The 449,381-nt window shown below is 71.1% G+C and carries 433 protein-coding genes, 2 tRNA genes, 1 other RNA gene and 3 pseudogenes (2 of these 439 only partly in view); 257 read left to right on the forward strand and 182 right to left on the reverse strand.

Going from position 1 to position 449,381, the window contains the following annotated elements; genetic code table 11:
• Together leuS and ACQEVJ_RS10535 are read left to right on the forward strand one after the other, a co-directional pair.
• A protein-coding gene (leuS, locus tag ACQEVJ_RS10530) for a leucine--tRNA ligase (protein ID WP_433099632.1) crosses the window boundary here: on the forward strand, positions 1 to 570 show its final stretch. The gene continues 1,893 nt to the left of window position 1, outside the view; 570 of the gene's 2,463 nt are visible here — the last part of the coding sequence; the start codon falls outside the window, past its left edge; its stop codon occupies positions 568 to 570.
• 182 nt (positions 571 to 752) lie between these two features.
• Positions 753 to 2,396, forward strand: a complete 1,644-nt coding sequence (locus ACQEVJ_RS10535; RefSeq protein ID WP_433099634.1) for a cellulase family glycosylhydrolase — start codon at positions 753 to 755, stop codon at positions 2,394 to 2,396.
• Positions 2,397 to 2,483: 87 nt separating this feature from the next.
• Here ACQEVJ_RS10535 and lexA read toward each other — a convergent pair whose 3' ends face one another.
• Positions 2,484 to 3,200 (reverse strand): transcriptional repressor LexA, encoded by a 717-nt coding sequence (lexA, locus tag ACQEVJ_RS10540; protein WP_167538760.1) that lies wholly within the window; start codon positions 3,198 to 3,200, stop codon positions 2,484 to 2,486.
• A gap of 432 nt (positions 3,201 to 3,632) precedes the next feature.
• Between lexA and nrdR the strand changes: the two genes are divergently transcribed.
• From nrdR to ACQEVJ_RS10560, 4 genes are all read left to right on the forward strand, one after another.
• Positions 3,633 to 4,103: a transcriptional regulator NrdR gene (gene nrdR, locus ACQEVJ_RS10545; RefSeq protein ID WP_433099636.1), complete on the forward strand. Its 471-nt coding sequence runs from the start codon at positions 3,633 to 3,635 to the stop codon at positions 4,101 to 4,103.
• 136 nt (positions 4,104 to 4,239) lie between these two features.
• Complete coding sequence (locus tag ACQEVJ_RS10550) at positions 4,240 to 7,125, forward strand: vitamin B12-dependent ribonucleotide reductase (protein WP_433099638.1); 2,886 nt, start codon at positions 4,240 to 4,242, stop codon at positions 7,123 to 7,125.
• A 192-nt stretch (positions 7,126 to 7,317) separates the two neighbouring features.
• Entirely contained in the window at positions 7,318 to 7,737 is a 420-nt protein-coding gene (locus tag ACQEVJ_RS10555; RefSeq protein ID WP_433099640.1) for a YunG family protein, read from the forward strand.
• A gap of 118 nt (positions 7,738 to 7,855) precedes the next feature.
• Positions 7,856 to 8,482 carry an NADPH-dependent F420 reductase gene (locus tag ACQEVJ_RS10560; RefSeq protein WP_433099642.1) on the forward strand — a complete coding sequence of 209 codons (627 nt, stop codon included), beginning with the start codon at positions 7,856 to 7,858 and terminating at the stop codon, positions 8,480 to 8,482.
• 105 nt (positions 8,483 to 8,587) lie between these two features.
• Here ACQEVJ_RS10560 and ACQEVJ_RS10565 read toward each other — a convergent pair whose 3' ends face one another.
• Positions 8,588 to 9,022, reverse strand: a complete 435-nt coding sequence (locus ACQEVJ_RS10565) for a YbjN domain-containing protein (protein WP_433099644.1) — start codon at positions 9,020 to 9,022, stop codon at positions 8,588 to 8,590.
• A gap of 144 nt (positions 9,023 to 9,166) precedes the next feature.
• Here ACQEVJ_RS10565 and ACQEVJ_RS10570 point away from each other — a divergent pair, with 144 nt between their 5' ends.
• The gene (locus ACQEVJ_RS10570) at positions 9,167 to 9,661 is read left to right on the forward strand and encodes a hypothetical protein (RefSeq protein ID WP_433099646.1); all 495 of its coding nucleotides are present in this window, start codon (positions 9,167 to 9,169) and stop codon (positions 9,659 to 9,661) included.
• Between the two features lie 45 nt (positions 9,662 to 9,706).
• Here the strand turns inward: ACQEVJ_RS10570 and ACQEVJ_RS10575 are convergent, their stop codons facing one another.
• From ACQEVJ_RS10575 to ACQEVJ_RS10595, 5 genes are all read right to left on the reverse strand, one after another.
• Positions 9,707 to 10,345, reverse strand: coding sequence for a pyridoxamine 5'-phosphate oxidase family protein (locus ACQEVJ_RS10575; RefSeq protein ID WP_433099647.1), 639 nt, complete (start codon positions 10,343 to 10,345; stop codon positions 9,707 to 9,709).
• Positions 10,346 to 10,442: 97 nt separating this feature from the next.
• Positions 10,443 to 10,610 carry a hypothetical protein gene (locus ACQEVJ_RS10580; protein WP_433099649.1) on the reverse strand — a complete coding sequence of 56 codons (168 nt, stop codon included), beginning with the start codon at positions 10,608 to 10,610 and terminating at the stop codon, positions 10,443 to 10,445.
• A 261-nt stretch (positions 10,611 to 10,871) separates the two neighbouring features.
• The gene (locus tag ACQEVJ_RS10585) at positions 10,872 to 11,321 is read right to left on the reverse strand and encodes a carboxymuconolactone decarboxylase family protein (protein WP_433099651.1); all 450 of its coding nucleotides are present in this window, start codon (positions 11,319 to 11,321) and stop codon (positions 10,872 to 10,874) included.
• Entirely contained in the window at positions 11,318 to 12,286 is a 969-nt protein-coding gene (gene sigJ / locus ACQEVJ_RS10590; protein ID WP_433099653.1) for an RNA polymerase sigma factor SigJ, read from the reverse strand. Before sigJ ends, ACQEVJ_RS10585 begins: the two co-directional genes overlap by 4 nt.
• A gap of 4 nt (positions 12,287 to 12,290) precedes the next feature.
• Positions 12,291 to 13,733 (reverse strand): MFS transporter, encoded by a 1,443-nt coding sequence (locus ACQEVJ_RS10595; RefSeq protein ID WP_433099655.1) that lies wholly within the window; start codon positions 13,731 to 13,733, stop codon positions 12,291 to 12,293.
• A 96-nt stretch (positions 13,734 to 13,829) separates the two neighbouring features.
• On the opposite strand from ACQEVJ_RS10595, the gene ACQEVJ_RS10600 reads away from it, so the two are divergent.
• Positions 13,830 to 14,324: a winged helix-turn-helix transcriptional regulator gene (locus tag ACQEVJ_RS10600; protein ID WP_433099657.1), complete on the forward strand. Its 495-nt coding sequence runs from the start codon at positions 13,830 to 13,832 to the stop codon at positions 14,322 to 14,324.
• A gap of 25 nt (positions 14,325 to 14,349) precedes the next feature.
• On the opposite strand, the gene ACQEVJ_RS10605 is transcribed toward ACQEVJ_RS10600, so the two are convergent.
• The 4 genes from ACQEVJ_RS10605 to ACQEVJ_RS10620 are packed head-to-tail and all read right to left on the reverse strand — an operon-like array spanning position 14,350 to position 18,492.
• Complete coding sequence (locus ACQEVJ_RS10605; protein ID WP_433099659.1) at positions 14,350 to 15,351, reverse strand: LacI family DNA-binding transcriptional regulator; 1,002 nt, start codon at positions 15,349 to 15,351, stop codon at positions 14,350 to 14,352.
• 44 nt (positions 15,352 to 15,395) lie between these two features.
• Positions 15,396 to 16,277 (reverse strand): carbohydrate ABC transporter permease, encoded by an 882-nt coding sequence (locus tag ACQEVJ_RS10610; protein ID WP_433099661.1) that lies wholly within the window; start codon positions 16,275 to 16,277, stop codon positions 15,396 to 15,398.
• Positions 16,277 to 17,173, reverse strand: coding sequence for a carbohydrate ABC transporter permease (locus ACQEVJ_RS10615; protein ID WP_433099663.1), 897 nt, complete (start codon positions 17,171 to 17,173; stop codon positions 16,277 to 16,279). Before ACQEVJ_RS10615 ends, ACQEVJ_RS10610 begins: the two co-directional genes overlap by 1 nt.
• A gap of 2 nt (positions 17,174 to 17,175) precedes the next feature.
• The gene (locus ACQEVJ_RS10620) at positions 17,176 to 18,492 is read right to left on the reverse strand and encodes an ABC transporter substrate-binding protein (protein ID WP_433099665.1); all 1,317 of its coding nucleotides are present in this window, start codon (positions 18,490 to 18,492) and stop codon (positions 17,176 to 17,178) included.
• Positions 18,493 to 18,697: 205 nt separating this feature from the next.
• Between ACQEVJ_RS10620 and ACQEVJ_RS10625 the strand changes: the two genes are divergently transcribed.
• The 3 genes from ACQEVJ_RS10625 (at position 18,698) to ACQEVJ_RS10635 (ending at position 23,498) form a co-directional block, all read left to right on the forward strand.
• Positions 18,698 to 20,695, forward strand: coding sequence for a beta-galactosidase (locus ACQEVJ_RS10625; RefSeq protein WP_433099667.1), 1,998 nt, complete (start codon positions 18,698 to 18,700; stop codon positions 20,693 to 20,695).
• 90 nt (positions 20,696 to 20,785) lie between these two features.
• Positions 20,786 to 22,315: a glycosyl hydrolase 53 family protein gene (locus tag ACQEVJ_RS10630; protein WP_433099669.1), complete on the forward strand. Its 1,530-nt coding sequence runs from the start codon at positions 20,786 to 20,788 to the stop codon at positions 22,313 to 22,315.
• 91 nt (positions 22,316 to 22,406) lie between these two features.
• Positions 22,407 to 23,498, forward strand: coding sequence for a glycoside hydrolase family 53 protein (locus ACQEVJ_RS10635; protein WP_433099671.1), 1,092 nt, complete (start codon positions 22,407 to 22,409; stop codon positions 23,496 to 23,498).
• Between the two features lie 137 nt (positions 23,499 to 23,635).
• Here the strand turns inward: ACQEVJ_RS10635 and ACQEVJ_RS10640 are convergent, their stop codons facing one another.
• Together ACQEVJ_RS10640 and ACQEVJ_RS10645 are read right to left on the reverse strand one after the other, a co-directional pair.
• Positions 23,636 to 24,523, reverse strand: coding sequence for a hypothetical protein (locus ACQEVJ_RS10640; protein WP_433099673.1), 888 nt, complete (start codon positions 24,521 to 24,523; stop codon positions 23,636 to 23,638).
• 89 nt (positions 24,524 to 24,612) lie between these two features.
• Positions 24,613 to 24,849 (reverse strand): hypothetical protein, encoded by a 237-nt coding sequence (locus tag ACQEVJ_RS10645; protein WP_433099675.1) that lies wholly within the window; start codon positions 24,847 to 24,849, stop codon positions 24,613 to 24,615.
• A 158-nt stretch (positions 24,850 to 25,007) separates the two neighbouring features.
• On the opposite strand from ACQEVJ_RS10645, the gene ACQEVJ_RS10650 reads away from it, so the two are divergent.
• The 5 genes from ACQEVJ_RS10650 (at position 25,008) to ACQEVJ_RS10670 (ending at position 33,605) form a co-directional block, all read left to right on the forward strand.
• Complete coding sequence (locus tag ACQEVJ_RS10650; RefSeq protein WP_433099677.1) at positions 25,008 to 27,290, forward strand: TIM-barrel domain-containing protein; 2,283 nt, start codon at positions 25,008 to 25,010, stop codon at positions 27,288 to 27,290.
• A gap of 23 nt (positions 27,291 to 27,313) precedes the next feature.
• Complete coding sequence (locus tag ACQEVJ_RS10655; RefSeq protein WP_433099679.1) at positions 27,314 to 28,633, forward strand: ABC transporter substrate-binding protein; 1,320 nt, start codon at positions 27,314 to 27,316, stop codon at positions 28,631 to 28,633.
• A 261-nt stretch (positions 28,634 to 28,894) separates the two neighbouring features.
• Positions 28,895 to 29,797, forward strand: a complete 903-nt coding sequence (locus ACQEVJ_RS10660) for a carbohydrate ABC transporter permease (protein WP_433099681.1) — start codon at positions 28,895 to 28,897, stop codon at positions 29,795 to 29,797.
• Positions 29,794 to 30,633, forward strand: a complete 840-nt coding sequence (locus tag ACQEVJ_RS10665; protein WP_433099683.1) for a carbohydrate ABC transporter permease — start codon at positions 29,794 to 29,796, stop codon at positions 30,631 to 30,633. The genes ACQEVJ_RS10660 and ACQEVJ_RS10665 overlap by 4 nt, the downstream gene beginning before the upstream one ends.
• 41 nt (positions 30,634 to 30,674) lie before the next feature.
• On the forward strand, positions 30,675 to 33,605 hold the full coding sequence (locus ACQEVJ_RS10670; protein ID WP_433099685.1) for a glycoside hydrolase family 3 C-terminal domain-containing protein: 2,931 nt from the start codon (positions 30,675 to 30,677) through the stop codon (positions 33,603 to 33,605).
• 114 nt (positions 33,606 to 33,719) lie between these two features.
• Here ACQEVJ_RS10670 and ACQEVJ_RS10675 read toward each other — a convergent pair whose 3' ends face one another.
• Entirely contained in the window at positions 33,720 to 34,094 is a 375-nt protein-coding gene (locus tag ACQEVJ_RS10675; RefSeq protein ID WP_433099687.1) for a hypothetical protein, read from the reverse strand.
• 185 nt (positions 34,095 to 34,279) lie between these two features.
• Here ACQEVJ_RS10675 and ACQEVJ_RS10680 point away from each other — a divergent pair, with 185 nt between their 5' ends.
• From ACQEVJ_RS10680 to ACQEVJ_RS10695, 4 genes are all read left to right on the forward strand, one after another.
• The gene (locus ACQEVJ_RS10680; protein WP_433099689.1) at positions 34,280 to 35,794 is read left to right on the forward strand and encodes a serine/threonine-protein kinase; all 1,515 of its coding nucleotides are present in this window, start codon (positions 34,280 to 34,282) and stop codon (positions 35,792 to 35,794) included.
• A 2-nt stretch (positions 35,795 to 35,796) separates the two neighbouring features.
• Entirely contained in the window at positions 35,797 to 37,179 is a 1,383-nt protein-coding gene (locus ACQEVJ_RS10685) for a serine/threonine-protein kinase (RefSeq protein WP_433099691.1), read from the forward strand.
• A gap of 789 nt (positions 37,180 to 37,968) precedes the next feature.
• Positions 37,969 to 39,345 carry a hypothetical protein gene (locus ACQEVJ_RS10690; protein WP_433099693.1) on the forward strand — a complete coding sequence of 459 codons (1,377 nt, stop codon included), beginning with the start codon at positions 37,969 to 37,971 and terminating at the stop codon, positions 39,343 to 39,345.
• A 65-nt stretch (positions 39,346 to 39,410) separates the two neighbouring features.
• A complete protein-coding gene (locus ACQEVJ_RS10695) occupies positions 39,411 to 39,665 on the forward strand; it encodes a hypothetical protein (RefSeq protein ID WP_357045726.1) in 255 nt (84 codons plus the stop codon).
• A 72-nt stretch (positions 39,666 to 39,737) separates the two neighbouring features.
• On the opposite strand, the gene ACQEVJ_RS10700 is transcribed toward ACQEVJ_RS10695, so the two are convergent.
• Positions 39,738 to 40,085, reverse strand: a complete 348-nt coding sequence (locus ACQEVJ_RS10700) for a hypothetical protein (RefSeq protein WP_433099695.1) — start codon at positions 40,083 to 40,085, stop codon at positions 39,738 to 39,740.
• 349 nt (positions 40,086 to 40,434) lie between these two features.
• Between ACQEVJ_RS10700 and ACQEVJ_RS10705 the strand changes: the two genes are divergently transcribed.
• From ACQEVJ_RS10705 to ACQEVJ_RS10730, 6 genes are all read left to right on the forward strand, one after another.
• Complete coding sequence (locus ACQEVJ_RS10705; RefSeq protein ID WP_433099697.1) at positions 40,435 to 41,646, forward strand: ROK family protein; 1,212 nt, start codon at positions 40,435 to 40,437, stop codon at positions 41,644 to 41,646.
• A 150-nt stretch (positions 41,647 to 41,796) separates the two neighbouring features.
• Positions 41,797 to 42,699, forward strand: coding sequence for a hypothetical protein (locus tag ACQEVJ_RS10710; RefSeq protein WP_433099699.1), 903 nt, complete (start codon positions 41,797 to 41,799; stop codon positions 42,697 to 42,699).
• A gap of 204 nt (positions 42,700 to 42,903) precedes the next feature.
• On the forward strand, positions 42,904 to 46,059 hold the full coding sequence (locus ACQEVJ_RS10715; RefSeq protein WP_433099701.1) for an NACHT domain-containing protein: 3,156 nt from the start codon (positions 42,904 to 42,906) through the stop codon (positions 46,057 to 46,059).
• A gap of 247 nt (positions 46,060 to 46,306) precedes the next feature.
• On the forward strand, positions 46,307 to 49,141 hold the full coding sequence (locus ACQEVJ_RS10720) for a glycoside hydrolase family 3 C-terminal domain-containing protein (protein WP_433099703.1): 2,835 nt from the start codon (positions 46,307 to 46,309) through the stop codon (positions 49,139 to 49,141).
• Positions 49,132 to 50,139 carry a LacI family DNA-binding transcriptional regulator gene (locus ACQEVJ_RS10725; protein WP_433112648.1) on the forward strand — a complete coding sequence of 336 codons (1,008 nt, stop codon included), beginning with the start codon at positions 49,132 to 49,134 and terminating at the stop codon, positions 50,137 to 50,139. The genes ACQEVJ_RS10720 and ACQEVJ_RS10725 overlap by 10 nt, the downstream gene beginning before the upstream one ends.
• Complete coding sequence (locus ACQEVJ_RS10730) at positions 50,136 to 51,419, forward strand: GH1 family beta-glucosidase (RefSeq protein WP_433099705.1); 1,284 nt, start codon at positions 50,136 to 50,138, stop codon at positions 51,417 to 51,419. The genes ACQEVJ_RS10725 and ACQEVJ_RS10730 overlap by 4 nt, the downstream gene beginning before the upstream one ends.
• Positions 51,420 to 51,665: 246 nt before the next feature.
• Here the strand turns inward: ACQEVJ_RS10730 and ACQEVJ_RS10735 are convergent, their stop codons facing one another.
• A complete protein-coding gene (locus tag ACQEVJ_RS10735) occupies positions 51,666 to 52,685 on the reverse strand; it encodes an isopenicillin N synthase family dioxygenase (RefSeq protein WP_433099707.1) in 1,020 nt (339 codons plus the stop codon).
• 192 nt (positions 52,686 to 52,877) lie between these two features.
• Between ACQEVJ_RS10735 and ACQEVJ_RS10740 the strand changes: the two genes are divergently transcribed.
• Complete coding sequence (locus ACQEVJ_RS10740) at positions 52,878 to 54,260, forward strand: sensor histidine kinase (protein WP_433099709.1); 1,383 nt, start codon at positions 52,878 to 52,880, stop codon at positions 54,258 to 54,260.
• 55 nt (positions 54,261 to 54,315) lie between these two features.
• On the opposite strand, the gene ACQEVJ_RS10745 is transcribed toward ACQEVJ_RS10740, so the two are convergent.
• The gene (locus ACQEVJ_RS10745; protein ID WP_433099711.1) at positions 54,316 to 55,095 is read right to left on the reverse strand and encodes a DoxX family membrane protein; all 780 of its coding nucleotides are present in this window, start codon (positions 55,093 to 55,095) and stop codon (positions 54,316 to 54,318) included.
• 76 nt (positions 55,096 to 55,171) lie between these two features.
• Positions 55,172 to 56,761, reverse strand: coding sequence for an MFS transporter (locus tag ACQEVJ_RS10750; RefSeq protein WP_433099713.1), 1,590 nt, complete (start codon positions 56,759 to 56,761; stop codon positions 55,172 to 55,174).
• 222 nt (positions 56,762 to 56,983) lie between these two features.
• Here ACQEVJ_RS10750 and ACQEVJ_RS10755 point away from each other — a divergent pair, with 222 nt between their 5' ends.
• The 3 genes from ACQEVJ_RS10755 to ACQEVJ_RS10765 all read left to right on the forward strand — a co-directional run bounded on the left by ACQEVJ_RS10755 (position 56,984) and on the right by ACQEVJ_RS10765 (position 63,114).
• A complete protein-coding gene (locus ACQEVJ_RS10755; protein ID WP_433099714.1) occupies positions 56,984 to 58,837 on the forward strand; it encodes a hypothetical protein in 1,854 nt (617 codons plus the stop codon).
• Between the two features lie 124 nt (positions 58,838 to 58,961).
• Positions 58,962 to 61,310, forward strand: coding sequence for an AAA family ATPase (locus tag ACQEVJ_RS10760; protein WP_433099716.1), 2,349 nt, complete (start codon positions 58,962 to 58,964; stop codon positions 61,308 to 61,310).
• Between the two features lie 100 nt (positions 61,311 to 61,410).
• On the forward strand, positions 61,411 to 63,114 hold the full coding sequence (locus ACQEVJ_RS10765) for an ABC transporter family substrate-binding protein (RefSeq protein ID WP_433099718.1): 1,704 nt from the start codon (positions 61,411 to 61,413) through the stop codon (positions 63,112 to 63,114).
• A gap of 72 nt (positions 63,115 to 63,186) precedes the next feature.
• Here the strand turns inward: ACQEVJ_RS10765 and ACQEVJ_RS10770 are convergent, their stop codons facing one another.
• The 3 genes from ACQEVJ_RS10770 to ACQEVJ_RS10780 form a co-directional block, all read right to left on the reverse strand.
• Positions 63,187 to 63,960 carry a LamB/YcsF family protein gene (locus ACQEVJ_RS10770; RefSeq protein WP_433099720.1) on the reverse strand — a complete coding sequence of 258 codons (774 nt, stop codon included), beginning with the start codon at positions 63,958 to 63,960 and terminating at the stop codon, positions 63,187 to 63,189.
• A gap of 324 nt (positions 63,961 to 64,284) precedes the next feature.
• Positions 64,285 to 65,787: a hypothetical protein gene (locus ACQEVJ_RS10775; RefSeq protein WP_433112651.1), complete on the reverse strand. Its 1,503-nt coding sequence runs from the start codon at positions 65,785 to 65,787 to the stop codon at positions 64,285 to 64,287.
• Between the two features lie 224 nt (positions 65,788 to 66,011).
• Positions 66,012 to 66,194, reverse strand: coding sequence for a hypothetical protein (locus tag ACQEVJ_RS10780; protein ID WP_433099722.1), 183 nt, complete (start codon positions 66,192 to 66,194; stop codon positions 66,012 to 66,014).
• 173 nt (positions 66,195 to 66,367) lie between these two features.
• On the opposite strand from ACQEVJ_RS10780, the gene ACQEVJ_RS10785 reads away from it, so the two are divergent.
• The 4 genes from ACQEVJ_RS10785 to ACQEVJ_RS10800 all read left to right on the forward strand — a co-directional run bounded on the left by ACQEVJ_RS10785 (position 66,368) and on the right by ACQEVJ_RS10800 (position 72,174).
• Positions 66,368 to 66,934: an HhH-GPD-type base excision DNA repair protein gene (locus tag ACQEVJ_RS10785; protein ID WP_433099724.1), complete on the forward strand. Its 567-nt coding sequence runs from the start codon at positions 66,368 to 66,370 to the stop codon at positions 66,932 to 66,934.
• A 177-nt stretch (positions 66,935 to 67,111) separates the two neighbouring features.
• Positions 67,112 to 69,193: a SpoIIE family protein phosphatase gene (locus ACQEVJ_RS10790; protein ID WP_433099726.1), complete on the forward strand. Its 2,082-nt coding sequence runs from the start codon at positions 67,112 to 67,114 to the stop codon at positions 69,191 to 69,193.
• Positions 69,194 to 69,411: 218 nt separating this feature from the next.
• A complete protein-coding gene (locus tag ACQEVJ_RS10795; RefSeq protein ID WP_433099728.1) occupies positions 69,412 to 71,091 on the forward strand; it encodes an RNA polymerase sigma factor in 1,680 nt (559 codons plus the stop codon).
• Positions 71,092 to 71,208: 117 nt separating this feature from the next.
• Positions 71,209 to 72,174: a hypothetical protein gene (locus tag ACQEVJ_RS10800; protein WP_433099729.1), complete on the forward strand. Its 966-nt coding sequence runs from the start codon at positions 71,209 to 71,211 to the stop codon at positions 72,172 to 72,174.
• A 1-nt stretch (position 72,175) separates the two neighbouring features.
• Here the strand turns inward: ACQEVJ_RS10800 and ACQEVJ_RS10805 are convergent, their stop codons facing one another.
• Positions 72,176 to 72,925, reverse strand: coding sequence for a YaaA family protein (locus tag ACQEVJ_RS10805; protein ID WP_433099731.1), 750 nt, complete (start codon positions 72,923 to 72,925; stop codon positions 72,176 to 72,178).
• A 72-nt stretch (positions 72,926 to 72,997) separates the two neighbouring features.
• Complete coding sequence (gene aceE / locus ACQEVJ_RS10810; RefSeq protein ID WP_433099733.1) at positions 72,998 to 75,454, reverse strand: pyruvate dehydrogenase (acetyl-transferring), homodimeric type; 2,457 nt, start codon at positions 75,452 to 75,454, stop codon at positions 72,998 to 73,000.
• 64 nt (positions 75,455 to 75,518) lie between these two features.
• On the opposite strand from aceE (ACQEVJ_RS10810), the gene ACQEVJ_RS10815 reads away from it, so the two are divergent.
• Both ACQEVJ_RS10815 and ACQEVJ_RS10820 read left to right on the forward strand, forming a co-directional pair.
• On the forward strand, positions 75,519 to 76,163 hold the full coding sequence (locus ACQEVJ_RS10815; RefSeq protein WP_433099735.1) for a GntR family transcriptional regulator: 645 nt from the start codon (positions 75,519 to 75,521) through the stop codon (positions 76,161 to 76,163).
• Positions 76,164 to 76,205: 42 nt separating this feature from the next.
• Complete coding sequence (locus ACQEVJ_RS10820; RefSeq protein ID WP_433099737.1) at positions 76,206 to 76,937, forward strand: GNAT family N-acetyltransferase; 732 nt, start codon at positions 76,206 to 76,208, stop codon at positions 76,935 to 76,937.
• Positions 76,938 to 77,084: 147 nt separating this feature from the next.
• Here the strand turns inward: ACQEVJ_RS10820 and ACQEVJ_RS10825 are convergent, their stop codons facing one another.
• Positions 77,085 to 77,315, reverse strand: a complete 231-nt coding sequence (locus tag ACQEVJ_RS10825) for a DUF7455 domain-containing protein (protein WP_079312375.1) — start codon at positions 77,313 to 77,315, stop codon at positions 77,085 to 77,087.
• 247 nt (positions 77,316 to 77,562) lie between these two features.
• On the opposite strand from ACQEVJ_RS10825, the gene ACQEVJ_RS10830 reads away from it, so the two are divergent.
• Both ACQEVJ_RS10830 and ACQEVJ_RS10835 read left to right on the forward strand, forming a co-directional pair.
• Positions 77,563 to 79,635 carry a DNA gyrase/topoisomerase IV subunit B gene (locus tag ACQEVJ_RS10830; protein WP_433099739.1) on the forward strand — a complete coding sequence of 691 codons (2,073 nt, stop codon included), beginning with the start codon at positions 77,563 to 77,565 and terminating at the stop codon, positions 79,633 to 79,635.
• Positions 79,636 to 80,002: 367 nt separating this feature from the next.
• The gene (locus ACQEVJ_RS10835) at positions 80,003 to 80,542 is read left to right on the forward strand and encodes a GNAT family N-acetyltransferase (protein ID WP_433099741.1); all 540 of its coding nucleotides are present in this window, start codon (positions 80,003 to 80,005) and stop codon (positions 80,540 to 80,542) included.
• On the opposite strand, the gene ACQEVJ_RS10840 is transcribed toward ACQEVJ_RS10835, so the two are convergent.
• The 3 genes from ACQEVJ_RS10840 to ACQEVJ_RS10850 all read right to left on the reverse strand — a co-directional run bounded on the left by ACQEVJ_RS10840 (position 80,514) and on the right by ACQEVJ_RS10850 (position 82,544).
• On the reverse strand, positions 80,514 to 80,837 hold the full coding sequence (locus ACQEVJ_RS10840) for a hypothetical protein (RefSeq protein ID WP_433099743.1): 324 nt from the start codon (positions 80,835 to 80,837) through the stop codon (positions 80,514 to 80,516). The two genes, ACQEVJ_RS10835 and ACQEVJ_RS10840, sit on opposite strands and share 29 nt — an antisense overlap.
• A gap of 16 nt (positions 80,838 to 80,853) precedes the next feature.
• Positions 80,854 to 81,867, reverse strand: coding sequence for an SPFH domain-containing protein (locus ACQEVJ_RS10845; protein ID WP_433099745.1), 1,014 nt, complete (start codon positions 81,865 to 81,867; stop codon positions 80,854 to 80,856).
• A gap of 176 nt (positions 81,868 to 82,043) precedes the next feature.
• Positions 82,044 to 82,544 carry a beta-class carbonic anhydrase gene (locus ACQEVJ_RS10850; RefSeq protein WP_433099747.1) on the reverse strand — a complete coding sequence of 167 codons (501 nt, stop codon included), beginning with the start codon at positions 82,542 to 82,544 and terminating at the stop codon, positions 82,044 to 82,046.
• Between the two features lie 158 nt (positions 82,545 to 82,702).
• On the opposite strand from ACQEVJ_RS10850, the gene ACQEVJ_RS10855 reads away from it, so the two are divergent.
• On the forward strand, positions 82,703 to 83,074 hold the full coding sequence (locus tag ACQEVJ_RS10855; protein ID WP_433099749.1) for a VOC family protein: 372 nt from the start codon (positions 82,703 to 82,705) through the stop codon (positions 83,072 to 83,074).
• A 4-nt stretch (positions 83,075 to 83,078) separates the two neighbouring features.
• On the opposite strand, the gene ACQEVJ_RS10860 is transcribed toward ACQEVJ_RS10855, so the two are convergent.
• The 3 genes from ACQEVJ_RS10860 to ACQEVJ_RS10870 are packed head-to-tail and all read right to left on the reverse strand — an operon-like array spanning position 83,079 to position 84,560.
• Positions 83,079 to 83,366, reverse strand: a complete 288-nt coding sequence (locus ACQEVJ_RS10860; RefSeq protein WP_433099751.1) for a hypothetical protein — start codon at positions 83,364 to 83,366, stop codon at positions 83,079 to 83,081.
• A 2-nt stretch (positions 83,367 to 83,368) separates the two neighbouring features.
• On the reverse strand, positions 83,369 to 83,872 hold the full coding sequence (locus ACQEVJ_RS10865) for a hypothetical protein (protein WP_433099753.1): 504 nt from the start codon (positions 83,870 to 83,872) through the stop codon (positions 83,369 to 83,371).
• Positions 83,873 to 83,888: 16 nt separating this feature from the next.
• A complete protein-coding gene (locus ACQEVJ_RS10870; RefSeq protein WP_433099755.1) occupies positions 83,889 to 84,560 on the reverse strand; it encodes a DJ-1/PfpI family protein in 672 nt (223 codons plus the stop codon).
• 175 nt (positions 84,561 to 84,735) lie between these two features.
• Between ACQEVJ_RS10870 and ACQEVJ_RS10875 the strand changes: the two genes are divergently transcribed.
• Positions 84,736 to 85,692, forward strand: a complete 957-nt coding sequence (locus ACQEVJ_RS10875) for a GlxA family transcriptional regulator (protein ID WP_433099757.1) — start codon at positions 84,736 to 84,738, stop codon at positions 85,690 to 85,692.
• 91 nt (positions 85,693 to 85,783) lie between these two features.
• Here the strand turns inward: ACQEVJ_RS10875 and ACQEVJ_RS10880 are convergent, their stop codons facing one another.
• Both ACQEVJ_RS10880 and ACQEVJ_RS10885 read right to left on the reverse strand, forming a co-directional pair.
• Positions 85,784 to 88,312, reverse strand: a complete 2,529-nt coding sequence (locus ACQEVJ_RS10880) for a DNA gyrase/topoisomerase IV subunit A (protein WP_433099759.1) — start codon at positions 88,310 to 88,312, stop codon at positions 85,784 to 85,786.
• 211 nt (positions 88,313 to 88,523) lie between these two features.
• The gene (locus ACQEVJ_RS10885) at positions 88,524 to 89,099 is read right to left on the reverse strand and encodes a GNAT family N-acetyltransferase (protein WP_433099761.1); all 576 of its coding nucleotides are present in this window, start codon (positions 89,097 to 89,099) and stop codon (positions 88,524 to 88,526) included.
• A gap of 125 nt (positions 89,100 to 89,224) precedes the next feature.
• Here ACQEVJ_RS10885 and ACQEVJ_RS10890 point away from each other — a divergent pair, with 125 nt between their 5' ends.
• The 3 genes from ACQEVJ_RS10890 to ACQEVJ_RS10900 all read left to right on the forward strand — a co-directional run bounded on the left by ACQEVJ_RS10890 (position 89,225) and on the right by ACQEVJ_RS10900 (position 92,577).
• On the forward strand, positions 89,225 to 89,686 hold the full coding sequence (locus ACQEVJ_RS10890; RefSeq protein ID WP_433099763.1) for an ester cyclase: 462 nt from the start codon (positions 89,225 to 89,227) through the stop codon (positions 89,684 to 89,686).
• 79 nt (positions 89,687 to 89,765) lie between these two features.
• Positions 89,766 to 91,859 (forward strand): RecQ family ATP-dependent DNA helicase, encoded by a 2,094-nt coding sequence (locus ACQEVJ_RS10895; RefSeq protein ID WP_433112654.1) that lies wholly within the window; start codon positions 89,766 to 89,768, stop codon positions 91,857 to 91,859.
• A gap of 139 nt (positions 91,860 to 91,998) precedes the next feature.
• Positions 91,999 to 92,577, forward strand: a complete 579-nt coding sequence (locus ACQEVJ_RS10900; RefSeq protein WP_433099764.1) for a hypothetical protein — start codon at positions 91,999 to 92,001, stop codon at positions 92,575 to 92,577.
• Between the two features lie 21 nt (positions 92,578 to 92,598).
• Here ACQEVJ_RS10900 and ACQEVJ_RS10905 read toward each other — a convergent pair whose 3' ends face one another.
• Positions 92,599 to 93,492: a carbohydrate kinase family protein gene (locus ACQEVJ_RS10905; protein ID WP_433099766.1), complete on the reverse strand. Its 894-nt coding sequence runs from the start codon at positions 93,490 to 93,492 to the stop codon at positions 92,599 to 92,601.
• 277 nt (positions 93,493 to 93,769) lie between these two features.
• On the opposite strand from ACQEVJ_RS10905, the gene ACQEVJ_RS10910 reads away from it, so the two are divergent.
• The 7 genes from ACQEVJ_RS10910 to ACQEVJ_RS10940 all read left to right on the forward strand — a co-directional run bounded on the left by ACQEVJ_RS10910 (position 93,770) and on the right by ACQEVJ_RS10940 (position 101,810).
• Positions 93,770 to 96,421, forward strand: coding sequence for a GNAT family N-acetyltransferase (locus tag ACQEVJ_RS10910; RefSeq protein WP_433099768.1), 2,652 nt, complete (start codon positions 93,770 to 93,772; stop codon positions 96,419 to 96,421).
• An 81-nt stretch (positions 96,422 to 96,502) separates the two neighbouring features.
• A complete protein-coding gene (locus ACQEVJ_RS10915) occupies positions 96,503 to 97,096 on the forward strand; it encodes a DUF5998 family protein (RefSeq protein ID WP_357220912.1) in 594 nt (197 codons plus the stop codon).
• Between the two features lie 30 nt (positions 97,097 to 97,126).
• Positions 97,127 to 98,323 (forward strand): alkaline phosphatase family protein, encoded by a 1,197-nt coding sequence (locus ACQEVJ_RS10920; protein WP_433099771.1) that lies wholly within the window; start codon positions 97,127 to 97,129, stop codon positions 98,321 to 98,323.
• A gap of 127 nt (positions 98,324 to 98,450) precedes the next feature.
• Positions 98,451 to 98,891 carry a MarR family winged helix-turn-helix transcriptional regulator gene (locus ACQEVJ_RS10925; RefSeq protein ID WP_433099773.1) on the forward strand — a complete coding sequence of 147 codons (441 nt, stop codon included), beginning with the start codon at positions 98,451 to 98,453 and terminating at the stop codon, positions 98,889 to 98,891.
• 13 nt (positions 98,892 to 98,904) lie between these two features.
• Positions 98,905 to 100,293: an MFS transporter gene (locus ACQEVJ_RS10930; RefSeq protein ID WP_433099775.1), complete on the forward strand. Its 1,389-nt coding sequence runs from the start codon at positions 98,905 to 98,907 to the stop codon at positions 100,291 to 100,293.
• Between the two features lie 37 nt (positions 100,294 to 100,330).
• Positions 100,331 to 100,915 carry a hydrolase gene (locus ACQEVJ_RS10935; protein WP_433099777.1) on the forward strand — a complete coding sequence of 195 codons (585 nt, stop codon included), beginning with the start codon at positions 100,331 to 100,333 and terminating at the stop codon, positions 100,913 to 100,915.
• An 82-nt stretch (positions 100,916 to 100,997) separates the two neighbouring features.
• Entirely contained in the window at positions 100,998 to 101,810 is an 813-nt protein-coding gene (locus ACQEVJ_RS10940) for a sulfurtransferase (RefSeq protein ID WP_433099779.1), read from the forward strand.
• Between the two features lie 29 nt (positions 101,811 to 101,839).
• Here the strand turns inward: ACQEVJ_RS10940 and ACQEVJ_RS10945 are convergent, their stop codons facing one another.
• The 4 genes from ACQEVJ_RS10945 to ACQEVJ_RS10960 are packed head-to-tail and all read right to left on the reverse strand — an operon-like array spanning position 101,840 to position 106,469.
• Positions 101,840 to 104,431 carry a CHAT domain-containing protein gene (locus ACQEVJ_RS10945; protein ID WP_433099781.1) on the reverse strand — a complete coding sequence of 864 codons (2,592 nt, stop codon included), beginning with the start codon at positions 104,429 to 104,431 and terminating at the stop codon, positions 101,840 to 101,842.
• Positions 104,428 to 104,883: a hypothetical protein gene (locus ACQEVJ_RS10950; protein ID WP_433099783.1), complete on the reverse strand. Its 456-nt coding sequence runs from the start codon at positions 104,881 to 104,883 to the stop codon at positions 104,428 to 104,430. Before ACQEVJ_RS10950 ends, ACQEVJ_RS10945 begins: the two co-directional genes overlap by 4 nt.
• Complete coding sequence (locus tag ACQEVJ_RS10955; RefSeq protein ID WP_433099785.1) at positions 104,880 to 105,404, reverse strand: RNA polymerase sigma factor; 525 nt, start codon at positions 105,402 to 105,404, stop codon at positions 104,880 to 104,882. The genes ACQEVJ_RS10950 and ACQEVJ_RS10955 overlap by 4 nt, the downstream gene beginning before the upstream one ends.
• 45 nt (positions 105,405 to 105,449) lie before the next feature.
• Positions 105,450 to 106,469, reverse strand: coding sequence for a S8 family peptidase (locus ACQEVJ_RS10960; protein WP_433099787.1), 1,020 nt, complete (start codon positions 106,467 to 106,469; stop codon positions 105,450 to 105,452).
• A gap of 192 nt (positions 106,470 to 106,661) precedes the next feature.
• Between ACQEVJ_RS10960 and ACQEVJ_RS10965 the strand changes: the two genes are divergently transcribed.
• Together ACQEVJ_RS10965 and ACQEVJ_RS10970 are read left to right on the forward strand one after the other, a co-directional pair.
• A complete protein-coding gene (locus ACQEVJ_RS10965; RefSeq protein WP_433099789.1) occupies positions 106,662 to 107,159 on the forward strand; it encodes a DUF3145 domain-containing protein in 498 nt (165 codons plus the stop codon).
• Positions 107,160 to 107,292: 133 nt separating this feature from the next.
• Positions 107,293 to 108,048, forward strand: a complete 756-nt coding sequence (locus ACQEVJ_RS10970) for a hypothetical protein (RefSeq protein ID WP_433099791.1) — start codon at positions 107,293 to 107,295, stop codon at positions 108,046 to 108,048.
• A gap of 105 nt (positions 108,049 to 108,153) precedes the next feature.
• Here the strand turns inward: ACQEVJ_RS10970 and ACQEVJ_RS10975 are convergent, their stop codons facing one another.
• From ACQEVJ_RS10975 to ACQEVJ_RS11020, 10 genes are all read right to left on the reverse strand, one after another.
• On the reverse strand, positions 108,154 to 109,575 hold the full coding sequence (locus ACQEVJ_RS10975; protein ID WP_433099793.1) for an acyl-CoA carboxylase subunit beta: 1,422 nt from the start codon (positions 109,573 to 109,575) through the stop codon (positions 108,154 to 108,156).
• Between the two features lie 14 nt (positions 109,576 to 109,589).
• Positions 109,590 to 110,822: a beta-ketoacyl-ACP synthase II gene (fabF, locus tag ACQEVJ_RS10980; RefSeq protein ID WP_433099795.1), complete on the reverse strand. Its 1,233-nt coding sequence runs from the start codon at positions 110,820 to 110,822 to the stop codon at positions 109,590 to 109,592.
• A gap of 101 nt (positions 110,823 to 110,923) precedes the next feature.
• A complete protein-coding gene (locus tag ACQEVJ_RS10985) occupies positions 110,924 to 111,163 on the reverse strand; it encodes an acyl carrier protein (RefSeq protein WP_433099797.1) in 240 nt (79 codons plus the stop codon).
• An 80-nt stretch (positions 111,164 to 111,243) separates the two neighbouring features.
• Positions 111,244 to 112,200, reverse strand: a complete 957-nt coding sequence (locus tag ACQEVJ_RS10990; protein ID WP_433099799.1) for a beta-ketoacyl-ACP synthase III — start codon at positions 112,198 to 112,200, stop codon at positions 111,244 to 111,246.
• A complete protein-coding gene (locus ACQEVJ_RS10995) occupies positions 112,197 to 113,093 on the reverse strand; it encodes an ACP S-malonyltransferase (RefSeq protein ID WP_433099801.1) in 897 nt (298 codons plus the stop codon). The genes ACQEVJ_RS10990 and ACQEVJ_RS10995 overlap by 4 nt, the downstream gene beginning before the upstream one ends.
• Positions 113,094 to 113,210: 117 nt before the next feature.
• Positions 113,211 to 114,359, reverse strand: a complete 1,149-nt coding sequence (locus tag ACQEVJ_RS11000) for a PucR family transcriptional regulator (RefSeq protein WP_433112657.1) — start codon at positions 114,357 to 114,359, stop codon at positions 113,211 to 113,213.
• A 178-nt stretch (positions 114,360 to 114,537) separates the two neighbouring features.
• On the reverse strand, positions 114,538 to 116,097 hold the full coding sequence (locus tag ACQEVJ_RS11005) for a DUF2079 domain-containing protein (RefSeq protein ID WP_433099803.1): 1,560 nt from the start codon (positions 116,095 to 116,097) through the stop codon (positions 114,538 to 114,540).
• Positions 116,098 to 116,337: 240 nt separating this feature from the next.
• Positions 116,338 to 116,781, reverse strand: a complete 444-nt coding sequence (locus ACQEVJ_RS11010) for a DUF350 domain-containing protein (RefSeq protein WP_433099805.1) — start codon at positions 116,779 to 116,781, stop codon at positions 116,338 to 116,340.
• Between the two features lie 15 nt (positions 116,782 to 116,796).
• Positions 116,797 to 117,960: a glutathionylspermidine synthase family protein gene (locus ACQEVJ_RS11015; RefSeq protein WP_433099807.1), complete on the reverse strand. Its 1,164-nt coding sequence runs from the start codon at positions 117,958 to 117,960 to the stop codon at positions 116,797 to 116,799.
• A gap of 13 nt (positions 117,961 to 117,973) precedes the next feature.
• On the reverse strand, positions 117,974 to 118,468 hold the full coding sequence (locus ACQEVJ_RS11020; RefSeq protein WP_433099809.1) for a hypothetical protein: 495 nt from the start codon (positions 118,466 to 118,468) through the stop codon (positions 117,974 to 117,976).
• Positions 118,469 to 118,602: 134 nt separating this feature from the next.
• On the opposite strand from ACQEVJ_RS11020, the gene ACQEVJ_RS11025 reads away from it, so the two are divergent.
• From ACQEVJ_RS11025 to ACQEVJ_RS11040, 4 genes are all read left to right on the forward strand, one after another.
• The gene (locus ACQEVJ_RS11025) at positions 118,603 to 119,619 is read left to right on the forward strand and encodes a PHP domain-containing protein (RefSeq protein WP_433099811.1); all 1,017 of its coding nucleotides are present in this window, start codon (positions 118,603 to 118,605) and stop codon (positions 119,617 to 119,619) included.
• Positions 119,620 to 119,688: 69 nt separating this feature from the next.
• Positions 119,689 to 120,147 (forward strand): helix-turn-helix transcriptional regulator, encoded by a 459-nt coding sequence (locus tag ACQEVJ_RS11030; protein ID WP_433099813.1) that lies wholly within the window; start codon positions 119,689 to 119,691, stop codon positions 120,145 to 120,147.
• A 278-nt stretch (positions 120,148 to 120,425) separates the two neighbouring features.
• Positions 120,426 to 121,139 carry a helix-turn-helix transcriptional regulator gene (locus tag ACQEVJ_RS11035; protein WP_433099815.1) on the forward strand — a complete coding sequence of 238 codons (714 nt, stop codon included), beginning with the start codon at positions 120,426 to 120,428 and terminating at the stop codon, positions 121,137 to 121,139.
• Positions 121,140 to 121,338: 199 nt separating this feature from the next.
• The gene (locus ACQEVJ_RS11040; protein ID WP_433099817.1) at positions 121,339 to 121,734 is read left to right on the forward strand and encodes a VOC family protein; all 396 of its coding nucleotides are present in this window, start codon (positions 121,339 to 121,341) and stop codon (positions 121,732 to 121,734) included.
• A gap of 356 nt (positions 121,735 to 122,090) precedes the next feature.
• Here ACQEVJ_RS11040 and ACQEVJ_RS11045 read toward each other — a convergent pair whose 3' ends face one another.
• Complete coding sequence (locus ACQEVJ_RS11045) at positions 122,091 to 123,953, reverse strand: trypsin-like peptidase domain-containing protein (RefSeq protein ID WP_433099819.1); 1,863 nt, start codon at positions 123,951 to 123,953, stop codon at positions 122,091 to 122,093.
• A 160-nt stretch (positions 123,954 to 124,113) separates the two neighbouring features.
• A complete protein-coding gene (gene aceE, locus ACQEVJ_RS11050; protein ID WP_433099821.1) occupies positions 124,114 to 126,867 on the reverse strand; it encodes a pyruvate dehydrogenase (acetyl-transferring), homodimeric type in 2,754 nt (917 codons plus the stop codon).
• A 565-nt stretch (positions 126,868 to 127,432) separates the two neighbouring features.
• Between aceE (ACQEVJ_RS11050) and ACQEVJ_RS11055 the strand changes: the two genes are divergently transcribed.
• From ACQEVJ_RS11055 to ACQEVJ_RS11100, 10 genes are all read left to right on the forward strand, one after another.
• On the forward strand, positions 127,433 to 127,627 hold the full coding sequence (locus ACQEVJ_RS11055) for a DUF1918 domain-containing protein (protein WP_139576418.1): 195 nt from the start codon (positions 127,433 to 127,435) through the stop codon (positions 127,625 to 127,627).
• A gap of 10 nt (positions 127,628 to 127,637) precedes the next feature.
• A complete protein-coding gene (locus tag ACQEVJ_RS11060; RefSeq protein ID WP_079313602.1) occupies positions 127,638 to 128,045 on the forward strand; it encodes a YjbQ family protein in 408 nt (135 codons plus the stop codon).
• Positions 128,046 to 128,186: 141 nt separating this feature from the next.
• On the forward strand, positions 128,187 to 128,615 hold the full coding sequence (locus tag ACQEVJ_RS11065) for a DUF3052 domain-containing protein (protein ID WP_030505660.1): 429 nt from the start codon (positions 128,187 to 128,189) through the stop codon (positions 128,613 to 128,615).
• A gap of 73 nt (positions 128,616 to 128,688) precedes the next feature.
• Positions 128,689 to 129,144: a peroxiredoxin gene (locus ACQEVJ_RS11070; protein WP_433099824.1), complete on the forward strand. Its 456-nt coding sequence runs from the start codon at positions 128,689 to 128,691 to the stop codon at positions 129,142 to 129,144.
• A gap of 71 nt (positions 129,145 to 129,215) precedes the next feature.
• The gene (locus tag ACQEVJ_RS11075) at positions 129,216 to 129,542 is read left to right on the forward strand and encodes a hypothetical protein (RefSeq protein WP_433099826.1); all 327 of its coding nucleotides are present in this window, start codon (positions 129,216 to 129,218) and stop codon (positions 129,540 to 129,542) included.
• Positions 129,539 to 130,507, forward strand: coding sequence for an ROK family protein (locus ACQEVJ_RS11080; RefSeq protein WP_433099828.1), 969 nt, complete (start codon positions 129,539 to 129,541; stop codon positions 130,505 to 130,507). The genes ACQEVJ_RS11075 and ACQEVJ_RS11080 overlap by 4 nt, the downstream gene beginning before the upstream one ends.
• Positions 130,508 to 130,522: 15 nt before the next feature.
• Positions 130,523 to 130,594, forward strand: a tRNA-Val gene (locus tag ACQEVJ_RS11085).
• Positions 130,595 to 130,703: 109 nt separating this feature from the next.
• Positions 130,704 to 131,636: a tyrosine-type recombinase/integrase gene (locus tag ACQEVJ_RS11090; protein ID WP_433099830.1), complete on the forward strand. Its 933-nt coding sequence runs from the start codon at positions 130,704 to 130,706 to the stop codon at positions 131,634 to 131,636.
• A gap of 94 nt (positions 131,637 to 131,730) precedes the next feature.
• The gene (locus ACQEVJ_RS11095) at positions 131,731 to 132,150 is read left to right on the forward strand and encodes a GntR family transcriptional regulator (protein ID WP_433099832.1); all 420 of its coding nucleotides are present in this window, start codon (positions 131,731 to 131,733) and stop codon (positions 132,148 to 132,150) included.
• A 546-nt stretch (positions 132,151 to 132,696) separates the two neighbouring features.
• Entirely contained in the window at positions 132,697 to 133,083 is a 387-nt protein-coding gene (locus ACQEVJ_RS11100; protein WP_433099834.1) for a hypothetical protein, read from the forward strand.
• A gap of 29 nt (positions 133,084 to 133,112) precedes the next feature.
• Here ACQEVJ_RS11100 and ACQEVJ_RS11105 read toward each other — a convergent pair whose 3' ends face one another.
• The gene (locus tag ACQEVJ_RS11105; RefSeq protein WP_433099836.1) at positions 133,113 to 133,592 is read right to left on the reverse strand and encodes a helix-turn-helix domain-containing protein; all 480 of its coding nucleotides are present in this window, start codon (positions 133,590 to 133,592) and stop codon (positions 133,113 to 133,115) included.
• A gap of 131 nt (positions 133,593 to 133,723) precedes the next feature.
• Between ACQEVJ_RS11105 and ACQEVJ_RS11110 the strand changes: the two genes are divergently transcribed.
• The 78 genes from ACQEVJ_RS11110 (at position 133,724) to ACQEVJ_RS11495 (ending at position 185,319) form a co-directional block, all read left to right on the forward strand.
• Complete coding sequence (locus tag ACQEVJ_RS11110; RefSeq protein ID WP_433099838.1) at positions 133,724 to 133,990, forward strand: helix-turn-helix transcriptional regulator; 267 nt, start codon at positions 133,724 to 133,726, stop codon at positions 133,988 to 133,990.
• Positions 133,991 to 134,060: 70 nt separating this feature from the next.
• Positions 134,061 to 134,324, forward strand: coding sequence for a hypothetical protein (locus ACQEVJ_RS11115; protein WP_433099840.1), 264 nt, complete (start codon positions 134,061 to 134,063; stop codon positions 134,322 to 134,324).
• 188 nt (positions 134,325 to 134,512) lie between these two features.
• Positions 134,513 to 134,968, forward strand: coding sequence for a hypothetical protein (locus ACQEVJ_RS11120; RefSeq protein WP_433099841.1), 456 nt, complete (start codon positions 134,513 to 134,515; stop codon positions 134,966 to 134,968).
• Positions 134,968 to 135,702, forward strand: a complete 735-nt coding sequence (locus ACQEVJ_RS11125) for a hypothetical protein (protein ID WP_433099843.1) — start codon at positions 134,968 to 134,970, stop codon at positions 135,700 to 135,702. Before ACQEVJ_RS11120 ends, ACQEVJ_RS11125 begins: the two co-directional genes overlap by 1 nt.
• Entirely contained in the window at positions 135,702 to 136,013 is a 312-nt protein-coding gene (locus ACQEVJ_RS11130; RefSeq protein ID WP_433099845.1) for a hypothetical protein, read from the forward strand. Before ACQEVJ_RS11125 ends, ACQEVJ_RS11130 begins: the two co-directional genes overlap by 1 nt.
• Positions 136,010 to 136,327, forward strand: coding sequence for a hypothetical protein (locus ACQEVJ_RS11135; protein ID WP_433099847.1), 318 nt, complete (start codon positions 136,010 to 136,012; stop codon positions 136,325 to 136,327). The genes ACQEVJ_RS11130 and ACQEVJ_RS11135 overlap by 4 nt, the downstream gene beginning before the upstream one ends.
• Positions 136,324 to 136,536 carry a hypothetical protein gene (locus ACQEVJ_RS11140; protein WP_433099849.1) on the forward strand — a complete coding sequence of 71 codons (213 nt, stop codon included), beginning with the start codon at positions 136,324 to 136,326 and terminating at the stop codon, positions 136,534 to 136,536. The genes ACQEVJ_RS11135 and ACQEVJ_RS11140 overlap by 4 nt, the downstream gene beginning before the upstream one ends.
• Entirely contained in the window at positions 136,536 to 137,441 is a 906-nt protein-coding gene (locus ACQEVJ_RS11145; protein WP_433099851.1) for a hypothetical protein, read from the forward strand. The genes ACQEVJ_RS11140 and ACQEVJ_RS11145 overlap by 1 nt, the downstream gene beginning before the upstream one ends.
• A complete protein-coding gene (locus tag ACQEVJ_RS11150; RefSeq protein WP_433099853.1) occupies positions 137,438 to 137,587 on the forward strand; it encodes a hypothetical protein in 150 nt (49 codons plus the stop codon). Before ACQEVJ_RS11145 ends, ACQEVJ_RS11150 begins: the two co-directional genes overlap by 4 nt.
• Positions 137,584 to 138,129: a hypothetical protein gene (locus ACQEVJ_RS11155; RefSeq protein ID WP_433099855.1), complete on the forward strand. Its 546-nt coding sequence runs from the start codon at positions 137,584 to 137,586 to the stop codon at positions 138,127 to 138,129. Before ACQEVJ_RS11150 ends, ACQEVJ_RS11155 begins: the two co-directional genes overlap by 4 nt.
• Positions 138,126 to 138,356 (forward strand): hypothetical protein, encoded by a 231-nt coding sequence (locus tag ACQEVJ_RS11160; RefSeq protein WP_433099857.1) that lies wholly within the window; start codon positions 138,126 to 138,128, stop codon positions 138,354 to 138,356. Before ACQEVJ_RS11155 ends, ACQEVJ_RS11160 begins: the two co-directional genes overlap by 4 nt.
• The gene (locus tag ACQEVJ_RS11165; protein ID WP_433099858.1) at positions 138,353 to 138,958 is read left to right on the forward strand and encodes a hypothetical protein; all 606 of its coding nucleotides are present in this window, start codon (positions 138,353 to 138,355) and stop codon (positions 138,956 to 138,958) included. The genes ACQEVJ_RS11160 and ACQEVJ_RS11165 overlap by 4 nt, the downstream gene beginning before the upstream one ends.
• Positions 138,955 to 140,013: a hypothetical protein gene (locus ACQEVJ_RS11170; RefSeq protein ID WP_433099860.1), complete on the forward strand. Its 1,059-nt coding sequence runs from the start codon at positions 138,955 to 138,957 to the stop codon at positions 140,011 to 140,013. Before ACQEVJ_RS11165 ends, ACQEVJ_RS11170 begins: the two co-directional genes overlap by 4 nt.
• A complete protein-coding gene (locus ACQEVJ_RS11175) occupies positions 139,997 to 140,548 on the forward strand; it encodes a hypothetical protein (RefSeq protein WP_433099862.1) in 552 nt (183 codons plus the stop codon). The genes ACQEVJ_RS11170 and ACQEVJ_RS11175 overlap by 17 nt, the downstream gene beginning before the upstream one ends.
• Positions 140,545 to 140,814 (forward strand): hypothetical protein, encoded by a 270-nt coding sequence (locus tag ACQEVJ_RS11180; protein ID WP_433099864.1) that lies wholly within the window; start codon positions 140,545 to 140,547, stop codon positions 140,812 to 140,814. Before ACQEVJ_RS11175 ends, ACQEVJ_RS11180 begins: the two co-directional genes overlap by 4 nt.
• Entirely contained in the window at positions 140,814 to 141,095 is a 282-nt protein-coding gene (locus ACQEVJ_RS11185) for a hypothetical protein (RefSeq protein ID WP_433099866.1), read from the forward strand. The genes ACQEVJ_RS11180 and ACQEVJ_RS11185 overlap by 1 nt, the downstream gene beginning before the upstream one ends.
• Complete coding sequence (locus tag ACQEVJ_RS11190) at positions 141,095 to 141,661, forward strand: hypothetical protein (RefSeq protein WP_433099868.1); 567 nt, start codon at positions 141,095 to 141,097, stop codon at positions 141,659 to 141,661. Before ACQEVJ_RS11185 ends, ACQEVJ_RS11190 begins: the two co-directional genes overlap by 1 nt.
• Entirely contained in the window at positions 141,658 to 141,999 is a 342-nt protein-coding gene (locus ACQEVJ_RS11195; RefSeq protein WP_433099870.1) for a hypothetical protein, read from the forward strand. The genes ACQEVJ_RS11190 and ACQEVJ_RS11195 overlap by 4 nt, the downstream gene beginning before the upstream one ends.
• The gene (locus ACQEVJ_RS11200; RefSeq protein WP_433099872.1) at positions 141,996 to 142,427 is read left to right on the forward strand and encodes a hypothetical protein; all 432 of its coding nucleotides are present in this window, start codon (positions 141,996 to 141,998) and stop codon (positions 142,425 to 142,427) included. Before ACQEVJ_RS11195 ends, ACQEVJ_RS11200 begins: the two co-directional genes overlap by 4 nt.
• Positions 142,427 to 143,179: a WhiB family transcriptional regulator gene (locus tag ACQEVJ_RS11205; protein WP_433099874.1), complete on the forward strand. Its 753-nt coding sequence runs from the start codon at positions 142,427 to 142,429 to the stop codon at positions 143,177 to 143,179. The genes ACQEVJ_RS11200 and ACQEVJ_RS11205 overlap by 1 nt, the downstream gene beginning before the upstream one ends.
• Entirely contained in the window at positions 143,176 to 143,541 is a 366-nt protein-coding gene (locus ACQEVJ_RS11210; protein ID WP_433099876.1) for a WhiB family transcriptional regulator, read from the forward strand. Before ACQEVJ_RS11205 ends, ACQEVJ_RS11210 begins: the two co-directional genes overlap by 4 nt.
• Positions 143,538 to 143,672, forward strand: a complete 135-nt coding sequence (locus ACQEVJ_RS11215; protein WP_433099878.1) for a hypothetical protein — start codon at positions 143,538 to 143,540, stop codon at positions 143,670 to 143,672. Before ACQEVJ_RS11210 ends, ACQEVJ_RS11215 begins: the two co-directional genes overlap by 4 nt.
• Positions 143,669 to 144,085: a hypothetical protein gene (locus ACQEVJ_RS11220; RefSeq protein ID WP_433099880.1), complete on the forward strand. Its 417-nt coding sequence runs from the start codon at positions 143,669 to 143,671 to the stop codon at positions 144,083 to 144,085. The genes ACQEVJ_RS11215 and ACQEVJ_RS11220 overlap by 4 nt, the downstream gene beginning before the upstream one ends.
• The gene (locus ACQEVJ_RS11225; RefSeq protein ID WP_433099882.1) at positions 144,078 to 144,263 is read left to right on the forward strand and encodes a hypothetical protein; all 186 of its coding nucleotides are present in this window, start codon (positions 144,078 to 144,080) and stop codon (positions 144,261 to 144,263) included. Before ACQEVJ_RS11220 ends, ACQEVJ_RS11225 begins: the two co-directional genes overlap by 8 nt.
• A gap of 63 nt (positions 144,264 to 144,326) precedes the next feature.
• Entirely contained in the window at positions 144,327 to 146,324 is a 1,998-nt protein-coding gene (locus ACQEVJ_RS11230; protein ID WP_433099884.1) for a UvrD-helicase domain-containing protein, read from the forward strand.
• The gene (locus tag ACQEVJ_RS11235) at positions 146,321 to 147,109 is read left to right on the forward strand and encodes a hypothetical protein (RefSeq protein WP_433099886.1); all 789 of its coding nucleotides are present in this window, start codon (positions 146,321 to 146,323) and stop codon (positions 147,107 to 147,109) included. The genes ACQEVJ_RS11230 and ACQEVJ_RS11235 overlap by 4 nt, the downstream gene beginning before the upstream one ends.
• Positions 147,106 to 147,492, forward strand: coding sequence for an SLOG family protein (locus ACQEVJ_RS11240; protein WP_433099888.1), 387 nt, complete (start codon positions 147,106 to 147,108; stop codon positions 147,490 to 147,492). Before ACQEVJ_RS11235 ends, ACQEVJ_RS11240 begins: the two co-directional genes overlap by 4 nt.
• Positions 147,489 to 148,283, forward strand: a complete 795-nt coding sequence (locus ACQEVJ_RS11245) for a hypothetical protein (protein WP_433099890.1) — start codon at positions 147,489 to 147,491, stop codon at positions 148,281 to 148,283. Before ACQEVJ_RS11240 ends, ACQEVJ_RS11245 begins: the two co-directional genes overlap by 4 nt.
• Before the next feature lie 20 nt (positions 148,284 to 148,303).
• The gene (locus tag ACQEVJ_RS11250; RefSeq protein WP_433099892.1) at positions 148,304 to 149,017 is read left to right on the forward strand and encodes a hypothetical protein; all 714 of its coding nucleotides are present in this window, start codon (positions 148,304 to 148,306) and stop codon (positions 149,015 to 149,017) included.
• 107 nt (positions 149,018 to 149,124) lie between these two features.
• Positions 149,125 to 151,644 carry a phage/plasmid primase, P4 family gene (locus ACQEVJ_RS11255; RefSeq protein WP_433099894.1) on the forward strand — a complete coding sequence of 840 codons (2,520 nt, stop codon included), beginning with the start codon at positions 149,125 to 149,127 and terminating at the stop codon, positions 151,642 to 151,644.
• A 247-nt stretch (positions 151,645 to 151,891) separates the two neighbouring features.
• Positions 151,892 to 152,254, forward strand: coding sequence for a hypothetical protein (locus tag ACQEVJ_RS11260; protein WP_433099896.1), 363 nt, complete (start codon positions 151,892 to 151,894; stop codon positions 152,252 to 152,254).
• Between the two features lie 79 nt (positions 152,255 to 152,333).
• Positions 152,334 to 153,029: a hypothetical protein gene (locus ACQEVJ_RS11265; RefSeq protein ID WP_433099898.1), complete on the forward strand. Its 696-nt coding sequence runs from the start codon at positions 152,334 to 152,336 to the stop codon at positions 153,027 to 153,029.
• On the forward strand, positions 153,022 to 153,291 hold the full coding sequence (locus ACQEVJ_RS11270; protein ID WP_433099900.1) for a hypothetical protein: 270 nt from the start codon (positions 153,022 to 153,024) through the stop codon (positions 153,289 to 153,291). The genes ACQEVJ_RS11265 and ACQEVJ_RS11270 overlap by 8 nt, the downstream gene beginning before the upstream one ends.
• Complete coding sequence (locus ACQEVJ_RS11275) at positions 153,284 to 153,544, forward strand: hypothetical protein (protein ID WP_433099902.1); 261 nt, start codon at positions 153,284 to 153,286, stop codon at positions 153,542 to 153,544. The genes ACQEVJ_RS11270 and ACQEVJ_RS11275 overlap by 8 nt, the downstream gene beginning before the upstream one ends.
• A gap of 89 nt (positions 153,545 to 153,633) precedes the next feature.
• The gene (locus ACQEVJ_RS11280; protein WP_433099904.1) at positions 153,634 to 154,032 is read left to right on the forward strand and encodes a hypothetical protein; all 399 of its coding nucleotides are present in this window, start codon (positions 153,634 to 153,636) and stop codon (positions 154,030 to 154,032) included.
• Positions 154,025 to 154,627, forward strand: coding sequence for a hypothetical protein (locus ACQEVJ_RS11285; protein WP_433099906.1), 603 nt, complete (start codon positions 154,025 to 154,027; stop codon positions 154,625 to 154,627). Before ACQEVJ_RS11280 ends, ACQEVJ_RS11285 begins: the two co-directional genes overlap by 8 nt.
• 224 nt (positions 154,628 to 154,851) lie before the next feature.
• On the forward strand, positions 154,852 to 155,049 hold the full coding sequence (locus ACQEVJ_RS11290) for a hypothetical protein (protein WP_433099908.1): 198 nt from the start codon (positions 154,852 to 154,854) through the stop codon (positions 155,047 to 155,049).
• Positions 155,042 to 155,425: a DUF4326 domain-containing protein gene (locus ACQEVJ_RS11295; RefSeq protein WP_433099910.1), complete on the forward strand. Its 384-nt coding sequence runs from the start codon at positions 155,042 to 155,044 to the stop codon at positions 155,423 to 155,425. The genes ACQEVJ_RS11290 and ACQEVJ_RS11295 overlap by 8 nt, the downstream gene beginning before the upstream one ends.
• The gene (locus tag ACQEVJ_RS11300; protein ID WP_433099912.1) at positions 155,418 to 156,338 is read left to right on the forward strand and encodes a hypothetical protein; all 921 of its coding nucleotides are present in this window, start codon (positions 155,418 to 155,420) and stop codon (positions 156,336 to 156,338) included. The genes ACQEVJ_RS11295 and ACQEVJ_RS11300 overlap by 8 nt, the downstream gene beginning before the upstream one ends.
• Positions 156,335 to 156,559, forward strand: a complete 225-nt coding sequence (locus ACQEVJ_RS11305) for a hypothetical protein (RefSeq protein WP_433099914.1) — start codon at positions 156,335 to 156,337, stop codon at positions 156,557 to 156,559. The genes ACQEVJ_RS11300 and ACQEVJ_RS11305 overlap by 4 nt, the downstream gene beginning before the upstream one ends.
• A gap of 22 nt (positions 156,560 to 156,581) precedes the next feature.
• Complete coding sequence (locus ACQEVJ_RS11310) at positions 156,582 to 156,881, forward strand: hypothetical protein (RefSeq protein ID WP_433099915.1); 300 nt, start codon at positions 156,582 to 156,584, stop codon at positions 156,879 to 156,881.
• A complete protein-coding gene (locus ACQEVJ_RS11315; protein ID WP_433099917.1) occupies positions 156,878 to 157,300 on the forward strand; it encodes a hypothetical protein in 423 nt (140 codons plus the stop codon). Before ACQEVJ_RS11310 ends, ACQEVJ_RS11315 begins: the two co-directional genes overlap by 4 nt.
• Before the next feature lie 55 nt (positions 157,301 to 157,355).
• The gene (locus tag ACQEVJ_RS11320; RefSeq protein ID WP_433099919.1) at positions 157,356 to 158,195 is read left to right on the forward strand and encodes a PIN domain-containing protein; all 840 of its coding nucleotides are present in this window, start codon (positions 157,356 to 157,358) and stop codon (positions 158,193 to 158,195) included.
• 64 nt (positions 158,196 to 158,259) lie between these two features.
• On the forward strand, positions 158,260 to 158,418 hold the full coding sequence (locus ACQEVJ_RS11325; RefSeq protein ID WP_433099921.1) for a hypothetical protein: 159 nt from the start codon (positions 158,260 to 158,262) through the stop codon (positions 158,416 to 158,418).
• Between the two features lie 112 nt (positions 158,419 to 158,530).
• Complete coding sequence (locus tag ACQEVJ_RS11330) at positions 158,531 to 158,779, forward strand: hypothetical protein (protein ID WP_433099923.1); 249 nt, start codon at positions 158,531 to 158,533, stop codon at positions 158,777 to 158,779.
• Positions 158,780 to 159,107: 328 nt separating this feature from the next.
• Positions 159,108 to 159,245 carry a hypothetical protein gene (locus tag ACQEVJ_RS11335; protein WP_433099925.1) on the forward strand — a complete coding sequence of 46 codons (138 nt, stop codon included), beginning with the start codon at positions 159,108 to 159,110 and terminating at the stop codon, positions 159,243 to 159,245.
• A 23-nt stretch (positions 159,246 to 159,268) separates the two neighbouring features.
• Positions 159,269 to 159,544, forward strand: coding sequence for a hypothetical protein (locus ACQEVJ_RS11340; RefSeq protein WP_433099927.1), 276 nt, complete (start codon positions 159,269 to 159,271; stop codon positions 159,542 to 159,544).
• Positions 159,541 to 159,822 carry a hypothetical protein gene (locus ACQEVJ_RS11345; protein ID WP_433099929.1) on the forward strand — a complete coding sequence of 94 codons (282 nt, stop codon included), beginning with the start codon at positions 159,541 to 159,543 and terminating at the stop codon, positions 159,820 to 159,822. Before ACQEVJ_RS11340 ends, ACQEVJ_RS11345 begins: the two co-directional genes overlap by 4 nt.
• An 11-nt stretch (positions 159,823 to 159,833) precedes the next feature.
• Positions 159,834 to 160,226 carry a hypothetical protein gene (locus ACQEVJ_RS11350; RefSeq protein ID WP_433099931.1) on the forward strand — a complete coding sequence of 131 codons (393 nt, stop codon included), beginning with the start codon at positions 159,834 to 159,836 and terminating at the stop codon, positions 160,224 to 160,226.
• Positions 160,227 to 160,239: 13 nt separating this feature from the next.
• Entirely contained in the window at positions 160,240 to 161,715 is a 1,476-nt protein-coding gene (locus tag ACQEVJ_RS11355; protein ID WP_433099932.1) for a hypothetical protein, read from the forward strand.
• A gap of 13 nt (positions 161,716 to 161,728) precedes the next feature.
• Entirely contained in the window at positions 161,729 to 162,016 is a 288-nt protein-coding gene (locus ACQEVJ_RS11360) for a hypothetical protein (RefSeq protein WP_433099934.1), read from the forward strand.
• 1 nt (position 162,017) lies between these two features.
• Complete coding sequence (gene terL, locus ACQEVJ_RS11365) at positions 162,018 to 163,511, forward strand: phage terminase large subunit (protein ID WP_433099936.1); 1,494 nt, start codon at positions 162,018 to 162,020, stop codon at positions 163,509 to 163,511.
• Positions 163,512 to 163,530: 19 nt separating this feature from the next.
• Complete coding sequence (locus ACQEVJ_RS11370; protein WP_433099938.1) at positions 163,531 to 165,177, forward strand: hypothetical protein; 1,647 nt, start codon at positions 163,531 to 163,533, stop codon at positions 165,175 to 165,177.
• Entirely contained in the window at positions 165,174 to 165,869 is a 696-nt protein-coding gene (locus tag ACQEVJ_RS11375; protein ID WP_433099940.1) for a hypothetical protein, read from the forward strand. Before ACQEVJ_RS11370 ends, ACQEVJ_RS11375 begins: the two co-directional genes overlap by 4 nt.
• A 2-nt stretch (positions 165,870 to 165,871) precedes the next feature.
• Positions 165,872 to 166,921 carry a phage minor head protein gene (locus tag ACQEVJ_RS11380; protein WP_433099942.1) on the forward strand — a complete coding sequence of 350 codons (1,050 nt, stop codon included), beginning with the start codon at positions 165,872 to 165,874 and terminating at the stop codon, positions 166,919 to 166,921.
• 20 nt (positions 166,922 to 166,941) lie between these two features.
• The gene (locus ACQEVJ_RS11385) at positions 166,942 to 167,331 is read left to right on the forward strand and encodes a hypothetical protein (protein ID WP_433099944.1); all 390 of its coding nucleotides are present in this window, start codon (positions 166,942 to 166,944) and stop codon (positions 167,329 to 167,331) included.
• A gap of 17 nt (positions 167,332 to 167,348) precedes the next feature.
• The gene (locus ACQEVJ_RS11390; protein WP_433099946.1) at positions 167,349 to 168,743 is read left to right on the forward strand and encodes a hypothetical protein; all 1,395 of its coding nucleotides are present in this window, start codon (positions 167,349 to 167,351) and stop codon (positions 168,741 to 168,743) included.
• A gap of 1 nt (position 168,744) precedes the next feature.
• Positions 168,745 to 169,098 (forward strand): DUF2190 family protein, encoded by a 354-nt coding sequence (locus ACQEVJ_RS11395; protein WP_433099948.1) that lies wholly within the window; start codon positions 168,745 to 168,747, stop codon positions 169,096 to 169,098.
• Positions 169,099 to 169,112: 14 nt separating this feature from the next.
• Complete coding sequence (locus tag ACQEVJ_RS11400; protein WP_433099950.1) at positions 169,113 to 170,333, forward strand: Mu-like prophage major head subunit gpT family protein; 1,221 nt, start codon at positions 169,113 to 169,115, stop codon at positions 170,331 to 170,333.
• On the forward strand, positions 170,330 to 170,545 hold the full coding sequence (locus ACQEVJ_RS11405; protein ID WP_433099952.1) for a hypothetical protein: 216 nt from the start codon (positions 170,330 to 170,332) through the stop codon (positions 170,543 to 170,545). Before ACQEVJ_RS11400 ends, ACQEVJ_RS11405 begins: the two co-directional genes overlap by 4 nt.
• Positions 170,546 to 170,554: 9 nt before the next feature.
• Positions 170,555 to 170,929, forward strand: coding sequence for a hypothetical protein (locus ACQEVJ_RS11410; protein ID WP_433099954.1), 375 nt, complete (start codon positions 170,555 to 170,557; stop codon positions 170,927 to 170,929).
• A gap of 2 nt (positions 170,930 to 170,931) precedes the next feature.
• Positions 170,932 to 171,366 (forward strand): DUF6093 family protein, encoded by a 435-nt coding sequence (locus tag ACQEVJ_RS11415; protein ID WP_433112660.1) that lies wholly within the window; start codon positions 170,932 to 170,934, stop codon positions 171,364 to 171,366.
• Positions 171,359 to 171,721, forward strand: a complete 363-nt coding sequence (locus tag ACQEVJ_RS11420; protein WP_433099956.1) for an HK97-gp10 family putative phage morphogenesis protein — start codon at positions 171,359 to 171,361, stop codon at positions 171,719 to 171,721. Before ACQEVJ_RS11415 ends, ACQEVJ_RS11420 begins: the two co-directional genes overlap by 8 nt.
• On the forward strand, positions 171,718 to 172,167 hold the full coding sequence (locus ACQEVJ_RS11425) for a hypothetical protein (RefSeq protein ID WP_433099958.1): 450 nt from the start codon (positions 171,718 to 171,720) through the stop codon (positions 172,165 to 172,167). The genes ACQEVJ_RS11420 and ACQEVJ_RS11425 overlap by 4 nt, the downstream gene beginning before the upstream one ends.
• 66 nt (positions 172,168 to 172,233) lie before the next feature.
• Positions 172,234 to 172,566 (forward strand): hypothetical protein, encoded by a 333-nt coding sequence (locus ACQEVJ_RS11430; protein WP_433099960.1) that lies wholly within the window; start codon positions 172,234 to 172,236, stop codon positions 172,564 to 172,566.
• A 2-nt stretch (positions 172,567 to 172,568) separates the two neighbouring features.
• Positions 172,569 to 172,808, forward strand: a complete 240-nt coding sequence (locus ACQEVJ_RS11435; RefSeq protein ID WP_433099962.1) for a hypothetical protein — start codon at positions 172,569 to 172,571, stop codon at positions 172,806 to 172,808.
• Positions 172,808 to 173,287, forward strand: a complete 480-nt coding sequence (locus ACQEVJ_RS11440; protein ID WP_433099964.1) for a hypothetical protein — start codon at positions 172,808 to 172,810, stop codon at positions 173,285 to 173,287. Before ACQEVJ_RS11435 ends, ACQEVJ_RS11440 begins: the two co-directional genes overlap by 1 nt.
• Positions 173,284 to 173,883, forward strand: a complete 600-nt coding sequence (locus ACQEVJ_RS11445; protein ID WP_433099966.1) for a hypothetical protein — start codon at positions 173,284 to 173,286, stop codon at positions 173,881 to 173,883. The genes ACQEVJ_RS11440 and ACQEVJ_RS11445 overlap by 4 nt, the downstream gene beginning before the upstream one ends.
• Before the next feature lie 86 nt (positions 173,884 to 173,969).
• On the forward strand, positions 173,970 to 174,239 hold the full coding sequence (locus tag ACQEVJ_RS11450; RefSeq protein WP_433099968.1) for a hypothetical protein: 270 nt from the start codon (positions 173,970 to 173,972) through the stop codon (positions 174,237 to 174,239).
• Complete coding sequence (locus ACQEVJ_RS11455) at positions 174,239 to 174,751, forward strand: hypothetical protein (protein WP_433099970.1); 513 nt, start codon at positions 174,239 to 174,241, stop codon at positions 174,749 to 174,751. Before ACQEVJ_RS11450 ends, ACQEVJ_RS11455 begins: the two co-directional genes overlap by 1 nt.
• A gap of 36 nt (positions 174,752 to 174,787) precedes the next feature.
• Positions 174,788 to 178,996, forward strand: a complete 4,209-nt coding sequence (locus ACQEVJ_RS11460) for a phage tail tape measure protein (protein WP_433099972.1) — start codon at positions 174,788 to 174,790, stop codon at positions 178,994 to 178,996.
• 1 nt (position 178,997) lies between these two features.
• Complete coding sequence (locus tag ACQEVJ_RS11465) at positions 178,998 to 179,297, forward strand: hypothetical protein (RefSeq protein ID WP_433099974.1); 300 nt, start codon at positions 178,998 to 179,000, stop codon at positions 179,295 to 179,297.
• Positions 179,294 to 182,023, forward strand: a complete 2,730-nt coding sequence (locus ACQEVJ_RS11470; RefSeq protein WP_433099976.1) for a hypothetical protein — start codon at positions 179,294 to 179,296, stop codon at positions 182,021 to 182,023. Before ACQEVJ_RS11465 ends, ACQEVJ_RS11470 begins: the two co-directional genes overlap by 4 nt.
• A 9-nt stretch (positions 182,024 to 182,032) precedes the next feature.
• Positions 182,033 to 182,956 carry a hypothetical protein gene (locus tag ACQEVJ_RS11475; RefSeq protein WP_433099978.1) on the forward strand — a complete coding sequence of 308 codons (924 nt, stop codon included), beginning with the start codon at positions 182,033 to 182,035 and terminating at the stop codon, positions 182,954 to 182,956.
• Positions 182,953 to 183,411, forward strand: a complete 459-nt coding sequence (locus ACQEVJ_RS11480; RefSeq protein WP_433099980.1) for a hypothetical protein — start codon at positions 182,953 to 182,955, stop codon at positions 183,409 to 183,411. The genes ACQEVJ_RS11475 and ACQEVJ_RS11480 overlap by 4 nt, the downstream gene beginning before the upstream one ends.
• A gap of 123 nt (positions 183,412 to 183,534) precedes the next feature.
• Positions 183,535 to 183,978, forward strand: coding sequence for a hypothetical protein (locus tag ACQEVJ_RS11485; protein ID WP_433099982.1), 444 nt, complete (start codon positions 183,535 to 183,537; stop codon positions 183,976 to 183,978).
• A complete protein-coding gene (locus tag ACQEVJ_RS11490; RefSeq protein ID WP_433099984.1) occupies positions 183,968 to 184,330 on the forward strand; it encodes a hypothetical protein in 363 nt (120 codons plus the stop codon). The genes ACQEVJ_RS11485 and ACQEVJ_RS11490 overlap by 11 nt, the downstream gene beginning before the upstream one ends.
• Positions 184,327 to 185,319 (forward strand): hypothetical protein, encoded by a 993-nt coding sequence (locus tag ACQEVJ_RS11495; protein WP_433099986.1) that lies wholly within the window; start codon positions 184,327 to 184,329, stop codon positions 185,317 to 185,319. The genes ACQEVJ_RS11490 and ACQEVJ_RS11495 overlap by 4 nt, the downstream gene beginning before the upstream one ends.
• 57 nt (positions 185,320 to 185,376) lie before the next feature.
• Here ACQEVJ_RS11495 and ACQEVJ_RS11500 read toward each other — a convergent pair whose 3' ends face one another.
• Positions 185,377 to 185,742 (reverse strand): STAS domain-containing protein, encoded by a 366-nt coding sequence (locus tag ACQEVJ_RS11500; protein WP_433099988.1) that lies wholly within the window; start codon positions 185,740 to 185,742, stop codon positions 185,377 to 185,379.
• Positions 185,743 to 185,780: 38 nt separating this feature from the next.
• Here ACQEVJ_RS11500 and ACQEVJ_RS11505 point away from each other — a divergent pair, with 38 nt between their 5' ends.
• The 3 genes from ACQEVJ_RS11505 to ACQEVJ_RS11515 all read left to right on the forward strand — a co-directional run bounded on the left by ACQEVJ_RS11505 (position 185,781) and on the right by ACQEVJ_RS11515 (position 186,469).
• Complete coding sequence (locus ACQEVJ_RS11505; RefSeq protein ID WP_433099990.1) at positions 185,781 to 185,930, forward strand: hypothetical protein; 150 nt, start codon at positions 185,781 to 185,783, stop codon at positions 185,928 to 185,930.
• A gap of 45 nt (positions 185,931 to 185,975) precedes the next feature.
• Positions 185,976 to 186,350 (forward strand): hypothetical protein, encoded by a 375-nt coding sequence (locus ACQEVJ_RS11510; protein ID WP_433099992.1) that lies wholly within the window; start codon positions 185,976 to 185,978, stop codon positions 186,348 to 186,350.
• 37 nt (positions 186,351 to 186,387) lie between these two features.
• Positions 186,388 to 186,469, forward strand: a tRNA-OTHER gene (locus ACQEVJ_RS11515).
• Between the two features lie 71 nt (positions 186,470 to 186,540).
• On the opposite strand, the gene ACQEVJ_RS11520 is transcribed toward ACQEVJ_RS11515, so the two are convergent.
• The 14 genes from ACQEVJ_RS11520 to ACQEVJ_RS11585 all read right to left on the reverse strand — a co-directional run bounded on the left by ACQEVJ_RS11520 (position 186,541) and on the right by ACQEVJ_RS11585 (position 199,036).
• Positions 186,541 to 187,506, reverse strand: a complete 966-nt coding sequence (locus tag ACQEVJ_RS11520) for a hypothetical protein (protein ID WP_433099994.1) — start codon at positions 187,504 to 187,506, stop codon at positions 186,541 to 186,543.
• 494 nt (positions 187,507 to 188,000) lie between these two features.
• A complete protein-coding gene (locus ACQEVJ_RS11525; protein ID WP_433099996.1) occupies positions 188,001 to 188,411 on the reverse strand; it encodes a hypothetical protein in 411 nt (136 codons plus the stop codon).
• Positions 188,408 to 188,665: a hypothetical protein gene (locus ACQEVJ_RS11530; protein WP_433099998.1), complete on the reverse strand. Its 258-nt coding sequence runs from the start codon at positions 188,663 to 188,665 to the stop codon at positions 188,408 to 188,410. The genes ACQEVJ_RS11525 and ACQEVJ_RS11530 overlap by 4 nt, the downstream gene beginning before the upstream one ends.
• Before the next feature lie 121 nt (positions 188,666 to 188,786).
• Positions 188,787 to 189,248 (reverse strand): hypothetical protein, encoded by a 462-nt coding sequence (locus tag ACQEVJ_RS11535; protein ID WP_433100000.1) that lies wholly within the window; start codon positions 189,246 to 189,248, stop codon positions 188,787 to 188,789.
• 291 nt (positions 189,249 to 189,539) lie between these two features.
• On the reverse strand, positions 189,540 to 190,967 hold the full coding sequence (locus ACQEVJ_RS11540) for an ASCH domain-containing protein (protein ID WP_433100002.1): 1,428 nt from the start codon (positions 190,965 to 190,967) through the stop codon (positions 189,540 to 189,542).
• Positions 190,968 to 190,981: 14 nt separating this feature from the next.
• On the reverse strand, positions 190,982 to 191,563 hold the full coding sequence (locus ACQEVJ_RS11545; protein ID WP_433100004.1) for an AAA family ATPase: 582 nt from the start codon (positions 191,561 to 191,563) through the stop codon (positions 190,982 to 190,984).
• A 37-nt stretch (positions 191,564 to 191,600) separates the two neighbouring features.
• Positions 191,601 to 192,485, reverse strand: coding sequence for a hypothetical protein (locus ACQEVJ_RS11550; protein ID WP_433100006.1), 885 nt, complete (start codon positions 192,483 to 192,485; stop codon positions 191,601 to 191,603).
• A 111-nt stretch (positions 192,486 to 192,596) separates the two neighbouring features.
• Positions 192,597 to 192,890 (reverse strand): WhiB family transcriptional regulator, encoded by a 294-nt coding sequence (locus ACQEVJ_RS11555; protein WP_433100008.1) that lies wholly within the window; start codon positions 192,888 to 192,890, stop codon positions 192,597 to 192,599.
• Positions 192,887 to 193,453, reverse strand: coding sequence for a hypothetical protein (locus ACQEVJ_RS11560; RefSeq protein WP_433100010.1), 567 nt, complete (start codon positions 193,451 to 193,453; stop codon positions 192,887 to 192,889). The genes ACQEVJ_RS11555 and ACQEVJ_RS11560 overlap by 4 nt, the downstream gene beginning before the upstream one ends.
• Before the next feature lie 155 nt (positions 193,454 to 193,608).
• Positions 193,609 to 195,834, reverse strand: a complete 2,226-nt coding sequence (locus ACQEVJ_RS11565) for a hypothetical protein (RefSeq protein ID WP_433100012.1) — start codon at positions 195,832 to 195,834, stop codon at positions 193,609 to 193,611.
• A 16-nt stretch (positions 195,835 to 195,850) separates the two neighbouring features.
• Positions 195,851 to 196,813, reverse strand: coding sequence for a hypothetical protein (locus ACQEVJ_RS11570; protein ID WP_433100014.1), 963 nt, complete (start codon positions 196,811 to 196,813; stop codon positions 195,851 to 195,853).
• Positions 196,810 to 197,157, reverse strand: coding sequence for a hypothetical protein (locus ACQEVJ_RS11575; protein WP_433100016.1), 348 nt, complete (start codon positions 197,155 to 197,157; stop codon positions 196,810 to 196,812). The genes ACQEVJ_RS11570 and ACQEVJ_RS11575 overlap by 4 nt, the downstream gene beginning before the upstream one ends.
• Positions 197,154 to 197,345 (reverse strand): hypothetical protein, encoded by a 192-nt coding sequence (locus ACQEVJ_RS11580; RefSeq protein WP_433100018.1) that lies wholly within the window; start codon positions 197,343 to 197,345, stop codon positions 197,154 to 197,156. The genes ACQEVJ_RS11575 and ACQEVJ_RS11580 overlap by 4 nt, the downstream gene beginning before the upstream one ends.
• 26 nt (positions 197,346 to 197,371) lie before the next feature.
• Positions 197,372 to 199,036, reverse strand: a complete 1,665-nt coding sequence (locus ACQEVJ_RS11585) for a hypothetical protein (RefSeq protein ID WP_433100020.1) — start codon at positions 199,034 to 199,036, stop codon at positions 197,372 to 197,374.
• 116 nt (positions 199,037 to 199,152) lie between these two features.
• On the opposite strand from ACQEVJ_RS11585, the gene ACQEVJ_RS11590 reads away from it, so the two are divergent.
• Positions 199,153 to 199,497 (forward strand): hypothetical protein, encoded by a 345-nt coding sequence (locus ACQEVJ_RS11590; protein ID WP_433100021.1) that lies wholly within the window; start codon positions 199,153 to 199,155, stop codon positions 199,495 to 199,497.
• Positions 199,498 to 199,626: 129 nt separating this feature from the next.
• Here ACQEVJ_RS11590 and ACQEVJ_RS11595 read toward each other — a convergent pair whose 3' ends face one another.
• The 7 genes from ACQEVJ_RS11595 to ACQEVJ_RS11625 form a co-directional block, all read right to left on the reverse strand.
• Positions 199,627 to 199,863, reverse strand: coding sequence for a DUF397 domain-containing protein (locus ACQEVJ_RS11595; RefSeq protein WP_433100023.1), 237 nt, complete (start codon positions 199,861 to 199,863; stop codon positions 199,627 to 199,629).
• A 13-nt stretch (positions 199,864 to 199,876) separates the two neighbouring features.
• On the reverse strand, positions 199,877 to 200,224 hold the full coding sequence (locus ACQEVJ_RS11600; protein WP_433100025.1) for a hypothetical protein: 348 nt from the start codon (positions 200,222 to 200,224) through the stop codon (positions 199,877 to 199,879).
• Between the two features lie 442 nt (positions 200,225 to 200,666).
• Entirely contained in the window at positions 200,667 to 201,884 is a 1,218-nt protein-coding gene (locus tag ACQEVJ_RS11605) for a helix-turn-helix domain-containing protein (RefSeq protein ID WP_433100027.1), read from the reverse strand.
• Positions 201,885 to 202,067: 183 nt separating this feature from the next.
• Positions 202,068 to 202,511 carry a hypothetical protein gene (locus ACQEVJ_RS11610; RefSeq protein ID WP_433100029.1) on the reverse strand — a complete coding sequence of 148 codons (444 nt, stop codon included), beginning with the start codon at positions 202,509 to 202,511 and terminating at the stop codon, positions 202,068 to 202,070.
• 360 nt (positions 202,512 to 202,871) lie between these two features.
• Positions 202,872 to 203,921, reverse strand: coding sequence for a tyrosine-type recombinase/integrase (locus ACQEVJ_RS11615; RefSeq protein WP_433100031.1), 1,050 nt, complete (start codon positions 203,919 to 203,921; stop codon positions 202,872 to 202,874).
• 102 nt (positions 203,922 to 204,023) lie between these two features.
• The gene (locus tag ACQEVJ_RS11620) at positions 204,024 to 204,230 is read right to left on the reverse strand and encodes a helix-turn-helix domain-containing protein (protein ID WP_357021916.1); all 207 of its coding nucleotides are present in this window, start codon (positions 204,228 to 204,230) and stop codon (positions 204,024 to 204,026) included.
• The gene (locus ACQEVJ_RS11625) at positions 204,227 to 205,687 is read right to left on the reverse strand and encodes a replication initiator (RefSeq protein WP_433100033.1); all 1,461 of its coding nucleotides are present in this window, start codon (positions 205,685 to 205,687) and stop codon (positions 204,227 to 204,229) included. The genes ACQEVJ_RS11620 and ACQEVJ_RS11625 overlap by 4 nt, the downstream gene beginning before the upstream one ends.
• Positions 205,688 to 205,798: 111 nt before the next feature.
• Here ACQEVJ_RS11625 and ACQEVJ_RS11630 point away from each other — a divergent pair, with 111 nt between their 5' ends.
• Positions 205,799 to 206,668 carry a GntR family transcriptional regulator gene (locus ACQEVJ_RS11630; RefSeq protein WP_433100035.1) on the forward strand — a complete coding sequence of 290 codons (870 nt, stop codon included), beginning with the start codon at positions 205,799 to 205,801 and terminating at the stop codon, positions 206,666 to 206,668.
• A gap of 1,198 nt (positions 206,669 to 207,866) precedes the next feature.
• Here the strand turns inward: ACQEVJ_RS11630 and ACQEVJ_RS11635 are convergent.
• Complete coding sequence (locus tag ACQEVJ_RS11635; protein ID WP_433100037.1) at positions 207,867 to 208,838, reverse strand: hypothetical protein; 972 nt, start codon at positions 208,836 to 208,838, stop codon at positions 207,867 to 207,869.
• 383 nt (positions 208,839 to 209,221) lie between these two features.
• Between ACQEVJ_RS11635 and ACQEVJ_RS11640 the strand changes: the two genes are divergently transcribed.
• The 4 genes and pseudogenes from ACQEVJ_RS11640 to ACQEVJ_RS11655 all read left to right on the forward strand — a co-directional run bounded on the left by ACQEVJ_RS11640 (position 209,222) and on the right by ACQEVJ_RS11655 (position 214,395).
• On the forward strand, positions 209,222 to 211,345 hold the full coding sequence (locus ACQEVJ_RS11640) for a zinc-ribbon domain-containing protein (protein ID WP_433100039.1): 2,124 nt from the start codon (positions 209,222 to 209,224) through the stop codon (positions 211,343 to 211,345).
• Positions 211,346 to 211,469: 124 nt separating this feature from the next.
• A pseudogene (locus ACQEVJ_RS11645) lies at positions 211,470 to 211,727 on the forward strand (IS701 family transposase); the annotation flags it as partial.
• Between the two features lie 474 nt (positions 211,728 to 212,201).
• The gene (locus ACQEVJ_RS11650; protein WP_433100041.1) at positions 212,202 to 213,647 is read left to right on the forward strand and encodes a hypothetical protein; all 1,446 of its coding nucleotides are present in this window, start codon (positions 212,202 to 212,204) and stop codon (positions 213,645 to 213,647) included.
• Positions 213,589 to 214,395, forward strand: a complete 807-nt coding sequence (locus ACQEVJ_RS11655) for a hypothetical protein (RefSeq protein ID WP_433100043.1) — start codon at positions 213,589 to 213,591, stop codon at positions 214,393 to 214,395. Before ACQEVJ_RS11650 ends, ACQEVJ_RS11655 begins: the two co-directional genes overlap by 59 nt.
• A gap of 30 nt (positions 214,396 to 214,425) precedes the next feature.
• Here the strand turns inward: ACQEVJ_RS11655 and ACQEVJ_RS11660 are convergent, their stop codons facing one another.
• From ACQEVJ_RS11660 to ACQEVJ_RS11670, 3 genes are all read right to left on the reverse strand, one after another.
• Positions 214,426 to 214,758, reverse strand: coding sequence for a hypothetical protein (locus tag ACQEVJ_RS11660; protein ID WP_433100045.1), 333 nt, complete (start codon positions 214,756 to 214,758; stop codon positions 214,426 to 214,428).
• Positions 214,759 to 215,434: 676 nt separating this feature from the next.
• A complete protein-coding gene (locus ACQEVJ_RS11665) occupies positions 215,435 to 215,722 on the reverse strand; it encodes a hypothetical protein (protein WP_433100047.1) in 288 nt (95 codons plus the stop codon).
• Between the two features lie 449 nt (positions 215,723 to 216,171).
• Positions 216,172 to 217,341, reverse strand: a complete 1,170-nt coding sequence (locus ACQEVJ_RS11670) for a helix-turn-helix domain-containing protein (protein WP_433100049.1) — start codon at positions 217,339 to 217,341, stop codon at positions 216,172 to 216,174.
• A 124-nt stretch (positions 217,342 to 217,465) separates the two neighbouring features.
• Between ACQEVJ_RS11670 and ACQEVJ_RS11675 the strand changes: the two genes are divergently transcribed.
• Positions 217,466 to 217,966: a DUF4265 domain-containing protein gene (locus ACQEVJ_RS11675; protein WP_433100051.1), complete on the forward strand. Its 501-nt coding sequence runs from the start codon at positions 217,466 to 217,468 to the stop codon at positions 217,964 to 217,966.
• Positions 217,967 to 218,236: 270 nt separating this feature from the next.
• Here ACQEVJ_RS11675 and ACQEVJ_RS11680 read toward each other — a convergent pair whose 3' ends face one another.
• On the reverse strand, positions 218,237 to 218,908 hold the full coding sequence (locus ACQEVJ_RS11680; protein ID WP_433100053.1) for a response regulator: 672 nt from the start codon (positions 218,906 to 218,908) through the stop codon (positions 218,237 to 218,239).
• Positions 218,905 to 220,080: a sensor histidine kinase gene (locus tag ACQEVJ_RS11685; RefSeq protein WP_433100055.1), complete on the reverse strand. Its 1,176-nt coding sequence runs from the start codon at positions 220,078 to 220,080 to the stop codon at positions 218,905 to 218,907. Before ACQEVJ_RS11685 ends, ACQEVJ_RS11680 begins: the two co-directional genes overlap by 4 nt.
• Positions 220,081 to 220,269: 189 nt before the next feature.
• On the opposite strand from ACQEVJ_RS11685, the gene ACQEVJ_RS11690 reads away from it, so the two are divergent.
• Both ACQEVJ_RS11690 and ACQEVJ_RS11695 read left to right on the forward strand, forming a co-directional pair.
• Complete coding sequence (locus ACQEVJ_RS11690; RefSeq protein ID WP_433100057.1) at positions 220,270 to 221,826, forward strand: alpha/beta hydrolase; 1,557 nt, start codon at positions 220,270 to 220,272, stop codon at positions 221,824 to 221,826.
• A 58-nt stretch (positions 221,827 to 221,884) separates the two neighbouring features.
• Positions 221,885 to 222,357, forward strand: a pseudogene (locus ACQEVJ_RS11695) (IS5 family transposase); the annotation flags it as partial.
• A 178-nt stretch (positions 222,358 to 222,535) separates the two neighbouring features.
• Here the strand turns inward: ACQEVJ_RS11695 and ACQEVJ_RS11700 are convergent.
• The 3 genes from ACQEVJ_RS11700 to ACQEVJ_RS11710 form a co-directional block, all read right to left on the reverse strand.
• A complete protein-coding gene (locus ACQEVJ_RS11700) occupies positions 222,536 to 222,733 on the reverse strand; it encodes a tyrosine-type recombinase/integrase (RefSeq protein WP_433100059.1) in 198 nt (65 codons plus the stop codon).
• A gap of 230 nt (positions 222,734 to 222,963) precedes the next feature.
• Complete coding sequence (locus ACQEVJ_RS11705) at positions 222,964 to 223,203, reverse strand: hypothetical protein (RefSeq protein WP_433100061.1); 240 nt, start codon at positions 223,201 to 223,203, stop codon at positions 222,964 to 222,966.
• Positions 223,204 to 223,439: 236 nt separating this feature from the next.
• Complete coding sequence (locus tag ACQEVJ_RS11710) at positions 223,440 to 223,580, reverse strand: hypothetical protein (protein ID WP_433100063.1); 141 nt, start codon at positions 223,578 to 223,580, stop codon at positions 223,440 to 223,442.
• Between the two features lie 582 nt (positions 223,581 to 224,162).
• On the opposite strand from ACQEVJ_RS11710, the gene ACQEVJ_RS11715 reads away from it, so the two are divergent.
• The 3 genes from ACQEVJ_RS11715 (at position 224,163) to ACQEVJ_RS11725 (ending at position 225,598) form a co-directional block, all read left to right on the forward strand.
• Positions 224,163 to 224,549 carry an AQJ64_40280 family protein gene (locus ACQEVJ_RS11715; RefSeq protein WP_433112663.1) on the forward strand — a complete coding sequence of 129 codons (387 nt, stop codon included), beginning with the start codon at positions 224,163 to 224,165 and terminating at the stop codon, positions 224,547 to 224,549.
• A gap of 455 nt (positions 224,550 to 225,004) precedes the next feature.
• The gene (locus ACQEVJ_RS11720) at positions 225,005 to 225,349 is read left to right on the forward strand and encodes a DUF6247 family protein (RefSeq protein WP_433100065.1); all 345 of its coding nucleotides are present in this window, start codon (positions 225,005 to 225,007) and stop codon (positions 225,347 to 225,349) included.
• A complete protein-coding gene (locus ACQEVJ_RS11725; RefSeq protein WP_433100067.1) occupies positions 225,350 to 225,598 on the forward strand; it encodes a hypothetical protein in 249 nt (82 codons plus the stop codon).
• Between the two features lie 1,009 nt (positions 225,599 to 226,607).
• On the opposite strand, the gene ACQEVJ_RS11730 is transcribed toward ACQEVJ_RS11725, so the two are convergent.
• Positions 226,608 to 227,336, reverse strand: coding sequence for a LysR family substrate-binding domain-containing protein (locus ACQEVJ_RS11730; protein WP_433100069.1), 729 nt, complete (start codon positions 227,334 to 227,336; stop codon positions 226,608 to 226,610).
• Between the two features lie 55 nt (positions 227,337 to 227,391).
• On the opposite strand from ACQEVJ_RS11730, the gene ACQEVJ_RS11735 reads away from it, so the two are divergent.
• A complete protein-coding gene (locus ACQEVJ_RS11735) occupies positions 227,392 to 227,763 on the forward strand; it encodes a DUF5997 family protein (RefSeq protein ID WP_433100071.1) in 372 nt (123 codons plus the stop codon).
• 499 nt (positions 227,764 to 228,262) lie between these two features.
• Here the strand turns inward: ACQEVJ_RS11735 and ACQEVJ_RS11740 are convergent, their stop codons facing one another.
• Positions 228,263 to 228,391, reverse strand: coding sequence for a hypothetical protein (locus ACQEVJ_RS11740; protein WP_433100073.1), 129 nt, complete (start codon positions 228,389 to 228,391; stop codon positions 228,263 to 228,265).
• Positions 228,392 to 228,977: 586 nt separating this feature from the next.
• Between ACQEVJ_RS11740 and ACQEVJ_RS11745 the strand changes: the two genes are divergently transcribed.
• Both ACQEVJ_RS11745 and ACQEVJ_RS11750 read left to right on the forward strand, forming a co-directional pair.
• A complete protein-coding gene (locus ACQEVJ_RS11745) occupies positions 228,978 to 229,187 on the forward strand; it encodes a PF20097 family protein (protein ID WP_433100075.1) in 210 nt (69 codons plus the stop codon).
• Between the two features lie 325 nt (positions 229,188 to 229,512).
• Positions 229,513 to 231,330, forward strand: a complete 1,818-nt coding sequence (locus tag ACQEVJ_RS11750) for a tetratricopeptide repeat protein (protein WP_433100077.1) — start codon at positions 229,513 to 229,515, stop codon at positions 231,328 to 231,330.
• A gap of 194 nt (positions 231,331 to 231,524) precedes the next feature.
• Here ACQEVJ_RS11750 and ACQEVJ_RS11755 read toward each other — a convergent pair whose 3' ends face one another.
• Entirely contained in the window at positions 231,525 to 231,803 is a 279-nt protein-coding gene (locus ACQEVJ_RS11755) for a hypothetical protein (protein ID WP_433100079.1), read from the reverse strand.
• A gap of 227 nt (positions 231,804 to 232,030) precedes the next feature.
• Here ACQEVJ_RS11755 and ACQEVJ_RS11760 point away from each other — a divergent pair, with 227 nt between their 5' ends.
• Both ACQEVJ_RS11760 and ACQEVJ_RS11765 read left to right on the forward strand, forming a co-directional pair.
• The gene (locus tag ACQEVJ_RS11760) at positions 232,031 to 232,699 is read left to right on the forward strand and encodes a HEAT repeat domain-containing protein (RefSeq protein WP_433100081.1); all 669 of its coding nucleotides are present in this window, start codon (positions 232,031 to 232,033) and stop codon (positions 232,697 to 232,699) included.
• 21 nt (positions 232,700 to 232,720) lie between these two features.
• The gene (locus ACQEVJ_RS11765) at positions 232,721 to 233,710 is read left to right on the forward strand and encodes a HEAT repeat domain-containing protein (protein WP_433112666.1); all 990 of its coding nucleotides are present in this window, start codon (positions 232,721 to 232,723) and stop codon (positions 233,708 to 233,710) included.
• A 501-nt stretch (positions 233,711 to 234,211) separates the two neighbouring features.
• Here the strand turns inward: ACQEVJ_RS11765 and ACQEVJ_RS11770 are convergent.
• The 3 genes from ACQEVJ_RS11770 to ACQEVJ_RS11780 all read right to left on the reverse strand — a co-directional run bounded on the left by ACQEVJ_RS11770 (position 234,212) and on the right by ACQEVJ_RS11780 (position 237,479).
• Entirely contained in the window at positions 234,212 to 235,114 is a 903-nt protein-coding gene (locus tag ACQEVJ_RS11770) for a VOC family protein (RefSeq protein WP_433100083.1), read from the reverse strand.
• A 530-nt stretch (positions 235,115 to 235,644) separates the two neighbouring features.
• Positions 235,645 to 236,919 carry an MFS transporter gene (locus ACQEVJ_RS11775; RefSeq protein ID WP_433100085.1) on the reverse strand — a complete coding sequence of 425 codons (1,275 nt, stop codon included), beginning with the start codon at positions 236,917 to 236,919 and terminating at the stop codon, positions 235,645 to 235,647.
• Positions 236,916 to 237,479: a helix-turn-helix domain-containing protein gene (locus ACQEVJ_RS11780; RefSeq protein WP_433100087.1), complete on the reverse strand. Its 564-nt coding sequence runs from the start codon at positions 237,477 to 237,479 to the stop codon at positions 236,916 to 236,918. The genes ACQEVJ_RS11775 and ACQEVJ_RS11780 overlap by 4 nt, the downstream gene beginning before the upstream one ends.
• Before the next feature lie 463 nt (positions 237,480 to 237,942).
• On the opposite strand from ACQEVJ_RS11780, the gene ACQEVJ_RS11785 reads away from it, so the two are divergent.
• Positions 237,943 to 238,515, forward strand: coding sequence for a hypothetical protein (locus ACQEVJ_RS11785; RefSeq protein ID WP_433100089.1), 573 nt, complete (start codon positions 237,943 to 237,945; stop codon positions 238,513 to 238,515).
• A 75-nt stretch (positions 238,516 to 238,590) separates the two neighbouring features.
• Here the strand turns inward: ACQEVJ_RS11785 and pntB are convergent, their stop codons facing one another.
• Positions 238,591 to 239,997 (reverse strand): Re/Si-specific NAD(P)(+) transhydrogenase subunit beta, encoded by a 1,407-nt coding sequence (gene pntB / locus ACQEVJ_RS11790; RefSeq protein ID WP_433100091.1) that lies wholly within the window; start codon positions 239,995 to 239,997, stop codon positions 238,591 to 238,593.
• A gap of 2 nt (positions 239,998 to 239,999) precedes the next feature.
• On the reverse strand, positions 240,000 to 241,565 hold the full coding sequence (locus ACQEVJ_RS11795) for a Re/Si-specific NAD(P)(+) transhydrogenase subunit alpha (protein ID WP_433100093.1): 1,566 nt from the start codon (positions 241,563 to 241,565) through the stop codon (positions 240,000 to 240,002).
• 516 nt (positions 241,566 to 242,081) lie between these two features.
• Between ACQEVJ_RS11795 and ACQEVJ_RS11800 the strand changes: the two genes are divergently transcribed.
• Positions 242,082 to 243,305, forward strand: coding sequence for a hypothetical protein (locus ACQEVJ_RS11800; RefSeq protein WP_433100095.1), 1,224 nt, complete (start codon positions 242,082 to 242,084; stop codon positions 243,303 to 243,305).
• A gap of 109 nt (positions 243,306 to 243,414) precedes the next feature.
• On the opposite strand, the gene ACQEVJ_RS11805 is transcribed toward ACQEVJ_RS11800, so the two are convergent.
• Positions 243,415 to 243,867 (reverse strand): hypothetical protein, encoded by a 453-nt coding sequence (locus ACQEVJ_RS11805; protein ID WP_433100097.1) that lies wholly within the window; start codon positions 243,865 to 243,867, stop codon positions 243,415 to 243,417.
• Between the two features lie 421 nt (positions 243,868 to 244,288).
• Here ACQEVJ_RS11805 and ACQEVJ_RS11810 point away from each other — a divergent pair, with 421 nt between their 5' ends.
• A complete protein-coding gene (locus ACQEVJ_RS11810) occupies positions 244,289 to 245,017 on the forward strand; it encodes an SAM-dependent methyltransferase (protein ID WP_433100099.1) in 729 nt (242 codons plus the stop codon).
• Between the two features lie 10 nt (positions 245,018 to 245,027).
• On the opposite strand, the gene ACQEVJ_RS11815 is transcribed toward ACQEVJ_RS11810, so the two are convergent.
• Positions 245,028 to 245,459 (reverse strand): hypothetical protein, encoded by a 432-nt coding sequence (locus ACQEVJ_RS11815; RefSeq protein ID WP_433100101.1) that lies wholly within the window; start codon positions 245,457 to 245,459, stop codon positions 245,028 to 245,030.
• Between the two features lie 144 nt (positions 245,460 to 245,603).
• Between ACQEVJ_RS11815 and ACQEVJ_RS11820 the strand changes: the two genes are divergently transcribed.
• The 4 genes from ACQEVJ_RS11820 (at position 245,604) to ACQEVJ_RS11835 (ending at position 250,183) form a co-directional block, all read left to right on the forward strand.
• Positions 245,604 to 247,676, forward strand: a complete 2,073-nt coding sequence (locus ACQEVJ_RS11820) for a GAF domain-containing sensor histidine kinase (protein ID WP_433100103.1) — start codon at positions 245,604 to 245,606, stop codon at positions 247,674 to 247,676.
• Positions 247,673 to 248,311 (forward strand): response regulator, encoded by a 639-nt coding sequence (locus ACQEVJ_RS11825; RefSeq protein ID WP_433100105.1) that lies wholly within the window; start codon positions 247,673 to 247,675, stop codon positions 248,309 to 248,311. The genes ACQEVJ_RS11820 and ACQEVJ_RS11825 overlap by 4 nt, the downstream gene beginning before the upstream one ends.
• 51 nt (positions 248,312 to 248,362) lie before the next feature.
• Positions 248,363 to 248,974 carry an FMN-binding negative transcriptional regulator gene (locus ACQEVJ_RS11830; RefSeq protein WP_433100107.1) on the forward strand — a complete coding sequence of 204 codons (612 nt, stop codon included), beginning with the start codon at positions 248,363 to 248,365 and terminating at the stop codon, positions 248,972 to 248,974.
• A gap of 114 nt (positions 248,975 to 249,088) precedes the next feature.
• A complete protein-coding gene (locus ACQEVJ_RS11835) occupies positions 249,089 to 250,183 on the forward strand; it encodes a winged helix DNA-binding domain-containing protein (protein ID WP_433100109.1) in 1,095 nt (364 codons plus the stop codon).
• A 22-nt stretch (positions 250,184 to 250,205) separates the two neighbouring features.
• Here ACQEVJ_RS11835 and ACQEVJ_RS11840 read toward each other — a convergent pair whose 3' ends face one another.
• Positions 250,206 to 251,018: an ABC transporter permease gene (locus ACQEVJ_RS11840; RefSeq protein WP_433100113.1), complete on the reverse strand. Its 813-nt coding sequence runs from the start codon at positions 251,016 to 251,018 to the stop codon at positions 250,206 to 250,208.
• Positions 251,015 to 251,770, reverse strand: a complete 756-nt coding sequence (locus ACQEVJ_RS11845) for an ABC transporter ATP-binding protein (protein ID WP_433100115.1) — start codon at positions 251,768 to 251,770, stop codon at positions 251,015 to 251,017. Before ACQEVJ_RS11845 ends, ACQEVJ_RS11840 begins: the two co-directional genes overlap by 4 nt.
• 193 nt (positions 251,771 to 251,963) lie before the next feature.
• Here ACQEVJ_RS11845 and ACQEVJ_RS11850 point away from each other — a divergent pair, with 193 nt between their 5' ends.
• Positions 251,964 to 253,112, forward strand: coding sequence for a sensor histidine kinase (locus tag ACQEVJ_RS11850; protein ID WP_433100117.1), 1,149 nt, complete (start codon positions 251,964 to 251,966; stop codon positions 253,110 to 253,112).
• Positions 253,087 to 253,734, forward strand: a complete 648-nt coding sequence (locus ACQEVJ_RS11855) for a response regulator (protein ID WP_433100119.1) — start codon at positions 253,087 to 253,089, stop codon at positions 253,732 to 253,734. Before ACQEVJ_RS11850 ends, ACQEVJ_RS11855 begins: the two co-directional genes overlap by 26 nt.
• A 205-nt stretch (positions 253,735 to 253,939) precedes the next feature.
• On the opposite strand, the gene ACQEVJ_RS11860 is transcribed toward ACQEVJ_RS11855, so the two are convergent.
• Positions 253,940 to 254,758: an alpha/beta fold hydrolase gene (locus tag ACQEVJ_RS11860; RefSeq protein ID WP_433100121.1), complete on the reverse strand. Its 819-nt coding sequence runs from the start codon at positions 254,756 to 254,758 to the stop codon at positions 253,940 to 253,942.
• 78 nt (positions 254,759 to 254,836) lie between these two features.
• On the opposite strand from ACQEVJ_RS11860, the gene ACQEVJ_RS11865 reads away from it, so the two are divergent.
• Positions 254,837 to 255,298 carry a MarR family winged helix-turn-helix transcriptional regulator gene (locus ACQEVJ_RS11865; protein ID WP_433100123.1) on the forward strand — a complete coding sequence of 154 codons (462 nt, stop codon included), beginning with the start codon at positions 254,837 to 254,839 and terminating at the stop codon, positions 255,296 to 255,298.
• Between the two features lie 52 nt (positions 255,299 to 255,350).
• Here the strand turns inward: ACQEVJ_RS11865 and ACQEVJ_RS11870 are convergent, their stop codons facing one another.
• The 5 genes from ACQEVJ_RS11870 to ACQEVJ_RS11890 all read right to left on the reverse strand — a co-directional run bounded on the left by ACQEVJ_RS11870 (position 255,351) and on the right by ACQEVJ_RS11890 (position 260,061).
• Entirely contained in the window at positions 255,351 to 255,986 is a 636-nt protein-coding gene (locus ACQEVJ_RS11870) for a LysE family translocator (RefSeq protein ID WP_433100125.1), read from the reverse strand.
• Between the two features lie 222 nt (positions 255,987 to 256,208).
• Entirely contained in the window at positions 256,209 to 257,498 is a 1,290-nt protein-coding gene (locus tag ACQEVJ_RS11875) for an RNA polymerase sigma factor (RefSeq protein WP_433100127.1), read from the reverse strand.
• Positions 257,495 to 257,893 (reverse strand): YciI family protein, encoded by a 399-nt coding sequence (locus tag ACQEVJ_RS11880; protein ID WP_433100129.1) that lies wholly within the window; start codon positions 257,891 to 257,893, stop codon positions 257,495 to 257,497. Before ACQEVJ_RS11880 ends, ACQEVJ_RS11875 begins: the two co-directional genes overlap by 4 nt.
• Positions 257,894 to 258,007: 114 nt before the next feature.
• On the reverse strand, positions 258,008 to 259,270 hold the full coding sequence (locus ACQEVJ_RS11885; protein ID WP_433100131.1) for an endo-1,4-beta-xylanase: 1,263 nt from the start codon (positions 259,268 to 259,270) through the stop codon (positions 258,008 to 258,010).
• A 158-nt stretch (positions 259,271 to 259,428) separates the two neighbouring features.
• Positions 259,429 to 260,061: a maleylpyruvate isomerase family mycothiol-dependent enzyme gene (locus tag ACQEVJ_RS11890; protein ID WP_433100133.1), complete on the reverse strand. Its 633-nt coding sequence runs from the start codon at positions 260,059 to 260,061 to the stop codon at positions 259,429 to 259,431.
• A gap of 151 nt (positions 260,062 to 260,212) precedes the next feature.
• Between ACQEVJ_RS11890 and ACQEVJ_RS11895 the strand changes: the two genes are divergently transcribed.
• Positions 260,213 to 260,836, forward strand: coding sequence for a TetR/AcrR family transcriptional regulator (locus ACQEVJ_RS11895; protein WP_433100135.1), 624 nt, complete (start codon positions 260,213 to 260,215; stop codon positions 260,834 to 260,836).
• 24 nt (positions 260,837 to 260,860) lie between these two features.
• Positions 260,861 to 261,904 carry a hypothetical protein gene (locus tag ACQEVJ_RS11900; protein ID WP_433100137.1) on the forward strand — a complete coding sequence of 348 codons (1,044 nt, stop codon included), beginning with the start codon at positions 260,861 to 260,863 and terminating at the stop codon, positions 261,902 to 261,904.
• Positions 261,905 to 261,976: 72 nt separating this feature from the next.
• On the opposite strand, the gene ACQEVJ_RS11905 is transcribed toward ACQEVJ_RS11900, so the two are convergent.
• Both ACQEVJ_RS11905 and ACQEVJ_RS11910 read right to left on the reverse strand, forming a co-directional pair.
• Positions 261,977 to 263,212 (reverse strand): RNA polymerase sigma factor, encoded by a 1,236-nt coding sequence (locus ACQEVJ_RS11905; RefSeq protein WP_433100139.1) that lies wholly within the window; start codon positions 263,210 to 263,212, stop codon positions 261,977 to 261,979.
• Positions 263,209 to 263,532, reverse strand: a complete 324-nt coding sequence (locus ACQEVJ_RS11910) for a YciI family protein (protein ID WP_357049553.1) — start codon at positions 263,530 to 263,532, stop codon at positions 263,209 to 263,211. The genes ACQEVJ_RS11905 and ACQEVJ_RS11910 overlap by 4 nt, the downstream gene beginning before the upstream one ends.
• 131 nt (positions 263,533 to 263,663) lie before the next feature.
• Between ACQEVJ_RS11910 and ACQEVJ_RS11915 the strand changes: the two genes are divergently transcribed.
• The 3 genes from ACQEVJ_RS11915 to ACQEVJ_RS11925 all read left to right on the forward strand — a co-directional run bounded on the left by ACQEVJ_RS11915 (position 263,664) and on the right by ACQEVJ_RS11925 (position 266,399).
• Positions 263,664 to 263,834, forward strand: coding sequence for a hypothetical protein (locus ACQEVJ_RS11915; protein ID WP_433100141.1), 171 nt, complete (start codon positions 263,664 to 263,666; stop codon positions 263,832 to 263,834).
• A 121-nt stretch (positions 263,835 to 263,955) separates the two neighbouring features.
• A complete protein-coding gene (locus ACQEVJ_RS11920; RefSeq protein WP_433100143.1) occupies positions 263,956 to 265,512 on the forward strand; it encodes an ABC transporter substrate-binding protein in 1,557 nt (518 codons plus the stop codon).
• A gap of 47 nt (positions 265,513 to 265,559) precedes the next feature.
• Positions 265,560 to 266,399: an SCO6745 family protein gene (locus tag ACQEVJ_RS11925; protein WP_433100145.1), complete on the forward strand. Its 840-nt coding sequence runs from the start codon at positions 265,560 to 265,562 to the stop codon at positions 266,397 to 266,399.
• Between the two features lie 36 nt (positions 266,400 to 266,435).
• Here ACQEVJ_RS11925 and ACQEVJ_RS11930 read toward each other — a convergent pair whose 3' ends face one another.
• From ACQEVJ_RS11930 to ACQEVJ_RS11940, 3 genes are all read right to left on the reverse strand, one after another.
• The gene (locus ACQEVJ_RS11930; protein WP_433100147.1) at positions 266,436 to 267,533 is read right to left on the reverse strand and encodes a cation diffusion facilitator family transporter; all 1,098 of its coding nucleotides are present in this window, start codon (positions 267,531 to 267,533) and stop codon (positions 266,436 to 266,438) included.
• A gap of 115 nt (positions 267,534 to 267,648) precedes the next feature.
• A complete protein-coding gene (locus tag ACQEVJ_RS11935) occupies positions 267,649 to 271,248 on the reverse strand; it encodes an ATP-binding protein (protein ID WP_433100149.1) in 3,600 nt (1,199 codons plus the stop codon).
• Positions 271,248 to 271,904 (reverse strand): GNAT family N-acetyltransferase, encoded by a 657-nt coding sequence (locus tag ACQEVJ_RS11940; protein ID WP_433100151.1) that lies wholly within the window; start codon positions 271,902 to 271,904, stop codon positions 271,248 to 271,250. Before ACQEVJ_RS11940 ends, ACQEVJ_RS11935 begins: the two co-directional genes overlap by 1 nt.
• Positions 271,905 to 272,062: 158 nt before the next feature.
• On the opposite strand from ACQEVJ_RS11940, the gene ACQEVJ_RS11945 reads away from it, so the two are divergent.
• Together ACQEVJ_RS11945 and ACQEVJ_RS11950 are read left to right on the forward strand one after the other, a co-directional pair.
• Positions 272,063 to 273,439, forward strand: a complete 1,377-nt coding sequence (locus tag ACQEVJ_RS11945; RefSeq protein ID WP_433100153.1) for an FAD-binding oxidoreductase — start codon at positions 272,063 to 272,065, stop codon at positions 273,437 to 273,439.
• A gap of 10 nt (positions 273,440 to 273,449) precedes the next feature.
• Positions 273,450 to 274,193, forward strand: coding sequence for a DUF429 domain-containing protein (locus ACQEVJ_RS11950; RefSeq protein ID WP_433100155.1), 744 nt, complete (start codon positions 273,450 to 273,452; stop codon positions 274,191 to 274,193).
• 107 nt (positions 274,194 to 274,300) lie between these two features.
• Here the strand turns inward: ACQEVJ_RS11950 and ACQEVJ_RS11955 are convergent, their stop codons facing one another.
• Genes ACQEVJ_RS11955 through ACQEVJ_RS11965 form a run of 3 tightly spaced genes read right to left on the reverse strand, consistent with a single transcriptional unit; the run spans position 274,301 to position 276,165 of the window.
• Positions 274,301 to 274,756: an SRPBCC family protein gene (locus ACQEVJ_RS11955; RefSeq protein ID WP_433100157.1), complete on the reverse strand. Its 456-nt coding sequence runs from the start codon at positions 274,754 to 274,756 to the stop codon at positions 274,301 to 274,303.
• 48 nt (positions 274,757 to 274,804) lie between these two features.
• The gene (locus tag ACQEVJ_RS11960) at positions 274,805 to 275,560 is read right to left on the reverse strand and encodes an SRPBCC family protein (protein WP_433100159.1); all 756 of its coding nucleotides are present in this window, start codon (positions 275,558 to 275,560) and stop codon (positions 274,805 to 274,807) included.
• A 2-nt stretch (positions 275,561 to 275,562) separates the two neighbouring features.
• Positions 275,563 to 276,165 (reverse strand): ArsR/SmtB family transcription factor, encoded by a 603-nt coding sequence (locus ACQEVJ_RS11965; RefSeq protein WP_433100161.1) that lies wholly within the window; start codon positions 276,163 to 276,165, stop codon positions 275,563 to 275,565.
• Positions 276,166 to 276,350: 185 nt separating this feature from the next.
• On the opposite strand from ACQEVJ_RS11965, the gene ACQEVJ_RS11970 reads away from it, so the two are divergent.
• The 3 genes from ACQEVJ_RS11970 (at position 276,351) to ACQEVJ_RS11980 (ending at position 279,629) form a co-directional block, all read left to right on the forward strand.
• Positions 276,351 to 276,995, forward strand: a complete 645-nt coding sequence (locus ACQEVJ_RS11970) for a hypothetical protein (RefSeq protein ID WP_433100163.1) — start codon at positions 276,351 to 276,353, stop codon at positions 276,993 to 276,995.
• Positions 276,996 to 277,017: 22 nt separating this feature from the next.
• Positions 277,018 to 277,302 carry a hypothetical protein gene (locus tag ACQEVJ_RS11975; protein ID WP_433100165.1) on the forward strand — a complete coding sequence of 95 codons (285 nt, stop codon included), beginning with the start codon at positions 277,018 to 277,020 and terminating at the stop codon, positions 277,300 to 277,302.
• Between the two features lie 152 nt (positions 277,303 to 277,454).
• A complete protein-coding gene (locus ACQEVJ_RS11980; protein ID WP_433100167.1) occupies positions 277,455 to 279,629 on the forward strand; it encodes a S8 family serine peptidase in 2,175 nt (724 codons plus the stop codon).
• A gap of 79 nt (positions 279,630 to 279,708) precedes the next feature.
• On the opposite strand, the gene ACQEVJ_RS11985 is transcribed toward ACQEVJ_RS11980, so the two are convergent.
• Positions 279,709 to 279,978, reverse strand: coding sequence for a DUF1876 domain-containing protein (locus tag ACQEVJ_RS11985; protein WP_433100169.1), 270 nt, complete (start codon positions 279,976 to 279,978; stop codon positions 279,709 to 279,711).
• A gap of 189 nt (positions 279,979 to 280,167) precedes the next feature.
• On the opposite strand from ACQEVJ_RS11985, the gene ACQEVJ_RS11990 reads away from it, so the two are divergent.
• The gene (locus ACQEVJ_RS11990; RefSeq protein WP_433100171.1) at positions 280,168 to 281,028 is read left to right on the forward strand and encodes a universal stress protein; all 861 of its coding nucleotides are present in this window, start codon (positions 280,168 to 280,170) and stop codon (positions 281,026 to 281,028) included.
• A 94-nt stretch (positions 281,029 to 281,122) separates the two neighbouring features.
• On the opposite strand, the gene ACQEVJ_RS11995 is transcribed toward ACQEVJ_RS11990, so the two are convergent.
• On the reverse strand, positions 281,123 to 281,560 hold the full coding sequence (locus ACQEVJ_RS11995; protein WP_433100173.1) for an Hsp20/alpha crystallin family protein: 438 nt from the start codon (positions 281,558 to 281,560) through the stop codon (positions 281,123 to 281,125).
• A 110-nt stretch (positions 281,561 to 281,670) separates the two neighbouring features.
• Here ACQEVJ_RS11995 and ACQEVJ_RS12000 point away from each other — a divergent pair, with 110 nt between their 5' ends.
• Together ACQEVJ_RS12000 and ACQEVJ_RS12005 are read left to right on the forward strand one after the other, a co-directional pair.
• Positions 281,671 to 282,354, forward strand: a complete 684-nt coding sequence (locus ACQEVJ_RS12000) for a class I SAM-dependent methyltransferase (RefSeq protein WP_433100175.1) — start codon at positions 281,671 to 281,673, stop codon at positions 282,352 to 282,354.
• Positions 282,355 to 282,385: 31 nt separating this feature from the next.
• On the forward strand, positions 282,386 to 282,784 hold the full coding sequence (locus tag ACQEVJ_RS12005; protein WP_433100177.1) for a cupin domain-containing protein: 399 nt from the start codon (positions 282,386 to 282,388) through the stop codon (positions 282,782 to 282,784).
• Between the two features lie 46 nt (positions 282,785 to 282,830).
• On the opposite strand, the gene ACQEVJ_RS12010 is transcribed toward ACQEVJ_RS12005, so the two are convergent.
• Both ACQEVJ_RS12010 and ACQEVJ_RS12015 read right to left on the reverse strand, forming a co-directional pair.
• On the reverse strand, positions 282,831 to 283,373 hold the full coding sequence (locus tag ACQEVJ_RS12010; protein ID WP_433100179.1) for a hypothetical protein: 543 nt from the start codon (positions 283,371 to 283,373) through the stop codon (positions 282,831 to 282,833).
• 40 nt (positions 283,374 to 283,413) lie between these two features.
• Entirely contained in the window at positions 283,414 to 283,983 is a 570-nt protein-coding gene (locus ACQEVJ_RS12015; RefSeq protein ID WP_433100181.1) for a TetR/AcrR family transcriptional regulator, read from the reverse strand.
• 104 nt (positions 283,984 to 284,087) lie between these two features.
• On the opposite strand from ACQEVJ_RS12015, the gene ACQEVJ_RS12020 reads away from it, so the two are divergent.
• Positions 284,088 to 285,014, forward strand: a complete 927-nt coding sequence (locus tag ACQEVJ_RS12020; RefSeq protein ID WP_433100183.1) for an NmrA/HSCARG family protein — start codon at positions 284,088 to 284,090, stop codon at positions 285,012 to 285,014.
• 85 nt (positions 285,015 to 285,099) lie between these two features.
• Here ACQEVJ_RS12020 and ACQEVJ_RS12025 read toward each other — a convergent pair whose 3' ends face one another.
• Positions 285,100 to 285,369: a hypothetical protein gene (locus ACQEVJ_RS12025; protein ID WP_433100185.1), complete on the reverse strand. Its 270-nt coding sequence runs from the start codon at positions 285,367 to 285,369 to the stop codon at positions 285,100 to 285,102.
• Between the two features lie 174 nt (positions 285,370 to 285,543).
• Here ACQEVJ_RS12025 and ppgK point away from each other — a divergent pair, with 174 nt between their 5' ends.
• The 3 genes from ppgK (at position 285,544) to hrpA (ending at position 290,979) form a co-directional block, all read left to right on the forward strand.
• A complete protein-coding gene (ppgK, locus tag ACQEVJ_RS12030) occupies positions 285,544 to 286,281 on the forward strand; it encodes a polyphosphate--glucose phosphotransferase (protein WP_433100187.1) in 738 nt (245 codons plus the stop codon).
• A gap of 180 nt (positions 286,282 to 286,461) precedes the next feature.
• Positions 286,462 to 286,980: a winged helix-turn-helix domain-containing protein gene (locus ACQEVJ_RS12035; protein ID WP_433100189.1), complete on the forward strand. Its 519-nt coding sequence runs from the start codon at positions 286,462 to 286,464 to the stop codon at positions 286,978 to 286,980.
• 72 nt (positions 286,981 to 287,052) lie between these two features.
• Positions 287,053 to 290,979: an ATP-dependent RNA helicase HrpA gene (gene hrpA, locus ACQEVJ_RS12040; protein ID WP_433100191.1), complete on the forward strand. Its 3,927-nt coding sequence runs from the start codon at positions 287,053 to 287,055 to the stop codon at positions 290,977 to 290,979.
• A gap of 79 nt (positions 290,980 to 291,058) precedes the next feature.
• Here hrpA and ACQEVJ_RS12045 read toward each other — a convergent pair whose 3' ends face one another.
• On the reverse strand, positions 291,059 to 292,624 hold the full coding sequence (locus ACQEVJ_RS12045) for a gamma-glutamyltransferase family protein (RefSeq protein ID WP_433100193.1): 1,566 nt from the start codon (positions 292,622 to 292,624) through the stop codon (positions 291,059 to 291,061).
• Between the two features lie 64 nt (positions 292,625 to 292,688).
• Between ACQEVJ_RS12045 and ACQEVJ_RS12050 the strand changes: the two genes are divergently transcribed.
• Positions 292,689 to 293,342, forward strand: coding sequence for an HAD family hydrolase (locus ACQEVJ_RS12050; protein WP_433100195.1), 654 nt, complete (start codon positions 292,689 to 292,691; stop codon positions 293,340 to 293,342).
• A 202-nt stretch (positions 293,343 to 293,544) separates the two neighbouring features.
• Here the strand turns inward: ACQEVJ_RS12050 and ACQEVJ_RS12055 are convergent, their stop codons facing one another.
• The gene (locus ACQEVJ_RS12055) at positions 293,545 to 294,117 is read right to left on the reverse strand and encodes a hemerythrin domain-containing protein (protein WP_433100197.1); all 573 of its coding nucleotides are present in this window, start codon (positions 294,115 to 294,117) and stop codon (positions 293,545 to 293,547) included.
• A gap of 134 nt (positions 294,118 to 294,251) precedes the next feature.
• Here ACQEVJ_RS12055 and ACQEVJ_RS12060 point away from each other — a divergent pair, with 134 nt between their 5' ends.
• A complete protein-coding gene (locus ACQEVJ_RS12060) occupies positions 294,252 to 294,755 on the forward strand; it encodes a hypothetical protein (RefSeq protein ID WP_433100199.1) in 504 nt (167 codons plus the stop codon).
• A gap of 13 nt (positions 294,756 to 294,768) precedes the next feature.
• Here the strand turns inward: ACQEVJ_RS12060 and ACQEVJ_RS12065 are convergent, their stop codons facing one another.
• Positions 294,769 to 296,268, reverse strand: a complete 1,500-nt coding sequence (locus tag ACQEVJ_RS12065; RefSeq protein ID WP_433100201.1) for a serine/threonine-protein kinase — start codon at positions 296,266 to 296,268, stop codon at positions 294,769 to 294,771.
• Between the two features lie 35 nt (positions 296,269 to 296,303).
• Positions 296,304 to 297,545: an SGNH/GDSL hydrolase family protein gene (locus ACQEVJ_RS12070; protein ID WP_433100203.1), complete on the reverse strand. Its 1,242-nt coding sequence runs from the start codon at positions 297,543 to 297,545 to the stop codon at positions 296,304 to 296,306.
• Positions 297,546 to 297,782: 237 nt separating this feature from the next.
• Here ACQEVJ_RS12070 and ACQEVJ_RS12075 point away from each other — a divergent pair, with 237 nt between their 5' ends.
• Positions 297,783 to 300,356 carry an ATP-binding protein gene (locus tag ACQEVJ_RS12075; RefSeq protein WP_433100205.1) on the forward strand — a complete coding sequence of 858 codons (2,574 nt, stop codon included), beginning with the start codon at positions 297,783 to 297,785 and terminating at the stop codon, positions 300,354 to 300,356.
• Positions 300,357 to 300,499: 143 nt separating this feature from the next.
• Entirely contained in the window at positions 300,500 to 301,297 is a 798-nt protein-coding gene (locus ACQEVJ_RS12080; RefSeq protein WP_433100207.1) for a tyrosine-protein phosphatase, read from the forward strand.
• A 32-nt stretch (positions 301,298 to 301,329) separates the two neighbouring features.
• On the opposite strand, the gene ACQEVJ_RS12085 is transcribed toward ACQEVJ_RS12080, so the two are convergent.
• Positions 301,330 to 302,157, reverse strand: coding sequence for an SDR family oxidoreductase (locus ACQEVJ_RS12085; protein WP_433100209.1), 828 nt, complete (start codon positions 302,155 to 302,157; stop codon positions 301,330 to 301,332).
• 100 nt (positions 302,158 to 302,257) lie between these two features.
• On the opposite strand from ACQEVJ_RS12085, the gene ACQEVJ_RS12090 reads away from it, so the two are divergent.
• A complete protein-coding gene (locus tag ACQEVJ_RS12090) occupies positions 302,258 to 302,881 on the forward strand; it encodes a TetR family transcriptional regulator (RefSeq protein ID WP_433100211.1) in 624 nt (207 codons plus the stop codon).
• Here ACQEVJ_RS12090 and ACQEVJ_RS12095 read toward each other — a convergent pair.
• Entirely contained in the window at positions 302,856 to 303,956 is a 1,101-nt protein-coding gene (locus ACQEVJ_RS12095) for a Gfo/Idh/MocA family oxidoreductase (RefSeq protein WP_433100213.1), read from the reverse strand. The genes ACQEVJ_RS12090 and ACQEVJ_RS12095 overlap by 26 nt on opposite strands.
• Positions 303,957 to 304,007: 51 nt before the next feature.
• Positions 304,008 to 304,913 carry a proteasome assembly chaperone family protein gene (locus ACQEVJ_RS12100; RefSeq protein WP_433100215.1) on the reverse strand — a complete coding sequence of 302 codons (906 nt, stop codon included), beginning with the start codon at positions 304,911 to 304,913 and terminating at the stop codon, positions 304,008 to 304,010.
• Positions 304,914 to 305,029: 116 nt separating this feature from the next.
• Here ACQEVJ_RS12100 and ACQEVJ_RS12105 point away from each other — a divergent pair, with 116 nt between their 5' ends.
• The gene (locus ACQEVJ_RS12105; protein WP_433100217.1) at positions 305,030 to 305,422 is read left to right on the forward strand and encodes an ankyrin repeat domain-containing protein; all 393 of its coding nucleotides are present in this window, start codon (positions 305,030 to 305,032) and stop codon (positions 305,420 to 305,422) included.
• A gap of 163 nt (positions 305,423 to 305,585) precedes the next feature.
• On the forward strand, positions 305,586 to 306,479 hold the full coding sequence (locus ACQEVJ_RS12110) for a 4-epi-cubebol synthase (RefSeq protein ID WP_433100219.1): 894 nt from the start codon (positions 305,586 to 305,588) through the stop codon (positions 306,477 to 306,479).
• A 22-nt stretch (positions 306,480 to 306,501) separates the two neighbouring features.
• On the opposite strand, the gene ACQEVJ_RS12115 is transcribed toward ACQEVJ_RS12110, so the two are convergent.
• Positions 306,502 to 308,610: an ATP-binding protein gene (locus ACQEVJ_RS12115; protein ID WP_433100221.1), complete on the reverse strand. Its 2,109-nt coding sequence runs from the start codon at positions 308,608 to 308,610 to the stop codon at positions 306,502 to 306,504.
• 227 nt (positions 308,611 to 308,837) lie between these two features.
• On the opposite strand from ACQEVJ_RS12115, the gene ACQEVJ_RS12120 reads away from it, so the two are divergent.
• Positions 308,838 to 309,005, forward strand: a complete 168-nt coding sequence (locus ACQEVJ_RS12120; RefSeq protein WP_433100223.1) for a hypothetical protein — start codon at positions 308,838 to 308,840, stop codon at positions 309,003 to 309,005.
• Here ACQEVJ_RS12120 and ACQEVJ_RS12125 read toward each other — a convergent pair.
• Together ACQEVJ_RS12125 and ACQEVJ_RS12130 are read right to left on the reverse strand one after the other, a co-directional pair.
• Positions 309,002 to 309,466 carry an ATP-binding protein gene (locus ACQEVJ_RS12125; protein WP_433100225.1) on the reverse strand — a complete coding sequence of 155 codons (465 nt, stop codon included), beginning with the start codon at positions 309,464 to 309,466 and terminating at the stop codon, positions 309,002 to 309,004. The two genes, ACQEVJ_RS12120 and ACQEVJ_RS12125, sit on opposite strands and share 4 nt — an antisense overlap.
• Before the next feature lie 28 nt (positions 309,467 to 309,494).
• Complete coding sequence (locus ACQEVJ_RS12130; RefSeq protein WP_079313607.1) at positions 309,495 to 309,689, reverse strand: DUF5999 family protein; 195 nt, start codon at positions 309,687 to 309,689, stop codon at positions 309,495 to 309,497.
• 88 nt (positions 309,690 to 309,777) lie between these two features.
• Here ACQEVJ_RS12130 and ACQEVJ_RS12135 point away from each other — a divergent pair, with 88 nt between their 5' ends.
• Together ACQEVJ_RS12135 and ACQEVJ_RS12140 are read left to right on the forward strand one after the other, a co-directional pair.
• The gene (locus ACQEVJ_RS12135) at positions 309,778 to 309,939 is read left to right on the forward strand and encodes a hypothetical protein (RefSeq protein WP_433100227.1); all 162 of its coding nucleotides are present in this window, start codon (positions 309,778 to 309,780) and stop codon (positions 309,937 to 309,939) included.
• A gap of 153 nt (positions 309,940 to 310,092) precedes the next feature.
• Positions 310,093 to 310,443: a response regulator gene (locus ACQEVJ_RS12140; RefSeq protein WP_433100229.1), complete on the forward strand. Its 351-nt coding sequence runs from the start codon at positions 310,093 to 310,095 to the stop codon at positions 310,441 to 310,443.
• Positions 310,444 to 310,473: 30 nt separating this feature from the next.
• On the opposite strand, the gene ACQEVJ_RS12145 is transcribed toward ACQEVJ_RS12140, so the two are convergent.
• Positions 310,474 to 311,133 carry a response regulator transcription factor gene (locus ACQEVJ_RS12145; RefSeq protein WP_433100231.1) on the reverse strand — a complete coding sequence of 220 codons (660 nt, stop codon included), beginning with the start codon at positions 311,131 to 311,133 and terminating at the stop codon, positions 310,474 to 310,476.
• 117 nt (positions 311,134 to 311,250) lie between these two features.
• Here ACQEVJ_RS12145 and ACQEVJ_RS12150 point away from each other — a divergent pair, with 117 nt between their 5' ends.
• Positions 311,251 to 313,101, forward strand: coding sequence for a sensor histidine kinase (locus ACQEVJ_RS12150; RefSeq protein WP_433100233.1), 1,851 nt, complete (start codon positions 311,251 to 311,253; stop codon positions 313,099 to 313,101).
• A 23-nt stretch (positions 313,102 to 313,124) separates the two neighbouring features.
• On the opposite strand, the gene ACQEVJ_RS12155 is transcribed toward ACQEVJ_RS12150, so the two are convergent.
• The 3 genes from ACQEVJ_RS12155 to ACQEVJ_RS12165 all read right to left on the reverse strand — a co-directional run bounded on the left by ACQEVJ_RS12155 (position 313,125) and on the right by ACQEVJ_RS12165 (position 317,957).
• Positions 313,125 to 313,919, reverse strand: a complete 795-nt coding sequence (locus tag ACQEVJ_RS12155) for a sensor histidine kinase (protein ID WP_433100235.1) — start codon at positions 313,917 to 313,919, stop codon at positions 313,125 to 313,127.
• A gap of 415 nt (positions 313,920 to 314,334) precedes the next feature.
• Positions 314,335 to 315,288, reverse strand: a complete 954-nt coding sequence (locus ACQEVJ_RS12160; protein WP_433100237.1) for an ABC transporter permease — start codon at positions 315,286 to 315,288, stop codon at positions 314,335 to 314,337.
• Positions 315,285 to 317,957: a CocE/NonD family hydrolase gene (locus ACQEVJ_RS12165; protein ID WP_433100239.1), complete on the reverse strand. Its 2,673-nt coding sequence runs from the start codon at positions 317,955 to 317,957 to the stop codon at positions 315,285 to 315,287. The genes ACQEVJ_RS12160 and ACQEVJ_RS12165 overlap by 4 nt, the downstream gene beginning before the upstream one ends.
• A gap of 163 nt (positions 317,958 to 318,120) precedes the next feature.
• Between ACQEVJ_RS12165 and ACQEVJ_RS12170 the strand changes: the two genes are divergently transcribed.
• Positions 318,121 to 319,380 carry a hypothetical protein gene (locus tag ACQEVJ_RS12170; RefSeq protein WP_433100241.1) on the forward strand — a complete coding sequence of 420 codons (1,260 nt, stop codon included), beginning with the start codon at positions 318,121 to 318,123 and terminating at the stop codon, positions 319,378 to 319,380.
• 129 nt (positions 319,381 to 319,509) lie between these two features.
• On the opposite strand, the gene ACQEVJ_RS12175 is transcribed toward ACQEVJ_RS12170, so the two are convergent.
• Positions 319,510 to 320,556 (reverse strand): copper resistance D family protein, encoded by a 1,047-nt coding sequence (locus tag ACQEVJ_RS12175; protein WP_433100243.1) that lies wholly within the window; start codon positions 320,554 to 320,556, stop codon positions 319,510 to 319,512.
• Between the two features lie 91 nt (positions 320,557 to 320,647).
• A complete protein-coding gene (locus tag ACQEVJ_RS12180; protein ID WP_433100245.1) occupies positions 320,648 to 321,247 on the reverse strand; it encodes a copper resistance CopC family protein in 600 nt (199 codons plus the stop codon).
• A gap of 383 nt (positions 321,248 to 321,630) precedes the next feature.
• Between ACQEVJ_RS12180 and ACQEVJ_RS12185 the strand changes: the two genes are divergently transcribed.
• Positions 321,631 to 322,863, forward strand: coding sequence for an MFS transporter (locus tag ACQEVJ_RS12185; protein WP_433100247.1), 1,233 nt, complete (start codon positions 321,631 to 321,633; stop codon positions 322,861 to 322,863).
• Positions 322,864 to 323,027: 164 nt separating this feature from the next.
• On the opposite strand, the gene ACQEVJ_RS12190 is transcribed toward ACQEVJ_RS12185, so the two are convergent.
• The 3 genes from ACQEVJ_RS12190 to ACQEVJ_RS12200 all read right to left on the reverse strand — a co-directional run bounded on the left by ACQEVJ_RS12190 (position 323,028) and on the right by ACQEVJ_RS12200 (position 328,894).
• The gene (locus ACQEVJ_RS12190; RefSeq protein WP_433100249.1) at positions 323,028 to 325,622 is read right to left on the reverse strand and encodes a chitinase C-terminal domain-containing protein; all 2,595 of its coding nucleotides are present in this window, start codon (positions 325,620 to 325,622) and stop codon (positions 323,028 to 323,030) included.
• Between the two features lie 142 nt (positions 325,623 to 325,764).
• Positions 325,765 to 327,615 carry an alpha/beta hydrolase gene (locus tag ACQEVJ_RS12195; protein WP_433100251.1) on the reverse strand — a complete coding sequence of 617 codons (1,851 nt, stop codon included), beginning with the start codon at positions 327,613 to 327,615 and terminating at the stop codon, positions 325,765 to 325,767.
• Positions 327,616 to 327,883: 268 nt separating this feature from the next.
• Positions 327,884 to 328,894 (reverse strand): LacI family DNA-binding transcriptional regulator, encoded by a 1,011-nt coding sequence (locus tag ACQEVJ_RS12200; RefSeq protein WP_433100253.1) that lies wholly within the window; start codon positions 328,892 to 328,894, stop codon positions 327,884 to 327,886.
• 265 nt (positions 328,895 to 329,159) lie between these two features.
• Here ACQEVJ_RS12200 and ACQEVJ_RS12205 point away from each other — a divergent pair, with 265 nt between their 5' ends.
• From ACQEVJ_RS12205 to ACQEVJ_RS12215, 3 genes are all read left to right on the forward strand, one after another.
• On the forward strand, positions 329,160 to 330,536 hold the full coding sequence (locus ACQEVJ_RS12205) for a glycoside hydrolase family 5 protein (RefSeq protein ID WP_433100255.1): 1,377 nt from the start codon (positions 329,160 to 329,162) through the stop codon (positions 330,534 to 330,536).
• Positions 330,537 to 330,558: 22 nt separating this feature from the next.
• Positions 330,559 to 333,591: an endo-1,4-beta-xylanase gene (locus ACQEVJ_RS12210; RefSeq protein ID WP_433100257.1), complete on the forward strand. Its 3,033-nt coding sequence runs from the start codon at positions 330,559 to 330,561 to the stop codon at positions 333,589 to 333,591.
• Positions 333,592 to 333,742: 151 nt separating this feature from the next.
• Entirely contained in the window at positions 333,743 to 335,296 is a 1,554-nt protein-coding gene (locus ACQEVJ_RS12215; RefSeq protein WP_433100259.1) for a glycoside hydrolase family 43 protein, read from the forward strand.
• A 12-nt stretch (positions 335,297 to 335,308) separates the two neighbouring features.
• Here ACQEVJ_RS12215 and ACQEVJ_RS12220 read toward each other — a convergent pair whose 3' ends face one another.
• Positions 335,309 to 336,100 (reverse strand): SDR family NAD(P)-dependent oxidoreductase, encoded by a 792-nt coding sequence (locus tag ACQEVJ_RS12220; RefSeq protein ID WP_433100261.1) that lies wholly within the window; start codon positions 336,098 to 336,100, stop codon positions 335,309 to 335,311.
• The gene (locus ACQEVJ_RS12225; protein WP_433100263.1) at positions 336,097 to 337,113 is read right to left on the reverse strand and encodes an AurF N-oxygenase family protein; all 1,017 of its coding nucleotides are present in this window, start codon (positions 337,111 to 337,113) and stop codon (positions 336,097 to 336,099) included. The genes ACQEVJ_RS12220 and ACQEVJ_RS12225 overlap by 4 nt, the downstream gene beginning before the upstream one ends.
• Positions 337,114 to 337,312: 199 nt before the next feature.
• On the opposite strand from ACQEVJ_RS12225, the gene ACQEVJ_RS12230 reads away from it, so the two are divergent.
• Positions 337,313 to 338,527 carry an NAD(P)/FAD-dependent oxidoreductase gene (locus tag ACQEVJ_RS12230; protein ID WP_433100265.1) on the forward strand — a complete coding sequence of 405 codons (1,215 nt, stop codon included), beginning with the start codon at positions 337,313 to 337,315 and terminating at the stop codon, positions 338,525 to 338,527.
• Here the strand turns inward: ACQEVJ_RS12230 and ACQEVJ_RS12235 are convergent.
• The 5 genes from ACQEVJ_RS12235 to ACQEVJ_RS12255 are packed head-to-tail and all read right to left on the reverse strand — an operon-like array spanning position 338,490 to position 344,145.
• Positions 338,490 to 339,470 carry a hypothetical protein gene (locus tag ACQEVJ_RS12235; protein ID WP_433100267.1) on the reverse strand — a complete coding sequence of 327 codons (981 nt, stop codon included), beginning with the start codon at positions 339,468 to 339,470 and terminating at the stop codon, positions 338,490 to 338,492. The two genes, ACQEVJ_RS12230 and ACQEVJ_RS12235, sit on opposite strands and share 38 nt — an antisense overlap.
• Positions 339,471 to 339,473: 3 nt before the next feature.
• Positions 339,474 to 340,406, reverse strand: coding sequence for an SCO2521 family protein (locus ACQEVJ_RS12240; RefSeq protein WP_433100269.1), 933 nt, complete (start codon positions 340,404 to 340,406; stop codon positions 339,474 to 339,476).
• A gap of 35 nt (positions 340,407 to 340,441) precedes the next feature.
• A complete protein-coding gene (locus tag ACQEVJ_RS12245; RefSeq protein WP_433100271.1) occupies positions 340,442 to 341,398 on the reverse strand; it encodes an SCO2522 family protein in 957 nt (318 codons plus the stop codon).
• Entirely contained in the window at positions 341,395 to 342,309 is a 915-nt protein-coding gene (locus tag ACQEVJ_RS12250; protein ID WP_433100273.1) for an SCO2523 family variant P-loop protein, read from the reverse strand. Before ACQEVJ_RS12250 ends, ACQEVJ_RS12245 begins: the two co-directional genes overlap by 4 nt.
• Positions 342,310 to 344,145: an SCO2524 family protein gene (locus ACQEVJ_RS12255; RefSeq protein WP_433100275.1), complete on the reverse strand. Its 1,836-nt coding sequence runs from the start codon at positions 344,143 to 344,145 to the stop codon at positions 342,310 to 342,312.
• Positions 344,146 to 344,487: 342 nt separating this feature from the next.
• Between ACQEVJ_RS12255 and ACQEVJ_RS12260 the strand changes: the two genes are divergently transcribed.
• Together ACQEVJ_RS12260 and ACQEVJ_RS12265 are read left to right on the forward strand one after the other, a co-directional pair.
• The gene (locus ACQEVJ_RS12260) at positions 344,488 to 345,540 is read left to right on the forward strand and encodes a 2-hydroxyacid dehydrogenase (protein WP_433100277.1); all 1,053 of its coding nucleotides are present in this window, start codon (positions 344,488 to 344,490) and stop codon (positions 345,538 to 345,540) included.
• Between the two features lie 71 nt (positions 345,541 to 345,611).
• Complete coding sequence (locus ACQEVJ_RS12265; protein ID WP_433100279.1) at positions 345,612 to 347,264, forward strand: 5-guanidino-2-oxopentanoate decarboxylase; 1,653 nt, start codon at positions 345,612 to 345,614, stop codon at positions 347,262 to 347,264.
• A gap of 8 nt (positions 347,265 to 347,272) precedes the next feature.
• On the opposite strand, the gene ACQEVJ_RS12270 is transcribed toward ACQEVJ_RS12265, so the two are convergent.
• From ACQEVJ_RS12270 to ACQEVJ_RS12285, 4 genes are all read right to left on the reverse strand, one after another.
• Entirely contained in the window at positions 347,273 to 348,598 is a 1,326-nt protein-coding gene (locus ACQEVJ_RS12270) for a HAMP domain-containing sensor histidine kinase (RefSeq protein WP_433100281.1), read from the reverse strand.
• A 207-nt stretch (positions 348,599 to 348,805) separates the two neighbouring features.
• A complete protein-coding gene (locus ACQEVJ_RS12275) occupies positions 348,806 to 349,645 on the reverse strand; it encodes a GNAT family N-acetyltransferase (protein WP_433100283.1) in 840 nt (279 codons plus the stop codon).
• A 12-nt stretch (positions 349,646 to 349,657) separates the two neighbouring features.
• A complete protein-coding gene (locus tag ACQEVJ_RS12280; protein WP_433100285.1) occupies positions 349,658 to 350,836 on the reverse strand; it encodes a M20/M25/M40 family metallo-hydrolase in 1,179 nt (392 codons plus the stop codon).
• Positions 350,837 to 350,847: 11 nt separating this feature from the next.
• A complete protein-coding gene (locus ACQEVJ_RS12285) occupies positions 350,848 to 351,912 on the reverse strand; it encodes a dipeptidase (protein WP_433100287.1) in 1,065 nt (354 codons plus the stop codon).
• An 84-nt stretch (positions 351,913 to 351,996) separates the two neighbouring features.
• On the opposite strand from ACQEVJ_RS12285, the gene ACQEVJ_RS12290 reads away from it, so the two are divergent.
• From ACQEVJ_RS12290 to rnpB, 5 genes are all read left to right on the forward strand, one after another.
• Positions 351,997 to 352,848 carry a Nif3-like dinuclear metal center hexameric protein gene (locus ACQEVJ_RS12290; protein ID WP_433100289.1) on the forward strand — a complete coding sequence of 284 codons (852 nt, stop codon included), beginning with the start codon at positions 351,997 to 351,999 and terminating at the stop codon, positions 352,846 to 352,848.
• Positions 352,849 to 352,858: 10 nt separating this feature from the next.
• Positions 352,859 to 353,599, forward strand: a complete 741-nt coding sequence (locus tag ACQEVJ_RS12295) for a zinc ribbon domain-containing protein (protein WP_433100291.1) — start codon at positions 352,859 to 352,861, stop codon at positions 353,597 to 353,599.
• A complete protein-coding gene (locus tag ACQEVJ_RS12300) occupies positions 353,596 to 354,906 on the forward strand; it encodes a bifunctional RNase H/acid phosphatase (protein ID WP_433100293.1) in 1,311 nt (436 codons plus the stop codon). The genes ACQEVJ_RS12295 and ACQEVJ_RS12300 overlap by 4 nt, the downstream gene beginning before the upstream one ends.
• Before the next feature lie 53 nt (positions 354,907 to 354,959).
• Complete coding sequence (locus ACQEVJ_RS12305) at positions 354,960 to 355,157, forward strand: hypothetical protein (RefSeq protein ID WP_433100295.1); 198 nt, start codon at positions 354,960 to 354,962, stop codon at positions 355,155 to 355,157.
• A 102-nt stretch (positions 355,158 to 355,259) separates the two neighbouring features.
• An RNA gene (gene rnpB, locus ACQEVJ_RS12310) (RNase P RNA component class A) lies at positions 355,260 to 355,652 on the forward strand.
• A gap of 337 nt (positions 355,653 to 355,989) precedes the next feature.
• On the opposite strand, the gene ACQEVJ_RS12315 is transcribed toward rnpB, so the two are convergent.
• Both ACQEVJ_RS12315 and ACQEVJ_RS12320 read right to left on the reverse strand, forming a co-directional pair.
• The gene (locus tag ACQEVJ_RS12315) at positions 355,990 to 356,586 is read right to left on the reverse strand and encodes a VC0807 family protein (RefSeq protein ID WP_433100297.1); all 597 of its coding nucleotides are present in this window, start codon (positions 356,584 to 356,586) and stop codon (positions 355,990 to 355,992) included.
• 131 nt (positions 356,587 to 356,717) lie between these two features.
• Complete coding sequence (locus tag ACQEVJ_RS12320; protein WP_433100299.1) at positions 356,718 to 357,281, reverse strand: TetR/AcrR family transcriptional regulator; 564 nt, start codon at positions 357,279 to 357,281, stop codon at positions 356,718 to 356,720.
• A 569-nt stretch (positions 357,282 to 357,850) separates the two neighbouring features.
• Between ACQEVJ_RS12320 and ACQEVJ_RS12325 the strand changes: the two genes are divergently transcribed.
• A complete protein-coding gene (locus ACQEVJ_RS12325; RefSeq protein WP_433100301.1) occupies positions 357,851 to 358,609 on the forward strand; it encodes a VOC family protein in 759 nt (252 codons plus the stop codon).
• Positions 358,610 to 358,935: 326 nt separating this feature from the next.
• Here the strand turns inward: ACQEVJ_RS12325 and ACQEVJ_RS12330 are convergent, their stop codons facing one another.
• Positions 358,936 to 359,106, reverse strand: a complete 171-nt coding sequence (locus ACQEVJ_RS12330) for a hypothetical protein (RefSeq protein ID WP_433100303.1) — start codon at positions 359,104 to 359,106, stop codon at positions 358,936 to 358,938.
• A 791-nt stretch (positions 359,107 to 359,897) separates the two neighbouring features.
• On the opposite strand from ACQEVJ_RS12330, the gene ACQEVJ_RS12335 reads away from it, so the two are divergent.
• Positions 359,898 to 360,656 carry a sensor histidine kinase gene (locus ACQEVJ_RS12335; RefSeq protein WP_433100305.1) on the forward strand — a complete coding sequence of 253 codons (759 nt, stop codon included), beginning with the start codon at positions 359,898 to 359,900 and terminating at the stop codon, positions 360,654 to 360,656.
• A 210-nt stretch (positions 360,657 to 360,866) separates the two neighbouring features.
• Here ACQEVJ_RS12335 and ACQEVJ_RS12340 read toward each other — a convergent pair whose 3' ends face one another.
• On the reverse strand, positions 360,867 to 361,595 hold the full coding sequence (locus ACQEVJ_RS12340; protein ID WP_433113343.1) for a hypothetical protein: 729 nt from the start codon (positions 361,593 to 361,595) through the stop codon (positions 360,867 to 360,869).
• 84 nt (positions 361,596 to 361,679) lie between these two features.
• On the opposite strand from ACQEVJ_RS12340, the gene ACQEVJ_RS12345 reads away from it, so the two are divergent.
• A complete protein-coding gene (locus ACQEVJ_RS12345) occupies positions 361,680 to 361,925 on the forward strand; it encodes an OmpL47-type beta-barrel domain-containing protein (RefSeq protein WP_433112669.1) in 246 nt (81 codons plus the stop codon).
• Positions 361,926 to 362,000: 75 nt separating this feature from the next.
• Here the strand turns inward: ACQEVJ_RS12345 and ACQEVJ_RS12350 are convergent, their stop codons facing one another.
• Entirely contained in the window at positions 362,001 to 362,285 is a 285-nt protein-coding gene (locus tag ACQEVJ_RS12350) for a YiaA/YiaB family inner membrane protein (RefSeq protein WP_433100307.1), read from the reverse strand.
• Positions 362,286 to 362,361: 76 nt separating this feature from the next.
• Positions 362,362 to 363,150, reverse strand: coding sequence for a F0F1 ATP synthase subunit A (atpB, locus tag ACQEVJ_RS12355; protein WP_433100309.1), 789 nt, complete (start codon positions 363,148 to 363,150; stop codon positions 362,362 to 362,364).
• Positions 363,151 to 363,268: 118 nt separating this feature from the next.
• Here atpB and ACQEVJ_RS12360 point away from each other — a divergent pair, with 118 nt between their 5' ends.
• Positions 363,269 to 364,018, forward strand: coding sequence for a TetR/AcrR family transcriptional regulator (locus ACQEVJ_RS12360; RefSeq protein ID WP_433100311.1), 750 nt, complete (start codon positions 363,269 to 363,271; stop codon positions 364,016 to 364,018).
• Between the two features lie 63 nt (positions 364,019 to 364,081).
• Here ACQEVJ_RS12360 and ACQEVJ_RS12365 read toward each other — a convergent pair whose 3' ends face one another.
• The 5 genes from ACQEVJ_RS12365 to ACQEVJ_RS12385 form a co-directional block, all read right to left on the reverse strand.
• Positions 364,082 to 364,723 (reverse strand): type II toxin-antitoxin system PemK/MazF family toxin, encoded by a 642-nt coding sequence (locus ACQEVJ_RS12365; RefSeq protein ID WP_433100313.1) that lies wholly within the window; start codon positions 364,721 to 364,723, stop codon positions 364,082 to 364,084.
• Between the two features lie 132 nt (positions 364,724 to 364,855).
• On the reverse strand, positions 364,856 to 365,866 hold the full coding sequence (locus ACQEVJ_RS12370; protein WP_433100315.1) for an NAD-dependent epimerase/dehydratase family protein: 1,011 nt from the start codon (positions 365,864 to 365,866) through the stop codon (positions 364,856 to 364,858).
• A 111-nt stretch (positions 365,867 to 365,977) separates the two neighbouring features.
• The gene (locus ACQEVJ_RS12375) at positions 365,978 to 368,245 is read right to left on the reverse strand and encodes a SulP family inorganic anion transporter (RefSeq protein ID WP_433100317.1); all 2,268 of its coding nucleotides are present in this window, start codon (positions 368,243 to 368,245) and stop codon (positions 365,978 to 365,980) included.
• A gap of 53 nt (positions 368,246 to 368,298) precedes the next feature.
• Positions 368,299 to 370,260, reverse strand: coding sequence for a hypothetical protein (locus ACQEVJ_RS12380; protein WP_433100319.1), 1,962 nt, complete (start codon positions 370,258 to 370,260; stop codon positions 368,299 to 368,301).
• A 183-nt stretch (positions 370,261 to 370,443) separates the two neighbouring features.
• Complete coding sequence (locus ACQEVJ_RS12385; RefSeq protein ID WP_433100321.1) at positions 370,444 to 370,989, reverse strand: YbhB/YbcL family Raf kinase inhibitor-like protein; 546 nt, start codon at positions 370,987 to 370,989, stop codon at positions 370,444 to 370,446.
• Positions 370,990 to 371,167: 178 nt separating this feature from the next.
• On the opposite strand from ACQEVJ_RS12385, the gene ACQEVJ_RS12390 reads away from it, so the two are divergent.
• Positions 371,168 to 374,395: an AfsR/SARP family transcriptional regulator gene (locus ACQEVJ_RS12390; protein WP_433100323.1), complete on the forward strand. Its 3,228-nt coding sequence runs from the start codon at positions 371,168 to 371,170 to the stop codon at positions 374,393 to 374,395.
• A gap of 20 nt (positions 374,396 to 374,415) precedes the next feature.
• Here ACQEVJ_RS12390 and ACQEVJ_RS12395 read toward each other — a convergent pair whose 3' ends face one another.
• From ACQEVJ_RS12395 to ACQEVJ_RS12430, 8 genes and pseudogenes are all read right to left on the reverse strand, one after another.
• Complete coding sequence (locus ACQEVJ_RS12395) at positions 374,416 to 375,228, reverse strand: ABC transporter permease (protein WP_433100325.1); 813 nt, start codon at positions 375,226 to 375,228, stop codon at positions 374,416 to 374,418.
• A 46-nt stretch (positions 375,229 to 375,274) separates the two neighbouring features.
• Positions 375,275 to 376,240, reverse strand: a complete 966-nt coding sequence (locus tag ACQEVJ_RS12400) for an ATP-binding cassette domain-containing protein (protein ID WP_433100327.1) — start codon at positions 376,238 to 376,240, stop codon at positions 375,275 to 375,277.
• A 218-nt stretch (positions 376,241 to 376,458) separates the two neighbouring features.
• Positions 376,459 to 377,595, reverse strand: a complete 1,137-nt coding sequence (locus ACQEVJ_RS12405; protein ID WP_433100329.1) for a helix-turn-helix domain-containing protein — start codon at positions 377,593 to 377,595, stop codon at positions 376,459 to 376,461.
• Positions 377,596 to 377,724: 129 nt separating this feature from the next.
• Positions 377,725 to 378,762: a vanadium-dependent haloperoxidase gene (locus ACQEVJ_RS12410; protein ID WP_433100331.1), complete on the reverse strand. Its 1,038-nt coding sequence runs from the start codon at positions 378,760 to 378,762 to the stop codon at positions 377,725 to 377,727.
• Positions 378,763 to 378,792: 30 nt separating this feature from the next.
• A complete protein-coding gene (locus tag ACQEVJ_RS12415) occupies positions 378,793 to 379,119 on the reverse strand; it encodes a hypothetical protein (RefSeq protein ID WP_433100333.1) in 327 nt (108 codons plus the stop codon).
• A 2,213-nt stretch (positions 379,120 to 381,332) separates the two neighbouring features.
• A pseudogene (gene sepH / locus ACQEVJ_RS12420) lies at positions 381,333 to 381,896 on the reverse strand (septation protein SepH); the annotation flags it as partial.
• 500 nt (positions 381,897 to 382,396) lie between these two features.
• The gene (locus ACQEVJ_RS12425; protein ID WP_433100336.1) at positions 382,397 to 383,689 is read right to left on the reverse strand and encodes a D-arabinono-1,4-lactone oxidase; all 1,293 of its coding nucleotides are present in this window, start codon (positions 383,687 to 383,689) and stop codon (positions 382,397 to 382,399) included.
• Between the two features lie 86 nt (positions 383,690 to 383,775).
• Entirely contained in the window at positions 383,776 to 384,969 is a 1,194-nt protein-coding gene (locus tag ACQEVJ_RS12430) for an MFS transporter (protein WP_433100338.1), read from the reverse strand.
• 177 nt (positions 384,970 to 385,146) lie between these two features.
• Between ACQEVJ_RS12430 and ACQEVJ_RS12435 the strand changes: the two genes are divergently transcribed.
• Entirely contained in the window at positions 385,147 to 386,352 is a 1,206-nt protein-coding gene (locus ACQEVJ_RS12435) for a lytic transglycosylase domain-containing protein (RefSeq protein WP_433100340.1), read from the forward strand.
• A gap of 36 nt (positions 386,353 to 386,388) precedes the next feature.
• On the opposite strand, the gene ACQEVJ_RS12440 is transcribed toward ACQEVJ_RS12435, so the two are convergent.
• The gene (locus ACQEVJ_RS12440) at positions 386,389 to 387,390 is read right to left on the reverse strand and encodes a ferrochelatase (protein WP_433100342.1); all 1,002 of its coding nucleotides are present in this window, start codon (positions 387,388 to 387,390) and stop codon (positions 386,389 to 386,391) included.
• A 116-nt stretch (positions 387,391 to 387,506) separates the two neighbouring features.
• Between ACQEVJ_RS12440 and ACQEVJ_RS12445 the strand changes: the two genes are divergently transcribed.
• Positions 387,507 to 389,450, forward strand: coding sequence for a prolyl oligopeptidase family serine peptidase (locus ACQEVJ_RS12445; RefSeq protein ID WP_433112672.1), 1,944 nt, complete (start codon positions 387,507 to 387,509; stop codon positions 389,448 to 389,450).
• Positions 389,451 to 389,564: 114 nt separating this feature from the next.
• On the forward strand, positions 389,565 to 390,386 hold the full coding sequence (locus ACQEVJ_RS12450) for an inositol monophosphatase family protein (RefSeq protein ID WP_433100344.1): 822 nt from the start codon (positions 389,565 to 389,567) through the stop codon (positions 390,384 to 390,386).
• A 79-nt stretch (positions 390,387 to 390,465) separates the two neighbouring features.
• Here ACQEVJ_RS12450 and ACQEVJ_RS12455 read toward each other — a convergent pair whose 3' ends face one another.
• Positions 390,466 to 390,630, reverse strand: a complete 165-nt coding sequence (locus ACQEVJ_RS12455) for a hypothetical protein (protein ID WP_179155445.1) — start codon at positions 390,628 to 390,630, stop codon at positions 390,466 to 390,468.
• A 242-nt stretch (positions 390,631 to 390,872) separates the two neighbouring features.
• Here ACQEVJ_RS12455 and ACQEVJ_RS12460 point away from each other — a divergent pair, with 242 nt between their 5' ends.
• The 5 genes from ACQEVJ_RS12460 (at position 390,873) to ACQEVJ_RS12480 (ending at position 396,004) form a co-directional block, all read left to right on the forward strand.
• The gene (locus ACQEVJ_RS12460) at positions 390,873 to 391,526 is read left to right on the forward strand and encodes a response regulator transcription factor (protein WP_079319347.1); all 654 of its coding nucleotides are present in this window, start codon (positions 390,873 to 390,875) and stop codon (positions 391,524 to 391,526) included.
• A 177-nt stretch (positions 391,527 to 391,703) separates the two neighbouring features.
• Complete coding sequence (locus ACQEVJ_RS12465) at positions 391,704 to 393,020, forward strand: sensor histidine kinase (protein ID WP_433112675.1); 1,317 nt, start codon at positions 391,704 to 391,706, stop codon at positions 393,018 to 393,020.
• 258 nt (positions 393,021 to 393,278) lie between these two features.
• Positions 393,279 to 393,578 (forward strand): DUF4193 domain-containing protein, encoded by a 300-nt coding sequence (locus ACQEVJ_RS12470; protein ID WP_030505490.1) that lies wholly within the window; start codon positions 393,279 to 393,281, stop codon positions 393,576 to 393,578.
• Positions 393,579 to 393,597: 19 nt separating this feature from the next.
• Positions 393,598 to 394,350 (forward strand): hypothetical protein, encoded by a 753-nt coding sequence (locus tag ACQEVJ_RS12475; protein WP_433100347.1) that lies wholly within the window; start codon positions 393,598 to 393,600, stop codon positions 394,348 to 394,350.
• Between the two features lie 259 nt (positions 394,351 to 394,609).
• A complete protein-coding gene (locus ACQEVJ_RS12480) occupies positions 394,610 to 396,004 on the forward strand; it encodes an alpha,alpha-trehalose-phosphate synthase (UDP-forming) (RefSeq protein ID WP_433100349.1) in 1,395 nt (464 codons plus the stop codon).
• Here ACQEVJ_RS12480 and ACQEVJ_RS12485 read toward each other — a convergent pair.
• Entirely contained in the window at positions 395,994 to 396,311 is a 318-nt protein-coding gene (locus tag ACQEVJ_RS12485; RefSeq protein ID WP_433100351.1) for a DUF4235 domain-containing protein, read from the reverse strand. The genes ACQEVJ_RS12480 and ACQEVJ_RS12485 overlap by 11 nt on opposite strands.
• Positions 396,312 to 396,380: 69 nt before the next feature.
• Between ACQEVJ_RS12485 and valS the strand changes: the two genes are divergently transcribed.
• The 6 genes from valS (at position 396,381) to ACQEVJ_RS12515 (ending at position 402,872) form a co-directional block, all read left to right on the forward strand.
• Positions 396,381 to 398,936: a valine--tRNA ligase gene (gene valS / locus ACQEVJ_RS12490; RefSeq protein ID WP_433100353.1), complete on the forward strand. Its 2,556-nt coding sequence runs from the start codon at positions 396,381 to 396,383 to the stop codon at positions 398,934 to 398,936.
• 197 nt (positions 398,937 to 399,133) lie between these two features.
• On the forward strand, positions 399,134 to 400,405 hold the full coding sequence (locus ACQEVJ_RS12495; protein ID WP_433100355.1) for an AI-2E family transporter: 1,272 nt from the start codon (positions 399,134 to 399,136) through the stop codon (positions 400,403 to 400,405).
• A 49-nt stretch (positions 400,406 to 400,454) separates the two neighbouring features.
• Entirely contained in the window at positions 400,455 to 400,892 is a 438-nt protein-coding gene (gene dut, locus ACQEVJ_RS12500) for a dUTP diphosphatase (protein WP_433100357.1), read from the forward strand.
• Between the two features lie 50 nt (positions 400,893 to 400,942).
• Entirely contained in the window at positions 400,943 to 401,620 is a 678-nt protein-coding gene (locus ACQEVJ_RS12505) for a DUF3710 domain-containing protein (protein ID WP_433100359.1), read from the forward strand.
• A 174-nt stretch (positions 401,621 to 401,794) separates the two neighbouring features.
• A complete protein-coding gene (locus tag ACQEVJ_RS12510) occupies positions 401,795 to 402,187 on the forward strand; it encodes an OB-fold nucleic acid binding domain-containing protein (RefSeq protein WP_433100361.1) in 393 nt (130 codons plus the stop codon).
• A 16-nt stretch (positions 402,188 to 402,203) separates the two neighbouring features.
• On the forward strand, positions 402,204 to 402,872 hold the full coding sequence (locus ACQEVJ_RS12515; protein WP_433100363.1) for a DUF3159 domain-containing protein: 669 nt from the start codon (positions 402,204 to 402,206) through the stop codon (positions 402,870 to 402,872).
• A 62-nt stretch (positions 402,873 to 402,934) separates the two neighbouring features.
• Here the strand turns inward: ACQEVJ_RS12515 and ACQEVJ_RS12520 are convergent, their stop codons facing one another.
• Both ACQEVJ_RS12520 and ACQEVJ_RS12525 read right to left on the reverse strand, forming a co-directional pair.
• Positions 402,935 to 403,603 carry a potassium channel family protein gene (locus ACQEVJ_RS12520; RefSeq protein WP_433100365.1) on the reverse strand — a complete coding sequence of 223 codons (669 nt, stop codon included), beginning with the start codon at positions 403,601 to 403,603 and terminating at the stop codon, positions 402,935 to 402,937.
• The gene (locus ACQEVJ_RS12525; RefSeq protein ID WP_433100367.1) at positions 403,603 to 404,271 is read right to left on the reverse strand and encodes a potassium channel family protein; all 669 of its coding nucleotides are present in this window, start codon (positions 404,269 to 404,271) and stop codon (positions 403,603 to 403,605) included. The genes ACQEVJ_RS12520 and ACQEVJ_RS12525 overlap by 1 nt, the downstream gene beginning before the upstream one ends.
• Positions 404,272 to 404,377: 106 nt before the next feature.
• Here ACQEVJ_RS12525 and ACQEVJ_RS12530 point away from each other — a divergent pair, with 106 nt between their 5' ends.
• The gene (locus ACQEVJ_RS12530; protein WP_433100369.1) at positions 404,378 to 406,420 is read left to right on the forward strand and encodes an APC family permease; all 2,043 of its coding nucleotides are present in this window, start codon (positions 404,378 to 404,380) and stop codon (positions 406,418 to 406,420) included.
• Entirely contained in the window at positions 406,417 to 407,688 is a 1,272-nt protein-coding gene (locus ACQEVJ_RS12535; RefSeq protein ID WP_433100371.1) for a class I SAM-dependent RNA methyltransferase, read from the forward strand. Before ACQEVJ_RS12530 ends, ACQEVJ_RS12535 begins: the two co-directional genes overlap by 4 nt.
• Before the next feature lie 13 nt (positions 407,689 to 407,701).
• On the opposite strand, the gene ACQEVJ_RS12540 is transcribed toward ACQEVJ_RS12535, so the two are convergent.
• Together ACQEVJ_RS12540 and ACQEVJ_RS12545 are read right to left on the reverse strand one after the other, a co-directional pair.
• Positions 407,702 to 408,052, reverse strand: coding sequence for a hypothetical protein (locus ACQEVJ_RS12540; protein WP_433100373.1), 351 nt, complete (start codon positions 408,050 to 408,052; stop codon positions 407,702 to 407,704).
• Positions 408,053 to 408,268 carry a helix-turn-helix domain-containing protein gene (locus tag ACQEVJ_RS12545; RefSeq protein WP_433100375.1) on the reverse strand — a complete coding sequence of 72 codons (216 nt, stop codon included), beginning with the start codon at positions 408,266 to 408,268 and terminating at the stop codon, positions 408,053 to 408,055.
• 120 nt (positions 408,269 to 408,388) lie between these two features.
• On the opposite strand from ACQEVJ_RS12545, the gene ACQEVJ_RS12550 reads away from it, so the two are divergent.
• On the forward strand, positions 408,389 to 409,339 hold the full coding sequence (locus ACQEVJ_RS12550) for an NADP-dependent oxidoreductase (protein WP_433100377.1): 951 nt from the start codon (positions 408,389 to 408,391) through the stop codon (positions 409,337 to 409,339).
• A 54-nt stretch (positions 409,340 to 409,393) separates the two neighbouring features.
• Here the strand turns inward: ACQEVJ_RS12550 and ACQEVJ_RS12555 are convergent, their stop codons facing one another.
• Positions 409,394 to 410,533: a hypothetical protein gene (locus ACQEVJ_RS12555; RefSeq protein ID WP_433100379.1), complete on the reverse strand. Its 1,140-nt coding sequence runs from the start codon at positions 410,531 to 410,533 to the stop codon at positions 409,394 to 409,396.
• Between the two features lie 92 nt (positions 410,534 to 410,625).
• Between ACQEVJ_RS12555 and ACQEVJ_RS12560 the strand changes: the two genes are divergently transcribed.
• From ACQEVJ_RS12560 to ACQEVJ_RS12570, 3 genes are read left to right on the forward strand one after another with little or no spacing between them, the layout of a single operon-like run.
• Positions 410,626 to 411,543: an LLM class F420-dependent oxidoreductase gene (locus ACQEVJ_RS12560; protein ID WP_433100381.1), complete on the forward strand. Its 918-nt coding sequence runs from the start codon at positions 410,626 to 410,628 to the stop codon at positions 411,541 to 411,543.
• A 57-nt stretch (positions 411,544 to 411,600) separates the two neighbouring features.
• Positions 411,601 to 413,184 carry a 3' terminal RNA ribose 2'-O-methyltransferase Hen1 gene (locus ACQEVJ_RS12565; protein ID WP_433100383.1) on the forward strand — a complete coding sequence of 528 codons (1,584 nt, stop codon included), beginning with the start codon at positions 411,601 to 411,603 and terminating at the stop codon, positions 413,182 to 413,184.
• Positions 413,181 to 415,679, forward strand: coding sequence for a polynucleotide kinase-phosphatase (locus ACQEVJ_RS12570; RefSeq protein ID WP_433100385.1), 2,499 nt, complete (start codon positions 413,181 to 413,183; stop codon positions 415,677 to 415,679). Before ACQEVJ_RS12565 ends, ACQEVJ_RS12570 begins: the two co-directional genes overlap by 4 nt.
• 135 nt (positions 415,680 to 415,814) lie before the next feature.
• Here the strand turns inward: ACQEVJ_RS12570 and ACQEVJ_RS12575 are convergent, their stop codons facing one another.
• Positions 415,815 to 417,395 carry an MDR family MFS transporter gene (locus tag ACQEVJ_RS12575; protein WP_433100387.1) on the reverse strand — a complete coding sequence of 527 codons (1,581 nt, stop codon included), beginning with the start codon at positions 417,393 to 417,395 and terminating at the stop codon, positions 415,815 to 415,817.
• A 107-nt stretch (positions 417,396 to 417,502) separates the two neighbouring features.
• Here ACQEVJ_RS12575 and ACQEVJ_RS12580 point away from each other — a divergent pair, with 107 nt between their 5' ends.
• The gene (locus tag ACQEVJ_RS12580) at positions 417,503 to 418,099 is read left to right on the forward strand and encodes a TetR/AcrR family transcriptional regulator (protein ID WP_433100389.1); all 597 of its coding nucleotides are present in this window, start codon (positions 417,503 to 417,505) and stop codon (positions 418,097 to 418,099) included.
• Between the two features lie 81 nt (positions 418,100 to 418,180).
• On the opposite strand, the gene ACQEVJ_RS12585 is transcribed toward ACQEVJ_RS12580, so the two are convergent.
• Entirely contained in the window at positions 418,181 to 418,771 is a 591-nt protein-coding gene (locus ACQEVJ_RS12585; protein WP_433100391.1) for a TetR/AcrR family transcriptional regulator, read from the reverse strand.
• A gap of 88 nt (positions 418,772 to 418,859) precedes the next feature.
• Between ACQEVJ_RS12585 and ACQEVJ_RS12590 the strand changes: the two genes are divergently transcribed.
• Positions 418,860 to 419,231, forward strand: a complete 372-nt coding sequence (locus ACQEVJ_RS12590) for a DUF4267 domain-containing protein (RefSeq protein WP_433100393.1) — start codon at positions 418,860 to 418,862, stop codon at positions 419,229 to 419,231.
• Positions 419,232 to 419,240: 9 nt separating this feature from the next.
• Entirely contained in the window at positions 419,241 to 419,771 is a 531-nt protein-coding gene (gene mug, locus ACQEVJ_RS12595; RefSeq protein ID WP_433100395.1) for a G/U mismatch-specific DNA glycosylase, read from the forward strand.
• Between the two features lie 23 nt (positions 419,772 to 419,794).
• Here mug and ACQEVJ_RS12600 read toward each other — a convergent pair whose 3' ends face one another.
• The 3 genes from ACQEVJ_RS12600 to ACQEVJ_RS12610 all read right to left on the reverse strand — a co-directional run bounded on the left by ACQEVJ_RS12600 (position 419,795) and on the right by ACQEVJ_RS12610 (position 422,305).
• Positions 419,795 to 420,424: a DUF6879 family protein gene (locus ACQEVJ_RS12600; RefSeq protein ID WP_433100397.1), complete on the reverse strand. Its 630-nt coding sequence runs from the start codon at positions 420,422 to 420,424 to the stop codon at positions 419,795 to 419,797.
• 382 nt (positions 420,425 to 420,806) lie between these two features.
• Positions 420,807 to 421,541, reverse strand: a complete 735-nt coding sequence (locus ACQEVJ_RS12605) for a DUF1707 SHOCT-like domain-containing protein (RefSeq protein WP_433100399.1) — start codon at positions 421,539 to 421,541, stop codon at positions 420,807 to 420,809.
• A gap of 2 nt (positions 421,542 to 421,543) precedes the next feature.
• Entirely contained in the window at positions 421,544 to 422,305 is a 762-nt protein-coding gene (locus tag ACQEVJ_RS12610; protein WP_433100401.1) for a PadR family transcriptional regulator, read from the reverse strand.
• Positions 422,306 to 422,662: 357 nt separating this feature from the next.
• Between ACQEVJ_RS12610 and ACQEVJ_RS12615 the strand changes: the two genes are divergently transcribed.
• Together ACQEVJ_RS12615 and ACQEVJ_RS12620 are read left to right on the forward strand one after the other, a co-directional pair.
• Positions 422,663 to 423,385, forward strand: a complete 723-nt coding sequence (locus ACQEVJ_RS12615; protein ID WP_433100403.1) for a metal-dependent hydrolase — start codon at positions 422,663 to 422,665, stop codon at positions 423,383 to 423,385.
• 260 nt (positions 423,386 to 423,645) lie between these two features.
• Complete coding sequence (locus tag ACQEVJ_RS12620) at positions 423,646 to 426,420, forward strand: aconitate hydratase (protein ID WP_433100405.1); 2,775 nt, start codon at positions 423,646 to 423,648, stop codon at positions 426,418 to 426,420.
• Positions 426,421 to 426,609: 189 nt separating this feature from the next.
• On the opposite strand, the gene ACQEVJ_RS12625 is transcribed toward ACQEVJ_RS12620, so the two are convergent.
• Positions 426,610 to 426,945 carry a type II toxin-antitoxin system PemK/MazF family toxin gene (locus ACQEVJ_RS12625; RefSeq protein ID WP_433100407.1) on the reverse strand — a complete coding sequence of 112 codons (336 nt, stop codon included), beginning with the start codon at positions 426,943 to 426,945 and terminating at the stop codon, positions 426,610 to 426,612.
• Positions 426,946 to 427,032: 87 nt separating this feature from the next.
• Here ACQEVJ_RS12625 and ACQEVJ_RS12630 point away from each other — a divergent pair, with 87 nt between their 5' ends.
• The 5 genes from ACQEVJ_RS12630 (at position 427,033) to ACQEVJ_RS12650 (ending at position 432,750) form a co-directional block, all read left to right on the forward strand.
• A complete protein-coding gene (locus ACQEVJ_RS12630) occupies positions 427,033 to 427,758 on the forward strand; it encodes a sulfite exporter TauE/SafE family protein (protein WP_433100409.1) in 726 nt (241 codons plus the stop codon).
• Between the two features lie 372 nt (positions 427,759 to 428,130).
• Positions 428,131 to 429,252, forward strand: a complete 1,122-nt coding sequence (locus ACQEVJ_RS12635; RefSeq protein ID WP_433100411.1) for a sugar ABC transporter substrate-binding protein — start codon at positions 428,131 to 428,133, stop codon at positions 429,250 to 429,252.
• A 190-nt stretch (positions 429,253 to 429,442) separates the two neighbouring features.
• Positions 429,443 to 430,219 (forward strand): ATP-binding cassette domain-containing protein, encoded by a 777-nt coding sequence (locus ACQEVJ_RS12640; RefSeq protein WP_433100413.1) that lies wholly within the window; start codon positions 429,443 to 429,445, stop codon positions 430,217 to 430,219.
• A complete protein-coding gene (locus ACQEVJ_RS12645) occupies positions 430,216 to 431,463 on the forward strand; it encodes a sugar ABC transporter permease (RefSeq protein WP_433100415.1) in 1,248 nt (415 codons plus the stop codon). The genes ACQEVJ_RS12640 and ACQEVJ_RS12645 overlap by 4 nt, the downstream gene beginning before the upstream one ends.
• An 84-nt stretch (positions 431,464 to 431,547) precedes the next feature.
• Complete coding sequence (locus ACQEVJ_RS12650; RefSeq protein WP_433112678.1) at positions 431,548 to 432,750, forward strand: ROK family transcriptional regulator; 1,203 nt, start codon at positions 431,548 to 431,550, stop codon at positions 432,748 to 432,750.
• A 6-nt stretch (positions 432,751 to 432,756) separates the two neighbouring features.
• On the opposite strand, the gene ACQEVJ_RS12655 is transcribed toward ACQEVJ_RS12650, so the two are convergent.
• Complete coding sequence (locus ACQEVJ_RS12655; RefSeq protein WP_433100417.1) at positions 432,757 to 433,569, reverse strand: neutral zinc metallopeptidase; 813 nt, start codon at positions 433,567 to 433,569, stop codon at positions 432,757 to 432,759.
• 240 nt (positions 433,570 to 433,809) lie between these two features.
• Between ACQEVJ_RS12655 and dxs the strand changes: the two genes are divergently transcribed.
• Both dxs and ACQEVJ_RS12665 read left to right on the forward strand, forming a co-directional pair.
• Positions 433,810 to 435,723: a 1-deoxy-D-xylulose-5-phosphate synthase gene (gene dxs, locus ACQEVJ_RS12660; RefSeq protein ID WP_433100419.1), complete on the forward strand. Its 1,914-nt coding sequence runs from the start codon at positions 433,810 to 433,812 to the stop codon at positions 435,721 to 435,723.
• Between the two features lie 66 nt (positions 435,724 to 435,789).
• Positions 435,790 to 437,304, forward strand: a complete 1,515-nt coding sequence (locus ACQEVJ_RS12665) for an amino acid permease (RefSeq protein ID WP_433100421.1) — start codon at positions 435,790 to 435,792, stop codon at positions 437,302 to 437,304.
• Positions 437,305 to 437,350: 46 nt separating this feature from the next.
• On the opposite strand, the gene ACQEVJ_RS12670 is transcribed toward ACQEVJ_RS12665, so the two are convergent.
• Complete coding sequence (locus ACQEVJ_RS12670) at positions 437,351 to 437,971, reverse strand: LysE family translocator (RefSeq protein ID WP_433100423.1); 621 nt, start codon at positions 437,969 to 437,971, stop codon at positions 437,351 to 437,353.
• 56 nt (positions 437,972 to 438,027) lie between these two features.
• A complete protein-coding gene (locus tag ACQEVJ_RS12675) occupies positions 438,028 to 439,149 on the reverse strand; it encodes an FAD-dependent oxidoreductase (protein WP_433100425.1) in 1,122 nt (373 codons plus the stop codon).
• Between the two features lie 62 nt (positions 439,150 to 439,211).
• Here ACQEVJ_RS12675 and ACQEVJ_RS12680 point away from each other — a divergent pair, with 62 nt between their 5' ends.
• The gene (locus ACQEVJ_RS12680; RefSeq protein WP_433100427.1) at positions 439,212 to 439,664 is read left to right on the forward strand and encodes a MarR family winged helix-turn-helix transcriptional regulator; all 453 of its coding nucleotides are present in this window, start codon (positions 439,212 to 439,214) and stop codon (positions 439,662 to 439,664) included.
• A 20-nt stretch (positions 439,665 to 439,684) separates the two neighbouring features.
• Here ACQEVJ_RS12680 and ACQEVJ_RS12685 read toward each other — a convergent pair whose 3' ends face one another.
• The gene (locus ACQEVJ_RS12685) at positions 439,685 to 440,053 is read right to left on the reverse strand and encodes a MerR family transcriptional regulator (RefSeq protein ID WP_433100429.1); all 369 of its coding nucleotides are present in this window, start codon (positions 440,051 to 440,053) and stop codon (positions 439,685 to 439,687) included.
• 128 nt (positions 440,054 to 440,181) lie between these two features.
• On the opposite strand from ACQEVJ_RS12685, the gene ACQEVJ_RS12690 reads away from it, so the two are divergent.
• Positions 440,182 to 441,255: an alkene reductase gene (locus ACQEVJ_RS12690; protein WP_433100431.1), complete on the forward strand. Its 1,074-nt coding sequence runs from the start codon at positions 440,182 to 440,184 to the stop codon at positions 441,253 to 441,255.
• A 2-nt stretch (positions 441,256 to 441,257) separates the two neighbouring features.
• Here ACQEVJ_RS12690 and ACQEVJ_RS12695 read toward each other — a convergent pair whose 3' ends face one another.
• Complete coding sequence (locus ACQEVJ_RS12695) at positions 441,258 to 442,187, reverse strand: LysR family transcriptional regulator (protein WP_433100433.1); 930 nt, start codon at positions 442,185 to 442,187, stop codon at positions 441,258 to 441,260.
• A 103-nt stretch (positions 442,188 to 442,290) separates the two neighbouring features.
• Between ACQEVJ_RS12695 and ACQEVJ_RS12700 the strand changes: the two genes are divergently transcribed.
• The 3 genes from ACQEVJ_RS12700 to ACQEVJ_RS12710 all read left to right on the forward strand — a co-directional run bounded on the left by ACQEVJ_RS12700 (position 442,291) and on the right by ACQEVJ_RS12710 (position 446,275).
• Positions 442,291 to 443,613, forward strand: coding sequence for an MFS transporter (locus tag ACQEVJ_RS12700; RefSeq protein WP_433100435.1), 1,323 nt, complete (start codon positions 442,291 to 442,293; stop codon positions 443,611 to 443,613).
• Between the two features lie 7 nt (positions 443,614 to 443,620).
• Positions 443,621 to 445,267 carry an amidohydrolase gene (locus tag ACQEVJ_RS12705; RefSeq protein WP_433100437.1) on the forward strand — a complete coding sequence of 549 codons (1,647 nt, stop codon included), beginning with the start codon at positions 443,621 to 443,623 and terminating at the stop codon, positions 445,265 to 445,267.
• A 201-nt stretch (positions 445,268 to 445,468) separates the two neighbouring features.
• Positions 445,469 to 446,275: a permease-like cell division protein FtsX gene (locus tag ACQEVJ_RS12710; RefSeq protein ID WP_433100439.1), complete on the forward strand. Its 807-nt coding sequence runs from the start codon at positions 445,469 to 445,471 to the stop codon at positions 446,273 to 446,275.
• A gap of 379 nt (positions 446,276 to 446,654) precedes the next feature.
• Here ACQEVJ_RS12710 and ACQEVJ_RS12715 read toward each other — a convergent pair whose 3' ends face one another.
• Complete coding sequence (locus ACQEVJ_RS12715; RefSeq protein ID WP_433100441.1) at positions 446,655 to 448,760, reverse strand: 3-hydroxyacyl-CoA dehydrogenase NAD-binding domain-containing protein; 2,106 nt, start codon at positions 448,758 to 448,760, stop codon at positions 446,655 to 446,657.
• A protein-coding gene (locus tag ACQEVJ_RS12720) for a thiolase family protein (RefSeq protein WP_433100443.1) crosses the window boundary here: on the reverse strand, positions 448,757 to 449,381 show its 3' portion. It continues 560 nt past the right edge of the window; the window shows 625 of its 1,185 coding nt (coding positions 561-1,185); its start codon lies beyond the right edge, outside the window; the stop codon is at positions 448,757 to 448,759. Before ACQEVJ_RS12720 ends, ACQEVJ_RS12715 begins: the two co-directional genes overlap by 4 nt.

Consider the following 449,381-nt stretch of genomic DNA (forward strand, 5'->3'; position numbering starts at 1 on the left):
TCGCAGAAGTTCCTGGCCCGCGCGTTCCGCGTGATGGCCGAGGCCGGCGCGGCGTCCGCCCCGGGGAAGGACTTCTCCGGCGGCGACGTCGAGCTGCGCAAGGTCACCCACCGGACCATCGACGAGGTGACCAAGCTCGTCGACAGCTACCGGTTCAACGTCGCGGTGGCCCGCATGATGGAGCTGACCACGGCCGCCCGCCGGGCGATCGACGCCGGGCCCGGCGCGGCCGACCCGGCCGTCCGCGAGGCCGCAGAGACCCTGGCGGTCATGCTGTCGCTGGTCGCGCCGTACGTCGCGGAGGAGGGCTGGGAGCGGCTCGGGCACGCGCCGTCGGTCGCGAAAGCCGGCTGGCCCGAGGCGGACCCGGCGCTGCTGGTCCAGGAGTCGGTCACGGCCGTGGTGCAGGTGGCGGGCAAGGTCCGCGACCGGCTGGAGGTCTCCCCGGACATCTCCGAGGCCGACCTGCAGGCGCTGGCCCTGGCGTCGGACAAGGTCCGGCCCTACCTGGACGGCGAGCCGCGGAAGGTGATCGTGCGCGCGCCGAAGCTTGTCAACATCGTGCCGTGACGGGACGTTGACGATCGGCTGGCCTTCCGGACAAAATTACGCCCGAGCCACAAAACTAGTCTTATCGATGTAGGCGTGCGGTCAGGGCATGCCGCGACCACCACCGCTCCGGCGGTGGTCTGGGGTGCGCGCCTGACCGTATGGCTCACCGTCGGCGTGCGCCCCTGCGTGGGAGGCACGTCTTGTACAGACGAATTCTCGGCGGGCTGGTGACCGCCGCCGCGATGGCGGCGACCGTTCTCGTCGTGACCGGATCGCCGGCGAACGCCGCCGGCACGGGCACCGGCTACCTGCACACCAGCGGGAACAAGATCGTCGACAGCACCGGCGCCACGGTCCGGCTGACCGGCATCAACTGGTTCGGCATGGAGACCGACAACAAGACCTTCCACGGGTTGTGGGCGAACAACCCGTGGAAGAGCCAGCTCGACCTCATGGCGAACCTTGGATACAACACCATCCGGGTGCCCTTCTCCGACGACGCGCTGAAGCCGGGCGCGCAGGCGACGAGCGTCAACACCTACTCCAACCCCGACCTGATCGGCCTGTCCCCGCTGCAGATCCTCGACAAGGTCGTGGACTACGCGGGCCAGAAGGGCATGCGGATCATCCTCGACCGGCACCGGCCGACCAGCGCGGGCCAGACGGCGTTGTGGTACACCTCGGGCGTCCCCGAGTCCACCTGGATCAGCAACTGGAAGTCGCTGGCCCAGCACTACGCGGGCAACACCACCGTCATCGGCGCCGACCTGCACAACGAGCCGCACGCCGACGGCACCAACCCGAACGCGATCGGCTCCTGCTGGGGCTGCGGCGACCAGTCGCGTGACTGGCGGCTGGCGGCCGAGCGCGCGGGCAACGCCATCCTGTCCGTGCAGCCCAACTGGCTGATCTTCGTGGAGGGCGTGAGCTGCCCGAGTGGCGGCCTGTCCAACGTCTGGGACAACGACACCAGCAACGACGAGGACTGTGGCTGGTGGGGCGGCAACCTCACCAAGGCCGGGCAGTACCCGGTGCGGCTGAACGTGGCCAACCGGCTCGTCTACTCGCCCCACGAGTACGCCACGTCGGTCTACCACCAGACGTGGTTCGACGACCCGTCGTACCCGGCCAACATGCCGGCCATCTGGGACAAGTACTGGGGCTACCTGTACAAGCAGAACATCGCGCCGATCATGGTGGGCGAGTTCGGCACCACGCTGGCCAGCAACATCGACAAGGTCTGGCTCCAGGAGCTCATGAAGTACATGGGCAGCGGGGTGAACGGCATGTCGTTTACCTACTGGTCGTGGAACCCCAACTCGGGTGACACGGGCGGCATCCTGAAGGACGACTGGGCGACGGTCGACCAGGCCAAGCAGAGCATCATCTCGCCCTACCTGATCCCGCCGACGGGAGGCAACCCGACGCCGCCGGTGTCGCCCTCGGCCTCGCCGAGCGTGTCCCCTTCGGCGTCTCCGTCGAGGTCTCCCTCCGCGTCGCCGTCGGCGTCCCCGTCCGCGTCTCCCTCGTCGCCTGGCGGGAAGACGTGCACCGCCACGTACAAGGTCGCCAACGAGTATCCCGGCGGCTTCCAGGGCGAGGTCACGGTCAAGGCGGGCTCCTCGGCGATCTCCGCCTGGACCGTGAAGTGGGCCTTCCCGAACGGCCAGAGCATCAGCCAGCTCTGGAACGGCACGCTCAGCGCGAGCGGCTCCAACGTCACGGTGACGAATCTGTCCTACAACGGCGCGCTGGGCGCCGGGGCCTCGACCACGTTCGGCTTCAACGGAAGCTGGTCGGGCACCAACGGCGTTCCGTCGCCGGTGAGCTGCACCGCCTCCTGACGGCGAACTGAACACGGCACAGGACAAGCCCGGCGCTCTCGTGAGCGCCGGGCTTGTCCCTGTGCGGCGTCCGGAACCGGTGGACGGCTACAGCTTGCGCAGGACGGCCGTGACCTTGCCGAGCACGGTGGCCTCGTCACCGGGGATCGGCTCGTAGTTGGGGTTGTGCGGCACCAGCCACACGTGCCCGTCCTTGCGCTTGAACGTCTTCACGGTGGCCTCGCCGTCGATCATGGCGGCCACGATGTCGCCGTTGTCGGCGACCGGCTGCTGCCGCACCACGACCCAGTCGCCGTCGGCGATGGCGGCCTCGATCATCGAGTCGCCGGAGACCTGGAGCAGGAACAGCGTGCCCTCGCCCACGAGTTGCTTGGGCAGCGCGAACACGTCCTCGATGCTCTGCTCGGCGAGGATGGGACCACCGGCCGCGATGCGGCCGACCAGCGGCACGTAGGCCGCGGTGGGCCGGTTGAACCCGGCCTCCTCCTCGGAGGTCGCGTCGGGATCAACCCACAGCACCGGCTCGCCCGGCAGCCGGACCTCCAGGGCCCGGGGCCGATGCGGGTCACGCCGGAGGTAGCCCTTACGCTGGAGCGCCGTGAGCTGGTGCGACACGCTGGAGGTGCTGGTCAGCTGGACCGCTTCCCCGATCTCCCGCATGGACGGCGGATAGCCGCGCTGCTGGACCGAGTCGCGGATCACCTCGAGGATCTTCCGCTGCCTGGGGGTGAGGCCAAGCGAGTCGCGCCTGCGAACCGCGAGGTCGCTGACGCCATCCGCTTGCTCACTTCGGTCACTCACGATGCCACCTCTCGATCCGTGTTCCTCATGTCGCACAGAGCGACCGTACCGCGATTCAAGATCACCGTCAAACAATTGTTCGATATCCAGCGAAATCGCCGATCTCGACGTCCACCTCATCGTACGGGAGTTCGATCGATCCCGTGTTCGATTTACCCGATCTTCTCTGGTCGCTGTACGCCCAGGTCAGAAGCCCTACGGAAATCGGGCGAGAAAGGGCGCGTAAAGGGCGTATTCCCCGACGTGAGGGGCAGTTGAGGCAGCCGTGACTGGGGGCGCGACACGCGCGCCGAACAGGCACTTCCCCTCCCGTCGCCGGTTCGACTTGCGTTCAAGGTCGGGCACTCCTACGGTTGGACCACAACATCTAGTAGTCACAGCGGTGTAAGTTCACCACACCTTGTGTTCGGGATGTACGTTCAGGGAGGCGATGAAGTGCACTGTCCGTTCTGTCGCCACCCGGACACCCGGGTCGTGGACAGCCGTGCGGCCGAGGACGGGGCGGCGATCCGCCGCCGGCGCACCTGCCCCGAGTGCGGGCGCAGGTTCACCACCCAGGAGACCGTGCTGCTGATGGTGAGCAAGCGCAGCGGGGTCACCGAGCCGTTCTCCCGGGAGAAGGTCATCGCCGGCGTACGGCGGGCCTGCCAGGGGCGCCCGGTCGGCGAGGACTCCCTCGCCCAGCTCGGGCAGCGCGTCGAGGAGAGCATCCGGGGCACCGGCGCGGCCGAGATCGCCTCCCACGAGGTGGGCCTGGCCATCCTGGGCCCGCTCCGCGACCTCGACGAGGTGGCCTACCTGCGTTTCGCGTCGGTCTATCGGGGATTCGAGACGCTGGCCGACTTCGAGATGGAGATCGAGCAGCTCCGGGCGGCCAGAGGCGACCGGGAGCCGATCGAGGACTGAGCGCCTCCTCCCGGGGAGACCGGGACGGGGCGGAGGCGGCGGCACGGCGTGGGTGCGGTGGCCGCGGCGCGACGATGAGTTTGTAACGAGCGTGGTCCGAAAGAGGGGCTCCACCGGGCCCTGGGAGGGGGAAGTCATGACGGAGACCGTGAGCGGCACCGTATCGGGCGCAGGGGGCCGGGCCGGCAAGCGCCCGCGCAAGGGCCTGAAGATGAAGCGCGTCTTCACCACCCCGGGTGTCCACCCGTACGACGAGGTCCGCTGGGAGCGGCGCGACGTCGTGATGACGAACTGGCGGGACGGCTCGGTCAACTTCGAGCAGCACGGCGTGGAGTTCCCGGACTTCTGGTCGGTCAACGCGGCCAACATCGTCACCACCAAGTACTTCCGCGGGGCGGTGGGCACCCCGCAGCGCGAGTCGAGCCTCAAGCAGCTCGTCGACCGGGTGGTTGGCGTCTACACCAGGACCGGCGTCGAGAACGGCTACTTCGCTTCCGAGGAGGACGCGGAGATCTTCGACCACGAGCTCAAGCACGCCCTGATCCACCAGATCTTCAGCTTCAACTCCCCGGTGTGGTTCAACGTCGGCACCCGCTCGCCCCAGCAGGTGAGCGCCTGCTTCATCCTGGCCGTGGACGACACGATGGAGTCGATCCTCGACTGGTACAAGGAAGAGGGCGTCATCTTCAAGGGCGGCTCCGGCTCCGGGGTCAACCTCTCCCGCATCCGCTCGTCCAAGGAACTGCTGTCCAGCGGTGGCACGGCCAGCGGCCCGGTCTCCTTCATGCGCGGCGCCGACGCCTCCGCCGGCACCATCAAGTCGGGCGGCGCCACCCGAAGGGCGGCCAAGATGGTCGTCCTCGACGTGGACCACCCCGACATCGAGGAGTTCATCGAGACCAAGGCGCGCGAGGAGGACAAGATCCGCGCGCTGCGCGACGCCGGGTTCGACATGGATCTCGGCGGTAAGGACATCGTCTCCGTCCAGTACCAGAACGCCAACAACTCGGTGCGGATCTCCGACGAGTTCATGCGCGCCGTCGAGGCCGACGGGAAGTTCGGCCTGCGTGCCCGGCTGACCGGGGAGGTCATCGAGGAGGTCGGGGCGCGGTCGCTGTTCCGCAAGATGGCCCAGGCCGCCTGGGAGTGCGCCGACCCCGGCCTGCAGTACGACGACACGATCAACGACTGGCACACCTGCCCCGAGACCGGGCGCATCACGGCCAGCAACCCCTGCTCGGAGTACGTCCACCTCGACAACTCCTCGTGCAACCTCGCCTCGATCAACCTGCTGAAGTTCCTGCGCGCCGACGACTCCTTCGACGTCTCGACCTTCGTGAAGGTCACCGAGCTGATCATCACCGCGATGGACATCTCGATCACCTTCGCCGACTTCCCGACGCAGAAGATCGCCGAGACCACCCGGGCGTACCGCCAGCTCGGCATCGGCTACGCCAACCTGGGCGCGTTGCTGATGGCGACCGGCCACGCGTACGACTCCGACGGCGGCCGGGCCATCGCGGCCGGGATCACTTCGCTGATGACCGCCGTGTCCTACCGCCGCTCGGCCGAGATGGCCGGGATCGTCGGCCCGTACGACGGCTACCAGCGCAACGCCGAGCCGCACAAGCGGGTCATGCGCAAGCACGCTGCGGCCAACGACGACCTGCGCACGCTCGACGACATGGACAAGGCCCTGCACGCCGAGGCGACCCGGCAGTGGCAGGAGTGCCTCAAGCTCGGCGAGAAGAACGGCTACCGCAACGCCCAGGCGTCGCTGCTCGCCCCGACCGGCACCATCGGCCTGATGATGGACTGCGACACCACCGGCATCGAGCCCGACCTGGCGCTGGTGAAGTTCAAGAAGCTCGTCGGCGGCGGCTCGATGCAGATCGTCAACCAGACGATCCCGCGGGCGCTGCGCCAGCTCGGCTACCTCGAGGAGCAGGTCGAGGCCATCGTCGAGTACATCGCCGAGCACAGCCACGTCGTGGACGCCCCGGGCCTGCGGCCGGAGCACTACGAGGTGTTCGACTGCGCGATGGGCGAGCGGGCCATCGCCCCGATGGGCCACGTCCGGATGATGGCGGCCGTCCAGCCGTTCCTGTCCGGCGCGATCTCCAAGACCGTGAACCTGCCCGAGTCCGCCACGGTGGACGACATCGAGCAGGTCTACCTGGAGGGCTGGAAGCTCGGCCTCAAGGCCCTGGCCGTCTACCGCGACAACTGCAAGGTCGGGCAGCCGCTGTCGGTCGCGAAGAAGACGTCCGAGGAGGTTTCCGAGATCGTCGAGAAGGAGCCGGTCGTCCAGGTCGTGGAGGTCGCGCGGCCGACCCGGCGGCGGATGCCGAACCAGCGGCCGAGCACCACCACCCGCTTCACGGTGGGCGGCGCCAAGGGCTACATGACCGCCTCGTCCTACCCCGACGACGGCTTGGGCGAGGTCTTCCTCAAGATGTCCAAGCAGGGCAGCACGCTCGCGGGCGTGATGGACGCCTTCTCCGTGGCGATCTCGATCGGCCTCCAGTACGGCGTGCCGCTGGACACGTACGTGCAGAAGTTCGTCAACATGCGCTTCGAGCCGGCGGGGATGACCGACGACCCCGACGTCCGGATGGCGCAGTCCGTGATGGACTACATCTTCCGGCGGCTCGCGCTCGACTACCTGCCGTTCGAGGACCGGGCCGCCCTGGGCATCTTCTCCGCCTCCGAGCGGGCCGCGCAGCAGCGCGGTGAGGACCCGGCCGCGCTCCAGGACGTGGACACCGCCGCCCTGGCGCAGTCCGCGCCCATCGAGAAGGCGCAGTCCGCGCCCGTCGAGGCCAAGCCCGCCGAGGGCTTGTCCAATGGGCAGCTCGCGCCGGTGACGGTGCCGGAGCCGCGCCGGGTCGGCGCCTCGCTGGAGAGCCACCAGGGCCGTACGGCGGACGCGCCGCTGTGCCTGACCTGCGGCACCAAGATGCGCCCCGCGGGCAGCTGCTACGTCTGCGAGGGCTGCGGCAGCACCAGCGGCTGCAGCTGAGAACGAGCGGACCTCGATCCGCTGAATCATCCGGCCTGATCGACTCCGGTCCATCAGGCCGGATGGAGAAAGGGGAACCGATCATGGTCGGTTCCCCTTCGGCGTATCAGAGGGGATGTGCCGCACGTTCTACCGCCACCTCCCCGCCAAGGGGGGACGACGGTTGTCGTACCTCCATGCCATTGTTTTCGGATGCTGAGCGTGGAGCTGCTGCGGCCGGTGCTGCGGGCCGCCTGGGGGCCTGACACCTGCGACCCTCATGACCTGGAGAGCTGGCGGCCGGACAACCCCGCCCGGGGGCAGTGCGGGGTGACGGCACTGGTGGTCCAGGACCTGCTCGGAGGGGATCTCATCCTGGGCGAGGTCCATGTCGATGGGGCCAAGGTCGGCCATCACTACTGGAACCGGCTGCCTGACGGCACCGAGGTCGATTTCACGGCAGCGCAGTTTCACCCCGGCGAGGTTGTTTCCGGTGGCCGGGTGCAGCATCGGCCACCGGATGCGCCCAGAAGGTGCCGCGAGCAGTATGTGCTGCTGCGCCGGCGTGTGCTCGCCGCGCTGACCCATGCTGCCGGTCCCGGCGCGGGCGGTCAGGAAGACCTCAGACCGTAGCGGCCACGCGGTCCAGGTGCTCGGTGATGACGGGGCTGGTCACCCGGCTCACCCGGGCCGGGCAGGCGCTGCTTACCGGTGGGGGAATGAGACCAGGGATGGCTGTGTTGCCGCAGCCATGGTCATTGGATTCATCGGCAGCGGGAACATCGGCGGCACCCTCGCGAAGCTGGCGGTCGACGCCGGGCACTCGGTGGTGCTGAGCAACTCCCGCGGGCCGCACACGCTCTCCGAACTCGTGGCCCGGCTGGGCCCGGCCGCGCGCGCCGCCACTCCGGCCGAAGCCGCGGCGGCGGGGGACATCGTGGTCGTCACGATCCCCTTCGGCAGGTACCGGGAGGTCCCCGTCGAGCCGCTGGACGGGAAGATCGTCATCGACACGAACAACTACTACTTCGAGCGGGACGGTCACTTCCCCGAGCTCGACGCGGGGGAGACCACCGACAGCGAGCTGCTCGCCGCGCATCTGCCGGGAGCCCGGGTCGTCAAGGCGTTCAACTCCATCTACTACGTCCACCTCGCCGAGCAGGGACAGCCGGCCGGCACGGAGAACCGGCGGGCGCTGCCCATCGCGGGCGACGACGCTGAGGCCAAGAAGGCGGTCTCCGAGCTGATCGACTCGTTCGGCTTCGACGTGGTCGACGCGGGCCCGCTCGCGGAGGGACGGCGGTTCCAGCGGGACAAGCCCGCCTACGTCGACCGCCTGACCACCGCCGAGCTGCGCGACGCCCTCGCGCGGGGCTGACGGAGGATCCGGGCCGCGGACCAGTGGGGCCGGAACCTGAGCATCGTGCTCGACGGGCTGCGTGCGCCGCGGTCGCGGGAGCTGCCGGGAACGCCGCCGGCCTGATCAGTCGGTCTCGAAGGCGAGCCGGTCGGTGAGCCAGCGGTAGAACTTGATCGAGAACCTGACCCAGTGGGCCACCATCGTGGTCAGGTGCTCCCTGGTCACGCCGGCCCCGATGTAGACCTGGGAGTCGCCGACGACCCTGATGGTGCCGTTGTCCTGCGTGAACGCGTACACCTTCGGCCACATCGTGTCCGCGTTCCACTCGTTGAGGGCCGTGAGCAGCATCGGCTTGTCGTCCACCGAGTACTGCCTGTCGTAGAAGGTGCGTACGGTGAACAGGTCTCCTTCCTTGCCGAACAGGAAGAAGATCGTGAGGTGGGCGGTGGAGATCGCCAGGTCGCCCTCTGTGTCTATGGTGTGCTCGATGTCCAGCTCGTCCAGGATCTCCTCGAGAAGGTCCCTGTCCGGCTGGACGACCGCTGGGGAAGGCGTCACCGCTCCATCCTGCCGCATGGGGCCGCTGATGAAGTGGCAGACGTGACAGAGGAGCCGGCTGAGGGGCCCGGTGGAGGATGACCGGCAGGGCGCGCTCGACGCGTTCGCGGGAACCTCCGGGTGGCTCCGGCGGTAGTCAGAGGCATGAGGCACACTGCGGTTGGTTTGTGCGGCCTGGTGCTCGTGGCGGGCTGCGCCGGCACCGGAACCCCCGGCACCGGCACCGGCACGGGCGCCGGAACGTCGCTCCCGTCCGCGTCCGCCCCTGCGAGCGCCCCTTCGCAGAAGCCCTGCGAACGGATGCCCGGCGCCACGGCGGACGCACTGTCCGAGGTGCGGGGCACCGGGCAGGGAGCCGAGGTGTGGGGGTTGGTGTTCGCGCCGGTGCCGTTCGCCGTCGGACGGGAGGTCAAGATCGTGTGGCGGATGACGGGGGAGGGGCCGTTGCGCGTGACCGCCGCGCTCCCCGACGGCACCGCCGCCCGACTGGCCTGGGGTCCTGAGGAGCACGGCGGATCGACCTGGCACCGGCCCGGTCAGGAGTGGGGCACGGGGTTCGTCTTCCCCAAGCCGGGCTGCTGGGAGATCAGGCTGACCCGCGACCGGGGCTCGGGCACGGTGTGGCTGCCGGTCCGGTGAGACGAGCCCCCGGCCGGCCGCCACCCGGATCGTACGGCGCCGCGGTCAGTGCGGCATGCCGGTGCGGGCGAGGATGTGCGGCGGGACGGGATGGGCGGCGGCCTGCGGGTCGGTCACGGGGGCCTGCCACGACGGGGTGAGCGGCAGGATCCCGGCCCACACGTCGTGCGGGTCGTCGGCGTCGTCCGGGTAGCCCTCGCGGACCTTGACCGACGCCTCGGCGAGCGGGACCGCGAGGATCGTCGTCGCGGCCAGTTCCTTGCGGTTCGGCTGCCGGGCGTACTCCCACTGGCCGGGGGTGATGTGCTCGGTCAGGCACCGCAGGGCGGCCGGCTTCTCGTCGTCCTCCAGCACGCGCGGCACGCCGTAGATCATCGCGCTGCGGTAGTTCACGCCGTGTTCGAAGACCGACCGGGCCAGCACGAGGCCGTCGACGTGGGTGATCGTCACGCAGACCGTCGTGCCGCGGGTGAGGCTGCGACTGGCCACCGAGCCGTGCACGTACAGATGTTCGTCGTCGAAGCCGTACACCGTCGGCACCACCATGGGGTCGCCGTCCACGACGACGCCGAGGTGGCAGACGAACCCGGCCCGGAGCACCTCGAACAGCGCCTCCCGGTCGGTGCGGCCCTGCTCCCGCAGCCGGCGGTGCCGGGTCCGCTCGGTTGCGGACAGATCACTCATAAGGCGACATCTAACCATCTGTCCCCGAGAAGCGCTCGGCCCGCCCGGCAGGGCTGCCGGGCGGGCCGTCTCGTGGATCGCTGCGGAAAGAACGGGCTCAGGCGGCGGACGTCGGCCCGGACGTCCTCGGGAACCGGATGACGTTCCCGCCCGTGTAGGCCCTGAGATCGACGATCTTCCGGTCCTTCCTGTCCCGCATGGGCCTGCGGCGCAGCGCGGTCCTGATGTCCCTGACCTTGGCGAGCGACGGCACCACCGTGACCATTTTTGTTACCCCCCGACCGTGATGGTTCCGTGACCTTTCGCAAATAGTTATCGGAGACTTGGTAAAAGGGGCGTAAAGCCCCTGGTGTCACAGGAGTCTCAGTACGGAAGCGGCCGGCCGGAGGGGGTGCGCAGGTCGAGATCGGCGGCGGCACGGCGGACGCGGCGGGGCCTGCGGATCACGGTACGTCTCATGGCCCTTCCTCCTTCCATGACGTAGGCAGACTATTCGCCCCGCGTGCCGTCGTCCTCCCGTTTTCACTCAGAGGGCGCCGGGGAGCTTACGGCTCACGACGCTGATCCGGTTCCAGGCGTTGATCTGCGCGATGGCCACGACCAGCGCGGCCAGTTGCTCCTGGGAGTAGTGCTTCGCCGCCTCCGCCCAGATCTCGTCCGGCACGGGATCGGGCCGGTCGGCGAGCCGGGTCGCGGCCTCGGTCAGCGCCAGCGCGGCCCGCTCGGCGTCCGTGTAGTACGGCGCCTCCCGCCAGGCGGCCACCGACCACAGGCGCTCGTCGCTCTCCCCGGCCTTCTTGGCATCCCGGCAGTGCATGTCCACGCAGAAGGCGCAGCCGTTGATCTGGCTGGCCCGGATCTTCACGAGCTCCAGGGTGGCGTGGGGCACGTCGCACTCGTGCAGGAAACGCTCCACCCCGCCCATGGCCCGGTACGCCTCGGGGGCCAGCTCGCGGATATCGATCCTCTCGTTCATCGTCGATTCCTCGTCTCGTCGGCCCGCGTCACGCGGGCGAGTTTCTCCGGGTTCATGACCATGTCGACGGCGGTGATCCGGCCGTCCGCGATGGTGAGGCCGATCACGGCGACCAGCCGGCCATCGCGGTAGCGCAGCAGGCCCGGCCAGCCGTTCACCACGGCCGGCACCATCTCGTACGGGCCGAACCTGCGGATGCCGAACAGCAGCCTGGCCACCTTGGCCACGCCGAGGATCGGCCGCCTCCCGGCGCGCACCCGGCCGCCGCCGTCGCCGCGCAGGACGACGTCCGGATCGAGCAGCGCGAGCAGCGCGTCCATGTCGTCGCCGAGGCAGGCCCGGGCGAAGGCGTGCACCACCCGCCGGTGCTCCGAGGGGTCCACGTCGAACCGGGGCGCGCGCGACGCGACGTGCGCCCGCGCCCGGGCGGCGAGCTGTCTGCAGGCCGCCGGGCTGCGCCCGACCGCCTCGCCCACCTCGGCGAACGTCAGGCCGAACACGTCGTGCAGCACGAACGCCGTCCGCTCGGCCGGGCTGAGCGACTCCAGCACGACGAGCATGGCCATGCTCATCGACTCGTCCAGGGCCACCCGCTCCGCGGGGTCGGGCGCGGCCCCGGTGAGGACGGGCTGGGTGAGGACGGGCCCGGTGAGAATGGGCTCCGGCAGCCACGGCCCCACGTACTCCTCCCTGCGGTGCCGCGCCGAGCGCAGCACGTCGAGAGCGAGCCGGGAGACCGTGACCACCAGCCAGCCGGTCACGTCCCTGATTTCGTCGCCGCCGTCGGCGGCCTCGGCGGACCGCAGCCGGAGCCAGGCGTCCTGCACGACGTCCTCGGCCTCGTCGAGGCTGCCGAGCAGGCCGTACGCGACGCCGAGCAGCCGGGGCCGCATCGCCTGGAACTCGGCGTCCAGGCTGGTGGCCATCCCGCCGTCATGGTCGTTCACGTACTGAGGACGAGACACCTCCTCAGTGTGTGACATCCCTCTGCAGCGGCTGCGCTCGAGGTGCGTCCTGAGCCGGTGCCGAGGCCCGGCCGGGGGCGCGGAGGCCGAACGCGACGACGACCGCGCCGAGCACCGCCGCCGCCACCGGGACGACCAGCGCGGTCCGCAGCGCGTTCGGCCCCGACCCGGCCGTGACGCTGACGGCGGTGACGGCCGACAGCCCGAGCGCCGTGCCGAACTGCATCGCCGTGTAGAGCAGGCCGCCAGCCAGGCCGTGCTCGTCCTCGTCGACGCCCTCCGTCGCGGCCATCGTCAGCGGGCCGTACGCCAGTGAGAAGGACAGGCCGAGCAGGAGCAGTGCCGGAAGCATGGCGGCGTAGGTCCAGTCCATCCCCACGGGCAGGAACAGCGCGTACGCGACCGCCGCGAGGGCGATGCCGCCGAACAGCACCCGTGTGTTGCCGAAGCGGTTCACCAGGCGCGGCGTCAGCGTCGGCGCGAGCACCGTGTCGATCCCGATCACCAGCATGGCCAGGCAGGTCTGCATCGTGTTCCAGCCACGCCACTCCTGGAGATACAGGGTGATCAGGAACTGGAACCCCGCGAACGCGAACAGGAACAGCAGCGCCGCCGCGTTCACCCGCACCAGCGGCCCGGTGCGCAGGATGCCCAGCCGCACCAGGGGCGACGACGACCGCCGCTCGATCGCGACGAACAGCCCCAGCAGCGCCAGCCCCGCCGCGATCGCGCCGGCGGTCAGACCGGGGCCGTCGCCGGGGCGCTCCAGCCGGACCACCCCGTACACCAGCAGCAACATGGCCCCCGTGACGGAGAACGCCCCCGCCAGGTCGAAGCCGCCCGAGGGCCGCTCGCCACCCGTGTCGCGGACGAGGATCAGGGCGGCCGCCAGGATCAGCGCCGACAGGATGACCGGCGCGAAGAACACCCACCGCCAGCCGAACGCGGTGAGCACGCCGCCGGCGACCAGGCCGAGCGAGAACCCGCCCGCCGCCGTGCCCGCGTACACGCCGAGTGCCTTGGTGCGCACCGGTCCCTCGGGGAAGTTGGACGTGACCAGCGCCAGCCCGGCGGGTGCCATGAACGCGGCCGCGACCCCGGTGACGAATCGCGCGGCAAGCAGCATCCAGCCCTGAGTGGCGAACCCGCCGAGCCCGGAGAAGACCAGGAAGACGGCCAGCCACAGCAGGAACATCCGCCGGTGACCCAGCAGGTCGGCGGCGCGCCCGCCGAGCAGCATGAACCCGCCGTAGCCGAGCACGTAGGCGCTGACCACGCCGCTGAGCATCCCTGTGGACAGGCCCAGGTCGGCCCGGATCGACGGCAGCGCGACGTTCAGCATCGCCACGTCGATCCCCTCCAGGAAGATCGCCCCGCACAACACCAGCAGCACGCCCCACGCGTGTCCCGTCATACGGGCGGGGATTCCGCCCACGGAATTGGACATCGGAGTCCGGCTCCATCTCGTCGGGGAACCGGTCCCGGAGTGGGCCTGCCGGTTCCTTCTTGTAACCGACTGCATCGTCAGGCACCATTGGTGACCGTGGAAGACGGCACTTTCGAGTCCCTCGGTTACTGCGCGAATACCGGCGTCGACGACGACGTCCTCCAATGGGACCAGCGCGCGGACTGCGAGGTGCGGCAGATCCTCGACCGCATCGCCGACAAGTGGTCGCTCCTGGTGATCGCGCTGCTCGACAAGCGGAGCCTGCGCTTCACCGAGCTGCGCCGCGCGATCGACGGGGTCAGCCAGCGGATGCTCGCCCGCACGCTGCGGCATCTGGAGCGCGACGGGCTGGTGAGCCGGACGGTGCACCCCACCGTCCCGCCGCGCGTGGACTACGCGCTGACGCCGATGGGCGCGACCCTGCACACCACCATCCGCGCCCTGGTCGACTGGACCGAGGAGCACCAGAACGCCATCGCCGCGGCGCGCGCCGCCTACGACCGGCGCGTGGCCGCCGAGCGGGAGGCCGCCGAGCGCGAAGAGGCCGAACGCCTGGCCGTCGCCCGCGCGGTCCTGCCGATCAGGGGCTGACCGCCGGCGAGGGGCCAGGGAGACGCTAGGCCGACTCCCTCACGATGAGGCGGGTGGGGAGGATGACCGGGTCCACCGGGCCGCCTCCGTCGATGAGCGCGAGCAGCAGCCGCACCGTCTCCTCCGCGACCTCGGCGAGCGGCTGGCGGATCGTGGTGAGCGGCGGGTGCGTCGTGGCGGCGACCGACGAGTCGTCGAAGCCGCCCACGGCCACGTCGTCGGGCACCCGGCGTCCGGCCGCGCGCAGCGTGGACAGCGCGCCGGCCGCCATGAGGTCGGAGGCCACGAAGACCGCGTCGAGGTCGGGCGTGCGCTCGAGCAGCCGCGCCATCGCGCTCTCGCCGCTGAGCTGGGTCCAGTCTCCGTGCTCGATCAGCTTCCTCGATGCCTTCCTGCCGAGTACGTCGGCGAAGCCCTCCAGGCGCTGGATGCCGCCCGGGGTGTCCATCGGGCCGGTGATCGTGGCGATCTTCCTGCGGCCCTGCTCCACGAGGTAGCGGGTCATCTGCCGGGCGCCCTCGCGGTCGTCGGCCGCCGCGTAGGGGATCACGTTCTCCTTCCCGACGACGGCCCCGCAGGCGACCGCCGGGATGCGCATCGACTCCAGCTCGTCCACCATCGGGTCGCCCGCGTGCGTGGACATCAGCAGCACGCCGTCGGCGTGGCCGCCGCGCACGTAGCGCACCACGCGCTCGCGGTCGCCGTCGTCCCCGGCCAGCATGATGACCAGGGAGACGTCCCGCTCGCCGAGCCGTCTGATGGCCGTGCGGATCGTGGTGCTGTAGTTGGGGTCCTCGAAGACCTTCTCGTGCGGCTCGGACAGCACCATCACCACGGACCCGGTCCGCTGGGTGACCAGGCTGCGGGCGTTGCGGTTGACGATGTAGCCGGTCTCGGCGATGGCCCGGCGGACGGCGGCGTGGGCGGCGGGGCTCACATATCGGTCGTCGTTGAGCACGCGGGAGACGGTGCCCCGTGAGACGCCCGCCGCCGCGGCCACGTCGTGAATGGTCGGACGCTTCGCCATGGTCGTATTGTCCCCCCGCCGATCAGCGTGTTCCCCCGCGCTCATCAGCTTTTCACGGCCCCGCCGGACAGGTCCGTACGCCAGTAGCGCTGCATCGTGAGGAACAGCGCGATCAGCGGGATGAGCGACAGCATCGTCCCCGTGATGATCAGGTTGTACAGCGACGGCTGGTTGGCGCCCGCGGCGAGCAGCGTGTAGAGGCCGACCGTCAGCGGGAACTTGTGGTCGTCGCCCAGCATGATGAACGGCAGCAGGAAGTTGTTCCAGATCGCGACGAACTGGAACAGGAAGATCGTCACCATGCCCGGCGTCAGCAGCGGGAGCGCCACCTGGCGGAACAGCCGCCACTCGCCCGCGCCGTCGAGCCGGCCCGCCTCCAGCAGCGAGCCGGGGATCGCCGCCTGCGAGTAGATCCTGGCCAGATAGATGCTGTACGGGTGCAGGATCTGGGGCAGCAGCACCGACCAGTACGTGTCGGCCAGGCCGGCCTTGGAGAACAGCAGGTACTGCGGGATCGCCAGCACGACCGACGGCACCAGGATGCCGCCGATGAGCAGGTTGAAGATCAGGTTCCGTCCCGGGAAGTCGTACTTGGCGAGGGTGTAGCCCGAGATCGTGGACACCGCGGTCGACAGCACCGCGCCGCCCCCGGCGTACAGGACGGTGTTCAGCAGCCAGAGCCAGAAGACGCCGTCGCGGTAGGCGAACAGGTCGGCCAGGTTGGACAGCAGGCCGGTGCCGGGCGCGAAGGTCGAGGTGGAGAACAGCTCGGCCTTGGACTTGGTGGCCGCGACCACCACCCAGCTCACCGGGAACAGGGTGTAGATCGCGCCCAGCACGAGCACGCCGGTCGGCACGATCCCCAGCGGGCGGCGCTGCGACGGGCGGGCGTGCCCGCGGGTCCTCGGCAGTGCGGTGGCGGCCATCAGCTCTCCCCGAAGGCGCGGTTCTTCACGACCCGCAGGAAACCGAACGACAGCACGAGGGAGATCCCGGCGATCACCATGGACGTCGCGGCGGCCGAGTACAGGTCGCCCGTGACGAACGCGTCGCGGTACACCTTCATCAAGGGGCTCCAGGTCGAGCTGATCGTGTTCGTCAACGGCCGAAGGGTGGTCGGTTCCGTGAAGACCTGGACGGTCGCGATGACGGAGAACACCGTGGTCAGGATGATCGACGGGACCAGGATCGGGATCTTGATGCGCAGCGCGATGCCCAGCTCGCCCGCGCCGTCGATCCTGGCCGCCTCGTAGTACTCGCGCGGCACGGCCCGCAGGTTCGTGTAGAGCACCAGCATGTTGAAGCCGGTGCCGCCCCAGACCGCCACGTTCGCCATCGAGAACGTCACCAGGTCGGCGCTCAGGAACGGGTGCTCGCCGAACGGGCTGAGGCTGGGCAGGTAGAGGAAGCCCCACATCAGCGTCGCCGCCACGCCCGGCACGGCGTACGGCAGGAAGATCGAGATCCGGGTGAGGCGGGCGAGCCGCACGTGCGCCGCGTCGAGCATCAGCGCGAACACGAGGGCGAGCCCCAGCATCAGCACGAGCACGAGCGCTCCGTAGCCGATGACGCGCAGCCAGCCGGCCCACAGCTCGCCGTCGCCGACGGCGGCGGCGTAGTTGGCGAGCCCGGCGAAGACCTCCGTGCGAGCCCCCTTGCCGAGGCCCAGGCCGGAGACCTTGGTGCGCCGCAGGCTCAGATAGATCGTGTAGCCGATGGGCAGCGCCATGAAGAGCGCGAACAGCGCCATCGCCGGGGCGAGGAACAGATAGGGCACGGCGCCCGCGCGGCCGGCGCGGGCGCCCCTTCTCTGCTGCGTCATGATCACTGAGCGAGGGTGAAGCCGGACTTCTGCATGTCGGCGACGGTGGCGTCCTGCATGCTCTGGACGGCGGCGGCGAAGTCGGACCTGGCGGCGACGGCCTTGTCGAAGGCGTCCTTGTACGCGTTGTACGTCACGCCCACGTTGGGGCCGAAGGTGAAGCCGCGGGCGGTGGCGCCGATGTCGGCCGCCTGCTTCCAGAAGTCGGGCTGGTTGGAGAAGTAGTCGGGAGCCTCGCTCATCAGCGCGGCGCCCTTGGCGGAGGCCGGGTAGACCGCGCCCTCCTTGATCAGCAGTCCGAGCGCCTGCGGGTCGGTGTTCAGCCAGGTGGCGAACTTCGCGGCGGCCGCCTTGTTGGGCGACTTGGCCGCGACGGCGGTGGAGGAGCCGCCCCAGAACCCGCTGTAGTTCTCACCCGCGTTCCACTGCGGCAGCGGGGCGATGGCCCACTTGCCCTTGGCCTTCGGCGCGTTGCTCGACAGCACGCCCGGGCCCCACACGGCCGACGGCCAGGTGAGCAGCTTGCCGTCGTTGAGCGCCTTGTTCCACTCCGGCGTGAAGTAGGGCATGCCGTCGATGACGCCCTCCTTCACCAGGCCGCCCCAGTAGGAGGCGACCTTCTTGGTGGCTTCATCGTTCACCGCGACCTTCCACGCGTCGCCGCTGATCGACCACCACTGCGCCCCCGCCTGCTGGGAGAGCCCGGCGAACCAGCCCGGGTCCTTGCTGGAGAACGTGCCGAGGAAGACCTTGGGGTCCTTCTTGTGCACGGCGCGGGCGGCCTCGGCGTACTCGTCCCAGGTCTTCGGCACCTCGATGCCGTACTTCTCGAACAGGTCCTTCCGGTAGTAGAGCATCATCGGCCCGCTGTCCTGCGGGAGGGCGTAGACGGCGTCGGTGCCGAGCGTCACCAGCCCCCAGATGCCCTCGCCGAACTCGGCCTTCGCCTGCGCGGTCTCCGCCTTGAGGTCGGCCACGGCGTCGGCGGCGACGAAGGAGGGCAGCATCTGATACTCGGCCTGGACCAGGTCGGGCGGGTTGCCCGCCTTGGCGGCGGTGAGGAACTTGGCCGCCGCGTCGTCGCCCCCCGCCTGCTTGCTGACCGTGACCTGGATGTCGGGGTGGGCCTGGTTCCACGCCGTGACGATCTTGTCCATGTTCGGGACCCAGGTCCAGTAGGTCAGCTTCACCGGGCCGGCCGGCGCCGCGCTCTGGCTCGCGGCCTGCTCGGACGGCTCTTCGGAGCCGCCGGAGCAGGCGGTCGAGAGCGCGGCGGTGAGGATCGCGGCCGCCGCCACTGCTAACCGGTTCACGCGCATATGTTCCTCCAGGCGGATGGGGGAGGGGATGAAGAGGCTGAAACATCTGGGAGCGTTCACAGACTGAGAGGTCCCCTCAGTGCTGTCAATGGTCGTTACGCGGTTGTTAACGGACCGCTCTGATCAGTGCGAATCTGTCACACCTTCTCGCCATGGGGGTTGTGCGCTACTGTGCACGTTCACAGAGCAGAATCGAGGGGGAGACGTGCCCGGATATCCCGTCCTGCCCGAGGGCCTCGCCTACGGCGGGGACTACAACCCCGAGCAGTGGCCGGAGGAGGTGTGGCGGGAGGACGTCCGCCTGATGCGCGAGGCCGGGGTGAACCTGGTCACCCTCGGCGTCTTCAACTGGGGACTGATCGAGCCGCAGGAGGGCGAGTACGACTTCTCCCGGCTGGACCGGATCCTCGACCTGCTCCACTCGGCCGGTGTGTACGCCGACCTCGGCACCCCCACCTCCTCGCCGCCCACGTGGTTCCGCCGCCGCTACCCGGGCAGCCGCCTCGTGGACAGGGAGGGCCACGTGCTCGGCGGCGGCTCCCGGCACAGCTTCTGCCCGAGCTCGCCCGACTACGCCGCCGCGTCCGAGCGGATCGTCGCCGCCCTCGCCGCGCGCTACGCCGGCCACCCCGCCCTGGCGATGTGGCACGTCCACAACGAGTACGGCTGGGCCAACGCCCACTGCTACTGCCAGACGTCGGCCGAGGCGTTCCGCGCCTGGCTGCGGGACAGGTACGGAGACGTGGGCGCGCTCAACGCCGCCTGGGGCACCACCTTCTGGGGGCTGACCTACGGCTCGTTCGAGGAGGTCGAGCCGCCCGTCACCGCGCCGGTCGGCCTGCTCACCGGGCTCCAGCTCGACTTCATGCGGTTCTCGGTCGACGCGCACATTGCCTGCTTCCGCAGGGAGCGCGAGGCGATCCGCCGGTTCAGCGACCTGCCCGTCACGACCAACTTCATGATCCCCAACTGCAAGCCCATGGACTACTGGCGCTGGGCGGCGGAGGTCGACGTGGTGGCCAACGACCACTACCTCGACTCGGGCCGGGCCGAACCGCACATCGAACTCGCCATGGCCGCCGACCTGACCCGGTCGGTGGCCGGGGGCCGCCCCTGGATGCTGATGGAGCACTCGACGGGCGCGGTCAACTGGCAGCCGCGCAACCTCGCCAAACGGCCGGGGGAGATGCGCCGCAACACCCTCGCCCACGTGGCGCGCGGTTCTGACTCGGCGATGTTCTTCCAGTGGCGCGCCTCCCGATACGGCGCGGAGAAGTTCCACTCGGCGATGGTGCCGCACGCAGGGCCGGACTCCCAGGTCTGGCGGGACGTGGTCGCGCTCGGCGCGGACCTGCGCCGGCTCGCCGGGGTCCGGGGCGCGCGGGTGGCGGCCGAGGTCGCGGTCGTCTGGGACTGGGAGTCCTACTGGGCGCTCGAACTGGAGTGGCGACCCTCGGCCGACCTGCGGTTCCGCGAGCGCGTCGAGGCCTACTACGAGGCGCTGTGGCGGGAGCACGTGACCGTCGACTTCGTCCACCCGTCGGCCGACCTGTCGCCGTACCGGCTGGTCGTCGCGCCCAGCGCGTACCTGCTGCCGGAGGCGGCGGCCAAGAACCTGCACCGCTACGTGGAGGCGGGCGGCCACCTGCTGGTCTCGTACTTCTCCGGCATCGTGGACGAGAACGACACCATCCACCCGGGACCGTACCCCGGGGCGCTGCGCGAGGTGCTCGGCGTGTCGGTCGAGGAGTTCCACCCCCTCCGCGAAAACGGGACCGTCACCCTGCGCCCGTCCAGAACAGGCCCGTCCACCGCGACCGGCCGGATCTGGTCGGAGCGGGTACGCCTCGCGGGGGCGCGGGCCGTGCACGAGTTCGCCGACGGGCCCGACGCCGGGCACCCCGCCGTCACCAGGAACGACCTGGGCGCGGGCGCCGCGTGGTACGTGTCCACCGCGCTGGACGCCGAATCGGGTCTGCGCGGGCTCGTCGCCCGGGTGCTCGACCACGCGGGCGTGTCCCGGCCGCGCGGCCTGCCCGACACGCTGGAACTCGTACGGCGGGGCGACCATCTGTTCCTCCTCAACCATGCCGACGAGCCGGTGACGGTGGGCGAGGTGACCGGCACCGGCGTGCTCGACGGCATCGCCTACACCGGCTCGGCGACGGTGCCCGCGGGGGGCGTGGTGGTCGTCCGCACATAAGCTCCCCCGGCGCCGCGCCGGACCTGACCGACGGTGCGGCGCCGGGGGCCGGGAGATTCCGCTGACGTCCTCTCCTGACCGGAGGATCCGATGGTTCGATTCCTGACGGCCCTGCTGTGCGTGGCCGCCGCACTCATCACGACAGCGGCCCCGGCGTCGGCGGGCGCCGCGGCCGTCGCCGACGGCGGCTTCGAAACCGGCGGCGGCTGGAGGTCCACCGGCACGGCAGGCGCGGCCTTCACCGAGCCCGGTGGCCATTCGGGCAGCCTGCGCCTCACTCACCACGCGTCCGGCGCTTACCGGGTGGAGACCGCGCAGGCGCTGACCCGGCTCGCCGACGGCCCCTACACCCTGCGGGCCTGGGTCCGTTCCGGCGGCGGGCAGCGCTCGGTCTCCGTCGGTCTGCGCGACTGCGGCGGCGACGACGCGCGCACTGAACTGCCGGTCACCCCCGACTGGGTCGAGATCACGGTCTCGGCCATGGTGACCCGGCACCGCTGCACGATCAGCCTTTTCTCCGGCAACCTCTACTCCGACGCCCCCGCCGGCGCCTGGGCGAACTTCGACGACGTGCGGTTAGAGCCCGGTGCGGCCCGCCTCGCGATCAGGGGCGCCGACGTGTCGAGCCTGGCCAAGTCCGAGGCGTTCGGCGGCGTCTACCGGTACGCCGACGGCCGCCGGGGCGACGCACTGGCCATCCTGCGGCGCGGCGGGCTGAACTACATCCGACTCAAGGTGTGGGTGAACCCGGCCGACGGCTACAACACCAAGACGCAGGTGCTGGCGATCGCGAAGCGGGCCAAGGCCCAGGGCCTCGGCTTGCTGGTCGACTTCCACTACTCCGACTCCTGGGCCGACCCCGGCAAGCAGAACAAGCCCGCCGCGTGGGAGTCGCTGTCGTTCGACGAGCTGAAGCAGGCGCTCTACGACCACACGTACGACGTGCTGAGCGCGCTGAAGGCGCAGGGGACGACGGCCGACATGGTGCAGGTGGGCAACGAGCTCAACGGCGGCCTGCTGTGGCCCGACGGTCGCTGGGACAACTGGCCGCAGCTCGCCGCCCTGCTCAACGCCGGATACGACGCGGTCAAGGCGGTCTCCGGCGGCACCAAGGTCGTGCTGCATCTGGCCAACGGCGCCGACAACGGCCTCTACCGGTGGTGGTTCGACAACGCCGCCGCCAACGGCATCCGCTACGACGTGATCGGGCTGTCGTACTACCCGTACTGGCACGGCACGCTCGCCGCGTTCCAGGCCAACCTGTTCGACGTCGCCTCGCGGTACGGCAAGCCGGTCGTGGTGGCCGAGACCGCCTATCCGTTCACGACCGCCGACGACGACGGCTGGGAGAACAACGTCACCTCCGCCGAGCCGTACCCCGGCTATCCGGCGACCCCCGCGGGCCAGGCGGCGTTCGCCCGCGACCTGATGAGCATCGTGCGGGCGGTGCCCGGCGGGCGCGGGCTGGGCGCCTTCTACTGGGAGGCCACCTGGACCGGGGTGAAGGGCAACGGCTGGGACCCCGCCGACCCGGCGTCGGGCAACGCCTGGGAGAACCAGGCCCTGTTCGGCTTCGACGACCGGGCACTGCCCGCCCTGCGGCAGTTCGGCCGCCGCTGAGTATCGAAGCTTCCCTCGCCGTGACGACCTGACCTCGTGACGGCGGGGGGTTCGGGGGCGTCCACCCATCCTCTCCTCAACCGGAGGACCCATGAAGAGACTCCTGGCGGCGCTCGCCCTGTGTGCCGCCGCGGTGCTCCCCGCCGCACAACCGGCGCACGCCGCCACCACACTGACCATGCTCGGCGCCGACGTCTCCTCCGTGCAGCGCTCCCTCGACCTGGGCGCGAAGTACTACGACGCGAGCGGCAACCAGAAGGACCCCCTGGACATCCTCAAGGGCGTCGGCGTCAACTACGTCCGCCTGCGGATCTGGAACAACCCGGCCAGCGGCTACAACAACAAGGCGAAGGTCCTTCAGTACGCCAAGACGGTCAAGGCCAAGGGCCTGAAGCTGCTCGTCGACTTCCATTACTCGGACACCTGGGCGGATCCCGGCAAGCAGTACAAGCCCGCCGCCTGGGCGAGCCACGGCATCAGCCAGTTGCAGACCGACGTCTACAACTACACCTACGACGTGTGCTCCAGCCTCAAGGCGCAGGGCAGCACCCCCGACAGCGTGCAGATCGGCAACGAGATCAACGTCGGCATGCTGTGGAACGACGGCAAGGTCGTCAACAACGACTTCACGAACCTGAGCCTGCTGCTCAAGGCCGGCTACAACGCGACCAAGGCGTGCAACTCCGGCACCCAGGTGATCATCCATACCGCGGACGCGGACAGCGACGCCCACGCCCGCTGGTTCTACGACGGCATCAAGGCCAAGGGGGTGTCCTGGGACATCACCGGCCTGTCGTACTACTGCATGTGGCACGGCACGCTGTCCAACCTGTCCAGCGTGATCTCGGACATGCGGTCCCGCTACGGCAAGCCGGTCGTCATCGCCGAGACGGCCTACCCGTTCACTCCCAACAACGCCGACGGGGAGGGCAACTCGGTGACGTCGGGATGCTCGGGGTACGGCCTCACCTGGCAGGGGCAGGGCGCCGAGTTCGCGGCGGTGCAGGACACCGCGCGCAGCGCGGGCGCCGTCGGCGTCTTCTACTGGGAGCCGACGTGGTACGCGGTGTCCGGCAACGGCTGGGATCCGGCGAACATCAACGGCACCGGCAACCAGTGGGACAACATGGCCGTCTTCGACTGGACCGGCCACCTCAACCCGAACGTCAAGTGGACCCCGTAGCCGGTTGATGCCGAGCGGGCCGTCTCGCGGGGTGTAACCCCCCCGGGCGGCCCGCCCCGGCATACAGGCCGGGCCGCAAGCCACGACGACGGGACGGTCTGAAGATCTTCCGGCGCCGAGTCGGTCAGCGGCCAGTACTACTCGGTGAACAGCTCCTCGACTGAGCTGACGACGGCGACCTTGCGGATCCAGCTCTTCAGCTGGTCCAGGTCGTGGCACCGGCGGATGCGCTGATGTGCGTCGTCGGAGACATCCAGGCCGCGGGCGTCCAGTACGGTGAGGATCGCCTCGATCTCGCCTTCCGCTCGGCCCTCCTCGCGTCCTTCCGCGCGCCCCTTGTCCAGCCAGTGGGAGAAGTACTTCTCTCCGAGGTATTCGAAGTCCTGAATGGTGGTCACCATCTCCTCCAGACGCTTGGCCGTCACTTCCGGTAGCGAGCTGAACACGTAGCTCAAATATATCCTCGCTCGATCCTGATCCAGGGAGCACAACCCCGCCAGCATCGCCTCCAGCACCGGCTCGTCGTCGGCCTCGTCGGGGTGTGCCACGGCCGAGAGCACCGCGAGTTCCGGGCAGGCGCGGGCCTGGTCGGGGTCGGTGATCAGGGGCATGCGGCTCGGGTCGATCGCCAGCGGCGTGACGGCGCCGTTCGGGCCAAGCCGGATGGTCCTCTCGCACCAGCGGGCCATCGACCGATTCGGGCAGATGACCAGCAGTGCGGTGTCGCACTTGTGCTGCGACCGCAATGTCGTGACGTAGACCGGCCAGCTGAACCGCTTGCCGGAATCTCTGGCGAGTTGCACCTCCACGATGACGGCCATCAGCGCAGTTCCGGTCTCGTTTCGGAGCACGACGACCGAATCGGCCCGGAACTCGATCGGCGCCTGGGTGCAGTCGACCGTCTCCAGGCGGGCGGTCGCATGCGGCGGGATGTCGACCCCTGGCACGCGACGCAGCAGCTCCAGGGTGGTCTCGGGCCGGTTGCGGATGAGTTCGAGCGGCATCTCGTGATCGAAACCAGGCATGGCGGAGACATTACTGACTGTTGTCAGGCAATTACCGTGAGTTCGGGAAAGTGGCGGTGATTGGCGGTCATTAAGGGGCGCGGATCGGCTCAGTGTTCGGGGATGGCTTCCCATTCGCGGCAGGGACTGAGTGAGTGATGCTGATAGATGACGCCCACGGCGGGGCGGGACCAGCCGAGTGCGAGGGCGTCGCCCTCCGCGTGCGGGAGCGGCTCGCCGAGGTCGGCGGCGGTGACGGGCTGACCGCCCGGGCCGCAGACACACTCCGGGCTGCCCTCGTGGTCGATCACGTCGTCGAGCGGCATCACGTGCACGAACCTGTCCATGTCACCTACCTAGACGGGGGATTGCGGTCACATTACCCCAGGCAGGCATCAATCGGAATAACTTGGACAAATCCGGAGCAGCTCCGACCCATTGACCTTTGTTGGGATGGACGGCAAACTAACTCCACAATCGCTGGATGAGCCGATGGAGTGCCGCAATGCCGTACCGTCCCCCATTGATCGCGCGCGAGTTCTTCGTGGCGGATCCTCCCGAGCTTCCGGTACGCGAGCCGGGCGAGGAGGGCCTGTCCGCGCTGACCAGCGCGGAGGTGGTGGCCTCCGACGGGCAGGGCGTGACGCTCAAGGGCTCCACCTCGGCGGAGGAGACGCTCGTCGTGCAGATCACGGTCGCGGGTGAGGGGGTGATCCGGGTGCGCCTGTCGGAGGATCCCGACGCGCGCACCCGGTCCTCCCGCGCGATCTCGATGGTCACCCCCGGTGAGTACGGCGAGGCCGTCGTGGAGGCGAGTCACAGCCGCGTGGTGGTCGACGCCGGGTCGCTGCGGGCCGAGGTGCGGCTGAACCCCTGGAACCTGCGCTTCACCGACCGGGCCGGCCGGACGCTGGTGGAGCAGGACCCGGGCCATCCCGACATCAGCGGCCGGCTGCGCACACTGCCGTTCGGCCGTTCCACGGTGGACGGCGCCCCCGTCGCCTACCACGACACGTTCGTGGCCCCGGCCGACGAGGCGTTCGGCGGCTTCGGCGAGTCGTTCACGCCGCTCGACAAGCGCGGCCAGCGCCCGCTCATGTGGAACTTCGACGCGTTCGGCGCCGAGTCGCAGCGCGCGTACAAGAACGTGCCCTTCTATCTGTCCAGCAGGGGGTACGGCATCTGCGTCGACAGCGGCACGCCGGTCGAGTTCGACATGTGCCAGTCCACCCACAGCGCCGTGCAGATCATCGTGCCCGACGACCTCATCGACTACTACGTGATCGCGGGACCGACCCCCGCCGAGGTCCTGGACCGGTTCGACGGGCTGACCTGCCGGCCGGAGCTGCCGCCGAAGTGGGCGTTCGGCACCTGGATCTCCTCGGGCTTCTTCAGGGACAGCCAGGAGCGCGTGCTGGAGCGCGCCAGGAAGATCAGGGAGCGGGGCATCCCCTGCGACGTGCTCCACCTCGACTGCTACTGGCAGGCGGACGGGCACTGGTCCGACCTCCAGTGGGACCCCGAGACCTTCCCCGACCCGGCGGGCATGCTCGCCACGCTCAAGGAGCAGGGCTTCCAGGTCTGCCTCTGGATGAACTCCTACATCTCGCACCTCAGCCCGGCCTTCCCCGAGGCGGCGGAGAAGGGCTACTTCCTCAAGCGGCCCGACGGCGAGACGTACGTCGCCGACACCTGGCACGGCTCCTACCCCGCCTGCGGCATCGTGGACTTCACCAACCCCGAGGCAGTGGAGTGGTTCAAGGGACTGCTGCGCGACCGCCTGCGCGAGGGCGTGGCGGCGTTCAAGACCGACTTCGCCGAGGGCGTCCCCGCCGACGCCGTGGCCTTCAACGGCATGACCGGCACCGAACTGCACAACGTCTACACGCTGCTGTTCAACGACATCGTCGCGGAGGCGACCCGCGAGGTGAACGGGCACACCCTGGTCTGGGCGCGCTCGTCCTACCTCGGCGGCCAGCGCCACTCGGCCCAGTGGAGCGGCGACGTCGACACCACCTACTCCGCGATGGGCAGCACGATCAGGGGCGGGCTGTCGCATGGCCTTTCCGGCATCCCCTTCTGGAGCCACGACGCGGGCGGGTTCACCGGCAGGCCCAGCCCGGACCTCTACATCCGCTGGTCGCAGTTCGCCGCGCTGTCCCCGCTCGTACGGTTCCACGGCACGACCACCCGGGAGCCCTGGGAGTTCCCGCCGCACGCCGAGCAGGGCGCGATCGAGGCACTGCGGCTGCGGTATCGGCTCATGCCGTACATCTACTCGGCGGCCGTCACCGCGGCCGAGACGGGCGCGCCGATGCTGCGCGCCCTGTGCGTCGACTACCCGGACGACCCGGTGGCCTGGCAGGCGGACCTGGAGTACCTTCTCGGCACCGACCTGCTCGTCGCGCCGATGACCTCCGCCGACGGCACCCGCAAGGTCTACCTGCCCTCGGGGGTGTGGGTGGACTACTGGACGGGTGAGGCCGTCGACGGCGGGCGTTACGTCACGGTGTCGCCGCCGCTCGACCAGATCCCCCTGTTCGTACGGCACGGCTCGCTGATCCCGGTCACCGAGCCGGGCGACACGGTGGCCGACGACCCCCGGGTCTCACTGCTCGCCTTCGGCCTGCCGGAGGGCGAGAGCCGTACGACGATCAGGGACCTGGACGGGGACACGACGGTCACGGCGGTGCGGGACGGCGACAGGCTGGTCGTCACCGCCGAGGGCCCCAAGCAGATCGACGGCGTCGAGTTCGTCGGCCCCGGCGCCCCGGTCGTCATCAACTAGACAAACCCCCCTGGAGAAAGACCATGTTCAGAGTAGGCAGGAGCGCGGCGGTGGCGGCACTGGCCGCGGCCGCACTGGCGCTCAGTGCGTGCGGTGGATCCTCCGATAAATCCGAGGGCGGCAGCGGCGGCGGCTCCGCCGAGGGCAAGACCCTCACCCTCTGGCACTACGAGACCGGCAACAGCGCCATGGGCACCGCCTGGGCCGAGGCGATGAAGGAGTTCGAGGCGAGCCACCCCGGCGTCAAGGTGAAGTTCGAGGAGAAGGGCTTCGAGCAGATCCAGAAGACGGCGTCCATGGTCCTCAACTCCGACGAGGCGCCCGACATCATGGAGTACAACAAGGGCAACGCGACGGCCGGTCAGCTGTCCAAGCAGGGCCTGCTCACCGACCTGACGGAGGAGGCCACCAAGCGCGGCTGGGACAAGCTGCTCAGCCCGTCGCTGCAGACCACCGCGAAGTATGACGAGCGGGGCATCATGGGCTCGGGCAAGTGGTTCGGCGTGCCGAACTACGGCGAGTACGTGATGGTCTATTACAACAAGGACATGTTCGACAAGGCGGGCGTCAAGGTGCCCACCACGTTCGACGAGTTCACCGCCGCGCTCGACGCGTTCGCGAAGAAGGGCACCACCCCGATCGCGATGGCGGGCGCCGAGTACCCCGCCCAGCAGCTGTTCTACCTGCTCGCGCTGAACAAGGCCAACCGCGCCTGGATCGACTCCTTCGAGCTCTACAAGGGCAAGGTCGACTTCCACGGTCCCGAGTTCACCTACGCGGCCCAGACCTTCTCCGACTGGGTGAAGAAGGGGTACATCAGCAAGGACTCGGCCGGCATGAAGGCCGAGGACATGGGTGTGGCGTTCATCGGCGGCAAGTTCCCGATCATGGTCTCGGGCAGCTGGTGGTTCGGCCGGCTGGCCGAGGAGATCAAGGACTTCAAATGGGGCTCGTTCCTGTGGCCCGGCCAGTTCGCCCCGGGCTCCAGCGGCAACCTGTGGGTCGTGCCCGAGAAGTCCGAGAACAAGGAGCTCGCCTACGACTTCATCGACATCACGATGAAGAAGGAGATCCAGAACCTGCTCGGCAACTCGGGCGGCGTCCCGGTCGCGGCCGACCCGTCGGCGATCACCGACACGCAGAATAAGGAGCTGATCGAGAACTTCAACAAGCTCTCGACGCAGGACGGCCTGGCCTTCTACCCTGACTGGCCGGCTCCCGGCTACTACGACGTGCTCGTCGCGGGCGTCCAGGAACTGATCAACGGCGACAAGAAGCCCGAGGAGGTCCTGGACGAGATCGCCCAGCCGTACAACGACAACCTGGCCGACATCGGCAACTAGTGCGCCGTCCACAAACGAGCATCGGGATCGAGGGAGCGGAGCGGAAGGGAGCGAGGACCGGAGCGAAGGCCCAGCGAAGCGGGCTTCGCGAGGACCGCAGGTTCCTTCCGGCGCAGTGACCGACCCGGCCAAGGTTCGTGGACATCCCGCTAGGCAGAGGGTGGGTCCCCGGGCATGGGGACCCACTTTTCCCTCCGACCCCGGCGGCGGGGCTGCCTGACCGGTCCCCGCCGCCGGGCCCCCTTCTGGAAAGGTCTCCACATGGCACCACCCGGCGCGGGCACGGCGCGCCCGCGCGGGAGGGGCGGCTACTGGCTCTACCTGGTTCCGAGCCTGGTGCTGTTCCTCGCGATCATCGTCGTCCCGTTCCTGATGAACGTGGCGACGAGCTTCACCCGCTGGTCCGGCGTCGGCACCCCCACCTGGATCGGGCTCGACAACTACACCAAGCTGTTCAAGGACGAGCGTTTCTGGGCGTCCTTCCAGCACAACGTCGCACTGATCGTCGCGATGGCCGTGGTGCCGACGATCATCGGCCTGGTGCTCGCCGCCGCGCTGTTCGACTACATCGCCAAGCGGTTCGGCGGGCGTACGGCCTCGGCCCTGCGCGCGGCGTTCTACCTGCCGCAGGTGCTGCCCGTCGCGGTGGCCGGCGTGGTCTGGGGCTGGATGCTCCACCCGTCGTACGGCGCGGTGAGCCAGATCTTCGGGCTCAAGGTCAACTGGCTGGGCGACCCCGACATCGCGCTGGCGACGGTCATGGCGATCATGGTGTGGTTCCAGCTCGGCTACCCGGTCGTCATCTTCATGGCCGGGCTCCAGCGGGTCGACCCCTCGCTGTACGAGGCGGCCGAGATCGACGGCGCCTCATGGTGGCGCAGGTTCTGGCACATCACGATCCCGCAGATCCGGCCGGAGATCTTCGTGGTGCTGCTGACCTGCACGATCGCGGCGCTCAAGGTGTTCGGGCCGATCTTCGTGCTCACCAGGGGAGGACCCGGCTCCGCGACCATGGTGCCGTCGTACTTCTCCTACCTGAACTTCTTCCAGAAGGTCAACGTCGGGTACGGCTCGGCGATCGCGACCGTGCTCGCCCTGATCATCGTCGTGGTGACCTTCCTCTTCCTGCGGGTCCAGGAGCGTGACCAGGAGAGTGAATCGTGACCACCGATCGCCACTTCCGCCAGCCGGGACGGTGGGCCGTGCTCGCGGCACTGGTCGTGCTCGCGGTCGTGATGCTCTTCCCCTTCGTCATCGTCACGCTCAACGCGTTCAAGTCCCCGGCCGAATACTCCTCGGGCGGCCCGCTGAGCCTGCCCCACGGGCTCTACCTTGACGGGATCGTCACCTTCTGGGATCGCGTCGACTTCGGCCTGAAGCTCTGGAACAGCCTCCTGATCAGCGGCGTCGTCGCGGTCGCCGCGGTGGTGCTGTCGGTGCTCAACGCGTACGCGCTGGGCATCGGCAAGGTCCGCGGCCGGCTGTGGATCCTCGTGCTCTTCCTGGTCGCCAACACGCTGCCACAGGAGGCGCTGGTCTACCCGCTCTACTACCTGTCCAAGGAGGTGGGGCTGTACGACTCGAAGCTCGCCGTCATCCTGATCTTCACGGTGATCCAGGCGGCCTTCGGGACCTACCTGCTCTCGTCGGTGCTCGGGCAGTTCCCCCGGGGGATCCTGGAGGCGGCCGAGCTCGACGGCGCCGGCAGGTGGCGGACGCTGTGGGGCATCGTCGTGCCCATCAGCCGACCGACCCTCGCGGTGCTGCTCATCTTCTTCTTCATCTGGACGTGGAACGAGTTCTTCCTGCCGATGGTGTTCCTCATCTCCAACGACAACCAGACCGTGCCGGTCGCCCTGGGCGTCCTGCAGGGCGAGAAGATGATGGACGCCACCATGTCCAGCGCGTCCGCGCTGCTCGGGATCATCCCGGCCGTGGCCTTCTTCCTGATCTTCCAGCGCACGCTGACCCGTGGCATCACGGTCGGCGCCATCAAGTAACACCCCCCTAGTAACGCGTCACTACCTGACCTGGAGGCGCAATGTCCCATCGCCGTTCGGCGATGCTGTCCGCGTCGGCCGCCCTGGCTCTGGCACTGAGCCTGGGCGCCGGCCCCGCGAGGGCGGCCGACGACTATCCGTTCCGCAATCCGTCGCTGCCGCTCGCCCAGCGCATCGACGACCTGCTCGGCCGGCTCACGCTGGACGAGAAGGTCGCGATGCTGCACCAGTACGCCCCCGCGATCGACCGTCTCGGCATCAAGATGTTCAAGACGGGCACCGAGGCGCTGCACGGCGTCGCCTGGTCGACCGACTACACCGACAACGGCGCCGTGGTCACGGCCAAGGGCACCGTCTTCCCCCAGGCGGTCGGCCTGGCCAGCACCTGGGACACCGCCCTGATCAAGCGGGTCGGCTCCGCCGTCGGCGACGAGGCCCGCGGCCACCACGCCGAGAACCCCACCGTGTGGGGGCTCAACCTCTGGGCGCCCGTGGTCAACCTGCTGCGCGACCCCCGCTGGGGACGCAACGAGGAGGGCTACTCGGAGGACCCGGCACTGACCGGCGCCATCTCCACCGCGTACGGCTCGGGCCTGGAGGGCGACGACCCCGACCACCTGAAGACGGCGCCCACGCTGAAGCACTACCTGGCAAACAACAACGAGGTCACCCGCGACACCTCGTCGTCGGAGCTGCCGCCGCGGGTGAAGCACGAGTACGACGAGGCGGCCTTCAAGCCGGCCATCGAGGCGGACGCGGCGACCGGCGTGATGGCGTCGTACAACCTCGTCAACGGCCGGCCGAACACGGTCAACCCCGACCTGAACGACGCGGTCCGCTCCTGGACCGGCCGGACGCTGTTCAACGTCACCGACGCCGGCGCGCCGAACAACCTGGTCAACTCCGAGAAGTACTACGCCACCCAGGCCGAGGCCGACGCCGCGCTGATCAAGGCGGGGCTTGACAGCTTCACCGTGGACGACACCAACGGCGGTCCGACCGTGACGGCCGTCAAGGAGGCGCTGTCGAAGGGGCTGCTCAGCGAGTCGGACGTGAACGACGCCGTCCGGCACCAGCTCAGCATCCGCTTCCGGCTCGGCGAGTTCGACCCCGACGGCGGGCCGTACGCGAAGATCACCAAGGACGTGGTCAACAGCCCGGCGAACCAGAAGCTGGCCCGCGAGACCGCGGCCAAGGCGATGGTGCTGCTGAAGAACTCCGGCGGCGCGCTGCCGCTGAAGCCCGGCAAGAAGGTCGCCGTGGTCGGCCCGCTGGCCAACGTGCTCTACACCGACTGGTATTCGGGCAGCCTGCCGTACAAGGTGACCCCGCTCGACGGGATCAAGGAGCGGGCGGCGTCGGTGGCCTCCTCGGAGGGCGTCGACCGCATCGCGCTGAAGGACGTCGCCACCGGGAAGTACATCAGCGCTCCCGCGGCCGGCGGCGACCTCAAGGAGAGCGCCACCTCGGTCGGCGACACCTCGACGTTCGACGCGTTCGACTGGGGTCAGGGCGTGCTGACGCTGCGCAGCGTGGCCAACGGCAAGTACGTCAGCCGGGCCAACTGGTCCACGCTGGCCAACACCGCCGACCAGCCGTCCGGCTGGTTCGTGCAGGAGCAGTTCACGCTGGAGCAGCAGTCCGACGGCACCTCCCTGCTGCGGTACGCCGGCTACGAGACGGCCTACGACTGGTTCGGGCCGAACAAGTACGTCAAGGCGGCGGCCGACGGCACGCTCAGCCTCACCACGGCCGACCAGGCCACGCACTACGCCAAGGAGGTCGTCTCCCGCGGCGTGGACGACGCCGTGACCAAGGCCAAGGCCGCCGACGTGGCGGTCGTCGTGGTCGGCAGCATGCCGTTCATCAACGGCCGCGAGGACCACGACCGCACCGACATGAACCTCGCCGCGGGCCAGGAGGCGCTGGTCAAGGCCGTGAAGGCGGCCAACCCGAACACGGTGGTGGTGCTGGAGAACAGCTACCCGACCACGATCAACTGGGAGCAGGACAACGTCCCGGCCATCCTGTGGACCACCCACGCGGGCGCCGAGACCGGGCACGCCCTCGCCGACGTGCTGTACGGCGACGTCAACCCGGCCGGCCGGCTCACGCAGACGTGGTACCGGTCGGCCGACGAGCTGCCGGGCATCCTCGACTACGACATCGTCAAGAAGGACCGGACGTACCTGTACTACCAGGGCAAGCCGCTCTACCCGTTCGGGTACGGCCTGTCGTACACCTCGTTCTCCTACCAGGGGCTGAAGGCGGTGCCGAAGGGCGACGCGTACGAGGTCTCGGTGAAGGTGACCAACACCGGCTCCCGGGCCGGCGACGAGGTCGTGCAGCTCTACACCCACCAGCAGCGCTCGCGGGTGAAGCAGCCGGTCAAGCAGCTTCGCGCGTTCCAGCGGGTGACGCTGGCGCCGGGGCAGACGAAGACGGTCGCCTTCAGCGTCAAGAAGAGCGATCTCGCGCTATGGGACGTCACGCGGAACAAGTGGGCCGTCGAGAACGCGACCCACGACGTGCTCGTGGGGTCGTCCTCGGCCAACATCCGCCAGCGGGCGACGATCAACGTCAAGGGTGAGAACATCCCGCACCGCGACCTGTCGAAGACCACCCGGGCCGTCGACTTCGACGACTACTCGGGCATTCACCTGGTCGACGAGACCAAGGTCCGCGGCGACGCGGTGGCGGGCGCGAACGGCGGCTGGATCGCGTTCAAGGACGTCCAGCTCCGCAAGCCCCGCACGGTGACGGCCGGGGTGGCCTCCACGGGCGGCGGGACCGTCGAGGTGCGCCTCGGCTCGCCGAACGGCGCCAAGGTGGCCACGATCCCGGTCGCCGCGACCGGCGGGATCTACTCCTGGGCCACCGCGTCCGCTCCCGTGTCCGGCGCGAACGGCGTGAAGGACGTCTACCTGGTCTTCACCGGCGACGTCCGGATCAAGGACCTCGGCTTGAGCTGAGGCGTCGAGTGAGGGCCGAGTGAGAACGGCGGACGCCCCGCGCGTATGCGCGCGGGGCGTTCCGCTTGTGCGGGTTCAGGCCGGCGTGACGATCGGGAGCGGGCGGCGGCGCGTTCACCACCTGGTGCCCGCGCCGGGGCGGTGGAACCACGCATTCTGGCGGGTGTTGCAGACGCGGGGCCGCCGCTTGCAGAAATTGCCCTGGGAGTTGCTGGCGCCGCTCACGCTTATGGTGGCCTGCTGCAGGCCGGTTCCGTTCTTCAGACTGCCGAACGCCAGGTAGTTCCTGATGTTCCTGCCGCTGCCCACGTTGATGCTGGACCGGTTGGCGTTGATGTCGCCGCCCTGCCCGCCGCCCGATCCCCAGCCGTGGGAGGTCGGCGCCGTGGTCGCGGATGCCGCGGACCAGGGGACCGCCGGCACCGCGATCGTGAGCACGGCCGCCGCGGCGAGCCCGGCCACGCGGGTGAGCGCTGCATGACACACCATCTCCGCTGGCTCCGCTCCCTCTGACGACGTGGCCTGACCGGCGACGAATGGGATACCCCGATCGGCCGTGTCCTCCCCGGCTCACGGTGATCCGCGCCGTACCGGTTACCGGTTCTTTGTCGGGCGGTGAGGCCGGTTCCGTGCGCGGCGGGCGTATCGATCACGCTTTCGCTATTCTCCCCGATATGGCCGAATCGCTGAGGGGGACGCTGGCCTCGCGATACCACCTGGTGCGCCCGCTGGGCTCCGGCGGCATGGGCACGGTGTGGCTGGCCAGGGACTCCGTGCTCGACCGCGAGGTGGCGCTCAAGGAACTGCGCCTCCCGGACGGCTTCGGCGAGCGCGAGCGGGCCGAGCTGATCGCCAGGGTCATGCGCGAGGCCGAGGTCACCGCGCGCGTCCGGCATCCCGGGATCGTCGCGCTCCACGACGTGCTCCTCCAGGACGGCAGGCCGTGGATCGTCATGGAGCTGCTCCACGGCCACGATCTCGCCCGGCAGATCGCCGCGTACGGGCCGCTACCGTACCGGCAGGTGGCGGACCTCGGCGCCCGCCTGCTCGACGCGCTGTCGGCCACGCACGCGGTGGGCGTGCAGCACCGGGACGTCAAGCCGGGCAACGTCTTCCTCTCCGCCGACGGGCGGGTGCTCCTCACGGACTTCGGCATCGCCCGCCCGGCCGACCAGGCGTCCATCACCGAGGCCGGCCTGCTGGTCGGCTCACCGGGATTCATCGCGCCGGAACGGCTCGCGGGCGAGCCCGGCGGCCCGGCCGCCGACCTGTGGTCGCTCGCCGCCACCCTCTACACGGCCGTCGAGGGCGTCGCCCCCTACCAGGGCTCGCATTCCGAGGTGATCCGGGCGACCCTCACCCAGGCTCCTCGTCCGCCGGTGCTCGCGGGGCCGCTCGGCCCGCTGCTGACGTGGATGATGGCGCGCGAGCCGGGCGCCCGCCCGGACGCGGCGACCGCGCTCACGCTGCTGCGCCAGGTGGCCGACGGCGGCACGCCGGACCTGGATCGCCGGCACGGCCTCCGGGTCGAGCCGCCGAAGCGGCGTCCCCGCTGGTGGTACGCGGCCGGGGCCGTCGCCGTGGCGGCCGTCTCGATCGCCGCGACGGCGGTCGTGTTCTCCGTCAGGGCAGGCGAACCGAGCGACGACCCCGTACGCCGGGTCTCGCCCACCTTCGACAAGGCCGTGGACCTGTGCCGGTCGCTGCCGGCCGACGAGGTGCGGCGGATCCTGGGCGCTGCGCCGAAGGCCCGGCCGGGGGAGGCGAGCTGCCAGTGGACCGTCAAGGGCGGCGGCGTCGAGCTGAGCGCCGAGACCGACTCCGACACCCCCGAGCCGTGGGGGCTCGACACGGCCTCGGCGCACACGCTCATGGAGGGGCTGCGCAGGCAGTACGCGTCCGGGCCGCGTGACGTGAGCTGGCTCTGGTACGAGATCGGCCTCGACAGCAGGACCCCGGCCATCGAGACGGCTGGGCGGGAGACGCCGGATGTGGGCGACGAGGCGTTCGCCGTCGACCTCACCACGCCGGAGGGCAGGGCACAGGCCGTCTACGTGTACTTCAGGCTCGGCGACCTCGTCCTCCGGCTCCGGTACGCCGATCTCGACGTGAGCTCCCCGACCGCTCTGCGGGACCGCGCGGTCACGGCGGCGGCGTCGGCGGCCGAGGGCCTGAGGGGGCTGGGCTAGCCGTGGACCTGCTCGCCGGACGGTACCGCCTCGCCGAACCGCTCGGCGAGGGCGGCGGCGGCACGGTCTGGCGAGCCCACGACGAGCTGCTGCGCCGGGAGGTGGCGATCAAGCAGATGCGCGTCCCGCCGGACCTGGACGACCGGCAGCGCGCCGACTTCCTCGGCAGAGCCGTCGAGGAGGCTCGGGCGGCCGGGCGGCTCACCCACCCGTCCATCGTGACGGTCCACGACGTCGTGGGGCACGCCGGGCAGCCCTGGATCGTCATGGACCTGGTGGAGGGCCGCTCCCTCGACAAGATCATCCGGGAGGACGGGCCGCTCGCCTCGGAACGCGTGGCCGAGATCGGGCTGGCCGTGCTCGACGCGCTGGAGACGGCCCACGCCCGGGGCGTCCTGCACCGCGACGTCAAACCGGCCAACGTCCTCATCGGCCCGGACGGCCGCGCCCTGCTCACCGACTTCGGGATCGCCGCGCCGCTCGGCGGCGCAGGTCACTCCTGGCAGAGCTCGGCGGGCTCGCCCAACTACATGGCCCCGGAACGGTTCCGCGACGAGCCGGACGGCCCGCCCTCCGACCTGTGGTCCCTCGGGGCCACGCTCTACACCGCCGTCGAGGGGGAGCCGCCCTTCCACCGGAGCATGGCCGCCGCGCTCGTCGCCGCCGTCCTGCTCCACGAGCCCAGGCCGATGACTCGGGCCTCGCGGGTGCTCGCGTGGATCGTGCTCGCCCTGCTCGACAAGGATCCGGCGCGGCGTCCGCCGCCCGAGGTCGTACGGCAGGCCCTGCGGGCCGCCGCCGCGCCGCCCGCCCCCGCTCCCGCCGGCCGGCCCGCCGGAAGGTGGCGCTTCGTCGTGGTGGCGGCCCTGGTGGTCGTGGTCGGCCTCGCGGCGGGCCTGGGAGCCTGGCTTCTCATTCCCGGGAAACAGGGCGGCTCGGGGCGGTTCGCCGCCGCACCCGACGCCTGCCGCAGCCTGACCCAGGAGCAGATCCGCGACCTCCTCGGCGCCACGCCACGTGGGGAACCCGCCGCCGAGGGGCGATGCGCGTGGAAGGAGCACACCACCGGCCACGACGGGACGATCACGGTTGGATACCGGTTGCCGGCCGATGGGGAAGGGGAGGCGGCGGCCTCCCGCGACCTCGCGGCGGAGCGGGCCGCGCGGGGCGCCGCCGCCCGCGACCGGCCCGGCATCGCCGACGAGGCCTTCACCTCTGACTCCTCCGACCCCGCCGCCGGGACCACCGGGGCCACGGTCTGGTTCCGCCTCAGCAATCTCATCGTCGAGGTCGCCTATCGGCGCGCCGGTGACCCCTCGGTCACCCCGGCCGATCGGCGCACGGCCGAGCGCGCCGCCGAACTCGTCGGCATCGGGCTCGGGTGACCTCCCGCTCTGCATCTGTAGGAGACCCCCATGACCAGCGGTGACGACGCCCCCGTCGAGCCCGGCGAGACGCCTCCCCGGGACGACCGTCCCCAGCAGGGCATGCCGCCGTACCCGCCGCAGGGCCACCCCCGCCCGGGAGTTCCGCCCTACCCGCCCCCGTACGGCCCGCCGCCCGGTGCCCAGCCCAATGACCAGCCTGGCCCACAGCCCGGCGTCCAGTACGGCGCCCAGCCCGGACCCCCGCCCGGGATGCCCGCCGGTCAGCCGCCCCAGCCCGGCCCGTATCCCGGTTCGCAGCCTCAGCCGGGCGCGTATCCCGCCCCCCAGCCGGGTCCGTATCCCGGCCCGTATCCCGGGCCGCAGCCTCAGCCGAACGCGTACCCCGCCGGCCCCCAGCAGGGCCCATATCCCGGTTCTCCGCCCGGGCCGCAGGCTCAGCCGGGCGCGTACCCCGCCGGTCCCCAGCCCGGACCGCAGCCGCAGCCCGGCGCGTATCCGGGGGCCGCGCCCGCTGGTCAGCCGGCCCCGCAGCCGAATTTCGGCCCGTATCCCGGCGGGCAGGCCGGCCCGTACTCCCAGCCCGGCCAACCTCAGCCGAGTGAGCAGCCTGGCGCGTATCCGGGGGTGCCGGGTGGGCAGGGTTGGCCTCCGGCGGGGCCGCCGCCGCAGTCGCCTCAGTCGAATCCCTATCCCTATCCGCCGCCCGGTGGGCAGGGCGCTCCGCTATCTGGGCCGCAGGGGCAGGGCTGGCAGGCGGCGACGCCGCCTCCGCCCGAACTGTGGCAGATGCCGACCCAGCCTTCCGCCCCGGCGCGGCGGGGGTGGGTGCTGCCGGTGGTGGCGGTCGTCGCCGTGCTGGTGGTGGCAGGGGGGACGTTCGCGTTCATGACGCTGCGCCAGACGGGGACGCCCAGTAAGGCGGGTTCGACGGCGGCGGCGACGGCCAAGAAGTCGGCGTCGGCCGTGCCGGTGGCGGCGACCGCCGACGTGTGCTCGATGGTCGACCCCGACGAGGCCGAGCGCCTCGTGCCGGGGGCCACGATCGACTCCTCGACGAACGACAACCGCGGCGACAGCCTCGTCAGCTACGTCCGCTACACGTGCGGCTGGGTCAACCGGAACATCTCGTACAAGGACGTCACCCGCAGCCGCGAGATCACGGTCAACGTGTCCAAGTACGAGGCGCTCGGGACGACCACGGCGATGGAGGCGGCGAAGATCCAATACAAGGGTGAGCTCAGGCAGTACAGGTACGGCGCGACCCACTCGGACAAGGAGCACTACTACTCGGCGGCCCAGGAGTACCAGGGCATCGGGGACGAGGCGGCCGCGCAGTACCAGTGGACGCGGGAGGGGAAGCAGTACTGGTACTCCTTCGGCCAGGGAATCGGCCGGGTGGGCGACGTGGTCTTCCAGGTGAAGTTCGAGGCGAGCCAGAAGAAGAAGGAGTCCGATCTCCTGTCGACGGAGAGCACGCAGTCGATCAACGAGGAGAACGCCCTGCGGGAGGTGAAGGGCCTGCTCGGGCAGCTCGCGAAGTCGGTGACCGCCTGGCGTGCCGGCAATCCGCTGCCCTACCACGCGCGTCCCAAGCCGAGCCCGTCGCCGTCGCCCTCGCCCACCCGGATTCCGCTGCCCCGGGCCTGCGTGAGCCTCAAGACGCTGGCCGCCACCCTGGTGCCGGATACCGAGGGCGCGGCGGTGCGGAGCAAGGAGGGCAACTCGAACGTCAGCCAGTGCCAGTGGTGGAACGACAAGCTGCCGCTCGGCGGAGGCAAGGTGCGGTGGCGCAACCTGCGCGTCGCCGTCCACACCTTCTGGGACGCGGAGTCCGCCCGTTACTACCTCGTCGACCAGCGCTCGAAGACCAGGTTCACGGAGAGCAGCGAGATCGGCGGCATCCGGTGGGGCAAGGTCGAGAAGCTGCCCGGCTTCGGGCAGGACGCGTTCGGCCAGGCGATCCGGCAGCGCACCGACACGGCCCAGTCCAACCGGTACGAGATCTACGCGCTGGACGGCAAGAACGTCATATGGGTGCTGGTGTCCGGCAGCGACCGTCCGGAGAACACGCCGATCAACGCGTCCGACTCCGTGCTCATGGATCCGAAGGAGGCGGCCACCGGGGCCAAGTCCGTGGCCAAAGCCCTGCTCGGCGCCCTGTGAGCCGGTGTTCGCGCAGGTTTGCGCGGGTATTTCCCCTCTCGACCGTGAGTCGACGGGGGGAAACCATGGCTACCTGTGAAGTCTGCGGCAACGATTACGACATGGCCTTCGAGGTGCACACCCAGGGGGCGGTGCACGTCTTCGACAGCTTCGAGTGCGCCATCAGCCGGATGGCGCCCGTGTGCGAGCACTGCGGGTGCCGCATCGTGGGCCACGGCTCCGAGTTCGACGGCCGTTGGTTCTGCTGCGCGCACTGCGCCCGGGAAGCGGGTGCGACCAAAATTGTCGACAGAGAGGTCACGGGCGCCGTCGCCCGCTAGAGCGGACCACCTTGACGGTCGTGAGGGCCTCCGTGCGGGATTCACACCCGCGGGAGGCCCTCACGCTGTGCGTCAGGACTCGAACGCGACCAGGCGGATGATGAGGAACCCCTCGCCCTCGGGCTTCGGCGGCAGCGTGGTCCCCGGCACGGCCTCGAACACCTCGGGGTGCTCGTCCCTGGTCACCAGGCCGAACAAGTCGTCCGGCAGGGTCATGCCCAGCGCCACGGCACGCCTGGCTGCGGCGTAGAAACTGCCGCCCGCCTCCAGGTCGGCGGCGACCACCTCGGCCGCCGACCGGTCGGGCAGCCGGATGCGGGCGACCCGGGCCCGCTCCGGCCGGGCTGAGCGGGCCCGGAGATAGTCCTCGATCTCCCACACGAGCAACTCGCCGAGGTAATGCGATATGTCCCTCTTCACGGTGCCCAGACTCGCCTGTGGCAGTTGATTCCCGTTTGCACTCTGTTTGCCGCGACCGGCCGAGGGTCGCCGACCGCGGGTCCGCCGGCGCCCGCTCATCCCGTCCGGGTGCTTGCCCCTGGATTCACATGGCGCTCCACGGTAGTCTTTTAGTTAGTTCCTTAGCCAAACAAATGTCGGAGGAGCGAGTGCCACCAGGTTACCCGGGAGGCGCTGGGACCGGTGGTCGGTGCCAAGCCGGGCGCGGCGCGGCCCGCGCGTCCGTGCGTGCCACCATTCCGGCCGCCGTTGTCGTGTCAAATTGCTCGCAATTGCGGCATGATGAGCCCGAGCGGGAACGGGGCGGACATTGATCACATCGCACAACGGGCCACAGCCGGCCGACTTCACCGACGTACGGGCGACCAACCTCGCCGTCGTGCTGCGGTTCGTCCGGGAGAACGCGCCCTGCTCACGTGCCGACATCGCCGCCTCGACGGGCCTCAACAAGGCCACCGTTTCCAGCCTGGTCGCCGACCTCATCGACCGGCGCCTGCTGCGCGAGACCGGCCTGACCGAGCACCGCGTCGGCCGGCCCGCCACCATGCTCGTCCTGGACGGCTCGCCGTACGCCGCGATCGGCATCGAGGTCAACGTCGACTACATCACGGCGGTCGCGGTGGACCTCAAGGGTGAGGAACTGCTGAACTGGCGGCGGTCCTTCCCCGGCGGGACCTCGAGCGCGGGCCAGGCGGTCGTCGCCATGGCGGCGCTCGCCCGGCGGGTCGTCAGCCGGATGACCAAGGAGGCCCGCCAGGTGCTCGGCCTGACCGTGGCCGTGCCCGGACTGGTCGACGTCAACGGGATCGTCCGGGTCGCCCCCAACCTGGGCTGGCGCGACGCCGACCTCGCGGGCGACCTCACCAAGGCGCTGCGCGACCCCGGCTTCCCCGTGCTCGTGGACAACGACGCCAACCTCGCCGCCCTGGCGGAGCACCGGTTCGGGCCCCACCGCAACGCCGCCAACCTCGTCTACGTGACCGGTGAGGTCGGCGTGGGCGCGGGCATCGTCATGGACGGCCGGCTCAGGCGGGGCGGGCAGGGCTACAGCGGCGAGATCGGCCACATCGAGCTCGATCCCGCCGGGCCCACCTGCCGGTGCGGCCGGCGCGGCTGCCTGGAGGCCGTCGCCGGAGTCGGCGCGATCCTCGCCCACACGGCGCCCGACGCCTCGCCGTCCGAGCTCGAACTGGAGATCGACGAGGTCGTGCGGCGCGCCCGCAACGGCGAGCAGGACATCCTCGCGCTGCTGGAGGACGTGGGCCGCCACCTCGGCAGGGGCATGGCCGCCGTGGCCAACATGCTCAACCCGGAGGTCGTGATCCTCGGGGGCTACTACGTGCCGCTGGCGCCCTGGCTCGTCGGGTGCGCGGAGGAGGAGATGTACGGCAGGGTGCTCGCCCCCGGCGGGGGAGGCTGCCGGCTGGAGGTGTCCACGCTCGGCTACGGCGCCGCCGCGCTCGGAGCCGCAGCGCGAGTGCTCGACTCGGTCGACTCCGGCCGCCTGCCCGCGCAGCGCTGACCGTCTTCCCCGCTACTGTCCGGAACCGCCGGGCCGACCCATGCACCCGGCGCACCGTTCCCGGCGGCAGGGGTTCCGATATCGAGCGGCTGCGAACCAGCCCGGAACGCGAGGCGTCGAACAACGGCAACGTCGACGAATTGGAATGTGATGAACACTCGCCTGCTCTCCGCCGCCGCGCTCACGGCCGCACTGGTCGCTCCCGCGGCCGCCGCCGCTCCGGCCGAGGCCGCCGCCGCGCCGAAGCCTCTCACCGGGGTCGCCGTCTACCTGTCGTACGGCAAGGGTTACCCGGTCAGCCGTTACGAGCCCGGCAAGGGCTTCACGAAGCTGGGCGCCATGCCGATGACGGGCCAGTTCTCCGCGTCGCCGGACGGCAGGAAGCTCGCCTGGATCACCGACGCCGGGTATGTGCGGATCGGGGACGGCCGCACGGTCACGACCGCGGCCAAGGGCGCCGGGGCCGGAGCGCCGTGCCTCACCCCGGTCTGGTCGCCCGACTCCGCCCGGGTCGCGTACGTGGGGAAGGGCAACTCCGACGCCGGGACCGTCTCGGTCGTCGGCGCGGACGGCAAGGGCAGCCGGAAGGCGGGCACGACCCTCGGGGTCTGCCACCTCGCCTGGTCGGCCAACGGCCGCTACCTCGCCGGGTACGCCGGGACGACCGAGGGTGTGTACCGCCTCGACGTGCAGACCGGCAAGGCGATCAAGGTCAAGGGCGTCGGCCTCGCCAACCACGTGCAGAGCCTGTCGCCCGACGGCTCGAAGGTCGTCGTGGCGCCGCTGTCGCGGAACGCGCCGGGGGGCGACGGCTCCTGGCCGGGGGGCTTCCGCCCGGCCGTGGTCGACGTCGCCACCGGCAAGAAGGTCGCCGTCCCGGTGCAGGGCTCGCTCATCGGCGCCTTCTATCTGCGGGACGGCCGCCTGGTCGTCCGGGTCGCCGGGCGCACCGCCAACACCCTGGTCGTGCTCGACGGGAACGGCCGGCAGGTGCAGCGCCTGACCGAGCCCGCGGCGGCCAGGAAGCAGACGCTGCTGCAGATCGTCGGCTGACCTGAGCATCAGCAGGAAGGGCGGGCGCGGACCGGCCGGGACTCCCGGCCCCGCGCCCGCTCGGCTTGATACGACGCCTCAACCTAGCGAGATCGGCGGCCGTCTTGTCGCCGGGCGGTAGCACCGCGGGGTCGCACAGGAGCGAGGCTGTACACGATCGGCCGCGTCCTCCAGCATGAGGAGAGCGAGCGCGAGGGAGACCGGATGCCGAACAAGCTCTCCTACGCCGACGCCGTGAAGTTGCTGGGCGGCTCTGGCAGCGCGCTCGTGACCGCGCTGGATAAACTGACCGGCGGGGTCCTGCTGGCGGCGACTGGCGGCGGCGCCGAGTTCGCGCTCAACCTCTTCGACGCCAAGGGCGAGATGGCCCGACTCAGCGGAGCACTGATCAGCGGGTTGGGAGACCGGCTTCGCGGCTTGGGCCGCTTCGACCGGACCGAACGGCTCACGGCTGCTCATAAGGTGATCGTTCTCACGGCCTTCTTCGAGTCCGTGAGCGCCGCGAAACTCCCCGAGGGAGCCAAGGACCTCAGACTCCGAAAGCCGACTCAGGTCATCCTGTCCACGGGCGAGCACGCCTCCTCCGGCCGGCTCCGAGAGCTTGCGGCTGTGCTCAACGACAGCGACATCCCCGGCGAGCCCGCGCACCTCGACGGTGCCGACATGCCGGAGACGCTGGGGAAGTTCTACGCTTCATTGGCCCTGCGGCTGATCGCCTATCTGCGCGCGACCGCGGTGTGGAGTCGACTCGACCACGCGGAGGAAGCCGAGCGCGTCCTGACCGAAGAGGTTCCCAGCCTTGCGGTGCGCCGCTACGAAGAGCATTTACGTCGTCTGGCCGGTGACTTCCCCGAGGTGGAATTCTGGTCGAATCGGCTCGGCCATGTCGCCACCCAAGAGCGACTGGTGCGGTTGCAGGCCGGGTTGGAAGGGCTGGAACGCATCCTCGGTGAGATCGCTTCCGGCGTCGAACTCGCCGACCACCGGCGGCAGGCGCTGGCCAGGCGCTACCGGCGAAGTCTGGACAGGCCCATCGCGGCCACAGGAGACGTGCCGGATGGCCTGACGATTCCGGTCCTAGCGGAAGGGTACGTCAATCCCCGGTTCCGTGCCGCCGCGGTCGCGCGCGATGCGCAGATCGGCCAGGAGGACTGGTGGGAGGAACAGCCGGTCCGGGACGACTTCCAGGCGTTCTTCATCGGCCATCTGACCTCGCTCGCCGCCATCAGGAGCCCTCTGATCGTCCTAGGCCAGCCGGGCTCGGGCAAGTCGGTGCTCACCCAGATGCTCGCCGCCCGCTTGCCCGCCCGTGACTTCCTGACGGTGCGGGTACCGCTACGCGACGTCCCCGCCGACACGGACCTGCAATCACAGATCGAACACGCCATCAGAGACGCGACCGGCGACAGCATGACCTGGCCAGCGCTGGCCAGAACGGCCGACGGTGCGCTGTCGGTCGTTCTGCTCGATGGATTCGACGAGTTGCTTCAGGCCACTGGCATCGGCCAGACGGACTATCTCGAACAGATCGTCCGCTTTCAGGAACGCGAAGCCGACCAGGGGCGACCGGTCATGGTCGTAGTCACGAGCCGCATCACAGTCGCGGACCGGGCGCGGATCCCGTTCGGTGGCGCTGTTGTCGTGAAGCTCGAGCCGTTCACGGACGAGCAGGTAGAGCGATGGCTGACCGTTTGGAATGAGCGCAACATCGACTACCTGGCCGCGCGGGGTTTGCGGCCGCTGCCCCTCGCGGTGGCGCTGCGCCAACCGGCGCTGGCCACGCAACCGCTGCTCCTGCTGATGCTGGCCCTGTACGACGCGACGGACAATGCCCTTCAGCAGCGCGGGCAGGAGCTCGACGGAGCCGACCTCTACGAACGGATTCTGCGCCGCTTCGCCGAACGTGAGATCCGCAAGTCCCGGCCGGAACTGGCCGGAGACTCGCTGGAGTCAGCCATCGATGAGGAGATGCTGCACGTGTCGGTCGCGGCGTTCGCGATGTTCAATCGCGGCCGCCAGTGGGCCACCGAGGACGAGATCTCGGCGGATCTCACCGCGCTACTCGGCCCGCTGGCCTTCCCAGAGCGATCGCCGGACTTCCACGCCCCACCCACTCCTGCCCAGCGCGTCATCGGCCGGTTCTTCTTCATTCACAGGGCCAGGGCCCTGCGCCACGACGCCGACCTCAACACCTGCGAGTTCCTCCACGCGACATTAGGCGAGTTCCTCGTCGCCCGGCTGATCCTGCGCGAGCTCGTCGAACTGGCCGCCGTCGCGGCGACACGCAGCAGGCACAGGATCGATGACGGCTTCATCCGGGCCCTCTTGTCCTTCGCACCCCTGACCGTGCGCGGGCAAATCATCGAGTTCCTCATCGCGATCGCCCGGCAGACTCCCGGCGAGCAGCGCCGGCTGCTTCGCGATTGGCTGCTCACCGCCTTCAGCGGCGCCCTTGAACCGCACAGGGATACCGCCCACGACTCCTACCGGCCCACCCCCCTCAGTGTCCCCGTTCGGCATGCCGCCTACTCCGCGAACCTGCTCGTCCTGGTCGCCCTGCTCGGCGGCCCGGTCACCGGGCGTGATCTCTTCCCTCGCTCGTCTTTTCCGGCGGCCGAGTGGCGGCGTCACGCGCTGCTGTGGAGATCGCAGTTCACTGCGGAAGCCTGGCGGAACCTGGTCGCTCTGCTGTCTCTGGATCGGACCTGGCATGGCGACGAGCGCGACGTCCTCGTCGATCTGGCCACGGACGGGTCCTGGGCCGCTCCCGAGCTGGACCCCTTCTGGATCTTTCGGATGCCGCCCGGCGACGGCGGCCGGAATGTGCATGGCTGGCGCCATGCCCGAACGTTCGACCTGCTCAAGGAGAGCTATTTCACCTGCGATCTCGCCGAGGACATCGCCTGGCACGGCTTGGCGCCGATCATCCGGGAGATGGACGATGAGGACGGGTTCGGCCCCGGCCAGGTTGGAGCCACGAGCGCCTTCGCGACCCTCTCCACGGACGAGGCGATCTCCACCACGAACGCCATCATCCGCCTCTGGCTCGCCTCCACCAATCCGGAGGGAAGCGGTGATCTCCAGCAGGCTTACGAGAACTGCCTGACGGTCATCGAGCGCAGCCGCCCGGAGGAGAGTACGGCGAGTCGCGACGCCTTGCTGGCCCGCGTCCTGCGGCAGCTCGCCGCCGACCGTGAGCGCCTCGCGCCCGAGTTCCTGACACGGGCGCTGAAGGTACTGAAAGTGACCATCCTGAACGGATCACGCCTGTCCGATCTGCCCCTGGTACGGCACTGGGCGGCGGATGCCTTTGCTGACATCGGCTGGTCGCCGGTTGCGGACGAGGCGAGCGACTCCTGACACGCGGCCCCAGGGAGCCCCTGAGCCATTCTCAAAACCCGTGGCACACAGGTCTTGACCTGAGCCGAGGATGAGGGCAATCTTCCGAATAAGCCCGGATTTACACACCGGAAACTTGCGGTAACCCTTTCGAAGCGCTTCGACAGCGGCGCTTCTCCAACCGAACATGCGGATCCTCGCGACGCCCCCATGGGCGCGTTTTTCGGCAGGTCATCGAAGCGCTTCGACGCGAAGGGTAAGTCTCCACATGAACGAACCGGACCCGGCTTTCCGGAACCCCGCGCTGTCTCCCGCCGAACGGGTGGACGACCTGCTCGGCAGGCTCACGCTCGACGAGAAGATCGGCCTGCTGCACCAGTATCAGGCGCCGGTGGAACGGCTCGGCCTGCGGACCTTCCGCACCGGCACCGAGGCCCTGCACGGCCTGGCCTGGCACGGCCCGGCCACCGTGTTCCCCCAGGCCGTCGGGCTGGCCAGCACCTGGAACCCGGACCTGGTCCGCCAGGTGGGGGAGGCGACCGGCGACGAGGTCATGGCCTTCCACCACAAGGACCCGCAGAGCGTGGGCCGCAACGTCTGGGCGCCGGTGGTCAATCCGCTGCGCGACCCCCGCTGGGGCCGCAACGAGGAGGGCTACTCCGAGGACCCTTGGCTCACCGGGGTGATGGGCACGGCCTACGCCCGCGGCCTGCGCGGCGGCCACGACGTGCTGAAGACGGCGCCCACGCTGAAGCACTTCCTCGGCTACAACAACGAGACCGACCGGTGCGTGACCTCCAGCGGCCTGCCGCCGCGGGTGCTGCACGAATACGAGCTGAAGGCGTTCCGCCCGGCCGTCGAGTCGGGGGCCGCGGTGGCGGTGATGCCGTCGTACAACCTCGTCAACGGCCGACCGGCCCACCTGTCGCCGCTGATCGGCAGTCACCTGCGCACGTGGGCGCCCGACGACATCCTGGTGGTCAGCGACGCGTACGCGCCGGGGAACCTCGCCGGGATGCAGGGCTACCACAAGGACCTGCCCGAGGCGTACGCGCACGCGATCAAGGCCGGCCTGGACAGCTTCACCCAGGACGACGCGGACGCCGCCACCACCCTGGGCCACGTCAGGACCGCGCTCGACCGCGGCCTGCTGACCGAGGCCGACGTCGACGCCGCCGCCCGGCACGCGCTGTCGATCCGCGTGCGGCTGGGCGAGTTCGACCCCGCCACGCCGTACGACGACATCACCCACGACGTCGTCAACAGCCCCGAGCACCAGCGGCTCGCGCGCGAGGCGGCCCGCCAGTCGATCACCCTGCTGAAGAACGACGGCCTGCTCCCGCTGGCCGCCCCGCGCACGGTCGCGGTGATCGGCCCACTGGCCGACGCGTTGTTCGAGGACTGGTACAGCGGCACGCTGCCCTACCATGTCACGGCCCTGGCGGGGCTCGCCGAGCGGTGCGAGACCGTCTACTGCGAGGGCGTCGACCGGGTGGCGCTGCGCACCGAGGGCGGGTACGTCGGCGCCTCCGCCGACCCCGCCGGCGGGCCGCTGTACGTGGGGAGCGAGCGGTCCTGCTTCGACGTGTTCGACTGGGGCGGCGGCGCGTTCGCGTTCCGGTCCTGCGCCAACGGGCGGCACGTGTCGGCGGGAGAGGACGGCGTGCTGGCCAACGACCAGCCGGGACCGAACGGCTGGGAGGTGCGCCAGACCTTCCGGATCGAGGAGCGGCCGAGGGGCGTCGTGCTGCGCAACATCTCCTCCGGCCGATACGTCACCGTGGCCGACGGCGTCTTACGCACGACCGACGACCCCGACGCCGCGTCCGTGCTGTCCGTGGAGCCGGTCGAGAGCGGCGCGGCCCGCGCGGCGGAGGCGGCGGCCCGCGCGGACGTCGCGATCGTGGTGCTCGGCGACCACCCGCTGGTGAACGGCCGCGAGACCGAGGACCGCGCGACGCTGGCGCTGCCCGAGCGGCAGGAGGCGCTGCTGAAGGCCGTCCACGCGGCCAACCCGGCCACCGTTCTGGTGGTCTCCAGCGGCTACCCGTTCGCGGTGACCTGGGCGCAGGAGCACCTGCCCGCGGTCGTCTGGTCGGCCCACGGCGGCCAGGAGTACGGCCACGCGCTCGCCGGCGTGCTGCTCGGCGACGACGACCCGGGCGGCCGCCTCACCCAGACGTGGTACCGATCGGCCGCCGAGCTGCCCGACCTGCTCGACTACGACATCATCGCCTCCGACGCCACCTACCTCTACTACCGCGGCCGGCCGCTCTACCCGTTCGGGCACGGCCTGAGCTACACCCGCTTCGCCTACGCCGATCTGGAGCTGTCGTCGGCCGACCTCGCCGAGGGTGACACGCTGACCGTCCGGGTCACCGTGACGAACGCCGGCGAGCGCGAGGGGGAGGAGGTCGTGCAGTTCTACACCCACCAGCAGCGCTCCCGCGTCAAGCAGCCGCTGCGCCAGCTGCGCGGCTTCGTCAAGGTGCGGCTCGCGCCGGGCGAGAGCCGTACGGTGTCGGTGGACGTGCCGGTCGGCGACCTGGCCTTCTGGGACGTGACGCGGGGCAGGTTCGTGGTCGAGGAGGCCGCGCACAAGGTGCAGGTGGGCGCCTCGTCGGGGGACATCCGGCTGTGCGCGCCGTTCCGGGTGCGGGGCGAGCGCATCCCGCCGCGGGATCTGACCTCCGGGCCACTGGACGCGGCCGATCACGACGAGTACGACGGTGTGGTGCTGTGCGACGCCGCCCTCGACTCCGGCGACGCGGTCCGCTCCACCGGGCCGGGGGCGTGGATCGCTTTCCGCGACTGTGACTTCGGAGGGGACTTCGAAGGGAACTCCGGAGGGAAGTCCGGCGATCAGAGCTCGTCCGCGTGCCTGCTCGCGGTGTCGAGCGACGAGGGCGGGGTGGTCACGCTGCGGCTCGACGACCCCCTGATCGGCGAGGTCGCCGGTGCGGTCAGCGTCCCGCCCACGGCGACCAGGCACGATTTCGTCGAGGTGAGCACTCCTCTGGCGGGAGCCGCCGGAGTGCGCGATCTTTATGTGGTGTACGAGAGCGAGGGGGTCACGGTGAGCGCGCTGGGGTTCTGCCCGTGAGGACCGTGACGATCGCCGACGTGGCCAAGCACGCGGGGGTCGCCGTCTCCACGGTCTCGTACGTGCTGAGCGGAAAGCGGGCGATCTCGGCGACCACCCGGCAGCGGGTGCTGGACAGCGTGCGGGTCCTCGGCTACCACCCCAACGCCGGCGCCCGCGCCCTGGCGAGCAAGCGCGCGAAGGTCATCGCGCTGGTGCTGCCGCTGCGGGCCGGCATGAACCTGCCGGTCCTCATGCAGTTCGCGACCTCGGTCGTCACCACGGCCCGCCAGTACGACCACGACGTGCTGCTCATGACGGCCGACGAGGGGGCGGACGGGCTGCACCGGGTGGCGGCCAGTGCGCTGGTCGACGGGCTGCTGCTGATGGACGTGGAGATTCACGACCCCCGCGTGCCGCTGCTGCGCAAGCTCGCCGAGCCGAGCGTGCTGATCGGCTTCCCGGCCGACCCCGAAGGGCTGACCTGCGTCGACCTCGACTTCGCCCGCGCCGGGGCGCTGTGCGCCGACCACCTGGCCGATCTCGGGCATCGCGAGATCGCGCTGCTCGGCGCGCCGCGCGTGGTCTACGAGCGCGGCACGGGCTTCGCGGAGCGGACGATGGCGGGTTTCGTCGAGGCGGCCCGGCGGCACGGCCTCGAGGCCGACGCGCGCCCCTGCGAGGAGTCGTTCGACGAGGTCCACGCCGCCGTCAAGCTGCTGCTCGACGAGCGGCCGCGGCTGTCCGGCCTCGTCGTGCACAACGAGGCGGCCGCCGGCCATGTGCTGGGGGCGTTGCGGATCCTCGGCAGGCGGGTGCCCGAGGACGTCTCGGTGGTGGCGATCTGCCCTGACGATATCGCCGAGCGGGCCAGCCCCGCGCTGACCTCCGTGCTCATTCCCGCCGAGGATGTCGGCAGGCAGGCGGTCCGGCTGCTCATGGCCAAGCTGGAGGGCCAGGCCGTCCCCGAGTCGACGCTCCTCGAACCTCGGCTGACGATTCGCGAAAGTTCACGATGACCTCATTTCCCGACGGCTTCCTGTGGGGGGCCGCGACCGCGTCGTACCAGATCGAGGGAGCGGTCCACGCCGACGGCCGCGTCCCCTCGATCTGGGACACCTTCTCCCACGCCCCCGGCATGGTCGCCGACGGCCACACCGGCGACGTGGCCTGCGACCACTACCACCGCTATCTCGAGGACGTCGAGATCATGGCCTGGCTGGGGCTGAAGGCGTACCGGTTCTCGGTGGCCTGGCCGCGCCTGGCCGACCTGAGCTTCTACGACCGGCTCGTCGACGCCCTGCTCGCCAGGGGGATCACCCCCGTCGCGACCCTCTACCACTGGGACCTGCCGCAGACGCTGCAGGACATGGGCGGCTGGACCAACCGCGAGACCGCCTTCCGGTTCGCCGACTACGCCGCCGCCGTGCACCGGCGCCTCGGCGACCGCGTGCCCGTCTGGACGACGCTCAACGAGCCCTGGGTGTCGGCGTTCGTCGGGTACGGCTCGGGCCGGCACGCGCCCGGGGTGACCGACCCGGCAGCCGCGTTCACCGCCGCCCACCACCTGATGCTCGGGCACGGCCTGGCCGTGCAGGCGCTGCGGGCGGGGGGAGCGGAGTCCGTCTCGCTGACGCTGAACCTGACGCCGATCCTCGGCGACCCCGAGCCGGCCCGCCTGATCGACGGGCTGGCGAACCGGCTCTTCCTCGACCCCGTGCTGCGCGGAGAGTACCCCGCCGACGTCCTCGCCCATCTGGAGCGTTTCACCAAGGTCAACCTGGACGACCTGCCGACGATCGCGCAGCCGATCGACGTGCTCGGCGTCAACTACTACACGGTCAACCGGGTCGTCGCCGACCCCTCGTCCGAGGGGCATGCGGAGTATCCCGGCAGCGAGGGCATCGCCTGGGAGGACCCGCAGGGCGAGGTCACCGAGATGGACTGGGAGATCAACCCGGCCGGGCTGGAGGACCTGCTCGTACGGCTGGCGCGCGACTACCCCGGCACGCCACTGATGATCACGGAGAACGGGGCCGCCGTTCCCGACGGGGTGTCCGACCCCGGCCGGATCTCCTATCTCGACGCCCACTTCCGCGCCGCCCGGTCGGCCATGGACCGGGGCGCCGACCTGCGCGGCTACTTCGTGTGGTCCCTGATGGACAACTTCGAGTGGGCCCGGGGCTACCACAAGCGGTTCGGGCTCGTCCGCGTCGACTACGACACGCTGGAGCGCACGCCGCGCGACAGCGCGCGGTGGTATCGCGAGGTGATCGCCGGGAACGGCCTGGCGGACTGAGGCGGCCCGCCCTAGAGAGGACGTTCTCCAGGCAGATCATCGCGACCACCAGAACGACCAGCGCGCCGAGGTGGGCGGCCGACGACCACAGGCCGATCGGGACGGTCGCCGCGGCCAGCAGCGCCGCGGCGACCCGAACGGCGGGCCGTCCCAGCCCCAGCGCCCAGCGGAACCACAGGTCGCCGAGCAGGAACAGCGCGACCGGCAGGCCGTGCCGCTCGACGATGTGCGACGGGTGCAGGTTGATTACATGCTTTCAGGCGCACCGGATGCCGGCAGTACCCGGCCGCCGAGTCGCGGGAACACCTTGGCGACCTTCGCGGTCAGATAGTCGCCGTACGTGCCGGTGAAGGCCCGCAGGTCCAGGCCGTCCCAGCGGGCGCGGCCCCCCTCGCGGGCGGGCAGGGAGGGCAGCGGCGGCACCTCGCAGTCCCAGCCCGGGTCGAAGAAGAAGGGGAAGGACAGCCTGCCGCGGCCCGTGGCGTTGCGCACGCGGTGCGGGGTCGACCGATAAAGACCGCCGGTCAGCTTGTCGAGCATGTCGCCGATGTTGCAGACCAGGGTGCCCGGAATGGGCGGCGCCTCGATCCAGCCGCGGGCGGTGTGCACCTGGAGGCCGGAATGGTCGTCCTGCAGCAGCAGCGTCAGCAGGCCGTAGTCGGTGTGCTCGCCGACCCCCCACTCGTCCGGATCGGCGTACGGCGGGGGCGGATAGTGGAAGATCCGGAACAGGATCGTGGGCGTGGCCGTGTAACCTGCGGCGAAGTAGTCCTCGTCGAGTCCGAGGCTCAGCGCCACGCCCCGCATGACCGCCTGCCCCACGTGGGTGAGGGCGTCCATGTACGCGAGCACGGCCGGGCGCAGTTCGGGCACCTCCTCGGGGAAGAGGTTGGGCCCGTGCAGCGGCCGGGGATCGTCGTGGCCGAGCTCGGCGCCGAAGTAGACGCCCTCCTTGAGGTCGGGCCGGCCGGATGTGAGCTCGCCGCCCACGGGGAAGTACCCGCGCCAGGCCCGCCCGCCCCGGTTCATGGAGATACGTGACTTGTGCTCCTCGGGCAGCCGGAAGAAGCGCGCCGCGGCGTCCCTGAGCTCTGCGATCAGGGCATCGGGCACCCCGTGACCGCTGATGTAGAAGAAACCGCTGTCCAGGCAGGCGGCCTCGATCCGGCGCGCGACCTCGGCGCGCGCGTGGCCTGCTTCGGGGCCGGTCCCGGGACCGGTGAGGGCGGTCACGTCGATTACCGGCAGTGGTCCGGCGGCATTCATACCCCATATCCCACCATCCGGGAGGGCCGTCAGGAAGGCTCCTTTACCTGCTTGCCGGTCGTGTTGCGCGTGTCGGCACTTCGGCACGACAGGACAATCTCGTCCAGTTTGTTCCGTTACCGGTTAATAACGCCCTGAAGAGTAGATTTCTTACGCACGGTCAGTAGGGCCACGTCGTAAGTGGGCGATCACGTGGGTTTCGGGGATCGTTGGTCGGTCAGGAGCCGCATCGCGCTGTTCACCGGCACGGTGGTCGCCCTGCTGTGTGCCGCGTTCTCGGTCGTCCTGGTGTGGTCCCTGCACGTGGCGGCCCGGGAGAACCTCATGCGGGAGGTGACGTCGGGCGGCGGGCGGGTCGCCTACCTCGTGGACCGCGGGCAGACGGGGAGCGTGCTGCCCCCCGACGGGCGAGACCGGCCCATCCAGGTGGTGGACCCGCAGGGCAGGGTGCGCGCGGCGACGCCGGACATGGCCGGAAAGCCGGCCATGGCGACCTTCCGTCCCCGGGCGCCGCTCCGCAAGGCCACGCGGGAGGTCTGCGACGGCGTCTTCGGCGAGGACCGATGTGATGTCGTGATCGCGCAGCAGGTCTACCGTGACGGCGGAGACTGGACCGTCTACAGCGCCGCGCCGATCCAGGCGCTCAATGCGCCGCCGGCCCTGGTGGCCGGTCTGGCGGCGGGCTCGGTGCTCGTCACCGCCGCCGTCGCCTACGGCGCCCGGCGCAGCGTGAAGCGTGCGCTCCTGCCGGTGCGGGCCATCCGGGCCGAGCTCGACGAGATCAACGCATCGGACCTCGGGCGGCGGGTGCCGGTTCCCGAGTCCAAGGGGGAGATCCACGACCTCGCGCAGAGCGTCAACTACACGCTGGACCGGCTGGAGGAGACGCTCGAACAGCAACGACGCTTCACCTCTGACGCGTCCCACGAACTGCGCAGCCCGATCACCGCGATCCGCGCGCAGGTGGAGGACGCGCTGCTCGCCCCGCAGGAGTCCGACCTGCGGGAGATAGGGCCGGCCGTGCTGAAGAGCCTCGAACGGCTCCAGGCGGTCGCCGCCGACCTGCTGACGCTCGCCCGTCTCGACGCCGGCGCGCCCTGCGAACGCGAGCCCCTGGACCTCGGCCGGCTCGTGGCCGCGGAACTGGACGTCCGCCGCCCGGTCAGGAGGATCGTCTCGCATCTGACTCCCGGTGTGGTCGTCCGGGGGGACCGCATCCGGCTGGGCCGTCTGGTCACCAACCTGCTGGACAACGCCGAGAGACACGCCGCCACCACCGTACGGCTGGAGGTGCGGCGCGAGGACCCGCCCGACCGCGATCCCCGGTTCCGTTCCGGTCTGGCCGTGCTCGAAGTGCTCGACGACGGCACGGGGATCGCACAGCACCAGCGCGAACTCGTGTTCCAGCGGTTCACCCGGCTCGACACGGCCCGCAGCAGGCATGTCGGGGGCGCGGGCCTGGGCCTGCCCATCGCCCGGCAGATCGCCGAGAGTCACGGCGGCACCCTGACGATCATCGACAGCCCGCGCGGCGCGTGCTTCCTCCTGCGCCTTCCGCTCTCCCGGGAGCCCTGACCTCCGCTGAGCCGTTCGGCCCGGCCCGCCCTGCCCGCGCGGCATCGGCCGCCGCTCAGCGGGCCGGGGGCGCCTCGGCCCGGCTCTCCGTGGTCGTGTCGTCGTCCCGCCGCGTACGCCGCTGCCGGGGCGCGGCCTTGCGTACCGTCGTCGTGGCCGGAGCCTCGTCGCCGGGCCGGTCCGCGGCCGTCCCAGAGGCGGTGGACCCCGCACCCACGCCGGATCCGGCCGCCGGAGGCGACTCGGGCGACTTGAGCGAATCACCGGAGGGGGTGGGCGTGGGCCGCCGCTCGCCGGAATCGGGCGTGGGCGGGGCGGGCCGGGCCGGGGAGTCGCCCGCGCCCGGTTCGCCGGGCCGTGGCGGGCGCAGCGCCGCGATGACCGCGTCGGCCTCCGCGTCGGCGGCGAACTCCCCGGCCGCCTCGGCCTCGCGCCGTTTGATGACCACCATGTGGTCGGCCGAGATCCGGCCCGCGCCGGTGACGGACAGCAGCACGGAGGCGGCCCCGAGGGCCACGATCAGTTCGATGTCGCCCCCGGTGAGCGGCAGGCCGGTGTCCCCGGCCGTGACCACGAACACCGCGAGGGCCTCGGCGAACAGCAGCAGCCCGATGACCGGCACGGCGAGGCCCGCGATCAGCAGCGTGCCGCCCACCAGTTCGGTCAGCATGGTCACCGGCGCCCACACGCGGGGCAGCGGGGCCTGTAGCGCGGTGAACTGGTCGGCGGTGGCGTTGAGGCCGGCTTCGAGCTTCTGCCAGCCGTTGGCGAAGAAGATCCCGCCGACGCCCATGCGGGCGGCCAGCGAGGCTAAGTCGTGCAGGGTTCTCTTCACGGCTTCTCACTCTGGGTGGGGGGGTGACTTGCCCGGACACTTTCCCGCCTGCGCCCCCGTCATGCGCCCGGCCGGCTCAGGTCCGTACGCCGTCGGACTCCTCGGCGTCGGCGCCGTCGGGGGTGGGGACGTGGCGGGGGAGCAGCAGGGCCACGGCCAGCGCGGTGAGCGCGAGCAGCGCCACGCTGACGACGATGGTGGAGTGCAGGGCGGTGACGAAGGCCGCGCGGGCGGCGTCCAGCAGCGCGGTCCCTGTCGCGCCGGTCTCGTCGGCCACGTGCGCGGCCGCGGCCAGCGACTCGCGCGCCTGCGCCATGAGCCCGGCCGGGATCCCCGGGACGGTCGCGAGGGAAGGGGCGTACACGATCGTGGTGATCGTCCCGAGTACGGCGATGCCGAGGCCCGCCCCGAGCTCGTAGGCCGTCTCCTCGATCGCGGCGGCGCCGCCGGCCCGCGACTCCGGCACCGTGGCCATGATCGTGTCCGACGCCGCCAGCAGGGCGACCTCGACGCCGAAGCCGATCCCCACGAAGCAGACCGCCAGCATCACCGGATGCTGCTCCGTGCCCCAGGTCAGCACCGGGATGAGGGACAGCGCGGTCAGGGCGAGGCCGCCGCCGACCGTCGCGCGCAGCCCGGCGCGTCCCAGCACGTGCGCCGCGGCCAGGCCGCCCGCGATGGCCGCGACCATGAGCGGCAGCATCCGCACGGCGGCCTCCAGGGGCGACAGCCCCAGCACGAGCTGGAGATACTGCGCCAGCATCAGCTCCAGCCCGACCAGCGCGAAGATGGCCAGCAGCACGCAGCCGACGCCGGTCGCGAAGCCGCGATGGGCGAACAGCCCGATGTCGAGCAGGGGGAACGGCAGCCGCCGCTGCCGCCGAACGAACCAGACGAGCAGCGCGACGCCGGCCAGGAGCACCGCGACCGAGGGGCCGCGGCCCAGGGTGTGTCCCGACCCCGCCTCCTTCAGCCCGAACGCGACGGCCAGGATGCCCAGGGTGGACAGCGCCGCGCTCAGCACGTCCCACGGATGGTCCGCCCGGCGCGGCGACGCGGGCAGGATCCGTACGGCGAGCGGCAACACGACCAGCAGCAGCGGCACGTTGATGAGGAAGACCGCGCCCCACCACAGGTGCTCGACGAGGACCCCGCCGATCAGCGGCCCGACGGCCGCTCCCGCGGCGGCGACGGCGCTCCACACGCCGAGCGCGATCGCCCGCTCGCGCCGGTCGGTGAACACCTGCCGGATGATCGAGAGCGTCGCCGGCATGATCATCGCGCCGCCGACGCCGAGGAAGGCGCGCGAGACGATGAGCGCGAGCGGCGTCGCGGCGAACGCGGCCGACAGCGAGGCCAGGCCGAACACTACGTAGCCGCCGAGCACGAACGGCCGTCTGCCGTACCTGTCGCCCAGCGTGCCGAACGTCACCAGCAGCGGCGCGACGACCAGCGAGTAGATGTCGATGATCCAGAGGAGCTGCACGGACGACGGCTCCAGGGCCGCGGTGAGCGCCGGGACGGCGATGTGCAGCACGGTCGCGTCGACCGCGATCAGGAGCAGGCTGAAACACAGGAGTACGAGCACCGACCACCGGCTCGCCCGGTGCTCCCGCAGGGCGCCCGCGGCGCGGACGGTGGCGGACTCGACCGAAACCATGATCATAGTCCGCTCAGTGCTCCTGCCCCAAGATCCCGGCCCGCTGGAACATGCGTGGCAGCTTAGGCCATGGGAAGCGGATCTCTCAGCCCTTCCGGTGATGTCGGGAACATATCGCCGGATCCGTATCACCCCAGGTGATCAAGTGGAGCAATCCGCCTCTCTAGAGAGCCATAGGTATATATCCCACGTCTAGGCAAGCGGCCGACCGCAACGGATCATGCGGTCGTGGGGAGCGATATCGACGGATGTGATACGTCCCCGGTGCCGCCCCCGCTCGACCACGCCGACCCCCGCGCCTGGTGCGCCGTCGCGGTGGCCCGGCTGTCGCGCGACCAGCCGGAGGCGGCGCTGGAAGCGGCGCGCCAGGCGATCGGCCGCGATCCGCAGGACGAATGGGGGCATCGCCTGGCCGGCGCGGCGCTGGAGCGTCTCGGCCGTGACACCGAGGCGGTCGCGGCGTCGCGGGAGGCCGTACGGCTCGCGCCCGGCTCCTGGGCGGCGCGGCTGCGGCTCGCGAGCGCGCTGCGGCGGATCCCCGGACGGTGGCGGGAGGCGTGGGCGGAGGCCCGGCACGCCGTCCGGTTCGCCCCCGACGAGCCCGACCCGCACGTGCTGTGCGGCGACCTCGCGCTGCTGCGCGGCGACCACGGCGGAGCGGCCCGGGCGTACGGCGAGGCGCTGCGCAGACGCCGGGACCACCCGGCGGCGTGGGTGAACCTCGGCCTCACACTGCTGCGCTGGCAGCGGCCGCGCGGCCACCACGACCCCGCCTGGGAGGCCGATCCCCGCGACACCGGCCGTGCGCGGCGCGCCCTGGAGACCTGGTCGCGGCAGGTGCGCGTGATCCTCGCGGTCGCGACGGCCGGGATCTGCGTGGCCGTCGTGCTGCCCGGCCTGGGCCTTCTGCCCGGCGCGCACCGGCTCCCCGGAATGCACGGGGAGGCGCGGATCGCCGGCGCGCTGGCGCTCGCGGCCGTCCTCGCGATCTGCGTCAGGCAGGCCACGCGCGTGGGCGCCTGGGCCTACGTGCCGGGCATGCTCCGGCGCGACCTGCGCCTCTGCATGTCGGTCGCGCTCGGGCTGCTCGCCCCGGCGGCGTACGTGGCCGGGCTGGCCACGCTGCCGGAGCCTAGGCCCGGTTCGCTGCAGGAGGTGGGCGAGGTCTGGGCGGGGGCGACCGGGCTGGTGCTCCTGAACCCCGCCGCGGCGCTCGCCGTCAGGCTCCTGGCCGAGACGTGGCGGGGACGCCCGGTCGCCGCGCTGAGGCGGTTCGCCGCCGCGCTCCCCGTGCCACCCGCGGCGGGTGACCGGGCGGCGCAGCGCGACATCGCCGTCACGTTCTGGATCGTCGCGGCCCGCGCGTGGCAGGCGGCCGCGGCGCTCATGCTGGTCCCCTTCGTGACCGGCGCGCCTCTCGCCGCCGTGGCGTGCCTGGCGGTCCCGGCGGGGCTGCTGCGGGTGCGGACGGCGGGCGCGCCGCGGCCGCGCGACCGGTGGCTCGCCGTGGCGCTCGCCGCCCCGGCCGTCGCCGCCGTCTGCGCCGCCGCCGCGGGCGCGGCGGGGGCCCTCGCGGGACCGGATCCCGCCGTCGTGGCCCTGTGGAGGTGTGCCTGGGGCGCGCTGGCGCTCGGGGCGGCGGCCTTCGCGGTGCGCGCCACGCGGGCCTGGTGGCGCGGCGGGCCGGGGCCGTGGCGCGCCTCGCTCGTGCCGTCCGAGTCGCGCGGCACGCGGATCCCCGGCGACCTGACCCCCTCGGCCGGTCTCAGCGACGAGGTGCGGCACGCCGCGGCCTACTCCCGGAACGTGGTCCTCGCCTGCACCGGGGCGGACGGCCCGCGCGCGCTCGCGGTCAGCGCCGTGACCTCGGTGACCCCGGCGGGCGAGTTCCGCCTCATCGCCGGCGACGAGGCGTGGGACGCGGTGCGGCGCGACCCGCGCGTGGTCCTCTTCGTGGGAGACCCGCGATTCTGGGCAGAGGTACGGGGCGTCGCCGTGCCGGATGACGACGTGCTGCGGGTCACCCCGCGGCAGGTCCTGATGCGCGAGTACCCCGGACGCCACCAGGCCCGCACCAGGTAGCCGCGCACCGTGCGACTCGGGCGGGCGGCCCGTTCCGGCGACGTGCGTCGTCTACCGCGCCGCATGGGTCCACCCATTCCGTTCGCACGTGCGGTATAACCGGGGTCGAAGCGGGGAGGCGTCGATGCGGGACTCCGACAGGGCACGGGCGGCGAGCCTCTTAAATCGGACTGCGGCACGTGATCTGTTCGAACAGGTGCGTTTCCGCTATTTCCAACTTCCGCCATTCGCGCGACGCGCGCTGTTCGTGGTGCTGCTCGTCGCCACCATGGGAGTGGCCGCGGCGCTCAACTGGTCGCTTGCGCCCACGTTCATCTACACGTTCCTGGCGCTGTCCTTCCTCGCGCTGGCGCTCAGCTATCCGCGCGCCGCCGCGACCGTGCTCGTGCTCGCCGGGTGGGGCCTGCTGCTGCCGCTGTTCATGGGCGTGTTCGGCGGCCAGTCGATCGTGCCCGGGCTGCTGATGCTGCTGGGCGCGCTGGCCGGCGGCGCGGCCCACCTGATCCGGTGGGTCCCGCCGTGGCTGACGACGCTGATGTCCCTCGCGCCCGCCGGGGTCGTCGCGCTGTCGCTGTCGCCGCTGTCGCCGTCCGCCGCCCTGTGGGGCGCGTACGGCGTGGCCGCCGCGGTGCTCCTCTACCGCCTGGTGCTGGCCCGCAAGGTGCGCGCGGAGGCGGAGCGGCAGGCGGCGGGCGCGGAGACCCAGGTGCAGGTGCGCGCCAGGGCGGGGGGCCATCAGCCCGCCGCGGCCGAGGGCGGCGCTCCGCCGCCCATCACCGTCGAGCAGGCGCTCGCGGAGCTGGAGTCCATGATCGGCCTCGAACCGGTCAAGGAGCAGGTGCGCGCCATCGCGGCGTCGATCGAGGCGGCCCGGCTGCGCAGGGAGGCGGGCTACGCCAACGAGCGGCCGATGCGCCACTTCGTGTTCGTCGGCCCGCCCGGAACCGGCAAGACCAGCGTCGCCAGGTCGCTCGCCAAGATCTTCTACGCGTTCGGGCTGCTGGAGACGCCGTTCGTGGTCGAGGCGCAGCGGGCCGACCTCGTGGGGGAGTACCTGGGGGCCACGGCGATCAAGACCAACGAGCTGATCGACCGCGCGCTCGGCGGCGTCCTGTTCGTGGACGAGGCGTACGGTCTCATCAACTCGGGCGACGGCCAGCCCGACCGGTTCGGCGCGGAGGCCGTGCAGACGCTGCTCAAGCGGGCCGAGGACGACCGTGACCGGCTCATCGTCATCCTGGCCGGCTACGAGCGGGAGATGAACGACTTCCTCGCGTCCAACCCGGGGCTGTCGAGCCGCTTCGCCAGTCGGGTGCGCTTCCCCAGCTACAGCCCCGCCGAACTGCTGGAGATCACCGAGGCGCTGCAGCAGCGACGGGGAGACCGGCTCGCCCCCGAGGCCCGTCCCGTGCTGCGCCGGCTGTTCGAGGACGTGGAGCGCCGGGGGCTCGTCGACGACCTCGGCAACGCCCGCTTCGCCCGCAGCCTCGCCGAGGCCGCCGCGCAGGCCCGTGACGTGCGCGTGGTGAGCGCGGGCGGTGCGCCGCGCGGCGAGGACCTGGTCACCACCACCGCCGACGACGTGACCAAGGCCTTCAACGAGATCACCGCGCGATACCGCGGCTATCAGGTCACCCCGACCCTGGACGAGGCGCTCGCGGACCTCGACAGGATGGCCGGCCTCGAACCGGTCAAGCGGCAGGTTCACGCGATCACCGCCCAGCTCAAGGTGGCCAGGATGCGCCAGGAGCAGGGCCTGCCGGTCCAGTCGCAGATGCGGCACTTCGTGTTCGTCGGCCCTCCGGGCACCGGCAAGACGACCGTCGCGCGGATCCTCGGCCGGATCTTCTCCGCGCTGGGCCTGCTGGCCAGGCCCGACGTGGTCGAGGCGTCGCGGGCCGACCTGGTCGGCCAGCACCTCGGCGCGACCGCGATCAAGACCAACGAGCTGGTCGACAGGGCGCTCGGCGGGGTGCTGTTCATCGACGAGGCCTACAGCCTGGTCAACACCGGCTACTCGGGGGGCGACGCCTTCGGGGCCGAGGCGGTGCAGACCCTGCTGAAGCGCGCCGAGGACGATCGCGACCGCGTGGTCGTCATCCTGGCCGGCTACGAGCGCGAGATGGACGCGTTCCTGGCGACCAACCCCGGCCTGGCCTCCCGGTTCAACCAGCGCGTGTCGTTCCCCTCCTACAGGCCGTCGGAGCTGACCGAGATCGCGGAGCTGCTGGCCGCCCGGAGCGGCGACAGGTTCGACGCCCCGGCCGCGCGCGACCTCGCCGACGTCTTCGACTGGGTCTGCCGGGAGGGGCTCATCGACGGGCTGGGCAACGGCCGCTTCGCGCGCTCGCTGTACGAGCGGGCCGCGCTGCGGCGCGACGTCCGGCTCGCCGAGCAGGGGTCGGCGAACGCCGCCGAGCTGACGACGATCATCAGCGAGGACGTCCGCAGCGCGGTAGACGAGTTGTCCTGATGTCGTAGGGAACCCACCGGACGCGTGTCCCGATGGCCGTATGCCGTCACTTCCTGCTACTAATCGACTGCGGATGGTAGCTGGAGGATCGGAGAAGCACGTGAGAGCACGATGGCCGGTTGTCCTGGCCACACTGGCCGCTCTGTGGGCCGCCGGTGCCTGCGGCGTGCAGCGGGGGCCGGGTGAACCGGACAGCGGGCTCGCCCCCTCTCCGGTCAGGGCGTACGACGTCAATCCGCTGGCCCGGGACAAGGTCAAGGACGGCGGCACACTCCGGTGGGGGCTCACCGACTTCCCGACGCAATGGAACCGCAACCACGTCAACGGCGACGGCACCGGCGTCAAGGCGGTGACGGACGCGCTGATGCCGCGCACGTTCCGGTCCGACGAGCGGGGGCGGCTGACCATCGACACCGACTACGTGACCAACGCCAGGATCACCGCGACCTCCCCCCGGCAGGTCATCACCTACTCCATCAACCCCAAGGCGAAGTGGTCGGACGGCAGGCCGATCACCTGGACGGACTTCGCCGCGCAGTGGAAGGCCATGAGCGGCCACGACCGGGACTACCGGGTCGACTCGACCATCGCGTACGAGAACATCCAGAGCGTGGCCAGGGGGGCGAGCGACCGCGAGGTGGTGGTCACCCTCGCCCAGCCGTTCAACGAGTGGCAGTCCCTGTTCACGCCGCTCTACCCCAGCACCACCAACGCGACCGCGGCGGCGTTCAACGCCGACTGGATCAACCGCATCCCGGTGACCGCGGGGCCGTTCCGCGTGGAGCGCCTCGACCCCAAGGGCAGGACGGTCACGCTCACCCGCAACCCCGCCTGGTGGGGCAACCGGGCCAAGCTGGACAGCATCGTGTTCCGGACCGTGCGTCCCGACCAGATGGTCCACGCGTTCACCAGAGGGGATGTGGACGTCTTCGAGGTGGGCCCGTCCCCCGACGACTACGCGCGGGTCAGGGAGGCGTGGGACGCCGTGGTCCGGCAGGCCGCGGGCACGCAGTATCGGCAGCTCACCTTCAACGGGGCGAGCCCCGTCCTGGCCGACGCGCGGGTGCGCGAGGCCGTCGCGGCGGCGCTCGACCGCCGCGGTCTCATGCAGGTGGACCTCAAGGGCCTCGGCTGGCCGACCGTGACGCTGGACAACCACTTCCTCATGAACAGCCAGTACGGCTACCACGCCAACGCCGGGGAGATCGGCGGGTACGACCCGAAGCGGGCCGGGCGGCTGCTCGACCAGGCGGGCTGGAAGCTGTCGGGCAAGACCCGCGTGAAGAACGGCAAGCCGCTCACGCTGCGCTTCGTCGTCCCCGACGGCATCGTCATGAGCGGCGTCGAGGCCGACGTCGCCCGGCAGATGCTCCAGCGCGTGGGCATCCGGGTCGATGTGCGCAAGGTGCCCTTCGACGACTTCTTCGGCAAGCACCTCATCCCGGGCGACTTCGACATCACCGCCTTCGCCTACCCGAGCACGCCGTTCCCGGTGTCGAGCGCCTTCGACATCTACGCGGACGGCGAGAGCGGAGGCCGGGGCGACGACATCGAGTGGTACTCCAACCTCGGGCGCAGCGGGAGCAAGCAGATCGACGAGGCCATGTACCGCGCCGGCAGCACGCTCGACTCCGACAAGGTGCCCGGCCTGCTGAACGAGGCCGACCGGCTGGTCTGGAAGAGGGTCAACGTGCTGCCGCTCTACCAGTGCCCGCAGGGCGTCGCCGTGCGCTCCGCGCTGGCCAACATCGGGGCCAACGGGTTCTTCGACCTCAGGTATGAGGACATCGGCTACGCCTCCTGAACGGCCGCCGTCGGGCCGCCTCCGGCGAGCCGGTCCGAACCGGCGCCACATGCCCGCCGGCGGCCCTGACGGTCACGTGAACGACTCCACCGTCACGCCGGCCTCCACGAGCGCCTCACGGACGGCGGCTGCGATCCGGACGGCGTCTGGCGTGTCCCCGTGCACGCAGACGGACCGGGCGCCGACGCGCACCTCGCCGCCCTCGATCGTCGTCACCACGCCCTCCGTGGCCATGCGCACGGCGCGGGCCGCGACCTCGTCCGGGTCGTGCAGCACCGCCCCGGGCCGCCGCCGGGGCACCAGCGTCCCCTCGGGCGTGTACGCGCGGTCGGCGAAGCACTCGGCCACCGTCGGCACGCCGTGACGGGCGGCCACCCGCGAGAGGGCCGACCCGGGCAGCGTGAGGATCGGCAGCGCCGCGGCGGCGGGGGTGAAGGCCGTGACGGCAGCCACCACGGCCTCCGCCTGCTCCTCGTCCCGGCAGGCGCGGTTGTACAGGGCGCCGTGCGGCTTCACGTACGACACCCGCCCGCCCATCGACCTGGCCATGCCGTCCAGGGCGGCGAGCTGGTAGAGGACGTCGGAGCACAGCTCCTCCGGGTCCACCTCCATCTCCCGGCGGCCGAAGCCGGCCAGGTCGCGGTAGGAGACCTGCGCGCCGATCGCCACGCCGCGGTCCACCGCCGCCGCGCAGGTGCGGCGGATGATCAGCGGGTCGCCCGCGTGGAAGCCGCAGGCCACGTTGGCGCTCGTCACCAGGTCGAGCAGGGCCACGTCGTCCCCGAGCCGCCAGATCCCGTAGCCCTCTCCGAGATCGGCGTTCAGGTCCATCACAGCAGCGTTCATGTCTCCCGCTCACCATCGGGGCGCTCATATCCGCCGTCTTCCCTCGTCGCTCGGAGTCGCTCGTTCCTCGCTCCCCGCTCGCTCCTCAGTCCAGACCGGCGGCGCGCCCCTCCGGATCGCTCGATGTCTCCCGCTCACCATCGGGGCGCTCATATCCGCCGTCTTCCCTCGTCGCTCGGAGTCGCTCGTTCCTCGCTCCCCGCTCGCTCCTCAGTCCAGACCGGCGGCGCGCCCCTCCGGATCGCTCGATGTCTCCCGCTCGCCATCGGGGCGCTCGTTCCCAGTGCCGTGTCCATCCTGCCGCAGCGGGAGGGGTTCGCGACGTCAGGCGGGAGGTTCGTCCGGGATGTCGGCGATGTCGTCCAGGGCGGCGGCCAGCTCGTCCGGGTGGTCGCCGATGCGCTCGGCGATCTCGATGAGGACGTGCAGCACGTCGTGCCGGTCGTGCCCCAGGTCGATCAGCCGCTGGGCGGCCTCCCACAGCTGCGGCGGGTCGCCGACCCACAGCCGGCCCGCGATCTCCTCGTGCCAGGCGAGGTGCTCCTCCAGGTCCGAACGGCCCAGCTCGTCCGCGTGGTCGATCTCCAGCAGGATGCGCCGGTCGGCCTCGTCCGCCGGGTTCAGCAGGTCGAGGTTGGTCGAGCCGCGCATGCCCTGCAGCAGGGGGAACGCGAACGCGCGCCGGGCCAGCGCGGACAGGTCGCCGTCGGGCAGCAGCCGTTCCACGAGTGAGCGGTCGAGTCCGAAGGTGGTCGGGTCCCGGTAGGCCTCGGTGAAGCGGGCCGTCGCCTCCCAGACCGCGTCGAGCGTCGCCCGCACGCCCTCGTCGGGCAGCCCGATCCGGGGGCCGGCGAAACGCACCCACGCCGACAGCACGTGCGGCATGGCGTCCTGCTCCGCCGGGGTGAGCAGGACCTTGCGCGGCAGCCAGTCGAGCAGGAACGTCTCGCACTTGGTCGGGCTCACCCGCATCGGCCGGGCGAAGTCCTGGTCGCAGCCGTAGTCGATGATGTGGTCGGCGCACCGGGAGGCGGCCGAGGGGTCCGACAGGTTCTCCGCCGCGTCCGAGGCGAGGAACTCGGCCGCCAGCATCGCCCGGCGGTCGCGGCTGTAGGGGGCCTCGGTGTGCGCGGGGGCGGGCCGCATCCGCCCAGGTGGCAGCGCCTTGACGCGCGCCCGCGCGAACGCGTGGTAGGCGCTGTAGCTGTCGCTCACCAGCTTCGGGCCCGTGCGGCCGTGCGCGGCGGCCCGGGTCGCCTTCATCGCGAACTCCAGCAGCGCCCGCGCCTGCTGCGGCTCCAGCTCCTCGAACCGTAGCAGCGCGTTGCCCGCCGCCTCCAGCCTGGCCTGCTCCAGCAGCTTGTCGACGTGCGACGACACCCAGGCGTCGCGGGCCATGCCGCCCATGTTGTAGTCGGCGACCACGACCAGCGCGTGCCTGTCCTCGCCGTTGTAGGCGAACGTGCACACCACGGTGTCCTGGTCGCCGTACACGTCCCTGGAGACGTAGCAGCCGGTCGGCTTGACGGCGCCGACGCGGTCCGCCCAGCGGGGCCGGGCGACGTCGGACTCCATCAGCGCGAGCGCCGCGCCCTCCGCCTTGGCCGCCTGGCGGGCGGTGCCGAGGTAGGCGACGGAGATGAGCAGGGTGAGCGCGGCCGGCGTGCCGGCCTTGGCCGCGTAGTCCACCAGGCCCTCGCCGAGGATCTGCTCGACGTCGCCGCCGCGCAGCCGCCTGCCCCACCACGCGCCGAGCATGTCGGAGACCATGAGCTCGGCGTCGAGCGGGCTGCGCACGGCGAGCAGCTCCCTGGCCGCCAGCAGCATCTCCGCGAACACGTCGTCCGGCGGCCGGGCCTCCCGGGGGTCACGTCGGCGCCGGCGACTCACGAGATCTCGCTCCGCTCGCTCACGGTGACCACCTTCTCGCATTCCCGCCGCGAAGGGCATCAGGAACACGGGCCGGTGACTTCCCCGTTATCTGCCGCTCCAGCCTTCCCCGCCGTACGGCGGTGGGCCGGGGCGACGGCCGGCGAGCGCCGTACGGCGCCTCACCTCCGGGAAGGCGGCGCCGAGTTGACCAGACCCAGGAGGCGTTCCCGGGCGACGCGCTCGACGATCTCCGGTGTGACGTCGAGCCCCAGATGCTCGCCGCAGGCCCAGGCGTCGGCGACGCAGCGGGCGACTGCGGGCAGGGGGACGGTCAGGAATTCCGCGGCCAGCCGGTCGGTCACGAGTTCCGCCGGTTCACGAAGACTCGGCTCCGGTGATGGGCCGCCACTGATTCGTGTTGCGAGTACGGGCATGGACTGCATTCCTCGCTGAATGGGGACCTGCCGCCCCTTATTTCACCTCTTTCCCCGGCGGTGTCAACCCTTGGCGGGCCGTCGCGTGGGAAGCTGAGCCCATGCGCATCCGGCTCGCCCAGGATCCCGAGGCCGACGAGCTGCTCGGCCGCAGCCCCCTCGCACTGCTCATCGGCATGCTGCTCGACCAACAGGTCCCGCTCGAGCGGGCCTTCGCGGGGCCCCGCGCGATCGCCGACCGGCTCGGCCGAGACCTGGACGCCCGTGAGATCGCCTCCTATGATCCTGAGCAGTTCGCGGTCCTGCTCGCGGCGACGCCCGCCGTCCACCGCTATCCGAAGGCGATGGCGGCCCGCGTCCAGGCGCTCGCGACCTATCTCGTCGAGCACTACGATGGCGCGGCCGAGAAGGTGTGGGAGGATGTCCGCGACGGCGCCGGGCTGCTGCGCCGACTGCTGGCTCTCCCCGGATTCGGCCGGCAGAAGGCCCAGATCTTCCTGGCCCTGCTGGGCAAACAGTGCGGTGTGCGCCCGGACGGCTGGCGTGAGGCGGCCGGGCCGTACGGCGAGGAGGGGGTGCACCGGTCGGTGGCCGACGTCGTGGACGCCGCGAGCCTGCAACTGGTCCGCGTGACCAAGCAGGAAGCGAAGCGGGCGGCCAAGAAGTAGGCCGGATCTTCCTGCGCGAGACGCCGGTCTTTTGACAGGATGCGTTGACCGCATGGCGGGCGGGGCTTCCGTCCGCGCATGTCGATCGCCCATGATGTAGGGCAGATCTGCGCTACCAATCACAGTTATGGAGATGTGCCTCGTGGGAGACGCTGGCACGCGACGGAGGTGCCGACCATGAGCGCCGAAACCTCCGTGCCCCGGCCCCGGGAGCCCGGTTTGGACATATCAGACTCCGACCTCTTCAGAGGCTTGATGTCGGAGGTGCCGTTCGCCTTCGCGTTTTTCGGCCCGGACGGGCGTTTCGTCCGAGTCAACTCTACCTTTACCGAGCTGACCGGCCATCCTGTCGAGTTGCATCTTGACCGCCAACCGGCCGAGCTGCTGCCGGCCGACCTGAGCACCCTGATCGAGGCGGCGCTGCGCCGGATCGCCGACGAGGCGCTGCCGGTCACCGACCAGCGGATCAGGACCCGTGCCGAGAACGGCGACACCCGCCACTGGACGGTGTCGTTCTTCCCGATGCACGGCGACGACGGAGTCGTCGGGACCGCGCTCTTCGGGGTCGACGTGACCGAGCGGCAGCTGAACGAGGAGGTGCTCGAGCGCAGCGAGGAACGCTACCGCTCGCTGGTGGAGTCGCAGCAGCAGCTCGTGTGGATCACCTCGCCCAGCGGCGCGGTGGCCGAGGACGCGCCCCAGTGGCGGGCCATCACCGGCCAGGGCCTGGAGGAGTACCTCGCGCACGGCTGGCTGGACGCGGTGCACCCCGACGACCGTCCCGGCACCGAGGAGGCGTGGCGCGAGGCGCTGCGCGGCCGGACGATGTTCGAGTGGAGCTATCGGGTGCGCACCCGGGCCAGCGGCTACCGGCACTTCGAGGTCCGGGCCGTGCCGATCATCAGGCATGGCCGCGTGGTGGAGTGGGTCGGGGCGAACACCGACGTCACGCCGCAGCGTGAGGCCGAGGAGATGCGCGGCCGCCTCACCGACCAGCTCGGCGCCGCCGCGCTGCGCACCGCCCGTCTCCAGGGCGCGACCGCCCAGCTCGCCGAGGCGCTCACCGTCGAGCAGGTGGTGCAGGTCATCATCGACGTCGGCCGTACGGCCCTCGCCGCCGACCACTCGTCCGTCGCCCTGCTCGACCCGGACCGGGCCAGGCTGAAGGTGATCAACAGCGGCGGCACCCCGGACGCCCCGGGCGAGGAGATCGACCTCTCGCACCCCAACGTGATGACGATGGCGGTCAACAGCCGCCGCCCGGTCTTCGCCGAGTCGCCCGACAGCCTGCGCGCCCAGCTCGTGGACGCCGGCGCCGACGAGCCGCAGATCTCCGGCTTCATCACGCAGACGGACGAGCGGGCCTGGGTGGGCCTGCCGCTGCTGGCGGCCGGGCGGGCGCTCGGTGCGCTGCGGTTCTCGTTCACGCGGACTCAGAAGATCTCGCAGGAGGACGGCGTCTTCCTGGAGGCCCTCGCCGGACAGTGCGCCCTCGCGGTCGAGCGGGCAACGCTGTTCGAGCGCGAGCACAAGACGGCCGAGACGCTGCAGCGCAGCCTGCTGCCCGACCGCCTGCCGGTGGTGCGGGGCCTGATGCTGGCCCACCGCTTCCGCTCCGGCTCACGCCACGTGCAGGTGGGCGGCGACTGGTACGACGCGTTCGTCCTGCAGGACGGCCGGGTGGCGGCCGTGGTGGGCGACGTCATGGGCAAGGGCGTCAAGGCCGCCGCCGGCATGGGCCGCATCCGCAACGCCATGCGGGCGCTCGCGCTGACCAACCCGCCCCCGGCCGCGGTGCTGACGGGGCTCGACCGCGTCTTCGAGGCGACCGAGGAGGAGGAGCAGGTCACCACCCTCGCGTACATGGTCGTCGAGCCCGGGACCGGGGAGGGCACGCTGGCCCTGGCCGGTCACCCGCCGCCGCTGCTGGTCTCGCCGCAGGGCGTCGGGCTGCTGCACGAGACCGAGCCGGGCACTCCGCTCGGCTGGGCCACGAGCCGCAAGCAGTTCCGGTTCTGCGTGCCGCCGGGTCACACCGCCGTCCTGTACTCGGATGGTCTGGTGGAGAACCGCAAGCGCGGGCTGGACGCCGGACTCAGGGAGCTTTCGTCCGTCGTGGCCGAGGCGCCCCCGGAGGTCCTGAACAGCCCGAATATGCTGCTCGATTTCCTGGTGGACCACATGCTGTCCGGGTATGAACAGGACGATGACGTAACGGTACTCGCGGTCCACGTTCCACCGGCCACGAAGAGTGACTGAATGAAACAGTCATAACGGTTGCTTTCGGGTATCAGTGACCTCCTTCCGTACGCACTAGTGTCTCGGTCGGCCTAGGGTGGAGGAGCAACCGGCGGGACGCGGCCGTATCACGTGCCGTGGCGTGCCACAATGGCATGTCGCGGTCCGCGCGACCTCACCACCGGAAAAGAAGAAGAACCTGGGTCCATTCTCGCCATGCGTTCGTTCGAGAGGTGTTCGTGTCGCCTGCAAGTTCGACTCGCTCGAAGCCGTCGGAGCTGAACGAGCCAGTGATTCAGCAGCTCCTCGAGCGTGGGCGCTCGCAGGGTTTCCTCGAGTCCGAGGATGTCCGCAAGGCCTTCGAGGAAGCGGACATCCCGATGTCGCAAGCCGCTGGATTCCTGCGCAGCCTCAGCAAGGAGGGTGTGACCGTCGTGGTGACGGCCGCCGACTCCGCGGCTCCCAAGCGTTCTCGAGGTCAAGCCAAGCGCCGCACCACCGCGCCCGTCAAGAAGACCACCAAATCCGCCGCGGCCAAGGAGTCGCAGCCGGAGACCGTGACCGCCGTGGTGACCGACTCCGCGCCTGCCGCCAAGCCGGCGCCGAAGAAGCCCGCTCCGGCCAAGCCCGCGCCGCCCGCCGCCGCCAAGGCTCCGGCGAAGCCCGCTCCGCCGAAGAAGGCCGCACCCGCCAAGCCGGAGGCCCCCACCACGGGTCCCGAGGCCAAGGCGCCCAAGGCCGACTCCAAGCCGAAGTCCGCCGACGCCGCCGAGGACGACGAGGACATCGACCTCGAAGGTGACGTCGACATCGAGGACTTCGACATCGAGGTCGAGGACGTCGAGATCGACGCCGAAGTGGAGACCGAGGAGGCCGACACCGACGCCGAAGGGGAGGCCGACGGCGAAGAGCCCAAGGCCGAGGCGCTCGTCCAGTCCGAGGACGAGGTGCTGATCCTCACCGACGACGATGACGACGCGCCCGTCGCCCAGGTCGCGGCGGCCGGCGCCACCGCCGACCCGGTGAAGGACTACCTCAAGCAGATCGGCAAGGTGCCGCTCCTCAACGCCGAGCAGGAGGTCGAGCTCGCCAAGCGGATCGAGGCCGGCCTGTTCGCCGAGGAGCAGCTCGGCCAGGAGGCCGACGGCCTGCCCGTCGACGTCCGCGCCGAGCTGGAGTGGATCGCCGAGGACGGCCACCGCGCCAAGAACCACCTGCTGGAGGCCAACCTCCGCCTCGTGGTCTCGCTGGCCAAGCGGTACACCGGCCGCGGGATGCTGTTCCTGGACCTGATCCAGGAGGGCAACCTGGGCCTGATCCGCGCGGTCGAGAAGTTCGACTACACCAAGGGCTACAAGTTCTCCACGTACGCCACCTGGTGGATCCGGCAGGCGATCACCCGGGCCATGGCCGACCAGGCGCGGACCATCCGCATCCCGGTCCACATGGTCGAGGTGATCAACAAGCTGGCCCGCGTCCAGCGGCAGATGCTGCAGGACCTCGGCCGCGAGCCCACGCCGGAGGAGCTGGCCCGCGAGCTCGACATGACCCCCGAGAAGGTCATCGAGGTGCAGAAGTACGGCCGTGAGCCGATCTCCCTGCACACCCCGCTGGGCGAGGAGGGCGACAGCGAGTTCGGCGACCTCATCGAGGACTCCGAGGCCATCGTCCCGGCCGACGCCGTCAGCTTCACGCTGCTGCAGGAGCAGCTGCACTCCGTTCTCGACACGCTGTCGGAGCGGGAGGCGGGCGTGGTGTCGATGCGGTTCGGTCTCACCGACGGGCAGCCGAAGACCCTCGACGAGATCGGGAAGGTCTACGGCGTGACCCGCGAGCGGATCCGCCAGATCGAGTCCAAGACCATGTCGAAGCTGCGCCACCCCTCGCGTTCCCAGGTGCTGCGCGACTACCTGGACTGACGTACGAGTCGATCGTCCCCTCGGCCATGCACCACGGCCGAGGGGACGACGACGTTTACACATCGGTAACCTCGTGGTAGCGCCACGGGCACGTCGACGCTCCTAGGCTCGCGCCTCATGGGAGTGATCGAAGTGGATCGGGCGCGTGCTCGGGGGCCACGAGTGATCCCGGACCGCCCGTGGGCGGACACCATGCTCGACGAGGCGGTCGAGGCCGCATCCCGGGGCGACCTGAGACCGGCGGCGGCCGTCCTCGCGGGCAGCAGAGGCGACCCGGAGACGCGGTCGCTGCGGGTGGAGGCGCTGTCGCGGGCCGTCATCGGGGCGAGCCGGTCGATAGAGGCGCTGATCGCCTACGACCAGGGCAATCCCGACCTCTGGCTGTGGCTCGGCCGGGCCCGCCTGGAGGAGGCCTGGAAGCTGCGGCCCGACGTACGGGCCAGGGCGGTGCAGGCGGACCGGCTGCACGCCTACCGGTCGGCGATGGAACAGGCCAGGCAGCCGCTGCTGACGGCGGCGGGGCTCGCGCCGGGCGACCCGGTGCCGTGGGAGTGCCTGATGTGGCTGGCCATCGGTCTGGACCGGCCGCGCATCGACAAGGACGCGGTCTGGTACGAATGCTCCCGCCGGTGGCCGACGCTGTATTCGGGGGCGCTGGCCCGCCTGATCACCCTGTCGCCCGGCTGGGGCGGCACCGTCCAGGAGATGCTCGGCTTCGCCCGCTCGGCCGCGGCGCACGCCCCGGAGGGCAGCCCGCTCCCGGCGCTCGTGCCGCTGGCCCACTTCGAGATCGTCGCCGCCGGGCGCACCCCCATGTCACGGGGCGGTTGGTTCTCCTTCGAGGCGCAGCGCGAGATCGTCTCGGCCGCCGGCCACTGGGCGGAGCGGCGCCTCGGCGGGGCGCACCCGCGGTCGATTGAGGCGCACAACGTCTTCGGCGCCGCCTTCTACCTGTCCGACCTTCGGCGTCCGGCGCGCGGGCACCTCGCCAGGACGGACGGCCGCTTCAGCCGGCTGCCCTGGTCGCACCTCGGCGATCCGGCGCAGCAGTACCGCCGGGCCTGCGCCCGGCTCAATCTCTGACTCACTCGTCCACGATCACGTCGAGGGTCCGCGGCCTTCCCCGCCCGGTGGGCGCCGCCAGTTCCACCCGGTGCCCCAGGCCGGTCAGCAGGTCGGCCAGATCCCCGGCCGTGCGGGGCCGGTCGGGGATCTCGACGAGCGAGCGGGCCACCACGCCCCGGGTGGCCTTCGCCATGTGGCTGACGACGGTCCGCTTCCCGGCCGCCTCCCTCAGCACCCGTACGGCCACTCCGCGTTCGCCGGGCTGCCAGGCGGCGGCGTACGTCGCGGACCGCATGTCCACCACGAGCCCCTTCGTCGCGTCGAGCACCGCGCTGATCGACGGCCGCCAGAACGCGGCCAGGCCGCCCATCGGCGGTAGCCGTACGCCCATGGACAGCCGGTAGGGCGGCACGCGGTCGGACGGACGCAGCAGGCCCCACAGCGCCGAGAACACGAGGATCCTCCGGTCGGCCCGCCGCCGGGCCTCGGGGGAGAGGGTGGCCAGGCCCAGGTTGTCGTACAGCACCCCCGTGTAGAGGGCGGCGACGGGCAGCGTGCGCGCCGTGGGGAGGGCCAGGTTGCGCTCGATCTCGACGGCCTGTCCCTCCGACAGGCCGAGCACGTCGCGCGCCTCGGGCGTGTGGCAGAGCGAGACGAGGGCGTCGAGGACCTTCTCACGCGGGGAGGCGAGTTCGGGGAAGCTGAGCCGGCGGACGGCGGAGGTCCCCCGCTCGGCCTTCCCCTCCGACGGCGGAAGCAGGATGAGCACGGTTCCGCAGCCTACTGCGCCCCGACCGGGGAGTTTCCCCGATCGGGGCGCTACCCCGAAGCGACGCGTCGCTCACTCCCGGCCGGTCTCCACCGCCTTGAGCACGGCCTCCGCGATCGAGCGCGGATCCACGCCGAAGTGCCGGCGGACCGCCTCGCGGGTGCCCGACAGCCCGAACCCGTCGGTGCCGAGCGAGGTCCACGGCCGGTCGATCCACCGGCTGATCTGGTCCGGCACCGCACGCATCCAGTCGCTGACCGCGATCACCGGCCCCGCGGTCCCGGCCAGGGCCTGCCGGATGTACGGCACGCCCGTCGTGGTCATGGCGTCGCGGCGCAGCTCGCTCCAGGAGGTGACCGACCACACGTCCACGCCCAGGCCGTACTCCTCCCGGAGCAGCCGCTGCGCGTCCAGCGCCCAGTGGATCGCGGTGCCGCTGGCCAGCAGGTGAGCCTCACCGCCACCGGCGGCGTACCGGTAGATCCCCCGGAGGATGCCCTCCTCGGCTCCCTCGGGCATCGGCGGCTGGGGCAGCGGCTCGTTGTAGAGGGTCAGGTAGTAGAAGACGTCCTCGCCGCCGGGGCCGTACATGCGCCGGAGCCCCTCACGCACGATCGTCCCCACCTCGTAGGCGAAGGCGGGATCGTAGGCCAGGCACGCGGGGTTGGCGGAGGCGAGGAGCTGGGAGTGACCGTCGGCGTGCTGCAGACCCTCCCCGGTCATCGTGGTCCGGCCGGCGGTGGCGCCGATGAGGAACCCGCGGCCGAGCTGGTCGGCCAGCGCCCACATCTGGTCGCCGGTGCGCTGCCAGCCGAACATCGAGTAGAAGATGTAGAAGGGGATCATGACTTCGCCATGGGTGGCGTAGCTGGAGGCCGCGGCCGTGAACGACGCCATCGACCCGGCCTCGGTGATGCCTTCCAGCAGGATCTGCCCGTCGGCCGCCTCCTTGTACGACAACAGCAGGTCCCGGTCGACGGACTCGTAGCGCTGGCCCAGCGGGGAGTAGATCTTGGCGGTGGGGAACAGCGACTCCATGCCGAACGTCCTGGCCTCGTCGGGCACGATCGGCACCCAGCGGCGTCCCGTCTCCGGCTCCTTCATCAGGTCCTTGACCAGGCGGACGAAGGCCATCGTCGTGGCCACCGGCTGCTTCGAGCCCTTCTCCAGGGCACGGAACGGCACTTCGCCCGGGGCCGGCAGCGGGCGGTGGGAGACCGTGCGGCGGGGGACGGGCCCGCCCAGGTCGCGGCGCCGCTCGGCGGCGTACCGCGCCTCCGGCGAGTCCGGCCCGGGATGCAGGTAGGGGGGCGCGTCGCCGTCGAGGGCCTCGTCCGGCACCGGCAGGCCGAGCCGGTCGCGCAGCGCGCGGAACTCGTCCTGGGTGAGCTTCTTCATCTGGTGGTTGGCGTTGCGCGCCTCGATTCCCGCACCGAGGGTCCAGCCCTTCACGGTCTGCACGAGGATCACCGTGGGCGCGCCCCGGTTGTCCAGGGCCCTGCGGTAGGCCGCGTACACCTTCCGCGGCTCGTGGCCCGCCCGGGAGCCGCCGACGACGCGCCGGAGGTCCTCGTCCGAGTACGGCACGTCCAGCCCCTGGAACAGCCGCTCCCTGATATAGGCGCCCGTCGAGGCGGCGAACGTCTGGAACTGCCCGTCCGGCACCTCGCCCAGCCGGGCCACCAGCTCGTCCGAGCTGAGCAGCCCGTCCCACTCCCGGCCCCACAGCGCCTTGACGACGTGCCAGCCCGCGCCCCTGAAGACGCTCTCGAGCTCCTGCACGATGCGGGTGTTGCCCCGCACCGGCCCGTCGAGCCGCTGCAGGTTGCAGTTGATCACGAACGTGAGGTTGTCGAGCCCTTCGCGGGCGGCCAGGGTGAGGGCGGCCGTGGACTCCGGCTCGTCCATCTCGCCGTCGCCGAGGAAGGCCCACACGTGGCTGCGCGAGGTGTCCTTGATGCCGCGATTGTGCAGATAGCGGTTGAACCTGGCCTGGTAGATCGCGTTGAGCGGGCCGAGGCCCATGGAGACGGTGGGGAACTGCCAGAAGTCCGGCATGGACCGCGGATGCGGGTACGACGACAGCCCGCCCTCGGGTTCGCGCCTGAACAGGTCGAGCTGGGCTTCGCTCAGCCTGCCCTCCAGGAAGGCTCGGGCGTAGATGCCCGGGGAGGCGTGGCCCTGGAAGTAGACCTGGTCGCGGCCGGAGTGGAAGAAGTGGTTGAAGCCCACCTCGTACAGCCAGGCGGCCGAGGCGTAGGTCGCCAGGTGGCCGCCGAGCCCCAGCCGGCTCCCCCTGGTGATCATCGCTGCGGCGTTCCACCGGTCATACGCGGCGATGCGTTCCTCCAGCTCCACGTCACCCGGATAGCCGGGCTCCTCGGAGGTCGCCACGGTGTTGACATAGCGGGTGCTCGTGGCAAGCCGCTTCAGCAGGTAGTCGGCCCGTTCGGGGCCGGCTGCACGGCGGACCGCCTCGAGGGATTCGAGCCATTCGGCGGTCTCCTGCGGATCCAGGTCTTCGTCCATAGGTTCATTAAACACCCTATGATCGATCATCGGATGTATGCCTCGCGGCCCTATCATCGGTCTCGTGGAACCCGTCCTGCGGTCGCCGCTTCGCGACCAGATCCGGCAAGCCGTGCTCGACGGCCTGATCAACGGCCGATGGAAGCCCGGCGACCGCCTCGTCGAGCGGCGCATGGCGGCCGAGCTGAGCGTCAGCCAGGCCCCGGTGCGTGAGGCGCTGCGCGAGCTGGAGGCGCTCAGGCTCATCGAGTCCGCGCCCAACAAGGGCGCGCGGGTCCGCAGGCTCACCCGGAGCGATCTCCGCGAGGTGTACCAGGTGCGGGCGGGCCTGGAGGAGACGGCCGTCCGGCTGGGCAGGCCCAGCGTGGAGGCGCTGCGCACGCACCTCGGCCGCCTGCACGAGGCGGCGGCCGCCGGGTCCCTGCACGATCAGGTGCGGCAGGGCGTCGCCTTTCACCGGGAGATCGTGAAGGCCTCGGGCAACGACGTACTGCTGTCGGTGTGGGAGTCGCTCGGCATCGAGGTGTGGACCCACCTGTCGATCCGCCTGTTCCGGATGCGCCCGCACGAGAACGCCGCCGACCACGAACCTCTCGTGGAGGCGTTCGAGCGGAACGACCCCGGGGTGGGCGCCCTGCTCCGCGAGCACGTGCTCGGCTACGCCCCGGCCGAGCCCGGGGACACTCTCTGGATCGCCTCGAAGACGTAGCGGAGCGGCACCCTCGCTGTGGCGGTCGCTAGGCTGCGGCGGGTGGATCGGGAAATTTCACAGTTCGACCTGCTGGTCGATGCGGCGTGGCCGGCACCGGGACGGGTCGAGGCGGCGGGCTGGGTCTACCGGCACGCGGGCGGCGTGACGAAGCGGGCCAACTCGGTGCTGCCGCTGGGAGAGCGCGCGGACCTGCCGGAGGCCGTCGACCGGGCCGAGCGGTTCTACGCGGGCATCGGGCAGCCCTGTGTGTTCTCGGTCGGCATGGGCGCGTCGCCCGGGCTCGACGAGGAACTCGGCCGCCGGGGCTACCGGTTCGTGGACCCCACCCTGGTGATGACCAGGCCGCTCACCGGCGATGAGCCTGCCGCAGGGGCGGTGGTGGAGGACGCGCCGTCCGGACGGTGGCTGCGCACCTGGTGGAGCGTCGACGGCGGGCGGCACCCCGGCACCGGGGAGGTTCCGGCGCGGACGTGGGGCGAGCGGATCCTCGGCGGGGTGCCCGCCGGGTACGTCCTCCTCGACGAGGGCGCGGTGGGAAGGGGCGTACCGCAGGGGCGCTGGCTAGGGGTCTACTGCATGGCGGTCGAGCCGCACGCCAGGCGGCGCGGGCTGGGCGCGGCCGTGCTGCGCACCCTGCTCGCCTGGGGGCGGCGGCGTGGCGCCGACGGCGCGTACCTGGTGGTGACGGAGGCGAACGCCGGCGCCCGCGCGCTCTACGAGCGCGAGGGCTTCACCGTCGCTGGCCGCTATCACTACCGGGTGCGGCCTTGACTCACCGGCGCCATCCGCCGTGGGCCCCGGGGGAAGCGGGGAACGGGGGTCGCGCCGGGCGGGTGGGTCGCCCGGGTTGATGGCTTATATGGCGACGGCGCGCGGAGCCGACATCATCGTCCAACGCTCCGGCGCGCCGTCTATAGGTCAGCGCTCGCCATCAGGGGCGGTCGCGGGGGATTCACTGAGTCGGGCCGACTCGTCCTGGATCTCAGCACCTTTGTCGCGCAGCACAGCCACGTGCTGACGCCCGTGGTGGGCGCAGAACAGCAACTCCCCACCCACGGGCAGGGTCGCGCGGATGTAGGCCTGAGCACCGCACCGGTCGCACCGGTCCAGGGCCGTCAGCGGCTTGATGGGGGCGAGAGCTCCAGTCACGTATCGCCTTTCGGGTCGCCCCACGATCGTGGGGACGTTGGCGTCAGTCACTTGGGACAACATCTAACCGGATGCGGGCCTTCCCAATCATCCTCCGACTACGCCCAGAGCAGAATGATCCGGAAAGTGACCGGGATCACAGCGAAAGTGCCGGTCATTGTGCTGCGCCTGGCAAGCTTGTGCGCGTACAAACATTGAGTGGCGTTAAGCTGCGTACGCGTGTTCGATTGATAAGTAGGAGTTGGGTGTGACTGCGGTTCGCGCGGAGACGGGGTACACCGCCCGTCATCTCTCTGTGCTGGAAGGCCTGGAGGCCGTCCGCAAGCGCCCGGGCATGTACATCGGCTCCACGGACACGCGCGGCCTCATGCACTGCCTGTGGGAGATCGTGGACAACGCGGTCGACGAGGCGCTCGCGGGCTTCTGCACGCGGATCGAGGTCGAGCTGCACGAGGACGGCTCGATCGAGGTGCGCGACAACGGGCGCGGCATCCCCGTCGACATCGAGCCCAAGAGCGGCCTGGCCGGCGTCGAGCTCGTCTACACGAAGCTCCACGCGGGCGGCAAGTTCGGCGGCGGCTCCTACGGCGCCTCCGGCGGCCTGCACGGTGTCGGCGCCTCGGTGGTCAACGCGCTGTCCTCCCGCGTCGACGTGGAGGTCGACCGCGACGGCAAGGTCCACCAGATCAGCTTCCGCCGGGGCGTGCCCGGCGTGTTCGACGGCGACGGCCCGACCGCCAAGTTCCGCAAGAAGTCCGGCCTGCGCGACGGCGGCCCCGCCCCGCGCGCGACCGACGGCACCCGCGTGCGCTTCTGGGCCGACCGGCAGATCTTCCTGCCCGAGGCGGAGGTCTCGCTCGACGAGATCCACGTGCGGCTGCGCCAGACGGCCTTCCTGGTGCCGGGGCTCACGCTCGTGGTGCGCGACGTCCGAGGCGAGGAGCCGGTCGAGGAGACGTTCCGCTTCGACGGCGGCATCAGCGAGTTCACCGAGTTCCTGTCCCGCGACGAGGCCGTGTGCGACGTGCTGCGGCTGCAGGGCGAGGGTCACTTCCACGAGACGGTCCCCGTGCTCGACGAGCAGGGCCACATGACGCCGACGGAGATCGAGCGGGAGCTCACCGTCGACGTCGCCATCCGCTGGGGGAAGGGCTACGAGACGACCGTACGCTCGTTCGTGAACGTGATCGCCACGCCGAAGGGCGGCACCCACGTCGCGGGGTTCGAGCGGGCGCTGGTCCGCACGGTCAACGAGCAGCTCAGGGAGACCCGGCTGCTGAAGAACGGCGACGAGCCGGTGACCAAGGAGGACATCCTCGAAGGGCTGACCGCGGTGGTCACCGTGCGGGTTCCCGAGCCGCAGTTCGAGGGCCAGACCAAGGAGGTGCTCGGCACCTCCGCGGCCAGCCGCATCGTCGCCCACGTGGTCGCCCGTGAGCTCAAGGCGCTGTTCGCCAACCCCAAGCGGGGGCAGAAGCAGCAGCTGCGCGCGGTGCTCGAGAAGATCGCCGCCGCGGCCAAGGCCCGCATCGCCGCCCGCGAGCACCGCGACAACCAGCGGCGCAAGTCCGCCCTGGAGAACTCGGCGCTGCCCGCCAAGCTGGTCGACTGCCGCAGCGACGACATCGACCGCAGCGAGCTGTTCATCGTCGAGGGCGACTCTGCGCTCGGCACGGCCAAGCTCGCCCGCGACTCGGAGTTCCAGGCGCTGCTGCCGATCCGGGGCAAGATCCTGAACGTGCAGAAGGCGTCGGTCGCCGACATGCTCAAGAACGCCGAGTGCGCCGCGATCATCCAGGTGGTCGGCGCCGGGTCCGGCCGCTCGTTCGACATCGAGTCGGCCCGCTACGGCAAGATCATCTTAATGGCCGACGCGGACGTGGACGGCGCGCACATCCGCTGCCTGCTGCTCACGCTCTTCCACCGCTACATGAAGCCGATGGTCGAGGCCGGACGGGTGTTCGCCGCGGTGCCGCCGCTGCACCGCATCGAGGTCACCAACCCCGGGCGTGGCCAGGACAAGTACATCTACACCTACAGCGACGCCGAGCTGCACAAGGTCCTGCGCGACCTGGAGCGGCGCGGCAAGCGCTGGAAGGACCCCGTGCAGCGTTACAAGGGCCTCGGCGAGATGGACGCCGACCAGCTCGCCGAGACGACCATGGACCCCCGTCACCGCGTCCTGCGTCGCGTGCGGATCCAGGACGTGGAGGAGGCCGAGCACATCTTCAGCCTCCTCATGGGCAGCGACGTCGGCCCGCGCCGCGAGTTCATCATCGGCAGCGCGGCCGAGGTGGACCGCGACCACATCGACGCCTGACCGGTGCCCGCCGGGCGCCGGCTCACCGTCGCCGGCTCAGCATCGCTGGCCGTTGGCGTAGTCGATCTGCGGGGAGTACGTCACGCTCTGGCAGAAGTAGCTCCCGGACGGGAGGGTGATCGTTCCCCAGGTGCCGGTGCCCGACCCTGTGCAGCCGCTGGCCGTGATGATGTAGCCCAGCAGGTCGGACAGGAGAAACCGGGTGCCGCTCGTGCAGGTGTAGTTGACGTCCAGCGCCGCGGCCGGCGCGGCGGTGACGGCGCTCGCCAGTACGGCGGCTGTGCAGGGTCACGGCCGCCGTCTCCCGCGCTGAGCGTGACCGCCTGTGAGCTGAAGGTGTCCGGCGGTCATCTGTGATCATTGGTCCATGACACCTCTTGATCACGACCGGGAGAGCCACACGACCGTGCGGCCGCTCACCGCCGAGGACGTCACCTGGGTGCGGGAGTTGTTCACCGAGCGCTGGGGAGGAGTCGTATCGGTCAGCCGAGGCGTCGCCCACGACACGACGGCGCTTCCCGGATTCGTCGCGCTGCTCGACGGGGAACGCGCGGGCGTCGCCACCTACAGAATCGCCGGCCGGGAGTGCGAGCTCGTCACACTCGACTCCGTACGCGAAGGCGTCGGCGTGGGCGGCGCCCTGGTCGACGCCGTGGCCGGCGCGGCCCACGCCGCAGGTGCCGTTCGACTGTGGCTGGTCACGACGAACGACAACCTGCGGGCGCTGCGCTTCTACCAGCGGTACGGCTTCGACCTCGTCGCCGTGCACCGGGACGCCGTCGCTCGGTCCCGTGAGCTCAAGCCGTCGATTCCCGAGATCGGCCTCCACGGCATCCCGCTCCGCCACGAACTCGAACTCGAACTGTCCTCGGAGGCTTTCAGCCGGACTCGATCTCCAGGGTGCTGACCCGGTTGCGGGCCTCCAGCATGCCCTCCCGGTAGCGCTCGTCCCAGTCCGGGTCGTCGTCGCGGATGGCCTTGACCGTCTGCCTGGTCAGCTCCACCGGCCCGTTGGGGCCGGGAGCGACCTTGCGCACGACGATCAGGGTCCATCCGTTCTCCATGACCGTGTCGGTCTCCCAGCGCGGTGCACCGGCCCCCTCCCGCCGGGGCGTCGGCTTCCCGCCGCGTGCGAGCGTCACGAGCAGATACACGAGCACGGCGATGACGATGAGCGTCACCGGAAGGGCGAGCAGGCGCATCGGGGTTCCCGGCTCCCTACTTGGTGGGCAGAGCGACGCCTCCAGTATTGCCCGGCGCGTACACCGTGATGCCCTGGGGCAGGGCCTTCAGCTTCTCGATCTCCGCGCACGTGGGGCACCTGTTGTAGCCGTCCTGCCGGGCCTTGTTGGCCTCCGCCTCGGCGCGCGCCTGGGCGACCTTGGCCTGTGCCTCGGTGACCTTGGCGAACGCGGCCTGCGCCTGGTTGACCGCCTCCTGGACCTCTGTGGGCAGGGTCACCCGCGAGAGGTTGAAGTGGATGCTGGTGATGTAGTCGGCGCCGAGGGTCGACTTGAGGTCCTCGGCCAGGCTCGTGTTGACCGCGTCCTGGATCTTGGCGATGTTCGCGTTGTTGCCCTGCTGCGGCGTGCCCGAGCTCTGCTGTCCGGCGCTGTTGTTCTGCACGAGCGCGCAGGAGGAGACCAGTTCCGCGCAGCGGAAGTTGTTGATCTGGGTGCGCAGGTCGTTGTCGATCACCGGCCGGATGATCTGGTCGAGGAAGGCGGACCAGCCGTCGTCGCCCTCCCAGGGGTAGTAGGTCCCGCCGTTGGTGCTGCGGAACTTGCGCGTGCCGAACTTGTCGTCGAACGACTTCAGCGTCTGGTGGTCGAGGTTGAGGCCGAAGTAGAGCGTGCCCTCGATGCCCATGTTGACGCCGTCGCCGCTCGGCACGTTGACCACGTCGACACCGGACCGCTCGCCGTGTCCGGCGTTCGAGGTGATCGTGTAGAACCGCTGCTGCGCGGGGTAGCGGTGGATCTGGGACCACCAGCCGATCCAGGTGACCCCGGAGCCCGGGTCGATGACCTGGCGGACCTTGTTGTCGTCGAGCGGGCCGCCGTCGCGGACGACCGCCACCTCGCCGCCGCTGGTGCGCTCGAACCCGCTGAACGCGCCGATCAGGGTCGGCGCCCCGACGACGATGAGCGCGAGGATCACCAGGATGGCGATGCCACGGTAGGACCGCCGCGACGTGCCGCCGGAGGAGGCGGAGGAAGTTCGGCTGGGCATACAGGGCTCCTTGGGGGGTGCCTCGGGACCGGTTGCGGTACCGGGGAAAAGCTCACGTGTCGTCGGCAGGACAACGTAGCAGCCCGGTGCCCCGGTTCCGGGACGGCCCGCATCCCGGAAGGCGCCCCGCCCGGCCCCGTACGGCAGACCGGGCGGCCTGCCGTACGGGGATGGGGTCAGAGCTCGACGGGCTGGAGCCGTCCCGTGTGCACGTCGTACAGCGCGCCGCCCACGACGAGGTCGTCGGGCAGGTAGGGGCTGGACGTGATGCGGGTGATGTCGTGCCGCAGCGCGGCCCGCTGGTCGGGGACGGTCTGGAACTCCAGACTGCGGGTGTCGACGCCGTACTCGCCGGCGATGAGGTTGTGCACGTCCTCGTCGGTCGACTTGGACATCCGGCAGTCGGTGTGCGGCATCACCAGCACACGGTCGACGCCGAGCAGGTAGACGGCGAGGACCAGGGTCCGCAGGACGTCGTCGGTCACCCGCGCGCCCGCGTTGCGCAGGATCTTCGCGTCGCCCGCGGTCAGGCCGAGCAGCCCGAGCGGGTCGATGCGGGAGTCCATGCACGTCACCACCGCGAGCCCACGCGCCGCCCGGCCACTGAGGCCGGAGTGCGTGAACGTGCTCGCGTACTTCTCGTTGGCGTCCAGCAGATCGTCGAAAGCACCGGTCATGTCACAGATGTTGCCCGATGCCCTCGAACCGGTCACCGCGGGGGGCGGGCTTTTCCGCATACCTCGGGGGTGGCCCTCCGTGGCGACACCTGTATAAGGTCTTCACTGGTGTTGCCAATTGGGCTGATGTCGGTCAGCCGAGGGAGAGAGAGATCACCATGAGCGGTGTCGCGCGCATGCACTCGGTCGTGCTCGACTGTCCGGAGCCGAAGGCCCTGGCGGACTTCTACGCCGGGCTGCTCGGCTGGAAGGTCGCCTACGAGGAGGAGGACTGGGTCACGCTCGCGGGCGACGACCGGACCCGCCTCGCGTTCCAGCGGGTCCCCGAGTACGTGCCCCCGGTCTGGCCGTCCGCCGAGCACCCGCAGCAGTTCCACCTCGACGTGACCGTGGACGACATGGCCGAGGCGGAGAAGCAGGTGCTCGCCCTGGGGGCCGTCAGGCACGAGCACCAGCCCGGCGAGGGACACAGCTGGGCGGTCTTCCTCGACCCGGCCGGGCATCCGTTCTGCCTGGTCACCGCGGACTGACGGCTCAGCGCAGGGAGTCGGACGCGGCGTTGTCCCGCGGCGTACGCGTAAGGCGCCGCAGGACGAGAAGGCCGCCGATCGCCGGCAGCCAGGCCAGCGCCTTGCCGATCGGGTCGCACCCGGGGTCGCGGGCGGCGGCCACGACGACGATCAGATAAGCGCAGCCGTGCAGGGGGCCGACGAGCGAGGAGACGGGCGGCAGGTGCACGGTGGCCAGATTGGCCAGGAGCACGGCCAGGGACCCCAGCTCGACGGCGGCGGCGACGCGCAGGGCGGCATGAGGGCGCGACATGGTCAGACTCCCGTCGTCGAGCCGGGGCGGACGATCATCAGCACCGTGACGGCCGCCCACAGCAGGTTGAAGACGCCGGTCAGCATGGCCAGCCGCGCCACCCCGCCGCCGGCGTCGGCGGGTGCGGGATCCGCGGCGGTGAGCCGGGCCAGGACGGCGTCCTGACGCGGCAGGACCGCCAGGGCCAGGACCGCGGCCGCCGCGGCGGTGAGCAGGATGGACGCGATCACCCACGCGTCCCGCAGCACGCCGAGGCTGCTCGCCGTGGCGAACCCGAAAACCGGTACGGCGAGGCCCGCGACGGCGTAGACACGGCAGACGCGGTGCAGGACGCGGAGCGCGGCCACACCGTCGGTCTGCGTGCCCTGATTCGATCTGCCCCGATCCGATGTGCTCCGATCCGTTGAGCGACGTGCGGCGGCGGGGAACATGCTCGCCGCCACGGCGACCGGGCCGACCGCGAGGATCGCGGCGAGGACGTGAACGGCCAGGAAGAACGCGGTCATCGTGCACAGCCCCCGATCAGCGGGCGGCGGGCGCGGACGGACGGCGCTCACGCCAGACGACGCCGCGCCGCTCATGGGCGAACAGCCGTTCCACGTCGTGTGCGACGTGTGGCCCGAACTCGCGTTCCACCAGGTAGAGGCCGAGGTCGAGGCCCGAGGTGACCCCGGCGCCGCTCACCAGGTCGCCGTCGTCGACGACCCGCGCGTCCACCGCGACCGCCCCGAAGGCGCTCAGCGCGTCCAGCCCCATGTGGTGACCGGTCACGTGGCGACCGGGGATCAGCCCCGCCATCGCGAGGATCAGCGAACCTCCGCAGACGGTGGCGACGGTGACGCCCTCCCGGCCGAGCGCCTCGCCCATGAGCCGGGGCAGGCCGGTCGCGAGAGCGCGGCCGAGCCGCGCGGTGACCGTCCCCTGACGCTCCTCCTCGGTGAGGCCCTCCTCCTCGCGCACGTCCCCCGCCGCTCCGGGTAGGACGACCAGATCCGCGCGGGCGGGGTCCAGTCGGGCCGTGGCCCGCAGCGACACACCCGGGACGCCGCCGGCCACCTCCCTGGGCCCCTCCGCCGTCACGAGCGTCGCGGTCAGCGGGGTCCGCGTGAACGTCGCGGCCGCCGTCAGGACCTCGTACGGCGCGAGAACGTCCAGGGGATCGAACCCGTCGAACAGCACGAACTGGGCCAGCATCGGCATCTCTCCTTGTCGTCGGCAGTGCGGTCACCAACCGTAGGAGTGCGGCCCGGCCCGTCACAGCGGCGAGAATGACAAAGACCAACGGATTCTCGCCAACCGTTATCACCTGAGGATTCACGGATCGGCGCCCGGATTCACCGATGGCGGGATTCCGTCTATCGTGGCGATCGTGCACACCGTGGCGATCCTGGCGCTGGACCATGTCGTGCCGTTCGACCTGGCGACCCCCATCGAGGTGTTCGGGCGCACCCGCCTGCCGGACGGCCGGCGGCCCTACCGGGTGCGGGTGTGCGCGCCCGCCTCCGAAGTGCGGACGGAGGCGTTCGCCCTGCGCGTGCCGTACGGCGTGGACACGCTGACCGAGGCCGACACGGTCATCGTCCCCGGCTGCTCGGAGCGGGCGGGGCCGCCCCCGCCCGAGGCGCTGGAGGCGCTGCGCGACGCGGCCGCGCGGGGCACCCGCCTCGCCTCGATCTGCGTGGGCGCGTTCACGCTCGCGGCGGCCGGACTGCTGGACGGCCTGCGGGCGACCACCCACTGGGCGGCGGCGCCCGAGCTGGCCCGGCGGTTCCCGCAGGTGGACGTGCGGCCGGACGTGCTCTACGTCGACAACGGGCAGGTGCTGACCTCCGCGGGCGCGGCCGCCGGGCTCGACCTGTGCCTGCACATGATCCGGCGCGACCACGGCTCGGCCGTCGCGGCCGACGCCGCCCGGCTGTCGGTGATGCCGCTGGAGCGGGAGGGCGGCCAGGCCCAGTTCATCGTCCACGAGCACCCGCCGGTGCCCAGCGGTTCGCTGCTGGAGCCGGTGCTCGCCTGGATCGAGGACAACCTCGGCCGCGACCTCACCCTGCGGGAGATGGCGGCCCGCGGCGGGATGAGCGAGCGGACGTTCAGCAGGCGCTTCCGCCGGCAGACCGGCACCACTCCGCTGCAGTGGCTGCTGCGCGCCCGGGTCCGGCGGGCGCAGTATCTGCTGGAGAACACCGACCACGGCATCGAGCGCATCGCCGCACAGGCCGGTTTCGGGTCGCCGACCGCGTTCAGGGAGCGGTTCAAGCGGGTCGTGGGGACCACGCCGCAGGCGTACCGCTCCTCGTTCCACGGCGGCCCCACAGCGACCTGAACGCCACAGGCAGGCGCCGGGGCGGCGGCGCGGAGCTACGAGACCGGCTCCGCGCCGCCAGTGTCACAACGGCGGCTCTCCGCCACCTGTGTCACATGGGCGGCTCTTCGCCGCCTGTGTCACCCGTGGTGGCCATGCCGCCCTCGGTCGCGGCGGCCTCCTCGTCGCCGTCCGCGCCGAGCGCGCCGCCGATCGCGGCGATGGCGTGCACGAGGCGAACGCCCGAGCCGTCGCGGCGGCCGAGCTCCTCGGGCAGCGTCACCGGCTTGCCGGTCGAGGAGATCGCCTTGACCGGCGCCGGGCCGGCGTAGGCGAGCAGCAGGACGTCCTCGCCCTTCAGGAAGCGCTGGGCGCGCACGCCGCCGGTCGCCCGCCCCTTCGGCGGGAAGTCGGCGTAGTCGGAGACCTTGCCCGCGCCCATCTGTGTGCCCGGCAGGGCGGTGGAGGAGCCGGCGATCGTCACCACGCGTGCCTCCCGCGTGGGATCGACCACGCCGAAGAAGACCACCTTCGCGTCGCCCTCGAGGCGCACGCCGGCCATGCCGCCCGCCGGGCGTCCCTGGGGCCGTACGACGGAGGCGGGGAAGCGCAGGAGCTGCGCGTCGCTGGTGATGAAGACCAGGTCGTGGTCGGCGGAGGTCAGTTCCACGGCGCCGACCACCACGTCGCCGTCCCGCAGTCCGATCACCTCGAACTCGTCGCGGTTGACGGGATATTCGGGCACGACCCGCTTGACCACGCCCTGGCTGGTGCCGATCGCGAGCCCCGGCCCGTCCGGGTCGAGCGAGCCCAGCCCGGCGACCTTCTCGTCAGGTTCGAGGGCGACGTACTCCGACACCGGATGGCCACCGGCGAGCGAGGGCGGGTTGGCCGAGGGCGGCAGCGCGGGCAGGTCGAGCACCGAGACCCGGATCATCCGGCCCTTGGAGGTCACCACGCCCACCTCGCCGCGTACGGTGCAGCGGACCACCGAGACCAGCACGTCGTGCGCCGTGCGGTCGCCCTCGCCGGAGACCGGCGTGGCGTCGGTCGTACGGGCGAGCAGGCCGGTGGACGACAGCAGCACCAGGCAGGGATCGTCGGCCACCTCCAGCGGCACGACGGCGGCCCTGGCGGCATCCGACGACTCAAGCAGGACCGTGCGGCGCGGCGTGCCGTACGTCTTGGCCACCTCGGCCAGCTCGGACGACACGACCTTGCGCAGCCGGTCCTCCGAGCCGAGGATCTCGTTCAGCTCGGCGATGTCGGCCTGGAGCTGCTCCTTCTCCCGGTCGAGCTCCAGCTTGTCGTAGCGGGTGAGGCGGCGCAGCGGGGTGTCGAGGATGTAGTTCGCCTGGATCTCGCTCAGCTCGAAGGTCTCCATGAGCCGCGCGCGGGCCTGCGCCGAGTCGTCGGAGCCGCGGATCACCTGGATGACCTGGTCGATGTTGAGCAGCGCGATGATGAGGCCGTCGACCAGGTGGAGCCGTTCCTCGCGCTTGCGCAGCCGGAAGCGCGAGCGCCTGCGCACGACGTCGAGCCGGTGGTCCACGTAGACCGACAGCAGCTCGCGCAGGCCGAGCGTGCGCGGCTGCCCGTCCACGAGGGCGACGTTGTTGATGCCGAAGGTCTCCTCCATCGGCGTCAGCCGATAGAGCTCCTCCAGCACGGCCTCCGGGTTGAAGCCGTTCTTGACCTCGATGACCAGGCGCAGGCCCTTGTGCCGGTCGGTCAGGTCCTTGAGGTCGGAGATGCCGGTGAGCTTCTTCGCGTTCACCAGCTCTTTGATCTTGGTGATCACTCGCTCGGGGCCCACGTTGAACGGCAGCTCGGTGACGACGATGCCCTTGCGGCGCGGCGTGACCTGCTCGATCGTCGCCTTGGCCCGCATCTTGAAGGTGCCGCGGCCGGTCTCGTACGCGTCCCTGACGCCGTTCAGGCCGATGATCATGCCGCCGGTCGGCAGGTCGGGGCCGGGGACGAAGCGCATGAGCTCGTCGAGCGTCGCGTTCGGCTTCCTGATCAGGTAGCGGGCCGCCGCGATGACCTCGCCGAGGTTGTGCGGGGCCATGTTGGTGGCCATGCCGACCGCGATACCGGAGGCACCGTTGACCAGCAGGTTGGGGAACGCCGACGGCACGACCGACGGCTCGGTCTCCTGGCCGTCGTAGTTGGGCTTGAAGTCGACGGTGTCCTCGTCGATCGACTGCACCATGAGCATGGCGGCCGAGGCGAGGCGGGCCTCGGTGTACCGCATCGCGGCGGGCAGGTCGTCGGGAGAGCCGAAGTTGCCGTGCCCGTCCACCAGCGGCAGGCGCATCGAGAACGGCTGCGCGAGCCGTACGAGCGCGTCGTAGATGGCCGAGTCGCCGTGCGGGTGGAGCTTGCCCATCACCTCGCCGACTACGCGGGAGGACTTGACATGCCCGCGGTCCGGCCGCAGGCCCATCTCGCTCATGGAGTAGAGGATGCGGCGCTGGACGGGCTTGAGTCCGTCGCGCGCGTCGGGCAGCGCGCGCTGGTAGATCACCGAGTAGGCGTACTCAAGGAAGCTCGTCCGCATCTCCGCGGAGACGTCGATGTCGACGATCCGCTCCTCGAAGTCCTCGTCCGGCGGGGGTGTCGTCGTGCGTCGGGCCATGTCGTGGTTTCCTGCGTGTCGAGGAGCCGGACCCCGGCCGTCGGGACCGGGGAGGGCGAACATTGGTGGTGGACATCAGTGGTGGACATCGAACATTCTGCCGAGAGTTCACCCTGTTCGCGACTCACCACCATACTGCCGGGCTCGCGCCCGCCGTTCCGGCTTGCTCGATGGGACAGCGCTTGCGGTCCCATCGAGCATGCCGGGACGGTCAGTCGCGGGGGCCGGCCCCGGGCCAGGGGCCCGGCGCCTCGCCCTCGTCCTCGTCACCCGGCACGTTGAGCTTCTCGTCGTAGATCCGGAAGCCCCGGGCCTTGTAGTTCGCCAGCGCGGCGGGCCCGTCGAGGGAGCAGGTGTGCACCCAGACCCGCCGGGTTGCCTCCCGCCCCGGCCAGCGCTCGGCGAGGTCCCAGGCGCGGGCCGTGGCCTCGCCCAGCAGCCACCCGCCGAGGCCCTGCCCGATCGCGTACGGCAGCAGCCCGAAGTTGACGATCTCGACCGTGCCGCCGTCCTGAGCCACCAGTTCGGCGTACCCGGCGGGGGTGCCGCGCACCCAGGCCACCCAGGTCTCGACGCCCGGCCGGTCGAGCCAGTCCCTCCACTGCTTCCAGGTCCACGGCAGCCGGTTGGTCCACTGCCAGTCGCCGCCCACCGCGGTGTAGAGGAAGCGGCTGAACTCGGGGCTGGGAACCTCGGCGCGGACGATCTGCGCGGAGGCCGCGGGCGGCCGTCCCGGGCGCAGGTCGGCGGGGCTGGTCTGTTCGAGATACCAGGTGGTCACGTCCATAACGGACACATCAAACCACGACGCCCGTCCGGGGCGGTCCGGCCGCGGCCGCCCGCACCGTCACGCGGCCGCTCCATCGGCGAGGCGGCCGGAGATACTCTCCCAGGAGAGGGGGTGCTTCCGCGATGTACGACGTCGTGGGCCGGATGCTCGACGCGTTGAACGCGCACGACCTGCACGCGGTGTTGCGGTGCTACGCGCCGGACGCGGTGGTGGTCGGACCGGAGATGGAGGCGGGGGAGCCCGGGGAGATCGGCTCCTACATGCTGCAGATGTGGGAGGGCTTTCCCGATCTGCACTTCACGGTCTGGGAGACGATCACCTGCGCGGACGTGGTCGCGACAGAGTCGACGGCCGTGGGCACGCACACCGGGCCCTACCTGGTCGCCGGGGGTGACATCCTCGCCCCGACCGGCCGGCGCATCAACATCCGCGTCTCCTGGTTCTGGCACCTGAAGGACGACCTCATCCAGAGCCAGCGTTTCTACTACGACCAACTCCAGATCTACTCGCAGCTCGGCCTGCGGTTGCCCCTGTCCTTCGGAGAGGACGACGCCGGGAGCGGCGTGTCCGGAGACCGCGGGTAGTTCTCCCGCCTTCCCGCCGTCGCGGCGGAAACGGTCGGCCGGACCTGGTACCAATGGGCGGGTGAGCGAAGAAGAGGTGATGCTGCGGGAAGAGGCCGAGGCCCGGCTGCGGGCGCTCGCCGGCGACCACGCGCGGCTGCGCGACGACCAGTGGGCCGCCATCAAGGCCCTGGTCATGGACCGCAGGCGCGCGCTGGTCGTGCAGCGCACCGGCTGGGGAAAGTCGGCCGTCTACTTCATCGCGACCGCGCTGCTGCGCGAGCTCGGCGAGGGGCCCACGGTCATCGTCTCCCCGCTCCTGGCGCTGATGCGCAACCAGATCGCCGCGGCGGAGCGGGCCGGCATCCACGCCCAGACGATCAACTCGGCCAACCCCGAGGAGTGGGAGAAGGTCTACGGCCAGGTCGCCGAGGGCATGGTCGACGTGCTGCTGGTCAGTCCCGAGCGGCTGAACAACCCCGACTTCCGCGACAACGTGCTGCCCGAGCTGGCCGGCAGCGCGGGTCTCCTGGTGATCGACGAGGCCCACTGCATCTCCGACTGGGGCCACGACTTCCGGCCCGACTACCGCAGGCTCCGCACCTTGCTGGCCGAGCTGCCGCCGGGCATTCCCGTGCTGGCCACGACGGCCACGGCGAACGCCCGGGTCACCCGCGACGTCGCCGAGCAGCTCGCCGTCACCCAGGAGTGGGACGAACTGCCCGGCGGCGAGGTGTTCGTCCTGCGCGGCCCGCTGGAGCGCGAGAGCCTCCACCTGAGCGTCGTACGGCTGGGCGGCGCGGACCAGCGGCTCGCCTGGCTGGCCAGGACGCTGCACGAGCTGCCGGGCTCCGGCATCGTCTACACGCTGACCGTCGCCGCGGCCCAGGAGATCGCCGCGTACCTGCGCGAGCAGGGGCACACCGTCGCCGCGTACACCGGCCAGACCGAGCCGGCCGACCGGCTGGCGGCAGAGGAGGACCTGCTCACCAACCGGGTCAAGGCGCTGGTGGCGACCTCGGCACTCGGGATGGGCTTCGACAAGCCCGACCTGGGCTTCGTCGTCCACGTGGGCGCGCCCGCCTCGCCCGTGGCGTACTACCAGCAGGTGGGCCGCGCAGGCCGAGGCGTCGAGCGGGCCGAGGTCATCCTGCTGCCCGGTCCGGAGGACCGGGAGATCTGGGCCTACTTCGCCTCGCTCGCCTTCCCGCCGGAGGGCGTGGTCAGGGCGACGCTGGAGGCGCTGTCCGAGGGGGGCGTGCTGTCCACCCCCGCGCTGGAGACGAGGGTCGACCTCAGCCGGAGCCGGCTGGAGATGATGCTCAAGGTCCTCGACGTGGACGGCGCCGTACGCCGGGTCAAGGGCGGCTGGGAGGCCACCGGCGAGCCGTGGAGCTACGACGCCGAGCGCTACGCCCGGGTGGCCGCCGAGCGCCGGGTGGAGCAGGAGGCCATGCTCGGCTACATCGCGACCACCGAGTGCCGGGAGCAGTACCTGCGCCGCCACCTCGACGACGAGTCGGCGACGCCCTGCGGCAGGTGTGACAACTGCACCGGCGCCCATCGTTCCGCCGAGGTGCCGGACGAGGCCGTCCGGGCCGCCCAGCAGCGGCTCGCGCGTCCCGGCGTCGAGATCGAGCCGCGCCGCCAGTGGCCCACCGGCCTGCCGGACCTGAAGGGGCGGATCAAGCCGGAGCTGTGCGCCGAGCCGGGCCGTGCGCTCGGCCGCCTGACCGACATCGGCTGGGGCACCCGGCTGCGCGAACTGTTCGCGGCGGGGGACGGGCCGGTCCCCGACGACGTGTTCGCGGCCGTGATCGAGGTGCTGAAGTCGTGGGGGTGGGAGCAGCGGCCGGTCGCGGTGGTCGCGGTGCCGTCGGGCACGCGGCCGGCGCTGGTCGGGTCGCTCGCCGAGCGGCTCGCCCAGGTCGGCCGGCTGGAGCACCTCGGGACGCTCGGTTACCGCGACGGGCCGCCCGCCGCCAGGCACAACAGCGCCCAGCGGGTGACGGCCATCCGGGGGACGCTCGCGATGCCGCGTGACGTCGCCGAGAGGATCGCGGCGGCGGGCGGGCCGGTGCTGCTGGTGGACGACCGCGTGGACAGCGGATGGACGATGGCGTTGGCCGCCGCCCAGGTCCGTCACGCCGGGGCGCCCGCCGTGCTGCCTCTGGCCCTGGCCGTCACCAGCTGACCGCCTCCCGAGGGCCGGGACCGGGGCGCCCCTGAGACGCGGGGGCGGTGGGCCGAGGCCGGGCTCGGGGACGGGTCAGGGGTGAATCAGGGGCGTCACCCCATCCCGGCGACCCGCCGCGACCTGCACACTCGTCGCCATGAGATCGCTTGTCGCCGCGCCCCTCTTGTTCGGCGCGTACGGTGTGGCCCGGATGGTGGACGGATTCGACGGAAGCCGGGGACCCGGCGCCGCCTGGACCATCGGGCACCTGTGCTTCCTGGCCGGTCTGGTCCTCTTCGTGCAGATCTTCGGGCGGCTCCGGACGACGGCCGGCGGCGGCGTTACGGCCACGGCCGGCTACGCCGCCGGCCTCGCCGGTGCGCTGGCGCTGGCCGCGCAGTTCACGATCGACATCGTGGTCGGCTTCCTGTCCGCCGACCACGACGCGATGGGACCGCGCTTCGACGCCGTCAAGGCGATCCCGGGCGTCGAGCCGGTCGTGTACACCGTCGTGCCGTTGCTGTTCTACGTCGGCATGATCGCGCTGGTGGCCCGGCTCGCCGTGCAGCGGCGGGTGCCCTGGTGGAGCCCGGCGCTGGTGCTCGTGCAGGCCGTGCTTCCGCTGGCGGACAAGGACCTGATCCCGCTGGGAGCGGCGCTGCTCCTGCTGGCATTCGTGCCGCTGATGCGCCTGCGGCCCCCGCAGCCGGTCGTGCTCGCGCGCAGCTCGTTGTGAACCGGGCCGTTCTGAACAGGGTCAGAGACGAGGGCGAGCGCCGAGGTTGGAGATGCACTTGGCGGCGAGGGCGTTGCCCGCCGCCAGCGCCTCGGCGGCCGGCTTGCCGTCCAGCCAGACGGGCAGGAAACCGGCGGCGAAGGCGTCACCGGCGCCGGTGCCGTCCACCACCCGGTCGACGACCTCACCGGGCGCCCGGACCGGTTCGGGACGGTTGTTGGAGTACCAGAGCGAGCCCTCGGCGTTCAGCTTGATCACGACCTGCGGGAACCAGGCGGTCAGCACCTTGGCCGCCGCGGCGGCGTCGTCCCTGCCGGTGAGCACCTTGGCCTGGTCGGCGTTGGCGAACAGCAGCTTCGCGCCGTCGGTCCACTCCAGGAACGGCTCGGCGCCGGTCCGCTCCAGCGGAGCGGAGGAGGCGCAGTCAACGGAGATCGACATGCCGGCACGCCGGGCCATGTCGAGCGCGGCGAGGCCGGCGTCGCGCGACCCTTCGTTGATCAGGGTGTAGCCCGACATGTGCAGGTGCCCGCCGGCGCTGAAAAGGTCGCGCGGCAGGTCCTCGGGGGACAGCGCGGCGTTGGCGCCGGGGTCGGACAGCATCGTCCGCTCGCCCTTGTGGGTGACGAGCACGACGCAGGTGCCGGTCGGCCGCTCGGGGTCCATGACGAGCCGGGCGTCCACGCCGTAGCCCATGAGTTCCATGTCGCGGTTGCGGCCCGTGATGTCGGCGCCGCGGCGGCCGACGAAGGCGACCTCCGAGCCTTCCACGGCGAGCCAGGAGGCGATGTTGGCGCCGGAGCCGCCACCGTGCATGGTCACGACGGCCGGGGTGTCGCTCGCCCTAGCAAGAGGGAACTTCGCGCGGGCGACCGCGTCCGTCATGAGATCGCCCACCACGACGACCCGCGTCATGATGTCACCACCTTGCCAACTGCTTGTGGAGGTGAGCCATGCCCTAGGAGGGGCGGCGTCCTCTCCGTGCTGTGAGGCTGACGTCCAGAAACCTAACAGCTTCCAGGGGCGTCGTGGGGTGGAGAGCGGACAGACGGGCACAGTCGATGCACAAGCGTTGCCCAACTCGTCCCGTCGGGGCTGGTAGATCCCCTATAAGCGGTCTCGAGAAGCGGGTCCGTCTGTCGTAAGGAATCTCTCAATCCAGGCCAAGCCGGGCAACGCTAGCCTCGATTGCGTGCACCCTCAGTACCCCGCGCACTGGGAGGCGGACGTCGTGCTCTCCGACGGCGGCACCGCCCACGTCCGCCCGATCAGGCCGGACGACGCCGACATGCTGCGCTCGTTCTATTCGCGCCTGTCCGCGGAGTCCATCTACTTCCGGTACTTCGGGCCGCGGCCGCGGCTGACCGACAAGGACGTGGTCTGGTTCACCAACGTCGACTACGACAACCGGGTCGCCCTCATCGCCACGATCGGCACCGAGATGGTCGCGGTCGTCCGGTACGACCGGGTGCAGCCGCGCGACCACGCCGAGGTGGCCTTCCTGGTCGAGGACGCCCACCAGGGCAGGGGCGTGGCCGGGGTGCTGATGGAGCACCTGCGGGCCGCCGCACGCGAGCGCGGGATCAAGACCTTCATCGCGGACGTGCTGCCGGGCAACCACCGGATGATGGGCCTGTTCCGCCAGGCCGGCTACACGGCGCAGAGCCAGTTCGAGGACGGCGTCGTACGCATGATGCTCGACCTGTCCAGCACCGAGACCGCGCTGGAGGTCCGGCTCGCCCGCGAGCACCGCGCCGAGGCGCGCTCGATCGCCCGCCTGCTGACGCCGGAGTCGGTCGCGGTCATCGGCGCGAGCCGCGAACCGGGCGGGATCGGCCAGACGGTCCTGCGCAACCTGCTCGCCGCCGACTTCACCGGCCCGGTCTACCCCGTCCACCGGCACGTACGGGCCGTGGCCGGCGTGCGGGCCTACCGCAGCGTGTCGGCCATCGACGGCGAGGTGGACCTCGCCGTGCTGGCGGTCCCCGCCGAGGGCGTGCTCGAACTGGTCGAGGAGTGCGCGGAGAAGGGCGTGAAGGGCCTGGTCGTGGTCTCCTCCGGGTTCGGCGAGACCGGGCCCGAGGGCCGGGCCCGTCAGGAGGAGTTGGTCCGCATCGCCCGGGCGTACGGCATTCGGGTGGTGGGGCCCAACTGCCTGGGCATCGCCAACACCGACCCCGCCGTACGGCTCAACGCGACGCTCGCGGCGACCCTGCCGGGGCGGGGAAGCGTCGGGTTCTTCAGCCAGTCGGGCGCGCTCGGCACCGCCCTGCTGCAGCGGGTGGCCCAGCGCGGCATGGGCATCTCGACGTTCGTCTCGGCCGGCAACCGAGCCGACGTGTCCGGCAACGACCTCCTCCAATACTGGGAGGAGGACCCGGCGACCGACGTGATCCTGCTCTATCTGGAGTCCATCGGGAACCCGCGCAAGTTCACCCGGCTGGCCCGGCGGATCTCCCGGTCCAAGCCGATCGTGGTGGTCAAGTCGCGCGGCGTCCCCGGCGGGCACCGCGCGCCCGTGCTCGGGCTGCCCGACACCGCGCTGAGCTCGCTGTTCGCGCAGGCCGGGGTCATCCGGGTGGACGACCTGGTCCAGCTCTTCGACGTCGCCCAGCTCCTGGCGCACCAGCCGCTGCCGGCCGGGCCGCGGGTGGGCGTGGTCGGCAACTCCGACGCGCTCACGCTGCTCGCGGAGGAGGCGTGCGCGGGTGCCGGCCTGCAGCCGAGCCCGCCGGTGAACCTCGGCGCCCGCGCCGGCGCGGCCGAGTTCGCCGAGGCCCTGCGGAGCGTCCTGCCCGAGGTAGACGCCGCCGTCGCGATCTACATGCCGCCGATCCCCGGCGACTGCCGCGAGGTGGCCGAAGCGCTGCTGGAGGCCGCCCGGGAGTCGGGCAAGCCCGTGCTGGCCACCTTCCAGGGCGAGCTGGGCATGCCGGCCGCGCTGCGCGTGCCGGGGGACTCCGGAGACGACTCCCCCCAGCGCGGGTCGATCCCGTCGTACCCCGCCCCGGAGGAGGCGGTCCGCGCGCTGGCCCACGTCATGCGGTACGCCCACTGGCGCAGGCAGCCGCCGGGCACGGCCCCGTCCGTCGAGGGGATCGACACCGCCGCGGCGCGGGAGATCGTCGCCGCCGCACTGGTCGGTGAGGGGGCGACCGGCGAGGGGGCGGACGGCGAGGAGCGGGAGATCGACGCGACCGCGCTGCTGGCCTGCTACGGCATCGAGGTGTGGCCGGCGCACGTCGCCGCCGACGCCGAGGAGGCCGTCGCCGCCGCCGAGCGGATCGGCTGGCCCGTGGTGGTCAAGTCGGCCGACCCGGAGGACGCCCGCCGCGCCGGCACCGTCCGCATCGGCCTCACCGAGGCCGCCGGGGTCCGGCAGGCGTACGCCGACCTCGCCGCGCTCCTCGGGCCCGGCACGCCGCTCGCGGTGCAGCGCATGGCGCCGCAGCCCTCGGTGCCCACCGTCGTCGGCGTGACCCAGGACCGTTACTTCGGCGGGGTCGTCACGTTCGGCCTCGGGGAGGTCACCGCCCGGCTGCTCGGCGACCAGGCCTACCGCCTCGCGCCGCTCACCTCCGAGGACGCGGCGGGGCTGGTGCGGTCGGTCCGCGCCGCGCCGCTGCTGTTCGGCGAGTACGGCTACCAGGCGGTGGCCGTGGAGGCGCTGGAGGAACTGCTGGTGCGGGTGGGGCTGCTGGCCGACGCCCTGCCCGAGGTCGCCAGGATGGACCTCGACCAGGTCCTGGTAGGCGCGTCGGGAGTGGCCGTGCTGGGCGCGCGGGCCGTCCTGCGGCCCGTCACCGCGCTGCGGCCCGACGTCGGGCCCCGCCGCCTGAGCTGATCGGTCGGTGTCAAGCCGTGGGCGGAAAACCCGTCCCGTCGGGGTGTGAAACAGGTGTCCCTTACAGGGCAGGATGGACCCATGAGGGAAACCCGAGTCTCCGCCGCGGGCTTGCGCGAGGCCATAGATCGCAGCGGCTACTACCCGGATCTGGTGGCCGACGCCGTCGACTCCGCGCTCGGCAACGAGGCGGTCACGGCGTACGTCGTGCATCACGAGGCCACGTTCGACCCGGCGATGGAGGTGCGCAGGCACGTCACGGTCCTGGTCCTTTCGCCCACCCGGCTGCTGGTCTGCCACACCGACGAGCACCCGCCCGCCGAGGGCATGCCCGCCTCGCACGCCTCCACCACCACCGAGGCGGTGCGGCTCAGCCGCATCCAGTCGGTCGCCGTGACCAGGGTCGTGCCCGACCCCGCGTCGTACGTGCCGGGCGTCCCTCCGACGGAGGTCACGCTGACGATCGGGTGGGGCGCGATCTCCCACGTCGATCTCGAACCGGCGACCTGCGGCGACGAGAACTGCGAGGCCGACCACGGCTACACCGGCGCGATCACGGCCGACGACCTGTCCCTGCGGGTCAGCGAGGCGGCCGACGGTCCGGAGGCCGTCACCCACGTGCTGGCGTTCGCGAAGGCGCTGTCGGAGGCCACCGCCAAGGCCGCGACGACCTGACCGTCCCCCCTCGACCCGCCGGGAGGTGACGTGATCGACCCCCAGCCCCCTGCGACGTCCTCCGCGACGCGCTCAGGGGCGCTCGCCGGGGAGCCGTCCGTGGCGTCGCCGGCCGCGCCCGTGCCGTACGTGCCCGCGTACGGCACGGGCTCGCTGGCCGACCTGCCGGGCTCGCTGCTCGCCTCCCTCGGGCTGCCGGCCGACAACACGCTGGCGCTGGAGCCGGCCCCGCGGGTGTGCCTGTTCCTCGTGGACGGCCTCGGGGCCGAACTCCTCGCCGCCCACCCCGGCGCCGCGCCGTTCCTGTCGGCCCACCTGCGGGGGACGCTCACGGCCGGCTTCCCCTCCTCGACCCCGACCAGCCTGGCCACCCTGGGCACCGGCGCCCCTCCCGGGGAGCACGGCATGGTCGGCATCCAGATGGCCGTCCCGGGGGAGGGGCGGCTGTTCAACTGCCTGCGCTGGACCGCCCCCGGCCTGTCGATCGACCCGGACGTGTGGCAGCCCGCGCCGACCGTCTACGAACGGATGGCGGCGGCGGGAGTCGAGCCCGTCTACGTGGCGCCCGCCTCGTTCGACGGCACCGGACTGACCCGCGCCGTCTACCGGGGCATGCGCTACCGGGCCGCCGAGAGCCCGGGCGAGCGCGTCGAGGCCGTACGGCAGGCGCTGCGCGAGACCAGGTTCGTCACCGTCTACTACGGCGAGGTCGACCGCGTAGGGCACTTCAGCGGGTGGGGTGGCGGCGAGTGGCTCGAACAGCTCGCCGTCGTGGACCGCATGGCCGAGCGCATCGCCGCGGCGCTGCCGCCGGGCGCGGTCCTGTACGTCACGGCCGACCACGGCATGATCAACGCCGCCGACAAGGTGGACGTGGACCGCCGCCCCGACCTGCGGGAGGGCGTGCTCATGCTGGGCGGCGAGGCCCGGGCCCGCCACGTCTACACCTCCCCGGGCGCGGCCTCCGCGGTGCTGGAGACCTGGCGGGAGGCCCTGCGCGGGCGGGCCTGGGTGGTCACCCGCGAGGAGGCCGTCTCCGCGGGCTGGTTCGGCCGCCGCGTCCGCCGCGAGTGGCTCGGCCGCGTCGGCGACGTGGTGGCCGTGCCGTACGGCGAGTGCGTGATCGTTGCCTCGGCAGGGGAGCCGGTGGAGTCGTCCATGATCGGCTACCACGGCTCGCTGACCCCCGCCGAGCAGAACGTCCCGCTCGTGGAGATTCGTCGCTGACGCTCGTACAGATTTCTCGCTGACGCTCCGGCGAGATCCGCCGCTGACCTGCGTCCGCTGATCAGCAGTTTAGACTGCACAGTTTCGCGTGTACAGTCTGGACTGTCTATTTTGAGCGAGGTGCACGATGAGCGATGCCGTCTCGGAGGTGGCGGCCCAGGCGGCCGGCGACGCCTGGGTGTCGGTCAGCCGACTGGTCCGCAGGCTGAGGGAGCTGGACGGAGAGGGCGACCTCAGCTCCGGCCAGGTCTCCGTGCTCGTGCGGCTGGCCAAGCACGGCCCGGCGTCGGCCAGTGAGCTGGCCGCGGCCGAGCGGGTCAGGCCGCAGTCCATGGCGGCGATCGTCCAGGCGCTGGAACGGGCCGGGCTGGTGGAACGCCACCGCGATCCCGAGGACGGCCGGCGTCAGCTCGTCACGCTGACCGATCTGGGGCGTGAGCGCCGCCTGGACGACCGGAGGGCGCGCGAGGCGTGGCTGGCACGGGCGCTGCAGGAACACTGCACAGAAGCGCAGCTGCGCACGGTCATCGAGGCGATGGCGCTGCTGGACGCCGTGGCCCAGTCATGATCAGGCTCCGGTCATGACGCGGCTTCCGGCCGCCTCCCGGGCCGGGCGCCGATCGGACGCCGGCGGCTTCGACCGCCGGCTGATCGCCCCGATGATCCTCGGCTCGATCCTGAACCCGATCAACTCCTCGATGCTGGCGGTGGCACTCGTGCCGATCGGCCACTGGTTCCACGCCTCGCCTGCGCACACCGCGTGGCTGGTGACGGGGCTCTACCTGGCCACCGCGGTCGGCCAGCCGGTCATCGGGCGGCTGGTGGACACCTTCGGCCCGCGGCCGCTGTACCTGACCGGCACGGCGCTGGTCGGCGTCGCCGGGCTGCTGGGCGTGCTGGCGCCCACCCTGGGCGTCCTGATCGTGTCCCGGGTCCTGCTCGGGATCGGCACCTCCGCCGCCTACCCCGCCTCGATGTTCCTGCTGCGGGCCGAGGCCGACCGCACCGGCATGCGAAGCCCCAGCGGCATCCTGGCGGCGCTGTCGATCTCCAACCAGGTCCTCGCGGTCATCGGGCCGACCCTGGGCGGTCTGCTCATCGGCGTGGGCGGCTGGCATCTCATCTTCGCCGTCAACGTGCCGCTCTCGGCCGCCTGCCTCGTCCTCGGCGCGCGGCGACTGCCCCGCCGCTCCACGGCGGCCCGGCCTGGCGGGGGACTGGACGTGATCGGCATGGCGCTGTTCGCGGGCACGCTCACGGCGTTCATGACGTTCCTGATGAACCCGGCGTGGGGGCTCTGGTGGCTGCTGGTGATCGCCGCGGTCGCCGGGACCTGCTTCGCCGTACGGGAACTGCGGGTGGCGCAGCCGTTCCTCGACCTGCGGGTGCTGGGCGGCAACCAGCCGTTGCTGGCCACGTACGGCAGGCAGTGGCTGGCCTACACGACCTCCTACGCCTTCCTGTACGGGTTCCCCCAGTGGCTGCAGGACAGCCGGTCGCTCGCCCCCTCGGCCGCCGGGCTGCTGCTTCTGCCCATGTCGGCGATGGCCATCGCCGTGACCGCCCTCACCGGCCGCCGCGCCGAGGTGCGCGGCAAGCTCGCCGGGGGCGCCGCGGCGCAGATCGCCGGCTGCGCCGCGCTGCTGACGGCCGGCTCCGGCAGCCCGATGTGGCTGCTGGCGCTGATCGGCGCGTTCGTCGGAGTCGCGCAGGGCCTCAACGGACTGGCCAACCAGAGCGCGCTGTACGCGCAGGCCGACCCGGCCCGCATGGGCTCCTCAGCCGGGCTGCTGCGCACGTTCGGATATCTCGGCGCGCTGAGCGCCTCGGCCGCCAACGCAGCGTTCTACCGGCACGGCGCCACCACCCCCGGGCTGCACCACCTGAGCCTGCTCCTGCTGGGCGTCTCGGTGCTGCTGCTGGCCGGCATCCTCGCCGACCGGTCGCTGCGCCGCGTCGGCCACACCTGACCACCCCCTGTTCACAAGCCAGAAAAGGGAGATTCCCATGCCCGTGACCACGCTCGATTCCAAGACCGCGCTCGTCGTCATCGACCTGCAGAACGGCGTGCTGGCCGCCCCCGGCAGCCCGCACTCCGCCCGGGACGTGCTCGCCAGGACGGTCCGGCTGGCCGAGGCCTTCCGGGCACGCGACCTGCCGGTGGTCCTGGTCCGCGTCACCGCCTCGACCGACGGCTCGGACGCCGTCCCGGGACGCACCGACCTGTCGCGCTCCGCCCGCGCCTGGCCCGCCGGATGGGACGCCGTAGTCGCCGAACTGGCCGGACACCCGGAGGACATCGTCGTCACCAAGCGCAACTGGTCGGCCTTCTACGGCACCGACCTCGACCTGCACCTGCGCCGCCGCGGCGTCACCCAGATCGTGCTGACCGGGGTGGCCACGAGCATCGGCGTCGAATCCACCGCCCGGGCCGCCCACGAGCACGGCTACCACGTCACCCTGGCGACCGACGCCATGACCGACCTCGACCCCGAGGCCCACCGCCACAGCGTCGAGAAGATCTTCCCGCGTCTCGGCGAGACCGGCACCACCGCCGACATCCTCGCCCTGCTCACCGCGACCGCGTCCTGAGGCGCGTGCAGCGCGCCGGCACGACGGCTTGGCACAATGGCTGCGGCACCGTTCGACACCGATCCGAAGGCGAGGAGATGGCATGAGCCCGCTGATCACTCCTGAGGAGCTCGCCGCGATCGGCGACGCCGCGATTCTCGACGTCCGCTGGCGGCTGGGCGGACCGCCCGGCATCGAGGAATACCGCGAGGGCCACATCCCCGGCGCGGTCTTCTGCGACCTCAACGCCGATCTCGCCGCCCCGGCCGGGCCCGCCGGACGGCATCCGCTGCCCGCGCCGGAGGCGTTCCAGGAGGCGATGCGCCGCCTCGGGGTGTCCGGGGGGCGGCCGGTGGTCGTCTACGACGACTCCGACTCGATGGCGGCGGCCAGGGCCTGGTGGACGCTGCGCTACTTCGGCCACGGCGACGTGCGCGTGCTCGACGGCGGACTGCGGGCCTGGACCCGGGCAGGGCTCCCGGTGACCAAGGAGGAAGGGGCCGTCCCGCCGGGCGACTTCACGGCGCGGCCGGGCGGGATGCCGGTGCTCGACGCCGAACAGGCCGCCGCGCTGGCGGCCGACGGCGTGCTGCTCGACGCCAGGGCGGCCGAGCGCTACCGGGGTGAGGTGGAGCCGATCGACCCGGTCGCCGGGCACGTCCCGGGCGCGGTCAGCGCTCCGACCACCGGGAACGTCGAGCCCGGCGGGCGGTTCCACAACAGGGAGTTTCTCCGCGAGCGCTTCAACAGCCTCGGGGCGGTCGAGGGGCTGCCCGTCGGCGCGTACTGCGGGTCGGGGGTCACGGCCGCCCACGAAGTGCTCGCACTGGAGATCGCCGGGCTGCCGGCGGCCCTGTACGTCGGCTCGTGGTCCAACTGGGTCGCCGACCCCGGCAGGCCCGTCGCGACCGGCTGACCCGGCCGCTCTGCCGGGGGAGTGGGCCGTCAGTCCGTGCCGAAGGGCACGTCGCCGGCGCCGAAGCAGACGAAGCCCGGCACGGCCGTCTTCTCGGACGCCTGGGCCAGCGCCTCGGCGGGGGAGCGGCCCTCGGCCAGCAGCGTGTGGAAGAGCGTCATGAGCGCCAGTGCCTCGTCGTCGCGCACCGGCACCACACCGGCCACCACGCACGCGGCGTCCCCGTTGCGCGTGGCGCTGTCGAGGAAGGCCCCGGCGAGGCCCAGCGCCGCGCCGTCCACCGGGGCGTGGGCCATCCCTGCGTCGCAGGCCGACAGCACGACGAGCCGGGGGATGCGCCGCGCGGCCAGCAGGTCGTAGGCCATGAGCGGCCCGTCGTCGAGCGTGATCTGCGACAGCATGGGCCCGCGCGGGCTGAACATCCCGTGGGCGGCGACGTGGAGCACGTCGGCCCGCTCCAGTGCGCGGAGCACCTCCGCCCTGGTGGCGGCGACGCGCCGCGCCCGCCCGTGCGCGGCGGCGACCATGTCGGCCTCGGCCCCGGCGTGGTCGAGCCCCGGTCCCGCGAGCGACAGCACCAGAGGGGCGCCGGCCGGGCCCGGGCGCGGGGCGAGCCACGCGGCGGCGTCGGCCGCTACCGACACCGGCCGGCCGCGCAGCGAGGGAAGCAGCGGCCAGGGCAGCGTGCACAGCGCTCCGGTGGGCACGACCGTCACCGGCCCGCCGGTCGTGCTCCCCGCTGACGTGAGGGTGCCGGGACCGGACAGGAGAACGCGATCGAGCGCGGACAGTTCGCGGGCGAGCCCCTCGGCCGCCGCGGAGGGAAGGTCGTCCGCGTCGCGCCCGGTATCGCGCAGGTTACGGCGGCGCAGGCCGTACCTGATCCGCACGGTCGCCTCCACCGCAGCCTGGTAGGAGCCGAGCGCCCGCAGCGCGCATCCCTGCGGGCCGGCCGTGACGGCGAACAGGTCGTCGCCGCGCCGCACCAGCTCCACCAGGAGCCCGGCCCCGGCGGGCAGCGCCGGGACAGCGTGCGGCGTTGACGCGGGAGCCCCCGCGCCGCGCACGACCGCCCGCCACCGCTCGGCCCATTCGAGCACCGTCCGGGCGTCTCCCGTCCGCCTGGCCCGGTCGATGGCGATCTCCAGGCCGAACGCGGCGAGATCCTCGGCCGGTCGTGCCGCGTGCACCCGCAGTTCCGCGTCCCGCGTCACCTCGCCGTCGCGGGAACCGGCCTCGTCACGGGAACGGGCGTCGCCGCCCGGGATGTGCACGGCCTCGATGCCCCGTGCCGCGGCCGCCAGGGCCCGGTCGAGGTCCCCGTCCAGGCGGTGCCGCATCGCCGTCGCGTGCCAGCGTACGAGCGGGCGGGTGGCGGTGGCGGCGACGTGGTCGAGCTGCGGGCGGGCGTGCGGGATCGCGCCCAGCCGTACGGCCGCCGTCGCGGCGGTGAGCCGCAGCGCCGCCGAGGCCCCGGGCCAGCCGCACACCGCGAGGTCGTCGGCACAAGTGATCAAATCGGTGACCAGGCCGTCGGCCGCCGCTGTGTCCGCTGTGTCCGCTGTGTCCGCCTGGGCCTCCACCGCCGCGTCGTGTGCGTGTGCGGCCGGCGGGGCGGGGGCCTCCGCGAGGCGGGCGCGCAGGACGACCTCCCTGGCAAGGGGCAGCCAGGCCGCCCTGCCCTGCGCGTCCAGCTCCGCGAGCGCCGTGCGCGCCGTCGTCTCGGCCAGCGGGGCGTCCCCGGCGAGGAGCGCGGCCTGGGCGAGCAGCAGCCGCGCGCCGGGGACCGCCGCCTGCGCCCCGGCCGCCACCAGTTCGGGGACGGCCTGTTCGAGCAGCGTGCGCGCCTCGCCGGGCAGCCGCGCGGCCACCAGCGCCTCGGCGAAGTCCGTGCGCATGGCGGCGAGCCGTTCGGGGAAGCCGAACAGCGTGGTCTCGGCCGCGCGGTATCGCGCGAAGGCGGCGGCGATGTCGCCCCGCCGGGCGGCCACGAACGGCAGGTTGCCCTCCGCCAGCATCGCGACGTGGTCGAGGCCGGCCGACCTCGCGACCCGGGCGCACTCGGCCAGGTCGGCCTCGGCTTCGCCGTACCGCTCAAGGTAGGTGCGGGCGAGGCCGCGGTTGAGCAGCCCGCCCGCCCGGAAGCGGGGATCGTCGTCCAGCAGGCCGATCGCCAGGTCGCAGTGCCGCACGGCCTCGTCGTGCCGTCCCAGCAGGATCAGGGCGACCGACCGCTGCACGCCGAGCCTCGCCAGGTCGGCTCCCAGGAGATCCCGCTCGGCGAGATCGGCGAGGCGCAGCCCGCCCTCGGGGTCGCCGAGCTGGGCCCGGACCGTGACGAGCGACATCCGGGCCTGCGCCACCCGGCGCGGGAACCCCCGCCCCGCCGCGATCGCCTCCTCCAGTCGCTCCGCGGCGAGTTCGAGGTCGCCCAGCTCGCGGGCCGCCAGCGCCGCCGCGCGCAGCGCCACCGAGGCCGCCTCGCCGTACGCGCCCGCGGGCCCCGGCCGCCCGGCCAGGCCCAGTACGGCTCTCGCCTCCGCGAGGGCCAGCCGAGGGTCGCTTGCGGAGAGCCGCACGGCGGCCTCGGCCCTGTCGAGCAACTCCACGGGAGAAGTCACGGACGTACGTGGATCCAGCGGGTGAAGACGGGCGGGTGACCGGGCCGGTGGCAGACGACGCTGATCCACCCGGGCGGCAGGCCGGCCACCGCGAAGTGACCGCTGCCGGAGGGCACGCGGACCTTGGCGATGTGCGGGGTCCGCACCTCGATCCTGGCGTCCGGCCCGGGGACGGGGGACACCTGACCGGCCACCTCCATGCGCCCGCCGGTGACGGCCGTCTCGATGTCGATGACCAGGCCGTCCGCGCAGAAGCGGCGGACGCCGGGCTGCGCCGTCCCGGCCTCGGAGGAGCGGGTCCCCGGGGGTACGGGGACGTCGACCGGCCCGGCGGGCACGCCTCCCGGCACCCGCAGGCCGAAGACCGCCCGGGCGGCGGCCGACACGCCCTCGGGCACCGGGTCGGCGCCCGCTCCCATGCGCAGGGCCGCCAGCAGGTATTCCTCCTTCATCGGGTCTCCTCCTCAACGAGGGCGCGCAGACGGGCCATGCAGCGGGCCCGGGTGGGGCCGATGCTGCCGACCGGCAGGTCGAGGCGGACCGCTATCTGGGCATACCGCGCCTCGGGGTGGAGCACGTAGAGGCGGATGAGCGACCGGCACGGCTCACCGAGCAGGTCGAGCCTGCGCCACACCTGCCTGCCGAAGTCGGCGTCCACCACCGCGGCCATCGGATCGGGCAGCGCCGGGTCCGGCACCTCCAGATCGAAGACCACCTCCCCGCGGGCCCTGCGGCTGAGCCGGGCCGCCTCGTGCCGGGTCGTGGTGACGAGCCACGCGCCGATCCGCTCGGGGTCGCGGATGGCGGCCGCGTTCTCCACGAGCCGGAGCCATGCGCCCTGCACGGCGTCGGCCGCGTCGGCGGCGCTCAGCCCGAACGCCCGGGCGACGGCCCACATCCTGCCGTCGAATCGGGCGACCAGGTCCTCCCAGTCGGCCTGGCCCATGGTGGCGAAGGAGTTGTCTGTCGGCATGTGTCACTCTGCGCGCTCGGGGAGAAGCGTATGGTGACAGGAACCTTACCGATCCGCGCTCGTCACGACCACCCCGAGATCCGCGACCCGCCGGCCGCCGCCGAGCAGGCGCCGCACGGCCTCGCCCGGCGGAACCTCCCGGCACAGGCGGGCGAGTGCGCCGGTGACGACGGCGGCGGCGAACGACGTGCCGCTCCAGGTGGCGTAGCCGCGGAATTCGCCGTAATCGAGGAAGCTGCTGGTCAGGCCGACGCCAGGGGCCCAGGCGTCCACCCACGGGCCGTACGCGGAGAAACCGGCCCTGGCGTCGCCGTCGAGCGCGCCGACGGCGACCACGCCGGGCAGGGCCGCGGGCCAGAAGGGACGCGACGACGCGGTGTTGCCCGCGCACGCGACGACGGCGGGGAAGCCCGCGAGGGCCTCGGCCAGCCCGAGGGGCGGCGCGTCGTCGAAGGTGTGCCCGCCGAAGGAGAGGTTCACCACGTCGGCCCGGCCGTCGCGCAGCACGGCGAGCGCGCGCAGCAGCGCCGCCTCGTCGCTCACGCCGTCGCTGTCGAGGAGGCGTAAGACGCGCAGCCGGGCGTCGGGCGCGTGCCGCAGGATCAGCCCGGCCACGAACGTGCCGTGCCCCGCCTGCCGGTCGCGCACGCCGTCGCCGTCCGCGTCGGGCGTCTCGGCGACGTCGTCGCCGTACCACCGTGCCAGCCACGGGTGCGGCGCCAGGCCGGTGTCGAGGACCGCCACGGTGACCTCGCACGGCTCCCCCGGCTCGTACGGCGGCGCCGCCGCGGGCACGGGCGGTCCGCCGGGTCCGCCGAAGAACAGCGGCTGGCCCGACAGGACGTGGTTGGGGGAGGCCGGGTGCCCGCGGTCGCGGAGCGTGGTCGTCAGGTCGATCACATCGGTGCCCGGCGGCAGCCGTACGCGGTGGACACGACCGGGGCCCGGAAGGGGCTCGGCGGCCAGGGCCCACCGGGCGACGGCGGCGGGGGAGGAGGTCAGGAGTTCGTCCGGCCGGATGAGAACGGGCCGTCCCGGGAGGGGTTCGACGAGCCGGCTGCGCATCGGGGAGCCTTTCCGTGATGGTTACGGAACGCGTCCTTCCCGATTCAGTTGGTCGCCAAGCACCAATCGGTATGACCCCCCTCTGGTGCCAGGCTGCGACGGACGGTAGTCTCTCCTACAGTCATCGAACCGTGATCATCCCAAGTATGAGGCCGTTGGGGAAGGCGCACCTCATGCGAATTGGGAGGTCCGGTGGCTGCTGCTCGTGGCGTCCTGTACGTCCACTCGGCTCAGCCTGCGCTGTGCCCGCACATCGAGTGGGCCGTCGCAGGCGTTCTTGGCGTACCCGTCGACCTGACGTGGACCGCCCAGCCCGCCGCGCCCGGGACCCTGCGGGCCCAGGCCGAGTGGGAGGGGCGTCCCGGCACGGCGGCGGCGATCACGTCCTCAATCATGGGCTGGCAGCGCATCCGCTTCGAGATAACCGAGGACGCCTCGCCGGGCGTCGACGGCTCCCGGCACGCCTACACGCCGACGCTGGGCGCCTTCACGGCGGTCGTCGGCGCGAACGGGGACATCCTGATCCCCGAGGACCGGCTACGCAACGTGATGCTGATGGCGGCCCAGGGCCGGGTGGTCCTGGAGGAGGAGCTCGACCGCCTGCTCGGCAAGCAGTGGGACGAGGAGCTGGAGTCGTTCCGCTACGCGGGTGAGGGCGCGCCGGTGCGCTGGCTGCACGCGGCCGTCTGACGCCTTTTGTGCGGATCGTGATAACAATCCGCCCTTGCGCCTTGTGAAAGCGACATAGAAAGTCGACTTTTTCGCAGATATACCGGGACTCATTCACGTCCGCACCCCCCGACGCGGACCCGAGGAGGAGTCCATGAGCGTTCTTGCCCGGCGCCTGGCGATCGGCGTGGCCGCGGCGGCGCTGCTGGCCGGCTCGGCGGCGCCCGCCCAGGCGGCCGCCGCCTACGACTACCACCCGAGCGACGCCGACTGGGCCGACTGCCCACGGCTTCCGGCCGGCGCCACGCCCGACACCTGGAGCTGCATATTCATCGTCACCGTGGGCGGCTCGATCAAGCTCGGCTCGATCACCCAGGACATCAGCGAGCCGCTGCGGATCACCGTGGCACAGGGCAAGCTCGCCGACGGCAGCACGGCGGCGGCGTTCGGCAGCGTCGTCAGCGGGCGGATGAAGGTGCCCGGCGGCCTCATCGGCAAGCCCTTCGAGGTGCCCAAGCTCACCGACGTGTACGTGGAGACCCAGGGCACCGGCAAGGTCGAGGCCGGCCCGATCTTCCCGGGAGGTGTCGGCATCAAGATCCGCATGATCCACTCCCTGCTCGGCAAGAAGTGCTACATCGGGAGCGACGCCGCTCCGATCGTGCTGAACCCCGAGGTCACCTCGCTCGACCTGACGTCCATCGACGGGACGCCGGTGTTCAAGGTCGCGGCCAAGGACACGACGTTCGCCGTGCCGAAGGCGTCGGGCTGCGGCCTCAACTGGGGCCTGGTCAACACGGCCGTGAACCTGCGGGCCGGGCTTCCCTCGCCGAGCGGCAAGAACGCGGCCGACTTCCAGTGGTTCGTCCGCGGCAAGTCCTACCTGGAGCTTCCCGCGCTCGCCTCCTGACCTCGCCCGTATTCAGCCCGCGGCCGGAGCCACACCGGTGGCGAGCGGGAAAGAACGCGAAAGCGCCGGTCCCCGAACGCGGGGACCGGCGCTTCCCGTATGTCGTCAGAGCGGGATGTTGCCGTGGGCGCCCCGGGCCGGGGTGGCCTGGGCGAGCACCCGGGCGATCATGCCGCGCGTCTTGGCCGGCTCGATCACCTCGTCGATCACGCCGAGGTCGAGGGCGCGCTGGAGGCCGCCCGCCGTCTTCTCGTGCTCCTCGGCCAGCCGGGCCTCGAGCGCGGAGCGCTCCTCCTCAGGAGCGGCCGCGAGCTCGCGCCGCTTGAGGATGCGCACCGCGGCGACCGCGCCCATGACCGCCACCTCGATGTTCGGCCAGGCGAACACCCGGGTCGCGCCGAGCGAGCGGGAGTTCATCGCGATGTACGCCCCGCCGTACGCCTTGCGGGTGATCAGCGTGACGCGGGGCACGGACGCCTCGGCGAACGCGTGGAGCAGCTTCGCGCCGCGCCGGACGACCCCGTCGTGCTCCTGGCCGACGCCGGGGAGGTAGCCCGGCACGTCCACGAGCACCACCAGCGGCACTCCGAAGGCATCGCACATCCGGACGAACCGGGCAGCCTTCTCGGCGGAGGCGGAGTCGAGGCAGCCGCCGAGCCGCATGGGGTTGTTGGCGATGACGCCGACCGTGCGGCCGCCGAGCCGGCCCAGGGTCGTGACGATGTTGGGCGCCCACTTGGGGTGCAGCTCCACGCCGGGCTCGTCGAGCAGCCCGTTCACCAGCGGGTGCACGTCGTAGGCGCGGCGGGGGTTGTCGGGGAGCAGGTCGCTGAAGTCGACCTCGTCCACCTCGCCGCGCACCCGGCCCTGGTGGCCGAGCAGGCAGGCGAGCTGGCGGGCCCGCATCATCGCCTCGGGCTCGTCCTTGGTGACGACGTGGACGACGCCGCTGCGCTTGCTGTGCGGCTCGGGGCCGCCGAGGGCGGCCATGTCGATCTGCTCGCCGGTGACGCTGCGGACGACGTCGGGGCCGGTGACGAAGATGCGGCCCTGGTCGGCCAGGATCACGATGTCGGTCAGGGCCGGGCCGTACGCGGCGCCGCCGGCCGCCGGGCCGACGACGACGGAGATCTGGGGGACCAGGCCCGACGCCTTGGTCATGGCGGTGAACACGCGGCCCACGGCGTGCAGCGACTCAACGCCCTCGGCCAGGCGGGCGCCGCCGCAGTGCCAGAGGCCGATGACCGGCACACGTTCGCGGACCGCCACGTCGTAGGCGTGGACGATGTGCTCACAGCCCTCCGCGCCCATCGCGCCGCCCTGGACCCGGGCGTCGCTGCAGAACGCCACGACCGGCACACCCTCGATGCGCCCGGTCACGGCCCGCACGCCGCTCTTGTCCTCAGGGGTGATCGGCCGGATCGAGCCCTCGTCCAGCAGGTGGCCCAGGCGCACCAGGGGGTCACGATTGTCGACGGCGGCCGCTTCGGCGGCGTCTGCCACCGTCCTGCTGTCCAGCACTGTCATTCGAGACTCCCTTGTCAAACCGTCGTGAAGGCCACGGCGACGTTGTGTCCGCCGAACCCGAAGGAGTTGTTCACCGCCGCGATCTGCCCCTCGGGAAGGTCGCGCGGCTTGGCGCGCACGATGTCCACCTCGACGCCCTCGTCCAGGTCGTCCACGTTGATCGTGGGCGGCACCACGCGCTCGGCCAGCGCCTTGATCGTGAACACCGACTCGATGCCCCCGGCGCCGCCGAGCAGGTGCCCGGTCATCGACTTGGTCGACGTGACGAGGGGGTGCGACCCGATCGACTTCTGGATGGCCTGAGCCTCGATGACGTCGCCCGCGGGAGTGGAAGTGGAGTGCGCGTTGACGTGCAGGATGTCCCGGCCGGTCAGGCCCGCGTCGGTCATGGCCTGGGTCATCGCCATCATGACGCCCCGGCCCTCGGGCTCCGGCTGGGTGATGTGGTGGGAGTCAGCGGACATGCCCAGGCCCGCCACCTCGGCGTAGATCCGGGTGCCGCGGGCCACCGCGTGCTCGTACGACTCCAGCACGACCAGGCCGGCGCCCTCGCCGAGGACGAAGCCGTCACGGCCCCGGTCCCAGGGGCGGGAGGCCCGCTCGGGCTCGTCGTTCCTGGTGGACATGGCCCTGGCCGCCGCGAAGGCCGCAATGTTCAGCGGGTGGATCGCCGCCTCCGTGCCACCGGCGACCACGACGTCGGCCCGGCCGCTCCGGATCATCTCCATCGCGTAGCCGATGGCCTCGGCGCCGGAGGCGCAGGCGGAGACGGTGGCGTGGACCCCGGCCATGGCGCCGAGCTCCAGGCCCACCCATGCCGCCGGGCCGTTCGGCATGAGCATCGGGACGGTGAACGGCGACAGCCGCTGCCAGCCCTTCTCCTTGAAGGTGTCGTAGGCCGACAGCGTGGTGCCGATGCCGCCGATGCCGCTGGACACACAGACGCCGAGCCGCTCGGCGGGAACCTCGGGGGCGCCCGCGTCCTGCCACGCCTGGCGGGCGGCGATCAGCGCGAACTGCTCACTGCGATCGAGCCTGCGGGCCTCCGGCCGCGGCAGGACCTCGGCCGGATCGACGGCCGCCACGCCGGCGAACTTCACCGGCACGGAGTCGACCCAGTCCTCGGTGAGCGGGCGGATGCCCGACCGCCCCTCGAGGAGCGCCGACCAGGTCGATGCGACGTCTCCACCGAGGGGCGTCGTCGCGCCGAGCCCGGTGACCACGACACGTACCCGGTCCTTACTCACTTGTCTGCACTCCTCTTGATGTCGGGGCGTGAAAGGGGCCGGACGCGCCCGGTCGCCCTGCCGGAGGCAGGGCGGGCACGTCCGTGCGGCCGTCGTGCGAACTAGGCCTGGATGAAGTTGATGACGTCCTTGACGGTCTTCAGGTGCTTGAGCTGGTCGTCGGGGATCTCGACGCCGAACTCGTCCTGGGCCGCGACGGCGATCTCGACCATCGAGAGCGAGTCGATGTCCAGGTCGTCCACGAAGCTCTTGTCCGGGGTGACCTCGTCGGCCGAAATGCCGGTGATCTCGTTGATGATCTTGCCGAGGCCCGCGAGGATCTCCTGCTCGGTCAGTGCCATGTCGCGACTACTCCTTGGATTTTCTGTCTTCCGGGTTTCCTGGGTTGCCCCAGCTCTGTACGGCAGGCCGTACAAGTTCCTCAGGGGATCTCGATCACCTGGGAGGCGTAGGTGAGGCCGGCGCCGAAGCCCAGCAGCAGGGCCAGGCCGCCCGACTGGACCTCGCCGCGCTCGATCATGCGCGAGAGCGCGAGCGGGATGGACGCGGCGGAGGTGTTGCCGGCGAGCACGATGTCCCTGGCGACGACGGCGTTGTCGGCGCCCAGCTTGCGCGCGATGGCCTCGACGATCCGCAGGTTCGCCTGGTGGGGGACGAAGGCGGCCAGGTCGGCGGGGTCCACGCCCGCACGCTCGCAGGCGAGCTTGGCCACCGGGTGAAGCGCGGTGGTGGCCCAGCGGAACACCGTCTGGCCTTCCTGGTGGAGGAAGGACTGGCGGTCCTTGATCATGATCGCGTCGGCCTTGTCGCCGGCGCTGCCCCAGACCACCGGGCCGATTCCCGGCCGGTCGGAGGGGCCCACGACCGCGGCGCCCGCACCGTCGGCGAAGATCACGACGGTCGACCGGTCTTCGCCGTCGACCCACTGGCTGAGCTTCTCGCTGCCGACGACCAGCACGTTGGTCGCAGAGCCCGACCGTACCGCGTCGGAGGCCGCGGCCAGCGCGTAGCAGAACCCGGCGCAGGCGGCGTTGATGTCGTAGGCGCCGGGGGCGTCGATGCCGAGCCGGTGGGCGACGCGGCCGGCGGCGTTGGGGATCGGGGCCTCGATCGTGCAGGTCGCCACGATCACCAGGTCGATGTCGTCGCTGGACAGGCCGCTGGCCGCCAGGGCCTTGCCGCCCGCCTGCACCGCGAGGTCGATCTCCGACTCCTGCGGGCCCGCCACGCGGCGTTCCTTGATGCCGACGCGGCTCTGGATCCACTCGTCGTTGGTGTCGAGCCGGGCGGCGAGGTCGTCGTTGGTCACGACCTGGGCGGGCTGGTAGCCGCCGAAGGCGAGGACCCTCGCCGCGGGGGCGCCTTGACCGAGCCTCACTTCAGCACCTCCCGGGCGGTGTCCAGGTCGTCAGGGGTCTTGAGGGCTACGGTCTTCACCCCGGGCAGGGCCCGCCGGGCCAGGCCCGTCAGCGTGCCGCCGGGCAGCAGTTCGATCATGGCGGTGACGCCGCGCTCGGCCATCGTCGCCATGCAGGCGTCCCACCGGACCGGGTTGGCGACCTGGTTCACCAGCCGGTCGAGGAACTCGCCTCCTCCGGCGACGGCCGCGCCGTCGGCGTTGGACAGCAGCGTGACCGACGGGTCCGCGGGGGTGAGGGCCGCGGCCTCGGCGCGCAGATGGTCGACGGCGAGGGCCATGTGGACGGTGTGGAAGGCTCCGGCGACCGCCAGGGGGCGCACCCGCGCCTTCTCCGGCGGCTCGGCCGCGAAGGCCTCCAGCTGCGCCCGCGTGCCGCCCGCGACGATCTGGCCCGCGCCGTTCATGTTGGCGGGGGTCAGCCCGTGCTTGGAGATCGAGGTGAGGACGTCCTCCTCCGTGCCGCCGAGCACCGCGCTCATGCCGGTCTCGGTGACGGCGGCGGCCTTGGCCATGGCCCGGCCGCGCTCGCGCACCAGGGCGAGGGCCTGCTCGGGGGTCAGCACCCCGGCGATCGCCGCGGCGGCGAACTCGCCCACACTGTGCCCGGCGACCACGTCCGGCCGGACCCCGAGCGTCTCGAACGACGCCAGAGCGGCCGCCACCAGCAGGGGCTGGGCCACGGCCGTGTCGCGGATCTCGTCGGCGCCGGCGGTCGTCCCGTACGTCACGAGATCGAGCTCCACGATCTCCGACCATGCGGAGATCAGATCGCGGAACTCGGGGATCTCGAGCCACGGACTGAGGAATCCTGGGGTTTGGGCGCCTTGGCCCGGAGCGACGATGACGAGCACGTACTCAACCCTGCCCTGTAGAGGTTCACCACACTGATGGAGATCCGAACGAACTTTGTGGCCGCCGCGTTGTGGGGTACCTACAGTTTCGGTGTCGAGAAGATTAAGGCACCCGGCTCAGGTTACGGACAGGCGCCCGAGTATGAGTCCCACCTGGAGGGTGAATGCGGACCGCCCCTCCGTGGGCTGGTACCCGGTCAGTTCCGTGATCTTACGTAGACGGTACCGCACGGTGTTCGGATGGACGAACAGTAGCCGGGCCGTCGCCTCAAGGGAGGTCCCCTGCTCCAGGTACGTCGCGAGCGTGTCGAGCAGCGGGGTCCCGGCGAGCGGCTTGTAGACGTTCTCCACCAGCTGGGCCCTGGCGTCGTCGTCGCCGTCCAGCGCGCGCTCGGCCAGCAGGTCCTCGGCGAGCACCGGGCGCGGGGCGTCGGGCCAGCCGGCGGCGGCGCGCAGGCCCGCGATGGCGGCGCGGGCCGAGCTGGCCGCCGCGTGCAGGTCGGGGACCTCCGGCCCGATCACGACGGGCCCGGGGCCGAAGCGCGCCACCACGCCGCGCGCCGCGTCCTTGACGCCGTCGGCGCCGCCCACGATGACGATGAGCCGGTCGCCCTGCACCCCGGCGAGCAGCTCGTGGCCGAGGCGCCGCCCCTTGTCGCGCAGCCCGTCGATGACGCTCTGCGGCTCCTCGTCGGGGGCGTACCCGGCGAAGACGACGACCGGCGCCGAGGTCCAGCCGAGCGCGGCGGCCCACGAGTGCAGCCCGTCGTCGACCTGGCCGCGCACCAGCGCGTCCACGATCAGCGCCTCCAGCCGCGCGTCCCACGAGCCGCGCGCCTCGGCCTCCCTGGCGTACACCTGGGCGGCGGCGAAGGCGACGTCGCGCGTGTAGCGCAGCATGGCGTGCCGCAGCAGCTCCGCGCCCCCGGGCGCGGCCAGCTCCTCGACCTGGGCCTCGACGACCTCGACGACGATGCGGACGAGGTCGACCGTCTGCTGGAGCGAGACGCTGCGCTTGAGCTCGCGCGGCGCGGTGCCGAAGAACTCGATGCTCGGCGTCGGCCGCCCCTCGCCCGCGTGGCCGAACCACTCCACGAACGCCGCGATGCCGGCCTGCGCCACGAGGCCGACCCACGACCTGTCCTCCGCCGACAGCGCGCGGTACCAGGCCAGTCGCTCCTCCATCCGGGCCATCGCGGCCGTCCCGAGGCTGCCCATGGCCCGGTCGAGCCGTCGCGCCGTGTCCTCCCGGATCTTGTCGCTCATCGGCTCACCGTCTCCGGCCACCTGGACGACGTCGTCGCCCTGCCCGTCCGCACGCACCTGTCCGCCGTTCCACGCGCCCCGCTCGCTCACGCCCTCTAGCGTGCCAGGTCATCGCGGTGATCGTGCCGTACGGGGGCCTGGACGGTGTCGCCGCAGGTCGGAACGGTGGCCCGCGGCCTCAGGCGCCGATGCGGTGCAGGACGACGATGTCGTCCCGGTCGAGGCGCAGCTCGTAGCCCTCGGTCAGGTAGCTGTCCACCACCCCGCGCAGGTCGTTGTTGACCGAGGCCACGATCCAGGGCGTGCCCCGCTTCTGGTAATCCCACCACAGCACGGTCGTCCGGCCGGACAGCCGCGCGCCGAAGTCGTCCGTCGCCTCCACCACCACGCCGTCGGGGACCAGGCTCATGGCCTGCTCCCGGGCCTCCGTACGCGGGTCGGGATGGTAGAAGTCCGGGCTCATCAGGTTGTCGAACGGCCGGTAGGGGACCGTGGTGACCGCGACCGCGAAGACCGCGGCGGCGTAGGCCAGCCGCAGGCCGTGCCCGGGGCGCGGCACCCCGCGCCGCTCCAGCCACCGGATGAGCCGGGCCGCGCCGTCCACCCCGGCCATCAGCAGGATCACCACCACGAACGCGTCGTAGTGCCAGCCGGTCGACCACCAGTTGTCCGAGTCGGCGAGCAGCCGCTCCAGGATCAGCGGCAGCGCCGCCAGGACCAGCGGGGACAACAGGCACAGGAACAGCGCAGGCCACAGCAGCAGGCCCCAGGTGTTCCACTTCGAGTGGTCGTCGAAGAGCATGGCGACGAACTGGTGCGGCTGCGTGACGGCGCTCCACAGCATCTGCGGCAGGTCCTCGCCGAGCTTGGTGTAGCGCGTGTAGTACGCCGGGTTGCCGCCCGCCAGGGGGATCAGGAACTTGCGCACCACCTGGAACACGGCCACCCCGGCGAAGGTCAGCCCGGCGCCGAGCCGGCGCTGTCCGGTGAGGAACAGCCAGACGCCGAGGCCCGCCACCATGAGGCCCAGGTCCTCCTTGGTGAGCAGCAGGCCGAGCACGGCGAGCAGCCCGGGCAGGCGCCGCCCCGCGTGCAGCCGCTCGACGGCGATCGCGCTCAGCAGCGGCACGAAGGCCACCTCGTGGAACTCCACCGCCGTCGCCTGCGCGATCGGCCAGGAGATCGCGTACGCGAGGGAGACGAGGTAGGCCTGCGGCGTGCCCAGCACGCGCCGGGTGAACATCCACACGAACGGGATGGCCAGGGCGAACAGCACGGCCTGCGCCACGAGCAGCGTCTCGGGCCCGTTGTGCAGCCAGTAGAGGGGCGCCAGCACGGCCAGGATCGGCGAGAAGTGGTCGGCGAGCTGGACGTAGTCCATGCCGAGTCCGCCGGTGACCCCGCGCAGCGGCACCGTGGGCGCCGAGAAGTGCGAGTATCCGCGCACGGCCTGGTCGAAGATGACCAGGTCGTAGGTGGCCACCTGGAAGTGGGCGAACCTGAGCAGGGAGAGGGTCCAGTTCAGCGCCGCCGACAGCGCGCAGAGCACGGACACCGCGATCAGGTGGTTATTGGACCTCCAGAACCGCGCGGCGGGACGCCGCTGGTCCGCCTCGCCGCCCGGCCGTGCCTCCGGTTCGACGGCGGCCGTGGCGCCGACGGTGTCTCCGGGCTCCGCCTCGCCGGCTGACCGGGTGCCGGCCGTGTCTCCGGGGTCCGCGACGGCCGTTCCGTCCACGGCGGCTGCCTCCAGGGTGGGTGTCGTCGGGGTCGCTGCCTTTCCGGGGCGGCTCCTCCGCCGGTTGCCCGGGCGTCGCGGTCCCCGTGATCACGAGGAGGAGAGTAGGCCCTTCGGGAGGGACCGGTCTATACGCGCGTATCCCTGGAAATTCCTTGGTGGGACGCCCGCCGTTCCCACCTGGGACTCCTCCCGCGTGCCGATGAATGTTTCACCGGCACGGGACGACGTCCGTACGGGTCAGATGACGGCGACGGCCGTGATGAGGCCGATGAAGAAGTGCGTCACGCCGAGGAGGACGGCGGCGGGCTGCAGCGTGGTCTCCTGGACGAGCTCGCGCACCGGGATGCCGACGACCTTGTCGAAGGCCACCATGCCGAGCGTCTGCACGGCGATGCCCACCAGGCCGAACACGAGCGTCGCGAGCAGTCCCTCCCGCAGCGCGCCGCCCGACGACCAGATGGAGGCCGCCACGACGAGCCCGACGCCGGCGACGCTGGATGCGGTCAGCACCGTGGCGTTGGGATTGCGGTCGGTACGGATGATCTTGCTGAGCCGCCCGGGCGTCGCCAGGTCCACGACGTAGAACCCGGCGACGAGCAGCAGCACGCCCAGGATGGCGTACGCGAGGATCGCCAGGGCGCCGTGCGTGAGCACGTCGGCGATGGAGGTTGTGGTGTTCACGGGGGGCCTTCGCTTTCAGCCGTGGATGCGGTGGGGGACGAATGAGGACGTGTCGTCGGTGACGAGGCCGGAGGTCTCCCGGATGCCGAGCCCGGCCGACTCGTCGTCGACCACCCACGCCCCGAGCACCGGACGCCAGCCGTCGAAGTCAGGCAGCGGCAGGAACTCCTGGTAGACGAAGCCCTCCCTGCCGTAGTCGCCCTCGGTCTCCACCTCGACGCCCGGTGCGGCGATCCGCATCGAGGCGCCCTCGCGGCCGAGCAGCGGCTTGCGCACGTAGCCGGGTCCGCCGGCCAGCTCGCGGGGACCGTCGAGGTAGGCGGGCAGCAGGTTCGGGTGGCCCGGGTACAGCTCCCACAGGATCGCCAGCAGGGCCTTGTTGGACAGCAGCATCTTCCACAGCGGCTCGATCCACGTCATCGAGATCTGCTGCGCGAGCGCCTGCGGCGCGAACGGCTCGGCGACGATCCACTCCCAGGGGTACAGCTTGCACAGCGTGCGGACGACCCGGTGCTCCATGTCGACGAACCGGCGGTTGAGCGCGTCCCAGCCGACGTCCTCCATGGCGATCGCCGCCGTGACGAGCCCGGCCTGCTCCGCTGTCTCCTGGAGGTAGCCGATGGTCATCACCTCCTCGCCCGTCTCGTCGGCGCTGGTCCACGCGAAGTGGGCCGGGCCCGTCTGGAGCGTGAGGGACTTCCAGCGGTCGACCAGGCGCTCGTGGATCGAGTTCCACTGGTCGTCTTCGGGATACACGTCCTTCAGCCAGAACCACTGCACGACGGAGCTCTCGACCAGGCTGGTCGGGGTGTCGGCGTTGTACTCCAGCAGCTTGGCCGGTCCCGTGCCGTCGTAGCGCAGGTCGAACCGGCCGAAGACGTGCGGGTCGCGCCGCCGCCACGACTCCGCGACGGCCGCCCGGCAGTGCGGCGGGATGCCGAGGTCGGCGAACCGGTCGGAGGCCACGATGTGGTCGGCCGCGGCCAGGCACATCCGGTGCAGCTCCTCGACCTGCTCCTCCAGGGCGAGGACCTCGTCCATCGTGAAGACGTAATGGACGCTCTCGTCCCAGTAGGGCCGGGTGAGGCCCTCGGGGTGGGCGGAGCGGTGGAACGCGAGCCCCTGCGACTCGATGAGGGCGGCCCAGTCCTCCCTGGGCGCCGAGGTCAGCCTGCGCACGTGCCGGCCCCGCTCAGCCGCCGCCGCCGAAGTGGAAGCCGAAGCCGCCCCGCTGCACGACCCGCCCCGACCGGGTCGCGATGTGGGCGTCGGCCGGCCGGACCGTCGTGCCGCGGTAGACCCGGCTGCCGGTGCGGGTGCCGCCGTAGTACCAGCGGTACGCGCCGTGCGAGCCGGAGTAGTAGTGGCTGTGGCCGCCGTCGTCGTCGCAGTAGTCGTCGTCGACGACCACGTACGACCCGTCCGGGTTGAGCGTCGAGGTGTCCACGCAGTCCGCGCCGACCTCCTCGTAGTCGTCCTGGGCCGCGCAGAAGCCGACGACGAGGACGGACAGCACGCCCAGGGTGCCGAGCTTGATCGCGGTGGAGGACTTGATGCCGCTCGCGGGCGGCGGCGTCTTCGGCGGCGTCTTCGGCCACGGCATGCCCATGGCCATGGGATGGGTGGGCACAGAGGAGCCGTCGAGTGGCGTCGTCTTCGGTGGGGGGCTCTCCCCGGGCTCTGCCAATCGGGCTCCTGCTGTCGAGATCGGCACACATTATCGTCTCGTTGGACGAACGGGGACAGGCCGGTGCGGGGTTCCTGATCGGTCTGTTATGTCCTGTCCGGCTGAGACTCCGTACGCCGGGTAGCGTGCCGGATGTGGACCCCGTCGAGGCACTCAAGCGCATCGCCTTCCTGCTGGAACGGGCCGGCGAGCCGACGTACCGCGTGCGCGCGTTCCGAGGCGCCGCCGCCGCGATCGAGGACCTGCCCCGCGACGAGCTGGTGCGGCTCGCGCGCTCCGGCGGCCTGACCGACATGAAGGGCATCGGCAAGGTCACCGCCCTGGCCATCACCGAGGCGCTGGACGGCGCCGTGCCGACCTACCTGCGGCGGCTCGAGGACACCAAGGACGTCGACCTCGACGAGGCCGCACAGGCGCTGCGCTCGGCGCTGCGCGGCGACTTCCACAGCCACTCCGACTGGTCGGACGGCGGATCGCCCATCGAGGAGATGGCCGACGCCGCCCGCTCGCTCGGCCACGACTACCTGGCGCTGACCGACCACTCGCCCCGGCTGACCGTCGCGCACGGCCTGTCCGCCGACCGGCTGCGCCGCCAGCTCGACGTGGTCGCCGAACTCAACGAGCGGTACGCGGGGGACGGCGGCCCGCCGTTCCGGATCCTGACCGGCATCGAGGTGGACATCAACACCGACGGCTCGCTCGACCAGGAGCCGGAGCTGCTCGAACGGCTCGACGTCGTGGTGGCGAGCGTCCACTCGCTGCTGCGGATGGACGCCGCGGACATGACCCGGCGGATGGTCACGGCGGTGGCCAACCCCCACGTGGACGTCCTCGGGCACTGCACCGGCCGGGTCGTACGCGGACGAGGGCGGCCGGAGTCCCAGTTCGACGCCGAGGTCGTCTTCGAGGCGTGCCGGAGGTTCGCAGTCGCGGTGGAGATCAACTCCCGGCCCGACCGGCTCGACCCGCCCAAGCGCCTGATGCGGCTGGCGTACGAGATGGGCTGCGAGTTCGCGATCGACTCCGACGCCCACGCGCCCGGCCAGCTCGACTGGCAGCGGTTCGGGTGCGAGCGCGCGGCCCTGTGCGGGATACCGGCGGAGCGCATCCGCAACACCCGTCCCTGGGGGACTGCTGCGGACTTGGGGTGATAGTGCTGTGGCGTCCGAGTGAGGTGTGTTGGGCGGGTTTCGCCGGACTGATCGACGTAGCGTCGAATCATGAAACGCCGCGACGCGCTGGTGAAGGAGCTGGAATCCGGCGGATGCCTGTCGGCCCGCGAACTCGCCTCGCGTCTCGGGGTCAGCAAGAGCACCGTCGCGCGCGACGTCGCGAAGCTGCGGGAGGCCGGTGTCCCGATCCGGCTCGACCAGGGCGGGTACGCGCTCGCGGGCCCCGACTCGGTGAAGCGCGCCATCGACAGGGCGCTGCGCGGGCGGCACGTGCTGCGCCTGGAGTACGTCAACAGCAAGGGCGTGCCCACCGTCAGGGACGTCGAGCCCAGCATCTGCCTCGGCGGCCGGGGCGGGCACTGGTATCTGGTGGCCTGGTGCCGGCTGCGCGACGACGTGCGCGTCTTCCGGCTCGACCGGATCTCCTGGGCCGAGGTCATGGACGAGCGCTTCCCCGAGCCGGGGCGCGACCGGCTGGCCGAGCTCGCCGAAGCCGTCGGCGGCTGAGTCGACTGCCTGACAACGCTGGGACCGGCGTGCGTACGGCCGGAAACCCGGGCGGCGTGGCCGGGGCCGGGCGCGGCTGGTGCGGCGGAGTCGCGAGGACGCGCGAGCCCGCGAGCCCGGGAGCGGGGCGGGCCTGGTGCGGCGGAGTCGTGAGAACCGCGAGCCCGTGAGCCGGGTGAACGCGCGCGGGCCTCGGATGCCCGTGCTGACGTGCGCCGATGCACCGGAGTCGAACGCGTCAGCGAGAAATGTCGGTGCCGTGGCCTACCCTCTGCGGCGTGAACCGTACCGACCGGCTCTACGCGATCGTCGAGGACCTGCGGGCGATCTCCCCGCGCTGCCGGTCCGCGCGTGAGCTCGCCCTGCGCTTCGAGGTGAGCTCGCGGACCATCGAGCGGGACATCTCCGCGCTGCAGCAGGCCGGCGTGCCCATCTACGCGGAGGTCGGGCGCAGGGGAGGATACGCGCTGGACAAGAGCATGTCCCTGCCCCCGCTCAACTTCACCCCCGCCGAGGCCGTGGCGGTGGCGATCGCCCTCAGCCGCACAGAACAGCAGCCCTTCGCCGACGAGGCGCGCAGCGCCCTGCGCAAGCTCGTCGCCGCCATGCCCGGCCCCGAGGGGGACCGGGCCCGGCAACTGGCCGCCCGCGTGCAGATCCTCACCGAGGACAAGCCGGAGTCCCGCTACACCGGGTCGATCGGCCGGGTCATCGAGGAGGCCCTTCTCAAGGGGGTCGTCTTACGCATCCACTACGGCGACGCGCACGGTGTGCTGACGACCAGGGAGGTGGAGCCCGGGGCGTTCGTCGGAGGGCGGAGCGGGTGGTGGTACCTGGTGGCCTGGTGCCGGCTGCGTGACGCCGTCCGCGTCTTCCGGCTCGACCGGATCGCCGAGGCCGTCCTCACCGAAGCTCCGGTGCCCGGCCGGCCCCTGGAGGCGTTCGACGCCGGCGTGCCGGACATGATCGCGCGGACGCCGGTGCTGGACTGACCAATGATTCGAAAAGATGTTCGTGAATTTCTGGAAACGCCGACAGGGGGGTGTCGCCGAAGGGCGGGAGGCTCTCCTTACGCGACTACGGACCGGCCACGGTCCACCGAGCGCCTTCCTCGCTCGTCACGCCGCCCGCCGTGCCGTCGCGTGAGGAGAGCGAGCGGCCCACAGAGATGACACGAGAAAGAGACTGACGATGACCACTCCTGCCGCCCCCGCCGTCAACACGGTCGCCTGGTTCGAGATCGCGAGCGACGACCCCGAGGGCGTCCAGCGCTTCTACGGCGATCTGTTCGGCTGGCGGTTCCGGACCGACGAGGGCTCGGCCGCCGTCGGCATGGACTACCGGCTCATCAGCTACGACGGTGACGACGAGGTGCGTGGCGGCGTGTTCGGCACCCGTGGCGACATGCCCGGCCACGCCGTCTTCACCGTGCTGGTGCGGGACGTGGCCGAGACCTGCCGGAAGGTGGAGGCCCTGGGCGGCAAGGTGCTCAGCCAGGTCGTGGGCAACGAGGGCGGCCCCGACTTCGCCTACCTCCACGACACGTCCGGCAACCTCTTCGGCGTCTTCGCCCCGGCCGGTTCCTGACCGGCCTGCGCCGCCGGCCCCGGCCGGCGATTCTCGCATCGGCCGGTGGCGAACGCCGCGACAGGTGAGCGACGCTCGACGGGGCTGATTTCTGATCTTCGCGACGGCCGGTCCCTGACCGGCCGGAGCGTACCCAGGCCGTCCGAACGCCCGCCGGGATCCCCCGTGCTTCCCCTGCGGCGCCTTTCCCCCCGGGTCCTTCCCCTCCGGGCCGTCAGGGCGCTCGGACGGCCCTTCCCCGCCCCCGCCGGCCGGGTGGGGTCCGCCGGCCGCCCGTACGAGGTGCCGTACGGGCGGCTGGCGGCGGCGCGTTGCCACGTGCGCAGTGGCGGTGCGAGGCGGCCGTCGGGACCTCGTCACGCATCCGGCGGGCGGTGCTGCAACTGGCGGCGCAGTTCGGCGATCTCCCGCTCCAGGTCGGCCACGTCCGGCGCGTTGGAGTCGGCCGGGCCCTGGCCCGGCGCGGCCTGCGGCTGCTGCTGCCCATAGGGAGAGGGAGCGGGACGCACGTACTGCGTCGCGCCGTCGGGCCGCTGGGGGTCGTAGCCCCCGCCCGGCCGCTGGGGGTCGTCGTAGTCGCGCGGGCGCGGAGCCTCGTAGCCTCCGGCCGTCCGCCCGGGCTGGTGGCCGTTGGCCGGCGGCAGGCTCTGCGGCTGCCAGCCCTGGGGCAGCACCTGGCCGTTCACCGGCTGCCGGTCATAGCCGCCGCCGACCTGCGCCGGATAGCCGCCGCCGTTCGACCCGGGGTAGGGCCCGCCGTACGCGGGCGAGGGCGACTGGCCCTGCGGGGAGGAGGGGGCCTTCTTGCGCCTGCCCATGAGGACCAGCAGCAGGAGACCGCCGCCGACCACGATCAGGACACCGGCGCCGATGGCGATCCACAGCCACATCGGCTGCGGGGTCTCGTCCTTGCCGGACGAGATCGCCTGCTGCGAGTCGGTGATGTACTTCGCGACGTACGGGTGGCTCGGGAACAGCGCCTGCACCTCGCGGAACTTCGGCAGCGCGTCCTTGTAGTGCCGCTGGAAGAAGTCGTCGAGCGCCTCGTTGTACTTCGTGGTCGTCAGCGACGCGGAGGGCTTGACGTTCTTCTCGTTGAGCTTCTCCTTGATGATCGAGACCGGGAGCACGAAGCTCTCGTTCTCCGACGCCTCGCCGTTCTCGCTCACGGTGCCGGCGATCAGCATGCCGATGACCTTGCCCGCGCGGCTGAAGACGGGACCGCCCGAGTTGCCGTGGTAGGAGGGCGCCTGCGTCTGGATGTACGGCACGCCTTCCTGGGTGCTGCGCTTGGCGTTGTACGGCCCCTCGGTGAGCGCGGGGTCGAGCTTGGACTCGATGCTGAACCACGGGGTGTTGGTCACCAGGCCGGGGAAGCCGCTGATGTAGAGCGTGTCGCCGGTCTGCACGTCGGTGTCGTCGCCGAGCGGCACGGTCGGCAGGTTCTGCTGGCCGTTGACCTTGAGCAGCGCGAAGTCCTTGCCCGGGTAGCTCTCGCCGACCGACACCAGCTCGGCCGGGACCTCCTTGGCCGTCTTGTCGACGCCGCCGCCGGGCAGGCTCTGCAGGACCGACAGGCTCTTCTGCAGTCCGCGGATCTCCAGGTGGGTGCTGTTGAAGGTGACGTAGATCTGCTGGACGAGCTCGACCATCTCCTTGTCGGCCTCGAAGTTCCGCAGGGCGTTGATCATGTTCTTCGCGTCCTGCTTGTTGAACTTCGCCAGCGCCTGCTGCGCGAAGGTCTGCGACAGCTCCTCGTCGCTCATCTGAACGCAGTGCGCGCCGGTGACCATGTAGCCGTCGGGGGTCACCCACCAGCCCGTGCACATGCCGCCGACCTGCGCCTTGACGGTGCGCTCCGGGCCGACGGGCTGAAGGTAGCGATCGACGTCGGCCGCCACGCGCTGGAAGAAGAACTTGGCGATGCTCCGCTCGTCAGAGGGGATCTTGCCGGCGAGCACGGCCTGGGTGGCCTCGTTGGTCAGCTGGTCCCACGCGGCCTGCTTGACGTCGTTGCTCGGGACGACGACCTCGCCCGAGTACGTGATGCTGGTGAGCTGCACGGCCGGGTGGGTGCGAGCGGCCAGCCGGGTGCCGACGGGGATCTCGTCCCCGGTGTCCGCCGAAGCGGGGGCGGCCACGGCGATCAGGGCGAGGGCCGCCATCGCGGCCATCCCCCCGGTCAGTCTGCCGAAGTATTTCCTGAAATTTCCATCCACGGCAGCAAGCGTGATGGAACGGTCTTGTTTCTTGCTTGGAGGTGGCTTGGGACCGGCCGGTACCGCACTCCAAGGCTGCTTCGGGCCGCTCAGGGGTGGTGAGGGCACCGGAAACGACGGCGGCCCCCGCCGGAACGGGGGCCGCCGGACGATCCGCGGATCAGACGCCCATCGACTGGGTGTCGTTGGTCTCCGGGGTCTGCTGGGCCGACACCTCGGTCACCCCGTTCTTGAGGTGATAACGGGCGACGGCCTCCTGCAGCGTCTCGGGCTTGACCTCGCCGCGCCGCACGAGCTGGGTCAGCACCGCCAGCGTGATCGAGGCCGCGTCCACGTGGAAGTGGCGGCGCAGCGCCGAACGCGTGTCGGACAGACCGAAGCCGTCGGTGCCGAGCGAGGTCCAGTCACCGGGCACCCACTGGGCGATCTGGTCCGGGACGGCGCGCATGTAGTCGCTGACGCCCATGAACGGCCCCTGGACACCCGACAGCTTGCTGGTCACGTACGGCACGCGCTGCTCGGCGTCGGGGTTGAGCAGGTTGTGCTCCTCGACGGCCAGGGCGTCCCTGCGCAGCTCGCTCCAGGACGTGGCCGACCAGACCGAGGCCGACACGCCCCAGTCCTCCGCCAGCATCCGCTGCGCCTCCAGCGCCCACGGGCCGGCGACGCCGGACACCAGGATGTTCGCCTTCGGCCCGTCGCCCGTCGCCGGGGCGTAGAGGTAGAGGCCCTTGAGGACCCCCTCCACGTCCACGTTCTCCGGCTCGGCCGGCTGCGGATAGGGCTCGTTGTAGACGGTCAGGTAGTAGAAGACGTCCTCGGGGTGCTCCCCGTACATCCTCCGCAGGCCGTCCTTGACGATGTGCGCGATCTCGAACGCCCACGCCGGGTCGTACGCCACGGCGGCGGGGTTGGTCGAGGCGATCAGCGGGGTGTGGCCGTCCTCGTGCTGCAGGCCCTCGCCGTTCAGCGTGGTGCGGCCGGCCGTCGCGCCGAGCAGGAAGCCCCGGCCCATCTGGTCGCCGAGCTGCCACATCTGGTCGGCGGTCCGCTGGAACCCGAACATCGAGTAGAAGATGTAAACCGGGATCATGTGCTCGCCGTGGGTGGCGTACGACGAGCCCGCCGCGATGACCGAGCCCATCGAGCCGGCCTCGCTGATGCCCTCGTGCAGGATCTGACCCTCGGTCGACTCCTTGTAGGACAGCAGCAGCTCGCGGTCGACCGCCTCGTACGTCTGCCCGTGGGGCGAGTAGATCTTGGCGGTCGGGAACATCGCGTCCACACCGAATGTGCGAGCCTCGTCCGGGATGATCGGCACGAACCTGGCGCCGATCTCCTTGTCGCGCATGAGGTCCTTGAGCAGGCGGACGAACGCCATGGTGGTGGCGACGTTCTGCTTGCCGGAGCCCTTGCGCAGGCCGGAGTAGACGGGGTCGCCGGGGAGCTTGAGCGGCTTGGCGCGTACTACCCGCTTGGGCAGGTAGCCGCCGAGCGCCGCCCGGCGCTCCTTCATGTAGGCGATCTCGTCGTTGTCCTGGCCGGGGTGGAAGTACGGCGGGAGGTCGGCCTCGAGGTCCTTGTCCGGGATGGGCAGGTAGAGCCGGTCGCGGAACTCCTTGAGCTCGGCCTTGCTCATCTTCTTCATCTGGTGCGTGGCGTTGCGCGCCTCGAAGTCCTTGCCGAGCGTCCAGCCCTTGATCGTCTGGGCCAGGATGACGGTCGGCTGACCGACGTGCTCGCGGGCCGCCTTGAACGCGGCGTACACCTTGCGGTAGTCGTGGCCGCCGCGCGACAGCTTGCGGATGTCGTCGTCCGACATGTGCTCGACCATCTTGCGCAGCCGCGGGTCGCCGCCGAAGAAGTTCTCCCGGATGTACGAGCCCGACTCGACCGAGTAGGTCTGGAACTGGCCGTCGGGCGTGGTGTTCATCTGGTTGACCAGCACGCCGTCGACGTCGGCCGCCAGCAGCGGGTCCCAGTCACGGCCCCAGACGACCTTGATCACGTTCCAGCCGGCGCCGCGGAAGTACGACTCCAGCTCCTGGATGATCTTGCCGTTGCCGCGTACCGGGCCGTCGAGCCGCTGCAGGTTGCAGTTGATGACGAAGGTGAGGTTGTCGAGCTCCTCGCGGGCCGCGACGCCGATCGCGCCGAGCGACTCGGGCTCGTCCATCTCGCCGTCGCCCAGGAAGCACCAGACGTGGCTGCGGCTGGTGTCCTTGATCTTGCGGCTGAGCAGGTAGCGGTTGAACCGCGCCTGGTAGATCGCGCCGATCGGGCCCAGGCCCATGGAGACCGTGGGGAACTCCCAGAAGTCCGACATCAGCCGGGGGTGCGGGTAGGAGGGCAGGCCCTTGATCCCGTGGGACAGCTCCTGACGGAACGCGTCGAGCTGGGGCGCGTCGAGGCGGCCCTCCAGGAAGGCGCGGGCGTAGATACCGGGGGCCGCGTGGCCCTGGATGAAGATCTGGTCGCCCGACTCCCCGTGGTCCTTACCGCGGAAGAAGTGGTTGAAGCCCACCTCGTAGAGCGAGGCCGCGGACGCGTAGGTGGCGATGTGACCGCCGACGTTGGTCCGCGCGTTGGCACGGGTGACCATCACCGCCGCGTTCCAGCGGATGTAGGCCCGGATGCGGCGCTCGACGTACTCGTCCCCCGGGAACCAGGGCTCGCGCTCCGGGGGAATGGTGTTGATGTAGTCCGTGCTCCGCAGGCCGGGCACGCCGACCTGGTGTTCACGGGCGCGCTCCAGCAGCCGGAGCATCAGGTAGCGGGCCCGGGTGCGGCCCTCGGTCTTGATGACGTTGTCGAGCGATTCGAGCCATTCGTTGGTCTCGCTCGGATCGACATCAGGCAACTGGCTGGGTAGGCCGTCACTGATGATCGAAAAACGCTGGCGTCCGGAAGCCACTGGGTCTCGCCTTCCGAGAATGGACTTTGTCTCGTCGGATCTGTTACGTCTGGGTTGCCTGCTGCGATGCGGTCAGCGCATGATCGCGGCGTTGCGGTCTTCTTCCATCCTGTCTCGTCCCACCGGAAAGTGCATCTCTACTTCCCGGTAACCGGGCCGTCCGCGCTGGCTGCGGGGCAGGTCTTGGCCTAGACCACCGATGGTAGGACGATTTTTACCCACCATCCATTCCCGCTCGCCGCCGGGGCCCTCGCAAGGTCGCCGGCGTCGCATCGTGCCTGGTCGGGAACGTCCGTACCCGGCCTGGCCGCGCCCTACCTCGAAGGCCGCGCGAAGTCGCCGCGCCGACGCGGTCGTAGCCGCCCCGATCATTGTCCAGGCAGCCTCCACCTGGCCTGTCTCCACGTCTCCGGCATGTTTCCGGGGCCGCGCGGGCGGGGCCGGAGAGGGCATGCCGGAAGCGTAACGTTTTGGTATGAGTTGTCCCTCCCTCTGTGGAGAGGGGGGTTTCTCCTCTTTCCAGGTGGCGATAGCCGTACCAGGCTCTGGAGAGAGGGGGATCGAGATGCACGCAACGGTAGGGGACCGGCTGGTGGTGCACGGTGCCGTCGTGGGCGACCACGAGAAGCACGGTGTGATCGTCGAGGTCCGCGGTCCAGAGGGCGGCCCGCCGTTCCTGGTGAGGTACGAGGACGGGCACGAAGCGCTCGTCTTCCCCGGTCCGGACGCCGTCGTCCTCCCAGCTCAGCGCGAATCGTAATATCGCGGATGTGAAATCGACGGTGATCGAGGTGCGGACCGGCGCGCGCGAGCGCGTGCACGACATAACGAAGGAGTGCGCCGATTTCGCGCGCGAGTGCGGGGGAGACGGGCTGCTGCACGTCTTCGTCCCGCACGCGACGGCGGGCGTGGCGCTGCTGGAGCTCGGCTCGGGCAGCGACGAGGACCTGCTGGCCGCGCTGGGTGACCTGCTGCCGGCGGACGACCGGTGGCGGCATGCGCACGGTTCCCGTGGGCACGGGAGGTCGCATGTCATGCCCGCCTTCATCCCGCCGTACGCGACCGTTCCCGTCCTCGGGGGCAGGCTGGCGCTGGGGACCTGGCAGTCGGTCGCCCTGATCGACCTCAACGTCGACAACCCTGACAGGCGTGTTCGTTTGTCGTTTTTGACCGATTAAGAGATAACGGTGCGGGTCACCCGCCGTGGCGACCGTTGACGACGACGGGTCGCAGCGTGTGGACTGTGCCGAAGCATGGCTCTCAACGAGCCGGGACAACCGCAGACATGGGCGGGGTCACCCGAAGCAGGAGGGATAAACGTGAGCGCGACCGCGGGTCAGGCGCAGGACGAGCGCGGCCTGGCCGAACGACTCGGCCTCAAAGCGGGTCAGGTGGTGCAGGAGGTCGGCTGGGACGAGGACTGCGACGAGGCGCTGCGCCAGTCCATCGAGGAGCTGACCGGCAACGAGCTGGTGGACGAGGACTACGAGGACGTCGTCGACGTGGTGCTGCTCTGGTGGCGTGACGGCGACGGCGATCTCTTCGACGCGCTGAGCGACGCGATGACCGCACTCGCCGACGGAGGCCAGATCTGGCTGCTGACCCCCAAGGCGGGTCGCGAGGGCCACGTGGAGCCCAGCGACATCGGTGAGGACGCGGCGACCGCCGGACTGTCGCAGACGAGCAGCGTGAGCGCCGCCAGGGACTGGTCGGGCACGAGGCTCGTCGCCCCGAAGGCCCGCCGCTGAGTATTGCCCTGCCGTACGGCCCGGGGATGCCGTACGGCAGGATGATGAGCGGACACCTGGGGAGGGACTGCTCATGGCGGTAGAGGTCGGGCAGCGGGCTCCGGATTTCACGCTCAAGGACCAGCACGGCGTTCCCGTGCGCCTCTCCGACCTGCGGGGCAAGACGGTCATGCTCGTCTTCTATCCCCTGTCCTTCAGCCCCGTCTGCCACGGCGAGCTCGCGGCCATCCGCGACGAGCTCGCCGGCTCGCTGCCTCCGCATGTCCAGGTGCTGGCGGTGTCGGTCGACTCGATGTTCAGCCAGCGTGCCTGGGCCGACCAGGAGGGCTTCTCGTTTCCCCTGTTGTCGGATTTCTGGCCCCATGGTGAGGTCGCCCGGGCGTACGGTGTTCTCGATGAGGACAGGGGACTCGCGCTCCGGGGCACCTTCATCATCGACGGCGAAGGCGTCGTGCGCTGGAAGGTCGTCAACCCGGTCGGTTCCGCACGCGATCTCGACGAGTACCGGAAGGCGCTCGCGGAAATCTGATCGTTTCATTGCCCGCCCCCGGGCACTGACATATCCGACTCCGACTCCGACTCGCCCCATTGGAGGCCACGATGCCCTGCTACAGGTGCGGGGCCCGGCAGACCGACCCCGTCCGCGGCGCCAGCCCCTGGAAGCGCGCGGTGCGCCACGAGGCGCAGGTCCTCGTCTGCCCGGACTGCCAGCGTGTGCACGATCTCGATCTCGACACGTGCGCCTCGTGCGGCTCGATCGCGCTGATCTGCCGCCTGGGGGAGATCGAGTGCCGCTCCTGCGGCGAGGTGCGGCTCGCCCGCGCCGGTGAGCCGCTCGTCACGGCCGGCTCGCCGGGTTCCGTCCGCATGCCCGGCCTCGCCGCGGAGGTGGAGGCGGCCCTCGACCGCGTCCTGGGCCGCTCGTGACGCAGCCCGTGCCGTACGTGGTCGCGCTCGACGTGGGCGGCACCTCGATGAAGGGCGGCCTCGTCACCCGCCGGGGCGAGGTCACCGTCCTCGCCGGGCGTCCCACCGGGCGTGAGAACGGCCCCGACGCGGTGGTGGAGGCCGTGCGCGCCTACGCCGACGAGATCGCCGACCTCGGCCGGTCCCGGTTCGGCGCCCCGCCCGCCGGGGTGGGCCTGGCCGTCCCGGGCATCGTCACCGCGTCCACCGCCCTCTACTCGGCCAACATCGGCTGGCGCGACGTGCCTGCCGAGGCGTTCACGCCTCCGGGCATCCCGGCGCGGCTCGGCCACGACGTCCGCACGGGCGGCCTGGCCGAGAGCGTCTTCGGCGCGGGCCGCGACGTCGCCGATTTCCTCTTCCTGCCCATCGGCACCGGCATCGCGGGAGCGGTGGTGCTCCGCGGCGAGCCGTACGGCGGCGCGCACGGCTGGGGCGGTGAGATCGGGCACGCGTCCGTCTGGCCCGCGGGGGAGAAGTGCGCCTGCGGGCAGATCGGCTGCCTGGAGACCTACGCCTCCGCCTCGGCCGTGGCCCGCCGCTTCACGGCGCGCTCCGGCCGTACGGCGACCGCGAAGGAGGTCGTCGAGCTCGCGGTCGCGGGAGATCCGACGGCCGCCGAGGTGTTCGGCGAGGCGATCGAGGCCCTTGCCATCGCCCTCGCGTCGTACGTGCTCGTGCTCGACCCGGCTCTGATCGTCATCGGAGGCGGCCTGGCGGAGGCCGGTGCGACACTGTTCGAGCCGCTGCGGGAACGGCTGGCCGGCCGACTGGCCTTCCAGGAGCCCCCGCCCGTACGCCCGGCCGCCCTGGGCCCACGGGCGGGCATGCTGGGGGCGGCCCTCCTCGGCTGGCAGGCGGCGGGAGACGGCGACGCGGGCGCCGACTGGTCGCTCGATGTGCTGAGAGGCGGGTCGGTGTCGTAAGGTGTAGTCCGGTCCGGGCGGTTAGCTCAGCGGTAGAGCACTCGCCTTACAAGCGAGGGGTCACTGGTTCGAACCCAGTACCGCCCACAATACCCTCCCCACCTGCGAAAACAGGTGGGGACTTTTTTGTATCCCCATCGCTACAGCGCTCAGTAACCACTCGCCTTCACCAAGATCCACGCCTATGGTGCCTCCCATGGCACCCCTCACCGACAACGCAGCACGCCTTTTCGGACGCGACATCGCCTCATTTCGGCGATCCCTCCGCGCGAGAAACCTCAGCGACAACACCATCCGGATCTACACCGACGCCACCGAGCGATTCGCCAACTGGCTCGCCGACTGGGACGGCAACGACGACGCCGACCCCGCCACCTCGTGGGAGGACGTCACCCGCCATCACATCCAGGCGTGGATCACATCTCTCCTGGATGCCAAATCAGCCGGATACGCCAACAACCAGTACCGATCCATCCAGCAGTTCTGGGCCTGGTGGAGTGAAATCGAGGAATTACCCAACCCGATGCAGGGCCTGAAACCCCCCACCGTGCCCGAACAGCCGATCGACGTCCTACGCAAGGACCAACTCCGCGCCCTGCTGCAAAGCTGCCAAGGCCGCGAGTTCATCCAACGAAGAGACCTCGCGATCATCTACATCTTCATGGACGCAGGCGTACGCCGCGCCGAGCTCGCCTCCCTCACCGTAGATGACGTGGACCTGGACCTGCGAGAGATCCGCGTCCTCGGAAAGGGCCGCCGCAACCGCGTGGTCACCATCAGCCGGCGCGCCGCCGTAGTCATCGACCGCTACCTGCGCGAGCGGGCCCGGCAGAAGTGGGCGGACAAGCCCGACCTGTGGCTGGCCGAGAAGAACAAGGGCGTCCTGACCAAGTGGGGCATCCGGGAGATGCTCGAGCGCCGCGGCCGGGCCGTCGGCATCGACGGCCTGCACCCGCACATGCTGCGGCACACCTGGGCGCACTACAACAAGCAGAACCTCAGCGAGGAAGAGCTGATGCGCCTGGCCGGCTGGAGAAGCCGCCAGATGGTCGACCGCTACGCCGCTTCCCTCGCCGACGAGAGGGCCCGTGAGGCGGGGAAACGGCGCCCCCTGGGCGACGAGCTGTAGCCGCTGCTGGGGCCTTTCTACGCCGTTTGAGCACCTGTCGGCACACCTGTATGCCGATGAGGGGGCACCTGTAGGTGCCCGTACGGTCAGTCAGGTGATCAACGACTCGGATCTGCCGGTCTACAGGAGACTGGCCAATGCGCTGCGCGAGCGCATTGAGTCCGGGCGGATACAACCGCGGCGGCCGCTCCCGTCGGAGAATCAGCTCCAGCAGGAGTTCGGAGTCAGCCGCGACACTGTGCGGCGCGCCGTCGCCCTGCTCTCCGAACTCGGGCTCGTCCGTACGGTGGCCGGGCGTGGGACGTACGTTCGAGCGGTGGATGTGACCGTGGTCAAGACAGAGCCCGGGATGAGGATCTTCTCCCGGCGAGCGACGGAGTCGGAGCGCTCGACGCTGGGGCTTGACGAGGGCGCCTGGGTTCTGGTGATCGAGCGGGCGGGCGGCGAGCTCGACGTCCTCCCGGCGGAGTCGGCTGAGATTCGCGTGGGGGAGTCAGGGCCCGGCGGGGAGTGACAACGATCATCCCGCCGATGGGACGGCGACCCCGGGCATCTCCCTTGCTCGGGGCCGCCTCTCCCTTCCGGGACCACACGATCACATCGCCCGGGGGGTGGACAGGTGACCGTGTGGCCGATCTAGGCCTCGCCCTGGCGATCAGCCATGTTCCCGGATCGTAGTCATGTAACCGCCCCCTGTCATCAACAAAATGGGACACTATGAGACAGGTCTCTCAGTCGGCTCGCTCTCGCCCACGGGTCCCATCCCGCCGGAAGTGACCCCAATCAGTCCCTAACCACAAAGGCAGCATTCCGTCACCTGGAACGTTCTGGCATATCGGACCAATTCGAACATTCCGCCGCCTTGAGCTGCACCGACCGTAACCGGCCATTCGCGGCACGCCATAATTTCCAGCCGCCACCTCGAAGATCCAGAAAACTTCGACATCACACGGCTTTTGACGCCAACAGTTGAGACGTAAAGTATCCCTACTTATCGCCCGGGGGGTACGGGCCGCATCAACAAAGGACCACGTCACCCGTGGTCCGGGAGGTATCAGCAATGGGGCGATACGCGAACATGAACATGATCCTCTTCGCCACGGGGGTCATCGCCGGCGCCATCTTGGGCGTCGACGCCTTCACCACCTACGACCCCATCGCCGAGGACGGGACGGCGTTCCTGTGCGTCCTCATGGCCGCGCCCCCGGTCATCGCGGCGATCCGCGTCCATACCCAGCGCACCCAGGCCGCGCTCGCCACCTCTTTCGAGGCGTACGCCAGCCGCATGGAACACGCGGTGAAAGAGCACGCCGACCGCACCTGCAAGCACACCGCGGAACGGGTCCTGGAGGCGCTCGCGCGGGCGCAGGTAACCGCGCAGCTGGATCGCGCCGAAATGCGGTCGACCTGGACGGATACCGGGCCGTTCCCGGCCGTGCGGAACTGAACAGCAACCTCACGTGGAAGCCGCGAGGGTCACCCTCGCGGCTTCTTCGTTTCCCGGACTGACAGGATCGATCGCCGCATCAGCTGGTACGCCCTGAGGAAGTTGTCCTTGGCCTCCTCGGACAACTCATCCATCTCCATGATCGCCGAGATTTCCGGGTCGACCACCTCATCGGAGAGGGTCACCTCGTCAGGGGTGACGATGCCACGCTCGACCAGCAGCTGGGCGAGGCTCTTGCGGGCCTCGGGCAGTGGCGTGATGGCGCCGCCGGCGAGCAGTGCGTCGATGGATCCCGGCTGCAGCTTGAGGGCTTCTTCCAGCCCGGCAGCCATCTGTGAGGTGATCGGGGTCTCGCCTTTGCGGATGCGGCGCAGGTGGGCGACGGACATGCCCGCTCGGTCAGCGACGGCGTCCCACGTCAGGCGTAGTTGCTCGGCCCGGCTTTCGAGTGCTCGCCTGCCTTCCTCTGGCAGCAGGCGTTTGGTGCTGCTGGCGGCGGTCATCAGCATGTCCCTCGCTCCGGATCAATAAGCGCACATTAGCGCACATTCGCAGGTCGGCATACCTGCATGGTTGGCGGACAGGAAAAATCATGAGCGGTTACTAGCGCTTATGAGCGCTCAGAGCGTAGGCTGCGCTCATGGCTCGAACACCATTACTCGACCTCCCGTTCGATGGGAGAAGACTCCGGGCCGTCCGTCGACGGAAGCGGCTCACCCAGGAAGAGCTCGCGCAGCTCTGCAGCAAGACCGGCACCCCTGTCTCTCGATTCCAGGTGGTACGGGCGGAGAGTGGCAAGTACATGCCGCACCCCGACGTGCTCGACGCGATCGTGGAGGCACTCGACGTCCCGGTTGAGGATCTCTTGACGCCCAGTGAGGAAGTCAGGCAGGAGTCTGCCCGATGAGCGCTCACGGGATCAATCGGAACTCCCGGCAGGTGACACCTAAGTACCCCGCAGTAACGGGGCAGACGGCATGAGCGCTCACGCCACCAACGGCCGCATCGGCGCCCTGGAGTCCTGGGCCAACACCGTCGACCGCACCGCCCGCACCCAGAAGGCCCGCACCAAGTCCAAGGGCTCCCTCGAGTACTGGCTGGAGCAGGTCGACCCCAACGGCCAGATGGACGCCGGCACTCGCCTGAAGGCGGCCAAGGCCAAGCACCGCGCCTACATGCTGCGCCTCGCCCAGGCGTCCGCCGCCGCGCGCCGCCGCAAGGCCACCGGGAACGCGGCATGAGCGACCCGAAGCCTTCCCTGCCGTACCTGCCGCCTATGACCCCCAGCACCTACGTGTGCGAACAGGGACGACCGCACCTGATCGGCCAGATCTGCACCTGCACGCCCCGCTGACACGCAGCGGGCCCAGCCGTCGCACCCGGCCGAGCCCGCACCCCCGCTCAGAGCCACAAGACCAGGAGCGAAGGCATGACCATCATCCACCAGGACGCGCCGAAGATGCGCCCCAACCTCGACGCCCTCCACGACCAGGGCTACCAGGTCGACATCACCCACACGCCGGACGGCTTCACGATCGCCGCGCACGGCCCCCGCGACCTCGCCGTCTCGGCACCGACACTCGCGCAGGCCCTCGCGACGACCGCCACGCAGGCGATCGCTCCGGCTCCCGCGCTGCGCCGCCTGGCCGACGCCCTCGACGAGCTGCCCCAGGCGGAGCTCAGCCCGCCCGACATCGTCCGCGCTCTGCACAGCATTCCCGCCGGCCCCGAGCGGCAGAGCGCCTTCAACGTCCTGGCCCGTACGCTCCGGCACGCGCCCGGTTACCGGGGATGGCTGTGGCACTGGACCGTCGCCCGCCCGCGGGTGGACGTGGTGGCGCTTATCCGCGCCGCCGCCGACCAGGCCGAGACGGTGACCCGCTAATGGGACGCGAGATCAAGCGGGTGCCGCTCGACTTTGACTGGCCACTCAAGACGGTCTGGTCCGGCTTCCTGATGCCGGAAGAGTTGCACCTTCCAACCTGTCAGAGCTGCGGCGGCGAGGGGACCACAATCGCCGCGCGTTACCTGAACTGCATCGCCCACCTGATCAACCTGGTCGGGGAGGCGGGAGTCGATGACCGCCCGCTTCACCCCTGGCTTGCCGAAATCCCACTGGGCCCCGGCGTCAAGCCTGGCCCGGACGCGGCGGAACTGTCCGCCGGTCTCGCCGGGCGGTCGCCTCGCGACCCCTTCGGTCACGACGCGATCGACCGATGGAGGACCACCCAGAAGATCGTAGAAGCTGCCGGGTTGCCGGAGACTTGGGGTCAGTGTCCCGCCTGCAACGGCAGGGGCGAGGTCGGCACCGACGAGCAGCGCGCCGCCTACGAGGCGTGGCAGCCCAGCGAGCCTCCGACCGGTGAGGGCTGGCAGCTGTGGGAGACCACCTCGGAAGGGTCGCCCATCTCGCCCGTCTTCGCCACGGCGGACGAACTCGCGGTGTGGATGTCCCGCAACCCGAGTGGTTTCGCCGGGTCGATCCCGAGCCTTGAGGCCGCCCGAGCGTTCGTCACCGCTGGATGGGCTCCGTCCATGGTTGGCGCCAACGGGAAGATCGCGGACGGCATAACCGCCTTGTCACCCCGTGACGACGAGCAGTCAGGCGATGAGGCGTGATGAGCGACCGCGACAAGCAGGCCACCGCCGCCCGCGCCCTCCTCGACCTCCTCACCCACGAGCTGCCCCAGGCGTCCTGGACCGTCAACGACAGCCTGAGCGCCGGCGAACTGGACGGCCAGATCCCCACCTACACCGGCACCCCTGGCGAGCGGATCGAGATGCTCCGCCAGTGGGCGACGGCCTTGAACTCGGCGGTGATCCCCGAGTTCGAGACGGACCGCGAGTTCCTCAAGGTCACCAGTGAGCACATGGGCGTGCAGGTCACCGTCTGGACCCACGTCAGCCTCGAACGGGGTGAGCGGCGATGACCGAGGCCTTGACCTTGCCCGCCTGCCGCATCCTGTTCGGCGCCCGCGAAGCGTACGAGGTGGAGTACCTCGGCCACCGGCCCGGTGGCGACGTCGACGCCGTCATCTCCGTCACGCCGTACGACCACACCGCCCGCCGCACCTACCTCCCATTCCGCCGCAGCCAGGGGCAGTGGCGGCCGCTCGCCGGCCTCACACACGAGCTGGGCGACGCGATCCGCATGGCGGCCAGCCTGGCCCGGTTCGCGGGGTGGGACAGCGACGAGCTGGCCGCGGTCCTGGCCACCGCCGACCTGACGGGGAGGCCGGAGTGAGCACCCGGAAGAAGGCATCCCGCCGCCCGCTGATCGTCGCCCTGGTCCTGTCCCTGCTCGCCAACGCGGCCGCATGGGGACTGCTCCTCGCGACCTGGCCCGGCAGGGCGATCCTCCGCCAGATGACCGAGCTGGCCCGCCTCGCCTGGTTCATCGCCTTCGGCACTCCACCCCGCGATCCCTTCCGCGACACGGAAAGCGACCACTGATGCCCCGCATCTGCTACATCCCCAAGGACTTCTCCCCGGCGCACCGCGACATCATCGAGCGCGCCAACCAGATCTGCGCCGAGTACGCCCGCCAGGGCTTCGACCTCACCCTGCGCCAGCTCTACTACCAGTTCGTTGCCCGCGGCTGGATCCCGAACAAGCAGACCGAGTACAAGCGCCTCGGCTCCGTCGTCAACGACGCCCGCCTGGCCGGCCTCATCGACTGGAACTACATCGTCGACCGGACCCGCAACCTCCGCGGTCTGTCCCACTGGGACAACCCCGCGGAGATCATCGAGGGGTCCGCGTACAGCTACCGCACCGAGCGGTGGGCCAACCAACCGCATCGCGTCGAGGTGTGGATCGAGAAGGACGCCCTGGTCGGCGTGATCGCCGGGATCTGCGAGCAGTACGACGTCGACTACTTCTCCTGCCGCGGCTACACCTCCCAGTCCGAACTGTGGGGCGCTGCCCGGCGCATGCTCAGGTACGAGAAGACGGGCCAGGACACCGTCATCATCCACCTGGGCGACCACGACCCCTCCGGCGTCGACATGACCCGGGACATCGAAGAGCGACTGCAGCTGTTCGGCGCCAGCACCAACGTGGTGCGCATCGCCCTGAACATGCACCAGGTCGAGCAGTACAACCCACCGCCCAACCCGGCGAAGCTCACCGACTCCCGCGCCAGCGGCTACATCGCCGAGCACGGCACATCCTCCTGGGAACTGGACGCACTCGACCCCACCACGCTGGCCCGCCTCATCGAGGAGGAGATCTGGGCCTGGCGCGACGCCGACCAGTGGGAGCGAGACACGGTCGCGATGGAGCGAGAGCGGACTCTGCTCACCACCGTCTCGAACCGGTGGGACGAGGTCGCCGAATTCGTCGGTGGTGACCGATGACCACGACCGCCACCGAGGCCGACTGGGAGCGGATCACCCGCGCCCGCCAAGATCTCGCCGCCCGCGTCGAAGACGAGCGGTTCCGCGAGGAGTGCTTCCGCGACCGCGCCGACTACGACCCCGGCGACCCCGTGGCCGACGAGTGATCGACCCCGATCAGCAGCAAGCCCCCGCCGTGCGCGCGGCGGGGGCCGCCCTCAACCTCCCGAAGGAGATCAACAAGATGGCACATCCCTACCTTACCGACGCCGCTGCCGGGCCCATCGCGCTCGCGCCGGTCACCGAGAAGTCCATCGCCTACACCAAGGAGCGGCGGCAGCGCGAGCTCGCGGAGGCCGAGAAGCTCGAAGGCGTCATCGCCTACCACGAGCGGGAGGCGGCGGCCGCCCGGGCGCTGCTGGCCGACGTGCGCGACTCCATCGCCCGCGCCGAGCAGAAGATCGCCCTCGTCGAGCCGCTCACCGAATTCCCGCCCCAGCTCACCGGCGACGTCCGCAGCCCCAGCGACACGGACGACTGCCCCGTCTGCGGGGACCTGATGGTGTGGGACCGGCAGCAGAACGGCTTCGTGCACGTGCTGGAGACCGGCGGGTTCGAGGTCGCGGGGCAGTCCTGCCGCCGCCCTCGCAAGCCCGACACCAAGGTCATGGACCCCGTCGGCGACGACAGCGAGCGGGGGCTGTCATGAGCCCGCTCTTCAACCTGGCCCAGACCGCGTTCTGGTTGACCGTGCTGGCCGCCGAGTACCTCGCGCTGCGCCCCGCGGCGCGCCGGAAGGCAGCGAAGCACGTAGCACGGGCGTGGCGACCGATCGCGTACCGCGGCCGGTGCGTCGCCTCGTCGGCTCGCGCGGTGGCGCGGGCGGTCACCTTCCACCCGTACAAGCCTTCTCACGCCCCGGAGCGCCACGCATGAGCCGTCCGCGTAACACCCGCGACCAGATCATCCCCATCCCCGCCATCCACGGCGTGCACGTCCCCGGCGCCATCGAGGAGCAGGAGGCCGAAGGCGCCGCAGCCATGCAGCGCGGCGACTGCGAGATCATCCCCGCGAAGGGCGCATCCGACGAGGAGCTGACCGCGCTCGGCTTCACCCTGGGCCCGGTCGACGCGAACGACCCGCTGTTCCGCCAGGCGACCCTCCCGCCCGGGTGGAAGCGCGCCGGCACCGGCCACTCGATGCACACCGACATCGTGGACGAGCACGGCCGCAAGCGCATCGGGATCTTCTACAAGGCCGCCTGGTACGACCGCCGGGCCGACCTGTCCATCACCACCGTGTACGGCTACGTCGCCGACTGCCTCTACCGCGACACGGTCCCGATCCTGGACGACTCCTGGGCGACCCGGGAGGCCGTCCTCGCCGCACTGGACTCCATCAGCAAGTACGAGCAGGAGCGTGCCGACGAGTGGTCCGGCCACACAGGGGACCGCGCTCGCGAGTACGAGCAGGAGGCGCGGGAGAAACTCGCCAAGATCGAGGCCATCCGGGCCGAGCTGGCCGGAGGGGCGTCGTGAGCGTTCCGACCCCTGAGGCGCTCGACCCGGCCGAGGTCGAGGACGCCTACAAGGTGGTGTTCCCGAAGGTGGCCGCCCTCGGTAAGAGCGGCCAGCGCCTCGCCGACGCGATCCCCCTGATGCTCGCCGAGCTGCGGGAGGCCCGCGCCGGCCTGGCCGTCACCACGAACGTCGAGACCATCGGCACCTCCCGGGACGAGGACACCGGCCGCACCGTCGTCACCTTCTACGGCCCCGGCCGTACACGCCTCGACGTCGACCTCGGCACCGACCTGGCCGAGCCACTGGCGCTCATGCTCATCCCCGACCCCCGAGGCGAGTTCACCGACCACCCCGAGGACGGCTTCAACGAGCAGGACGAGCCCGCCTGCCGCCTGTGCGGCTGCACCGAGGACGCGGCGTGCGTGGGCGGCTGCCACTGGGTGCCGGACCCGCTGATGCTCGGCGAGCTGTGCAGCGCCTGCCTCGACGCAGCGCTCGCCCTTGCAGTGGCCGTCTGGGGCACCGGCCACGCTGAGCCCCTGTCCGACGAGCAGATCGCCCAGATACGCGCCAGCATCCCGGCCTCTTACCCGCCGCCTTGGCGAGTCGAGACCGCCGACGACGGCTTCGGCTACTCCTGCTGGAACGTCCTGTACGCCACGGACAACCCGATCGCCGGGCTGATCGCCACCGTGCCCGACTACGGCTCCGAACTGGCCCTGTTCATCGCCCGCGCCCGCCAGGATGTCCCGGCGCTGCTGGCGGAGATCGAGCGCCTCCACCAGGCCGAGACCGAGACTGCCGCGATCCGTTCGCTGGCGTTCGACATCCTCAACGACATCGAACAGGGCCGCATCCACGACGCTGAGCGGCTACTGCGCGAGGCCCTGTCCATCCCGGTGGCGAACGAGCCCACACCTGAACAGGCCCGCCTGCGGCAGGCGTTCCGAGAGGCGGGGGAGCGCGCGTCCATCTGCGCCTGTTCGGAGTTCGGGCCGTGCCCAGCGTGCGCACCGGAGGCTGCCGCCCTGACGGCGGCACTCGCCGAGGAGGCGGGTGACCTCGATGGCTGACCTCACCGTCTACCGCAGCACGCACCCCGGCATTCTCGCCGCCTGGGACAAGGCACACGAGCAGGCCGAGCAGATCGGCCGCCAGCGCCGCCAGCTGCTCGACGAACTCGGCTTCGAAGGCCGTCCCGCCCTCATCGACGGCAGGCGGATGGTCGGCGTGCAGCACACAGCCGAGCACGGGCCCATCCCCGAGGGGTGGCGGCGCGACCAGCACACCGACGGCGCGATCGTCCCCGACCGCCGCCGCGCCACCGGCAAGGCCATCGCCCGCCGCCTGGACGCCCTGACGATGCCCGACTTCCGCCGCATGCTGCCCGGCGGCATGCCGCAGATGGCGTGGGACCTGGAGTCCGGCAAGATCCACTGGCCCAGCTTCGCCCTCATGGAGGGCGCCGTGTACGTCCGCTGGGGCTGCGACCCGGAGAAGGCCGAGAAGGGCGACCGGATCGACCCCGAGATCTGGGAGCGGGTGAAGCTCAGCGAGTACTACACGGTCGTCGAGCGCACCGAGCAAGCGCAGGCCGGTGGCGCGTGAACCCCACCCTGGTCCTCGTCGTCGTCATCTGGCTGGCCATCCTCGCCGCCTTCGTCTTCTCGACCTGGCGCGCGCTCCGCCATCCCGCCCGCGACCGCACCCGGCCGCGTCGGAAGTTCCGTCGGCGGATCCGTCTCGCGGACATGCCCGTGCACCCCGACCGGGGGCACCGTCTCACCACCCGCGAGGCCGAGGCTCTCAACGAGATCGCCACTCACCTCGCGACCGAGCGGCCCCTCATCCAGCTCGCACGGAAGGTCCGCTGATGAGCACCACGACCCTTCTGGCCGTCGCCCTCACCTGCCTGGCCGCTGGCTACCTCCTCCGCGATCGGTACCCGCTGCTGCACCGGCATGACTGGTACGCCGCGGCCACGCACAGCCCGTCCGGGCTGCTCGGGACCGCGCAGGCCGTGACCCACGTCCTCTACCGCTGCCGCACCTGCCCCAAGCTCCGCGAGGCGACGATCGGCGGCGTCTTCGTCCTGTCCGACGTGACCGCTCCCATCCGCGACGCCGTCAACTGCGGCCGGAAGGCGGGCCACTAATGAACACCTCACCGAAGACGCCCGCGGTGCGCCCTGGTCCAGCGCCCGCGGCCACGCCCGTCCCGGCCACCACGGCCGGGACGGGCACCCCCCGCCGGCGCAACCGGCCCAAGGAGATCGGCACCAAGGCCGAAACCGCCGTCGTCCGCTTCCTCCGCGACCACGGCTTCCCCGGCGCCGAGCGCCGCACCCTCAAGGGCGGCAAGGACCAGGGCGACATCACCGGCACCCCCGGCGTCGCCTGGGAGATCAAGACCCGCAACCGCAACGTGTCCGACGCCCAGATCGCCGACTGGTGGGACGAGGCCGAGCTCGAACGCGAGCACGCCGAGGCCGACGTCGCCGTGCTGGTCGTGAAACGTCCCGGTCACGGCCTGGAAAACGCGGGCGACTGGTGGGCCTACATGGACCTCGCCAGCGTCACCGCCCTCGCCACCGCCGGCAACGGGTTCCTGCCCACGGCAGCCCCGAACTTCTGGGTCAAGACGCGCCTGCGCGACATCGTGCTCGCGCTGCGCTGGGCCGGGTACGGCGAGCCCCTCCCACCCCGGGAGGTGGGGGAGTGAGGTACGGCCGGATCGTCACCTGCGCCTGCGGCTGCAAGGAGACCGGCGTCAACGCCGGATTCGGCTACGTCGCCGCCTGCTACGACCGATGGAAACGCGCAGGGCGCCCCAAGGAAGGACCGCCTCCGCGACGCGACTATCAGCCACGGCCGCCCTGGAATCCGGTGCAGGACAGGTCCAAGGCGCTGCTGGAGGACTACCAGTTCCTCACCCGACAAGGCGTCACCGACATCGACATGCTCGCCGATCGGCTCGGCTGCTCCACTCGCCACGTCTGGCGGCTGGTTCAGGCCGCTCGCGCCCTCGACCAGTCCCGTGAGAAAGCGGGTGCCCGATGACGACTGCCCGCCGCATCGTGGCGACCCTCGTCCAGCGGACCCGGCAGCGCAAGGTCAGGCGGTCTCAGTTGGCCGCGATTCTCGGCGTCAACATCAGCACCATCAGTCAATGGCGCTACCACCGCCTGCCCACGGTCGCCCGCGCCGCAGCCTGGGCCGAATACGTCGGCCTGCGACTGGTCGTCTTCGACCAGGACGGGCAGGTCCTCGTCGAAGGCGCCGACATTCCGTGCCATCTCAAGCTGCTCAGGAACCGTGCGGGGCTGTCTCTGCGGCAGGTCGCCGAGCGCGCCCACACTCGCCGGAGCACGATCTTCCAGCGCGAGACCAGAACGGTCGAGATGGGGCTCGGCACGGCCGCCGAGCACCTGACCCTTCTCGGCTACCGGCTCGGTCTCGCCGAGCGCCCCCTGCGGGAGGCTGCGTGATGTCCACGACTCTGCGCCGTGCCACGCCGGTGCCCTATCCGCCGGTCGACAAGGTCCGCCCGGCCTGCCGCGACGTCGACCCCGAGCTGTTCTTCCCCGAGCAGATCGGCCCTGTGAACCGGATGGCCCGGACTGTCTGCCGCCTGTGCCCGATTCAGGCGGAGTGCGTGGAGTACGCCCTCGCCTACGACCTGCACGGCATCTGGGGTGGCACCAGCCGCCAGGAGCGGGCCGCGATGCGGAACGCGCAGGGCATCGCTCCGCTGCCGGTCCTCATGCACGCGCCCCGCCTCGACGGCGCCCCGCAGACCGGCCAGGCCGTTCCCCGGCAGGCCCGCCGCGACGAGATCGCCTTCCCGCCGCCGGCCTTCACCCCGCCCCCGCCGGAGATCCGCCGGATCACGCCGACGATGCCCGAGACGACGGCACCGAGGTTCGCCTACGATCCGCGGCGGCCGCAGATCACACGCCGCCGACCAGCGGCCTCCGAAACCGTCCGGTCCCGTCCGGAACCATCCGCGCCCGTCCGACCTCGTCCGGAATCGGTCGCCGAGGTGCCGGTCGTACCGGCTGAACCGGTGATCGAGGTGGCCGAGGTGGTCGAGGCCGCCCCGGTCGTGCACAAGGAGCCGACGAAGACCTGCCCGCGCTGCCGGGAACCGCGTACGCACGCGGAGTTCTTCACCAGCCCCGGCACCGCCGACGGGCTGTCGCCGTGGTGCAAGCCGTGCTTCGCGGAGGTCCGATCATGAGACGCGCCGAGCACGCCCCGCACCCCCTCACCCTGGGGGTCACCCCGGCCTGCGCCGGCCGCCCGCTGTCCACGTTCTTCCGCCACGGCGCCAGCCCCGCCGACCTCAGGGCCCTGTGCGGCGCGTGCCCCCTGTACGAGGCCTGCGACGCCTACGCCATGGCGTACGACGTCCGCGGCATCTGGGCGGGCACCACCTACTCCGAAGGAGCCCAGCGCCGCCACAGGCTCGGGATCCTCCCGCTGTCGGTCTTCACCGACACGCCCAGGGACCTCGACGTCCTGCGGGAACGGCGGCCGTACGGCGGGGACCTCCGCGCCCGCCGAAGGGCGCTCGCCGCCCAGGGGGTGAGCACCAGATGATTCGCCGCTTCCTCACCGCGTGGGCCGCCTGGCAGGCCCTCAAGGACCTCGGCGACCCCTTCGACATCCCCGAATGGCCCGACGCCCCCGACCAGCTCGCCACCCCGTACATCCCTCAGGAGCCCCGATGACCCTCCGAGACCTGCTCGCGGCCCTCCGCCGCGACGACGACACTCTGCAGCTGCTCCGCGAGCGCGACGAGGCCCAGGCCCACGCCGCCGACCTGCAAGCCGAGAACACCCGCCTCCGGGAGGACCTGGCCGAACGCACCAAGGAACGCGACCAGCTCGCCACCGACCTCGCTGGGGCCCGCGCGCAGCTGGCGGCCGCTCGTCTCACCCGCCAGGCCGAGACAACCGCCTCGCCGCAGGCGCGCAGATACACCGAGCGCGCCGTCGAAGCCCCGCCCCCGCCGCGCAGCATCCACGGCGAGGAGCTCCGCGAACGTGAGCGCGCTGACACCCTCGCCCGCCTCCTGGCCGCGGCCGAGAGGGAGCTGCACGCGATCAAGTACCCCCGCGTGAACTGGACTGCCGGTGTCTAAGCCGGCCCCGCGCACGAAACCGGCCGCACCCACCAGCCGGGCCTGCGGAATGTGGCGCGACACCGACGGCGGCCACTGCGGCAACACCGAAGGCGTCCGCCTCTACATCGTCGGCCCCCGCTGCCCCACCTGCACCCCCGCGGCCGTCGCCGGCCGCCCCGAATCGACCAAGAACTGATCGGAGAACCACCGTGTCCCTGACCTTCCCCGCCACCCCGGGCGAGCCCGGGAGGAGCACCTGATGTTCACCCAGCCCGCACCCGCCGGCGACCAGCCGCCTGCCTTCGCGCAGCCCGGCCCGGTCACGTTCATCGCCCCGGCCTTCGCGCAGCCCGCGACGTTCGCCGCGCCGGCCTTCATCCCGGAACCCGCCCTGGACCCGACCCTGGAGCAGGCGAACATCATCGACGCCGCCCGCACCCGCACCGACCTCGTCATCGAAGCGGGAGCCGGAACCGGGAAGACCACCACCCTGAAGATGGTCGCCGGCGCCGCGCCGGGCCGCGCCCTGTACCTGGCCTACAACAAGGCGATCGCCGAAGACGCCCGCGCGACCTTCCCCACGCACACCCACTGCGCGACCGCCCACTCCATCGCGTTCCGCGCGGTCGGCTACCGCTACGAGGCCCGGCTGAACAGCCCCCGCATGCCCGCCAAGATGGTCGCCCGCATCCTCGGCATCCCGCCCGTGCTCGACCTCGGCAAGCACGCCCTCACCGCCCCGAAGGTCGCCCGGGTCGTGCAGGACACCGTCGCCCGGTTCTGCCACTCCGACGCCCCCGACATCGGCCCCGAGCACGTCCCCCTCGTCCCCGGCCTGGACGACCCCGTCTCCCTCACGGCCCTGCGCGCCGCGGTCGTCCCCCTCGCCCAGCGGGCCTGGGCCGACATCACCAACCCCGAGGGGAAGCTGCGCTTTACCCACGACCACTACCTCAAGATCTGGGCCCTGTCCGCACCCGCCCTGCCGTACGACCTGGTGATGCTCGACGAAGCCCAAGACGCCAACCCCGTCATCGCCGACGTCATCGCCCGCCAGACCGCCCAGCGCATCCTCGTGGGCGACCGCTCACAGGCTATCTACGGCTGGCGCGGAGCCATCGACGCCATGTCCACCTTCCACGGCCACCGCCTCGCCCTCACCCAGTCCTGGCGGTTCGGGCAGGCCATCGCCGACGAAGCCAACACCTGGCTCGACCTCCTGGGCGCCCCGCTCCGGCTCCTGGGCAACCCGGCGATCAACTCCAGGCTGGACCGCCTGGAGGCCCCGTCCGCGATCCTGTGCCGCACCAACGCCGGCGCCATCGCCCAAGCCATGGCCGCCCTCGCCACCGGCCAGAAGGTCGCCCTGGTCGGCGACGGCGTCGAGATCCGCGCGCTCGCCGAGGCCTGCCGCGACCTGCGAGCCGGGAAGCCCACCTACCACCCCGAGCTGATGGCCTTCAAAACGTGGGCCGAGGTCCAGGACTACGTGGAGAACGACTCCGGCGGCACCGACCTCAAGGTCCTCGTGAAGCTCATCGACTCCCACGGGCCCGAGACCATCATCAACACCGTCGACCAGCTCTCCTCCGAACTGGTGGCCGATGTCGTCATCAGCACGGCGCACAAGGCCAAGGGCCGCGAATGGCTGACGGTACGGCTCGCCCCGGACTTCCCCGACATGCTGGAGGAGGACGGCAGCTTGAAGACGGCCGAGGCGATGCTCGCCTACGTCGCCGTCACCCGCGCCCGGGAGGTCCTCGACCGCTCCGCCCTGTGGGGTGGCACTGGCGACGAGACCTGGGCCCAGACCCCACTTCCGCAGGAAATCCACAGCGATATCCCCAGAACCGAATTCGGCGCGGAGATCTGTCGCTCGCCAGAGCAAGACTCAGGACCTGTGAAGACCACCACCGAGGAGCAAACCGCCCCCACCGAGGCGAAGGAGACCGACCCCGCCAAGGTCGAGCTGCCCGCCGATGCCGCCAACTGGCTCGCCCTCTACAAGGAGGCCGCGCACAACGAGGCCCAGTGGAAGGCCGTCAAGGAGCGCGCCCAGGAGCAGCTCCAGGAACTCATCGGCGACGCCCAGGAGGCCACCATCGGCGGCCGGCCCGCCATCACCTGGAAGTGGTCCAAGCCCGGCGGCGGCATCGACACCAAGGCGCTCCAGGCCGACCACCCCGACATCTACGCCAAGTACTACAAGGCCAAGAAGCCGGGCCGCCCCTTCAACCTCGTGGGGGAGTGGAAGTGACCGACGACCTGAAGACCAGCATCGAACGCCTGACCGCCTACGCCGAGACCCACAAGAACGCCCAGGCGGACCGCGTCACCGACAAAGGCGGCGTCCAGTACGGCGCCCCTGCTCCCGACCGAATCTCCGGCCACGCCAACGGCACCGAGCTCCTGTTCTCCGACCTCCTGAAGGTCCTGGAGGCCGCCCGCACAGTGCGCACGGCCCCTGAACTGGTTGAAGTAAGCCCGTACGAAGTGATTGACCGTATGACGCCGCACGAGGCGTGCGAGGAAGCCGCCTTCGCCCTGCGTTACGCGGCACCGAAACCTACTGGCATCGGCAGCGACGACAAGGGTCTTGCCGACCTGCTCCAGCACATCGGCAGGACGATGCACGACGAAGGCGCGCCCTTCATCGAGCAAGCCGCCGTCGTCGCTCGGCACGTCCTACGGGACTTCACGCAGGCCTTCGCGCAGGCACAGGGAGGCCCGCTGCTGGACGGGCTGCTCGCCGAGGTACGTGCGGAGCGGACACGGCAGGACGCGCGGTGGGGTGAGCAGAACCACCCGGATGGCACCGGCCGCGTCGGCGACCAGCAGAACGCGGACGTGGCCCGCATGGTCACCGACACGCAGGCCCGACATGGCGACCTCACCTGGCGGCACATTCTCTCCGAGGAGGTCGCCGAGGCGTTCGCGGAGGCGGACCCCGCCAAGCTGCGGGTCGAACTCCTTCAGGTGGCCGCCGTCGCCCTGGGATGGGCCGAAGCGATCGACCGCCGGGCCGCGAGGGGCGATCAGTGACGACCGCCCGGCGATTCCGCGTACTCATCACCGGCTCCCGGACGTGGACCGACGAGCAGGCGATCCGCGACGCCCTCGCCGTCATCGCGCACCTGAGCGGGCCCGAGAACGTCGTCATCGTCCACGGCGCCTGCCCCACCGGAGCGGACGCCCTCGCCGACCGCATCGCGTCCGCCTGGACCGGCATGACCATCGAGCGGCACCCCGCGAAGTGGAAGGAGTACGGGAAGTCGGCCGGGCACCGCCGCAACGCCGAGATGGTCGAACTGGGGGCTGACATCTGCCTGGCGTTCATCATGGACGGCTCGCGCGGCGCCAGCCACACGGCCGCCCTGGCCGAGCAGGCGGGCATCCCCACGCGCCGATTCGAGGCCACGTCATGACCGCGCCGACCTTCTCGCAGCCGACCGCCGGATGGGCGTCCCCGACGCTCACCGGCCTCGCCGCCGAGATCGCCGCCCACGTCACCCACGTCATCAAATCCGCCAACAACAACGCCCCCCGATCCCGGCAACGCTCCATCGGCCCGTCCGAGATCGGCACCCCATGCGTGCGCCGCCTCGCCTACAAACTGCTCGACTGGGACCCCAAGCCCAACAGCGACACCGACCCGTGGGCCGCGATCGTCGGCACCGCCGTCCACGCCTGGCTGGAGCACACGTTCGGCGCGGCGAACTACGCCCTGCCGGACGGCCGGCCCCGGTACGTACTCGAGCGCCGGGTCGCCGCCGACGCCAAGCTCGTCGGCTCCTCCGACCTGCTCGACCGGTACTTCCGGTGCGTCATCGACTGGAAGGTGCCCGGCGCCACCGCGATGACCGAGTACCGCAAGAAGCAGGACCCCGGCCTCACCTACCGCGTCCAGGCCCACACCTACGGCCTTGGCTACGCCAACGCCGGAGAGGACATCGAACACGTCGCCATCGTGTTCCTGCCCCGCTCCGGCCGCCTCGACGGCATCTGGGTGTGGACCGAGCCCTTCCAGCCGATCCTCGCCCAGGCCGCCCTCCAACGGCGCGACAACGTCCTTCAGACCGTCGCCGCCCTCGACCCCGAGGCCAACCCCGCCAACTGGGCGCTCTTCCCGACCGCGGACGCCTATTGCACTTATTGCCCGTGGTTTCTCCCGAAGTCCACCGACCTCTCCCGGGGCTGCCCGGGAGCGAACCAGTAACCCTCCGAAAGGAACATCCCATGCAGTTCAGCCAGCCCAGCGCCGGATCCGACTGGCGCGCCGCCGACTACGTCGGACACCTGATCCTCTTCTACCCGCGCGAGTACCGGGAGGGCATCGTCACCTCCAACGGCACCAGCGACGCGATCCAGGTGGACCTCGTGGTCCTCACCCACCCCGAGGGCCCGAAGCCCGAGGAGAACGTCCTCCTGTTCCAGAAGGTCCTCCGCAGCTCGCTGCGGGCCAACATCGGCAAGGACCCCGTCCTGGCCCGCCTCGGCCAGGGCACTCCCAAGCCGGGCCAGAGCGCGGCCTACATCCTCAACCCCTTCAACGAGCAGGACGCCGCGTACGCCACGCAGTACCTGCAGAGCGTCGGGGGCAACCCGTTCGGGTCCACGAACTTCGGCGGGGCCGCGCAGCAGCAGACCCAGAACGTGCCGCTCCCACAGGCCGCGCATGCCCCGGCCCCGGTGGCAGCCGCGCCGGTCGCACCCGCACCTGTGGCCCCCGCACCCGTGGCCCCGGCCGCCGCCTACCCGCAGCCCGCCGCCGCACCCCACGCGGTCCCGGCCATGCCCGCGCCGGTCCCGCAGGCGGCCCTCGCCGTCCCGGCGGTTCCGTCGGGCGGGATGGTCACCCTCCCCAACGGCCAGACCGTCACCCCCGAGGTCGCCGCCGCCATGCAGCAGCTCGGCATGACCGTCCCGCCGGCCGCGCCCCCTGCCGCCTGACCACCCCGGGCGGAACCCACCGCGGGGCGGATCAGGGGAACGTCCCCTGATCCGCCCCCGCCCCATTCTCACGACCGGAAAAGCGACCGACCGGGGGTAACCGTACCTTGAACGACAACGCCGTCCTCCAGGCCGCACACGCCCTCGCAGACGCCGGGCTGTGCGTCCTCCCCGCCGCAGGCGACGGCACCAAACGCCCCGCGGTCCCCTGGAAGGAATGGCAGCACACCCGGCCCACACCCGAGCAGCTCAACACCTGGTTCGCCGGAGGAGGACACCAGGGCCTCGGCGTCGTTTGCGGCGCCGTGTCCGGCAACCTGGAGATGCTGGAGCTGGAGGGCCGCGCCCTCGCCGCAGGCCTCGCCGCCCACCTCACCGAACTCGCCGACGCCTCCGGCCTCGGCGACCTGTGGCGGCGCGTCACCACCGGCTACCTGGAGATGACCCCCTCCGGCGGCATCCACCTGCTCTACCGCGTCGACGGCCCCGTAGCCGGGAACACCAAGCTGGCACGCCGCCCCGCCACCCCGGACGAGCTCGCCGACAACCCCAAAGACAAGATCAAAGTCCTGATCGAGACCCGCGGCGAAGGCGGCTGGGTCGTCCTCGCCCCGTCCAACGGCACCACCCACGAAACCGGCAGGCCCTGGACGCTCATGGCCGGCGGGCCCGCCACGATCCCCACCCTCACCGCGGCCGAACGCGACGCCCTGCACCACCTCGCCGGCGCCTTCGACGCCATGCCCATCAACCCCCAGGACACACCCGAGCAGCCACAGGGGGAGCGGCTGTTCACCCAGCCCGCCCCCGGCTACGAAGACGGCGGAGTACCACCCGGCGACGACTACAACGAACGCGCCACCTGGGACGAGATCCTCATCCCGCTCGGCTGGACCCGCGTCTGGCAGCGCGGCAACGAAGTGTTCTGGCGCCGCCCCGGCAAGTCCACCGGCATCTCCGCCACCACCGGCCGCAACGACGCCGACAACCTCTACGTCTTCTCCACCAGCACCGAATTCGAGCCTGAGCGGCCCTACGACAAGTTCGGCGCCTACACCGTCCTCCACCACGGCGGCAACCACTCCGAGGCCGCCCGCGCGCTCCTGGCCGCCGGCTACGGCCGAAAGCCGGAACCTACCCGGCCCGCCACCGCGCCCCAGCCGCCCCCCTTGGTAGACGGCAACCTCGCCACCGTCCACCACCTCCAGCCCGGCACCGCACACCTCACCCTCGTCGAAGAACGCACCTACGCCAACTCCGACGACGGCAACGCCCTCGCCCTCATCGACCGGTTCGGCGAAGTCGTCCGGTTCTGCCCCGACCGCGGCCGGTGGCTCGCCTGGGACGGCACCCGCTGGGAATGGCAACCGGTCTCCGGCGGCATCGTCCGCGAGTACGCCAAGCGCGTCGCCCGCGCCCTCCCCGAAGACGACAAGCAGCAGGTCACGCACAAGAAGTACGCCCTGTCCGCCTCCGGCGTCACCGCCATGCTCACCCAGGCAGCGACGGACACCCGCGCCGTCGTCGCCTTCGACGACCTCGACGCCCACCCCTTCGAGCTCAACACCCCAGCCGGGATCGTCGACCTCACCACCGGGCAGCTCCTGCCGTCCGACGCCTCCCGCCTCCACACCCGCATCACCAGCTGCGCCCCCGACCCCACCGCCGACACCACCTTCTGGCATCAATTCCTGAACGACACCTTCGGCGGCGACGACGAACTCATCTCCTACCTCCGGAGATTGGTCGGGTATTCCTCAACCGGGGCCGTCACCCGCCACGTCTTGCCATTCTGCGTTGGCTCCGGAGGCAACGGTAAGGGCGTTTTCCTGGAAGCGTTGACGGCTGTTCTCGGTGATTATGCGACCACCGCGCCGAGCGGTTTCCTAATGGCCAAGGCTCACCCGCAGCATGAAACGGAAATTGCGCGTCTCGCGGGTGTGAGAATGGTTATCTGCTCCGAAGTCGGGGATGACGACCGATTTGACGAAGTGAAAGTCAAGCTGCTCACCGGTGGCGATTCCCTCACCGCCCGGTTCATGCGCCAGGACCACTTCACGTTCACCGCCACCCACACCCTGTGGCTCATGGGCAACCACAAGCCCCACGTCCGTGCGGGCGGCCGGGCCTTCTGGCGGCGCCTGCGCCTCATCCCCTTCGAGCACGAAGTCCCCGAAGACAAGATGATCGATGACCTGCAGGGAATCCTCTCCCGCGACCACGGGCCCGCCCTGCTCGCCTGGATCGTCGCAGGCGCCACCGAGTACGCCGCCGGCGGCCTGGCCGAGCCCGAGAGTGTCAAGGCCGCCACCGCCGAGTACGCCGCCGACCAGGACACCGTCAGCCGCTTCGTAGAGGAGCGCTGCCACCTCGCCCCCCTGACACCCGACCACGTGCAGACCCAGACCACGAAGCTGCGCCAGGCCTACGAGGCGTGGTGCTTTTCCGAGGGCGAGACCCCGGTCTCCGCCAAGAAGCTCACGCAAGAGCTCGCCCGCAAGTTCGGCGTCGGCCAAGACCGCACCTCCAAAGCACGGTCCTACACCGGCATCGCGCTCCTCGCCGACGGGGATCCGTCATCGGGTCCAGAGGCCGACAACGGCAAGATCGGCGGCCCAGGTTGGTGACCAACCGCCTCTCCAGGCACTCTCACCCGTCACGCGATGACAGATGTGTCATGCCGTCTATTGCTGCTCTGACCTGCTCAAACACCGTCCCGAAACAAGATCGCATGACAGATGACAGATTCGCTCCCATTGATCTCCCTACACACGCGTATACGCGCACGCGCGCGCGTAACGCGCCCGTGTGTAGGCCGTCAAGCGGAACCACCCGTCACAACTGTCACGTGTCACGCCGGGGCGGTGAACGATCATGACCGAGCACTTCATCTCCACCCCCGCCCTCCTCGACACCTGCCACCACTGCGGCCGGCCCATCCTCACCGCCCACAGCGAAGGACTCCTCGCTCGCGCCGACCCCACCCCCATCACCCCCGCCGACGAACTCGCCGCCCTCATCGCCGGCCGCAGAACCTACGACATCCACCCCATGGGACTTCCCCGAAAGCCCTACCTCGTCCACCGCAGCCAATTCCGCATCCGAGCTCCCCGCAAATGGGCCGTCGTCGCCGAACATCAATGCCCACCCGGACCACATTTCCCGCCACCACGAAAACCCGCCGTACACCTCGAAATACCCACCGGCCCACCTACCCCCGAAACCCCGCCGTACTGACAAACGAAACACCACACCTGACTTTGTAAACCCCCCGGCACCCACCACCCACCCACCCCCCGAAAGGAGGCGACACGCCATGACAACAGCCCCCACCCCCCCAGATCATGACTGCTGCGAACTCAACAAATGCCACGGCAAGAAACGCGACGGCTCCGGCACCTACTGCCACCGCCCCGCAGGCTGGGGAACCGACCACGTCGGCATCGGCCGATGCAAACTCCACGGCGGCTCGACCCCGAACCACGGCACCGCGGCCCGTCAGGAGATAGCCCGCCAGGCCGTCGTCACCTACGGCCTCCCGAGGGAGATCGACCCCGCGGCCGCGCTCCTCGAGGAGGTCTACCGAACCGCCGGCCACGTCGCCTGGCTCGGCGCGAAGGTCGCCGAGATGGACGAGGACGACCTGGTGTGGGGCAGGACCGAGGCCGTAGAGAAGGCGTCGGGGGAGTTCCCGGGGACGGACACGACGCGGGCGGCGAAGCCGAATGTGTGGCTGGAGCTGTACCGGCAGGAGCGCAAGCACCTGGTGGAGGTGTCGGCGGCGGCGATCCGCTCGGGCGTCGATGCCGCGCTGGTGCGGCTGACCGAGCAGCAGGCCGCGATCCTCGCCGGGGTGGTGTCGCGTACGGCGGGCGCGCTTCTTGCCGCGGTGGTGGATTTGCTGGATGCGGCGGCGGCTGAGGTGGTGCGTCGGGCGTGGCCGGGGCTGTTCGAGGAGATCGCGCCTCGGGAGCTGCGCGCGGCCGCGGCGGCCGGAGGCGGCAATGGCTGACACCTCCGTGCGCCTGTCCGAAGCTGCGGTTGATCAGCTCGTCCGCGATCTCGACCTCGTGGATTCGGTGGCCCGCATCGGCCCTGTGAACCGCCCCGACGGCGAGAACCGCAAGCTGATGGTGTTCCTGAGCGAGCGGGCAGACGAGGTGGCCGTCCAGGCGCTGAGCGGCGCGTTGCAAGACCACGGCTGGGGCGCCGCCGTGAATGTCCCACGAACCAAGATCTACGTCTTTGAGCAGATCAGGGGCGGCAATGGCTGAGGCGACCGTCCATGTGGCCGGCGCGCCGGAGCTGGGCGGCTACTACCAGACCTGCTTGCGCTGCGGGTCGGTGCTGATCGACCTGACCGGTAGCACGCCCATGGTGGTCGAGGGCCAGGACCCGGTGATCCCCGTGTGGCCGGCGGGCGAGCGCATCGCGGTCGCCGGAAACCTGACCTACGTCCTGGCCGCGGGCCGGTCGCTCGGCGCGGACGAAATCGAATGCGTGATCGATTGTGGGGGTGTCTCGTGACCGAATCACGTTCCGTGAGGGGCTTCCGGATAGCCCACGAGAACGACACTTCCCGCAAGCTACCCGCCAGTATTGATCGAGGAGGACTCATGCCCGAGGAGACGCCGCAGACTCCCGCTGGCGAACTCCGCGCTGCCGCCACCCGGCTGCGCGAGATGGCGAACGGCACCACGCCCGGCCCGTGGGGCGTTGCCGACTGCGACCTGTACCCCCGCTGGATGCTCTCCGCCGGGGCCGCCGACGGCGACTCGCTCTACGCGGCCGAGGTGGCCAAGAGCTACACCGAGAACGGCGAGGACGGCCTGACCGTCTCCGACCCCGACTGGGCCTGGATGGCCTTCGCCAACCCAGCGTGGGCCGAGCGTCTTGCCGCCTTGCTGGAGCGCATGGCGGACGTCGCCGACCGTGCTCACCCGGGCTACACGCTCCGCTCCGTCGACGCCGCTCTCGCAATGGCCCGGGTCATCAACGGGGGCGGCCGTGACTGACCCATCCCTGGCCGATCTGATCCGCGCCTCCGGTCTGCCCCAGAACATGCTCGTCGCCGACCTGCCCGACCTGACCTGGCACGTCAACCGACCGCTCGTCAGCTACTGGGAGATCTCGACCCTCGGGCAGCTCGCGCAGCTGACCGACGACGAGGTCCGGGATCTCCCGGGCATCGGGGAGCGGCGCCTGGCCGCGCTGAAGGCCGCCGTCCGGCGGGCCACGCCGCAGGCCGTACCCGACCTCCGCCAGCGGTGTGCTGATCGGCTGCTCGCCAAGGACGCCGAGTCGTGGGGCTACGGCACGTTCGAGGGCGATCGTGATGCGGCGTTCGCCGTGGTCGATGAGGTGCTCGCCCTCTGCGACGACGAGCTGGCCACCGCCGTACGGCGCGCCGAGCAGGCCGAGGCCGAACGCGATGAGCTCCGGGCCGTCGTCGAGCGCGACATCACCATCGACTCCTGGCTCTACCGTCGCGTCGAGCGGGCCGAAGCCGATGCCCTGACCGCCCGGGAGGCGCTCATGGCACGCGAGAAGGAACCGCACGCCGAAGCCAAGGAGCTCCTTGGCGAGCAGGGCGGGAGCGGTAATGGCTGACACTCAGAAGTGGCCCTGCTGCCGGGAGGGCTGCGAAAACCCCGCCGCATACGCGATCACCTTCCGGGGGCAGTCAGGCCACGTCCATGACTGCATCGCGTGCACCGCCGTCTTGCGCGAATGGACGGACGTGGAGAGCGTCGTGCCCCTGCCCTGCCCGCACCCCCACGGCGACGGGACCACGTGGGTGGACACCCCGCGACCTCTGGAGACCGGAGGTGGAGATGGCTGACCCGCTCCCGAACTGGCGCACCATCGACGGCCGCGCCCGCATCACCCAGGCGCTGCAGGCCGCCGGCCACGACACGAGCCTCGTCTGGCACGTCGAGCTCGACGGCCGGGTCGCGATGATCTGGCGGGTTGGCCAGCCTTCCGTCGTCGTTCCCCTGCCCGCCTTCGACGAGAGGACCGTCGATGCCTGAGCGAATTCAGCGCCGCCGAACGGCTGGCTGGAAGATGCCCGAAGGGGCCGTGTACGTCGGCCGCCCGACCAAGTGGGGGAACCCCTGGCGCATCGTCCCCGTGCGCGACAACGGGTTCCCCTGGGGCGACGCCGCCGACGTCATCCACGAGAAGACCGGTAACAGCATCGGCCGCTTCGAGCGGATCACGCGGACACGAAGCACCGGCGCACCCTACTGGGCGTGTCAGGCGTACCGGCGCGACCTCACCCAGGAGCTCATCACCGCCGCCCGCCGCGAGCTTGCCGGTCACGACCTCGCATGCTGGTGCCGACTTGATCAACCCTGCCATGCCGATGTGCTACTGGAGATCGCGAACGGGGGCGGCGATGCCTGAGACCTCGGTGGACCAGCGGCCCTGCGCGCGTGGCGAACGCTGCGCCGCGCGCACCATCACCACCCTCAACGGCCAACGCGTCGCCGTCCCCGCACTCACCTACCGGACGTACTGCGACCCGTGCCGGGACCACGTCGGCGCCATCCTCGCCGGCCTGCCCGCGCTGTACGTCCGCGTGCACGGCGAGCTCGGCCACCACAGCGGCGGCGGGGAGCGCGTCACGGTGTCCAGGACCCCGCCCGTCCCGCTGTCCCTCGGCGTGGACGCGCTGCTGCGCGAGGTCGTCACCGTGCTGGCCTCGTGGGAGGAGCGCGTCCGCACCGTCGCCCGCCTCGCCGTGCTCGACACCCAGGCCTCCCGCCGGCGACCCGACGGGCAGGCCCTGGACGCGGCGTGCCGGCTGCTCGCCGCGCACCTGGACGCGCTGCTCGCCCTTCGGCCGGAGCCGATGCTCCGCGTGCGCACGATCCCGGAGGCGGCGAAGCTGCCGCCCGGCACGCCCGGCGTGGTCCGGGAAGTCGCCGGCTACGCCGAAGTCATCCTCGACCTGTCCGGCGCCGACGCCGGGGCCGAGATCCTCCGGCTGCACGCCCGCTGCGCCGCCCTGCTGACCGAGACCCGCGCCCCGGCCAAGCATCTTCCGGTGCCGTGCGACTGGTGCTCGTACGCCGAGCTGTACGAGGTCCTCACGTGGGACGGCCGCCCGGACGGGGCCCGCTGCCGGGAGTGCGGCTACGAGTACTCCGACAACGAGTACACGTTGCTGCGGGGCCGGGTGTACGCGGAGGAGCTGGCCCGGGCGGAGGCGCAGCCTCGTCGCCGGCGGCTGGCGGCGGCGGAGTACGGGGCGCTGAGCGGCCGGACGCCGGCGTGTTCGGCGGTCGTGCCCGACGACGAGAGGATGTCGGCATGAGCGAGATCGATCCCATGAGCGACTTCGGCGAGTTCGCCCAGCTCGCCCCGCTAATGGTCCTCCTTGACCGCCTGGGGAAGGCTGGCATCCACGACGACGGCCTCACGTGGGTTCTCCCGAGAAACGTCCTGGCGGGCGTGACCATGGCGTACGGCCTTCCCGTGACCCGCGCCGACGTGCCGGAACCCCTGCTCGCCTTCGTGACCTCGCGGCTCGTGTAAACCATCGAGAGGAGTGGCGGCTATGACCAGACTTGAGCGCGTCACGACGTTGGAACTGGACGCCGCGAGGCTCTACGACCCCAAGAACCCGATCTCTGACGCCGAGCGGGACATCATCTGCACCTGGATGCGAGACAACGGCCTGGACCCGGACTTCGCCTACCGAGTCGTGGTCAGCTCGAACGGGTCGCAGGCGTGGGCGGACGTCCACGAGTACGAGCGCACTCCTGACGGCGAGGTCGTCGCGGACGGGTTCGGCTTGGCGAAGCGACAGCCGTACCGGGTCGAGGTCTCCGGCATGCCGCCGCTGGACCAGCCGTGAGCGGCGCGTGGGTTGAGGGGCACCACGAACTGCCCGAGCGGTTCATCCCGCCGTCGGCCTCGCTGGACCAGCCCGCCCAGCCTGAGGTGCCGATGACGTTGAAGCGGCTCCGCACCGCCTGGGAGCGCCTCAAGCCTCGGTCCGTACACGTCGTCTGCCACCCGGACGACCTGGACTGGATCAAGGCCGCCTGCGACCCGATGTCCGGTCTGGTCGTGGTCGCGAACGTGATTGTGCCCGTCGGTCAGGTCTACGTATTCCAGGATCCTGCGGGCTCGGCGGCCGTGACCGAGCGCGTGCCCGTGGACCAGTGGACCGACGACGAGTGGCTGCGCGCCATGACCGAGATTCCGCCGGACGCCCCGGCGGCCGAGGGGGAGGCGGCGGTCCGCCGCTGGCGGGAGGAGCAGCGGCCATGATCAAGCGCAGACGACCCGGGCCTCGCCTGGCGGTGGCAATGGGACGATGCTCTTCATGAGACTCAAGGCGGGGCGCACACTCGAAGCTGCCGAGAAGGATCTCGAGTACGCCATCACCGAGATCACGAACTCACGGTCGGGGAATCCGTACGAGGAGGCATGGCGCGCCTACCTGAGGGCGGTCGACAATGCTTCGCCGCTGCTGGCCCAGTCGTTCGCTGAGCCTGATCTCGCAGGAGGGCTGCTCACGCCTACGTACTGGCAGATCTTCGGGGGCAACGGCAGCCCATCAGACTTGATGCGGGCGGTGTCTCGCGAGATCGACACGCAGCTGAAGACACTTGAGCTTGCCAAGCAGGAGTTGGGCAAGCTGAAGGCACTCGCATCCAGGCCTGGCCTGCCGGTGGTCTTGGACACCAACATCCTCGTGTGGTGGGCTCAGCCCGGTGACGTGGACTGGAGCGGCGTACTGGCCGGGCAGGGCATCGAGGCCACTGCGGTGCGCCTCGTGGTGCCGATCGTTGTCATTGATGAGCTGGACCGGCAGAAGTACGGCGACGGTGTCCTCGCGCAGCGCGCGGCCAAGGCCATTCGCTACCTGGACCGAAAGCTCACCGGCTCGGGTCCCGGTGCAGCGGTGCCGCTCACGAAGAACGCGACGCTGGAGGTTGCCATCGACTCCGTCCGCGACCGCGCGGGGATGGATGCCGACTGGCGCATCCTCATGTGTGCTGCCGACCTCGACCAACTCCGCCCGGAGGCGGGTACGAGAGTGCTGACGAACGACACCAACATGCGGCTGCGTGCACTTCACCTCGGATTGAGGACGCTGACGTTGCCCGAGAAGTACCGTAAGCCGCATGCGGTCCTGAGCGCGCCCGGGGATGGCCAGTAGCTGCCAGAAGATCGCCGCGCAGCGACCGGGAGTGTCGTGATCACCTGCGATGATGGGTAGCATCGTGATCGCATCCCCACCCCGCGCAACCGACGTCGCCACCGTCATGCCCTGCACCGACGGCGACGTCCTCGTCATCCCGCACGTCCTGCCGCTCCGCATCACGAAGGACGCCCTCACCCTGACCGTCGCCGAGTGGCTCGGCATTCCGGACCGGTCATAACTTGACGTACCGGGTGACCTGCATGTATCAAATGGACTCAATGTGGCATTGCACGCCCTCGAACACCTCAAGGTGATCGAGGGCCTTCGCGTTTCCAGGGGGTGATCGCCCTGTGACGCGGGAGCCCATCACCATCGCCGCCGCAGCGGCCCGCCTCAGCTTCGCCGGCATCCAGCGGTCTGAGCGCACCGTCCGCACCTGGGCCAGTCGCTACCATGCGCGCAAGCTCGCCCGTTCCGGCAAGACCGCCTGGTACGACTGGCACGACCTCAAGACGATCGAGCGGTGCATCCGCCGAGGTGAGCCGGTGCCGGCCACACCGGAGGAGCGGGACCAGCTCCGCGCCTCCATCGCCGCCTGAAGTTCGGCTGCCTCGTTCGCGCCCGGCCGGAGGCTTGTCGGTCGCGCCCTTCTCGCCGGGTGGCTCCCGGTGTTGGTCGGGGCACTCGCCAGCCCGCAGCGGCGGGGCGGCCGACCCCTCGCAACCCTACGGAGGTGGTTTGATGTCCGTCCCCGGTTGGGAGGGCGCTGTAGGTCCGTTTCCCAGCGAGTACGGGCAGCCGCACGTCTACGCCCGCGACATCCATTCCGGCGCGGGGAATTGCGTGTGTGGTCGCACCCTCGGTGATTCCAGGCATGTGCAGGCCGCGCCCGGTGTGGACGTCCCGGACGATCTGAGGCGATAGCGCATGACCAGCGGACTCCTCATCGCCGCGCTCATCCTCGCCATCATCGTCGGCGCCTGGGCCGCAGTCGAACGCGCGTGGCAACTGCTCCTGCTCGCCCTCGCCGTGCTGCTGGTCATCGCCACCAGCCTGTACTTCTGATCGCCCCCGCTAGGAGGTGCCCCGTGCCCACCACCGTCTGGCTCGGCAACCGTCGCGCTGTTCACGGCGAAGACCGGCAGCCCCTGAAGGGCAAGCTGGTCACGACCGTGGTCATCCCCGACGGCCGCACCCTGCTGGAGGCCGCGCAGGAGATCACGCACTCGCAGGGGGTGTGGGCCGCGCACAGCGACGCTCCCGCCCCGGCTTGGGTCGCGTCCACGGACCCGGCGCTCGCCGCCCTGCTGGGCCAGCACTACGGGTGCGAGGTCCGCGACCCCCAGCCCGCCGAGGAGGCGTGAGCATCGTGACGACGCTCGTCGCAATCAAGACGGTGACTGACACCGTGACCGTGCCGCTCAGCACCTCAGGGCCAACCGACATCGGCATGCCGGTCTCGGTCCCCAGCAATTGCCGCGTCATCTCGTCCAGCTTCAAGGCCACAGTCTCCGGCGTGGCTCTGACTGGCAGCTACCTCGATTCGGTCAGCGGCAACTGGCTGATGAGTTTCCGCGCGCCAGCCACGACAGACCCGAACGTCACCGTGACGGTCGTTCTCACGGTCGTATCGGTCGAGTAGGGGGTGCTTCGATGCTGGTTAACTCTGGCCGTGACGTGATCGCCGACTCTATCGGCAAGGCATCCGGCCGCCCGGCGGTCGCTGACCAGATGGCGGTCACTGCCAACTCGACGGCCCCGGCCGCAGGTGACACCACCCTCACGGGGGAGATCACCACCGCCGGGGGCGGGCTGGTACGCGGGCAGGCGACGTACGCCCACACCACGGGCGCGAGTACGTACACGCTCACGAAGGTGTTCACTGCGAACGGCTCCGACACTTTGCCGGTGACCATCGCCAAAATCGGGATCTTCAATGCCAGTTCGGGCGGCAGCCTCGTGTTCGAGACGCTCCTGAGCCCCACGGCCACCCTGGCGGCCTCTGGCGATTCCGTGACGATCACGGAGACCATCACGATCTCCTGACGGGAGGCCGGGGGTGGCCACACGCCGCAACTCGTGCATCAACCCCGCCTGCGCGAACGACGTCGCCGGCTGGAGCGGAACGCCGACCCGAACGGCGGTCAGCGGCTTCCTCCGCCCATGGGCGGCCCGGTACACGGCGGACGGGGCCATCACCACCGCCAGGGGCGCCGCCGTCGCGGGTCAGGTGTACACGCTGAGCATGTACGTGCGTGACGTCATCGGCTGGTCGGGAACGTGCTGGATCGAGTGGCTGAACGCGTCGTTCGGGTCCATCAGTTTCACCAGCGGGTCGTTCGCGCTGACCGCGGGCACCCCAACCCGCGTTTCGATGACGGCCACCGCGCCGGCGAACACGGCGTGGGCGCGGCTGGTCCTGGAGAACATGCGCCAGGCGGGGCTCTCCAACACCACCGACTGCACCGCGCTGCTCATTGAGCAGTCCGCGACGCTCGGCGCCTATTTCGATGGCTCTTCACCTGGCGCCACCTGGGACGGAACCCCTGGCAGCTCGGCGTCCACGCTGTCCGACAGCGTGAGCTTGAGCTCTTCGGCGGCCGACACGCTCACGACGGCCGACACCCTGGCCCGCACCGTGGCCCGTCCCCGGGCCAGCACCGATGGCCTGACAGCGGGGGACAGCCTGTCTCGTGCCGTCGCACGGGCCAGGGCCGCCGCAGACGCATTGACGGCGGCCGACGCTGCGGCACGAGCGGTAATCCGGCCAAGAGCCGCTACGGACACGCTCACGACCGCTGACACCGTGTCCCGGGCGGTGGCACGACCCCGGGCGGGCGCCGACACCCTGACCGCGGCCGACACGCCCAGCCGTGCCGCGGCGCTGACGAGAGCCAGCACCGACTCACTGACCGCCGTAGACACCCCGGCGCGCACCCTGGCACAGCTCCGAGCCGCTGCTGACGCCCTCACCACGGCCGACACCACCACACGCGCCCTGGCCCAGCTGCGGACCGTCGCCGACACCCTGACCCTGGCGGACAGCGCCGCGCCCTCGGTGACCCTCCCCGGCACCGTGGCAGACACCCTCACGATCGGCGACAGCCCGGCCCGCGCCCTGGCCCTTCCTCGGGGCGCCGCGGACACGGCGACGGTCTCCGACACGACGTTGCGCGCCGCATCCGTGTCCACCACGGCGACGGACACGGTCACCACCACGGACACAGCAGCGGCCAGCGTGACCGCAGCCCGCGCGTCGGCGGCCGCCGACACACTCACCACAGTCGACGCCGCGACCTACACGCTGGCCATCTTCCGCGGCCTGGTGGACACGCTGACCGTGACCGACACGCTCACCCGGGGCGCCGCGTACACGAGGACGGTCGCGGATCTGCTGCGGACCGTCGACCTCGCCGGTGCCGAGGGCGGGGGAGAGCCGCTGCTGGAGCTGGATCTCGTCGCCGCGCCACCGCTGCGCGCCTGGTCGGCCGGCCCGGCGTCGCGACAGTGGGCGGCAGGGGTGCCGAACCGATGACAAGGGGGTCCACGTGTTGCGCATCCCGCGCTCGTCGGTCGAGTACGTCCAGGCGCCCGTACGGGGCCCGATCGCGCTGGCCGGGCTGCCCGTGAAGATGGCGATCCTCCCGCTGGATCAGGACCCCACCGACGACGACTGGAAACCCGCGGGGTGGACCGACGCGGGGGACACCGCCCAGGTCCTGATCGGCCCGTCCACCGCCCTGGACCTGGACAAGGGCACGTACATGATCTGGGTGCGCGTCACCTCCAGCCCGGAGATCCCGGTCATGCAGTCCGGGAAGCTGCAGATCATCTGAGATGGCCGTCCTGTTGTCGCCGTGGGAGGCAGCGGCACGGCAGCTCGAACCCCAGCGGCGCCGCTGGGCCAGCCCCGGCGAGCTCGCCCGCGACCTGGACCCGACCACCGTCCAGACCCCGGCGCTGGACCTGATCGACGCCGCGCTCGTCGACGTCGCCGAGGGCCGCTGCGACCGGCTGATGATCAGCCTCCCCCCGCAGGAGGGCAAGAGCGTACGCATCTCGCGGCGCTTCCCCGAGTGGCTGCTCAACAGCCGCCCCGACCTGCGGCTCGCGATTGTCTCCTACGCCCACGCCGTTGCCCGCCGCCACGGCCGCGCGATCCGGGACGACATCACCAACCACGGCCACCTGCTCAACCTGGCCATCAACCCCAGCACTTCAGCCCAGCACGAATGGGAAATCCTGGGCCGCCAGGGCGGCGTGTACTGCGTCGGCATCCGCGGCTCCCTGACCTCCCGCCCCGTGGATGGGCTGATCTTCGATGACCCGTACAAGGATGGCGAGCAGGCTGACTCCGACGCCTGGCGGGAGACCGTACGGGATTTCTGGACCGAGGTCGCCATCCCGCGACTCGGGCCTGGGGCGTTCGTCGTCATCGTCCAAACGAGGTGGCGGGTCGACGACCTGTCGGGGTGGCTGCAGGAGGAGGACGTCACCGGCCGGTGGCGGGTCATCAACATCCCCGCTCAGGCCGATCATGACCCGAACAAGGGCGAGGTGGATCTGCTCGGCCGTGAGCCGGGCGAGTACCTCATCTCGGCGCGCGGCCGCACCGTCGAGGAGTGGGAGACCAAGAAGCTCGAAGTCGGCTCCCGCACCTGGAACGCCCTCTACCAGGGCCGTCCCTCCCCGGCCGAGGGCGGCATCTTCAAGCGGGAGTGGTGGCGCGAGTACACCGAGCCCCGCTGGGTGACCCGGGCGGACGGCTCGCACCTGGTGATCGGCGCGGATGAGGTCGTCTGCTCCTGGGACATGGCCTTCAAGAACACCGACGCCTCCGACTTCGTCGTCGGCCAGGTCTGGGCGCGCTTCGGACTGCAGGCGTACCTGCTGGACCAGGTGCGCGGGCGCATGTCGTTCGTGGAGACCCGCAAGGCGGTCAAGGAGCTCGCGGCGAAGTGGCCGCAGGCGACCGCCAAGTACGTGGAGGACAAGGCGAACGGCACCGCCGTCATCAACAGCTTGGCGAAGTCGGTGTCCGGGCTGATCCCGGTCGAGCCGGAGGGCGGGAAGGTGGCGCGGGCCTCGGCCGTGGCCCCGTTCGTGGAGGCCGGCCAAGTCTGGCTGCCCGCCCCGTCGCTGGCGCCGTGGGTCGGCGCCTACCGCGAGGAACACGCGAGCTTCCCCCGGGGCGGCCACGACGACCAGGTCGACGCCACCTCCCAGGCGTTGAACCGGCTGCTGCTCGCGCCGCTGCTCGCCGGGGACGTGCTCGTCGGTTCCGAGGACCTCGACGACGACTGGGACGACGACGGCATCTCGCCGTACTGAGGGGGTGGAGCGGGTGCGGATGATGGAGCGGCTGCAGGAGACGTGGTACCGGGCGACCGGCCGCGCCGAACTCGCCGAGCAACTTCATGCTGAGCGCGAGATCCGCAGCTTCCTCGAAGAGTCGATCGCCGACCTCGAGGCCCGGATGCAGGAGCCGGGCTACGTCCGGGCCACCGCTCGCGGCGAGCAGGAGTTCTCTCGCGAGGGCTTGAGGCAGATCACGGCCGTGTGCCGGCTGTACGCCCTGAAGAACCCGCTGATCAAACGTGGGCTCGGCCTGCGGCAGGCGTACGTGTGGGGCGCCGGGGTGGAGGTCACCGCCCGCGACCCGAAGGTCAACGACGTGATCGCCGCGTTCAACGACGCCAACGAGGCCACCCTCACCGGCGAGCAGGCGTGCGAGGAGCTGGAGCGCGCACTCGGCACCGACGGTAACGTGCTCATCGCCCTGTTCACATCCCCGCGGACGGGGCGGGTGCGGGTGCGGACGCTGCCGTGGGACGAGATCACCGAGGTCATCCGCAACCCCGACGACAACACCGAGGCGTGGTTCTACCGCCGCGACTGGTGGGAAGAGCGGATCGACCCCGTCTCCGGCGGCGTTATCCAGCGGCGGCGTACCGCGTACTACCCGGCGCTCGGCTACCGCCCCGCTCAGCGCCCCGCACGACTGATGCACCCGCGGTTCGGCGACACCGAGCCCGCGCCGGTGATGTGGGACGCACCGGTCTACCACGTCCGCGTCGGCGGGCACCTCCACTGGAAGTGGGGCGTCCCCGACTGCTACGCCGCGATCGACTGGTCCCGCGCCTACAAGAGCTTCTTGGAGGACTGGGCCCAATTAGTCAGGGCGTTGAGCCGGTTCGCGTGGCGGCTGACCGCCCCCGGCTCCCGGCAGGCGCAGGCCCGCGCGAAGCTCACCGCCGCGCCGTCGGTGGACCCGGTCACGGGGGAGGCCCGGCACGCCGGCGCCACCGCGATGATGCCCGCCGACGTCACGCTCGAAGCTGTTCCCAAGACTGGCGCCACGATCGACAGCGAATCGGGCCGCCCGGTCGCGGCGATGGTCGCCAGCGCGCTAGACCTGCCGGTGACGATGCTCCTCGGAGACCCCGGCGTCACCGGCGCGAGAGCCACCGCGGAAACCCTGGACACGCCAACCGAGCGCTCCATGGAGATGCGCCGCGCTGTCTGGACCCGCACCCGCAAGGCCATCTACCGGCACGTCATCACCGAGGCCGTGCGCGCCGTCGACGGTCCTCTCAAGGGCGACATCGAGGTGGACGAGGACGGCTGGGAGACCGTAACCCTGGCCGGCGGGATGGACGACACGATCGACATCTCTTGGCCGGACCTCGATGAGATCGACACCGAGACCCGGGTCAAGGCCATCACCATGGCCGACCAGACCACGTACCTGCCGGAACTCGTCGTCGCCCGGCTGCTGCTGGAGGCCCTCGGCGTCAAGGACGTCGACCAGATCCTCGACAAGCTGACCGGCCCCGACGGCGAGTACATGCCGCCCAGCACGGGCCAGCGGCAGGCCGCAGTGGGGCAGGCACTCGCGGACCGCGTACGCCGAGGTGAGGACCCTGCCCCGGTGCTCGCAGGGGAGCGTAGCGGCCCTGATCAGCAGACCCCGGCGAAGGAGCCGCAACCGTCATGAGCGAGATCCACGTCCGCCCCCTAGCAGTCATGGCGGAAGCCCAGTGGTCGTTCGAGTCGGTCAACCCGCAATGGCGGGCCCACTCCTACAGCATGACCTCCACCTTCGACCCGTTCCCCGCCTACGCACACGACGTCGGTCTCGTCGCGGCCGAGGCGGCGCGCGTGTCCGCGCTCTGCCCGCCGCTGTGGGACATCAACCTCTATGTCGCCGACCGTGAAGAGACTGGCCGGTCAAACGGGCACTCGAACGTCCACGAGGACGGGCACTACGAGGGCGACGACTGGGTGAAGGACCCGCCCATCGGGCTGATCGTCCTGTCCGGGAAGCGCATCCCGCCGCACCCCGCCATGACCCGGCACCTGGTGGCCCACGAGTACGGCCACCACGTGCAGTGGATGCTCAACCAGGTCGGCGGTGCTCGGCACCTGCACGACGACCACGGCCACATGACCGAGTACGCCGAACTGCGCGGCCTCCCCGAGGATGCCGTGCACCACGGCACCGGCGGCCGGTGGCACGACAGCGTGCGGGAAGTGTTTGCCTGCGACTTCCGCATCCTTGTCTGTGAGACCGAGCGGGAGTTCTGGCCGCACCCCGGCATCCCCCGCCCCGAGGACGTCCCGGGCCTGGTCGACTGGTGGGCCGACGCTGTGAAGCGGATCGAGGCGGCGGCTTCCGCCCAGAGCTGACCGTGGCGATTACCCAGGAGACTCTCCAGCTCGTCGCCGCCGCCCGCCAGGCGGTCGACGACATTGCCGACAACGCCACCCGCACGCTGGCCGGCGCCTGGGTAACTGCGTGGGATCAGCTCGCCTTGGACCTGGTGCTTGCCCTCGACGAACTCGTTGCCACCACCGAGGGCGGGCAGTGGCCGACCCGGGCCCGGATCGAGCGCGCGGCGCGGCTCCAGCACGCCCTGGACGCCGTAGCCAAGGCGTTGGATGAGCTAACCCAGGCGGTGCGGTCTCAGGCCACCACAGCCGCCCACAGCGCCGCGCAGAGCGGCGCGAGCACCCAGGCGGGCATCATCGCCTCGCAGCTGCCCCCGACCGGGAGTCGCGCGGTCGTCCTGTCGCAGCTGACCCGGTGGTCGGAGCGGGACCTGGCGGCGATCGTGGCCCGCACCACGCAGCAGATCACCGCCCTGACCCGCCCTCTCACCGCCGAGGCCACCGCCGCGATGCGGCGCGAGCTCGTTCGTGGTGTCGCTGTCGGCTCGCACCCGCACGAGGCCGCCCGGCGCATGCTCCAGCGCCTGGAGGGCGAGTTCAACGGCGGCCTGGTGAGGGCCATCAACATCGCCCGTACCGAGATGCTCGACGCGCACCGGCAGGCCGCGCAGATGGCGCAGGCCGCCAACGCTGAGGTCCTCAACGGGTGGGTGTGGTCAGCCAGCCTGACGCGGAACTCGTGCGCGGCGTGTTGGGCGATGCACGGCACCGAGCACCCAGCGTCAGAGCCGGGCCCGCAGGGTCACCAGCAGTGCCGGTGCAGCCGTACGCCGCTGGTGAAGCCGTGGCGGGAACTCGGCATCAACATCCCGGAGCCGCCCAGTGCCATCCCGGACGCCGAGCAGACGTTCCGCGCGATGCCGCGGGAGGACCAGCTACGGGTGATGGGGCCCGGCCGCCTGGCCGCCTACGAGCGGGGCGACGTCGCCTGGGCCGATCTGGCGACGCGGCGGGAGAACCCGGGCTGGCGTCCTTCGTTCGTGCCGACCCCGGTCGGCCAGCTCACCTGAAATTAGAGAGGGGTACGGCTATGCCGCCCAGCAGAAGGTCCGACGAGGACAAGGCCGCCACGAAGAGCGCCCGCGCCAACGAGCGCAACGACGAGCAGAAGGCGGCCGAGCGGCCCGCGATGGCGCCCGAGGCGGCCCTCGGCATCGAGCCCGGCCCGGCCGACGGGGCGTACACCGACGCCGCCGCCGGCCTCGCCGCGGCCGCGCGCGAGACCGCCGACAACATCGGCAAGCAGCTGCGCGACCTGCAGGAGAAGTACGACGGCGTGCAGCAGACCGCACCCAGCATCTCGGAGGCCACCGTGTCGGCCGGGGTGCAGCGGATCCCGATGGCGATCGGCGAGGTCGAGCGAGCGCTGGAGGGCCTGCGGATGGCCGGTGCGGAGCTGGCGTCCCGCGCCGTCCGCTGAGACCCCAGGAGGCCACCATGGCGACCGCCGTGGACGAGACGAACCCGCCCGGTGGCGGCCGGGTCACGATCGAGGAGACCGCCACCCTCGCCGAGGCCGGGAAACTCACCGGGCGCAGGCGCAGGATCCAGCTCATCGACGCCGGATGGTCGGCGAACGGCCGGTACTACTCGCCGCAGGTCCTGGCCGAGGCCGCCGCCGCGAAGGTGTTCCCGGCGGGTACGCCGATGTACATCGACCACCCGTCGGCGAGCGAGCGGGTCGACCGGCCGGAGCGGTCAGTGAAGGACCTCGCCGCGCGCCTGGCCACCGACGCCCGGTTCGAGAACGGCGCGCTGGTCGCCGAGACCACGCTCTTCGGCCCCTGGCTGCCGGTCATCAACGAGATGGCCGACCACATCGGCCTGTCGATCCGTGCCGCCGGCCGCATGGAAGCGGGCGAAGCGGAGGGACGTCAGGGCCTGCTCGTCACCGAGATCAGCGAAGGCATCAGCGTCGACTTCGTCACGACCCCCGCGGCCGGCGGGAAGGTCTTGCAGTTGATCGAGTCCGTGCAGGCGGAGATGGCCGAGGCCAGGAACGTCGGCGCGTGGATCGAGTCCCGGCTGCACCTCGCGCTGACCCGTGAGGCCGACGACATGTACGGCAACGGCCGCGTCACCCGCGACGAGCGCAAGGCCCTGTCCAGCGCCGTGGGGGACGCGTTGGACGCCTTCGTGACCGCCCTGCAGAACACCGCCCCGGCCCTGTACGAGCGGGACCTGTGGGACGACCCCCCGATCGCCGCCGACATGGCGGAGAGCACGACCCCGCCGGCCCCGCCGGCACAGCCCATCCAGGAAGGAGCCCCCATGTCTGGGAGCACCGGCACGGGCGCGCCGAACGGCGGCCCCACCGAAATCAGCGAGGCCGACCGGCTGCGCGCCGAGAACACCAGGCTCAAGGAGGAGCTCGCCGAGGCGAAGCTCACCGCCGCCCAGCTCGGCGACAACGCCCGCGAGCTGGAGGAGACGAAGAAGTCGCTGGAGGAGTCCCGGCGCGAGGTGCTGCGACTCAAGGCCAACGACGCCGCCCGCGACAAGGCCCTGCAGACGCTGGCGTCGTCCACGCTGCCGCAGGTCGCGCACGCCGAGGTCGTCGAGGCCGTCACCGGCGACAACGTCCCCCTGAACGACGAGGGCGCGCTGGACGAGGCCAAGCTGACCGAGCGGATCCGCGCGGCGATCGAGAAGGAGCGCCGCTACCTGGCGAAGTTCGCCGAGTCGCAGGGCCTGGGTAGCGTTCGCGGGCTCGGCTCGTCCGGCGACCCGAACGAGATGACCGAGTCCGACCTCAACGCGGGCCTCAAGGACGTGTTCACCCGCCTCGGCATGTCCGAGGGCGTGGCGGACCTGGCAGCGAAGGGACGCTGACATGGCCAAGAACGAAGTGTTCGAGCACGCCGACCGGCTGCAGGTCGCCTGCAGCGACCCGGCCGTCCCGGTCTCCGGCGACCCGGTGCTGTACGGGCAGCGTCCGGGCGTGTGCGAGGTGTCCGAGGGCTCCGATGGCCTGTCCTCGGTGAAGTTCTCCGGCGCGTTCACCCTGCCCGTGAAGGGCGTGGACGGCGGCGGCAACTCGGCCGTGGCGGAGGGCGACATCCTCTACTACGTCGCCGCGGACACGCCGAAGCTGTCGAAGAAGAACACCGGCGTCCGGTTCGGCTACGCCATGGGCACCGTCGGCTCCGGCGCCACCGCCAACATCACCGTCATCCTCGGCTACTGAGGGAGCAACCACCTATGACCACGACCACCGCTCCCAGCCCGCTGGAAGCCCTCGGTGACCTGGGGAAGTGGGACGCCTCCGAGGCGTCCGAAGCGAAGATCTACGCGGGGGACGGTGTCAACCTGTCCGGCCGGTGGCGCTCCCACCGGGCCCGCCGCGCGAACGACCCCGGCTACCGCAAGGCCCTGCTGGAGGCCGCGCACCTGTACGAGCGAGTCCTGCGAGGCGATCGCCTCGCCGGCCTGACCTTCCAGGAGGCCATGTCCACCAGCGACTTCTCCGCCCTGTTCGGGGACATCCTGGACCGGCAGATCCTGGCGCGCTACCAGTCGATGCCCGTGCAGTGGCCGACGTTCGCCAAGCGCGGCCGCGTCCGGGACTTCCGCCAGGTGAAGAGGTTCACCCTGGACGGGGCCGAGGCCACGCTCGCGCCGGTGCGGCAGCTCACCGAGTACCCCGCCGCGTCGCTGGCGGACGGCATGTACGCCTACCAGGTCGGTAAGTACGGCCGCCGGGTCGCGCTGTCCTGGGAAGACCTCATCAACGACGACCTCGACGCCTTCGCGTCGATCCCGGACCGGCTGGGCAACGCGGCCCGTCGCACGGAGGAGCGGTTCGCCACCGCCCTGTACGCCTCCACCTCCGGCCCGAACTCGACGTTCTTCAGCACGGGCAACAAGAACCTCCTCGCCGCGGGCGGTAGCTCGGCGCTGTCGATCACGTCGCTGCAGCAGGCGTACACCCTGCTCGCCTCCCAGGTGGACTCCGACGGCGCGCCGATCTACATCGAGTCCGCCGTGCTCGTGGTGCCGCCCGCCCTCAAGGTGACGGCGCAGAACATCCTCAACGCCACCGAGATCCGCGCCGCCAGCGGCGGCGGGTCGGGCACCGGCAACGACCAGCTGACGGTCGCGAACTGGATGCGCAACGACGTGCAGCTCGTCGTCAACCCGTGGCTGCCGATTGTCACTACCACCGGCACCGTGGGAAGCACCGCGTGGTACCTGTTCGCCAACCCCGCGGTGGGCCGCCCCGCCATGGAGATCGGCTTCCTCGTGGGTCATGAGATGCCCGAGCTGTGGATGAAGTCTCCGAACGCGGTCCGCGTCGGCGGCGGCACCGCGGCGCCCGAGGACGGCGACTTCGACTCCGACAGCGTCGAGTGGAAGATCCGTCACGTCCTCGGCGGCACGCTCATGGACCCCAAGTCGGCCGTGGCATCGCCGGGCCAGTGAGCCAGGAACTGCCCCCGCCGGGCACGGCCAGCGAGATGTTCCTCGCGGCGATCCTGGGCGAACTCAGGGCGATCCGGGACCGGCTCCCCGAGACCTCCACCGTGTCCGACACCCCGTCGCCGGGCGCGGTGGAGCTGACCGAACCCGCCGCACCGGTGGCCAGGAAGCCGGCGCCGCGGCGGCAGCAGGCGCGGTCCCGATCGAAGACGTAAGGGGGCGTGATGGTGACCGACTTCTACACCACCGACGTCGGCCAGGTCCGCCTCCTCATCCCCGACACCGACGAGGCCAACCAGCTGCTCGACGACGAGCAGATCCGCGGCTTCCTCGCGATGGAGGGCAGCGTCAAACGCGCGGCCGCGCAGGCGCTGGATGTCATTGCCTCCTCGGAGGCGCTGATCTCAAAGAAGATCCGCACGCAGGAGGGGCTGACCACCGACGGCCCGGCCGTGTCCAAGGAGCTGCGGGCCAGGGCGGCGGACCTGCGGGCGCAGGCCGACGCGGAGGGTGACGACGGCGGGCGCTTCGACGTCGTCGACTTCGCTGACCCGCACACGCGCCGACTCGGGGCGGAGCTCGCCGAAGGGTGGTGGTGACCATGCCGCTGCCGGGGACGAGGGTCATCCACCCGAAGTTCTCCGAGCATCACCGGCCGGTGGCCACCGGCTCGCAGAACGCGACGTGCCACATCACCCGGGCCGGCGGCGGGGGGACGACCGGCCCTGACGGCACGTGGACGCCCGACACGCCGCTCACGGTCTACACGGGGCCCGCCCGGGTGAGTCCCCGCCCAACCGACCAGCGGCGGGTCGTCTCCGGGGACCGGAGGGTCGTGCTGCGGGAGTACGTCGTCGCGATCCGCTGGGACGCCGAGCAGATCCAGGTGGACGACGTGGTGGTGATGGACACCGCCGACGACCCGCGCCTGCCTGGGATCGGTCTGCGCGTGGTTGACGTGCAGATGGGCGATCAGGAGTGGGAGCGGATCCTGGTGTGCGAGGAGAACATCAGCGAGGCGGGCAGTGATGGCTGAGCTGGACTTCGAGGGCATCGAGGTGATCAACCGTCTCGCGTTCGACCTCGGCCGGCTGGGTCTCACCTCCATCACGAAGGTGGCGAGGGTGGTGCGGTCGACGGGGGAGCGCACCGTCGCGGGGGCGCAGGCGATCGTCCCGGTCCGCACGGGCAACCTGAAGAACAGCATCGGCGTCGACTTCGACCCCGACGGGCTCGGGTTCGAGGCCGGGCCCACGGCGTCGTACGCCCCCTACGTCGAATGGGGGACCTCGCGGATGGCGCCCCGCGCCTTCCTGGGGCCGGCGTTCGACCGTGCCATCGCGGACGGCGTGGAGGCCCTCGAAGAAGTTCTCGGCAGGGACCTGCTATGACGGCCCCCGCTCCGGCACGCCCGCACACCGACGCCGCCGTTACCGCCATCCAGGCCGCCGCGACCGCCCAGTCTTCGCAGGTGCTCGTCGGCCGTGGGCAGCAGCCCGCAGGGTCGGGGTGGCAGGGCGAGCCTGGCAACTCCGACTTCATCCCATACGTCGTCGTCTACCCTTCGCCAGGCACCCCGGACGGGTCTGTGGCCGACCCCATGGAGTACCTGGACTATCGGGCGCAGGCGACCTGCGTGGCCGCCACACAGGAGGGCGCTGAGGCGGTCGCCGACCTCGTGAAAGCCGCCTGGGTCAACGCCCTGCTCGATGTAGCAGGCCGCTCCTCGTACCCCGGGGTGTCGCTGGTGGACCGCCAGGCGACCCGTGACGACACCACGTCCCCGCCGGTGCATTACGCCGTGCTCGAGGTGGGCTGGCGCACCCAGAGGGCCTGACCCTTCCCGTTCCCTTCCCGCGCCCAGCGCGGTTCATCACCCATGCCCGATCAGGGAGGTAACCCCATGGCCGACTACGCGCCGGACGCGGTCATCCATTCAGGGACCGCGCCCACCGTGCGCAACGCTGCCGCCGGCGACAAGCTCCTCGACCCCGGCGACGGCCGGATCCTGCGCGTCCTCAACGGCGGCGGCGCACCGGTCACGCTGACGATTCCCGTGGCCGGAACCATGAACTACGGCGTCGCCAAGCCCGCCAAGACGATCACGATCCCGAACGGGGTCACCCCGCGGTACGTGCCGGTCCTGGCCGATTATGGCGACCCCAACGACGGGTTCAAGGTCCCTCTGTCCTGGTCTGCCACCGCGTCCGTGACGTTCGAGTACATCCGGAGCTGAGCATGGCTGACGAGTTCGTGGACGCGCGTCGTAAGGACGACCACAGCGTGACGCAGCGCGTGGCGGTCAGCGCGCTGCCGTACTTCCCCGATTGGGAGCCCATCCCCACCGGGGACGAGAAGGACCCCGCCCAGACCTCCGAGGGCGACGACGCCAAGCGCGAGGCCGACGAGACCGGCGACTCGAAGCCCAAGACCACTAAGTCCACCAGCAAGGCGACCGACAGCAAGGGGCGTGAGTAATGGGCGACATCGTCGCAACCGGCAAGCTGAAGTTCACCGTCCTCCTGAGCCTCAGCTCCATGACCGCGCCGCCTGCGTCTGAGCTGAACGCCGGGGTGGACCTCCAGACGAAGATCATGCGTGGTGGGCTCGACGAGTCCCACACCCAGTCCCCGGTGGACAACACGCACATCTCCAGCCTGAAGGAGACTGAGAAGGGCGGCACATCCAAGGACGAGATCACCGTCACCTTCAAGCGGGATGACGTCACTGGGCAGGACATCGCATACAACACCCTGGTTCCCGGCCAGCAGGTCTATGTGGTGATCCGCCGCGACAAGCTTCACACCCAGGCGTACGCCGCCGGTGACGTCGTGTCGATCTACCCGATGGAATGCGGCGTCCGGCTGCCCCAGCCGAACACGATGAACGAGCCGCTGCAGTTCCAGATGAAGTTCTTCAACCACACCGAAGGCAAGGACGCGGTCACCGTCGTATGACGGGCTGGCAGGACCTCAAGGAGGGGACGGCCCGGCCCCTGGATAGTGTCCCGGTGTGCCTGCGCGGGGACCTGGCCGCCGCGTACGCCGAGCTGGACAGGCGCCTCGCCGAGGCCGTCCAGGCGCCGGACGACTCCATGGCGGCCGGCACGGAGGCCCTTCAGATCGCCGAGCAGATGACCGCGCTGCGGGAGCGGATGGAGGAGCACACCTACCGGTTCACCTTCCAGGCGCTCCCACGGCGGGCCTACCGGGACCTGGTGGACGAGCATCCGCCGAGGGAGAGCCACCCGGAGGACGCGGCATACGGGGTGAACATGGCCGTCTTCCCCGTGGAGCTGATCGCCGCCTCGTGCGTGGCCATCACCCCCGTCACCGAGCCCGAGCCGGACATCCGCCCGGACGCCGCGCCGGTGATGACGGCGGCCGACGTGGAGGACATGACCGACCAGCTCAGCGACGGCCAGGTGCACGCCATGTTCTCCTGCGCGTTCCGGCTGAACCGGTCGGGGGTGGACCTCCCAAAATCCGCGACCGCATCCGAGCTGGTGGCGACGCACGCGCCGAGATCGAAGCAGCCCGAGCCTGGGGCGTAAGCCGCCGCCGTTTCCTCGGCTGGGAACCACAGCAGGTCACCAGCTACGAGTACGACGAGGCGGGGCGGCTGATCCGGTCGGTCACCATGACCGAGCCCGAGTGGGACGACGAGCAGCGCGCGTGGGCCGTCGCGCTCCAGGACGTAGAGGAAGACACCTGCGACGGATGCGGGCAACCCCTGTCGGAGACCACTCGCGCGGAGGCGTTCGAGGGCTACGACGTGCCCGACCCCATGGCGTGCCAGGGCTGCAAGGCCCTGATCAACAAGCAGTCCGACGAAGAGTACGCCGAGTCGAAGTACTTGCCGGCGTTCCGGTTCGCCGTGGTACGCACCTGGCGAGATGAGGAGACCTGATGGACATCGCTGAGATCCTCGGGCAGATCCGGCGGCCCACCTCCACGGTGCCGCTGTGCCTGCGCGGCGACCTGATGGCCGTGTGGGAGCAGCTGGATCGCGAGTTCCGTGAGGCCAACACCAGCGTGGACGACGAGGTGACCGCCTCGGGCCGGTCCGCGAAGGCCGCGAAACTCGCTCGGGAGATGGAAGACCTCCGGCGGGAGATGCAGGCCGCCACGCGCGTGTTCGTGCTGCAGGCCGCACGGCGCCCCGACTGGCTCCGCATGGTCAAGGAGCACTCCCGCAACGAGGATGGCGACGACCTCAACCAGGAAAGTTTCAGCGTCGCGATCGTCGCCGCCTGCTGCACCGACCCCGTCATGACCCCGGCGCAGGCGGAGCAGCTCAAGGACGAGCTCACCGACGGGCAGTGGGAGGAGCTGGCCAAGGCCGTGATGCGGCTCAACCGCACCAGCCCTGGCGTCCCGTTCTCCACGGCCGCCGCCGTCGAGGCCGCCCTCGGAGCCTGACCCCCGTCTCTGCGCACGCCCGAGGGGAGGTGAGCTGTGCCTGACAGGTCGATAACCGTACGCGCCCGGTTCGTCGTCTCCGGCATCATCGCCGGGACCCGCGCTGGTGCCCTCGCCGTCCGCGGCTTAGCCTCCGAAGTGGAGAGGGCCTCCGGCAGGCAGCGGCAGGCGTTCGACGCCGTCGGGGCCAGCGCGGTCGGCGTCGGCGGTGCCATGCTGGCGGGCTTCGGCATGGCGGTGAAGGCGACCGTCCAGTTCGACAAGGAGATGTCGAAGGTCGGCGCGGTCTCCAACGCCACGGGCAAGCAGCTCGCCGCACTGCGGGAGTCGGCGATCGACGCCGGGCAGGCCACCGCCTTCAGCGCGACCCAGGCGGCCGAGGCGCAGGGCGAACTGGCCAAGGCAGGCATCTCCACAGCGGACATCCTCGGCGGCGCCCTGCGGGGGTCTCTGGACCTCGCGGCGGCCGGTGGGCTGGACCTCGCCGAGGCGGCGACCATCGCCGCGCAGGCGATGAACATCTTCAGCCTCAAGGGCAAGGACGTCACGCATATTGCGGACGTCCTCGCTGCAGGCGCCAACAAGAGCGCGGCCGACGTGCATCAGCTCGGCGAGGCGATGCGCGCGGGCGGCAACACCTCGGCGCAGTTCGGCCTGTCGATGGAGGAAACCGTCGGCGTCCTCAGCGCATTTGCTGACAATGCGCTGATCGGCTCCGACGCTGGCACCAGCTTGAAGACGATGCTGTTGCACTTGGCGAACCCCACGGTCAAGACGCAGGGCCTGATGGAGGACCTGGGGATCGCCGCGTACGACGTCAACGGCAACTTCGTCGGCATGGCCAGCTTGGCTCAGCAGCTGCAGGAGCGGCTTTCCGGGCTGACGCAGGCCGAGCGGGACCAGGCCATCGCGCAGATTTTCGGCAGCGACGCGATGCGCGGCGCTGCCGTGCTGTACAAGATCGGCGCGCGTGGGGTGCAGGAGTACACCCGCGCCGTCAACGACCAGGGCGCCGCCGGGCGCATGGCCGGGCAGATGATGGACAACCTCGCCGGCGACATCGAGAAGCTCAAGGGCTCGATGGAGACGGCGCTGATCCAGGGCGGGTCCAGCGCGACGGGGGTCCTGCGCGGCATGACGCAGGCCGCCACAGTGGTTGTGGACACCTTCAGCGCCCTGCCCGGGCCGGTGCAGGGTGGGATCACGGTGCTGACCGGGCTGACCGGCGCGGTGACCCTGCTCGGCGGGGCGATGGTCGTGGCCGTCCCCAAGATCCAGGCGTACAAGGCGGCGCTGGCGGAGGCTGGGCCACGAACTCAGGCCGTCGGCAAGGGCCTGTCCGCCGTAGGGAGCCTCCTCACCGGCCCATGGGGCATCGCCCTGGCCGCCGGCACCCTGGCCCTGGGCTACTTCGCCCAGAAGCACGCCGAGGCCGAGCAGCACGCCAAGGAGCTGAAGGACACCCTCGACGCTGAGACCGGCGCCGTCACCGAGAACTCCCGCGCCCTGGTCGCCAACCGCCTGGAGCAGGACGGCCTACTGAAGGTGTCCCAGCAGCTCGGGCTGAACATGGGCGACGTCGTCTCCGCGGCCCTCGGCCAGCAGGACGCGCTCGCCCGGGTCAACTCCGTGCTGGACGCCTACCAGCGGCAGTGGGACGAAGCTGGCACCGCCCAGTCGTTCGCGGTGTCCGGCGCCGATGACGTGTCGCTGGGGGTGATGAATCTTCGTAATGCGCTGGCCGGGCAGAACTCCGAGCTGCGGAGCACGGCGGAGGCGTGGAAGCGGGAGCATGAGGCGACGAAGGGGGCTGGGGACGGGGCGCGGGATGCGACCGGTCCCATCGCCCAGGCGGGGCGCGCGGTCGGTGACCTCGGTGGGGAAGCCGACAACGCCGCGAGAAAAGTCCGGGAGCTGAAGGGCCAGCTCGACGCGGTGTTCAACCCGTCCATCGCCGCGTTCAAGGCCGCCACCGAGCTCAAGTCTGGGTACCGCGACCTGATCAAGCAGATGGTCGAGGCCAAGGGCCGGATGGACGGCAACACCGAGGCGTCGATCCGGCTCCGGCAGTCGTTCGCCTCCCAGTTGGAGACCGTCGCAGACCTGTACAAGGCGAAGCTGGACCAGACGCAAAGCGAGGAGAAAGCCACCAAGGCGGTCCGCGACCAGTTGCCGATCCTGTACGCCCTGGCCGGTCACAACAAGAAAGCCCGCGAGCAGGTGAACAAGTTGGCGGAGGCCACCGACAACGTCGGCAGCCGCCTGAACATCGGTAAGAAGGCGTTCCTGAACGCGGCCGATGCGATGGGCATCTCCCGGCAGCGGGCCCGGGAGTTGTGGAAGGAATACGTCCTTCTGAAGGACAAGATCAACAAGGCGACGGACGGCATCCACGACAAGAAGGTCAAGGTCACCCTGTCCTTCGGCAGCAAGATGGAGGTCACCAAGGGCCAGTTGAGCGAGATCCTCCGCAGGCAGGGCTTCGCCTCCGGCGGCATCCTCAGCTTCGCCGACGGCGGCGTACTGCCCGGCCACACCCCCGGCCGGGACGTCCATCGGTTCTTCTCGCCGACGGGTGGTCTGCTGGACCTATCCGGCGGCGAGGCGGTTATGCGACCGGAGTGGACGAAGGCCGTCGGCCCCGAGCGGGTGCGGCGGTGGAACCAGGCTGCCCGCCGCGGCGGGGCCAAAGCGGTGGCCCGGGAGATGGACGTCGACCGCAAGTGGCTGACCGGACCCCACGCCCTCGGGTTGGAAGGGGCGGCGTTCGCCGGCGGCGGCATCATCGCGCAGAACGCGGTCACAGGCGGACCGGAGACCCTGGGGAAGATCCGCGCAGCGAACAGGGCGTACGGCCAGTACGCCTCCCAGCTGGACCGCGACCTCACCATGGCGCTCAGCGCCCTGCTCGGCGGCGGCCCCGGCGCCCAGCGCGCCCTCGCCTGGGCTAAGACCCAGGCGGGCAAGCCGTATGTGTGGGGCGCCGTCGGCCCGTACGGCTACGACTGCTCGGGCCTGGCCAGCGCCCTGGTGAACGTCGCCAAGGGCCGCAACCCGTACTCCCGCCTGTTCACCACCTTCTCGTTCACGGGCGCCACCCAGGGCCCGGTCGGGTTCGTCAAGAACCTGCCTGCGGGGATCCGGGTCGGCGTCACCAACGCGGGTAAGGGCCACATGGCCTCGACCGTCGCCGGGGTGAACGTCGAGTCCAGGGGAAGCGCGGGCGTGCTCGTCGGCTCCGCAGCCCGCGGCGCCGACAACGGCCTGTTCGGCATGCGGTACGGCCTCAAGGGCTACGACAAGGGCGGGATCCTGCCGCCCGGCGTCACGACGGCGTACAACGGCACCGGCCAGAACGAGTACGTCTTCACCCAGCAGCAGATCCAGGCCGGGTACGCGGGCGTTGCCGGGGGCGGGTCCATCTCGATGGCGTTCCGCCCAGGTTCGTCCAACGGAGATCTGGCGAGCTCAGCGAAGGACCTGAAAGACGCCGCGATGGCGCTGCGGGACATCGTGAGCCTGAAGGACGGCCTCGACAAGCTCACCAGCAGCGTCTTCGCCCAGGAGCGCGCCGTGACCGGCTACGAAGCCGCCTGGGACTCCGCTCTCGCCAGCCTGAAGGAGAACGGGAAGACCCTGAGCGTCACCACGGCGAAGGGCCGGGAGAACCGATCGGCTCTGCTGGGCCTCGCCGAGGCGGCGCAGGATGTCGTCACCGCGATGCGGGACATGAACAAGCCGTCCAGCCAGATCGTGAAGAAGATGGCCGAGCAGCGCGCGGAGTTCATCCGGATGGCCCGCGCGATGGGCCTCACGCTCGCGCAGGCGAAGAAGCTCGCCGACCGGTACGGCCTGGTCCCCTCCAAGGTCAAGGGCATCCTCGCCAAGGAAACGAAGGACATCTCCTACAACAAGAAGGCCGAGGCGTACAACAAGAGCATCGAGGCCAAGGCATCCGGCGGCCCGGCCGGCGGGTGGACCCTGCTCGGCGAAGAGGGGCCCGAGCTGACCTGGCTCCCCGGCGGGTCGTACGTGGTCCCGGCCGCGCGCACGAGGGCGATGCTCGCCGCCGGCACCCGGCGGGCCATCCCCACCGCCGGCGGTGGGGCGTCGAGCACGCCGATCCATGTCACCGTGATGGTCGGCGACCGCACCATCGGCGAACTGGTGATCGACCCGCTGCGTAAGGCCGTCCGCACCCGCGGCGGCGACGTCCAGGCCGTCCTCGGCACGAGGCGGAGGTGACATGCCCGCAGCATCGCTGATCCCCTGCGTGACCGGCACCGTTGCCCTGTTCATTCAGGCCGACGGGTCGCAGCTGGCTGTGCTCGTCGAGGCGTGGGACGACTCCGGGGCGCCGTACATCGCCGGGCAGGCGGGTCTGGTGGTGGCCACCGCACAACCCGGTTTCACCCGGCTGGAGCGGGCCTCGTCGATCCTCCCCGCCCCGGCACTGCCGCCCACGGTCGTCCCGGTCAGCCCCGGGCCCGACAACCGCGGTCCACGCGGGCCGCGCGGGCCCAAGGAACGCGAGCGCGGAAAGTGACGTACATCGTCCCCCTGGTGGTCGAGCTCTACCTCGGCGGGACCTGGGTCGACGTCACCCTGCCCAAGCACGTCCAACGCAGGAACCTCATCACCATCGGCCGGGGACAGTCCAGCGAGGCATCGCAGGTGGAGCACTCCACCGCCACACTGTCGCTGGACAACACCACCGGGTGGTACTCCCCGCGGAACCCGTTGTCGCCGTACTACGGGAAGCTCGGCCGCAACATCCCCCTCCGCATCGCGGTCCTGCAGGGCAGCACCTACCTGGCCCTGCCCGGCACCATCGGCGCCAAGGCCACCTGCCCCGACACCGCCACCCTCGACATCACCGGCGACCTCGACATCCGCATCGAAGCCACGCTCTCGAACTGGCGGGACGACGCCGACCTCGCCGCCAAGTACGTCGCCACCGGCAACCAGAGAAGCTGGGCGCTGTACGTGAACGACGACGGCACCATCAGCCTGGTGTGGTCGACCAACGGGTCGGCGACGCTGTCCCGCACCTCCACCGTCCCCGCCCCGGCCCCCGGCTCCGGCAGGCAGGGCGTACGCGCCGTCCTGGACGTCAACAACGGCGCGGGCGGGCACACCGTCTTCTTCTACACCGCCCCCACCCTGTCGGGCCCGTGGACGCAGCTCGGCGACCCCGTCGTCACCGCCGGCACCACGAGCGTGTTCGCGTCCACCGCCCCCATCGAGGTGGGCGGCGTGGACGCATTCACCAGCCCCATCACCGGCCGTATCCACCGGTTCGAGCTCCGCAACGGCATCAACGGCACGATCGTCGCTGCGGCGGACTTCACCAACCGCACGCCCGGCGCCACTTCGTTCACCGACACGGCGAGCCCGGCGAACACCTGGACCATCACCGGCGGCGCCACCCTGACTAACCGCCGCTACCGCTTCCACGGCGAGGTGTCCGCCTGGCCGCCCCGCTCCGACCGGTCCGGGAAGGACGTGTACGTCCCCCTGGAGGCGGCCGGCGTGCTGCGCCGCCTCTCTCAAGGGGCGCCGACCCTCCGCTCCGCCCTGTACCGCGGGAACATCTTCAACGCGGCGGGCCTGGTCGCGTACTGGCCGCTGGAGGACGATCCCGGCTCCACCTCTCTGGCGGCCGCGCTGTCGACGCATGGCCCGATGACCGTCATCGGCTCCCCGAACCTCGCCGCCTACGAGGGGTTTGCTGCGTCGGCGCCGATCCCCGTCCTCAACGGCGCGGAGATGAGAGGCGCCGTCCCCTCCTACGTCGACACCGGCTCCACGCAGGTCAGGTTCCTCCTGGCCGTCCCCTCCACGGGGGCGGAGGCCGGGCAGTCCCTCGTCCTGTGGTACGGCACCGGCTCCGTACGCCGATGGGAGGTCATCTACAACACCGGCGGCACCCTGAGGGTGGACGCCTGGAACGCCGACAACGCGATCATCGACACCACCGGCGACGTCGCCTTCGCCGTCAACGGCAAGAACCTGCTCGTATCGGTGGAGCTGGTGCAGTCCGGCGCGAACGTCAACGTTACGATCTCCACGCTCGCCCCCGGCGCCACCACCGGGTCGACGTACACGAAGACCATCACGGGGCAGAGCGTCGGCCGGGTCGGCGGGATCGCTATCTCCAACGCCGGCGGCATCGCGAACGTCGCGATCGGGCACCTCACCGTCCAGACGCAGATCACGTCGCTTTTCTCCCTCGGCCCCCAGCTGGAGGGGTGGGCGGGGGAGCGCGCTGGCCGCCGCATCCAGCGGTTGTGCAAGGAGGCGGGCATCGTGTTCGCCGGCCGGGGCGACTTGGATGCCACGGTGCGGATGGCTCCGCAGCAGCGGACCGACCTGGCCAGCGCCATCCGGGAGGCGGCCGAAGCCGACGCGGGGATGCTGTTCGAACCCCGCGACCTGCTGGGGCTGGGGTACCGCACCCGGGAGTCGCTGTACAACCAGTCCCCGGCCCTGGCGATCCCGTACACCGCCCTGGGTGACTCCCTGGATCCGGTGGATGATGACCAGTTGATCCGCAACGACGTGACGGTGAGCCGTCCCAACGGGTCTTCCGCCCGCGCCGTGCAGCAGACCGGGCCCCTGTCGATCCAGCCGCCCCCCAACGGGGTGGGCATCGGGTACGACGCATCGACTGAGGTCAACGTCCAGTACGACCTGATGCTGTTCGACATGGCCGCGTGGAGACTGCACCTGGGCACCGTCGATGAGGCCCGATACCCCCAGATCCCCCTCAACCTGATCGTGAATGCGTTCTTCAACAACCCGGCGCTGACCGAGGCCGCGCTGGAGCTGGACCCCGGCGACCGGGTCACCATCAGCGGCCTCCCGTCGTGGTTGCCCCCGGAGGACGTCTCGCAGCTCGTCCTCGGCTCCTCGGAGACCGTGGGCGGGACCACGCACGCGATGAGCCTGAACTGCGCCCCGGAGTCGCCGTACCGGGTCGCCGCGTACGAGTCCGCGCGGTACGGCCCCCAGGCCGCCGTCCTCAACGCCCCCGTCACGGCGACGGCGACCACCATGGCCGTGGCCACGCAGGGCCCCCGGTGGACCACCGACCCCACGGAGTTCCCTCTGGACATCATGGTCGGCGGAGAGCGGATGACCGTCACCGCGATCAGCGGTTCGAGCTCGCCACAGACGTTCACCGTGATCCGCGCCGTCAACGGCATCGTGAAAGCCCACACCGTGGGGGAGCAGGTGCAGCTGTTCACCCCCGCCATCTACGCCCTCTGAGGAGGTGACATGCCGGACACCCTCGTCGGCGCCACCGTCAAAGTGGCCGACTTCCCGTCCGCGGCCGGCGCCGCCGACCTGAGCCCGCTCGACAACATCACCTCCACCACCTACATCCAGGGCTCCCCGATCGTGGCCGCCACGTTCGTCGCCCCCACCAGTGGTGCTGTGCTGCTCAGCGTCGGCCTCGCCGCCCGGGACAACAACACCGGCTCCGCCTCCCGCGTCCACCTCGCCCCCGAGGTCCGCCTCAACAACGCCTCCGGGGCCGTAGTCCTGGCGGCGGACGTCAACACCCGCGGCGTCGGCACCCCCGGCGAGTCCATCGACTTCGCCTACCGGTCCCGCACCACCCTGCTGACCGGCCTCACCCCCGGGCAGACCTACTACGCCCAGACCCTCCACAAGGTGTCCGGGGGCACCACCGCCGACATCGGCGTCCGCGACATCACCATCACCCCCACCCCCTTGGGTGGGGCTTTCGCCGGGCAGCCGATCCTCGCCGCCGACTACCCGCCGCCGGTGTGGGCGCAGGACACCACCGCCATCACCAACCCGGCCGTCACCTCCTACATCGCCGGAACCCCCCAGGTCAGCGTGACGTTCGCCGCGCCGACCTCCGGCCGTGTGCTGCTAGTCGTCGGCGGCGGAGCCGGAAACTCGGCCGCCTCTGACCGGATCGCCCTGGCCCCCGAGGTGCGACTCACCAACGTCAGCGGGCAGATCGTCTTGTCCGCGTCGGTCACGTCCCGCGGCTGGTCCACCGACAACTGCAGCAGCGGGTACGTGTACGGCTCACGCGAGTCCGTCCTCGAAGGGCTCACCCCCGGCCAGACCTACTTCGCCCGGGTGATGTACGCCGTGTTCAATGACGGCAAACCGCAGACCGCGGACATCTCCTGCCGCGAGATCATCGTGGTGCCGCTGCCATGACCCGGGCCGGTGACTACGTGCGCCCGCCGGGGGTGACCGCGTTCTACCACGACGACGCCAGCCTCGTTCAGCTCACCCCGACCACGTACGAGGCGGGGTCGCCGGAGGTGGGGGTGTTCTTTATCGCCCCACCGAGTGGGCGGGTGCGGCTGACCATCGGCGGCGGCGGCCGGGACAACGGCGCCGCACCGTTCGACCGCGTGTTCCTCGCCCCGCAGTTGTTCCTGGAAAACAGCAGCGGCCAGGAGATCATCGCCCCGGCCGTGGGGCAGCGCGGGTTTGCCACGCCTGCCCAGGACAGCGAATTCCAGTACGGCTGCCGCGTCAGCCTGATCGAGGGCCTGATCCCCGGCCGGCAGTACTACATCCGGGTCATGCACCAGACGCTGCCCGGCACCGACCCGGACACGGCCGACATCGCCAGCCGTGACGTCATCGTCATCCCCGTCCCCTGATCGTGCCGCCCGCGCCTGGAGGGCTTGAGGCGCTTCACCCCGGGGCGCGGGCGGCACCACCAACCGAGCGTGAGGAGCCCGCATGACGCTGGGCCGACGTCACCTGATGCCGGGCTGTGCGCCATGACCCTGCACAGGACCACCCCCTGGGGTGACCACCCGTTCGAGCTGCTGGTCGGCCTCATGGCCATCGTCGGAGGCGCCGCCTCCGCCCTCGGGGTCATCAGCTCGACCAGCATCTACGCCAGCCTCCCGCTGCCCGTCGTCCGAGCATGGGGAGCGCTGCAATTCGTCGCCGGCACGCTGATGGTCACCGGCATCCTGCTCAGGTACACCCGCCGGGAACGGCTGCTGACGGGGTGGCGCATCGAACGTGCCGGGCTGCTGCCACTGGCCGCCACGGCAATCGTGTACGCCACCGTGGTCCTCGCGTACGCCGGGACCCGGGCGATCTACCCGGCGGGCATCTACATCGCCGCCGCGATCGCGTGCGCCTCCCGAGCTCGCACTGTCGCCCGGCTCGAACGCGTCGTGCGGGGCCACGCCGAAGGCTCCGATGGCTGCTGACTGGCTCACCCCGACCGTCATCGGCCTCCTGGCCGGCAGCGCCGGATCGGCTCTGACGACCCTGGTGCGTGCGGTGCTGGACTGGCGCCGGGACCGGCGGGAGGAAGAGCGGGCGCCGATCGAGCTGGAAGGGCTCGTGCTCGGCGGGGCCGAGCGCCTGGTCGCCTCGCTCACGACCACGCTGGATCAGAACGACAAGCGCATCAAGGCCCTGGAGCGGGACCTGGCCGAGCGGGACGCGCGGATCGAGCACCTGGAGCAGGACCTGACCCGCGCCCATATGCGGATCGGCCGCCTGCAGGCCGAACTGGACCGGCGGATGCCGCCAACGCCTGAGGGGACACCATCATGACGACGATCGAACCGCGCTCCGTCTGGGGCGCACGGCCCACGAGGGGGACCAGCCACCTGGGCTCCACCAGGGGCGTGAAGGCCCACTACACGGGCGGCCGCGTGGACCCGGCCACGCTGACCGACCACGCCAAGTGCAGGGCCGCGGTCCGCGCCATCCAGAACCAGCACATGGACGCCAACGGCTGGAACGACATCGGCTACAGCATGGTCGCGTGTGACCACGCGGTCATGATCGGACGTGGCCCCCACGTCCTCCCGGCGGCCAACGGCCCCGGCCTCAACTCCGGCCACTACGCCATCCTCGTCCTGGTCGGAACCTCCGGCGTCACCACCATGACCGACAACATGAAGCGGAACTTCCACGCCGCCCGGGACTACCTCCGCCAGCACGGGGCCGCCGGCACGGAGATCAAGCGGCACCGGGACGGCTACTCCACCGACTGCCCAGGCGCGAACGTATCCGCCTGGGTCACGAGCGGGGCCAAGCTCCCCAACGGAACCTCCCCCACACCCGAACCCGCCGATGAACCCACCAAGGAGAAGGACATGGACTACGGATCGTTCGGCCTGTCGCAGGCCAGCGCGCGGAACATCCCCGGCAACGCCTGGGTGTCCGTCCCGATGGACACCGAGTACGCCGACCCGTACGGCAACCACTCCGGGACCGGGGAGTCCATCTTGATCGGCGAGCCCTCCCAGTACGTCCTCGAGGCCGCCGTGGAGCTGGCCGGCGTCCCGGCAGGGACCCCCGTGAGCCTCCGGACCGCGGAGTTCCGCTACGACAACAGCGCGACCCCGCCCGTGGACCGCATGGAGGAGGCGGGCTGGGAGCACACGGTCCCGCTCCCGGAGTCGGGCAGGGTCCAGTTCTCCGCTGTGGGTCACGTGCAGGACGGGCGGAAGCTCCGCGTCCAGGTGTACGTCCACGGGGACGGCACCAACTACAAGATCAACGGTGCGCGGCTGAAGTACCTGGCCCAGCGCTGACAACCAATCCGAGGGACGACGACCCGCTCCCGGAGGAGCACCTCGCCCTGGCCGGCGCTACTGGGCAGCCACGCCCAATGCGGCGGCCACCTGCGGGTGAATCTCGAAGAGGCTGTCCAACCCGGTCAGCTCCAGCACCTGGATCAGCTGCGTCCCGGCGCCGGCCAGCATCAACCGGATGCCCCTCGCGCGGCTGTCCCGCCAAGCATCCACCAGACCGCCCAGCCCGGCCGAATCGCAAAAGACGACCTCAGCCAGGTCCATGACGACCACGGAGACGTCCGGTAGCTGCCAGACACTGCCCAGCCGGGTACGCAGCAACGCAACCGACACGGCCGTCAGTTGACCGGCGACGCGTACCACGATGACGCCGGCGTCCCGGCCGGTGGCGACGGTGAGGACCGGCTTGGGATCGACTGGCATGCGAAACTCCCTCATGCCTGCAGGGACAGGGCAGGCAAGTGGTCCTTGACCTACCCGTCAGCCTCGGGTCCGAACACGCCGCCGCCGTCCGGCACCGTGCCCCCGTCCCGTACGCCGACCTGCCCCCACAGGAGCGGGCTAAGGACGACCTGTTCAAGGCCATCGTGACCGCCCTGCTCCGAGTTTGAAGCGCGTCCCGCCGAGGTGCGGCGGGCTGCCCCCAAGGAGGGGAAATGAAGATCTTCGGTAGGGAGCCGGCCGTCTGGTTGCACGCCATCCAGGCCGTCCTCGCCTTCCTCATCACCATCCCCGGCGTGCAGGCCTGGGGCCTCACCCCGACCATCGCCGACGCCGCCGTGACCATCCTGTCCGGCGCCGTGGCCGTCTGGGTCGCCGTCGCCACCCGCCCGTTCGTCGTCAGCGCCCTCACCGGCGCCGTGCAGACGATCCTGACCGGCATCGTGGCGTTCGGGTTCGACATCTCCAGCGTCACCCAGGGCGCGCTCCTGGTGGCGCTCAACGCCGCGCTGATGGTGCTGCTGCCGCTCGGCGTGACGCCGGCCGTGGACCCGGCGCCGGGGTTCGTGCGCGCCCAGCGGACGTCCTGATCGGGGCCCGGGTCGCCGGGGGCTTCGTTCTCCCAGTGCTCTCGTCGTTCAACTGGCAGGACCACTGCGTGTACCCCCGAGCGCGGTGAGACGCGGGGTTCGAGTCCTCGCCGAGAGCGCCCACACAACCCTGAGCACCCGCCCCCTTCCCCGGGGGTGGGTGCTCTTTGCGTTAGGTTGCGCCCTGCAGCTAAGCGTCTGTTTCCCACGACGGCAGGACGGTGTGGGCTTGGAAGTCAGCTACACGCAGAGCTGCGGAGATCAGAAAGTTGAAGCAGTAGTCGTATTCATCACGGTTCGGGGCGTAGTTCGGTGGAAAACTGCGGTCTCTGCCTCCACCGAACGTGCGCTGTACATGAGGAGTTAATTTCCTGAACCGCTGGTAGCGGTGGTAGTCGATACCGATCACCATGATGCGCAGAGCTGCCTGCATCTCCATGACCGCGCTGGTCACGTTGCTGATCTGGCTAGCAAGGTCGCCCACCCCTCTGGCAGGGAGTCGGGGCGCCGGATGTTGATGGGTATCCTCACGCCACAGCACGCTGTAGATATCACGCTCATTCATTGGCCACATGATGTCCGGGCCAAAGGTGAAGGGCGAGCGATACCAACGGTCCGGCTTCTCCAGCTCATGAAGAAGATCCCGAAGTGCCTCGCGCAGGACGGCCATGGCCTCCCCCCGATCACCCTCCGCCTCCTTGGCGGCAGCCTCCTTGACCCGCTTCCGGATCTCCTCCTGGGGAACGATGTCGGCCATATCGATCCCGTCGAAGGGGATGCCGAACACCTTCGGCGTATTTTCCTGGAAGAAGGAGCGAACGTCGGCGCGGGCCTGCTCGACGGCCTGCCGACTGGGGATCACTCCCGCATGCTTGAGGCTGTTTCGATGGCGATTGAGCGTGCTCATGCTCACCTTGCCGGCCAACTCAACGCCATTGGCGAGCTTGCTCGGGTGAAGCTCGGGCCAGTAGTCCTCGAACTTGATCTGCCTGGCCTTCTGCTGGGAGAAAGCGCTGAGGTGCTCGGCAGTGAGGACAAGAAACAGCTCGACTGCGTCGTGGAACGACAGGATGCTGCTGAATATCAGCGGCTCGGGTAGGTGCGACTGTTCGACACCTTGCTGATGAAGCAGCCGGATGAAGGCCAGTCGTTTCATGGTCTGTGGGTCAGGGCCGGGGACGGTCATCGCTTCCTCGCGAGGGGTGATCGGAACGTCCCAGTATGCCCCTGGCCTACCTTCCCGGTCTGGTAATCGCCGAGCGCCTCCCGCCGTACGACGGCGGGAGGCGCCTTCCTGATGTTGGCGAGTTCTCAGCCGGCGGCAGCGGACCGAAGACGCTGCGCAATCTCCAGCCAGTCGGCCCCGCGCGTGAGGTGCGGGTTCGGCCAGGGTGCATCGTGGTACGCGCAGTGGTACCACTCAGTGTCGCGCCGCCACCCGACGGCAAGACCGCCGACGCTGGGGTCCGAGACGAGGATGTGGCGCCCAGGTTCGGTGCCCAGGTACGTCACGTATTCCTGGTCCCGGACCAGGTTGCAGAACAGTGGGTGTGGCCCGGTCAAGACGTCCTCCTGAAGGTCGACTTCGCCTGTCCGCCGCATAGTGGAGGGGACGAAGGCTTAACGTCCACTTCAGGATGCTCTCCATGATCAATCTGGCGCCGCTGGACGAGGGCCTGGTTTTCCCGGGTGGTCACGGCGCTCGTCGAGGTCGCCGCGGCGGAAGTGCGGCACCCCGCACACCTCCACGGCCGCCAGGCGTTCCTCGTGCTGGTAGCGCCGCAACGTGCCGTAATCGATCCCGAGGTACTCGGCGGCCTCCGGCCCGTCGAGCAGGTCGTCAGGATGCTGGCGGGTGCCTACCGGCCAGACCGGGAGCTCGCGGCCGGCCCGGGCCGCCTCGACCTGCGCCCGGTCGAACAGCAGCTTGCGCCGGCCCGGGTTGAACGGCCGCAACCCGAAGCGCTCGGCGCCGCCGGTGTTGCGCCACGTCTTGTAGCTGATGCCCAGCAGCTGCGCGGCGGCCTGGCCGTCGACGGCCTGGCGGTCGTGCGGGATCACGCCTCGTCTCCCTCGTCGAGGATGGCCGAGTGGTACGGCATGGTCGTGTCCGGCGTCATGCTGAAGGTCGCGGCCACCTCGCCGGTGCCGGCGTCCACGATGGTCCAGGCGAGCGTCATGCCGGCGGTGCCCTCGGCGTTCGCCGCGGCCTGCTCGGTGGCCTGACGGGCGATCTCGTCCAGGCGCTGTTCGGCCTCTTCGAAGGTAGGCCGGCGGTCGATGAGGTTCTGGCGGTCGTCTCTGATCTCGTACATGAGTGTGGTCCCCTCGGCGGGTGTTCGGTCTCGGGAGAGGGTGCGCGGGTGGCGGCCCGGCCGGTGGGGCCGAGCCGGGTTCTGTGGACGAGCTGGAGGGGCGGGCCGGGGGCCCGCCCGGTCACCGCGTGTCGGGCCAGACCTGGGGGACCAGGGCGGCGGCCTGCTCCCAGGTGGCGGCCTGCCGGTCGAACGCCGCCCGGTCGTCGCAGACGATCCGGAGCGCACCCACCTGGACCTTCAGCTCGCCGCAGCCGCTGGGGGAGTGCTTGGGGGTGCGGCCGTAGATCTGGACCCCGCTCAGCATCCCGGTCAGGGACACCGCGCTGTGGACCAGCATGCTGCCGTCCTTCCAGCCGGGGACCTCGTAGGGGGCGGCGGTCTGGCCGTTGAAGACGGCGTCCGCCTGCTGCGCGGCGCGCCGCCAGACCCGGAGCATCTGCCAGGCGGCGACCCGGTCGCGCAGGACGACCAGCAGTCCGGGGATCAGGACGTGAATGGCGTCCGCCTCAGGCAGCACGCGGGTCTCGTGCGCGCCCATGAGGCGGATCGAGACGATGGGGAGGTGGTGGCGGGTCCGCATGTCCCGGCTCCTCTCGTGAGGGTTGATCGGCCTGTCGGTCGGGGCTCTCACCCCCCTCCCGACACCCCAAATATACAACAGTTCTGCCCCGAATGGAAGAACTCCCAGGTAAAGAACTACGCTGGGAACCTCGGCTGATCGGCCGACCGGGACCGGCGGACTCTCACCGGCGCAAGCCGAACCCCGCCGGTCCCCTCACCCGCCACCGCCGCCCATCCGTACGATCACCCCGGACAATGATCACCCGTCCTCCCGGCGCGGGGAGGACGGGTGACGGCTCTACGTTCCGGCTCAGACGCGCTCGACCTCGATCGCCAGCACGCCGAGCGCCTCCTTCTCCGGACCGTAGATACGGCGGATGTTGGCGAGCTGCTGCGCGCGCGGCGAGTCAGGGTTGACCCGCTCCGGGCCCTCGGTGTCCAGCAGCTCCTCGAAGCTGTCGTAGACGGCCACACGCTTGATCCGGGTCAGGCACTCATCCCGCCCGCACAGGAAGCGGATGTGCTGCCCAGCGGCCAGATTCCGCAGGTTCGGGTAACGCACCCGCACCTCGATCGTCTTACGCCCCGCGGCGAGGAGATCGAAGTAGCGGCGGTAGAGGTTCATCTCCCGCGCCCTCGGCGCGGCGGCGGTCGTGGGGCGGGCGGACATGAGACGTGCCACCTCCTGAGTGGTGTACGAGCGGTAGAAATGCTTCGGATCCGACAGCATCAGGCCGACCAGCCACACCAGGCAGTCCACGTAGTCGTCAACCGTGCCTTCCCACGCGGTGACGTCGAGCATCCAGGGGGCGGCACCGGTCGGGAGGGCGACCTTGCCCGCCCGGATCAGCGACTTGGACAGCTTCGCGCCCGTGTCGGTGAGGACCATCGGCGTGAAGATACGCGGCGGAGGCGGCGGCCCGGGAAGCTGGGCGAAGGCCTCGTCGACGAGCTGACAGCCGAACGCCCAGTCCCCGCCCTTGACCATCACCGACAACGTGACGGAGTCCCTCGCCGCGACCCGCTCCTTGACCAGGTTCCGATACAAGGTGGCCAGGTCGATGTAGGCCGGCGAGTCCGGCGTGACGCTGACGGTGTACTCGCCGTGGTCGGTGCAGACCGCGGCGAACTCAGCACCCCCGGAACCAACGGCGATCAGACGCGTGCGCTCGGCGCGCTTCTCCGCCCATCCGCACTGCGGGCAGGGGAACCGGACGTGGACGACGCCGTGCGAGGGGGCCAGCGGCCAGCGGATCATCTCCAGGCGCCCGAGCGTGGCAAGGAACTCGTGCCGGAAAGTGGGGTCGGCCTGCTGGGTGGTGTAGGTCTCGATCTCGTAGTCCACGCCCGTGGCGTCAGCCAGGGAGTCGAAGAACGCCCGGTAGTACTTCTCCACCAGGTCGTCGATCTCCTCCCGTCCGAGCGCATGGAAGTAGGTCTGCTGGTAGGCGTGATGCGTCTCGGGGTCCAGCATGACGTCGTAGGGCGCGTTGTCCAGGGCGCCGAACCTGACGACGGTGTCCACGTTGAACGTCCGCTTGACGGCCTTGGCGAGCAGGAACGCCGCCGTCTGCACGAGAGAGGTCCCCAGGTGCGGGGTGCCGTTGATCTGCGTGCCGACGCACAGGGCGACCCGCTCGGGGTGGGTGGCCTGCAACCGCGGGCGGATCATGTCCACCGCGCGGAGCATCGCGTTGGCCGTGACGTTGTTCGGGGAGACGAGAAGATCCGTGCTCACGGAAGACGCTCCTTCTACGCTGTGGGAGGTGCGGGGACGTTGGCGACGATGAAGTCGACCCGGGCGGCCGCCTCGTCGGCTGGGACGAAAACCGGCCGGTACCCGGCGTCGTAGTACCCCTGGATGATCAGCTCGTGGACGCGCCGCATCTCCCGCTCCTTCGCCCACACCAGGTCGTCCTCGGAGTCGAGGTCGTCGAGCGGGTCCAGCACGAACACCCCGTCGTACCGGTAGACCCGCGTGGCTTCCTCAAGCTCGGCGTAGGGGCCCAGCCCGAAGAAGCGGTCCCAGCCGTACCCGTCGGGGATGCCGCGGTTGTAGAACCGCAGGCCCGTCTTGTGGTCGCAGAACTCGGCGACGAACGCGGCGAGGACCTCCCGGGAGTAGTCGCGGCGGTCGCCGACCTGGAGGTGGCGGCCGAGCCGTTCGCGGTGCTTGCGGTAGATCTCACGGGCAGGCTCACCCTCGGAGGCGGGCAGGCCGCGCGCGTGCAGCTCGGCGAACACGGCTTCCTTCCCGGCGGACGGGCCGCCGGTGATGACGTATCGCCGCGGCTCGGTGCTGGTCAGCAGCGCGGCGGGATCGGTGGTGCTCAACAGGGTCTCCTTCGCACGTGGTAGGGCAGGGGGCGGGTCAGCCGTCCTTGGCGTCGGTCAGGGTGGCGCGCCAGACGGCGATCAGGTCGGGGTCCCGGGCGAGGGCAGCGGCCACCCCGGCGGGGTGGCCGGCGGCCGCCGTCAGCGTCTCGATCTGGTTGTCGGTCAGCGGGGGGACCCATCCGGCGAGACGGGCCAGATGCTCGGGCGGCATCGGCCCGTCGGCGTGCAGCAGGGCATCCCCGTAGGCGGCCCGATAAGTCGAGGCGGCCGCCATCAGCTCCGCGTACCGTCGCAGGGCCGCGTCTGCGGCCGCGTGCACCTGGTCCTGGCCGGCGTCCATGCTGGCGAGCCGGGCAACGGCCAGCAGGTCCGCGCGGAGCGCGTAGACGCCGCTCCACAGCCGCGACAGCGCCTCCTCGTGCTCGGCCACCTCCCAGGCGAACACGTCCGCGGGCAGCCGCAGCGGCCCGGTCAGGGCGGGGGCGAGCGCCGGGGCCGTGGCCCGGGTCGCGGCGAAGTTCTCCGAGTCTGCCAGGAGCTGCCAGGCGAGCAACCCCGTGATCTTCGGTTCGATCCGCTTCCGGAAGTGATGCACCTCGTAGTCGGCGGCGGTGGCCGCGACCGTCCGGCGCTCGGTGAGCGTCATCCCGGCGGATTCCCGCGTCGCGCCGAACAGCAGCCGCGCGGCATCCGCCAGCTCGGTGTGCTGGAAGTGGGCGAGCTGCCAGCGGAGCAGCCCATCCAAGGCCCTCGCGCGGCTGGCCCGCTCGCCCGGGTCGGCGGCGCGGGACCGTACGCCGGGCAGGTCCAGGAGCGCGTCTCCGCAGGCGTTCCCGCTCACGGGCAGGCCGGTTCGGAGTAGCTGTCGCAGCTCGGCCGTGATGATGCTCGCGTCGGGGGGCGTGGCGTTGGCGGGCATCGGCTCTCGCTTCCGTGTGAGGGCATCTACCAGCATTGAAGCAGGATGCCCACTAAATGCCCAGCACCTATACCCAGAAAATGCCCACTGATTGGGGGTGTCTCCAAAAGGTCAGGCGGCGAAGCCCAGCTCACGCCGGGCCCGCGACCTGCGCATGGCCTTGCGTTCGTCCTGCGAGGTGCCGCCCCACACCCCGGTCAGGCCGTGCTCGAGCGCGTACGCCAGGCACTCGGAGACGACCGGGCAGCCGGCGCACACGGCCTTCGCCAGACCGGTGGACACCGGGTCGGCCTGCTCGGCGAAGAATAGATCCGGGTCCGTCTCCGGGCACACCGCCCAGTCCATCCACGCCGTGCCCGGGTCCCCTGCGAGGGCGAACAGCTCGGCGAGCGCGTCGGGGGTCATGGTGCCTTCTCGTCTGCGGCCAGGATCACCTCTCCGGTGAGCCAGCGGCCGTTGTACGGCAGCACCCGCCCGGCCGCGACCAGTCGGTACACCTCGGCGTACGTCTCTCCCAGAGCGGCCGGAGTGGCGGCGACGCGTCCCGCGGCAGCCCGGAGTCGGCGGGGGACTCCGGCGAGGACCTCCAGCGCCGTGGTGCAGTCGACCACCTCGGCCTGCCACGCTTCGACCGGGTCGCCCCTGATGGCGGAGGCGATCCACGCCAGCAGCTCCGCCCGCCGCAGGACGATCATCCTCACCAGCGTGACCACGCGGTCGTAGCGGCCGAGGATGGCGATGCCGAAGTCGAGCAGCTGGTCGACGAGGTCGCGGTCGGAGCCGAACGGCACGTACCCGTCGCCACTACCGGTCAGCGGCCAGGTGCCGAGCGCGACTGTCGCGCCCGTCAGCGGGGCGTACGCGCTGGGGTGCAGCCCCGTCGCCCGGCAACGACCGCACATCCCCCGTCCCGCGATGCCCAGCTCGCTGGTGTCGGCAGCCACCTCGGCCTGACTCGTCCAGCTCACGCGCACCCCCACGCGGGATCACGGAACGTGACAGGCGGCGGCGTCGCATCGTTTCGTTCCAGCAGGGGCCGTCTGGCTTCATATACGGAGGGCGGGGGAGGGGCCGTGAAACGAATCCCGAGAGGGGCTGTGAAACGAAAACCCGTCACTGTCAGTCACCATCCTCGGGGGGCTCCGGAGCGGTCGATGAGGTCCTCGGCCGCGCGCTCCGCCGCCTCCTCCGCGAGGCGATCAACGTCATCCGCGGGATCGTCTATGTCCTCGGCGCCGAGCTCGGCCTCCAGCTCATCCGCCGACGGCACCGCCAGATACCAGCGCGCCGCCCGGCCCGCACCGCGCAACTCGGCGACGTTCTCGAACCGCAGCCGGTCCAGGCACCTCCAGGCCCCCGTCTTCGACACGCCCCGCTCGTAGCCGGCCGCCTGCATCGCCGCCTCCACCTCCCGCACAGTCGTGCCGTACGGGCGGCCCAGCATGTCGACGAGCAGCTCACGCAGCTCCGGCTCGATCTCGGTCTGCTCGGCCGCCTGCTGCCTGCGCGCGATCGCCAGCGCGCGCCGCTCCCCGGCCGTGAGGGTCGTATCCAGCGTGCTTCCCGCCGCGGCGAGTGTCGCCCGGGCCTTCTCGCGCGCCGCGGCACCCGGGTCCGCGTCGTCGTAATCGGAGGGCGTCGGGGAGACCTCCGTCATCGTGGGAGCGGCCGAGGCCGGCCGCGCAGTGGGCGTCGAGCTCGTACGACGTGGCTGCCAGGGCTCGGTGGACAGCAGGGCGTCCACAAGATCGGAGCCCATGCGCTCGCGCAGGTAGGCCATCAGGCCGGGCTCGAGCTCGCCCGCCTGGCGGCCCTCGACGAGGCGGTCGATGTCGGTCAGCTTGTCCAGCCGCCAGGTGCGGCCGCTCGACCAGTGGCCGCTCATGTCGGTCGCGAGGATGACACCGGCGTGGCCTTCGCCGTAGCGGCCCATGTCGGGCAGGGTCAGGCCGTACTCGCCGACCGCGTGCTGCATCTCGCTCCTGCGGTTGACCTTGCCGACGAGGACCTGGTCGATGTTGGCCCGGATGTCACCGGACCCCAGGTTGCTCACGGTGCCGCGCAGTCCCACCGCGAGCACGCCGACGGCCTCCGACCGGCCGGTGCCGGTGAGGTACTCGAACTCGGCGCGGGTGGCCATGCCGATGCGGTCGTTCGGGCCGAGCAATTTGTCGATCTCGTCGACCGCGACGATGACCGCCTTCTGGTCCGGCTGGGGCTCGATGGTGGCCTCGTCGCCGTCCTCGGCCGCGCCCCGGTAGTCGATGATGTGCCGGGCCATCTCCAGCAACCTGAGGGCCTTGACCCGCTCGGCCGGGCCGCACGCCGACGCCCCGCACGCCCGGCGCCAGCGCCGCGCCTCCTTGCCCTTGGAGACGTTGATGAGGATGACCCAGGCGTTGTCGGCCGCGGTCAGCCGCTCCAGGGAATTGGACAGCAGCACGGTCTTCCCACCACCGGTCGTGGCCACGACGAAGACCCGCTTGGCGCCCTCCTCGTCCCACATGGTGACCTCGAGGGGCCGCCCGGTCTCCGGGTCCATGCCGATGATGAGCGGCTCGCGCACGTCGGCCACCCGGGGCAGGGGGATCTCCGGCGTCGGATCCAGCAGCGGGTGCGGGAGGTCTTGGCCCCAGGGGTCCTTGTAGCGGATGCTGATCGTGATGCGGCCCGCCCGGTCGGGGCGGCGGACCTTCACCCGGGACGTCTTCAACCCCTCGATCTCGGCGATGCGCTCCTCGATGTCACCGCCAACGATCTGCGAGGCGCGGCGGCGGGTCCCGACGGTGTCGATCTCCATCTGTTCGCCGAGCCGTGTCTCCCGCCAGTCGACCATGTGACTGCCGGCCAAGCCGTACAGCGGGGCCTTGCGGTGCCAATCGACCTTGGCCTGCTCCCACGCGATCGCCGTCCGGATCGCAGGGTCCTGGCGGTAGGCGTAGTACGTCAAAGCGCCCGTGGCGGCCCCCAGCCAGGAAGTGAGGCCGTACGGACCGGAGGTGACGCCCCACTGCGTCGCCGCCGACAGCCATAGGCCACCGGCCGCGGTGGCGAAGGCGGTGAGCAGCGGGTTCTGCTCGCCGGGAAGATTCATGCTCCGGGTGTACATGCCGAGCGTGGCGAACACGGTGAAGGGCAGCCCAGGCCAAGCGGGAAGGTCGAGGGCGTGCGCACCGGCCGCGGCGCCGTAGGTGCCGGCGATGAGGGCGAGCGGGCCGCGGCGCAGGTGGTCGGCCTGAATCCAGCCGACGGCGCGGCCGAGCAGCGCACGGCGGGGACGTGGCTGCTCGGCCGCCTCGGCGGTGGTGATGTCGGGCTCGTGCGCCTGGGGACGCGTCGAGGTACGCACCCGGGTTCCTTTCAACTCAGGAGGCGTTACCGGTGAAGAACCGGCCGCGGTACGGCATCTGAACGCCGGACGCCGCGAGGTTCAGCACTTCGCCGTAGACGGCCATGAACTGAGCCTGGGCCTCGGCCAGGCGCTGGGCCGCGTCCGACATGTGCTCGCTGTAGGACGTCATGCCCGACACCGCGGTCGGGTCCAGGCCGACCTCGTTGACGCAGTTCTCGCGGCACTGCACGAGCGCCTCGGCGTAGGCGAGCACGGCGGTGGTCTCCCCGGACATGAACGCGACCAAGGCGGCGTCGTCCTCGGGCACGAAGTTGGCGACACGGCTGACGACGACGGCCCAGTCGAGCGGAGGCGCAGCGACGCCTCCGGACTCGGCGGCCGCGGCTGCCTCTGCGGTGGAGGTCTCGGACATCGTGGGGGTGCCTTTCGGTGCGGGTGCTGTAGCGCGCGGGGCCGGCGCGGAGCTGGGCGCCGGTTTCGGGGAGGGTGCCGGTGCGGGGCGCGAGGCCGGCTTCGGCGTCTCGGGGGCGGCCGCCGGCGCAGTCTTGTCACGGCGGAGGCGGGCCTTCCACCGGGTGCCTGCATGCTCACCGCGAGCCTTCGCCCACGTGCGGGCCTGGCCGCCGACGGTGCGCCACTTGTCGCGGGCCGACTGCTCCGGACGGCGGGAGGCCCGTTCGGTCCACCGCCGCCCGCTCCACTCGTGCAGCGCCCGGGCGGCCCGGCCGGTCTGGCGGCCGGCGAGCTCGGCCGCGGCCTCGCTCGCAGTGGCGGCCTTGACCGGGGGCGCGCCGGTGGAGTTGTAGAACTTCACCAGCAGCGAGCCGCGAGCCGGTCGCCGACCACCGCCAGGGCCGCGGCCCCGCCCGGCGCGCCCGCGACTTGCTCGCAGGGGATCGCGCTGTTTGACGTGCGCGACCGCAGCGTAGACCAGCCCGCTCGCGGTCGCGATCACAACGAGCTCACCGCCGGTCATGACTCGTCGCCGCCCGAGGTCAGGTCAACGCGGCGGACCGGGTCAGCCTGCTCGTCGACCGCGTACACGGTCGAGCCGCCCGCAGTCGGCTGCTCGGCGGGCGAGGGCTCGTCGCCCTGCCCGGCGATGCTCTGGTTGGCGCGTTCGTTGGACAACTCGACCACGGCGAGCACGGCCGCTAGTCCGGCCCCCGCCAGGATGGGCAGGGCGATTGCCGCGGCGAGGGGGAGGCCCAGCAGCCGGCAGCCCACCACCAGGCCGCCGAGGATGAGCACACCAGTGCCGGTCGGGCGGAACGACCACCACCGCTCCAGGAACTCACGACGGCCCGGGGAGACACTCATCCGAAGAACACCCCCCACAGGCGGCTGATGCTGACGGAGTTCCAGGAGTGCGCTCCCGCGAGCAGGGCGCCGGTCATCAGACCCCACCCGCCCAGGAGCACCAGTTCGTACCACTTGGTGATCCGGGCCCACACCAGGGCGACGATCGCGCCGAACAGGGCGAGCCAGAGGCCAGGAAGCCAGTTCACGATTCACATCCGTTCGTTCAGAGGGGTCAGTTGTCGGCAGAGGCCGGGCCCTGCGAGTACGGCGCCGGATCGTCGATGGGTAGCCCGAGGTCCTCAAGGAGCTGCGTCTTGGCCGTCTCCTCGGCGGGTGCTTCGCGCTCACCCGAATCCGGCTCCGGCGTGATGGACTTGCTCGGCGCGAGGACGGTGCCGTCGTCGGTGAAGGTGTAGCCCTGTGCGGTCATGCGGTCCTGCACGGCCCGCACACGACGGCCACCCCAGCCGGAGCTGAAGCCGTAGCGGTCGCCGACCTCGCTCCAGGTGGGGCGTCGGCCGACGCCGTTTTGACCGCGGCACTGGCGGCGAATCCAGTCCTCGGCGCGGCGATTGTCCTGCTCATTGGGCCTGCCGCGCTCGTCGCGCTCCTCATCGTCGTCCTCACGCGGTTGCTCACTTCCGGAGCCGTCGCCCGTGTGCGTGATCGTGAGGACGTCGCCTTCGTTCAGCGGCCAGCTCTCCGGCTCGCCGACGCTCACCGGCTCACTCACGGGGTTTGTGGGCAGGAGAACGGTCGACGGGTCGGGCGCGGTGCGCGACGGCGTCGTCGCGTGGCCGTTCACCGGCCGGCCGTTGACGCTCGCGCTGACGCTCACCGGGACAGCCACGTTCTGGGCGACGAGAGTGCGCGCCGGCGTGAGGGGGAACGGCATCAGCTTGGGCCGCCGCCACTCCTCGTACGCGGCGATCGCCGCCTGCGCCTCCTTGGCCATCTCCACCGGCTCCTCGGGAGGCTGTTCGGGGGTGGTCCAGGCGCTCGCCGGGGCGACGTCCAGCAGCTGCTCGGCGCTCAACAGCGCCGCGATCTCCTCCCGCAGCGCCTCCTGCCGGGCCTGGTCGCGGCCCAGCGCGGCGTACTCCACCGCGGCGTCCATCGCCTTGTCGAGCCTGGCCATCGCGGCCCGCAGCTTGCGGTCGGAGGCGCCGGCTTCGCGCAGCGCCCGGGCCCGCTTGGCCGCCAGCGCGACTCGCGTGAGGCGCCGCTGCACGTCAACTTCGCCCGCGGTGCGGCTGGTCGCCTCGGCCAGGCCGAGCCGGACGAGGACCCGCTCGGGGGTGAGCCGCCAGTGGATGCGGCCCCGGCCGGTGATGCGGTGCCGTTCGATGGCCATGCCGCGTTCCCACAGCCAGGCGGCCACGAGCGGCGCGGCGAGACGGAAGACGGCCTCGGCGACGCTGCCTGCGTCCATGCTCGACAGCACCGCCGACAGGGACGTCAGCACCCACACGGCCAGGCCGTCGATGCCGGCCGAGTAGTTCTCCCGCATGTTGCGGCGCGCCCGTACGGCGCTGGTGACGACGGCCACCTCGATGAACGCGAACAGCCCCACGCGGATGGGCCCGCTGAAGCCGAGCACGTCTCCGAAGAACCGCCACATGCCCTGGGCGGAGACGCCCGTGGCGATGCTGGCGGCGACGATCGTCAGGATGTCCTCGCTCGGCCGGTCGGCGGCCCAGGCGCGGATCAGGGCGATCAGCGTCCGGAGCCCCCGGACCACCGCCCGGACGGCGGCGCGCAGGGCAACGAATGCCAGGGCGAGGAGCAGCAGGCCGAGCACGCCGAGGACGACGGTGCCGACGGGGTGGGCGTCGGTGAAGGCCGCGACTGCGTCGGCGGCTTGCTTGATCTTGCCGGGGACGGAGGTCGCGTCCATGCAAGTCCTCCAGTAGACCAGGGGTATGTCTACACCCTAGATTCGGTATGTCTACACCTGCAACCGTGAGGAGCCGAACATTGCTCCCCTCCTCTACCCCCGACTACCGTGATCCCGTGCCGAATCAGCCCAAGTACCCAGGCCGCCACCTGCGGATGGACCCGCAGCGATGGGAGGCATTCGGCATCCACAGCGCCGCACGAGCCGGCGACCGGACCAAGGAGCTCATCCAGATCCTCGACTGGCTGCTCTACGCCCCTGACGCCCAACCGCCAGAGCGTGTCCCGCCCGCGGTGCTGATCGCACACATGCGGGAGGCGGCGGCCGCGGCCGAGGAAGAAGCCCCCACCGCCCCTGACGAGCGCAGGCGGGCGGCGCTCGTGGAGAAGGCGGCGGCTCTACGGGAGATGGCTGAGGTGGTGCGCGAGCGGGCCGCGGCCGCCGGGCTGCTCGACGACTGATCACACGCGAAAGCGCCCCGCTCCTCCAGGCGATCGATGAGGGAGCGGGGCGCTCTCGCGTGTACGGCTGTGGTACCGGCCTCGCAGCGCGCCACGCCGGTCACGCCGCGAGGCCGGGGCTCATGTGTGTCAGACGGCGGCCGTGACGGACGCGGCTGGCTTGCGGTCGAACTCGCCTTCGCGGACGCCATCGAGAAAGGCGTCCCACTCGGCCGGGGTGAACACCAGGGCCGGGCCGTCCGGGTCCTTGCTGTCGCGCACGCTCACGTTGCCGTCGTCCAGCATGGCGACTTCGACGCAAGCGCAGTTGTTGGCGCTGCGGCTGCTTTTGAACCAGTTGGCGGCGGGAAGACTTGTCGCGCTCATGCTCTTCTCCTGTTCATGGATGGGGCGGGACCTCAAGCGGTGGTGTGACGGTGCTGGGCTGCCAGCCCTCGGCGAGGATCGCTGCGCACCGCTCGGCGTACCACACCGACAGGAACGCGAGCGACCGGCCGCCGAGGGGCGTGGTGGTCTCCTCGGTGACCTTGCCGTCCGTGCTGACGGTCTCGACCGCGCGGTGAATGTCGGCGCCCAGGACCAGCATCATGTGTTCGCCGTCCGGGCCGGTCTTGGTGAAGCAATGGTGACCGGTCTGGTTGGGGATCGCCGGCGCGGTGGTGAGGGGGCCGTACGCGATGGCGCGCAGACGGGGGAAGTGGCTGATGACGGTCGCGAGGTTCACCATCAGCCTGCCCTCCGGGCAGGGGCAGGCTGGTAGCCGTGCACCTCGCGCCAGCGGGCGGCGATGAGGTCGGCCGCTGTGTGTAGCGGCTCGACGGGCGCCTTGCCGAGCTTCACCTGCTGGTGCTCATCACGCCCGTCGTCCCAGGTGAACCGTTGGCCGCTGTGGCAGAAGATTGAGAGTCCGGGGAGTCTCAGGACGGCGGTGCCTGCGTTTGCGGAGATCGGGCCGCCCGGGATGTGGTGCCGGGCAGCCAGCTCGTTTCGCAGGTCTCCGAGTTTCTCCGCGGCGACGGTCGTCAGGTCAGGACGGGGGACAGAAGTAGTCGGGTCATTACGCACAGTTCGTAGGCTGCGCCTGACTCGGACAGTCGTGGGGGAGGGTGCCTCCCCCCATGCGGAGGGGGAAGAATCCTCCCCCTATTACGGCTGGTCCGAGACCCGCCTCACGCCGCTTCCGGAAGTCGCAGCTTCCGCGCCAGCGCGCGGGCGTCGTCCCGCACGGCAGGAGTGGGACCGGTCATCATCTGCAGCACGGCCGACCTCGTGAAGAGGTTGTACTGGCTGGTGTCGGGCGACATCTCGTACGCCTGCCGAAGCAAGGACATCGCGGCGATCGGCTCCTTGCGCAGGTGGTAGGCACGAGCCGCCTCGATGAGGTGGTAACTCGACCGGGTGAGGGACGGGACGGCGCGACGCAGGTCCAACCGGTTGACCTGCCGGGTGGCCTCGTAGGCGTGCGTCAGATCGTTGTAAATCGTCACCGCGTAGGCGTCCACCATGCCGCGGCCGAACAACAACCAGGGATGGTGGCCGCTCAGGGAGTCCGCAGCTCTGCCGGCCTCGTCCCAGTGCCGTTCGGCGTCGCCGCGGCGGCCGGTCTTGGCGTACGACAGCGCGACGGCGAGCTGTAGCAGCCCGTACAGGCTGCGGTCGGTCTCGTCGCGGTCGGGCGACAGCAGGCGGGACGCCTGATGCGCCAGCTCGATGCGGCCCTCGGCCTGTTCTCCTGCGTCCCGGTAGACGTGGTTGAGGTACCACGCGGCGGCAGCGACGGCCTGCGGGGAGTCGGCGTCCTGCGCGGCCTGCATCGCCCGGTCACCGGTCAGGTAGATCATCTCCGGCATCGGCTGGAAGGACAGGTAGAGCTGGGCCAGGTGGTAGACCTGCGCGAGCGCGGTCAGGGACAGGCGCCGGTCGCGGCCCTCGTGCAACTTGGCCGCGCGACGGGCGTCGTCCAGGAGCCGAGGAAGGACCACGGCGATGGCATCCCGCTGGCAGGTGGAGCCGTGCCACACCTGCCAGGCCTGGGCGACCTGCGCGGTCAGCTCGGCGGCCGGCACGGGCTCCCTGTCGCGGTCGATGATGGGATAGGTCGCGAGCAAGCGCGCGATCTCGGCGGCTTTCTCGTGACGCACTTTGGTGTATGTGGTCTCGGACAGCTGCTGCATGCCGGTCAACTGGCCGAGGCTGACGTCGAGAAGTTCGGCCATGCGGATGAGCAGCTTCAAGCCGGGCATGCCGATGTCTCCGTTCTCAATGGCCTTGGCCCAGTCCTTGGAGCGGCCGCATAACTCCCCGAACACGGGGCGGGACATGCCGGCGGCCTCGCGGTAGAAGCGCACCCTCTCGCCGAAGTCCGCTGTCGTGCTAGGTTCGTGCATAGGCCCTGCAACCTCCTTGAGCGACTGGACATCTCTCAGGCTGGCGTGCAGGGCTTACGTATGTCCAGAGCTCGCGGGTGATCGTGTGCGGCCGAGAAGAGCCGAAGGGCCGCCCCGCCGGAGCGAAGCGGCCCAACCCTGGGCACGGGTTCACCTGTGAGACGCCGGCAGGCGGCCTCCGGTTTACGGCACCGTCCCCTCACAGCTCGCGATCGCGAACGCCCCCGACGACTCGTTCGAGGAGATCACCCGCCCGCCCACAGTGATCGAGCAGGAGACCGTGCCCGACTCACCGGCGTTCTGCGCCGACACGTACACGAAGTCACCCGAGCTCATCGGGATCGACAGGTGAACCGGCAGGGACGCCCCGGACGCCTGCTCGGTCCCGGTGGCGGTCCGGACCGTCAGGCTCACTGCGGCCGCGGTCCCGGTGACGTCGTAGAACACCGGGATGTTGCTGCCGATGGTCGACACGTCGATGGGCGGGCCCTGCTCGTCGTGGCTCCCGGAGCTGGCGATGGCGCCGATGACGGCGAAGAACACCAGCACGCCGACGACGCCGAAGGCGATCAGCGCGCCGTGCTTGGCGGGCGACGGCTGTTGCGGGGCGGGGGGTTGCTCGGACATCGAGGTCTCCGGCGCTCGCGGGCATGACTGTCTGTAGACGGATCGTCTACCGTGCGGGGTTACGCTGCGAGCGAAGGAGACCGGATCGTTACCCCGGTTTTCGGTCTAAGTGCCCAGGAAATTCGGTCACCCCCTGACGGCCGGAACGCGCCATCGGCGACCTCACACAGAGATCGCTTAGTGACCACTCGCCTTTACCGTTTTCGCTGTTCTCCCAGGTGGGAATACGCAAGTGGCTACAGCGCTCAGGCCAAAACGCCTTACAAGCGAGGGGTCACTGGTTCGAACCCAGTACCGCCCACCTGGTGAAACGGCGTATTGCCGATCTTGTTTTCGCGGACCGAGTGACTATCTGAGTGACTATGCCTCGAAAAGGCTGTCCATCTTCTCCGCACCCTGCATGAGGACCGGGCGGATCTGCTTGCGGTAGACGGTCTCGGTGACCACGGTGTTCCGGTGGCCGACGAGGCGGGAGATGTCCTCGATCGGAACGCCGGAGTCGGACAGCAGCGAGACGAAGCTGTGCCGCATCTCGCGCGGTGACCAGTCCTTGCCGGTGAGGTCGGCGTTGTCGAGGATCTTCCGGAAGTCGCTTCGTACGTTGTGCGCGGTGAGCGCCGTTCCGGTCTTGGTGCAGAAGACGAGATCGGACTCAGTGGAGGTCTGCTTGTCGGCCAGGGCGTGAAGGGCGTCGACGCAGAGGCGGGGCAGCTTGAGGGATCGGCGGGACTTGACGGTCTTGGTGTCGCCCTTCTGCCGGACCGAGCGCCAGACGTGGATGGCGAACTCCTCGTGGTCCCAGCCGGCCTCGGCGACGGGCGACCATGCCTGCCGCTCCTCGTCGTACGCGACGACGTGCGACCAGGTGAGCGCGCGAAGCTCCTCGGTCCGAGCGCCGATCAGCAGCGAGAGCACGATGTACGCCCGTATGCGTGGGCTGGCCTTGGCCGCCTCGTCGAGGATGGCCTGAGCTTGTGCCAGCGTGAGCGCCTTGGAAGGACGACCGGCGCGCCCTTCCGGGATCTCGCAGAGGTCGACGACGTTCCGTTTCACCTTGTCGCGGCGCATCGCGCTCTTGACCGTACGGTTCAGGATGCCGTGGATCAGCTTGAGCGACCGTGTGCTGAGCTCTCCTTTCTTGCTGGCCAGCCAGGAGTCCACGTCCTCCACGGACAGGTCGCGCAGCTTGCGCGCGCCGAGCGCCGGGAGAACGTGGGTCTCCGCGAACGTGGTGTACATCCGGACCGTGCTGGGGGACCGGCCGCCCAGGCCGTGAGCGAGCCAGTAGGTCACGGCGTCGCTCACGGTGTAGTTGGTTGGGGCGATGGCCAGCCCGTCCTCGTGGTCGCGGGTGATCTCTTTGAGTTTGGCCTTGGCTTCGGTCTTGGTCTTGCCGCTGGCCTTCTTCACGATGCGTTTCCCCGCAGGAGTAGCCCAGGGTCACCGAGGCGATCCAGCGTTGCCGCTGTTCGTCCCAGTGCAGGCCGCCGTCTCCTTTGCTGCGTCGGGCGGTCATGATGCCTTCTTTGCCTCCTTCTCCAGTAGTCGGATGTAGTCGTCGATGGCCGAGGCCGGGATGAGCCGGGTGCGGCCCTGCCGGACGGAGCGGAGTCGCCCCGAGCGGATGAGTTCGTAGATGACGCTGCGGCTGAGGCTGAGCAGGCGCATGGCGTCGGGGATGCGGTAGAGCCGCCGATCGGCGGATGGGGGTGGGGTCATCCGCCCTCGCGCTCTGCCCTGATGGCGCGGGCGGCCTGGACGCGCTGGCGGATGTGCTCGGCCATGATCGCCTCACCAGCCGTGTGGCCGATCCCGGCCAGGCGCCAGTGGCCGAGGACGAGCGTGGTCGCGTCGCCGAGGGCGGGCAGCCCGTGGCGTTCGCGTGCTTCGGCGGCGCGGTGCTGGGCGCGAGCGCCGCGCAGGTCGCCGAGCTTGAGGGAGTAGGCGCGGCTCTTGCTGGAGAAGTGGCCCCGGAAGCCGAGCATGTGCGCCCACGGCCGCAGGCGTAGCGCGGCGAATTCCGGGCGTCCGCCGAGGTCCCAGCAGGTGCGGATCATGCGCCGGGCATGGTCGGTGACCGGCAGCGCGTCCAGATGGAGCCCGGGTTTGAATCCGGTGCCGTGGCAGCGCCCGCAGGTAGCGGTCAGGGTGAGCCGCCCACGACCGCCGCAGGCCGAGCACGACACGCGATGATCGACAGTGCCGGAAGCTTCCGCACCTTTGGTGGCGTACTTGGCGATGTAGCCGGCCACCGCCCGTTCGCTGACTCCTTCCGCTTTCTCGTCGAGGAGGATGGGCCGGATGTCGAGCTGGTCGCCCCAGGTCAGCTCCCACTGTCCGAGGTCGCTTTCGGGTGAGGAGATGCGGACACGGGCGACCGCTGGCGGGACCGCCCGTGCAAGTAGGTCGTGGTCGGCCCATGGGGGAGGGGCTTCGTGGGCTCCTGCCGGGCCGTCGAGACGGATGACGGCGTGGAAGTGGACGAGGCCGCGCCGCTGATACTCGGCGACCTTGGCGAAGGAGACGCGTACCTCCTTGCCGAAGGCGCGGCGGCTCATTCCCATCTGTGCGGCCAGTTCTTGGCGCATGGCCAGAGCGAAGCGGTGCCACAGAGCGCCCGCGTGTGCCTGCCAGAGAACGGCCCCGATGTAGTCGTAGCAGTCCGGGCATATGGGTTGTCCGAGCTGGTCATCTCGTGGTTCGTGCCGGGCATGGCAGCCGACCGGCCGCCCGTGCTCGCACACCTTGTCACGCTTCCGGGGACGGCAGGCACGCCCGTCCCGGTGGGAGTGGACCGGGCCGAAGGACGGAGCGGTCAGCGTGACGAAGGCCCGCGGATGGGAGCTGACTGTCTCCGGGACGCCCTTCCCACCCGATAGGCCAGCGCGGATCAGGTGGAAGGTGTCGGCCCGGTAGACCTCCGAGCAGGCCGGGCACACCGAGGCGCGCCGGTTGCCGCAGGCGATGAGCAGGCGACCGCCCGGCTCGTCGGCTGTGGTGTAGCTGTGCAGGACCTCGCCGGTGCCCGCGTCCACGATGGCTGACTCGCCGGCCAGGTGGATCGGGTGAGAACAGCCGCCTGTCGCGGCCACCATCGAGCGCCACCGGTCATAGCCAGGTGCGTTGATGACCCGAACGAGGTCGGTCATCCAATCGTGTTCGTCATTCGCGCTCATGATCGGTACCTCCCTCCTGTCGTAGGACTACCTGTAGTACATGTTGACGTGCGTTGCTGGTGCTCGTCAACCTGTAGTACAAGTTGTGTTGGGAGAAGTGGGAGGGATCGTATGGAGACTGAGGAGAAGGACCCGCGCTGGCGCGTCATCGCCACCGATCTACGCGCCGCCATCCTCGATGGCCGTTACCCGCCTGGTGGTGCACTGCCGAGCGAACCGGATCTGGTCAGGAAGTACGAGGTCTCCCGCCCTACGGTCCGCAAGGCGATCGACACCCTGGTCTCCGAGGGTCTGGCCTACGTAATGCGCGGACGAGGCTCGTTCGTGCGTCCTATGCCCGAGCGGCGCGTCATCATCATCACGGACCGGAACCGGCCGGACCTGGCCGCTCCCGGCAACCATCCCGACGTTCAGGAGTTCGGCTGGGACCTGGCCATGAAGGACGTCGAGCCCGAGGCCCCGCTGTTCACCGACGAGAAAATCAGCGCGAACCGAGACGTCGCCATCATGCTCGGCGTCCGGCCCGGACACCCGGTGATCCATCGCCGCAGCATGTGGCACCGCGGCCACACAGCCCGCATTCATGGCGCGTCAGCCCGGCTGGAAATCAACTCCTACACGAACGCCGACATGGTCACCGACTGGGACGACCCCAAGCGGTACCACCAGTTCCGCGAGCGTCCTGGCTTCTTCTACCAGTCGCTCATTAGCGAGCACGGCCCGGTCAGGTGGATGACCCTGACGACGGCCCGCATTGCGTACGAGGACGAGCGAGCCCTGCTGGGGCTGGACTATGCCGAGGCGTTGCTGATTATCCGGCGCACGATGTCCCACGCCAACGGCCGTCCGATCGAGGTCACCGAGGTCAAGGCCCCCGCCAACCGCTACGAGATCGGCTATCACACGGAGCTTGCCGACGACCCCGACGCCGACCTCACGCCACAGGAGCTCAGCGACAACGGCATCGACCTCGTGATCTAGACCCTGCCTTTTGGTGGTTCAGAGTTTCTTTACTGGTTCAAGGCGGCCCGCCTGCGGCGGCCCGCTCGCGCGCCGGGCGGCCAGCCGGCCGGGCATGCGGCTCTCCGGCCGGTCCCGGCCGGCGCCGCCCACGCGCTCCCGGTCACTCGCCAAGCCGCTCCCAAAGGAAGAGCCGCAGAGGGCTCCGCCCCCTGCACCCTTGGCCCTCCTCCGAGATGGACTGGGCGGTGCAGGTGAGGGCGGTCATCTCCTCGCCGGTCACTCCGAAGGGATGCCAGACCGGCCGCCCAAGGTCAAGCCGTTGAGTGCGGGCAGGACAACCAGCAGGCACAGAAGGTCACCGGGAGTTATATGCACGCGAACGACGGCTTGCCCCCAGGCGTCCGGCCCGGCATCGCTGCGCCCGCCCGACGAGGAGATGACCAGTGACCACCGCTGATCCTGCGATGCCATTTGGTTCTAGATCACGCGCCTGCATACCCGCCCTATGCAGGGGAAATATCGGAAGCCCTACAGCTGTGACCTGGGACTACTTTGTTCGCACTGAATTAAGTACCTGTACAGTTTGATGTATCCGTGCTTACAATGAAAAGTTTGGCGAGGCGAGAGTCTTCGCTACAGTCTTCCATAGTTGCTGCCACCGGACCTCAGGATTCCAGCAAAGTCTCACAGGGGCCGGGGCAGCGTTCGAATCAACCCGCAGGGAGACTCCCTATGACTGTACACCCTCACAGCAGTGCTCTTATCGCTACAGCAATTCTTGCACTCCTAGCATTCGCTCTCGCTTGCCTTAAGATGGCGGCTACTGAAATCCTGATGATCCTGACGCCAGTCTCCGGCCCCGCCGCATTCCATGTGGCCAAGAAGGGTGGCTGGAAGGTTCCGGGCCACTCCAAGAATCGGAGGAGGAAGACTCAGTAGCTTCGGGATGTAAAGGAAATCGCCAAGGATTTGGGCTGCGTAACATCCATGCAGCTCAAACCCTTGCATGAAACTTTGCTCGCCTCGGTGTCATTTATGATTTAGGGAGCTGACTTCGCCCATGCCAGGTGGGCTCGTTGAGCCCCTGAGTGTAGGACGGTCCATGCGCCCTCGTGTGGTCGCCGGTCGGCCTCGCCGCGAGGTCTAGGGCTCACCCTTCCACCTCCTTTGAAATCGCCCGTTCCGACACGGGGCGGAATCCTCATTTGAGAAGTAACTATTCTCCGACGTCTTCCCCTCTCCCGAGGTTAGAGACAGGCCGGATAGGCTGTTGAAGCTCTTCGCGGAGCTGTCCACCGTATTCTTTCAAGAACGTTAGCGCACCCTTTCCTAGTCGACCTCCACGCGCTCGCAGGGCTTCCAAAAGGAGATGGTCGGCCTCGTCCAGACGGCGAATGCCTGACGCGAAAAGTAGTGCTGAAGCGCCCAGCATCACCAATCCGGCGAGCAAATTCACAGTCCAGCCGGTACCGATCGCCAGACCAAGAAGGGGTGCGGTGACACCAATGCGAAATTCCGCCTCAGCCTTAGCTCGATCATAGGCGTTGTAGACCTCAGTTTCTGTGCCCAGGAGTCGTGCAGGCGTGAGAGCCATCTCTCGGTGGATGACTCCGATCATTAAGTCCAGCCTGTCTAAAACCTCCTTAGTCACCGGAATGGCGTCCTGCCGATTGGCCAACCTGGGATGTGTCAGGTACGTCCATCTTTCGAGGGGCAGTATGCCTTTCATTGCGAGAAGCATAATGATCCGGTGCCAGGCACTTACAGCCAAGTATGGTTTTGCATCGGTGATGTGCCTAGTCGAAAGTTTTGACCAAATCTGCACCCCACGTCGGCGATACTTGAAGCGGCTTGGGCTCCCGATACTCAGATCGAAAAGCAGGTCGCGCAGCGAGCTCGATGACCGCGGCCGTGCATAGCGTGGGGGAAGCGGCATGATGAAGGCGAACCACATGGAGCGCGACACTGAAAGGACACCGATCAGGTAGGCAGCGAAACTAACGGCTACGCTTACAGCTGGTAGCCCCACGGCGCCTGCAAGCGTGTAAAGATCGGCTAGCAAACCTGTGGCATCCGCTTTTAGAGGCAAGTTCCTAGCCCAAGTAAGCCAAATCAGTGATAGCCACAAGTACCCCGCAGCTAACGGGGCTCTTATCTCCCGGATCCCGGGGAGCAGGTTGGCTAGCATGTCTTGATCCTGCAGGCAGGTGTTCCTGCGTGCAACCGCCCCATCTCAACATCGGGCGTTGGGGCGGCGGTGTATCTGCGGACCGGTGTCCTTGAGCTGGGAAGCCTCTCTTGACCTCCAGGTACCGGGACGAGTTGTCTGACGCAAGGGCGGTAGACAAGGTAAGCCGTCCCTACCCCGACAAACCTTGCCAATCTTCGAACTATGCTGCGAAACCCCTGGATCCTGACGCTAGAATCCGCGACAGGCAGCCGTCGCCTGCCCGCTCCAGCTGGATCGACTCCCACGCAGTCTCAGCACTAATGGCCAAGGATCGCCGATCCGCGCCATCCACTAGTGCCTATTCGGCGCAGTGCGTGGGGCTCGCCGTGGGGAGCACATATATGACTGAGAACAGTGCCCGCAAGAGGGCGATCCGCGCCCGTATGGAAGTGACAGACAACGTGGCTAAGCACCACTTGGAGGCGGGTCGGGCGCCAAGATCGCGTACCGGGGCTGTCATATCCGCCGACTGGGCGCAAGAGCCAGAGTCGCTGGATCCAGGGCAGGGGACGCAGGCAGATCGACTGCGGATGCTTCAGGATATGCGTAGCTTCTGGAATGGGATCAGCCGTGCACGGCGCACACAGGTCATGGCGGAACTGAAGGCGGCACGCGCCCGTCAGGTAGAAGTGAATGCTTTCTGGGACCTGCACAAAGCCACGGTCAAGGAACGATGGACGAAGAGGACGGGAGGTCGCGGCGAGACCACTGTGGCGGACATACCAGAGGTCGCCGCGCAGTGGCACCCCGGCAACCCGGGCCGTCCTGACACTGTTTTGGCAAGTACCCAGAAGCGAGGAACCAGCCCATATCTGTGGCGCTGCCCCCTCAGGTTGGGACACCCAGCGTGGCCTGCATGGCCTAAGGACCGGGTCCAAGCCGGCACGCGCTGCCCGGCCTGCCAGCAGTTAATAAAAGTCGCAGACATCCCAACACTGGCAGAACAGTACTGCGGGTCGGTTCCTGCACAAGAAATCACATACGCCTCCCATGACAAGGTGCCGTGGGTGTGTCGTACTTGGGCCGTCGAACCCCTGACGGGACGGTGGTACAAAATCGAGCACCATTACGAAGCAGTGATCAAAGAACGAGCACTGCAAGGAGATGGCTGTCGAGTTTGTGCGGGGTATGTGATCGATGACACGAACTCGCTTGCGGCATGGTTCGAAGAGATCGCCGATCAACTCGACGATTCCAACCTGGATCCGAATAAGCTGCCGACCAGCAAGCACAGTGCCTCTCGCAGCGACCTGGCCAAAAGGGAAGGCGACGATGTTTACGCCACCCTGCCTTGGCGGTGTCGGCATGGTCATCAATGGAGCGCAACCATCCTAAATCGGGTCCAGGGCGGAAACTGTCCGAAATGTTCAAGATCGGGGATATCCAAAGAGCAGGTGCGCCTCGTCGCCGAACTCTCGGGCCTCATAGAGCTTGTGCCGCCTGTGCCGCCGGATCCGCGCCTGCCCGAGGGTCTGCCTGACTTCGCCTCTCACCAGATCCAGATTCCCCTGCGGTTCAAGCCAGCACACTGGCGCTACAAGGCGGTAGAGATCGACGCCGTTTTCCATCTCAAGCATAGCGGCATGAGGATCGGGGTTGAATACGACGGCTCCTATCACCACTCCTTAAAACTCCGCGACCGCCAAGCACGCGAGATCGAGAAGAGCCAGGCCTTGGTCCAGGCTGGAATCTTGGACCTAGTTGTCCATGTCCGCGTAGGTGAGCTACAACCGCTAGAGGCACCTCACGCCTTGAGCGTCTCGGTACCTGAGCAGTCCACTCCCTATGAGCAGGCATGCACTGCGGCTTCCGCTCTCGAAGCCCGGTTTCCTGGAACTATCCCGGGTCTCGGCGATTACCTTGCCGGTGGACGAGCACAGCGGCAGGATAAGGCGGATGCCTACATCATTGCGACGTGGGGAGAACTCCGCCCGGCAAGGCCTATGCGGGAGAAGGCCACACCTCGGCCTCGTAGGCTCAAGTCCACTGAACCGCATCGGGACAGCTTGCTGGTCCCCACGAGCGATCCCTATCGTAACCCCTCACGGCCTGATCGAATTATTCGTGACTACCGCTGCCAATGCGGCCGGACAACCACTGCCGTCCAATCGCAGGTAACGTCGGGAAACACCCGCAGCTGCGGCTGCCTGCAGGATAAGATTAAGCGGCAGCCGCGAGCCGTCATTTCTCGAGCCGACACCTCCGCCGCTCGTGAATGGGCTCGCAGCCGGGAAATAGAAATCGGGAGTAGTGGGCGAGTGCCGGACCAGATAACTGCCTCCTACTGGCTTCACCGAGCAGGTCACCTGCAACTGCTTGGGCGAGATCTCCTCCTACAGGAAAAATTTGTCAGAGAATGGGCGCAGGAAACCGGCCGATCGCTGGGAGCTCGTGGCCGAGTGTCAGGGCAGTTGTGGATTGACTACGTGCACGACTACTTGAGACGGCAACAGTTGAGCGAGTAATACCTCCGGCTGGAAGGGCCATCGGTGTGCCTGGGATCCCGCGCATTATCGACGAGTCCGGGCCCATGGTGTCCCCAGAACCGTGAGGCCGACCCCGCGCTCTCGGTTCGGGTGATTTGCATACCCACTGCACGCCTTGGTGCACATCGCCGGCATCCGCTGGACGTGGAGGAGTCCTTCTCCTGGCCGCCAAGGGCCAGGTCGGGCTGGACTACTACCAGGTCCGCAGCTGGGACGGCTGCTATCGCCACGTCACCCTGGCGATGCTCGCGCTGGCCTTCCTCGCGGCCCTGGCCGCATCCCAGCTCGACAGCGACGAAGAGCATCTCCCCTTGACCATGCCCGAGATCCGCCGCTTGGTGGCCGCCCTCACCCGACACCACCGGATTGAGGAGATCTTGCACTGGTCACACTGGCGAAGCCGCCATCAAATCACCGCCCGTCGATGCCACTACCAGCGCAGATCCCGACCGCGATCTCAATGTGTCACTGCGGAGTACTAGCCCGCTTGCTACCAAGTGGCGAGGGCGGCGGCGCGCGATGACAGCAGTGGTGACAGCAACGTCGGCCACCAAGGGCATCCGGCGGCAGCCATCCACCACCCTCTGGCACGGTCTCCAGAGAGGGAGCAGGGTGATTGTTCCGCCCTGAAAAGCGGACAGTCAGGCTGCCGCGCCGCTTCCGGTGCTCGGGCCTTGGCGGCCCTGCGCTCCGGTTCGGCTTGCCACCGGATGCCGTGGTGGCCGGCCTCATCAGCTGCGGGACATGTACAAGGATCTTGCAAGCGGTGGGGGCAGCGCGGGGGGTCGCTGCTGAGTGGATGCGCCGGAAGCCAGGTACGGCCTAGCGTTGGAGAGTGATCAGCCGGTTCTATCCTCGAGCATTCGAACACCTTCAAGCTGCACATCGCGCGAAGTCGTGCATGGCTTCGTTGTGGCGGGCGCTGCTCGATGCTGAACGTATCGACAACATCGTCACCACCGACGGTGATGGTTCTGGACGCATCCTTGCCCAGATCGATTGGGATCCAGTAACGCGGCGAGAGCTAACAGAGCAGTTCAGGAAGTGTGTAGAGGAACTCTGGGCCTGCCTCGACTCCCTCGTCATCGAGACGGTCGAGATGTTCAGTGTCCGTAAGCAGCCTAGACGCCCTGATCGTCCCCGGTTCTTCCCTCTCGCAGACTCTCTGCATGGTTTCGAGGCCCTTCTGGAGGAATCCTGCCTAGACGGTGTCTTGCAGCTGCATTTCGATATGGTCCGTGACTGCCAGCCTTTTCAGGGGAATTCGGAGAATCAGCAAGTCGATGACCTTCGGAGTGGGCTTCGCGATCTCCTCGTCTGGGATCACGCTCTAGAGGCAGAAGCGGAGATCGGCGCTTGGGCGACTCCAGTGGAGCCACGCGTCTGTATCGAGCCGCCTCTGGAGTTGGAGCGCCTCGAAGTCGCCGAGGCCGGCGAACTCAGCGACGAGCGAGTGGTGGCTGAGTTCCAGCTTCGGAACTACAGCGTGGGTCTTCCCGTGGCGGCGAGAGCAGGAACCTATGTGGATCTGGCCTTCGTCACTGGATTCATCCCCGCAGGGGTCGATGACACGTTCGATCGCCGCTTGGGCGCCGTGATCGAAGTCGTCCTCCGAATCGCCGCTTCTTTTGCCTGGCTCTCCGCTCAGGTGCCCGGCTCAAGGCGTGTCCTGATAGGTCACGACACGCAGGGAGTGACATGGAGAGACGCTACCCGCTCGGTGCACCGCTGGTCCGAGAACGAACTTGCGGGTATCGCAGGCTCGGATGTAGGGCTTGGGGTGGTGCCAGCGGCCGACGAGCTCACGCTTATCGTCTCAACGCCCGGCGGAGTCTTCGAACGGGTGGTTCCTCACGCCACGCCGCTACGTAATCATGATCGCCCCGGCCTTGCAGCAGAAGCTGCCGTGCAAGACGCGGCCGCCACATGGGGACTTCCGGATTTCGTGATGCTCCCGAGTGTTGAACGAAAGGGATCAGGAGTACGGGAGATCAGCGATGGGTTGATCGTGGTTGGCGATGCAGGACTCATCGTCCAGGTCAAAACCCGAGAGGCTAAACCAGCCACTGCCGACCGTGAGGCGTCATGGATTGCGAAACAAATCGGTGCCGCCGTCAAGCAAGTGAACGGCACCGCGCGTCGGTTGGCAGCTGAGTCGACGAAGATGTTGAACGGGCGAGGGCGGCACGTTCGTATTGATGGCCGTTCGACGTTGGTGTGGCGTGGTCATCATCGAGCACCCGGACCCGCCAGCCAACTTCGAGATACCGGCAACCAGTAGTTGCATCCCGACGGTGGTCTTGGTGCGGCGAGACTGGGAGTTTCTGTTCGACCAACTCCGCTCTACGTACGCAGTGGTCAATTATCTGCACCGCGTCGGTACCCCGACCGCGTACCTTGGCGAGGAGCCGCAGCGTTACTACGGAATGGCTGCAGCCGACGCCGCGGCAAGCCCAGGTCCCATCGATCCAACGATCGAAGGCCGGGGGGAGCCTCGGTCTGTGCCTCTGCTCCCAGCGGCACCAGCGGGTAGCGATGACGACGAGGCTCACGGCATGGTGCGACTCATGCTCGAAGACATTGCGACTTCGTACATGGAGCCTGAGTGTCTGGAGGATCGCCAGAGATTCCTTGCTTCCCTCGACAGTTTGCCTATCGGCCACCGCAGCGAACTTGGACGCTTGCTCCTCGACGGTCTACAGCAGGTGCGCCAATCGGAACCCGGCTCCGTCTTATGGCGGTTCCGTACCTTCCTATCGGGCCAAAATCGTGATCAGCTCGGTTTCGGCGTCTGCTCCACTCTCACCGAGACGACACGAGAGGCTTTTAGATCGTGGCTTCTGTTACGCCACCATGAACGAGGGCTGCGAGAAAATCTGCCCGAACTGACATCGATCGGCGTACTGCTCACACCTAGGAGTGACGGTTATCGAGACTGGGACACCACGATGGTCGCTGTGCAGGGCGACCCTGAAGTGACGGAGGAAGAACTACAGCAGTATCATGAAGTTTGGAACAAGTCCCACTAATTTTGGGCTTTCACGTGGTATGCCAGCGACTTAAATTTTCAATTCGTAGCACCAGTCGGGCGGCGGGATCGGGTCGGCCGCCAGCGTGGCCCGGCCGCTGGTGCGCAGCCGTGTGAGGTCGGGTCGCCCGGTGCCGGGCCGGTCACAGAGCAGGTAGGCGGAGCCGGCTGGCTGGCAACCGTCCGCGGATGCGGCAGCGGAGCGGGCCGCCGGTGCCTGCTGCGGCGTCGGGTCGGGCAGCGGGACGGTCCCGTCGAACCGCGGCGCGGCCCGATCCTGGACCCGTTGGCGCAGTTGTTCGAGGACGGTCGGTGCGGGGTCGGCTGTCGTGGCTGATGGCGCCACCGCGACCAGCGGCGCCATCAGGACGACAGCTAGAAGTAAACGCCTCAACATCGAAGTCTCCTGGTGAGTCGGTTGGGCGTACCGGCCCGACAGTAAGGAATTCGGCGATGTACGTCTATGGCCTGACCGGCTTGCTGAAGCGCTCCGGGTCTGATGGAGGCTCGATTCTCTGAGAGGATCGAGTCATGGCACGTCCGTCCCCCTACCCGGTAGAGCTTCGCGAGCGTGCAGTGCGCATGGTCGCCGAGATCCGCCCGAACTACCCCACCGAATGGGCGGCGATGTGTTAGAGGCTATGGAGATCCTTCACGAGCACGGGTAGCGGAGCGCGGTATATACGCGAAATGGTCAAGGGGCGACCGACAGCTCGCGACCCTGGACCCCGAGGTGACGGCTATGGAGGCCCTGAAGGGTCACCGCTCTCCTAAAGCGGGTGCTCGAATATCTGCCGCGCGGCTTCCGGTCCTCGAGCCTGACGGCCCTGCGGTCCGGGTCCACTTGGCACCGGATTATGAGGGCGGGCCATCAGACGTTGCTGCTGTACAGCACAGCGGGCTCACGCGGTCACACCTCACCAGTCTGGATCTACCGTGCGAGCGACTTCACTCGTCGCGAACGAGGCTCTCGGCCTCCCCTCGCAAACAGAAGGTCCGGGTTCGCTTCCCCAGGGCATTTACGCACGTCCAAACTGGCCCTACCGCGCCTCGCCAGAAAGCAGGGCAGCCCACACGTCGCGCGCTTCGCGGAGCCGCCAGCGGTAGGTCTCCTTGATCTCATGATCAGGCTCGGACTGGAGAGTGCTGCGGATGAAGGCTTGGCCACCGGCCTGGCACAACTCGTAGATGGTCGCCCGGCAGTCACAGGTCCAGGCCAGGACACGGACGTGGCTAACACCGCAGAACGGGGCGTGCCAAATCAACTCCATGTGCCCACGTTGACGCATGGCTACGTGCGGACTCAGGCACTCGTTGGAGATGCTCATGATGAAGCGCCTGTTAGAAGGGCGGACAGCGGATGGTGCTGGCGGAGATCCCTGTATCGGACGGCGATTCGGCGAGCGGTGGTGACCGGGTCCTCGACTGGACCGAACGCATAGACCCACCGCTGGGTGCGGGCGGACTTACGTCCCGACCACCAGCGGTAGCACCGGCCATCCGTCCAGACAACTAGTTCGACCCACACAGAAACCAGGGCGAGCCCATATCCCTCGTGGACATCAGTCCGTATGCCGAGAGCCGCCAATTCATCACTCAATCGCTCAGCGGCTAGCGATGGCGTTGTGAGCGTTTTTCTTCTTGTGTCTATGGGATGTAATCCCGTCATGGCCGGATGCATGCTGCAACGCTATGAGCGGCAACAATGGCCTGGAAGTGCGACTTCGTGTCACTTCCCGATGCCCACAAACGTAAGTGACACGAGCGGTGTTACAACTCAGTAATCAAGCCGCACAAAGTCCGCTAGGTCGCGCATTTCGCTGGTGAGCGTACGCCGCTTGCCGATAATTCCCTTGAGGATGTCTCGGGCGTATCGCTGGTTAGTCATCCACTCCGGGGCGTCACGCCGGACGCCTTGCAAGATGTCGAAGGCCTCGCTGTGCCGGTGCATCCGGCGGTGCGCCTCGGCCACGTCGAGCAGATGACGATTGCGGTTGTTGGAGGTGGGCCGCAGGTCCGTAACCGGGATCGTCTGCGAGAGCTGGAGGACCTTGTCCGGCCGATCCTCGATCATGGCGTTCTCCACGCGCTTCATCGCCACGGTGATCGGGCCAAAGGTGCGTAGAAAGTCCTCGTCCGGCGTCAGGTCCCGTCCCATCGCTACGGCCGCGGTTCGCGCAAGGCGGATTGTGTCGTCCGCCTCACCTGGCCGGTTGTCCCGGATGGCGGCGGCGGAGGAGCGAAGCAGCAGCCAGCCCCAGGCGGACAACTGGTGTGATGTGGCACGGGAAATGCGCGGCTCCACGTCGTCGGCCCAGCGCATCGCCATCTGACGGGCTTCGTCGAGCCGTCCCTGACGCAGGAGAAGCCAGCAATGGGTGCTAACCGTCGCCGCCGCATCGAGGGGATCGTTCATGTCGTCCATGGCTCGCGACAGCGCGAACTCGGCCTCGTCGAACTGACGCGTCTGGGTCATCAGCCAGCCGACAAGGTGCAGCAGCCTGCCTCGTACGTGGCGTGCCGACAGGTCCGTCTCTAGGAGCGCATCGGCATCCCGAAGCATCGACGGCAGCATGGTCGCGATCTGCGAATAGCGATCCTGCTTCCACAGCGGCATCGACGCTTCCAGAGCGGATCCCACTCCTTCTCGGGTCGGCGCCTCTAAGGACGGACCTTCGAGGCCGTAAAGCGCCCGCCGTACCGGCCCCCACAGGTCGAAAGTCTGCTCGTCGGCTGGTTCCGCGTCGTGCCGGACCATCAGCGAGGTTGTCGGCACCTTGAGGGCCACCGCTATTTTGCGCAGCGTCTCCAGCCGCACGTCTCTCCTGGCGTCCTGCTCAAGCTTCCGGATGAGCGAGGCGGACACGCCGGCGAGGTCGGCCAGGCCCTGCTGAGTCAGGCCCCGCCGCTTCCGGACGCTGCGGATGCGTTCGCCTATCGTGGCCATGAATCCATGCTAAAGACGGTTGCCTCGCGCCGCTGTTATCCGACCTCGCTATGTGGAGGTACGGGCGCGAGGTTGCCTGCGGTGGATCTGTACCGGAAGGAGCGTCTCCGACAGGATCGTCAGCATGGTCTCCTCCTCGTCCGAGAACACAACGATGGTTGCTGATGGCAGAGTGAAAGTTTGGTATCGCTTCGTCCCGCGTGAGGGATGGCCGCAGTTCGACCAGGAAGGCGTATGGGCGACCCCGCTCGGCGGGGATCTCGCACGGGTGGACAACGTTCCGTTCTTCGTCGATGGCGCTGCCGAGGGCGACATCGTGCGGTTCACCATGGACGCCGAGGGCGTCCGATGGGTTAAGGAGCGCGTCGAGTGGTCGGGTAGGTGCACGATCCTCGTCTTGCCGGTCCGCGGAGGGCCAAAGGCGACGGCCAAGGAGGTGCACGAGGTATTCGCCCCGTTGGGCATCGGAGCGGAGGCGTACAGCGCCGAATTCCCACTCGTTGCTCTCAGCGTGCCTCTTGATGCCGACGTCCGCGCCGCTAAGGCAGTGTTGAACCGAGGCGTGGAGGCAGGATGGTGGGATTATCAGGAGGCATGCATCGGGGATGCGTGGCGTGCTGCATAGCCGCCGGGCAAGCTCTCTCATCCAGGCGGTAACTGAGTGACTATCTGAGTGACAATCGCCGTGGACGAGCCTGGACGGCGGTGGACAACAGTGGACTGTAGGCCCAGGTCAGGGCAGGTACTGGTGCTGGTCCCGCCCTTTCCTGGGTTGACTTACAAGCGAGGGGTCACTGGTTCGAACCCAGTACCGCCCACCAGCGAAAAGAGCCCCGTCTCCCTCAGGGAAAACGGGGCTCGTGCCGTTAACGTGCCATCAGGGCACTCGCCGGTTTCAGCGGTCGTCGTCGGCGAAGCCTGTGCGGTAGGCGAAGACCACGGCTTGGACGCGGTCGCGTAGGTCCAGTTTGGTGAGGATCCGGGAGACGTAGGTTCGGACGGTCTCGAAGCTGATTACCAGTTCCGCGGCTATCTCGGCGTTGGAGAGGCCATGGGCGATCAGCCGCAGTACCTCGCGTTCGCGGGGAGCCAGGACGGCCAGCGGATCCTCGTCGGGGGTGGGGACGGCCGGGCGGAGGCGGTCGGCGAAGCGACCTATCAGGGTACGGGTCACGGTGGGGGACAGCAGGGACTCTCCGCGGGCGACGGTGCGGACGCCGTTCACCAGATCCAGTAGAGGGGCGTCCTTCAGAAGGAAGCCGCTGGCTCCAGCACGCAGGGCTTCGTAGACGTACTTGTCCACGTTGAACGTGGTCACCACCAGTACCTTCGGCGGCGCCACGACACCGGGGCCGGCGATGCGCCTCGTCACCTCGATGCCGTCCATCAGCGGCATGTGGATGTCCATGACCACCACGTCGGGCTTCAGGCTGGTGACCGCCTCGACCGCGGCCGGGCCGTCGGCGGCCACGCCGACCACCGCCATGTCCGGCTGCGCGTCGAACGCCGTCACGTAGCCGGTACGGACGATCTCCTGGTCCTCGCAGATCATGACACGGATGGTCATTTGGTACCGCCTACGGGGATCGACGCGGAGACTCGGAAACCGCCGTCCGGTTGCTCGCCTGCGGTCAACTCGCCGCCCAGCGCGCCCATCCGGTCGCGCAGTCCGGCCAGGCCGCGGCCGCCGGAGAGGCTGCTTCTCGCGCCGACGGGGACCGCGGCGGCGGCGTTCGTCACCTCGACCTCCACGCGGTCGTTCCGGTAGCCGATGCGAACGGTGGTGGGGCGGCCTTCGGCGTACTTGACGGCGTTCGTCAGGCTCTCCTGCACCACCCGGTACACGGCAAGCCCCACGCCGACCGGGAGCGAGGGCTGGTCGCCGTCCTCCACCAGTTCGATCGGCTGGCCGCCGCTTCGGGTCTGTTCGACCAGGTCTCGCACGCTGCCCACGACGGGCGTGGCCGACTCTCCGGTCGCCTCAAGCACGTCCAGCAGATACCGCAGTTCGGCCAGGGCTCGGCGGCCGGCGCCGCCGATCGTGGACAGTGCCGTGACCACGCGCTCCGGCGACGTGGCCACGAACTGCGTGGCGTCGGCCTGCACGACGATGGCGGTGACGTGGTGGGTCACCACGTCGTGCAACTCCCGCGCGATGCGCGCCCGCTCTGCGGCGGCCGCGGCCTCGGTGGCGAGCCGCCGTCGCTCGGCCTCCTGGAGCCGCTGTCCGCGTACGAAGGCGCCGCCCAGCCAGCACGCGGCGAAAAGCAGGTAGAACACCAGGAAATCGCTCTGCAGAACCGGTGAGCCGAGCAGGACGATGGCCACGCACAGCACGACGTACGCGGCCGATGCCACGACGGCGATGCCGCACCGGAACCGCTCCTGGTGCGCGCCCACCGAGTACAGCGCGATGTACACCGTCACGGTGCCGAACTGCAGCGGGTAGCCGAGCGTCTCGTAGATCACGAAAGCCGTGCCGTTGATCGCCAGACACGCGGCGGGCCATCGGGTACGCATGGCCAGAGGCACCGTCTGGGCCAGGATCAGGACGATCTGGAACGCGTCGGCCGGGCGTCCTGACAGGTTGCCGAACTGGACGCTCATGATCGACAGCGCCGGCACGAACGCCAGCCCGGTGGACACGACGGCCAGCCACCGGTCCCACACCGTGGCGTCGTAGACGCGCCACACCTCCCGCAACCTCCGCAAGCGGTCGCTGGCCCAGGTCCCCGACATGGCTCAGAGCCTAGCGATCTCCGATCCCCGATGTTGCCGCGCTTGTCCCTCATGTGAGCTACACGGAATGTCCGCAACGCAGTGATTCGGGACAGGGCCCTCCACTCCTACCTTTCTCATCAGCGGCCGACAACCACGGTCAACCGCGAAGCCAGATCGCGGCACATCGGTAATTCGGAGGACAGCACCATGGGAAACACCATCCGCGCACGCGTCGTCGTCGCCGGCGCCCTGACCGCGGTCGCGGCAGCGGGGGCAGTGATCGGCGGGCAGCCGGCCGGCGCCAGGGCCGTGGCGACCGCCGGTCACGTCCAGACTTCGATCAAGTGGGGTGAGTGCCCGGAACTCGCGCCGGGCGCCAAACGGGACCCCAGGCAAACCTGCGGCACGGTCAAGGTGCCTCTGGACTACCGCCGCCCCGACGGAGAGACCATCACCGTCGCGGTCTCCAGGATCGCCACCGCCAAGAACGGCAAGAAGCGCGGCGACCTGCTGTTCAACCCGGGTGGTCCGGGACTGCAGGGCCTGGACATGCCCGGCCAGATGGCACTCACGCTCCCGAAGGGGGTGCTGGACTCCTACGACCTGATCGGGTTCGACGCGCGCGGCGTCGGCCACAGCACCCCGATGAGCTGCGGTTTGTCCGGCAGCAGCCTTCTCACCATCTTCCCCTACCCCGGCGCCGGCGGCTCGATCGAGGGCAACGTCACCACCGCGCGCGCCGTCGCCCGGCAGTGCGCCACGATCGGTGACAAGCTCCGCTTCTTCAACAGCGCGAACACAGCGCGCGACATGGATCGCATCCGCCAGGCGCTCGGGGCACGGAAGATCTCCTACTGGGGCCAGTCCTTCGGCACCTACCTCGGCGCGGTCTACGCCTCGCTGTTCCCCCGCAACACCGACCGGATGGTGCTGGAGGGCAACGTCGACCCGGGCAAGGTGTGGGCGAAGATGCTGAACACCTGGAACCAGGGCATGAACGACCGGTTCCCGGACGCCGCCCGCGTGGCCGCGGCGGACGACGCCGACCTCGGGCTGGGCGGCACCGCCGGCGAGGTCACCGACACCTTCCTCGCGCTGGCCGACCGCCTCGACCGGAAGCCGGCCATGATGCCGGGCACACCGGTGGCCATCAGCGGTGCGTTGCTGCGCGGCGTCACGTACCAGATGTTGCAGCGCAACGAGATGCTCGCCCCGCTCACCCAATTCTGGAAGGCGGCGGCCGACCTGTCCGCCGGCAAGGCCCCGGCGGACGCGGACGTCGCCGTGCTCCGGCAGATTCTCGCCGACACCCCGGCTGAGAAGGGCGTGCCGGCGGACAACCAGGCCACCATGGTCCTGGCCATGCTCTGCGGGGACACCACCTGGTCGCGAGAGGTGGACTCCTACGCCGACGCCACCGCGGCCGCCCGCGCGAAATACCCGCTGAGCGCGGGCATGCCCAACAACATCCTGCCGTGCGCCTTCTGGTCACAGAAGCCGATCGAGCCGGTGGTCAAGATCACCTCGCACGGTCCGCGTACCATCCTGATCCTGCAGAACCGCCGCGACAACGCCACACCGTGGGCCGCGGGCCGGGGAATGCGCAGGGCCCTGGGTGACCGCGCCGGCTTCCTCGGTGTCGAGCACGGCGGCCACTACGTCTACGGCACCGGCTCGACCTGCGCCGACAAGGCCACCATCGCGTTCCTGATCAAGGGAACCCTGCCGGCCAAGGACGTCTCCTGCGACGGCCCCCGGCCCTGACCGTCATGCCATCAGCTTTGCCTCAACCATCTAGGACCTGTCTTCCAAGGTGATCTAGATAGGGGATCATCGTGGGGCGGTTCGGCGTCATGAGCTGGGTGATGAAGAGTGGGGAGCGGTTGCGGCCGTTTCACCCGGCGGCGCGGTTAGGGCGTCCGCGGGAGGATGACCGGCGGGTGCTGAACGGGATCGTGTGGAAGATCCGTACCGGGGTGGCCTGGTGGGATGCGCCGCCGCGGTACGGGTCCTGGCAGAGCCTGTACACCCGGTTCCGGCGCTGGGCGCTGGACGGCACCTTCACCGCGATGCTGCAGGCGGTGCAGGCCCAGGCCGATGCACGCGGCGACATCGACTGGCTGGTGGTGGTGGACTCCACCATCGTGCGGGCGCACCAGCACGCGGCCGGCGCCCGAAAGGGGGCACCCGCGCGGGCAGGAGACGGATCACGCCCTCGGCCGATCCCGCGGCGGGCTGACCAGCGAGATCCATCTGGCCTGTGACGGCGCTGGACGACCGCTGGCGTTCTGCCTGGAGTGCCTGCACTACTGCCGATTTTTCTTTTAGGTGTCAAGGGCGGCGCTGCGCACCGCCTCGGGACCCTACGCCCGCTTGGCGGCCGGGCATGCGGCCCTGGGGGTCGGTCCCGGCCGCCAGCGGCTCGGGCCGAACGCCCAGCAGTTACCTCCAAAGCTCGCCGCTGATGGTTGCCTCAGTCGTCGGCGATGCCCTTGTCCGCCTCCGCCGTGCGGTGCTGGTAGATCATCGCGGCGCGCACGCTGTCATGGCCCATGCGTGCCATCAGGTCGCGGAGGGAAGCGCCGGCACTGGCCGCGATCGTGTTCCCGGTGTGGCGAAGATCGTGGAAGTGGAGCCCGGGGACGCCCACTTCTTGGTCGTCTCGCTCCACTTGGCGGCCCGCCGGAAGTTGCTGCGCCGCAGGATGCCCCCGTTGGCCCCGGTGAAGACGAGGGAGGTCGGTTCGGACTCGGTGAACTGGTCAGGGGCGGCGCTCCGCGCCGCCTCGCGGCCCTGCTCCCGCTCGGCGGCCGGGCATGCGGCCTGGGGGCCGGTCCCGGCCGCCAGCAGCTCGCGCCGCTGTCATATCGCGGCCCCGCCTTGCCTGACGAGACCACCCGTCTACAGCTCGTTGGGCGCTTCCACATTCCGTCGAGCCTCGCGCTCCGCCCATTCACGACGCTGGGCCTCGCGCTCCGCCGTCACACGCTCGTGCAGGCTCGGCACCCGCCGCCCCTCGTGCCTGATCGCCAGCCGGACCGCCCAGTAGATGAGAAAGAAGAGCATCACTGCCGGAACGACCCACAGCACCAACAGAAGCAGGGCCTCAGCTGTCCCAATCACCGCCACTTGATCCTCCATATGGGGGGAGGATCAAGTGTGCCCGACCTGGCGATTCACGTACACCAACCGCTCTGGTCCGGCATGACACACATCGTCGCGATGGGCGCGGGGCTGAGGACTTTGATGCCTCCGGCGGGGGCCTCAGCTCCGGGATGATCGTGACGAGCACGAGCCGGATCCGTAGTGGCTGAGGTGGGCCTGATCTTCCCGCCTGCCGCGACCCAGGCAGAGCCCAGCAGCCCGACTCCTCCAGCTCAAGCCCGTCCCTGACCGTTGGCATCTGCCATCAGCTGTTTGAGCTGTGCGACTCCAGCATCAAGATCGGCTCTGGGGGAGACGAAGCTGCGGTCGATGTTGGTCTGGTTGGTGATTGATCCAAAGTTGTTGACCTGCATGTCATCCCTCGCTCAGCCCGTGGTCACCGTTGGTGACGTCTGTGGTAAGGGGAGTTGGCTCCCCTCGGTCAATCGCTCCCGAGGGACGGAACGTTGCAAGATACTTCTGGTTCGGGCTTTCAAGCTGCCTCCGACTCCTGCCACTGCGGGAACCGTGCATCATGGACGGAGGGTGATCCCTGTTCCGCCCACCAGAGAAACAAGCCCCGTAGCGATCACACCACGGGGCTTTGTGCCGTTAACGTGCCATTAGCTTGGAATCTTGGCTGTTTTGATCTTGCGATTCATCGCGTCGGCGATGCCCTTGTCCGCCTCCGCCGTGCGGTGCTGGTAGATCGTCGCGGCGCGCACGCTGTCATGGCCCATGCGTGCCATCAGGTCGCGGAGGGAAGCGCCGGCACTGGCCGCGATCGTGTTCCCGGTGTTCCTCTGCTCGGGAGCACGTTGGCGATGACGGCTTGGCGTGCCCGCCAGATCTGTCTTCGACGTGCTTCTCCTTCGCTCCCCGGCGGATGGTGGAGCGCGGGTATCGATCGCGCCGGGGACGGCCGTACCTGACAAAAGATCGGAGCCGGGATGGACATGTGCGCGGAGGTGGAGTGGGTGGACTCACGGCAGAGGCTGCCGGGGGACGGAATGCCCGTGGCCGCCGCGATCACGGGCCGTTTCGCGTCCGACGATGTGGACGGGCGTGATCCGAACGCCGGGCAGGAATTCTGGCTGGTGAGGCCGATGTACTTCACCACCCGTCACTTCGCTGAGGACGGGCGTGAGTACCACGACTGCTTCGTCGACTCTGACGGTGTCGTCCGCCTGCCCTACGGCCGGCACCGTGACGACCCCCAGGCCTGTGACGACCCGATCACCCACTGGGCCGAGCTGCCCACCCTGCCGGGCATGACCGTGCATTACCTGGTGGGCGAGGAGGCGAAGACCGCTCGCGCGAACGCCTTGGGCGAGGGGACATAACGGCGTTAATGGCGCGCTCGCGATCCCATGAGCCACGCCAGCATGGCACCGGCACCACCATCCCCGAACGCGCCAACCAGGTCCGCAACCGGCTGCGCAAAGGCCGCCGAGGCGGGCGGCCACTCGCCTTCGACCGAGGCGTCCACAGCTACGGAAGGTGGTCGAACACTGATTCAACACGCTCAAGCAGTGGTGTGGCATCGCCACCCGCCTGGCGGCAACTGCACCGTGAAGGGATCGAGGTGGCGGCTGCACGGTCGCCCGGCTGATGCGCGAACTCGGCCTGCACGGCGCATTCGCCTGAAGCTACTTGGCCATCCGGGGGCTCGGCTCGGGCCGTCCCTGCTGGTGCCGAGGCGCCGAGGACGGTAGAGCTGGGTCCGGAGGGCGAACCACGCTTGGGAGTCATTGCGATTGGCTGGGCCGCGCTGGGCACCCGTACGTACACTGGCGGCATGAGCGCGCAACCACAGGAGTTCACTCCCGAAGGTCCTCTTCCGGAGAAGAATCTGCGCGCAATCCGTAGAGCGTTGGTCGTGCCACAGGACCGAGATGGGTTCGACGCAGGTCTTGACGTCGTCCTGGCTGAGGTCCGCGCGAGTCTGGACCTCGGTCGGTTGAGCGAGTTCATCCACACCTGGTGGTTGATCGCGTGCGATTCGGTCAAAGATCCGCAGGGCCGCAGAGACATCTACGAGCGGGCTGCCCACGTACAGGAACTGGCCGACGGCGGCAAACCGATTCCTCGAGGTGGCAAGACGTGGCGCCAGCTGCTGGCGGAGCGCGAGGTCGAGCGGTAGGTGTACTCGATCGTCGAGCCCGATCCTGTCGCTCAAGAACAGATCGCGGCCCTGCCGGACGATGCCCTGCGGTATCTGGCCGGGGTACTGGACCTGATTGAGTTTGAGCCCTGGGCCGGTGGACCGCAGTCGCCAAGCAAGCCCGACGGCAACATGCGGGTTATGCCGTTCGGAGAGCGTGGGCTGGTGACCTATCTAGTCATAGAGCCCCAACGCGAGGTGTACATCGTTCGCGTGCAGTGGATCTAATTTCTGGCGTGAGGCAGGCGCGGCGCGCTGGACGTGACCCTATCTGGGTGACAACCGCAGTGGACGAGCCCGGACAGCGGTGGACAACGATGGACCGTACGCCAAGGTCGGGGCGCCGGTGCTGGTCCCGCCCCTTCTGGGTTGGCTTACAAGCGAGGGGTCACTGGTTCGAACCCAGTACCGCCCACCTCTGAAAAGAGCCCCGTCTCCCATCAGGGAAAACGGGGCTCGTGCCATTAACGTGCCATTAGCTTTGGATCTTGGCCTTTTCCACGAGGTCGCGTACCGACACCAGTAACCGCGGCGTTGCGGGCGTCGGCTCTGTGGGCCTTGCCCACCTTTAACGATGTTGGCGGAGTGGCTGACGGTGAGCAGTTCGGGGCGGGTGAGGTCGTTGGCGAATGCGCGCCGCTTGGCCTGGCTCCACCGTTTGGTGCCCGAGCGCAGGCGTAGGCGAGCGGCACCACATGATCGACGTCCACCTGCTTCTCGCTCTTGAGCCGTTTGCCGTCGTACGGGCCGTACCAGAGCCCCTTGACCGGGCGGCAGGCCGCGTTACGGCGTACGCGCCGCCCGTCGCAGGCCAGAACCATTTCCCGCGTGTTGCACTTGCCCTTGCGGTGCTCCCATTGAGGCTGTAGCCGTGGATGGTTAAGGGCCTGGCGACCCTGAGCTGGGCCAGAATGCGCCGGGCGAGGGCCGCGCTCGCGGCCTGTGATCGCTTGCGCGGTTCTGGCGCCGTCTGCGGGGTGGTGAAGGCGGTGGATGGGATGACCACGAGAGTTAGTACGGCGACGAGGGCTGCCCGCCTCGGGACAATCATGGTTTCCCCATGCCGAACGAGATCCCGCTGCGACGGCCGATAAGGACTCACGCCAACGGTCAATTCTCCGTGGCGCTCCCCGACCACCGGCAACGGGTTTCAGTGGCCCGAGTCGGAGGACGAGGACCTTCCTCGCGTGGCCGAACTCGTCGTGCCGGGTCCGAACCGGAGGCTCGGGGCTGCAGGTCACCGAGGACGGTAGCCCTTCCTTTTACGGCTGGCCGGCACGGCCCGGCGGCCGGAGCCATTCTGTACGGGTTTTTGTGCCTGCCGCCGTGCCGGTTTCTCCGCAGGGGAGGCGGGGGTACGGCCCCGCGAGCTGTTTACTGTCCGGCCGCGGACGATGCCGATGAAATCTTCCACCAGGTCAGTGGTCGCGTCCGTGGGCCAGGCCAGCGCGACCTGAGACTGCGGCGCGTCCGGCACCGGCCGGTAAGTGAGATCCCTGCGGTGGTGGAGGCGTGCCAGCGACTGCGGAACCAGGAGAAGCCCAGTGCCGGCCGCTACCAACTCGACCGCCTCCGCCGTTGTGGCCGGGCGGGTGAACGCGGGCAGCCCGGGCCGGACCGTCCACTCGATGGTGTCGTCCAGAGGATGGAGCATCTCGTCGTCGGTCAGGTCGGCGATGGCCACCTCGTCGACGGCGGCCACCGCGTGGTCCTTGGGCACCACGACCACCGTGGTCTCCACGTAGAGAGGAATCACGCTGAGCCCGTCCCGGTCGACCGGCAGCCTGACGAATCCGGCGTCGGCGCCGCCATCCCGCAGGAGTTCCACCACCTCGGCGGCGGGAACCGCGACCAGGGTAACCGGCACATCGGGAATCCTCTCGGTCCAGATGTTGACCCATTTCGCGGGTGTCACCCCGGGCACGTACGCCAGCCGGAACATCCTGCCGGTTTCCCCATCATTCACTTCCTCAGGGTATCGATGTCAGGGGAACCCGTTCCGACTGACTACTCTTGGCGTCATGACCTCGCCCAAACCGAAGACCATCCAGACGATGAAGCCCGCGACCGCGGCCAAGAAGCTGGGTGTCCTCCTCTCGGCCACTCCCGCCGAGTTCCAGGCGGGTGTCGTCTCCAGGGACGAGCTGAACGAGTTGCAGTCGACGCCACCCGCCTGGCTCGCTGACCTGCGCCGCAACGGCCCGCACCCCAAGCAGGTCATCGCCGCGAAGCTCAGGGTCTCCATTTCCGGCCTGATCAGAGGCGGGATCACCGGACCGCTCACCACCGCCGAGATCGATGCGCTGAAAGCGGAGAACCCAGCGTGGCTGGAGCGCGAGCGGTCCATCCAGGCCGAGGCCCGCAAAGAAGCACTCCGCCTCAAGCAACGCTAGACAGCTGAGATTCTGCGCGTCTCCGACCGGGGCGAGCCCGTCGAATGAGCCGCCGAGAGGTCCTCGTTGCGCCGAGGAACCAAGGAACTTACGCACTGGGACTGGGGCGATGCGGTTCGCGGCGGGCCAATACCAGTGAGCTTCGTCTGAGCGAACCCTGTGAAAGCCGCCCAGGCGGCCCTGGTGTCCGTTATGGCGTCGGGTGCCTGCCCGCACTGGCGCAGGACAGGATCTCGGCGAGGAGATCGGGGGCACTCCGCCAGTCGATGAGAGCCATGGCGGGACCATACCGTTGAACTACTCCTTCCGAATTGCCCCTGTATGGATCAAGCGCGGCGGCGCGGCCCGCGCCGCCGCCACGGCTTAGCGCCGATCCCCGCGCTGCGCGTGCGGCCTGGGGGCCGTTCTCGCGCGAGGCCGACGCCGCACCACATCCGCCAGAACCCAATGAGCGCGGGGCAGGTGGCCGCGCCGCCGCTGCTCGACCGCTATGAGCGCACTACTGCTCGCGCCGCTTCCGATCGTGGCGAAGCGCCAGCCTCACGGCGAGGTAGACCACCGCGAACTGCACAGCAAGGCCGATGATAACCGTAAAGATCTCGATGACGCCCATACCGAACACTGCCACGCTCCAGAACCGTCGAGGAATTCGAGTGTTTCGGTCTCGCGCCGGGTCTGTCTATAGAGCCCCTGGCGATGGCTGATGCTGTAGGCCGTGGCCTACTCAATCGTTATGGAGCCGAATCGACGGGGACCTCTCGCGGACCACGAAGGGGAATGGGAGGGAAGAACGGGGTGAGGGGCATGCCTCTCCCAAATAGCGGGCCACCGTAATTGCTCCCTTCATGGTCCGCCCCCGCCGATCCGGCACCGCCATAACATTGTTCCGGCCCCTCTTACCGTCCCGCCCGCCACGGTCCAGAAGGCGGACGGGAAGATCGAGGTGCCATTACGCCATGTCGAGGACGGGCGGCAGGGGAGCGCCGCACCAGGTCGGCCCGCAGGTCAGTCACTGGTTCGAACCCAGTACCGCCCACCAGCGAAAATGAGCCGGTAGCGATCGCGCTACGCGGCTTCGTGTCATCAGCTTTGAATCTTGATCCTTTTGATCGTGCAATTGGCCAAACCGTAGGCCGCATCGCCGGCTAGGTCACAAGAGCACCGACCCCCCAGCCGCTGCGATCAAAGCTGTCCGCCGACGTAGGCTCCGACCTATGACGGATTCTGCCCTTTCCTGCCCCGTCTGCACGAACGCGATGGAACCGGGGGTGATTGTGGGAAGATCGCCCGGGGTCAAGTTCAAGAAGCAGGCGGACGTGCTCGGCGACCTTGGCGGCGTGCTGCTGACCAGTGGTTTCTTCAACCACAGCGCTGCGGCCCTGCGATGCGGCGACTGCGGCACCGTGGTCATTCCGGGCCACTGAGCTCGATCGCACTTACCGTTCGGGCGCCCGACGAATTGTCGCTTGAGCCATGCCCATCTGGAGGAGAACATGGCGGCCGCGGATCTGATCCTTTCAGACGACGACCTCGCCGCCTTGGGCAAACTCGCCTGATCAGGCCCCTCTGCCGGAGGAAGCGGGCCGCAGTCGGTACCGGGTTCGATCAGTGCGGCGTACAGTCCGACACGGTCCACGATTTCCGGGAACGCCCGCCTTCGGCCTCGTCGCGGACAACCGGAAAGCCGGCGAAAAGAACGCCGGCGGGACTGGGACGCCCGACAGCGACGATGCTCACCGGAGGCGTGTGATGACGCCCGCTCGCCCGGCCGTTCGCCGCGGTGCTCGTTATGCCGCCGCGCGCCCACCTACGGCCAGAACGCAGAACCCTTCCCTGCAATGGCAGATTCTGTTCCTGATCGTCGCGGGAGCCTTCGCCGTGCACGCCAACGGCCTCGGCAACGGCTTCATCTATTTCGACGATCCCGAGGGCGTGGTGGACAACGTCTCCATCCGGGAGTTCAGCGGGACCAACGTCGGCCACTGGTTCACCACGCCGCTGCAGTTCATGTATACGCCGCTGGTGTACGTGTCGTACGCGATCGACTATCTGTTCGGCCACGGCGCGATCGGCATGTACCACTTCACGAACCTGATACTGCACCTGGCCAATGTGGTGTTGGTGTTCCTGTTGTTCCGCTGGCTGACCGAGCGCGCTTTCCTGGCCTACTTCGTCGCGGTGGCGTTCGCGATCCATCCCGTGAACGTCGACACGGTCGCCTGGATCTCCGCCCGCAGCAACCTGCTGGCCACGCTCTTCTCACTGGCAGCGCTCCTGGTCTACCTGCGTTACATCAGGTCGCAGCGCTGGCAGCCGTTGGCCTGGTCCGTGGTCCTGTTCGGGCTGGCCGCGCTTTCCAAGTCCACCGCCGTCGCGGTTCCCCTGGTGCTGTTCCTCGTGGACCATTTGCAGGGCCGCAGGCCGAGCCGGCGTCTGTTCCTGGAGAAGATCCCGTTTCTCGTCGTCGCCGCGATCACGGTTCTCGTCGCGCTGAACGTACGGCAGGATGTGGTCCCGCAGCACGGGTACACCGTTGTCGACCGGATCCTCCTGACCTGCTCGGCGTTGGTCAGCCATCTGGTGCAGTCGGTCTACCCGTTCCACCTGTCTCTCGCCTATGAGTACCCCCACAAGCCCTTCCCCTGGTACCTCTACCTTTTCCCATTCGTGCTCGCAGCCGGGACCGCCGCTTTGTGGCTGGTGAGGCCGGCTCGCAGAATCGTCGTCTTCGGACTCGGATTCTTCGCGGTCACTATCGCGCCGACCCAGGCCGTGCTCCTCATTGACGGCTACCACGCGAACAGATATGTGTACCTGCCGTATCTCGGCCTCTTCCTCATCGCCGGACATTTCGCGGAGACAGCGCTCCGGCGCCGCGATCGCAGGCTGCGTGTCGGCGCGATCGGGGCGACGGCGGTGTTCGTGATCCTCTTCGCCACGCTGACCATCATCCGGAACACGGCCTGGCAGAATACGGAAACCATCATGAGCGACGCCATCGCCAAAGAGCCCGGCGTTGCGTTGACGTACAACAGCCGGGGCATCGCCAGGTTTCGCGGCGGAAACTACACCGACGCCACATCGGATTTCGAGCGCACCGTCGAACTCGACCCGGACTTCGTCCTGGCGCATCACTACCTCGGTCTGATCAAGTACCAAGACCGCGACTACACCGGGGCACTCAGCGAGCTCGACTATGAGGTGTCGCGGCTTCCGACTTTCCCAGCCGCCTACAGCGAGCGCGGTAAGATCAAAATCGCTCTGCGTGATTACTCGGGCGCGTACGCGGACCTTTCCACGGCCATCACCTATGACCCGCAGTTGGCAGAGGCCTACTACTCCCGGGGAGTGGCCGGGATCGAGCTGGGTAACCCGCACGGGGCGATATCCGATCTGAACGCAGCGATCGGACTGATCCCCCAATACGCCGACGCCTATTACCGGCGTGGAGTGGCCGAATCCCGGCTGGGCGACACCGGCGCCGCCTGTGCCGACTGGAACACGGCGGTGTCCCTCGGCAACCAGGATGCGAACAAATCCCTCGCGGTCAACCGCTGCACCGGTTGACCGGATGGCCTCGGCGCGGCGTCGACTGGACCGAACGCGTAGACCCATCGTTTAGATCTAGTGGTTCTGACCTTTGAGTGACTATCTGGGTGACGACGGCCATGGACAGGCTCGGACGGTGGTGGACGGTCCTGGCCGCGAAACCCACGCCAACGAGTTTCACGAGCGCTGTGCAACCCCCCGGCGCGCATCAATCACTCGGCTTGCTGAAGTCCCCAATAACGCGACGAAATCAGCCCCGAGGAAACAGAGGGAAGCAACGCCAAGGCGCCGATGGCCCATAGTCCGCTGTTGTCCGATGTGGCGGCATCGACTGCCCAAGACAACCACCTCACACCTGCGATGTTGAGCGTGCCCATCTTTGGGTGACCGCGCCAACCGGCAAGGGCAGCGAGGATTTGCTTTAGACGGATCCGGTCGTCCGCAATGTCGTTCAGTTCCAGAAGATTGATGTGCAGCGGAACTGTTCTCATGGGGACCAAGCGGTGGCGCGCCGCGCCGCCGTAACCGCCAACTCGTCGACGACGGCGCGTCGCTCATCGAGCGCCGGGTGCGTCTTGACGCTCGCGTCGCTTCCGATCGTGTCGAAGTGAGAAGCGCCGGACTCGGTGGGCAGAGGGTGCCTGGCCATCTCACGTCGTGGCCCCGCTTGACCTTGACACAGTGACAAGGCCTTCACTGTGTCGAGGAGGTGATCCGGATGACCACGCCGAAAGAGGACACGAACACGATGCGAGCTCTCCAGGGGCTGGAGAGCAGCAGCTCGTCGGTGCGGCTGCAGGCAGTGCTGGCGGTCGGCACGACTCCAGACCCGCGGTTCATCGACAAGCTCATAGAACGATGCGCGATCGAGCCCGATTTCTACGTGCGAGACATGCTTACGTGGGCACTCACCCGCCACTCGTCATCATTGACGGTCCCGAAGCTCATCGATGAACTTCGCTCGGAGCGTGCGCAGGCACGAAGCCAGGCGTTGCACACGCTGTCCAAGATCGGGGATCGGCAGGCGTGGCCCGCGATCACACGGGCGCTTCTGTCCGACGCCGACGACGAGGTGGCGCGGAGCGCCTGGCGAGCAGCGGTCGTACTTGTGCCCGAAGGTGAAGAACCCGAATTGGCCGGAGTGCTGGCGACACAGCTGGGGCGCGGCGAGCGTGAGACCCAGTTGAGCCTCAGCCGGGCACTGATCGCGCTCGGTGAGGTGATCATGCCGATCCTGCGCGCCGCGATGACGGATCTCGACCCTCGCGTGCGTCAGCACGCGATCGCCACGGAACGGCTGTTGCGCAATCCTGATGCGGGATTCGAGTTCGCGATCGAGGAGGCGAAGCGCATCGCAGCCCTCGGCACGACCAGCCAGGAGGGATGATGGGCAGTGTTGATCGGTGATGTGGCACGACGGTCCGGGGTCAGCGCCCGCATGCTCAGGCATTACGAGTCGCTCGGCCTGGTGCGGCCAACGGGTCGTACCGAGGCCGGCTATCGAGAGTACTCCAGCGAGGACATCCGGCGAATCTTCCATATCGAGATCCTGCGGTCATTGGGGCTGTCGCTGCGTGAAGTCGGGCGCGCGCTGGATGATCCCGGCTTCACACCCGCGGAGCTCGTCGATGACCTCATCCGCCAGACGCGAGAACGCATCGCCGGTGAGACGGAGCTGCTCACGCGACTTCGTCGGATCGGTGCCGCGGAACCCGCCGACTGGGAGGACGTCCTCCGGATCGTGGCACTCCTCCAGGCATTGGGGTCGGAGAGCGCTGGGAAGCGCCAGCGCGCGGCCTTGTCCTCGGTCGAAGAGGCTCCGGTGCCAGTGGAGGCTCTGGTCGAGGCAGCGTTGAGCGAGACGGACCCGAACGTCGCCGGAGCCCTTCGATGGGCTCTGGCGCGATCGGGCGCCGGCGGAGTGGCACTGCTGGCGGAGGGCCTCGGCTCACCAGTAGCCGAGGTGCGGAAACGTGCCGTCCAGTCCATCGCCGAGATCCCGAACGGTGAGGCGACCGCACTGCTGCGGGACGCCCTCAAGAACTCCGACATCGTGGTCCGCAGGTGTGCAGCTCTGGCTCTCGGGGCACGTGGAGTAGCCGACGCGGTCCCGACGCTCATCGACATGATCGTCGAGGGGGCGAACGACGCCGATGCAGCCGATGCGCTGAGCGCGCTGGCGAGCGATCCCGCCTTGGCGGATCAGATCGCTACCAGGCTCGTTGACTGCCTCGCCCACGGCACCGTTGAATCGTCTGCACGTCGACGGCTGACACAGGCGCTCGCGGACATCCCGGGGATCACGACGTCACGTGCCCTCGCAGATCTGTCAAATGACGAAGACCGTGCCGTTGCGCTTACTGCGACATACATTCTCAAGCTACGCAACGCACGATAACGGATCTTTCCTAGGGTGCTGTGTGCGTGGTGAGTCGCCCCTGGCATAGGAGAAGCCGGCAACCGGCGATCGTTCATGTCGTCCATGGCCTGAGACAGCGCGAACTCGGCTTCGTCGAATTGGCGCGTCTGGGTCATCAGCCGGCCGACAAGGTGCATCAGTCTGCCTGGTATGTGGCGCGTTGACAGGTCCGCTGCCCTGCCGACTCAGGCCACTGGTTCGAATCCGGTACCGGCCACCTGCGAGAAGAAGCCCCGTAGCGATCTCGCTACGGGGCTTCGTGCCATCCATGTGCCATCAGCCGACGTGGGCGATCTTGTTCAGTCCAGCCGGCAGCCCGGCGGAAGTTGTTTTTGTTGGAGAACAAATGCAACGGATCGTTGACTTGAACTCCCATTCAGCATTCGCAGGCGGCGGCACTGGGGCATGATGCCTTGGATCCTCGCCGCCTGAGCCGGCACGTCGCGGTACGGCTGTCCCGGCTGAACCAGGGTTGCTTCCTCAGTCGTAGTTGGAGATCTCGATGAGGTTGTGGTCAGGGTCCCGGATGTACAGGCTGGTGATCGGGCCGAGCGCGCCGGTCCTGGGGACCGGACCCTCTTCGATGGGTACGCCCGCGGCGGTCAGATGAGCGGCCACCTGATCCAGGGGCGAGTGGGTGATCAGGCAGAGGTCGGCGCTGCCCGGCACGGGGCGGAGGGCGTGCGGCTGGATCTCGTGCCCGGCCTGGTGCAGGTTGATCTTGCTGGAGCCGAAGGCGAGCGCGTGGCGGCCACCGCCGAAGGTCACCGGTTCCATTCCGAGGGCGTCCCGATAGAAGTCGATCGTCCGGGGGATGTCGGCCACGGTCAGGACCAGGTGATCGAGGCTCGCAATGCGGACGGCGAAGGTCTCCTTGACGGCCTCCCAGGCGACCGGTGGCAGGAGGTCCCGGTTACGGGCGAAGAACGCGTGAAGCGCGGCCCCGTGTTTCGCGCGGATGTCCGCGTTGTGCCGGGCGACGTCGATCTCGTTCGCGGCCGTGATCAGGATGAACGCCCGGAGTTCGGCGTCGGAGGGGGCAATCGGCCGGCCCGTGAAGCGGTCTACGAAGCGCAGAGCGGGATAGGTGGCCGCGCGGTCGCAGGAGGCGTAGAGATACACCAGCGCCTCGGCCGGGGCCCCGATCACCTCGGCCAGCGCGGCCCGATCGGCGAGGCCGAGGAGCCGGTGGTCGAAGCCGTCCGTGCCGTAGGCCGCGTGACACAGACCGGCGAGCTGCACCTCTTCGGGCGCGTCCCAGTCCTTGAGCTGGGCCGCGACGCGGTGCAGGTGCTCCAGGAGCGTGCCGCCGGGGTGAGGGACCTCGGCGGTGCCCTTTGAGGCGAGGAATGCTGTCGAATCCGTAAAGGTATCCGCTGTCATGTTCGCTTTGTATACACCAGCGGGTGAGACCGATGCGGACAGGGCACCGATGCGGAAAGTCCCAAACATCTGCTGTGGCACCGGCGTCGCGTGGCAGTACGGCGCCCGCCGTACGGGATGCCGATGTGGGCGACCTTTATGGTGGCGCTTGCCTCCGGCGAACATCGAGGGCGCCGTGGCCGAGGATCATGGACTCCACGCTCGGTGCCTCTCCGGCTGTTCGCTTGTTGTTGTCCACACGTCCGCGACCTCGGAGATCGCTTGCCGGTCGTATGTCCGTGCGTCTGCCGACGCCTCCGCGATCTGTACGAGAGACCTATCCAGCAATGAGCCCAGGGCGCCCAGCGCCGCCCCACTTCTGATCATCTCGGCGAGATGCCACGTTCGATGTTCACCATGCAGTTGTACCGACGAAGGCCTGGCGCAGCATGGTCTATGGCAAGGAGAGGAATTGGCCGACGTCGGCGAGGCCATCCCTCGGGGAGACAAGACGTGGCGCGAGCTTCCGGCTGAGCGCTGAGTCGAGTGCCCTACCCGAGGATGTCTTGCAGTCGCGTCGGGGTGGGGGCGGGGAAGTCGCGTAGGGGGCGGAATGGGCTGAGCAGCAGGATGGCGACCGAGAAGAGCTGGATGACGGCCATCAGCCCCATGGTCTCGCGTACGCCGATCGCATCGCCCAGCATGCCGCCGAGCAGCCCGCCGAGGGGGATCGCACCGTAGTTCAGTGCCGAAGTGGTCGCGGTGATCCTCCCGAAGAGTTCAGCCGGGCAGTAGCGCTGGCGGAAGGTGCTCGTCAGGATGTTCGATGCCACGATGCCCAGGCCGGTGCCGAAGCCTGCGGCGGCGAAGAGCGCCAGTCCCATGCCGCCGCTGCCGATCGGCCCGAGCAGCCTCATCGGTGCGGCGAGCGCCTCGCACAGCAGGAATCCCCGTGCCGTTCCGAATCGTGTGGCCGTCCGGCCGGACAGCGCAGCGCCGAACAGGCCGCCCGAGCTTGCCAGCGCCAGCACGACGCCCACCTGTCCTGTCCCGGCGCCGAGATCTCGGGTGAGGAAAACGACCTGGATCGACGAGTAGCCCATCAAGGCGATGTTGGACATCGCGCTGAAGGCGGTGAGTGTGCGCAGGTATGGGTCGTGGACGACGAACCGCAGTCCGTCGCGGATCTCCGCGAGCAGCCGCCGTTTCGCCGCGCTCTCCTGGCGGGTCTCGCGCGTGGCCACGGAACGCAGGCACAGCACGGCGATCGCGAAGCTGACCGCGTCGGCCAGTACGCCGCTGACCGCGCCGAACCATTGCGCGAGCAGCCCCGCCAGCCCGGGACCGGCGATCTGTGCGGCCGATTCGCTGCCCTGGAGCTTGGCGTTGGCGTCCAGCAGCCGCTCACTCTCAACCAGGATGGGCAGATACGCCCGATAGGCGAGGGTGAAGAACACCCTCGCCGCCCCGCCCGTCGTGGCCACCACGAGCAGGTGCGTCGTCGTCAGCGCACCGGACCATGCCGCGATCGGCACGCTCGCGAACACCACCATGGACACGATGTTGCACACCAGCATCACCGGCCGTTTCGGCATGCGGTCCACCCAAGCGCCTGCGGGCAGTCCGACCAGCAGCCACGGCAGCCAGGCGGCCGCGGTCAGCAGCCCGGCGATGAAGGGACTCGCGTGCAGCGTCACCACGGCGACCAGCGGAAGCGCCACGCCGGCGACGGAACTGCCGAGCATGCTCGTCGTCTCGCCGATCCACAACAACCGGAAGTCGCGTGTCCCCAGCAGCCCGCCCCGCACAACCGGCGTCGTGGTCACGGCCGGCCCGGTGCGGCGCGGACGGTGAGGAAGACGAGCTCGCGCTCCTGCCCGTCGTCGGGAACCTCCCGGTCGGCCAGAGAGGCGAACAGGGCGAAGATCTTCTCTTCCAGCTCGGCGAGTTCGGCGACCGACAGCCTCGCCCAATGGTCGGTGGTGAACGCCGCTCGCCGCCACGGCTCCGGGTAGCCGTCGCGCTCGGCGAACCACTGCCGTACGAGGGCGGTCTGCCGTTCCAGGACGAGCGATTCCGCCGCCGCGGCCACGGGATCGTCGGGGAAGTCCGACGCTGACCAGCTGAGGACGTCCGGCGACCTGCGCCACCAGCGTTCCCGGCGGTCACGCGCGAGCTCGGGCACCTCCTCGACGAGTTCGCTCGCGGCGAGGACCTTCAGGTGATGGCTGATGTTGCCGACGGCCTGCCCGGTCTTGCTCGCGAGTACTGACACTGTCGAGGGGCCGTCCACTCGAAGTATGTCGAGCAGCCGCCGGCGCAGCGGGTGGGACATCGCGGCGAGCACCTTCGAGTCGCGAACTTCGCGCTTTGGACGATCAGGCATGCGCCCACTCTAGACAAACAAGAGATGTTGTACAACTGCTCTTGTTTGACCTGCGCCCGGCCGATGCGCGTGCGTGCGGCGACCGGTGGGAGCGTCAGGTGATCGTGCAGCGGTGATCGCGACCGGTTCGCCCTCTCGCGCCGGGACGCTGCCCCTCCCAGGCGGGGCGACGGCAGACGAGAGATCGGCGCCGGGGCTCGAAATCGCTCCACTCGGAAAGTCGGGCGGGCCATGGTGGGCAGAGGCTCACGATCGTTCCGAATCGCAGCTCCGAGTTTCCTCCGGCTCGATCTCCGTGCTGGCACGTATTCACTTCGGCCGCCTCGGAGCCTACGGTTTGGGCGTGCGCTTTCCCGTTCTCTCGCGTACGCCGCCGTGTCTGTGACGAGTGCGCTGACGGGCGCCGGACCCGCGTGAAACACCTTTGCCGCGCTGAGAGGAAAAGAGGGACATGAGCGGTCGCATGCTGATTGTGAAGATCGCACGGGTGGTGACCGTCACCATGGTTCTGGCAGCAGGACTCGTCGTCCCGGTGGCGACGCCTGCCAATGCCTTGCCCGCCGGATATTTTCACCTCCAAGGGATCACGAGGGACGCGAAGGGCAGCCTCCGCACCATCGACGTGCAGATGAACGACGGGAGCATCCCCGGTTTCATTCGATTGAACTGCTGCTCATATCACAAGGATTCGCAGTATTGGAAGGAGGTGTTCCCCAAATCGGGAAGGATGGACATCATAAGGCTGCGGAACAAGCTGACGGGGCAATGCCTCGCGGATTCCGCTTCGAAAGCGCCCGGCGGCCTGGCCGTCGCGACTCTCCGGCCATGCGGTGACGAGATCACCCTGTGGCAGAAAATCACGGTATTCGGTAAGGGGACGGTATTCCGGCGGACGCAGCACATGCCCTCTCCGTATGCCGACATCCAGGTATGCCTGGGCAAAGACGGCAGGCACCCGGAGGTCCTCCTCACCTTGGTCTGCGACGGTGGTTACACCTTCGAGATGATCTGGCAGGCGAACTTTCTCTGGCGCTGATGTCGTGGCTGCGCGGGTAGCGCGCCGATGAGACCGGCGGCCCCGCCGCCCGGCGGGCGGCGGGGCCCGCGGGGGTCAGAGCGCGGCGACGATCTCCTCGACGCGTTGCCTGGCGTCGCCGAAGAGCATCCTGCTGTTGTTCCGGAAGAACAGGGGGTTCTGCACTCCGGCGTACCCCGTGGCCATCGACCGTTTGAAGACGACGACGTTCTCCGCCTCCCACACGCGCAGGACGGGCATCCCGGCGATGGGGCTGTCCGGGTCCTCGACGGCCCCCGGATTGACGGTGTCGTTGGCGCCGATGACGAGGACGACCGACGTGGTGGCGAAATCGTCGTTGATCTCGTCCATTTCGAGGACGATGTCGTACGGCACCTTGGCCTCGGCGAGCAGGACGTTCATGTGGCCGGGCAGACGGCCGGCGACCGGGTGGATGCCGAAGCGCACCTCGACGCCGCGTTCCCGCAGTTTGCGGGTGAGGTCGGCGACCGGATACTGCGCCTGCGCGACCGCCATGCCGTACCCGGGGGTGATGACGACGGACTTGGCGTCCTTGAGCAGGTCGGCGGTCTCGTTGGCGGTGATCTCCCTGTGCTCGCCGTAGTCGTGGTCGCCGGCGGGGCCCGCCTCGATGCCGAAACCCCCGGCGATCACGGAAATGAACGAGCGGTTCATCGCCTGGCACATCACGTACGACAGGTAGGCGCCGGACGAGCCGACGAGGGCGCCGGTGACGATCAGCAGGTTGTTGTCGAGCAGGAACCCGGACGCCGCGGCCGCCCACCCGGAGTAGCTGTTCAGCATCGAGACGACGACGGGCATGTCCCCGCCGCCGATGGAGGCGACCAGGTGCCAGCCGAGCAGCAGCGCCACGGCGGTCAGCGCGACGAGCAGCCCGAGGTTCGGGAAGATCACGAAGAACACGGTCAGGACCGCGAACGCCGCGAGCGCGCCCAGGTTCAGGTGGTTCTTGCCCGGCAGCATCATCGGGCGGGAGTCGATCCGGGCCGACAGCTTGAGGAACGCGACGACCGACCCGGTGAAGGTGAGCGCTCCGATGAACACGCCGATGGACACCTCGGCGTGATGGATGCCCAGCAGCGAGCCGGGGACCTCCGCCTGTGCCCCGCCGCCGTTCTCGACCTCCAGGAAGCCGTTCCACCCGACCAGTACGGCGGCGAGTCCGACGAAGCTGTGCAGGACGGCGATCAGTTCGGGCATGGCGGTCATCTCGACGATCCGGGCGCGCCAGAGCCCGATGGCGGCGCCGATCGCCATCGCGGCAGCGAGCAAGACCACCGCGAGGACGTCGCCGCCGTCCGCGGCGAGGACGACCGTCGCGGCGAGCGCGATGACCATGCCGGAGATGCCCAGTGCGACGCCGGAGCGTGCGGTCTCGTGCTTGGACAGGCCGGCGAGGCTGAGGATGAACAGAAGAGCGGCGACGATGTAGGCGGCCTGTGCGGCCGTGGCGAGGGTCACGGTCAGCTCCTCGTGAACATGCCGAGCATGCGCCGGGTCACGGCGAAGCCGCCGACGATGTTGATGCTCGCCAGCAGGATCGCGGCGAACGACAGGACGGCGACGGCCGTGTCACCCTGCCCGATCTGGAGCAGCGCGCCGACCACGATGATCCCGGAGATGGCGTTCGTGATCGACATCAGCGGCGTGTGCAGCGCGTGGTGGACGTTGCCGATGACGTAGTAGCCGATCACGATCGACAGGACGAAGACGGTGACGTGCTCGATCAGCGCGTTCGGCGAGAAGGCGGTCAGCAGGAACAGCGCGGCGGCGACGGCGGCGGTGACCAGGTGGCGTCGCCGTCCGGGCGGGGACGGCGGTCTCCCTGCGGGAGCCGCGGCCGTCCCCCGCACCGGAGCGGAGGGAGCGGCGGGGGCGGCGGGGACCGCGCTCACCGGCACGGGCGGCGGCGGCCAGGTCTTCTCGCCGTCGCGGACGACGGTCATCGCGCGCTGCACGATGTCGTCGAAGTCCAGCACGAGCCGGCCGTCCTTGCCGGGGGTGAGCAGCTTCATCAGGTTGACGACGTTGGTGCCGTAGAGCTGCGAGGCCTGCGCCGGCAGCCGCCCCGCGAGGTCGGTGTAGCCGATGATCGTCACGCCGTTCTCGGTGACGACCGCCTCCCCGGGACGGGTGCCTTCGACGTTCCCGCCCTGCGCGGCGGCCATGTCGACGATGACGCTGCCCGGGCGCATGCGTGCCACGTGCTCGGCCGTGAGCAGCCGGGGGGCGGGACGCCCGGGGATCAGGGCGGTGGTGACGACGATGTCCACGTCGGCGGCCTGCTCGGCGTACAGCTCGGCGGCGCGGCGGTCGTAGTCCCTGGAGGTCTCCCGGGCGTACCCGTCCGTGCTCGACTCCTGGGCGACCCCGACGTCGAGGAACTCCCCGCCCAGCGAGCGCACCTGCTCGGCGACCTCGGGACGGGGGTCGGTCGCCCGTACGACCGCGCCCAGGCTGGTCGCCGTGGCTATGGCCGCCAGCCCGGCCACGCCCGCGCCCGCCACCAGGACCTTGGCCGGGGGGACCTTCCCCGCCGCCGTCACCTGGCCGGTGAAGAGCCGCCCGAACGCGTGCGCAGCCTCGATGACGGCGCGGTAGCCGGCGATGTTCGCCATCGAGCTCAGCACGTCGAGCGCCTGCGCACGGGAGACGCGCGGTACGGCGTCCATCGCGAGCACGGTGATCGGTCGTCGCGCGAGCGCGTCCACCAGGTCGGCGTTCGCCGCCGGGCCGATCAGGGAGACGAGCGTGGCGCCGTCGCGGAGCGCCGCGATCTCGTCCGCCGCCGGCGCGTTCACCTTCAGTACGACGCCTGCGTCCCACGTCTCCTCTCGGCCGGCGATCCGCGCCCCGGCCCTGGCGTACGCGTCGTCCGTGAAGCCCGACCGTCTGCCGGCGCCCGATTCGACGACCACCTCGTAGCCGAGCGAGACCAACTGCGGGACGGTGGCCGGCGTGGCCGCCACGCGTGTCTCGCCCGGCGCCGATTCGGCGACCACGCCCAGGCGCTGCGCTGAGTGACTCATCACGATCCTTTCTGTCGGGCGGGTCGTCGGGTTGGCCGACCCTGGGGTCGCCGCCGTCCTCCGCTCACTTGTGGGTCGCGGTGGTAGGGAACGGCGGCACGCCACGCGCCGCCGTACGGCGGCGGTGAAAGGGATGGATGCGATTTGAGGTGAATAACGGGGAAATTGTCCCGACTTCCCCGTACAGGGATCAAGGCATACCCGCCGGCGGTTGCCCACACGGCATGACTCTTCGAATCTTCCGATTCCCCCGGCGCTGCAATTTTCATCCGCGACGCCGGCCTATCAGGAGAAAACCCGAGTTCGTCGGCGGCTCATGCGGGCGGCGCCGGAATCGCCCTGGCGCGGAACCTCGGGCGCTTGACATCATTGCCGATCATGAGCACGGCCGCCGCTCGCTTCGTACGGCCCGGGGGAACAGACGGCAGGAGAGCAGGCGGCGGTCCGGGGATGGCCTCGCTTCGAGGCGGAACGACACCCGCGGCGAGGGCCGGCAGGTGCGAGAGGAGACGGCACGTGACGGCTTTCGTCCAGGAAGCTGAGCACGACCCCGAGCACGGGGAACGAACGGGGCCGGACACGGAGGCTCCCGGGCACGCGAGTCCCCCCGAAGGCGGGGGCGCCGCAGAACCGCTGCGGCGCAGCGCCACCGTCCGGGACGCGCTGCTGCTGTGGGTGGGCACCAGGGCCGGCATGCTCCTCGTGGCGGTCTACGGGATCCTGATCGTCTCCGGTCAGAACCACGCCCCGCTGCTGGAGCGGTGGAAGTTCTGGGACGTCGACCTGTTCCGGAAGATCGCGGAGTTCGGCTACGACGGCGATCCGAAGCTGGAGCCCGATCCCGGGCTGCCGGCGTTCTTCCCCGGCCTGCCGCTGGCGCTGCGGCTGGTCCACCTGGTGGCCGACGACTGGACGCTGGCCGGGCTGATCACCTCGTTCGTGGCGGGCGCGGTGGCCGTGGTGGCGCTGGCCCGGCTCGCCGATTTCGAGGGGCCCGCCGGCGCGGGACGCTGGGCCGTCCTGGCGCTGCTGCTGTGTCCCCCCGCCGTCTTCCTGTTCGCCGGCTACTCCGAGGCGCTCTTCCTCGCCTTCGCGCTGCCCGCCTGGCTGGCGGCCCGCCGCCGCGCCTGGCCGCTGGCCTGCGCCCTGGCCGCCGGAGCGTCCTGCGTACGGATCACCGGCCTGTTCCTGGCCGTCGCGCTGATCGTCGAGTTCGTCGTGAGCCGCATCCGGAGGGACGGCTGGGCGGGCTGGTGGCGGGGAGCCTGGCTGGCGCTGCCGTTCGCGCCGATCCTCACGTACGCCGCCTACCAGCACTCCCGTACGGGTGACTGGCTGGCCTGGAACAACGCGCAGCAGACCGGATGGGGGCGGCAACTGGTCTGGCCCTGGGAGGCGTTCCGCACCACGTGGGACTCGACCGGCGGCGACGGTGGGTTCGCGCCGATGTTCCGTCTCGAGATCGCGGCGGCGATCGTGGGGGTGCTGCTGCTCGTCTGGCTGCTCGTCACCCGCCGCTGGGCCGAGTTCGTCTACGTCGGGCTGCAGCTGGGCGCGCTGATCACCTCCACGTTCTACATGTCGATCCCCCGGTCGGCGCTGCTGTGGTGGCCGCTGTGGGTGCTCATCGGCCGGGCGGGCGCCCGCCACCGGTGGGCGATCGTCCTCTACGCCACGGTGATCGGGCCGCTCATGGTGCCGATGATGATGTCCTTCCTCAACAGCTCCTGGACCGGCTGACCCGTCGCTCGCCGCGTCCATGCGCCTCGGGCCGTCCCGTCGGAGCGGGACGGCCCTCCTCACGCCTGCCGCTCGGGGCGGCGCTGACACCTGCGGCGGACCGGTCGGCTCACTCGCCGAGGGAATCCACCTGAACGCGGCACACTCCGTACGGGCCGGTCGACTTCGCCTCCCGCACCGTCTCCCCGTCCACCTTGATCCTGCACGTCACCGTGCCCTCGGCCGCGGCGTTCTGCACCCACAGGCTGACTATCGGGGTTCCCTCCGCCAACTGCTGTGACTTGGTGAAGGGCAAGGAAACGCCGGCCTCCTGCTTGAGGTTGAAGCCCGAGGTGTAGGTGATGTTGCTCGCCGAGTCGGCCCCGCCGTTCCCCTCGGCCTCGAACACGACGTCGTGCTTGGGCCCGTCCGCGTCCACCGGGAAGCTCGGAAATGGAGTGAGCTGGGAGATGGCCTTGTTGACCTCCTCCGCCCCCTTGTTCGCCACGACCACCACCACCGCGAAGCACCCGCCGAGGAGCAGCAGGAGAAGCCCGCCGATGATGGCCAGGATCAGACCCACCTTGGACTTCTTCGGTGGCGGCTGCGGCGGGTAGCCCGGCTGGGGCGGGTACCCGTACCCGGGGGGCGGGCCGTACGGGGGCTGACCGGGAGGACCTTGCTGGTACGCCATCGTCGAGAACTCCGGGGGGTGGTCTGGAACCTTGACGCAGTGGGGACGGACGGCGTCTCCGGCCGGATTACCCCTGGCCAGAGGGAGAGATCAGATTGTTAGGAAGATCCTTGTTACGCGCTGCGGGCGGCGCGACGTCGGTTCGTCCCGGCGTCGACACCGTCGCCGCCGCCATTGGGCCCTGGTCGGTTCCGTACTCGACTTCGCCGTGCTCGGAGCTCTCGACCGCCTCCGGCCAGGTCATCTCAGCGGGACCGGCACCCGCGATAAGCGGATGCGGGCGCTTCGCCTGTGTTGGAAGGATGGCGAGGTGGATAGACAAGTGCTCAGTGCCATCGCCCATCGTGATCACCCCATCGCCGCGCCCGTCTCGGCCGCCAACGTCGATCGGCTGCTGCGCCGCGCCGCGCTGCCGGAGGGAGCCCGCATCCTCGACCTGGGATGCGGAGAGGGCGAGTGGTCGCTCCGGGCGCTCGAACTCGTCCCGTCCGCTCACGCCGACGGCGTGGACATCTCGCCGCACGCCGTGGCGTCCGCGAACGAGGCGGCCGCCGGGCGGGGGCTGGCCGACCGGCTGACGCTGCACACGATGCCGGCCGACGCCTTCACGGCCGCCCAGCCGTACGACCTGGCGCTGTGCGTGGGCTCGACGCACGCCTTCGGCGGGCTGACGGAGACGATGGAGGCTCTCGCCCGGTTCGTACGGCCCGGCGGCCTCGCACTCGTGGGGGAGGGGTACTGGGAACGCCCGCCCGCTCCCGAGGTCGCCGAGGCCATCGGCGAATATCCGGATCTCGCGGGCACGGTGGAGGCGGCCGAGTCCAAGGGGTGGCTGACCGTCTACGCCCACGTGAGCGACCTGGCGGAGTGGGACGAGTACGAGTGGTCGTGGACCGGCACGCTGGCGCGCTGGGCCGCGGACAACCCCGGCCCCGACGGTGATCAGGCCCTCGCCGTGATGCGGGAGCACCGCGACATGTGGCTCAACGGCTACCGGGGTGCCCTCGGTTTCGTCACCCTGCTCCTCCGGCGCGTATGACCCCCGGTCGTCAGCGGCGCAGCAGCCGTACGAGGCGGAACCCCGCGAGGACGCCGACTCCGAGGTGGGCCGTGACGAGGGCGATCTGGAAGACGCGCTGGACCGCCGTGAGGTCGGCGGCGTAGCCGCCGTCGTAGAAGCCGGACATGAAGGCGAGCACTCCAGCGACGAGGAGGAGGGCCGAGGCGGGGACGGCGACGCCGCGACGACGCCGGGTCGCGCCGATGACCAGGAGAATCTGCGCGACCATCATCGGAATCGGCGCGGACAGCCGCGCCTGCGGCCCGAGGGCGTCGAGCAGCGTCGGGCTGAGGCCGGCGGACACGGAGATGATCGCGCCGGCGACGTCCATGGCGAGCAGCAGGCCGACGCCTGCGACGAGCGCGGACGAGAGCGGGCGAGCGGCAAGCACTGCAGCGGGTGCGGTGGCGGGTGCGGACATGTCTTCTCCTCGAAGAACGCAGTGGGTGGTTGCGGCTTCCAGGGTCCGGTGGGGGACGTCCGGCCGGCATGAGTCGCCGGTCCCCGGCGGGACGGGACATCTCGTCCCGTGACGACGGGACACGCGGGTGGCAACATCCCCCTCATGACGGACAGATCGGCCCGGCGCGCCGTCGTGGCGGCGGGCGCGTTGCTCGCACTGGTCCTCGGGACGCTGGTCGTCGAGCCCAGGCTGCGGCAGCTGGGCGTGACGGGGATCGTCGAACGGTTCGACGCCTTCCGCGCGGTCGCCGCGCTGTCGTTCGGCGTGCCCGGCCTGTTCGTGGTGGCGCAGCGGCCGGGAAGCCGGGTCGGCTGGGTGATGGTGGTCGTCGGGATGGCCCAGGGTCTTGGGCTCGCCCTCGGCGCGTACGGCCTGCTCGGCATCAACGACGGCATCACCGACGGCGTCAACGACGGTGCGCTCGGCGGCGGCACCGGCCTGCCGGGGGACGACTGGGCGATGTGGGTGTCCAACTCGCTGTGGATCCCCGCCTACCTCCTGGTCCCGACGATCTTCTTGCTGATCTTCCCGGACGGCCGCCTCCCCTCGCGCCGATGGTGGCCCGCGCTTGCCGCGGCGTACGCCGGCATCGGGGTGAACACGATCGACTGGATGCTTCGCCCGGTGACCTACGAGCAGGTCCCCGGGCTCTTCCCCAAGGGGTACGCCGGCGTGCTGGCCGGGCTCACCGGGGTTCCCGACGCCCTCAGGACCGCGGGTACGGTGTGCACGGTCGGCGCGGTGCTCGCCGCGGTCGGCTCGCTCGTCGGCCGTTATCGATCGGCGGGCGAGGAGGTGCGGCGGCGGCTCCAATGGGTGCTGGCCGCCGCGCTGCTGACGGTGGGTCTCCTCGGCGTCGCCCTGTTCGTGCCGTGGGGGCCGGTCGTCGTGGCGCTCGCCGCCGTCCCGCTGCCGGTGGCGGTGTCGGTGGCCGTCGTCGCGCACCGTCTGTGGGACCTCGATCTCCTGCTGTCCCGCGCGCTCGCGTTCGGCGCCGTCAGCGTCGCGCTGCTGGCGGCGTACGCCCTGGTGGTGGCCACGCTCGGGAACGCGATCGGCTCAGGGGCGTACGCGCTGATCGTGGCGCTCGCGGTGCACCCCCTCTATCTGAGGGCGTCCGCCGCCGCGAACCGTCTCGTCTACGGCGACCGCGACGACCCGGCGCGTGCGCTGCGCCGGCTCGGCGTGCGGCTCTCGGACGCGGGTGCGCCCGGCGACCTCCTGGAGCGGATGGCCGCGGAGGTCGGGCGGGTCCTGCGCATCCACTACGTGGCCGTGGAGGAACCGGGCGCGGTCGTGGCCTCCTGGGGCCGCGCGAGCGGCTCCGACAGTCCGAGCGGCTCCGACAGTCCGAGCGGCTCCGCCGGTCCGCGCGGGGAGGACGAGGCGGGCGAGCGCGTTCCGCTCCTCTACCAGGGCGAGCCGGTCGGCACGCTCGTGCTGGGGGAGCGGCTGCGTCCCAAGGATCGTGTGCTGCTGGCACAGCTCGCGCCGCACGTCGCGGTGGCCGTACGGGCGCACCGCCTCGGGGCGGACCTCGAGCGTTCGCACGGGCGGCTGCTGGCGGCCCGGCAGGAGGAGCGTGACCGGCTGCTCTACGAACTCCACGACGGGCTCGGCCCCACGCTGGCGGCCCTCGCGCTGCAGGTGGACCGTGGCCGGCGCCTGGTCGACGCCGACCCCGAGGGGGCGAAACAGGTGATGGAGGAGCTGTCCGGCCGCATCCGCGGCACGGTCGAGAACGTCCGCGCGATCGTCAACGACCTGCGCCCGCCGCCCCTCGACACTCTGGGGCTCACCGGCGCGCTGACCGAGCTCGGCAGGGGCTTCGCGGGTGATCTCGCGGTCGAGGTGGAGGCCCCGCCCGACCTTCCCGCCCTTCCGCCGCCGGTCGAGCTGGCCGCCTACCGGATCGCGGCCGAGGCCATGACGAACGCCGTACGGCACGCCATGGCGTCCCGGTGCACGGTCCACCTGCGGGCGAGCGACGCGCCCGGCGTTCTGGAGCTGCGGGTCGACGACGACGGCGTAGGGGTGGGGTCCCCCGCCCGCCACGGGTTCGGCCTCGCCTCCATGCGGCGCCGGTCCGAGGAGCTCAACGGCACCTTCGAACTGCTCGACGAGGCCGGGGCGGGCACGCACCTGGTCGTACGGCTCCCGCTGGCGGTCCGGTGATCCGCGTCGTGGTGGTGGAGGACCACCCGGTGTTCGCCGAAGGGCTGGTCGCGCTCTTCCGCGACCTGCCGGAGGTGGAGGTCGCGGGGGTGGCGAGCACCGGCGAGGCGGCCGTCGAGCTGGTGGACCAGGTCGCTCCCGACGTCGTCCTGATGGATCTGCACCTGCCGGGCATCAGCGGGATCGAGGCGACGTCCCGCATCACGGCCCGGCATCCCGGCGTGGCCGTGCTGGCCCTGACCATGCTGTCCGACGACGCGTCGATCCTCGCCGCCGTACGGGCCGGCGCCCGCGGCTACCTCCTCAAGGAGGCGACGCCTGCCGACATCGTGCGCTCGCTGGAGGCGGTGGCCTCGGGCCAGGTCGTGTTCGGCGCGGCGACCGGAAGCCGGGTGCTGGCCGCTCTCACCGCGTCGGCCGTACGGCCCCGGCCGGTGCCCGAGCTGACGGAACGCGAGCTGGAGGTGCTCGACCTCGTCGCCGCCGGTCTCACCAACCACGCCATCGCGCGGCGCCTGTATCTGAGCGAGAAGACCGTACGCAACCACGTGTCGAACATCTTCGCCAAGCTCGGCGTCTCCGATCGTGCGGCGGCGGTGGCCCGCGCCAGGGACGCCGGCCTCGGCGGGCGGTAGGAGCACGACCTCGTCGGATTTGCCGCAATGTGCTGTGCGTACAGTGAGGGTGTGCTGATCCATCCCTGGGACGCCGCCGAGGACGAGGAGGCGCTGGCCTTCGTCCGTGCGAACGAGTTCGGCCACCTCATCGCGTCCGGACGCGACCGCGACGTGCCGGTGGTCGTGCCGACGCAGTTCCTCCTCGCCGACGCGTCCACGATCCTGCTGCACCTCGCGCGGCCGAACCCGGTCTGGTCGGCGATCGAGGAGAACCCGGCCGTGGTCCTGGCCGTGGCCGGCGACTGGGCGTATGTCGAGGGGGCGTGGAAGGCGCTGCCCGGCACCGGCGAGGATCCCCGGCTCGGCATCCCCACGACGTACTACGCGGCCGTCCAGCTGGTCTGTCACGCGGAGATCGTCGACGACCCCGACGGGAAGCTCGCCATCCTGCGCGCCCAGCTCGCCCACCTGGACCACGATCTCGCCGACCCCGCCGAGCACCACCGGCGCCTGCCGGGCATCCGCGGCCTCCGGCTGGCCGTCCAGAAGGTCGACGGCAAGTTCAAGTACGGCGGGAACGTGGACGAGGCCCACCGCCGATACGTCGCGGAACGCCTCGCGGAGCGGGGCGGGCCCGGCGACCGCGCCGCGCGCGACCACCTCCTGCGCCGGCTCGGCTGACATCCGCAGGAGCCGCCTGCGAGGGTTCAGGCCCGTGGTTCGTCTGCCGCGGGCCGCACGACCGCGCGCATCGGGGGTGCGCGACTTGTCGTACCCGAGGTGTAGAAGGGTGGCGTGGTTGCTGAGACGACCTGGGCGCAGGTGCTCGCCTGGAGGCTGAGACGGCAGTTCGTCGCGCCCGCGAGCGGCGGCGACGCGGTGGCGATCGCCCGGCGGCTGTGCGGGGTGCAGGCGCAGGTCGCCTCGTCGGCGGCGCTGGCCGTGGCCGTACGGCACGCGAGCCCGCGTCCGGGAGAGATCGAGGACGCCCTGTGGCGTGACCGCACGCTGGTCAAGACCTGGACGATGCGCGGCACGCTCCACCTCCTCCCGGCCGACGAGTTCCCCGCCTACCTCGCCGCCCTCGGGTCACACCGGTTCTGGGAGAAAGCCTCCTGGCAGCGCGGCCACGGGGTGTCCACCCGGGAGATCGAGGCCGTCGTGGACGCCGTCCCGCGCGCGTTGTCCGGCCGGGTGCTGACCCGCGAGGAACTGGTCGAGGCGGTCATCGAGGTGACCGGGGACGCCCACTTGAGAGAGGCACTCACGTCCGGCTGGGGCGCGCTGCTCAAGCCGCTCAGCTTCCTGGGCGAGCTGTGCTACGGCCCGCCTCGTGACGGCAGGGTCACCTTCGCCACGCCGGCCGGCTGGCTGCCGGGCGGCCGGGGAGAGGCGCTCTCGCCGGAGGAAGGGGGAGTGCGGGTGCTCCGCGCGTTTCTTGGCACCCATGGCCCGGCCACCCCCGGGATGTTCGACACCTGGCTGTTCCGCGGCGCCACGCCGAAGGCCGTGCTGCGCGGCTGGTTCCGGGAGCTGGAGGGTGAGCTCGCGCAGGTCGAGGTGGAGGGCATGCCCGCCGTGCTGCCGGCGGAGCTTCTCGACGACCTGCTGGCCTGCCCGCCGTCGGAGGAGGTGCATCTGCTCCCCGGCTTCGACCAGTTCATCCTGGGCGCGCCGCGCGACCTCGAACCGCTCCTGCCGAAGGCCGTGCGGCCCAAGGTGAGCCGGACGGCCGGGTGGATCTCGCCCGTGGTCGTCCATCAGGGCCGGGTGACGGGCGTCTGGGAGGCCAAGGAGGGGCGTCCGGTCGTCGAGCTCTTCGAACCGGTGCCGGAGCACCGCCTGGCCGAGGAGGCCGACCGCATCGCCATGCTCCTTGATCGGCTGTAGCCCACCCTCGCGGCGGGGCCGGTCAGGTCACCTCCTTGCGGAGCACGCGGACCAGGCCGGCGGCCATGGGAAGGACGATCCAGAAGGCGACCGACGCCGCGAGCCGGGCGCCCTCGCTCCAGGTCATGTCGCCGTTCATCAGGGGAGTGCCGGTGGTGTTGAGGTCGAACCACTCGGCGAGGGTCGCGCCGGCAGAGCCGAGTCTGCCGACGACGGCCCACAGGACCGGAGTCGACAGGTTGATCACGATCGCGGCTGGTGCGTTGAGGAGCAGCGCGCCGAGGGCGAGGCCCGCCGCGGCCACGAGGACGTTTCCCCCGGTCCAGCCGAGCAGTCCGAGCGGCTGGACCTCCCAGGTGGCGGGCATGTTCCTGACCGCGGCCACGACGGCCGTGACCGGCACCGCGACCAGCATGGCGAACAGCGAGAGCGCCACCGCCGCGAGCAGGGGCGGCAGGCATTTGGCGGCGAGGACGCGATGGCGGCGCGGTTCGAGCACGAAGGTGGTCAGCGCCGTGCGATGCGCCCACTCGCCGGTCACCGTCAGGGTGCCGAGCACCGGGAGCAGGGTGCCGAGGGCGATGCCGGCCGTGCCCACCAGGGTCTGCAGCTTCGGCCCGACGACGGCCCCGCGCGCCACGACGGACGCGACCACCAGGGCGACCATTACCAATGCGATGATCTTGCCGCTGCGGGTGTCGACGAGTTTGCGGGCTTCGACGATGAGCAGTCTGTGGAACGGGATCGGCGTGTCGGCGGTCATGTCGTCGTCCTTCGTGACGGGGCTCGGTCCGGCCCCCGCGATGTCGTTCAGGTGGTGCGCGGCGCGGGTCATGCGGCGCCCCGGCCCGCGTCGATGCCGGGCAACGCGTCGGCGCCCGGGCTCCGGTCCGCGTGCGCGGTCAGTTCGAGGAAGGTCTCTTCGAGGCCACGGCCCTGGCTGAGTTCGGCGACCGTGCCCTGGGCGAGCACGCGTCCACGGCCGATCATCACGATGCGGTCCGCCGCCTGTTCCACCTCGTGCAGCAGGTGCGAACTGAGCAGCACGGCGCATCCGGCCTCGGCGAGGTCGCGCAGCAGGCCGCGCATCCAGTGGATGCCCTGGGGGTCCAGCCCGTTGGCGGGCTCGTCGAGGACGAGAACCTCGGGAGCGCCGAGCAGGGAGTGCGCGATGCCGAGCCGCTGCCGCATCCCGAGTGAGTAGCCGCCGATCGTCCGCCGGCTCTCCCGCTCGGTCAGCCCCACCAGGTCGAGCACCTCGCCGACCCGCGTCCGGGGCAGTCCGAGGGTCATCGCGCCGAGCGTGAGCACCTCCCTGCCGGTGCGGCCCGGATGCTGCGCCCCGGCGTCGAGCAGGGTGCCGACCCGCAGGCCCGGGCAGGCCATCTCGGCGTACGGCAGGCCGAGCACGGTCGCCGAGCCGGAGGAGGGGCGGGCGAGCCCCACCAGGATGCGCAGGGCCGTCGACTTCCCGGCGCCGTTGGGTCCCAGGAAGCCGGTGACGCTCCCGGCCCCGACGGTGAAGGTCACGTCGTCGAGCGCCTTCACCTTCCCGTAGATCTTGCTGACGTGTTTGAACTCGATCACGCTGCCCAGTCCACCGCGAGGGCGGAGCCCGCCGCATCGCACCGGGGTCCGGGGCGTCTCGACGCGGGGCCCGGCCTTTCGCCCGTGGGCGATACCCGCGGCTGTCCACAGGTCGACCCAGGTCGCTAAAACCTGTTCGCGGTGGTCCCTAAGCTGTGGGGCTGTGCACGGCCGACCGGACTACCAGCCACCCTTGGACAGGCAGGGCGTCGCGCTGCGCTACCTGTGCGCCGCGGTGCCGATGCTCTTCCACGGCACGGTGCTGGCCTGGCTCGTCCTGCACGACGGCGACCGTCTCCCGCAGGCGCTGATCGACACGACGCTCGGCCTGATCGGGCTGGTCCTGATGCGGTGGCGGCGCCGGTGGCCGTGGCAGATCGCGCTGGCGACCGCCCTGCTGACGACCTTCTCGGCCACGGCGACCGGTCCCGCGCAGGTCGCGTACGTGTCCCTGGTGACCCATCGCCGATGGGGCCGGACGATCCCGGTCGCGGTGGTGTCCGTGGTGTGCCTGCTGGTCAGCGGGGCTTGGGGCGGCATCGACCAGGCCACGGTCGTCTCCTCGGTCTCGGGGCTGACGGTCCTCGGCGGGCTGACCGTGTTCGGCCTCTACCTGCGGGGACGGCGCGACCTGGAGCTGTCCCTGCGAGAGCGGGCGCGGGCCGCCGAGCGTGAGCAGCGTCAGCGGATCGACCAGGCGCGGCTGGCGGAACGGGTGAAGATCGCTCAGGAGATGCACGACGTGCTCGCGCACCGGATCTCCCTGCTGGCGATGCTGGCCGGCGGCCTGGCCTACCGGACGGACCTCGGCCCCGAGCAGACGCGCGAGGCCGCGCTGGCCATCCAGGAGAACGCGCACCAGTCGCTCAACGAGTTGCGCACGGTGCTGCGCACGCTCCGCGACGACGGCGCCGTGGAGGCGCCGCAGCCCGATCTGGCCCATCTGGACGCGTTGTTCGGCGAGGTCCGCGCCGCCGGCCAGCGGGTCGAGGTGGACGACAGCATCGACGGCAGGGAGTCGCTGCCCGCGCAGACGGGCCGGCACGCCTACCGGATCGTGCAGGAGGCGCTGACCAACGCGCGCAAGCACGCACCGGGCGCCCGGGTCACCGCCGAACTCGGCGGACGGCCGGGGGAGGGCCTGCGGATCCGGGTGACGAACCCCGCGCGCCCCGGCTCGGCCCCCGGCCCAGGGGGCAGGCTGGGCCTGGTGGGCCTGGCGGAGCGGACGAGGATGGCCGGCGGCACTCTCAGCCATACGATCCAGAACGGGCAATTCATCCTTGATGTCCGATTGCCGTGGGAGGCTGTGGATCGTGACCCGGCTGGTGATAGTGGATGACGACGCGATGGTGCGGACCGGGCTGCGTCTCATCCTCGGCGGCGAACCCGATTTCGACCTCGTCGGCGAGGCCGAGGACGGGCTGCGCGCCATGGACGTGATCCGGGACCTGCGCCCCGACGTGGTGCTGCTGGACATCCGGATGCCCAACCAGGACGGGCTGACCACCACCGAGCTGCTGCGGGCCCAGCCGAATCCGCCGCGGATCCTCGTGCTCACCACGTTCGACGCCGACGACATGGTGTTGCGGGCCCTGCGGCTCGGCGCGGACGGCTTCCTGCTCAAGGACACCCCGCCACCTCGGATGATCGAGGCGGTCCGTGCCGTGGCGAAGGGCGAGCCCGTGCTGTCGCCGAGCGTCGCCCGGCAGGTGATCGCCGCGGCGACCGGCGGGTCCGGGCCCGGCCTTTCCCGGGCGCGGGAGGAGCTGGGCAGGCTCACCGAGCGCGAGCTCGAGGTCGCGGTCGAGGTGGCGCACGGCAGGTCGAACGCCGAGATCGCCGAACGTCTCTACATGAGCGTCGCCACCGTGAAGGCGAACATCACCAGGATCTTCGCCAAGCTCGGCACCGACAACCGCGTCCAGGTGGCGATGAAGGTGCGCGACGCGGGTCTCCTGTGAGCACCACGCGCCCGGACACGCTACGCACCCGGCGTCCGGAGGCTTCGAGCGCTCAAGAGAGCTACAGCGGAGCCGCAGAGGAGCCCCCGGTGGTTCCCGCGTGTGTCTTCCCGACCGGCTGGCTGCCGGCGAATCGGCGGGCGTCCTGCCGGTGGCGGCGACGGAACAGGAGCTCAGGCGGGCAGGAGTTCAGGCGGCCAGGAGTTCAGGCGGCGAGGAGTTCGCGGATGCGCGTGGCGTACGCGCGGGGGTGGGTCGTGTTGCCGTTGTGCCCGCCGGGAAACTCCCGCGCCTCGACACCGAGGAATACGGCGAGCTCCTGTGCGCAGCGGTAGTCGAAGACGTGCCGGGGCGTGGTGCGGCCGAAGGCCGGGATGACGCGGACCGGGGTGTCCCTCAGCGCGGCGACGTCCAGCGTGTCGCGGGCGATCGCGGTGAAGTCGTTGCGGATGAAGAAGTCGAAGCCGGCCCGCCGCCGGTCGTTCAACGGATGTGGGGTCAGTCCGGGCTCGGTGTCCTGGGCGACGGGGTCGATGCCCAGCGTTTCAGCGATCTTGACGAACGCCTCGGCGAGGCCGCGCTCACGGTAGAGGTGCTGCAGCTCCTCCAGCTCCCGCACGTGACGGACGCGTTCGGAGGCGGGCAGGAGACCGGGGACGACCGGCTCATGCGCGATCAGGGTGCCGAGCTGTTCCGGATGCTCGACGGACAGGTGCAGCCCGATGGCCGCGCCGAAGCTGCATCCGAGCATGTGCGCCGGCCGGTCCGTCACGGCGGCGAGCAGGCGGTGGACGTCGTCGACATGGTCGGCCATGGTCGCGCCGCCGGCGGGGTCGTCAAGGCTGCTGCGGGACAGGCCGCGCCGGTCGTAGGTGATCACGGTGTGGTCGCCGGCGAGCTGACGGACCAGGTCGGTGGTGCGGTCCGCGTCTCCCTCCCCGCTTTGCGAGATGAGGAGCACGGGCCCGGCGCCGTGCACCTCGTAGTAGACGGTGGCGCCGTTCGTGCGGAGCATGCCGTTCATGCGTCGTCCTCTCGGATCGGGTGACCCGGACGATAGTCCATCAAATCTGATGCATCAACTTTGATGTATTCTGGGGCGGTGAACGGAGTCGACCTCTTCCTGCTCGGCAGGACTCTCATGAAGATCGGCGAAGAGGCCATGCCGATCGAGGACATCACCCCGTCGAGAACGACGCAGGCCGCCAGTGTCCGGACGGTGCTGGTTGTCGTCGCCGACCTGCGCGCCCATCCGGAGACCTCGGTCGGGGAGATCGCGTCTCGCACGGGGTTGCCGCAGAGCGCGGTGTCGGGGGCCGTCGCCCGCTTGAAGGAGGCCGGGGCGGTCGTGACGGCCCCCGATCCGGACGACCGCCGCCGGATAGTGATCAGGCAGGCGCCCGGGCGATCCGCGCGCGTGGAGGCCGTGCGGGCGGCCGGTGTCGAGGGACCCCTCGCGGCGGCTCTGGGCACCGACGACCCGGCGCGGGTCGCCGAGGTCGTCGCGGCGCTCGAGTTCCTCGTACGCCGCCTCGCGCCGGGATCGGCTCCCCGCCGTCCCTGACGACGGGGGACCAACCGGCCGGACCGCCGTGGGCCGGCCGCCACCGGGTGCTCTAATCCGGGGAGGTCACCAGCCGGACGGCCAGTGCGGCGAAGACGGAGCCGCTGACGACGTTCAGGCCGCGGGCGAACCGGCGGCTGCGCCGGAGCAGCGCCGCGAGCCGTCCCGCGAGGGCGCCCACCGTGGCGTCGACGCCGAGGCCGAGCAGCACCAGGGTCAGCCCGAGGATCAGGAACTGGACGGTGACATGGCCCAGGGCCGGGTTCACGAACTGCGGCAGGAACGCGATGTTGAACAGGATCACCTTGGGATTGAGCAGGTTCGTGACCATGCCCTGCCAGAAGGCGCGCGGGCGGCGCGGATCGGGGCCGGTCAGGGGCACCTCGTCATCGCCGACGGTGCCGCGGTCACGGAACGCCTTGACCGCGAGGTACACGAGATAGGCGGCGCCCGCCCACCGCAGCACGTGGTAGAGCACCGGCAGGTGCGCGAACAGCGCCGACAGTCCGGACATCGCGGCCAGGGCGTGCACCAGGGCGCCGCAGGCCACACCTACGGCGGCCAGCACGCCGGTGGCCGGACCGCCGCGCCCGCCCATGGCCACGATGAACATCATGTCGGGGCCAGGCGCGACGCACAGGGCCGCCGCCGCGACGACGAAGGCCAGGTAAAGGGAAAGGTCGACCATGACACTCATCCTCACGGTTCCGGACGCCGGTCCGCCGCCGCAATCCACGTGCTGAGATTGCGGCGCAGCCTGCCGACGGAGGAGGACAGCGCCGTCACGTCCGTGTAGAACGGCCCCGGCGGACGTGGGACCAGGCTGCGGACCCGGCATTTCGTGACAGGTCCCGTTGAGACGTTGGTGAGGAACCGGGTGGTCACGGCGGCGCGGAGCGGTGGCGGCGCCTCACGTCCCGTCGGCCCGGTGTCCGGGCCCCGGAGAGGCGCCGAGACGGGCGGCGCGGGCGGTCAGGTAGCCGCGCTCGGGCAGGCTGGCCGTAAGGCTCGCCGCCGCGCGGTAGTCCTCGACGGCCGCGGTGAGGTCGCCGGCCATCTCCAACAGGTGCGCGCGCGCCGCGTGCAGGCGGTGGTGCCCCGCCAGCGGGCCGTCGGCCAGCGGTCCGAGCAGGGCCAGCCCGGCGGCGGGGCCGTGCACCATGGCGGCGGCGACGGCGCGGTTGAGGGAGACCATCGGGTTGGGCGACATGCGCTCCAGCAGGCCGTACAACGCGAGGATCTGCGGCCAGTCGGTCTCCTCGGCCGTCGCCGCCTCGTCGTGCACCGCGGCGATCGCCGCCTGGATCTGGTAGGGCCCGGCGGCGCCCCGGTGCAGGGCGGCGGTGAGCAGCGCGGTGCCCTCGGCGATCGCCTCGCGGTCCCACAGGCCGCGGTCCTGCTCCGCGAGCGGGACGGGGACGCCGCCCGGGCCGGTCCTGGCGGCCCGCCGGGCGTCGGTCAGCAGCATCAGCGCGAGCAGCCCGGCCGCCTCGCAGTCACCGTGCGGGAGACCTTGCAGCAGGCGGTGCAGCGTCCTGGCCAGCCGGATCGCCTCGTGGGACAGCTCGACGCGGTGCAGGCCGAGGCCGCCGCTGGCGGCGTAGCCCTCGTTGAAGATGAGGTAGAGCACGTGCAGCACGGAGGCGAGCCGTGCGGAGCGCTCCTCCGGCTCGGGTATGCGGAACGGCACCCCCGACGCCCTGATGCGCTGCTTGGCCCGGCTGATCCGCTGCGCCATCGTCGCCTCGGGCACCATGAAGGCTTTGCCGATCTCGGCCGTGGTCAGCCCGCCGACGGCGCGCAGGGTCAGGGCGATGGCGGACGCCGGCGTCAGCGCGGGATGACAGCTCAGGAACAGCATGACGAGCGTGTCGTCCCCGTCCGCCTCGCGCGCCCGGTCGGCCGCCGGGGAGGTCCAGCGGTCGGCGGGAGCCCGCGCGGCCACCAGCTCCTCGCGGCGGCGGCGCGCCTGCTCGCCCCGCACCTGCTCGATCATCCGCCGGTACGCGACCTGGACGAGCCAGCCCTTCGGGTTGTCCGGCACGCCCTCGGCGGGCCACTGGGCGAGGGCGTCGAGCAGCGCCTCCTGCACCGCGTCCTCGGCGGCGTCGAAGTCGCCGAACCTGCGGGTGAGCACGCCGACGACCTGCGGCGCCAGCGGGCGCAGCAGGTCGTCGACGTGCGGGTGCGAAGCGTTCACAGCTCCTGCGGCGGGGCCGCCATCACCTGCCGCACCTCGATGGGCATGTTGAGCGGCTCGCCGTTCAGGCCGGGCGCGGCCGAGATGTGGCCCGCCAGCTCGTACGCACGCTCCGGCCCCTCGCAGTCGATGATCCAGTAGCCGACCAGGAACTCCTTGGTCTCGGGGAACGGGCCGTCGGTGACGACGGGGACGCCGCCCTCGCCGGCCCGCACGACCCGCGCCTGGTCGGGCATCGCCAGCCCCTGCGCGTCCACGAACTCACCGGCCTCGACGAGCCCGCGGTTCACGTCGTGCATGAACTCGATGTGCGCCTTGATGTCCTCCGGCGACCAGGTGTCCATCGAGGGGAGGCCGCTCTGCGGGCCGAACTGCATCAGCAGCATGTACTTCATGTCTCGCTCCTCCTGTCGCCCGCCCTCGTGGGCGCGCTCACCCCTGGGTAGAAGCCGGCTCCCCGATTCTCGACATCCTTCCGCGGAAATCTCAAAAATTTCTCGCAGCCGATTTCACAGGGACACGGCCACCTTGGCGTCTCCGGGCTCGTCCAGCGTGAACGTGACCGTCCGGCCGCCGGCCGTGATCTCGTACTCGCCGAGGAAGCCGTCGAAACGGACGCGGCCGTCCGCGTCGGTGACCATCGTCGTCGGGGGCAGCCACCACTCGCCCTTGACGAGCGAGCGCAGCGCGTCGTACGACGGCTTGGGGGTGCCGTCGGCGCGGACGAAGCCGCCCGGCGCGCCGAGCCATCCGCCGTCCGACAGGCCCCAGTACGTCATGGCCTCCACGGCCGGGTGGGACAGCAGGGTCTTGTAGTGGCGCACGACCTCGTCGGCCTGGCGGGCCTCGCCCTCGGGCGTGGTCGGCCACTCGGGGATCTGGTAGTCGTTCAGGTCGACGATCTCCTCCGGCATGATGTGGCCGGAGACGATCGTCGTCTCGGTGAAGTGGATGGGCAGGCCGTACCGCGCGAAGCGGTCGATCGTGGCGAGCGTCTTCTCCTCGCCCCAGTAGCCCTGGTGCATGTGGCTCTGCAGGCCGAGCACGTCGATCTTGATACCCGCCTCCAGCACGCCCTCGATCAGGCACTCGTACGCCGCGGACATGTCGAAGTCGTTGAGCAGCAGCGTGGCGCGGGGATTGGCCTCGCGGGCCGCGTCGAAGACCATCCGGACCATCGGGATCCGGCCCATCTCCCGGCAGATCCGGGTGATGCCGTTGCCGTACTTGTCGAAGATCGGCATGATCACGACCTCGTTGACGACGTCCCACATGTCGATGACGCCGGCGAAGTCGGTCGTGTCGCGCCGGATCCGCTCCACCTGGGCCTTGGCGATCTCGGCGTTCGACAGGTCCGTGAGCCAGCCGGCGGTCTCGGTGTGCCAGGCGAGCGGGTGCCCCTTGACCACGCAGCCCCGGTCGGCGAACCACCGGGCCGTGGTGAGCATCCGCTCGGTGTCCGGACGGCCCCGGACCGGCTCGAACTGCCCCCAATAGAAGGGCAGCGTGGCGAAGTTGAACAGGTCGAACCACAGGTCGGCGACCTGCCGCGACCCGGCCGCCGGGGCCTCGCCCACGTCCGTCGCGGTCTCGCCGTTGGCCAGCGGGATGAAGTCGAACCCGATGCAGCCGAACAGGAACTTGTGCCGGCGCTGCGCGACGACCACCTCCTGATCGGCGAGGGGCGTGCCGTTCGCGGTCACGGTGAGCGTGGCGCCGGCGGTGCGGTGCTTCCTGATCAGCGGGTCGGGGTCCGGGACGGGACGCGGCATGGGACGGCCTCCAGGGGGATGTCAGGGTGGAGGAGGCCTCTCCGGGAGCCTCGTCGCTCCGACCGGAGAGGTCTGTGATTCCGAGCACGTTAACGCTCTTGACGCTCGAAAGCGCACAGACCTCCTGATCGGTGCGATCAGCGGCCGAAGTAGCGCGTTCAGCGGGTGACGTGGGTGAAGCGGGCGGCGGGCTCGCCGCGCAGCCGTCCCTCGGGCAGCCGGCGGCCGCACAGGACCAGCACCAGGTCCTGCGCCGCGCCGGACAACGGGGTGCCCGTCCCGAGCGACCAGTCGACGTCGTCGGCGCGCAGTTCGACGCCGTCCAGGTCGACGCCGAAATACTTGCGGCTCCGTGGGGACAGCGCGTTGTCGAGCAGGACGCGCACCCGGTCGCCGGGAACCCGCCGGTCGATCCCGAGCGCCACGGTGATGTCCATGCCGTGGATCACGTCGTGAGACAGCGCGCCCGCGTAGCCGCCGCCCGGAGGCCGCCAGGGGTGCTCGGCGTTGTCCCGCAGGCACGCGGTCAGCTCTCGCGGGCCGAGCGCCGCCGCGTCCCGGCGGGCGAGCCGGTCGGCCAGCCGGTCGAAGTTCCCCCGGGCCCTGACGAGGCCGGCCAGCACGCTCGCCCCGGAGTGCCGGTAGGGCGTCGTCATGTGGGCCACCACCTCCCGCACCCGCCACCCCGCGCACAGCGAGGGCGCGTCCCACGACTGCGGCGGCAACTCACTCAGCAGGCGTGCCAGTTCACGGCGTTCCGCCGCGATCTGCTGCCGAATATCGGCGTCCATTCGTCGTCGCCCTTCCGGTCGTGTCCGTCGGTACGCCCTCCCGACGAACGGGCACGGCTCGCATAGGACACCCAAGGCTGATTGCGTGGCACGCATGTTGTGCGCGTCACGCAACATCGTCTAGAGTCGCGCTGTGGACCCTGTAAATCCTGTGAACCCTGTGAACGACGGCGCGATGGACCTGCGGGCCCGCAACAAGCAGGCCACCCGGGAGGCGATCAGCCAGGCCGCGCTGCGCCTGGCCATCGAGCAGGGTCCCCACGGGCTGGCCCTCGTCCGCGTGCAGGACATCGCCACGGCCGCGGGAGTCTCGCCCCGCACCTACAACAACTACTTCTCCAGCAGGGAGGAGGCGATCTGCTCCTTCCAGGCGGACCAGTCCAGACGTGCCGGGCAGGCGCTGCGCTCCCGGCCCGCCGGGGAGCCGCTGGACCAGGCCGTCACCGCGGCCGTGATCGAGCTCTACACCGACCCCGAGCCCGACAAGGCCGGCCTGCGCATGATCATGATGACGCCCGAACTGGAGGGTGAGGCGCTCAAGGCGTTCCGCATGGCGGAGGGGCCGCTCGCCGAGGCGATCGCGGCGCGCACCGGCACCGACCCCGCACGCGACGTCTACCCGGCCGTCATGGCCGCCGCGGTCACCGGCGCCGTCCGCGTGGCGGGACGGCACTGGCTCGAACCCGGCAACACCGAGTCCTTCGCCGCCGTCCTGCGCCGTGCCCTGTCCTGTGTCTTGTCGGCCGCGCTGCCCGAGGGCCCGCGGAATCCCTGAATCGTTCGGAAAGGAACAGCCGGAATGAACGGCAAGGGCATCAACTACGACACCGGCTTCGCGGACGCGGCCGCCCGCGCCGCCGGGCGGAGCACCCGGGAGCCTTTCGACCTCGACGTGGTCGAACGGGAGATGCGTGTCATCCGTGAGGATCTGCACTGCACGGCCGTACGGATCACGGGCGGCGACCCCGGACGGCTCAAGGCCGCCGCCACCCGCGCCGCCGCGGCCGGGCTGGAGGTGTGGCTGTGCCCGTTCACCTGCGACATCACCGCCGCCGAGTTGCTCGCCATGATCGCCGACTGCGCCGAGCACGGCGAGCGGCTGCGGCGCGAGGGCGCGGAGGTCGTGCTGGTCACCGGTTCGGAGCTGAGCCTGTTCACCGACGGGTTCCTGCCCGGCGCGACGTTCCGGGACCGGATCCCCCTGCTGACCCGGCCGGAGAGCCTGCGGGAGGTGCTCCCCCTGGTGCCCGGCCGCGTCAACACCTTCCTCCGCGAGGCGGTCGCGGTCGCCCGCGAGCGGTTCGGCGGCCGGATCGGCTACTGCTCGATCCCGTTCGAACAGGTGGACTGGACGCCCTTCGACATCATCGCCACCGACGCCGGCTACCGGTCGGCCGCCACGGCGGCCCACTACCGGGACAACATCCGCGCCTTCGTCGCGCAGGGGAGGGCACAGGGCAAGCCGGTGGCGGTCACCGAGTTCGGGTGCGTCACCCACCGCGGCGCCGCCGACCTGGGTGAGCGCGGCGACTCGATCGTCGAGTGGGGTGATGACGGCGGGCCGGTCGGCCTGACCGGCGACCATGTCCGCGACGAGCACGAGCAGGCGGCCTACCTGCGCGAGGTGCTGGGGATCCTCGATGCCGAGGGGGTGGACACGGCCTTCTGGTACACCTTCGCCCGCTACGACCTGCCGCATCGGGACGATCCCCGCGAGGACCTCGACATGGCCAGTTGCGGCGTGGTGAAGGTCCTGGAGGGGCGCTCGGGCACGGCCTACCCCGGCATGCCCTGGGAGCCGAAGGCCGCCTTCACCGCCCTGGCGGACTGCTACCGGGGCTGACACCGGGCGCGGTCAAGCCGGGCGCCGTCAAGCCGGGCGCCGTCAAGCCGGGCGCTGACGGGAGCGTCGGCTTCAGCCGAGGGCGGCGAGGCGGCGGGCGAGGTAGCGGCGCTCCGCGTCGGTGGCGGCCAGGCCGGCCGCCTCCCGGTAGGCGTCGGCGGCCTCGGCCGTACGGCCCAGGCGGCGCAGCAGGTCGGCGCGGGCGGCGGGCAGCAGGTGATAACCGGCCAGGGCGCCCGTCTCCCGCAGGGCGTCGACCAGCGCCAGGCCCGCGGCCGGGCCGTCCGCCATGCCGACCGCCACCGCGCGGTTCAGCTCCACGACGGGCGACGGGACCAGCCGCACGAGCCGCGCGTACAGCACGGCGATCTGTACCCAGTCGGTGTCCTGCGGGCGGGCGGCGGTGGCGTGGCAGGCGGCGATGGCGGCCTGCACCTGATAGGGGCCGGGCCGCCCCCGCCGCAGCGTGCCGTCCAGCAGGGCGACACCCTCGGAGATCTGGCCGGCGTCCCACCGGCCGCGATCCTGGTCCTCCAGCACGACCAGGTCGCCGGCCTCGTCGAGGCGGGCGGCGCGGCGCGCGTGGTGCAGCAACATCAGCGCGAGCAGGCCCGCCGCCTCCGGCTCGTCCGGCATCAGCCGCACCAGCACCCGGGCCAGCCGGAGCGCCTCGGACGCGAGGTCGTGCCGTACGAGGTCGGCGCCGGCCGTCGCCGAGTAGCCCTCGTTGAACAGCAGGTACAGCACCGCGAGCACCGCCGGGAGGCGCTCGGGCAGCAGGTGAGCGGGTGGCACGCGGTAGGGGATGCCCGCGTGCCTGATCTTCTGCTTGGCGCGGGTCAGCCGCTTGGCCATCGTCTGCTCGCCGACCAGGAACGCGTGCGCGATCTCGGTCGTGGTGAGCCCGGCGAGGGTGCGCAGGGTCAGCGCCACCCTGGCCTCCAGCGCGAGCGCCGGATGGCAGCAGGTGAAGATCAGCCGCAACCGGTCGTCCGGCACGCCCGGCTCGTCGCCGGCGTCGCCGTCAAGGGTCCTGAGCACGCCCGCAACCTCCCGTAGTTTGGCGGCGCCGGTGGCCTCGCGGCGCAGCCGGTCCACGGCCCGGTTGCGCGCGGCGGTGGTCAGCCATGCCCCGGGCCGGCGCGGCACGCCGTCGCGCCGCCAGGTCCGCAGGGCCAGGGCGAAGGCGTCCTGCGCGCACTCCTCGGCCAGGTCCCAGTCGCCGGTCCAGCGGATGAGGGTGGCCACGACCTGCCCCCACTCCTCCCGGAAGGCCAGGTCGACGGCGGTTTCGACCGAGGGCGTCATAGTTCTATAAGCGGCCGGATCTCGATCGTCCCGTACGCCGCGGCGGGATGGGCGGCGGCGATCTCGATGGCCTCGTCCAGGTCGGCGCACTCGATCAGGCAGAACCCGCCGAGTTGCTCCTTGGTCTCGGCGAACGGCCCGTCCGACAGCAGCACCTCGCCCTCGCGCACCCGCAGCGTGGTGGCGTCGCTCGGCGGGCGCAGCCCGGCGCCTCCCCGGAGCACGCCGCGTTCCGCCATCTCCTCCGACCATCCGCCGCACCCGTCGTCGGCGTGCTCCGCCGCCGACTCGTCGCCGCAGATCAGCAGCACGTACTTCATCCGTCCTCCTCGGGCCGGTATCCCATCATGTCGGTCCGACGAACGGGACGGGCCGGAAAGGACACCCCGAGGCATTCGCACGATGCCGCGGGCGTCCCCCACCATGCATGATCTGTCCCTGCCGATCGTTGATGGGGGAACGGCGGCAGCTTTCGGCGACGCCGGTTTTCTCGACGTGGTGTCCGTCTGGCTGGACGGGCGATGCCTTCGGCATCGACCGGACCCGACCGTTCCACCTGCTGCGCTGGCTCGCCTTCGCCCTGTTCGTCGTCGGCTTCCTCCTCGACCTGCTCGCCTCGTGACGGCGTACGAGCACCGGGCGGCGGGGAACACCACGCGACCTGCAGCTTCCTGCGGGCGCTGGTGACGTCCCGGGCCGGGCCACTAGGATGATCACCTCTTCGGGTCCGGAGGTGAAAACAGGTGGTCTCCCGCTCGGCCGCGGCGGTCCTTCCCCTCGTCTGCTGCCTGCTGGCGGTCCCCGCGCCTGCGCGGGCCGAGTCCGGCACAGCCGTCACGGTGTCCACCTGCTCGCCGTACGGGCCGCTGACCCTGGGCGAGGCCGGCGTCTGCGGCGGCGACGTGCTCGACGCCCTGTTCACCGGGCTCGTCGAGTACGACCCCCGCACTTCGCGGGCGACGTACGCGATGGCACGGTCGATCAGCACCCAGGACAACCGCCGGTTCACGGTCAGGCTGCGGGCGGGCTGGAAATTCCACGACGGCACCGAGGTGAAGGCGCACAACTTCGTGGACGCCTGGAACCAGACCGCCGCCGCGGGCAGGTCCGGCAACGCGTTCCTTTTCGAGGACATCAAGGGGTACGGCTCCCGCGTCATGTCCGGGATCAGGGTCGTGGACGACCACACGTTCACGATCGAGCTGAAGCGGCCGTTCGGGCCGTTCACGCAGAAGCTGGGCCACGTCGCCTTCTCGCCGCTGCCCGACTCCGCGCTGAAGCGCCCCATGTCGTTAGAGCGCAAGCCCGTCGGCAACGGGCCGTTCCGGGTGGTCCGGTGGGCGCCCGGCACCGAGACGGTGCTGGAGCGGTACGACGGCTACGCGGGCCGGGCGAAGGCGCGGGTGGGCAAGATCACCTACCGGGCCTACTCGAGCGACGAGGCCGCCTACGCAGAGATCCTCGGCGGCCGTCTCGACTTCATCTTCCAGGTGCCGGCCGTGGCGGCGCTGCGTGTCGCCGAGGACCTCGACGGGCGGGTGATCAATCCCGTGATCGGCACCGTCCAGGAGATCGGCGTTCCGCTCCGGCTGGGCACGAACGCGGACCTCCGCAAGGCGGTCTCGATGGCCATCGACCGCAAGACGATCATCCGGAAGGTCTTCCGCGGCGGTCGGGCCCCGGCCGATTCGTTCGTCCCGCCGACCGCCGAGGGCGCGAAGCCCGGCGCCTGCGGCACGTTCTGCCGCTACGACCCGGCTCTCGCGCGCAAGTACCTCGCCCGGGCGAAGGCGAAGGGCTTCCGCACGCCGGCGAGCATCCCGCTCTACTACAACGCCGACGGCGTCGGGTACGGGGAGTGGGTGAAGGCGGTCTCCGCGAGTGTCGACAAGGTCTTCAAGGGCGAGGTGAAGATCGTCCCCAAGACGGTGAAGACGTTCGACGAGTTCCAGCGGGCGACCTCGAAGGGCACCCTCAAGGGGATGTTCCGGATGGGCTGGCAGCTCGACTTCCCCCACACCCAGAACGTGCTCGGCCCGCAGTTCGCCTCCGGCGGCGTGTACAACTACGGGCTGTACCGCAATCCGCGGTTCGACGCGCTGCTGCGCGCGGCCGACCGGAAGGTGTCGCGGAGCAAGGCGATCGGGCTCTACCGCAGGGCCGAGGCGATGCTGGTCCGGGACATGCCGGCGATCCCGCTGTGGTTCTACCGGTACGAGGCCGGCTATTCGCGCAGGATCGCGGCGCCCAGGCTGACGCCGTTCGGCTGGCTCGACCCGGTCTCGGTGCGGCCCGCCTGACACCTTCACCGTTCACCGAGCAGGCGCGGTGATCTAGCCTGGCGGGCATGGACGAGATCTGGCGGCTCATCGAGTGCTGCCACGCACCGGTGTACTTCGCGCCGGAGGCGAAGGAGGTCTACGCCGCTGCGGGGCTCAAGGGCTTCTGGATGGGGTACTTCGCGTCCAGGTCCGCCGCGCTCGGCCCGGTCTCCCCGCAGGTCGTGACCGCCGCGTTCTACAACTTCGCCCCGTCGATGGTCGCCCGTGCGATCCCCGACGCCTGGCGGTTCTGCCCGCCGGAGGAGGTGCTGGCGGCGCGCCTGGAGGTGGCCGGCCGGTGCCTGCGCCGCCTGCTCGGCGACCTCGCCGATCACCCGGACGTGCGGGAGGCCGCCGACCTCGCCGGTCGCGCGGTGGAGGCCTGCCCCGCCGCCGGGCGGGTGCTGTTCGCGGCGCACGCCGCCCTGCCGCCGCCCGGCGAGCCGCTCGCGGCGCTGTGGCACGCGCTCACCGCGCTGCGCGAGTTCCGCGGCGACGGGCACGTTGCGGCCCTGGTCACCGCGGGGGTGGACGGCTGCGAGGCCAACGTCGTCGCCTCGGCGCTCGGGCTCGTGCCGCCCGAGCAGCGGGCCTACCGGGGGTGGACCGAGGAGGAGTGGCGGGCCGCGGCCGACCGGCTGCGTGAGCGCGGCGTCCTCGACCGCGAGGGAGCCGTGACCGAGAAGGGCCGGCAGGAGCGCGACGCCGTCGAGGCCGCCACCGAACGGCTCGCGGGGGCGCCGACGGACGCCCTGGGCGAGGCAGGCGCGGCCCGGCTCGCGCACCTCCTGCGCCCGCTCGCCACCCGGATCATCGACGGGGGAGGGGTGCCCTTCCCCAACGCCATGGCGATGCCCCGCCCCTGAACGGCCGCCACCCGACGGCCGCCTGGTCCGTACGGGTCAGCCGGGGCGGTGCCCGACGAGGCCGGCCGGAGGATGGTCGTGCCGGTGGCCGTCGAGGACGGCGTGGTGGTCCACGCCGTCGCGGGGCAGCGGATCGGCGTGCACGATGGCGGCCGTCAGCCGGGGAATGGCATGGATCAGGTTGTGCTCGGCCTCGGCCGCGACCCGGTGGGCCTCCACCACCGTGGCGGCCGGGTCGACGATGACCTCGCACTCGGCCCTCAGCCGGTGACCGATCCAGCGCAGCCGCACCTCGCCCAGGTCGAGCACGCCGGAGGTGCCCCGCAGGGTCGCCTCGGCGCGGTCCACGAGAGTGGGGTCGACGGCGTCCATCAGTCGCCGGTACACCTCCCGAGCCGCCTGCCGCAGCACCATCAGGATCGCGACCGTGATGAGCAGGCCGACGGCGGGGTCGGCCCAGGTCCAGCCCAGGGCCGCCCCTCCGGCGCCGGCCAGCACGGCCAGCGAGGTGAAACCGTCGGCGCGGGCGTGCAGCCCGTCGGCGACGAGGGCCGCCGAGCCGATCTCACGCCCGACGCGGATGCGGTGGCGGGCGACCAGCTCGTTCCCGGCGAAGCCCACCAGCGCCGCCGCCGCGACGGCCCCCAGGTGGGAGACCTCTCGCGGCTCCAGGAGCCGCCCGATCGCGGCGTACGCCGCGGCGATCGAGGAGGCGGCGATCGTCACGACGATGACCACGCCGGCCAGGTCCTCGGCCCGTCCGTACCCGTAGGTGTAGCGGCGGGTGGCCGGACGGCGGCCGAGCAGGAACGCGATCCCGAGCGGCACGGCGGTCAGGGCGTCGGCCGCGTTGTGCAGGGTGTCGCCCAGCAGCGCCACCGACCCCGACAGGGCCACCACCACCGCCTGGACCAGCGTGGTCGCGCCGAGACCGGCCAGCGACACCCACAGCGCGCGCATCCCCCGGGCCGACGACTCCATCGCCGGGTCGATCTTGTCGGCGGGCTCGTGCGAGTGCGGGCGCAGCAGATGCGCCACCCGCGCGCGGAGTGTCGCCGCACCACGCTCATGCCCGTGCCCGTGCCCGTGTCCATGGCCGTGTCCATGCCCGGGGCCGGCCTGTCGCTGGCTCATGGCACCCACGATGCCTCGGAAAACCCGCCGCAGCATCTCGACAAGAGCAGGCGCGGGGCAGTTGCGAACGCCCCGCACCTGCCCCGCCTCCGGAACCCCGAGAAGGCGCCCGGCGTCAGACCGGCGCGTCGCCGGTGCGGTCGGCCTCGCCCTCACGGATCTCGCGCAGGAGGGCCTCGCTGCGGCTCACGAGATGGGGCAGGCCGAGCCGCCGGTGGGCGTCCCGCGCGGCCTCCGCGTGTGCCAGGGCGGCCGGAACGTCGCCAACCCGGTGCAGGAGCCGGGCGACCACGTCGTGGAGTGTTCCCCACGACAGGCAGCCCGTGCCCATGGTTATGAGCTCGCCGGCGATCGGCCGCAGCTCGCCGAGCAGCTCGTGCGGGTCGGGCCGGCCGAGTTCGGCGGCGACCAGCGCCCACTGCCAGGCGACGAACTGCCACGTCCAGTCGCGTTGCCGCACGGCGCCCCAGCGGTCGATCAGGCGATGGGCCAGCTCGTGGTCGCCCGCCCCCAGCACGGCGAGGACGGCCGTGGGCCGCGCGATCAGCTTGGACTCGTCGGCCGCGGCCTCGACCAGCTCCGCCGGCAGCGGGCTGGGCCGTCCCTGGCACCAGTCGGCGAAGAACGCGTAGATCAGTTTGAGGACGTCCGGTCCCCACAGACTGGTGCGGCGGAAGCTGCCGGTGCCGACGACCGCCTGCCGGTCCATCTCCGCCCAGTCGCCCGCCAGCATCGCCCGTCCGGCCGCGGCGTACGCGACCTGCGTCTCGATCTCCGGCATCCGCACTTCGGCGGTGAGCCGCAGGCAGCGGGCCAGCTCCGCGTCGTATTCGGCGAGCAGGCCCGCCTTCATGAACTTGGGCATGCGGTGCAGGCGGGCGACGATCTCGGTGGCCCGGGGCAGGCCGGGGAGGCCCAGCATCTCCTCGGCCGCCCGGTAGCGCTCCTCCTCGTGCTCGGGCGTCCAGGCCGCGATGACGAAGTTGTTCAGCGTGCGGGCCAGCAGCAGGGGGTCGCCGGTGCGCCGGGCCAGCTCCACCGCCTCCAGGGCGTGGCGGCGCCCCTCCTCGCGCCGGTCGCCGTAGTACAGCTCGACGCCGAGCGTGCCGAGCAGCTCCGCGCGGGTGCGCACGGCGTCCGGGTCGAGCCGGGAGAGCTGGTCCTCCAGCACGGTCACCATGCGCTGGTCCACCACGCCGTACGAGCGCCAGTTCCACAGCGCGACGCCGCCGAAGACGGTGGCCGCCTCGATGACGGCGTCGTCGTCGCCGATGCCCGTCGCGAGCGTCACGGCCTCGTCCAGCGCGCCGTGCGCCCCCTCCACGTCGCCGGTCACCCGCCGGGCCTTGCCGAGGCCGATCAGCAGGGCGCAGCGGGTGGCCGCGGGCCCGGCGGCGCAGGCGTCGAGGGCCTGCTCCCAGTAGAGGACGGCCTCGTCGTAGGCGAGCCGGGCCGTCGCCTGCCCGGCCGCCTCCACGGCGTACGAGACGGCCTTGTCCGCGTAGCCGACCCGGGCGGCCAGCCCGAAGTGGTGGGCCAGCGCGGGCAGCCGCGACCCGGCCTCACCCCACCGCAGGGTCTCGATGGCCTCGCCCACCCGGCCGTGGAGCTGGGCCCGCTGCCTTCGGCTGAGCCCGGAGTACAGCGCCTCCTGCACCAGCGCGTGCGAGAAGCGGTAGTCCCAGCCGCCGTCCACCTCGATCAGCAGCCCGATGGCGACGGCCGGTTCGAGCAGCATCATCACCCGGGCGCCGCCGACTCCGGTCGCGGTCTCCAGGACGTCGGCGTCCACGTCCCTGCCGATCACGGCGGCCGCCCGCAGCAGCGTCTGGGAGTCCTCCGGCAGCCGCGACACCCGCTGGTTGATGACGTCGCGCACGCCGTCGGGCACCGCCAGGGCGAGCACGTCCGCCACACCCACCCGGCCGTCGGGATGGGTGCTGGTCAGCAGGCGCAGCAGCTCGCCCAGGAAGAACGGGTTGCCGCCGGTCCTGTCGTGCAGCGCGGAGGCGAGCTCCGGCCCGGGGCCGGCCCATCCCGCCTCGCGCAGGTAGTCGGCGATCTGCTCCGGAGCGAGCGGAGTGACGGCCAGCCGTTCTGTGCCGCGCTGGCGGGTCAGCTCGCCGAGCGCCTCGGTCAGCGCCTGCCTGTCCACCGCCGGCTCGGGCCGCACGGTGGCGAGCACCAGCAGCGGGACGCGGTGCAGGTCGGCGCCGAGGAAGGTGAGCAGCTTCAGCGAGGCGGCGTCGGCCCAGTGCAGGTCCTCCACCACGACCAGGACCGGGGCGGCGGAGGCCCGCCGGGTCAGCGCCCGTGCCACGCTGTCGTGCAGCAGGAACCGGGCGGTGTCGGGGTCGGCCGTGTCCGTACGGTCGCCGTCCGAGAGGCGGTGGGCGAGCTGGGCGAGGTCGCCGCCCGCCTCCCCGGTCTGCGCGGCCTCGCCGGTTCCCAGCGCGCTGTCCGTTGCCAGAGCTCGATCCGCACCCAGGGCGTTGAGCGCCTGGATCCAGGGCCAGAACGCGGGAGCGCCGCTGCCCTCGACGCACCTGCTCCAGGCCACCGCGGCCCCGCGTTCGGCGGCCATGCTCGCGGCGGCCTCGGCGAGGCGGGTCTTGCCGATGCCGGACTCCCCGCTCACCAGGAACACCCCGCCTACGCCCCGGCGCAGGTCGTCGAGCCGCTCGGCGATCCGGCGCAGGTGCGGCTCACGCCCCACCAGTCCCGGCGCGGCCGCGTCCCCGGCGATCTCCTCACCGGCGTTCCCGTCCCCGGTGTTTTCGTCCGCTGGGCCGCCCCACACGCCTTGGCCCGTGCCCTCCCACGCGCCTTCACCCGGGGCCGGCTCCAGCGGTACGGCGACCACGGGGGCCCACACCCTCGCCATGGAGTCGTCCTGGACGAGGATGGCCTGTTCCAGCCGCCGCAGTTCTGGACTCGGGTCGAGGCCCAGTTCGTCGCCGAGCAGCGTGCGGCAACGCTGGTAGGCGGCCAGCGCCTCGGCCTGCCTGCGCTCCTGATAGAGGGCCCGCATGAGCAGCGCCCACAGGCCCTCGCGGTAGGGGTCCTGTTCGAGCAGGCGCTCGACCTCGACCGTCACCTCGGCCGCCCGTCCCAGCGCGAGCAACGCCTCGGCGCGTACGGTCAGCGCGGACAGGCGGGTCTCGCTCAGGCGGGTGACGGTGGACCGGGCGAACGGCTCGTCGGCCAGGTCGGCCAGCGGCTCGCCCCGCCACAGCGCCAGCGCCGGGCCCAGGATCCGTTCGGCCTCCTCCGGGCGGCCCGCGGTCAGGGCGGCGTGCGCGGCCTCGGCCGCCCGGCCGAACCGCTCGGCGTCGACCTGGTCCGGCTCGATGTCCAGCAGATAGCCCGGCTCCCGCGTACGCAGGACCCGGGCGGGGGAGCGCGGGCTGCGCCGGGGTTCGAGCGTCCTGCGCAGGTGCGAGATGTACGCCTGGAGCGTTCCCGTGGCGCTGGAGGGCGGTTCGTCCCGCCACAGCCGGTCGATGAGCTGGTCGAGCGGCACGACGTGGGGCGCGTTCAGCAACAGCAGCGCCAGCACGGCCCGCTGCTTGCGGGGCCCGAGGTCGAGGATCGTCCCCGTGTCGTCGGCGACCTCCAGCGTGCCGAGGAGGCGGAAGTCCAGAGCGGGGCCCTGACGGCCGTCCAGGCCCGGGCGCGGCGCCGGTAATCGCGCGCCGTCGATGCTCGTGCGCATCACAACTCCCGAAAGAGCCAGACGGCCCACGGTCGGATTTCTGGCTCATCATACCCGTATGTCCGCTCGTTCTCACGAGAGAAACCGCGGTTCGTCTCGTCCCTGAAACCGGCGCTCTCCAGCAGGGCGCGCAGCCCGTCGTCCCCGGGCCCGGGGAGGAACCACACGGCCCGTACGCCGTCCGCGCGCAACTCCATCAGCAGGTCGTCGAGCAGGCGGCGGCCCAGCCCCCGGCCGCGGTGCGGCACGGCCACGGCGAGCGCGTGCAGCAGGGCCCACCGCGGGACGTGCCGGGGCGCCCCGGTCTCCAGCAGCGCGGCGGCGAGCGGGGCGGCGGCGGCCGGCCGGGCGAGGTCGGTCAGCACGTAGAGACGGCACCGGGCGGCCGGCGTCTCGCGCAGGGCGTGTTGCAGCGCCGGGCCGATGATCCCGGCTCCCGGTGCGCCCGTGTGCGCCGGCACCTCGCGCAGCAGCAGCGTGCCGGGCGGCGCGGCGTCCCGCGTGGGGCAGGGCCGCGGGTCCTGCGCGGGGCCGCCGGGTTGCTCGTGAAACCGGGCGTCCGGTTGGGTGACGTGCGCCGCCGGGTCGCACGGGGGATCGGCCGGTCCCGGCTCCCCGGCGTACCGCGGCTGGCGCTTCTTCGACGGCGACGACATCGCCCCAGCGTGCGCGGGCCGTCTTGGACACTCCTAGTACGTCTCTAGGAGCCCTTTTAAACGCCCAGCCAAACCCCGGTCCTGGAGGCGCAAGAGAACACCAAGACCAGGCTGCGACAACTGTCCCCGTCACAGACAACGACATCCGAAGGACGGACATGCACAGCACCATCGAAGACGCGCTGCGGGGACAGGTCGCCGGCCGGGTTCTGGTTCCGGGACAGGACGGGTTCGAGGAGGAGGCCGCCGGGTTCAACCTCACCGTGCGCCACCGGCCCGCCGTGATCGTCGCGGCGCGGGACGCCGGCGACGTGGCCGCGGCCGTACGGCTCGCCGCCGCGCACGGGCTGCCCGTGGCCGTGCAGTCGACCGGCCACGGCGCCGTGCAGGCGGCCGACGGCGCGGTCCTGATCAGCACCCGCGCGATGCGGGAGGTCGTGGTGGACCCCTCCGCCCGCACCGCCACGATCGCGGCCGGCTGCACGTGGGGCGAGGTCGTCGCCGCCGCGGCGCCGTACGGCCTGGCCCCGCTGTGCGGGTCGGCGACCGGCGTCGGCGTGGTCGGCTTCACGCTCGGCGGCGGCATCGGCCCGATCGCGCGGACCTTCGGGTTCGCGGCCGACCACGTGCGGGAGCTCACCGTCGTCACCGGGGACGGCGTGGTCCGCACCGCCGACGCGGCCCGCGAGCCCGACCTGTTCTGGGCGCTGCGCGGCGGCAAGGCCGGGTTCGGCGTCGTCACCTCGATCACCGTGGACCTGCTGCCGCTCACCGGCCTGTACGGCGGCGGCCTGTTCTACGCCGCCGAGGACGCCGGGCGGGTCCTGCACGCCTACCGGACCTGGACCGGCACGCTGCCGGAGACCACCACCACCTCGGTCGCGCTGCTGCGCCTGCCCCCGCTGCCCGAGCTGCCGCCGCAGCTCAGCGGCAGGTTCGTCGTCCACCTGCGGGTCGCCCACGTGGGGGACGGGCAGGAGGCCGAGGCGCTGCTGGCCCCCATGCGGGCCGTCGCCGAGCCGGTGCTCGACGCCGTCGGGCCCCTGCCGTACGCGGCGATCGACTCCATCCACCAGGACCCGACCCACCCCATGCCGGTCGCGGAACGGGGCGCGCTGCTTCGTGAGCTGACGGCGGAGACCGTGGAGGCGCTGCTCGCGGTCGCCGGCCCGGCCGCGCAGGTTCCGCTGGCCGTGGTCGAGCTGCGCCAGCTCGGCGGCGCGCTCGCCCGTCAGCCCAAGGAGCCGAACGCCGTGGGCGGGCGCGACGGCGCCTTCACGCTGCTGGCCATCGGCGCGCCGGTGCCCGAGCTGATGGACACGGCCGTCCCCGCCGCCGTACGGGCCGTGATCGAGGCCGCCGCGCCCTGGTCGACCGGCGGCGCGCTGATCAACTTCCAGGGCGGCGCCCTGGCTCCCGAGCAGATCTCCCGGGCCTGGCCGGAGGAGACGCTGCGACGGCTGGTGAAGCTGCGCGAGGTCTACGACCCGTCGAACCTGTTCCGCTTCGGCCACGTGGTCCCTCGCCAGGGCTGAGCATGGCTTCATGAACGATGCTCGTGTGCTCGGCGTCGACGGGTGCAGGGCGGGCTGGATCGGGGTGGTCCCGCCCGCCGGCCCCCGGCACGGGGGCGTGGCGCGCGCCTACTTCGCGCCTCGCGTCGCGGACCTGGTCGCCCTGGCGGACGCGGACGGCGAGGTCGCCGTCGTGGCCGTGGACATGCCGATCGGATTGCCCGACGGCCACCCCGGCGGTCACCCCGGCGGACCGCCGGGCCGGGGCCGCCGCCGGGCCGACGTGCTGGCGCGCGCGGAACTCGGCCCCCGGTGGCGGTCGGTGTTCATGACCCCGGTGCGCGCCGCGCTGGAGGCGGACGACTACGCCTCGGCCGTGGCCGTCAACCGAAGCCTGACCGGTGAGGGCGTTTCTCGCCAGGCGTTCGGGCTCAAGGAGAAGCTCCTGGAGGTCGAGCGCTGGGTGCGGGAGGCGGGCAGGCGGGTCGTGGAGATCCACCCCGAGCTGAGCTTCGCCCGGCTTGCCGGGGCGCCCCTGCCGCACCCGAAGACGACGTGGGCGGGCGCCGAGCGGCGGCGTGAACTGCTGGCGGCGGCGGGCGTCGTGCTCGCGGGCGACCTCGGCCGGGCCGGGGCGGCGGCGGGGGTGGACGACGTGCTCGACGCGGGCGCCGCCGCCTGGACGGCCCTGCGGGTGGCGTCCGGACAGGCCCGGCCCCTCCCCGATCCTCCCGAGGTCTTCTCCGACGGCATCCCCTGTGCCATCTGGGCCTGACGGCTGTGCCATCCGGGCCTGACGGCTGTGCCATCCGGGGGCCCGGCATGGCAAAGGCCGTACGCCGCGTTCCCCGGGGGATGCGGCGTACGGCCGTGGAGGAGATGTCAGGCGAGATGCTCGGCGAGCCGGTCGAAGAACTGGACCCAGCCCGCCTTCGCGGCCTCGGCGTGCGCCGCGTCGGTGTTGTAGCCCTCCTGCGTGAAATTCATCTCCGTGCGGTCCCCGAGGTCGGTGAGCGTGACGGTCGCGACCGAGGCCACGGCGCCCTCCTGGTTGTCCGGGACACCGGTGGTGAACACCAGCCGCTCGGGCCCCGCGATCTCCCGGTAGACGCCGCCGAGGGGGGCCTTCGCGCCCTCCGGCGACACGAGGCACGCGCTCCACTCGCCTCCGGGCCGCAGGTCCATGGTGATCAGCGAGACGGGGGTGGTGAAGCCGCGCGGGCCGAACCACTGGCTGAAGCGCTCCGGCTCGGTCCACGCCTTGAAGACGGTCTCGCGGGGAGCGTCCAGGACGCGGGTGACGGTGTATTCAAGGTCGGGGGTGTTCGTCATCGTCATGCCCTTCGTGGTCAGGAGTTCGGACGTGCGTGACCTTCGGACGGATGGTCAGGGGAAGAGCCGGGAGAGCCATGACCGCCAGGCGGCCTCGACGTGCTCCTGGTCGGCGTCCTCGGCGAAGACGTGGTGCCCGAGGACGACCACGTTCCCCCGCTCGGGACCGGAGTGGATGAACCGGTAGAGCCCGTCGGCGGTCCGCAGGCCGAGGAAGGTCGGGAAGCCGGTGTAGTCGACCACCCCGTCCTCCGGCGCCAGCCCGTCCACCGCGAGCCGTACGGGGTCGCCGACGCGGACCGTGCCCGCCAGGCCCAGCGCGTCCTTGATCGCCGCCCAGGCCGGCTCGTTCTCGGCCGCCTGGGGGCGTACGGCGGACACGACGGTGGCCGGGCGCCCCCGGAAGTAGGTGAGGTACTGGGCGAGCTTGTGCAGGTACATGTCCCAGCCGACGCCCATCGCCTCGAACTCGGTCTCCCAGTCGTCGCCGAGGAAGCCGTGCTGGACCAGGCGCAGGACCGTGCTGCCGTGGTCGCGTCCCTCGATGAGGTACTCGAACGCCATGAACGTGCCGTCGGGGTTCTCGTCGCCGCGGTACGCGAACCGCTTGCCGGGCTCGTACGCGGTCACGGTGGAGCCCTCGCTGTTGCCGAACATGGTGAACCGGCCGCGGCCGTCTTCGACGGGCTCGATCTCCGTGCGTCCCATGAACCAGGAGTCCACCCCCGGGCCGGTGGCGATCGCCTCCCAGACCTGCTCGGGGGTCGCGTCCAGCTGGACTTCCTTGTGCAGCTCGAACTCGTGGGGCACGTTCAGCGCTCCTCTGTGTCGGCCGTCCGGGGGACGGCGGGATGGACGGCGACGACCAGCCGGTGCTCGCGCCCGCCTTCGGCCGAATCGTCGTGGTACTTGCTCACGAGCGTGGCCACGGCGGCCGACAACTCCTCGGCGAACGCGGCCCGGTCGGCGGCCGAGGCGAAGCGCACCCGGCCGTCGACGGCGAACGTCGCGAGCTTCTTGCGTGCCTGGGACGCCCCGACTATCAGTGTGCCCACGTCGCGCACGAGCTGCGCGGCGAGCGCCAGCAGCCATCGCGCCGACAGCCGGTCGGGTGCGCGTGACGGATCGGGCGCGACCGACGCCAGCGCGGCGGGGGAGATCACGAACGACGCCGCCGTCGCCCGCATGACCCGCTCGTTGACGTTGCCCTTGCGGCGCTCCTCGACCAGCTCCACGAGGCCGTGCCGCTCCAGGGTCTTGAGGTGGTAGTTCACCTTCTGCCTCGGCAGCCCGACCTTGGCCGCCAGCATGGTCGCCGAGTTGGGCTCCGTCAGCTCGGCGAGCAACCGCGCCCGCATCGGATCCAGGGAGGCCTCCGCCGCCGCCGGATCCTCGATCACCGCCACGTCTTTCATGCCCTCGAGCATGGCAGCCGACAAACAAATTTGTCAAGGCAAAGAGAGATGTCGGTTGGCGTCGAAGCTCGAGTGCCAAGTCGGCCTTATCCACTCATTACGCCTATAACGTTGTGCGACCGATCTGTAACGCGATGTAATCACATCGGCGATGGGCCGGACCTACTGGCTCCGAAGGAGTGAATATGACGTTCACAGCTATGAACCCCACGTCTATGGCGACCACGCTGGGGTACGGCGCTCAGCACCAGATCTCGCCCCTGCAGCTCGGTCAGCATCTCGCGGCGGCCCAGCACCAGCTGTCGCCGCTCGCGATGATCCAGCAGGAGGAGCAGATCCTCCCGCAGGAGCACCTGGTGAGCCCGGTGACCTTCTGGACCAAGGTCGCGCGGTACAGCGTGCGTTACGGCGCTCACGCGGCCCGCCAGATGCTGGAGGGTGTGCTCTACCAGCACCAGGTCCAGCAGCAGCTTCAGCAGCAGGTCCAGCAGCAGCTGCTTCCGCCGCAGGTTCTGCAGGCCCTGCAGGCCATCCAGGCCCAGGCCCAGCAGATCCCGCAGGTTTACGGCCAGCCGTACGCCACCCAGGCGTACGCGCAGCACCCTGCCCAGCAGGCCATGCAGTTCGGCTCCCCGTCCATCCACGGGGTGTACGGGCAGCAGGTCCCGCTGACCGCGCAGGGCTACGGCCAGGCGTACGGCCAGGGCTACGGCCAGGCGTACGGCCAGCCGTATGGCCAGCCGTATGGCCAGGCGTATGGCCAGGCGTACGGCCAGCTGCACCAGCAGGTCGCGCAGCAGGTCCCGGTGCCGGCCGGTGCCGCAATCTGATCGGAGGAACACCGTGGAGTCGATGGGTCCCGGGATGGGTCCGGTGACGCCCCCGGCCGTGGGAGTCTCGGCGGGGCATCCGGCGCCGGTCGCGCCGCTGCAGGCGCACTGCGCCGTGACGCTCCAGCGGCTGTACGGCTGGCTAGAGGCGTCACTCCCGCAGGCGCCCCAGGTCGCGGGGATCATCCCGCTGCTGGTGCAGGCGGTACAGCTGTACCGGGCTGGGCGGTACGACGCGTGCCTGGCGCAGATCCAGTTCGCGCTCGGCGCCGTCGCCCCCGGACGGCCCACGGTTCCACTGTTGTGACGTGATCACCGTGGTGGCCCGGACCGGTCGGCGGCCGGTCCGGGCCCCCGCCGTCCCGAGACCGGCGAAATGTGATGACAGAGCCTGAACTGCCCGCCGCGCCGTACGGGGCGCGGCCGGCCACACCAGCCTGAGCTGGGGAGAGTCGAGACGTGGTGACCAATAACGACAAGCCCAAGGACGGAAGCGAGGAGCCGCGCCCGGCGTCCCCGCGGGGGCGGCAGGCGTCCCGCCAGGCGCCGCAGCCGGTGGAGCCCCGGCCACGGCGCTACATGGTGGCTGCGCTGCCCCAGCCGCATCCGGCGGCGCCGGGGGCAGCCGCGCCGGCTCTCGACGGGGACACGGTGCGCAGGCTGCTGGAGGACGACCCCGAGGTGCGCGTGCTGCGCCGCCTGCGGGGGACGGCGGGGAACCCGGGGGCTCAGGCACCCGGGTTCCCCGCTGTGGTCGTGGCGGAGATGACCGCCGAGCACGTGGAGGCGTTGCGGCGGCAGTATCCGCAGCTCTACTTCGAGCGCGACCGGCTGCTCACCTACAGCGACGTGCCCCAGCCGCCGCGCAGGCGGCGGCCCGCCCCGGCGGTGGTGCCGCCGGGCGTGGAGAGCACGTTCGCCTTCCTGGTCAGGGACGCGGACGGCACGCCGCTGCCCGGCGCGAGCGTCCTGGTGACCGGGCATGGCTGGCCCGCCCAGACGTCCACCGGGGTCGACGGCCGCGCGGTGGTCACGATGGTGGGGGAGACCCCGGAGTCGATCAGCGGGGTGACGGTCCGGCCGCGCTCCGGCTACTGGAGCGTCCACATCGACCGCCCGGCCCTGTCCACGAGCCGGGACAACCTGATCGAGCCGATACGCCTGTCGGAGACCTTCAACGGTTTCCCCGGCAGGCAGGTCTTCGGCTGGGGCCAGCAGGCGATGAACCTCGACCGCCTGCCTCCCACGCTGCGCGGCGCAGGGGTCAGGATCGCCATCATCGACTCCGGGGCCGACGTACGGCACCCCGACCTGCGTGACCGCGTCCGCGCGGGCGTCGATCTCGTCGGCGGCGAGCCGGACGGCTGGTCCGTCGACGCCGCCTACCACGGCTCCCACTGCGCGGCCGTCGTCTCCGGGGCCGACGACGGCGGCGGCGTCGTCGGGTTCGCCGTCGAGGCCGAGGTGCACGCCTGCAAGATCTTCCCGGGCGGGCGGTTCAGCGACCTCATCGAGGCGCTCGACTACTGCGTCGAGCAGCGGATCGACGTCGTCAACCTGAGCCTCGCGAGCAGACACCACTCCCCGCTCGTCGCCGCGAAGATCGAGCAGGCGCGCGAGGCGGGGGTGGCGTGCGTGGTGGCCGCCGGCAACGACGGGGGAGCGGTCGGCTTCCCGGGCATCCTGCCCGGCGTCCTGACCGTCGCGGCCGTCGGCAAGGCCGGCGCGTTCCCGCCCGGCACCGCCCACGAGGCCGAGATCCGCGGGCCGATGACCGGCGACGGCTACTTCTCGCCGCGCTTCACCTGCCACGGCCCCGAGATCGACGTGTGCGCCCCGGGCGTGGCCGTGCTGTCGGCGGTGCCCCCGGACGGGTACGCCGCACTGGACGGCACCTCCATGGCCACGCCGCACGTCGCCGGCCTCGCCGCCCTGGTGCTCGCCCACCACGGCGACTTCCGGGGCCCCTACAGCGGGCGGGACGCGCGGCGGGTCGATCACCTCTTCCACGTCATCAAGTCGAGTTGCGTCCCGCTGAACCTCGGCGATCTCCACCGCACCGGCGCGGGGATGCCGAACGCGCTGCGCGCTCTCGCACCGGCCCTCGCGCAGATCACGCCCGAGCCGGTCGAGGCGGACACGCTGCTCGGGCAGCTCACCGCCGAGATGACCGGCGCGGGACTGCTCGTGCCGGCGGCCTGGGGGCCGGGCGGCGACTCCGGGCAGACGGGCACGGGGGCGCAGCCTGGCATGGCCACGCAGGCGGCGTACGGCGCGGGCACGACGCCCAACGGGCCGGTGCCCGGCGGTCTCGTCACCAGAGCCCCACGCGGGCGCGCCACGGCGACCGGTGGCGGCGTCCCGCCGGCCGAACAGGGCGGGGCACCCGGCGGCGGGGGGACCCGGGGCAAGCGAGGGGGAGCGGCCGCCGCCCGGCCGTACGCCACCGGTCCCGGCGGGGGCCGGGCGCCCGGCGGTGCGGCCGGCGACGTCCCGGCAGGTCCTCGTACGGCGAACGGCACGCCGGCGGGGACGGGCGCGGCCAGAGGCGAGCAGGCGGCCATGGCATGGCTGACGGAGGAGATGCGGGCCGCGGGGCTCCTCGGCGAGGACCCGGCCGACCCGGTGGAATGAGGACGCGGAGCGCGGGCTCCGGGGGCTCGTCGCGGAGCCCCCGGATGCCGGCTCCGTCTACGGTCTCAGCATTCAGTACTCAGTACGACTCGTAGGCGGGACCGGCGAGCTGTGCCACGTCATCCGCGCCATCCCCGATGAGCTTCGCCCCCAGGTCGGCGAGGGCCCGTCCGGCCGCCAGTTCGTCGCCGATGTCGGGCACGGGCCGGTCGGCCGGGTTGCGGCGGGCTCGGCCGACGCTCTCGTGGCGTCGTCCCGCGGGCGTGTACAGCACGGCGGTCGCGGTGGTGACGTCGTCGTTGTCGTCCTCGTTCACGAAGATCTCGACGGTCCAGCGCTTCGATTCCATGTCGGACCACCTCCAGGACTCCAGCATCCCTCCCGGCCGCGCGGCCCCGGCACCGGCCCCGGGCTGAGGACCTACGGCCCTGGAGGGCCGCGACCGGCGGTGGTCACATGGAGGAAGCCCGGTGAAAAGGCCCGGTGAGAAGGCACGGGAAGGCCCGGGTGAGACGACGCAGCCCAGGAAGGAGCGTCCATGTCCGGCCCGATCATCGTCGGCACCGACGGCTCGCCCGCCGCGACGGCCGCCGTGCGGTGGGCCGCGGACGACGCCGCCCGCCGCGGTTACCCGCTGCGCTTCGTCTCCGTCGTGGACCACTGGGCGTACGGCATCCCGAAGTTCCCCACCTCTGGCGGCGACCCGCTCACCGCGCACGCCGAGCGCGCGCTGTCCGCCGCGGAGGCGGTGGCCCGCGAGCGGCGGCCGGACGTGAAGATCAGTACGGAGATCATCGAGGGCATCCCCTCCCGCGTCCTGCGGGACAAGGCCAAGGAGGCCGTCGAGATCGTGCTCGGCAGCAGGGGACTCGGCGGCTTCGCCGGCATCGTCGTCGGGTCGGTCAGCACCCACGTCGCCGGTCACGCCCCCTGCCCGGTCATCGTCGTACGGCCGGGCTGGAGCGGTGAGAGGGGGGAGATCGCGGTGGGCGTGGACGACTCGCCCGAATGCGAGCCCGCCCTGGCGTACGCCTTCGAGCAGGCGAGGGCGCACGGCGACACGCTGCGGGCCGTGCACGCCTGGCAGTTGCCCGCCCATCCGCTCGCGCCCGAGATCACCTACGACGTGGAGGAGGTGCGCGAGGCCTGTCAGCGCGTGACCTGGGAGAAGCTGGCGGACCCGCGGAGGCGGTATCCCGAGGTGCCGGTGCGCGAGGAGATCGTCTACGGGCATCCGGTCGACGCGCTCGTCCAGGCGTCACGCGGGGCCGGCCTGCTCGTGGTCGGCTCCCACGGCCGGGGCGCGCTGGGCTCGGCGATGCTCGGCTCGGTCAGCCGGGGAGCGCTGCACCACGCCGAGTGCCCGGTCGCCGTCGTACGGTCCCCGTCGGCACCCTGATGCGTCGCTGCGGGATGAGGGACGGATGCCGAGCAAGTGGTCAACGTGACCCGGGCCCGCCCGCGCGGTGCGGACGGGCCCGGCGTGGGCCGCTTCAGCGCTGCTGCTGTTCGGCCCCCGGCTTCTCGATCGGGATTCGCCTGCGCTCCTCCCGCTCCTCGGCGAGCCGCACGCTCACCTCGAGGATTCCCTTGTCATAGGTGGCCTTCACGTCGTTCTCGTCCGCGTTCGGCGGCAGCACGATCGACCGGGTGAAGGCTCCGTAGCGGAACTCGGTGCGGTGCGCCTGCCGCTCCTCGTGGCGCCGTTCGGCGTGGATGGTCAGCACGCCGTTCGACACGCTGATCTCCACGTCCTTGTCCGGGTCGATTCCGGGCAGTTCGGCGCGCAGCACGTAGCGGCCGTCCTTGACGTAATCCTCAAGCCGCATCTGCTGCCCGGCCATCGGCCGGAGTGCGGCCATCGGCGCCTCCAGCAGGTCGAACAGGTCGGGAACGAGACCTCTGGACTCCCGTCGCATCGGAACGCTCATGCCTGTCACCTCCGTCCGGCAGAACTCATCATGGAAGAAATACCCGGCAGAAATCGGACAAATCGCCACGACTGGGCCGCTACGGGGCCCCGTGATGCAGGATGGTGATCATGCTGCCAGAACGGCTCTATCACGGCACCGGCCCCGGCCCGATCACTCCGGACGGGTGCGCGGTCGACTACTACGCGACGCTCACTCCCAACGGTGAACCCGAGATCGTCCACGCCGCGATACCGGAGGGTGCGGCGATACTCGAACTCGGCGCGGGGGTGGGCCGGATCACCCACGCCCTCCTCGCGCTCGGCCACGAGGTGGTCGCCGTGGACGAGTCGCCCGAGATGCTCGCGCACATCCACGGAGCTGAGACGGTCCTGTCCCGCATCCAGGACCTGTCCCTGCCCAGGACGTTCGACGTGGTCCTGCTGATGTCGTACGTGATCGACACCGCCGACGACGACCTGTGCCGGGCGTTCCTGCGGACCTGCCGCCGCCACGTCGCCCCGGACGGGTGCGTGATCTTCCAGCGCCAGCCGCCCGAGTGGTACGACACGGTGGGGCCGTCGGAGACGCGCGGCGACGAACGGGTGATCCGGATGACGGACGTGACCCGGCCCGAGCCGGATCTGCTCTCCGCGACGATGGAGTATGTCATGGGAGACCGGCGATGGACCCACACGTTCGTCAGCAGGTGCCGCACCGACGACCGGTTCGGGGAGCTGCTGCGCGAGGCCGGGCTCACGATGGAGGGCTTCCTCGGCGGCGATCGTAGATGGGTGCGGGCGGTGCCGGCCTGACGCGGCCGGCCCACGGCGAAGGGAGCGCGCGATGAGGTTCGTACGCGAAGGCGAGATCAAGGCCACCCGGCCGGGACCGGACAGGTTCACCGACGGCGTGTGGGAGGCGAAGGCGCTGGAGGAGGTGGAGCCGGACGGCCTGCGCGCCCAGCGCTTCTCCTACGACCCGCAGGCCCGCTCGGGCTGGCACACCCACGACGGGGAGCAGGCGCTGTACGTGCTGTCGGGGCGCGGGGTGGTGACGCGCTGGGGCGAGACCGAGGGCACGCTGATCGGGCCGGGCGACTGGGTCCACGTGCAGCCGGGTGAGAAGCACTGGCACGGCGCCGTCGCCGACGACACGCTGGTGCACATCGCCGTCACGGCGAGCGGCACGACCCACTGGCACGGGCCGGTTACCGACGAGGAGTATCGCGCAGGCCTGGGCTGACCAGCGGCCGGACGGCTTCGGCGTGCGGGTCCGTTTTCTGCGCGGCTCAGCCGGTGACGATGACGAGGCCGGCCCGGGAGCGCACGTCGTGGCGGGCGTAGTAGCGCTCCTCCTGCTCGGCCCAGCGCCGCCAGTGGGGCGCGTACACCTCGCCGTCGCGGGCGAGCGCCCGCGCCCTGCGGACCTCCTCAGCGGCCTCCAGCCACACCAGCCCGCTGAGGTACGGCCCCGCCTCGCGGGCGCCGCAGCCCACGCCCTCGATCACGACGGTGTCCGCCGCGGGGACCTCGTGCCATTCGGCGTACCGGCCCCGGGTCCAGTCGTAGCGCCGCCAGCGTGCCCGGCCTCCGCGGCCCAGGGGGCGCAGCACCCACTCGAGCAGGGCGTCCACCCCGGCCTGCAGGCCGTCCCAGCCGTCGTACAGGTCGTCCATGCGGACGACCTGCGCGGTGAGCGCCGCGGCCACGGCGGCGGCCAGCGTCGTCTTGCCCGCACCGGAGCGTCCCTCGACGGCCAGGACGCGGGTGCCGGCCGCGCGGGCGGGCCGCGTGCGCAGCCAGCGCGCTACGGCGGTGGGATCGGGGGTCACGCGCGCCGAGCCTAACGGAGCGCCGGCGTGCCGAATCCCGTCACCCCTGACGGGGGCCGACTCCCGCCATGGCCAGGCCGAGCAGCCGCTGCGCGTCGGCGGCGGGGTCCGGGTGGTGTTCCATGGCCAGGGCGATGCCGGTGATCAGGGCGAGCAGGTCGCCGATGGTCACGTCCGGTGCCAGCGCGCCGTCGTGCGCGGCGTGGCGCACCAGTGGGTCGCCCGCCTCGGTGAGCTGCGCCGAGCAGCAGTGCTCGTGCGCCACGCCGGGGTCGGCCGCCCGGTCGCGGGACAGCGCGGTGGCCAGCCCCCGGATGGTCGTCGCGTCCGCGAGGACGGCGCTCAGCCATTCCAGCAGCGCGGCCCGGGTGTCGGCCCTGCCGGTCAGGTCGCGGGCGTGCGCGCACAGGGTCTCGACCCGATCGCGGAAGACCGCCTCCAGCAGCGCGTGGCGATTGGGAAAGTGCCGGCGCACGGTGGCGGATCCGACTCCCGCGGTGCGGGCGATCTGCTCCAGGGACGCGTCGGGCCCCTCCACGGCGATCGCCTCCTTGGCCACGGCGAGCAGGCGCGCGTAGTTGCGCCGGGCGTCCGCACGCTGGACGGGCATGGTGTCACCTCATCGGTTGCTAAATGGCGGGGTCCGCCGTATCTTACCGAAGCATAAACGGCGGGGTCCGCCGTTTTGTCGACACACACCACAGGAGGGGCCTCATGCCCACCGATCCCGCACCCGTCCTGGTCACCGGCGCCACCGGACGGCAGGGCGGCGCCACGACCCGCGCCCTGCTCGCGAACGGCGTTCCCGTCCGGGCACTGGTCCGCGACCCCGCGACCGACCGGGCGAGGGCGGTCGAAGCGCTCGGCGCCGAACTGGTCGCCGGCGACCTCGACGACCGCGACTCGGTGATCAGGGCCGCGCGAGGGGCCCGGGCCGTCTTCTCGGTGCAGATGCCCCAGCTGAAGGGAGACGCCCTCGACTTCGAAGGCGAGCTGACCCAGGCCGTCAACCTGATCGAAGGCGCGCTGGCCGCGGGCGTGCCGCAGTTCGTGCACACGTCCGTCTCCGGTGCGGGTCAGCACACCGAGGTCCCCGGCTGGGCCGAAGGCCGCTGGGCGTCGCTGGAGCCCTACTACGCCGCCAAGGCCGGCATCCAGGACCGGGTGCGTGAGGCGGGCTTCACGCACTGGACGATCATCAAGCCGGGCTTCTTCATGGACAACTTCCTTCCGTCCCTGGCGTACCTGTTGCCCCGTGGCGTCGAGGGGGGCATCGTGACCGTGCTGAAGCCCGGCACCCGGCTCTCCCTCGTCGCGGTCGACGACATCGGCGCGGCGGCCGCCGCGGCCGTCGCCGCGCCGGAGCGGTTCCACGGGGTCGAGCTGGAACTGGCCAGTGACTACCTGACGCTGAGGGAAATCGCGGGGGTCCTCTCCCGGGCTCTGGGCACCGAGCTGACCGCGCCCGACATGACCATGGAGGAGGCGGTCGCCGCGGGGATGCCGGGAGCCGGCGTCACTTCACACGAGTTCATCGACACGGTCGGTCAGCCCGCCCGTCCCGAGTACGCGCGGGCCCTCGGCATCCCGCTCACGACCTTCGAGGAATGGGCGCACGAACACCTCCGGGCCGCGGCCTGACACTCCCTGGGGTGCGGTCGCGGAGCGGCCCGGAGAGGCCGTCCGGTCCCTCCGGGCCGCTCGTGGAAGCCCTTGCCCGGCCCCGCTACACGCCGGCGCGGGTGGGACGGCGGATGTCGCTGCTCTGCTCCTGCCACTCGGGGGTCTCCCGCCCCTTCTCCTCGGCGATCTCCTCCATGCGCAGGGCGATCCCCATCCCGAAGAAGGTCGGCGCCCACTCGCCGACGAACAACGCCCACCTGTCGGCCCGCTCGATGCCGGCCGCCTCGTACTTGTTCGAGATGATCCACGAGGCGATCGACATGCCGATCGACCCGAAAGCGGCGCCGTACAGGATGCTGGAGCGCAGACCCATTCTGTGGAGTGTGCTGATCATACGTGTCCCCCTTGTGGTGATTTGCCCCGATTTCGGGCGTACCCGGCCTGTCCTCCCGTAACCCGGCCGGACCCACGACGCCGTGCGATACTCGCGACCGCGCATGAGGCGAGGGCGGCTGGGCAGCCGTCCAGCCGGACCAGGAGGAAAGTCATGGAAGTTCTGGGCATCGACATCGGCGGCTCGGGGATCAAGGGCGCCACGGTGGACACGGCCGCCGGCGTGCTCACCCGGGAGCGCCTGCGCATCCCGACGCCGCGGCCCGCCGCGCCGGGGGTCGTCGCCCAGGCCGTACGCGAGATCGCGGCGCACTTCTCCTGGACCGGTCCGATGGGCGTCACCTTCCCCGGAGTGGTCCTCGACGGGGTCATCAGGACGGCGGCCAACGTGGACAAGTCGTGGATCGGAGTGAAGGGCGCCGACCTGTTCGGTGAGCAGACCGTCGTGCTCAACGACGCGGACGCGGCCGGCGTCGCCGAGATGACCTTCGGCGCGGGCCGGGACCGGCACGGGGTCGTGCTCATGCTGACCTTCGGCACCGGCATCGGCAGCGCGCTCTTCGTGGACGGCACGCTGGTGCCCAACACCGAGTTCGGCCACATCGAGATCCGCGGCAAGGAGGCCGAGCACCGCGCCTCCGACCGGGTGCGCGAGGAGGAGGACCTGAGCTGGGAAAAGTGGGCCGGGCGCGTGGAGGAGTACCTCGGGCACATGCGCGACCTGCTGTCGCCCACGCTGATCGTCGTCGGCGGGGGCGTGAGCAAGAAGGCCGGCAAGTTCCTGCCGTACGTCGAGCTCGGGGATACCCCGGTGGTGCCCGCCGTGCTGCGGAACGAGGCCGGGATCATCGGCGCGGCGATGGCGGCCGCGGTGGCCGCGCGCATGCCCTGAGCGATAGATCTCCCTTATTCCTACCTGGACAGCGGGTAATATCGCTGCCATGATGATCCCATGAGTTCCTCGGGGAGGTTGACCCAGCGCCGGCACATCGACCTGCTGCGCGTCTGCGCCGCCGCCTGTTGACGACCGCGGTCACCACCGTCCGGTACGCCACGAGGCAAGGAGAGGGGCATGTCCCACCAGAACGTCATCGACTTTGTGGAGCGCAGGCGCGAGCAGGGCCATGAGCCCCCCGACCTCGGGCAGGGGTCCGTGCTCGGCGTGCTGCCGGTGCCGGAGACCGGCGCCGTGCTGATGATCGTCGGCTACCTGGTGCCCGCCGGGACCGCGGCGGAAGCGCCGGAGCCGCCGATCGCGCGGGAGCGTACGGCCTCGCCGCGGCGGGACGCTCCGGGCGAGGAGGAGGAGCTGGTCCTGGACCGGGCCGCGCGGGTGGCCCGGGCCGGAGGCGAGGAGATCGAGCTGACCTTCCGGGAGTTCGAGCTGCTCGACTATCTCACCTCGGCCCCCGGCCGGGTCTACAACCGCCGCCAGCTCATGGCGGCCGTCTGGGACCGGTACGACGACGAGGGCGGACGTACGGTCGACGTGCACGTCCTGCGGCTGCGCCGCAAGCTGGGCCGGCACGCCGGCCGGATCGTGACCGTCCGCAACGTGGGGTACAAGTACCAGCCGCAGCGCCGCCGCTGACACCGCCCTGAAGGGGCCGCCGGAAAACGGCTGGCAGATCGGCGGGGGGTGTTGCCTATCCTTGAGCATGGAATGAACACGCTCGCCGATCTCCAGGCCCGCCTCCCCGACCTGATGCTGCGCGACCAGCGCAGGCTGCGCCGCCGTCTCGACGGCATGCGCCGGGTCCGCGACCGCGCCGCTCGCCAGTCCGTCGTCCAGGAGATCGCGGGGGACGTGGAGGCCGCGGAACGCCGCGTGGCCGCGCGCCGCGCGGCCGTCCCCGCCCTCAGCTACCCTCCCGAGCTGCCGGTCAGCCGGCACAAGGACGACCTGCTTGAGGCCATCAGGGACCACCAGGTCGTCATCGTGGCCGGTGAGACCGGCTCGGGAAAGACCACCCAGATCCCCAAGATCTGCCTGGAGCTCGGCCGGGGGGTCCACGGGGTCGTCGGCCACACCCAGCCGCGCCGCATCGCCGCCCGCACGGTCGCCGAGCGCATCGCCGAGGAGCTGTCGATCGAGCTGGGGGAGGCGGTCGGCTACAAGGTCCGCTTCACCGACCACTCCAGCGACGGGACGCTGGTCAAGCTGATGACCGACGGCATCCTGCTCGCCGAGATGCAGACCGACCCGCTCCTGCTGCGGTACGACACGCTGATCATCGACGAGGCGCACGAGCGCAGCCTCAACATCGACTTCATCCTCGGCTATCTCAAGCAGCTCCTCCCCAAACGGCCCGACCTCAAGGTGGTCATCACCTCCGCGACCATCGACCCCGAGCGGTTCGCCCGGCACTTCGCCCAACCGGGCGGGGAACCGGCGCCCGTGATCGAGGTGTCCGGGCGCACCTACCCCGTGGAGGTGCGCTACCGCCCGGTCGACGAGGACGACGACCAGACCCAGGCCATCGTCGACGCCGTGGACGAGCTGTGCGCCGAGGGGCCGGGCGACATCCTGGTCTTCCTCAGCGGCGAGCGGGAGATCCGCGACACCGCCGACGCGCTCAAGGGCCGTCCGGAGGAGGTCCTCCCGCTGTACGCGCGGCTGTCGGCCGCCGAGCAGCACCGGGTCTTCCAGCAGCACAGGGGACGCCGGATCGTGCTGGCCACCAACGTCGCCGAGACCTCGCTGACCGTTCCCGGCATCAAGTACGTGGTCGATCCGGGCACGGCGCGGATCTCCCGCTACAGCCACCGGCTGAAGGTCCAGCGGCTGCCGATCGAGCCGGTCTCCCAGGCGTCGGCCAATCAGCGCAAGGGCCGCTGCGGCCGTACCTCGGACGGCGTGTGCATCCGGCTCTACTCGGAGGAGGACTTCCTCTCCCGGCCGGAGTTCACCGACCCCGAGATCCTCCGTACGAACCTGGCGAGCGTCATCCTGCAGATGACGTCGCTGGGCCTGGGGGACATCGCGGCGTTCCCGTTCGTGGAGCCGCCGGACAGCCGTCAGATCAGGGACGGCGTCAACCTGCTGCTTGAGCTCGGCGCCCTCGCCGACAAGGGCGCGGGCCGGGAGGCCGGGAAGGGGACGCAGCTCACGCCGCTCGGGCGCAAGCTGGCGCAGCTCCCGGTCGACCCCCGTCTCGCCCGGATGGTGCTGGAGGCCGAGAAGAACGGCTGCGCCCGCGAGGTGATGATCATCGCGGCCGCGCTGTCCATCCAGGACCCGCGCGAGCGGCCGGCCGACAAGCAGCAGGCGGCCGACGAGAAGCACCGCCGCTTCGCCGACAAGGAATCGGACTTCCTGACCTACCTCAACCTCTGGAACCACCTCCGCGACAGGCAGAAGGAGCTGTCGTCGAGCGCGTTCCGGCGGCTGTGCAAGGCCGACTACCTCAACTACCTGCGCGTGCGGGAGTGGCAGGACATCGACAGCCAGCTCCGCCAGGTGGCCAAGACGCTGGGCATCGTGCCCAACAGCGTGCCCGCCGACCCCCAGCGGATCCACCAGTCGCTGCTGGCCGGCCTGCTGTCGCACATCGGGGTCAAGGACGTCGTCGAGAAGCGCAGGCAGGACGGCCGCAGGCCGATCACGGAGTACATCGGCGCCCGCAACGCCCGCTTCGCGATCTTCCCCGGCTCGGCACTGGCCAAGGCGCAGCCGCAGTGGGTGATGTCGGCCGAGCTGGTGGAGACCTCCCGGCTGTGGGCCCGGGTCAACGCCAAGATCGAGCCCGGCTGGATCGAGCCCCTCGCGCAGCACCTCGTCAAGCGCACCTACAGCGAGCCGCATTGGGAGAAGGACCAGGCCGCCGTCGTCGCGCTGGAGAAGGTGACGCTGTACGGCGTGCCGATCGTGACCGAGCGGAAGGTCAACTACGGCCGCATCGACCCCGAGCTGAGCCGGGAGCTGTTCATCCGGCACGCGCTGGTCGACGGCGACTGGCGCACCCACCACAAGTTCTTCCACGAGAACCGCAAGCTGCTCGAGGAGGTCGAGCAGCTGGAGGAGAAGGCCCGCCGCCGCGACATCCTCGTGGACGACGAGACGCTGTTCGACTTCTACGACCAGCGGATCCCGGCCGACGTGGTCTCGGGCAGGCACTTCGACAGCTGGTGGAAGAAGACGTCGCGGGAGACGCCCGACCTGCTGACGTTCTCGCCGGAGATGCTGGTCAACGACAGCGCCGGGGTCAGCGCCGGGGACTACCCCGACGCCTGGCGGCAGAACGGCCAGCGGATGCGGCTGACCTACCGCTTCGAGCCCGGCGCGGCGGAGACGGGTGAGGCGGACGGCGTGACCGTCCACATCCCGCTCGCCGTGCTCAACCAGGTCGACCCGACCGGTTTCGACTGGCAGATCCCCGGCCTGCGCGAGGACCTCGTCACCGCGCTCATCCGGTCGCTGCCGAAGAACCTGCGCCGCAACTTCGTGCCCGCCCCCAACTACGCCAAGGCCGTGCTGGAACGCGTACGGCCCGGCGGCGAGCCGATCCTCGAGGCGCTGGAGCGCGAGCTGCGGGCGCTGACCGGGGTGGAGGTGCCGCGCGACGCGTGGGCCCTCGACCAGCTCCCCGCCCACCTGCGGATCACCTACCGGGTGGTCGACGACCGCAAGCGCACGGTGGGCGAGGACAAGGACCTGGAGGCGCTCAAGCGGCGGCTCGCGCCGAAGCTGCGCGCCACGCTGTCGAAGGCCGCCGACGACCTCGAACGCGACGGCCTGCACGGCTGGACGATCGGCACCCTGCCGAAGGTGTTCGAGCAGGGCAGGCTGCGGGCCTACCCGGCCCTGGTGGACGAGGGCACGAGCGTCGCGGTCCGGATGTTCGAGACCGAGCGCGAGCGCGACAGGGCCATGTGGGCGGGCACCAGGAGGCTGCTGCTGCTCAACGTGGTCAACCCGGCCAAGGCCATCCTGCGGACCCTGACCACCGCGCAGAAGCTCGCCCTCAGTCGCAGCCCGCATGGCGGGGCCGCCGCCCTGTTCGACGACTGCACCGCGTGCGCCGCCGACAGGCTGATGGCGGAGGCGGGCGGGCCGGTCTGGGACGAGGCCGGGTTCGAGCGGCTGCGCGACCACGTGCGCGCCTCGCTGTTCGAGACGACCGAGGAGGTCGTCTCCCGGGTGGAGCGGGTCCTGGCGGCCTGGCACGCCGCGCAGAACCGGCTCGGCGCGCTGGGCGGCGGCGTGGCCGATCTCAGGGCCGACATCGCGGACCAGCTCGACGGGCTGGTGCACGACGGCTTCGTCACCGAGACGGGCTACGACCGGCTGCCGGACGTGCACCGCTACCTGCGGGCGGTCGAGCGCCGGCTCGACAAGCTCCCGGACGATCCCCGCCGCGACCGCGAGTGGATGCACCGCGTGCACGACGTCGAGGACGAGTACCGCGACCTGCTCGACCGGCTGAAGCCCGCCGAGCGGGACGCCAAGGCCGTACGGGACATCCGGTGGATGATCGAGGAGCTGCGGGTGAGCTTCTTCGCCCAGCAGCTCGGCACTCCCACCCCGGTCTCCGAGAAGCGCATCCGCAAGGCCATGCAGCAGGTCGAGGAGGCGGCCCGGACGTCGTAGCCAGCGGCAGAGCCTTCAGCGACAGGGTTTCAGCGACAGGGTTTCAGCGACACAGCTCAGCGGCCCAGGGAGACACGGCTCAGCGGCCCAGGGCGGCGCCGATCAGCGCGCGGGGGTCGGCCGCCCCGGCGAGCACGCCCGACGGGAGCAGGTCGATCAGGTGGGCGTGGCCGAAGTTGGAGCCCCACTCCACCGTCTCGACGGTGTGCCCGCGCTCGCGCAGGCCGTTCGCCCAGGGCGCGCCCTCCTCGACCTCGACCACCGGGGCGGACCGCCAGGTGTCGAAGCCGGTGCCGCTGCCGAGCGCCCAGCGCGGGGCGCCGATCGCCTCGCCGGGCGTCTGGCCGTGTGCGAGCAGGCGGGTGACCAGCTGCAGCAGGATCTGCGGCTGCGCGTCGCCGCCCATCGTGCCGAGAACGGTACGCAGCGTGCCGTCCGGCCGGGTGACCAGCGCCGGGCACAGCGTGTGGGGTGGCCTGCGGTGCGGGCCGTACTCCGCGGGATGGCCGGGCGTGAGCGAGAAGCCGATGCCGCGGTTGTGCAGGTTGATCCCGGTGCTGGGCTCGAAGAGCAGGCTGCCGAAGCCCGACGCGTTCGACTGGATGAGCGAGACGCCCATGCCGTCCCCGTCGACCACGCACAGATACGTCGTGTCGCCCGGCGCGGCGGGAGCGTCGGGCAGGGGGGAGCGCAGGTCGGGATCGACCAGCGCGCGGCGGGCGGCGGCCGTGCCGAGCGGCGCCACGGCGGCCTCGTGCAGGACGTCGAGCCGGTCGTGCCCGGCCGCCCTGGCCGACTCCACCAGCAGGTGGGCCCAGCGCGGGTCGGCGGGGTCGGCGGGCGGGCCGAACTCGGCGAGGATCTCCAGGGCCAGCAGGAGCAGGTAACCCTGGGAGTTCGGCGGAATGGTCCAGATCCGGTGCCCGAACACCTCGGTGCTCAGCGGCTCCACCCAGTCGGCGTTCGGCCGGGCCAGGTCCTCCTCGGTGTACTCGCCGCCGCCCAGCTCCAGCAGCCCCTTGCCGAACTCGCCCTGGTAGAACGCGGCCCGGCCGCCCTCGCCGAGCGCGGCGAGGGCCCTGGCGACGCCGGGCCGGCGGATCACGTCCCCGGCGCGGCGGGCGGCCGCGAGGTCTCCCGCTCCGGGCAGCGAGCCGATGAACTCCCCGCCAGGGGCGAGCAGCGGCGAGGCGGGGAAGCCTTCGGCCGCGAGGCGGATCGCGGGGGCCAGCAGGTCGGCGAGCGGCAGGCGGGCGTACCGCTCGTGCAGCGCCAGCCACCCGTCGGCGCAGCCGGGCACCGGGACCGAGCGGATGTCGTACAGGTGGGGCATCCGGTCGAGGCCCTCCGCCCGCAGCCGGCCGGGATCGGCGCCCGAGCCCGCCCGCCCCGAGGCGTTGAGCGCGGCGACGCCCCCGCCCTGGCTCGCGCTGTGGTTCCCGTCGGGGCTTCCGTCGTGGACGAGGGCGAACAGGTCGCCGCCGAGACCGCACATGTGCGGGGCGGTGACCGCCAGCACGGCGTTGGCGGCGATCGCCGCGTCCACCGCGTTGCCGCCTCTGTCGAGCATGGCGACGCCCGCAGCCGAGGCCAGATGATCGACGGTGCACACCATGCCGTTCAGGGCGTACCGAGTCTCGCTCACGTTCGGCGATGTTACGGCACACCATAGAGTGGCTGCCGTAACAGGACGAAGGGGAGAGGCGGTTATGGTCCGGGCGCTCGTGTTCGACGTGGGGGAGACGCTCATCGACGAGACCCGGATCTGGTCCAGGTGGGCCGACCGGCTGGGCGTGCCGCGCCTGACCTTCATGGGCGTGCTCGGCGGCATGGCCGCGCTCGACCGGAGCCACCGGGAGGCGTTCGAGCTGGTCAGGCCGGGAATCGACCTCGACGCCGAGATGGAGGCGTGGCGGCGCGAGGACCCGGACGGGCTGCGCGAGAACTTCGACGCCGACGACCTCTACCCGGACGTGCGACCCGGCCTCGCGGCCCTGCGGGAGGCCGGCTACGACCTGGTCGTCGCGGGCAACCAGCCGCCCCAGGCGTACGACGCGCTGGTCGCGATGGACCTGCCGGTCGACGGGATCCACACCTCGGCCGGATGGGGGGTGGAGAAGCCCGATCCCGCGTTCTTCGCCAAGGTCGCGGCCGTCTGCGGTCATGAGCCCGGGCAGATCCTGTACGTCGGCGACCGCCTCGACAACGACGTCCTGCCCGCCGCGCGCGCCGGGATGCGAACGGCCCTGCTGCGCCGGGGGCCCTGGGGCTACCTGCACTCCGAGCGCCCGGACGCCGCCCGTGCCGACCTCGTCGCCGACGGCCTCGCCGACCTCGTCCGCCTGGTCCCCACGCTCGGCTGATCAGGGGCGCAGCGGTTCGGGCGGGGCGCTCGCCTTCGCCGACCCGGACCCGGGCGTCGTCCTGGCCCACACCCCGAGCCGCCTCGTCGTCAGCGCGGCCGGCCCGGCCCCCAGGGTGGAACCCCATGGTCGCGGCGCTGTACTCCTGCCTGTGACGGTTCGCCGTCCGACGGGGGAAGGACAGCGCCGCGACGTGGCGCGCTCAGCCCTTTTCCTGCTTCTTCTGCCTGACGGCGGCGATGAGCTCATCCTTGTTCATCCCCGACGCGCCCTCGACGCCCAGCTCCTTGGCCTGGTGCAACAGCTCGTCCTTCGTCCGCGAGCGCGGCTTGATCGGAGTGGCCAGCGCCTCGGCCTTCCGCTTGCTGAAGGCCTTGCCGAGCCGCACCCGCTCCTCGAAGGGGACGGCCTTCTCCAGGACCGGGAGGATGTCGTTCTCCTCCTCCTCGACGTGGTGCGTCACCGCCTCGATCAGCTCGTGCAGCAGCGTGTCGAACTCGGGGCTGTCCGGGGCGGTCTCCAGAAGCCGGGAGATCATCTCCTCGGCCTCGTGGTGCTCCTCCGCGCCGTGGTGGACCTCCTCCTTCTCCTCGGGCCGCCGCTTGGCGAGCGCGGGGTAGACCTCGTCCTCCTCGCCCTCGCTGTGGGCGATGAACTTCGCCGCCAGCTCCGCGAGCAGGGCCGGCCGGTTCTCCGGCATCTTCTGGAGCCGCTCGAACAGCGACTCCACGTCGCGGTGATCGTCCTTGATCAGGCTGATGACGTCGGTTGCCATGGGTTTCCTCCTGTGCGTGGACGCTCGCACTACCCGGCGCCGTGATGATCACACCGGTCCCGCCCCGGGAGCACCGGATCTCGTCCATGTGCCCTTCAACCGGCTCACAAGTGCGGGACGCCACCCTCGCTGCCATGAACCGCGAATTGGAGAGGGGCCGTGCGCGTGTCGGCCCATGGGAGTTCGCCTGGCATCCGGCGTGGTGGCTCGCCCTGATGTGCCTGGCGGTGGCGGTGCTGCTGTTCGTGTTCGTCGAACCCGTCGCCTGCTATCACTGCATGCTCGATAGCGACAACCACGATCGGGCCGCCAAGGTCTTCACCGCCGTGGCGCTCGCCGCCTACTTCTGGGCATACGGTCAGTGGCGCCGCGTGGAGCATCCCGAGAGCGTGACGTCCGACACCGAGCGTGCGCTGGTCGCGCTCTTCGGTTTGATCCTGGCGCTGGCGCTGTGGCCGTTGTCGCCGCCAGAGTGGCGGTGTGGCCCGCCCGCCGCCGTGTTCACCCCTTGGTACGGCGACCTGCCCATTCCGTGCCAGAACTCTCTCGACCAGCGCCAGACCCAGCTCGTCCTGCTCGGACTGCTGGCGATCCCCCTCGCGGTCGGGGCCGCGAGACACGCACCCGGGAGGCGATGAGCCCGGGACGATTTCAGGAGTCCCTGGTGAGGGTTCCCTCGTAGGCGAACAGACCGAGGTCGTCGGTGTGGCGGTAGGCGAGGGCGTCGCCCTTGCGCGTGAGCACGACGTCGCCGGGGACGCACTGCGGGACGTCCTCCAGCCGGAACGTGAGCGCGGAGGCAGACGCCGCGGTCAGCCGCAGCGTGCCCTCGCACGAGTTCGCCGGCTCCTTCCACTTGCCGGACGGCTTGCCGCGCTTCAACTCGATCTCGATGTCGTACTCGCTCGTGAGGAGACCGGCGGTGGGCGCGATGTGGCCCCCCCACTTCCCCGCGAACGTCTGCGGAATGCCCGCCGGCGCGGAGGCGGTCGCGGGGGCCGTCCCGCTCGTGCCGCCGGGCCCGGGGGTGGTCGGCGTCGGGCCCGGCGGGTACGTGCTCCGGGCGGGAGCGGTCGTCTGGGGCGGGGGGGACGGACCGTCGGACACCGCGGTCAGGCGCGGGACCAGCAGCGCCGCGGTGATCCCGAGAGCCGCCACGGCCGCACCGGCCCCGGCCAGGACCCGGGTGCGCGAACCGCCCCGGCCGCCACCGGGAACCGTGTCGGTCCCGGCGGCGCCGTGCTTCCCGGCCGGACCCGCCGACGGCGACGTATGCGGCCACGGAGACGGGTCGTACGGCTGCGCGGGCGCGGCAGGAGTGACGCCGTTCACCGCCGCACCCGTACGCACCGGGCCGGGCGCGGTGCCGACCAGTTCGAGCAGCAGGTCGCGGGCGGCGGGGCGGGCGGCGGGGTCCTTGGCGAGGCAGCGTTCGACCAGCGCCCGCAGGGGCGGGGGCACCGCCGTCAGGTCGGGGAAGGTCGTCATGATCCGGTGCAGCACGGCGGCGACGTTGCCGGCGCCGAACGCCGCCCGGCCGGTGGCGGCGAAGACGATCGTCGCTCCCCACGCGAACACGTCGGAGGCGGGGGTGGCCGCATGTCCCGCGATCTGCTCGGGCGCCAGGTAGGCCGGGGTGCCCACGGGGCCCGCGGTCATCGTCTCGCTCTCGCCCTGCCGGGCGATGCCGAAATCGACCACGCGGGGTCCGTCCGGCCCCAGCAGCACGTTGCCCGGCTTGAAGTCGCGGTGCACGATGCCCGCGGCGTGGATCGCCGCCAGCGCGGTCGCCGTTCCCACCGCGAGCCGTTCCAGCTCGCCTCCGCGCAGCGGCCCCGACGCGGTCACCCGCTGCTGGAGCGAGGGGCCGTCGACGAACTCGCTCACGACGTACGGCTCGCGCCCGTCCACCACGGCCGTGATCACCCTGGCCGTGCAGAAGGGGGCGACGCCGCGCAGGACGTCGAGTTCGCGCGCCAGCCGTGCCCGGACGGCGGGGTCGAGCCCGGTCTTGAGCACCTTCACCGCGACCGGTCCGCCGTCGGGCGCGTGACCCAGGTAGACGACGCCTTGGCCGCCCTCGCCGAGCCGTCCGCTGATGCGGAACCCGCCGAGCGTACGCGGGTCGTCTGGATCAAGGGGGGCGGCCATGGTCACACCGTAGCGATCCCGCGGCCGGTCCGGGATCAGAGCAGGCGCGGGTTCAGGGCGTAGGCGAGCGCGCGCCGCCCGGCGTCGCTCAGGTGCAGGTGATCGCCCGAGTCGTACGAGACGGCCAGCTGCTCGGGGAACTGCGGGTCGCGTACGGCCCGGTCGAAGTCGAGGACGCCGTCGAACGCCTTGCTCGTGCGGATCCAGGCGTTCAGCCGCTGCCTGATCTCCTCGCGCTCCGGCGTCCAGGTGCCCCAGCCGTAGAAGGGGGTGAGTGTGGCGCCCAGCACCTTGATCTTGCGGGCGTGCGCCTCGCGGATCAACCTCTTGTATCCGTAGGCGAGCGACTTGATCGAGGTGTAGTCGCCCCGGGCGATGTCGTTGATCCCCTCGTAGACCACCACCGTGCGCGCCCCCGGCTGGGTCAGAGCGTCGCGGTAGAACCGGCTGAGACCGCTCGGGCCGACGTTGGAGCGCAGCAGCCGGTTCCCGGCGATGCCGGCGTTGAGCACCCCCATCCGCCGCGACGGCGACCGGTGGGCCAGCCGCTGCCGCAGGTAGTCGGTCCAGCGGCGGTTGGCGTCGACGGCCTGGCCCGCGCCGTCGGTGATCGAGTCGCCGAACGCGACCACCGAGCCCGTCGTGGCCGCGCCCGCCTCGACCGCGATCCGGTCGAGGAAGTACCACTGCGTGCTGGTGTAGGTGAAGCCCTCGCCGCTCTCCTCCGCCGCGTGGTCCCCCGGGTCCGACAGATAGGTGGTGCTATAGGCGCGTTCGTGCCCGGTCACGCCCGTGACCGTGCCGGGCAGGTGGAGGCTGACGACCAGGGCGGAGCCGCCCGCGATCCGGCCCGGGATCGGGTCGCTCCAGACGGCCTGGCCCGGCGGCACCCTCACCGTGGTGCGCTTGCGGAAGGTCACCGGCCGGTTGGTGCCCGCGAGGATCTCGGCGCCGTACGCCTGGACGCCCACGTGCACGGTGGCGAACGTCACCGGCGCCTCCCCGAAGACGTTGGACAGGCGCAGGCGCATGCCGGCGCCGCCGACGCTGGCGCGCACGACCATCCGCACGGTCTGCCCGCCGAGGGCCGCCGTGACGCGGTCGGTCGAGGTGGTCCACGTGCCGACCAGGGGACGCCGTACGGGCGAGTCGCCACGGGGCTTCGGCGCGGCCGTGAGGGACTCCGCGTGGACCGGCGCCGTGGGAAGCACGGCGGTCGCGCCGCTGACGGCGAGGGCGAGAGCGGCCATGGTCAACCGGTGAGCCGGCCGTGCCATCCGGGTCCTCCATTTGGGTGTGGCTGCCTGGGGCGGGTCCGTGGCGGCCCCGCTTCCGATCGCTCCGCCGAGAACGTTGATCGAAAAGCGTCCGCGACGCCATACCTTACGGCTGTTTGGCGAACACTGGGTGAGAAGTTGACCATCAGGCGTAATGGGCTGACCGCATTCTGGTTGAATCCCGACTGTAGCCTTGCCCGTTCTCCGAGCCGTCCGACGTCCTGGAGGACCTGACGGATGCTCCCGTCCACGCGTGACGACGACGTCCCGGGCGTACGGCCGCCCGCTCGCCGGCGTGGTTCGCTGGCCGCGCCCGCCCTCGCGGGCGTGGCGGCGGCCGTGGCGAGCGCGCTCGGCACCTCCCTCGACATATGGACGCTGCCGGTGCCCGCCCGCGTGGCGATCACCGCGGTGGCGGCGGCGCTCGTCGGCGCCCTGACCTGGGCCACGCTCGCGCCCCCGTCGGCGGTGTCCGGCCCGCGGGCGGCGAGGGGGACGCCGCCGCCCGCCGAGCTGCCGCCGGTCATCGCGCACTTCACCGGGCGGCGTGAGGTGCTCGCGGAGCTGCACGAGCAGTTCGCCGCGCGGGACCGTCCTGCCGCGGGCGACCAGGACGCCCCGCTGGTCGTTTCGCTCTACGGGCGGGCCGGCGTCGGCAAGTCGGCGCTGGCCGCGCGGTTCGCCCACGAGGTCATCGGCGAGTTCCCCGACGGCCAGCTCTACTTCGATCTGCGGGGCGCGGACGGCGCGGTGCGGCCGGAGGAGGTGCTCGCGGCGTTCCTGCGGGCCCTCGGCGTCCGGCTGACCACCGACCCCGGCGGCCTCACCGAGCTGCAGAAGCTCTGGTGGACGTGGACCAAGGACCTGCGCGTCCTGATATTCCTCGACAACGCGCAGAGCGGTGAGCAGGTCAGGGTCCTGATCCCGCCGGAGCCGGGCTGCGCCGTGATCGTCACCTCGCGGCAGCCGCTGTTCCTGCGCAACCGCTACGACCGGCAGCTCGCCGCCTTCACCGAGGCGCAGGGGGTCGAGCTGCTCGCCCGGCTCGCCGGAGACGAGCGCGTCGCCGCCGACCTCGACTCCGCCCTCGCGATCGTGCGGCTGTGCGATCGGCTGCCGCTCGCCATCAGCATCTGCGGCGGACGCCTGGCGACCAGGGAGCGGTGGTCCCTGCGGGAACTGGCCGACCGGCTCGCCGACGAGCGGCGCAGGCTCGGCCAGCTGGAGATCGGCACGCAGATCGACCGCAGCGTGCGGGCCTCGCTGCAGCTCAGCTACGACGACTGCACCGACATCCAGCGCAGGTTGCTGCGCCTGCTCGGCCTGCTGCCCGCGCCCGACATGCAGGCGTGGGTGGCCGGCGACCTGCTGGGCGCCTCGGAGCTCGACGGCGCCGACCAGCTGGAGGCACTGGTGGACGCGCAGCTCGCCGAGTGCTCGGGCCGCGACGTCACCGGCCGGATGCGCTACCGCCTGCACGACCTGGTCCGGCTGTTCGCCCGCGAGGTCGCCGTACGGGAGGAGCCCGAGGAGCGCCGCCGCGCCGCCATCGAGCGGGTCCTGTACGGCTACCGCCGCCGGGCCGAGAGCGCCGCCACCGAGCGCTGGCCGCAGGACTGGCGGCGCCGCGGCGTGCGCGTCGTCGGTGAAAGCGGCGAGAGCGGCGACAGCGGCGAGGTCTCCTCGGCCGCCTGGTTCACGGCCGAGCGGCTCGCCCTGCTGTCCGCCGTCCACATGGCCAGGTCGCAGGAGCTGTGGGACCTGGCCTGGGCGACCGGCCGCGCCTTCTGCTCGCTGTGCCACTCGCTGCGCGCGTACTGGTCCGACTGGCGGGAGGTCGCCGACCTGGTCTGCGATGCCGCCGAGCGCACCGGCGACCCCAGGGCCGTGGGGATCGCACTGATGGAACGGGCGGCGGTCGTGGGCGGCAGCGGGCGATCCGCTGCGGCGAGGACGGACGCCGAGCGGGCGCTGGAGCTCTTCACCGGCCTGGGGGAGTCATGGTGGGCGGCGCGGGCCATGCGTACGGTCGGGATGACCCTGTTCGGCGAGGGCAACCTCGACCGCGGGCAGGGGTATCTCACCGGCGCGGTCAGCGCGTTCAAGGCCGAGGACGACCGCTGGTGGCAGGCGCGCACCCAGCGCAACCTGGCCGAGCTGCGCATGGCCCAGGGCAGGCTCGCCGAGGCGAGGCGGCTCCTTGAGGACTCTCTCGCGGTCTTCGAGAGCGGGGGCAACCGCTATTCGGAGGCGCAGACCCAGCGGGTGCTCGGAGAGGTGCTGGCCGCCGAGGCGCGCGAGCTGCTCCGCGCCGGGGGCGACTCGGGGGCGGAGCGCAGGTTCGTCCTGGCGGGCAACGCCCTTCGCTTCGCCATCCGGGCGTTCGACGAGCGCGGGGAGGAGTGGGAGGAGGCCCGCTGCCTGCGCGCCGCCGGCGAGATCGGCGACCCGCACAACGGCCTGCGCGAGTACGCCGGGGTGCGCCTGGCGAAGGAGACGCTCGAGAAGCTCGGGGACTCCTGGGGTGTCGCCAGGACCCGGTCGTCGGAGGGCGCGGCGCTGGCCAGGCTGGGGCGCGCGGACGAGGCGGTCGCCGCGCTGCGTGAGACCGTGCGGGAGTTCGCGGAGCTGGGCGACCGCTGGTGGCAGGCCCGCGGGCTGCGCACCCTCGGCGAGGTGCTGCTGGATGCGGGCCGCAGGGACGAGGCGCACGAGCCCGTCGCCGAGGCCCTGGAGATCTACCAGAGCCTCGGCAACGAGGCCGGTGTCTCACGCGCCCAGGCCCTGCTCGACCGCGTCACCGGGCCCTGACCCGGTGATCGCGGGCGACGTGCGGCGCCTGGTCCGGCGAGGAAGGGACGCTGAGGCAGGTAGCGGGATCGATGTGACAGCGGGTGCAGATCTTCACTCTGCACTCATTCTTCCGTCATAGAGGGACGGATAGGCTCGGCTTGATGAATGCATACGAGCGTTGGATCGTTCTGGAAGGCGCGGCGAACGTACGGGACCTCGGCGGCCTGCCCACCGCGGACGGCGGGACCACGGTGCCCGGCCGGATCCTGCGGGCCGACAACCTGCAGGGCCTGACCGAGGGTGACGTGGCACTGCTCGTGGGCGACCTCAAGCTGCGGCACGTGGTCGACCTGCGGTCGGAGACCGAGGTACGCCTGGAGGGGCCCGGCCCGCTGACCCTCCTGCCGGAGGTCGGCATCCACCACCTCAGCCTGTTCGCTGAGGGCGGGCGCCTCACCGACGTCGAGGCCGACACCATCGACGACAGGGCCCTGCCGTGGCAGGGCGAGCGGGACGAGGAGGACCTCGCCGAACTCCGCGTGACCGGCTACTACTACGGATACCTGCGCGACCGGCCCGACTCGGTGGTGGCCGCCCTGCGGGTGCTCGCACGTGACGACGGCACGGCCGTGGTCCACTGCGCGGCGGGCAAGGACCGCACCGGAGTGGTCTGCGCCCTGGCACTCGCCGTCGCGGGCGCCACCCGGGAGGCGATCATCGAGGACTACGTCGCCACCGGCGAGCGGCTGGAGGGCATCCTCGCCCGGCTGCGCGCCAGCCGCACCTACCGCGAGGATCTCGACTCGAAGCCGGCCGACAGCCACCTGCCGCGGCCCGAGTACATGGGCCAGTTCCTGTCGACGCTGGACGACCGGTTCGGCGGCCCCCTCGGCTGGCTGCGCACCCACGGGTGGACCGACGCCGACACCGAGGCCCTGCGCGGCAGGCTGCGCGACTGACGGCCGCCGCTCCGCGGAGGCGGAAGCGGGGGTCAGGTGAGGGTTTCGCCGCCGTCGACGGTGACGACCTGGCCGGTGACGTAGTTGTTGGCCATGAGGAAGACAGCCGTGGCGGCGGCCTCCTCGGCGGTGCCGAAACGGCCGAGGGGGGCGGTCGATCCGGCGGCGGCGATCGCGTCGTCGGAGTCCAGCCCCGGCAGCGAGCGCAGGAGCGGGGTGTCGATCCGGCCGTAGCGGACGGTGTTCACGCGCACCCGTGCGGGGGCGAGTTCCACGGCGAGGGCTTTGGTGAGGGTCTCCACGGCGCCGGCGAGTGACAGTGGGACGGTCATTCCGGGAGCGGGGCGGACCACGAGGATGCCCGAGCTGAACGTGAGCGAGCCTCCCGCGGGAAGCCGGGTCGCCGCCGCGCGGGCGGTGGCGAAGGCCGTCTGGAGGGGGCCCGAGCCGAGGGTCGCGCGGATGTCGTCGGCCGACAGCCCGGTCAGCGGGCCGGCGCCGCTGATGCCGCCGGCGGTGACGTACACGTGGTCGACGTGACCCGCCCTGTCGAAGGCCTCGGCGAGGGTCTGCTCGTCTCCGCCGTCCCCGGAAACGCCCAGCACGGCGTCGGCGGGGTCCTCGGCCGGGCTCGCGCCGCGCACCCGGGAGACGGCGGCCTTCAGCCGGTCGGGGTCGCGGCCGACCAGCACGACGCGGGCGCCGACCGAACGCAGCAGGACGCCCGCGGCCAGCCCGATGCCGGAGCTTCCGCCGATGAGGACGGCGGTCGTGCCGGACAGGGCGCTCGTCAGCGGCGACCGGACGGGGATGGGTGTCGCAGTGCTCGGTGTCTCGGTGCTCGGTGTCTCGGTGCTCATGGGAGAGCCTTTCGGTGAAATAAACCATCTGGTTGTTTTAGTACGACCTCGATACTGCCGCCTGGACGGAGAGGAGTCAACCGGATGGTTTAATTCGTGCATGGTCTACGACGCGGAGGACACCAGACGGCGGATCTTCGACGCCGCCGCCGCCGAGTTCGCCGAGCACGGCCTGGCGGGGGCCAGGGTCGACCGGATCGCGACGGCCGCCAGGGCCAACAAGCAGGCCATCTACCTCTATTACGGCAGCAAGGAGAAGCTGTTCGCCGCCGTCCTGCGGGCGAAGCTGGAGGAGGTCCGCGTCTCCGTCTCCCTCGATCCCGACGCGGTGGCCGAGTCGGTCGGGCAGATGTTCGACTGGTACCGGGAGCACCCGGAGCTGATCAGGCTGCTGCTGTGGGAGGCGCTGGAGGCGGGCGACGAACCCGGCGAGGGCGAGCGGGAGCGGCGTGACGCTTTCCGCGAGAAGGTCCACCATCTCGTGGACGGAGGCGTGGCCTGCCACCTTCCCGAGGACGCACGGGTCCGCGCCGCCCAGGACCTGTTGTTCACCGTCATGGGACTGATCTCGTGGAACTTCGCGGTGCCCGGGATGTGCCGCCTCGTTCTGGATGAGGAGACCGACCAGGCCGCCTTGGCCCGCCGCCGCGAGACGGTGGTCGAAGCCGCTCGCAGACTCGCCACGGCGAACCCGGCGGCTACTCCTCCCGCTCGGGGAGGGTGACCACCTGGCCGCGGGCGGCCGAGAGGGCGGCGGCCTCCAGGACGGCGATGGTCTCGGCCGCGTCGTCCGGCTCGACCGGGGGCGGCGCACCGTCCCGCAGGCAGGCCACGACGCCCTCGTAGAACCGCTGGTACGCCCCGGGCTCCGTGGGCACCGGGCGGGCGTCGCCCTCGGCCCCGAGCGTGCCCCAGCGCTCCGCGGGCTCGGTGCCCCAGCCGGAACCCTCTCCGAGGCCCTCTCCGGAGGCGTAGTCTCCGGCGTCCGGGCGCTCGCCCGCCCGCAGGCGCTCCTCCTGGGGGTCCAGCCCCCACTTGACGTACGACGCGCGGGAGCCGAGCACCCGGAACCTCGGGCCGAGGTTCGCGGCCACCGCGCTCATCCACAGGTGCGAGCGGGTCCCGTTCCGGTGGGTCAGCGCGACGAACGCGTCGTCGTCGTTGCGCACCCCGGCCCGCCTGACGTCGGTCTCCGCGTACACGTGGGAGATCGGGCCGAACAGGCGCAGGGCCTGGTCCGCCAGGTGGCTGCCGAGGTCCCAGAGGGTGCCGCCGATCTCCTCCGGGCCGCCCGACTCGCGCCAGCCGCCCTTGGGCACCGGCCGCCACCGCTCGAACCGCGACTCGAACCGGTGGACCTCGCCCAGCTCGGGCAGCAGCCGGCGCAGCGTCAGGAAGTCGCCGTCCCAGCGCCTGTTCTGGAATACCGTCAGCATGAGCCCGCGGTCGCGCGCGAGCCGTACGAGGTCGCGGGCCTCCGCGGCGGCGCCGGCCAGCGGCTTGTCGACGACCACGGGAAGCCCGGCCTTGAGCGCCTCGGTCGCCAGGGGCACGTGGGTGCGGTTCGGCGTCGCGATCACCACGAGATCGCAGCGATCCCACAGGTCGTCAGCGGCGGGGACGACATCCGCGCCGGGGTGCTCGGCGCGGACGCGCTCGGCCCTGGCGGGGTCGCGGGCGACGACGGCGGCGAGGCGCATCCCCGGCGTGGCGGCGATCAGCGGCGCGTGGAAGAAGGATCCGGCCGGACCGAAACCAGCCAATCCGACGCGGATTCCGGGGAGATCTGAGGGCGGCATGAGGGGCGGGGCATCCTTCGATTGGGTCGGGGGCGGCGGTTCCGCGGCGGCTCAGGTGTCGCGGTCGTCCCGTTCGGCGAGGAACGCCTCGAACTGGGCGGCGAGCTCGTCACCCGTGGGCATCTGCGCGTCCTCGGCCAGCAGGCTCTCCCGTTCGGCGCCCGACTGGAACGCGTCGTACTGCTGCTCCAGGCCGCGGATGGCGCCGGCGAGCTCATCGGACGCCGCGATCTGCTCCTCGATCTCGGTGTTGGTCTTGTCGGCCGCGTCCCTGAGCGCGTCCATGGGGAAGACCAGCCCGGTGCCTCGGGTGACGGCCTCCAGCGCCGTCACCGCGGCCTGCGGGTATTCCGCCTGGGCGAGGTAGTGGGGCACGTGGATCGCGTAGCCGAGCGCGTCGTGGCCCTTCGCCCCGAGCCGGAACTCGATGAGCGCGGCGAGGCTTCCGGGCACGCGGACCTTGCCGAAGGGGCTGGTCTGCCCGTGGACGAGGTCGGGGCGCGTGGCGTGGGCCGTCATGCCCAGCGGCCTGGTGTGCGGGACGCCCATCGGGATGCCGTGGACGGTCACCAGCCTGCCGATGTTGAGCCGCGTCACCAGCATGCCGACGGCCTCGGTGAACAGCTCCCACTCCCGGTCCGGCTCCGGGCCGCTCATGATGAGGAACGGCGTGCCCGTGACGTCCTTGGTCAGGTAGACGGCCAGCTCCGGAGTGTCGTAGTCGCTCCAGTGATCGGCGTCGAAGGTCATCGCCGGGCGGCGGGACCGGTAGTCGAGCAGCCGGTCCACGTCGAAGGTCGCGATGACCCGGTGCTCCAGTTCGGCGAGGAGGTGCCCCAGGGCCAGCCGCCCGGCGGCACCGGCGTCGACGAACCCCTCGAAGTGGTAGAGCAGCACCGGATCGGTCAGCTCGGGCAGGTCCCCGTCGAGCCGATAGAGATCCGTGGGGTCGGACACGTGTCCCAGCCTTTCTCACGAAGTCTTTACCTACTGAACCTATGGGACCCCCGGTCGATTCCGTGCTTGTTCGGTGCTCGATTCCGGGGCGGTCGCGGCGACCCTACCGTTGGACAATGGGGAGCATGGAGCCGGACCCTGAGCTGGAGGAGTTCGCCACCAGGCTGTTCGACCTCGCGAGGTCGGGGCGGACCGAGGCGCTGTGCGCGTACGTCGACGCGGGCGTGCCCGTCGACCTGCGCAACCAGAAGGGCGACACCCTGCTCATGCTGGCGGCCTACCACGGGCACGCCGCCACGGTGCGCGCACTGGGCGAACGGGGCGCGGACCCCGACCTCGCCAACGACCGCGGGCAGACCCCGCTCGCCGGCGCGGTGTTCAAGAAGGAGCCCGAGGTCGTGCGGGCGTTGCTGGAGCTGGGAGCCGATCGCTACGCCGGGACGCCGTCGGCCGTCGACACCGCCCGCATGTTCGGTGACGCCGAGATCGTCGCGCTCATCGAGGGCTGATCCGGCTGAGCTGATCTTATTGACCGGTGTGTCCGTAATTACGGGGAGTCTGGCGCCGATCATGCGGCAGGACCATGCTTGTCGGATGGCTACTGCGAAAGCGGATTCCCTCAATGGGCGCCCCCTCCGCCTTCCCTCGCTCACCTGCCCCTTCCCGAGTGCGGTGAACCCGCACGTCGACGAGGTGAATCGGGACACGCTGGCCTGGCTGGCCGCCTCCGGCATGATCGCCGACGACGACCAGCTCGAGCGTTTCCGGCTCGCCCGCTACGGATGGCTCGGCGCCCGGACCTACCCGTACGCCTCCCGGGAGCTGTGCCAGCTCGTCACGGACTGGTGCGTGTGGCTGTTCGCGTTCGACGACGCCTACTGCGAGTCGGACCGGCGGGCCGCCGAGATCGCCCGGGCCCTGCCCCAGCTCTACAGCGTGGTCGAGGACAACGAGGGGGACGAACCGGTCGAGAACGTCTTCGCCCGCGCGCTCCTCGACGTCAAGACGCGGATCAGGGAACACGGCACCGCCGACCAGCTCGACCGGTGGCGCACGATGACCAAGGACTATCTGTTCGCCCAGGTCTGGGAGGCCGCCAACCGGGAGGACGACGTCGTCCCCACGATCGACGACTACATCTTCATGCGCCGCAGGACCGGCGCGATGCTGACCGTCTTCGCGCTGATCGACGTGGCTGCCGAGGTCCGTCTCACCATGGACGAGTGGCGCCATCCGGTGGTGCACGAGATGACCGAGCACGCCAACGACGTGGTCGTCTGGGACAACGACCTCATCTCGTACGCCAAGGAGCGGGGTGAGGCGAACATCCGCAACAACCTCGTCAGCGTGCTGGTCGGGCACACCGGCTGCACGGTCCAGGAGGCGATGGACCGGATCGGCGCGATGCGCGACGAGGCGGTCGCCGCGATGGCGGCGCTCACCCCCGCCACCGAGGCGCTCGGCTCGTCCGCCGTCGACGCGTACGTGAACGGCCTGAAGTACTGGATCAGCGGCAGCGTGGACTACTCGCTGACCAGCTCCCGGTACTTCGGCGCCTGGCAGTGACCACCGGCCGTCGGCGGCCCGGTCAGTCCAGGTGGAAGTCGTCGAGATCGTCCAGCGCGTACTCGACGAGGTCGCTCAGGCTGAACCGGGCCCCGACGGCGTACGCCTCGTCGTAGGCGGCGTCGCCGATCAGCTTCTTGCACTCCTTGACGCACTGCTCGTACTCGGTCGTGAAGAACGGCGACCCGAACTGGGGCAGCCCGAAGGTCCGCCAGTTGGCCTGGGCCGCCCCGAGGAGGGTCGCCGTCCGTTCCGGCTCACCGGCTTCGAGGTTCAGCGTCGCGAGGTTGTCCACGCACAGGACGATGCCGAGCACGTCGTGGAAGTGCCGCTTGATGCGCAGCGCCTCCTTGCACGCCACCAGCGCCTCGTCGCGCCTGCCGATCGCCCGGTGGACGAGGGAGGAGACGTACCAGGCGTAGGAGCGCAGCCACAGCTCGCCGCGCTCCTGGCAGACCTGCAGGCAGTCGACCAGCAGCGTCTCCGCCTCCTCGAACTCGCTCTGCGCGAGCAGCACCATGGACAGCTCGACGATCGCCGGCAGCAGGCCCGGGTTCAGCTCCCGGCCGCCGCGGTGGAACTCGATCGCGACGCCGAGCAGCGCGGTCGCCTTCTTCGCGTCGCCCTGCAGCATGGCCGCGGTGCCCTGCATCTTGGTCGCGAGCAGCACCGCACCCGAGTCGCCCACACGCACCGCGTCGGTGCTGCACTGCTCGGCCGCGTCGAGCGCGCCGGCCATGTCGCCCTGGGCACTGCGGATGTAGGCCAGCACCCACAGGGCCTTACAGCGTTCCTTGCTGGGCGAGGGGCTGGCCTTGAGCGCGCGCTCCAGGTAGATCACGCCCTCACGGGCGAAGCCGCAGGCGACCCACAGGAACCACAGGGCCGACAGCAGCTCCAGGCCCACGCGCTCCTCGCCCGGGGTGGACAGGCAGTAGACGAGCGCGACGCGGATGTTGTCGTGCTCCTGACGCATCCGGGTGTACCAGTGGACCTGGCGCGGTCCCGACCACGAGTGTTCGCTGCGCTCGGCGAGCTGAAGGTAGTAGTCGCGGTGGCTGCGACGCAGCTCCTGCGTCTCGCCGAGCTTGTCCAGCCACTCGCCGCCGTACTGCCGCAGCGTGTCGATCAGCCGGTATCGCTGGCCGGCCGGGGTGGGGAAGCTCAACAGGACCGACTTGTCGACCAGGCCGCCGATCACGTCGAGGATCCGGTCGGAGGGCAGGGCGTCGCCGGCGCAGACGTGCCGGGCCGCCTCCAGCTCGAAGTCGCCGGCGAACACCGACAGCCGTGCCCACAGCAGCCGCTCGGCCGGTTCGCACAGCTCGTGGCTCCACCCGATCGCCGCGCGCAGCGTCTGGTGCCGCGGCAGCGCCGTACGGCTGGCCCCGGCGAGCAGGCTGAACCGGTCGGCGAGCAGCGCGAGGATCTGCTCGACCGACAGCGTGCGCAGGCGTACGGCGGCCAGTTCGATGGCCAGCGGGATCCCGTCGAGGCGGCGGCACAGCTCGGCGACGGCCGTGATGTTGTCCTCGTCCACCACGAAGTCGGGCACGACGGAGGAGGCCCGCGCGCCGAACAGCTCGACGGCCTCGTTGGTGAACGGGTTCTCGGCGGGGTTGTCGCCGGGCACCGACAGCGGCGGCACGGCGGCCGTGTACTCGCCCGGCGCGTTCAGCGACCGCCGGCTCGTCGCCAGGATGCGCAGGTTCGGCGCCGTGTTGAGCAGTTCCTGTGTGAGCCGGGCGCACGCGTCGACCAGGTGCTCGCAGGTGTCCAGGATGAGCAGGAGCTCCCGTTCGGCCAGCCATTCGGCGAGGGTGTCCGATCCTTCGCGCGGCGACTGGTCGGCGATGCCGAGCGCGGCCGTGATCGTGTGGTAGACCATCGCGGGGTCCTGCAGCCGGGCCAGGTCGACGTACCAGACGCCGTCCCTGAACTGCCGTCGCACCTGGTGCGCGAGACGCAGCGCGGTGCGCGACTTGCCGACCCCGCCGATGCCCGTCACGGTGATCAGCCGGTACTCCTGCAGCCTCTGTCTCAGCGACGCGAGCAACCGCGTCCGCCCGACGAAGCTGGTCAGCTCCACGGGCAGGTTGCCTTCTTGCCGCCATCCTGCTGGCGTTGCCATGCCGCCTCACGGGGGGGGGGGGGGGTTCGTCCGGCGTGCTCCCTGCTCCCGCATCGTACCTTTGCGTGTGGTTGGCTGTCCGGTGGTACGGGCGTGACGTTTGCCCGGCCGGGAGGCGGGGTGATCTCCCCTCGGGGGAAGGAGTCCCAGCGGCCGTCGCGCTGAGGGTCCCAGGCTCCGGCTCTCGCGGCTTCGCGGCTCCGGGCGGAGCCAGTAACATTGGCCGCGTGAGTGCGCAGCATCCGGATGACATGCGTCCGGTGGACCTCTTCGAGGAGGGGCTGCCGGTGCTGCCTGACCAGACGAGCGACGACACCGACCTCGGGTGGGGCGATTGGCGCTCCGACTCCGACGTCTCTCACCTGCTGGAGGAACGCCCGCCTCACTGGGACTAGGGTCGCACCGCCAGCTCGAACCAGACGGCCTTCCCCCTGCTCGTCGGGCGCACGCCCCAGGAGCTGGACAGGGATTCGACGATCAGCAGCCCCCGGCCGCCCTCGTCGTCCGGTGACCTGTCGCGGGCCCGCACCGGAACGCGGGCCTCGTCCTCGACCTCGCACCGCAGGACACCGTCCCGCAGCAGGAGCGTGAGGACCGGTTCCCCCCTCCCGTGCCGCAGGACGTTGGCGACCAGCTCGCTGACGAGCAGTTCGGCCACCTCGGGCACCTCGCCGTACGCGATGCCCGCCCAGTCCCGCAGCGCGGCGCGGACGAGCCGGCGCGCCCGGCTCGTGGAGGACGCCTCGGCGGGGAGGGTCCAGGACGCCCGGCGCGCGTCCGGCATGCCGTCGTCCGTCGCGTCGTCCACGGCCGGGAGCCGCTCCCACGGGAAGGCGCCGTCCGGCCGACGAGGCATGGAGATCAGCGTGGCCATGCCCGTGGACTCACGCGGCCTGTGCATAGCAGGCCCGGTGCGGGAGGAGGCTCCGGCCGTCGGGCAGCAGTTCGCCGGTGTCCTCGAACACCACGACACCGTTGCAGAGCAGCCCCCATCCCTGCTCGGGGTGGAAGGCCACGAGACGGGCGGCGTCGTGATCGGGGGCGTACGCGGGCGGACACGGCGGGGTGTGCGGGCACATGGGTTTCACCTCGATCCTTCAGCAGACGGCGGACAGTTCACGAAGAGCCGGTCGCGGCCAAGCGGGCCGAACAGCTCCGGGTGGGCCTGTGCCGGCGGCCCGCTGCGGGACCGCTCCGGACCCGCCCGGCATCGGCGCGGCCGGGCCCCGGCCGGTGGCCTCGCCGGCCCACGCCTCGTGGCGGTCGGTCAGCATCGCCGCCTCCTTCCGGGCCTCGGGTGATCCCACCCGCCGCACGGTCGCTCGCTGATACCTCCCACGATGGTCTCTGGAGGCCCCGCCGTCTGCGCTGGCAGCCCCCATCCGACGGGCGTGCCCACGGCACCTCGGGATGCCCGCTAGCTGCAATGACGCGGACGCGCTCCGATGTCACTCTGGAGATGTGCCCCTCCGGTGTCTCATAGTGGACGACAGCGATCACTTCAAGGAGGCCGCCCGCCTGTTGCTGGAGGCGGACGGCGTCGCTGTCGTCGGCGTCGCGTCCACGATCGCCGAAGCGCTCGGCCGGTTCGGCGAGCTCCGGCCGGACGTCGTGCTGGTCGACATCGACCTGGGCGAGGAGAACGGATTCGACCTGGCCCGGCGTCTGCACGACGCGGGCGACGGGGAACCGCCGCCGGTCATCCTGATCTCGACGTACGACGAGCAGGACTTCGCCGAGCTGATCGCGACCAGCACGGCCGTCGCCTTCCTGTCGAAGCCGCGCCTGTCGGGACGGGCCATCGACGAGATCCTGCGGGGCGTGGACGCCTGAACCGGCCGGGCCGACGACACCGGTACGGCCTCAGCGGGCGTCGAGGAACGCGAGCACCGCGAGCACGCGGCGGTGGTCGTCCTCCGCCTCCGGCAGACGCAGCCTCGACATGATGCTGCGCACGTGCTTTTCGACCGTGCCCTCGGTGATCCAGAGTTTGTGCGCGATCCCCGCGTTCGAGCGGCCCTCCGCCATGAGGGAGAGCACCTCGCGCTCACGCTGGGTCAGCAGCTCCAGCGGATCCTGCCGGCGGCGGGCGTTGAACAGCTCGGCCACGAGGCTGGGATCGACGACCGAGCCGCCGTGGACGATGCGTCCGAGCGTCTCGACGAAGTCGGACACCGCGGTCACCCGGCTCTTGAGCAGGTAGCCGATCCGGTGCCCGGTGGCGAGCAACTCCATCGCCTGGTCGACCTCGACGTGCGCCGACAGCAGCAGGATGCCCACCTCGGGGAACTCCGCGCGGATGACCTTGGCCGCCTCGACGCCCTCCGTCTCATGCCTCGGAGGCATCCGGATGTCGACGACGGCAAGGTCCGGACGGCGTTCCCGTACGAGGGCGAGCAGCTCGGCCGCGTTCCCCGCCTGGCCGGCGACCTCGAATCCCGAGCGCTCCAGCAGGCTGGCCAGCCCCTCGCGCAACAGGACGTCGTCGTCCGCCAGCACCACCCGCGTCGGAGTCTCGTCCACCGCTCTGCCGCCTTCTCCGGGCGCCGATCACCCGTTCCTGTCGGGCATGGCGGGCAACGGCGTTGACCTGGGCTTTCGCCCGTACCTCTACCCGCCCTGTGAGGGTAGTGTGGCCTTGTGCGCGCGCGGTTGCTGTCGTTGCTGCTACGCGCGAGCCGCCCGCCCCTCCTGTGGGGCATCCTGACGGGCGCCGCATGCGTGGCAGCCGAGACCTTCATAGCCTTTGCGCTGGCGCAGGTGGCGCCCAGCAACGCCCTGGACGTAGTTTACCTGGTCGGCGTTCTCGTGGTCGCCTACCTCTGGGGTATGTGGCTCGGCGTGATCGTCGCCCTGGCCAGCGCAGGGATCTACGACTTCTTCCAGGTCCCGCCCCTCCACCAGGTCAGCCTCTTCAGCAGCTGGACATGGGTGCCGCTGCTGATCTTCCTGACCGTCGGGTTGCTGGTGAGCGCCGCCGCCTCGCTGATGCGGTCCCTGGTCATCGAGGCGGAGGAACGCCGCAGCGAAGCGGATCTCGACGCCAGGACGGCCCGTCTCCTCCTGCGCGCCGAACATCTGCGCGCGGCGCTGCCGGTCGTGGCCCGGCGCCTGGCGCAGGGACTCGGCCTGCCGTTCCTGGCCATCGAACTCGGGCCGGTCGGCGACGACCCACGTCACACCGCGCTGCCGCTGACCGACGACGGCGCCGGGATCGGCACGCTCGTCGTGCCCGCAGACCTGCCGGCGGGCACGATGCGCCGCGTGCGGGAGCGCGTGGTGCCCTCGCTGGAGGCGGTTTTGGTGGCCGCGCGCGACCGCGAGGCCATCAGCACCGCCCTGGCGGCGAGCCGGGACGAGCTCGCCAGGATCGCCGAGGAGCAGGCCGCCCTGCGGCGGGTCGCCACCCTGGTCGCTCGCGGGGTCTCGCCGACGGAGATCTTCGGCGCGGTCGCCCGTGAGATGGGCCTGATCGTGAACGCGGACCACACCGCGATCGAGCGCTACGAGCCCGACCGGACGGTCGTCCTGGCGGGCTCGTGGAGCGGGTCGGTCCGCGGGGCCCCGCCGCCGGTCGGCTCGCGCCGCCCGCTCAGGGAGAGCAGCCTGTCCGCCCTCGTCCTGCGGACGGGACGACCGGGCAGGATGACGATGGAGGAGGGCACGGCCGGCGAGCTGGACGGGTGGGCCGGGGACGAGGAGATCGTCTCCGCGGTCGGCAGTCCCATCGTCGTCGAGGCGCGCCTGTGGGGCGTGACGATCGCCTTCTTCCGGGGCCGGGAGCCGCAGCCGGACGATGTCGAGGAACGCATGCGGGACTTCACCGAACTCGTCGCCACCGCGATCTCCAACGCCGAGGCCCGCGACGAGCTCGCCGCCTCCCGCGCCCGCGTGGTCGCCGCCTCGGACGAGACCCGGCACCGGATCGAACGCGACCTGCACGACGGGGCCCAGCAGCGCCTCGTCTCCCTGGGGCTGCAGTTGCGCATGGCGGAGACCGCCGTGCCGGCCGAGCTGCCGAAGCTCAGGGAACAGCTGTCCCACACGGCCGAGGGCCTGACGCTGGTGCTGGAGGACCTGCGCGAGCTGTCCCGCGGCATCCACCCGGCGATCCTGTCCAAGGGCGGGCTCGGGCCCGCGCTGAAGATGCTCGCGCGCCGCTCTGCGGTCCCCGTCGACCTGAACGTACGGGTTGACGGGCGCCTGCCGGAGCGGGTCGAGGTGGCGGTCTACTACATCGTCTCCGAGTGCCTGACGAACGTGGCCAAGCACGCGCAGGCCTCGCTGGTGTGCGTCGAGGTCGAGGCGGCGGGCGACGCGGCGAGGGTCGGGATCCGCGACGACGGGAAAGGAGGCGCGGACCCCGGCAGGGGTTCCGGGCTGATCGGACTCATCGACCGCGTCCAGGCGCTCGGCGGCACGATCGAAGTCACCAGCCCGGTCGGCCATGGCACCACACTGACGGCCGTGATCCCGGTCGGCGACGGCTGACGGAGCGGTCACGCCCCCCGGCCTTACAAGGGGTCGGCGAGCGGCAGGCGGACGACGAATCGGGCGCCGCCCTCCGCCGCGTCCTCCACGCCGATGGTCCCGCCGTGCGCCCGCACGATCTCCCGCGCGATGGCCAGGCCCAGGCCCGAGCCGCGGTTGCGGGACTCCTCCAGCTGGGTGAACGGCTCGAACACCTTCTCGCGATCGGCTTCGGCGATGCCGCCGCCGTCGTCGGAGACGGCGATCTCCGCGTGGGCGCCCTCCTGCCGCATCTCTACCAGCACACTGCTCCTGGCATGCCGCTGCGCGTTGTCCAAAAGGTTGCCCAGCAGGCGGTGGATCTCGTGCTCGACGGCGTGGACCGCCACGCCGGGGATGAGCCGGAGCAGCACCGGCGACCGGTGCGGCCGGCTGGAGATCTCCGTCCGGACCAGCTCCGCCAGATCGGCCGCTCTTCTCCCGGGGGGCGGCTTCGTCCCCGCCTTCAGGAGCAACAGCAGGCCGGAGACGACCGCCTGCAGACGGTCCACGTCCCTCAGCGAGCAGTCGACGAGCTCGGAGACGTCTGTCTCGGCGGGGTGCAGCCGGGCCTCCTCCAACTGCGCCCGCAGCCCGGTGAGCGGGGTGAGCAGCTCATGGGAGGCGCCGGACAGGAACAGGCGCTGCCGCTCGGCCTTCCGGTCCAAGCGCCTTCCGGCGTCGGCGAGCCGCTCCAGCGTTCTCTCGGCGTGCGGCGGCAGGGTGGTCTCGTCCTCGCCGATGGGGGCGGGGAGGCGGGGACTCGGATCGCCGGTGGGGGCGGAATCGTGGTGGCACATGACGCTCATCGCGCCGCTGCCGTCGGTGTGGCGGCCCTCACAGGCCCACCTGGACCGGGAGGCGGCGTGCGGCGGCGCCGGCGGGGTGGCGCGATGAGCGCACCCGGCGAAGGCGCCCGGCACGGCCCGGGAGCGGTCGGTTCCGGGAGTGTCTTCGGCACCTGGTCACCTCCGGCTGCTGTCGCTTGCTGTTGCGGCGGTCTCGCACGTCCGGCGGGCCGGACGGCTGTGACCGATGGGAGATCGGTCAGCCGGGCGTGAGGGGCGCCGACCCGGATGTCCTGATCGGTTCCGATACCACCTTGTCTCTACTGGCGCCCACCCGTCTGCGCTGGCAGCCTCCATTCCGGTCTCACCGCCAGCCGTCCCCCGGCATTCCGGCTAGCTGGAATGCCGGGGGACGGAGTGTGTCCCGTCAGGACACGACGTCCCGGCGCCGGAAGCGGCGGAAGGCCAGGGCGACGAGGACCACCGAGTAGGTCACGGAGACCGCCACGCCCTTCACCATGCCGCTGTAGTCGGGCTCCGGCGCGAGCGCGTCGAGCCACGCGGCGTTCCAGAACGTGGGCAGGAACTCGCGCAGCGAGCCCAGCGCCTCGACCGCCTGCAGGATGCTACTGACGATCACCAGGCCGACCGCGCCGCCGACCGCGCCGAGCGGGGAGTCGGTGCCGACCGACAGCAGGAAGGCGACCGCGGCGACCACCAGCTGGCTGACCAGGGCGTATCCGATGACGACGGCGAACTTGGGCAGCACGTCGGCGGCGGGGATCACCTCGCCGGTCCCCGGCACGGTGATGTCGTTCCACCCGAAGGCCAGCGTGCCGGCGAGCAGGGCCATCAGCGGGAGCACGGTCACCGCGGCGGCCGAGTACGCCAGCGCCACCACCAGCTTCTGGCGCAGCAGCCGGTCGCGGGGAACCGGCGCGGCCAGCAGGTAGCGCAGCGACGACCAGCTCGCCTCGCTCGCCACCGTGTCGCCGCAGAACAGCGCCACGGCGACGACCAGCAGGAAGTTGGCCGACACCGACAGGGCGAACGCCGCGAAGTTGAGCCCGCCCGCCGTGGCCAGGTCGGACAGCCGCAGGCTGCCCTGGCCGCCCCGCCCGGCCGGCCCGAACTGGAACGCGACCACGAGCACCCACGGCAGGGCGAGCAGCACGCCGAACATCGCCATGGTCCGGCGTCGCCGCAACTGCCGCACGAACTCCACCCGCAGCGGCAGCGTGCGCCCCGGAGCGTAGCCGGGCGCCCGGCCCCCCGCGTCGTCCCCACGCCTGTCCGGTCCGTCCTGGGAGACCGCAGCGGCCCGCCCGCCGCCGGGGGCTTGTCCGGTCAGGTCCGGGGCCGGTCGCTTCGCCGGGCTCATCGGCTCTCTCCGATCAGGTCGAGGAACACGTCCTCCAGGCGGGGGCCGGCGCCGTTGGCGGCGGGCGCGCCGAGCAGGTCGCCGACCGGCCCGGCCGACACCAGCCGCCCGCGGTGCATGACGACCACGTGGGTGCAGGTCTGCTCGACCTCGGCGAGCATGTGGCTGGAGACGATGACGGTGCGTCCCCGCTCGGCGTACGCCTTGAGTACCCGGCGCATCTCGGCGATCTGCGGCGGGTCGAGGCCGTTGGTCGGCTCGTCCAGCACGAGCAGGTCGGGGAGGCCGAGCATGGCCTGCGCGATGGCCAGGCGCTGGCGCATGCCCTGGGAGTAGGTGCGCACCGCGCGCTCCAGGGCGGCGCCGAGCCCCGCGATCTCCAGCGCCTCCTCCATGTGGGCGTCCTGCGGCGGCCGTCCCGTGGCCTGCCAGTACAGCTCCAGGTTGGCCCGGCCGGACAGGTGCGGCAGGAAGCCCGGCCCCTCGACGAACGACCCCAGCCGCGACAACACCGGAGCCCCCGGCCGCACGCGGGTGCCGAAGATCCGGATCTCGCCCTCGTCCGGGTGGATGAGACCCATGAGCATGCGCATCGTGGTGGTCTTGCCCGCGCCGTTCGGCCCGAGCAGGCCGAGCACCTGGCCCTTCTCGACCCGGAACGACAGGCCGTCGACCGCCTTCTCGCCGTTGCGGTAGCGCTTGCCCAGCCCGCTGATCACCAAGGGCACCTCGGCCGACTCGGCGTCCACCGCCGGGCCGTCGCCCCCCTCCGCGCCGCGCCTGGCCCTGCCGGTCAGCAGGAGCACGGCCGCGACCGCGATCGCGGCGAGCGGCATGGCCCACGTCCACCACGCCGGGCCGGTGGCGGGCGTCAGCAGCGCCGCGTCCCCGGGCAGTTCCAGCGTGGGGGAGTCCAGCGCGACCCGATAGACGGCGGGGGCGGCGGGCGTCGAGTAGCCCAGGTCGGTGGTCGACACGACCACCCGCATCCTGTGCCCGGCGTCGAAGCGCCTGTCGATGGCCGGAAGCGTCACCGTGACCGGCGTGCCCGCCTCGCTCGCGGTGACCCGCAGCGGCGAGACGAGGCTCGACGGGAGCACCGGAAGCGACCCTCCGGAGACGTCGTAGAGCTTGGCGAACAGCGTGGCCTCACCCGTGCCGTACACCCTGATCTTGACGGTCGGGCTGCCGGTGACCTGTGCGGGCCTGGCCAGCGGGGCGGACTCGAAGGCAGCCGCCTGGCCGGGCATGTCCAGCGCGATCGACGCGCCGCCGCCGCTTCCGCCGAGCAGCCCGCCGAGGCCGGGGACCGCCGAGATCGACGACGGCGACCCGCCCGCCGGGTTGGCGATCGGCTGCTGTGGGCCCTGGAGTGCGACGGTGGTCCGCTGCCCGCCCGGCAGGCCCGGATAGCGGTCCGCGGTGGCGTGCAGGAGCACCGGGCGGCGCGTGCCAGGGTCCCGGCCGCCGTCCCTGGTCACGGTGAACGCGGCCGAGTCGCCGTCGCCGGCGGAGGAGCCGGTTCCCTTGAGATAGCGGTCGAACCAGCCGGTCGTGCGGTCGGACAGCCAGTCCGCCTCGCCGTCGCCGCCGTCGTGGCCGCCGTTGAACCAGGCGACCTCGACCGGAGCGCCTGTGGCGGCGATGTCCCGGGCGTTGGCGTCGGCGTGCGAGAGCGGGAACAGCGAGTCGCGCTGGCCCTGGATCAGCAGCGTCGGAACCTTGATCCGGCCGGGCACCGAGATCGGGCTCGACCGCCGCAGGAGATCGACCGCCTCCTGGGTGGCCCGGCCGGTCTCGGCCACCTTCTGGTACATCTCGCAGATCTGCGGCAGGAACCGCCCGCACTGGACCTGCTCGTTCCCGGGCGTCCGCCCGGACCCCTGCCCGGACGCCTGCCCAGAACCCTGGGCGGATGCCTGGCCGGTCTCCCGGCCCCCGGACGTGTCCCCGCCGCGCGGTGCGGCCGCGCCGGTGAGGCCGGCCAGGCCGCCCGCGCCGAGGCCGCCGTCAGGGGCCAGCCGGTCGGCGGCGGCGCTGAAGAAGATGCCGGCCCACATCTTCTTGAAGACGCCGTTGAGCGGACCCTTGCCCGAGGCGTCGGGGAAGAGCGCGTCGGCGAGGTCGTACCAGGTGATCTGGGGGACGATCGCGTCGACCCGGCTGTCGTAGGCCGCGGCCATCAGCGCGATCGCCCCGCCGTACGACCCGCCGGCGATCCCGACGCGTGGGTCGCCCGGGGCGTCGAGACGCACTTCGGGCCGTTTGGCCAGCCAGTCGATCAGCCCCCGCACGTCCTTGACCTCGTAGTCGGGGGAGTTGAGCGCGATCTGCCCGGTCGAGCGGCCGAACCCGCGGGCCGACCAGGTCAGCACGGCGTAGCCCTGCCCCGCGAGCCGCCCCGCCTGCTCGCGCATGCTCTCCTTGCTGCCGCCGAAGCCGTGGGCGAGCAGCACGGCCGGAGCCCTGCCCCCGGAGGCCGGGGGGTAGAAGGTGGCGTCGAGATCGACGCGCTGGTCGTCCGCCGGTCCGTCCACGACGGGGATGACCAGGTCACGTCCCTTCACCACGGGGCCGGAGGGCCACAGGGCCCACGTCACGCCGGCGGCCATCAGGATGACCAGCGTGACCACGATCGCGAGGGCACGCCGCCCACCCGGAAACGCCATGTCGCGATGCTACTTGTCTCTGCTGAGAGACCGCTGAGGAGCCGCCGCGCCTGTGGATAACCGCCGCGATGGCGGGTCAGACCCGATCCACGCACGAATCGTGATGATGCATCGGGGTAAACCCTGATTGCGCCCCACCATGGGGAACGGCATCATTTCGCGCGTGAATGGAACGCCGCTCAAGCAGATCCCCGCTCGCGCGATCGAGTGGGCTCTTCCGTACTGGACGCGGGGGGAGGCTGGCAGGGAGACGCCGCAGGACCTTTTCCGGGTGCTCTACCTGGGCTGGCTCGCGGCGTTCGTCCTCAAGGTGCTCGGGTCGAGCTGGGACGTGTCGTGGCACTTCAAGTGGCTGCGCGACGACCTGGCCCCGCCGCACCTGCTCAACACGGTCGGCACGGTGCTCGCCGTGGCGCTGACCATCGTGCACTGGTACACCGGCTACGGCGTGGACCGGACGTCCTCCCGCCTGATCGTGTGGGGCACCGGGGTCTTCCTCATCGCGATCCCGCTCGACCTGATCAACCACCGGGTCAACGGGCTCGACATCACCGCGTGGAGCCCCTCCCACGCGCTGCTGTACATCGGCACCGCGCTGATGCTCGCCGGCGCGATCCGCGGCTGGTATGTCGGCTCGGGCCGGTACGCCGAGATCTCCCGCAACCGGCGGGCGCTGGTGCTGGGCGGCCTGTTCGCGTTCTTCCTGGAGAACGCGCACTTCCCCGAGCTGCAGCAGGAATACGGCGTGCTGGAGCTGGCCTCCTGGGACCGGGGGCAGCCGTACGCCGAGCCGACGCTGCTCGAATTCGCGGCCAACCAGATGGGCCGGGCCGTTGACCGTGCCATGGTGCTCAAGTTCTCGCTGCCGATCCCCGACGTCGTCTACGCCGTGTACGCGGGGGTGGTGGGCGTCGCGATCCTGGTCTTCGCCCGCGTCATGGTCGGCCGCCGTTACACGGCCACCGCGATCGCCGGGGCGTACGTGGCCTACCGGTGCCTGATCTGGCCGCTGCTCGTCGGTGGCGGGTTCCCGCCGTCGGCCATCCCGTTCTTCCTCCTGCTCGCGGGGCTCGCGGTCGACCTGGCCTTCCTGGTGCCGATCACTTACCTGCGGCCGCTCGCCGGTGCGGTGCTCGCCACCGCCGCGGTGTACGGAGGACTGCTGGCGCAGGACCGGGTGCTCGAAGCCCCGCCGTACGCGCCGGAGGCCTGGCCGGTGGCGCTCGCCGCGCTGGCCGTCGTGTGGTACGCGGTGGAGTGGTTCACCGGTCGCCAGGGGCTGACGGCCGCAGCCGCGGAGGCCAGGATCGCCCGGGAGTCGCGGCCCGCGGAGGGGGAGATCACTGCCGAGCCCGGCCCGTCGAGCGAGGCGGCGTCCGAGGCGGTGCCCGCGCCCGCCGCCGTGTCCGAGCCGACGGCCTGAGGGCCGCCGCCCACGCTCACCCGCCTTTCCCGAGCCGCTCCCTTGCCGGGGGCGGCTCTCGGCGTCTCAGGGGCGATTCGGGGGCGATTCGGGGGCGATTCGGGGGCGATTCGGGGGCAGGGCCGTGGGTCAGGCGACCGGGGTCTTGGTCAGTGCGACCGCGACGCCGTACGCGAGGCCCATCACGGTGAGCTCCAGGGCCGCCCAGGCGGCGAACGCGGTCGGGGCCTGACGGGTGACGGCCGGCAGCAGCCGCCAGCGGATGTTGCCCCCCAGCAGTGCGATCACCGCGGTGAACACCGCCTTGGCGACCACGAGCCGGCCGTAGCCCGTGGTGACCAGCGACGCGGGGAAGCTCTCGCTGGGCGCGAGCAGAAGCTCCACCAGGCCGTTGAAGAGCCCGGACAGCCCCACGACGATCAGCGCGTACGTCGCCAGCCGGGAGAACCGGGGCAGCGTGCGGGCGAGCAGGTCGCGATGGCGCGGCAGCAGGACGGCGAGCGCGACCAGGCCGCCCACCCAGGCGCAGGCCCCGATGACGTGCAGCTCCATCGAGACCATGCTGAGGTCGTGCCAGTACCAGTTCGAGGCGTGGCCGGTCACCGGGAGCGGCAGCAGCCCGAACCCGGCGACGAGCACCCGCAACTCGGCCGGAACCTTCTCGCCGAACCGCACGGCGAGCATCCCCACGGCGGCGCTGGCCAGGGCGCACGACGCGCTCACGATCATGCCCTGCCCCGCGCCGATGCCGTCGACGTACGCCGCCACGTCGGGGAACGCGCCCGGGGTGACCTCGGCGGCGCTGAGGACGGCCGACACCAGCGCCGCCGCGCACCAGACCAGTGAGAACAGCACGGCCCAGTGCCGGGCCCTGGCGGCGACCGGCTCGGTCCGGTCCGGGTCGTCGAAGCCGAGGAGCTTGGGGAGCAGGCTGAGACCGATGGTCGCGGTGGCGGCCAGGTCGAGCACGAGCCGGACGACCGGCAGCCCGTACTCCACGATCGTGCCCGGCATGGGCAGCCCCGGCACCGCTCCGGGCAGCGTGAGCCAGGTGGCGATCACGACCGCGAGCAGGGCGCCGGCGGTCAGCCCCGCCGCCGGGACCCGGGCGCGGGCGTGCTCGGGTGCGGGGCCGGACCGGCCCGTCGAGACGTCGGGTTCCGAGGTCGTGGTCATGCGGCGCCGCCCGCCGCCGGGACCCGGGCGCGGGCGTGCTCGGGTGCGGGGCCGGACCGGCCCGTCGAGACGTCGGGTTCCGAGGTCGTGGTCATGCGGCGCCGCCCGCCGCCGGGGGAGCCGGGATCGTCCCGTCGCGCAGGCGCCGGTCGTGCCGCACGAGCACGCGGGTGCACAGCGCCAGCAGAGCGGCGGTGACGGCCAGCAGCCCCCATACCCAGCTTCCGCCGCCCTGACCGGTCGTCCCCGCACCGGTCGCCGCCGTGCCGGTCGTCCCCACGCCGGGGTTCGCCGTGCCGGGCGCGGGGGTGGCCGGCGGCGCGGAGACCGCCCCGGGGGCCGCGCCCGCGCCGGCCACGCTGAACTTCACGGCGCCGGTGACCGGGTGGCCGTCGTTCGACACGATGCGGTAGCCGATCGCGTACGCCCCGGCGGGGGTGCCGGTCCGTACGCCGATCGAGACCTTCCTGCCGTCCACCTTGATCTCGCCCTGCTCGTAGTGGGCGCCGTCCGGTCCGGTGATCGCCATCCGCGCGAAGTCGCGGCGTACGGCCTGGTCGAAGGTGAGCGTCACGGAGGCGGGCATGGCCTCGAGGACCGCGCCGTCCTTGGGATCGCTGGCGACGAGCACGTCGTGGGCCCGCGCGGGCGTCGCGATCAGCATCACCGAGAGCAGGGCCAGCAGCGGCACGGCAAGGACTCGCAGACGGCCACGCGGTGAATCGGCCCGCGGACGGTTGCGCGGCGGGACGGCGCGCGCGGCCGCCGGGGGTGGCGCGGTCCGTCCGGTCGTTCGCCGACCGCCGCGCGTGGCCGGGGCGTCGTTGCACATCCGGGCGACCTGGTCCACCTGCCTTGCCTTCCTTTCGCCGGGCGCAGACCCAGCCATGGTCCCACTGATCGCGGCCTCCGCATGCCGCGTGGCGGGCCGGTGACGGCTGCGGACCGTGCCGTGATGATCGGTTCCGGTGATGTGCCGGGCGGCGTACGCATTCTCCTGATTGAGTGGACGACGGGCCGAATCCGGCGTTCGGCACCGTGCGTCCGTCGTGACGACCGCGCGAAGGAGAGCTCATGACCCCCCAGCCGACCGTAGGCGGATCCGAGCGGAGTGAGGCGCCGGTGCGGCGCTCGCCGTGGCTGACGATCATCGTCATCTACCTCGCCGGCGTCGTGGCGGCGATGAGCTACGGCAAGTTCTCCGCCGTCGGGCCGTCGATGGCCGACCAGCTCGGGCTGTCGCTGTCGCAACTGGGCTGGACGATCTCGGCGGTGGTCGGGGTGGGCGCCGTCGCCGGGCTGCCCGCCGGATATCTGGTCCGCCGGTTCGGCGCGACCAGGTCGCTGGTCGCCGCCCTGGCGCTGATGGTGGCGGCGAGCGCGCTGAGCGCGGCCGCGGGGAGCTTCGCCTGGTTGCTGGCCGCCCGCGTCGCCGAAGGCGCCGGCTATCTCGTGGTCACCATCGCCTGTCCTGCCCTGGTCCTCCATCTCGCCGAGGAACGGGACCGGGGGGTCGCCCTGTCCGTCTGGGCGACGTTCGTCCCGGTGGGCATCGGCGTGAGCACCCTCGTGGGCGGCGCGGCCGGCGAGGCCCTCGGCTGGCGCGGCTGGGTGCTGTTGATCGCGGGGCTGACGCTGCTGATGACGGTGGCCGTCCGGGTGCGGCTGCCGCGGACGTCCGCCTCCGGCGCGGCCGCCGGGCCCGTGCCCGGTGCACGGGCGCTGGCGTGGCCCGCGCTGCTCACCGCGAGTTTCTGCCTGATGGTGCTGGTGACGATGCCGGTGGTCGTGCTGCTGCCCACGCTCCTGATCGACGAGCACGCGAGCTCCGCCGGCGCCGCCGGGGCGCTGACCTCGGCGATCTCGTTCGTCGGCGTCCTCGGCGGGCTGTCCGTGGGCGTCCTGCTCCGGCGGGGTGTGCCGCTCGCCGTGCTCGCGGTGTCCGGGCTGCTGGTCGTGCCGGCCGCCTGGCTCGTCTACGGCGCCGACGGCCCGCTGGCCGCCGCGGCGACCGGCGCGGGGATCGTCTCCCTGGAGAACGGGTTGCTGGGCGCCTTCGTCTTCGCCGCCCTTCCCTTCGTGCTTGAGCGCCTCGACCACGCCGACGTGGGCACCGGGATGGTGGCCCAGATGGGCAGCATGGGCGCGTTCCTCGGGCCCCCGCTGTTCGGCCTCGTCGCCGGCGCCTCCGGGTTCGGGGCCGTCGTGCCGGTCATCGTCGTCGGCATACTGGCCTCGGTCGGCGGGATGCTGCTGGTGACCAGGAACGTCGCCCGCCGTTCCCGGGGCCAGAGTGCGGACGGATGAAAGGTCTCCGGACGGCGCGATGCCCGGCGGTCTCTCGACTTGTGATCGGCTGAGACCGCCGGGCATCGGCTCCGGGCCGTACCGGTGTCACCGGTCCGGCACGACCCGGAGGCTATGCCGTACGTCCGGGCGACTCGCCGCGGACGTACGGGCACGGGCGTGGGTCAGAGCTTGGTCCAGAGGGCGGGGACGTTCGGCGGTTCCCAGCCCGCCAGGCCGGTGTGCGGCTGGCGGCACTGGTAGACCGCGCCGCCGTAGGTCACCCGGTCACCCGTGGCGTACGCCGTGCCGGCCGCCCAGGCGGGGTAGCCGCCGGGGCTCGCCGACGGCGAGGCCGAAGGCGAGGCGGACGGCGAGGCGCTGGGAGACGGGCTGGGAGACCGGCTGGGGGAAGCGCTGGGGGACGCGGACGGCGAGGCCGAGGGCGAGGCGCTGGGGGAGGCGGACGAGCAGGGGCCCTGGTCGAGCCACACCTGCGCGTTGCCGGGCGTCTCGCCCTGGGTCCACCACTGCGCCTTCCAGGTGTGACCGGCGTACGAGACGAGGTTGCCGCCCGTGTAGACGGTCGTGGACGACCACGCGGGGGCCGTGCACGTCCCGGCCGACGGCGACGCGCTGGGAGACGCCGACGGGGAGCCGGACGGGGAAGCGGAGGGAGACGCGGTCACGCCGCCCCTGGCGAAGTCCTGCGTGATTCCGTACGTCGCGCCGCCGAAGGAGACCGTCCAGTTGGAGGGGGTCGAGGTGGGCAGGTAGTAGACGAAGGCGACGTCCACCGAGGCGCCGGGCGCGAGGGTCTGCCAGCTCGGCAGCTTCAGCGACACCCGGTTGTAGTCGCCCTTCAGGCCGCCGACGTTGTTGGACGCGGTGTGGTCCCTGCGGATGATCGTGCTTCCGAAGCCCGACTGGTCGGCGGCGTTGCCCGGGGCCGAGGTCGCGTAGTCGAACTGGAACTCCGTCCCGCCCGGCAGCGTCACGCCCGAGTTGTTGGTGATGTGGATCTTCGGGTTGATCGGGTAGTTGTTGTCGCCCAGGGCGAAGTCGCGGAACTCCACCGAGATGTCCAGCTTCTGCGCCGGGATCTGGGTGGTCGCCCGCACGTTCCCGTACGGCGCGGCGGCCTTGAACTTGTCGTACATCAGCGTGGTCAGCGTGGTGCCGGGCTCGTACTGGCCCTTGGCGGAGTTCCAGCCGTAGTCGCCGGCCAGCTCCCAGATCATCGTGCCGCCGATGCCCCTGGAGACCACATAGTCGGCCTTGGCCGCCACCGACTGGTCGTCCTCCGTGGACAGGAACACCTTCTTCGTGGAGTTCCAGAGCCAGGGGGCGGTCAGCGTCGAGTCGTAGTAGCGGGCGTAGGTGCCGGTCAGCGACGTGTCCGTGACGCCGTAGGAGGCCAGGTAGTCGCCGAGGATGCCCTTCTCGAGGTTCTTGGCGTGCCACATCGGGTTGGAGCCCGCAGGGGACTCCTTGCCGTTGTCGTCGAGGTCGTGCCACAGGTTGTCGATGCCGACCGCGCCGTCGCCGCAGCTGGTCAGGCCGGAGCCGGCCGGACAGGTGGTGGCGGGGGCGGTGCCCCAGAGGCCGTTCGTGCCGCCCTGCACGTTCTTGAACCCGCGCGTGTAGTACGGCAGGCCGATGTTGATCCGGCCCGGCGGCAGGGCCCCGCGGAAGTAGTGGTAGGCCCAGTCGGTGTTGAGGTAGCCGATGCCGCCGTACTGCCCGGCCCCGTAGACGTTGGCGGCGGCGAGCTCGCCGTCCTTGCCGTCGTCGAAGAGGTAGGCGTTGGGGCCGACGTACTTGTTCCACGCGCCGTGCAGGTCGTACGACATGATGTTGACGTAGTCGAGGTACTGCGTGACCTGGTAGGTCTCCATGCCGCGCAGCAGCCACCCGGACGCGGGTGCGGCGACGGTCAGCATGTAGTACTTCCCGTCGGCGGCGGAGGCGCGGTCCAGCTTCTCGCGCAGCGTCTTCATCAGCGCGGCGTAGCTCTTCATCAGGGTGCCGCGCTTGCCGTTGGCGATCGGCCAGTCGAGCGGGTTGCCCGCGTCCTTGTTCGACGTCGCGTACTCGTAGTCGATGTCGACGCCGTTGAAGCCGTACGTGCGCAGGAACGACACGACCGAGTCGGCGAAGGTGTCGATGCCCGCCTGGGTCGACGTCATCGTGTAGAAGCCGCCGCTGGCCTGCCGGTTGCCGGCGTCGTCGAAGTATCCGCCGGTCTCGGCCCAGCCGCCGACGCTGACGAGCGTCTTGGTGTTCGGGTACTGCTTCTTGAACTTGTTGAGCAGGTTGAAGTGGCCCTTGTAGGAGTAGGCCGGGTCCATGTCGGCACCGGCGACGCCCGGCCAGGTCATGCCGATGGCCGGGTTCCTGTCCGTGTTCGACCCGACGGAGATCTTGTTGTCCGCCCCCACGTGGGCGAAGGCGTAGTTGATGTGGGTGACCTTGCCCCAGGGGATGTCACTGGCGAGGTAGCGGGTCTGGCCGTTGGCGCCGTCCCGCCAGCTGCTGAAGTAGCCGATGATGCGGCGCGGATGGTCGGCGCCCATCTTCTCCCGGCCGTCCGTGTCGTAGGTCAGGCAGTAGGGCACGTCCACGCCGGGCGTCCGGTAGAGCCCGTCGGGCCGGCACGCCTCGTCGCCGGCGGCCGCTCCGGCGGTGCCGCCGGTCGCGGCAAGTGCCACGGCCCCGGCGGCGAGCGCGATGCAGACCGCAGAAGCGGTCCGCGCTAACGATGATCTCAACAGGCGCACAGCCATACCTCCGACAGGCGAAGTGCCGATCCTCCACACCCCGCCCCCCAGGGGTTGATCGGAACGTAAGCCGCCCGAGCAGCCGCGTCAATGCTTTCTATTAAGAAACTTTCCTTTTAATGAGCGCTTAAGGCGAGCTTGATCAGGCCAGCAGCCAGCCGTACAGCCAGGCGAGGAACACGAGGCCGGTCAGGGCGGGGACGATCCGGGCGGCGGCGGCGTTCAGCCGGAACGCCTCGACGAGCGACAGCCCGGTGGAGACGAGGGCCAGCAGGCCGTACCAGGCCAGGGCGTGCGGCACCCCGAACGCCAGCGCGGTCCGGTCCTGGATCGCCGCCAGGCTGAGCGCCGACAGCCCGCCCAGCGCGACGCCCGCCAGGCCCGCGAGCACGCTCAGCCCGCCGCCGCGCCTGCGCACCAGGGAGACCAGCCCCGCGATGAGCTGGACGGCCGACACGAGCAGGAAGGCGGCGGGGACCGCCAGCGGGATCGGCGACTGGGACAGCCGGTAGACCGAGGACGTGAGGAGCAGGTCGCCCGGCCGCACGACGGGGTACGGCGCGGCGCCGGGGTCGCAGGCGCGGGCCGTCGCGGCCGGGTCGTCGAGGAACGCGGCGATCATCTGGCGGCCGCAGCCGCTCGACAGGAAGACGGCGTGCCCGATCCCGGCGAACTCGGCGAACCGCGCGCCCGGCACGGCCGACACCGCCTGACGCGCGGCCTCCGGCGGGGTGGTGGGGTCGTACTGGCCGCCCAGGACCAGGATCGGCGGCGTGGCCCCCTCCGACGAGGCCGCGCCGTCCGTGGAGGCGGCGCCGTTCGACGAGGCCGAGGTGACCGACGTGTGCGGGGTCAGGAGGTCGGCGTCGGCCCGCGCTGCCGGCAGATCCCAGGCGTCGCAGACCGCGTCGTCGACGACCCCGGTGAACAGCCGGGGGCCCCGCGACTCCGGGAAGGAGTTGTACGGCACCTCGTCCTGGCACTGGACGGCGTAGTACAGGCCCCACTCGTGCGAGGTCAGCCCGTCGCCGGCCGCGTCGACCAGGGGTTGCAGCAGTTCGGTGCGCCCGGAGGCCAGCCCGTCCACGAGGGCCGGCACGATCGGGATCACGTCGGTCTCGTGCAGCGCCTCGCCGAGGATCGTCGCCACGTCGTCCCCGTTGAGCTGCACCGTCAGCCGCTTGCGGGTGAGCGGGTCCCGGGTCCCGTACGCCGCGGGGTGGGCGTTGAGCGCTTTCACCATGGCGTCGAACCGGGCGGCGATCCCCAGCTTGGTCATCGTCGCCGAGAGCGCGGCGGACGACTCGTCGTACCAGCGGGAGCCCGCGCGGAGCAGTGAGTCCAGCACGACCCCTCGGGTGCCCTGCGGGTCGCGCGCCGCCGCCAGCAGCATCGGGCGGGTGGAGTAGCTGACGCCGAACAGGTACCACTGCGGGTAGCCGAGCGCGGCCCGCAGGTCCACGACGTCGGCCGCGATCTCGGCGGTCCGGTAGCCGCGCAGGTCGACGTGCTCGTCCTCCAGACGCGACTGGCAGGCCAGCGCCTGCCGGGCGAGCGGGGCGGTCTCGGCCGACGCGGGCCCGGGCGTGTGCAGGATGTCCACGACGCCGCGGACGATCTCGGGGCAGCTCAGCCTGGGCTCGGAGTAGCGCCCGCCGCGCTGTTCGAGGACGACCACGTCGCGGCCGGGGAACATCTGGGAGAGGAACCCGGTGAGCTGGAGCGAGGCCGATCCCGGCCCGCCGCTCATGTAGACGACCGGATCGGCAGCCTGCCCGCCGGCCTGTGCGGGGGCCTGTGCGGGGGCGTGGTGCACCGCGTATCCGACCTTGATGGTCCTGCTGTTGGGGACGTCACGCCGCTCGGGGGCGAGGAGGTAGCCGCAGGTCGTGCCGGACGGCACGGCGACCGGGCAGGGGTGCTCCTCGACGGACGGCCCCTCCGCCGCCCCGGCCGCCCCCTTGCGGGGAACCGCCGACGCCGGGGCGGCCACCGCGGGCTCCGCGCCCCGCACCGCCCCGGCCCACACCGTCCCGGCCCCTTCGCGGACCGGCGCCGCGAGGGCCGCAGACCCGGAACCTCCCAGAAGCATGAGCGCCGCGGCGAATGCCGTGACGGCCGCTCCACGCGAACTCCGCAACCGTCAGCCCCGTCCCGCGAACCCGGCGATATCCGCAGAAACCTTAGCGTGTCCGTCGGTCATCCCGCCCCCATTCGTCCGAGCACTCCCATTTTGGACGATCATGGGGTGGGCCCCGGTCTCACCTGGGCCTTGCGGTGCTCTCCCTGACCACCAGGTCGGTGGACAGCTCGACACGGCGGGCCTCGGTGTTCTCGCCCCGGCCCATGGCCAGCACCATCCGCGCGGCCAGCGCCGCCATCTCCTCCAGGGGCTGGCGCACGGTGGTCAGCGGCGGCCACGCGGACCGGGACAGCGGCAGGTCGTCGAAGCCGACCACGCTGAGGTCCTCGGGCACCCGCAGGCCCCGCTGCCGGGCCGCCTCGAACACGCCGAACGCCTGCATGTCGCTGCCGGCGAAGATGGCGGTCGGCGGCTTGTCCAGCGAGAGCAGCGCGTGACCGGCGTCGTGGCCCGAGTTGACCAGGAAGTCGCCGTACCGGATGAGCTCGGGGTCGATCGACACTCCGGCGGTCTCCAGAGCGGCGCGGTAGCCGTCGATCCTGGCCCGGCTGCACAGCATGTCCGGCGGACCGCCGATCATGCCGATCCGGGTGTGGCCGAGGTCGATGAGGTGGCGCGTGGCCGCGAGGCCGCCGTGCCAGTTGGTCGCGCCGACCGACGCCACGCCGGGCGGCGGCTCGCCCTCAGGGTCGACGACGACGAACGGGATCGAGCGGGCGCTGAGCTGGCCCTGCTGCCGCACCGAGAGCCGGGAGCTGACGATGATCACACCGTCCGTGCGCCGCGCCGCGATGCGCTCCAGCCAGTCACGGCCGGGGCCCGCATGTGTGTGCAGCACGGAGATCACCACGCTCGCGGCGGCCTCGTGCGCCGCCTGCTCGGCCCCGCGCACCAGCTCCATGGCCCACGGGCTCTCGATCTCGGCGAACACCAGGTCCAGTAAACCGACCGGACCGTCCCCCTGCCCCGTCCTGCGCTGGTACCCGTGCTTCTGCAGGAGGCGCTCCACCCGCTGCCGGGTCTCCGGCGCCACCTCGGGGCGGCCGTTGATCACCTTGGACACGGTCGGAACGGAGACCCCGGCCTCCTCCGCTATCTGGGCGATGGTCACCCGCCTTTTCACTGGCATGAGGCAGATCGTAGCCGAAAGTTTCGGGAGACCTGAACCGGTTCCTCCTGATGGGACGCTTGACCGTCGTGATCAAGCCGCGAGCGCCCTTGACGCTCAACCTCAGCTTTACTTATCCTCCGGACCACGAAACATTCGGATGCTAGCCGAAACTTTCAGCACGACGGTCAACAGCGGGTAGCGGAGGAGGAGGCGGGGGCCGTCGCCCTCCGGCCACGCCGCCTAGTTTCGAGGATTCGCCGGTTTCGAGGATTGAGGAGAATCGATGACGCTGCTGCGCGTGTCCGGATCCCGGCTGGTAGACGAAGCGGGCGACCCGGTCAGGCTGCGGGGGGTCGGCCTGGGCGGCTGGCTCAACATGGAGAACTTCATCACCGGCTACCCGGCCAACGAGTCCTCGATGCGCGCGGCGGTGCGGGAGGTGCTCGGCGAGGAACGCTACGAGATGTTCTTCGACCGCTTCCTGACCTCGTTCTTCACCGAGGCCGACGCCGACCTCCTGCGGGACATGGGCGTCAACTGCGTGCGGATCCCGGTGAACTACCACCACTTCGAGGCGGACGACCGGCCGATGGAGATCGTCGAGCGCGGCTTCCGCCACCTCGACCGGGTCGTCGACATGCTGGGGGAGCGCGGCATCTACAGCGTCATCGACCTGCACGCCCTGCCCGGCGGCCAGCACCAGCACTGGCACAGCGACAACCCCACCCACGTCGCCTTCCTCTGGCAGCACCGGCACTTCCAGGACCGCGTCGTCAACCTGTGGGAGGCCCTCGCCGACCACTACAGGGACAACCCCTGGGTCGCGGGCTACAACCCGATCAACGAGCCGGGCGACCCCACCGGGCAGGTGGTCGGCCCCTTCTACGACCGGCTGGTGAAGTCGCTGCGCGCGGTCGATCCGGCGCACGTGCTCTTCCTCGACGGCAACACCTACGCCACCGACTTCTCGATCTTCCGAGAGGTCTACGAGAACACGGTGTTCGTCTGCCACGACTACGCGCTGGCCGGGTTCGCCCACGGCGGCCCCTACCCGGGCTTCACCCGCGGCGAGTGGTGCGACCGCGACGAGCTGGAGCGCGCCTTCGCCCGCCGCACCGCCTTCCAGCGGGAGACCGGCACGCCCATCTGGGTCGGCGAGTTCGGGCCCGTCTACACCGGCGACCCCTCGCTGGACGAGCAGCGCTACCAGATCCTGCGCGACCAGCTGGAGATCTTCGACGGGTACGAGGCCGGCTGGTCCATCTGGACCTACAAGGACGTCGGCCTGCAGGGCCTGGTCTGCGCGGGCGGGTCCTACATGGAGCGGTTCGGGCCGTTCATGGCGAAGAAGAAGCGGCTCGGCGCCGACCGATGGGGCTCGACCATGGAGGAGACGGCGGGCGAGCTCGCGCCGCTGCACCGGCTGATCGACACGGAGTTTCCCTCCTGGGACCCCTACCCGTGGGGTGCCCGCTACCAGACCGACGACCTCATCCGGCACATCCTGATCGCCCAGGCGTTGCTGCCCGAGTACGCCGAGTTGTTCCGCGGGCTGGACGACGACGAGCTGTTCGCGCTCGCCGACTCCTTCGCCCTGTCCAGCTGCACCCGGCGCGAGCCGTTGATCCGCCTGCTGACCGACAACCTGGCCGCGCGGTAGCGCGGCACGAGGAGACCCCCCGATGCGCAGCCTCCGTTCCCGGGCGGCCGCGGCAGTCCTGCGTTTGCTTTCAGTACGGCCCGCTGCCGCGGCCGTCCTGTGCGCACTCATGGGGCTGCCGGCGGTCGCGGCGAGTGCGACCCCCGCCGCCGCGGCGGCCGTCCAGGTCGCGAAGTACGACTTCGAAGACGGCACCACCCAGGGATGGGGGCCCAGAGGCGGCGGGGTCGAGGTCACATCGACCTCCGACGCCGCGCACTCGGGGTCGCGCTCCCTGCTCACCTCCGGCCGCACCGCCACCTGGCACGGGGCGTCCATCAGCCCGCCCTTCCAGAAGGGCGTCACGTATCAGGTCACGGCGTACGCCCGGATGGTGAGCGGGGAGCCGTCGAGCACGATCGCGCTGACCATGCAGCGCACGCCCGACGGCGGCGACACCACCTACGAACGGGTGGCCGCCGCCACCGTGACCGACGGCGGCTGGGCCGAGCTGTCGGGCGCCTACTCCTTCGGCGCCGACTCCACCGGCCTGCAGCTCTACGCCGAGAGCTCCGACGCCACCGCGAAGTACTACATCGACGACATCGTCATCACCTCCGACACCGACCCCGCGCGCTCGGGCCTGAGCACCGACTTCGAGACCGGCACGGCCCAGGGCTGGTCGCCGCGCGCCTCGGCGTCCCTGGCGGCCACGACCGACACCGCGCACGGCGGCGCCCGCAGCCTCGCGGTGACCGGCCGTTCGGCCTCGTGGGACGGCCCGGCGATCAGCGTCCTCGGCAAGATGGCCAAGGGGTCGAAGTACACCCTGTCGGCCTGGGTGCGGCTCGGCCCGGGCACGAGCTCGGGCAACCTCGGCCTGTCGATAGAGCGCCGGACGAACGGCACTCCCAGCTACGAGCGGGTGGCCGCGCCGAAGGCCGTCCCCGAGGGACAGTGGGTGCAGCTCACCGGCACCTACACGCTCGCCTACGACGTGGACTTCCTGAGCGTCTACGTGGAGTCCGACACCGGCACGTTCCCCTTCTACCTGGACGACTTCACGCTGACGTACGTCGAGCCGAAGCCGATCCAGACGGACATCCCCTCGCTCAGGGACGAGGTGCCGTTCACGCTGGGGGCGGCCGTCGCCCGCGCGCAGACGCTCGGCGAGCACGGCGACCTGCTGCTCAAGCACTTCAGCGGGGTCACCCCCGGCAACGACCTGAAGTGGGACGCGACCGAGCCGCGCGAGGGCGAGTTCAACTTCGCCGAGGGCGACTACCTCGTGAACTACGCCGTCCAGCACGGTCTCACCTTCCGCGGGCACACGCTCGCCTGGCACAGCCAGACGCCCGACTGGGTGTTCAAGGACGGCGACCGCGACCTCACCTCCTCCGCCGGGGACAAGGCGCTGCTGCTGAAGCGGCTGGAGAACCACGTGAAGACGCTGGTCGGCCGCTACAAGGGGAAGATCGCGGTCTGGGACGTGGTCAACGAGGTCGTGGACGAGAACCAGCCCGACGGCCTGCGCCGGTCGAAGTGGTTCCAGATCACCGGCCTCGACTTCATCCGCACGGCCTTCCGTGTCGCGCACGAGACCGACCCGGCCGCCAAGCTGTTCATCAACGACTACAACACCGAGTTCCCGCGCAAGCGGCAGGCGCTGTACGACCTGGTGAAGAAGCTGAAGGCCGAGGGCGTGCCGATCGACGGCGTCGGCCACCAGCTCCACCTCAACATCGAGCAGCCGCCCGCTTCGGAGGTCGAGGCCACCATCGAGAAGTTCGCGGGTCTCGGGGTGGACCAGCAGATCACCGAGCTGGACGTGAGCGTCTACCCCGACTTCGTCTCCACCTACGACGAGGTGCCGGCCGAGGTGCTCGCCGAGCAGGGCCACCGCTACAAGGAGCTGTTCGACGTCTTCCGCAGGCACAAGGCGCAGATCAGCTCGGTCACCGTGTGGGGCCTCGCCGACGACGCCACCTGGCTGTCGACCTTCCCGATCACCCGGCTCAACGCCCCGCTGCTCTTCGACGACGAGCTCCAGGCCAAGCCGGCGTACTGGGGCATCGTGGACCCGGCGAAGCTGCCGCCGCTGGTGCGCAGGCTGGAGGCCCCGGCGGGCGCGCCGAAGGTGGACGGCAAACGCGACCTCGAATGGGACCTGCTGCCCGACGCCCCGATCGCCCGCGTCGGTGACGTGTCGGCCGGGTTCCAGGCCCGCTCGTCGGCCAAGTGGCTGTACGTGCTCGCCGAGGTACGCGACCCGAGCAACGACCGGAGCGACCGGGTCACGTTCACCGTGGGCGGCACGCCGTACGCCATCCGGCGCGACGGCGGCCACCCCCGCGGCGTCGACGCGGACGTGAAGAAGACCGCCGGAGGCTACCGGGTCGAGGCGCGGCTGCCGATCGGGACCGACGTCACCGTGGCGGTCGCGGACGCCTCCGGCGGGTCGGAGACCACCTGGACCGGAAAACTCACGGCCACGCCCGCGGTGAAGCTGACCACCGCGCCGCGCCGGCAGCCGGTGGTCGACGGCACCGTCGACCGGGCCTGGGCGGCGGCGCCGGAGATCCGCACCGCCACCTGGATCCAGGGCACGTCGGGGGCGACCGCGCGGGCCCGGGCCCTGTGGAGCGGCGACACGCTGTACCTGCTGGCGCAGGTCTCCGATCCCACGCTCAGCGAGCAGTCGGCCAACCCGTGGGAGCAGGACTCCGTCGAGTTCTTCGTGGACTCCGGCAACGGCAAGACCAGGGGCTACGGCGACGACGACGGCCAGTATCGGATCAGTTTCTCCGGGAGGACGTCGGTCGGAGGTCCGCTCGACCCCGCCGCCATCGCGGGCAACCTGACGGCCGCCGCCAAGGTCGTCCCCGGCGGCTACGTGGTCGAGGCCGCCGTGAGGCTGCCCACGGTCACGCTGCGGGACGGCACGCTGCTCGGCTTCGACGTCCAGGTCAACGACGCCACGGGGTCCGCCAGGACCGGCGCGGTGACCTGGAACGACGCCACCGGGCAGGGGTACCGGGACACGAGCCACTGGGGCGTGCTCCAACTGCGGCACTGAGCTCCGGCACCGGTCCTGACGCAAGGGCCTGCAGAAGGGGCCTGGCGCAGGGAGGCCCTGTGCTGGAAGGCTCTGGCGCACCGTGTCCGTGCCGGACGGCCCGGTTCCCCCGCGTGGGGAACCGGGCCCGCCACATTCGAGGAAGGGACGAATGATCGACGGAGTCGACGGGTGGGAGTACCGGAACCCGGTTATCCCCGGATTCCACCCCGATCCATCGGTATGCCGGGTGGGCGAGGACTACTACCTGGTGACCTCCAGCTTCGAGTGGTTTCCCGGGGTGCCGATCTTCCACAGCCGCGACCTGGTCAACTGGCGGCAGCTCGGGCACGTGCTCGACCGCCCGTCCCAGCTCGACCTGGACGGCATGCGGCCCTCGGGCGGCGTCTACGCCGCCACCATCCGCCACCACGACGGCGTCTTCCACGTCGTCACCACGCTGGTGGACGGGCGGGGCGACTTCGTCGTCACCGCCGCCGACCCCGCGGGCCCCTGGAGCGAACCCCGGTGGCTGCCGGGAACCCGCGGCGTCGACCCCTCGCTGCTGTTCGACGACGACGGCCGGGTCTGGCTCACCGGCACCAGGGAGAAGGACGCGGCCCGCTACCCCGGCGAGACCGAGGTCTACCTCGTGGAGCTCGACCCGGCCACGCTGGAGCCGCGCGGTGAGGAGCGGGTCGTCTGGGAGGCCGCCCAGCGGGGCGCCGTGTGGTCCGAGGGCCCGCACCTGTACAAGATCGGCGGCAGGTACTACCTGCTCACCTCGGAGGGCGGCACGTCGTACGACCACGCGATCGTGGTCGCCAGGGCCGACGACGTCACCGGGCCGTACGAGCCGAACCCGCGCAACCCCATCCTCACCCACCGGCATCTCGGTCGCGGCCATCCCATCGCCTGCACGGGCCACGCCGACCTGGTGGAGACCCAGGACGGCGAGTGGTGGATGGTGCTGCTGGCCACCCGCCCCTACGGCGGCACCGGCAACGTCAGAGGCGACAACCTGGGCAGGGAGACGTTCCTCACCCGGATCTCCTGGGAGGACGGCTGGCCGGTCGCCGCGCAGGTCGAGCCCGTGGCCGCGGGACCGGCGCTGCCCGAGCACCGCTGGCCGGCCGTCCCCGCCTGCGACCATTTCGACGCCGACCGCCTCTCGCCCGTCTGGAACCACCTGCGCACTCCGCGCACGCCCTACTGGAGCCTGGGCGACAGCCGGCTGCGGCTGCGGCTGCGGCCGGAGACGCTGGCCCAGCGGGTCAACCCGAGCCTGGTCGCCCGGAGACAGCAGCACATGGACTTCGCCGTCCACGCCGCGCTCGACTTCACGCCCGCGGCCGGGGAGTGCGCCGGGCTCGCGCTGGTGCAGAACGACGATCACCACGTGCTGCTCGTGCGGACCGCGCGCGGCCTCGAACTCGTCCGCAGGAGGGCGGGCGGGGACGACCTGCTCGCCTCCGTACGGGTGCCAGGCCAGCGGCGGCTGTATCTCGGAGTGGAGGCGCGCGGGCAGGCCTACCAGGCCAGGTACGCCGTGGCGGCGGGGGAGTGGACCGACCTCGGCGACCCGGTGGACGGCAGGATCCTCAGCACCGCCGTGGCCGGCGGCTTCACCGGCGCCTACATCGGCATGTACGCCAGCTCCAACGGCCGTCCGAGCTCCAACGTCGCCGCGTTCGACTGGTTCGAGTACCTACCGCTCAGCCCATGATCCGGCTGTGACTCATTGAATGATGCGGCGGAAGGCGGAGCCGGCCGCCCGCACCGCCAGGGCGGGCGAGAGCCGTACGGCCCGCCAGGTGGCGCGGGCGGACGCGGGCGCGACGATGAGCGCCTGGTTCCTGGACACGCCGCGCAGCACGTCGCGGGCGAGCGACTCCACGGGATACAGGCGGCCCTGTGCCCGCGCGGCCGTCGTGCGGGCGCGCAGACCGATCTCGGTCTGCGGCAGCCCGGGGTTGGCGTTGTCCAGCAGCGGGGTGTCGGTGAATCCGGGGCAGACCACGCTGACCCGCACGCCGTGCGCGGCCGCCTCGGCCCGCAGCGCGAGCGACAGCCCGACGACGGCGTGCTTGGTCGCCGTGTACGGCAGCATCATGGGCGCGGGGGTCAGCCCGGCCAGCGACGCGGTGTTCACGATGTGCCCGTAGCCCTGCTCGATCATGAGCGGATACGCCGCGTGCACGCCGTGGACCACCCCGCGCAGGTTCACGTCGATCGTCCGGTTCCAGTGGTCGAGCGTGAACTCCTCGGCACGGCCGCCCACCGCGATGCCGGCGTTGTTGAACAGGAAGTCGAGCCGCCCGTGCTCGCCGGCCACCCCGGTGACCAGTTCCCGCACGGCCTCCGCGTCGGAGACGTCGCACACGACGCCCGCGCAGCCGAGATCCTTGGCGGTGTCCTCGGCGCCCCGGACGTCGGCGATGGTGACGTGGACGCCGCGCCGTACGAGCTCGGCGGCGACGGCCCGCCCGATTCCCGACGCCCCGCCCGTGACGACGGCGGTCTTCCTCACGCCCTGCTCCTCGACTTCACCGCTCCGCTCCCTGCCTGAGCCTTCGGCTCGTCCCAGATGCCCATCGCCCGCCACAGACGGCGGCTGATCGGGTTCATCATGCCCAGATCGGCGCAGAGCTCTCTCGTCCTGGCCACGGAGTCGCGGGTCTGCGCGGCCGTCTCGGGGTTGTCGAGGTAGACCTCGCGCACGACGTCGTCCGGGATCCGGAACGCCCTGATCATGGAGCCGGGCGGGGACAGCATGATCCGCGCCATCAGGCCGATGACCAGCGGCGTGAGCAGGCTCAGCGCGAAGCGGCGGTAGCGCGGCATGCGCGGCACCCGCCGGCGCAGGTAGTGACGGGCGAAGGAGATGTGCCGCGCCTCCTCCGCCACGTGGATGCGCATGATGGTCTCCTCGAGCGGATGCCGGATCCGCCCGCTCCTGAGCGTCGTGCGCTGCACGTGGTCGATCGGGTCCTCGCCGCCCAGCACGAAGACGAAGAACAGCTCGGTGGAGATCAGCGGAATCCACGGCACCACCTGGGCGAGCAGGCTGAGCGGCCCGGGCATGCCGCGAATGGGGAGCTTCGTGCGGTTCACGAACTCCTGGAACATCATCCCGTGATGACCTTCTTCGATCATCTCGTGGTAGACGTACCGGAACTCTGGAGAGCCGTTCGGCAGGCGGTAGGCGTAGTTGAGCAGCCCGCGCTTGAGCAGGTTCTCGAACTGCAGCCCGATCTTCATGGCGGTCGCGACCCGCCAGAGCCCGATGCGCGCCCTGACCTCCGGAGACCGGCCTCGGTACCAGGGATGGCCGCCCAGCCTGTCGGCCGGCGGCAGCTCCCACCGCGGGTCGGTCTGGTCCACGTGGAATTCCGGGTCGTCCCAGGGGATGTCGACGTACGGCTCCCAGTGCTTGTCGACCGAGGCCTTCGACAGGCGTTCGATGACGGCCTCGTACGCGCTCCGGTCGGCGACGTGCTCGTCCTTCTCCCTGGTCGCGGTGGTCTTCGGCGCGGCGGACATGCGGCCCTCCCTTCCGGCGCCGCAATTGTACGACTCATCCAATAACTCGGGAAGGGGTCACGCGGCGCGACTCGGCGGAATTCCGGGCTGGCAAGATTCCCGCGCGGTACAGTTCGGCGAGGTCACCCGTGTGTGGCCTTCTTGAACGGCCCTCTCTCGCCTACTGTCGAAGCGAGGGGACGGCGAATTGGGAGTCCGCGTGCCTGAGACCTGCGACGTCGTGATCATCGGTGGTGGCGTGATCGGCTGCGCGATCGCGCACCGGCTCGCCGCGCGGGGCACGAGCGTGGTGCTCGTGGATGCCGGGCAACGTCTCGGGCTCGGCGCATCCGACGGCGCGATGGGCGGCATCCTGACCCAGACGGAGCCCTCCTGCCTCGGCCCGCTCAGCACCGTCATCAAGCACAGCCGCGACATCTACCCGGAATGGCTGGAGGAGATCCGCGCCGCCTCCGGCGTCGAGGTTCCGGTGCTGGACGGCGGCGACATCCAGGTCGCGCTGGACGAGGCCGAGATGGAGCGCCTGGAGTCCAAGGTGCTGCCGCAGTGGAAGAACTCGCCGTTCGCCGTCGAGCGGCTGACGGCGGCCGACGCCAGGAGTCTCGAACCGCTGCTGAGCGAGCGCGTCGTCGGCGGGTTCCTGCTGCCGGAGGAGCTCGCGCTCGACCCGCGGGTGCTCATGGCCGCCCTGACGGGAGCCGTGCTGTCGGGCCGTACGCCGATCCGGGTGCTGAGCGCGGCGCGCGCCACCGACCTGCGGACCGGGCCCCACGGCGTCGAGGTGGACCTCCACGACGGCCGGCGGGTGTCGGCGGAGCAGGCCGTCGTCGCGGCCGGACACCTGAGCGAGGTCTTCCTGCCTCGCCACCGCGCCCACCTGTTCCCCATCAAGGGCGTGGCCTTCGACGTCCGCCCGCCCGGAGCCGCCACCTACCCGCTGCGCCACCACATCTTCGCGGAGATCAAACAGGACGGCCGGGAGTACTTCCCCTATCTCGTCCCCCGACACGACGGCAGGGTGGCCGTCGGCGTCACCTATGAGGAGAACGTGGGGGACGTGACGGTGACCGCCGCGGCGATCGAGGAGATCCGCCGGGGCGTCGCCGCCCTCATGCCCACGGCGGCCACCTGGCCCATCGGCCGGCGCTGGGCCGGACTGCGCCCGGGCAGCGCCGACCACATGCCCATCCTCGGCCACGTGGACGACCACGACCGGGTCGTGGCGGCCACCGGCCACAGCGGCCTCGGCGTCACACTCGCCCCCATCACAGCGGAACTGGTGACGGCCCTGGTCGCCGGGACCGCCGGCGCCCGGGAGAAGGATCTGCTCGCCGTCTGCAGGCCGGACCGTCCCTTCCCGCCCGCGCCGTTCACGCCTACGCCGCCGGTGTCGCCGCCTCCCACAGTTCGCTGAACCGCTCGGCCCGCTCCCGCACCCTCTCCTGGTCCTGCACGAGGATCGTGCTGTGGATCACCGGGGCGATGCCGTCGCCGACCTGCGGGGCGGGGTTGGACTCGTAGTAGACGACCCCGTCGAACAGGATGAAGTCCGACAGTGAGCCGCGCAGCAGGGGCGGCGCGTCGGCGAGGAGAAGCGTGCGCACCTCGATCCCGCCTGTGGTCTGCCACTTCCACACCCGGCGGAACGCCTCGGAGTCGAGCCGCTCAGAACGATCCACCACGAACACCCGGCGCACCCGCGCCCCGCGCTGGACGAGGTCGCGCTGGAGCTTGACGTAGCGCTGCCCGAGGTCGGTGTGCCAGAAGCCGCCCTCGAACTCGGTGTCGCGGGCGTCCACGCTGCTCAGGCTGATCGCGTCGAGGCTGACTCGGGTGTTGCGCGCGAGCGCGAGCAGCCAGTCGCGGTCCTCGCCCTCGTACAGCGCGTACCTTCCGTCGGCCAGCTCGCCGAGGAACTTGGCCATCCGGGTGACCTCGTGGTGCACCAGGCTCTTGACGAGGTCGGGCATGTCGTCGCGGATCTTGGCGGCGTTCTGCACCAGCTCGGCCACGCCCCTGGTCTGCAGCGCCGACATCTCCATGAGGCCGAACAGCTTGCTCGCCTCGTTGATCCTGGAGAAGCTGTCGGCCACCAGCTCGTGGGTCTTCGTGTGCTGCTTGCGCTGCTCCTGCAGCACGGTCTCGAGCTGGTCGTCCACGTCCGTGAGGAACTGCACGACGAAGGCGACGCCGCTGATGAACGTCGCGAGCAGCAAGCTCCACAGGTCCTCGTTCGGCCCGTGGATGAGGGCGTTGCTCACGAGGTAGCTCACGCCGCCCACGAGCATCGTCACGAGGACCTTGCGCACGATCCTCGGGACGAGCGCCGGGGACGGCTCGGGTGCTGCTCCGGTCACGGGTCACCTCCGTCCGGCTTCGGCGGTCGCGCTGAGCAGGGCCAGGGTGTTCATCGCGACCTGGTCGCGGACCCGGTCGACCAGGGAATGCCACTGCCGGGTGAACCCCGGCCGCCGCTCCAGGCTCTCCCAGAACGGCGTCAGCCACTCCTCGACCCGGGCGGCGGGCATCCACAGGTGCAGGAGGTGGTCGATGGCCGGTGCCAGGCGGGCCACCGCCTGGGCTCCCGGCGTCGCGCCGATGCGCGCCCGCTCGACGACGACCAGCAGCGACGTCAGCAGCCAGTCGTGCGTCGCCAGGTCCTCGCACAGATCGACCACGGCGGGGGTGAACGGGCCGGGATGCGTCAGGCGCAGCGTCCGCTCCTGCTCGGTGTGCAGGGTGAACCGGATCGACGGCTCGCCGGTCTCGGCCACCCACCGCAGGCTCGTACGCGGGATCTTGAAGGGGGCCCGCCGGTCCAGCAGCGGGGACGCCTGGACGAGGTCGAGGAAGCGCCCGCTGACGGCCCCAAGGTTGAGGCAGGCAGAGTCGAGGCGGCCGGGCGCGGCGTCGCCGGTGAACCCTTCGGCGAGGTCGGCCTCCTTCGCCTTCCCCAGGACCTCCACGACGCCCGGCCGGGCCAGGTAGTGCGACCAGGGCAGCCTTCGGTCGGCCTCCGAGCGCACCACCCGGACGTACGACGAGCCCTGGGCCACCCGGCCCCCGGTCACCGCGCAGCGGGACACGACCGTGCCGACGCCCCTGATCCGGGAGCGGGAGGCGGTGGGCAGCGCGCAGTCCACACCGGTCAGCCGCTCCGGCGACAGCGCGTGGACGATGGGACGGCGGGAGACCCGCACGGTCTCCCCGGCCGTGATCCCGAGCACCTGACGGCACGTCGACTCGGAGATCTCCCCGGAGTTCTGCAGCAGCCCGGTGTGGACTTCCCCCATCACCAGCATCGGGCCGCCCTCATAATCGAAACCCCTCAGACGAAGACGTAGGAGATGCGGTCGACGAGCTCCTCTTCGAGCCGGACTCCCTCGCTCTCGCTCCGGGTGGCGACCTGCCGCAGGACCTCGTCGTCCACCGCGACCTGGCTCAGGATCGTCCGTACGGCCAGCTCGACGGGCAGGAACCGGGGGGAGAGGACGGACAGCGTGGTGTACGCGCTGAACGGCGCGGCCTGGGGGTTGAGCCGGACGACCGCGGGCAGTCCGTCCCAGTCGCGGGGCCAGCCGCCGTCCAGGGCCACCGGAGGGAGCGGCACCCGGCCGTCACTGCGCAGCAGCCCCAGCCGCAGGAGCTGCCAGACGGCCGCGAGGAAGGGGCACGACCAGGTGCGCCGCGGCCCCTTCTCGTCCCACAGCTCGACGTCCACGAAGATCGAGTGGCCGCGTTTGGCGTTCTGGGCGGGAGGCTCCCACGGCCGGGCCTTCCCCATCGCCTGCATCGGCGCGGTGCGGGGCGAGCGGGAGCCGTTGCACAGCCAGCCCGTCTCCTTCACGGGCGGGCGCGACCCGTCGGTCTCCGGCGGCGGGTCGTCGACGAGCCGGTCCTCCACCAGCCGGGCCAGTTCGACACCGCCCGATTGGGCGCAGGCCGACTCGCGGGCCAGGTAGTCGATGGACAGGTCGTGCTCTGCCGCCGCCTCCAGGACCATCGGGACCAGCTCGGCGGGGGTGCTGAAGCGGCTGAAGTAGTCGTCCACGAGGAAGCAGGTGCTCACCCGGGCCCTGCCCCCGGGCACCCGCTCCCGCCATAACGAGCGGACCGTGGCGAGCCACGGCGCGACCCTGCGGAACTGCTCGCGCAGCCGGTCGGGGCCCGCCTCGAAGTCCTCCATGTAGAGGTGCCCGAGTTCGACGGACACATGGGAGAGCGGGACGGAGGCGATCCTGCGCTCGGCCGCCACCTCGCCGAACGTCGCGTGCACCGGCGTCACAAACCCTCCCACGCGCTGTCGTCGACGATCTTCTTGGCGAGTTCGTCGAAGGCGGCGGCGGTCTCCGCATTCGCGATCTTGCTGGCGAGCACGTCCTCGTCGGTGATGAGCTGCTCGCGCCACTGCAGGACCGGGTCCAGGGGGACCTTGCCGAGCATGGCCGTACGGCCGACGCCGTGCCGGCCGGCCAGCTCGCGCAGCTCGCTGTCGCACGCGCTCAGCCAGGCCCGCTGCTCGTCGCGCAGCCCGACGAGCTCCGCCGCGTCCGGCTCGAGGACGGCCGTGCGCACGAAGCGGATACGGTCGCGCAGGTCCTCCGGGTCGTGGCCGAACCTGGTGCCGACGTCGAGCAGCCCGTCGGCTCCGGTGACGAGCCCGTCGGCCGCGATGATGTGCTGGCGCGTCCAGCGGTGGAAGACCAGCCAGCGGAACGGGATCGCGGGCATCCGCACGGTCGCCGCCAGGACCAGCTCCGCGGTGAACGACCGGCCGGCGCTGACGTCGACCACGCACAGGTCGAACTCCTCCTCCAGCCGCCCGAACAGCTGGACGCAGCCGCCGACGATCTCGTCGGTGAGGGCCGACAGCTCGCCGCCGCCCTCGCTGCCCGGCAGCAGCACGAGCCGTCCCGCGCCGGGCGGGCGGGCGCGCAGCCCCTCGCGGTCGGACTCGGCCCACACGTCCACCCGCCGCGGCTGCGGGCACTCGCCCCGCAGGTACTCGTGCAGGCCGTTCTCCCGTGTGCCGCGGGCCACCGCGCTGACGCTGAAGATGGCCCCGGCGGTCGGCGAGCCGAAGTCGAAGTCCAGGTAGCAGACGTCGTTGCCCTGCAGGGCGTGCCGGTACGCGATGTTGGTGCCGGTGACCGAGCGCCCGGTCCCGCCCTTGTCCGAGATCGCGAACACGAGCATCTAGATCGCCTCCGACGCGCTGTCGCGGGCGGTGGCCAGCCGTTCGAGGCCGAGCAGGGCGTCGTTGATCAGCGCCTGGGCGGTGGCAGGCCGGTCGCTGACGATCGTCCTGGCCCGCTGCAGCGACGCCTGGATCGAGCGCAGCTTGGGCTGCACCGTCTGCCCGCCCACCAGGGGCCGGGTGACCAGCTCCTGGTCCAGCAGGTGTTCGGCCTCCCCGAGCATCTGGAGGGCCAGCTCGACGAGCTGGGGGCTGCGCAGCGGCGGCTCCCCGCTGGACGTCGCGGCGGAGACGAGGAACTCGACGACCCGCTCGCTGAAGTACCAGGACGGCTCCTCGTGGTGCACCTGGATGTCGGCGAAGACGCTGCCCGGCTGGTCCCACAGGCCGGTGGCCGGGCCGTCCGCGTGACGGCGCAGCATGATGTGCCGCCAGATCTGGTCGGCGAGGGCGAGCAGCCGCTCGCGCATCCGCGTGTTCTGTGCGATGGAGGCGGCCCAGATGGTCCGTTTGAGCAGCGTGATGGCGAAGTCGGAGACGACCCACACCAGGTGGGGGCCGAGCGTGTCGCTGCCGTACAGGTTGATCGGGACGCCGGGGGAGTGCATGAGCACGGGAGGGTCGCCCGGCACCGCCCTGCGGGTGATCCTGGCGCGAACGGCCAGCTCCTCCAGCACGGCGGCGACGCGGCCGAGGTCCACGTCGGCCGCCCGGTTGCTGACCAGGCTCTGCACCACCATGGCGGTGACGCCGAGGCTGTAGTAGTCCGACTCCTTCTCGTCGACCGTCCGCCAGGGGATGTCCTCCAGCGGCCAGGTGCCCCGTCCGTACGTCGCGATGGTGCGCCAGTAGGACTGGGTGAGGTCCCAGCGGCGCTGGATGGCCTGGGCGAGGGTGATCTGGTCGTCGTTGAGCAGGCTCAGAACGCGGGTGCGGGCGGAGAACAGGTCGGCGATGCCGACGAGGGCGTTGACGGTGAAATACAGGAACGGCGTGTCGGCGGCCACGCCCTTGGGCTGGGGGCCGATGTCGAGCGGCGTGACGATGTCGGGGGCGTCCTTCACGATGCCCCAGGTCCAGCCGCACTCGAACAGCAGGTTCTCGTTGTCCAGGTCGACCTGGCTGCCCGAGCCGATCGTCAGGTCGCGCAGGCCGGCCCGCACCGGCCGCAGCTCGCGCCGCAGGTCCTCGAGCACGCGGCGGGTGGGCGCGCCGGTCTGGTTCACCGTGCGCAGCAGTGCGCGGCCCGCGGTGGAGCCGGGGTCGAACGCGTTGACCGTGAAGCTGCGCAGCAGGCCCGCCATCGCGGCCGACAGCCGTTTGCTGGCCAGGTCCTCCAGCTCGCGGATCTCGCGGCGGATGGACTCGCGCCGCACGCTCTGGCGGAAGACCTTCAGGAAGCCGAGTGTGCCGAGCGCGAGCGTGACCGACATGGAGAAGGAGTCGACCACGTCGAGCTGGAGTTGCTCGGGAGCGACCTTCGTCTCGTCGTCCGCCGAGCGGAAGTAGCTGCCTCCGGAGAACAGCGGGCGGCCGTCGTCGGCGGTGTACGTGCGCAGATACTGCCCGATGACCTTGAGCAGCAGCTTGGGGATCTCCACCGAGTCGCCGAGGACGGACAGCGCGGTCAGCACGTCGTCGGCCGTCTCGTCCGGCGTGTCAAGGCGGAAGCCCGGCAGTTCGGAGGCCGGATACATGAAGCACAGAAGCTGCTCCGCGTCGGAGATGGAGTTCGACCCGTCCCGGCCGCCCCATGCCCAGACGCCGTCCCGGTAGGAGGCGCGCGCGGCCGCCTCCCACAGCTCCAGAAGCTGCTGTCGCGGCTGGAGTTTCATTCGTGGCCCTCTCTGCGCTGCGCCGTCCTTGCCGCGCCCTTTCCGTATCGCCGTGGGCGCGGAAATGGGCGCTCGTGTGGCCGGGCGGGACCGAGGCCGGGGTCCCCCAGACCCTCCCTAGGGGTTTCCTTTTCCGATTCAGGTGGAGACGGAACTACCACAACCCTTATACCATTGGATTCCTGCTCCGTCGCCTGGACCATCCGTGGTATTTCGTACGCCGCCTGATTGTCGTGATTGAAGAGATACCGCAGAGAAAACCAGGCATATATGTCCTAAGTCTGAGAGATATCTGAAATGTCCCAAACCGTGGCTCCTGGGGATATAACGGACTGTCCTCCCGTGAAGCCGCGGCCGGCGGCCGGGGCCGCGCGACGAGGCGAGACGATCCTGGTGACCGGGACGGGCATCGACCTGACACTCCTGGAGCCGCTCGAGCGGCAGGGGTACACGGTGCGGCGGCTCCCGTCGATGCCGGACGAGGACAAGCTGATCCGCGAGATGCAGGGCGCGGTCGCCTACCTGCACGGCGGAGAGGAGCGGGCGACGGCGTCGGCGCTGGAGGAGGCGCAGGAGACGCTACGAGTGGTGGCCTTCCTCGGCGTGGGCTACGAGAACTTCGTCGACGTGGCGGCCGCCGACCGCTTGGACATCGCCGTCACCAGCACGCCGGGGGCGGCCACGGACGCGGTCGCGGCGTTCACCGTCGCGCAGATCATCAACGCCAACTGGCGCATACCGCAGTACCTCGGCAACCACTTCCCGGGCTGGCAGGGCCCCAAGGAGCTGCCCCGCGAGCTGGCCGCCCGCACGATCGGCATCGTCGGCCTCGGCGCCATCGGCACGCGGATCGCGGAGATTCTCAGGCGGGGTTTCGATGTGCCGGTCGCGTACTACAACCGCACGCGGAAGGAAGCGCTGGAACGGGAGCTGAAGATCTCCTTCCTGCCCCTGCACGAGCTGGCCGAGCACAGTGACATCCTCGTCGTCATGGTGCCCGAGACCGAGAAGACGCGGTCGATGATCGACGCTGGGGTGATCACGCGGATGCGCCCGGGGACCGTCCTGGTCAACACGGCCCGGCCAGCGGTCGTCGACCCCATGGCGCTGTACGACGGAATGGTGGAGGGCAGGGTCGGACTGGCCGTATTCGACGGGTTCTACGGGCCCGACTCGCGCGCCGCGGCCCGGTTGCTGGCCGAATTCGGCCAGCAGTTGCTCGTCACCGGCCATATCGCCTCCCACACCAGGGAGACCATGGACCGGATGGTGCGCCAGGCCGTGCGGTCCATTGAGAATGTGCTGACGTACGGATCGGACGAACACGAGGTGGGATCGCGTCCCCGGCCCCGTTTTCGATACCCGGAGGAAAAAATCCGGCACGCGGAGCGGTAGGGCGATGCGTGGAAGGGGAAACCATTTGGGAAACCCAAGGGAAACCCCTCCGCTCTCCCGGGAAGTGATACGTGGACGGCCATGACCCGATCCCCCCGGCGGGGACGATCACGACGCCCACGGGGGCGCGCGCCCTGGTCGAGGCGCTGCGACTGCACGGCGTCGACACGATCTTCGGCATTCCCGGCACCCACAACCTCGCGATCTACGAGGAGCTCGACCGGGCGGGCGTGCGATGCGTGACGCCCCGGCACGAGCAGGGCGCGGGATACGCCGCCGACGGGTACGCCAGGGTGACCGGCAGGCCCGGCGTCGTCGTCACCACCACCGGCCCCGGTGTGGTCAACGCGGCCACGGCTCTCGGGCAGGCGTACTCCGACTCCTCCCCGATCCTGCTCGTCTCACCGGGCGTCCCCACCGCCCATCCCCGCGACGGCCGCGGCTACCTGCACGAGAGCAGGGACCAGTCGCGGGCGATCGACGCGCTGTGCGCCTGGAGCCACCGCGTGACGACCGTGCGGGAGATCCCCGCCGCGGTCGCCCGCGCCTTCGGGCGGTTCGCCGAGGGACGCCCCCGGCCGGTCCACGTCGAGATCCCCTTCGACCTGCTCGATCTGAAGGGCCAGGTCAAGATCGTCCCGCCGTACCGGATCACTCGCCGCAGGCCCGATCCGCCGGCCCTCGACGCGGCGGCCCGGCTGCTGCGGGCGGCGCGCCGCCCGGGTTTCGTGCTCGGCGGCGGCGCCCAATGCCCAGGTGAGCGGCGCCCGGACGACGAGCCGCCGGTGGGGCGTCTGGCGATGCGCCTGGCGGAACGGCTCGGCGCGCGGGTCGTGACCACGGTCAACGGCAAGGGCGCGGTGCCGGAGAGCCATCCGCTGGCGCTCGGCACCACGCTGCACCTGGCGGCCGTACGCCGATGGCTCGCCGCATGCGACGTCGTGCTGGCCGTCGGCACCGAACTCGGCCCGGCCGATCTGTGGGACGACGCCTTCGCCCTGTCCGGCCACCTCGTCCGGATCGACATCGACCCGGGGCAGATGCACGGCGATCACGTGGCCGACGTGTCGATCGTCGCGGACGCGGAGCTCGCCATGCGCGGGCTGGCGGAACGGCTCGACCGGCAGGACGCCGTGCCGTCGCCGCGCCGGGAGCCGGATTCCGGCGCGGGCCACGAGGCGGAGCTCGAAGAGCTCACCCGCAGGTGGTCCGGCCAGCTCGCGGCCCTGCGCCGGGCCCTGCCGCCGGAGACCGTCGTGGTGGGGGACAACTCGATGTTCGTCTACCACGGGGCGCTCGTCGGCATGCCGATGGACCCGCCCGGGCGGTTCCTGTTCCCCACCGGGTTCGGCACGCTGGGCTTCGCGCTGCCGGCCGCCATCGGCGCCAAGCTCGGGCGGCCCGACCTTCCCGTGGTGGCGCTGGCCGGCGACGGGGCCTTCCAGTTCAGCCTGCAGGAGCTGGCCACGGCGGTGGAGCTGGAGCTGAGCCTGCCGATCGTCGTGTCCGTCAACGGCGGCTTCGGGGAGATCCGCGAGGAGATGCGGGAGCGGGGCATGCGGCCGGTCGCCGTGGACCTGCACGCGCCCGACTTCCCCGCCCTCGCCGCCGCGTACGGCGCGCGGGGCCGCGCCGTCAAGACGCCGGGGGAGCTGGAGGAGGCGGTCGCCGAGGCCCTGCGCGTCCCGGTGCCCACCGTGATCGTCGTGCCGGAGGAGGAGTAGGGCGGCGGTCAGCGGGCGGGCGCGAGCGGGAGCCGCAGCACGAAGCGGGCGCCCCGGTCGCTGTCCTCGATCATGAGCGTCCCATCGTGCGCCTGGGCGATCTGGCGGGCGATGGACAGACCGAGCCCGGTGCCGCCGGCGTCCTTCGACCGGGCGGCGTCGAGCCGGGTGAAGCGCTGGAAGACCAGCTCCCGCTTGTCGGGCGGGATTCCCGTGCCGTCGTCGAGCACCTCCAGCACGCCCCTGCCGTCCTCCCGCCGCACGGTCACCGTGAGCATGGACACGGCATGCCGCTCGCCGTTGTCGAGGAGGTTGTTGAGGAGGCGCGCCAGGGCCAGCCGGTCGCCGACGACGACCACGCCGGGCGTCAGGTGCCGCACCACCTCCACCTTGCGCGACCTGCGGTCGAGCTCACGGGCGGCGAGGCCGCCGAGGTCGGCGGGCTCACGCCGGGGCGGCGCGCCGGCGTCGAGCCGGGCGAGCTGGAGCAGGTCGGTCACGAGCGCCTGCAGGCGGTCGCAACTGCTCAGCAGGGCGCGCCCGGTGGCCGGCCAGTCGGCGTCCTCGCTGTGCAGCAACGCCTCCTCGATCTCCGTCCGCATCGCGGTCAGCGGGCTGCGCAGGTCGTGGGAGGCGTCGGAGGCGAAGCGCCGCTGCCGTTCGACGGCCACCTCCGCCCGGTCCAGGGTCTGGTTGGCGGTCTCGGCGAGCCGCCGTATCTCGTCGTGATACTTCGGCACCGGCACGCGCTGGCTCAGGTCGGTCGCGGTGATCCGGGCCAGCTTGCTCGTGATCGCCTCCACCGGGCCGAGCGCCTTGCGCACGGTCTGGTACGTGCCGAGCACGGTGAGCCCGACCAGCAGGAGCGAGCCGCCGAGGAGCGCCGCCAGCAGCGGGCCGCTGACGTACCACGGCACAGTGTCGTCGGCCACGTAGATCGTCCACAGGCCGCCGGCGTTGTGGAAGCGGAACGCGACGACGACCATGCACCGGTCCGGGAACGCCGGGGAGGCGCACAGCACCTTGCTCGACTCGGGGGTCGTCAGCTCCGGCCGGAACGCGGCCATGCGCGGGCGGCCGCTCAGGGTGTCGCTGACGGAGACGATCCGGCCGTTGTGGTCGATCACCTGCACGCCGGCCAGGCTCTGGTCCAGCAGCACCGGCGGCAGCCGGTCGCGCTTGGCCTGGTAGGCGAGGCGCACGGCGGTGGTGGTGATCTCGCTGGTCTTGTACCGCTGGGCGGTGCCGTGCAGGACGCCGAGGACCAGCAGCACGGCGATGGCGCACAGGAGCGCCATCACCGCGCTGGCCAGCGCCGTCAAGCGGATCCGCACCGAGGATCCCCGCCACCCGCTCATCTGATTCCCCCCGGTAATCAGATGATCAATAAGGCCTCGTGGCCGCCGCCGCGTCCCCACCCGGCTCACCTGGCACGTTATCTCTACCGATGATCGCCGCCGTGGCCGGGGACGCCGCTGTCCGGTCCCTTACCCATTCCGGCCCCGTACACAGCGGCGGCTCGCGCGCCGATGGCGCCCGGCTCACCCCGCCGCGGGGGAGCGCCCCTCGACGACGTAGCAGCCGCCGGCGAAGCCCGTCACCGCACGGCCCTGCGCCATCAGCCCGCCCAGCACGTCGCGTACGGCGTGCCGCCAGGCCTTGGCCGTCCCGGGGTCGGCGCGGCGCAGGGTCTCCACGTCCGCGGGCACGGCGACGAGCACGGCCGGTGCGTCCGCGGGCAGGGTCACCGGCCGCCCGCCCCGCTCGGCGAGCGCGGCCACCGCGCCGTCCGCCCCGGCGGGCCGGTGCGGCAGGCCGTCGCACGCCCGCGCCACCCGCGGGTCGTCCAGCCGCCACACCGCGAGGACGCGGTCGGACTCGTCGCCGGCGTTGACCGCGTCGCCCATCGGGCCGTAGAAGTCGGGCAGGTACTCCTCCGGCAGGGCGGCGAGCTTGGCCAGGTTGAAGTGGGCGTTGCGGCGCACGAGGGGATCGAAGGTCCAGGTGATCCGGCTCAGCCCGCGCTCCAGGGCCCAGGCCCGCTGGTGCAGCTTGAGCGCGAATCCGGCGCCGGGCCGCACGGCTCCGGTCACGTGCGAGTGCAGCGCCTGCCCCGCGGGCGCCGCGAGGAAGCCGACGGCGGCCCCGACGAGGTTCGGGCCGTCGAACGCCCCGGCGACGTACCCGCCCGCGTGGGTCAGCGCCCGCATCAGCTCCGCCGTGACCGGCGGGTTCCAGGGCTCCGGACGCCAGATGCCGTCGAACAGCCGGACCACGCTCTCCAACTCGGCGACCGTGCGCAGCTCGGCGATCCGCAGGCCGCGCCGCGCGGCGGCCCCCGCCGCCTGGTCCCAGGCGGCGACGCGGTCATACCGGTTCACACGGTCTCCCCTTCACGCGGTCTCTTCGGCGGCCTGCCTCGTGCCCTGTGTCATCGCGCCCTGCGCCGTACCGTCCGCGCCGAAGGGGCCGGTGATCGGCCCGCCCGACAGCACGTACGCGGCCAGCGCCGCGACCAGACGGGCGCGGACCGGCATCTCGGCGACCAGGACGTGCTCCTCGGCGGCGTGCGCGCCGCCCCCCACCGCGCCGAGGCCGTCGAGCGTCGGGCAGCCGACGCCCGCGGTGAAGTTGCCGTCCGAGCCGCCGCCGACCGACACCCCGCGCAGCGGCGCCATGCCCAGCTCGGCGGCGAGCCGTACGGCGACCTCGAAGAGCCCGGCGGAGGCGGCGGGGTCGAGAGGCGGGCGGTTCGGCCCGCCGCGCAGCTCCAGCCGGACGCCCGGGGTGCGCGGGGCCAGCGCGCGCATCAGCTCGTCCACCCGCCGCTGCGCCGCCCGGTCCGGCACGCGTACGTCGACGGCCACCCGGCCGCGGGCCGGCACCGTGTTGGTGCTCGTCCCCGCGGTCAGCATGGTGGGCGTCACCGACGTCGCCCCCGCCCTGGACGACGACTCGACCTGGGCCGCGATGCCCGCGATGGCCAGCACCTGGTGGGCCAGCTCGACGCCGGCGTTGGCCCCCAGCTCGGGTTCGAGGCCGGCGTGCGCGGCCCGGCCGTGCACGGTCAGCTCATACCGCGAGATGCCCTTGCGCGCCGTCTTCAGCGCGCCGCCGTCCGCGCTGGCCTCCAGCACGAACGCGGCGGCGCACCGCGACGCGATCGACTCGATCAGGGGGCGGGAGGTCGGCGAGCCGAGCTCCTCGTCCCCGACGACGAGCACGGTCAGGCCTTCGGGGGACGGCAGCGAGGCGACCGCGTGGAAGAGCTGCACGAGACCGGCCTTCATGTCGAACACGCCCGGCCCCCGCGCCACCCCGTCCCGCACCGACCAGGGGTGCTCGCGCAGCGTGCCGACGGGCCAGACCGTGTCGTGGTGGCCCAGCAGCAGGACCCGCGGCGGGCCGAACGACCAGCGCAGGTGGGTGACCCCGTCGATCACCAGGGTCTCCGGCTCGGCCCCCAGCAGCCTGCGGCCCAGTGCCCCCACGACGCGCGCGCTGCGCGCCACCGCCTCGTGGTCGGTGGAGTACGACTCGCAGAGCACCAGCTCCTCGAGGTCGGCCAGCATGGCCTCCAGGTTCACCGCCGCGGCCGTTCCCGAGCCGTACGGCCCAGCTCCGCGCGGAACAGGCGCATCACGTTGGCGCCCAGGATCTTCTGGATCTCCTCGTCGGAGAAACCCCGCTTGACCAGCGCGTCGGTCAGCAGCGGCAGCCCGCGCGGGCCCTCCAGGCCGGGGATGGCGGCCTTGGAGTCGATCCCGGAGTAGCTGAAGCCCTCGCAGCACGGCGGGGTGAGGTCCTCGTACACCTCGCGCACGAAGTCGGGGCCGAGGCCCACGTGGTCGATGCCGGCGACACCCGCGATGTGCTCGATGTGGTCCACGAGGTGGTCGACCGTGGCCGAGCGCGCGTCCTCGGTGAGGAAGGCGGCGAGGAAGTTCACGCAGACCACCCCGCCGCCCGCGGCGACGCCCCTGAGCTGCTCGTCGGTGAGATTCCTGTGGTGGTCGCGCAGGGCGCGCGCGGAGGAGTGGGTCGCGATGACCGGCCGGGTCGCGATCTCCAGCACGTGCGCGACGCCCGTGGCGCCCAGGTGCGAGATGTCGAAGAGCATGCCGAGCCGCTCCATCTCGCGCAGCGCCTCGACTCCGTGGCTGGTGAGCCTGGAGCCGGTGCCGTCCTGGCCGCTGCCGTCGGCGAGAGGCGTACGGCCCCAGTGGGCGATCGAGGCGACGCGGACCCCGAGGCGATGCAGGGTCGGGATCAGCTCGACGCTCTCGTCGATCCCCGGCATGCTCTCCAGGGCCAGCACCAGGGCGATCCTGCCGAGGGCGAGGGCCTCGTCGATCTGCTGCCCGTCGTGGCACAGCGCCACCGCGTCGGGGTTGCCCTCGGCCAGCGTGTGGGCGCACTCGATCATCCGCAGCGTCTGGCGCAGCGCGCCCTCCGGGCGGAACTGGCTCTCCACGAACACGGGCAGCACCTGCACGTCGACCCCGCCCTCGACGAGCTGGGGGAGCCACCGCTCGCGGAAGAACGAGGCCCATGTCGCGGGCGGCCGGGCGGAGACGGCCATGAGCAGGTCGTTGTGGGTGTCGGCGACCACGGACCTGACGTGCAGGCTCTGCTGATCAACGGGCACGCTGGCATCCTTCCTGGCGGCGAGGCGTCAATGGGGACGTTACTCTTCCCGGATGGTTCCGCCAGCAGGCTGTAGTGTGCGCGGGTGGAATCGATCTCCTGCACCCTCGCCGAGGTGGTCGAGTGCCTGGAGGCGCTGTACGACCCCTCGTGGGCCGAGTCCTGGGACGCGGTGGGCCTCGTCTGCGGCGACCCGGAGCAGGCCGTACGGAAGGTCCTGTTCGCGGTCGACCCGGTCGCCGCGGTCGTGGACGAGGCCCTCGGCTGGGGGGCCGACCTCGTCGTGACCCACCATCCGCTCTACCTGCGCGGCACCACGAGCGTGGCCGCCACCACCTTCAAGGGCCGGGTCGTGCACCGGCTCATCCGCGGCGGTGCCGCGCTCTACGCCGCGCACACCAACGCCGACGTCGCCGACCCCGGGGTCTCCGACGCGCTCGCGCGGGCCGTCGGCCTGACGGGGGATCTGCGGCCCCTCCAGCCCTCCTCCGAAGACCCACGCCGCGGGCTCGGCCGGATCGGGGAGCTGCCCGCCCTGATGCCGCTGCGGGAGTTCGCGGCGCTGGCCGCCTCGGGCCTGCCCCGTACGGCCGGGCCGCCGCGGGTCGCGGGCGACCTCGACCGGCCGGTGCGGACCGTCGCCGTCTGCGGCGGCGCGGGCGACTCCCTGCTGGGTACGGCCAGGGCCGCGGGCGTGGACGTCTTTCTCACGGCCGATCTGCGGCACCACCCGGCCAGCGAGCACATGGAGGCGGACGGGCCGGCGCTGGTCGACGCCTCCCACTGGGCCACCGAGTGGCCGTGGCTCACGGACGCCGCCCGGCGTCTGACGTCAGCGTTGGCGGCCAGGGGCATTACTGTTGAGGCGCGCGTCTCAGACGCCGTCACGGACGCCTGGACGGCGACGACCACCGACTTGGACCCCCGAGCATCTTGAGGGATTTGGGATGAAGGCCGCACCGGAAGCACAGAAGCGTCTGCTCGATCTCGCTGAGCTCGACACCAGTCTCGACCGGCTGCGGCACCGCCGCCGCACCCTGCCTGAGCTCGCCGAGATCGACGAGCTGTCCAAGAGGCTGGCCCAGGTCTCGACGCAGATCATCGCCGCCGAGACCGAGGCCGGCGACCTCGCCCGCGACCAGGCCAAGGCCGAGTCGGACGTGGACGCCGTACGCGTCCGGGTCGACCGCGACCAGAAGCGCCTCGACTCCGGGCAGGTCTCCTCGCCCAAGGACCTGGCGAGCCTCCAGTCCGAGCTCGTCTCGCTGCGGCGCAGGCAGTCGGACCTGGAGGAGGTCGTGCTGGAGATCATGGAGCGCCGGGAGGCGGCCGACGCCCGGGTCACCACCCTCAGGTCCGACCGCGAAGAGGTGACCGGCACGCTGCGCGCCGCCGAGGACCGCCGGGACGCGGCGTTCGCCGAGATCGACAAGGAGGCCGGCGAGCAGACCACCGGCCGGTCCGCCATCACCGCCGACGTTCCCGCCGACCTGCTCGGGCTGTACGAGAAGATGCGCGAGCAGTCCGGCGTCGGCGCCGCCATGCTGCACGGCGGCCGGTGCCTCGGCTGCCGTACGACCCTGTCGATCGCCGACCTCAACCGGATCCGGGCCGCCGCCCACGACGAGGTGGTCCGCTGCGAGGAGTGCCGCCGCATCCTGGTCCGTACGGCCGAGTCGGGTCTGTGACGGTCGCCGTGGGGTTCATCGTCGAGGCCGACGGCGGGTCGCGGGGCAACCCCGGCCCGGCCGGGTACGGCGCGGTGGTCAAGGACGACGCCGGGCGGGTGCTCGCCGAGGCCGCCGAGTCGATCGGCACCGCGACCAACAACGTGGCCGAATACCGCGGCCTGATCGCCGGGCTCCGGGCGCTGCTCGCGCTCGGCGCTGAAGGCGGGCAGGTCGAGGTGCGGATGGACTCCAAGCTGGCCATCGAGCAGATGGCCGGCCGATGGAAGGTCAAGCACGAGGGCCTGCGGCCGCTCGCCCTGGAGGCGGCGGCCCTGGCCCGGCGGTTCCGGGTCACCTGGACGTGGATTCCGCGCGAGCGCAACAGCCACGCCGACCGGCTCGCCAACGAGGCGATGGACGCCGCGGCCCGGGGGGAGACCTGGCAGGCGAGCGAGATCACCTCCGCGCCGGAGTCCGCTCCGGCCGTCGAGCCCGGCGCCGAGCCGCCCAACACCGACGCGCCCTCGCTGTTCGATCACGCTCCCGGCGCCCAGGCTCCCGCCGCCGCCGCCGGGGAAACCGCCGGCGGGCGCACGAGGACCTCTGGTGCGGCCGGTGTGGGGACCGCGGATGGACGCGCGGGCGCGGCGGCCGGAACCGCGACGTCTCACGACAGGCGCGGGCACGGATGGATGCCCCGGGCCACGCGCGTCGCCACGTCCCTGCTCCTGCTCAGGCACGGGCAGACACCGCTGTCGGTGGAGAAGCGGTTCTCCGGGCTGGGCGACCCGTCGCTCACCCCCACCGGGCTCGCGCAGGCCGAAGCCGCCGCAGGGCGCCTGTCGCGGCAGCCGTACGAGGTCGAGGTGATCGTCTCCTCTCCGCTCGCGCGCGCCCGGCAGACGGCGGAGGCGGTGGCCGCCCGGACGGGCCTGACGGTGCTGGTCGACGACGACCTCCGCGAGACCGACTTCGGCGAGTGGGAGGGGCACACGTTCGCGGAGATCCAGCAGCGCTGGCCCGGCGAACTGGCGGCCTGGCTGGCCGATCCGGACGTCGCGCCGCCCGGCGGGGAGAGCTTCGCGTCGACGGCCCGGCGGGTCGAGCAGGCGAGGGACCGCATCGTGAAGGCCCACGAAGGCCGCAGCGTCGTCGTGGTCTCCCATGTGACCCCGATCAAGATGCTCGTACGCTTCGCGCTCGGGGCTCCGCCCGAGGCCCTCTATCGGATGCACCTCGACCTGGCCTGCCTGTCGGCGATCGACTACTACGCCGACGGGCCCGCCGTCGTACGGGCGCTCAACGACACCGCCCACCTTTCCTGACGCCGCCTACATAGGGGGCGATCCGCCGCGGCGACCCGGCCGCGTCCTCAGTCATGCCCTTTTTCGTGGGGCTCCTGTACGCGCTCCCGGAGGACCGTTACGTCGTCGACGCCCGGCGGCTGGCCGACGCCCTTGGCGATCCGCGGCCCGCCGCCCGAGTGTCCCCCTGGTTCGGCTACGCCCCGCTGGACCCGGACCATCTGGCCGGGTACGACGGGATCGTGTTCGTCCAGGACGTTCCGCGAAGCTAGAGCAGGCCCGGCGCCCCTCGCCCGGCCGAGGAGAACCTTCACATGATCCTCGGCCGGGGCGGGGAATGAACCGGGAGCCGCTAGGCTTACCTTCACGGTGGACGAGCCGGCCGGGCGGCCGCGTCAGGGCCTCTGGGCCCTGCCGAGGAAGGTCCGGGCTCCACAGGGCAGGGTGGTCGGTAACGCCGACCCGGGGTGACCCGCGGGACAGTGCCACAGAAAACAGACCGCCCCCTTCGCGGGGGTAAGGGTGAAACGGTGGTGTAAGAGACCACCAGCGCCCACGGTGACGTGGGCGGCTCGGTAAACCCCACCCGGAGCAAGGTCAAGAAGGGGCGTTCTCCGGAACGTCCCGCGCGCGACGTTCGAGGGCTGCCCGCCCGAGCCGCGCGGGTAGACCGCTTGAGGCCGCCGGCAACGGCGGTCCTAGATGGATGGCCGCCGGTCAGCCGTCATGGCTGACCACAGAACCCGGCCTACAGGCCGGCTCGTCCACCTGCCGTCTCTCTGAGCTGGACCTGCTCCCGACTCACTCCTCCTCGGGGCACATCGGGGGCACATCGAGGGCGGAGCGGAACGCAGCATCCAGGGCCGTGCGAGCCCGCTCCGAGGCTTCCGGCACGAGATGCCCGTAGAGATCAACCGTGGTGGTGGATGGTCCCGCGATCGGTCTGTATCGAGGTGGAACATCAAGACATAGGCGGGAACACCGATATCACGATGTTCGACGGCCCGATTGCCCGCCTGGTGAACCATGAGCCGACGAAGTCGGGGCAGATGGGTTCACGGTTGATCGTCGCCGGTGACCGGCGCGACCCGGCGCATCCCGTCCTTACTCACGACCTCGCACCAAGGCAAGGGCGCCGCTACGGCGACCATGGATCATGACGAGCCCCTGCGCCACCACGATTGCCGCCACCAATAACACCGAGCTGAGCATCGGCACGCTGTCGACCGGTAGCTCGTACGCCATGATCACCCGGCCGATCGCGTCGAGCATGAACGCCCCGCCCCAGGCCATGCTGGCCAGCACCAGCCACCGGTGGAACACCGGGCTGGACCGCCACAGGTCCTCCAGCCGCCGGGCGGCCCCAGGAGGCGTCACCTTGATCGTCAGATCGAGCAGGAACGGCCGGTCCAGCAACAGGGACGCCAGGATCCATGTCCCGATCGCGGCAGTCAGCCAGCTCTCCCGCGCCAGCAGAGCCCGTGGATCACCGGACAGCAGCGCCACCAAAGACGACAGCACCATCGCGGCGATCACGAACACCGCCGTCGCATCGAGGCGGCGCTGCCGTACCCAGGTCAGCATGATCCCCACGGCCGGTGCGATCCCCGACGCCACCAGCGCAGCCCACTGTGACAACCCGGCTGCCCGTCCGCCGTAGAACACCACCAGCGGGATCACCACGTCCAACGCCAGCGCCACCGCTGCGCTCCCACCCGCTCCTGAACGCCAACGGCCACCCGGGTGGGCCCCGGAGGACCCCGTTGGGGGTTCGTCGCCTGTGTGCCGGTTCCCCGCCTGGTCGCCTTGCCAGGCGTCCCCTGAAGCCGATGTCACGTGTGATCCTTTCTGGTCGCCCGGTCGAACAGCTCGACCAGGTCGCGGGCATAGGCATCGAGGTCCAGGTCGGGTATCGCGGTCAGCTGTGGGCCGATGGCGTCGATCGCGGCGCGGATGGTCATGGCCATGGTTCGCGTCTCGAAGTCGGTGAAACAGCCCTCCGCCTGTCCCCGGCGCAAGAGGTCCTGCAGGGGCGTGAGGCTGGCCCCGTAGACGGAGGCGTCGTGCCGCAGCTTCGTGCGGCCGTCGTCCTCGGCGAAGCTCATCACGATCGCGAGCAGCGCCTTGACCTGTTTGCGATGGGTAGCGATATACCGCACGTTCGCCTCGATGTACGCCCGTAGTTCGGCCGCTGCGCCGGACTCGGGAGGCACTCGGGCCGCCATGAACTCCGCCCCCTCGGCCAGCACCGACTCGAACACGTGGTGGATCAGCTCGTCCCGATTGGCGAAGTGGTAGAAGATCGCCGCCTTGGTGATCCCGGCGCGGCGGGCGATCTCCGCCAGGGACGCCTTGGGCAACCCCACGTCCACGATCGCGTCGATTGCGCACTCCACGAGCTGCGCCCGTCTTGCCTGGTCGACGAAGGTTCGCGCTTGCTTACCGGCTGGTTGATAATCTGACCGCACGGTAAGGAGGCTACCAGCACCCGGCAAATCCAGGTAGGCCTATCGGGGCTCGGCTCACTTGGAGAGTCGGCGATAGCAAATGAGGCTGCGGCGATGGCAACGTCGAGGCAGGGCCGACGTCGTCCGGGAGCACTTGTGGGGGCACGTGGCTCGGAAAACGACGACCAGCATGACAACGAACGGAAGCGTTATCGCAGGTCGCTTGTGGTGTAGGACGATTTCACGCAGGTAGCAAGCCTGCGGAATCAGAACCCGGCCCACAGGCGACTCGTCCACCTTCGGCCTCCCTGACCTCGTGCTCCGGAGTTCCAGCGCGTGCGAACCCGTTTGGGGGCGGCCGCCGTAGCCCTGGCGCGGCTCAGCGGTCCGTCATGTCGATGCCGTTGCACCGGCCTGCCGCCTCCCAAGCTCACAGCCATGCCGAAATTGGTTCGCGTGGCGGACCCCCGAGCGCCTAGCGTGGATCTCCCTGTGGGCGCGGAGGACGTGCCCTGTCTGTGGCTTTGAATCAGCAAACGGAGGTGCGGAGCGGAATGACTTGTCGCCTTGTCGCGCTCTGCTTCGACGCGCACGACCCGCTTCGTCTCGCGCGCTTCTGGGCCGGCGTCCTGAATTGGGAGATGGCCGACGACCCCCAAGACGGCATGGCGCTCCTGCCGAGCGATGACACCGGGTTCCGGATCCGGTTTCTTCCGACTCAGGAGCAGAAGGTCGGCCAGAACCAGATGCACTTCGATCTGACGAGCACATCCCTCAAGGACCAGCAGCAGACTGTGGCGAGGGCGATCGAACTCGGCGCCCGGCACATCGACATCGGTCAACGCCCGGATGAGGATCATGTCGTGCTCGCGGACCCCGAAGGCAACGAGTTCTGCGTCATCGGGCCGGACAACGCCTTCCTCGCCGACTGCGGATTCATCGGAGCGCTTGCGTGCGACGGTTCGCAGGAGGTCGGATACTTCTGGAGCGAAGCGCTGGGCTGGCCGTTGGTCTGGGATCAGGACCAGGAGACCGCGATCCGCTCGCCGCACGGCGGTCCGAAGATCACTTGGGGCGGTCCGCCGCTGATGCCGAAGACCGGGAAGGAGCGGCTGCATTTCGACCTCGCTCCACCCGCCGACGGTGATCAGCAAGCGGAGGTAGAGCGTCTCATCTCCCTCGGGGCAACGCGCATCGACATCGGTCAGGGCGACGTCAGCTGGGTGGTCATGGCCGATCCCGATGGCCATGAGTTCTGTGTTCTGACCCCGCGATAGCGAGAACAGGTCTCGGGTAGCCGGCGGGGAGGCGGCCCGGCCGTCGGACGAGATGTCCGCAGGGATCGACCGTCGTCGTGATCGACTCGTGGCCGAGCCACCGGGAAGACCTCGGCGATCGGAACGCGCTCCGCAAGGGCGTGTCGCGAAGGTGCGCCGCACGTCGTGAAAGGCGGTGTCGGGACCGGCCCCTTCGATCGCGGATTTCGCGTTCCACCGAGGGCACGGATCAGCTCAGGTCGAGAATCCTTTCCCCGTCGCGTTCCCGTTCGCGAGCAGGATGTCAGGGAGTTTGAACGTGATCCCCGGTGAGACGATCTGACTGTCTACGGCTGGCCCGGAAAGAACATGGGCCCCTCGCCCCAGAACGCATCCCACAGCAGCGCCAGCGCCAAGAAAACGCCTGCTCCGATCGCGGCACCCAACAAGAGAGTTACCACGATCAGCTTCACCAGCGCGTGCGGAGAGCGCCGAGTTTGGCGCTGGGGAAGCGTCATACCAATAATCCTCCGTCACCAGTCCCGACTGGTCAATCCTGTTCCAGGAGAGGTCCGGGACACTTGGGCACATGGCTTCGCCAGACACCGGCAGGCGACGGCGGGCCTCAGAAGGCACTCACTGGATGGTTGGGCTCAAGCGGTCGCCCGGTCTCGGGGTCCAGGACCACCACCTGCCCGCCCCAGAACGCCCGGTCGTCGTCCGGCCGGTCGTCCAGACGCACGTGCGAGGGATCGACCCGGATATCCGAGGGCAGGCGTCATCGTGTTCGGAGCTGAAGCGCTCCACCAAGGGCCACTCACGAGTCAGAAGGCCGTCGTTCTTACCGACCACGAGCGCCAAGTCGGGAGTGATCCAGTCGTCGTACAGAACAGGCGCCTCCAGCCCGCTGCCGGCACATCCTGCGTGACGACACCGGCGGCGACTCGCGATCTCGTTCGACAGTGCGATGTTCTCCGGCGGCGCGCGCCGGGGACGTTCGTTCTTCCACGGGATCTGGCCTGACCACGGACCGGTTTGTATGGTCCACTCCGGCAGGCTGGCCTCGTACCGGAGCAGATTCCGCCTTTCTAATCAGCCTCACCCCGGAACTCGACTATTCGCCCGTCCTGAATGCGGTAGGACGTGAGGCCCGTCATCGTGAGTCAGGTGCGCGGAGCCTTTTCGGCCAGTTGCACCAGTTTGAGTGCCAAGAACAAGTGCTTGTACTTGGTGCCGGAAACAAAGGCGTATGTGCTGATTTTAGCTGTCCATGGGAATTGATGCGGATGGGGTAGGGAACCTCACAGACGTGACATCGCTCCGCCACCTCCGTGAATGCCTTGGCGAACTCGATGAGCTGGAGCGCAGCATCAAGCACGGCATCGACAACATGTCCGGCAAGCTGTATCGGGCCATCGACTGGCAGCGACGGTTCGAGGCCGACGTGTCGCACGAACTGCGCACCCCGATCGCGGGACTGCGGGCACAGTTGGAGGAGGCCCGGCTGCATCCCAGCGAGATCGACGTGGAGGACCTGCTCGAACGCGCGCTCAACGACGTGGAACGTCTGCAGGCGCTGGTCGACGACCTCTACCTGCTCGCCCAGCTCCAGGCCGCCGCGCAGCCGGCCAAACCGTCCCTGCTGGACCTCGGGGAACTCGTGCAGAGCGAACTGGCTCGGCGCACCGACAGGCTCGACGTGAAGGTGCAGGTCGTTCCCGGGGTTCTGGTGCGCGGTCTGGACGCGCGGCTCCGGCGAATGCTCTCCGAACTGCTCGACAACGCGCAGCGACACGCCAAGACAGCCGTGTTCGTCCAGGTCCGGCGTACGGCCGACACCGCGGAGCTCGTCGTGGCCGACGACGGCGACGGAATCGGGGAGGAGGATCGGGAGCGGATCTTCGATCGCTTCACCCGCCTCGACGCCGCCCGCTCCCGCGACCGCGGTGGGACCGGCCTCGGTTTGGCCATCGTACGGAACATCGCCTACGGCCACGGGGGCAAGGTGCGCGTGGAGCGGTCAACGTCCGGCGGTGCCGCCTTCGTCGTCCAGCTCCCATTGGCCTGACCAATCCCTCGTCGGAATCACGCACATCCGCGATGCGAATGGCCGCCCGGAAGAGTTGCGCGCGATGTAGCAGGTCGATGAGGTGCGGCACCGGGAAGCTGCAGCCGTTGACGTCCTAGTGCACGCGGGAGTCGTCGGGGATGGTCTCGGTCCAATGCGCTTCGAGCCTGTCCAGTTCGGCCACGAGGTCGACGCCGGAGCCGTTCGGGCTCAGGAGAAGCGCTCGACGGTCACGGGGACCGGTCCCGCGTGGCGCATCGCCGTCGTCAACCGCCGCAGCAGCGGCCCGAGAGACTGGCCGGACGCGGTCCCCAGATGGGCCGTGAGGTCGAGGCAGCAGGCGACGCCGGGCCCGATCCGGCGTACCTCCCAGGTGAAGATGTCCGAGTCCGTTCGCAGGTCACCGGTGCCGATGACCCGGGTCCGCGGGTCATCGGTCTCCCCGGCGAACGTCACCACGTCCGCGAGGCGGGGAAGGTGCGGCTCGCCGGCGAACAGGACGCGGTAGACCCGCGTGTCGTGGAACCCGTCGGGGACCCGCGGCGGGCTGAGGCGCAGGGGAGGCGAGTCCGGCAGAGGCTGGTGGTCCTGGAAAAGGGCCCGCAACCGCGTCTCGCCGGGCAGTTCGCCCCCGCCGAGATCGCGGTACGCGGCCTCGGCTTCGGGGCGGCTCACCGCACGGGCCCGGGCGCGCAGGTCGGGATCCTCGCGCATTGCGCGCCCGAAGGCCGCGGAACTCCACCAGACGCCGTCGGCCGCGGTCCATCCGGCGGTGTCCAGGCCGATGGTCCTGAAGTCGCCGGTGAGTGCGAACTCCTCGACGACGACTCCCTCGGCCGGGGCTCCGTCCGTGCCCGTCGACATGATCAGGTAGTAGTCGAGCGATTCGGGCGCGGCCGTGACGGCTGCCCGCTCGCGCCCGCGTATGTCGCTGGTCATGGGGGCACCCTACTGACCCTCGGTCGTCCATACGCGGGGGCGGACGGCCCGTCCGGCGCCCCGGGGAGTGGGGCGACGCTCACCATCTCGGCGACCGACGCCGAGTCGGGCGTGGCCACGGTGGAGTACTCCCTGGACGGGCAGCCGTTCGCGCTGTACTCCAAGCCGGTGGCGGTGGGCCGGCCGGGGGCGCACACCGTGGGCTACCGGGCCACCGACAAGGTGGGCAACACCTCCAACGTGGGCACGGTGAAGTTCACCGTCGTCGGCGCCGGGCCCGGCTCGGACTGCACGAAGCCGGGCAAGGGCAACGGCTGCGAGACCGGCTGACCTCGTCAAGCCGGCAGGCGACCTCGGCCCGTCACCGGGCCGAGGTCGCCTCCTCTCGTCGAGCGGGGCTCACCCTCAATCGGCCCGGAAGGGGTCGTGCTCGGCGAGGAGCTTGTCGATCCGGGCCTGGTCCACCCGGCTGACGACGCTCGACTCCTCCTGCCGGTCTCGTACGCACTTGGCCAGCGTGAACGTCGAGGTCACCATGTACATCAGCCCGATGGCGAGAAACGAGCGCACCCAGGCCGTGACCGGGAGGTAGAGGATGCCGGCCGCCAGGGCCGCGAGGGAGATCGCGAACGAGATAACGGCCTGGATGTAGAAGGCCGTCGTCGTCGAGGGTTTCACCGGTTGCGCCATGCTGCCATCGTCCGCGACGTACGCCCGCCGGGACATGAGCGCCGATACTCAGTTACCGGTGAGTACGATCGCCCGCTCAGTGGTCCGGATGCAGGGCGTTGCCGATGTACATGGCCGCCAGCATGGTGAACAGGAACGCCTGCAGGAACTGGATGAAGATCTCCAGTCCGGTCATCACGACGGCCATGGTCACGCTGACCAGGCCCACCGGGAACGCGGGCACCGTGGGGTGCTCGACGAGGAACCAGAACCCCACCGCGCTGAAGAACGCCAGCAGCAGATGCCCCGCGAACATGTTCGCGAACAGCCGTACGGCATGCGTGAACGGCGCGAAGACGAACGTGTGGAGCAGTTCGATGGGCGCGTACAAGACGAGGGCGAGCGGCTTCGGCAGGCCGGGCGGGAACATCTGGCTCTTGAGATATCCGCCCACCCCGTGGTGCCGGAAGCCGAGATAGAGCTTGATCACATACACGACCAGCGCGAAGACGGCAGGGAAGGCGATGTGGGAGTTCACCGGGAACTGCACTCCCGGGATCACGCCGAACAGGTTCCACAGCAGGATCACCGAGAAGAGGCTGAGCAGGAACGGCATCCACCTCTCGGCGTCCGCGCCGAGGAACGGCCGGGCCGCCTGGTCGCGGACGAACAGGTAGCCGTACTCGCCGAGATGCTGCAGGCCGCGTGGGACCAGCGACGGCCGCGCGAACGCCCCCCAGGCGAGCGCGCACAGCAGGACCACTCCGACCGCGGCCAGCACAACGGGCTTGTTCAGCCAATGGGGCGCGCCGGACCACAGGGGCGGGAAGTCGAACAGTTCGAGACCAGGAGCCGTGAAGTCGTCCCTGGCGAGGGTTGCGGGCATGGGGAATCCCCTCGTCCGGCAGTCCAAAAAACTGAGTACGGCGTACTCACTTTGTCGATGTGAGCCTACATACCAGGTACGGTGTACGCAATAGCGTGACGACCTGGGACGATCAACGATGACGGGCCACGAGAACCTGTGGATGCGACCCGAGCGCCCCGCCCGGGGGCCGCGGCCGAGCTTCAGCCGCGCTGCCCTCGCGCAGGCCGCGATCAGGATCGCCGACGCCGAGGGGCTGGAGGCGATCTCCATGCGCCGCCTCGCCGCAGATCTCGGGGCGGGCACGATGTCCCTGTACCGCTACGTGACGGGCAAGGACGAGGTGTTCGACCTCATGATCGACACCGCGGTGAGGGATTACCTGCCGGAGGACCGGCGGCCACCGGACGACTGGGTCGAAGGGCTTCGCCTGCTCGCCTGGCAGGTCCGGCGCACCATGCTCAGTCACCCGTGGCTCGCACCGCTGGCGGCCGGTCGCCCGCAGACCGGCCCGAACAGCGCGCGGCTGATGGAGACCGCCCTCGGCATGCTCGACGGCCTCAGCCTGAGCATCGACGAGATGCTGACCCTCGTCGGCGCGGTCTTCGCGTACGTGAACGGCTACATCCAGAGCGAGCTGGCCGAGGCCGATGGGATTCGGCGGACGGGGCTCACGCTGGCCCAGCGGCTGGCCCGGCACCTGTCCTACATCCAGTCGCTCATCGCAACGGGCAACTATCCGATGCTGGAGCGGATGACGAAGGAGGCCGGGCGGGAGTACACGGCCAGTGACGATCGCTTCGCGTACGGCCTGGACCGGCTGCTCGACGGCCTCGCCGCGGGTCTGCCGCAGCGCGGCGGCCCGGAAGGGCCCGCGTCGTCACGGTGACGCCGACGTCCTGTCTCGGAGGCGGGCCCGGCCTTGGAGGGGCCCGGCCTTGGAGGAGCTGGCTCAGTTCGGCGTGATCTCGTGGAGGCGGCAGACCTGCCGCCAGACGCGCGTGTCGAGCGTGCCCGCCCTGTCCTGGAAGTCGGCGACCGGCACGCGGACCGGGCCGGTGAGGTCGAGGAAGCTGTTGTGGTCGGCGTCCGGGTCCCAGGTGCGGGTGGGGATCTCCACGTGGTCGGAGCGGTCCCTGCGGTCCTGGCTCGTGATCTTCAGGACCTCGGCGCCGCCCCGGTATGTCCTGAGCACCACGCAGGGGCGCACCTTGTGGCCTGGCCCGTCCTCGTAGGGCACGTCGGCCCACCAGATCTCACCCGGACGCGGACCGGCCTGCGTGGCCGCGCCGCCGCGCACGCCCGCTTCGCCGCCCGTCGCCGGGCGGCCCCCACCCCGGACCCCGGAGGTGTGTCCGGCGGTGCCGCGCCTCGTGCCGGGAGCGGTGCCGCTACCGGGCCTGGTGCCCGGCCGCGCGGTCCCGGCTGGGGCGCGTCCACCGGGCCGTGCGGTCCGGCCGGCGCGGCCTGACGGGCGGCCGCCCGACGAGGGACGCGGCGCGGACCGCCGGCGCGAGGTTCCCGGCAGGCGCCCGGCCACGCCGAGCACCGCGAAAACGACCAGCACGGCCACGATCACAACCACCCAGATCATGGCCGACAGCCTACGGCCCGGCGCGGACGGCTTGGGCAGCCGAGTCCGCCCCGCCCGCCCCGCTCGGCTCAGGCAGAGCGCCCCCGCTCTGCGCCCGCACACACCGGCGCGCGGGCGGGCAGGGGGCCGCGGTCAGGAGCGGGCGTCCCAGGCGGTGAGGATGCGCGCCTCCTTCTCCGGGTCGATGCCGTGAAGCATCCGGCCGCCGAAGCTGCGCCGCTCCTCGGAGATGTCCTTCAGCCACTCCCAGGTGTCGCGTACGGTCTCCCGTACCGGCCGGCAGGTGAGACCCGCGGCGATGGCCTTCGCGGAGGAGTGCGTCCACACGCCCTGGCGGTCCGCCTCCGGGTACCACAGCGGAAGCTCGGTCCACATCTCCACGCCCTGGTCGACCAGGAACTTGTCGTCGGCCCACACCAGCTCCGCGTCGGAGCCGGTGACCTCCACGCAGTCGTTCAGCCAGCTGCCGTACGTGGCGTTGCCCTGCACCCCGCCCGTCATGTAGCGGCCGGTCGTGCCCTTGGCCGCCTGGTCGAGGGTGAACGCCGCGATGTCGCGGGCGTCGATGAGCTGGATCGGCAGCGACGGGTCACCGGGGGCGAGCACACGCCCACCCTTGGAGATGCGGGTGAGCCACCAGGGCAGCCGGCCCACGTTCTCGTGCGGGCCGAGGATCAGGCCGGGCTGGATGACCAGGGCGCCGCCGTCGAAGTGCTGCTCGACCGCCCGCTCGCAGCCAGCCTTCAGCACGCCGTAGTCGCCGAACTCGGCGGCCGCGTCCGGGGGGCACTCGTGCACCGGGAAGGTCTCGTCGACGCCGGACTTGTCGGGCCAGTCCGGGTAGGCGGAGATGCTGGAGATGAACGTGTAGTGCGGAGCGTGCCCCGACAGCGTCCGCACCGACTCAAGGACGACGCGGGGGATGAACCCGCACACGTCGATCACCGCGTCCCACTGCCTGCCGTCGGCGAGCCGCCGCAGGTCGTCGGTGCTCTCGCGGTCGCCGCGCACCGCCTCCACACCGGGCAGGTCCGTCCCGCTCCTGCCCCGGTTGAACGTCGTGACCTCATGACCGCGCCGCAGCGCCTCCTCGACGATGGCGCGTCCGAGAAACACCGAACCGCCGATGACCAGAATTTTCATACGGTCATCCTTGGCCCGCCCGTGCCGCGCGTCTGCCCCGTTTCACGGTCAGCGGACGTGATCCGCTCACAGCGAAGCCGGCCGTTCCTTCCGGCTCTATCGGAGCGGAGCTCAGCCGGTGCGCAGCTCGGGGACCGGCGTGAACCGCTCCTGCTCCAGCAGGTGTACCCGTGCCGCGCCGATGTCGAAGTACAGGCCCGTGAGCTCCAGCTTCCCTGCCCGTACGAGGGTGTCCACGAACGGGTGGGTCCGCAGGTTGTCGAGCTGCTGGATCACGTTGGTCCGGCAGAGCCGGTCGAGCGGCCCGGCCTCGTCGTCACACGGCTCGGCGGCCACGAACCTGGCCAGGCTCTGCCGCCCGTGCCGCAGCCAGTTGCGCAGCGCGGGCAGGTCGGGCACCTCGCCCAGCAGGGCGGCCATCGCGCCGCATCCCGAGTGCCCGCAGACCGTGATCGTGCGCACATCGAGCACCTTCACGGCGTACTCGATCGTGGCCGCGACCGAGTCGTCGGCGGGGGCGGCGCCGGCGCGCGGCACGAGATTGCCGATGTTGCGCAGTGTGAACAGGTCGCCGGGACCGCTCGCGGTGATGATGTTCGGCACGATGCGGGAGTCCGCACAGGTGATGAACAGGTGCGACGGCGACTGCTTGCGGGCCATGCGGTGGAGCAGGGGGCGGACCATCGGCGCGGTCCGGCGCTGGAACTCCCGCGTCCCCTCCAGCAGGTCGGGCACGCCCTGAGGCTCGCAGACCACGGGGACGTCCTCGTGGCTCCCGCCGTCCGCGCCGATCAGCGCGTAGGAACCGGCGCCGGCGTCCATGGGACCGGGGCGGCGCCGGTAGGCCCAGGGCAGCCACCAGCGGTCGTGCCGGGGCGGGATCCTGGCCGGGAACAGGCGGACGCCGTTGATCGCGGCGGAGTACCACTCGCCGTGCGGCTCGTCCACGTCGATGACACCGCCGGTGCGTTCGTGCTCCAGCCGCCAGGCGTGCAGCGCCTCGAAGGCGGCGTTGTCCATGAAGTCCAGGTGCAGGTCCAGCTCGACCGCGGCTCCCGCGGGGATGCCGCGCAGCGCCTCGGTCAGCCGGGGCACGCCGAGGAACGTCAGCGACCCGGTGACGACGACCCGCCAGCACCGCTCGCCCGCCTGCCGTACGTCCACCGAGACCCAGGCCAGGCGGCGCAGGGCGAGGAGGGCGGCCAGTCCGAGGCCGATCGCCACGCCCTCGGCCAGGCCGATCAGCACGACTCCGGCCATCGTCACGAAGTAGACCGGCATCTCGCGGTGGTTGCGCAGGTTGCGGACGTGCGCGAGGTTGACCATCTGCACGCCGATGAACAGCAGCAGCGCCGCGAGCGCCTCCAAGGGGATCAGCGCGATCATCCAGGCGAAGACCGCGGTGAACAGCAGCACCCACACCCCGTGGAGCACCGAGGACCAGCGACTGCGGGCGCCCGCCCGCACGTTGGTGGTCGTGCGCACGACGACGCCCGCCACCGGGAGGCCGCCGAGCGCGCCGGACACCACGTTCGCCACGCCCTGCGCGGTGAGCTCGCGGTCGAGGTCGGCGCGGGGACCGTCGTGCAGGCGGTTGGACGCCACGCAGGTCAGCAGTGACTCCACTCCGGCGAGGAGGGCGACGAGCAGGACGGCTCCGGCGATCGCGTGCCAGTCGCCCTGCGGCATCAGAGGTCCCTGGACGGAGGAGAACCCGCCCTTCAGGTCCACCTTCGTCAGGTCCCAGCCCGCCACCGCGGCCGTCAGCGTGGCGACCATCAGCGCGGCGAGCGGGGCGGGCACGGCGCGCAGCCGGGGGATGCGGCCCCACACGAGCAGGACCCCGATCGTCAGCACGCCGATCATGACGGCGTGCGTGTGGTTGTCGAGGATCTGGGCGGGGAGTTCGATGACGTTCCCCAGCGCGGAGCGCTGCGGCGAACCGCCGAGCACGATGTGCAGCTGGGACAGCGCGATCACCACGCCGACCCCGGCGAGCATGCCGTGGACGACCGCGGGGGAGACCCCGAGCGCCGCCCGCGCCACCTTCAGCCCGCCGAGGACCAACTGGAGGAGGCCGGCCATGACGGTGATGGCGCACGTGGCGCGCCAGCCGTACGTGTGGACGAGCTCGGCGACCACCAGGGACAGCCCCGCGGCCGGGCCGCTCACCTGGACGACGGACCCGCCGAGGGCGCCGGCGACCACGCCGCCGACCACGGCGGCGACGAGCCCGGCCGCCACCGGCGCCCCGGACGCGACCGCGATGCCGAGCGACAACGGCACCGCCACCAGGAAGACCACCAGCGATGCGGGTGCATCATGCTGGAGTACGGACTTCCAGTTACGTGGCGAGATCGTGTCGTCACTGATTGTCATGGGCTGACAATATGTCAGCCGCGGAGGCCGTCACCAGGCAGGGAACGGGAAAATCACCGGTAGTAGTCGGGATAGTCGCTCTCCGGGTTGCGGTGGTTGCCCCGCCGCCGCCCGCTCGCCGAGGTGGGGGTGTCGTCGTGGGCCTCGTCGTAGGAGGGCCAGCTTCCGCCGGCGTTCTGCTCCGGATACGACGACTGGGCGCCGCCGTAGCCCTGCTGCTGCCGGTCGTAGCCGTACTGGCTCTGCCCCGACGGCGCGTCGTAGCCCGCCGACTCGTACGGCGAGGCGGTTCCGGGGGCTGAGCCGGTCACCGTGTCCGAGGCGTCGATCGTCGCCCAGCCCGCGCTCACCTCGTACGACGGGGTGGTGGGCGACGGCGCCGAGGCGGCCGGGTAGCCGCCCTCCGCCGAGTAGCCGGACGAGTAGCCGTCGTAGGCCGGGGTCTGGTAGGTCTCCGCGTTCGGCCAGGAGGACGCGCCGTGCGACGGTTCCGGGTCGTCGAGCACGTCGCGGGCGCCCGCCCAGGAGGAGGAGTCCGTCGTGGGAGCGGAGGCGGCGGGGACCGGCGGGTAGCTGCCCGCGACCGGCCAGCCGGGGTCGGTGGCGCCGGCTCCGTCGCCGGCACCCGCCGGGTTGGGCGGGTACGACGACGAGGCGTCGGCCGCGCGGAACGGGCCCGTCGCGGCGCGGGACGGATCGTAGGCGTCGGATCGGGGCGCTTCGAAGGCCGCCCACGCGTCGAAGGAGCCGCCGGTCGAGCGGGACGCGGGGTCGGCGAGGGCGTCGGCCGGCGAGGCGGTGGGCGCCGCGGCCTCGAACGCGCCGCTCGTGCGGGCCGGATCGTACGAGCCGGCGGCGAAGGACCCGGAGGCCGGGATGGGGGAGGACGGCGCGGTGTCATAGCGGCCGTCGTGGGAGCCCGCGCCGCCCTGCGAGGCGAACGGCCCGGTGCCCGCGGGCGTGTCGTACGCGGGGGCACCGAACGGGCCGGTGCTCGCGCCGATCCCCAGAGGGTCGGCGCCCGGCTGCGTGCCGTACGAGCCGGTGCCCGCGGACGAGGGGAATGGGCCCGTGGCGCGCTGGCTGTCGTAGGAGCCGCCGGCCTGTCCGGCCTGTCCGGCCTCGCCGGCGGCGGCAGCGGCGGCGGCGCGGCGGGCCGCGGCCCGCGACGACCGGCCGGACCTGCTCGACCTGGCCGGCCTGCCGGACGTGCCCGGCGTGCCCGGCGTGCCCGGCTGCGGACCTGCGGCGGCCGCGAAGGGGTCGCTGGCCGGAGACGCGGAGGCGCCGCTCACCGCGGGGGAGTCGAACGGGCCGGTCGCGCGGCTCGCGTCGAAGGGACCGGTCGAGGGGGAGCCGGCCGGAGCGGCGGGGGCGTCGAGCAGGTCGGGCGTCGGCGCGGAGAAGGTGACGGTCTTCTGGTCGGCGAGAGCCGAGGTGGAGACGGGGGCGGCGGGAGGCACGGGCTCGTTGGCGTCGGCGCGCCGGGCGCGGGCGGGGCGGGCGGGCAGGGGGGCCTGCATGGTCGCGGCGTCGGGGTCGGCCGTCTGGGCCGGGATGCCGGCCGCGCCCTCGGTCTCGTCCACCGGCCGGGGGGTGGCCATCCTCGCGGCGATCGTCCCCCCGAAGCCGCCGTCGTCGGCGCGTACGCGCGACCAGTAGTCGTCGTCGTAGTCGTCGGCCCCGCCCCACTCGTCGACGCCGCGCTTGCCGCGGGCGGCGGCGGGCTGTTTGCCGCCGCGCTGCGCTGCCTGCCGCCCGCCGGGGCGGGGGGCAGGGCGGGGTGCCGGACGCTGCTTCTCCGGCTCCTCGAAGGCGTCGAACCCCTTGGGGAAGCTCTCGAAGAACGTCTCCTCGGCGGGCCGCCGGGGCTTGGGGCCCTTGTTCTCGGCCATCGCCTTGATGCGCTCGGCGGAGAGAGCGCTCTCCCTGCGGTTCATCGACCGCATGCCCAGCGCCACGACCAGCAGCACGAGAAGCACGACGGCGACGAGACCCGAAATGACCGCAGTCATAGCACCACCCTCAAGGCCATGGCCTTTCTGCGGCGCCGGTGAGGTCGCGCGGCCATCGACGCGACCTTCCCCCTTTGATCACCTGCGCTCAGCAATTGGATCCGATTCTGCTCGACCACAATGACCGTTGTCACACCCTAGGTGAAGATTGGTGTAGCACGACTACCTCCGGTGCTCAGCATGTCACTCGATCGTGTTCGCCGTGAGGCGCCCACGGGCGATGGTGTGACTCGCGATGCCCTCCAGGGTCTGCGCGAGGTCGGCGCCCTGCTTCAGGTCGAGCTTCGTGTTCAGCGCGTAGACAGTGAAACGGTAGCTGCCGTCGGCCTGGCATGGGGGCGCATAGCCCACCTTCCCGCTCGACGTCGTGCCCTGCCGGGCGCCCCGGGGGACGTCGTTCATGCCCAGCTCGGTAGTCGCGGGGTCGATGTCGAACACCACCCAGTGCACCTCCGGGCCGCTGTGGGGATTGTTGTCGTCGACCACGAGGGCAACGGACTTGGCGCCCGACGTGCCCGACCAGCGGAGAGGCGGGTTGCCCTGCCCCCCCTTGCAGGAGTAGTCGTCCGGCAGGGGCGCGCCGTCGCGGAACTGCGGGCTCGACACGCTGATGACGTCGAGGTTCCTCGGCGATCCCCCGCCAAGGATTCCGCAGCCCGACGCGGCCAGCGTAAGCGCCGTCACCGTGACGGCGGCTCGCGTGACCGCTGATTTTCTCGGCGACCCCATGCCCGATGATGCTACGCGGATTGGACAGGTGCCCCGACCGGATCGCGGTGATCCGTACCGATGACCGGGCCCGAGCGGGCCGTTGACCTCCGTGTTCTCCGGAATCGATCCGTACGTGCGGAGGACTGGTATGTGGGGGTGTGAGGCTCCGGGCGCCCTTATCCGCCACAATCGAGGCATGCAGGGGGACACGCCGCGAGCGGGCATGAGCTTCGCCGTTCTGGGCCCCCTCGATGTACGGCGCGACGGACGGCCGGTCGAGGTCGGCGGGCAGCGGCTGCGGGCCCTGCTGACGCTCCTGCTGCTGGACGCCGGCCGCACCGTCTCCACAGAGGCGCTCGTGGCGGGGGTGTGGGACGACCGCCCGCCCGGCGGTGTGGGGAACGCCCTGCAGGCGCTGGTGTCCCGGCTGCGGGCCACGGTCGACCGGGGCCTGGTGATCGGCGGGCCGTCCGGCTACCGCCTGGCCGTCTCCCCCGACCAGGTGGACCTCCACCTGTTCGCCCGCCTCGCGAGGGAGGGCGCCGCGGCGCTGGCCACGGGCGACCCGGGCCGCGCCGCCGGCCTGCTGCGTGAGGCGCTCGGCCTGTGGCGCGGCGCTCCGCTGACCGACCTGCCGAACGCCGAGGCCGAGGTGGCCAGGCTGGAGGAGCTCAGGACCGCGGCCACCGAGGACAGGATCGAGGCGGAGCTGGCCCTGGGCCGGCACGCCGACCTGATTTCGGAGCTGCGGCTGCTCGTCACCGTTCATCCGCTGCGGGAACGGCCGCACGGACAGCTCATGCGCGCTCTCTACGGGTCGGGCCGCCGGGTCGAGGCGCTGGCCGCCTACGAGGAGGCCCGGTCCGTGTTCGCCGACCGGCTCGGGGCCGACCCCTCGCCCGCGCTGGCCGAGCTCCACCTCGCGATGCTGAGGGGCGAGCTCGCCGGGGAGGGAACCCGGCCGTCGCCCGCGATGACGCCCACAGGGCTTGCTCGGGTGGAGCAGGCGCTCGCCCGGGTGGACCAGGCGCCGCCGCGCGCTCCGCGCCGGGGCAACCTCAGGGCCCGGCTGACCAGCTTCGTCGGCCGGGACGACGATGTCGGCCGGATCGGCGAGCTCCTCGCCGCCGACCGCCTGGTCACGCTGCTCGGCCCGGGCGGTGCGGGCAAGACGAGGCTCGCGGTGGAGTCGGCCGAGGCGATCGCCGCGCGCGTGCCCGACGGCGTCTGGCTGGTCGAGCTCGCGCCGGTCGCGGACGCGGCGGAGGTGCAGCAGGCCGTCCTGACCGCGCTCGGCCTGCGTGACACCGGCCTGGTGCCCGTGCGCACGGTGCCCGCCATGCCGTCCGCGCCGGGCGGGGAGTCCGACCCGGTGACCCGGCTCGTCTCCGCTCTGGCGGCGCGCGACACGCTGATCGTGCTGGACAACTGCGAACACGTGGTCGAGCAGGCCGCCGCGCTCGCCGACCGGCTCCTCGCCGAGTGCCCCGGCCTGCGCATCCTCGCCACCAGCAGGGAGCCGCTCGGCATCACCGGTGAGAGGCTGTGGCCGGTCGGGCCGCTCGGCCCCGGTCACGCCGTGCGGCTGTTCGCCGAGCGGGCGGCCGCCGCACGCCCCGGCTATCCCGTGGACGGCGAGCGCGACGCCGTCGAGCGCATCTGCCGCGAGCTCGACGGCATGCCGCTCGCCATCGAACTGGCCGCCGCCCGGCTCCGCACGCTGTCGGCCGGGCAGATCGCCGAGCGGCTCGGCGACCGGTTCCGGCTGCTCACCGGCGGAAGCCGTACGGCGATGCCCCGCCACCAGACGCTCCGCGCCGTCGTGGAGTGGAGCTGGGACCTGCTCGACGCCGACGAGCGCGCGCTCGCCGCGCGGCTGGCGGTGTTCGCGGGCGGGGCCACGCTGGAGGCCGCCGAGCGGGTCTGCGAGGGCGACATCGACGTGCTCGGCAGGCTGGTGGACAAGTCGCTGGTCGTGTTCGACGGCTGCCGCTACCGCATGCTGGAGACGATCAAGGCGTACGCCGCGGAACGCCTCGCCGAGTCGGGCGACGAGCGGCCGGTGCGGATCGCCCACGCCGAGTTCTTCGCCCGCCTCGCCGAGGCCGCCGAGCCGCACCTGCGCGGGGCGGAGCAGATGGAGGGGCTGACCCGGCTGTCGACGGAACACGACAACCTGTCGTCGGCCCTCAGATGGGCCTGCGAGGAGGCCGAGGCGGACCTCGCGCTGCGCCTGGTCGGCGGACTCGGGTGGTACTGGTGGCTGTCCGGCCACCGGCTGGAGGGCGCCCAGCGGTCGGCGGAGGCGCTGGCCCTGGCGGGCGACGACGGCGACCCCGCGCGGCTGGCGCTGGCCCACGCGGTGCACGGCATCATGAGCGCGGGCGGGGAGGGGAACCTGCCGCAGGCCGGGCGGAGCCTGTCGGCCACGATCCGGTACGCGAGCGAGGACCAGAGCCCCGCCTTGCACCCGCTCGTGGCGATCGCGGTGCCGATCATGGCGATGTTCTCCGGCCTGCACGGGGAGGCGGAGTCCCGGCTGGAGCCGCTGCTCGGGCATCCGGACGACTGGGTGGCCGCCTCCGCCCGCATCTTCCGCGCCAACCTGTACTTCAACGCGGGCCGTTCCGAGGAGGGCGAGGCCGACCTGGTGCTCGCGCTCGACAAGTTCAGGGCGGTCGGAGACCGGTGGGGGGTGGGGAACTGCCTGAGCGTCCTCGCGGAGACGAACGCGATGCGCGGCGACTTCCGGGAGGCCGTGCCCCTGATGAGGGAGGCGATCGCGCTCCTGGAGGAGGTCGGGGCCGTCGAGGAGACGCCGTTCCTGCGGACCCGCCTGGCCGTCACACTGAACGCGGCGGGCGACCGGGAGGCCGCCGAGGCGGCTCTCCGCGAGACCGAGCGGGTGTGCGACGCCACCGGCGACCCCCTCGGGCTGGCCGGGGTGCGGCACGTGCGGGGCGACTTCGCCAGGGCGGACGGCGACCTCGAGACGGCGCGGCACCTCTACGACGAGGCGGTCCGGCTGCTGAGTTCCACGTGGACGATCCCGCAGTTCCAGGCGACGCTGACGACCTCGCTCGGCATGCTGGCCGAGCAGGAGGGAGACGCGGCGGCGGCACGCGCCCTGCACGACAAGGCGCTGGCCCTCGCCGTGGAGTCCAACGACGCTCCGGTCATCGGGCACGTGCTCGTCGGGCACGCCGCGCTCGCCGCCCGCGACGGCGACCACGCGCGGGCCGCCGTCATCCTCGGCGGGGCGGAGGCCGTCCGCGGGTTCGTCCACGACCTGAGCATCGACCACCGGAGGGTGGCCGGCGCCGCCCGGTCCGCGCTGGGGCCGGGGGAGTTCTCCCGGTGCCGCGAGCGCGGGCGCGCCATGAGCCGGGACGAGGTGCTGGCCTTCGCGTCCGCCGGGCCGTGACCCGCCCGGACGCCGTGCTTTCAGGTGCGGTTGCGCAAGGCGCGGACGGCGAGCGGGGCGAAGACGACCGCGATGCCCGCGGCCCACAGCAGCGAGATCGTCGTGTCCGACGCGACCGGCCCGCCGCTCAGCAGTCCGCGGACGGCGTCCGCCAGGTGGCTGACCGGGTTGACCTCCACCCACTTCTGCAGCCACGACGGCATGGTGTCGGTGGCGACGAAGGCGTTGCTGGTGAAGGTGATCGGCATCATCAGCGAGAACATCATGATCTGCACCTTCTCCTGGCTGGTCGCGGTGACGCCCACCAGCACCGCCATCCACGACATCGCGAGCGCGAACGCCAGCAGCAGCGCGAGCGCGCCGAGCACCCCGGCGATCCCCGTGTGCACCCGGAAGCCGAGCACCATGCCCAGCCCGAGGAACAGGGCGAACGCCCAGACCTGCTTCAGCGTGTCGGCGACGATGCGCCCGGCCAGCGGTGCGAAGCGGGCGATCGGCAGGCTGCGCAGCCGGTCGAAGACGCCCTTGCCGATGTCGGTGCTCAGTCCCACGGCCGTGGTCATGCTCGCGAACAGCATGTTCTGTGCGACCAGGCCGGGCAGCGCGAACTGCAGGTAGTCGCCGGTGGAGCCCGAGATGGCCCCGCCGAACACGTAGGTGAACAGCAGCAGGAACATGATCGGCTGCACGCTGAGGTCGAGCAGCTCCATCGGGTTGTGCTTGATCTGCACCAGGCTGCGCCAGGCGAGCGTCATCGTGTGGCTCAGGGCCGCCCCCGGGCCCGGCCGGGGGGACGCCGCGACCGTGGGCGCGGTCCGGGCCATCGTGGTCATCGTGTCTCCTCGTCGCTTCGTGCGTCCTGTGACTCCCGTCGCGGCCTCACGCCGCGGCCTCGGCGTTCTTCTGCTCCTCGTCCACGGCGCGGTGCCCGGTCATCGCGAGGAACACCTCGTCGAGGCTCGCGCGGCGCAGCGACAGCTCCGCCGCGACCACGTCGAGGTCGTCGAGGCGCCGTACGATCGCGGGGACGGCCGCGGGGTCGCGCACCGGGGCCGTGACCTGGCCCTGGGAGACCTCCGGCGTGACGTCGAGCACGTCGGCCACCACGCGGCGGACGAGATCGAGGTGGGCGGCCTCGATGGGCCGCACCTCCAGGACCTGGCCCCCGGTCGCCGCCTTCAGGCCGTCAGGCGTGCCGCTCGCGATCACCTTCCCGTGGTCGAACACCACGATGTCGTCCGCGAGCTGGTCGGCCTCCTCCAAGTACTGCGTGGTGAGCAGGACGGTCACGCCCTCGTCCTGGAGGCCGCGGACGACGGCCCACAGCTCGGTGCGGCTGCGCGGGTCGAGGCCGGTCGTCGGCTCGTCCAGGAACAGCACCTGGGGGCGGCCCACGAGGCTCGCGGCGAGGTCGAGCCGGCGGCGCATGCCGCCCGAGTAGGTCTTGGCCGCCCGGCCGCCGGCGTCGGTGAGCGCGAAGAGGTCGAGCAGGCCGTCGGCCCTGCGCCGGGCGTCCGCCCTCGTCAGGCCCAGCAGGCGGCCGATCATCACGAGGTTCTCGACCCCGGTCAGGGTCTCGTCGACGGCCGCGTACTGCCCGGTCAGCCCGATCAGCGAACGCACCTGGTGCGCCTGACGGACCACGTCGAACCCCGCCACGCGCGCCCCGCCCCCGTCCGGCCGCACGAGCGTCGCCAGGATCCGCACCGCCGTGGTCTTCCCCGCCCCGTTGGGGCCCAGGACGCCCAGGAGACGGCCCTGCGGCACCTCCAGGTCCACCCCGTCCAGCGCCCTCGTCTCTCCGTACCGTTTCGCCAGGCCCTCCGCCTGGATCGCGTATCCCATCGCGTCTCCTCCGCTCGTTTGCGCATCCACTCTGCGGAGCGGCGCTGACAGGGCCCTGAGGGCGGCCGTCAGCCGCTGACATATCGCTGACGGCGTCCCTGGGGTGTAAGGCGTGACAGGTCAGCTCCGCGACCCGGCGGAGGTCGTGGGGCCGGCGGAGCTCCCGGCCGGAGAGAACGCGGCTCGGTGGGACGCGCGCGCGGGCCGGGCGCGTGCGGTCAGCGTGGTGTCTTCGTCCAGGTCGGGGCGGGCGCCAGGCGGAAGAGGAACACCTGATCGGGACCCCCGGTGCAGGACTTCTGGGCGAGCTCCGCGCCGGGGACCACGTCGGCCTCGCCGTACAGCGCTCCGAGGCACAGCCCGCTGTGCAGGGGGCTCAGGGCGAACCCCGCCCCCGCGGGCTTCAGCAGGAACAGCTGGTGCGGCGCCCCCGAGCAGTTCGCGGGAGCGATCAGCACGCCCGGACCGGTCAGCGCCTCGTCGACGGTGAGGCAGCCGGTGCCCTCTTTGGGATGGTGCCACTGGATCTCGTGGGCGCCGTCGCCGATCCGGTGCAGGTAGGTGTCGGGAACGACGTCGCGGCAGGGCCGCTGCACGGCCAACGGCCGGTCGGTCCGCCCGTTGCGCTCGCGTCCCTCTCCGATGCACAGGTCGCGTCCGGCGACGTGTGAGGGGACGATGTGGTACCACCCGTCGCGCGGCGTGCGGGTGCTTCCGGCCGTCACGGCGGCGGGGGAGGCCGAGGGCCGCGCGCCGCCGCCGGTCAAGGAGGCACGCAGCTCCGGCAGGACCGTGCTCGTGGCGAGGAGCAGGACCACGACGCCCGCCCCCGCCACGGCGAACCGCCGCAGCGCCCGAGTCTCCGGTCGTACGGCGTCTCGGCGCGGTCCGGAAGGGTCGCCCGGCACGGCGGGGTTCGCGGGACCGGCCTGTTCGCGCCGGTCGAGACCGTCGGGCTCCAAGCGATCGGCCTGATCGGGCCGGCCATCCGGTCCGGGCTGTTCTCGCGGACCGGGCGGGTGGTCCGGGCCGGCGGCCGCGTCGTGCGCATCGGCCGGCGGCGTCATGCCGGCGGCCAGCCGTTTCCTGTGCGCCACCCAGCGCGCCGTCTCGGCCTCGCCGAGCCCGCAGGCTCGTACGAAGGCCGCCACGAACTCCTCCCTCGGGAGGGTCGTGCGCCCGAGAGCCCCCGCGATCGTGCTGGTGGGCAGCACGTCTCCCGACGCCTTCGCGGCGGCCGTGAGCTGCCGGTAGGTCAGGCCGGACCACTGGCGGAGACGGCCCAGCGCGGCGACGAATTCGGCCGGGGTGGTCAGGCCGTCGGGCGGGGGAGGCGCGTTTAACGGCCCTGACACGACGATCCTCCCAAGCCACGCTTCGGCGTCGATCCGGGCGAAACACTAACAAAGATCGATGACGCGAGGCAGCCCCTCCGGGTCAGCGGATTCCGCCGCCCGGAGGGGCCTGGAGGTGTCGCTCGGTTCTTATCCCTGGTCGCGCTTGGTCACGTAGACGAAGTCGCCCAGGTTGAATCCCGCGTCGAGGCCGCGGTCGGCGTCCCAGCGGTAGTGGACGCCGAGCCAGAGCCTGCTGAGGGCGTCCTCCTCGGCGGCCTGCTCGAAACTCGTGAAGGTCCTGGTCTTCGGGTTGGCGTTCGGATCGTCGGTGGACGCGGTGAAGGTCAGGTTGTGCCCGAACCACCTCTGCATCACGCCCGCCCAGGCCCCCGCGAACGTGGCGTGCCCCGATATGTACGCGGGGAAGGGCGGCGAGAAGTGCTGTCCGGCGGCGTTCACCGACAGCGGCTCCCAGGATGGGTCGGGCGTGACGGCGGGGTTGAGACTCGGGTCGGCCAGCCTGATCGCGCTCTCCGGCCGCCACAGGTCGATCGGCGTGTCGAACTTCGCTCCCCAGGCGACGATCGACGCGTCGGCCAGCGCCATGGACAGCAGGTTGAACAGCTCGGCCGTCTCGTTCTGCCTCAGCCCCTTCTGCTTGGCGACCGTCTGGGTGATGGCGAACAGCTGCCCCACCGGCCGGTAGGTCCCTTTGCCGTCGTTGGCCCAGAAGAACGCCGCCTGCGTCTGGTCGGCGGACCGCGAGGTGGGGTTCTTCGCCCCGCCGTACGCCTTGACCTCGTTGACCTGCTGCGCGTACTGGGAGCTGCGTACGAGCTGGTCGTAGGAGGTGAAGCCGCCGGTCGGCGGCGGCCGGAACTGCGTGGAGGACGTCATGGCGAACGGCTTGAGCTTCCACCAGTTCGGCGCCACCGCCGGTCCTGAGCCCGTCTGCCGCCACGCGCCGGGGACCGTGCCCTCCGTGTAGGAGAGGTCGAACGCCGGCCCGTCCCCCGACCTTCCGGCGATCATCAGGTCGCCGATCCTCTCGCCGTCGGCCCGGCCGCCCTGGATGTAGCGGGACGGGACCGACGAGGGGATCTGCGCGAGCGCGTAGGCCAGGTTCGCGTCGAAGTCGATGTACGGATAGAGGTGTTCGAGCACGCGGTGCGCCGCCGCGTCCATCGTGGCCTCTATCGAGTCGCTCGCGTTCTGCTACGTGATCTTCGGCAGGTACGTGACCGGCGCGGCCGGCCAGTTCGCGTCGTGGATTGCGATGTGCAGCATGGCGCCGGCCCGCGCGAGCCGGGTCGGGTCCCCGTCGTGGCTGGACTGCGGGTCGACGCCGTCCCGGGGAAGGGTGCGGATGGTGTCGAGGAAGACGCTGTTCCAGTAGAGCACGTGGTCGAAGGCGGACGCCTGCGGCGGTGGCCCCGTGACCGCCGCGTGCGCTGCCTGGGGGAGCGCGACCAGCGTGCCGGCGGTGACCACAGCGGCCGCCGCGATCACGCGTACGCGTTTCCACCGTGAACGTCGATGCAAGGAGAACCTCCGTGGGGAAGGCCCCCTCTCCCCGGCCCGGCGCCGGGGAGAGGGGTGCACCACGGAAGATCCTTGATCGGCGAGACGCAGGACAAGGTTCATGATCGTGCGGAACTGTTCCGGACGCTCCCGTACGGCCCCGCCCGCGTGAAAACGCCTGGAAGAGCTGCCCGCGACGTCCGGTCACGCCGTGACGGGGCGTCTCGGGGCGCGTCCTGGGGCAACGGGGATTCGGGACGGCGGCATGCCCGCACAGACCGCGAAAGGCCGGCCGGCGAGTTCGCCGGCCGGCCTTTTCACGCCGGTTCGTCAAGGCGCCGACCCCGTGGACGGCTCTGCGGGCGGTGCCGGAAGGCGCCGCGTCCTGTACGTCAGTCCTGCTTGCGCGCGCCGAACATGATCTCGTCCCAGGTCGGCACCGACGCCCGGCGTCCGCGCGACTTGCGGGGCCGCGGGGGAGCCGGCTTCGGCACGGGCGGGGCGGGCGTGTCGGGCTTGGCGTCCTTCGAAGCCTCCTTCTGCGCCTCCTTCGCCCCGTCCTTGGACCCGTCGCCCGCACGCTGCGTCTTCCCGGCGTCCCTCGTTCGGGGCACCGGGGCGGCAGGGGGCGCCTGGGCCGCGGGTGGCTGAGCCGCAGGTGCCTGCCGCGCGGGTGCGGCCTCGGCCGCGGGCTGCGCGGGAGCCTGTGCGGCCGGCGTGGCCTGTGTCGCCGGGGCCTCTGGCGTGGCCTCGGCCTGTGCCGCCGGGGCCTCTGGCGTAGCCTGTGCCGCCGCGGCAGCCGGGGCCGCGGGCGTGGTGGCCTCTGCCGCCGGAGCAGCCGGAGCGGCCGGAGGCGCCGGTGTGGCCGGAGCGGAAGGAGTCACGGTGGGCTCCGAGGCAGGCCCCGGGATCGCCTCGGGGGGCGCGCTCGGCGCGGGCACGCTCGCCGCTGTGGCGTCGGCCGCGGGCCCTGTCACGGGCTCCTTCGCGGACTCCATGGGCTGCGCGGGTGCGGGGACGGTGACGGGAGCGGCGGCCGCCGGCGACGCCTCGTCCGTCGTGCCCCCCGCCGTGTCCGTGTCCCTCTCCGTGGCTGTGTCCCTGCCCGTGGCTGTGTCCCTGCCCGTGGCGGTGTCCATGACGGTGTCCGTGCCCGTGTCGGGGCCCGGCTGCGTCGCGGACGCGGCGGCCGATCGCTCGGCCGGTGCCGCGGCCTCCACAGCCGCCTCGGAGACCGCCGCGGCGGCCTCTACAGCGGCAGCTGCGCTCTCGCGGCCGGAGGCGCCGCCCTGGGTGTCCGGGGAGGACGCGACAGCGGCCACGACGTCCGTCGCGCCGGAGCCCGTCGTCCCGGAGTCCTGGGTGGAGTCCGGGGTCGCCGTGGTGCTCGTGGTGCCGGTGGTGCTCGTGGTCCCAGTGGTGCTCGTGGTCGTGGTGGAGTCCTCGGCGGCCACCCGGTCGGCGGTCGTCGCCGGGCGCGTGGCCTCCTGCGTGTCCGCGCTGTATGACGTCGTGCTGGGTGACGTCGCGCTGGTGGAGGCGTCGGGTGCGGTGTTCGGGGCGGCGGGCTCCTGCGGGCGGGACACCGGTCCTGCGACGGTGGCCTCGCCGACGGCCGCCGCGGCGGCCGTCGGGAGCGCGCCGGACTCGACGGTCACAGCGCCTGGCGCGGCGGCCTCCGCCGTGGGCGCGGGTGTGGTGTCCGCGAAAGGCTGGGACGCGGCCTGTAGTCCCACCGCGTCCTGACCGTCCTCGCGGCCCGCGCCGTCCGCGACCGCGTCCGAGCCCGGAGCGTCCGGAACGACCCGGGCGGTCTCGGCGGGCGGCGCGGCCTGCGCGGCGGACGCTCCGGCGCTGTGCGCCGTGTCCGCCACTCCGGCTTGGACATCGGCCGGCGGGAGCACGGCATCGTGGGTGGCGATGAGCGACTGCGGCAGCCGGAAGGGCACCGGGGTCAGCTCGGGCCGGTACGCCGCCGGCTCGTCCGCGTACGGCTCGGGCCGCTCGGGCCGACCGGATTCCGCGCGCAGCGGCGGGCTCAGCCGCGGCGGCGGCACGGGCTCGGCGAACGCGGCGGGCTCGGAGCGTACGGCAGGCAGGCCGAAACCGGGCTCGCCGCGGCCCGGAGGGGCCTCGGGCAGCGGCGGCACCGGGGCGAGCTTGGGGGACGCGAGGCGGGGCACGAAGGGCCGCACGGTCCCGTCGTTCCGTTCCGGCTCGACGTACTCCGCGGCCGACAGGCGCATGGCCTCGTCGTCGTTGGGGGTGATGTGGCGGCGGCGCGGGTCGAAGAGCCACTCGGCGTGCCGGGTGTGGCCGTTCCAGACGAAGCCGAGCTTCACCCGCCACAGGTTGTCGTCGCGCTTGGCGGAGTCCCAGTCGATCTCGTCGGCGGGCACGCCGCGCCGGGTCAGGCGTTCGGCGACCAGCTCGCCGAGCGTGGGCCCGGGGGTCGTCTCGCCCGGCATCCGGACCGAGACCCGCTGGGCCTGCTGGGCCATGTACTCGCGCTCCTGGAGAACCGGTCCCTCGAACCAGCGGACTCTCTCCACCGGAATGCCGGCGGTGGCCGCGATCTCCTCCGCCGTCTCGCCGGCACGGATGCGAGTCTGGATCTCCTTGGGACGCAACGGGCTCTCCACTTCGATCTCGTACTGGCCGAGACGGGAGAAGTTGCCGCGAACCGCAGCGCGGAGCCGGTCGTCGACGGGCAGCGTGAAGCGCGTGCCCCGCCCGGCCGTCGCCAGAACGAGGTACGTTCCGTCCTCACTTACCGCGACGAGACGGAGCTCCTGCATGCGAGTCCCTTCGTCGTCGTGCTCTGTCTTCCCCCGGACCCTTGAGTCTCTCGCGTGAGCCGGTTGCCTTCCAGCACCGTACCCGGCATGTCCGAACATCGCCTCGCCAGGGGGCGAGGCAGATGTTGTGACCCCGGTCACATTTTTCGCGTTCACCTTTCCGCAACCTGTCGGTCGTGTGGGAGCGGCAGCCCACAGACGGCGGCCGCGCCGCCGATCCGGCCCAGAAGGCGAGAGCGAGGGTCGTGTCTCCTCAGGTGGTGCGCGCCCACCGCCCGTCCGTACGGCGCGAGCGCGGCGCACGGCGACGTGACCGTGCCGTACGCCGTGCGGCCGGACCTGCGGGAGGGTCTCATTCCTGCTTGCTCCCTCGGGTTCGAGTGGCGCGCCGGGCTCTGGTGTGCCCGTGCTCCGCAATGTGCCTGCCCGAGGGCCGGCGCGGGCAACGCGACACGCGGAAGACGCCGGACCGTGGAGAGGGACTTTACGCGGCCATGGGGTCAGCCTTCCCGCGACGCGCCGAGCACCCGGTCGAGGTAATCGTTGCCGAACAGCCCGTCCGGGTCCATTTCGCGGCGCAGTGCGAGGAAGTCGCCGAACCTCGGATACACGCCACGCAGGTAGTCCGCGTTACGGGTGTGGAGCTTGCCCCAGTGGGGCCGGCCCCCCAGCCTGACCATGATCTCCTCCACGCCCTCGAAGTACGCGGGGTTGGGCGCCTGGCGGTAGACGTGGCAGGCGACGTACGCCGAGGGCCTGCCGTACGCGGTGGACAGCCAGGCGTCCGAGGGCGGCGTGACCCGCACCTCGACCGGGAACGTGATCTTCCAGCCCGAGCGCTCGATCAGGTCCCGGGTCTCCCGCAGCGCCTGGGCGAGGTGGGGGCGCGGGATCGCGTACTCCATCTCCAGGAACCGGACCTCGCGCACCGACGTGAAGATCTTGTAGGAGGTGTCGACGCACTCCGACGCGCCGAGCATGCGCGCGGAGATCCCGTTGATCGCGGGCACCGCGCCGGGGAAGCGGGCGCCGAGGGCGCAGGCCGCGCCGAACAGCGTGTTCTCCAGGAAGACGTTGTCGAGCCACCGCTTGAACGCCGCGGGCGGCCGGGCCGGTCCTGTGTCGCGGTTGTTGCGTTTGACCAGGCAGGTGTCGGTGTGGGGGAGCCAGAAGAAGTCGAGGTGGTCGTCGGCCTCCGTCAGGTCGTCCAGCGTGTCGAGGATCCGGCTGAACGCCATCGGCTCGCGGCGGTTGCGCAGCAGGAACGCGGGCTCCACCCGGAACGTGACGGCGGTCAGGATGCCCAGCGCGCCGAGGCCCACCCGGGCCGCGTCGAACAGGTCGCCCTCGCGCACGGTCGTCACGGAGCCGTCGGCGAGCACCATCTCCAGTTCGACGACCTGGTCGGCGAGGCCGCCGACGTGCCTGCCGGTGCCGTGGGTCCCGGTCTGGATCGCCCCGGCGGCGGTCTGGGCCGTGATGTCGCCCATGTTGGCCAGCGCCAGGCCGCGCCGGTGGAGTTCCTCGTTGAGCGCGTGGAGCGGGGTGCCCGCGGCGACCTTGACCCACCCGTCGCCCGCGTCGAGGACGCCGGTCAGCGCGCCGGGCCGCAGCAGGATGCCGTCGGTGAGCGCGACTCCGGTGAACGAGTGCCCGGTGCCGGTCATGCGGACTCGCCGGCCCGTCTTCGCGGCGTCCCGTACGGCGTCGGCGACCTCGTCCGCCGACGCGGGGGCGCGGACCTCCGCGGGGGTGACCGACTGGTTGCGCGCCCAGTTGACGAAGGCGTCCATGCTCCTCCTCGCCCCGGCGCCTGCCCCGGGGTGAACATGAACACTACTCATGAATCGGCCCGCTGCCTACGGGGCCGGCCTCGGTCTCAGTTCGTGTGCTGATGACGCACCCGGACCAGCGCCGAGCCGGTGAGGCCCACAACGGCCGCGAGCAGCGCGCAGGCATAGGAGAAGCCGTACGCGTTGGACGCGCCGAACACGTCGGTCAGCCGTCCGCCCGCCCAGGAGCCCACGGCCACGCCGAGGTTGATCGAGGTGGTGATCCACGCCATGCCCTCGTTGAGCTGGGTCGCCGGCACCATGCGCTCCACCAGCGAGAACCCGGTGATGAGGGTGGGCGAGATGGACAGGCCGGCGACGAAGAGCGCCAGCGCCATGACCCGCACGTCGCGCATGAGCAGCACCGGCGTGAGCCCGGCGGCGAACAGCGCGAGCCCGCGGACGAACCGGGCGCGCAGGCTGATCTTCCACTGCCGCGAGCCATACCACAGGCCGGAGACCGCGCTGCCGCACGCGATCGACGCGAGCAGCAGTCCGGCCGCGCCCTTGCTGCCATGCTCCTCGGCGAAGGCCACGGTGATGATGTCGACGGAACCGAACACCGCGCCCATGGCCAGGAAGACCGCCGACAGCAGCGCCACGCCCGGGATCGCGATCGGGGACCCGGCCGCCCCACGGTGCCGTACGGCAGGCGGTTCGGTGCCGCGGAGCGAGGCGAACGCCAGCGTGCCCGACACGGTCAGCACGATCGCGGCGATCAGGCCCGCGTAGGGATTGATCGCGATCGTGAGGGCGGTAACGAAGGCGGGGCCGCCGACGAAGATCAACTCGTCGGCCACCGACTCGAACGAGAACGCGGTGTGCAGCTTGGCGGGGTCGTCGAGCACGTGCGACCAGCGGGCCCTGACCATCGAGCCGAGCGAGATCCCGGTGGCCCCGGACGCCGCGCCGGCGGCGTACAGCGTCCACTCGGGAGCCCCGGCGTGTGCGCACAGCATCAGGGTGGTGAGCGAGCAGCCGTGCAGCAGCACCAGCGGGACCAGCACCCGCGCCTGGCCGAACCGGTCCACCAGCCGCCCCGAGAGGGGCCCGGCCACGGCGACCGCGATCGAGAGGGTCGCCGCCACGGCCCCCGCCTTCGCGTACGAGCCGGTGATGGCGGTGATCAGCAGGATGACGCCGATGCCGAGCATCGACATGGGCGCCCGCCCGACGAACCCCGCGATGACGAAGCCCTTGACTCCGGGCGCGCCGAACAGCCCGCGGTACGGCCCGACCATGTTGTGTTCCCCTTCGGCACGGTAGTGCGTGTGCGTCCGGGCCGGCCGTTCGACAGCGGCGGCGGTCCCGGGAGAGGCCCCGGGACACGCGGACGGCGTTTGTCTCCGATTTGACCATCGCCTACCCGCATATCATGAGGCAAGTGATTTTTCCGCGCCGGGGGTGGAGGGGCTGAGGTGAGTTCGTCCACTCATTCCGCCTCCATGCGGCTCCGCCCGATCGTGACCGGCCTCGCGGTCGTGATCCTGAGCGTCATCACCGCCGGCACCGCCTTCCTGGTCACCTGGCCGGAAAACGGCGCGCTGGCGGCCGGCGGCGGCCGGGCGGAGACGGACCGGACGCGGGCCGACAATCCCCTTCCGGCCGCGCGGGCGACGGCGGGCAGCCTCGTACCCGACCGCTCGCTGCCGTCGAGCGCGCCCGTCGTCGGCGGGCCCGGCGTGCAGGTCACGCTGCCGCATCTCCTGGCGATCTCCCCGAAGCGGGTGCCGCAGAGCACCCTGCTGAAGATCGCCAAGCAACGGCACGTGCAGAAGGTGGCGGTCGCCGACGGCGGCGCGGTGCGCGTGTCCGGCACGGCCCTGCGGCTGCTCGCGGTCGACCCGGCCACGTTCCGGTCGTGGACGCCGAAGAACGTGGCCGATCACCCGGAGGTGTGGAGCGCGCTCGCGCGGGGCGAGATGGTCGCCGACGCGGCCACGGTCAAACGTCTCGGCATGCAGCTCGGCGCGGAGTACCAGATCGACCGGGGCCCCCGGCTGCGCGTCGCGGCCTCGGCCTCGCTCGGGCTGCCCGGCGTGGACGGCCTGGTCAGCCAGGACCTGGGCCGCAAGCTCGGATTCCCCGAAGGCGTCGTGGTGCTGGTCCACGGCGACCCGGGCAAGGTGAGCGACAAGGGGGTCGCCCGCCTGCTCGGCAAGGGCGCGCAGGTCGTCCGGGTCGGCCAGGCCGCCGTCCGGCCGCAGGCCACGGCCACGCCGGGGCAGGCCCTGGTGGGACGGCCCACGAGCTACCTGGACCTCTACCAGCGGTCCGCCACCGTCTGCCCCGGCCTCTCGTGGACCGTCCTCGCCGCCATCGGCCAGGTCGAGAGCAGCCACGGCCGCAACAACGGCCCCTCGTCCGCGGGGGCGCTCGGGCCGATGCAGTTCATGCCCGCCACCTGGAAGGCGTACGGCGTGGACGGCGACGGCGACGGCGAGGCGGACATCTGGAGTCCCTACGACGCGGTGCCGTCGGCCGCCAAATATCTGTGCGCCAACGGGGCCGGCGCAGGCGGCGAGAAGCTCAGGAAGGCCGTGTGGTTCTACAACCACTCCTGGGACTACGTGAACAAGGTCCTGTCGCTCGCGGAGGCCTACGCCCGCGCGTACGCCTCCTGACGCGGAAGGCCCGGCCGCGCGGGTCCTGCCGGACCGCTACCGGGCCGGTCGTCCGGCGGGCCGTACGGGCGCCGGGCAGCAGGTCGCCGAGCACGGAGCGGGCTCGGGCTCGGCGAGCAGTTCGGCCACCATCGACACGAACCGCGGGTGGGTGCCCGCGGTCGAGGCCCTGGTGAGGGCCATGCCGAGCTTCTCGGCCGTGGCCGCGGCCTCCACGTCGAGGTCGTAGACGACCTCCATGTGGTCGGAGACGAACCCGATGGGCACCAGGACGGCCGACCGCACGCCCTCGGCGTGCAGCGTCTCCAGGTGGTCGCAGACGTCGGGCTCCAGCCAGGGCACCTGGGGCGGGCCGCTGCGGCTCTGCCAGACCAGGTCCCAGGCCCGGCCCTCGTCCAGCCGTTCCTGACCGATTTGAGCGGTCACCAGTTCGGCGGCCCGCCTGAGCTGGGCCTCGTACGCGCCTCCCGTGGGCCCCGCCGTGCGGGCCATGGAGACGGGGATGCTGTGCGCGGTGAACACGAGGCGGGCCTGCTCGCGGGCGTCCGCGGGCAGCCGGCCGAGGGCCTCACGGGTGTGGTCGGCCATCGCCGCGACGAACCCGGGGTGGTCGTAGAAGTGGCGGAGCTTGACGATCTCGGGGGCGCCGGGGACGGCGGCGCGGGCGCGGGCGATGTCGTCGAGGTACTGCCGGCAGCTGGAGTAGGAGCTGTAGGCCGCGGTGGCGAAGGCCGCCGCCTTGCGGACGCCGTCCTCCTTCATCCGCCGGACCGTGTCCTCGAGGAACGGGTGCCAGTTGCGGTTGCCCCAGTAGACCGGCAGGTCCACGTCGAGCGCGGCGATCAGGTCGCGGCACTGCTGGTTGATCGGGCTGACCCCGCCGAACCTCTGGTAGTGCGCCTCGACCTCCAGCAGTCGCTCGCGCGGCACGCCCCGGCCGCGCACCACGTTCTCCAGGAACGGCATGACGTCCTCGGGCTTCTCCGGCCCGCCGAAGGAGACGACGAGCAGGGCGTCATATCCGTTGGTGCTCCCCATGCGCCACACCCTACGCGGACGGTACGACGGTTCCGTCCGCGCCTATATGGCTTGGGCGGCGGTGTGTCAGCGAGTAGGTTCGAGCGGTGAGCCAATTTCCGGACATCCGCGAATACATGGCCCTGCCGCGCGTGAACGCCCTGCGGCTGTCGCCCGACGGGACCCGGCTCGTGTCCGTGGTCCAGTCGCTCAACCCCGACGGCAAGTCGTACGGCACCGCGCTGTGGGAGATCCCCCAGGACCCCGGAGGCGAGCCCCGCCGGCTGACCCGGTCGGCGAAGGGGGAGGCGGGGGCCGAGTTCGCCCCCGACGGAACCCTGTTCTTCGTCTCCCGGCGGCCCGACGAGACGGCCAAGGAGAGCGGCGGCGACACGGCCGCCCTGTGGCTGCTGCCCGAGCGTGGCGAGCCGTCGCGCGTCGCCACCCGCCCCGGCGGGATCGGCGGCGTGCGGGCGGCGGGCGGCGTGGTCGTCTACACCTCCGAGGTGCTGCCCGGCGACGCCGGCACCGAGGAGGAGCGGCGCAAGACCCGCGAGGAGGCCGGCGTCAGCGCGATCCTGCACGAGGGCTACCCGGTGCGCTACTGGGACCACGACCTCGGCCCGGCCGGGACCCGGTTCTTCACCGGCCGCGCCGTACGCGACGGCCTGGAGGACGTGCGCGACCTCACGCCCGAGTCGGGCAGCGGGCTGCGCGACGCCTCGTTCGACCTGACGCCCGACGGCTCGTCCGTGATCAGCACCTGGCAGGTGTTCCTGCCGAACGGGGAGGTCCGTACGGACCTGGTCGCGATCGACGTCGCGGACGGGTCGCGGCGCACGCTCGCGACGTCCGAGGGGTACGACTTCGCCGGGCCGGTCAAGGTGTCGCCCGACGGGCGGCAGGTCGCCTGCGTGCGGGAGCGGCACGGCGCCGAGGAGACGCCGGTCGCGCTCGACCTGTGGGTGATCGACCTGGCCACCGGTGAAGGGCGCCCGGTCGCCCGGGAGATCTTCCCCGTGTCGGTCGCGTGGGCGCCCTCCTCGCGGGAGCTCTTCTTCGCCGCCGACCACCGGGGCCGCAGGCCGGTCTTCCGGGTCGCCGTCGAGGGCGAGCCCACGCGGCTGACCTCGGACGACGGCGCCTACGCCGAGCTGTGCCCGGCGCCCGACGGCTCGGTCTACGCCCTGCGCGGCGCGATCGACTCGCCGCCGCGGCCGGTGCGGATCGCGGCGGACGGCTCAGTGACGACGCTGCCCTCGCCCACGCCGCCGCTGGACCTGCCCGGCACGCTGACCGAGGTGACCGCGACGGCCGAGGACGGGACCGAGATCCGCGGCTGGCTGGTCGTCCCCGCGGAGGCGACCGCCGAGGACCCGGCGCCGTTCCTGCTGTGGATCCACGGCGGCCCGCTGTCGAGCTGGAACGACTGGAACTGGCGCTGGAGCCCCTGGATCATGGCCAGGCACGGCTACGCCGTGCTGATGCCCGACCCCTGCCTGTCCACCGGGTACGGCCAGGACATGATCAAGCGGGGCTGGGGCGACTGGGGGCCGGTGACCCACGCCGACCTCATGGCGATCACGGACGAGTGCCTCAAGCGCCCGGAGATCGACGAGCAGCGGACGGCGGCGATGGGCGGCTCGTTCGGCGGCTACATGGCCAACTGGGTCGCCGGGCACACCGACCGGTTCCGGGCCATCGTGACGCACGCCTCGCTGTGGAACCTGGACCAGTTCGCGGGCACCACCGACGGCGCGAACTACTGGCAGCGGGAGTTTGGCGCCCTCGGGTCCGCCAGCTACGCCCGGCTGTCGCCCCACCGGTGGCTCGGGGACATCAGGACGCCGATGCTGGTGATCCACGGCGACAAGGACTACCGCGTGCCGATCGGCGAGGGCCTGCGGCTGTGGTGGGACCTCCAGCGCTCGGGGGTCGAGTCGAAGTTCCTCTACTTCCCCGACGAGAACCACTGGGTGCTCAAGCCCGGCAACGGGATCGCCTGGTACGAGACCGTTCTGGCCTTCCTCGCGCAGCACGTCCTGGACGAGGAGTGGACCCGGCCGCCGTCCCTGAGCTGACCGTTGAATGGCGGTACATCCTGATTTGGGAGGATGTCATCCGTGCGGCCGACGCCCGAGCCGGGCGCCGGCCGCACGTCGTTTTGAGCACGTACGAGGAGGGGGCAGGCCAGGATGGACGAGCGGGAGTACCGGCATGACCGCGCGCGGGTGGAGGAACTGCTGGAGCTGGCGACCGGCATAGCGGAGGAGGCCGGCCAGATGCTCCTCGCCAAGCGGCCCGCGCGGCCCGAGGTGCTCGCCACCAAGTCGAGCCCCACCGACGTCGTCACCGCGCTCGACCGGGCCGCGGAGGAACTGATCCGCAGCAGGATCGCCGAGGCCAGGCCGCACGACGCGATCCTCGGCGAGGAGGGCGGCGACACCCCCGGCGAGGGAGGCGTCCGGTGGGTCGTCGACCCCATCGACGGCACGGTCAACTTCCTGTACGGCCTGCCGGACTGGGCGGTCAGCATCGGCGTCGAGGTGGACGGCGAGATCGTCGCGGGAGTGGTGCACAACGTGCCGCGCGGCGAGCTGTTCACCGCCTCGAAGGGCGGGGGCGCCTGGCTGAGGGGCGAGCGGCTCCGCTGCAACACCGGCGTCCCGCTGGCCAAGGCCCTCGTCGCCACCGGGTTCGGCTACGCGGCGGGGCGGCGCCGGGTGCAGGCCGAGGTGCTGGCACAGGTGGTGCCGCAGGTCAGGGACATCCGGCGCGGCGGCTCGTGCGCGGTCGATCTCTGCTCGGTCGCCGCGGGCCGGGTCGACGCCTACTACGAGCGCGGCACCAACTACTGGGACCACGCGGCGGCGGGCCTGATCGCCGTGGAGGCCGGGGCCCGCATCGGCGGCCTGAACGGCAGGCCGGTCAGTCCCGACATGGCGCTGTGCGCGGCCCCGGGACTCTTCGAGGAACTGCACGACCTGCTCGTCCCCCTCGACCCGGAGCGCGACTGACGACGTCCGGGCGCGAGAGCCCGGGCACAGGCGAGGGGGCCCGCCGTACGGCGGGCCCCCTCGTCAGTGTCGGTTGCGGTCAGCGCTGGATGGAAATGCCGTGATCCTCGGCGAGGCGGTGCAGGTCCTCGATCTCGGCGGTGAGGGTGTCGGCGAGGAAGTCGTCCCCGCTCGTGGTGGCCTCTTCAAGACCCTTGTAGGCCTGGTCGAGCCTGGTTTCGATCGTGGTCGTGAACTCGCCCATCTCACCTTCTTTCTCAGGGGGCGAAACGTGTCACGTGGGGCTGCGGCACAGGTCCTACAGAGAGGCGCGCCCTTCCCCGGAACACGACAATGGAGGGTGTCCGAGGCCTTACCCATGTCCGGACCGACCGCAAACCTGTGAATTTCTGTGCTCTACGTCACGTAGAGCGCCGGAACCGCTTACCAGCGGCTTACGTCGAATATGGCCACAATGAGGGGCGTCATACCAGCTAGGAGGACTTGATGCGCGTGCTAGTGGTGGAGGACGAGCGGGTGCTCGCGGACGCGATCGCCACCGGCCTCCGCCGGGAGGCGATGGCCGTGGACGTCGCCTACGACGGCGCGGCCGCCTTGGAGAAGACCGGTTACATCGACTACGACGTGATCGTGCTCGACCGCGACCTGCCCAAGGTGCACGGCGACGAGGTGGCCCGCCGCCTGGTCGCCCAGCGGTCCGCCTCGCGGATCATCATGCTGACGGCCGCGGGCGACGTGGACGACAAGGTCGAGGGGCTGGAGCTGGGCGCCGACGACTACCTGGCCAAGCCGTTCGTGTTCATGGAGCTCGTCGCCCGGGTGCGCGCGCTCGGCCGCAGGTCCGCGCCGCCGCTGCCGCCCGTGCTCGAGCGCGCCGGCGTCCGGCTCGACCCCGGCAGGCGCCAGGTGACGAGGGACGGGGTCGAGGTCCACCTCACCAAGAAGGAGTTCGCGGTGCTGGAGGAGCTGATGCGGGCCGAGGGCGCCGTCGTCAGCCAGGAGGACCTGCTCGACAAGGCGTGGGACGAGAACATCGACCCGTTCACCAACGTGGTCAGGGTGACCATGATGACGCTGCGCAAGAAGCTGGGCGATCCGCCGGTCATCGAGACCGTGCCCGGTGTCGGGTACCGGCTGTGACGACCCGCGCCACCGCTGTGTCCCGGGGGAGGGGGCCCTGTGAGCGAACCGCGTGACGCCTCTGAGAAGAGGACGCCCCAGACACTCCCGTCGCCCGGCGGATCGGACCCCGCCTCGACCACGCAGGGCGAGGTGGCTCCGGCCGGTGACCGGGCCAAGGCGGGTCCCACCCGCCGGATGTCGAGCCCTATGGGCACCGGTCCCTACCGCAGCCAGGTGCCGCCGCCGCCCAGCGGCCCGCCCGCCTGGGACGGCCCGCCGCCCCTGGTCGCCCATCCGGTGCATCGGGGCAACCTGCTCAACGAGATCAAGTCGCTGCAGAACCGCGTCAGCATCCGCTGGCGCCTGACCCTCACGTACGCCGCGCTGGTCTTCGTCGCCGGCGCGCTGCTGGTGATGGTCATGTACGTGCTGATCGGCCAGGCGATCGACATCGGCTGGCAGAGTGTGCCGCAGATCATATTCCCGCGCGGAAGCGTGCCGCAGGAGTGGATCGACGAGGCCAACCACCAGTTCGCCCAGTCGCAGGCCGAGGTCACCGCGGTGGCGCGGGCCGAGCTGCTGAAGCGGGCGCTGCTGGCGCTGCTCGGCGTGGGGATCCTGGCGCTGATGCTGGGATACGTCGTGGCCGACCGGGCGCTGCGGCCCGTCATCAAGATGACGGCGACCGCGCGGAAGCTGTCGGAGACCTCGCTCGCCCACGAGCGCATCGACCTCCAGGGCCCCGACGACGAGCTGAAGGAGCTGGCCGACACCTTCGACGCGATGCTCACCCGGCTCAACACCGCCTTCGACGCGCAGCGGAGGTTCGTGGACAACGCCTCGCACGAGCTGCGGACGCCGCTGGCGATCAACCGCACGGTGCTGGAGGTGGCCCTGTCCGACCCCGAGGCGTCGGACGACCTCAAGGTGCTCGGGCGCACGCTCCTGGGCACCACCGCACGCAACGAGCGGCTGATCGAGGGCCTGCTGCTGCTCGCCCGCAGCGAGCGCGAGCTGTCGGTGCGCAAGCCCGTGGACGTCCAGGAGGTCGCCAGGACGGCGGTGGAGCAACTGGCCCCCTTCGCGGAGGAAGAGGGCGTCACGGTCGAGCACGACCTCCACCCGGCGGCCACGACGGGCGACCCCGTTCTCGTAGAACGCTGTGTCTCCAACCTCGTCGAGAACGGCATCAAGCACAATCTCGGCGAGTCCGGAAAAGTATGGGTCCGGACGGGAATTGTCGACGGGGGTGCGGTTGTTCAGGTCGCGAACACGGGACCGCACGTTCCCGCGTACGAGGTGGAGAGCCTGTTCGAGCCGTTCCGGCGCCTGAATGCCGACCGGGTTCAGTCCGCCAAGGGCGCGGGTCTCGGCCTGTCCATCGTGCGCGCGATCGTCCGCGCACACGGCGGAACGGTCGCCGCCGTCCCCCGCGACGGGGGCGGTCTCGTGGTGACGGTGCGTCTGACCGGAGCCGGGGCATCTCCGGGGACGCCGCAGTCGGCGCGCTGATGGAGCGTGCGCGCCGCACATGTGGTTGGATGTGCCGTCGAACGCGGTGGGGATACCGCCGATACTGTGGTTTTCGCCATATTTGGCTAACCGCAGCGTCCGGTGGGACACCCCTCGCGTGTCGGAAGGTTCAGTGTTCGTTCAAGCGGGTACCGAATGCACAATTTACCGGCCTCCGCGGGCACAACACCGGCCTTCCGAGCGTTATCCACGCGCGACACAGGCGCAGGCAGATAGATGAGGGGGATGGAGTAGCAGATGGCTACCGACTACGACAGCCCGCGTAAGACCGACGACGATCTCAACGAGGACAGCCTCCAGGAACTCCAGGCGCGTAGGAGCGACAAGTCGTCGGGCAGCATCGACATCGACGAGACCGATCTGGCCGAGTCGCTGGAGCTGCCGGGGGCGGATCTGTCGAACGAGGAGCTCTCGCTGCGGGTGATTCCTCGGCAGGCCGACGAATTCACCTGCTCGCGGTGCTTCCTGGTGCATCACCGCAGCCAGCTGGCCTCAGAGAAGAACGGCCAGCAGGTCTGTCGCGAGTGCGCCGCCTAGGAGACCCTTGGGAGGGTCCGTGACTTCAGCAGCGGATGAATCAAACAACGAGGTCGCCGACCTGGTCGGCAAACTCGTCGCCCCTGAGGAGACGGACGGGGCCGAGCGGCGTCGGCTGCTCGGCCGCCTCAGCGGGGCCCTGGCAAGGTCCGCTCGGAAGGCACGCGAACGGGGAGTCGGCCGGGGCCGATGGCTGGCCGACGTCTTCATGAACATCGCACCGCGGTTACCGGTCAGGGACTACGAGACACTGCGGGAACACCACTACGGGCTCACCGGCGAGCAGCTCGCCGACGACCTCGTCCGCACCGCCGCGAAGGCGACGACGGCGGTCGGCGCGGTCGGCGGAGCGCTCGCCGCGGCCGAGTTCGCCGCGCCGCCGCTCCTGCTGTCCGCACCCGCCCAGATCGTGGCCGAGACGCTGGTCGTCGCGGCCATAGAAGTGAAGCTCCTCGCCGAACTGCACGAGGTGTACGGCGTGGAGGTCCCCGGCACCGGCACCCAGAGGGCGACCGCGTTCGCGCTCGCCTGGTCGAAGCAGCGGGGCGTCAACCCCCTCGCCCCCGGTTCGGCCACGATCGCACTCGGGACCGCCGCCAAGACCGCGCTGCGCAACCGCCTGATGCGCACGCTCGGCCGTCACCTCACCACGCTCGGCCCCTTCCTCACCGGCGCCGTGGCCGGCGGCGCGCTGAACCGGGCCGCCACCAAGAAACTCGCCGCCGCCGTGCGCGCGGATCTGCGCCACCAGCACGCGCTGCCGCCCGGCTGATCTCCCCTCCCGCGCCGGTCCCCGTCCCCCGGGTGACGCGCCGCGGCGCGGGTGCCCGTCCCAATCGGCACTCTCCGGCCGTCCTGATCTTCCAGATAGGGAAGTGTCACCGATTGGTCTAAACCTCTTGCCGACCCCGTATGAGCTGCGTGAGATCATTCTCACAGCGACGGGCGTGGATTGTGCATGTTCTTACGGGTATGGGGGTCACTGGTGACTTTCCGTATGGTGGTCACAGGCGACCACCTGGAGGGGATTCATGCGTGGCACCAGCTCATTTCTGATCGTCGCGAACCGGCTGCCGGTCGATCGCGTGGGCGAGAACGAGTGGCGGCGGAGCCCAGGCGGGCTCGTGACCGCCATCGCGCCCGTCATGCAGCGCCGTGACGGAGCCTGGCTCGGCTGGACCGGGGCGGGGGGAGAGGAGCTGAAGCCCTTCGACCACGACGGGATGCACCTGATCCCCATCCCGCTGTCCCAGCTCGAGGTCGAGCTGTACTACGAAGGCTTCTCCAATGCCACCCTGTGGCCGCTCTACCACGACGTGGTCGCCACGCCCGTCTACTCGCGCGTGCTCTGGGACGCGTACCGGGCGGTCAACGACCGGTTCGCCCGCGCGGCCGCGGACGCCGCCGCGCCCGGCGCGGTCGTCTGGGTGCAGGACTACCAGCTGCAGCTCGTGCCCGCGATGCTGCGCAGGCTGCGGCCCGACCTGAAGATCGGATTCTTCCTGCACATCCCGTTCCCGCCGGGCGAGCTGTTCTACCAGCTGCCCTGGCGCAACGAGATCCTCGAAGGCCTGCTCGGGGCCGATCTCGTGGGCTTCCAGCGGCCGGGCGGCGCCGCCAACTTCCTGCGCCTGTGCCGCCGCCTGCTCGGCGTGCAGTACCTCCGCAACGAGATCCAGCTCGAAGACCGGACGGTCCGCGCCGAGTCGTTCCCGATCTCGGTCGACTTCGGCGAGCTGGACCAGCTCGTCCGCGAGCCGCGCGTCCAGCAGCGGGCCAGGGAGATCCGCGCCGAGCTGGGCGATCCCGAGCACGTGCTGCTCGGCGTCGACCGGCTCGACTACACCAAGGGCATCGGCCAGCGGCTCAAGGCGTTCAGCGAGCTTCTCGACGACGGCGTGATCAAGCCGGACGAGGCGGTCTTCGTGCAGGTCGCCACGCCCACCCGCGAGCGGGTCGCCGAGTACATCCGGCTGCGCAACGACATCGAGCTGAGAGTGGGCCGGATCAACGGCGAGCACGGCGTGCTCGGCCGCATGCCGATCTCCTACCTCCACCAGTCGTACAAAAAGGAGGAGCTGGCGGCGCTCTACTGCGCGGCCGACGTCATGGTCGTCACGCCGCTGCGCGACGGCATGAACCTGGTCGCCAAGGAGTACGTCGCCTGCCGCCACGACCTGCGCGGGGCGCTCGTGCTGAGCGAGTTCGCCGGGGCGGCCGACGAGATGCGCCAGGCCTACATGGTCAACCCGTACGACATCGACGGCATGAAGCGGACGATGCTGGCGGCGATGCGGGCGACCCCGCACGAGCTGGGGCGCCGGATGCGCTCGCTCAGGCGCAGGGTCGCCACCTACGACGTGGACAGGTGGGCCAGCGACTTCCTCACGGCCCTGGAGTCAGGGGAGCCGGTTCCTACGGAGTGAGCTCCCGGGCGGCGTCCTTCCAGGAGCGCCACTTCTTCGCCGCCGACCGCGTGACGATGATCCGCGTGATCTCCATGCCCAGGCCCATCACCACGGCGTACGCGATCGCCTCGCCGAGTCCGATGTCGGGGGAGTCGGCGCTCGCCGGCGGCTTCTTGCCGGTCGCCCTCTCCCACGCGAACGACAGCACCTTGCGCGAGCAGAATCCGACCGTAAGGCCGAGCAGGCCGCCGACGATCCGCCACTGCATGTCGGGCTTGTCCGTCGCGCCGAGTTCGCGCTTGGCCTCCCGAGCCATGTCCGCCATGATTCCTCCTCGATAACGACCTTAGTGTCTCCCCGCGGGGCGACGGTCCACGCCATACCATGTGGTGGCATGACCGAACAGCGACTCCCCGCAGCCATGCCCGAGAAACCAACACTCGACGGCTTGGAGGCGGTATGGGTAGAGCGCTGGGAGGCCGAGGGCACCTACCGGTTCGACCGGTCCCGGGGCAGGGACGAGGTCTACTCCATCGACACCCCGCCGCCCACCGTGTCCGGATCGCTTCACGTGGGGCACGTCTTCTCCTACACACACACGGACACGATCGCCCGCTACCAGCGGATGCGGGGGCGCGAGGTTTTCTACCCGATGGGGTGGGACGATAACGGCCTGCCCACCGAGCGCCGCGTGCAGAACCACTTCGGCGTGCGCTGCGATCCCTCCATACCGTACGACCCGGACTTCACGCCGCCGGAGAAGCCGGACGCCAAGCGGCAGGTGCCGATCTCGCGCCGCAACTTCATCGAGCTGTGCGAGCGGCTGACCGCCGAGGACGAGAAGGCGTTCGAGGAGCTGTGGCGGCGCCTCGGCCTGTCGGTGGACTGGTCGATGACCTACGCCACCATCGACGCCAATGCCCGGGCCGCATCCCAGCGCGCGTTCCTGCGCAACCTCGCCCGCGGCGAGGCGTACGTCGCCGAGGCCCCGACCCTGTGGGACGTGACGTTCCGCACGGCCGTGGCCCAGGCCGAGCTGGAGGACCGGGAGTGGCCCGGCGCCTTCCACCGCATCGGGTTCGAGCGGACGTCCGGCGAGGGCGACCAGGGCGGTGGGGGCGGCGGTGGGGGCATGGTGTGGATCGAGACGACCCGGCCCGAGCTGATCCCGGCGTGCGTGGCGCTGGTCGCCCATCCCGACGACGAGCGCTACCGGCCGTTGTTCGGCACCACCGTCCGCACCCCGGTCTTCGGGGTCGAGGTGCCGGTCGTGGCCCACCACCTCGCCGAGCCCGACAAGGGTTCGGGCATCGCGATGATCTGCACGTTCGGCGACGTCACCGACGTCACCTGGTGGCGCGAGCTCGACCTGCCCACCCGGCCGGTGATCGGCTGGGACGGCCGCCTGCTCCCCGAGCCGCCCCACGGCGTGCCCGCCGAGCCGTACGCCGAGCTGGCCGGCAAGACGGTGCACAGCGCGCGCGAGCGCATCGTGGAGATGCTGCGCGAGTCCGGCCACATGGACGGCGATCCGCGCAAGGTCCAGCGGCCGGTGAAGTTCTACGAGAAGGGCGACCGGCCCCTCGAGATCGTCACCACCCGGCAGTGGTACATCCGCAACGGCGGCAGGGACGCGAAGCTGCGCGCCGAGCTGCTGGAGCGCGGCCGGGAGCTGGAGTGGCATCCGCCGCACATGCGGGTCAGGTACGACAACTGGGTGGAGGGCCTGGCGGGCGACTGGCTGATCTCGCGCCAGCGGTTCTTCGGCGTGCCGATCCCGGTCTGGTATCCGCTCGACGCCGACGGCGAGCCGATCTACGAGGCGCCGATCGTCCCGCCCGAGTCGGCGCTGCCGGTCGACCCGTCCAGCGACGTGCCGCCCGGCTTCTCCGAGGGCCAGCGGGGCAAGCCGCTCGGCTTCACCGCCGACCCCGACGTCATGGACACCTGGGCGACCTCCTCGCTGAGCCCGCAGATCGCCGCCGGGTGGGAGCGCGACGACGACCTGTTCCGCCGCGTGTTCCCGATGGACCTGCGGCCCCAGGCCCACGAGATCATCCGCACCTGGCTGTTCTCCACGGTCGTGCGGTCGCATCTGGAGCACGGCGGGCTGCCCTGGCGGCACGCGGCGATCTCCGGATGGATCCTTGACCCCGACCGCAAGAAGATGTCGAAGTCCAAGGGCAACGTGGTCACGCCCATGGGCCTGCTGGAGGAGTACGGCTCCGACGCGGTCCGCTACTGGGCGGCGAACGGGCGTCCCGGCACCGACACCGCGTTCGACACCGGACAGATCAAGATCGGCCGCCGGCTGGCCATCAAGATCCTCAACGCGTCGAAGTTCGTGCTCGGCTTCCGGTCCGAGGGCCGCGGCGAGGTCACCGAGCCGGTCGACCTGTCCATGCTGGCCGCACTGCGGGCGGTCGTCGGCGAGGCCACGGAGGCGTTCGAGTCGTACGACTACACCCGGGCGCTGGAACGGACGGAGCGGTTCTTCTGGTCGTTCTGCGACGACTACGTGGAGCTGGTCAAGGCCCGCGCGTACGACGGGGACGCCTCGGCCGTGGCCGCCCTGCGGCGGGCGCTCGGCGTGCTGCTGCGGCTGTTCGCGCCGTTCCTGCCGTTCGTGACCGAGGAGGTCTGGTCGTGGTGGCGGGAGGGCTCGGTGCACCGGGCGGGCTGGCCGTCCCCGGACGAGCTGCCCGAGGCGGGGCAGGGCGACCCCGCGGTGCTGGACGCCGTGGCGGAGGTGCTCCGCCGGGTGCGGCGGGCCAAGTCCGAGGCGCGGCTGTCGATGCGGGCCGAGGTCGCCCGGCTGACCGTGTCGGGAGACCAGGCGGACCTCGTCCGGCAGGCCCAGGACGACCTGTGCGCGGCCGGCAACGTCGAGGAGTTCGTCCTCGAACCCGGTGACGGCCCGCTCGACGCGGTCGCCGAGCTGAACGCGTAAAGCCGACGGCCGCCGCCGTTGCTTTCGTGGCGACGGCGGTGGTCGGCGACGTTTTGGGACGCTCCAGGGCGTTCCCGGGCGTTTCGGCACGGCGACGGCCCGCGGACGGGGGCCGGCGGGGGTGTCGCGGCGAAACGACCACCATACGCGGGTAAAACGACTGCGCGTCCCGCCCGCCGACATGCCAGGCTGGATCCGTGATCCCGTCTAACCGCAGTACCACGGAGAGGGTTCCCCCGACGCTGGCCACGCTGGCCGCGTGGAGCTGGCGGCTGCTGCTGCTCGGCGCGATGGTCTACTTCCTGTGGCAGGTCATCGGCAGGATCAGCTTCGTCGTCATGCCGGTGGTGGTCGCGCTGCTGCTCGCGGCCCTCCTTCACCCGCTGACCCGGCGGCTGCGCGCCGCGGGGCTGCGGCCGATCTACGCCACGTGGATCACGATGCTGCTGGGCCTCGCGCTGATCGTCGGCATCGGATTCCTGATCGGCGTCCGGGCGAACGAGGAGTTCCCCCGGCTGGTCCTGCAGATCCAGGTCACCGTGCGCAACGTCCAGGACTGGCTGCTGCACGGCCCCCTCCACCTGAAGGAGGCGCAGATCGCCGACTTCGTGGACCAGCTCAGCAGCCAGGTGACCCAATACCGCAGCCAGATCACCAGCACGCTGCTGAGCGGCGCCACCGCGGTCGTCGAGGTGCTCACCTCCATCGTGCTGATCCTCTTCGTGACCTTCTTCCTCCTGAAGGACGGCGAACGGATCTGGTCCTGGTTCCTGCGCGCCTTCGGCGGCGGCACCGCGCCGCGCGTGGACCGGGCGGGCCGCGCCGCCTGGGCGACGATCTCCCACTACGTGCACGGCACGGTCGCGGTCGCGGCCATCCACGGGCTCGTGATCGGAGTGGTGCTCGCCGGAATGCGGGTGCCGCTGTGGGCGCCCCTCGCGGTGCTGGTCTTCCTGGCCAGTTTCATCCCGATCGTCGGCATCCTGTTCGCGGGCGGCATCGCGACGCTGGTCACCTTCGGCTCCCAGGGCTGGGTGTACGCGCTGATCTTCGTGGGCATCCTCGTGGTCGAGCAGCAGCTGGAGAACCACGTGCTGCAGCCGCTCATCGTGGGCCGGGCCCTGGAGTTCCACCCTCTGGCGATCATCCTCGTCCTCGCGGTGGGCGGCGTGCTCGGCGGCATCGCGGGCGCCGTGGTGGCCGTGCCGCTCACGGCGGTCATCTACCGCGCGCTGCCCGAGCTGCGCCGCGGCCAGCCCGCCATCGAGCCACCGGCCGAAGGCGGTGCGCCCGGCGCAGCGGAGGCCGGATCCCAGGGCGTGCCCCCGCACCCGGAGCCCGGCGCCGTGGAGCCCGCGCCCTCTCACGCGTCCCAGCCCGCCCCCTCCGGACAGGGCGGGCAGGAGCCGGAGACGGCACGCCCGTCCTCCGGACCGGGAGAGGCGGTGTCCCCCCAGCGCAACGGGTAGGGTCTTGCCCCATGAGCGAGCGAATCAGGGAACACATCGAGGCCGCCCGATGAGCGTCGAGATCCTGATCCACCGGCTCGACCCGGACCTTCCGCTCCCGTCGTACGCGCATCCTGGCGACGCCGGGGCCGACCTGTACGCGGCGGAGGACGTCGAGCTGCTGCCCGGCGAGCGGGCGGTCGTGCGGACCGGCGTCGCCATCGCGCTGCCGGACGGGTACGCCGCCTTCGTCCATCCGCGTTCGGGCCTGGCGGCCCGGCACGGCGTCACGCTGGTCAACGCGCCGGGCACGATCGACGCCGGCTACCGGGGCGAGATCAGGGTGACGGTGATCAACACCGACGCCAAGGACGCGGTACGGTTCCGGCGCGGCGACCGCATCGCCCAGCTCGTCGTGCAGCGGGTGGAACGGGCGGCGTTCTACGAGGTCGACCGGTTGCCCGGCTCCGTACGGGGCACGAACGGGTTCGGCTCGACGGGGAGCTGACACCGCGAAGCCCGGGAACGGGCCACGAAGCGAGGAGAGTGAGAGAAGTGATGCGACGCCGGCGACGCGCGGAGGAGGAGACCGCACCAGCCGTCGTGCGGGAGGGGAGCCCCGCCCCGGCGCGGACGACGGGCCCCTGGGACGCCGATGACGACTACCCGGAGGCCGAGCGGGTGGACCTGGGGGGCCTGCGCCTGCCCGTCGGTCCCGGATTCGAGATCCAGCTCAGCATGGCGGGCGACCAGGTCGACGGTGTGATCGTCCTGGTCGAGGAGAGCGCCCTGCAGGTGAACGCCTTCGCCGCGCCCAAGCGGAGCGGGATCTGGGACGAGGTGCGGGCCGAACTCGCCCGTGAGGTGGTGGCCGCCGGAGGCTCGGCCGAGGACAGGGACGGCCCGTTCGGCCCCGAGATCGCGGCCGAGGTGCCCGTGCAGGGCCAGGCGCAAGGACGGCAGCCGGTGCGCTACGTCGGCGTCGACGGGCCGCGCTGGTTCCTCCGTGCCGTGATCAGCGGCAGGGCGGCGGTCGACCCGGAGGCGGCGCGGATCCTGGAGGACGTCGTGCGCGGCATCGTCGTCGTGCGCGGTGACGAGCCGATGCCGCCCAAGGAGGCGATCCAGCTCCGCCTGCCCGCCGAGGCCAGGCAGGCCATGGAGGAGCAGCAGGGGCCCCGGCGGGAGGAGCTCCGGCCCTTCGAGCGCGGTCCGGAGATCAGCGAGATCCGCTGACGCCCGGCCGGGACGCGCCGGTTGACCGAACGGGGGGCAAGCCCTGCCCCGACCGTCCTTCTGGCCTGTGGGCGGCTCACGTATGCTGCGGGGGGAAACGACCGGCCTAGGCTGGAGCCAGGACGACGAATCCCCCGGAGGGGATCGCGAACGAGGAAGCTGGGTGAGTGACCGATGGGCACGCCGGAGCCTGCCAGACGCGGCGGACTGCGGGGCTTCTTCCAAAGGCTGACCACCAGCCAGGCCGAGTTGGAGGCCGCCGAGCTCCAGGAGGACCTGGAGCAGCAGGGGGCCACTCCCATCGCGCGGTGCGGTGAGCGTCAGCGGACGTGCGTGGCGGGCACGCTGCGGACCGTGACCCTCCGCCCGCGCGGCGGCGCGCCCGCCCTCGAGGCGGAGCTGTACGACGGGTCGGACGTGATCGACCTGGTCTGGCTCGGCCGCCGGAAGATCGCCGGCATCGAGCCGGGCCGGGTGGTGCGGGCCGAAGGGCTGGTCAGCGTCCAGGACGGCCGCAAGGTCATGTTCAACCCCCGTTACGAGCTACGCCCGGCCGGTGGCCCTTGATCTCTCAGGAGACCGTATGAGCACAGCGGACATGACGGCCCCCGCGGCGCACGCCACCGTCGAGGCGGCGGTCCGCGCCCAGATGAGCAAGGCGCTGGGCGGCAGGCGCGGGATCGTCGAGGCGGCGGTGCCCACGATCGCCTTCACCGGCACGTGGATGGGCACCAATGAGCTGAAGCCCTCGCTGATCGTCGGCATCGCCTCGGCGGTGGTGCTCCTGCTGGTGCGGCTCGCGCAGCGCACGACGCCGCAGTTCGTGCTCAACAGCCTCGTCGGCATCGGGATCGGCGCGTTCTTCGCGGCCCGCACCGGCGACGCCAAGGACGTGTTCCTGCCGGGGATCCTCTACAACGCGGCCTACGCCGCTGGCATGCTGCTGTCGATCGTGGTCCGCTGGCCGATCGTGGGCTTCCTGATCGGCTCTGTGACCGGCGATCCGACGGCCTGGCACAACGACTCCGCGCTGGTCCGGCTGTGCTCGCGGCTCACGTGGCTGCTCATGCTGCCCTGCCTGCTGCGGGTGGTGGTCCAGCTGCCGCTCTACTGGGCCGACCAGGTGACCGCCCTCGGCGTGGCCAAGATCGCCCTGGGCTGGCCGCTGCAGGTCGCGGGGCTCGCCGCGATGGTGTGGGTGCTCGCCCGGGGCCGCACCCCGATCGAGCCGCCGGCGCAGCCGTCCGTCTGACGAACAGACGCGAGAACGACTCAGGCCCCGGGCGCGTGCCCGGGGCCTGAGTCGTGAGCGGATCAGGGACGTTCGTGGGCCGACAGCAGCTCGGTGAGCTCCTGCTCGACCTCCTGGCTGGCCACGAACATCAGCTCGTCGCCGGCCTCAAGGGGGTCGTCGGCCGAGGGGACCAGCACCCGGCCCTCACGGAGGATCGCCACGAGGGCGGCGTCCACCGGCCAGGGCACCGAGCCCGCCCGCTGGCCCACCACAGGGGCGTCCTCCGCCAGCGTGAGCTCCACGAGGTTGGCCTGGCCCTGCCGGAAGGTCATCAGGCGCACCAGGTCGCCGACGCTGACCGCCTCCTCGACCAGGGCCGACAGCAGGCGCGGGGTGGAGACGGCGACGTCCACGCCCCACGACTCGTTGAACAGCCACTCGTTCTTGGGGTGGTTGACCCGGGCGACCACCCGCGGCACGCCGTACTCGGTCTTGGCGAGCAGCGAGACCACGAGGTTGACCTTGTCGTCGCCGGAGGCGGCGATCACGACCTGGCAGCTGTTCAGCCCGGCCTCGTCCAGGGAGGAGATCTCGCAGGCGTCGGCCAGCAGCCACTCGGCCCGCGGCACGCTGTCGATCTTGATGGCGCGGGGGTCGATGTCGATGAGCAGGACCTCGTGGCCGTTCTCCAGGAGCTCCGCCGCGATGGAGCGGCCGACGGCTCCGGCGCCGGCGATGGTGACGCGCATCAGTGCTCCTCGTCGGACGGCGGGGCGGACAGCACCTTGTTGATGCGGTCCATGTCGTTCTCGGCGGCGACCAGGTGCAGGAGGTCGCCCTCCTGGACGACGGTCGCGTCCTTCGGCACGAGCGCCTCGCCCATGCGGTTGACGAATGCCACGCGCGCGCCGGTGACGTCCTCGATCACCCTGGCCCGGGTGCCGATCCAGCCCTGGTGAAAGGCCATCTCGGCGAGGACGACCGTGCCGGTCGGGTCCCGCCAGAGGGGCTCGGCGCCCTCGGGCAGCACCCGGCGCAGGATCTGGTCGGCGGTCCAGCGGACCGTCGCCACGGTGGGGATGCCGAGCCGCTGGTAGACCTCGGCCCGGCGGGGGTCGTAGATGCGGGCGACGACGTTGTCCACGCCGAACATCTCGCGTGCGACCCGGGCGGAGATGATGTTGGAGTTGTCTCCGCTGCTCACGGCGACGAAGGCGGCGGCCGATGCGATGCCGGCCTCTTCGAGCACGTCGCGGTCGAAGCCGATGCCGGTGACCCTGCGGCCCCGGAAGCCGGCCCGCAGCCGCCGGAAGGCCTGCGGATCGCGGTCGATCACGGCGACCGAGTGCCCGTTGTCCTCAAGGATGTGCGCCAGGGTCGAGCCGACCCGTCCGCATCCCATGATCACAATATGCATGCTCCCCCGCCGTGGGTTGTGGCGGTCTCCTAATGCAGACAGTATGTCGCCAGCGCCGCACACCGCATGACCCGGGCACGGCACCGGGGGACTAGGCTCAACAGACGTGTCGAAGGTGCCAGATCTTGTCAAGCGGCTCCTCGTGGGGCGGGCTCTGCGGAGCACCCAGCTCCACCACCAGTTGCTGCCCAAGCGCGTGGCACTGCCGGTCTTCGCCAGTGACGCGCTGTCCTCGGTTGCGTACGCGCCGCAGGAGATCCTGGTCATCCTGTCGATCGGCGGGGTCGGCCTCTACAGCGTCAGCCCGTGGGTCGCGGCGGGCGTCGTCCTGGTCATGCTCACGGTGGTCGCCTCCTACCGTCAGAACGTGCACGCCTATCCCAGCGGCGGCGGCGACTACGAGGTGGCGACGACGAACCTGGGACCGACCGCGGGACTGACCGTCGCGAGCGCCCTGCTCGTCGACTACGTGCTGACCGTGGCGGTGTCGGTCGCCAACGGCGCCGACTACGTGGGCGCGACGATTCCCTTCGTCGCCGAACACCGCCCATTGGTGGCGATAGCCATCGTCACACTTTTGACGATCATGAACCTGCGTGGCATCCGGGAATCGGGTGTCGCGTTCGCCGTTCCCACCTACGCCTTCATGATCGCGGTCATCGGCATGGTCGGGTGGGGCCTGTTCCGGCTGGTCGTGCTCGGCGACGACCTGCGCGCCCCAACCGCCGACTACCGCATCATCGGGGAGCAGGCCAACCTCGCCGGATTCGCGATGGCGTTCCTGGTGCTGCGCGCCTTCTCGTCGGGATGCGCCGCGCTGACCGGCGTCGAGGCGATCAGCAACGGCGTGCCGGCCTTCCGCAAGCCCAAGAGCAAGAACGCCGCGACGACGCTGCTGATGATGGGCCTCATCGCGGTCACGATGTTCAGCGGGATCATCTTCCTCGGCCTCAAGGCAGGCGTGAAGCTGACCGACCCGGCGACCGTGGCCAGGGACGTCATCATCGACGGGCACCCGGCCGGGCCCGGCTACTACCAGCAGCCGATCATCGCGCAGGTCGCCTCGGCCGTCTTCGGCGACGGCTCGTTCCTGTTCGTCGTGATCGCCGCGGTGACCGCCCTCATCCTGTTCCTGGCCGCCAACACCGCGTTCAACGGTTTCCCGGTGCTCGGCTCGATCCTCGCCCAGGACCGTTATCTGCCGCGTCAGCTCCACACCCGGGGCGACCGCCTCGCGTTCAGCAACGGCATCGTCATCCTCGCGGCCGGTGCCTGTCTGCTGATCTGGGCGTTCGACGCGGACGTGAGCAAGCTGCTCAACCTCTACATCGTCGGCGTGTTCGTCTCGTTCACCCTCAGCCAGATCGGCATGGTCCGGCACTGGACCCGTCACCTGAGGACCGAGACCGACGCGAGGGCGCGCTTCCACATGATGCGCTCGCGGGTGATCAACGGCTTCGGCGCGGTCATGACCGGGCTCGTGCTCGTCGTCGTGCTCGCCACCAAGTTCACGCACGGCGCGTACATCGTCTGCATCGCGATGCCGGTGCTCTTCCTCATGATGAAGGGCATCAGGCGGCACTACGACCGGGTCGCCGCGGAGCTCGCCGCCCCGGAGGGGCACGAGGTCGACGAGTCGCTGCTGCCCGCCCGCAACCACGCGATCGTGCTCGTCTCGAAGATCCACAAGCCGACGCTCCGCGCGCTCGCGTACGCCAGGGCGACCCGGCCGTCGAGCCTGGAGGCCGTGACCGTCAGCGTGGACGCCGACGAGGCGAACAGGCTCAGGGAGGAGTGGGACCGGCGCGGCATCGAGGTGCCGCTGAAGATCCTCGACTCGCCCTACCGAGAGATCACCGGCCCGGTGCTCGACTACGTGAAGTCGCTGCGGCGGCGCTCGCCGCGCGACGTCGTGACGGTCTACATCCCCGAGTACGTGGTCGGCCGCTGGTGGGAGCACCTTCTGCACAACCAGAGCGCGCTGCGGCTCAAGGGGCGGCTGCTGTTCAAGCCCGGGGTCATGGTCACGAGCGTGCCGTTCCAGCTCGCCTCCTCCGACCGCCTCAAGGGCCGCAGGGAGCCGTCCGCTCCCGGCGCCTCCCGCCGCTCCTACCAGCCACCGCCGAAAGACACGCAGGTCAAGGCATGACCGATATGAAAGAGGCCGACATGGACGGCGCACGGCTCGAACTGACGGTGGACGCCGTCGCCAACGGCGGCTGGTGTGTGGCCAGGCACGAGGGCCGGGTGGTCTTCGTCCGGCACGCCCTGCCCGGCGAGCGGGTCGTCGCCGAGGTCACCGAGGAGACCGCGCGGTTCCTGCGAGCCGACGCGGTCGAGATCCTGGAGCCCTCGCCCGACCGGGTCACGCCGCCCTGCCCGTTCGCCGGCCCCGGCCGCTGCGGCGGCTGCGACTGGCAGCACGCGTCGCTGGAGGCGCAGCGCCGGCTCAAGGCCGACGTGGTCGCCGAGCAGTTCCAGCGCCTGGCGGGCCTCGACCTCAAGGTCGTGGTCGAGGAGGTGCCGGGAGCGGAGGACGGCCTCGGGTGGCGCACCCGCGTGCGGTTCGCCGTGGACCGGGACGGCACGGCCGGGCTGCGCCGGCACCGGTCGCACGAGATCGAGCACGTCACCGAGTGCCTCATCGCGCACCCCGCCGTCGAGGAGGTCGGCGCGGAACGCCTCGCCTGGCCGGGGGCCGCCTCGGTCGAGGTGGTGGCCGCCTCCGGCGGCGACCGCGCCGTGATCGTCGAACCCGTCCCGCACCGCCGCGCGGCCATCCCGGACGTGGACGCCGCCGCGGTGCTGCTCGACGAGGGCAGGCGGGGCACTCGCGCGCTGCGCGGCCGGGCCTCGCTGACCGAGCGGGTGGGCGAGCGGGACTTCCGGGTCACCGCGAGCGGCTTCTGGCAGGTCCACCCGGGCGCGGCGGAGGCGCTGCTCGGCGCGGTGCTCGACTTCGGCCGGCCCGAGCCGGGGGAGTGGGCGCTCGACCTGTACTGCGGCGCCGGCCTGTTCGCCGCCGGGCTCGCCGAGGCCGTCGGCCCCGAGGGCGCCGTGCTCGGCATCGAGTCCGAGTCCCAGGCGGCGCAGGACGCCCGGTTCAACCTGCGTGACCTGCCGCAGGCGCAGGTCGAGCGGGGCAGGGTCGAGGAGGCGCTCGACCGGCTGCGGATCGAACGGGCCGACCTGGTGGTGGCCGACCCCCCGCGCGCGGGTCTCGGCCGTCCGGTGGTCGAGCGCGTCGCCGGCCTGGAGGCCTCGCGCGTGGTGTACGTCTCGTGCGACCCGGCCACGCTGGCCAGGGACGTCGCCTGGTTCGGGCAGAAGGGCTACCGGCTGGAGGACCTGCGGGCCTTCGACCAGTACCCCATGACCCACCACGTGGAGTGCGTCGCGTTGCTCGTCAGGGACTGAGCCCGGAGCCGCCTCACGGGTGGGGGCGGGACATTCCGGCGACCAGGAGGTCCGCCAGCCTCCGGACCGCCACGGCCGCGCTCCCGGGCGAACCGGCGCGGAATGACGCGATGGCCCTCAGGCCGATCCGCACGTCCTCGACCGACAGTTCGGGACGGACGCCGCCCGCGCTCCTGGCGCGCTCGACGAGCTGCTCGAGCCCTCGGGCCTGTGCCCGGCGCTGCCCGGCGAACGCGGCGCCCGCCGGATGGGAACCGAGCAGCGCTTCGTTCAGCCCGCGGTGCCGCACCTGGTGTTCGGCGAACCGGAGGACGGTTCCGCGTAGCCCGCGCCAGGGGTCGGGGTCGTCCAGGGCGGCGCGCATCTACGCGCGGCACACGGTCACCTGCTCGGCGAGCACGGCGCTGACGAGGTCCTGTCGCGACGGGAAGTGCCGGTAGACGGTCGCGACGCCCAGGCCGGCACGCCGGGCGATCTCGTGCACGGGCAGGTCGAGCCCGTCCGCGGCGAACGCGGCACGGGCGACCGCCACGATGCGCCGCCGGTTGTGCTCCGCGTCCGTCCGGGGTTTCCGAGTCAATGTCGTCCGCGCCCCTCTCACTTCCGGCGATCGGAGACAGCCGCTCCGGTTCGTCCGCCTACCGTGGTCGACGGCCAGTCGAAACCAGCCGGATGGGTGATTATGTTCCCGGATGCGGAAATGTTGGCAGTGCGGTTCGACCGGTTCGGTCCCCCCGAGGTCCTCACCGTCGGGGGGTTCCCCGAACCTCACGCGGGTCCCGGCGAGGTACGCGTCAGAGTCAGGGCCGCCGGGGTCGCACCGGTCGACCTCGCGCTGCGCGCCGGCACGTCGCCGTCGGCCGGACGACTCCCTCTGCCGCACATCCCCGGCGTCGACGCCGCCGGGGTGATCGACGAGGTCGGCGCGGACGTCACCGGGTTCGCCGTCGGCGACGAGGTCTTCGGCGCCGTCGACGTCTCGGTGCTGGGCGGCGCCGCCGCCGAGTTCGCCGTGCTGGCGTTCTGGGCCGCGAAGCCGCCCTCGATGTCGTGGGAGGAGGCCGGCGCCGCCGGCACGAGCGTCGAGACCGCGACCCGGGCGCTCGACAGGCTCGGCGTACGCACGGGGACGACGCTCCTGGTCGACGGCGCGTCCGGCGGAGTCGGCAGCGTCGCCGTCCAGCTGGCGGTCGCCCGAGGCGCCCGTGTGATCGGCACGGGCCGCCCGGAGAACCACACCTTCATCGCCCGGCTCGGCGCGGTCCCGGTCGCCTACGGGCCCGGCCTCGCCGAGCGCGTCCGCGCTCTCGCGGCCGGAGGGATCGATCTGGCGCTGGACGTCGCCGGCGCAGGCTCCCTGCGCGAACTCGTCGCGATCACCGGTACACCGGCGTCGGTCCTCACCATCGCGGACTTCGGCGGCCCGGAGGTCGGGGTCGGTCTCTCCCTCGGTGAGCTCGGCGGCGAGCCGGACGGACGGCACGGTCTCGACCTCGCCGCCGCACTCGCGGAGGAAGGGCGCTTCCGCGTTCCCGTGCGGGCGGTGTTCTCCATGAACCGGGCGGCCGAGGCGCACGCGACCGCCGCGCGAGGGCCACGGCAGGGCAAGGTCGTCCTTGCGGCTCCCCCCGCTCACGGCGAGCACGACTGAAGGGTCCCGGCGCCGCGTGCGCGACGGGCGAGGCCGGGACGCGACGGGGGCCGGTCAGGGGGTGGGGTAGCCGTCCGGCACGGGATGCGATCTCGTGACGCGTGAGGCCGGTGACGCCGTCCCCGTGAGGATCCGCAGCACCTGCTCGGAGGGGCGGGCACCCCGCACGGACAGCCAGCCGAGGCCGTTGCGGGCCCGGAACGCCGCCAGCCGCCCGGCCTCACCGACGCCGAGGTCGCCGGCGTCGGCGAGGACCGGCGCGAGGCCCATGCGCCGCCATGCGCGGTCGGGCGGCACGTCCAGCGCTGCGGCGATCTGGAGGCGCGCCGCCCGCGCCGCGACGGCCAGGTCGTGGAGGTTGGAGACGCCGGAGGCGATCGGCACGAGCAGGCCGACGCACTCGATCTCCGCGCCCTCCTCTCGCGCCGCCCGCAGCATCTCCTGATCGGCGGGCTCCAGGCCGCGCCGGGAGGCGGGAAGCGTGAACGTGACCCGCAGCGGGCGTCCGCGCGTTCGCGCCTCGCGCTGCAACCGGGCGATGGCGGCGGCGCGGCGGCGGACGGCGGCGAGCCCGCCCGACCCGCCGGCCTCGAAGTCGACGCCGGGCGGGTCGAGCACCGTCACGACGTGGCGGTAGGCCGCGAGCAGCCGGGCCGGGTTCTCGCAGGCGACCGACAGCTCCTGCCCGTACGGCCCGCCGAACGCCGGCCACACCTCGCCTCCGTAGGCCCGCAGCCGTGCGATCCGCGCGGAGACCGAGTCCCCGCCCCGCGGGCGCACCCCCGCCCAGTGGGGAGCGCAGCCGTCCGGGCCGGCGACGACGTGGCCCATCGCGAACGAACGCACGCCCGCGTCCAGCAGTTCGGGGTGCGGCTCCCCGGCGGCGTCGAGAAAGCCCCGGTAACGCGCCGCGGGCTCGTCGGCGGGGGGAGCGGCGCCGGGCGGGGCGGGCGAGGTGACCGTCTGACGCGCGGCGACCAGCGTCTCCGGCGTCGCGGAGGCCGGGGACCGCTCACCGGTGGGCGTGGCCGTGGCGCCGGGCTTGACCCCGGGCGTCGCGCCCCAGCCGCCGGCCGGGGCGGCGGGCAGCGCCCACAGCGCCGCGCCGGTGCCCGCGACGAGCGCGGCCGACGCCAGGAGGACGAGGGAGCGCGGGGGGCGGCCCGCTTCGCGGGAATGACGTGCGGAGTCCACGCTCACCACCCTGAGTTGCGATGCGAACACGTTGCGCACAGGCGGCTCGCACTCTAGCAAGCCGCGGACACGGGGGCGGGGATAATGGACGGATGAAATTGAGGATCTTCACCGAACCCCAGCAGGGGGCGAGCTACGACGATCTGCTCAGGGTGGCGCAGGCGGCCGAGCGGCTCGGGTTCGACGCGTTCTTCCGGTCCGACCACTACCTGCGGATGGGCGACGGCGACCCCGCCCCGGGCCCGACCGACGCGTGGATCAGCCTGGCCGGTCTCGCCCGGGAGACCTCGCGCATCCGGCTGGGCACGCTGGTGAGCGCCGCGACGTTCCGGTTGCCCGGCCCGCTCGCGATCAGCGTCGCCCAGGTGGACCAGATGAGCGGCGGCCGTGTGGAGCTGGGTCTCGGCACCGGCTGGTTCGAGGAGGAGCACACGGCGTACGGGATCCCGTTCCCCTCCCTGGGCGAGCGGTTCGAGCGCCTGGAGGAGCAGCTCGAAATCGTGACCGGGTTGTGGGCGGCGGCCAAGCCGTTCTCCTTCGAGGGCGCGCACTACCGGCTGGCCGACTCCCCGGCGCTGCCCAAGCCGGTGCAGCGGCCCCGGCCGCCCGTCATCATCGGCGGCGGGGGCGCCAAGCGGACGCCGCGTCTTGTCGCGCGGTTCGCAGACGAGTACAACGTGCCGTTCCACCTCCCCGAGAACACCGCCGCGGCCTTCGACCGGGTCAGGCAGGCGTGCGACGCCGTGGGGCGGGAGACCGTCCTGCTGTCGGCGGCGCAGGTCGTCTGCGCGGGACGGGACGAGGCGGAGATCGCCCGGCGGGCCGCCAACATCGGCCGCGAGGTCGGCGAGCTGCGGGTCAACGGGCTGGCGGGCACGCCGCAGGAGATCGTGGACAAGATCGGCCGGTTCGCCGAGATGGGCGCCGAGCGTCTCTACCTGCAGGTGCTCGACCTGGACGACCTGGAGCACCTGGAGCTGATCGCGGCCGAGGTGCTGCCGCACATCTGAGCCGCAGGTCTGAAAAGCCATAGCCGGTCGAAGGGGGCATCCGGCACACTTTGCCGGGTGCTCCTCACGATCTCGACGACCCTGCGGCCCGCCACGGACCTCGGCTTCCTCCTGCACAAGCACCCCGACCGGGTGCAGGAGTTCGAGCAGTCGTTCGGCACCGCGCGGGTCTTCTACCCCGAGGCGGGCGAGGACCGGTGCACCGCGGCGCTGCTGCTGGAGGTCGACCCCGTGCGGCTGGCCCGTTCGCGGGGCTCGTCCTCGCCCGACTTCTCCCTCGGTCAGTACGTCAACGACCGGCCGTACGCCGCGTCCTCGCTGCTGGCGTCGGCGCTCGCCGACGTGTTCCGCACGGCGCGGACCGGGCGGTGCGCCTCCCGCCAGGACCTCGCGGACGGGCCGATCCCGCTGGAGATCGGCCTGCCCGCGCTGCCGTGCCGGGGAGGGGCCGATCTCGCGCACCGGCTGTTCGGGCCGCTGGGCTGGGAGGTCGGGGCCGAGGCCGTGCCGCTGGACCCCGGCTTCCCCGAGTGGGGCGAGTCCCGGTACGTACGGCTCGCGCTGCGCGGCGACGTGCGCCTGGCCGACGCGCTCAACCACCTGTACGTCCTGCTCCCGGTGCTGGACGACGCCAAGCACTACTGGCTGGCGGGCGACGAGGTCGACAAGCTCGTCCGCGCGGGAGAGGGCTGGCTGGCCGGCCATCCGGACAAGGGGCTGATCACCCGCCGCTACCTCGGCCGGCGGTGGGCGCTCACCCGCACCGCCTTCGCCCGTCTCGCCGAGCTCGGCGACGACGTGGAGGAGAGCCTGGACCCGCCGGTGGAGGAGGAGCCGGGCGCCGAGGCCCCCGCCTCCGCCGCGCCGGTCGACGGAACTGCGCCGGTCGACGGAGCCGGGCCGTTCAACGGAGCCGCGCCCGTCGACGGAGCCGGGCAGGCCGAGTCCGGCGTTGCCGAGCCCGGCCACACGAGCGACGCCACTCCGCGCCCGGACGGTGATCGCGCGGAAGGGGCCGGTGAGGAGCGGGTGCCGCTGAACACGCTGCGTCGGGAGGCCGTCGTGGCGGTGCTGGAGGAGGCCGGCGCCCGCACCGTGCTCGACCTCGGCTGCGGCTCGGGACAGCTGCTGTCGGCGCTGCTGGCCAAGCCGGTCTTCGCCAGGGTGGCCGGCATGGACGTGTCGGCCCGCGCGCTCGCGCTGGCCAACCGCCGCCTGCGCACCGACCGGATGCCGGACGCCAAGCGGGCCAGGCTGGAGCTGTTCCAGGGCTCGCTGACGTACACCGACGCGCGCCTGGCCGAGTACGACGCCGCGGTGCTGATGGAGGTCGTCGAGCACGTGGACCCGCCGCGGCTGCCCGCACTCGAACGCGTGGTCTTCGGCACGGCGCGGCCCGCACACGTGATCGTCACCACGCCCAACGTGGAGCACAACGTCAGGTACGAGCTGCTCGCGGGGGCGCGGCGCCACCCCGACCACCGGTTCGAGTGGAGCCGGGCGGAGTTCGCCCGGTGGGTGGCCGGCGTGTGTGAGACGTACGGATACACGGCCGATCTGCGGCCGGTCGGCGAGGACGACCCCGAGGTGGGCCCGCCCACCCAGATGGCGGTCTTCAGCAGGAAGGAGGAGCGGCCGTGACCGAGATCAGCGTGCCGGAGCTGTCGCTGGTGGTGCTCGTCGGCATCTCCGGGAGCGGCAAGTCGACGTTCGCGGCCCGGCACTTCGCGCCCACCCAGGTCGTCTCGTCCGACTTCTGCCGGGGCCTGGTCTCCGACGACGAGAACGACCAGACGGCCACACCCGAGGCGTTCGAGCTGCTCCACCACATCGTGGGCATCCGCCTGCGGCGGGGCCTGCTGACGGTGGTGGACGCGACCAACGTGCAGTGGGAGGCCCGCAAGAAGCTCATCGAGCTGGCGAGGTCTCACGACGTGCTGGCCGACGCGATCGTGCTCGACGTGCCGGAGGAGGTGGCGCGTGACCGCAACGCGTCCCGCCCCGACCGGGCCTTCGGTTCCCACGTGATCGCCCGGCAGCGCAAGGAACTGCGCCGGTCGCTCGGCAAGATCGGCAGGGACGGCTTCCGCCGGGTCCACGTCCTGCGCGGCGACGAGATCGACGACGTGGCCGTCACGTACGAGAAGGCGTGGACCGACAAGACCCACCTGACCGGGCCGTTCGACATCATCGGCGACGTGCACGGCTGCCGGGCCGAGCTGGAGTCCCTGCTGGTGAAGCTCGGCTGGGAGGTGGGGCCGGACGGCGCCGTCCACCCCGAGGGGCGTACGGCGGTCTTCGTCGGCGACCTGGTCGACCGGGGCCCGGACACGCCGGGCGTGCTGCGGCTGGTCATGAGCATGGTCGAGGCCGGGACCGCCCTGTCCGTGTGCGGCAACCACGAGCAGAAGCTCGTCCGGGCCCTCGACGGCCGCAAGGTGCGGGTCGCGCACGGCCTGGAGCGGTCGCTGGAGCAGCTGGCGGCCGAGCCCGCGGAGTTCCGCGAGGCGGCCAGGGCGTTCATGGACGGTCTCATCAGCCACTACCGCCTCGACGGCGGCAGGCTGGTGGTCGCGCACGCCGGGCTCAAGGAGGCCTACCACGGGCGGGCCTCCGGGCGGGTGCGGTCGTTCGCCCTGTACGGCGACACGACCGGGGAGACCGACGAGTACGGCCTGCCGGTGCGCTACCCCTGGGCGAACGACTACCGGGGGCTGGCCATGGTCGTCTACGGCCACACCCCGGTGCCCGAGCCGGAGTGGGTCAACAACACGATCTGCCTCGACACCGGCGTGGTCTTCGGTGGGCGGCTGACCGCCCTGCGCTACCCCGAGCGCGAGCTCGTCTCGATCCCGGCCGAGAAGGTCTGGTACGAGCCGGTGCGGCCGCTGGCCGCGGCCACCCCCGCCCGCGACCCCGGAGTGCTGGACATCGGCGACGTGGACGGCACCCGCTTCGTGGAGACGCGGTTCGGCGGCCGGATCAGGATCGCGGAGGAGAACTCCCGCGCCGCGCTGGAGATCATGAGCCGGTTCGCCGTGGACCCGCGCTGGCTGGTCTACCTCCCGCCGACCATGGCCCCGCCGGAGACCTCCGCGCTGGAGGGCTACCTGGAGCACCCGGCCGAGGCGTTCGACGAGTTCGCCCGGGCGGGGGTGACCCGGGTGGTGTGCGAGGAGAAGCACATGGGCTCGCGGGCGATCGCCGTGCTGGCGCGGACGCCGGAGGCCGCGGCCCGCCGCTTCGGCATCGCCGACGGCACGACGGGCAGCGTCTACACCCGCACCGGGCGGCCCTTCTTCGACGAGCGCCTGCCGGAACTGGTGGACCGGCTGCGCGAGGCGGCCGCGCCGCTGTGGGACGCGCTGGAGACCGACTGGGTGGTGCTCGACTGCGAGCTGTTGCCGTGGTCGGCCAAGGCGGAGGGACTGATCCGCGACCAGTACGCCTCGGTGGGGGCGGCCGCCCGGGTGGCGCTGCCCGAGGCGGTCGCGGCGCTGGAGTCGGCGGCGGGACGTGGCCTGGATGTAGGCGCTCTGCTCGACCGCACCCGCCGCCGTGCCCACAACGCTGCCCGGTTCCGCGACGCCTATGCCCGTTACTGCTGGCCGGTGTCGGGCCTCGACGGCGTACGGCTCGCGCCGTTCCAGGTCCTCGCCTGCGAGGGCAGGGCGACGGCGGTGAAGGAGCCGCACGAGTGGCACCTGAAGACGCTCGGCCTGATGGACTCCCCGCTCGTCACGCCGACCCGTCACGTTTTCGTCTCCCTCGACTCGCCGGAGGAGCGGGAGGCGGCGGTCGCGTGGTGGACGGCGCTGACCGAGGCCGGGGGCGAGGGCATGGTGGTCAAACCGGCCGCCCACCCCGACGGCAGGGTGGGCGGACGCGTGCAGCCGGGCGTGAAGGTGCGCGGCCGTGAGTATCTGCGGATCATCTACGGCCCCGACTACACCGAGTCGCTCGACGTGCTGCGGCGCAGGTTCACCGGGAGGAAGCGGTCGCTGGCGCTGCGGGAGCACGCGCTCGGCCTGGAGGCGCTGACGCGCCTGGCCGAGGGCGAGCCGCTGTGGCGGATCCACGAGGCGGTCTTCGCCGTCCTCGCGCTGGAGTCCGAGCCGGTCGATCCCCGTCTGTGAGACCGGACGGCCCCCGGGTGCGGCCTCCCGCTCACGCAACGGGAGCCGTACCCGGGGGCCGGGTTCAGGGGGCCCAGTTCAGCTGACAGGGTTCAGCTGACAGGGCTCATTGGGCAGGGTTCATCGGGCAGGGGCTCAGCGGGACTCGGCCGCGGCGGGCGCGTCCGCTCCCGTGGCCGGCTCGGCCAGGTCCACGCTGTCGCGCAGCCGCACCTGCGGGAGGAACAGCACGGCGAGGATGCCGACGACCGCGATGCAGGCCGAGATCAGGAAGATGTGGCCCGTGGCGTCGCCGTAGGCGGCGCGCACGATGGTGCGGATCGGCTCGGGCAGCGCCCCCATGTTGAGGCTGCCGCTACCGCTCTGGGACGCGGGCACCCGGATGCCGGACTTGGTCAGGCCGGTGGCGATGTTCTCGGTGACCTGGTTGGCCAGCACCGCGCCCAGAACCGAGACGCCGATCGTGCCGCCCAGCGAGCGGAAGAACGTGATGGCGCCGCTGGCCGCGCCCAGCTCGCGCAGCGGGACGGTGTTCTGCACGGCCAGGACCAGGTTCTGCATGGACATGCCGACGCCGGCGCCGACCACCAGCATCCCGGCGCCGACGAAGACCAGCGAGGTCTCGTGGTCGATCATGGACAGGGCGACGAAACCGAGCGTGAGCACGATCGAGCCGACGAGGATGTAGGGCTTGACCCGCCCGCTGCGGGACACCATCCGTCCCGAGACCGTGGACGACACGAGGACGCCGAGCATCATCGGGATCGTGAGCAGGCCCGCCTCGGTGGGGGAGTAGCCGCGGCCGATCTGGAAGTACTGGCCGAGGAAGACCGCGCCGCCGAACATGGCCATGCCGACAGCCAGGCTGGCGAGGATCGCGAGGGCCGGGGTGCGCCGCCGGATGACGTGCAGCGGGACGACCGGCTCGCGGACCGTGGACTCCACCCAGACGGCGATGCCCAGCAGCACGACCGAGGCGCCGACCATGGCGAAGGTCTGCCAGGAGATCCAGTCGAAGGAGTTGCGGACGAAGGTGATCCAGACGAGCAGGATGCTCACGCCGGCGGCGATGAGGAGCGCGCCGGGGTAGTCCACGGACGTACCGGGACGGCGGACCGAGACGATGTCGAGCGTACGGTGCAGGACGATCAGCGCGATCGCGGTGAACGGGATCGGCAGGAAGAAGCACCACCGCCAGCCCAGCCAGGACGTGTCGGTGATAAGGCCGCCCAGCAGCGGGCCGCCGACCGTGGCCACGGCCATGACCGCGCCGAGGTAGCCGTTGTACTTGCCCCGCTCCTTCGGGCTGATCATGGCGGCGATGATCACCTGCACCAGGATCTGCAGCGCGCCCATGCCCAGGCCCTGGAGCGCGCGGAAGGCGATCAGCATCGGCGTGTTCTGGGCGAAGCCGCAGGCCAGCGAGGCGACCAGGAAGATGCCGATGGCGACCTCGAGCAGCAGCTTCTTGCTGAACAGGTCGGCCAGCTTGCCCCAGATGGGGGTCGAGGCGGTCGTGGTGAGCAGGGCCGCGGTGACCACCCAGGTGTACTGCGACTGGGTGCCGTTCAGCGCGCCGATGATCTGCGGCAGCGCCACCGACACGATCGTGCTGCTGATCATCGCGAGGAACAGGACGAGGAGCAGGCCGCTCAGCGCTTCGAGTATCTGCCGGTGGCTCTTGGCCCCCGTCTCCGGCAGCGTGGGTGCGCTCACGCGCAGCCTCCAATGCGAGTGTCGAAGGGGATTACCACTCAACGATACATGCCCAGTGAGCAACTTTGCCCGGTGGGCAATGTTTCAGCGGCTAAGCTGAGCGCACCATGGAGACGACGGCGGGATTGCGCGAGCGTAAGAAGGCCGAGACGCGGCAGGCCATCCACAAGGCCTCGCTGCGGCTCGCCGTGGAACGCGGGCTGGACCACGTCACCGTCGACGACATCGTGGAGGCCGCCAACATCTCGCGCCGGACCTTCTCCAACTACTTCGGCAGCAAGGAGGACGCCCTCCTGTACGGCGAGGAGGAGCGCGTCCGGTCCCTGGTGCGGGCGGTCCGCGAACGGCCGGCGGTGGAGTCGGGCTGGCAGGCGCTGCGCGGCGCCGTGCGCGAAGAGCTGGAGGACGTGGGCGAGCCCGACCGGGAGTGGGCGGTGCGCACCTCGCTCACCAAGCGGCATCCGTCCCTGCTCGCCCGGCAGCTCGCCAACCACGCCGCACTGGAACGGGAACTGGTCCAGGCGATCTCCGACCGCGACGGGGCGGGAGAGCCGGCCGCCGACCTGAAGTGCCGGATCATGGCCGCGGCCTTCCTCGTCGCGTTGCGCATCGCGACGCACGTCTGGATCGAGGAGCAGGAGGCCCGCCCGCTCTCCCAGATCATGGAGCAGGCCCTCGACGAGGTGGCGCGGCCTTTCGGCTGAGCCCCCGGCCTTTCGGCTGCGCCCCCCGGTTTTTCCGCTGGGCCCCGGTCTTTTCGCTGGGCCCCGGCGACCGCCTCGGGCCTACTCGTCGGGCCCGGCCCGCCCCGTGAAGCGGGCCAGGAGCAGCGCGAGCCTGAGGTCGTGGTGCTCGCGCGGGAGCCGCCCGTCCCGCGTGAGGGTCACCAGGCCGTGCAGGGCGGCCCAGAAGGTCTCGGTCAGCGTGGGCAGGTCGTCGCCGCCCGCATGAGGGCGGACGGCCTCGGCCAGCTCGCCGAAGGCCGCGTGCAGGGCGGGCGGGGCCTCGGGGGTGGCGAACGGCAGTGCGACGATCTGGCTGAACATCGCGTCGTAGAGCGCCGGGCGCCGGTCGGCGAAGGCCGCGTATGCCGCGCTCACGTCGGCGATGGCGCGGCGGGCGTCCGGCGCCGCGGTCCGGGCCGCGCGCAACTCCGCGGCCAGGTCGGCGCAGCCCTCCACGGCGACGGCCGCCATGATCGCGTCCTTGCCCTTGAAGTGGCTGTAGAGCACCGGCTGGCTGTACTCGACCCGCTCGGCCAGCCGCCGCGTCGTCACGGCGTCCCAGCCCTCGGCCTCGGCCAGCTCGCGGGCCGCCGTGATGATCAGCTTTTCCCGCTCGGCGCGCTCGCGCTCCCTGCGCGACTGGATAGACATGCTTGGAATTCTAGCAGCGCTAGTGTTTATCGCAATGCTCTGCTAGCGTCGTTCTTGTTCCTAGCGCTGCTAGTTCTCGGAGAGAGACATGCTCACCCCCATCGCGTACGGCCTCGCCGTCGCTCTCAACCTGCTCGTCCTGCTCATCGGAGCCCGCTTCCTGCTCGTGCCCCACGCCGCGGCCGCCGGCTACGGCGTCCCGGCCAAGAAGGACGGCGATGTCGCCTACCTGACGATCAAGGGCCTGCGCGACGGGAGCTACGGGCTGCTGGGCCTGGCCCTGCTGGCCTTCGCCGGCGCCCGCGCCGAGGCCTGGTTCATGCTGATCGTCGCCCTGATACCCCTGGGCGACACCCTGATCGTGCTGCGCAACGGCGGCACCCGGGCGGTCGCGTTCGGCATCCACTTCGCGACCGCCGTGGTCATTCTCATCAGCGCCGCCCTGCTCTTCGCCGTCTAGCATCACGGCATGGCCCCCACCAAGGCCGACCTCGAGGCGGCCAGGAACGCGACGATCGAGGACGTGCTCGGCCCCGGGCTCGACGTGCTGTTCTGCGGGATCAACCCCAGCCTCTACTCGGCCGCGACCGGTCACCACTTCGCCCGGCCGGGCAACCGGTTCTGGCCCGCGCTGCACCTGTCCGGTCTCGTCCCGCGCAGGCTCGCGCCGTCCGAGCAGCACCTGCTCCCGTCGTACGGGCTGGGCATCACCAACATCGTGGCCCGGGCGACCGCCAGGGCCGACGAACTGGCCCCCGATGAGCTCCGCGAGGGCGGCGCGCGGCTCGCGCGGCTGGTGGCGGAGGTCCGCCCCCGCGTCCTGGCGATAGCGGGGGTGTCGGCCTACCGCGTCGCCTTCGCGCGCCCCGCCGCCCGGATCGGCCCGCAGGAGGAGACGGTCGGCGGGACGGCGCTGTGGGTGCTGCCCAACCCCAGCGGGCTGAACGCCCACTGGAGGCTGGACGCCATCGCGGCCGAGATGGCCCGTCTACGCCCTTGAGGCGGCGGAGCGTACGCGGCGGGTCAGGGGTGGCCGGGGCGGGACAGGATCCGCCGGGCGATCGGCGGAGGCAGGTGCGCCACCTCGCGGTCGTGGAAGGCCACCATGTCCTCGGCGTCGGCGTACAGCTCGGCGACGGCTCGGGCGCAGCCCTCGATGACCCGGGTGTCGGTGACCCGCCGTCCGCCCACATGGGCGCCGATCTCGTCGTAGAGGACCTCGTACATCAGGTCCCGGTTCAGGATCAGCAGCTCGGGCAGCGGCGCGCGGCTCTCCAGGTGGCGTACGGACCGGGCGTGCAGCGCCCGTGCCCGCTCGCCCGCCCGCGTGCGCGCCGCGAGCAGGACGATCTCCCACTGCAGGTATGGCGTCGGCGGCATCTCGACGATCCGCAGCCGGCGCAGCTCCGCCCGGGGCGGCAGGTCGTCGGCGAAGCGCATCTCGTCCATCAGCGCGAGCGACCGGTCCCAGTCTCCGCTCATCATGGCGACCCAGCTCGGGGTGTCGGGCTCGTGGAAGTGCTGGGCGCGTTCCAGCTTCCATACCACGCCCTCGATCCGGCGTAGGTGGTCGTAGAGCTCGGTCCGGTACTCCGCCGCGGGAAGTACCTCTCCCGCGGCCTGTCTGACGTGCTCGAACGCTTCTCCGGGCATGAAGTCTCCTTCGGCCGAAGCCGAATCGCTGGTCGGAGCGCGCCAGGCTCCGGCCCGGATCTGGAATCGTGGCGCGCGTGGGTCTTCCGCGGACGTCTGGTGAGTCAGTTCCCCGTCGAGTTGCTGCACACGGCCGTCTCGGCCGCGTCAAGCAATCTGATCCTGATCTGCCTTGTCCCCGCCGTTCCTTCGGTCTCCTGCACCACCTCGGGTTCTGGCTCGGCCGGCTTCATCTCACCCTCCGTTCGTCGGCGTGGCCGCAAACTCTCCCCCGAGGGCGACATGTCGATCGTTGGCCGCTCCCGACCCCGGGTCAAGACCCAAATCCCCGGCCGCCCAGAGCGTTACGTACGGCGGCCGGGGGAGCGCGGAGACCCGCCGCTCAGCGGTGTCCCGGCCCGTAGCGCCGCATGCGCTGACGGTGCCGGATCAGCCCCACGACGGCCGAGACCAGCCAGGCGACGAACAGCAGCCTGAGGACCACGAACAACGGCCAGGCGACCCCCGAGACCAGCGCGACGGTCAGGAACACCACGCCGGCGATCGCGACCAGCGGCAGCCCGCCCCTCATCGGACGCATCGCGGCCCTGTGACCAGCCATGCGAGCGGCAGGGTGGGGGCCCCAGGCCGGACCGTGGGGGTGCCAGTGCCCCCGGGCCCAGGGCGGCCCCGGGGGGCGGCCCCACATGCCGGCCCCCGCCCACGGCCCGCCGTACGGCCCGGGGCGCGTGCCTGTCGGGGAGCCCGGGAAACCGGGCACGCCGGGGGACGGGAAGCCCGGGCCCCACAGGCCCCCGGCTCGCGCGTCACCGGCCCGGCGGCCGCCGTCCGAGGCGTCGCCCTGCCACGCGCCGGGCAGGTCGGCGGTCACCCGCCGCAGGTCCTCGGCCGTGCGCGCCGAGAGCGTCGCGTCGAGGCGCTCGTCGAGTTCCTCGCGGGTGATGCGGCCCTGTGCGAACGCGTCGTGCAGGAGTCGCGTCACCTCGTCGCGCTCCCGGTCGCCGATCCGCAGCCCGCCGGGCGCGGACGCGCCGTGTGCCGAACCGCTCGACTGGGCGTGGTCGCCGCCGCGGGAGGGGCGTGCGCCGCCGGCGGCGGGCTCGTCGGGGGAGACCATCGTCATTCCTCCACTGGGTCGCCGTCGGCGAGGATCTGGTAGAGCCGCCGCCTGGTCTCGGTCAGGACCTGCCTCGCCTGCCCGACCTGCCCCTCGGAGCCCGAGTGGGCGATCTGGAACAGCGCGGACGCGGCCTGCCTGGACAGGTCGAACAGCTCGTGGACGTTGTCCCCGATGTCCGGCGTCATCTCCTCCCAGGGCGCCCGGACCTCGTCCCCGTGCTCCTCGACGTAGGCGCGCCCGGCCTCGGTGAGCTGGAACGTCTTGCGCCCGTCGGTCTCCTCCGCGCGCACCAGGCCCTCGTCGGTGAGCTGCTGCAGCGCCGGGTAGACCGCGCCGGGGCTGGGCTTCCATCCGCCCTGGCTGCGCTCGGCGATCTCCTGGATGATCTGGTAGCCGTTGCGCGGCTCCTCGGCGAGCAGGGCGAGGATCGCCGCCCGCACGTCACCGCGCTTGGCCTTCCTGGGCCGTCCGAAGCCCCGGGGGCCGAACGGGAAGTTGCCGCCCGCCCACGGCGGCCCGAACGGGCCGCCGGGCCCGAATCCGCCCCACGGGCCGCGCCCCCGCATGCCGCCCCTGTGCCGGTGCTCGTGAGGGCCCCCGCCCTCGTGATGTTCCTGGTGCCACATGACTGCCCCCTTCATGAACGCCTCGCGCAGCGCGCGCCGCATGTGACGGCGCATCTCGTGCCTGAACTCGTGTCTGAACCGATGTCCGAACTCCGTGTGGGCGCAGGGCCCGCCGACCGCGTGTGCCGAACTCATCGCAGTGCCCCCTTATGGTTCACGATTCGTTCTCGATGGCTCAACGATATATCGCGAGCGTTCTTGCGACAATCCCCAGGTAAGAGTGACATAGCTCACGCGGAAGTTTTTCGAGTAGGGGGAACAGGCCCCGAGACCGTAGCGTTATCTCTCACGAAGACGGGATCGTTCTGCTCTGAGAGGGCTGGGGGGTGCTCTTGGAGCGGGACGATCCCGTCTTTGTCTTTTCCGGTCGCCGTCGCGTGGCACCTTCCCGCCGCTGGTCGTGCCGGTGGGGTGCGACACGCACCTGGGCGGGTGGGCGCTTCGCGGAATTTGTCGGTGCTTTGCCGTAGAGTCTCAAAGCGTGATCTTGACATGATGGGGCACTCGCACGCCCTCAGCGGGGCGGCGGTGTGGTTGGCGGTCGCGCCGGCCCTGGTGGCGCTGCCGGACGCGCTGGGACATCCGGAGCTGGCGACGATGACGGGGCCGATCCTGACCCCGCCCGAGCTCGTCGCGGGCGCCGTGGTGTGCGCGGGCGCGGCCATGCTGCCCGATCTCGATCACCCCAACGCCACGATCGCCCAGACGTTCGGACCGGTGACCTGGCTGCTCAGCAAGGGCGTGAACTTCGTCAGCGGCGGGCACCGGCACGCCACCCACTCGCTGCTGTTCAGTGTCCTGACCGGAGTGGGCGCGCATCTGCTCGGCGACCGTTACGCCATCGGCCGCGACATCCTGGTCGTGCTGATGATCGGCCTGGCGATCCGCGCCGTGGGCATCGGCGTGCCCGGCAAGACGCTCACCTCCGCGGTCGTGAACGTGGGGCTCACCGCGGGGCTGTTCCTCACCTTCATGACGCTGGGGGTCACCTACTCCTGGCTGGGGCTGGCCATCGGGGTCGGCTGCCTGGCGCACCTGATCGGCGACTGCCTGACCGAGCGCGGCTGCCCCGTCTTATGGCCGATCAAGGGGCGCTGGCTCCTGCCGTGGGACATCGGCATCAAGACCGGCAAGGCGTTCGAGAAGCAGTTCGTCGGCCCCGCCCTGTCGATCGTGGTGATCGCGCTGTTCTGCCTGCGGCTCATGCCCGCCTGAGCGGGGACGCGCCCGCGGTCGGCGCGTCCGCAGGAACTTCCCGAAAGCCGAAAAATCCGGCTGTTTGCCGACGTCAGCTCTATGGCCGCCGGCCTACCCATTAGTAACTTGATGTCGAGATATCTTGAGCGATATCTTGACGTCGAGACATCCGCCGACCCGCACAGGTTAGGGCAACCTAATTGTCAGGAGTGTCCCATGCGTGCGGGAGGATGCACACGAAACCTGTGACAAGCCCGGACCCTGGGGAGGCGAACTTCGTGTCCGCGAACAGCTTCGGCAGCCGTGACACGCTGCGCGTCGGTGACGCGTCATACGAGATCTACCGGCTGGACGCCGTCGAGGGGTCGGCGCGCCTCCCGTACAGCCTCAAGATCCTGCTGGAGAACCTGCTCCGCACCGAGGACGGCGCGAACATCACCGCCGACCACATCCGCGCCATCGCGGGCTGGGACCCGAACGCCCAGCCGAGTGTGGAGATCCAGTTCACTCCCGCACGCGTGATCATGCAGGACTTCACCGGCGTGCCCTGCGTCGTCGACCTCGCCACCATGCGCGAGGCCGTACGCGACCTGGGCGGCGACCCGGCGAAGATCAACCCGCTCGCGCCGGCCGAGATGGTCATCGACCACTCGGTCATCGTCGACTTCTTCGGCCACCCCGACTCCTTCGTGCGCAACGTGGAGCGGGAGTACGAGCGCAACCGTGAGCGCTACCAGTTCCTGCGCTGGGGCCAGACGGCGTTCGACGAGTTCAAGGTCGTCCCGCCCGGCACCGGCATCGTCCACCAGGTCAACATCGAGCACCTGGCCCGCGTGGTCATGACCCGCGACGGCAAGGCGTACCCGGACACCTGCGTGGGCACCGACTCCCACACCACCATGGAGAACGGCATCGGCGTCCTCGGCTGGGGCGTCGGCGGCATCGAGGCCGAGGCCGCGATGCTCGGCCAGCCGATCTCGATGCTGATCCCGCGGGTGGTCGGCTTCAGGCTGACCGGCAAGCTGCCGGCCGGCGCCACCGCGACCGACCTCGTGCTCACGATCACCGAGATGCTGCGCAAGCACGGCGTGGTCGGCAAGTTCGTGGAGTTCTACGGCGAGGGCGTCTCCAGCGTGCCGCTGGCCAACCGCGCCACGATCGGCAACATGAGCCCCGAGTTCGGCTCCACCTGCGCCATCTTCCCGATCGACGGCCAGACCATCGACTACCTGAAGCTCACCGGCCGCTCGCCGGAGCAGGTCGCGCTGGTCGAGGCGTACGCCAAGGAGCAGGGCCTGTGGCTCGACCCCTCGGCACCCGAGCCCGCCTTCAGCGAGTACATCGAACTCGACCTGTCGACCGTCGTCCCGTCGATCGCCGGGCCCAAGCGCCCGCAGGACCGCATCCCGCTGGCGGACGCCAAGTCCGCCTGGCGCGCGGCGGTCCGCACGTACGTCACGGACGAATGCATCGAGGGTCCGGCCGACGAGGCGTCCGCCGAGTCGTTCCCGGCGTCGGACTCGCCGGCGATCTCCCACAGCGGAGCGGGCGACGTGCCCCACGCCGTGCGGCGTAACGGCGAGCGTCCGCACCGGCCCACGCCCGTGACGATGTCGGACGGCACGTCGTTCGAGATCGACCACGGTGTCGTCACGATCGCCGCGATCACGTCCTGCACGAACACGTCCAACCCGTACGTCATGCTCGGCGCGGCCCTGCTGGCGAAGAACGCGGTGGACAAGGGCCTGTCGCGCAAGCCGTGGGTGAAGACCTCGCTCGCCCCGGGCAGCCAGGTCGTCACCGGCTACTTCGAGCGGTCCGGCCTCCAGCCCTACCTGGACAAGCTGGGCTTCAACCTCGTCGGCTACGGCTGCACCACCTGCATCGGCAACTCCGGCCCGCTGGAGCCGGAGATCTCCGCCGCGGTCCAGGAGAACGACCTCGCGGTCACCGCCGTGCTGTCGGGCAACCGCAACTTCGAGGGCCGGATCAACCCCGACGTCAAGATGAACTACCTGGCCTCGCCGCCGCTCGTGGTGGCGTACGCGCTGGCCGGGAGCATGGACGTCGACCTGAACAACGAGCCGCTCGGCGTCGGCTCCGACGGACAGCCGGTCTTCCTCAAGGACATCTGGCCCGCGCCCGAGGAGGTCGCGGCGGTGGTGTCGGAGTCGATCAGCCAGGACATGTTCCAGCGCGACTACGCGGACGTGTTCAAGGGTGACGAGCACTGGCAGTCGCTGCCGATCCCGACCGGCAACACCTTCGAGTGGGACCCCGAGTCGACGTACGTCCGCAAGGCGCCGTACTTCGACGGCATGCCCGCCAAGCCCGAGCCGGTGACGGACATCCGGGGCGCCCGGGTCCTGGCCAAGCTGGGCGACTCGGTCACCACCGACCACATCTCGCCCGCGGGCTCGATCAAGGCCGACACCCCGGCGGGTCGCTACCTGCGCGAGCACGGCGTCGAGGTCAGGGACTTCAACTCGTACGGCTCCCGCCGGGGCAACCACGAGGTGATGATCCGCGGCACGTTCGCCAACATCCGGCTGCGCAACCTGCTGCTCGACGGCGTCGAGGGCGGCTACACCCGCGACTTCACCACGGGCGGGGAGCAGGCGTTCATCTACGACGCGTCGCAGAACTACCAGGCCGCCGGCATCCCGCTGGTCGTCCTGGCCGGCAAGGAGTACGGCTCGGGGTCGTCGCGTGACTGGGCGGCCAAGGGCACCGCGCTGCTCGGCGTGCGCGCCGTCATCGCCGAGTCGTACGAGCGCATCCACCGGTCGAACCTGATCGGCATGGGCGTGCTGCCGCTGCAGTTCCCGGAGGGCGAGAGCGCCGACTCGCTGGGCCTGACCGGCGAGGAGACCTTCGACATCGCCGGCGTCGAGGAGCTGAACACCGGCTCGACCCCCGCCACCGTCACCGTGCGGGCCGGGGACGTCGAGTTCCAGGCCGTGGTGCGGATCGACACGCCCGGCGAGGCGGACTACTACCGCCACGGCGGCATCATGCAGTACGTCCTGCGCTCCCTGCTCGCCAAGAGCTGACGAGGCTCGCGACGAGCTGACAGCGCGTCCGCCGCGAACCGGCGGCCCGGTCGACCACCGGGCCGCCGGCCCGGCTCTGTGCCGGAAGCGTCGCCCGTAGAGGGCCGGAGTCCTCGCCGCGCGGTACGAGGACCTCCCGGTCCCGTCCTCGGAGCACGGGGGAGGGGCTGCAATCGGTTCGCGGCTCGCCTACGCCCTGATGAGTCGGCTCAGGACGGCGCGCATCTTCGCGAGCGCGGCCTCCTCCACCCAGCCGATTCTCCTGGTCAGCCGCTGCACGGAGATGGTACGGAACTGCTCTACCATCGCCCAGCTCTGCTTCGCCAAACCCGTGCCCGGGTCGATTTCGACATGGCTGGGCCAGCCACGCTGCGTGGTCGTCAGTGGGACCGTGAGCACCAGGCCCACCGGCACATCGTTGATCACGCGGCCGCTCATGACCACCGTAGGCCTCGGCCCGCCCTGCTCACGGCCCAGCGGCTGACCGTAGTCGGCCAGCCACAGGTCACCGCGGGTTATCCGCATCGAACTCCTTTCGGCGGTGATTGTCCGAGTTCTGGGGGCCGGATAACCGGTTGCCGGGGCGGTGGGGGACGTCGCTAGGGTCCGGCCATGGATCACGACGTGGCGCTGCTGCTCATCGGGGGAACGGCGGTCTTCATCGGGGCGGTGGTGCAGGGCGGGGTGGGGTTCGGGCTGGGCCTGGTGGCCTCCCCGCTGATCACGCTGCTCGACCCGACGGTGATGCCCGGCGCGGTCCAGGTCGTCAACATGGCGATGCCGCTGTTCACCCTGGCCAGGGAGTGGCGCAGGGCCGAGTGGCGGGGAGCGGGGTGGGCCCTGCTGGGCCGGCTGCCGGGCAGTGCGATCGGCGCCCTCGTGGTCGTCTACGTGAGCACGGCGACGCTCGGCGTGCTGGTCGGCGTGATGGTGCTGGTCGCGGTCGTGCTGACGGCCCGCGCCGTCGCCGTGCCGCGCAACGGCGCGACGCTGACGGCCGCCGGGTTCCTCTCGGGGATCACCGGCACGGCCACCGGGATCGGCGGCCCGCCGATCGCCCTGGTCTACCAGAGCGCCCGCGGCCCGCAGATCCGGGCGACGCTCGCGATGTTCTTCTGCCTGAGCGCCGCACAGTCGCTCGTCATCCTCGCCGTCCTCGACAGGCTCCCGGGGCGGGCCCTGGCCGCCGGGGCGGCGCTGGTGCCCTTCGTCCTGCTCGGCTTCGCGGCATCGGGGCCGCTGCGCCGCTACCTCGACGGCGGGCGGGTCCGTACGGCCGTTCTGGCGGTGGCCGCCGTCTCCGCCTGCGCGCTGCTCGGGCAGAGCCTCGCCCACTGAGCGTGGCGAAGCCGTCAGGCGGATCGACTCCCGCACTCGACCCGGCCGCCACGCCCGCGAGCACGCCGGTGAGACCGGCACGTCGTCCCTGCCCACGGCAGGGGTCCCGGGACCACGAACACGTCACGACCCCCCGCCGGGACGGCGGGGAGGGACCGCCGGCCGATGTCGATCGTGCGTTTCTTCATTGTTACCGCGAACAACAAACGTTACCGTCCTGTGTCTTTCACCACCTGGGCTTTGGGCTTACGTTGTCTCAAACAACATTCCCTGGAGCGGTGAACGCCGTGACCCGGCTCTGCCGTACCGGGTGGCCACGAGCTCGGCCGCACCCCCTCATAGACCCCCAGCCAAAGAAAGGACCCACGCATCATGCGCAAGGGGATCCTCAGCATCGGCGCCGCCGCCGCGGCGCTCACCCTCGGTCTCACCGCCTGCGGGGGCGAGAGCGGTGACACCTCCGCGGAGTCCAGCGGCGCCCCCTCGGCCGCCGCCGGCGACGCCAAGCCCGGCAAGATCGGCGTCATCCTGCCGGACAGCAAGTCCTCCGCCCGGTGGGAGACCGCCGACCGCAAGTACCTGGAGGAGGCGTTCAAGACGGCGGGCGTCCAGTACGACATCCAGAACGCCCAGGGCGACAAGACCGCGTTCCAGACGATCGCGGACCAGATGATCACCAACGGCGCGACCGTCCTGATGATCGTCAACCTGGACAGCGGCACCGGCAAGGCCGTGCTGGACAAGGCCAAGTCGCAGGGCGTGGCGACGATCGACTACGACCGCCTCACGCTCGGCGGCAGCGCCTCCTACTACGTGTCCTTCGACAACACCGCGGTCGGCAAGCTGCAGGGCGAGGGCCTGGTCAAGTGCCTGACCGACAAGAAGGCCGACAAGCCGATCGTCGCCGAGCTGAACGGCTCGCCGACCGACAACAACGCCACGCTGTTCAAGCAGGGCTACGACGGCGTGCTGCAGCCGAAGTACGACTCCGGCGACTACAAGAAGGGCCCGGACCAGTCGGTTCCGGACTGGGACAACACCCAGGCCGGCACGATCTTCGAGCAGATGCTGACCCAGGAGCCGAAGATCGCCGGTGTCCTCGCCGCCAACGACGGCCTCGGCAACGCCGCCATCTCCGTGCTGAAGAAGCAGAAGCTGAACGGCAAGGTCCCGGTCACCGGCCAGGACGCCACCGTGCAGGGCCTGCAGAACATCCTCGCCGGCGACCAGTGCATGACGGTCTACAAGGCCATCAAGAAGGAGGCCGACGCCGCCGCGCAGCTCGCCGTCTCGCTGGCCAAGGGCGAGCAGCCGCAGGCGAGCGGCTCGGTCAAGGACACCGAGGGCAACCGTGACGTCCCCTCCGTGCTGCTGGAGCCCCAGGCCATCTTCTTCGACAACGTCAAGGACGTCGTGGCCGACGGCTTCGTGAGCAAGGACGAGCTGTGCACCGGCGAGTTCGCCGACAAGTGCACCGAGGCCGGCGTCAGCTAAGCCCATCCACCCACCGGGTGCGTACGGCGACGCGGACCCCCTGAGCGGGTGACGTGCTGAGCCGCGACGAGCACCGTGCGGGGCGCCCTGTCCCGGAAGGGCACAGGGCGCCCCGCACCGCCCGGAGCGACGAGAGGCGGCCCGGAGAACGGCGCCGTACCGGCCCCATCGATCTACGGAGTAGCCCATCGTGTCCCAGGGACCGATCCTGGAACTGCGCGGCATCAACAAGAGCTTCGGCCCCGTGCAGGTCCTTCACGACGTCGCCTTCTCGGCCCACCCGGGTGAGGTGACAGCACTCGTCGGCGACAACGGCGCCGGCAAGTCGACGCTGGTCAAGTGCATCGGCGGCATCCACCCGATCGACTCGGGCGAGTACTTCTTCGAGGGCGAGCGGGTCCACGTGAGCGGGCCCAGGGACGCGGCGGCGCTGGGCGTCGAGATCGTCTACCAGGACCTCGCCCTCTGCGACAACCTCGACATCGTGCAGAACATGTTCCTCGGCCGCGAGCGCCGCAGCGGTCTGGTCCTGGACGAGGACATGATGGAGGAGATGGCGGCCAAGACCCTGGCCGGCCTGTCGGTCCGCACCGTCAAGTCGCTGCGCCAGCACGTCTCCAGCCTGTCCGGCGGTCAGCGGCAGACCGTGGCGATCGCCAAGGCCGTGCTGTGGAACAGCAAGGTCGTCATCCTCGACGAGCCGACCGCCGCCCTCGGCGTCGCGCAGACCGCCCAGGTGCTCGAGCTGGTCCGCCGCCTGGCCGACAAGGGTCTCGCGGTGGTGCTCATCTCCCACAACATGAACGACGTCTTCGCCGTGTCCGACCGGATCGCGGCGCTGTACCTCGGCCGGATGGCGGCGCAGGTCAAGGCATCCGAAGTGACCCACGCGCAGGTCGTGGAACTGATCACCTCCGGGCGCAGCGGGGAGCTCGGGCTCAAGAACGGCAACGGAGCGGCATCATGACAACCGAAACGCTCCCCAAGCAGGAGAACGCCGACTCCGCGCTCGGCGTGCACGTCAAGGGCTACATCGAGCGGGTCAAGGGCGGTGAGCTGGGGGCGCTGCCCGCGGTCTTCGGCCTCGTCATCCTCTGCGTGGTCTTCTCGGTCCTGCGCCCGGCCTTCCTGTCGGCGGTCAACTTCGCCAACCTGTTCACCCAGGGCGCGGCGGTCGCCGTCATCGCCATGGGCCTGATCTTCGTGCTCCTCCTCGGCGAGATCGACCTGTCCGCCGGTTTCGCGAGCGGTGTCTGCGCGGCGGTGCTCGCCGTGCTGCTGACCCTGCAGGGCTGGCCCTGGTATCTCGCGGTCCTGGCCGCGATGGTCACCGGCGCGCTCATCGGCCTGGTGCTCGGGTCCCTGGTGGCCAAGCTCGGCATTCCGTCCTTCGTGGTCACGCTGGCGGCGTTCCTGGCCTTCCAGGGCGTCGTGCTGCTGCTGGTGAAGGACGGCACCAACATCTCGATCCGCGACGAGACGATCCTCGCGATCGCGAACAAGAACGTCCCGCCGGTCGCCGGCTGGGTGGCGCTGGTCGTGGGCGTCGCCGCGTACGCCGCCATCCAGTTCCTGCAGGCGCGCCGCCGCGTGGCCCGCGGCCTGGTCGCTACACCGATCACGGTCATCGCCGCCCGGGTCGTGACGCTCGCCGTGGTCGCCGGGGTCGCGGTGTACGTGCTCAACCTGGAGCGCAGCCGCAACGCGGCGCTCGTGTCGCTCAAGGGCGTGCCGATCGTCGTCCCGCTGATCGTGATCCTGCTGATCGTCTGGACCTTCGTGCTGCGGCGCACGGCGTACGGCCGGCACATCTACGCGGTCGGCGGCAACGCCGAGGCCGCCCGCCGGGCCGGCATCAACGTGGACCGCATCCGCATCTCCGCCTTCGTCATCTGCTCCTTCATGGCCTCGATCGGCGGCATCATCGCGGCGTCCCGGGCCAACTCGGTCGACCCCAACACCGGCGGCAGCAACGTGCTGCTGTTCGCGGTGGGCGCGGCCGTCATCGGCGGCACCAGCCTCTTCGGCGGCAAGGGCCGGGCGCTCGACGCGCTGCTCGGCGGCGCGGTGGTCGCGGTCATCGAGAACGGCATGGGCCTCATGGGCTACAGCGCCGGCGTCAAGTTCGTCGTGACCGGCTCGGTGCTCCTGCTCGCCGCGGGCGTGGACGCGCTGTCGAGGAAGCGCGCGGCGGCGACCGGCAGAAGATGACGTGATCGGGACCGATAAGGTGATCTCCGACCCCTGACCTGCTCAGGTTCCCCCGACCCCACGGAATCCGAGGCTGCCCCGATGATGCGCGCCGGTCCCTCACAGGAGGAGATCCGCAAGCACAACCTCGGGACGCTGCTGCGGCACGTCCATCTCGGAGGGCCGACCTCGCGGGCCGAGCTGACCTCGCTGATGGGGCTGAACCGGAGCACCATCATGGCGCTCACGGCGGACCTGACGGCGGCGGGCCTCGTCAGGGAGGAGCTGCCCAAGGACACCGGCCGGGCGGGACGGCCGTCGCTGGTCGTCCGCCCGGAGACGGCCCGCGTCTACGTGCTCGCCTTCGAGGTCGGCGTCGACCGGCTGGCCGCCGCGCGCATCGGCCTCGGCGGCGTGATCCTCGACCGCCGCGAGACCGTGCGGGTGCGCGGGCCGTTCGACATGGCGCAGGTCGTGGGGGCGCTGGCGGGCTTCGCCCGGCAGATGCGGCGCAAGACGCGCGACGACACGATCTGCGTCGGCGCGGCGGCGGCGGTCTCCGGAGTGGTCCGCGCCTCCGACGGCGTGGTCAGAATCGGGCCGAACATCGGCGCGTTCGAGGTGCCGCTGGGGGAGGAGCTGACGAAGCGGCTCGCGCTCGGACTGCCGGTGGCGGTGGGCAACGAGGCCAACCTCGGCGCGCTCGCCGAGCACACCCGCGGGATCGGCGCCGGCTGCCGCGACCTGGTCTACCTCCACGGCGACGTGGGCATCGGCGGCGGCATCATCGTGAACGGCCAGCTCCTCGGGGGGTACGGCGGGTACGGCGGCGAGGTGGGCCACATGGTGGTCAACCCGGACGGCCGCCCGTGCGCCTGCGGCTCGCGCGGCTGCCTGGAGGCCGAGGTGGGGGAGCCGGCCCTGATGGAGCACGCCGGCCGGTACGGCGAGATGATCGGCAGGGACGCGGTCCGCGCCGTCGTGGACGCCGCCGACCGGGGCGACGTGATGGCCCAGGAGGCCCTCGCCCACGTGGGGAACTGGCTCGGGCTCGGCGTCGCCAGCCTGGTGAACATCTTCAACCCCGAGATGGTCGTCTTCGGCGGGATCCTGCGGGAGATCTACCTGGGCTCGGCCGCCCAGGTGCGCAGCCGGATCGCCACCGGCACCCTGCGCGCGACGCGGGAGCAGGCGCGGCTGCGCACCTCGGCCCTGGGTGACGACGCGACGCTGATGGGGGCCGCGGAACTGGCCTTCGGCCAGGTGCTCGCCGACCCCCTCGAAGCGCTGTCGCGGGTCGCCCCCTGAGGGTGGCTAGGCGGTCCTGGAGGCGGGGGCGGAGAACGTGTCGCACACCTTCGGGCCCTTGCCGTGCCAGCCGCGCTCGAGCCAGTAGCGGATGTTGCGGGTCTTGCCGTGCCACCTGTCGCCGGCGACCCGTTTGAGCTGCTCGTCCCAGTCGTGCCGGTCGCGGCCGAGTGAACGCCAGACGCTCGCGACGAAGGCGCCGGAGAAGCACTCGGCCTGCAGTTCGATGCGGCGGTTGAGGTCGTCCGCCCGCTTCCTGCCCACCTTGGGGGACTGCCGGGCGAACTCGGCCAGGATGCCGGCGCGGTCCTGCGCGTAGTGGCCGTACTCGTGGGTGACGACGGTGAAGAGATCGAATCCGGTGGGGTCCGACAGCTCCTCCTTGGACAGCATGATCCACATCGTCTTGTTCCTGGGGCAGTACAGGCCCGCCGCATAACTCGCCACGTACTGGCCGCAGCCCGTGTTCACGCTCGCTGTGATGTAACGCACTCTGGGCGGGGAGAACCTCAGTCCGGCCTGCCGGAACTCCTCGCTCCAGGTCCGGTTGAGGCAGCCGAACAGGGTGTCCAGGTAGGTCCGGTAGGTGTCCGGGTCGCCGGCCTGGCGGCCCGGCTCGGTGCACTCGGAGGATGCGAACTCGCCCGCGGTGTAGAGGGGGTTCCTCGTCAGCGCACCCGGGCCCGTGGGCACGGCTCCCGCCTTCGACCTGGCCGGTGTCGCCGTTGTGCCGGAGGCGCCCGCCGTACCGGTGAGGGACAGGACTCCCGCCACCGCCGTGACCGCGACGGCCACCGCGCGGAGGCTTATGCGAATCATCAGTGGGCATCCCAAGCGGACAGAGAGACAGTCAGGAATCTGGCGAACAGCCCGAAGACCCGGTAATGAGGACTTTCCTTTCGGTGGATCACGAGGGTAGGGCAGGAGGCGGCGACGGGTAAAGCGGGATCGAGGCCGGGACGGGGAAGGTCTTGTGCGGGTTCGGTGCAACCCCTGATACCGCCAGGCCTCCCTGGAACTAGACTCGATCCGTTCGATGGCGAGCGGGAAGGATGAGCGGTGGGGATTCTGGAGACGATCAAGGACCCGCTCGATGTGAAGCGCCTTGAGGCCGGGGAACTGCCCGCGCTCGCGGAGGAGATCCGCGACCTGCTGGTCTCCTCCGTCGCGAAGACCGGCGGCCACCTCGGGCCCAACCTCGGCGTCGTCGAGCTGACCATCGCCCTCCACCGGGTCTTCGACTCGCCGCGCGACCCGATCCTGTTCGACACCGGCCACCAGTCGTACGTTCACAAGATGCTGACCGGGCGGGCCGGGCAGTTCGGCACGCTGCGCCAGGAGGGCGGCCTGTCGGGGTATCCCAGCCAGGCCGAGTCCGAGCACGACGTGATCGAGAACTCGCACGCCTCCACCGCCCTGTCGTACGCCGACGGGCTGGCCAAGGCGATCACGCTGCGCGGGGAGACCGGCCGCACGGTGGTGGCGGTGATCGGCGACGGCGCGCTGACCGGTGGAATGGCCTGGGAGGCGCTGAACAACATCGCCGGGCGCAAGGACCTGCCGCTGATCATCGTGGTCAACGACAACGGCCGCTCCTACTCGCCGACGATCGGCGGTCTCGCCTCCCACCTGTCGTCCCTGCGGATGACCCAGGGCTACGAGCACGTGCTCGAACTGGTGAAGAACAACCTCGGCCGGGTGCCCGTGGTCGGCGCGCCGCTCTACGACACGCTGCACGGCATGAAGAAGGGCCTGAAGGACATCCTGACCCCGCAGGTCATGTTCGAGGACCTCGGGCTGAAGTACGTCGGCCCGATCGACGGCCACGACGAGGGGGCGGTGGAGGCCGCGCTGCGCCGCGCCAGGGCCTTCCGCGGGCCCGTCATCGTCCACGTGCTCACCCGCAAGGGCAACGGCTATGCGCACGCCGAGAACCACGACGAGGACTGCTTCCACGGTCCCGGCCCGTTCGACGTCGAGACCGGCGAGGAGCGGCCCAAGCCGCACAGCTGGACCAACGTGTTCAGCGAGGAGATCGTGAAGATCGGCGGCGAGCGGGACGACGTCGTCGCGATCACCGCGGCGATGCTCCACCCGGTCGGCCTGGCGGCGTTCGCCGAGGCGTACCCGGACCGCATCTACGACGTGGGCATCGCCGAGCAGCACGCCCTGACCAGCGCCGCCGGGCTCGCCATCGGCGGCCTCCACCCGGTCGTGGCGCTCTACGCGACGTTCCTCAACCGGGCCTTCGACCAGCTTCTGATGGACGTGGCGCTGCACCGCCTGCCGGTCACCGTCGTGCTCGACCGCTCGGGTGTGACGGGGGACGACGGCCCCAGCCACAACGGCATGTGGGACCTGTCGATCCTGCAGGTGATCCCCGGGCTGTCGATCGCCGTCCCGCGCGACGGCGCGCGGCTGCGCGAGCTGCTCGCCGAGGCGGTCGGCATCGACGACGGCCCGTCGGTGGTCCGCTACCCCAAGGGCGGCCTGCCCAAGGACGTGGAGGCCGTCGGCAAGCTCGGCGAGATGGACGTGCTGCGCACCGGCGACGCCGACGTGCTGCTGGTCGCGGTCGGCCCGATGGCCGAGATCTGCATGGACGCCGCGAACCTCCTCGACGCGCAGGGCATCTCGGCCACCGTGGTGGACCCTCGCTGGGTGAAGCCGCTGGACCAGGCTCTGGTGCTGGCCGCCGCCGCGCACAAGCTGGTCGTCGTCGTGGAGGACAACGGCCGGGTCGGCGGCGTGGGCGACGCCGTGGCGCGCCTGCTGCGCGACGCCGACGTGGACGTGCCGGTGCGGACCTACGGCATCCCCCAGCGCTTCCTCGACCACGCGAAGCGACCCAAGATCCTCTCCGAGATCGGCCTGACCGGGCAGGACCTCGCCCGGCAGATCACCGAGGCCGTGGCGCGCCGGTCGCAGGTGATGGAGAGCCATCCGGCACGGCTGGCGCAGCCCACCGACTGATAACTATGAGTAATCCCGGCATGACCGGGAAGTCTGCAGGTCATCGACGTGATGAGGAGCCTGCGGATGAGCCTTTTCCGGACGAAGCCGGTAGAACAGTCGATTGAGGATGCCGAAGGCGGCGAGCATCGGCTCAGGCGCACCCTGAGCGCTCTCGACCTCACCGTCTTCGGCATCGGCGTCATCGTGGGCACCGGCATCTTCGTGCTGACCGGCGTGGCGGCGCGCAACACGGCCGGCCCGGCCGTCGCGATCTCCTTCGTGGTCGCCGGGGTCGTGTGCGCGCTCGCGGCCCTGTGCTACGCCGAGTTCGCCGCCACGGTCCCGGTCGCCGGCTCGGCCTACACCTACGCGTACTCCACGATCGGCGAGTTCCCGGCCTGGATCATCGGCTGGGACCTGATGCTGGAGCTGGCACTGGGCGCGGCGGTGGTCGCCTCGGGCTGGTCGGGCTACTTCGCCTCGCTGCTGAAGAACTTCGGGATCTACCTGCCGCCGTCCATCGCCGGCGACGAGGCGGTCTTCAACGTCCCGGCGGCGCTGATCGTGATCCTGCTGACCGGGGTGCTGGTGGCCGGGATCAAGATGTCGGCGCGGTTCAACGGCGCCATGGTGGCGGTCAAGCTGGCCGTGGTGTTGCTCGTGATCATCGCCGGGGCGTTCTTCGTCAAGGGGGCCAACTATCAGCCGTTCATCCCGCCGTCCCACCAGATGGCCGCCGGGGAGGGTATGAAGGCCCCGCTCATCCAGGTGTTGTTCGGCGTGCAGCCGGTCGCGTACGGCGTCTTCGGCGTCTTCACGGCCGCCGCCCTGGTTTTCTTCGCCTACATCGGCTTCGACGTCGTGGCGACCGCGGCCGAGGAGACCCGCCGCCCGCAGCGCGACCTGCCGATCGGGATCATCGCCTCGCTGATCGTCTGCACGATCCTCTACGTGGCGGTCTCGCTCGTGGTCGTCGGCATGCAGCACTACTCGGAGCTCAGCGTGTCGGCCCCGCTCGCCGACGCGTTCCGGTCGGTGGGCCAGCCCTGGATGGCGACGCTGATCAGCGTCGGAGCCATCGCCGGGCTCACCACCGTCGTGATGATCCTCATGCTGGGCCAGAGCCGGGTGCTGTTCGCGATGTGCCGCGACAGCCTGCTGCCCCGGTCACTCGCCCGGGTCCACCCGACGTTCCGCACGCCGTATCGGATCACGATCGTCATCGGCGCGGTCACCGCGGTGCTCGCGGCGCTGATCCCGCTGAGCGCCATCGCGGAGCTGGTGAACATCGGCACGCTGTTCGCGTTCGTGATCGTCGCGGTGGCGGTGGTGATCCTGCGCAGGACCCGCCCCGACCTGCCCCGCTCCTTCCGCACGCCGTTCGTGCCGGTGGTGCCGATCCTGTCGGTGCTGGCCTCGGCCTACCTGATGCTCAACCTGCCGGTGGAGACCTGGATCCGGTTCTTCGCCTGGATGGTCGTGGGCACCGCGGTCTACTTCCTGTACGGCCGCCGCCGCAGCAGGGTGGCGGCTACCGGTTCGTCCGCAGTGCTCCGGCCTTCAGTTCAGGCCGGGGGCGAAGCGGACTCTCCCGCCTAGCGGGGCAGAGGGAACGCGGTCCGCATCCGCCGGGAGGACCCCTTCGTCAAAACCCCTGGGGAAGCAGTCCTCGAACGGTGAGCACGGCGCCGACGGCGGCCAGCAGGACGCCGCTCGCGCCCAGCAGCAGGCGGTAGCCGCGGGGGGTCAGCCGATGCCGGCCGGCCCCCACGGCTCCCGCCAGCGCCACCTTGGAACCCACCAGGATCAGGTAGAACCCGCCCACGAAGGCCAGCGCGTACGCCGGTGCCCGGTCCCAGGCCGAGACGAAGATCGGTGAGCCCACCGCGATCCAGAACAGCCAGGGGTGGGGGTTGAGCAGGTTCACCACCACGCCGCGCAGGACCTCCCTGGCCGAGGAGGGCGCGTCCTCGCCGGGGTGGGGCGGCAGGGCCGTACGGGCCTCGCGCAGCGTCTCGACGCCCAGATACACGACGTAGAGCCCGCCTCCGACCGACAGCACGCGCAGGAGCACCTGCGGCAGCGCCCCGACGGCCGTCACGGTGAGCAACACCACGGGCAGGTCGGACAGCAGCGGCACGCAGGCCAGGCGCACCCCCGAACGGAAGCCGCCGCGCAGGCTGGCCGTGATGACGAGCGTCAGCAACGCGCCGGGCGTGACGCCCGCGCCCAGGCCGAGGCTGAGCCCCATCAGCAGTTCCGTCACGCCGGCAACCTCCCGTTTCGTCCGCACGAGAGGCTATCGCCGGTCGATCAGCGGGATTATGCGCCGGGCGCGGTGAGGCGGTTGCTGAACCGGGCGAGCATGGCGGTCTGGGCCGTTTCGGGGACCAGTCGGGCGAGCACCGGCGGCATGCGCCAGTTGGCGGGATTGCGCTTGGCCAGCCGGGAGACCAGGGAGACGTGGGGATAGCGGGCCTGCTCATAGGCGCGCAGCCGTGCCGCCGGATCACCGCCCTTGGCCAGTTCGCGCGCCAGCACCCAGGCGTCCTCGAGGGTCTGGTTGGCGCCCTGCCCCAGGGTGGGCGGCATGGTGTGGGCGGCGTCGCCGACGAGCGTGACGCGGCCCTCTCCCCACACCCGGGGGACCCTGTTCCAGTGGTGCCCGAAGAACTCGAGGTCGTCCTCCGTGGCGGCGGCCAGCACCTCGGGAACGGGCGACGCCCACCGCCCGAACCGGCGTCGCAGCTCGGCCAGCGGCGCGGCGGGGCGCGGGTCGGCGGGCGACCAGCGCACGTCGAACCACCACTGCAGCAGGCCGTCCCCGGCGGGCATGAGCCCGCACGCGCCCTCCTTCCCGCTGATCACGAGATGGCGGTGGGTGCCGGTGAGGTCGATGCCGATCGGGCTGAGGCCCTGCCAGGTGCCGAAGGTCGCCGGCCGCACGGCGCCGTCCCCCCACAGGCGGCGCCGTACGACCGAGTGGTGGCCGTCGGCTCCGACGAGCAGGTCTCCCGTGACCGTGGACCCGTCGTCGAAGGTCACCGAGACCCGGTCGCCGTCCTGGCTGACGCTCCGGCAGGTCATGCCGTAGCGGATGAGGTCGCCCGGTAATCCCTCGGCCAGCCGTTCCAGCAGGAGGCGGCGGGGGACCGCCTTGGTGTCGAAGCCGAAACGACCCGCCGCGTGGGCGATGTCCATGCTGGTGCGCAACCGGCCGCCCGCGGTCAGCGCGTCGATCCTGTCGATGCGCTTTCCGGCGCCGTCCAGGCTGACGCCGAGGTCGTGCAGGACGGCGTTGCCGTTGCTCCAGACGAGCAACGCCTTGCCGCCCGTACGCCGGGCCGGAGCCTGCTCGTAGACCCGCACCCGGTGACCGGCGGCCAGCAGCGCGCGTGCGACGGCGAGGCCGCCCACCCCGGCGCCGATGACGAGGATGTCCACAATCCCTCCACTCTGAAGTTTCTTCGATTCGAAGATATCTTCAGGGGGAGTAGGTTGGAGAAGTGGCCCACCAACATCCGGAAGAGGGTGTTTTCCGCGAGTTCCTGATCGCGGTCCTGCTGCACAACGAGGCGGTCGCCGACCGGCTCGGCCTGCAGTCGGGCGACGTCGCCGCCCTCATCCTGCTGGAGACGCGCGGACCGCTCTCCGTCGGCGTGATCTCCGAGGAACTCGGGCTGCCGTCCGCCTCGACGACCCGGCTGATCGACAGGCTGGAGAAGGCGGGCTATGCGCGGCGCGTTCGCGGCGAACGCGATCGGCGCACGGTCACCGTCGAACTGGTCGAGGGCGGCCTGGACGACTACGACGCCGCCTGCGCGGCGTCCAGGCGGCACCTGGACGAGGTCGGCGCGCACTACGGACCGGAACAGGCGCCGCTGCTGCTGGACATGTTCGCCCGCGTCGCCGGAGCCTATCGATCGGCCACCGGTGAGCTGCGCGAAACCGCGACCTGAACCCCGGCGCCACCCTCCGGTCAGCGAGCCGTCAGCTGAGCGCGGTGCGCGCGGTTGGCGTCGATGAGTCCGTCTAGGGCGTCGCGGGCCTGCAAGAGCTCTTCGATGTGCCGGCTGATCCGGTCTCGCTCCTGGATCAGCCGCTCGAACGCCTCGTCGGAGTTCTGCTCGCTCGGCGAGTCGACGCACGGCAAGACCTCGGCGATCGTCCGGCTCGAGAGCCCGGCGGTGTACAGGCGCTGGATGAAGCGCACCCGCTCGACTTCGTCGTCGGTGTAGTGGCGCTGGCCGCTGGGACTACGCGTGCTGGTGAGCAGGCCCTGCTCCTCGTAGTAGCGCAGGGAACGGACGCTCACCCCTGCCTGCGACGCCAGCTCGCCGATCCGCATCACGCCTCCTTGCCGGAAAATCTTGGCCCTAATGCTTGCATCTGACGTCAATGTCAGGTCTTAGCGTAGTCGACGTGTCCAGCCGGCGGACGCGTTCTTCCGCAGGAACCCCTGAAAGGCACTCAGGAATGACGACCCTTTTCGACCGCTACCAGCTCGGCGCGCTGACCCTGCCCAACCGTGTGGTGATGGCCCCGATGACCCGGGTCCGCGCGGCCGCGGGCGGCCTGGCGACACCGTCGATGGCGACCTACTACGCCCAGCGGGCCACCGCCGGGCTCATCGTGACCGAAGGAGTGCAGCCGAGCCTCGTCGGACAGTCCAACCCGGGCACCCCCGGCTTGTACACCGACGAGCAGGTCGCGTCCTGGCGGCCGGTCACGGACGCCGTCCACGTCAACGGCGGCCGTATCTTCGCCCAGATCATGCACGGGGGCCGCGTCTCCCACCCCGACACCACGGGGATGCGGCCGGTGGGCCCCTCGGCCGTCCAAGCCCCCGGGGAGGTGTTCACCCCGGCAGGGCCCAAGCCCGCACCCGTGCCGAGGGCACTGGACACCGCCGAAGTGCCCGAGCACGCCCTGTCCTACGCGCAGGCCGCGCTCCGGGCCGTCGACGCCGGCTTCGACGGTGTGGAACTGCACGGCGCTAACGGCTACCTCATCGCGCAGTTCCTGTCCAGCACCGCCAACCTGCGCACCGACGCCTACGGCGGATCGATCGCCAACCGGATCCGCTTCGCCGTGGAGGCGGTGTCGGCGACCGTCGAGGCGGTGGGAGGCCGGCGGACGGGCATCCGGCTCTCGCCCGGCGCGGGCATCTGGGGCGCGGAGGACACCGACGTCCCCGCCCTGTACGGCGCGCTGCTCGCCGAGCTGGCCCCCCTGGGCCTGGCGTACGTCCACCTCGAGGCCACCACCGACGAGGATGTGCTCGTCGAGCTGCGCAAGGCCTGGCCCGGCACGCTCATCGTCAACCCGGTCTTCCCGATGGGCCCTCGGCAGACGGACAAGGCGGCAGCCGATCATTGGCTGGGGCTCGGCGCCGACCTGATCAGCTTCGGCCGCGCCTTCATCGCCAATCCCGACCTCGTGGAGCGGCTGCGCCAGGGGCTCCCCATCGCACCGCACGACCAGTCCACCTGGTATCAGGGCGGCGATGACGGCTACGTCACCTACCCCGCCTACCGGCACGCGGCCTGAACCTATCCCGGGGGCCGCGGCGCGTCTTGGGATTCGGCGGTTCCGCCTCCCGGCGTGAGGAGCTCAAGCCATGTCGACATGTCGCCCATGACGGCGGCGATCTCGTCGCGGGCATAGTGGTCGGCGTCCCAGGCGGCGTACAACGTGATGGTGAGCAGTGCACCGCCGGCCGTGACCGTACGCGCCCGCAGGCCGAACTGCGGATTGTCGAGGACGACGCAGACGCCGCGTCCGGCCGCGGCGAGCGCCTGGGCCATCGCCTCTGAGCGGGTTTCGGCCGCGAGGCGGATGTGCAGGGCGTGCTCGTGCAGCGCGGCGTCGACGGCCCGGCGGACGGCGCTGCGCCGACCGCTGAGGATCAGCGGGTGGGCGGCCAGTTCGCGCAGTTCGAGGTCGCCGGTCTCGCCGGTCTCGCGGCCGAGCGGGTGCGCGGCCGGCGCCTGGGCGGTGATGCGGCGACGGCCCAGTCGCAGCGCCGCCAGTCCGGCCGGGGGAGGGTTGGTGCCGATGGCGATGTCGGCGGCGCCCGCCTCAAGACGGGCGTAGACCTCGTCGGGCTCGGCCACGTAGGCGTCGGCGAACGGGGCCGAGCTTTCGGCCAGGTAGGGCGCGACCAGGTGTGTGATGGTCGAGGCGGGGCAGACCACCCGCAGGTTCAGGGGGGAACCGGTCCCGTGGGCCTGGAGCAGTTCGGCGCCCCGGGCCGCGCGGAGCACCAGATCGCGGGCCACGGGAAGGAAACGGCGCCCGGCGGCGGTGAGGTGGACGCCCGTGCGGGTGCGGTGCAGCAGTTCCACGCCGAGCTCGCGCTCCAGCATGCGTAACTGCCGGGAGACGGACGGCTGGGCTACGCGCACCTCCGCCGCGGCGGCCGTCATCGATCCGCTGTCCACGACCGCGAGGAAGTAGCGCAGGACGCGCAGTTCCACCATGCCTCCCGAGCATGACCATCAGGCTTAACAAGTGTTGGACTGTATCGCGCCAGCTCACGGAGACTTAACCATCCCCCACGGTCATCTCCCGAAAGATTCGCTCATGCACGACGCCACCTCCGTCTCGCGTCAGAGCAGACGGGCCACCATCGCCTCGTTCATCGGCACGGCGGTGGAGTGGTACGACTTCTACATCTACGGCACGGCCTCCGCGTTGATCTTCGGCACCCTGTTCTTCCCCGAATCCGACGGCGGCGCCGGCACGCTGGCGGCGTTCGCCACGTTCTGGGTCGGCTTCCTGGCACGCCCGCTGGGCGGCATCGTCTTCGGGCACATCGGCGACCGCCTCGGGCGCAAGAACGTGCTGGTCATCACGTTGGTCCTGATGGGCTCGGCCACCACCCTCATCGGGGTCCTGCCGACGTACGCGTCCATCGGATACGCGGCGCCGCTGCTGCTCGTCCTGCTCCGCGCGGTGCAGGGCATCGCGGTGGGCGGCGAGTGGGGCGGCGCGGTGTTGATGGCCACCGAGAACGCCGCCCAGGGGCGCCGCGGGCTGGCGGGCATGTGGGTCCAGCAGGGCTCACCGGCCGGGTCCATCCTGGCCACCCTGGTGTTCCTGGCCGTCGGGCGGCTGCCCGACCACGCGTTCGTGGCGTGGGGGTGGCGCGTGCCGTTCCTGCTGTCTGCGGTCCTGGTCGTGGCCGGCCTGGTGATCAGGCTCAAGGTGAACGAGTCCGCCGAGTTCCGCGAGGCGCGGGAAGCGGCGCCGGCCGTCAAGGTTCCCCTCGTGGAGTTGTTCCGTACGGCCTGGCCGCTGGTGGGGCTGGGCGTCGGAGCGAGCGCGATGGGGATCTCCGCGGCCTATTTCACCAACACCTTCGTCCTGTCCTGGGCGACCACGGATCTGAACGTCCCGCGGCAGACGATGCTCGACGTCCTGCTGGTCCTAGCCGTCCTGCAGTTCCTGTGGCAACCCCTGGCCGCGCTGCTCGCGCGCAGAACGGGCACCGTGCGCCTCATGGCCGCCGCCCTCGGAGCGAACATCGTGGTCGCGGTGCCGATGTTCCTGCTCATCACCACGAGGAACAGCGGACTGATCGGGCTCGGCCTCGCGCTCGGCGTGCTCACCGGCGCCTCGTACTACGCGCTGCTGGCCGGTTTCCTGGCCCAGGCCTTCCCGGTGCGCGTCCGCTACACCGGCATCTCCGTCGCCTACCAGCTCTGCAGCACGATCATCGGCGGCTCGACACCGCTGGTGGCCCAGTGGCTGCTGATCCGCGGCGGCGGCAGCCACTGGCCGGTGGTGGCCTACTACATCGTGCTGCTGCTCCTCACGCTGACCTGCGTCCTGGCGCTCGCTCGCCGTACGGCGCGTGGTCGCGAGGACGTCCCGGCGCAATCCGCTCCCGTACGCAACCGATAGGCCTTCCGTGCAACTCGACGCCATCTTCACCAACGGCCGCTTCACCACCCTCGACCCTCACCGTCCCACGGCGCACACAATCGGCGTCTTCGCCGGTCGTGTCGTCGGCCTGGACGAGGAGGTCGCGCACTGCACGGCGCGGCAGCGCCACGACCTGCGCGGAGCGCCCGCCGTCCCCGGGTTCAACGACGCGCATCAACACCTCAGCATGCGCGGGCGGCGGCTCCTGGAGCTGGACCTGCGCGCCGAAGCCGTCCCGACCCTCGACGCCCTCTACGCGGCCGTGGCCGAACGCGCCGCCGGGCTCGAGCCCGGCGCCTGGATCCACGGCGCCGGCTACGACCAGAACAAGCTGGGCGCTCACCCGTCCGCCGAGGCCCTGGACGCCGTCGCGGGCGGCCGGCCTGTCTGGCTCGAGCACGTCTCCTGCCACATGGGTGTGGCCAACACCGCGGCCTTCGCCCTGGCCGGCTACTCCGGCCGGATGGGCGTGCCGGACCAGGACGGCGGTCACGTCGAACGCGATCCCGACGGACGGGCCACCGGGCTGCTCCAGGAACGTGCCCAGCACCTGGTCACCCGGATCTTCCGTCCCTCGCCCGTCGAAAGGATCGTCGCCGGGATCGCCGCCGCCAACACCGTGGCCCTGTCGGAGGGACTCACCAGTTTCACCGAGCCGGGCATCGCCGCGGTGGGCGACATCGGTCACGGTCCGGTCGACCTGCACGCCTTCCACGTGGCGGTGGAGCGCGGCCTGCTGACCGTCAGGGCCACGGTCATGCCGTACCTCACGGTCCTGCGCGACCTCGGCCTGTTCGAACCGGGCAACAGATGGTTCGGCCTCGACCTGGGGCTGCGGAGCGGGTTCGGCGACGACCGGCTGAAGATCGGCGCCACCAAGGTCGCCACCGACGGCTCGCTGATCGGGCGCTCGGCCCACATGTGCACCGGTTATCACGACGAGCCGGACAATTCCGGCTTCCCGCTGTTCGACCCAGACGAACTGCGGCACATGATCGTCGAAGCTCATCGCTGCGGGTGGCAGGTCGCCGCGCACGCCATCGGCGATGCCGCCATCGACCTCGCCCTCGACGCCTTCGCGACCGCCCAGGCCAGGCATCCGCGGCCGGACGCACGCCACCGCATCGAGCACTTCGCGGTCGCCACCGACGCCCAGGTGGAACGGCTCGCCGCACTCGGCGCGGTCGCCGTCCCGCAGGGACGCTTCCTGTCGGAGATCGGTGACGGCATGATCGCCGCGCTGGGCCCCGAGCGGAGCGAGCGCTGTTACCGCATGGGCAGCCTCCTCGACGCCGGGGCCGTCCTGCCGGGCAGCAGCGACGCGCCCGTGGCCCACGGCAGTCCGTTGCTGAACATCCATGACATGGTCAACCGGCGCACCGCCTCCGGCGCGCCGCTCGCACCCGCCGAGGCGCTCACCCCGGAGCAGGCGTTGCGCGCCTACACGATCGGCTCGGCCTACGCGGAGCGCGCCGAGGACCGCAAGGGGAGGCTGGCCCGCGGCATGCTGGCCGACTTCGCCGTCCTGTCCGACGACCTGCTGTCCGTCGCACCCGACCGCATCGCCAGCTTGTCCGTCGGCGCCACGGTCATCGGCGGTGACGTCGTCTACGACGACGGCGCGCTCGCCTGATCACCACCGGGCCGGCCGCGCTGTCATGGCGGCTCTCTTCCCTGCTCGTGGGCGACTACGGAGAGGGCATCCTCGCGTGCCGGGATTCCGGACTCACGGATTTCCGGCACGCGGGTCCGGTCATCCCGAGCCACCGCGCCGGTTCGAGGGCGTCGCTTATTCCGCTTGACCGCATAACGATCACTGGGCATATTCGCCGACATGTCTGATGGGGCCGAGCAGAGATCCTCCCGGTCACGACTTCCGTGGATCGCGGGTCCGCTCGTCGTCGCCGTACTGATCGCCGCCGCCTGGGGGCTCCCCCGACTGCTGGCCGGCTCGGCAGGGCCGCCGCAGGGACCTCTCCCGCCGCCACCGGGCCCCTGGCCCACGACCGGCACGTTCCAGGTGGGCTTCGGCTCGGCGACCGAGGCCGAGAAGAAGGCCGTCCTCGCCGCGCTTGCGGCCCGCCCCGACGTACGCGAGGTCAGATACCGCTCGGCCGAGCAGGATTGGGAGGAGTACCAGGAGACCAGGAAGCTCACCTGGATCACGGACGGCGGATACGAGTTCGGCCGCGAAGACATGAGCGACTCCATCATCGGCGTCCTGCTCGACCGGTCGAAGTCCGACGAATTCTCCCGTGAGATCGAAGCGCTGCCAGGCGTGGACGGCGTCTATTCCCAGGGCGACGGATTCTGGTACGGCAAGGCACACGTGACGCTGCGCCTGTGCCTGCGTAAGCCAATCGAGGGAGCCGGCTGCCGTAAGCCCCTGACCACGGAACAGCAGGAGGCGGTCGTCAAGGCCGTCCGCGGCACGCCGGAGGTCGAGGCGTTCTACTTCGAGGATCCCGAGCACGCCACCAAGGACCTGCGGTCTCGCACCGACATCGACTTCACGGCCGGGGTGTCCTACTACCACCTGAAGCTCAGAGACCTCGACGACGTCCCCACTGTCATCGACCGCTTCCGCGGCATGGAAGGCCTCTGGCAGGCCCGGCCGGTCGAGCGCTGCCTGCTGTGCTGACGGCAGGGCCGGGGTAATCAGTACCGCGGCCGAGGCCCGCTCATGGTTTCCATACCGTCGTCCCGGCTCATCCGGAGGATGCGCTACACGCTGGTGAACGACCACGAGCGGCGAGAGTCTCTTCCGGCCCGGCAGGGCTCTCGACGCCCAGGGATGCCGCCACCACCCGGTTGCGGCTCCCGTAAGGGCGAGCCGCCGCGCCGGGATGGCGCGGCGGCTCGGGTCGGGGCCCTGTGGTGCGGGGCCCCGGTGTTCCGCGCGGCCCTTTGGATGAAGGGCTTGCGGGTCCGCGGTCTCGTGGTTCGCGGGTCCGTGGCGGAAGGCTCAGGCGGGCCGCCCGGCGCCGGCCGTTCGGCAACGGGCCGGGCAAGTCCATGCGTCAGGCCGGTACGGAGGCCACGCCGGGCTCCAGGAAGCGGGAGCCGGTGACCTCCTCGGAGATCCCCGTACGGTCCAGGTACGGCGTGATGCCGCCGGTGTGGAACGGCCAGCCCGCGCCGAGGATCATGCACAGGTCGATGTCCTGGGGTGCCGAGACCACGCCTTCGTCGAGCATGAGCCGGATCTCCTGGGCGAGGGCCCGCAGCGCGCGCAGCCGTACCTCCTCGTCGGTGGACGGGGACGAGCCGCCCTCGAACAGCGCCCGCACCTCCGGGTCGATCTGGAAGTCCGGGCCGTAGAGGCCCGGCTTGCCCGCGGCGACCAGCTTGGCGAGGTTCTCCGAGACGCCGAAGCGGTCCGGGAACGCCGCGTGCATGGTCTCGGCGACGTGCAGCGCGACGGCCGGGCCGACGAGCTGGAGCAGCGCGAACGGCGTCATCGGCAGGCCGAGCGAGTCGAGCGCGTGGTCGGCGACCTCCAGCGGGGTGCCCTCGTCGGCCGCCGAGGTGACCTCGCCCATGAACCGCGTCAGCAGCCGGTTGACGACGAACGCGGGCGCGTCCTTGACCAGCACGCACGACTTCTTCAGCGTCTTGCCCACCGCGAACGCCGTGGCCAGCGTCGCGTCGTCGGTGGCGGTCCCCCGGACGATCTCCAGCAGCGGCAGCACCGCGACCGGGTTGAAGAAGTGGAAGCCCACGACCCGCTCCGGGTGCCGCAGGCCGGCCGCCATGTCGGTGACCGACAGTGACGAGGTGTTGGTGGCGAGCACGCAGGTCTCGGAGACGACCTCCTCCACCTCGGCGAAGACCTTCTGCTTCACGCCGAGGTCCTCGAACACCGCCTCGATCACGAAGTCGGCGTCGGCGAAGGCGTCCTTGGTCAGCGACCCCGTCACCAGGCCCTTCAGCCGGTTGGCCTGGTCGGCCGAGATTCGGCCCTTGCCCAGCAGCTTGTCGACCTCGGCGTGGACGTAGCCGACGCCCTTGTCGAGCCGGGCCTGGTCGAGATCGGTCAGCACGACCGGGACCTCCAGGCGGCGGGCGAACAGCAGCGCGAGCTGCGAGGCCATCAGCCCGGCGCCCACCACGCCGACCTTGGTGACCGGGCGGGCGAGCGACCTGTCCGGCGCGCCGGCCGGCCGCTTGGCCCGGCGCTGCACCAGGTCGAAGGCGTACAGCCCGGCCCGCAGCTCGTCGCTCATGAGCAGGTCGGCCAGCGCCTCGTCCTCCGCGGCGAAGCCCTCGTCGCGCGACGCCGTACGGGCCAGGGCCACGAGGTCGAGCGCCCGGTACGGCGCGGGGGAGGCCCCCCGCAGCTTGAGATCGACGAGGGTCCTGGCCTGGTCGATCACCGGGGCCCAGTCCTCCGCGGTGTGGTCGGCCCGCTCGACGGTCACCTCGCCGCGAAGCACCTGGGCGGCCCACCGCAGCGACTCCTCGATGAAGTCGGCGGGCTCGAACATCGCGTCGGCGATCCCCAGGGCGTACGCGTCGCGGCCCTTGATCATGCGGTTCTGCGACAGCGGGTTCTCGATGATGAGCTTCAGCGCCCTTTCGGGGCCGACCAGGCGGGGGAGCAGCTGGGTGCCGCCCCATCCGGGCACCAGGCCGAGGAAGCACTCCGGCGTCGCGACGGCCGGGACGCCCGACGACACGGTGCGGTAGGTGCAGTGCAGGGCGATCTCCAGCCCGCCGCCCATCGCCGCGCCGTTGACGAACGCGAACGACGGCACGTCCAGCTCGCCGAGGCGGCGGAACACGTGGTGTCCGAGCGCGCCGATGGCCAGCGCCTCCTCGCGGGAGGACACCGCCGCGGCGCCCTTGAGGTCGGCCCCGACGGCGAAGATGAACGGCTTGCCGACGACGCCGACGGCCGCGAGGTCGGAGCGCGCCGCGATCGCGTCGAGCGCGTCGTTCAGCGCGAGCAGGCCGTGCGGGCCGAAGGTGTTGGGCTTGGTGTGGTCGAGGCCGTTGTCGAGCGTGATCAGGGCCATCGTGCCCGCGCCGTACGGAAGCTCGACGTCGCGCACGAGCGCCTTGGTGACCACCTCGTCGGCGTTCTTGCCCTCCAGGAGGGCCTTCCAGGTCTCGATCGTGCTCATGCCAGGTTCTCCCAGATGACGGTGCCGCCCATGCCCATGCCGACGCACATCGTGGTGATTCCGTACCGGACGTCGGGACGCTCGGCGAACTCGCGCGCAAGCTGGATCATCAGCCGCACGCCCGACGACGCGAGCGGGTGGCCGAACGCGATCGCGCCGCCGTACGGGTTGACGCGCGGGTCGTCGTCGGCGATGCCGAAGTGCTCAAGGAAGGCCAGCACCTGTACGGCGAACGCCTCGTTGATCTCGAACAGGCCGATGTCGTCGATGGACAGCCCGGCCAGGCGCAGCGCGCGCTCGGTGGAGGGGATCGGGCCGATGCCCATCACCTCGGGGTCCACGCCGGCGAAGGCGTAGGACACCAGCCGCATGCGCGGGGCCAGGCCGAGCTCCCGGGCCACGTCCTCGGCGGCCACGATGCAGCCGGTCGCGCCGTCGTTGATGCCGGAGGAGTTGCCCGCCGTGACCCGCCCGTGCGCGCGGAACGGCGTCTTGAGGCTGCGCAGGCCCTCCAGCGTCGTGCCGGGGCGCGGCGCCTCGTCGACGGTGGCCAGGCCCCAGCCCTCGGCGGCCTTGCGGGCGGCCACCGGCACCAGGTCGCGCTGGATCTTGCCGTCGGCG

The sequence above is a fragment of the Microbispora sp. CA-102843 genome, assembly GCF_050936215.1.
Taxonomy (GTDB): domain Bacteria; phylum Actinomycetota; class Actinomycetes; order Streptosporangiales; family Streptosporangiaceae; genus Microbispora.

Coding starts and splice junctions, on each gene's coding strand:
- ACQEVJ_RS10550 (WP_433099638.1), top strand. CDS start 4,240: ATGACGGAGACCGTGAGCGGCACCGTATCGGGCGCAGGGGGCCGGGCC.
- ACQEVJ_RS10555 (WP_433099640.1), top strand. CDS start 7,318: ATGCTGAGCGTGGAGCTGCTGCGGCCGGTGCTGCGGGCCGCCTGGGGG.
- ACQEVJ_RS10560 (WP_433099642.1), top strand. CDS start 7,856: ATGGTCATTGGATTCATCGGCAGCGGGAACATCGGCGGCACCCTCGCG.
- ACQEVJ_RS10570 (WP_433099646.1), top strand. CDS start 9,167: ATGAGGCACACTGCGGTTGGTTTGTGCGGCCTGGTGCTCGTGGCGGGC.
- ACQEVJ_RS10575 (WP_433099647.1), bottom strand. CDS start 10,345: ATGAGTGATCTGTCCGCAACCGAGCGGACCCGGCACCGCCGGCTGCGG.
- ACQEVJ_RS10580 (WP_433099649.1), bottom strand. CDS start 10,610: ATGGTCACGGTGGTGCCGTCGCTCGCCAAGGTCAGGGACATCAGGACC.
- ACQEVJ_RS10585 (WP_433099651.1), bottom strand. CDS start 11,321: ATGAACGAGAGGATCGATATCCGCGAGCTGGCCCCCGAGGCGTACCGG.
- ACQEVJ_RS10595 (WP_433099655.1), bottom strand. CDS start 13,733: ATGTCCAATTCCGTGGGCGGAATCCCCGCCCGTATGACGGGACACGCG.
- ACQEVJ_RS10605 (WP_433099659.1), bottom strand. CDS start 15,351: ATGGCGAAGCGTCCGACCATTCACGACGTGGCCGCGGCGGCGGGCGTC.
- ACQEVJ_RS10610 (WP_433099661.1), bottom strand. CDS start 16,277: ATGGCCGCCACCGCACTGCCGAGGACCCGCGGGCACGCCCGCCCGTCG.
- ACQEVJ_RS10615 (WP_433099663.1), bottom strand. CDS start 17,173: ATGACGCAGCAGAGAAGGGGCGCCCGCGCCGGCCGCGCGGGCGCCGTG.
- ACQEVJ_RS10620 (WP_433099665.1), bottom strand. CDS start 18,492: ATGCGCGTGAACCGGTTAGCAGTGGCGGCGGCCGCGATCCTCACCGCC.
- ACQEVJ_RS10630 (WP_433099669.1), top strand. CDS start 20,786: ATGGTTCGATTCCTGACGGCCCTGCTGTGCGTGGCCGCCGCACTCATC.
- ACQEVJ_RS10635 (WP_433099671.1), top strand. CDS start 22,407: ATGAAGAGACTCCTGGCGGCGCTCGCCCTGTGTGCCGCCGCGGTGCTC.
- ACQEVJ_RS10640 (WP_433099673.1), bottom strand. CDS start 24,523: ATGCCTGGTTTCGATCACGAGATGCCGCTCGAACTCATCCGCAACCGG.
- ACQEVJ_RS10645 (WP_433099675.1), bottom strand. CDS start 24,849: ATGGACAGGTTCGTGCACGTGATGCCGCTCGACGACGTGATCGACCAC.
- ACQEVJ_RS10650 (WP_433099677.1), top strand. CDS start 25,008: ATGCCGTACCGTCCCCCATTGATCGCGCGCGAGTTCTTCGTGGCGGAT.
- ACQEVJ_RS10655 (WP_433099679.1), top strand. CDS start 27,314: ATGTTCAGAGTAGGCAGGAGCGCGGCGGTGGCGGCACTGGCCGCGGCC.
- ACQEVJ_RS10660 (WP_433099681.1), top strand. CDS start 28,895: ATGGCACCACCCGGCGCGGGCACGGCGCGCCCGCGCGGGAGGGGCGGC.
- ACQEVJ_RS10670 (WP_433099685.1), top strand. CDS start 30,675: ATGTCCCATCGCCGTTCGGCGATGCTGTCCGCGTCGGCCGCCCTGGCT.
- ACQEVJ_RS10675 (WP_433099687.1), bottom strand. CDS start 34,094: ATGGTGTGTCATGCAGCGCTCACCCGCGTGGCCGGGCTCGCCGCGGCG.
- ACQEVJ_RS10680 (WP_433099689.1), top strand. CDS start 34,280: ATGGCCGAATCGCTGAGGGGGACGCTGGCCTCGCGATACCACCTGGTG.
- ACQEVJ_RS10690 (WP_433099693.1), top strand. CDS start 37,969: ATGCCGACCCAGCCTTCCGCCCCGGCGCGGCGGGGGTGGGTGCTGCCG.
- ACQEVJ_RS10695 (WP_357045726.1), top strand. CDS start 39,411: ATGGCTACCTGTGAAGTCTGCGGCAACGATTACGACATGGCCTTCGAG.
- ACQEVJ_RS10710 (WP_433099699.1), top strand. CDS start 41,797: ATGAACACTCGCCTGCTCTCCGCCGCCGCGCTCACGGCCGCACTGGTC.
- ACQEVJ_RS10715 (WP_433099701.1), top strand. CDS start 42,904: ATGCCGAACAAGCTCTCCTACGCCGACGCCGTGAAGTTGCTGGGCGGC.
- ACQEVJ_RS10720 (WP_433099703.1), top strand. CDS start 46,307: ATGAACGAACCGGACCCGGCTTTCCGGAACCCCGCGCTGTCTCCCGCC.
- ACQEVJ_RS10730 (WP_433099705.1), top strand. CDS start 50,136: ATGACCTCATTTCCCGACGGCTTCCTGTGGGGGGCCGCGACCGCGTCG.
- ACQEVJ_RS10735 (WP_433099707.1), bottom strand. CDS start 52,685: ATGAATGCCGCCGGACCACTGCCGGTAATCGACGTGACCGCCCTCACC.
- ACQEVJ_RS10750 (WP_433099713.1), bottom strand. CDS start 56,761: ATGATCATGGTTTCGGTCGAGTCCGCCACCGTCCGCGCCGCGGGCGCC.
- ACQEVJ_RS10760 (WP_433099716.1), top strand. CDS start 58,962: ATGCGGGACTCCGACAGGGCACGGGCGGCGAGCCTCTTAAATCGGACT.
- ACQEVJ_RS10770 (WP_433099720.1), bottom strand. CDS start 63,960: ATGAACGCTGCTGTGATGGACCTGAACGCCGATCTCGGAGAGGGCTAC.
- ACQEVJ_RS10775 (WP_433112651.1), bottom strand. CDS start 65,787: ATGCTGCTGGCGGCCAGGGAGCTGCTCGCCGTGCGCAGCCCGCTCGAC.
- ACQEVJ_RS10785 (WP_433099724.1), top strand. CDS start 66,368: ATGCGCATCCGGCTCGCCCAGGATCCCGAGGCCGACGAGCTGCTCGGC.
- ACQEVJ_RS10790 (WP_433099726.1), top strand. CDS start 67,112: ATGAGCGCCGAAACCTCCGTGCCCCGGCCCCGGGAGCCCGGTTTGGAC.
- ACQEVJ_RS10800 (WP_433099729.1), top strand. CDS start 71,209: ATGGGAGTGATCGAAGTGGATCGGGCGCGTGCTCGGGGGCCACGAGTG.
- aceE (WP_433099733.1), bottom strand. CDS start 75,454: ATGGACGAAGACCTGGATCCGCAGGAGACCGCCGAATGGCTCGAATCC.
- ACQEVJ_RS10835 (WP_433099741.1), top strand. CDS start 80,003: ATGACACCTCTTGATCACGACCGGGAGAGCCACACGACCGTGCGGCCG.
- ACQEVJ_RS10840 (WP_433099743.1), bottom strand. CDS start 80,837: ATGCGCCTGCTCGCCCTTCCGGTGACGCTCATCGTCATCGCCGTGCTC.
- ACQEVJ_RS10845 (WP_433099745.1), bottom strand. CDS start 81,867: ATGCCCAGCCGAACTTCCTCCGCCTCCTCCGGCGGCACGTCGCGGCGG.
- ACQEVJ_RS10850 (WP_433099747.1), bottom strand. CDS start 82,544: ATGACCGGTGCTTTCGACGATCTGCTGGACGCCAACGAGAAGTACGCG.
- ACQEVJ_RS10855 (WP_433099749.1), top strand. CDS start 82,703: ATGAGCGGTGTCGCGCGCATGCACTCGGTCGTGCTCGACTGTCCGGAG.
- ACQEVJ_RS10860 (WP_433099751.1), bottom strand. CDS start 83,366: ATGTCGCGCCCTCATGCCGCCCTGCGCGTCGCCGCCGCCGTCGAGCTG.
- ACQEVJ_RS10865 (WP_433099753.1), bottom strand. CDS start 83,872: ATGACCGCGTTCTTCCTGGCCGTTCACGTCCTCGCCGCGATCCTCGCG.
- ACQEVJ_RS10870 (WP_433099755.1), bottom strand. CDS start 84,560: ATGCTGGCCCAGTTCGTGCTGTTCGACGGGTTCGATCCCCTGGACGTT.
- ACQEVJ_RS10880 (WP_433099759.1), bottom strand. CDS start 88,312: ATGGCCCGACGCACGACGACACCCCCGCCGGACGAGGACTTCGAGGAG.
- ACQEVJ_RS10885 (WP_433099761.1), bottom strand. CDS start 89,099: ATGGACGTGACCACCTGGTATCTCGAACAGACCAGCCCCGCCGACCTG.
- ACQEVJ_RS10890 (WP_433099763.1), top strand. CDS start 89,225: ATGTACGACGTCGTGGGCCGGATGCTCGACGCGTTGAACGCGCACGAC.
- ACQEVJ_RS10895 (WP_433112654.1), top strand. CDS start 89,766: ATGCTGCGGGAAGAGGCCGAGGCCCGGCTGCGGGCGCTCGCCGGCGAC.
- ACQEVJ_RS10900 (WP_433099764.1), top strand. CDS start 91,999: ATGAGATCGCTTGTCGCCGCGCCCCTCTTGTTCGGCGCGTACGGTGTG.
- ACQEVJ_RS10905 (WP_433099766.1), bottom strand. CDS start 93,492: ATGACGCGGGTCGTCGTGGTGGGCGATCTCATGACGGACGCGGTCGCC.
- ACQEVJ_RS10915 (WP_357220912.1), top strand. CDS start 96,503: ATGAGGGAAACCCGAGTCTCCGCCGCGGGCTTGCGCGAGGCCATAGAT.
- ACQEVJ_RS10925 (WP_433099773.1), top strand. CDS start 98,451: ATGAGCGATGCCGTCTCGGAGGTGGCGGCCCAGGCGGCCGGCGACGCC.
- ACQEVJ_RS10930 (WP_433099775.1), top strand. CDS start 98,905: ATGACGCGGCTTCCGGCCGCCTCCCGGGCCGGGCGCCGATCGGACGCC.
- ACQEVJ_RS10935 (WP_433099777.1), top strand. CDS start 100,331: ATGCCCGTGACCACGCTCGATTCCAAGACCGCGCTCGTCGTCATCGAC.
- ACQEVJ_RS10940 (WP_433099779.1), top strand. CDS start 100,998: ATGAGCCCGCTGATCACTCCTGAGGAGCTCGCCGCGATCGGCGACGCC.
- ACQEVJ_RS10950 (WP_433099783.1), bottom strand. CDS start 104,883: ATGAAGGAGGAATACCTGCTGGCGGCCCTGCGCATGGGAGCGGGCGCC.
- ACQEVJ_RS10955 (WP_433099785.1), bottom strand. CDS start 105,404: ATGCCGACAGACAACTCCTTCGCCACCATGGGCCAGGCCGACTGGGAG.
- ACQEVJ_RS10960 (WP_433099787.1), bottom strand. CDS start 106,469: ATGCGCAGCCGGCTCGTCGAACCCCTCCCGGGACGGCCCGTTCTCATC.
- ACQEVJ_RS10970 (WP_433099791.1), top strand. CDS start 107,293: ATGAGCGTTCTTGCCCGGCGCCTGGCGATCGGCGTGGCCGCGGCGGCG.
- ACQEVJ_RS10975 (WP_433099793.1), bottom strand. CDS start 109,575: ATGACAGTGCTGGACAGCAGGACGGTGGCAGACGCCGCCGAAGCGGCC.
- ACQEVJ_RS10985 (WP_433099797.1), bottom strand. CDS start 111,163: ATGGCACTGACCGAGCAGGAGATCCTCGCGGGCCTCGGCAAGATCATC.
- ACQEVJ_RS11000 (WP_433112657.1), bottom strand. CDS start 114,359: ATGAGCGACAAGATCCGGGAGGACACGGCGCGACGGCTCGACCGGGCC.
- ACQEVJ_RS11030 (WP_433099813.1), top strand. CDS start 119,689: ATGAAACGCCGCGACGCGCTGGTGAAGGAGCTGGAATCCGGCGGATGC.
- ACQEVJ_RS11040 (WP_433099817.1), top strand. CDS start 121,339: ATGACCACTCCTGCCGCCCCCGCCGTCAACACGGTCGCCTGGTTCGAG.
- ACQEVJ_RS11055 (WP_139576418.1), top strand. CDS start 127,433: ATGCACGCAACGGTAGGGGACCGGCTGGTGGTGCACGGTGCCGTCGTG.
- ACQEVJ_RS11070 (WP_433099824.1), top strand. CDS start 128,689: ATGGCGGTAGAGGTCGGGCAGCGGGCTCCGGATTTCACGCTCAAGGAC.
- ACQEVJ_RS11075 (WP_433099826.1), top strand. CDS start 129,216: ATGCCCTGCTACAGGTGCGGGGCCCGGCAGACCGACCCCGTCCGCGGC.
- ACQEVJ_RS11090 (WP_433099830.1), top strand. CDS start 130,704: ATGGCACCCCTCACCGACAACGCAGCACGCCTTTTCGGACGCGACATC.
- ACQEVJ_RS11100 (WP_433099834.1), top strand. CDS start 132,697: ATGGGGCGATACGCGAACATGAACATGATCCTCTTCGCCACGGGGGTC.
- ACQEVJ_RS11105 (WP_433099836.1), bottom strand. CDS start 133,592: ATGCTGATGACCGCCGCCAGCAGCACCAAACGCCTGCTGCCAGAGGAA.
- ACQEVJ_RS11110 (WP_433099838.1), top strand. CDS start 133,724: ATGGCTCGAACACCATTACTCGACCTCCCGTTCGATGGGAGAAGACTC.
- ACQEVJ_RS11115 (WP_433099840.1), top strand. CDS start 134,061: ATGAGCGCTCACGCCACCAACGGCCGCATCGGCGCCCTGGAGTCCTGG.
- ACQEVJ_RS11120 (WP_433099841.1), top strand. CDS start 134,513: ATGACCATCATCCACCAGGACGCGCCGAAGATGCGCCCCAACCTCGAC.
- ACQEVJ_RS11125 (WP_433099843.1), top strand. CDS start 134,968: ATGGGACGCGAGATCAAGCGGGTGCCGCTCGACTTTGACTGGCCACTC.
- ACQEVJ_RS11130 (WP_433099845.1), top strand. CDS start 135,702: ATGAGCGACCGCGACAAGCAGGCCACCGCCGCCCGCGCCCTCCTCGAC.
- ACQEVJ_RS11135 (WP_433099847.1), top strand. CDS start 136,010: ATGACCGAGGCCTTGACCTTGCCCGCCTGCCGCATCCTGTTCGGCGCC.
- ACQEVJ_RS11145 (WP_433099851.1), top strand. CDS start 136,536: ATGCCCCGCATCTGCTACATCCCCAAGGACTTCTCCCCGGCGCACCGC.
- ACQEVJ_RS11150 (WP_433099853.1), top strand. CDS start 137,438: ATGACCACGACCGCCACCGAGGCCGACTGGGAGCGGATCACCCGCGCC.
- ACQEVJ_RS11160 (WP_433099857.1), top strand. CDS start 138,126: ATGAGCCCGCTCTTCAACCTGGCCCAGACCGCGTTCTGGTTGACCGTG.
- ACQEVJ_RS11165 (WP_433099858.1), top strand. CDS start 138,353: ATGAGCCGTCCGCGTAACACCCGCGACCAGATCATCCCCATCCCCGCC.
- ACQEVJ_RS11185 (WP_433099866.1), top strand. CDS start 140,814: ATGAGCACCACGACCCTTCTGGCCGTCGCCCTCACCTGCCTGGCCGCT.
- ACQEVJ_RS11190 (WP_433099868.1), top strand. CDS start 141,095: ATGAACACCTCACCGAAGACGCCCGCGGTGCGCCCTGGTCCAGCGCCC.
- ACQEVJ_RS11200 (WP_433099872.1), top strand. CDS start 141,996: ATGACGACTGCCCGCCGCATCGTGGCGACCCTCGTCCAGCGGACCCGG.
- ACQEVJ_RS11205 (WP_433099874.1), top strand. CDS start 142,427: ATGTCCACGACTCTGCGCCGTGCCACGCCGGTGCCCTATCCGCCGGTC.
- ACQEVJ_RS11210 (WP_433099876.1), top strand. CDS start 143,176: ATGAGACGCGCCGAGCACGCCCCGCACCCCCTCACCCTGGGGGTCACC.
- ACQEVJ_RS11215 (WP_433099878.1), top strand. CDS start 143,538: ATGATTCGCCGCTTCCTCACCGCGTGGGCCGCCTGGCAGGCCCTCAAG.
- ACQEVJ_RS11220 (WP_433099880.1), top strand. CDS start 143,669: ATGACCCTCCGAGACCTGCTCGCGGCCCTCCGCCGCGACGACGACACT.
- ACQEVJ_RS11230 (WP_433099884.1), top strand. CDS start 144,327: ATGTTCACCCAGCCCGCACCCGCCGGCGACCAGCCGCCTGCCTTCGCG.
- ACQEVJ_RS11245 (WP_433099890.1), top strand. CDS start 147,489: ATGACCGCGCCGACCTTCTCGCAGCCGACCGCCGGATGGGCGTCCCCG.
- ACQEVJ_RS11250 (WP_433099892.1), top strand. CDS start 148,304: ATGCAGTTCAGCCAGCCCAGCGCCGGATCCGACTGGCGCGCCGCCGAC.
- ACQEVJ_RS11260 (WP_433099896.1), top strand. CDS start 151,892: ATGACCGAGCACTTCATCTCCACCCCCGCCCTCCTCGACACCTGCCAC.
- ACQEVJ_RS11265 (WP_433099898.1), top strand. CDS start 152,334: ATGACAACAGCCCCCACCCCCCCAGATCATGACTGCTGCGAACTCAAC.
- ACQEVJ_RS11270 (WP_433099900.1), top strand. CDS start 153,022: ATGGCTGACACCTCCGTGCGCCTGTCCGAAGCTGCGGTTGATCAGCTC.
- ACQEVJ_RS11275 (WP_433099902.1), top strand. CDS start 153,284: ATGGCTGAGGCGACCGTCCATGTGGCCGGCGCGCCGGAGCTGGGCGGC.
- ACQEVJ_RS11280 (WP_433099904.1), top strand. CDS start 153,634: ATGCCCGAGGAGACGCCGCAGACTCCCGCTGGCGAACTCCGCGCTGCC.
- ACQEVJ_RS11290 (WP_433099908.1), top strand. CDS start 154,852: ATGGCTGACCCGCTCCCGAACTGGCGCACCATCGACGGCCGCGCCCGC.
- ACQEVJ_RS11295 (WP_433099910.1), top strand. CDS start 155,042: ATGCCTGAGCGAATTCAGCGCCGCCGAACGGCTGGCTGGAAGATGCCC.
- ACQEVJ_RS11300 (WP_433099912.1), top strand. CDS start 155,418: ATGCCTGAGACCTCGGTGGACCAGCGGCCCTGCGCGCGTGGCGAACGC.
- ACQEVJ_RS11305 (WP_433099914.1), top strand. CDS start 156,335: ATGAGCGAGATCGATCCCATGAGCGACTTCGGCGAGTTCGCCCAGCTC.
- ACQEVJ_RS11310 (WP_433099915.1), top strand. CDS start 156,582: ATGACCAGACTTGAGCGCGTCACGACGTTGGAACTGGACGCCGCGAGG.
- ACQEVJ_RS11320 (WP_433099919.1), top strand. CDS start 157,356: ATGAGACTCAAGGCGGGGCGCACACTCGAAGCTGCCGAGAAGGATCTC.
- ACQEVJ_RS11335 (WP_433099925.1), top strand. CDS start 159,108: ATGACCAGCGGACTCCTCATCGCCGCGCTCATCCTCGCCATCATCGTC.
- ACQEVJ_RS11350 (WP_433099931.1), top strand. CDS start 159,834: ATGCTGGTTAACTCTGGCCGTGACGTGATCGCCGACTCTATCGGCAAG.
- terL (WP_433099936.1), top strand. CDS start 162,018: ATGGCCGTCCTGTTGTCGCCGTGGGAGGCAGCGGCACGGCAGCTCGAA.
- ACQEVJ_RS11370 (WP_433099938.1), top strand. CDS start 163,531: ATGATGGAGCGGCTGCAGGAGACGTGGTACCGGGCGACCGGCCGCGCC.
- ACQEVJ_RS11375 (WP_433099940.1), top strand. CDS start 165,174: ATGAGCGAGATCCACGTCCGCCCCCTAGCAGTCATGGCGGAAGCCCAG.
- ACQEVJ_RS11385 (WP_433099944.1), top strand. CDS start 166,942: ATGCCGCCCAGCAGAAGGTCCGACGAGGACAAGGCCGCCACGAAGAGC.
- ACQEVJ_RS11390 (WP_433099946.1), top strand. CDS start 167,349: ATGGCGACCGCCGTGGACGAGACGAACCCGCCCGGTGGCGGCCGGGTC.
- ACQEVJ_RS11395 (WP_433099948.1), top strand. CDS start 168,745: ATGGCCAAGAACGAAGTGTTCGAGCACGCCGACCGGCTGCAGGTCGCC.
- ACQEVJ_RS11400 (WP_433099950.1), top strand. CDS start 169,113: ATGACCACGACCACCGCTCCCAGCCCGCTGGAAGCCCTCGGTGACCTG.
- ACQEVJ_RS11410 (WP_433099954.1), top strand. CDS start 170,555: ATGGTGACCGACTTCTACACCACCGACGTCGGCCAGGTCCGCCTCCTC.
- ACQEVJ_RS11415 (WP_433112660.1), top strand. CDS start 170,932: ATGCCGCTGCCGGGGACGAGGGTCATCCACCCGAAGTTCTCCGAGCAT.
- ACQEVJ_RS11420 (WP_433099956.1), top strand. CDS start 171,359: ATGGCTGAGCTGGACTTCGAGGGCATCGAGGTGATCAACCGTCTCGCG.
- ACQEVJ_RS11425 (WP_433099958.1), top strand. CDS start 171,718: ATGACGGCCCCCGCTCCGGCACGCCCGCACACCGACGCCGCCGTTACC.
- ACQEVJ_RS11430 (WP_433099960.1), top strand. CDS start 172,234: ATGGCCGACTACGCGCCGGACGCGGTCATCCATTCAGGGACCGCGCCC.
- ACQEVJ_RS11435 (WP_433099962.1), top strand. CDS start 172,569: ATGGCTGACGAGTTCGTGGACGCGCGTCGTAAGGACGACCACAGCGTG.
- ACQEVJ_RS11440 (WP_433099964.1), top strand. CDS start 172,808: ATGGGCGACATCGTCGCAACCGGCAAGCTGAAGTTCACCGTCCTCCTG.
- ACQEVJ_RS11445 (WP_433099966.1), top strand. CDS start 173,284: ATGACGGGCTGGCAGGACCTCAAGGAGGGGACGGCCCGGCCCCTGGAT.
- ACQEVJ_RS11450 (WP_433099968.1), top strand. CDS start 173,970: ATGACCGAGCCCGAGTGGGACGACGAGCAGCGCGCGTGGGCCGTCGCG.
- ACQEVJ_RS11455 (WP_433099970.1), top strand. CDS start 174,239: ATGGACATCGCTGAGATCCTCGGGCAGATCCGGCGGCCCACCTCCACG.
- ACQEVJ_RS11465 (WP_433099974.1), top strand. CDS start 178,998: ATGCCCGCAGCATCGCTGATCCCCTGCGTGACCGGCACCGTTGCCCTG.
- ACQEVJ_RS11475 (WP_433099978.1), top strand. CDS start 182,033: ATGCCGGACACCCTCGTCGGCGCCACCGTCAAAGTGGCCGACTTCCCG.
- ACQEVJ_RS11480 (WP_433099980.1), top strand. CDS start 182,953: ATGACCCGGGCCGGTGACTACGTGCGCCCGCCGGGGGTGACCGCGTTC.
- ACQEVJ_RS11485 (WP_433099982.1), top strand. CDS start 183,535: ATGACCCTGCACAGGACCACCCCCTGGGGTGACCACCCGTTCGAGCTG.
- ACQEVJ_RS11490 (WP_433099984.1), top strand. CDS start 183,968: ATGGCTGCTGACTGGCTCACCCCGACCGTCATCGGCCTCCTGGCCGGC.
- ACQEVJ_RS11495 (WP_433099986.1), top strand. CDS start 184,327: ATGACGACGATCGAACCGCGCTCCGTCTGGGGCGCACGGCCCACGAGG.
- ACQEVJ_RS11500 (WP_433099988.1), bottom strand. CDS start 185,742: ATGCCAGTCGATCCCAAGCCGGTCCTCACCGTCGCCACCGGCCGGGAC.
- ACQEVJ_RS11510 (WP_433099992.1), top strand. CDS start 185,976: ATGAAGATCTTCGGTAGGGAGCCGGCCGTCTGGTTGCACGCCATCCAG.
- ACQEVJ_RS11520 (WP_433099994.1), bottom strand. CDS start 187,506: ATGAAACGACTGGCCTTCATCCGGCTGCTTCATCAGCAAGGTGTCGAA.
- ACQEVJ_RS11530 (WP_433099998.1), bottom strand. CDS start 188,665: ATGTACGAGATCAGAGACGACCGCCAGAACCTCATCGACCGCCGGCCT.
- ACQEVJ_RS11535 (WP_433100000.1), bottom strand. CDS start 189,248: ATGCGGACCCGCCACCACCTCCCCATCGTCTCGATCCGCCTCATGGGC.
- ACQEVJ_RS11550 (WP_433100006.1), bottom strand. CDS start 192,485: ATGCCCGCCAACGCCACGCCCCCCGACGCGAGCATCATCACGGCCGAG.
- ACQEVJ_RS11555 (WP_433100008.1), bottom strand. CDS start 192,890: ATGACCCCCGACGCGCTCGCCGAGCTGTTCGCCCTCGCAGGGGACCCG.
- ACQEVJ_RS11570 (WP_433100014.1), bottom strand. CDS start 196,813: ATGACCGGCGGTGAGCTCGTTGTGATCGCGACCGCGAGCGGGCTGGTC.
- ACQEVJ_RS11575 (WP_433100016.1), bottom strand. CDS start 197,157: ATGAGTGTCTCCCCGGGCCGTCGTGAGTTCCTGGAGCGGTGGTGGTCG.
- ACQEVJ_RS11585 (WP_433100020.1), bottom strand. CDS start 199,036: ATGGACGCGACCTCCGTCCCCGGCAAGATCAAGCAAGCCGCCGACGCA.
- ACQEVJ_RS11595 (WP_433100023.1), bottom strand. CDS start 199,863: ATGAGCGCGACAAGTCTTCCCGCCGCCAACTGGTTCAAAAGCAGCCGC.
- ACQEVJ_RS11600 (WP_433100025.1), bottom strand. CDS start 200,224: ATGGTGAACCTCGCGACCGTCATCAGCCACTTCCCCCGTCTGCGCGCC.
- ACQEVJ_RS11605 (WP_433100027.1), bottom strand. CDS start 201,884: ATGCACGAACCTAGCACGACAGCGGACTTCGGCGAGAGGGTGCGCTTC.
- ACQEVJ_RS11610 (WP_433100029.1), bottom strand. CDS start 202,511: ATGTCCGAGCAACCCCCCGCCCCGCAACAGCCGTCGCCCGCCAAGCAC.
- ACQEVJ_RS11620 (WP_357021916.1), bottom strand. CDS start 204,230: ATGACCCCACCCCCATCCGCCGATCGGCGGCTCTACCGCATCCCCGAC.
- ACQEVJ_RS11625 (WP_433100033.1), bottom strand. CDS start 205,687: ATGAGCGCGAATGACGAACACGATTGGATGACCGACCTCGTTCGGGTC.
- ACQEVJ_RS11630 (WP_433100035.1), top strand. CDS start 205,799: ATGGAGACTGAGGAGAAGGACCCGCGCTGGCGCGTCATCGCCACCGAT.
- ACQEVJ_RS11635 (WP_433100037.1), bottom strand. CDS start 208,838: ATGCTAGCCAACCTGCTCCCCGGGATCCGGGAGATAAGAGCCCCGTTA.
- ACQEVJ_RS11640 (WP_433100039.1), top strand. CDS start 209,222: ATGACTGAGAACAGTGCCCGCAAGAGGGCGATCCGCGCCCGTATGGAA.
- ACQEVJ_RS11660 (WP_433100045.1), bottom strand. CDS start 214,758: ATGGCGCCGCTGGTCGCGGTGGCGCCATCAGCCACGACAGCCGACCCC.
- ACQEVJ_RS11665 (WP_433100047.1), bottom strand. CDS start 215,722: ATGAGCATCTCCAACGAGTGCCTGAGTCCGCACGTAGCCATGCGTCAA.
- ACQEVJ_RS11670 (WP_433100049.1), bottom strand. CDS start 217,341: ATGGCCACGATAGGCGAACGCATCCGCAGCGTCCGGAAGCGGCGGGGC.
- ACQEVJ_RS11675 (WP_433100051.1), top strand. CDS start 217,466: ATGGTCTCCTCCTCGTCCGAGAACACAACGATGGTTGCTGATGGCAGA.
- ACQEVJ_RS11680 (WP_433100053.1), bottom strand. CDS start 218,908: ATGACCATCCGTGTCATGATCTGCGAGGACCAGGAGATCGTCCGTACC.
- ACQEVJ_RS11685 (WP_433100055.1), bottom strand. CDS start 220,080: ATGTCGGGGACCTGGGCCAGCGACCGCTTGCGGAGGTTGCGGGAGGTG.
- ACQEVJ_RS11690 (WP_433100057.1), top strand. CDS start 220,270: ATGGGAAACACCATCCGCGCACGCGTCGTCGTCGCCGGCGCCCTGACC.
- ACQEVJ_RS11705 (WP_433100061.1), bottom strand. CDS start 223,203: ATGGAGGATCAAGTGGCGGTGATTGGGACAGCTGAGGCCCTGCTTCTG.
- ACQEVJ_RS11710 (WP_433100063.1), bottom strand. CDS start 223,580: ATGCAGGTCAACAACTTTGGATCAATCACCAACCAGACCAACATCGAC.
- ACQEVJ_RS11715 (WP_433112663.1), top strand. CDS start 224,163: ATGTGCGCGGAGGTGGAGTGGGTGGACTCACGGCAGAGGCTGCCGGGG.
- ACQEVJ_RS11720 (WP_433100065.1), top strand. CDS start 225,005: ATGAGCGCGCAACCACAGGAGTTCACTCCCGAAGGTCCTCTTCCGGAG.
- ACQEVJ_RS11735 (WP_433100071.1), top strand. CDS start 227,392: ATGACCTCGCCCAAACCGAAGACCATCCAGACGATGAAGCCCGCGACC.
- ACQEVJ_RS11745 (WP_433100075.1), top strand. CDS start 228,978: ATGACGGATTCTGCCCTTTCCTGCCCCGTCTGCACGAACGCGATGGAA.
- ACQEVJ_RS11750 (WP_433100077.1), top strand. CDS start 229,513: ATGACGCCCGCTCGCCCGGCCGTTCGCCGCGGTGCTCGTTATGCCGCC.
- ACQEVJ_RS11755 (WP_433100079.1), bottom strand. CDS start 231,803: ATGAGAACAGTTCCGCTGCACATCAATCTTCTGGAACTGAACGACATT.
- ACQEVJ_RS11760 (WP_433100081.1), top strand. CDS start 232,031: ATGACCACGCCGAAAGAGGACACGAACACGATGCGAGCTCTCCAGGGG.
- ACQEVJ_RS11770 (WP_433100083.1), bottom strand. CDS start 235,114: ATGACAGCGGATACCTTTACGGATTCGACAGCATTCCTCGCCTCAAAG.
- ACQEVJ_RS11780 (WP_433100087.1), bottom strand. CDS start 237,479: ATGCCTGATCGTCCAAAGCGCGAAGTTCGCGACTCGAAGGTGCTCGCC.
- ACQEVJ_RS11785 (WP_433100089.1), top strand. CDS start 237,943: ATGCTGATTGTGAAGATCGCACGGGTGGTGACCGTCACCATGGTTCTG.
- ACQEVJ_RS11795 (WP_433100093.1), bottom strand. CDS start 241,565: ATGAGTCACTCAGCGCAGCGCCTGGGCGTGGTCGCCGAATCGGCGCCG.
- ACQEVJ_RS11815 (WP_433100101.1), bottom strand. CDS start 245,459: ATGTCCGCACCCGCCACCGCACCCGCTGCAGTGCTTGCCGCTCGCCCG.
- ACQEVJ_RS11820 (WP_433100103.1), top strand. CDS start 245,604: ATGACGGACAGATCGGCCCGGCGCGCCGTCGTGGCGGCGGGCGCGTTG.
- ACQEVJ_RS11840 (WP_433100113.1), bottom strand. CDS start 251,018: ATGACCCGCGCCGCGCACCACCTGAACGACATCGCGGGGGCCGGACCG.
- ACQEVJ_RS11860 (WP_433100121.1), bottom strand. CDS start 254,758: ATGAACGGCATGCTCCGCACGAACGGCGCCACCGTCTACTACGAGGTG.
- ACQEVJ_RS11870 (WP_433100125.1), bottom strand. CDS start 255,986: ATGGTCGACCTTTCCCTTTACCTGGCCTTCGTCGTCGCGGCGGCGGCC.
- ACQEVJ_RS11880 (WP_433100129.1), bottom strand. CDS start 257,893: ATGAAGTACATGCTGCTGATGCAGTTCGGCCCGCAGAGCGGCCTCCCC.
- ACQEVJ_RS11885 (WP_433100131.1), bottom strand. CDS start 259,270: ATGCCGCGTCCCGTCCCGGACCCCGACCCGCTGATCAGGAAGCACCGC.
- ACQEVJ_RS11890 (WP_433100133.1), bottom strand. CDS start 260,061: ATGGACGCCGATATTCGGCAGCAGATCGCGGCGGAACGCCGTGAACTG.
- ACQEVJ_RS11900 (WP_433100137.1), top strand. CDS start 260,861: ATGAACGGCAAGGGCATCAACTACGACACCGGCTTCGCGGACGCGGCC.
- ACQEVJ_RS11905 (WP_433100139.1), bottom strand. CDS start 263,212: ATGACGCCCTCGGTCGAAACCGCCGTCGACCTGGCCTTCCGGGAGGAG.
- ACQEVJ_RS11910 (WP_357049553.1), bottom strand. CDS start 263,532: ATGAAGTACGTGCTGCTGATCTGCGGCGACGAGTCGGCGGCGGAGCAC.
- ACQEVJ_RS11915 (WP_433100141.1), top strand. CDS start 263,664: ATGGGGGAACGGCGGCAGCTTTCGGCGACGCCGGTTTTCTCGACGTGG.
- ACQEVJ_RS11925 (WP_433100145.1), top strand. CDS start 265,560: ATGGACGAGATCTGGCGGCTCATCGAGTGCTGCCACGCACCGGTGTAC.
- ACQEVJ_RS11930 (WP_433100147.1), bottom strand. CDS start 267,533: ATGAGCCAGCGACAGGCCGGCCCCGGGCATGGACACGGCCATGGACAC.
- ACQEVJ_RS11935 (WP_433100149.1), bottom strand. CDS start 271,248: ATGCGCACGAGCATCGACGGCGCGCGATTACCGGCGCCGCGCCCGGGC.
- ACQEVJ_RS11940 (WP_433100151.1), bottom strand. CDS start 271,904: ATGTCGTCGCCGTCGAAGAAGCGCCAGCCGCGGTACGCCGGGGAGCCG.
- ACQEVJ_RS11945 (WP_433100153.1), top strand. CDS start 272,063: ATGCACAGCACCATCGAAGACGCGCTGCGGGGACAGGTCGCCGGCCGG.
- ACQEVJ_RS11950 (WP_433100155.1), top strand. CDS start 273,450: ATGAACGATGCTCGTGTGCTCGGCGTCGACGGGTGCAGGGCGGGCTGG.
- ACQEVJ_RS11955 (WP_433100157.1), bottom strand. CDS start 274,756: ATGACGATGACGAACACCCCCGACCTTGAATACACCGTCACCCGCGTC.
- ACQEVJ_RS11965 (WP_433100161.1), bottom strand. CDS start 276,165: ATGAAAGACGTGGCGGTGATCGAGGATCCGGCGGCGGCGGAGGCCTCC.
- ACQEVJ_RS11970 (WP_433100163.1), top strand. CDS start 276,351: ATGACGTTCACAGCTATGAACCCCACGTCTATGGCGACCACGCTGGGG.
- ACQEVJ_RS11975 (WP_433100165.1), top strand. CDS start 277,018: ATGGGTCCCGGGATGGGTCCGGTGACGCCCCCGGCCGTGGGAGTCTCG.
- ACQEVJ_RS11985 (WP_433100169.1), bottom strand. CDS start 279,978: ATGGAATCGAAGCGCTGGACCGTCGAGATCTTCGTGAACGAGGACGAC.
- ACQEVJ_RS11990 (WP_433100171.1), top strand. CDS start 280,168: ATGTCCGGCCCGATCATCGTCGGCACCGACGGCTCGCCCGCCGCGACG.
- ACQEVJ_RS11995 (WP_433100173.1), bottom strand. CDS start 281,560: ATGAGCGTTCCGATGCGACGGGAGTCCAGAGGTCTCGTTCCCGACCTG.
- ACQEVJ_RS12000 (WP_433100175.1), top strand. CDS start 281,671: ATGCTGCCAGAACGGCTCTATCACGGCACCGGCCCCGGCCCGATCACT.
- ACQEVJ_RS12005 (WP_433100177.1), top strand. CDS start 282,386: ATGAGGTTCGTACGCGAAGGCGAGATCAAGGCCACCCGGCCGGGACCG.
- ACQEVJ_RS12015 (WP_433100181.1), bottom strand. CDS start 283,983: ATGCCCGTCCAGCGTGCGGACGCCCGGCGCAACTACGCGCGCCTGCTC.
- ACQEVJ_RS12020 (WP_433100183.1), top strand. CDS start 284,088: ATGCCCACCGATCCCGCACCCGTCCTGGTCACCGGCGCCACCGGACGG.
- ACQEVJ_RS12025 (WP_433100185.1), bottom strand. CDS start 285,369: ATGGGTCTGCGCTCCAGCATCCTGTACGGCGCCGCTTTCGGGTCGATC.
- ppgK (WP_433100187.1), top strand. CDS start 285,544: ATGGAAGTTCTGGGCATCGACATCGGCGGCTCGGGGATCAAGGGCGCC.
- ACQEVJ_RS12035 (WP_433100189.1), top strand. CDS start 286,462: ATGTCCCACCAGAACGTCATCGACTTTGTGGAGCGCAGGCGCGAGCAG.
- hrpA (WP_433100191.1), top strand. CDS start 287,053: ATGAACACGCTCGCCGATCTCCAGGCCCGCCTCCCCGACCTGATGCTG.
- ACQEVJ_RS12050 (WP_433100195.1), top strand. CDS start 292,689: ATGGTCCGGGCGCTCGTGTTCGACGTGGGGGAGACGCTCATCGACGAG.
- ACQEVJ_RS12055 (WP_433100197.1), bottom strand. CDS start 294,117: ATGGCAACCGACGTCATCAGCCTGATCAAGGACGATCACCGCGACGTG.
- ACQEVJ_RS12060 (WP_433100199.1), top strand. CDS start 294,252: ATGAACCGCGAATTGGAGAGGGGCCGTGCGCGTGTCGGCCCATGGGAG.
- ACQEVJ_RS12065 (WP_433100201.1), bottom strand. CDS start 296,268: ATGGCCGCCCCCCTTGATCCAGACGACCCGCGTACGCTCGGCGGGTTC.
- ACQEVJ_RS12070 (WP_433100203.1), bottom strand. CDS start 297,545: ATGGCACGGCCGGCTCACCGGTTGACCATGGCCGCTCTCGCCCTCGCC.
- ACQEVJ_RS12075 (WP_433100205.1), top strand. CDS start 297,783: ATGCTCCCGTCCACGCGTGACGACGACGTCCCGGGCGTACGGCCGCCC.
- ACQEVJ_RS12080 (WP_433100207.1), top strand. CDS start 300,500: ATGAATGCATACGAGCGTTGGATCGTTCTGGAAGGCGCGGCGAACGTA.
- ACQEVJ_RS12085 (WP_433100209.1), bottom strand. CDS start 302,157: ATGAGCACCGAGACACCGAGCACCGAGACACCGAGCACTGCGACACCC.
- ACQEVJ_RS12090 (WP_433100211.1), top strand. CDS start 302,258: ATGGTCTACGACGCGGAGGACACCAGACGGCGGATCTTCGACGCCGCC.
- ACQEVJ_RS12095 (WP_433100213.1), bottom strand. CDS start 303,956: ATGCCGCCCTCAGATCTCCCCGGAATCCGCGTCGGATTGGCTGGTTTC.
- ACQEVJ_RS12105 (WP_433100217.1), top strand. CDS start 305,030: ATGGGGAGCATGGAGCCGGACCCTGAGCTGGAGGAGTTCGCCACCAGG.
- ACQEVJ_RS12115 (WP_433100221.1), bottom strand. CDS start 308,610: ATGGCAACGCCAGCAGGATGGCGGCAAGAAGGCAACCTGCCCGTGGAG.
- ACQEVJ_RS12125 (WP_433100225.1), bottom strand. CDS start 309,466: ATGCCTCGTCGGCCGGACGGCGCCTTCCCGTGGGAGCGGCTCCCGGCC.
- ACQEVJ_RS12130 (WP_079313607.1), bottom strand. CDS start 309,689: ATGTGCCCGCACACCCCGCCGTGTCCGCCCGCGTACGCCCCCGATCAC.
- ACQEVJ_RS12155 (WP_433100235.1), bottom strand. CDS start 313,919: ATGTGCCACCACGATTCCGCCCCCACCGGCGATCCGAGTCCCCGCCTC.
- ACQEVJ_RS12160 (WP_433100237.1), bottom strand. CDS start 315,288: ATGAGCCCGGCGAAGCGACCGGCCCCGGACCTGACCGGACAAGCCCCC.
- ACQEVJ_RS12165 (WP_433100239.1), bottom strand. CDS start 317,957: ATGGCGTTTCCGGGTGGGCGGCGTGCCCTCGCGATCGTGGTCACGCTG.
- ACQEVJ_RS12175 (WP_433100243.1), bottom strand. CDS start 320,556: ATGACCACGACCTCGGAACCCGACGTCTCGACGGGCCGGTCCGGCCCC.
- ACQEVJ_RS12185 (WP_433100247.1), top strand. CDS start 321,631: ATGACCCCCCAGCCGACCGTAGGCGGATCCGAGCGGAGTGAGGCGCCG.
- ACQEVJ_RS12200 (WP_433100253.1), bottom strand. CDS start 328,894: ATGCCAGTGAAAAGGCGGGTGACCATCGCCCAGATAGCGGAGGAGGCC.
- ACQEVJ_RS12205 (WP_433100255.1), top strand. CDS start 329,160: ATGACGCTGCTGCGCGTGTCCGGATCCCGGCTGGTAGACGAAGCGGGC.
- ACQEVJ_RS12210 (WP_433100257.1), top strand. CDS start 330,559: ATGCGCAGCCTCCGTTCCCGGGCGGCCGCGGCAGTCCTGCGTTTGCTT.
- ACQEVJ_RS12215 (WP_433100259.1), top strand. CDS start 333,743: ATGATCGACGGAGTCGACGGGTGGGAGTACCGGAACCCGGTTATCCCC.
- ACQEVJ_RS12225 (WP_433100263.1), bottom strand. CDS start 337,113: ATGTCCGCCGCGCCGAAGACCACCGCGACCAGGGAGAAGGACGAGCAC.
- ACQEVJ_RS12240 (WP_433100269.1), bottom strand. CDS start 340,406: ATGGGGGAAGTCCACACCGGGCTGCTGCAGAACTCCGGGGAGATCTCC.
- ACQEVJ_RS12250 (WP_433100273.1), bottom strand. CDS start 342,309: ATGCTCGTGTTCGCGATCTCGGACAAGGGCGGGACCGGGCGCTCGGTC.
- ACQEVJ_RS12255 (WP_433100275.1), bottom strand. CDS start 344,145: ATGAAACTCCAGCCGCGACAGCAGCTTCTGGAGCTGTGGGAGGCGGCC.
- ACQEVJ_RS12280 (WP_433100285.1), bottom strand. CDS start 350,836: ATGCTGGCCGACCTCGAGGAGCTGGTGCTCTGCGAGTCGTACTCCACC.
- ACQEVJ_RS12295 (WP_433100291.1), top strand. CDS start 352,859: ATGAAGGCCGCACCGGAAGCACAGAAGCGTCTGCTCGATCTCGCTGAG.
- ACQEVJ_RS12305 (WP_433100295.1), top strand. CDS start 354,960: ATGCCCTTTTTCGTGGGGCTCCTGTACGCGCTCCCGGAGGACCGTTAC.
- ACQEVJ_RS12330 (WP_433100303.1), bottom strand. CDS start 359,106: ATGACGCTTCCCCAGCGCCAAACTCGGCGCTCTCCGCACGCGCTGGTG.
- ACQEVJ_RS12340 (WP_433113343.1), bottom strand. CDS start 361,595: ATGACCAGCGACATACGCGGGCGCGAGCGGGCAGCCGTCACGGCCGCG.
- ACQEVJ_RS12350 (WP_433100307.1), bottom strand. CDS start 362,285: ATGGCGCAACCGGTGAAACCCTCGACGACGACGGCCTTCTACATCCAG.
- atpB (WP_433100309.1), bottom strand. CDS start 363,150: ATGCCCGCAACCCTCGCCAGGGACGACTTCACGGCTCCTGGTCTCGAA.
- ACQEVJ_RS12360 (WP_433100311.1), top strand. CDS start 363,269: ATGACGGGCCACGAGAACCTGTGGATGCGACCCGAGCGCCCCGCCCGG.
- ACQEVJ_RS12365 (WP_433100313.1), bottom strand. CDS start 364,723: ATGATCTGGGTGGTTGTGATCGTGGCCGTGCTGGTCGTTTTCGCGGTG.
- ACQEVJ_RS12370 (WP_433100315.1), bottom strand. CDS start 365,866: ATGAAAATTCTGGTCATCGGCGGTTCGGTGTTTCTCGGACGCGCCATC.
- ACQEVJ_RS12375 (WP_433100317.1), bottom strand. CDS start 368,245: ATGACAATCAGTGACGACACGATCTCGCCACGTAACTGGAAGTCCGTA.
- ACQEVJ_RS12380 (WP_433100319.1), bottom strand. CDS start 370,260: ATGACTGCGGTCATTTCGGGTCTCGTCGCCGTCGTGCTTCTCGTGCTG.
- ACQEVJ_RS12385 (WP_433100321.1), bottom strand. CDS start 370,989: ATGGGGTCGCCGAGAAAATCAGCGGTCACGCGAGCCGCCGTCACGGTG.
- ACQEVJ_RS12390 (WP_433100323.1), top strand. CDS start 371,168: ATGCAGGGGGACACGCCGCGAGCGGGCATGAGCTTCGCCGTTCTGGGC.
- ACQEVJ_RS12395 (WP_433100325.1), bottom strand. CDS start 375,228: ATGACCACGATGGCCCGGACCGCGCCCACGGTCGCGGCGTCCCCCCGG.
- ACQEVJ_RS12400 (WP_433100327.1), bottom strand. CDS start 376,240: ATGGGATACGCGATCCAGGCGGAGGGCCTGGCGAAACGGTACGGAGAG.
- ACQEVJ_RS12410 (WP_433100331.1), bottom strand. CDS start 378,762: ATGGACGCGGCGGCGCACCGCGTGCTCGAACACCTCTATCCGTACATC.
- ACQEVJ_RS12425 (WP_433100336.1), bottom strand. CDS start 383,689: ATGGACGCCTTCGTCAACTGGGCGCGCAACCAGTCGGTCACCCCCGCG.
- ACQEVJ_RS12430 (WP_433100338.1), bottom strand. CDS start 384,969: ATGGTCGGGCCGTACCGCGGGCTGTTCGGCGCGCCCGGAGTCAAGGGC.
- ACQEVJ_RS12440 (WP_433100342.1), bottom strand. CDS start 387,390: ATGGGGAGCACCAACGGATATGACGCCCTGCTCGTCGTCTCCTTCGGC.
- ACQEVJ_RS12445 (WP_433112672.1), top strand. CDS start 387,507: ATGGCCCTGCCGCGCGTGAACGCCCTGCGGCTGTCGCCCGACGGGACC.
- ACQEVJ_RS12450 (WP_433100344.1), top strand. CDS start 389,565: ATGGACGAGCGGGAGTACCGGCATGACCGCGCGCGGGTGGAGGAACTG.
- ACQEVJ_RS12455 (WP_179155445.1), bottom strand. CDS start 390,630: ATGGGCGAGTTCACGACCACGATCGAAACCAGGCTCGACCAGGCCTAC.
- ACQEVJ_RS12460 (WP_079319347.1), top strand. CDS start 390,873: ATGCGCGTGCTAGTGGTGGAGGACGAGCGGGTGCTCGCGGACGCGATC.
- ACQEVJ_RS12465 (WP_433112675.1), top strand. CDS start 391,704: ATGTCGAGCCCTATGGGCACCGGTCCCTACCGCAGCCAGGTGCCGCCG.
- ACQEVJ_RS12470 (WP_030505490.1), top strand. CDS start 393,279: ATGGCTACCGACTACGACAGCCCGCGTAAGACCGACGACGATCTCAAC.
- ACQEVJ_RS12480 (WP_433100349.1), top strand. CDS start 394,610: ATGCGTGGCACCAGCTCATTTCTGATCGTCGCGAACCGGCTGCCGGTC.
- ACQEVJ_RS12485 (WP_433100351.1), bottom strand. CDS start 396,311: ATGGCGGACATGGCTCGGGAGGCCAAGCGCGAACTCGGCGCGACGGAC.
- valS (WP_433100353.1), top strand. CDS start 396,381: ATGACCGAACAGCGACTCCCCGCAGCCATGCCCGAGAAACCAACACTC.
- dut (WP_433100357.1), top strand. CDS start 400,455: ATGAGCGTCGAGATCCTGATCCACCGGCTCGACCCGGACCTTCCGCTC.
- ACQEVJ_RS12505 (WP_433100359.1), top strand. CDS start 400,943: ATGCGACGCCGGCGACGCGCGGAGGAGGAGACCGCACCAGCCGTCGTG.
- ACQEVJ_RS12510 (WP_433100361.1), top strand. CDS start 401,795: ATGGGCACGCCGGAGCCTGCCAGACGCGGCGGACTGCGGGGCTTCTTC.
- ACQEVJ_RS12515 (WP_433100363.1), top strand. CDS start 402,204: ATGAGCACAGCGGACATGACGGCCCCCGCGGCGCACGCCACCGTCGAG.
- ACQEVJ_RS12520 (WP_433100365.1), bottom strand. CDS start 403,603: ATGCGCGTCACCATCGCCGGCGCCGGAGCCGTCGGCCGCTCCATCGCG.
- ACQEVJ_RS12525 (WP_433100367.1), bottom strand. CDS start 404,271: ATGCATATTGTGATCATGGGATGCGGACGGGTCGGCTCGACCCTGGCG.
- ACQEVJ_RS12535 (WP_433100371.1), top strand. CDS start 406,417: ATGACCGATATGAAAGAGGCCGACATGGACGGCGCACGGCTCGAACTG.
- ACQEVJ_RS12540 (WP_433100373.1), bottom strand. CDS start 408,052: ATGCGCGCCGCCCTGGACGACCCCGACCCCTGGCGCGGGCTACGCGGA.
- ACQEVJ_RS12550 (WP_433100377.1), top strand. CDS start 408,389: ATGTTGGCAGTGCGGTTCGACCGGTTCGGTCCCCCCGAGGTCCTCACC.
- ACQEVJ_RS12560 (WP_433100381.1), top strand. CDS start 410,626: ATGAAATTGAGGATCTTCACCGAACCCCAGCAGGGGGCGAGCTACGAC.
- ACQEVJ_RS12580 (WP_433100389.1), top strand. CDS start 417,503: ATGGAGACGACGGCGGGATTGCGCGAGCGTAAGAAGGCCGAGACGCGG.
- ACQEVJ_RS12585 (WP_433100391.1), bottom strand. CDS start 418,771: ATGTCTATCCAGTCGCGCAGGGAGCGCGAGCGCGCCGAGCGGGAAAAG.
- ACQEVJ_RS12590 (WP_433100393.1), top strand. CDS start 418,860: ATGCTCACCCCCATCGCGTACGGCCTCGCCGTCGCTCTCAACCTGCTC.
- mug (WP_433100395.1), top strand. CDS start 419,241: ATGGCCCCCACCAAGGCCGACCTCGAGGCGGCCAGGAACGCGACGATC.
- ACQEVJ_RS12600 (WP_433100397.1), bottom strand. CDS start 420,424: ATGCCCGGAGAAGCGTTCGAGCACGTCAGACAGGCCGCGGGAGAGGTA.
- ACQEVJ_RS12605 (WP_433100399.1), bottom strand. CDS start 421,541: ATGGTCTCCCCCGACGAGCCCGCCGCCGGCGGCGCACGCCCCTCCCGC.
- ACQEVJ_RS12610 (WP_433100401.1), bottom strand. CDS start 422,305: ATGAGTTCGGCACACGCGGTCGGCGGGCCCTGCGCCCACACGGAGTTC.
- ACQEVJ_RS12615 (WP_433100403.1), top strand. CDS start 422,663: ATGATGGGGCACTCGCACGCCCTCAGCGGGGCGGCGGTGTGGTTGGCG.
- ACQEVJ_RS12625 (WP_433100407.1), bottom strand. CDS start 426,945: ATGCGGATAACCCGCGGTGACCTGTGGCTGGCCGACTACGGTCAGCCG.
- ACQEVJ_RS12630 (WP_433100409.1), top strand. CDS start 427,033: ATGGATCACGACGTGGCGCTGCTGCTCATCGGGGGAACGGCGGTCTTC.
- ACQEVJ_RS12635 (WP_433100411.1), top strand. CDS start 428,131: ATGCGCAAGGGGATCCTCAGCATCGGCGCCGCCGCCGCGGCGCTCACC.
- ACQEVJ_RS12645 (WP_433100415.1), top strand. CDS start 430,216: ATGACAACCGAAACGCTCCCCAAGCAGGAGAACGCCGACTCCGCGCTC.
- ACQEVJ_RS12650 (WP_433112678.1), top strand. CDS start 431,548: ATGCGCGCCGGTCCCTCACAGGAGGAGATCCGCAAGCACAACCTCGGG.
- ACQEVJ_RS12655 (WP_433100417.1), bottom strand. CDS start 433,569: ATGATTCGCATAAGCCTCCGCGCGGTGGCCGTCGCGGTCACGGCGGTG.
- ACQEVJ_RS12665 (WP_433100421.1), top strand. CDS start 435,790: ATGAGCCTTTTCCGGACGAAGCCGGTAGAACAGTCGATTGAGGATGCC.
- ACQEVJ_RS12685 (WP_433100429.1), bottom strand. CDS start 440,053: ATGCGGATCGGCGAGCTGGCGTCGCAGGCAGGGGTGAGCGTCCGTTCC.
- ACQEVJ_RS12690 (WP_433100431.1), top strand. CDS start 440,182: ATGACGACCCTTTTCGACCGCTACCAGCTCGGCGCGCTGACCCTGCCC.
- ACQEVJ_RS12695 (WP_433100433.1), bottom strand. CDS start 442,187: ATGGTGGAACTGCGCGTCCTGCGCTACTTCCTCGCGGTCGTGGACAGC.
- ACQEVJ_RS12700 (WP_433100435.1), top strand. CDS start 442,291: ATGCACGACGCCACCTCCGTCTCGCGTCAGAGCAGACGGGCCACCATC.
- ACQEVJ_RS12710 (WP_433100439.1), top strand. CDS start 445,469: ATGTCTGATGGGGCCGAGCAGAGATCCTCCCGGTCACGACTTCCGTGG.
- ACQEVJ_RS12715 (WP_433100441.1), bottom strand. CDS start 448,760: ATGAGCACGATCGAGACCTGGAAGGCCCTCCTGGAGGGCAAGAACGCC.